Source organism: Frankia casuarinae, from assembly GCF_000013345.1.
In the GTDB taxonomy this organism is placed as follows: domain Bacteria; phylum Actinomycetota; class Actinomycetes; order Frankiales; family Frankiaceae; genus Frankia; species Frankia casuarinae.
Window position 1 is genome coordinate 343,904 of sequence record NC_007777.1, and the last position, 456,824, is coordinate 800,727.

Below are 456,824 nucleotides of genomic sequence, written 5' to 3' on the forward strand. Positions count from 1 at the left end.
GCACGTCGTACTCGACGAGACGGGCGTAGCGGGCCTTCGCCGGATCGAGTACCTCACCGGCCCGGGCCGCGGCGACGAGTGCGTCCCGCGCCTTCCCACCGATCTTCGGGTTGACTAGGACCGTCAGGTACGAGCCGTCGGACAACGCGCGTAGCGGCGGCAGCCGCAGGCTGGCCTTGACCCGCCACAGCAACGCCGCGCCGGTGTCCGCGGCGGTGCACCAGTCCGTCCAGGAGTAGAAGTTGCGGTCCGCGAGCAGAAGCCAGCGTTCAGCCAGCCGCGGGTACAGGGTGCGGGCCGGGGCCTGCTCGCTGGCGGGCTTCGCCCCACCGGCCGGGCCGAACGCGGCCAGCACCGGCGCGTGCGAGGCGCACTCGGACACGGTGACCGCGCGGACCTTCGGGAGCGCCCCCGGCGCGCCGTCACGGCCCGCGGGCAGGCCGAACGCGGCGACGTTCTCCCTGGACGCGGGCACGTCCCACTCCAGTCCGTCGATACTCATCAGCCGCCACGGGCCGAGGAACGCCCCGACCGTGTCGAGGTCCGCGACCGGCCCGGCGACCTGGCAGAACAGTTCCGCCAGCGGCGCTGAACCGAGCCGCTGGCGGGCTTTCGTCAACCCGCCCGAGGTCGGTTCCCACCGCGGCCCCACCACATCGAGATCGTCCAGGGTGGCGGCGAGCCGGCACGCGACCGCCTCGTAGTCGTCGTCCGCGAACAACGCGAGCGCCATCACGAAGTAGACCGCGACCCGCGGCGGGATCGTCGTGTCGGAACGCCGGGCACCTCTCCCGGTCGCCTCGATCGCCCCATCAACCGCGTCCCGCGAGACGAACGACGTCAGGACCCCCAACGAGATCCAGTCCGTCAGCTGGCTACCCGTGTCCGTCACAGCCCAGGATCATGCCGTCAACCCGGCAGATCCACCCGAACCGACACACCACAGCCAGCCAAGATCCAAATAGTGGAAGTGGCATTGGGACTAGGCCCCTTCTCCGCCAGTCTGGTCGAGCTGTATTGGGAGTGGGAACTCGACTTTCGCGGTTTTCTTGATCTCCAATTTTATGGTTGACGTCGCGTGAGACGTGTTCTGTGCGTGTTTGGTGTGCTGGTTCGTGGTGGGGTGTTTGAGCTGGTTTGCGGTCTCGGGTCGATGTCTGTTTTGTCTGGTTCCCGGGCTGTGGGGCCGGGATGGGGGCTGGTCAGGCCGCGAGGGCGCTGTCGGTGGTGGCCCAGGCGAGGCGGAGGGTGTGGATTTCCGCGTCGGTCGGGTTCGCGGGCCGTGTGGGCTGATATTGGGTGGTGATCAGGACGCGGCGGAGCTTGACGGCGAGGTCGGCGGTGCAGGGGCGGGTCTTGGTGGTGTACCAGGGGGTGCGGGCGCGGTGGTCGGCGGCGTCGCCGTGGTGGTGGCCGGTGGTGAGGTACCAGGCGAAGGCGAGGGTCTGGCAGGCCAGGCCGAACGGGACGGTGCGTTCGACGGCGGCGGTGAGTCGGTTGCGGGCCTGGCCGACCCCGAAGATCTGCTTCGCGTCCGCGATCGCGACCTCGATCGACCAGCGGGCCGCATAGCGGGCGACGAGCTCGGCGGGCCTGGTCAGGGTGTCGGTCGTGACGAGCGCGAGGTCGTAGGTCCCGGGCCGGTCGGTGTCGCGGACGAGGACGACGGTGACGGGGCGGGGGCCGAACACTCCGTACCACAGGCAGCGGATGACCGCCGTGTGCACGGTCCCGGCGCGGCCGTAGCGGGTCACGGCCGTCGGGCGGAACGTCGCGGCCGCGGCGAGCTGGGCGAGGGAGGGCAACCGGTCGCCCTTGAGTCGGGGCCGGCCACGTCTCCCGGTGCGGGGTGGGGCGGGGGCGAACAGGGCGGCGTCGCGGCGGAGCCGGGTCGTCCAGGTCACCGAGGCCGGCAGTCCCCTGAGCTCGTCGCCGGCGTAGGCGGCATCCGCGACGACGTGGACCCGGCGGGCGGGGAACGCCCCGGCCAGCTGTTCGACCGCGCGGGCGGCCAGCCAGAGCCGCGAGGCCGAGACGGTGTCCTTGCGGACCAGGCGGGCCAGGACCGGCAGGCAGACCGGCCGGCCGAGCAGCGGCGCCGGCACGACGAGGCCGACGATCACCCAGTTGTTGCCGAACCCGACCTGGTCTGGCCCCTTCGCGGATCCGTCGTGGAACCAGCCCACCGCCCACACCTTCTTCCCCGCCCGGTGGAACAGGGTGTCATCGACGACGACGTGCAGCGGCCCGGCCGGGACGAGGCGGTCGACGACGAGCCGGGCGAGCGCCAGGCCGACCTTCTCCGGCGACCAGACCGCCCGCGCGAAAAACCGGTGCGCCCGGTCGTGCGGCCACAGCGTGGACAGGCCCGCGCCGACGAGCATCCCGCACACCGTGCGCCGCCCGCCGGTGGCGAGCATCCCCACGACGAGCGCCCGGAACGTCCGGAACGACGGCGCGGTGAAACACGGCCGGAAACCCTCCAGCAGCACCGCCAGAGAAACCGGTATCGTCACGTCCGGGAGCATCGGCGTCCAACTTTCGGGTTGGTACAGGAAACGCTGATGCTCCCGCCACCAGCCCCTCGCGCTGGCCTTCCACCCCTCCGCCACGCACCGCGATACCACCGGCAGGCACCAGGGAATCATCCACCCGAAAGCAATCGGGAAAATTATCCAGCCGTTGCCAGACACTGATCTGGATCAAGAAAACTGCGAAACTCTAGTGGGAACAAGACCCGAGTGTATTGGTCGGATACGGTCGTCAGACTCCGGACTCACTCGAAAACCGGCGAGAAGGAGTCCAGCATCAGGCACGAGGTACCGACGATCAACTACGATTCACCGTCTACGACATAACGACAACCCCGCCAACCCCTGTGGGGACCACTGCCGTACTCATCGATCATCACGTACGGACCGGCGAGTTTATAATCCAGCTCAACCCGTCCAGCCGAGGCAAAGGTATAGGAACCGAAGCTACCCGCCTAACACTCGATTACGCCTTTCATATTTCCAATCTTCGATGCGTCTACCTGTCGGTGCTGACCCCGAACACAGGAGCAATCCGCGCCTACGAGAAGGCCGGATTCCGGAAGATCGGGGAACGGCGACAGTCCGGGTATTGGCTCGGCCAGTCTGCCGATGAGACCCTCATGGACGCTATACCGGCAGAATTTCCCGGACCCTCCCTCGTGCGACAACTAGTCAATCCGGATTCGTAACAATCGCGCCGTTTCCGATCTAGCTTCGCTGCGCGTCCGACTGGCCGCGACGTCGACCGTTCTCGCCGTACCCGCCCGGAACCTTGAGGACTTCGGGCGGAGGTACGGCGTTGTCCAGTTGCAGGATGCTTACAACCGGTGAAGACTCTCGAAAGTGTGGGACGGCTGATCTCGAATCGTTGCGACCAGGGATATTGTCATGGTCGGAGGTCCATGAAGTCGGCCATCTCGCTAAGGCCACTACTCTTTGCGGTGCGGACGCCGGTAGCATCCAACAATGTGCCGACCAATGAATGCGCCGTCCGTTGATTTCTCAGCCATTCGGGAGCAGACTTTCGGATGCTCACCAGAGTTCTCGTTGCACCCGGGTAATTATGCGTAGAGACCTGCGCTTCGGCCACGGTCAGTAGATGGCGAGACCACCTACCCGAAGACATCTTCTTCGATGGTCGGACGGACCGAGCCAGGTGGAGTGCTAGAGACGGATCGCCACCTATAAGAGTGTTTTCAACGGATGCCGTCTCGACCACAGTCGGCCCGAAAGAGATCCATGCATGCGGCCCGTAATCTATCCTGTCGGTCTCGACCCGAACAGCCGCCATGCGAGCAAGTTGGATCAGTTCGTGCGATGTATCAGGCCGGTTATTTCGGGATGCCGCGCTACTACCTCGAAGAAGCAATGTTCCCCACACCGAGAGATGCTGAGGTGTGGCCTTGGTCATCGAAGGTTCGATGTTTTCGGCAGCGCGTACCGCGATTTCTTCCGCTTCATCGAAGCGCCTTTGTCTTAGTAGATACCATGACAGCACGCCGGTGGCGGTCGCATCTAGGATTTCGCTACCCGCACGGGATGACGTCTCCTTTGCCTTCATCACAGACCAATAGCCGAGGTCTTCGTGTCGAAGGTAGATGAGTACGGCCCCTGCAAGGCGGTACGCCTGAGCCAGATAGCGCAATGCGGTTAGTTCATCGTCGCCGTCATAGTGCGACACTGCTACTTGTGCCGCATCGAGTATCCCGGGCAGCTCTGTAGCGGCGAGCTGATAGCGAGAACTGTTGTAAGCGCGCCCCGCCCGAGCCAAGGTTTTGCCAATTTCGTCTAGCGCGGGTGGTTCGCTGGCGGGGGCAGAATTCAGGCTATCCGACGAAGGCATTAGCGTCTTCCGCAGTGCCCAGAGACTAGGTTCCTGAAGAGAGTCCCGCGGCGCCACAGATTCAGGGTGACCCGCAAAGTCATTGATGCAGGTCAGCGGGGTTGTCGAGAGTGAGGATGGCCAGGAGCAGGGCGTTGTCGTGTCGGATTCTGCGGATGGTCGGGGCGATGCGGTTATGGCCAGCGAGGCGAATCAGCCCGATGATCAGGTTACGGAGTGTGGTCATGATGCGGGGCAGTGGGCCGGTCCGAACCCGCGAGGCATCCTCACGGAACGTCACATCGCGCACCCAGTGGACCTTGTTCTCGATCGTCCAATGCCCTCGGGCGTAGCCCGCGAGATCAGCGGGTGTGACCGCGTCGAGGGTGAGGCTCGTCAGGACGTGGACCGTGACAGTGCTCGGGATCGTCCGGGTGACCCGGGCCCGGCCCGTGCCGGTGGTCACGGTCCGCCGGACATGACGGCGGATCCGCGCCACGGTGCGGGCATGGGGATAGCGGGCACGGATCGCCTCGCTGGCCTGGGCCAGCTGGATGGTGCGTCGTTCGAACCGTCCATGGGCCCTGCCCTCGGCGCTGTGCCCGATCGGGATCTTCGTCCAGTCGGTCGCCTGGTGGCAGTCGACCGACAACGCCGGGGTGTTCGCCTTCACCGTGAACACGAAGTGCGCTCCCAGCTCGGTGACGATCAGGTCGGCGTGGGCGCGGGTCGTGTGCAACGCATCAGCGGTCACCACCACCCCATCCAGCGGATCATGGGAATGCAGTTCGCGGAGCAGCGGTGCGAACGCGGTGACCTCGTTCGTCTTCGCGCCGACCTCATGCTCGGCGAGCACCACACCCGTGCCGTGTTCGGCGACCGCGAGCAGGTGCGGTGCCCGCCCCTCAGGCCCAGCCGCGCCACGCAGGGTCTTCCCGTCGACCGCGACCACCCGCCGCCCACCACCACGGGCCTGGCGGGCGCGGGCCGCGGCGAACATCCCGACCGCCCTCGCCAGCGCCGAGCTGTCCACCGCGGACAGGACCCGGATCATCGTGTCCACCGACGGTGCCTGCGGCTGCCCGGTCACCGGATGGACCCGCGCCCCGAGAGCGGTCAGGACCTGCGTCGGGGCGTGCGCAGCCCAGGCCGCGATCTCCTCCACCGACTTCTCCCCCGCGGCGACCGCTGCGGCGGACAGTCCCAGGATCACCGGGAGCCGGTGACGTATCCCTCGCGGGTCCCGCGGGTCAGGCACCCCGGCGAGTACGTCGGCGAGCCCCTGCACCTCACCGCCGTGCGCCCCCAGGACCCGCAGCGACCGCCGCATCCGGACCAGCTGCCCCGACCCGGCCTGTCCGAGATCGGTGGGAGTGACGGGCATGCGAGACTGGACCGGCAACGGGGCTCCCTACGGCTGGTGATCTAGGCAATCCCCGTCCTACCGGGACCCCGTTGCCTCACCGCAGCCACCCTCACCGTGGTGGCCCGCCGTTGTTCCCCCGGACCCCACGGCCCCACCGCCCCACCCACCCCACCGGCTGTCACAGAACGTCATCGGTGGCGTTTCCGCCGGCGCCGGAACCCACCCTCACACGCGCTACTCACAGCGACGAAACAGCAGCCGGGCCCGGATCCTCACACCACCACCGGCCCCAGCCCCCCGCACCCCGTCTCACACCGTCTACCTGCACAAACAGACTTTGCGGGTCACCCTGGCCACAGATTCGCCGTTATCGAAAAGCTCAGAGGTCTTAACGTTCAGACCACGGGCCAACGCATGAAGCGTTTCTATTCGAGCCCCCGCCCGTCGATTCTGCTCTAGCTTTCTGATTACGGCGACGCTGACACCAGAGCGTGCGGCTAGCTCTTCCTGTGAGAGAGAGCGCCTACGCCGTATCTGGGCAATCCTGTCACCAGGCATTATGTCGGGCATGCCGTCACCTCCGATGCGGAGCGTAGCAGAGGCCCGCAAGAATTCCCACCGACTGCTCAGGACGTCCCGCAAGTTCGTAGGCCCGGGATTGACTTTCTGAGGCCCGAAATCGGCCAGACCCCATGACGACTTTCGGAGCCGCGCGAGAGACACGACACATGGCCCCCGGCTCCCGTCATGCTGACGGGCTAGATCCACTGGAGGCTGACTCCCGGTGCTCCGCGCGTAGGGGACCGCCCGGCGGTAGATCAAATAGAGCAATCAGCTACTTCAGTTGCGGGCTTGCCGGCCCCGTTGGGCCCGACGAATCCGGCGACGACCCCCTCGGGAATCGTGAGGTCGAGACCGGTGACGACGGTCCGGCGCCCGTAACGCTTGGTCAGACCCTGGACGTCGACGGCGGCCGGCCGGTCTGTCTCAGGTACCGGCCGGGTGGTGCCGGGCCGGGTGGCGCCGGGTGATGGCGAACCGGGCCCGCCAGTGGTTGTCATCATGGGAATCAGACTGGTGTGGCCGCCCCCTCACGTCGTCCGTCCAGCGGCGGCATCGTCGTACGCAATGTGACGCAGCACCGGGTACGCCCAGCCGGCTCAGACGAGGCCGGCCTGGTGGGCCAGGACGGCGAGCTGGGCCCGGTCCCGCGCCGCCAGTTTCACCATCACCCGGCTCACGTGGGTGCGGGCCGTCGCCGGACTGATCACCAGTCGGGCGGCGATCTCGTCGTTGGACAGCCCGTGGCCGACGAGGCTCATCACCTCGCGTTCCCGCACGGTCAGCCCGCGCAGGTCCGGGGCGGCGACGGCGGCTGGCCGGCGGGCGAAGGTCTCGATGACGAGTCGGGTCACCGTCGGGGAGAGCAGAGACTCGCCCGCGGCGACGACCCGGATCGCTCGCAGCAGGTCGGCGGCCTCGGTGTCCTTGAGCACGAAGCCCGAGGCGCCGCCCCGCAACGCCTCGAAGACGTATTCGTCCAGCTCAAAGGTGGTGACCATGACGACCCGGGTAGCGGCCAGGTCGGGATCCTCGACGATCGTCCGCAGCGCCGCCAGCCCGTCGAGGACCGGCATGCGGATGTCGAGCAGCACGACGTCGGGTCGGGTGGCGCGGACGAGTTCGACCGCGGCCCGACCGTCCTCGGCCTCGCCGACGAGCTCCAGATCGTCCTCGGTCTCGATGAGTACCCGCAGCCCGAGCCGCACCAGCGGCTGGTCGTCGGCCACCGCCACCCGGATCACGAGCGGGTCACCCAGCTGGGGAACGTCCGGCCGCCGCCGGTATGCACCGGAAGCTCGGCCCGGACCTGCCAACCGCCGGCCCGGACCGGTCCGGCGGTGAGGCTTCCGCCGAGCTCCGCGGCCGTGCCCGGCTGGTCGGTGACGTCGACGACGAGCCGGCCGTCGATGATCCCCATGGTGACGCGCACCCGTACTCCGTTCGGCTCCCCGTGCCGGAGCACGTTGGTCAGCGACTCCTGAATGATGCGGTAGGCCGCCAGATCGAGGTCCGCCGGCAGGCCCGTGAGATCCTGGGAGTCTCCCTGCGTGACGAGCTCGACGGGCACCCCGCAGAGCCGGACCTCGCGCAGCAGGCTCGGGAGTCGGCCGAGTCCCGTCAACGGGGTCCTGGGCGGCTCGTCAGGCGCCTCGCGGGCCCTGCCGGTCCCCCCTCCCGGGTATCCGTCGAGGACGCGGCGGCGGCGCTGGTGGTGGCGGCGGCGCTGGCGGCGGCGGTGACGGAGTCCGCGGCCGCCGCCGGGTCCGCCCGCCGGCCGGCCCGGGTGAGCGCCAGGGTGGCCCGCAGCTCGTCCAGCGCGTCGACGCTCGTCCGGCGGATGGCCTCCAGGGCCACCTGGGCCTGCTCGGGACGCCGGTCCAGCACATGCAGCGCCACCGCGGCCTGTAGGGAGATAATGGACCGGCTGTGGCCCACGACGTCGTGGACCTCGCGAGCCATCCGCAGCCGTTCCTGTTCGATCCGGCGGCGGGTCGCCTCCTCCTTGGCCTGCGCAGAGGCGATGCGGTTGAGTCTGATCAGGGCGCCCACGAAGGCGGGGACGGTGCAGGACGCGACCGTCCCGATCATCGTGATGCCGAACTTCCAGCCGCCGTCGGCATATCCCCGCAGTAGCGCGACGACCGAGCCGAGGAAGATCAGCAGAACGCAGACCCCCACGGCTCGGCTCGTCGTCCGCTGGTCGTGGCGCAGCCCGACCGCGAGCCCGGACACGATCACGGGAAAGAAGGCGGGGCCGTGCGGGTAGCCGGTGCCGAGGTAGCCGCCGAGGAGCAGGCTCGTGGCCATCAGCATGGCCAACGGAGCCCGGCGGCGCAGGGGGATGGCGGCGGCCAGCAGGGCGAGCAGCACGTAGGCGAAGGCATCCAACGGCCGGGAGGGGGGCACCTGGTCGGCACCAACCTCCCCGGAACCGCGGAGCAACGCCGCCGCGATGAACGCGGTGAACAGGAGGTCACCGATCACCGGGAAGATGCCGCGCCTGGCCTCTACCATCTCTCCGACGGTAGCGAGCCGCCGTCGTGCCGACATCCGCCACTGGACGTATCCGGCGTACGGGCCGGGACGCAGCCGGGAGCCGGGACGCAGCCGGGAGGAGGAAGCGCCCGGCCGGTGGTCGACCGGTTTCGACGTGTCCTTGCGATGCCCTTGTTACGGATTGTCTCCTTGTTACGGTTACGCTGCGGCCTGAGGGTGGCCGTCGCGGCCCGAGGGCTCACGACGGCCGGTGGCGGGGAGGTGCCAGGAGGATGATCCTCGCGATCGAAGGCGTTGACGGCGCGGGCAAGAACACGCTGACCGGGCGGCTGGTCGCCCGCCTCACCGCCGCCGGCCGCAGCGTCGCGACGCTCGCCTATCCCCGCTATGCGACCGAGCCCCTCGGCCCGGCGGTGCGTGGCCTGCTGGCCGGCGATCCGCGGCTTGCGCCGCTCGCGGCCTCCCCCCGGGCGAGCGCGATGATGTTCGCGCTCGACCGGGCCAACTCCCGTCCCGAACTCGACGCTCTCGTCCGTACGCACGATCTGATGATCATCGATCGTTACGTGGCGTCGAACGCGGCGTACGGCGCGGCGCGGCTGCCGGCCACCGAGCGGGAGAGCTTTCCCGCCTGGATCGCCGAGCTGGAACTCGGCGCGCTCGCGCTGCCGGTGCCCGATCTCCAGGTCCTGCTGCGGATCCCGGTGGGGACGGCGCGGGCGGGTACGCTCGCCCGCGCCGGGGCCGACCGGGGGCGGGCGCTGGACACCTTCGAATCCGACGACGGGCTGCAGGAGCGGTGCGCGCGGATGTACGAGGAGCTGGCGGCCCGGAGTTGGGTCTCCCCGTGGCTGGTGGTGGACCGGGAGACTGGTGTCGACACGATCTGCGAACACCTCGCCACCCGGTAGGGACGCTACGGACAGTGAGACCATCCCGGGTTTTCCGGGTTTTCCGGGTTTTCCGGGTTATGCAGGTTATGCAGGTTATGCGTTAGGCCGAGGCCAGCGCCTTGGCTCGCCGGGTGGCACGTTCCGTGGTCCGCGCCAGCTTCGCTTCCTGCTGCGTCGCGAGGGCGTCGAGCCCGGTGACGAAGGCGGAGACCTCCTCGCGGGCCTTCTCAGCCTCGCCATTCAGGCCCTCCAGGTCGAAGAACCGCCAGTGACGCAGGACCGGCAACACCACGTCGTCGTGGTGGATGCGCAGGTTGTAGATGCCGGCCCGGGCGATCTGGATCGCCTTGCGGCCGAAGTCACGGATGCCGGTGCCGGGCATCTGGAAGTTGACGAGCTCGTCGCGGATGGCCACCACAGTACGCGAGGGGTCGAGCTCCAGCGCCCCCGCGATCACGTTCCGATAGAAGATCATGTGCAGGTTCTCGTCCGTCGCCACCCGCGTGAGCAGCTTCTCGGCGATCGGTTCCCCGCAGAAACGGCCGGTGTTGCGGTGGCTCACCCGGGTCGCCAGTTCCTGGAAGGAGACGTACACCGTTGCCTCCAGCGGGGACTTGTTCCGGCTGTCGTAGCCCTTGCCCATCTGGTACATGCGGTTGCGTTCGAGGGCGATCGGGTCCACCGCCCGGGTGACCAGGAGGTAGTCGCGCATTGCTATGGAGTGGCGCCCCTCTTCGGCGGTCCACCGGTGCACCCAGCTTCCCCAGGCGCCGTCCTGGCCGAACGCGTCCGCGATCTCTCGGTGGTAGCTGGGCAGGTTGTCCTCGGTCAGCAGGTTGACCTCGAACGCGATCTGCGCGATCTGCGAAAGCTTCGACTGCCCGGGCTCCCAGGGGAGGCTGTCGAAGTCGCGGCCCTCGCCCCAGGGTACGTACTCGTGCGGCATCCATTCGGCAGCGACGCCGAGATGCCGGTTCAGGTTGGCCTCGGCGACGGGCTCCAGATCGCGTATCAGGTCGATGTCCGTGAGTGATTTCATTGGGGAACTGTTCCAGAGGGATCATGTGTTAACCATGTCCCGCGGGTGTGGATTACCGAGCGTGGAACTGTTCCGCCGAGGCAGTCCCGCTGCGGGACCGGGCCTCCTCGCCAGGCCCGGCGAGGAGGCCCGGGCGGACAGTCCCGGCGCGCCCGGTCGGCATCCGGCTCACACCGAACTCTCATGATGCTCGGATGAACTCGATGCGGACGATGCCGGCATCGCCGTTCGCATCGCCGTCCACCCGCCGCATCGAGGTCGCGTCCAGGGAGCCGGACATGTCCACTGCCCCGCGTGTGCTGGTCGTCGACGATGAGCCGAACATCGTCGATCTGCTGCGGATGGCGTTACGTTTCCATGGTTTCGACGTCCTGACCGCGACCACCGGTCGGGCGGCGCTTGAGTTGGCCGTCGCGGCCCGGCCGGATCTGATGATCCTTGATGTGATGCTGCCCGACATCGACGGCTTCGAGATCTGCCGGAGGTTGCGCGCGGACGGGCACCCGGTACCCGTCGTCTACCTGAGCGCGCGCAACGCTCACCGGGACAAGATCGCCGGCCTCACCTACGGCGGCGACGACTACGTCACCAAGCCGTTTGCCGTCGACGAGCTCCTCGCCCGGGTCCGGGCCGTGCTGCGCCGGACGTCACCTCCGCCGGCCGAACCGGCACCCGCGCCGCCGTCCCCGCTGCGGTTCGCCGACGTGGAACTTGACCCGGACGCCCATCTCGTCCGCCGCGCCGGGGAGCCGATCGACCTGTCGCCGACGGAGTTCTCCCTGCTGCGGTACTTCCTGACCAACCCTAACCGGGTGCTGTCCAGGACCCAGATCCTCGACGCGGTGTGGAGCTACGACTACGGGGGCGAGTCGACCATCGTGGACCAGTACGTCAGCTACCTGCGGCGCAAGCTCGGCCGGCACGGCCCGTCCCTCATCCACACCCAGCGCGGTTTTGGCTACGTGCTGCGCCTTCCGGTGGCGGGGTCCAACCGGTGACGCTCCGCCTGAAGCTGATGTCCGGCCTGATCGCGCTGACCGCACTGGGACTGGTCATCGTGGGTGGGGCGAGCGTGTTCGCGCTGCGTGCCTACCTGGACGACCGGATCGACCAGCAGCTCACCCGCGCGCGGGTGCTGGGCGGCCTGCCGGCCGCTGTCTATCTGTCCCGGTGGGAGGCGCTGGGCCGGGCCGGGGTGGAGCGGGCCGTGGCGCCGACCGACTACCTGGTGGAGATCCGGCGGACGGACGGGACGGTGCTGCGCATCGCGGGTTCGGTGACTCCCACGCCGCCGGCCACGCCCCTGCTGGACGCCGCCGGGGACCGGGGTGCCACACCGTTCACCGTCATCGCCGACCGGGAGCGGTACCGAGCGGTCGTCCGGGACAGTCCGCGCGGGCCGCGGGTCCTCGTCGCGCTGCCGCTGAAGCCGGTCACGGAGACGGTCCACCGACTGGTGATGATCGAAGTTGCGGTGGGTCTCACGGTGCTTGCCGCGATCGCCGTGCTCGCCTGGGTGTGGCTGACCCGTGGCCTGCGCCCACTGCGTCAGATGATCTCCACCGCGTCGGCGATCGCCGGGGGGGATCTCGACCGGCGGGTGCCGGCGGGGTCGGCCCGTTCGGAGACCGGTCAGCTCGCCACGGCCCTCAACACGATGCTCGGCCAGATCCAGGCCGCGTTCGCCGCCCGGGTCACATCCCAGGAGCAGCTCCGCCGCTTCGCCGCCGACGCCTCCCACGAGCTGCGGACGCCGTTGACCTCGATCCGCGGCTACGCCGATCTGCTGCGCGGCGGAATGGTGACGGCGGTCGACGCGGATGACGCGCTACGCCGGGTCCAGGAGGAGGCCGCCCGAATGAGCACCCTTGTCGACGACCTGCTGTACCTGGCCCACCTCGACGAGCAGCGACCGATGCGGCGGGCCGGGATCGACCTCGCCGGGCTCGTCCGCGACGCCGTCGCCGACCTGCGGGTCGCGGCCCCCGAGCGCCCGGTGAGCGCCGAGCTCCCGGCGAGCTGCGTCGTCCTCGGCGACGAGAACGCGCTGCGCCAGCTCGCCGGCAACCTCCTGACCAACGCCCGCGTCCACACCCCGCCCGAGACGCCGATCGAGGTGCGGCTGCAGGCGCTGCCAGCGGACGCCGCGCCGACCGGCCCCGCCGGCCCCGGGACCCCCGGGGGCGCGGAGCTTCACGTCATCGACCACGGGCCGGGCATGCCACCGGAGGTCGCCGAGCACGTGTTCGACCGCTTCTACCGGGCCGCGGACAGCCGGGCCCGGGGGCATGGTGGCAACGGATTGGGGCTGTCCATCGTCGCGGCGACCGCCGCCGCCCACGGCGGCCGGGTCGAGGTGTCCAGTGCCGTCGGCGCCGGCACGGTCTTCCGGTTCCTGCTGCCCGCACCCGCCGGCTGACCGCCGAGCCGTCCGGCCGTCCTTCGGTGACGTCATCCTAGAAAGGCAGCCCCCAGCGCAGCCTGGAGGAAACCGATGAAGATCGGTATTAGGAACAATGATCCCGCGCGAACGATCAGAAGGATGGATGCAGGAAAGTTCGGCTCGCTCGCGATGGCGGCGCGTAGGGACAGTAGGGTCTGGACCCTCGACGCCAGAGAGTTCATGTCACCGCTGCCTTGTAGGGCCTCACGCTGAGCGGCTTCGAGTACCTCTCCGAACCTCCCTAGTGCATCGTCTTTTTGCCTCTTCGCCACGAAATAGATCCGGTGGGTCGGATAGAGGAAGCAGAGCAGGCTCCCGAAAACGAGCGGCGCGGCGACCAGTGCGGCCAGAATGCGTCCAATAATATTAATCTGCCCAGAGATGATGTAGACGCCGGGTAGAAACAAGCCACCGCTGCTGAACATAATTCCCGTCCGGTAGCTGTAGGTGGAGTAGGCATTGAGGAGGTGGCTCGCGTCTGGTCCAAAAGGATGCCATTGGATGGTGTCCTGGATGCCTATCCGGGCGACGATCAAAGACTTTGCGACGGCCCATATGCCAACACCGAAGGCGTACCCAAGTGTGGTGACCACAAAGAGGCCGGCGAAGAAATCGGAGGAGCCAATATTACCGCTACCTATCTGATCGCGAAAGAATCGGTTATTGAAGCAGTAGCCTAGGATGATGGCCGCCATCAGAAGCGATGCTATGAAGGGGTACTTTTTATCGATGGCCAGCACGGCTCGGGCCATGCGCTCGCGAATATCATTTGCGATGTTATTAGAGTTGTCGACCACGCACATCAGGCTCTCAAAGCCGGCCTCCCACAGCACGATCAAAGCAGGCGCGAGCATGATCCATGTGCCGGCTGACCACATCACCGGTGTGAGGTGGTGAGGAAGGTGGGTTCGGGCAGGGGAAAGCATCCAGACGACAAATATAATAGAGGGTCCTGCGCCGAATATCGCCATTGACAGCAGCGCCCTCGACGAGCGGTAGCCATCCGCGTTAAAAACTCTTGTGGCGACCGCATCCGTGATCCGACTATACGGACTTACGGAGGAAGTGGACGCTAGTGTTTGAGACTGATGGCGGGTAACGCTGTGCTGGCACCGGTTGTATAAACACGCACCGGTGGATCTTCTCGTTAGAACGGACATCATCTCCGTGTGCCGCGGATGAGGATTCGGGCCCCTGTGGACAGGTACATACGGCGTTCATCGAAGAGCATAAGAGATGCTGCGTCCATAACGTGGCTGTCTCGAGACGCTGCCCGGATAACCAGATTAGCCCATCTCCTGTGGCCCATGAGTATATTTGCCACTGTACAGCTGGCGAAGTGCAATCGAAAGCGCCGTCTAAATTTCTGCTCAAAGAGCTGAAGGCCACCGCTGAGCTCTGCGTGGCCCAGCCCATTCCAGCCTTCGAGGGCTGCGGCGAGCATCTCCGCCGCTACCATCGCGTAGACAATACCTTCGCCACTGAGAGGGTTGATGCTCGCGGCGGCGTCTCCGATGAGTGCGGCGCGGGGATGCGCCATCGGAGCCAGTTTTCCGGCATGCGGGAGATAATGTGAGAGTAGCTTGTTCGGCTCTTCGACGATGAACCCTCGGGCCCGTAGATCCTCCACGTAGGCGCTGAGCAGATTGTGCGGGTTCAACGATTTCTCCCGCATAGTGGATACCGGTAGACCCACACCGAGATTGACGACATCGTCGGAGACAGGAAACACCCATCCGTAGCCAGGAAGTACCTTGTCACTGAAGTCGAGTCGGAGCGGCATAACCTCCTGCGGGGCGCGGCGCGGATCCGAGAACTTGGCATATGAGCGCATGGCGATCGAGGAGAATCGGTCATCCTGGCGGCCGACTCCAAGATCGCGTCGTACCCGAGAATAGGCACCATCGGCACCGATCATCAGGGCTGCCTCGACGGAGTTCGATCTCGAACCGGTCTTGAATGTGATAACCCGGCTGTTGCCGGTTAGCTCCGATGAATGGTATGATGTTCCTTCTCGCATTTCGACTCCGACCTCGCGTGCCGCAGCAACGAGACGCGCGTCGAGGATTTCACGTGGAAGTACGTATCCGGAAAGATCGCGGCCGGCGACTGTCGGGCCGACCGCCGTCGCCTCGGTTCCGTCAGGTCCGCTGACTCGCACGCTCAGTGGTGAAATGGCGTCATGGACAACACCAAGCAGGCCTAGGCGGCGCAGGGCCGCAACTGCCCCTGCGCCGAGGCCGTCACCGCATGCCTTATCACGCGGGAAAACAGCCTTGTCGGTCAGGAGTACGCGAAGGCGGGGGTTCCGTCGCTTCAATGCGAAGGCGGCCACGCTCCCAGCCGGGCCCGCGCCCACGATCACCACGTCGTAGCTTCCTCTGACCACGCCAGAAGTCTACGTGCTCCATGAATGGCAGGGGTTGGCATCACCTATACGACGCGTCCGGAAGGATCTTCGAGTGGAAGATGTGCTGTTCGGAACCATCGGTGACCAGCGGCTCTATGTCCCAGGGTCCAGAGATGCACGCGGAGCCTGGACGAGGACCAAATACGATCATTGTTCTGGTCGCGGCCATGATCAATTGATCTTCCAGGTCGCGCGGGCTTGGATTCAGCCCCCTCTGGGAGGTTGGCGACCGTCGAAGCCGCTGCTTCGTCCCGCTCAGCGCTTCCTCGATGGACGCTGAGTAAGGGGCGTGGACATCCGCCGTCCGTGAAGGTTGGCAGCCTGGTGCCGGCGTCATCCCAGTGATTCAGACGAAGCGCCGAGGCGCCACGCGGCGTCCGGAGGCTTCAGGGTGCCGGCAGTCAGGGTGCCGGCAGGTTGTGGTTCCCGGCGACGGGCCTGCGACTTCCGTCGTTGCCCGGCGCCGGTGCGCCGTATAGCGCGGCGAGCGCGCCCACGGCGCGCGTCACCGCCTCGCGTAGCTCCGGGGGGTGGAGCACCTCCAGATCCGGGCCGAGTACGAGCAGCTCGCGCTCGGCGTGCCGGACGGACTCGATCGGCACGACCGCGCGTACCCAGCCGTCCTCCTCCGGTGCGCTCGCCGTCTCCCGGACGGCGCGGGCGACCGCCGGGGGTAGCCGGAAGGGGGCCATCGTCACGCCGGTCGGGGAAAGCCGCACGGTCGCCCGCGTCCGGTAGACCTCGGATTCGTAGCGGGCCGTCCAGCCGGCCCAGTAGGCGCCGAGGTCGAAGCTATGCGGCCGTTCGAACGTCTCGGTGGTCGTCTCAAGGCTGAGGATCTTCGCGACCCGGTACACCCGGGGCAGAGTGGCCGGCCCGCCCGCCGGTTCCGTGCCTCCGCTGCCGTCCGCACTCTCGGTGGCGCCTGCGGCTCGGGTGCCGTCAGGGTCTCGGGTGCTGCCAGCGTCCTCGGCCAGGCCTACGCCCTGGGTGCCGTGTGCGACGTTGGCGACCAGGTACCAGGTGCCGCCTTTGAGGACCACGCCGAGCGGTTCGAGGTGGCGGATGATCTCGCGGGGGGCCCGCCAACGCCGGTAGGTGACCCGGACGCGGCGCTGCTCCCACACCGCCGCTGCCACCTCGGTCAGCAGCGGCGTGTCCTCGGTGGCCCGGAACCAGCCGGGCGCGTCGAGATGGAAGCGCTCCCGCACCCGGCCGGCCCGTTCGCGCAGCTGCTCGGGCAGCGCCGCCATCAGCTTCAGTTCCGCCGCCGCGAGCATCGTGCCGAGCCCCAGCTCGCCGGCGGCCGCCGGCATGCCGGCGAGGAACAGGGAGTCGGCCTCGCCGGAGGTCAACCCGGTCAGCCGGGTGCGGAAGCCGTCGAGCAGCCGGTACCCGCCGGTGGCACCGCGGTCTGCCAGCACCGGAACCCCGGCCTCGGCGAGGGACTCCAGATCCCGGTAGACCGTCCGCACGGAGACCTCGAGCTCGTCGGCGATCTCACGCGCCGTGAGCCGCCCACGGGTCTGCAACAGCAGCAGGACGGAGAGGAGCCGGCTGGCACGCATGCCCGATTCTCCCCGGGCCATACCTGCCAGGAGAAGTCAGGTATGGCTTCGAGGATGGGATCCGACGCATCGACACCGGAACGCGAAGGAGATCGCCATGGCGGGAACGGACCCGGCTCGGGAGACGGGTGTGGACAGGACCGGGGACACGGCCGCTACCGGTGCGGCGGCTGGGTCCGCAAGTGCTGGCTTCGCGAGTGACGCGGCGGTGACCTGGGCCGGACTGATGCTCGACTGTCCGGACGCGAAGGAGCTCGCGACCTTCTACGGCACGTTGACCGGCTGGGGCGTCGCCGGCGCCGACGACGAGGGGGCCTGGGCATACCTCACCCCACCGGGGACCGAGATCATGATCGGTTTCCAGCGGGTGGCGGGCTACCAGCCGCCGCGCTGGCCGGACCAGGACGCCCCGCAGCAGTTCCACCTGGATTTCCGGGTCGCCGGCCTGACGGCCGCCATCGCCCTGGCGGAAGGCCTCGGGGCGAGGCAGGCCGAGTTCCAGCCGGGCGGGGACCGGTGGCGGGTGCTTCTCGACCCGGTCGGTCACCCGTTCTGCCTCTGCCCGCCGGCCGCCGCAGGCTGACCGCCTAGCCGCCCGTGCTGGTCAGGGCGGGTTGTACAGGTTGTAGACGCGGCGGGCGTTGTCCGCGCAGATGAGCCGGGCGACCCGCTTGGCGTCCGCCGCGGTCCAGGCGTCGTCGGCGACGCCCGCCGCGAGGAACGCCGACAGCCCACGCCGGAACAGGACGGCCCCGAGCAGGTACAGCTCGCCGAGCGCGAAGGCGTCGGTGGAGAAGAGGAACTTGCCGAACGGGGCGAGTTCGAGTGCCTGCGCGAGCAGGCCGGCCGAGCCGCGGCCGCAGTTGTGGATGGCGAGCCCGAGGTCAAGGTAGATGTTCGGGAACACCTGGGCCAGGTAGCCAGCCTCCCGGTGGAACGGGTAGCAATGCAGCAGCAGCACACTGACCTCGGTCGGTGCTATCGCCCGCAGCAGGCCGGTGAGTAGCAGTGGGTTGCCCCGGCGCAGGTCGATGTCGCTGTCCCCGTATCCGACGTGGATCTGGATGGGGAGCCGCGCGTCGACCCCGCACCAGATGAGGAAGGCATGCAGGGTGGGGTCGGTCAGCCGGATCGGGGCGCCGGCGCGGATCTCGTGGATCCAGCCGCGAGCGGCGGCGGCGACCTCGCGGTCGGTCGGTCGCTGTGCGGGCAGCTCCAGGCCGCCGCGGTAGGCCGCGACCGACTTCACCGCGACCATGGTGGGGCGGGTGGACTCGAGCCGGGCCCGCACGGTGTCGGCGAGGTGGGTCATGCCGATCTGCCCGGTGATGACGTCGACCGCGGCCTGCTCGGCGACCCGCTCCAACCGCACCACGTCCACGCCGCGTCCGCCGGCGAGCTCGGCCAGCTCCGCGGCGCTGGTCAGCGGCTCCGGTTGGAATCCGGCGTCAACGCAGAACGTGGTGATCCCGCAGGCACGCAGCAGCCGCCGGTGCACCTCGGCGTGGCCAAGCTCCGCCCGGCGTTCGAGGTAGTCTTCCGGCGCGGCATGCGCCGGCAGGTCGAGCACCGGCGCGCACCAGCGCCGCAGGGCGAAGCCGATCTGGCTGTCGAACAGCGTCGTCCCCGGTGGTCCGGGGTGTTCCGCCTCAGTGATCATGCTTTCGAATTCCGGGCGAGTCAGATCGCGGCCGACCAGACCATGGCAGTGATGGTCGACGAGCTCGTGATCTACGAACGGTTCCACCGGGCGGCCCACCCATCGATGATCCCCCCTGGAAGGTGGGGTCATGCCTGACCGTACTGGACACACTCGGTCATCCCCAAGTCCACGGCGGCCCTGTGGATAACTTGTGGATTACTCCTGGCTTCCTGGGGACAGTCGTTCCGAAAGTCGATGATGTTGCCGTGTTTTCATCTCTTCTTGCGTCGGCGGCAACTGTGGACAACGCTCGGAGCGCTTGTTATGAACAGCTGGCTTCTCCTTCGATCCGGCCGAATTTTGTCGCTCTCCGTAACATCGCGGGAGAGTGAGGCGCCGCCGTGCCGTGCGCCCCGCCCGGCGTCCGGCAGGCGTACGCGCGACCATGGGGACAGGGGAGACCCGTGGGGAAGGTGAGGATGAACGAGCCTGCGTTGGACGAGTTCGCCCCTCGGATCATCGCCGGAGAGGATCGTAGGCGTGATCGGCTCGCCTCGGCGGCCCGGCATGCGGCGACGAACCTGGAGGTACGCGGCGTCGTCTGTGTTGCGGTGACCTACGTCGACAACAGCGGCATCACTCGGATGAAGGGGGTGCCGATCGGCCGACTCGACGCGGCGGCGGTGTGGGGCGTCGGCGTGTCGCCGGTGTTCGACGTGTTCGGCGCCGATGACTCGATCACGACAGGGCGCTACGCCGGGGGTCCCGTCGGGGATCTGCGGCTGCATCCCGACCTGGACCGGCTGACACCCCTCGCCGCCCAGCCCGGCTGGGCCTGGGCCCCCGCCGACCGTCGCGACCAGGACGGCCGACCGCACCCGCAGGACGGCCGGGAACTCGTCCGCCTCCAGACGGCCCTGCTCGCCGAGCACGGCCTGACGGCGATGATGGCGTTCGAGGTCGAATGGGCCGTTTCCCCGGCCGGTTCCGACGAGTTCGCCCCGGCCGCTTCCGGGCCGGCGTACGGGATGATCAGGGTGGCCGAACTCGGTGACTACCTGCGGGATGTGGTCACCGCGCTCACCGAGGAGGGGCTGGTCGTCGAGCAGATCCATCCCGAGTACGCGGCCGGTCAGTTCGAGGTGTCCGTCGCCGCGCAGGATCCCCTCGGCGCCGCCGACACATGCGTGCTGGTCAAGGAGACGGTGCGCGGCGTCAGCAGGCGCCATGGCCTGCGCGTCTCGTTCGCCCCCAAGGTTCTCGTCGACAACGTGGGCAACGGCGGCCACGTGCATCTGAGCCTGTGGAGCGACGATCCCGACCGGCCGCCGGCCCCGCCCCGGCCCACGGCCTCGGGCGGAGGCCCGGGCGGGGCGAACTCCGGCGGCCCGTACCCGGACGGCCCGTACCCGGACGGCCCGTACCCAGGTGGCCTGGCCCGAACCGGTGGGGGCTCCGCCCGCCCGGGCCGGATCAACCTCATGGCGGGTGGCAACGGGCCGCTCGGACTGACCGCTGCCGGGGAGGCGTTCGCCGCCGGGATCCTCGGCCGGCTGCCGGCGCTGATGGCTCTCGGCGCCCCGAGCGTCGCCTCCTACCTGCGACTGGTGCCATCGACGTGGGCGGGTGTCCACGCCTGCTGGGGTCGGGAGAACCGGGAGGCCGCATTGCGTATGATCCCCGGGCCGCCGGCCGCGGTCGGCCAGGCGGCGAACCTGGAGGTGAAATCCTTCGACCTCACCGCGAATCCTTACCTTCTGGTGGCCGGTCTGCTGGCCGCCGGGCAGGCGGGGCTAGCGGCGGCGGCCACGTTGCCGGAGCCGGTGGACGTTGACCCGGCCTCGCTCGACCCCGCCGAACGGGCCCGCCGCGGCATCCGGCGCCTGCCCACCAGCCTGGGCGAGGCGGTCGCCGCCTTCGAGGTCGACGAGGTGTTGCACCGCGCCCTGGGACGGGAGCTGCACGACACGGTCGCCGCCGTCCGGCGCGCGGAGATTGACCGGTTCGCCGAGGCCGCCCCGGCCGCCGTCGTCGCGGCGACCCGCTGGCGGTACTGACCTGCCGGCGGTGCTGACCGGGTATCAGCCCACCCGGCGCAGTCCGGCCGCGGCGGCGGCCCGCTCCAGGTCCTCGACGCCGAAGGCGTCGACCGGGCCAAGCGCGCCGGCGCGGGCGACGGTGCCCGCGGCGAGATGTCCCGCCATCCATGCCATGATCCGAGCGGTGAAGGCATAGGGGTCGCGACCTTCCAGCCGCACGGTGGCGAGTTCCCGGCCGGCGGCGTCCCGGGCGAGCGCGAACACCTGCGCCCCGGCGCGGGCCCGCGCCGCCCGGTCCGGTCCGCGGCCGGTCGTCCGCAGGGCGGACCGGGCGGCGGCGGCCAGCAGCGCCCGGCTCGGCGGGAAACGACGCAGCCCGGACAGGGGGAACGACAGTGCCTGCCCCACGCGGATGCCGCGGTCGACGCCGCCGATGTACGTCGCGACGTCGGTCAGCGCCGGTGCGAGCCGGGGCAGGGTGAACGGCTCCCCTCCCGACCACAGCACCGCCGGGTGTCCCCGCCTGCCGCCCGACCCGCCGGTGACCTTGCCGGACGACCGGAAGGACCGCACCTCGCGGGCGAGCGGGCGCTCGACCAGGACGCCGCCGCGCAGCACGATGACGGGCTCGGTCAGCGCGGCCAGCAGGGTCGCCCGCGTTCCGCTGCTCATCCCGAGAGCGCCCATGACGAGGTAGCCGACGTCGAGGCGGCGGGCTTCGCCGCCGGCCGCCTGCAGGGCCAGTGCTCCGGCGAGGTTGCCGGGGACGAAGTCGAAGCCGGCGCCGGGGATCAACGCCGCCCCGGACGCCGCCGCTCGCGGGCCGACCTCGGTGAAGACGTGCCGCAGGAACGCGCCCTCCCCGGAACAGTCCAGGTAGTGCGCGCCGACCGCGGCCGCCGCCGCCACGACCGGTCGCCCGAACCGGCGGAACGGGCCCACCGTGGAGACGAGCACGTCCCCGGTGCCGAGCCCGAGCAGGCGGGCCAGCGACGCGCCGTCGGCCGCGTCAACCACGTCGGCCGCGTCAACCACGTCGGCCGCGTCAGCCACGGTGGTCTCCAGGCCGTCGTAGGCGGCGGCGAGGGCACGGACCCTGGTCTCCGTGCGGCCGGCGAGGACAGGTCGGTGCCCGGCAGCCACGAGTTCCGCGGTCACCAGCCGGCCGGTGTAACCGGTCGCGCCGAACACTACGATACGGGCCGTCATGGGTCCCGACGTTATGCCCATCTGTCGAAGGTGGCCCTTGAGACGTTACTTTGGCACGTAGGGGCCTGCACACCCCACAATGATGCGCACCCGTCCGAGGAGGCGCGTGTGCGTAAGGTACTGGTTGCAAATCGTAGCGAGATCGCCGTCCGTGTTTTCCGAGCCGCTCAGGAACTGGGCCTGCGCACGGTGGCGGTCTACACGCCCGAAGACGTTTCCGCGCTGCACCGGACAAAGGCGTCCGAGGCCTACGAGATCGGTGGCCCCGGGCACCCGGTGCGCGGATACCTGGACATCGATGCCCTGCTCACCGTGGCCAAGCAGGCGGAGGCCGACGCGCTGCACCCCGGCTACGGCTTCCTGTCGGAGTCGGCGGTGCTCGCCGATGCGTGCGCCACCGCCGGCGTCACCTTCGTCGGACCGCCCCCGGCGGTCCTGCGGCTGACCGGAGACAAGGTCGCCGCCCGGGACGCCGCGCTGGCCGCCGGGCTGCCGGTGCTGCGCGCCTCGGTGCCGCTGCCGGAGGGCGCCGGGGCGCTCGCCGCCGCCGAGGAGGTCGGCTTCCCGCTGTTCGTCAAGGCCTCCGCCGGTGGTGGGGGGCGCGGCCTGCGGCGGGTGGAACGCCCCGCCGACCTCGCCGACGCGGTGGCGAGCGCGTCCCGGGAGGCCGCCGCCGCCTTCGGGGACGGCACGATCTTCCTGGAGCAGGCGGTGGACCGGCCGCGCCACATCGAGGTCCAGATCCTGGCCGACGCCTACGGCAACATCATCCATCTGTACGAGCGGGACTGCTCGGTGCAGCGCCGGCACCAGAAGGTCGTGGAGATCGCCCCGGCGCCGCAGCTCGACGAGGCGGTCCGGGCGAGCATCTGCGCCGACGCGGTGCGGTTCGCCCGGCATGTCGGCTATGTCAATGCGGGCACGGTCGAGTTTCTTCTCGGCGCCGACGACCGGTACACGTTCATGGAGATGAATCCCCGGATCCAGGTCGAGCACACGGTCACCGAGGAGGTCACCGGGGTTGATCTGGTCGCGGCGCAGCTGCGGATCGCTGATGGGGAGAGCCTGGCCGGCCTCAACCTCACCCAGGAGCAGATCGTCCTGCGCAGCACCGCCATCCAGTGCCGGGTCACCACCGAGGATCCCTCGGATGGCTTCCGGCCCGACATCGGGACGATCAGCTTCTACCAGTCACCCGGCGGTCCGGGGGTGCGCCTCGACGGCGCCACGTACCCGGGGGCCGAAGTCAGCCCGTACTTCGACTCGTTGCTGGTGAAGCTGACGACCCGGGGTAACACGCTGGAGAAGGCGGCGCGGCGCGCCCGGCGGGCGCTGAACGAGTTCCGGGTCCGCGGGGTGCGCACGAACATCGACTTCCTGGTGCGGCTCCTCGCTGACCCCGGCTTCCTCGCCGGCGGGGTGAGCACGTCGTTCATCGATGAACGGCCGGAGCTGCTCGCTCCCGGCAAGGGGGCGGACCCGACCAGCCGGCTGCTGGCTCGCCTCGCCGAGAGCACGGTGAACGGATTCCCGCGCCCGGCGGTCGCCCTGACCGACCCCCGGGAGTTGCTGCCGCCCGCGCCCGCGCAGGTGGCGGCGTCCGGCGGCACGGCGTCCGGCGGCACGCAGCCGCCGGCGGGATCCCGGCAGCTGCTGACGGAGCTCGGGCCGGCGGGCTGGGCGGCGTGGCTGCGCGCCCAGGAGGCGCTGGCCGTCACCGACACCACCCTGCGTGACGCCCACCAGTCGCTGCTGGCCACGAGGCTGCGCAGCTTCGACATCCTGGCGGCCGCCCCGTCGTACGCCGCGCTGACGCCGAACCTGCTGAGCCTGGAGGCCTGGGGCGGGGCGACCTACGATGTCGCGCTGCGCTTTCTCGCGGAGGATCCGTGGGAGCGGCTCGCCGCGCTGCGCCAGGCCGCGCCGAACATCTGCCTGCAGATGCTGCTGCGGGGGCGCAACGCGGTCGGGTACACCCCCTACCCGGACGACGTCGTCCGGGCGTTCGTCGCCGAGGCCGCGGCGACCGGCGTCGACATCTTCCGGATCTTCGATGCGCTGAACGACATCGAGCAGATGCGCCCGGCGATCGAGGCGGTGCTCGGTACCGGGGCGATCGCCGAAGGGACGCTCTGCTACACCGGTGACCTCTCCGACCCGGCGGAGCGGATCTACACCCTCGACTACTACCTGCGCCTCGCCGAAGAGCTCGTCGAGACGGGTGTGCATGTGCTTGCCGTGAAGGACATGGCGGGACTGCTGCGCCCGGCGGCGGCGGCCACGCTGGTGACGGCCCTGCGGGAGCGTTTCGACCGGCCCGTCCACCTGCATACCCACGACACCGCGGGCGGCCAGCTCGCCACCCTGCTCGCGGCGTCCGCGGCCGGGGTGGACGCGGTGGACGCCGCCGCCGCGCCGATGTCCGGCGGCACCAGCCAGGTCAACATGTCCGCGCTGGTGGCGGCGACCGACCACACTCCCCGGGCGACCGGCATCGCGCTGTCCGCGCTGTCCGCGATGGAGCCGTACTGGGAGGCTGTGCGCGACCTCTACGCCCCGTTCGAGGCGGGGCTGCGGGCCCCGACCGGGGCCGTGTACCGGCACGAGATTCCCGGCGGCCAGCTGACGAACCTGCGTCAGCAGGCGATCGCGCTGGGACTGGGGGACCGGTGGGCCGAGGTCACCGAGTGCTACGCGATCGCCAACGAGCTGCTCGGCAAGCCCATCAAGGTGACGCCGACCAGCAAGGTCGTCGGTGACCTGGCTCTGTTCATCGCCGGCGGATCCGTCGACGTGGACCGGTTGCGTGCGCATCCCGAGGAGTTCGACCTGCCGGCCAGCGTGCTCGGCTACCTCGCGGGTGAACTCGGCACGCCGCCGGCAGGCTTCGCCGAACCGTTCCGGGAACGGGCGCTGGCCGGGCGCCGTCCGTCGCCGCCGTCCGTCGACCTCGACGCGGCGGACGCCGACGAGCTCTCCTTCCCGGGGGCCCGGCGGGTGGCCCTGTCCAGGCTGCTCTTCCCCGGCCCGTGGAAGGACTATCTGCGGGCGGTGGACGCCTACGGGGACTCCTCCGTGGTCCCGACCGACGGCTTTTTGTACGGGCTGCGGCCTGGCGTTCCGCTCACCGTCACCCTGGAGCCCGGGGTAGAGATCATCGTGGAGCTGGAGACGCTCTCCGAACCGGACGACTCCGCGATGCGCACCCTGTACCTGCGGGTCAACGGCCAGCCCCGGCCGGTGCGGGTCCGGGACGCGTCCATCACGGCCACCACCACGGCGGCCCGTCGGGCGGACGCCGCCGATCCGAACCAGGTGGGCGCCGGGCTGCCGGGCATCGTCACGTTCAGCGTCGCGGTGGGCGACACGGTGACGAAGGGCCAGCGGCTGGCGGTGGTGGAGGCGATGAAGATGGAGGCCGCGGTGACCAGCCCGGTGGGCGGGACCGTCGTGGAGCTCGTCCGCTCCAGCGGCGACTCCGTCGAGGTCGGCGACCTGCTGCTTACTCTGCGTTCCTGATCTCGCCGGTCGGGGCCCGCCTCCGCGGGGGTGTCGTGGCCGGGGGCATCCCGGCCACGTTCCTCGCCTCCCGGTCCGGGCGGAAAACCCAGGCGCGTAGCAGAAGGAACCGGATGACCGTGGAGGCCAGGTTCGCCAGCACCAGCACGGAGAGTTCGAGGCCGCGGCCGGGGTTCGTGCTCGCCGCGTGCAGGAGCGCGAGCGAACCGCTGGTCAGGCCGAGGCCGACGGCGAACACCACCAGGCCCTGCAGATGGTGGCGACCGGCGCGCCGCGGACCGGTGAGACCGAAGGTCAGCCGCCGGTTCGCCGCGGTGTTCGCGACCGCCGTGAGAAGCAGCGACAGCAGGTTCGCGATCTGCGCCCCGGTGACTGTCCGCAGCAGGACGAAGAGCACCAGATAGGACAGCGTGCTGGCGACCCCGATCGCGGCGAATCGCAGGAGCTGACCGGCGAGTCCCTTCGGTACCCCCGGGACCTCGACGACCTTGCCCTCCTCGGCGTGGCCGGCGGTGAGCGGACCTCGGCCGAACTCCTGGTGCAGCTTGGCGAGCGGCAGCTTTCCGCTGCCGAACGCCCGCAAGAGGCGGACCACACCCTTCAGGTCGGCGATGGCCGTGGCGAGGACGTCGACGCGGCTGTCCGGATCATCGATCCAGTCGACCGGGACCTCGTGGATGCGCATCCCGGCCCGTTCGGCCAGGACGAGCAGTTCGGTGTCGAAGAACCAGCCGCTATCCTCCACCAGGGGTAGCAGGCCCGCTGCGGCGTCGGCGCGGATCGCCTTGAAGCCGCACTGCGCGTCGGAGAACCGGGCCGCCAGGGTCCTGCGGAGGATCAGGTTGTAGCAGCGGGAGATCACCTCCCGGCGCGGTCCCCGCACGACCCGGGAGGCGGGGGAGAGCCGGGTGCCGATAGCGAGATCCGAGTGGCCGCTGATGAGCGGAGCCACCAGGGGCAGCAGCGCGGCGAGGTCGGTCGACAGATCGACGTCCATGTAGGCGAGCACCGGTGCGGGCGAGAGGCCCCAGGCCGCCCGCAGTGCCCGGCCGCGGCCCTTGGCCTCGAGGTGGATCGCGGCGACCTCGGGGAGCTCCTTCTCCAACGCCTGGGCGATGGCCAGGGTGCCGTCGGTGCTGGCGTTGTCGGCGATCGTGATCTGAAAGGGGTACGGGAACGTCCCGGTCAGGTGGGCGTACAGCCGTCGGACGCAGGGGGCGAGGTCGTTCTCCTCGTTGTACACGGGGATGACGACGTCCAGCACCGGGCGCGGACGGCCGCCGTCCGGCCCGAGCCACCCGGGCTGATGATGTTGAACGGGAATGCTCTCTCCGGTGCTCCCGGTCGTCTCGAAGGTCCCGGTCATCACGGTCATCCCGGAGATCACGGTCGTCCCGGAGGTCTCGGTCATCCCGGAGATCACGGTCGTCCCGGAGGTCTCGGTCGTCCCGGAGATCACGGTCGTCGAGGAAGGCATCCGTGTCATCGTCATGCTCTCCACCCTCGGTTCGGGAGCTGTGCCGCTCGTGTGCCGATGCTGTGCGCCTGCTGTGAGCGCCTGCCGGGCTGAGGACCGCCTCGGTGGTTGTGGTTGTGGTGCGGAGCGGATTGGAACCATAACTGTGAGGCATCGCGTCGGTGAGGCATCGCGTCAACGCGGTGACGCCCACCAGGAGGATCGCGACGGCGATCGCGGCATCCTGGTGGGCGTCGCGTTCACCCGTGGCCCACGGGCTGGACGCCCGTCCGCGTCAGGCCACCGCGGCGTCAGGCAGTGACGCCGGTGCCCGTCGTGGAGCCGGTGGTGGCGCCGGTCTTCGGTGCGGTCAGGTCGTAGAGGGTCACGCCGTCGACCGTCTTCGAGGTGAAGTTCTCCGTCACCCAGCTGGAGATCTCCCGTGAGGACGAGCTACCGCCGTTGGCCTGACCGAAGCCGCCGCCGCCGATGAAGTAGTGGATCTTTCCTTCGGCGACGTACTGCTTGAACTGCGCCAGGGTGGGCGAGGGGTCGCTCCCGTTGAATCCGCCGACCGGCATGACCGGGTCCTGGGTCGCGAGCTGGTATCCGGCCGCGCTGTTCGAACCGACCGCGGCGGCGACCCAGGTGTAGGAGTCCGCGTTCTGCCTGAGCAGCTTCACGATCGTGTTGCTGGGAGTGACGGCGCTGAGTAGACCGCCTGGGCCACCGCCCCGGCTCTCCCGCCCGCCGAGGATCCCGTTCCCCAGCGTGGTGGTTCCGGTCCCGGCACCACCACCGGCCTGGCCGGGCATGCCGCCCTGGCCGCCGGGCATCTGCTGCCCATCGCCGGGGAAGGCCCCGCCGGGGAAGATTCCACCACCCTGTGGGCCGCCCTGTGCCCCGCGGCCCATCCCCCGCGGCGGGAAGCCCCGCTGACGGCCGGCCTGCAGGCCGCCCTGGCCCATGCGGAAGAAGCGGCCGCCACCCGGCCCGCCGAAGCCGGCGCCGGCGGGACCCGCCGCCGGGATCGAGCCGGTGTGCGGGGTCGCCGCGGTGGCGATGGCATACGAGCCGGGTCCGAGGAGCCCGGCGACCAGCGCCACGGTGGCGACACCGAGCGCGGCCCGCCGCGGCAGTCGGATGGCCGCGAGGAACCCGAGCGCCGCGATGATCCCGGCGACGAGCACGGCGTACCGGATCCATGGATGCCACTGGGGGGTGCGGTTCAACAGGGTGTAGCACCAGGCGGCGGTGGCGGCCATCGTGGCAGCCGAGACCACGGCGGCGGCGGGATGCCGGCGATGACGCCAGAGCAGCGCGCAGCCCATCCCCACCAGGGCACCGACCGCCGGGGCGAGCGCCACCGTGTAGTAGGCGTGGAAGATGCCCTTCATCTGGCTGAAGACGATGCCGGTGACGAGCAGCCAGCCGCCCCAGAGAAGGAAGGCGGCGCGGGCGCGGTTCGTCCGCGGGGCGCGCCGGGTGATCCACAGGCCGGCGACGAGCAGGATCAGTGCCGTCGGGAGCAGCCAGGAGATCTGACCGCCGACTTCCGAGCCGAACATGCGGGTCCAACCGGCCTGGCCCCACATGCCGCCCCCGTGGCCGCCCGGACCCCCGGGGCCGAAGATGACCGTGCCGCCGCCGGGAGCGGCGCCTGCCGCGCCGTTCCCGATGGATTCCGGCAGGCCGCCCATCCGGCCGCCCCGGCCACCGCCAACGCTGCCGGTCTCGTTGCCGGTAAGTCGGCCGAGTCCGTTGTAGCCGAGGGTGAGCTCCAGCAGGCTGTTGTGCTGTGAACCCCCGATGTAGGGGCGGGAGGACGCCGGAACGAGCTCCACGATCGCGATGAAGAGGCCGGCGGGGATCAGCAGTCCGAGCCCCGCGGCCAGGGTCTGCCGGACGCGCCGCCAGAACGAGGTCGGCGCGGTCACCAGGTACACCAGCGCGAAGACGGGGACGACGAGCAGTGCCTGCAGCAGCTTCGTCAGGAAGGCGAAGCTGACCAGGACCCCGGCGAACACCAGCCAGCGGGTGCTCGCCTGCTCGATCGCCCGCAACGTCGCGTAGGCCGCGGCGACCAGGAGCAGCACGAGCAGGGCGTCCGGGTTGTTGAACCGGAACATCAGGGCCGCGACCGGGGTCAGGGCCAGCACCGCGCCGGCGAGCAGGCCCGCACCGGCGGAGAACTGCCGCCGCACGGTCTGGTAAAGCAGGCCGACGGTGGCGACACCCATCAGCGCCTGGGGCACGAGGATGCTCCAGGCGCTGAGGCCGAAGATCCGGACGGACAGCGCCATGACCCACAGGGAGGCCGGCGGCTTGTCGACCGTGATTGAGTTGGCGGCGTCCGAGGAACCGTAGAAGAACGCCTTCCAGCTCACCGAGCCGGCCTGGACCGCGGCCGAGTAGAACGCGTTCGCCCATCCCGACGCGCCGAGGCCCCACAGGTAGAGCACACCCGTGCCCACCAGCAGGGTGACCAGTGCAGGTCGGACCCAGCGGGCGTCCTCGGCGGATACGTCTTCGGCGGATACGAGGCCACCGGAGCCGCCGACCGGGAGCCCGGTCTCGGTGGGGGCGTCGGGGGAGGGCACGTGGTGGGGCTGGTCCCTGGTCCACGGCATGCGCCGCCGATGTCCAGGGGCCCGACCGCCTCCGGAGAGGGGCACCGGGTCGGTGAGTATGGGCGACATGGGGATCACTGTCGACCGCGGACCTTTCGGCTTCTTGTGATCTACCTGTGCGCAGGCTGTGAAGCTCGGTCGGGGTGCGTCGGGCCGGTCAGGCGGGCAGGCTCGGACGGGACCGTCTCCGAGGGGGGGAGGCATCGGGGCAGCTCGACCATGAAGGCGGTGCGTCCCGGCTCGCTCGTGGCCCGCACGTGCCCGTGATGTGCCTCGACGACGGCGGCGACGATGGCGAGCCCCAGCCCGGTGCTACCGGCGGCGCGGGACCGCGAGCTGTCGCCGCGCGCGAAGCGTTGGAAGACCTCGGGGAGCAGATCCGGAGGGATGCCCGGGCCGTCGTCCACGACCGCGAGGATCGCCGTGGGGCCGCTCACGGTCAGGCTCGCCGTGACCTGGGTGCCAGGCGGCGTGTGGGTGCGGGCGTTGGCCAGCAGGTTCGCGAGAACCTGGTGCAGGCGGGCCGGGTCCCCGGTGACCGTGACCGGCTCCTCGGGCAGGTCGAGAGCGAAGCGGTGGCCCGGGGCAGCCACGTGCGCGTCGTTGACCGCGTTGACGATCAGCCGGGAGACGTCCACCGGTTCCCGGACCAGGTCCCGACCGGAGTCGAGCCGGGCGAGCAGCAGCAGGTCGGAGACCAGCGCCGTCATCCGCGCGCTTTCGGACTCGACCCGGCTCATCGCGTAGGTGACGTCCGCGGGGACGTGCTCGCGGGTCCGGCGGGTCAGCTCGGCGTACCCGCTGATCGCCGCGAGCGGAGTGCGCAGTTCGTGGCTGACGTCGGCGAGGAACTGGCGCATCCGCATCTCGCTCGCGTGGCGGGCGGCCAGCGCGGCACCGATGTGGCCGAGCATCCGGTTGAGCGCCGCCCCGACCTGGCCGACCTCTGTGCGCGGGTCGGTGTCTACCTGCGGCACCCGCACCGACAGGGCCACCTCACCCCGGTCGAGGGGTAGCTCGGCGACCCGGGAGGCCGTCGCTGCGACCCGCCGCAGCGGTCGCAGCGTGACGCGGACGATCGCCGTGCCGGCGATCGCGGCGGCCGCGACCCCCACCAGCGCCACCACCCCAGCGATCATTGTCATCCTGGTGAGGGTCGCGTTCACCTGTTTCATCGGCAGCCCGGTGACGACGATCATATCGTCATGGGTGGTCCTCGCGAGGAGCCGATAGTCACCCTGATCGCCGAACGCCCGGGTATACGGCCGCAGGTAGGCGGGAATGCCCGCGACGACGGCGGTCTCGGCGGTGGTCAGCTCCTTCCCCTCGCCGGCGGTATCGATGAAGGCCCCGTAGGTTCCATCCTCGCCCACGACGGCTCCCAGCGTTCCCGGATCGACCGGTCCACGGAAGAACCGGCGGACCCGCAGCTGCTGCGGGCTGAGGCTGGACGGCTGGTCGGCGGCAGCGGTGGCAGCGGAGTCGGTGGCAGCGGAGTCGGCGGCAGCGGTGGCAGCGGAGTCGGCGGCGGCCGGGGCCGGGAGGGCCGGCAGGGCCGGGAAGGACGGGAGGTTCTGGAGAAAGGTGGGTTCCGGCCGGTCCCATCGCCCGCTGGCCTCCCGCAGCCGCCTGTCGAGCTGGTCGACGAGGACTCCTCGCAGCGCGACGGCGGTGACGAACACGATCACCAGCGAGACGGTCGCCAGCAGGAGCATCAGTAGGGCGAGCAGCCGGGTGCGCAGTGACCAGCGCGAGGGCGCGACCGGCACGATCCGGACCCGGTGAGCCGGGGAGCTCATGCCGGGCCCGGCGAGGTGCCCCTCGATGACGGGGTGGCGGAGGTCCTCGGTGCCAGCGCCGGATCGGCCGGCCGCAGGACGTACCCGGCCCCGCGCATCGTGTGGATCATCGGGGGGCGGCCGGCGTCGATCTTCTTGCGCAGGTACGAGACGTAGAGCTCGACGACGTTCGCCTGGCCGCCGAAGTCGTAGTTCCAGACCCGGTCGAGGATCTGGGCCTTGCTGAGCACCCGGCGTGGGTTGCGCATGAAGAAGCGCAGCAGCTCGAACTCGGTGGCGGTGAGGTGCACCGGCTGGCCGGCGCGCTGCACCTCCCGGCTCTCCTCGTCCATCGTGAGATCGCCGACGACGAGCCGGGCGCCCTGCAACGCCTCGGTGGTGCGCGCGGCGCGGCGCATCAGTCCGCGCAGCCGCGCGACGAGCTCCTCGAGACTGAACGGCTTCGTGACGTAGTCGTCGCCGCCGGCGGTGAGCCCCGCCACCCGGTCCTCGACGGCGTCCCGGGCGGTCAGAAACAGCACCGGTACGTCCGGGCTCTCCGCCCGCAGGCGCCGAAGCACCTCCAAGCCGTCCATGTCGGGCAGCATGATATCGAGAACCACCGCGTCCGGCCGGAAGTCGCGGGCGAGCCGCAGCGCTCCGCGACCATCCGCGGCGCTGCGCACTTCCCACCCCTCGTAGCGCAGCGCCATCGACAGCAGCTCCGCCAGTGTTGTCTCGTCGTCCACCACGAGGACCCGCACCGGTTGCATGGTGTCAGCTTCGCCTCCTTGGCTGGCTGTTACCTGAGGTCTTGCTGTGAGCCTGCTGTGAATGCCGGGTCTGTGAATGCCCGGCGGGGCCGCGGAATCGTAGGCGTGCCACTCGCCGCGATGTCCATCGACGAGACGACCGGGACCCCCTCGAATGGCAGCCTCTCCCGGGGTGGCGGGCCCGACGGCTTGGATGGGATGGACACCACGCTCGATCAAGTATTGCACCACATTTTGCCAAGATTTTATCTTGGTGAGACCAATGAGGGCGAGAGTAGTGAGGGATGGGTGAATCTCAACGAGATCACGATGTGATCTGTCGTCGGGTTGACCGTCGGAGTATCCCCCTTCAGGGGGTTCACCTGCGCAAACTGGGTAGGTGCACAGCATGGCTCGCCACAGTCGTCCTCGGTCCGCCGTCCGCGGTAACCGTCCCCGTATCGTGCGCCGGGTGGTACTGCCCACCGCAACTCTGGTCACCGCGGGAGTCGTGACCGTGGGTACGGCGTTTGCCTGTTCCAGGTCGTCCTCAGTGGCGTCGGTTCCCGGGGAAACCAGCCGCGTCGTCGCTGCCGTGGCTCGCGGCGCCGGCACCTTCCCGCCGTCGGCCGGGGATGCGGACGCGATTGCCGAGGCGGTCCGGACGAGCTCGTTCACCGCGAATGTTCCGCCGCAGAACTACGAGGTCACCGGAACCACCCTGGCCGCCAGCGACCCGAGCTGGGCACTGACCGAGCTGCGCCCGACCGTGGCCGATCTCGACCGGGCCGAGGGTGTACTGCATCACACGGGCTCCGGGTGGGAACTGGTCCAGCTCGGTACCTACGAGGTCGGGTGTGGCGTCGCGCCCGAGGCGGTGCTGGACGACCTCGGCCTGCAGTGCCCGCCACGGGACGGCGCGGTCTTTCCGACCTGATCTCCGGGAGTTCCGGGATCTCCGGGAGTTCCGGGATCTCCGGGAGTTCCGGGATCTCCGGGAGTTCCGGGATCTCCGGGCGGCGGCTGTGCCTGCCGGGACGGCCGGAGCGTCAGGGGGTGTAGATGATGTCCCAGAGCCGAGCGGTCATGTCGGTACTGGTGGTGGCGAGCAGGAGGCCGTAGGGGGCGAACGCGCAGCTCATCACCGTGCTGCTGTGCCCGGTGAGGGTGGCGATCGCGGACCCGGTCGCGACGTCCCACAGTTGCGCGGTGTCGTCGGTGCTCGCCGTCGCCAGCAGGTGGCCGTCCGGGGAGAAGGCGCAGCTCTGCGCCGAACCCGGCAGAGTGAGCACGGTGGTGCCGCTGGAGGCGTCGGTGAGCCGGGTGCCCTCGTTGCCGCTCGTCGCGAGCAGCCGGCCGTCGGGGGAGAAGGCGCATCCGCCGGCGAAGTTCGTGTGCCCCGGCAGGCTCATGATGATCTCGCCAACCGTGACGTTCCACAGCAGGGTGGACTCCGCGCCGGCGGTGACCAGCAGCCGGCCGTCGGGGGAGAAGGCGCAGCCGTAGACCGAGCCGCGATGGCCGTTGAGGGTGGCAAGGTTTTTCCCGGTCGACGAACCCCACAGCCGGACGGTGCGGTCGGTACTGGTCGTGGCGAGCAGGCTGCCGTCCGGGGAGAAGGCGCAGCCGTACACGGGTCCCCGGTGCCCGGTCAGGGTCACCGTCTGGCGGGCGGCGTCAACGTCCCAGATGCGGGCCGTCTTGTCGCTGCCGGTGGTGGCGAGCAGCTTGCCGTCCGAGGAAAAGGCGCAGCCGTGCACGACCAGGCTCTTGCGTCCGCTGAGTGTGACCGACGTTCGGCCGGTGGCGACGTCCCACAGCCGGGTGCCGTCCTTGCTGGTGGTGGCGAGCAGCTTGCCGTCCGGGGAGAAGGCCGCCGAGGTGACGTCGCGTTCGTGTCCCTTGAGGGTGGCCCGCGCGGTGACCTCGACGTGGTGGGACGGGCGGCTGCTGCGCTCGAAGCCGCGCAGGTCCGCCGGCACCGCCGACCCCATCGGCACCGGCCCGGACGGAAGTGTGGTCGCCAACCAGTCGGCGTCGCGGACCGGAGTGCCGGGTGCCGCGTGGGTGTGGATGAGGCTACCCGGCGCCTCGGCGGCCAGGTCGAACAGGGAACCGTCGGTGAGGCGGACCCGCGCCAGCACGGCGCTCGCGTCGAAGCGCTCCCCGGGCTCGACGAGCCAGCGCACCATCGTCGCCCGCCCGCCGGGGATGTCCCAGCGAGCCGGTTGCAGGACCGGATTCGGGCGCGCCGCGGTGGTCCGGCGGGTGGAGACCGAGCTTGCCCAGGCGGCGGCGCCGAGCACCACGGCGAGCTCGGGATCGGCGGGGAGGTAGATCTGCTGCCCCGGCCAGTCGGTGCCGACCCCGAGCCGACCTTCGAGGATGTCGGTGACGACCGGGATCCGGGAGCTGCCACCGACGAGGAGCACCCCACTCAGCTTGTCCGGTCCGTAACCGGAGGACTTCAGCAAGTGCTGGCAGCAGGCCATCGTGCGGGCCAGGATGGGGGAGGCGAGCTGGGCGAACCGGTCACGCTGCATGCTGACCAGCAGGCCGGCCGGGCTGAAAACATCCTCCACCACGGCGATGTCGGAGAGTTGATGTTTCACTGCCCGGGCGAAGTCGAGCAGCTCGTGGCGGGTCCGGTTGGCCGTGGTCTGGAACGTCTCGCCGATCCCGGGCGGATTCAGTAGCGGTTCCAGCCCCGGCCCGTACAACCCCAGGATCTCGTCGAACAGAATCTGGTCGAGTTCGCGGCCGCCGCAGTCGTGCAGAGCCGAGTGGGAGAGCATCTCGTGCCGGCCGTCCTCACCGACCGCGACCAGCGCCCCCTCGAACGTCCCGCCGCCCAGGTCGTACACGAGCATGAGCGAGCCGGGCTCGGGCGCGACGCCGACCACCGGCGACCAGGCCGCCGCGACCGGCTCGGCGAGCAGGTCCACGTCGACGAACCCGGCGGCCTCCGCTGCGGCGATCATCGTCCGGCGCAGCGGGCCGGCGGGATCGTAGCTCGCCGGTATCGTGACGACGGCCCGCGACAGCGCCGCACCACCGAGCTGCTGTTCGGCCTCGGCCTTCAGCGCGGACAGCACCGCGGTCACCAGCACGTGCGCCGGATAGCTGCGGCCGTCGAGTGACACGGCGCTGTCCCGGGCCAGATCGCGCTTGACCTCGCCGCGGTACGCCGCGGGCCAGATCCGCTTGCGCCGCTCGGCGAGCGTGCCGACGATCAGGCTGCCGCCATCCACGAAGACCGACGCGGGCCAGCTCGCCGAGCCGCTCGCGGGCTCCTTCACCGGTTCGATGCGACCGTCGACGGCCAAGGCGGCCGAGGCACTGCAGGTGCCGTAGTCGATGGCGAGGATCGGCTCGCCCACAGCACCCCCTGTCCACGTTTCCAGTGGGCAGATCGTAGCGATGTCGACAAAGCCACCAGCGACACCCTCATCAGTGGGGCGAACGCCGGGACCGAATGTTTGTGACCGGTTGCCCCCCGTGGCGGCTTTCACCGGTGCGGACAGCGGCGGCCGGCGCTTGCCGGTATGAACAGGCGGACTGCCGACCTTCCCCGACGACCGACAGTCCGCGGAATCACGCCGGTGCGCCCCCGATTCGGCACCAAGCCATCTCGCTCCCCCCGACGATCCGGCCCGAACCCGTCGCACCGGCGCGGTCCCTACCCTCGATCCTGGTAGTTCCGATGGGCCGACACCATCCCTCAATCATCGGGGGAAAGCGGATGATCCCCGGCCGTTACCGATCCGTCCGGGTAATCCATCGGCTGGGGCGCCAGGGCGCGCGACGCAGGTCGCCCATGGCTGCCGCCAGCCCGGCTACCTGCTCGGCGGCCTGCTTGCCGAGATCAACGGCCACGGTGCGCGGTAGCGAGGACCCCTCGCCCGGGATCGTGCGCAGCCGGGCGACCACCGGTCCGAGCCGGATGATCTGAAGGTAGCCCGCGAGCGAATCGCCGGTGACGAGATGCAGGTGGGCGGACCCGGCCGTGCCGTCCGTGACGGGCCTGGCCCGGGCGACCAGGCGTCGGGTGAGTGCGGCGGCCCGCCGGTTGTTGCGCAGCAGCCACCGCGAGTCGTCCAGCCGGTACAGATCCGCGTCCGGGGTACCCAGCCAGATCGCGTGCCCACGGTGCACCGCCTGGATCTCACGGCCGTCCGCCTCGGGATTCGTGCCGTCACCGGGGATCGGTTGGTCAGCCGGATGGGCCGTCGCGACGTCGGGAGATCTGATCCGCCACATGCCGACGGGGAGCGCCTCCGGTCCCAGGAACGACCCGCGGAAGGCCGCCCAGAGACGACAGGACCGCGGATGACCCTCATCCTCGCCGCCTCCCCCGCCCATCCTGACGAGGGTGTGACCGAAGCCGGCGCAGGGCAATCCCTCGAAATCAAGGGGCCTCAATCGAGGGGGCTCAGCCGAATCCGAGCTCGCGGGCCCAGAGGGCGGCCGCGGTGCTGGGCGGGATCGTCGCCGGGGCGTCGGGATGGCTCGCCACGTACTTCGCCTTCGCCGTGCGCAGATAGTCGGCGACGACACTGGCCTTGACGTTCATCGCCCGCGCCGCTTCCCGGTGGGACATACCCCGGCAACCGACGAGGACCATCACCTCGGCCTCCCGCGGGGAGGGCCGGTGCAGGCGGCGCCGTCGGCGGGCGGCGTCGAAGATTCGATCGAGCAGGTCGTGCACGGCGGCGGCGGTCATTCCCCACTCGCCGCGCAGCTCGTCAATGAGGTCGCCCTGGGCGAGTCCGCGCAGCAGGTTCCGTTCCCCGGGGCCGATCTCGCCCCGGGACAGCGGTCGCCGGTGCGCATCCTCCAGCAGAAACCCGGCGAGGCGGGCGGAGACGTGGAAGCTACCCCCGGCGACGGCGGTCACCGCCGCCACGAACTGCTGGGCCGGGGCGGTCTTCTCGACGAAGCCGCGAGCCTGCGCGGCGACCGCGTCGAGGACCTCGTCCGGTGTCGCAACCCCGGAGGTCGCCAGCACCCGAAGACCGCGTCGATGCAGGTCGGCCACGGCGGCGGCCCCGGACACCCCGGGCAGGTGCAGGTCGCACACCACGATCCCGGGCGTGGTGTCCCGGTCGAAGGTCTCCAGGCTCGGGGCCGGCGCCAGCACGGAGAACCCCGCGCCGGCGAACCTGGCGGCCAGCGATTCGGTGGCGATCGGATGATCGTCGATGATCGCCACCGAGACCGGCCGGCGATCGACGCTCATCGGCCGGTCCCGGGCGCGCCGGCTCCGGTCGGCTCGGCGGCGGGCCAGCGGAAGGTCACCTTCGTCCCATCGCCCGGCCAGGCGGTCACCAGGGTCTCCCCGCCATACCGGCGCAGGGCGGAATAGCTTCCGGTCATGCCCCCGCCCGCTCGGACGGAGCCGGGATCGAACCCCACGCCCCTGTCCCGGACGACCACCAGCACCGAATCCGCGTCGCCCTCGACGAAGAGGTGGACCTCGTCGGTGCTGGCGGAGTGTCGGACCACGTTGCGCAGGGCCTCCCTCGTCGCGGCCACCAGTGCCTCGCGGACCTCCGCGGGCGGTTCGCCCTTGATCGACACGAAGGGCACCAGGGCGAGCCCCTCGTCGGCCAAGGCGTCCACGACCGCGGACATCATCTCCTCGAGGCCGTTCTGGGTGGAGTCCGGTGAAGCCGTGCCGTCGACGGCCAGGGCCCGCGGGTCCATCCCGCGTGGATCCATGATGATCCGACGCGCCCGCTGTGCCCCGCGCCGGGCCTCCCGGACGAGTGCCGGTGAGGGCACTCCACCGGCGGCAACATGATCGACGACGGGGAGCAGGTAGTCGTGGATCTCCCGATGGGTGATCTCACGCTGGCGCAGGCTTTCGGCCTCCTTCTCCTGCTCGATCGCGAGCCGCCCGGCCGCCGCGGCCTCGTCCTGGGCGGCCGCGGTCGCCGCGCAGAGCGCGCGCAGCTCGCGGGCGATGAGCATGGCGACGACGTACCACAGGGCGAAGCCCAGCAGGTCCGAACCGAGCTTGAGGGAGACATCCGGCAGCACGGCCAGGCTCCATGCCGCCATCAGGACGGCCACCGCACCGACCGCGAGCAGCGTCAGCCCGAGGCCGAAGCCGATGCCCGCGGGTGCGACGAGGCTGAACGGCACGAGCTCAGTCATGATCTTGTTGCGTTCGTCGGGTTGCGCGGCTCTGGACCCGACGAGCATCAGCGCCACGCAGAAGGCGACGTCCGCCAGGACCAACCGGGGGGACAGCCGGCCCGGCCGCCGCCAGACCCGCCAGGTGAACCAGGATGCCTCGACGGCCGCGGCAGCCACGATCAGCACGGCGATCCACGGGTGGCGCAGGCGAGCCCAGCCGAAGAGCGGGATGATCACGAACGTCGCACAGGCTGCTCGGGTGTAGCCGACCATCCGGGACATGCGTTGCTCGGTACGTTGGATGACGTCGCAGGAAGAAGCCGCCGATCCAACCAGCCCGGTCATAGTGCGCAACGGTAGCGAGCCAGCCACAGATCGACCAGCGTCTGCCAGCGCCTGACCAGAAGGAGCGGGCATCTGGTCGTCCCGGTGTGTGAAGAGGGCCATCCGGGCACCGCAATCAGATGCAGACCACGTATCCCGTCATCGTCACGGTCGCGCCGCCGGGTCCCGGCCCGACGCCACCCGAGCCCTCGCCGCCCTCGCCGATCCCCGATCCTGTTCTGCCCGGTCCCGAGCCGACGCCACCCGAGCCCGCGCCGGATCCGGTACCACCGCCCGGCCCGGGGCCGGATGTTCCGATCCCGCCGAACCTGCTGGTCCTCCCGCCAGCCGGGAATCGCGCCGCCGGAATGGGTAGACCGAGGGCATGATGCACCGACCAGCTGGAATTCCCGCGCAGGAGCTGACCGACGTCGATCTCGTCCGAGAGCTGCGGCACCTGCATCGTACCCGGCACGATGCCTTCATCGCGGGGAGCGAGGACGCCTTCGAGACCCACACCGCACGGATGCTGGAGCTCGAACGCGAATACCTGCGGAGGTTCCCGGACGCCGCGAGTCCCGATCCGCGCCGGACCCGAGCCGGCAGACGGCGTGCCGCCGGAGTTCCCGTCTGAGCGGTTTCAGGGGCGCGGTTTCAGGGGCGCGTGGCTTCAGGGGCGGACGCGGGTGAGCGCGTCGAGGTAGATGTCGACCACCTGGCTCGGGTCCGGCCGGAGGTAGGAGCGTCCTGCGGTCGCCGCGGCGATGCGCGACAGCGCGGTGAGGTCGGCGTCGTTGCTGTAGGCGATCATGATTATGGCGACCGGCCGCTTCGGGTCGTACTCGGCGTGCAGCTGTTCGATCAGGCTGTCCAGGCTCGGCGCGGCCGCACCCCGGTTCGTGTCGCGACCGTCGGTGAGGATGACGACCTGGTTGAGCCGGCCGGGGACGTAGTGCTGGGTCAGGAAGCGGAAGGCCGCGAGCGTGGTGGCATACAGATCGGTGGCTCCGCCGGGGACGATCCCGGCCTGCGCGGCGATCAGCTCGTCCCGATGGGTGCCGCCTCGTCCGGGTGCGTTGAGCGCAGCCATCGGCACGAGATCCCGGTAGCCCTGGACTCCCTGGGCGCCCTGCTCGCCGGAGAACCGCCAGAGACCGACCTGGCTGTCGGGTGCGAACAGGCGCAGGCCGGCCAGGGAGGTCTCGACGGCCGCCTGCAGCCGAGTTCTTGACGGGTCGGTGCCCGGGACCGGTTCGGCCATCGATCCGGAGCTGTCGAGCGCCACGAGGGTGGCACCACGCTGACGGGCATGGCGGAAGAACCGCCGAGCCGTGCCGAGCGTGCTGTCGGAGGCGTCCGTGCTCGCCAGCTTCGGCGGGACGGAGCGCACCCCGTCGGTCGCGTTGAGCGTCCCGGCCAGCCCGCCTGGGTCATCGTGGCCCGCCAGCTCGGTGGGTGTGCGGAAACCGGCTCCGCTGAGAGCCGCGCGGCCCGCGTCCCCGCGCAGGAACGCGGCGAAGGCGTCCGCCGCGGCCCGCCGGGACGACGAGCTCGCCGTCTTCTTCAGGACGATGTACGGCACCGTCGCCGTGAACATCCCGTCCGAGGGGTAGGACGCCACCAGCGTCGTGGTCGGGGGGTTACCGTTCTGGCTTGTCAGGGACCGGTTGTAGGCGATGACATCGGCCTCCAGAGCCGGGAAGGCCGAGGGAGCGGATCCGGCCGCGCCGTTCTCCGTGCCGCCGGTGCGCACCGAGTCGAAGAGTTGCTGGTCATACTCTGGCAGCCAGTCGATGGAGCGTTCCTGCCGGAGCACGGTGAGCTGGGCCGCGCGATCCTGGTCGAACGTGCCGGTGGTCATCTCGGCCGCGGTGAGTCCGCGGGCGGCGCCCACCGTTGCGATGACGGCCCGCAGCGCGGCGGCCGAGTGCTCCGGATTGGCCATGGCGAACCGGAAGTCCCCCCACTGGGGCTCGCCCCGGTGGGTCCAGAAATCGGCCTCGCCCGCGGCCGCGGCCAGTTCGGCCCAGGTCACATGATGTTCGGGCCAACCGAGGCGCTGTGCCATGAGTCTCGGCATGGCGATGACGACGGGCGATCCCGCGATCGTCGTGGCCTTCGCCGGCAGTTTCGCCGTGACCGGGTCCGATTCCTGGCCCAGCTCCAGCCAGTCGGCCGACTCCGGGATCCAGACGTCGGGCGGCCCGGGGGAGTCCGGCGACTCCGGCCGGGACAGCGTGTCGAGCACCCGGTCGGAGGCGACCACCGACACGGCGAGGGTCACGCACGGGCCCGCCGAGCCCTCGGCACCGGCGCGCTGACGATCGAAGTCGGCGGCGAGCCGGCTGATCGGCGCCGCGAGTGCCGGCGCGGTGGTGATGGTCAGGGTGGCCCGTTCGCCGCCGTCCGCGCATTCCCCGGCCGATCCGGCATCCCAGGCGGCGCGGGCCGCGAACCCGATCCCGGTGGCGGTCAACGCGCCCAGTACAAGCAGCGCCGCGCCGCTGACGATGCCCAGGCCGACGGTGACGGCACGGCCGCGGCCACCGGCCCGGGACCCGCCATACCGGGACGCGCCGTGATGGGACGCGCCACCACGAAATCTGTTGCGGCGGGATCGATGGCGGGCGTCGGACACGGAGACGTCCTTTCCGCGAGCGAGCGTCGTGTCCGTCCCTGACCCGCCACCAGCACGATGGTCTGCGTAACGTTTCCCGCCGAGCCCATCGCGCAGCGCCCGACACCATCCCCGGGTGTCCGGCCAGCCTCAGATGGTGATGGTATGGTGCCCCGCGCCGGTTCCCGTGCCGCCGATACTGCCGGTGGCCCGGTTGGGCGTCATCCTTTCTTGGAATACCGGGGTTCGCTGTTGTTCTTCCGTTTCTCACGTCGTTGCGGCGGTGTTCCTACTCATGGGTCCTTAGCGTTCTACCCGGGCTGGGTGTGCGTGTCGCCGCTGGCGAGGTCGGCGGGGGTTTCGAGGTCGGCGGGGGTTTCGAGGTCGGCGGGGGTGTTGACGTCGGCGGGTGAGCCGGTGCCGTCGCAGGGCACGCCGGTGACCTCTCCCGGGTGGGCCCGCAGCCACGCCCGGGCGCCGGCCTCGCCGCGCGCGAGAGCCGCCACCTCGGGCCAGACCGAGCGGCGTAGCAGGACGGGATGGGCCGGCCGGCCTCCGTAGGTGGCGGTCATCGCCGGATGGGCCGACCCCGGGTCGGCCGCGGCGGAGATCAGACGTTGCACCGCCGCCGCGCCGAGGGAAGGTTGGTCCACCAGGGTGACAACCACGGCGTCGGTGTCGGTGCCGACCAGGGCGGCGAGACCGGCCCGCAGCGACGCGCCGACACCCTCGGTCCACCGCGCGGCCGATACCAGGCGAACCTCCGGTATCAGGCCGGCCGTGGGTTCCAGGCCGATCTCGGGCGCATCCCAGCCCGCGGGCGCCGGCCCGGCGACCCGGCGGGTGGCGAGGCGTCGCACGACGATGCCCACCTCGTCCGCGGCGGCGCCGGTGACGACCACGACCGGCCGGCAGCCCCCCGCCGTGAGCAGGCGGACACCCCGCTCGACCAGCGTCACACCGCCCAACTCGACCAGAGCCTTGGGGCGTCCCATCCGCCGTCCTGCCCCGGCAGCGAGCAGCAGACCGGCGACGTTCACCGGATTCGCGGCGTGGATGCCCCACGAGAGATTCGTGAAGTCACATTTTCACCTTCGTGATCTGGACAGGCATCGGGCTGCTTCTGGTCGGTGATGCCTGGCCATGCTAGGCGGAGCCGTCCCACGCTGGCTGGTCGCGGTTCGTCGGGATGCTGGAGTACAAGGCCGCCCGGTACGGCCGGACCGTGGTGAAGGTCGACCGGTGGTTTGCGTTGTCGCAGGTCTGTTCGGCGTGCGGGGTGAAGGACGGGCCGAAACCACTGACCGTCCGGTCGTGGACGTGCCCGGCCTGCGGGGTCGTCCACGACCGGGATGCGAACAGCGGCGTAGCAGGCGGGAATCTCCACCCTTCAGGGCGGAGAGGACGTCAAGAGGCGGCGATACCGAAGATGCCGACCGTCATCGACCTCGGGCGATACGTAGCGACCCCGCATCGTGTTAATGGGGCCTATCCTGGTCGACGATGCGGGCCAACATCGACAACAGGGCGGTCTGTTCCTCCTCGGACAGCGGCGCCAGCAGCTTGTCGTTCATCTGGTCGATGCGGTCCGCCACCTGACCGTGGGTCGACTCTCCCCGCTTGGTCAGCCGCAGGACGTTGCGCCGGCCATCACGCGGGTCACGGACCCGGCGGATGAGCCCACGCTGCACGAGCCTCGCCACCACATCGGCCACCGTCGACCGATCCAGGGAGGCTCGTTCTCCGAGCGTGCGCTGATCAATATCGGGATCAGCGAGCAGGCTGTTGAGGACCACGAACTGCGGAGGTGTCGTCTCGGTCGAGACAGTGGTGGTCCAGAGCTGATAGGTCACCTGCTGGAGCCGGCGGGCCAGCTGGCCGGGATGGCTGGACAGGTCGACCACGCCGTGGCCGCCCGGGGCGGCCGGCCGCGAGGTCAGGGTGGCCGGCCCAGTGGCGCGTTGTTCAGGGAGGCGTTCGCCGGAGTTCTCCGGTGCGGCTGTTTCCCCTCCGAGGGCCCTGGCCAACTGGTCGGATCGTGTGCGCGTGTTCAGGGTTCGCTTCCAATCCGGTGTCGAAGTAGGCGGGCGACAGGTTTGCCGCGAAGGTCATCATCGCTCATGTCGACGCTCGGTGTCGTCAAGCCGTGAGATTCAGGTGTCTATCAGGCGTCGAAGTGGTAACTCTTGTGGCATGTAGTGAAATTATAACTACGGATAGCCGGACGGCGCCATGCTTCTGTAGTAGTCCTGTCACCGCTTCGAGGTAGTCATTTAGAGGTGTCGCAATCGCGACAGCCACCTGCCGCCCGACTCCGGTGGGGTACGCGAGGTGCATCACATGGTTCCCGCGGGTACGGGCAGCGGTATGGAGGATGCGCCCAGAGGCCTGCGGGAGAGTCTGAAACGCGTGGCTGTGACCCTGAAGGAGGCGGGCATCCCGTTCGCTCTCGGGGGCAGCTACGCCTGCTGGGCCCGGGGCGGCCCCGAGCCGGTCCACGACGTCGATTTCATGCTGCGCGAGGACGACGTGCCGCGGGCGGTCGAGGTGCTTGCGAACGCCGGCCTGCGCCCGGTCGACTCACCCGAGGACTGGCTCACCAAGGTGTTCGACGGCGAGGTGCTGGTCGATCTCATCCACCATCCGGTGGGTCGGGCGGTGACCCAGCAAACGCTGGAGCGGTCCAGTGAGATGTCGGTGGACTCGGTGCGCATGCCCGTGCTGGATGCCACCGACTGGTTCGAGATGACCCTGTTGGCCCTGGAGGAACGGTACTGTGACCTCGCTCGCGTGATACCGATGATCAGAGCGATGCGGGAGCAGGTCGACTGGGATCAGGTACGTCGCGCGACGGCCACCTCCCCCTTCGCCGAGGCGGCCCTGCTCGTGGCCACCCGGCTCAACCTGATCCCGGCCGCCGGTCGTGCAGTGTCGGCCGAAGGTGCTCCGTCTACCGAAGGTGCTCCGTCGGCCGGGGGCACCCCCACGGGTTCACGTCCGCACGGCCCGTTGGTGCCAGCGGGTGGGGCGGTGCCAGCGGGTGGGGCGGTGCCAGCGGGTGGGGCGGTGCCAGCGGGTGGGGCGGTGCCAGCGGGTGGGGCGGTGCCAGCGGGTGCGGCGGAGCAGGCCGGGACCGCGAAGCGGATCGCCGACACCGCCGGGTACGGGGCACTGAACCTCACCGAGGCCGATGAGTATCTTGCCGGTGACCTGCACGAACGCCTCGCCGAGGATCCAAGGGTGGCCGAGCTCGGGCTGGAGGTGGTGGTGGATGGCCAGCAGATCCTGGTCGAGGGCGAGGTCGCCACGGACGCCCGCCGCCGGGCCGTCGCGGATGTGCTCGCCGAGGCGCTTCCCGGACGCCTGGTGAGTAACGAGGTCACCATCGCGGATCGGGGGATGCCGACCGAGGCGCCGCCGAACGTGGAGACCATCTCATGATCAGAATTGCCGCCGTCGGCGACATCCACCTGGGCGTGGACAGCCGCGGAACCTTCGCACCGCTGCTGCGTGGACTCGCCGGTCGGGCGGACGTGCTGCTGCTGGCCGGTGATCTCACCCAGCGGGGGCTGCCGGCCGAGGCCGAGATCGTCGCGGCCGAGGTGGCGGACGCCGAGGTGCCCGTCGTCGCCGTCCTGGGTAATCACGACTACCACGGCGGTGCCGAGAACGAGATCATCGAAATGCTGGCCGATGCTGGCGTGACCGTCCTCGAAGGCGGCGGCACGGTCCTCGACATCGACGGCCGCCGTCTCGGAATCGCCGGCGTCAAGGGATTTGGCGGGGGGTTCGCCGGGGCCAGCGGAAGCGACTTCGGCGAACCACTGATGAAGGCGTTCATCCGGCACACGAAGGACGCCGGATCCCGGCTGCGCGGTGCGCTGGAAAGTCTGGATTGCGAAATCCGTGTGGCTTTGATGCACTATGCTCCGGTACCGGACACGCTCATCGGCGAGCGAACCGAGATCTTCCCGTTTCTCGGCAGCTACCACCTTGCCGAGGCGGTGGACGCGGGGGCCGCCTGCCTTGCGCTGCACGGTCACGCCCATGCCGGTTCGGAGCACGGGATGACGGCCGGTGGGGTGCCGGTCCGTAACGTGGCCCGGCCGGTGATCAGGAAAGCCTATGCGCTTTACGGGGTGGGCGAGATGGCCACCACCGGGCGCCCGGGCTCGGACCGCGCGGGCCTACAGCGCTCGGCTGGCGCCGCCAGCCCGGCCGTCGTCCCGCCAGCCGTCCCGCCAACCGGTCCGGCAGCCGGGACGCCCCGCTCCGCGGCGGACAGCCCCTCGACGCTGTCCCGCCCCAGTTAGCTATTCCGCGGTAGCTATCCCGCCCCAGGCAGCCGTACCCGGACCTCACCATCGGAGATCCACACATCGAACCGCGGCTGGGGCGCGGTCGCGGGACCATGCACCACCGCGCCGTCCGTCACCCGGAAGGTGCTGCCGTGCCAGGGGCAGCGCAGGCAGGTGAAGCCGTCCCTTCGGATGATCTCTCCCTTGTGCAGTGGTCCGGACAGGTGGCTGCACCGGCCGGCCAGTACGTCGACGTGGTCTCCCTTCCGGAGGAGGACGACCGGCACATCCCGCAACAGCCGCGCCTCGGGTCGGCCGTCCGCCAGTTCGTCCAGAAGGGCGAGCGGATGCCAACCGGGCGGCAGCAGGTGGGGTACCTCCTCGGTGTGGTTGGCTCCCGACGCCTGCCGGTAGGCCAGATGACCGCCGAGGTAGGCCGACGTGCTGGCCGTGGCGAGGCCGAGCAGCGCGAGACGACGGCCGAGGCGGCCGTTGCCACGCCATCGGATGCCGAGCGAGGCGGCGTAGCAGCAGGCCGCCAGACTGTTCGTCGCGGCGTGCGCCACCCCGACCCGCAGTTGGCGCTCATGCAGCTCGGAGTAGTCGGCGAGGCCGCTGGCGGCGGCCGAGACCGCCGCGAGCAACCCCGTGGCGATCAGTACCCGGGCCGCCCGTTCGGACCCCTCGTGACGTCCCGCGAGCAGGTCCACGATTCCCGCGGAGATCCAGGTTCCGATGGGGAGCGCAGCGAGCGCCGGATGCAGAGGGTGACCGAGCGGCACGCCGTGCAGGGTGTCCCGGATGGTCCCGTCGTGCAGGGAGCGGCGGACCATGTCACGGATCTTCACTGCCACCGGGTCGAGAGCTTCGGCCCGCTCCAGGCGTTCGGCGGGTCTGACCAACACGTTGTGGGGTATCCGCACCATGGATGCCGGTGTTCCCGCCCATCGCTGGCCGTGAACATCTGCTGACCGGAGAAGCCGGGTGGCCCGATCGCGGGTTTGCTTCGTCCGTCAGCGCGCACCACTGAAACAGCGGAAAGGAACGAGAACATGGCAGTGGATCGCGGAAGCACCAAGCACGGCCCTGTGCGCGACGACATCTTGGCGCACGAGGTCGAGGGGCTTGTGCGGGCCGGGCGGGACACGCGGGCGGAGGAATGGCGCTCCGCTGAACCGTTCCCCGAGGAAGCGACCGGTGGCCCGCAGAACCTGGATGCCGCTGGGTCGCGGGTCGGTGTGCCGGCCGGGATGACGCCGGTGGACGTCGAGGAACGCTCCGAGCTCGCCCGCTGGCTCGGCCGGGCGGTCTTCCCCGCCAACCGTGACGAGATCATGGATCATCTGCGTCATCAGCACGCCCCGGACCGGGTGGTTGACGAGGTCGCCGGTGCGCCGCCCGACATCCAGTTCACCTCGTTGGGCGCGCTGTGGCGGGTACTGCGACCCGGCCCTCCTCACGTGGAGTCACGGCGTCACTGAATCCGTCCGATGATCCATAATATGACCAACATCATGAAGTAGTCGGTATGACGCCGTAGCCGGCGGGGTACGGAAACACCCGTGGGTGGCGGGCTCGCCGCGAGCGTTCTGCTGCTCGTCGGCTTCGCGATGATCGGAGCGTTCAACGTTTTTGCCTTCGGTGCCCTCGCCGGCCTGTGGGCGTTGGGTATCGCATGGATCATGGTGCTCGGCCCGCGGGCCATCGATCGCCGGGTCGTCCGCGCTCGGCTGCGGGAGGCGCTGCGGGGGGTGCGGCGGAGACGCCGGTGGCCCGGTGCCTTGTTCCCGTGGGCCCGGGACTGCGTGACACGCCGGTGGCCTGGGTAGGACACGCCCATGGGTACGAGTGGGTTCGGCTATGGCGACCAACGACCCGGATCAGGTGATCTGCTGCAGACCCTCGTAGCCGGTCTGGATCAGACGGAGCGGGAAGATACCCTGCGGCTGTTGCGACGGCGGCTGGTGGAGGACCGGGCCGCCGCGTGCGGCGGCCAGCGGGACCGTCAGGTGGATGTCGGCCCGCGGACCCGGGCGGCGCGTGGGCCGACGAAATCGCAGGCCGCGGGCATCCATCGTCACCGCGGATGAACGGTGGCGTCAGGATGAACGGTGGCGTCAGCCGCAGCAGCCGCCGCCGCAGCACGCGCCCCCGCCGGCGGACGGCGAGGCCATAGCCGGAGCCGGCGTGGCCGAGCCGCGGCTGACGGCGATCGCAGAGAAGATCCGCGAGGTCTCGGTGTGTCCGGAGGGGCAGCTCACCGCGCTGTCCGGCACGGACTCGTGCATGCTGCGGCGAACCTCGAACGATGCGTCACATACCCGGCAGCGGTAGTCGTAGGCAGGCACGGCACCAGGATATGCGGCCGCCGTGAGGCGAGCGTCGGATTCGGCGGATGGCGAGAACGGGTGAGCGGGAGAAGGCCCGACGTACGCTGGCTGTATGCAGCCGCCGGAGGGCCCGCAGGTGGTCGCCGAGGTTGTCCGGGGGCTGCGCGGCGGTGCGCCGTTCGTGGAGAGTTGCCATCACGGCACCGTCATCGGCCTCGGTCGGGATGGGGACAGCGCGCTCACCGTCGGCGTGCCCGACCACCCGATCTTCCCCCGATCGGCGGTCAAGCCCCTTCAGGCCGCCGCGATGCTTCGTGCCGGGCTGGACGGCATCTTCCTGAGCCGGGAGATCCCCGGTGACCTGCTTGCCATCGTGTCCAGTTCCCACAGCGGCGAGCCGGTGCATCTCGCGCGGGTGCTGGAGATCCTCTCGGTAGCGGGCGTCTCCGTCGACACCCTGCGCTGTCCCGCCGATCTTCCGTTGGGCCCGGCCGCGGCCCAGGCGCACCTTCGCGCCGGGGGCCGCGCGGAGCCGGTGCTGATGAACTGCTCCGGCAAGCATGCGGGGATGATCGCCTGCTGCGTGGCGGCCGGCTGGCCGATCGAGAACTACACCGACCCCGATCATCCGTTGCAGCAGGTGATCCGGCGCACGATCGAGGAGCTGATCGGCGAGGAGATCGTCGCGACCAGCGTGGACGGGTGCGGGGCCCCGTTGTTCGCGTTCTCGCTCACGGGCCTGGCTCGCGGGCTGCGGGCGATGGTCCGGGCCGCGCCGGGCGGCCCCGAGCGGCGGGTCATCAACGCCATGCGGGCGCATCCCGAGCTGATCGGGGGTGTTGGCCGGTCCGACACCGACCTGATGCGGGCGGTACCCGGCGTCGTCGCGAAGAACGGCGCCGAGGGTGTCACGGTGGTGGCGACGTCCGAGGGTCACGCGGTCGCGGTCAAGATCGCGGATGGGAGCGGGCGGCCCGGCGTCCCGGTCGCGCTGGCCGTGCTGACCCGCCTGGGTGCTCTTCCCGGTCCGGACGCCCCCGGGCACCAGGAGCTCGACTTCGCCCAGCTCGCCGTGCTCGGGGCGCCCACGGTGCTCGGCGGCGGGCGCCCGGCCGGTTCCCTACGCGTGCGGCTACCGGTCTGATCCGGGCGGGGGAGTGCGGTCGGCGCGGACGCCCCGGTCCTCGCCTGCTCGGGGACGGGGGTCGGAAGGCGCCCGACGGGGACGGCTCGCCACGGTGACCGCGACGGGTGGGATCATCGCCGCGACCACCATCATGATCATGGCGGCGGTCACGGAGTACAGCCGCACCACGGTGCCTGCCGAGATGAACAGGGTCAGCGCCACCAGCATCAGGGCGAGGTAGCGGCGACGGACCATCGGATCGGCACCCGGGCCCGGTGCACCCGGGCCCGGTGCGGATGGGCCCGGTGATGATCGGCCCGGCGCGGATGGGCCCGGTGATGATCGGCGCGGCGCGGACGGGTGAGGCGTGCCGGCGGCGAGGCGCAGGTCGTAGCGGCGCCGCCGGTCGGGGTCGCCGAGAACGCGGTAGGCGAGGGTGACCCGATCGAAGGCCGGTGACGAACCACCGGCGTCGGGATGGGTGCGGCGGGCGGCCACGCGGTAGGCATGCCGGATCTGCTCGGCGGTGGCGCTGGGCGGTACGTCCAGCACCTCGTACAGCGAGCGTTGCACGCGCATCGGGGTGTCTCCTGCCATTGCCGACCACCCGACCGGGCGGCCGCGAGCCCGGTGTCATGGCGAAAGTACCTACACATGACCAGAATGGGCCTTGGACGGCCCGGGGCGAGCGCGAGTCGGGAGGCCGGGACAGCGGCAAAATAGGATTTTCTGTGCGTTGTGGCTCTTGGCTCTCAGGATCGTCTTATCGGGCGTGCCGGCCTCATTCCGGTTCGGCCGACGGCGCGCTCGGGGCGCCGCGTGCACACCAGGGTGGGACAGGATGGGTGGATGGGGCAACGGCAGAACTCGGAGATTGTCACCGAGGTCGCGTCGCTGGTACAGGATCCGGACATCGCCGAGCGGCTGACCGTGACCGGACCCGCCGACGTCCTGCCCAGCCTCTACCGGGTGACGACGGTGGCGACCGCGTCGGTGGCGGCCGCGGCCGTCGGGGCTAGCCGCCTGCTCGCGGCCCGCGGCGGCGGGGCCCCGCCGGAGGTCACCGTGGACACTCGTCACGCGAGTGCGGTCTTCCGCAGCGAACGGTACCTGCGAGTGGCCGGCAAGCCACCGCCGAGCCCGTGGGACCCGATCTCCGGGTACTACCGCACCGGGGACGACCGGTGGATCCAGCTGCACTGCAACTTCCCGCACCACCGCAACGGGATCCTGGATCTTCTTGGGACGCCGGGCGAGCGCGCCGCCGTCGAACGGGTCATCCGCCGTTTCGAGGCCGAGCCGCTGGAACTCGAGCTGCACGCCATGGGTCTGTGCGCCAGCATGGCCCGTAGCGAGCGGGAGTGGCGCGAGCACCGGCAGGCCCGGGCGGTTGACGAGCTTCCCCTCGTCGAGGTGCGCCGGCTCGGCGACGGCCCGGCGCTCGCCGCGCCCCCGGCCGAGACGCCGGCCGCGGGTCTGCGGGTGCTCGACCTGACCCGGGTCATTGCCGGTCCCGTCGCCGGTCGCACGCTGGCCGCCTACGGAGCCGACGTCCTGCGGGTCGGCGCCGCCCACCTGCCGGAGGTGCACACGGTGCTCGTCGACACCGGGTTCGGCAAGCGCAACGCCTTCCTCAACCTGCGGGTGACCGCGGACGCCCGCCGGCTGCGCGAGCTGATCGCCTCGGCGGACGTGGTGCTCCAGGCTTACCGGCCGATGGCCCTCGACCGGCTCGGCTTCGGCCCGGAGGCGGTCGCCAGGATCCGGCCGGGCATCGTCTGCGCGACCATCACCGCGTATGGACGGCAGGGCCCCTGGAGCGGTCTGCGCGGGTTCGACAGTCTGGTCCAGACCGCGTCCGGCATCGCGACCGCCGCCGCGGCGGTGACCCGGTCCGACCGCCCCGTGCCGCTGCCGGCACAGGCCCTTGATCATTCGACTGGCTACCTCACCGTCTACGGGGTGCTGGACGCGCTGGCGCGCCGGGCGACCGAGGGGGGCAGCTGGCACGTCGGTGTGTCCCTGACCCGGACCGGTCGTTGGCTGCAGGGGCTGGGACACCACGACACGCTCGCGCTCCCCGACCCGACCCGGGAGGAGGCCGAGGAGTTCTGCGCCACGATGAACAGCGAGTTCGGACCCCTGTCGTACATCCGCCCGGCCGCCACCGTGGCCGGCGTCGCGCCGAGCTGGAGCTCCCCGCCGGCACAGCTGGGCACCAGCCCGGCGGTCTGGGCATAGCCATGCTGAGGTGCCGGGTTCCGCGGGATCGTGCCGGTGTGTAACCGTGCGCCGCCCCGTCCATCCGGGGGGTGGTGCGAATTGATGCTGGTTAGCACGTCATTCTCTATGCGGTGGCGCACCGGCTCGCGGGCCGGGCGCGTCGGGGTGACTGGGCCGGGCCATGGCATCGGAGTCGGGTCTGGCGGGACCGGAGGAGGAATTGCATGGGTAGGCGCCCGCTCCTGGGAGCGATAGCCCTTGCCGCGACCGTGGCGTTGACCGCGGCGGCCTGTGGAAGTGACAGTGGTTCGTCCTCGAACGGGAAGCAGACCATCACGATCGGCTTCCAGGGAGTTCTCTCGGGCGACAGCCAGCAGCTCGGTCTGAACGCCCTCTACGGCGTCCGGACGGCGATCGCCGAGGTCAACGCGGATGCGAGCGCGCCGTTCCAGCTCAAGCTCGTCGAATCCGACGATGGCGGCTCGCCGGATCAGGGCCCGACGGCAGCCCAGAAGCTGATCGATGACTCCAAGGTCGTCGCGGTGGTCGGCCCGATGTTCTCCGGCGCCACCAAGGCGAGCGAGCCGGCCTACACCCAGGCCGGGCTGCTGTCGGTGAGCCCGTCGGCGACGAACCCCGCGCTCACCACCCTGGGCTTCAAGACCTTCTACCGGGTCATCGCCCCGGACACCGTGCAGGGCAAGGCCGCGGCCGACTACATCGCCACGGTGCTCAAGGCGACGAAGGTGTACTCGCTGGACGACAAGAGCGAGTACGGCACGGGCCTGTCGGGTGCGCTGGAGGCCGAGCTCAAAGCCAAGGGTGTCAACGCGACCCACGACGGCATCAACCCGACCAAGGACTACACCTCCGAGGCAACGAAGATCATCGCTGCCGCGCCCGAGGTCCTCTACTACTCCGGCTACTACCCCGAGTTCGCGCTGCTGTCGAAGGCGCTGAAGGGCAAGGGCTTCACCGGAAAGATCATCAGCGGTGACGGCTCGCTCGACCCGCAGTACGTCGCGCAGGCCGGGGCCGCCGCGGCCGAGGGTGCCTACCTCACCTGCCCCTGCGGCGACGCCAACACCGACCCGAAGGCCGCGTCCTTCGTCGCGTCCTACAAGAAGGTCAACAACGGGACGAAGCCCGGCACCTACTCCGGTGAGGCCTACGACGCCACGCTCGCCCTCGCGGACGTCTTCAAGAAGCTCGGCAAGGACGTCACCCGGGAGTCCGTGACCGGCGCGTTCGGTTCCGTGAACTTCCCCGGCATCACCAAGACCGTGGTGTTCGAGCCCAACGGCGAGGTCAAGGGCTCCAACGTGTTCGTCTACCAGGTGAAGGGTGGACAGATCACCGTTCTCGGCAACATCGCGAACCTGGTCAAGTCCTGATGTCGGTGCGGGCGGTGGCCGGGGGTGGGACGTCCGGCCACCGCTTCGCCTGGTGGTGAACGAGGCACACGGATGGGTTTCCTCGACCAGTTCTGGCAGCTGACCGTCGACGGTCTGACGGTCGGCTCCCTGTACGCGGTCATCGCGCTCGGGTACACCCTCGTCTACGGGGTCCTCCAGCTCATCAACTTCGCGCACAGCGAGGTCTTCATGCTGGGATCCTTCGGCGGGCTGTTCGCCGCCCGCGCCCTGCTGCCCGGGGACGGCTCGGTCCCGGGCGGCCTCGAATCGGTGGGCCTGGTGACCATGGGCCTCGGCGCCGGCGCGATCTGCGGCGGGCTCGCCGCCTTCACGCTCGAACGGGTGGCGTACCGGCCGCTGCGGCGCCGTTCCGCCCCCCGGCTGGCCTATCTCATCAGCGCCATCGGGGCCTCGCTGTTCGCGGTGAACCTTGCCGGCAAGGAGTTCGGCCGGCAGAATGTGGCCCTGCCCGACCTGTTCACCGACGGAACGGTGTTCACGCTGTTCGGAGCGGACGTCTCCACCCAGTCGCTGGTCATCTTCGCGGTCGCGATCGCGATATTGGTCGGACTGGACCGGCTGGTCGCGGGGACCCGGCTCGGGCAGGGCATCCGCGCGGTGGCCCAGGACGCCGACACCGCGGTTCTCATGGGCGTGAACGTCGAACGCATCATCATCGTCACGTTCGTGCTCGGCGGCCTGTTGGCCGGGGCCGGTGGCTTCCTGTACGCGATGACGTTCAACGCCTCTTACAGCATGGGGTTCGTCCCCGGGGTGAAGGCGTTCACCGCCGCGGTCCTCGGCGGCATCGGCAACGTGCGCGGGGCGATGCTCGGCGGCCTGCTCCTCGGATTGGTGGAAAGCTATGGCGGATATATCTTCCAGGCGTCCTACAAGGACGTGATCGCTTTCCTGGTCCTGGTCGGCATCCTGATGATCCGACCGTCCGGCCTGCTCGGGGAACGTCTAGGGAGGGCAGCGTGAGCGCTGCGACGTCGTCCGCCCGCCCGCCGAGGGCCGGGGCGCCGCTCCCACCCGCCGGGCCGGGTGGCGGGTCTGGTGGCGACCCGGCGGGCGCATCGCTGCGTCCGGCCGTGCTGTTCTCCCCGGCCCGGCTGCGCCAGCTCGGGGTGCTGCTGCTGGTGGGTGTGCTCGCCGCGGTGGTGACCGGTCCGGCCGGGGGCTCCGACAAACCGCTGAAGGCATTTCAGGATTCGGTGCTGGACGCGCGGATCCTGCCCTACCTGGGGCTCGCCGCCGCGTTGTGGATCGTCCTGGCGCTCGGCGTCGAACTGCGGGGCGCGGCGGGCCGGCTGACGGCCGGCATCCGGGGGCCGGTGAGCGCGGCCTACGCCACCCGGGGCGGCCCGATCGCGCTGAACCTGGCGCTTCTGGCGGTCGCGATCATCGCCCCGCTGGTCGTCTCGACCGCCGCGCAGCAGTCGATGGTCAACGACATCGGCATCTACGCGCTGCTCGCACTGGGCCTGAACGTCGTGGTCGGCTACGCCGGCCTGCTCGACCTCGGCTACATCGCCTTCTTCGCCATCGGTGCCTACGCGACGGCCTACTTCACCTCACAGACCGCGATGCCGTGGCACGCGCCCTTCGTGCTCAACCCGTTCTTCGTCTTCCCGATCGCGCTGGTCCTTGCCGCGCTCGCCGGCGTCGTCCTGGGCGCGCCGACGCTGCGGCTGCGGGGTGACTACCTGGCGATCGTCACGCTCGGTTTCGGTGAGATCATCCATTTGATCGCGAACAACGCCGACAACATCACGAACGGTGCCCGGGGGGCCTTCGGCGTTCCGCACCTGTCGATCAACCTGCTCGGCCTCGGCTACGAGTGGGGCATCGATCCGCTGCCGTATTACTACCTGCTCCTGGCCATCATCGTCGGAGTCATGATCGCCTTCGGTCGGCTGGAACGGTCCAGGATCGGCCGGGCCTGGGCGGCGATCCGCGAGGACGAGATCGCAGCCGAGGCGACCGGGGTCGCGACCCTGCGGATGAAGCTGCTCGCCTTCGCTATCGGCGCCTCGGTGTCGGGCTTCGCCGGCGTGCTCTTCGCCTCCAAACAGTTCTTCAACCCGCAGAGCTTCAGCCTGCAGGCGTCGTTCTTCGTCGTCGCCGTCGTCATCTTCGGCGGGATGGGTTCCCGGCTCGGGGTGGTGGTCGGTGCCGTCGTCCTCCAGGGCATCGCCTTCTACCTGCGCGACAAGGTCCCGCCCGCGGACCGGTACATCTACTTCGGCGCTGTCATCGTGATCATGATGATCTTCCGTCCGCAGGGACTCGTGCCGTCGCGCCGGCGGCGTCGGGAGATCCAGCTCGCGGAGGCCGGCATCGGCGCGGCGGACTCCCTGGGCGCCGCGCCCACGGGGGGCAAGCCGTGACCAGGGGCGGAGCGCACCGCGTCTCCCCGCCGGGACACCGGCGCTCCCGGGACCGGCAGCGCGGGAGCAGCCAGGGCCGCGGGAGCAGCCAGGGCCGCGGGGACAGCCAGGGCCCGGGGGAAGCCGGGCGCGGCGGAGGCCCGGAGGACCTAGTGGTGGAGGCCCGCGACCTGGCGCTGCGGTTCGGGGGTGTGACCAGCCTCGACGGCGTCTCACTGCGCCAGCGCCGGGGCGAGATCCTGGCGGTGATCGGACCGAACGGGGCCGGCAAGACCTCGCTGTTCAACTGCCTCACCGGGGCATACCGCCCGCAGCAGGGATCGGTCACCTTCTGGCCCCGGCCCGGCCGGCAGGCCGAGCTGGTGGGGCGCAGTCCGCACGCCATCACCCGGCTCGGCGTCGCCCGGACCTTCCAGAACATCCGGCTCTTCCCCGCCCTGTCGGCGCTGGAGAACGTCCAGATCGGGACCGAGGTGCGGCAGCGGTACGGGCCGCTGGCCGCGGTGCTGGGGCTGCCGGGCGCCCGGCGGGCCGAGCGTGACGGCGTGCGGCACGCGCTGGAGCTGCTTGAGCTCGTGGGCCTGCCGCACCGGGCGCACGAGCTCGCCTCGTCGCTGCCCTACGGCGAGCAACGCCGGTTGGAGATCGCCCGGGCGCTCGGTACCGAGCCGCGCCTGCTGCTGCTCGACGAGCCCGCGGCCGGCACGAACCCGGCGGAGAAGCGTGACCTGGCAGAGTTGATCATCCGGATCGCGGGCACCGGGGTGTCGGTCCTGCTCATCGAGCATGACATGCGGCTGGTCATGTCGGTGGCGACCTCGGTGGTGGTGCTCAACTTCGGCCGGATCATCGCGTCCGGCACGCCGGTGGAGGTCCAGCGGGACCCGGCGGTCATCGAGGCGTACCTGGGCCTGGCCGACGCCGGCGCGGCGGATCCCGATGTGGTGGATCCCGATGTGGTGGATCCCGGCGCGGCCGGCCCCGCCGGGTGGAAGGAACTGCGCTGATGCTGCTGACCCTGGCCAATGTCGAGGTCGCCTACGGCGCCGTCACCGCCCTGCGCGGCGTCAGCCTGGAGGTGGCCGAGGGCGAGATCGTCACCCTGCTCGGGGCCAACGGCGCCGGCAAGACAACCACGCTGCGGACGGTCTCCGGACTGCTGCGGCCCCGGGCGGGACAGACGTGGCTGGACGGTCGCCCATTGTCGTCAATTCCGGCGCACGAACTCGTCGGCCGGGGGGTGAGCCACGTGCCCGAGGGCCGGCGAATCTTCCCGAGCATGAGTGTCCGAGAGAACCTCCTGATGGGCGCCTACCACGATCGCCGGCATGTGCGGACCGACCTCGGCCGGGTGCTCGCGCTCTTCCCCCGGCTGGCCGAGCGGATCGCGCAGCCGGGAGGCACGTTGTCCGGCGGCGAGCAGCAGATGCTCGCGATCGGACGCGCGCTGATGAGCCGTCCCCGGCTGATGCTCCTCGACGAGCCGTCGATGGGGCTGGCCCCAATGATCGTTCAGACCATCTTCGAGGTGATCGCGGAGATCAACCGGGAGGGGGTCGCGGTACTGCTGGTCGAGCAGAACGCGGCCTCGGCGCTGCGGATCGCGGGCCGCGGCTACGTGCTGGAGACCGGCGAGGTCGTGCTGGCGGGTACCGCCGCGAGTCTGCTGGCCGACGACCGGGTCCGGCAGGCCTACCTCGGGGAGGACGTCGGCGGCCGGACCACCGCAGGCTGAACCGCCCGCGACCGCTGCTCCGCCCGTCGCCACATCGGCGAGAAACCGCCGTGGCGTGCCGCGGTCGGGTCACCGAGCGTTGGTGGCGCAGGCCGGTGAGCCGAGGACGCGGTCGAGATACGCGTTCGCGAACACCCCGGTCGGGTCGGCGGCGTCGCGCACGGCCAGGAAGTCGTCGAAACGGGGATAGAGCCCACGCAGCGTCGCCGCGTCCAGTGAATGCAGTTTGCCCCAGTGCGGCCGGCCGCCGACCGACAACATGATTTTCTCGGCGAGGCCGAAGTAGTCGCCGTGCGCACCGCGATGATCCACGTGCACGGCGATGTAGGCGGTGTCGCGGCCGTACGCCGTCGATATCGGGATCTCGTCCGCGGCGGCACATCGGACCTCCACCGGGAAGACGGCACGCACGTCCGCGCTCCCCATGGCGTAGACCAGCTCACGCAGCGTCGCGGCGAGATCGGCACGGGGGAGGGCGTACTCCATCTCCTTGAACCGGACCCGGCGGTGGGAGGTGAACACCCGGTAGGACAGGTCGCGGAACGTGCGGCTGCCCGAGGCCCGCGCGCTGACGTGCGCGATGGGCCGCACCGCCGCGGGCATCCGCCGGCCCGTCGTCATCAGCGCGCCGAAGAGGGTGTTCGACACCAGTTCGTCGTCAACCCAGCAGCGCAGCCGGGGCAGCGGCGCCAGGCCGTCGTCGAGCGGACGCCGCTGCCCGCGTCTGACCAGGGCCGTCGTGGTGTGCGGAAACCACGAGAAGCGGAGGTGGTCGGTCTGGTCGACGAGATCGTCGTAGGTGTCGAGGACCTCGTCCAGGCGCATCGGACCCTCCTGGACCTGCAGGGCGAACAGCGGCACCGCCTGCAGGGTGACCGACGTGACGACGCCGACGGCACCCAGGCCCAGCCGGGCGGCGGCGAACAACTCGGGACGTTCGCCGCGTGAACAGGTGACCACACTGCCGTCGCCGAGTACCACCTCGAGTGCCCGGACCTGGGTGCACAGGCCGCCGAAGCGGCTCCCGGTGCCGTGGGTGCCGGTCGAGATGGCACCCGCGATGGTCACCTCGTCGACGTCGCCCTGGTTGGTCAGGGCGAGCCCGGCCTCCGCGAGCAGCCGGTTCAGCCGGCGCATGGTCATCCCACCGCGCACCGTCACCAGGCCGCTGCCGCCGTCCAGAGCGACGAGGTCGGCGCACCTGTCCAGGCGGACCTGGACGGAGCCCGGGTCCGGGCGGCCGATGGCGCTCATGGAATGGGACGATCCGATCGCCCGGATCTGATGGCCGTCCCGGATGGCGGTACCGACCAGGGCGGAGATCTCCTCCGCGTCGCGGGGGCGGGCGAGGCGCACCGACCGGACGGTCTCGTTGCCCGCCCAGTTGCGCCAGGCCGAGGACTTACCAACGGGCGAGCCCATGGGCACCTCCGTCTGCCGGGACCGATGGCCGCGGTCCGGGGCCGGTCCGAAGTCGGGACCGGCCACCATCGTGAACCGGGCCTTCCCGGCTCCGTCACGCGGGGGGCGGGTGATGGCCGTTCACAGGGCGATGCGTCGTCCGACCTCCGTCCGGGCGGGATGGGCCGGTGGTCACGGACGAGCGACAGGTACGACATGATCCGCGCTTGCGGACTCCGGTGGGATCCGCGGTCGCACATCGGGCAGCAGACTCCGGTAGGCATGACGGGGGGACGATCGTGACCGGAGTACCCCCATCAGCCATCGGCGGGCCGGGCCTTCCACCGTGTGATGCAGGGCCGCGGCGAAGGCGAAGGACAGGGCGAAGTCGGCGAGGATGGCGAGCGCCGTCCCGGCCGCGGTGGTGGCGTCGACCCAGCCGAGTTCCCCGCTGATCGTGAGTGTGGCGGGGTGAATGAGATAGAAGGCGTAGGAGATCTCGCCGAAATAGACGAGTGGGCGGGAGCTGAACACCGGAATCCGGCGGCCGTCCGCCTCACGGGTGCCGGCCAGGAAGATGATGATGGCAAACGCCGGCAGTGTGAGCGTGTCCATGAATCCCTGTAGATGGCCGTAGCGGTAGCCCAGGAGTATCGGGACGACCAGCCAGGCGCAGGAGAAGGCGGTGAGCATCCGACGCTGCCACGGCGTTGCGCGGGCACCCTCACGAGCCAGCAACCCAAGGACCACGCCAAGGACGAACTCGCCGAGCCGCACCGCCGGGTTCGCGTACGCGGCAAGATCGAACCGAGAGCCCGCGGTGCTCGCCGCACATGCCACGGCCGCGGCAGGGAGAACGAACAGGAGCGCGGCGCGGATGCGTTCGGGGTTGGTGCGGGTCGCGAACCTGCGGTACACGTGGGGGAAGACCAGGTAGAAGAACGCCTCGCAGGACAACGACCACAGCACGGCACCACCCCAGCCGAAATAGATCGACTGGGTTGGAACCCATGCCTGGACGAGGAGCAGACTCGGCAGGATGGAGAGGGGCTTCGAGCCGAAGTCCCCCAATGTCCCCAGCGGCCACGCGATCGCGAGCCAGATCCAGATGGCGGCGAAGTACAGGGGATAGACCCGGGCGAACCGGCGCCAGTAGAACTGCCCCGCGGTGATCGGCCTGGTCGCCCAGGTGAGGACGAACCCCGACAGCACGAAGAAGAACGTGACGCCCACGTAACCGATGTTGCCCAGCACCGCGACCACCGGCAGGGTCCCCTGGACGTCCGCGTGGATGTGGCGGAGGAACACCAGAGTGGCGGCGACTCCCCGCAAGCCGGTCAACGTGGGCAGCTCCAGCCCGGTCTGAGGTGCTGGGAGCTGCCGCGAGGGACGGAAGCTCTCCTGCTGGGCGGATTCTGGCGAGGTCCTCCGGGTCAACGCGCCCCCTTGATCGTCAGCCGTGCGTGCCGTCCCAGGCGAGGCCACGGCGATACCTCGGAGGAACAAACACTAACGTAGGTGTTGAATTGCCCATCGCGCCCCCGATCGGGTGAACATCGTGGCGCCGGCAGCCGGCTAGCGGGCGAACCTGGGACCTGGGCGGCAGTCGCCGCACAGCGTTGTGAGGTCTAGCCCGTCTGCGGACGAGCTACGAACGAGTCCACTGGTCCGGGTCCATAGGTGGGGCGTATCACGATCTCGGTGATACTCGCGCGGTCGGGAAGTGCCACTGCCCCGGTCACGACGTCGGCGATGTCGTCGGGCGCGATGAGCAGGTCGGCATTCCACGCCCGCCCCTCGGCCTGGAAGATTTTTTGCTGCATGGGGGTCGCCGTGCGGCCCGGGAAGACCGTGCACACCCGCACCCCGGCAGCCGAGACCTCCGCCCGCAGGCTGTCGGCGATCGCCCGCAGGGCGTGCTTGGCCGCGGCGTACTGGCCGACGCCGGCGCCGGCGGACAAGCCCTGGGTGGAGTTGATGAACACCACGTCGCCACCGGTCCGGACGAGGTCCGGAATCAGCATCTGGGTGAGCACATAGGGCGCGCGTACATTGATGTCCAGCTGTTCGTCAAGGTCGGTCAGTGGGGCGTCGGCGATCGCGCCGCGGTGGTAGGCCCCTGCCGAGTGCACCAGGATCTTCAGGTCCGTGGGCTGATCACGGACCATGTCGACCAGACAGCCGCGGTCCGCGGGATCGGTGATGTCCGCAGCCTGGTGATGGATGGTCAGACCGACCTCGTCGGCCTCCTTGACCATCCTCGCCAGCACCTCCTCATCGCGACCGGTCGCGATGACAAATGCGCCGGCCCGCGCCAACCGAAGGGCGACGGCGCGCCCGATCCCGCTGGAGGCACCGGTGACCAGTGCGCCGCGGCCGGCGAGCTGGGGCAGGTGGGGCAGGTGGGTACGCGGACTTCCGCCTAGCAGATGGTCGGCACAGGCGATGGCCAGGTTCTGCTTTGCCGTCACTGCTTGGACGCTCCTCGGCAGAGTGGCGCAGGTCGCTAACCTGGACGAACACGAGCAGGCTGCCGCTGGGATCCGCGGACGGGTCCCGTTCGCCAGCGCGAACACGCGTCGATGCGGGTCGATCGCGGCTATCTGCGGCGAAGTAGCCACATCCCGCACGGTTGCGACTGTACCATCACGTAACGGTCGAGTATGCGTTGGCGCCCAGGGCCGCCCCAGCTCTCCAATCCCCGCCAGGAACGCGGTCAGGTCGAGTGGAGCGACCGAGGCCGGCGGCTTCCGCTGTCGCTGCGATCAGCGGATCGGGGACGCTCGGGGCCCGGTGATGGCCGGCTGCGGCGGCAAGCGTGCGGCGCGGATACTCGACACGCGAGATTCCGGCTCGGGCGGAGGCAGCGTCGAGCTTGGGGAGAACCGCGTCGGCACGTCACGTACGAGGATGTCGGCCACCGGCGTCACCTCACAGGTTCAATATCAGATTCCTCAATCGCGATATCATGGCCGCTTCTGTGCGGGCACCTACCCCACTCACCTCGCAACTCACCTCGCACGTACCCAAAGGTGTCCTGCGGCGGACTGCAGCCCGGCGGAGGCTTGGAGGAGGAAGGAGAGCAACGTCCCCGCCAGCGACGCGCCGATCGCGATCGACCAGCCCGCCGGACCGAGCGGGGTGCAACCGAAGAACTGGCTGACGCCTGGCATCTGCACGATGGCGGCCAGGACGACCGCCGAGGCGGCGATGCTCAGCAGGACCGTCCGGCTGCGGCCGCCGACGAGCAGCGTCTGGCCCAGTTGCGAGCCGACGAGCGCGGCGAGGCCGACCGTGTTCGCGTGCCGTCGGCGCCCGGTGAGGCGGGCGATGATCCAGGCACCCGTGGCGGCGAGGGTCGTGGCGACCGCCCGCACCGCGATCTCCCGGTTCAGGGCGGTACCGAGGGAGCGCTCCGGGCCCTCGCTGAGGAGCTGTCCGGTCGCCTCCGGATCCGGCTCGCGCAGCGCGACGGCCAGGGCCGGGGCGAGATCGGTGAGCAGGTTGACGAGCAGCAGTTGCCGCGCGGACAGTGGCGACCGCCCGGTGGCCATGGAGCCGAGGAGAGTGAACGCGATCTCGCCGAGGTTCCCGCCCACGAAGATGCCCAGGGCCTGGCGGACCGAGGCCCACATCGAACGGCCCTCGACGAGCACGTCGATGATCGTGTTCAGCTGGTCGTCCGTCACGATCACGTCGGCGGCGGCCCGGGCCGCCGGCGTGCCACGCCGGCCCAGCGCGAGGCCGACGTCGGCGAGCCGGATGGCGGGCGCGTCGTTGGCGCCGTCGCCGGTCATCGCCACCGTCTTGCCCAGCCGCTGGTAGGCCTCCACGACCCGCACCTTATGCAGCGGAGTGCTCCGGGCGATCACGGCCACCCTGGGCAGGACCGCGTCCAGGGCCTCGTCGTCCATGGCTTCGAGCTCGACACCCGTCAGCATGATCTGGTCGTCGGTGAGCACTCCCAGTTCGGTGGCGATCGTCCTGGCGGTGGCCGGATGGTCTCCGGTCATCATCAGCACCTGCACGCCCGCGGCGCGCAGCGCCTCCAGCGACGCCCCGGCCGTGGTCCGGACCGGGTCGGACAGGACGAGGAAGCCGAGGAAGGCCAACTCGGCCACGCTGTCATCGGTGAGTTCCTCGTCCGCCGGTCGGGGCGCGGACCCCAGGTCGCGATCGGCCACCGCGAGGACGCGGTAGCCCGCGCCCGCGAGCCGGCTGTGCTCCTGGATGAGCCTCGCCCGCCGGCGGTCGTTCAGCGGTGCCGTTCCGTCGGCGGTCCGGATGCGGGCGCACCGTGGCAGCAGCACCTCGGGCGCCCCTTTGACGCTCAGCACCGTGGTCGTGCCGGCATCCCCCACTGCCGCGTGGTAGCCGCGGCCCGGCTCGAAGGGAAGCGAGGCCGTCGGCGACCACACGGCGAGACCGTACTCGCGGGTCACCGCCGCCGCGGCCGCTCCCTTCTGCACCGCGCGATCGGTCGGATGCGGCAACTTCTTCTTTCCTTTGCCGCGCGGCGTGGCGCGTAGCCCGGCGGCCAGCACCCGCCGATGCGTCGCTCCGAACTCGGTCACCGCGGCGGTGTGCGTGCCGTCCGAGACGGCGTGCAGGTGGATCCTGCCCTCGGTGAGCGTTCCGGTCTTGTCGAAACCCAGCACGTCCACCCGGCCGAGGGTCTCGATGGTGCGGGGGTTGCGTACCAGCGCGCCCCGTGCCGAGAGCCGTCGGGCGGCGGAAAGCTGGGCGGCGGTCGCGAGGAAGGGCAGCCCTTCGGGCACCGCCGCGACGGCGAGCGCCACCCCGGCGCTGAGCGTGTCCCGGATCGGCAGGCCACGGATCAACCCGGAGGCCAACAGTGCCCCGGCGGCGGCGAGCGCCACCGGAATGGTGAGATCGGTGATTGTGGACAGTCGCGCCTCGACGCCGCTGAGCCGGGCGGGACCGGCGGTCGCGGCCATGCTGCGCCCCGCCTCGGTGGCCGAGCCGGTGGCCACCACCACGCCGGCGCCCCGCCCGCCGGCGACGGTCGTTCCTTCGTAGATCATCGAGGAGCGGTCTGCCAGGTTGGCGGCTGCCACCGGTCCGGGCGATTTCGTGACCGGCATGGACTCGCCGGTCAGCGACGACTCGTCGACGTCGAGCCCCGTCGTCGACAGGAGCCGGCAGTCCGCGGGGACGACATCCCCGGCCCCGACCATGATGATGTCGCCCGGGACCAGGTCGTCCGCCGGCAGCTTGGTCTCCTCGCCGTCCCGCAGCACCCGGGCCGGAACCGCCGAGACGGCGAACAGTCGGGCGAGTGCCCGGTCCGCCCGTATCTGCTGGACCGCGCCGGCGAACGCCGAGCCGATCGCGACGCTGAGCACCAGACCGGCGTCCAGCACGGAACCGGTCGCGGCCGACAGCGCGGCGCCGCCGAGGAGGACGGGGGTGAGCGGGTTGGCCAGTTCGGCCGCGAACGCCCGGACGAGGCTGGGCGCGGTCGCCTGCATCGACACCGCGCCGTCCTGGCGGCGTCGCGCCGCCTCCTCGGTGGACAGCCCACCCGGGCGGCTGTTGTCCAGCAGAGCCAGGCAGTCCTCGGCCGGCAGGATGTGCCACGGGGTACGGGGGACTGCGGGCGGCGGGGGGCGGCGACCCAGTTCCCGCGCCGCCCAGATCCCCTCGCCGAGGGCGGCGGTGACCGCCGCGGTGACCATTGTCATGGCCCGGGAGACCAGCCGCGGGTCGGCCCCGGTGAGCATGGCCAACGCACCGGCACCCGAGCCCACCTGGGCGAGCCGCACCGCGTGCCGGCTCACCTGGGCGGCCGCGGCGACCGCCTCGATCACGAGGCTGGCGGCGGCCAGGTCATTCCCAACCAGGATGTGCGCCCCCCAGGCCGGCGAGCCGTCGTGGCCGTTCACGCCGACGCCGCAGTCCGCGGTGCCGACCGCGGCCCGTCGGCGGGACACGACCAGGACGCCGCCGCGCTCGGCCTGCAGACCGCGGATCGTCCCGACCAACCGGTCCCCCCCGGGTACCCCGGGAAGGTTGTTGGTGTCCTCCACTGTTCCGCCGGCGCCGGCGGGAGGGTCACCGGCGATGAACACCGCCCGCCCGGAACGGCGGCAGGCGGCCAGCAGGTGGTGGCTCCCCTCCGCTCGCCCGGGTTCGACCGACACGATGGCCATCAGCCTGCTGCCCTGAGCCAGACCGAGCACCGTGTCCGCCCCGGACCGGGCCAGTTCGCGGCGCTCCCGGACACCGGTCCGGCCGCGCAGGCCGAGCTGTTCCACCGGCCCGAGGGCCCAGCCCTCCGCGGTGGCGACGGCGCTGATACCGGCCGGACGGAACAGGGCGTGCGCGCGGACCGCGACGTCGCTGCGGTTCGCACCGGCCAGCGGCACGACGTCGGCGATTATGCGTTCCTCTCCGCGCAGGACGTCGGCGTCGATGACGATGGTGTCGACGCGGTCGAGCACCCGCAGGGCCGCCGAATCCATGACGTGGACGCCGCGGCGCGCCAGGACGCGGGTCAACTGGGCGGCGAAGCCCTCCCGCCCGACCCGGGCCGGGCGTGGCAGCGAGGTGGCGGCCAGCGCCACGGCACGGCGCGGATTCCCGGTGGCGGCGGTGGCGGCCGCGAACCCGCCGAGCCCGCCGAGCACGGCGAGGTCGGCGTAGCGCTCCACCGGACCGTCCGGCAGCGGTCGCGGCCGTTCGGTCACCACCGGCTCGGCCGCGGCCCAGTCCGGATGACCGAGCAGCCCGTCCCGAGCCGTCATGAAGGCGTCCCGGCGCGCACGCGCCTCGCCCAGCGCGACCATCCGGTAGCCGGCGTCGACCGCGAGACCGAGATTCCCCTGCGCCAGGGCGAGGGCACCGGCGTTGACCAGCCCGAGGACGACGTCGGCCCGGCCCGCGCCGAGCATCTGCTCCACCCACCGGCGCAGCCGGGGTTGGGTGTCGACGAGGGTGACCAGCGATGCGATCTCGATGGGCAGTGGCACCGCCCGGGCGAGCCGGCCCGCCGACGCCAGCGCGAACGCGACCCCGTCGGCCGCCAGTGCCGCGGCCGTCCGGCGGACCGGCGCCGCGAACCTCGCCACCGCTCCCGGCTTCGGTTCGAGCGCGACGCCCTCCACCCGGCCGAGGGCCGCGACCAGGTCGTCGAGGGTGGGGGGCGGTTCGGCGAGCCCGATCAGGACACATTGCAACGGCTCGTTGACCCGGGCCCACGCCACCCCGGGCTGATTCTCCAGTACTCGTTCCAGCTGCCGGCGACGGGATTCGCCGGCAGGCCCGGAGATCCCCCGGATCCCGAGACTGAGAAGGTGGTGGGCGTCGGCCCTCCCCCGCGGTTCGCCGGCCGCCGTGGAGCCGGCGATCTCGCGATCGGCGCCGTCGCGATCGGCGCCGTCGCGATCGACCCCGCGGGGCGTGGGGGGCCCGGGTGCGAGGGAACCGGGCTTTGAATCCGGACTCCACCCGGTCCGGGTATGGGCAAGAACCGTATGGGCGAGAACCGGCTGGGCCACCGCCCCCAGGAGGGCGCTCGGCACGCGCAGGACGGTCCGGGCTGCGGGCAGACGCATCCGCGCGGCCTCCTCCTCATCATTGCGTGATCATCGCGTGCGGCGGGCGCGGGCCACGGCTGCCTCGTAGTCCTAACCGACTACCCTCTCCGCACGCGTACTAACTGATCGTTCTAGGAGATCAGTTAGTACGAGGACCGGACGCCGTGGCTCTGCACCGCCCCCCGGGCGGTGGCCAGCGCCTGCGGTGAGAAGTTGATGTTGGACTGGTCCATGAAACTGAAGGCGAACAGCCCGTCCAGGCTGAGCTTGCGCACCTCGTCACCGGCGAGCAGGGCGTGCATGTCCGCGTCCCAGGCCGCCTGCGACCCCGACTTGAAATGCGCCACCATGACCGGGCCGTACTGTCCCAGCAGCTTCGTCATGTTCCGCACGTCGGCGGCGTTGGAATCGTTCCCCATCGCCTGGAAGCTCTGGAAGTCCGACGCCCGCAGCACGTCCGCGAAGTGTGTGATCAGAGAGCGGCCGCCGCCCTTCACCGGATCGTCCCAGCGGCTCTGCCAACCGCCCCAGCCCAGCGACACCCGGGCGTTGGGCGCCCCGGCATGGAAGATCTCCTGGGTCGCCAGATAGCGGTCCTGCAGAGCCCGGTAGTAGTTCGTGGTCTCGGGTGTGGCGGCCCACTCGTTGGACTGGCACGGATATGTCTGCAGTTCGGTGAAGAGCGTGACGTAGAGCGCCGGGCCGTTCGCGGGTCCGGCGAAGATCGAGGCGAGCTCGCGGGCGTCGGTGAGAAAGGCGCCGGACAACGGGTACTCCCGGCCGCAGGCGGGGCCATGGGAGGTCTGGAAGGTCCCCACGCTGCCGGTGCCGTCGAGCCAGACGACGAGATGAATGCCGTGGCCGGAACGGTAGACCTCGGGAATCAGGTCCGCCCGCCACTTCCGTAGAAAGCTCAGGTCGCCCGGGCCGTTGTACCAGGTGGTGAGAAAGTCCAGGTTCCCGGCGAGCGGCGAGGCGAGGGCGCTGTCGAGCGCCGGCCCGAGACCAAAGCGCAGCTTGCCCGGCTGGGTCGCCGGGACGGGTCGGATTCCCGCCGCCAGCGCCCGGCCCCAGGGGCCGGGCCGCGGATCCCCTTCATCGTGTGGTGCATGGGCGCCGTGTGGTGCATGGGCGCCGGGTGGTGCATGGGCGCCGGGTGGTGCATGGGCGCCGGGTGGGCCGGGAAGGCTGGCCGCGCTGGTGGGCCCTGGTCTGTCCGGGCTACTGGGCCCGGCCGCGCTGCTGCCGTCGCGGCCGCGGTGTTCGTGACCGAGGGTCGCGACAAGAACAGCACTCATGGCGAGGAGGACGAGGACGAGTGCGCCGGGATGTCGCGGCATTCGACTACGTAGGGACACGATCCTCCTGCCGCGGTTGCCGGGTAGCGGCGAAATTGTAGTTGATTAGACGCGCATCGGAGTCATTCTTCGTGGGTGAGTCGAGCGGAGCGGGTGAGGGACTCTGACGGCGATGGTGACTTTCCGTAGTAATTTTCGCCGGGTTGTCGATGCTTGGCGTGAGCGATCTGTCGCCTAAGGGAAAATCCGCCTAGTGCCGGGTGAGTGCTCCTCCTTCCGGGTGTTCGATGATGGCGTTTCCTGACATCGCCCTGTGGCGTGCCCGGCGCGCCCGGCGCGGACGCCCGTGCGGAACCCCGGCTGAGCAGGAGGAGCATGACCGCCGACCCGGATCTTCGGATGAGCACCGCTCTCATCACCGGCGCATCCTCGGGCATCGGCGCGGCGTTCGCCGAGGCATACGCGGACCGTGGAGCCCGGCTCGTCCTCGTGGCGCCGTCCGAGCCGAGGCTGTGGATGGTCGCGGAGCGCCTCGGCGCCCGGTACGGCACCGAGGCGCACGTCATCGCGGTCGACCTCGCCGACGAGCGTGGTCCGGACCGCCTCGCCGAGGCGGTCGCCGAAGCGGGCCTGGAGGTCGACATCCTCGTCAACAACGCCGGGTTCGGGACACGCGGTCCCTACCACGAGCTGTCCGCCGACCGGGATCACCGTGAGGTGATGCTGAACGTGGTGGCTGTCGAACGGGTCGCGCACCTGTTCCTGCCGGGCATGGTGGCCCGGGGCCGCGGCACGGTCATCAACGTCTCCTCCACCTCGGGTTTCCAGGCCGTCCCGTACATGACCGTCTACGGGGCCTCGAAGGCCTTCGTCCTGTCGTTCTCGATCGGCCTGTGGGCCGAGTACCGCCGGCGGGGGGTGCGCGTCCTCGCGTTATGCCCCGGACCGACCGACACCGAGTTCTTCGAGGTGCTGGGAACCCGGATGTCCGCCGGTGGCCGGTTGCGGACCACGGACGAGGTGATCGCCACCGCGTTCCGTGCCCTCGACCGCGGCCAGCCGTACGTCATCGACGGACGGCTGAACTACCTGACCTCCAACGCCTCCCGGCTGCTGCCGCGCGGACTGGTCGCGCGGATCACCGAACGGGTACTGCGCCCCGGCCGCTCGCGGCCGCCGGACCCGTCGATGTCAGTCCGCCGAGTTCGGCCACCAGCTCGTAGGAGCGGATCCGGTCCGCCAGCCGGGTGACGTTGGTGACGACCATGACCTCGTCGGCACCCGTCTCGTCGAGCAGCGCGTCGATCCCCGCGCGAACCGTCACCGGGGAGCCGACGATGTGCGAGGCGGTGGCGGCCTCCGCGATCGACCGCTCCCGCGAGGTCCACGGGTAGGCGGCGGCCTCCTCTGGCGAAGGGAACACCCCGGGGCGGCCGCTACGCAGCCGCAGCATCGCCAGCCGCTGCGGTCCGGCCAGCCACTGCGCGTGCTCGTCGTCGGCGGCACAGAGCACCGCGGCGGCGACGATCGCATACGGTCGTTCCCGGCCGGGCGAGGGACGGAAGGACTTCCGGTAGAGCTCCAACGCCGGCACCGTGTTCACCGAGCTGAAATGGTGCGCGAACGCGAACGGCAGGCCGAGCATGCCGGCCACCTGGGCGCTGTAGCCACTCGATCCCAGCAACCAGATGGGCGGTACCTCGGCCCGCGGGAACGCGGTGACGCCGCGCCTCGGGTGCGAGTCGGGGAAATTCCCCCCGGCCAGAAAGGTCGTCAGTTCGGCGAGCTGCTCGGGGAAGTCGTCGATGGCCGACAGATCGCTGGTGCGGCGTAGAGCCCGGGCGGTCGCGGGATCGGTGCCGGGAGCACGGCCGACACCCAGATCGATCCGTCCCGGGAAGAGGGTGCCCAACGTGCCGAACTGTTCGGCGATGGCGAGTGGCGCATGGTTGGGCAGCATCACCCCACCGGACCCCACCCTGAGGGTGGTGGTGGCCGCGGCGACCTGACCGATGAGGATCGAGGTCGCCGAGCTCGCGATCCCCGGGATGCCATGATGCTCGGCCAACCAGTATCGGGTGTATCCGAGCCTTTCGGCATGTCGGGCGAGTTCGAGTGTCCCGTGGACCGCGTCGGTGGCGGGGACGCCGGTGCCCACCGGGACGAGATCCAACACGGACAGGGGGACAGGTCGGGCCGGGCTCACGGCTGGTTACAACGAAGCATCCGGCCGCGCTCTTCCCGGGGTACTTCCCCGGGCACCCCGGGGGCCATCAGCCGCCGACCGTCTCCATGTAGTCCTCGGCCACCTCGTCGAGATCGTCCGTCGGATAACCGAGGGCGACGCGCACCCGCCGCCGGCCGACCAGCAGGAGATCGAGCATGAAGTCGGGGACCGTGGCGTGCTCGCAGCGGTGGTAGCCCATGGTGAACCAGGCGTGGGCGTCGGTGAGCAGACCGATTGACTCCAGGCTCTCGGCCACGGCCTCGTAGACGCCCGGATCGACCGACCGGGACGCCTTCAGCTCGGCCCGCAGCGCGGCCGCGTCGTCCTGCTGACCGTTGCGCAGCAGGCCGTCATGCAGCCAGACGCGGGGATCGACCGGGCACTTGCCGCCGTCCGCCACCGCCGCCCGGTAGCAGCGGATCGCCTCGTCCCAGTCGTCCGCGAGCCCGTACTGGCTGCCCGCGTCGACCAGCAGGGATGCCCGGGTGACGCGTTCGCTGTGCGTCTCGCTCCGTTCGGCCAGGGCCTCCAGAGTGGCCGCCGCGCCGCGATGGTCGCCGTTTCCCGCGGCCTTGAAGACGATCTCGTCTACGTCGTCATCCGAAAGGCCGTCATCCGAAAGCATGGGAATATTGTCACCCCCGGTTGTGGGGCCGGCACGCGGGCGGCGTGCTCTTCGATGGCGGTCTCATATGGTACCCGTCAGCCGGATCGGTACCCGTCAGCCGGATCAGGATCGACGGGCCATCTTGAGGGTCTTCTCCAACTGCTCGCGGTCCACCTCGGCGACCCGGCCGTTCGTCGGGACGGTCGGGATGTGGCCACCGCCGAGGACGAGGTCGGTGGTGTGCCGCAGGCCCATGTCCTTCTGCTCCACGTCAAGGATGGCCTCCTCGACCCGGTAGAGCTTCTCGATCCTGGAGACCTTCGCCTCGACCTGGGCCGCGACGATGCGCAGCCGCCGTTCGGCCTTGGCCAGCCGCCGTTCGAGCCGACGGTCGACGATGTTGGGCATCGGCTCGTCCCGTTCCGTCGGGTCGTGCAGGTAGAGCTCGACCGCGACGGCGACCAGCGGGATCAACGCCTGGAACACGATCACCGCGCCGCCGGTGCTCTCGCTGGCCGATCCCTGGGTGCGCACCAGCACTCCGGCGATGGACAGCAGCAGGAAGATCGCGGTGGTGAGGGTCAAGGCCAGCGGCGACGACTTCGACTCCACCAGCTGCTCGCGGATCTCCGGATCGATCTTGAACCGGCCCGCGTCGGCGTCGGCGAGCATCTGCTTCTGGGCCCGTGCGAGGATCGACGCCTTGATGCCGTGGGCGAGCGCCACCCCGGCGATGAACACGGCGACCCCCAGCAGGCCGCCCAGCCACCATTCGGGCCCGTACCCGCCGACGTCAGCGAGGACGGCGTAGGACTGGGCGAAGACGTAGAAGTCCAGCGCCGCGAGCACCGTCAGCACCGCGGCCCGGGCCGGGCCCGCCAGTGCCATCTGCGGGATGCGTTCCTGCACCCCGACGCTGCGCCACAGCCGGCCCTGCTCGACCTTGTTCTTGATCAGCTCGGTCCGCCGCTCTCGGCGTTCGGCCCGGGAGTCGATCTCCATCCGGAGCTCGGCGATCAGCTCTTCCAGGGTCCGTCCGTCGGCCCGGACCGCGGCGCGGACCTCCTGGACCTCCGCGTCCTCGAGGCTCTTGAGGACCTTCGGGCGGGTCTCGGCGCCCGCCAGCGCAATGTCGGCGTCTCCCACCCGGCGGATGAGCTGCTTGGCCAGACGCCCTGGCTGGTTTCCCCTACGCAGCACCTTGGAGGTTCCTACTTTCCGATCTCGGTCCTTCCGGGTTCGACCGGACGGGTTCGACGGGACATTCGACGAGAGGTTCCACGGAGCTGTCGGCCTCGTCGGCTGCTGGTCGGTGTGGTTGGCGTGGTCGGCCGGTCAGTCGATCGGACGGGCGAAGGTGCCGCCGACGAAGCAGAGCATGGCGCAGACGATGCCGAGCACCGAGGCGACCATCGCCTCGCGCGCACCCTGGGCCTCGTCACCGGAGAAGACCATGGTCAGTACGAGCGTGCCGACCCCGACGACCGCACCGACGGCCCCCAGCAGGAACCGTCGCTGGATGGTCTCCCGCGGCGGCAGCCTGGACAGCGCGTCGATCGGGGCGATCCGGCCGGCCCGGGCCTGGTTGCCCACACGGCGGCGGATGTCGCGCAGTCGGAAGGTGTTCCCGGTGATGAAGAAGCTGAGCGCGGTCACGATCATCGAGCCGGTGACGGAGACCTTCGCGAACGGCGACGACAGGGTCAGCCAGACCCAGATCTCCAGCACCGCGAGCATGAGCAGACAGCTGGTGATCACGACCGTCGAGCGCATGAGGGCCGGGCTGAAATGCTGCTCCTCGGGCTCGTGAAGAACACCCATGGGTCGCCTCCTTGCGTGGGTTTCCACCGGTGCTGTCGCGATCATCAGTGGCTCGGACGTGTCGGCGTGGTGCGCGCCGCGGCGGATGCGGACGGGGTGTTCCGGGATCTCGGGTGCTCCGGCGACGGTCGCGGCCGGACTTGAGGTGGCGGTGAGAGTGGTCAGTGCAGTGCCGCTTTCGATGGGGCCGGGCTGGTCGGGGGCATGAGGATGATGACGCCGGGTGTCCGGCCGGGGCGGGGCCGTCCTAGCTGCAGTCACTGCTGATCCGTCGGCACAGCTCGCCCTTGAGGTAACGGGCGAGGTCCTGCTGCGGGCGGTCCGCTGATCCCTCGTTGACGCCGATGAAACGCACCCTGTCGTTTCCGACGGAGGTGATCTGCCGCGTCTCGAAGCACCGTTTGACCAGTGCCTCGGCGATCGACACGGAGGCCTTCTTACCGTCGACGTTGAGGCAGTCGGACTCCTGGCCGGTCCCCAGGAGGTCCGTCCAGACCAGCACGGTCACCTCGTTGACCTTCACATCGGGCGTGGAACGGACGGCGTTGATCTCGTCGTTGATGCCGGCGAGCAGGCCCGTCACGCTGCCCTTCGGGCTGACCCGCTCGGTTTGGACGATGTGGTCGATCTCCTGACTGAGCACCTTCGACGCGGCGAGCCGGTCCTTCTCCTCGCGTCGGTCGTTGTTCCGAGTGATCTGGAACATCCGGTCACCGTGGAAGCAGTCCGAGTAGGTCATCGGGCCGCCGCCGCTGGCGACCAGCCGGATGTACTCGCCGTTCTTCAGCGCGGTGTCGAGATAGGGCTGGGTCCGGGCGGTCACCCGCCCGGCCGTCTCGGGCGAGTTGTCGGACAGGTCGAGAAGGATCAGTAGCAGGGGTGCGCCGTTGTCCGGGGCCTTCTCCTGGTATCGGGTGCAGTCCAACGGAGCGGAGGCGTCGGCCCTGCCCAGCAGACCGCCGGTGTTGCAGGCGGTGAGCATCGGCATCGCGAGCAGCGTCGCCGCGACCAGACCGGCGAGCCGCCTGCGCCGGGCCCGTCGCCGCGGCCCGGCAACCATCAGATCGTCCTCGGTGGCATCCTCGGCCGCCACCGTGGGAGCGACGGGAACAGCGACGGGAACAGCGACGGGAACATTGCTCGTCATCGCAGCACGATCTCCACTCGGCGCCGGCTCGCGTCGGCGACGCCGTCCTGCGCGCCTTCCTCGCCCTTGCCCTCGACCTCCAGCACCGAGCCGGGGATGCCCTGAGTAGCAAGCCACGACTCGACCGCCTTGGCGCGATCCTGCGACAGCCGCAGGTTGTCCTCGGTCCGACCCAGCCCATCGCTGTACCCGATGACCGCGATGTGGCCGGGGTGTTCACGGATCGACGGCAGAATCTGCCCCAACGCGGTCACGGCCTCCCTCCGGAGCTCACTGCTGTTCGAGTCGAACAGGTAGTCAGCGCTGACCGTCGTCACCTGGCTGCCGTCCGGCTGGGTGATGAACTTGCTCAACGGTGGCAACGGATCAGCCGCGACGGCAGGCGCGATCCGGGTAGCCCGTGGCGCCGGAGTGAACGAGGCGGTGTCGCCGCCGCTGGAGGAGCACCCGGCCACGAGCCCCAGCGCCGCTGTCATGACCACGCCCGCGCACGTGCGGACGGCCGGATTGCCGCGTCGCCTGAACGTGGCATCTCCGGGTGTGGAGTGAGCGTGATACACGGTCTGCCCCTAACGGCGAATCCGGGGCTCACCATAACGGGGGGGATCGGGCCGTCTCACCGCACCCTGGGGCGTTGTTCGCATAGTGTGTCAGCCCGTCGCGGCGTTGAGTCGGTGGCCTGGTACGCGCCGCATCCATGCTGATCGGCACCCGAGGCCCCGGAAGGGAGCTGGGTTACGAAGATCGAGGTGGAGGGGACGTATCCGCCCCGGATCGGTCCCCATTGCCCCCAGGCCCGCTCCTGGCCAGGAGGCCATTCCGGCTCGATGACGTCGAGCAGGATCAATCCCGCGGCGACGATCTCGCGGACCCGGTCGCCCATTGTGCGGTGCGTCTCGGTGTAGATCGCGCTGCCCTGCTCGTCATGCTCGGTGTAGGCGCGTCGGTCGAAGTAGCTGTGGAAGACCCGCAGGCCGTTCTCGTCCGGGTCATCCGGCAGGCACCAGACGAACGGATGGGTCGTGGAGAACACCCAGCGGCCGCCCGGCCGCAGCACCCGGGCGATCTCCCGCATCACGGTGCCACTGTCGGCGACGAACGGGACCGCGCCGAACGCCGAGCAGGCCACGTCCACGCTGGCGGCCGCGAACGGGAGCGCCGTGGCGTCCGCCTGGACGAGCGGCACATCGATACCGGTGCGGATCCCGAGCGCGCGGGCCTGGTCCAGCTGTCCGCCGGACAGGTCGAATCCCACCACCCGGGCGCCCTGCCCGCGCAGCCAGCGGGCGCACTGCGCGCCGCCGCAGCCGACTTCCAGGACCACCTTGCCGGCGACGTCGCCGAGCAACCCGATCTCGGACTCCCGCAGTCCCTCCGGGCACCAGCAGAAGTCGCTGTCGCCGAGGAACGCGCCGTGCTCCGACTGGTAGTCCGCCGCGGCATCGTCCCAGTAGAAGCGGCTCGCCCGGCGGGCCGTGTCCGGGTCGATGTCACGGTAGCCGTAGGCCGGCAGCGGCGCGGAACCGTCCTGATCGGTGTGGCTTGGGCCGGTGTGGCTTGGGCCGGTGTGGCTTGGGCCGGTGTGGCTTGGGCCGGTGTGGCTCGGACTGGTGCGGTCGGTCGGGCCGGTGGTGCCGATGCTGTCGATTGTGCCGGTGCTGTCGGCGATGTTGTCTGGACTTTCCACGGTGACCCATGCTGGCATCCGGACCCGCGGCCACTCCGCTCGGGATGGGCGTTCAGGTCACGACCGGGGCCTGTTTACGGAGCGTGATGGGTGACGGCCGCGCCGATCACCGCGCGGTCCTCGGTGATGGTGACCGGCGTGTACACCACCACGCCGGCGGGATTGCGGTCGACGAGACGTCCGCGGCGGCTCTCCCCGACAAGACGGGCCCGGCCCTCCAGCGACCCCACGCCCACCTCGTGGTCGGCCGGGCCGAACGGGCCGGTACCGACCAGCCCGGCCTGCTCGGGAACCTCGGTCACGTAGATCCGCACGATCGCTCCGGGCACGGTCGTCCAGCGCAGGACGGTGCCGCCCAGGGTGGAACGGGCCTCCAGATCCACCACCGCGCGCGGCCGTGCGACGACCCGCACCAGTACCTCCGCGGCACCCGACGGGGCGACGAGACTATCCGAGGCGTCCGCTCCGGCGACCCACACCTGGTAGCGGTAGATCGCGCCGGGCGCGGTGTCCTGGTCGAGGAAATAGCCGTCGGATCCGCGGAACCGGCGCTTCGCGCCCGACAGCGGGGAGGTCTCGGCGAAGGTCCGTTCGATGACGATGCAGCCCTGCCCCGGAACCGGTCGCCAGGACAGCGCGACCGCGTCGTCGATCATGCTCGCCCGCAGCGCCGTGACGGGCGGGAAGAGCGTGCGGGTCGGGGTGCGGACCGGTACGGACCGCAGCTGGCCGGATTCGCCGGACACCGTGGTGACCACCTCGTGCCAGTGCGGGACGCCCCTGGGCACGCCGGCGTCGAACAGCTCGGTGGCCGTGGTGATGCCCAGGCTGCGTTCGCGGCGGCCGCCGGGGGCCGTGGGGTCGACAAGAACACGCGACACCCGGTAGGAGGCGCCCTGCGTGGTCGATGGTTCCCATCGGAGCAGGACCGCGCCGTCCTGCTCCACCGCGGTGAGCTCCGTCGGGGCGGCAGGACGGCCGGTCTGCGGCGCGCCGGGATCGACGTGTCCGCTGGGCGCCTGGCTGGGCGCCTGGCCGGGCACCTGGCTGGGCGCCTGGCCGGGCACCTGGCTGGGCGCCGCTCTGGCGGTGGGCCCTGGATGCCAGGACAGCTCGTCAACGTGGGCCGCCCGACGCGGCGGATCGGCCTGGGCCGCCCGGGCGAGCAGCTCGTGCGCCCGGGCCGGGGTCATCCGCCGGCCGGGGTCCTTCTCCAACAGGCCGTCGAGCACCGCGGCCAGCTCGCCGGCCCGGTGCGCCTGGGCGGGCGGCTGCAGCAGGATGGCCGCGAGCATCGCGCCGAACGTGTCCCGCTCGAACGGCGGCCGGCCCTCGACGGCGAAGTACAGCGTGCCGCCCAGGCTGAACAGGTCCGCCTCGAAGGTGGCGGGCTGGTTGTTCAGCCGCTCCGGCGCCATGTAGAGGGGGGTCCCGAGGACACCGGTGACGGTGAGGGTCGGGTCGCCGTCGCCGGTGGCGATGCCGAAGTCGGTGAGCACGACCCGTCCATCGGTCCCGATCAGGACGTTCGACGGCTTGACGTCACGGTGAACGATGCCATGCGCCCGTGCCGCGACGAGGGCATCGAGCACCGCGGTCCCGATCCGGGCGACCTCGGCAACGGGCAGGGGCCCGTCGGACCGGACCACCTCGAACAGGGACCGGGACGGCACGAGCTCCATCACGATCCAGGGCAGGCCGTTTTCCAGGAGCACGTCGAGGATGGTGACGACATGCGGATGGCCGCGAAGCTTGGCCGCATGGCGCGCCTCCCGCAGGGCGCGTTCGACCCGGTCTGCGCGTTCGGCCTCGGCGACTCCGCCGGCGAACTCGATCTCCTTGAGGGCCGCCTCGGTCTCCAGCACGGAGTCGAAGGCACGCCACACCGTCCCCATCGCACCCGCACCCAGCCGCGCGACGAGTCGGTATCGGCCCGCCACCATACGGTTGCCTACCGGAACGGTAGCCACGACACCCCCTTGGCTTCCTCCATTGTCGCAGGACAGCTTCCCAGGTGGACGGAAATATCGAGACGCTGCCGAGCAGCCCGCTCGCCGGGGTCGGGTCGGGTGACCCCGGGCTGGGCCGGGGTTGGGTCGGTCAGGACGGGTCGGGGCGTTCCGGCACGAGGTGCTGGCCGGGGGCCGCGGCGCCGTGCAGGCGCAGGGTCGCCCCGGCGGCGTCCGTGCCGGCTTCCCCACCGGTGTTCGTACGGGATACCGGGTGGGTCGGTTCCAGGAGCCGGTGTGACCCCACCGGCTCACCCGGTCCGTCGGTTCCAGGCCGATCCCCCGGGGCCGGCCGGGACGGCGCCATGGCGCCCGCGAAGGCCGTGGCGACGATCAGGGCGCCGGCGACCGACAGCAGCACGCGATTCGGCTCGTCAACATCCAGGACGCGCGCGAGCAGCAGACCGATCCCCGACCCGCTCACCGCCGCGGCCACGGTCGTCAGGACACCGATCCGCCGGTCGCTCAGGAAGATCATTTGCCCGCAGATGAGGCCGATTATCGCGGCGGCCACCGGCCCCACGACGGCATGGCCGGTCCGCTCGGTTTCGGCGGCCCAGACCCCGACCGTGGCGGCCAGACCGGTCAGGGCGAGCAGCGCGGTCAGGACCGATGGCCGTGACGAGGACGGGGATGGCCGTGACGGATGCGCGGGCCCGACTGCGGGGAATGACGGCGTCGGGACGGGTGAGGGTGTGGGGGGAGGGGTTGCCGGCGGGCCGGGATTCGGGGTCGGCCGGGTCTGCTCGCGGTTCGGTTCCGCACCCGTGACCGGGGGGACGTCGTTGCTGGCGTCGGCCGTCTCCTCGGGGGAGAGCCGCTGGGTGAGCAGGCGGACGAGCTCGCCGGCGGAGGGCCGGTGCCCGGGGTTCTTCGTCAGGGCCTGACGAACGGGACCGAGCAGCCGCTCGGGCACGCCGTCGAGCTCCGGCTCGGTCGAGCTGATGTGCAGCGCCACGATCTCCGGCGCCTCGCCGCGGAAGGGCCGCCGCCCGGTCGCGGCGAAGACCACGCAGCATCCCCAGGCGAAGACGTCCGCGGCCGATCCCGCCTGCTGGCCGTTGATCTGCTCGGGGGCCATCCAGACCACGGTCCCGACGAGTTCGCCCGCCTGGGTGTAGCCGGTGTAGTCGGCCGACCGGGCCACCCCGAAGTCGATGACCTTGGGACCGGCCCAGGACATCACGATGTTCGCCGGTTTGAGGTCGCGATGCACCACGCTGGCGGCGTGGATCGCCTCGAGGGCCGCGGCGAGACCGATCGCGAGCCCATCCAGAGGGCGGCCCGTGAGCGGGCCGCCCTCCTGGACGGCGGCGCGCAGGGTGGGGCCCGCCACGTATTCGGTCGCGAGCCAGGGCTTCGGCCCGTCCACCTCGGCCCTGATCACCCGGGCGACGGTGTCGGCTCGCACATGCCGGGCAGCCGAGACCTCGGAACGGAAGCGGGCACGGAACTCGGGGTCACTGGCATGCACCTCGTGCGGCACCTTCACCGCGACGGGCTGGTCGTCCGGTCCGAATCCCAGGTAAACAACGCCCATGCCGCCGGCGCCGATGCGATTGTGCAGGCGATAGGGCCCCATCACCCGCGGGTCGGTGTCGTTCAGTGGTCGTAGCACGGCTGGTCCTCGAGCGTCCCTGTCCCCGGCGGCACTGCCTTTGGTGGCGCTGTCACGTTGGTGGCGCTGTCACGTTGGTGGCGCTGTCACGTCGCACCACAGCCCGGTGGCCGTCGGAATCTCTGAACGTAGTATTCCGCGGCGGCCCGATGCAGCGGTATATAGCAGAAAAGTGGCCCTTCGTAGACGGACAGCGCGTCCGGGACCGTCCGTCCCCCGGGGTTGTCGCCCCACAGCTCCTTCGCGTAGTCCTGCGGATCCCGGAACAGTTCGGCGGTCGCCCGCCTGACCAGCACCGGATCGGCGTCCGCATGGGCGAGCAGGCCGTTGGGGATCGTGACGGTCCGGACTGGCGAGATCCCCCGGTAGTCGTCGGGTCCGAGGCTTCCGGTGCCGAAGACCGGCCCGGCGAAGAAGTGCCCGCGGGACCGGTAGAACTGGTCCCAGTCGGCGGTGATGCCGTCCTGGTAGCTGGACAGGTCGAGCAGGCGCAGCCTGGCGCCACCGGCGATGGCGTTCTTGATCTGCCGGGTTCCGGCTCCGCCCGCCCAGACCACCGCGTCCACCTTCCCGGCGGACAGGCGGCGCAGGGCCTCGTCGATGGAGGATTCGTCCAGTTCGCCGCGGCAGTCCTCGGACAGGGCCACCCGCAGGAGCACCTCGCTGATCTGCCGGACCCCCGATCCCGACCGGCCGGCGGCGATGGGTCGGTGGCAGAGATCGGCGAAGCGGGTGATGTCGACGTCATCCGACCTGCTGGTGGGGTCGCGCACGATCACGTGCAGCAGGTCCTGATGGACGGGTCCGATGGTGCGCAGACCCGCCACCGGGTGGCCACCGCGGTTCGGATCGAACTGGTTGACCCCCTCCGCCGCGTCGACCGTCGTGTTGAGCTGCGCGATCGCCAACCCGCAGACGCGGCTGTCGGGTGATTCCAGGTTATAGATGTTCTCCGTGGAACCCGCCGTTTCCACGACGTCCACGTCGAAGTGTTCCGGGGCGGCTTGCAACCGGGTCCGCAGTACCCGGGCAAACTGGTTGTAGGGTGACCCGACACTGCCAGTGAAGATCTGTACCGAAGTGCAGGCGGATCGGCCCGCCGGCGGCCAGGCGGCCGCCCTGGAACGATCGGACGTGGTAATGAGCAAAGTGACGACGGCGACGGCGAGAACCACACCGATCACCACGGTGAGGCGTTGCCGTCGGGTCAGCCTTTCCGGCCGGGACCCGGCCGGTTGGTCCGTCGACACCGCGCATCCTCCGCTCTGGGATGTGGATCATTGACGACCATGGTCGCGGAATGCGGGAAATCGTAGAGGAATCGGCAGAGCAGGTTCACAGCCGGGGGTGCGGTGGTAAAGCGCCCCGCTGCCAGCTTCTCGGAAACTCTTCCGGAGCGCGATTCCCGGCGGGCCTTCGGGCTTGTCCGGTGGACGACACGGGGTCACCGGTGGCGAGGCCAACGTCCGGCTTCCCGGCCTGGGAGCCACAGGTCGACCCCGCCGACCCGGCTGGGAGCCGCGCCGACGAGTTCGCGCAGCAGCGTGCGTAGCTCGGCGGTCCGCCGCGCCGGTCCCAGCACGACGGCGTCCGGGGCGAGCCGTTTGTAGGCCGCCCGCAGCCGCGGCGATCCCGACATGGCAGCGGCGGTCGTCGCGCCGTTGTCGATGTCGATGAGGGCGGACGTCAGCGCGTCCGGCGGGCTGTGGAACGCCGCCCGGCCATCGGGCCCGGGGACGGTGCAGTAGCAGCCGGGGATGACGAACCGGAAGTTCGCCCTGGCCTGCCACAGCATGGCCTCGGCGTTCTGGGGATGGGGAAAGGGGACGACGAGTGCGGTGGCACCCTGCGGAATCAGGGTCACCCCGTCACTGGTGAAGAACGCGGGCGTCGTCATCGACGTGGTGAGCATCGGGGCGGGGACGAGCGCCACCAGGGCCGCGAGTGTCAGCAGGCCGGCTCCCAGCCGGACGGTCCTGGTCCGGACCCGAGCGGGGATCTCCCGTCCGGGGTCCGGATCGGCGGGCACCGTCCGATCCGACGCCAGCCGGTCAAGCCCGGTCGCCACCACGATGGCCGCGCACATCATCACGTATAACGCCAGGCGGGAGGGCAACACGTTGCCGAGTACCGGCACGTGCTGAAGGGGCAGCCACGGGAGGGGAACGCCGGTGTCCCGGCCGTCGACATGCAGGTGACCACCGAGTGAGAGCACGGCCATGACCACGCCGAGCGGAGCGAACACCCCGACCGGCGGAGGCCGGCGCGCGCCGCCCGTCGCGACGACGACCACGACGACCACGACGATCAGTGGAGCGCCCAGGTAACCGCTGACCTCGACCGCGTTCCCCGTGAAACCGAGGCTGTGGCGCAGCGCGCCGTCCGGGGCGACGGCCTGCATGGGCGTCGGCGTGACGAAGGTCAGCAGATCCGTCACGGCGATTCCATCGGGTTGGATCGAGCCATGGATCCGCTGGGCACCCAGGAACTGGGTGCCCAGCGGCCAGGCGAGCGCGACCGCGGCGACCCCGCCGGCCGTGGCGAGGCCGCTCAGGGCCGGTCGTAGCCGCGATCGGATCCGATCGCGATGACGTACGGCGAGGATCACAAGGCCGAACGTGGCTGCCAGCGCGGATGTGGCGAGCAGCTCCTCGCCGATCAGCGCCTGGGCGATGATCGCCAGGCCGAGCAGGACGCCGGTGCGCCGCGGCCCCCGCCCGCGGACCACGAGATCGTCGAGGAGCAGCAGGAGAACCGGCGGGAACGGCGCGAAGGTCAGATGCAGATGACCGTAGGACGCGCCGATCATGTGCGGTCCGAAGCCGTACAGCAGGCCCGCCAGCGCCGCCGGTCCCGGACGTACCCATCGGCGCAGCACCCAGAACAGGGCGAATCCGCTGATCACGGGCGCCAGAGTCAGCAGCACCGTCAGCGTGGTCACGGGGCCGCCCAGCAGCGTGATCGGTGCGGCCAGCGCGCCCAGTAGGAGCACGGGTGTGCTCCACAGGACGTCGGCCCCGTCGGGGGCGTTGATGTGGTGCGTCAGGAACGGGTTGAGCCCGTCGGCGAGCGCGTGCGGCGTCCAGCCGAGGAACCAGGCGAACAGCATGGCGTCGTTGCCGCCGTAGGAGACGTTCCCGAGATTCCCCCACGCGGAGTGGAAGATGCCGATGGCCACCGCCAGGTATCCCACCGCGACCAACAGCGGCGGAGGAACCTGGATCCGCCAGGACCGGATCTCCGGCGCCGGGCGTGCACTGTGGCCGGGAGCATGATCGGTACCGTGACCGGAGATGCCTTCGGCGGCCCCAGCGGTTTCGGATTGCGTCACGACGGCCCCCCTCGTGTGCCCGTAGACCCCGATCCGCCCCCTGCGGACGGGATGTACGGGGCGTTCACGACCATAGTCGCCCTGATTGCCTCCGTAGCTACATAACGTGATGATTTGGCGGTATGGGGTGACGGTCCACCCGCGACACGGCACAGGGAGGGATACCCGCCGGGGGAGAGTTCCTCAGCCGGCTGCGGAAACCCTCGCCGGTTTTCCGGGACCGCGTTCGTTCCCGCGGGTCCGGCGGTTCCCGGTGCTGGGCTGTCCGGTGCTGGGCTGTCCGGGCCGTTCCGGTGCGGCGCGCGGTACTACCCGGCTGCCCGGTCCTGGCCGCGGGGCGTGGCGCTCGGATCCGCCCATTCCGCCACCAACGCGGCGTAGCTGCGATAGCGCGCAACGGCGTAGTCGTCGGAGACGACGCCGTCGCGGTCAAGCACGGCGACGGGATAGCCGCGCTCCGCGCGATAGCCCCGTTCACCGACGATGACCCGCCCCCCGAGCCGGACCACTCCGACGACGTACGGCAGGGAGGTCCAGCGGGGCGGGCGGGCGGCGGCCAGGATGCTCGGGTCCCGCCAGGCATACAGGCCGCAGGCGCAGTGCTCGTCCGGGACCCGTCCGTGGCCCGCGCCGGGCTCGCCGGGCTCGACGTCCCGGTCCGGCCGGCGGGTGCGCAGGCAATGTGCCTCGGTCATGCCGTCGGCGCGCCAGAGCAGCAACCCGGGTGGAAACGGCGACCACGGCGTCCAGGCAGGGCGTAGCTGGCCGCGCGCGTCCACCGCCCACTGCCGCCAGCCGAGCAGGCTCACCCGGGAACCGGTTCCAGGTCCGGTTCCGGCGCGGCCGGGACCGGGATGGTCAGCGGCTCGGAGTCGGGAAAGCTGATCGGCTCGTCTTCGACGATCCGTTCCGGTCTGCCCACATCACCCACACGTCTACGGTGAGCGCCCGATACCGAGCCGTCAATGCCCCCGGCGGGTAGCAGGCACCCCATCGGGGTACGGGCCCTCCCGCCGGGGGCGGGCCGACCGGCGGAACCAGGCGCAGCGCCGCGGGCCGCGACCACTGGTTCCCACGAACGCCTGGTCGGCGTGTCGATGATCTCCACCGGTGGTGTTCAATGTGCTCTTCGCCTAGTCCTGTGGGGTGATGTCGTTGCCGGGCATGTCTGCGGCCGATCCGTACCAGGTGGCCGCGGCCCTGCTGTGGGCCCGCGTCCTCGGTCTCGAGACCGTCGGTCTGCATGACGACTTCACCGATCTCGGCGGTGATGCGGCGACCGCCCAGGAGCTGGTGGCGACCCTGTGCGACGAGTTCGGGGTCCGGCTGCCGAGCTCCGTGGTCGCCCAGGCGCCGACGCCCGCCGCGTTCGCCGAGGTGTGGGCCGCCCGGCAGAGCGAGTCCGTCGGGCATCCCACCGTGATGCCGCTGACGCCCGACGGTTCCGGCACCCCGTTGTTCTGCTTCCCGGAGGCTGGTGGGCCGGCGATCGGTCTGCTCCCGTTCGCCCGGTACTTCGCGGGCGAACGGCGAGTCTACGGGATGCAGGCGCACGCCCTGGAACGGCGGGGCGTCCCCGACTGGTCGGTGTCGGCCGCCGCCCGGCGGCACGTGGGGGAGATCCGTCTTCTCCAGCCGACGGGTCCCTACCTGCTGGCCGGGCACTCCTTCGGCGGACTGATCGCGTTCGAGGCCGCGCAGGTCCTCCGGAAGGCGGGCCACGAGGTCGGCCTGCTGGCGTTGATCGACACCTATCTGCCGGGTACCTCGCGGCTGACCCGATCCGGGGCGATCGTGCCGACCAGTCAGTTGGAGGGAGCGCATCCGGACTCCCCAACACCGCCCGACGCCGGTCGGGGGATCGGCCCACTCGCCGCCGACGACGGGCCCACGCTGACCCCGCGGGTGGTGGTCGACCGCCTGCGCCAACTCGTCGAGCTGCCGCTCGCCGGCGTGGTCCGCTTCCGGGGGATGCACCAGTACGACGTCTTCTACAACCAGGGGCGCATTCTGACGATGACCTACCGCCCCCGCACCTACGATGGCCGGACGACGGTCTGGCTCGCCGACGACCACGACGAGATCGAGGCCTGGCGGGGCGTCCTGACCGGGCCCGCCGCGATCCGCCGGATCGGCGGGGACCACCGCGGCGTCCTGCGGGAACCGCTGGTCGCCGAGGTGGTGGCCGAGCTGCGCCACGAGCTGGCGACGGTGCCCGGCATCGACGGCCGCCGGGTCTGATCTCCTGCGGATCGCCATCTCCACGCCGCCCGCGGAGACGTTTGCCGCATTGCGGCGGCGCTACCCGCAGGTCGACCCCGAGCGACTCCTCCCGGTCGGGTGGGACGCGGCGCGTTCGTTGATCGCCGAATATCTTGCCGCCGGGATGAGTAAGTTCGTCGTTCATCCGGTCACGACACCCGGCGGATGGCCGGATTTCTTCGACGCCTTCGCCGCCGAACTCATGCCGCTCGAGACCTGATCGGCGGGCGTTTCTGGCGAGTCGGACGATATGGACGGAGGGCTCAGGTGATGGTGAAACCGCCGTCGACGGCAAGGGTCTGCCCGGTGACGAAACTGCCGGCGTCGGAGGCCAGGAAGAGCAGCGCCGCGGTCAGTTCCTCCGGTTCACCGAAGCGTCCGCCGAGGACCCTCGGCAACTGGGTCTCGAGGTACTCGGGCTGGTACGCGTCGGTCATCTCAGAGTGGAAGAAACCCGGCGCCAGCGCGTTCACCCGGATGCCGCGTCGGCCGGTCCATTGCTGGGCCAGATCGCGGGTGAGGCCGACGAGTGCGGCCTTGCTCGCCGCGTAGGCCGCCTGCGGCAGGCCGGCGGTCGTCAGACCGAGAACGCTGGAGATGTTAACGATGCTGCTGCCGGGTCGCATGACCCGCGCCGTCGCCTGCGCCATCCAGTAGCAGCCGCCCAGGTTGACGTCGATGACGGAGCGGAACTGTTGCGGGGTCTCCTTGAGCGCGGGGACGGCGGTGCCGATCCCGGCGTTGTTGACCAGGATGTCGACCCGGCCGAAGGTCTCCATCGCGGCGGCGACAAGGTGTTCGCAGGAGGCGGGGTCGGTGACGTCGGTGGCGACGGGCAGGGCGCGGCGGCCCTCCTTCTCCACGAACTCGGCGGTGGCGGTGAGCCGGTCGACCCGGCGGGCGCCCAGGGCCACGTCCGCGCCGGCCTCGGCCAGGCCCCGGGCGAAGTCCACCCCGAGACCAGAGGACGCCCCGGTGACGACGGCGACCCGACCGTCCAATCGGAAACGGTCCAATACGGACATAGAGTGCTCCTTCACGATAAGGCGGCTCGCGCCTGATCATGGATCCCATCCCGGGCCGGCGAGCGATCCGGGCTTCTCGCGCCGCCATCCTTGCAGGTCCCGGCGGCTGGCCCTACCAGGCTGCCGGCAAACGTGTTCCGGAACATGTGATCTGTGGGTCGGGGGGTACTGACGACGTGTCGGTTACTTCGACCTCACCGGCTGTGAAGCGCGACAATCCCGCGCACGTCGACAGGGCGACCGAGGGCCTCGGGAGAGCGGAGGTCATCGCGCCGCGGGGGAGATGGAGCGTCGGGCCCGGGCGCTCGTCTTCGCCTCGTACATGTCCGTATCGGCGTGCCGGACCACGCTCTCGGGACTGTGCGAGCCGGCGCCCCCGACGGCCTGCGAGGACGCCAGGCCGATCGTTGCTTTGACCACAAGGGTGTTGCCGGCCACGGTGAGGGGTGCCTCGACGAACTCGCGCACCCGCTGCTCGGTCTGGCGCATCGTCAGGGGGTCGGCCCCGGGCAGCACAATGACGAACTCGTCACCGCCGAGTCGGAACGCCTGCCCAGCATGTGCTTCCGGTCGGATCATCTCGGGACCGATCATCTCGGGATCGATCATCTCGGGATCGATCATCTCGGGATCGATCGTCTCGGGATCTATCAGCGCGGGACCGATCGGCTCGACCGGTCCCGCGCTGGCCACCGACGGGCCCGGGGCGAGGACGTCGGCCAACCGAGTGGCGACCGTGCACAGCACATCGTCGCCCACCTGGTGACCGAACGTGTCGTTGATCGGTTTGAAGTCATCCAGATCGATGAGTAGAACCGCGAACGGAGTCTGCTCCCGAGCCAGTTGATCGAGGAATTCGGTAAGCGCCGCCCTGTTCGGCAGGCCGGTCAACGGGTCGTGGGTGGCACGTTTCCGTAGCTGCTCCTGCAACTGACGACGTTCGCTGATCTCGTGGCAGGTGAGCAGGACACCACCGTCGAAGCAGCCCGGCCCGGACGCGGGCCGCCAGGCGCCGGCCTCGATGTCGAACCAGCGATGGTCGCCGTTAACCGTCTGCATGCGGACGTCCAGCAGGGACCCCGGTCCACCACGCTGCCGGTCCGCGAGGAAGGCCCGCGTCGCAGCCTGGTCCTCGGGATGGACCAGGTCGATGAGCGGCAGCCCGATCATGGCCTTGACCGGGTAGCCGAGCAGGCTTTCGACCGCCGAACTGATGAAGGTCGGCCGGCCCGCACGGTCCAGGTTGACGATGATGTCGTGCGACTCGTGCAGCAGGGTCTGCAGCCGCGCCCGGTCGCGCCGGACCGCCTGCTCTCCCCGGAAGATCATTTTTGTCAGGCCTGAGAACGTGACGGTCACAATGCCGAGCAGCAGCAGATCGCCGACGGCATGGTTGTCTCGCGGGTCGCGCGGCAGCGGGCCGTTCTGTTGCAGGATGAGGTACCCCCACGTGGGATGGCCGGGGATCGCGGCGGCGACGGCGACGTGACCGCCGCCGTTGCGCACCGTCACCTGCCGGCTCTGGCCTGGCTTGATTGACCGCAGCTCCGTGCCGTCAATCAGGGCGATCCCGACCGCGGACGGATCGTCGGACAGGGCGATGCGCCCGGCCTCGTCGACGATGACGATCCGGGTGTCCTCTCCGGTGCCGCTCGTCCCGGTACCCCCGCCGCCAAAAACGCGGACCATCTCGGCTCCCGGCATCCCGGCTCCCGGTCTACCCATGACCAGAAACGCGGCGCTGCGTCCGTCCCGCACGATCGGCACGATGCTGTACGCCCGAACCCGATCGCCCAGGTGGAAAACAGGGATGTTGATTCCGCTGGTGCGGGCGAGAGCCCAGATCCGGTCCCGTGGGGGGAACGGGATCGTTGCGCCGGTGGGTTGGACCGCCGTCGGCCTGCCGTCGAGATCGACCAGTGCCAGAACGGTGTCGGGGCCCGCGAGCGCCGATCGGGAGACCGACGCCAGCACCCGCTGGTCGACAGCGGGTTCGGTCAGCGACCAGGGAAGTCTGGAGATCGGGTCGATCAGGCGCACGGGTTGACCCAGGTCCGCGACATACTCGGCCAGACGGAGGACGAGGGAGTGGGTCTCGGCGGTGTGTTGGGCCTCGTCTCGCCGCCGGTTGGCATTCTCGATCTCCAGGGTGACCGCCGTGGCGGCCAGGATGACGGTCCCCAGCACGAGCAGTGGGATGGCTCGCCCCAGCTGCTCGCGCACGGTTGTCCGCCAGCGTCGAGGAGACAGCGGATGCCCGGTCCGGCCCGCGGGTGACGATCCGGATGCGCCTGGGGATCTGGGCGGGCCTGGGGATCTGGGCAAGGCTGGGAAGGACATCGAGCGCGGTCGGGTGACCGGGGATCGCGGCATGATCCGGTCGGTGGCGAGGAGCACAGACGCGGACGGTGCGGGCGCCTTGAGCGTGGTGGTCTCGGCCGCTGGGGGGTCCGCCATGGCATATCGTCCCGGACCAGCCTGCTTGGCCTTGTACATGGCCTCGTCGGCCGCGCGCAGCAGCCGCCCGGAATGGCTGGGCCGGCTGACGGCCAGCGCTACTCCGATGCTTGCGGCGACGCAGACCTCGTAGCCGTCGACGAGGATCGGTTCCCGTACCGCGCGGATGACCCGACCGGCCATGGTGCGAGCGGCGATTTCGTTCGCGCGCAGCAGCAGGACCCCGAACTCGTCGCCGCCGAATCTCCCGGCGACATCGTCGGGGCCCAGCAGTGTTCGGATCCGTCCACTGATGACCTGCAGCACCCGGTCGCCGGCCGCGTGGCCGAAGGTGTCGTTGACCGGCTTGAAGCTGTCGAGGTCGATGAACAGGACCGCGACGCCCCCAGCCGCGGCGAGGGCATCCTCTAGCTGCTCCTCGAAGGCGGTCCGGTTACACAGTCCGGTGAGTACGTCATGGCGCGCCTGATAGCCGAGCTGGTCCAACAACTGCTTCCGTTTACCGACCGCATGGCAGGTGATCAGCACTTCGCCGGATCCATCCCGGGTGGACAGGTGGCGGGTCGCGACGTCGAACCACCGGGATGTGCCGTTCGCCGCCGTCATCCGAATGTTGAGCAGGGACCCGGCAGCGGGGTTCTCGATCAATCGTACGAGCCGGTGGGCGTCGTCCGGGTGCACCAGATCCGCGACCTTGCGCCCGAGCCAGGTTTCCTGGGAATGGTCGAGTAACGGGACGATCGCGGGGCTGATGAACGTGAGTCGTCCAGTGAGGTCGGTTGTCAGCACGATGTCATGGGCCGCCGCGAACAACGCGCACAGCCCGGCCCGGGAGCGCCGAGCCGCCGTCTCTCGCAGCAGGCCGACGAAGACGATGCTCAGGACCGACGTCAGCGCGAAGGCCAGCAACGTCAGATTCCGTTGGTTCCGTCGGGCCCGGAGGTCGGCGTTCAGCGAGTCCGTGGCCTGCCGGAAGTAGGTCAGGTACCCCGTCGTCGGCTGCACCGCCGTGATGTTCGTGATCCTCCTGCCGTTCTCGGTCGTCTCCCAGATCCGCGCACCACCACGCTGGGCGTGGGAGCGGGAGAGATCGGCGGTCGAGAGGACCTGCCGACCCAGCATGCCCGGCTCGGTGGATGCGATCGGTACCCCGTCCGGGCCGACCGTCGACATGCTGCCCCGGCCGACCCCGAGCAGGGCCGTGATCCAGTTGGTGAACTGGAGGTTGGACTCTTCGGTGGACACGGCGACCAGGACGGCCCAGGGCCGCGGACGGCCGACGGGAACCACCGTTGCTCTGACGCGGCCATCGTGGAGGGCGAAGACGGGGGACACCGCGGGAACCCCGGACCAGGCAGCGGACCAGGCCTGCCCCAGGTCGGCGGGGACTATGGAGTTCCCCCGTGGATAGGAGGCCGTGGTATGGCCCGCGGTGTCGAGCAGCGCAACCACCCGGATGACATCGCCGGAGTGAGCGATCTGGAGCTGCGGGAGCAGGGCTTCGTTTCCCAGGGGGTCACCGGGCTGGAAGGGCGTCCGATCGGTCGCGGACTGCATCGCCGCCGGGTTATCGACGATCGCCGCCCACTGCGCGAGCCGCTTGACCAGCTGGGAACGTTCGTTGAGGCGGTCGATCTTCTCCCGGCTCAGCAGATCGGAGCCCGTCCAGATTGCCATGGTACCGAGGACCGCAACCGTGAGTAGTCCGACGATCAGCGGGTGGATGAATCGCCGCCGGAGTCGCGATCCGGCCCGGGCCGCCGAGGTTCTGATTGCGGCCGTGACTCGCCCGGGCGCTTGCCGCCCACCGATTCGGCCACCTCTGATCATCTATATGCCCCGTCCGACAACCGTGCCCGGACTCGACGGATCTTACCGTGAGTGAAGACTTTCTGTTTTCCGTGCCGTCGAATCATCCCGGTAGTGGGTGAGCATACGAGTATCTGTGCCACGAGTTTCACCGGCCGCCGCCCGTGACAGAACTCCACCGCTTGTGCCGACACGGACCGGCGTATTGGGCTGGGTGACCCGGCGCGTTCGCGGGATGGAGGAGATTGCCGAGCGAGAATGATTCGACTACTAGAGGTGTCGCTCTGAATACTTTAAGGCTTGGATGGTCGGTCGATGGGCGGCATCAACTCGACTACGGGTTACTGCATATAACGCTATGTATAGCACTGGGTGCTGTTGGTTGGAGCTGGGGAGCTGTGATGTTGGTACCGCCCGCGACCGGTCCCCGCATGCTTCTCGTTCCCTTCGGCGTTATCCAATACTCTCCGTAACACCCGGCCGGTCTAGCCCGATCGAGTATCGCGGAAGATGATCATCTGCTCACCGCGTGCGTTGCTCGAGCCGGCGGGGCTTCGTGGCAGCGGGACCGCCGGGTGAATAAGAGCGCGTGACCGTCCCTGCCTGCCCGCCGGCTCCTCGTCGAGGCGTCGGCGAGGGCGCGGGGCGGCTTGGTCGAGCAGTGTGTCGGCTGCTTCCGATCCGTTCCGCCGGTGGCTGGCTTAACGGGAAACGGCATTCTAGCCCGGACGGCGGTCCGGAGATTCACCGCGCCTCGGGTGGGCCGGAGCGTGCGGATTTCTTCGCCCGGACGTGGCCACCGGTCGATTTACCTGGTTCTCGATCCGGCCTAGTGCCCGGACGTCAGGGCGCGACGACATCGTCCCGGCGTTGGATGCCGAATGTGTAAAAACCTTTGGGCGCAATAGCCGGACGCCGGCCGGGAACAGCCCACCTGTTCGGGGCCGGCGGCAGGGATCTTTTCTGGTCCGCCGTGGGCCTTCGCCGCGGGAGCGGATCCTCTTCGGCGCGGCCGTGATTCGCACGGCCCCGCCGGGTACACGGCCCGTGGATCCGGCGAGAGCGCGCGATGCGACTGGTCCGACGCGGCCAGGAGTGGCACGCTTCATACCAGTGCCGACGGGCCGTGCTCGGACGCGGCTCGGCTCATGTGCGGCACTGTCGATGTGCGGCCCGGCCGAGGCCGATGTGCGGCACTGTCGAGGCCGATGTGCGGCCCGGCCGAGGCCGATGTGCGGCACTGTCGATGTGCGGCCCGGCCGAGGCCGATGTGCGGCCCGGCCGAGGCCGATGTGCGGCACTGTCGAGGCCGATGTGCGGCCCGGCCGAGAGGAGGGCCGGTGATCTCGCCGACCACCGTCAACCGGACAACGGCGGTTCCCGGGACGTGTTCGTCCCGGACCCATGAGGTGACGAACCAGCCTCCGCCCCTCGTGGGGCACGATGCGGCGGCCGATCCGGCGCTGCTGGCGGCCCTCGCGCGGGAGGGGGCCGGCTGGCATATGGACGATCTGCACCGACTCGGTCGGTTGGCCGGCAGCGAGGAGGCCGCCCGCCAGGCCGACGAGGCGAACAGGTTCCCGCCGCAACTGCGCACTCATGATCGTTACGGGTTTCGCGTTGACGAGGTGGACTTCCATCCCTCCTGGCATGCCCTGATGGAGGTCGCGGTACGGGAGGGCTTGGCCGGGGCGCCGTGGGCCGACCCGCGTCCCGGCGCCCATGTCGCCCGCGCCGCGGACATCCTGGTCTGGGGCACCGTCGAGCAGGGCCATCTGTGCCCGGTGTCGATGACCTACGCCGTGGTGCCGGCGCTGCGCGCCGCCCCGGAGCTCGCCGCCCGCTACGAACCGTTGCTGACCAGCCGCGTCTACGATCCGGGTCTGCGCCCACCCGAGGGCAAGGCCGGCCTGCTGGCGGGCATGGGCATGACGGAGAAGCAGGGTGGCTCGGACGTCCGTGCCAACACGACGACGGCGACGCCGGCGGGCGACGGGACCTATCGGCTGCGGGGGCACAAGTGGTTCACCAGCGCCCCGATGAACGACGTCTTCCTGGTCTTGGCCCAGGCCCCCGGTGGCCTGTCCTGCTTCTGGGTGCCACGGGTGCTTCCGGACGGCGTCCGCAACACCTTTCGCATCGCGCGGCTGAAGGACAAGCTCGGTAATCGCAGTAACGCCAGCGGCGAGCCGGAGTTCGACGACACGGTCGGTTGGCTGGTCGGCGAGGAGGGCGCAGGGGTCCGGGCCATCATCGAGATGGTGGCGATGACCCGGCTCGACTCCAGCCTCGGCTCGGCGGCGGGGATGCGTGCGGCCGTCATGGCGGCAGCCCACCACGTGCGTCACCGACGCGCGTTCGGGAGACCGCTCATCGATGCTCCGTTGATGCGCAATGTGCTCGCCGATCTCGCCCTGGAGTCCGAGGCCGCGACGACCCTGGTGCTCCGGGTGGCGGGCGCGGTCGACCGGGCGGCCCGTGGCGATCGTCAGGAACAGGCGTTCGGACGGTTGGCGATCGCCGTCGCGAAGTACTGGGTGTGCAAGCGTTCCCCGGCGCTGGCCGCCGAGGCGCTCGAATGCCTGGGGGGCAACGGCTACGTGGAGGAGTCCGGGATGCCGAGGCTCTACCGCGAGGCGCCGCTGAACGGCATCTGGGAGGGCTCGGGCAACGTCAACGCGCTCGACGTGCTGCGCGCGCTCACCCGGGAACCGGCCAGCTTCGCCGCCTTCGCCACGGAGATCGACGCGGCGCGTGGCGCGGACCGCAGGCTGGACGCGGCCTGGGCCCGGTTGCGCGCTGTCCTGGACCGGTCCAAGGACGCGGAGTTCGCCGCCCGGCGCATCGTTGAGCGACTTGCCGTCGTCCTGCAGGGCTCCTTGCTGGTGCGCTACGCCCCGAGCGCCGTGGCCGACGCGTTCTGCGCCACGAGAGTCGCCGGTGAGGGGGGACTGGCCTTCGGTACCCTGCCCGATGCCGCTGATGTGCCAAATATTCTCGGCAGAATTCCACCGATGGGCGCCTGAGATGATTCGCTCGGTGTTTCCTGACCTTGGCGGATAGGTACTAGAAACTCTCCGTAATCAATGCTGCGCCATCGGGTGGGGGATGTGCCCCTAGGGTGGAGACTGACTGCGCCCTGGAGGGTTCCATGGTGTTCTTCTGCTTGGCTGTCGCCGGGCTGATATTGATCGCGGGCGCGCTCGGCCTGGTGCGGGGACGCGCGGAATGGGCGTGGATCCCCAACCGCCGTACGGCCGGCGCGGTTGCCGGTGCGGGATCCGCGGCGCTCGTCGCTTTCGGGCTGCTCGCATCCCGAGGAGTCGGGGTCGGCGACGGCAACGATCCGGACCTGCCCGTGAGCCAGGCTGTCCTGCCCGCACCGACTCCCCCATCACCGTCCACGCCAGCATCGCCACTTTCAGTGCTATCCGCGACGTCCGTCGAGCCCGGGTCCACGTTGCCCGCGGACACCGACGCGGATCGGGACCTGGCTGCGGACAGGGCCGCACGTCGTCCGGCGCCGTCCGATGACCGCGGCGGACCCCAGCAGTCGCGTCCTCCCACATGGGACACCTGGCCGCCGTGGGCGTCGCCCGCGGACAGCCGGTCGTCGGGGACGTTGCAGCTAGGGACGTTGCCGGTGGAGACGTCGCCGGCGCCGACGCTGCCGTCTGCTACGTCCTCGCCGGGGACGTCGCCGCCGGGGACGTCGCCGGCGGGGACGTCGCCGCCGGGAACCCGGCCGACGGGAACCCCGCCGCCGGCGCATGGTCGGCCCGACACCCGCCCGGACGACCGGGGAACCGCCGGGGACGACCGGGGAACCGCCGGGGACGACCGGGGAACCGCCGGGGACGACCGGGGAACCGCTGGCGGTCGCGGAACCGCCGGTCAGAAGTCCGACGGGCGCGACCATGCCGGGTCCGACCGAGGAGCCGAGAGCGCGGCCCCGACACCACGCGACGGCGGTCGCCCCTCACCCGGATCACCTGGATCGAGTGATACGGGTCGTGGCGCGGGGGCATCGCGGCAACCGAGGGAACCGGGGGATCGGTCCGTCTCTAGGCCGGCGAGTGGACCCTCGGCGAGTGGACCGTCGGCGAGCGGGGCGGGGTCGCCGTCCGCTCCGCCGCGCACGAACGAGGGCTCGCCCAGGGCGACCGGGCAGCCGGTCGGCTCGGCCCGGCCGGCTGTCGCCGCCGGGCCGGCGGACGGATGATCGTTCTCGCTCGAGGTTGTCGGCTGCCGCGCTTTTCCGGGTACACGGAGGGCGACACGACGTTCTGGTATTCGTCTCGTTACTTTCAGTGAGTTACGGTTCGGGTTCTCGTGCTGATGCTGAGACCTGGGGGCCCCGATGGCGGCGGTTGCGATGATCATCGCTCTGCTTGCGGTGATGGTGATGCTGATCGGTGTCACAGGCATCCTGCGTGGGCGGGTCGGCTGGGCCGGAATTCTGGACCGGCGGCGAAGCGGCGCGGTCGCGGCGGCTGGATTCACGGTCGCGGTCATCGCCTTCGGGCTCGCCGCGCCCGGCGGGCCCACCCCGGGCGACGTGCTGATCCAGGCCGATCGACCGTCGTCCGATCGGCTCGTCCGGGCCAGGACTGATGACGATCGGGACGACGACCGGTGGGCGGGCCGCCGCGAGCAGAGCCGATCGTCCTTCCCCACCCGGTCCACCTACCCCGACCCCGTCCACCCCGTTCCCGGCGTCCCGGGAACGGACGGAGCACGGACGTTGCCACGCCTCGTCGCCCCTTCCGGCGATCCGGATTCCGCCGGGGGCCCGACCGCACCTTTCGTCGAATCACGGCCCCCGTCTTCGCCCACGCGCCCGCCGTCGGCCGACGGCGGGCGGCGGGTGTCATTGGTTCCACCCGTCGCATCGGATCGGGCGGATGCCTTCGGACCCGATCCGGGGGACAGGAGACTGCTCCCTTCGGTGCCCAGCCGCCGGACCGCGCCGCGTCCGTCGTCGAACCCGTCGGAAGCGCGGCCGTCCGGCGGACTGCTCCCCGCGCCCGCGGGCGGGTCGGTCGATCCCGGACCGCCCGCACAGGCCGGTCCGACGGGGGGCGGCAGGGCGGACGGCCGGGGCGACGACTGCGGCCCGGCGACGGGTCCCGGACCGATTGTGGTGATTCCCGATCTGTTCGGCTCCAAGCAACAGGCTGATGCCGCGATGTGCGCGGATCCCTGAGCGGGTCCGGCGTTTCAACCCGCCGGTGTGGGACCGGCGCGGCTGGCCGCGACCAAGGCGACGACCGAGGGGCGAGCCGAAGCACTTTTGTCTCCACCGGCCCGGTTCGCATTGTCGCCTACCCGATAATGTACCGCCGTGCCTATTCCTTATCCCGTTCTCGCTCAGGCGACACCGCCGCCGCTGCCGATCGCCTCGAACACTGCCCTACAGAAATCCGTAAATCTTAACCCGTCGAATGAACTGCATTATTCCAACATCTTGTCGCCGTTGGTTGTTCTGATTATGGTTGTTGCTGGCCTGCTGCTGCTGCATGGACTCCGCGCCGGTGTGCGTCCCTGGGCTCGACGCCGCGTCCTCACGGCCGGGGTCCTCACGGCCGGCGGTGTTGTGGCCAGGGCTGTTGTGGCCAGGGCTGGCATGGCTGATCGGGCGCCGTGCGCCGGTATCCCGGTGGAAGGCCCCGGCGCCGGGGGCGTGCCGGCAGATGACGTCGTGACCGCCCCCGGACGTCAACGACGCGATCAGAGCGGGGACCACTCCTGGGCCTGGATGACGAGTCCGGACCAGTCCGCGCCCTGGCTGCGGGCGCGTTCGGCGAGAAAGAGGATTCCGTTCGACAGCCAGCTGCTCGGCCGCACGGCGGATGCGGCGAGCGCTCTGGTCGCGAGGATCTCGGCCTTGTCCAGCTCGCGTGCGCGCATCGCCGCGGATGTCTGGTAAAGGCGGACGGCGGCGAGAGCACCGGACGCCCGGGAACGGTCGAACAGTTCGGCTGCCTCGCTCAGCCGCTCATTTCCCTCGTCCAATGCGCCGGCGGCGACGAGTGCCGCACCGCCGAATGTCGGCAGATACCCAGGATGGATACCGTCCAGGCTGTAACCCACCGCACCTGCCGGGAGCTTTGCCGCGACCGATCCCGCTGAGCGCAGCACGGCGACGATATCGTCGGTAGGCAGGTGGCACGCGGCCATGATGTGCGCCTCGGTGGTCATCGCCAGGACCGCGGTGTGCGCGTGTGGTGCCGTGGCCTGGGCCGCCCGCGCCAGCGCCAACCCGTCGCGGGTGCTCTGGAAGGAATAAGCGGCGAGTTCAGCCAACACGACTCCGGCGTGGGCGGCGGTCGTCGCGTCTCCTACATGTTTCGCGAGGACGAGCGCCGCCCGCGCCGAGACTGTGGCCGGCCTGGCCATGCCGTTGTCACCCTGTGCCACGGAGGTCATGAGAAGAATCCGGCCATGCGCTCGTATCCAGTCCCGGCGCAGGGCTGAGCCCAACCGCCATCGGCCGATCGTCCGCGCATGGTGCTCCAGCGTCGCGAGGCGCTCGACCAAGTCGGCCGGCGCGGTGGTCTCCCAGCGGCGGGCGAGGGACTCCAGACCGGCCTCGACCTGGTGTAGCGCTGCGCGGCTGTCCATCGCCGAGGATGTCATGTCGACCGCCTCGGCGGCTCCGAGGACACCGAGTAGCGCGCTCGTGGTAAGGATCGTTCGGCGGTCCGTCGATGCGTCCATGTGGTACTCCTGACGATCGCGACCTGGCGGACTGGGCACATGTCCGGCGTATGCGCACGCGCAACCATTGCTGTTCTCCGCCCGAGGGTCTCGACACAGTAAGGTCACGGTAACCGGGTACGGGGCGCTATGTCGCCGCCGCGGGTTAAGGTTTGGACTTTTTTCGCTGGTTCGCCCTTCCGTACCGGACGCGTGCGCCAGAAGCCACCACTCCCGAAACCGGGGCCGGGCTACGCGGATCCGTCGGAAAGCCCGCGCAGCGCCTGGTGCAGATCGGCGACGAGGTCGTCCACTGATTCGATCCCGACCGAGAGCCGAACGAGGTCCGCGGGTACCGCGAGCGGCGAGCCCTCCACCGAGGCATGGGTCATGCTCGCCGGATGTTCGATCAGGGATTCCACCCCACCCAACGACTCGGCGAGAGTGAACAGCCTGGTCCGGCCACATGCCGCCACGGCCGCCTGGGGGCCGGCCCGAAGGGTGAACGAGACCATTCCCCCGAAGTCGCGCATTTGCTTCGCGGCGATGTCGTGACCCGCATGGCCGGTCGAACCCGGGTAGCGGACGGCCCCGACAGCGGGGTGCGTGGCGAGCTCGGCCGCGATACGCCGAGCGTTGTCGCAGTGCCGGTCCATCCGAACGGGGAGCGTCTTGACACCGCGCAGTACCAGCCAGCTGTCGAAGGGGCCGGCGACGGCGCCGGCCGCGTTCTGCAGGAACCGTAGCCGGGCGCCCAGGTCCGGATCGCCGACCACGAGCGCGCCGCCGACGACATCGCTGTGGCCACCGAGATACTTCGTCGTGGAATGCACCACCGCGTCCGCCCCCAGGGTCAGTGGCTGCTGCAGGTAGGGCGAAGCGAACGTGTTGTCGACCGTCAGCAGCGCCCCCGCGTCATGCGCCAGCGACGAGAGAGCGACGATGTCGGCGATGGACAGCATGGGATTGGTCGGGGTTTCGCACCACACCAGTCGCGTGGTGCCCGGACGGATCGCGACTCGCACCGCATCGAGGTCGGTGAGATCGATGCTGGTGTGGTCGACGCCCCAGTCGGCGAGCACCCGGGCGATGAGCCGGTAGGTGCCGCCATAGGCGTCCGCCGGGATGATGACGTGGTCTCCGGGCCGGCAGACGGTTCGCAGCAGGGCGTCCGCCGCCGCCATGCCGGAGGAGAAAGCGAGGCCGACCGTCCCGCGTTCCAGTGCGGCGAGGCAGGTCTCCAGCGCGGTACGGGTCGGATTCGCCGAACGACTGTACTCGTAACCGCTCCGAAGCCCACCCACGCCATCCTGGGCGAACGTCGAGGACTGGTGGATCGGCGTCACCACCGCTCCCGTGACGGGATCGGGCTCCTGGCCGGCATGGATCGCGATGGTCTCGAATCCCTCAGCGGGCTGCTCCATATGCATGACGCCACGCTAGGGCGTTCTCGATGATCGGTGCCGATCTAGCGGACGGCCAGGAAACTCAGCAGGTCGGCACGGGTAAGGATGCCGACGGGATTACCCTCGTCGTGTACCAGCACCGCGGGTTCGTCCCCGAGCACCGCGACGATCCGGGCCAGTGGCTCGCCGGTACCCACCATCGGAAGCGACGGCGACAGATGATCGGCGACCGGAGCGTCGATGGCGGACCGGTCGGCGAAGACCGCCGCGAGCAGATGCCGCTCGATGACGGAACCCGCGACCTCCGCCGCCCGCAGGGGCGGTTCGTGCCGCACCACCGGCATCTGCGACACGTTGTACTCGCGCAGGTAGGAGATGGCGGCACCGACTGTCTCGGCCGGGTGGACATGCACCAGATCGGGGGGACCACTGGTCTGTTCGGCCTTGTTCCGCAGGACGTCCGAGACGGTCGGCTCGTTCGACGGCGGCTCCAGAAAGCCGTACTCGTACATCCATTCGTCGTTGAAGATCTTCGACAGGTATCCGCGGCCGGAGTCCGGAAGCAGGACCACAACGGCGTCGTCCGGGCCGAGCTCGCGAGCGACCCGGAGGGCGACTACCACCGCGAGCCCGCCTGATCCGCCCACCAGCAGCCCGCATTTCCTGGCCAGCTCGCGCGTCATCAGGAACGAGTCGCGGTCGCTGACCGCCTCCACCCGGTCGACGACCGTCTTGTCGTAGGTCGTCGGCCAGATGTCCTCCCCGACGCCTTCGACGAGGTAGGGCCGGCCGCTGCCACCGGAGTAGACCGAACCCTCCGGATCCGCGCCCACGATCTGCACGGTTCCGCCGGACGCCTCCTTGAGGTAACGGCCGACTCCACTGATCGTCCCGCCGGTCCCGATGCCGGCGACGAAATGGGTGACGCGACCGTTCGTGGCCTGCCAGATCTCCGGCCCGGTCGTAGCGTAGTGCGCAGCGGGATTGTTCGGGTTGGAATACTGATCCGGGCTCCAACCACCGGGAGTCTCGCGGACGAGCCGGCGGGCCACCGAGTAGTAGGAGCGGGGGTCGTCGGGTGCCACTGCTGTCGGGCAGATGACGACCTCGGCGCCGTAGGCGCGCAGGACGGCTCGTTTCTCTTCGCTGATCTTGTCGGGCATGGTGAACACGCAGCGATAGCCCCGCCGGGCCGCCACCAGGGCCAAGCCGACACCGGTGTTTCCGCTGGTAGGTTCGATGATGGTCCCACCAGGCGGAAGCAGTCCGGCCTCCTCGGCGGCGGAGACCATGGTCAGCGCTACCCGGTCTTTCACCGATCCACCGGGATTAAGGTACTCCAGCTTTGCCAGCACTGGCGTCGGCGTCGTCTCGATCGTCGGTGTGATCCGGACCAGCGGCGTGTTTCCGACAAGATCGATTACGTGGTCGAATGCCTGCATATCGGTCATCCGCGCATCACTTCCGCTCTCGAGAGAGGTAACCGGGGCGACACCTCGTGTCCACGGCGGGCGGGAGCCGGTTGGGCTACCCGAACCGGCTCACCTCCTGGATACCGACGACCGTGGCCGGGAAGCTGCCTGCGCCAGGCGGCGGCGTACGTCACCTGCGTTCGTGCGGCCGCGGCCGGTCGGTCGCGACCGGCCGGCATGGACTGCTGTCATGACAGTAGCGAGCAGGGCCGGAACGTGCCGGGCCGCGTGGCATCCACTCCGTTTGCGATGGCGTCCCCGGGGCAGATCATCGTGGTGTACCTGACGGTGTGTCATCGTGGTGTACCTGACCGTGTTCGGACGGTCGTGTTCGGACGACCTGGGCTGGATTGGTACGATAAAGTCGGTGCCGATCGACGAGTGGCGGCCGATCGACAGTGGCGCTGATGCTTCCGGCAGGCTTGCCATCGGCGTTCACCACGATCCCGGTGTCGGATCGGGAGAGAGCGGGTCAGCTCATGCGCCTCGTGCTCAACGTCATCTGGTTGGTATTCGGTGGTTTCTGGCTTGCCGTCGGCTATGCCCTCGCAGCGCTTGTGTGCTTCATTCTCATCGTCACGATTCCCTTCGGGATCGCCGCCCTGCGGATGGCGAACTTCACCCTGTGGCCGTTTGGACGGCGCATTGTCGACCGACCCGGCGCCGGCGGGGCGTCCCTGGTCGGAAACGTGCTGTGGATCCTGCTGGCCGGTTGGTGGTTGGCACTGGGACATCTCACCACCGGCCTGGCACTCTGCCTCACCATCATCGGTATCCCGCTCGGGTTGGCGAACTTCAAACTGATCCCGGTCTCGCTGCTGCCGCTGGGTAAGGAGATCGTGGACGTCGACGCCCCCGCGGTCGGAGCTCGCGCGGCATTCTGAGCCGCCGCGGCAGGTCGAGCGTGCTCGGACCGTGCCGCGCCGCCGCGCGAACAGAATGCCGGCCGCATGATCACAACGACATGATCGACTATGCCGTCCCGCTCCACCGGTAGCGTCGCCAGCATCGCATACGTGCTTATACCGGTCTCATCTCGGGCGTCGCTCGCAGATCGGAGCATTCCGTAGGCGACAGCAGGCCCACAATGGTGTAGTAGATTTGATGGTGTGGAATGTGCGCGCAGGCCAGGAGGGTGACGCGGAAACCTCTGGGCTCCCGAGGAGGGAGGTGAAATCATCGTGGACATCTGGGATGACCTTGCGCAGCGTAACAGCGCTCACCTGCGGGAACGATTCCTGACGGGGGACCTGGTAGCGGAAGGACCACAAAACGCGATTTTGGGTTCGTGGTGGCGCAGCCAGGTACTGAACGTGAGCCCGGACCGGTGCTCCCCCGTCTATGATCCGGATCTTGATCTGGACACGCGCCTGGTCCGCGCGGCCGACCCGGTACTCGACCGACTGGCATCCATGATCGCCGGGACCTGGGTGTGCGTGTGTCTCACCGACGACCAGGCAAGAATACTGGCGCACCGGGTCGGTGAGGCATCCTTCGGCCTACACCCTGGGTTCTGCGTCGCCGAGCACCTGGTCGGCACCAGCGCCGTAGCCCTCGCCCTCGTGGAAAGGCGCCCCGCCCGCGTCTCGGGCGCCGAGCACTTTGCTGACCTCTACCAACCGGACGCGTGCATATCCGCTCCCGTCCGCGACCCCCTCAGCGGGCGTATCGAAGGCGTGTTCAGCCTCATTTGCAGGCTCGCCGAGGCGAATCCGTCGGCGGAAGCCATGGTGGGGGAGGCTGGCCGCGCTATCGAACATCGCCTGCTGGAACAGGCGAGCGAGCGGGAACGCGCCTTGCTCCTGGCGTACCGGCAGGCCAAACACCGGATGCGGATACCGGCTGGCGGCGCACAGTTTCCGCTTGATCTCGATGCCGGGTCCGGCATCGAGATCAAGCACGATACTCGGCTGGTTTTGCAGGAGAAGGCCGCTGAACTGATCGCAGCGGGCCGGCCGACCGCCATCGAGGTATCCCTGCCGCACGGTCAGACTGCCACGCTGGTGTGCAGGGAGGTACGGACGCACTCCGCAGTGGCCGGGCTGGCCGTCGAGGTCGTCCTTCCCTTCGGGCCGCCCCGTCGCCTCATGACCAGCGCCGCGGCTGTGGCAGGACACCTCAACAGCCAGCCGCGGGGGGCCGACGCCGGTGCCCCGTCGGCGCCGGGGCTTTTCCTGCCGTATGCCGCGCTCAGCGCGCCCAGGCCGACGCCGCGACTGCCGGCGGGTGCACCCGACGCCACCCGCCCGGCCAGCACACCCGTGGCCAGTGCGTACCCGGCCAGCCGGCAGCCCGCCATCGGCGCGTCACTGCTGGCGATCGGGGAACAGGGAATCGGCCGTCTCGCGGTGGCGGCACGGCGACGCCTCACCCTGCTGTACGAGGCCAGTATGCACATCGGGACCACCCTCGACGTGACTCGGACCGCCGAGGAACTGGCCCAGGCAGCCGTGCCCGAACTCGCCGACGTCGTCACGGTGGACCTGTCGGAGTCTGTTCTGCGGGGCGAGGACTCGCTGCGTCCGACCGCACTGCTGCGCCGCGCCGCCCTGCACGGCATCCAGGAAGGCCTCGCTCTCTACCCGGCCGGTCACCAGATCAGCTTCCTGCCCTCCACGCCGCAGGCTCGGTGCCTGGCCAGCGGGCGAGCGGTGCTCGAGGCCGACCTGCACGCGGCTCCCGGTTGGCAGGCCCAGGACCCCGAACGCGTCGAGCAACTCCTCGCGCAGGGGATCCACTCGCTCATCACCGTCCCCCTGTGCGCCCGCGACGTGATGTTCGGGGTGGCCAGTTTCTGCCGCTCCCGGCAACCAGAGCCCTACGAGGACGACGACCTGGCCCTGGCCGAGGAGTTGGCCGCCCGCGCGGCGCTGTGCCTGGACAACGCCCACCGCTACACCCGCGAACGACAGCTGCACCACCAGGCCCTGCACGATCCGCTGACCGACCTGGCGAACCGCACGCTGTTGACGGCCCGACTGCAACGCGGACTTGCCCGGCGCCTCCACGACAATACGCAGGACGACACGCAGCTTGCACTACTGTTCTGCGACCTCGACGACTTCAAGAGCGTCAACGACAGATTCGGGCACGCGGCCGGCGACGACCTGCTTCGCGTAACCGCGGGTCGGCTGACGAGTTGCGCCCGTAGCACCGACACGGTTGCCCGCATCAGCGGCGACGAGTTCGCGGTCCTGCTGGAAGGCGGCTGCGTCGACCCCGAGTCCATCGGGCGGCGGATCCTGGAAACACTCCGCGTACCCTTGGTACTCGCCGGAACGGTTCATACAACCCAGGCCAGCATTGGGCTGGTCGTTGTCGACCCCGGCACTCAGGCCACCGCGGAAAGCGTGCTGAAACAGGCGGACTCCGCCATGTACGCCGCAAAACGGCGGGGTAAGGGCACCCTGGTGGTGTACCGGCCGGAGCTGTGCCCCGCCAGCGCCGAGGACGCCCTGCGCACCAGCCTCACCCACGCCGTACGCGGCGAGGATGGCGGCGGTACCCTCAACGTCAGCTATCAGCCGATCATCGAGCTCCACACCGGTCGGACCGTCGGTGTCGAGGCGGCGCTTCGGTGGGACGACCCGTCCTCCCGATCCGTTCCCCACCACCGTCTCACCCTCACCGCCCAGCAGACCGGGCTGGCCCCCGCACTGGAGCACATCCTGCTCGACCGGGCCTGCCGTGACCTCGGCCGATACCGAAGCACGGGCCATCCGGAGGTGGCCCTCCACATCCCCGTCTCGATCCTCGATGCCGCTGACGCCCGGTTCACGACCGAGGTGGTCAATGCTCTGACCGTCCACCACCTGCCACCCGATGCTCTCGTGCTCCGCGTCGCCGGCGCGACGCACCACACCGATCAGGCTGCCCTGCGGGCGCTGCGCGGACTGGCCGCACGAGGTATCAGGCTCGCGATCACCTATCCCGACGCCGAGGACCTCTCGTTCGATCCCCTTCTGCCGCTTCCCGTCCAGATCATCGTGCTCGACGCCGCCGCCACCCGGCACCTGACCGAATCGCTGACCGACGGCCGCACCCCCGGGGAAGAAGAAAACGACGGCACGCTGCGCACGGCGTTCCTCGCCACCATCCGCGGACTGGGCATTTCACTGCTGGGCACCGGCATCGCTGACGCGAAGCAGGCCGCCACCCTCGCGCACAGCGGCTGCGGCCTTGGCCAGGGCAGCCTCTTCGGCGGACCCGCACCGCTCGCCGACATCCCCGGCAGGTATCCGACATGAGGTAGCCGCCATGTCTCCAGTGCGCGGCACTGACCCTCGACTCTCCAGTGCGCGGCACTGACCCTCGACTCTCCAGTGCGCGGCACTGACCCTCGACTCTCCAGTGCGCGGCACTGAAAATGCCTTGACCTGATGTTGGGTTGACGTCGTAGGGTCGCAACACGTCTGCAGTGTGCTTACCCACCGTTGTCGCGATCTACCGGTTCGACCACCAGCCGCCACCGAGAGGGACCGTATGCTGATCCGACTTCTGCGGGCTCACCTCGGCCCCTACGGCCGGCCGATCTCGATACTGGTCCTTCTGCAGCTGGTGGCGACGATCGCCATGCTCTACCTCCCCACCCTCAACGCCGACATCATTGATCGTGGAGTGGTCATCGGCGACACCGGCTACATCATGCGTATCGGTGGACTCATGCTCGGTGTCAGCGTCGTGCAGATCGTCTGTGCCGGCGCCGCCGTCTTCTTCGGAGCCCGGACGGCGATGGCGCTCGGTCGGGACATCCGGGCGTCGGTGTTCGACCGGGTCCAGTCGTTCTCGGCCCGGGAGGTCGGCCGCTTCGGCGCGCCCTCTCTGATCACCCGGGCCACGAACGACGTGCAGCAGGTGCAGATGCTGATGTTAATGAGCTTCACGCTCATGGTCTCCGCGCCGATCATGTGCCTGGGCGGCATCATCCTGGCGGTCAACCAGGATGCCGGGCTCTCGCTCCTGCTCGTCGCGATCACTCCGGTCCTCGCAGTGATCATCAGCTTGATCGTGCGACGGATGCGGCCGCTGGGCCGGGCGATGCAGGAGCGCTTGGACGCCGTCAACCGGATCCTGCGGGAGCAGATCACCGGGCTCCGGGTGATCCGCGCTTTTGTCCAGGACGACTATGAGCGGCGCCGGTTCGCGGTGGCTGACGCCGAACTGACCGACATCTCGTTGCGGTTCGGTCGACTCATGGCGTTGATGTTCCCGCTCGTGCTCACCGTGGTCAACTTCTCGAGCGTGGCCGTGCTGTGGTTCGGTGCCCACCGTATCGACGCCGGCCAGATGCAGATCGGCGCGCTGACAGCCTTCCTCAGCTACCTGATGCAGATCCTGATGTCGGTGATGATGGCCACCTTCATGTTCATGATGATTCCCCGCGCCGAGGTGTGCGCGGAGCGCATCCAGGAGGTGCTCGAGACCGACTCCACGGTCCTGCCACCGCAGAACCCGGTGCGGGAGCTGCGCCGCCACGGTGACCTGGAACTGCGGGGCGTCGGGTTCCACTACCCGGGCGCGGAGGCGCCGGTCCTGCGCGCAATCAGCCTGCGCGCCCGGCCGGGTCAGACCACAGCCATCATCGGCAGCACCGGTAGCGGCAAGACAACGCTGCTCGGTCTGGTCCCGCGGTTGGCCGACGCCACCGAGGGCGCCGTCCTCGTCGACGGCGTCGACGTCCGCGATCTCGACCCGGCGCTGCTCGCCCGGACCGTCGGCCTGGTTCCACAGAAGCCGTATCTGTTCTCCGGCACCGTCGCGACCAATCTGCGTTACGGAAATCCGGACGCCACCGACGACGAACTGTGGCGCGCGCTGGAGATCGCGCAGGCGAAGGACTTCGTCGAAGCCATGCCGGACGGTCTCGACACCGCGATCGCCCAGGGTGGCACGAACGTCTCCGGCGGCCAGCGCCAACGGCTCTCCATCGCCCGCGTGCTCGTTCACGGCCCGGAGATCTACCTGTTCGACGACTCCTTCTCGGCCCTCGACTACGCCACCGACGCCCGCCTGCGCAGGGCGCTCGCCCACGAGACCTCCGCCGCGACCGTGGTGATCGTCGCTCAGCGGGTCGCCACCATCCGGGATGCGGATCAGATCATCGTGCTGGACCACGGTGAGGTGGCCGGCGTCGGCACCCACCAGCAGCTGATGGCCGACAACACCACGTACCGCGAGATTGTGCTCTCCCAGCTCACCGAGGAGGAGGCGGCATGAGCAGCCCGGTACCGGCACCGCGCCGCGGCCCGGCCCCGACGGCCGGGCCCGCTCGGTTCTTCGTGGGCCCGGGCGCGACGGAGAAGTCGATGGACTTCGCCGCGTCGAGCCGCCGGCTGCTCGGACTGCTGCGACCGCAGCGCCACCTGCTGATCGCCGTCGTGGTCCTGGCGACGTTGAGCGTCGGCCTGAGCGTGATCGGTCCTCGCCTGCTCGGCCACGCCACCGACCTGGTGTTCGCGGGGATCTTCAGTCGGCGGCTGCCAGCCGGCAGCACGAAGGAACAGGCGGTCGCGCAGCTGCGTGCCACCGGCCACGGTACCCAGGCGGACCTGCTCGCCTCGCTCGACGTGACCCCCGGTCATGGCATGGACTTCGATGCCATCGGTGTCGTGCTGCTGGGGGTCGTGGTCGTCTACGCGGTGTCCGGATTGTGCGGTGTGCTCCAGGCCCGGCTGGCGAACCTGGCCCTGCAGAGAGTGATCAGTGATCTGCGCCGCGACGTCCAGGCGAAGATCTCGCGGTTGCCCGTCCGTTACTTCGACGGTCAGCCGCGAGGCGAGGTGCTCAGCCGGGTCACCAACGACATCGACAACTTCGGGCAGAGCCTGCAGCAGAGCATGTCGCAGATTGTCGCGTCGACGCTGACGATCGTGGGCGTGCTATCGATGATGCTCTGGATCTCCTGGATCCTCGCCCTGATCGCGCTGGTCACGGTGCCAGTGTCGATCATGATGGCGACCCGGGTCGGCAAGCTGGCTCAGCCCCAGTTTGTCGCCCAGTGGCGGATCACCGGTGGTCTCAACGCCCATATCGAGGAGATGTACACCGGGCACACGCTCGTGCGGGCGTTCGGCCGGCAGGAGGAATCCGCGGAGATCTTTCGTGAGCAGAACGAGCGGCTCTACGCCGCCAGTTGGCGCGCGCAGTTCATCTCCGGTCTCATGCAGCCCTCGATGTTGTTCATCGGAAACCTGAACTACGTGCTGGTAGCTGTGATCGGCGGCCTGCGGGTCGCGTCCGGCTCGCTGTCGATCGGTGACGTCCAGGCGTTCATCCAATATTCTCGGCAGTTCAGCCAGCCGTTGTCCCAGGTTGCCAGCATGGCGAACCTGGTGCAGTCCGGGGTGGCCTCCGCGGAGCGGGTGTTCGACCTGCTCGACACCGTCGAGCAGGAACCCGACCGGGCGGTTCCGGCGCATCCGGAGCGGCTTCGTGGCCGGGTGGCCTTCGAACGCGTCTCCTTCCGCTACGAACCGAACAAGCCGTTGATCGAGGACCTGTCACTTGTCGCGGAACCTGGTCACACCGTCGCGATCGTCGGGCCGACCGGCGCCGGCAAGACCACTCTGATCAACCTGCTGATGCGCTTCTACGAGGTCACCGGCGGACGGATCACCTTGGACGGGGTCGATGTCGCGGCGATGTCGCGGGATGAACTGCGGGCCAGCATCGGCATGGTCCTGCAGGACACCTGGCTGTTCGGCGGAACGATCGCGGAGAACATCGCCTACGGTGCGGAGGGCGCCACCCACGAGCAGATTGTGGCGGCGGCCCGCGCCGCGCACGTCGACCGGTTCGTCCGCACTCTTCCCGCGGGTTACGACACCGTGCTCGACGACGAGGGGGTCGGCGTGAGCGGCGGGGAGAAGCAGCTGATCACCATCGCCCGCGCCTTCCTCGTGGAACCTCTGATCCTGGTTCTCGACGAGGCGACGAGCTCGGTGGACACCCGTACCGAGGTCCTCATCCAACGGGCGATGTCGACCCTGCGGGCGGGGCGGACCGCGTTCGTCATCGCGCATCGGCTGTCGACCATCCGGGACGCGGACACCATTCTCGTGATGGAGAACGGAGCCATCGTCGAACAGGGCACCCACACCGAGCTCCTGGCCGCCGATGGCCCATACTCCCGGCTGTACCAGTCCCAGTTCGCCCAGGCCGTCGTCGAGATCTGACCGTCGAGATCTGACGGTCGAGATCTGCGTGAGCGGTTGCGCCACCGGCCCGTGCGTGTGACAGCGGGGATGAGCACGAGCCGGACGGCTTGTTAGGCGAACGTGGTCAGTTGATCAGTTTGATGAGCTGGCGCCCGTCGAGCCAGTTGCCGGTGACATCGGTGAACGTGTTGTTCTTCCACGCCAGCAGCCGCACCGCCGTGTTGCAGATCGCCGGGAAGATGTCGATCTGCTTGCCGTCGCAGGTGAACGGATGGGCCATGACGTTCGGGCGGTCGTGGGAGGCGCGAAGCGCCGTGAGCAGGGCGGCCGAGGTCGGCTGGGCGGTACCGGCCAGCAGCGACCGGATGTTGAGGACGGCGGAGAAGGATCCCTGCGACGACGAGGACCGATCGGCCTCCGGGATCGCCTTACGGAACGCCGCCGTGTCGGCGTCACCATCGCTCGTCCCGACCGGTAGGTAGCTGGATGCGAAGTAGAGGTTGTCGGTCCGGCCGCTGGCCGCGCGCGGCACCGCGGGGGTGGTGCAGGGACCGATGAAGTAGATGTCGCTGCGGATGTTCAGCGCCGCCGCGGCCTGGACGATCCGGGTGCACGTCGCCGCCTGGAACACCACGATGATCGCGTCCGGCTTGCCCGCCGCGACCTGGGTCAGGGCCGGCGCGAAGTCTGCCGCGTCGGATTTCTCCGGCACCAGTTTGACGTCGGACACACCTTTATGGTGCAGGACGTTCTGCGATCCCTGGATAGCGGCGGACAGCAGGCCGGGCAGGTCGAGGTACAGGGCATGCACGCTGCGCACATGCCGGATGTTCGTCAGATAGTCGGTGAGGCCGAGCAGCTCGCTGAGCGAACCGCCGGAAAATGCGAAGGCGTTGTGTGAGCCGAGTTCTCCGCTCAGTTGAGGAGAGCCGGTGACGTACGGGATGTGGGCGGTCTCGTATATCGGCATCGCCGCCTCCGCGCCGAAATCGATCCCGCCGACCACCGCGAGTGGTTTCGTGGCGACAAGCCGGTTGGCGCAGTTCTGGGAGGACTCCGGCGAGCCGTCGGTTGCGCAGCTGATCAGCCGGAGCGGTCGACCGTCGAGCCCGCCCAGAGAGGTGTTGGCGTAGTCCACGGCGGCCTGAGCGGCCTTCCGGGTCTCCGGGTATGACCCGACAGTGCTGTTCTCAACCGTTACGAAGCCGACAGTGACCGCAGGCCCGGTCAGGCGGCTCGCCGCCGCGCTGCCACCGGCAGCTGCGCCGGACGAGCCACCGCGCTGACTCGTGCACCCGGCGACAACGACGGACAAGGCTACGGAGAACGCGAGGAGGATGCGGGAGGCTTGTCTCACGGCTCGTGAAGCTACACTTCTGTCGTCCAGTTCTGGGGGCTTGACCGTCGACCGGCCGGACGGGGACTGTTGTGTGACCATGCGTCCGGTCTTCATCGCAGTTCGGATCTCTCTATCTGCAATAGATGCGTCTACGGGGGCCCGGTGACAACGTATATAGCAGCATTGCTGCTCGGCCTTGGCCCGGGGGCCGTGTACGCGGCGCTCGGGCTAGGGCTCGTGCTCACCTACCGCGCGTCCGGCGTGGTGAACATCGCCCATGGGGCGTTCGCTATGTACGCCACCTACCAGTACGCAGAACTACGGGAGGTCGGGGACCTCGTACTGCCCGTCGTCGGGATGCCGCCAAGAATTCATCTCACCGACACGCCCACCTTCGGGCTAGCCCTGTCAGTATCCCTCGCAATGGCGGCAATTCTAGCACTGGCATCCTATCTGGTGGTTTTTCGGCCCTTGCGGCGTGCCCAGCCGCTGATGACGGTCGTGGCGGCGGTCGGCCTCACGATCGCGCTGCAGGCCGTCGCCGTGCTCCAGTTCGGATCTGACAACAGGTTCCTCAGCCCGGTGCTGCCGCAGTCACCGCTGTCCCTGCTGGGCGTGACCGTGGCGAGTGACCGGCTGCTGCTCGCCGCGTCGGTCATCGTGGTCGCCGCCGGTCTGTGGGCGATGTCGCGCTGGACGTTGTTCGGCCTGGCTACCCGCGCCGTCGCCGAGGATGAGCAGACCACCGCGCTTCTCGGCCGGCGGCCCGGCTGGATCGCCGCCGTCAACTGGGTCATGGCGGCCGTGCTCGCCGCCCTCGCCGGGATCCTCGTGGCGCCGATCAGTGCGCTGAATCCGACGAGCTACTCGCTGTTCGTCGTTCCCGCGCTCGCCGCCGCTCTGCTCGGTGGCCTGTCCTCGTTCGGTCTGACCGTCGTCGGAGCTCTCGGCCTCGGCATGACCCAGGCCGTCCTGATCCCGCTGCAACAGGACGTCTCCTGGTTGAACCAGCCGGGACTGCGCGCGCTGCTTCCGATGCTTCTGGTCATCGCGGTGGCGGGCCGGCGCGGGGATCTCATTCCCGGTCGCGCCGCGGGCGTCGCCGTGTCGGCTCCGATGCCGGTGGTCGACCCGCCGGAGTCTCCCCTGCGCCACCTCGCGGTCGGTGTGCCGTTCGGGGTGGTCGCGATCCTCGTGCTGGCCGGCCCCTACCGGCTCGGCCTCGAACGCAGCCTTGCCGGCGCCGTGGTGTGTCTGTCGTTCGTCGTGTTGACCGGGTACGTCGGACAGCTCTCGTTGGCACAGATGACCCTCGCCGGTGTCGCCGGCTTCCTGTTGGCCAGACTCCAGGGTGAGCTGGGCGTGCCGTTCCCGATCGCACCCCTGCTCGCCACGGGTGCCGCCGCCGTGGCGGGCCTGCTGCTGGGGGTGCTGTCACGGCGGCTGCGTGGAATCGACCTGGCATTGATCACTCTGGTCGCCGGCGTCGCGATCCAGGAGGTGGTGTTCGGAAACCCGCTGGTCACCGGCGGGTTGGCCGGGTCGGTAGTACCGAGTCCGAAGATCTTCGGCCTCGATCTCGGGCTCGCCGGTGCCGGGTTCCCCCGGCCGCAGTACGGGCTGCTGGCGTTGGCCGTGCTCGCCGCGTGCTGCTACGGAGTCGCCCGGCTGCGCACCGCGGACCTGGGCCGGCGCATGCTGGCCGTGCGCGCGAACGAACGGGCCGCTGCCGCGGCCGGGATCGACGTCCGTCGTACGAAGGTGCTCGCCTTCACCCTCTCCGCCGCGATCGCCGGTCTCGGCGGCTGCCTCATCGGCTACGGCCAGGGACGTCTGTCCTTCGACTCGTTCGGCGTCACGGCCTCGCTGTTCTTCCTGGCGATCGCGGCCGCCGGCGGGGTGACGAGTGTCGGCGGAGCGTTGCTGGGCGGTCTGCTGGTGCCGGGCGGAATCGTGTTCATCGTGCTGGACCAGGTTGCCGGGCTCGGCAAGTACCAGTCCGTGCTGTGCGGGATCGCCGTCGTGGTGCTGGCGGTGCTACGTCCGGCCGGGCTCGCGTACCGACCGCATCGGACGGCTCGCGCCGATCATCAGGGCCGCGCGGATCGGTCGGGTGGCACGCATCGGACCGGTCCTGGGCAGCGAACGCGTCGAGGAGATCACGTGCGACACCCGCAGCCGCCGGACCAGGGCCGGCCGAGCCTGACCCCGCATCCGGTCAACCCGGGCGGAGCCCCGTGACGGCGTTGCTGGCGGTCGACATGCTCGCCGCCGACCAGGGCCGCACGCGCATCCTCGAGGATGTCTCCTTCACTCTGTCGGCAGGCACCATCACCGGGCTCATCGGACCCAACGGAGCCGGAAAGACGACGTTGATCGACGCCCTCACCGGGTTTGCGTCGATCAGCGCGGGTACCGTCACGCTGGACGGTGCCGTGCTCGTCGGACTGCCGGCGCATGAGCGGCTGCGGTTGGGGCTCGCCCGCACCTTCCAGGCGCTGGAACTCTTCGACAGTCTGGAGGTCGGGGAGAACCTGGCCGTCGTCACGCCCCGGGCACCCGGACCCGCGACCGGGCCAGATCCGGCCCGGTCGCTCGGGCTCGCCACGATCGCCGATCGCCTGCCGTCGACGCTCTCCCACGACGAGCGGTCCTCGGTGGCTCTCGGCCGCGCCCTCGTCGCCAGGCCGAAGGTCCTGCTGCTGGACGAACCGGCCGCGGGTCTCGACCCGGCCGCCCGCCGGACGCTCGCCGACCGGCTGCGCCGCATCGCCGCCGACGGCATCGCCGTGCTGCTCGTTGACCACGACGTGAAGCTCGTCTTCGACGTATGCGACCACGTCCTCGTCCTGGACGGGGGCCGCGTCGTCGCGCGCGGTCGATCCGCCGAGGTGCGCGCCGATCCGGCGGTCCGCGCTGCCTATCTGGGCGGTGGTGGGCCCGACGGCGGCGACCGCGCCGGGACCGCCCCGGGACCCGGGCCCGGCTCGGCCTCTGCTCTCGACTCCGTGTCTGCTCTCGACTCCGTGTCTGCTCTCGACTCCGTGCCTGCTCTCGACTCCGTGCCTGCTCTCGACTCCGTGCCCGCCTCCACCCCGGCGCCGGCCCCCGGCCGAGGCGGGGGCGATCTGCTCGTACTCGACCGGGTCACGAGCGGATACGACGGAGTTCCGGTGCTCCGGGACGTGTCGCTCACCGTCGGTGCCGGGGAGATCGTGGCGCTGCTCGGAGCGAACGGCGCGGGCAAGACGACGCTGATCCGCACGGCGGCGGGGCTGCTGACGCCGTCGAGGGGACGGGTCAAGGTCCTCGATGACCGGTCGCGCCGGGCCGCGCCGAGCACACTCGCCCGCCGGGGGATGGCGGTCGTACCGCAGGGACGAGGATCACTCGGGCGGTTGACCGTCCGCGAGAACCTGCGCCTGGCGGCCGGCCGGCGCTCATCCGGCGAGATCGGGCGGGTGTTGGACTGGTTCCCGGTGCTGCGCGGCCTGCTCGACCGGTCGGCCGGAGAACTGTCCGGGGGCGAGCGGCAACGGCTCGCGTTGGCCGTCGCTCTGGTGCGCAGACCGCGTCTGCTGCTGGTGGACGAGCTGTCGTTCGGCCTGGCACCCGGGATTGCGCCGCAGCTGCTCGCCCTGCTGCGCACGATCGCCCTCGAGACGTCGACCGGCGTGCTGCTGGTCGAGCAGTTCGTCTCGCTCGCGTTGCAGGTGGCCGACCGTGGCTACGTTCTCGACCGGGGCCGGATCGCGCTGTCGGCGAGCGCGGCGGATCTCATCGCGCATCCCGAGCTCATCGAGACGGCCTACCTGGGCGGGAGTTCCGGGCCGGCGGCGGCCCCGGACCGCTGAGCTGGTCCGGCGTTCCCCGCCACGCAGAGAAACCGGGGTCCGGCGGAACAGGGCTCTCACGTCGCCCGATGGTGTAGGGCATGCGTCGGATGAACCGGAAGGGGTGGCGAGCGGGCCGGCGGTGTCTTACTGTCGACAAGCGTCGAAGTTGATCGCGGGAGCTCCGCCAAGGGGCTGAGAGGGCGGCTGGGGCCGCCGACCGCAGGAACCTGTCCGGGTAATGCCGGCGTAGGGAGTCTTACATGGTGTCGCGTACCGACCGTTCGTCCTCGTCCACCTCGAAGGCCGTCACCTCGTCCCCGTCCACCTCATCCTTGTCGTCCGCCGCATCCTCCCCGTCCGTCTCGTCCTCGTCCTCCTCGTCGTCCGTCTCGGCCGCGGGGATGACGGCGGTCTCGACGGGTCCGCTGACGGGCAGCCGCAAGACCTGGCTGGTCGGAGCGGATCCCGATCTGCGGGTGCCGATGCGGGAGATCGTGCTGACCACGGGTGACACCGTCGTGGTGTACGACACCTCCGGTCCATATACCGATCCGGGGGTGACGATCGATGTGCGCCGGGGTCTGCCGGCGACGCGGGACAGCTGGATCGCCCAGCGTGGCGACACCGCGCCGGATGAGCGGCGGACCGTTCCCGGGACCGGGGCATCGGGTCCTGGGACGCTCGGTTCTGGGACGCCCGGTTCTGGGACGCCCGGTTCTGGGCCGCTCGGTCTCGGCGGGACGGATCTCGACGGGCGGGTGCGAGTGCCCCGTCGGGCGGTGCCGGGACGGCCTTCCATAACCCAGCTGGGCTACGCCCGCCGCGGTCAGATCACTCGGGAGATGGAGTTCGTCGCCCTGCGGGAGGGTCTTCCCGTCGAGACGGTGCGGGCGGAGATCGCCGCGGGGCGGGCCGTGCTGCCGGCGAACGTGAACCATCCCGAGTCCGAGCCGATGGCGATCGGCCGTGCGTTTCTCGTGAAGATCAATGCGAACCTCGGCAACTCGGCCGTTACCTCCTCGATCGAGGAGGAGGTCGAGAAGATGGTGTGGGCGACCCGCTGGGGCGCGGACACCGTGATGGACCTCTCGACCGGGTCGGACATCGCCCTGACCCGTGAGTGGATCATCCGTAACGCGCCGGTGCCGGTCGGGACCGTGCCGATCTACCAGGCGTTGGAGAAGGTCGGTGGCCGGCCGGAGAAGCTGTCCTGGGAGGTCTACCGGGACACCGTGATCGAGCAGTGCGAGCAGGGTGTGGACTACATGACGGTCCACGCGGGGGTGCTGCTGCGCTACGTGCCGCTGACCGCGCGGCGCAGGACCGGGATCGTCTCGCGCGGCGGCTCGATCCTGGCCTCCTGGTGCCTGGCCCATCACGAGGAGAACTTCCTCTACACCCACTTCGCCGAGCTGTGCGAGATCTTCGCCGCGTACGACGTCACGTTCTCTCTGGGCGACGGCCTGCGGCCCGGGTCCATCGCGGACGCGAACGATGAGGCCCAGCTCGCCGAGCTCGCCACCCTGGGCGAGTTGACGCAGGTGGCGTGGGAGCACGACGTCCAGGTGATGATCGAGGGACCCGGGCACGTGCCCATGAACAAGATCGAGGAGAACGTGCAGCTGCAGCGGGAGCTGTGCCACGACGCGCCGTTCTACACCCTCGGGCCGCTGACCACCGACATCGCCCCCGGCTACGACCACATCACCTCCGCGATCGGGGCGGCGATGATCGGATGGGCCGGTACCGCCATGCTCTGTTACGTCACCCCGAAGGAGCATCTCGGCCTGCCCGACCGGGACGACGTCAAGGCCGGCGTTATCGCCTACAAGATCGCCGCGCACGCCGCCGACCTCGCTAAGGGGCATCCCGGCGCGCAGGCCTGGGATGACGCCCTGTCGGACGCCCGGTTCGAATTCCGCTGGGCCGACCAGTTCCACCTCGCGCTCGACCCCGACACCGCACGCGCGTTCCACGACGAGACGCTGCCGGCCCCGGCCGCGAAGTCGGCGCACTTCTGTTCGATGTGCGGCCCGCACTTCTGCTCGATGAAGATTTCCCACCAGGTGCGGGCACACGCGGGCGGGGACGGGCTGGACCCGGCCGGGCATGGCGCGGACCCGGCCGGCGACGAGGCGGTCACCGCCGGCCTGCGCGAGAAGGCCGCCGAGTTCAACGCCGCCGGCAATCGGATCTACCTTCCGGTGGCCAACTCCTGACCGCCGTGGCCAACTCCTGACCGACGTGGCCAACTCCTGACCGACGTGGCCAACTCCTGACCGACCGTCCCGACGGGCTTCCGCCGGTCAGCGGCGGGCCCCGTCGGGCGCAGGGGGCTCAGCGGGCGCAGCGGCCCCGGTGGTCCATAAAAGCTATCTAAAAAAGATATCTAAGACGATTACTTTGACGAGGGAGTAACCTCTCAAGAGGAAGTGGAGTGGTTATTTGGGTGATCGGCTCGAGGGGAGGTCTCCGATGAACCCGGACGTGCTGATCGGGTTGGGCGATCATCCGGTGCTGGACTTCGTCAACAGCCTCGCCTTCTCGGCGGACGGCCCGATCGAGTTGATCGCCGATGGCTGGAGCTACCTGCGCTGGCTCCAGCTCACGGGGCTTGTCGGCACGGCCGAACGAGAGGCGCTGCCTGCCCGGTTCGGATCCGAGGAGCTCGACCGCATCGCCGTCGCCGCGGTCGAGCTCCGGGAGTGGCTGCGGCCGCGCATCGGCGCCTGGGCGGGCGGCAGCTCCACCGTGCCGGACGAACCCACGCTGTCGCGACTGAATGGGCTGTTGGCCACCGACTGAAGCGCGCAGGTCGGCTACCACTGGCATCTGCGGAAGCTGATGGCCGAGCGTGGGCTGTTCGCGACGACGGCGCTGGTCCCGCTGCTCGCCGAGCGGGGTGTCCGGCTCTCCCGCGAGCAGGTCTACCGGTTGGTGACCGGCATCCCGGAGCGGCTGTCGCTGGCCACACTCGCCGCGCTCTGCGACATCCTCGGCTGCGCGCCCGGAGACCTGGTCGAGCCCTATTGGGGCCGGCCCCGGCGCGCCGACATCACCGCCATCCCCGGCCCGGGGGTCGGGTCATGACCAGCCCCTGGGCGTCACGGCTCGCGACGGCGGCGGCCCGCTGGGTGGCGGTGACCGCCGCGGTCGCGGCCGCCGACCCGTCGCTGCCCGCCGACGTGATTACCGCGGCGGTGCCGGTCTGCGCGCGCACGACGACCAGCCCGACATCTGCGTGAACTGCTTCACACTCCCGGAAGCGGTCTGCTCGGTCTGCGGGCGGCGGCGGCCCTGCGCGTTCGCCACCAGCGACGCCCCGCTCCGCCAGACCTGCACGCCTCGGCGCCCACCAGGTACTCCCGGCACGCGACGAGGCACTCGCCCGCGCCGAACAGCGCCTGGCCCGCCGGCTCGCAGACGTCGAACCGCCCGAACACCGACGCGTTGCAACCGCCGAGGGACTCGAACCCCCAACCTTCTGATCCGTAGTTAGATTTGGATCTTCCGTCGACGTCTGTCAACGTCCGCCCTGTCTGCTGACCATGAGCGTTCCGTCCACCGGTATCCGTCGACGTCCACCCGCGTCCAGCGGCTTGGCTGTCAACTTGGCTGTCACTCGTGCCACGGCTTGGACCACGTGACGGGCGCTCGACGCTGAGATCCGGGAGCATACTGGGAGGCATGGCGGAAGATCTTCTGGCGCTCGTCGTGGCCGACCCGACAGTCGGTCATGGGCAGGCGTGTATCCGGGGGACCCGGGTGCCGGTGAGTGTCGTGCTCGACTGCCTTGCCGACGGTATGTCCGACGGTGAGATCATCGCGGAGTACCCGTCGCTGACCGTGTCGGGGATCCGTGCGGCCGCTGCCTACGGGGCGCGTCTGGCGCGGGAGGATCTCGTGCCGCTTCGTACCGCGCCGTGAAGGTCAAGCTGGACGAGGGTCTCCCGGTCTCCCTTGCCGAGCGACTCGCCAAGCACGGGATCGATGCCGATACCGTGCTTGCGGAGAACCTGTCGGGCCGCTCCGATCCGGAGGTGCTCGCTGCTGCGGTTGCCGAGAACCGGATCGTGTTCACCCTCGACCGCGGCTGCGGGAACATCCGTGCCTACCCGCCGGGATCGCTTCACTATCACCTCGTGACCTACAGAGGGCCGCGCCGTGAAGAGACATGCGCTCTGAACTGGCCGGACGTCGACCTCGACCAAAAGAAGATCCTCATCCAGTGGCAGCTCGTCGTCGTCGGCTGGAAGGTGCAGCGCACCAGGCCCAAGACCGACGCGGGAGTGCGGGAACTGCTCCTCGACGACCTCACTGTCGAGGAGTTCTAACCGTCATCGGGAACGGCAGCACGACGAGCGCCGCGCCATGGGCCTCGACTGGGACCCCTCAGGACCGGTGTTCACGACCCTCGACGGCGATCCTCTGCATCCCGCCGCCGTCTCCGCCGAGTTCCAGGACCAGATCGCGAGAGCCGGGGTACCCCCGATCCGCCTTCACGATGCCCGGCACGTCGCCGCCACCCTCATGCACGGCGGCGGCGCGGACCTGAAGGTCATCCAGGAGACCCTCGGCCACTCCAGCCACGAGGTGACGGTCAACACCTACACCTCGGTCCTGGAAGAACTCGCCCGGGAAGCCGCCGAAGGCGCCGCCCGACTCGTCCCCCGCACTCCACCCACTCGGGCCGCGCACACCCCGCGCACACCCGACAGGTCACAAGAAGATCGAATAGGAGAAAAACCGCAGGTCAAGCAGGGTGCGCTCGGCAACGCACCACAAACACCCCCACCAGCACGGTTGCGGATCACACACGCGATCATACTGTCGGCGACCAGAGCTCAGTGGTGTTGATTGGAAATATTCGATCAATCGTCACCTGCACTCACCCGGATCCATGTTTAGCTTGAGCTATAGTTGACCAATGGCCGCAACGCCCGCCCGGTGGACGATCAAGGCCACCTCCGAGGTGCGAGAGTGGCTGCGTTCGCTGCGCCGGGAGGAGCCGGACAGCTACCGATCCGTCAACGCGGCAATCGACATGCTCGCCGAGGCCGGGCCGGCGCTCGGGCGCCCGCTGGTCGACACCCTCAAGGGATCAACGATCAGCAACCTCAAGGAGCTCCGACCGCGGTCGGGCCGCGAGGTGGCCATCCGAGTGATCTTCGTGTTCGATCCATGGTCGCAGGCCGTGCTGCTGGTCGCGGGGAACAAGGCCGGCGACTGGTCGCACTGGTACAGGGCTGCGATTCCTGCGGCAGAGGTTGTCTACGACGGCTGGCTGGCCGTCGAACGGAAACGGCGGGAGGGCTCATGACCGAGTTCCATGACTGGGAGGACATCCGCGCCGAGCTCCATGACGGCGATGACGCGGCACTCGCCGTGGAACGAGCGCGTACGGAGGCGTGGGCCAGCGCCTACCACCTGGCCGAGGAGCGCAAGCGCCTTGGTTTGACACAGCGTCAGGTCGCCGATCTGATGGGCGTCTCACCTGGCCGGATAAGCCAGATCGAAAACGGTGATCTGGACGTGAACGAGGTGGCAACCCTGAGCCGATACGCCCGGGCGTTGGGCGCACGCATGCGGATCATCTTCGACTACGGTAATGACCTCCGCCAGATCGCCTGATACGACCGGGAACTCAAGAAGCGGATCGGGGCGGCGCTGCCGCTGCTGCTGTCCCAGGGGCGCACCCCCGGAGTCGTGATCGTCGCCGGCCGACCCCACCCGCGCTGCCGACCGAGGCGTGGATCAACCAGCCCCCAGCGATCATCGAGACCGAGGAGGCGCTACCCACGAACCAAGCAGCCTGATGTCTCATCGGGATTGACAGGCTCCGATGGCGGAGAAGCAAGGTGCATTGCGCAAGCTCGACGATCACCTGTCCAGCGACGCTGGCGAGGATGCGCGGTAGGGATGTTGCTACTAATAGGAATCTTAGCATCTGGACACGGCTGCCCTATTGTGATTCAATAACTAGAGTTTCGCAGTTTTCTTGATCCAGATCAGTGTCTGGCAACGGCTGGATAATTTTCCCGATTGCTTTCGGGTGGATGATTCCCTGGTGCCTGCCGGTGGTATCGCGGTGCGTGGCGGAGGGGTGGAAGGCCAGCGCGAGGGGCTGGTGGCGGGAGCATCAGCGTTTCCTGTACCAACCCGAAAGTTGGACGCCGATGCTCCCGGACGTGACGATACCGGTTTCTCTGGCGGTGCTGCTGGAGGGTTTCCGGCCGTGTTTCACCGCGCCGTCGTTCCGGACGTTCCGGGCGCTCGTCGTGGGGATGCTCGCCACCGGCGGGCGGCGCACGGTGTGCGGGATGCTCGTCGGCGCGGGCCTGTCCACGCTGTGGCCGCACGACCGGGCGCACCGGTTTTTCGCGCGGGCGGTCTGGTCGCCGGAGAAGGTCGGCCTGGCGCTCGCCCGGCTCGTCGTCGACCGCCTCGTCCCGGCCGGGCCGCTGCACGTCGTCGTCGATGACACCCTGTTCCACCGGGCGGGGAAGAAGGTGTGGGCGGTGGGCTGGTTCCACGACGGATCCGCGAAGGGGCCAGACCAGGTCGGGTTCGGCAACAACTGGGTGATCGTCGGCCTCGTCGTGCCGGCGCCGCTGCTCGGCCGGCCGGTCTGCCTGCCGGTCCTGGCCCGCCTGGTCCGCAAGGACACCGTCTCGGCCTCGCGGCTCTGGCTGGCCGCCCGCGCGGTCGAACAGCTGGCCGGGGCGTTCCCCGCCCGCCGGGTCCACGTCGTCGCGGATGCCGCCTACGCCGGCGACGAGCTCAGGGGACTGCCGGCCTCGGTGACCTGGACGACCCGGCTCCGCCGCGACGCCGCCCTGTTCGCCCCCGCCCCACCCCGCACCGGGAGACGTGGCCGGCCCCGACTCAAGGGCGACCGGTTGCCCTCCCTCGCCCAGCTCGCCGCGGCCGCGACGTTCCGCCCGACGGCCGTGACCCGCTACGGCCGCGCCGGGACCGTGCACACGGCGGTCATCCGCTGCCTGTGGTACGGAGTGTTCGGCCCCCGCCCCGTCACCGTCGTCCTCGTCCGCGACACCGACCGGCCCGGGACCTACGACCTCGCGCTCGTCACGACCGACACCCTGACCAGGCCCGCCGAGCTCGTCGCCCGCTATGCGGCCCGCTGGTCGATCGAGGTCGCGATCGCGGACGCGAAGCAGATCTTCGGGGTCGGCCAGGCCCGCAACCGACTCACCGCCGCCGTCGAACGCACCGTCCCGTTCGGCCTGACCTGCCAGACCCTCGCCTTCGCCTGGTACCTCACCACCGGCCACCACCACGGCGACGCCGCCGACCACCGCGCCCGCACCCCCTGGCAGGGCCCCGGCAAAGTTGTCGGTTAGCAAGCAAGGCTCTTGATCGTCTCTAGTGGTCGTTCGGGGCGCCGCGCGTGGTGTCGGATTGCCTGGGCGATGTTCGTGGCGCCGGTCAGGCGAAGGATCGCGATCGCCAGGTTGCGCAGGCTGGCCATGACCTGGGGAGCGTGGCCGGTCCGGACCTGGCTGAGGTCCTCCCCGAAGGTGACGTCGCGGACCCAGTGCAGCCGGTTCTCCACGAGCCAGTGCTCGCGGGCGTAGGTGGCCAGCAGCGTGGGGCTGGCCTGGTGGGTCGGCAGGCTGGTGACAAGGTAGACGATCTCGGTCGTGGCCGGCCCGTCGGCGAGCGGCTGGCGGCGGCGGGTGACCTGCACTGCCTGCACGGCGTGCGGGAAGAGTAGTCCCGCGCGGACCTCGGTGGTCTTCACGGTGCGCCGCTCGCGGCGGCCGTGGCCGCGTTCGACGGTGCGCGCGGCGGTCTTCACCCGGCGCCAGGGCAGGGCGGCGAGCTGGGCGTATAGCGCCGGCTGGTTGGCCTTCACCGTCAGGATGTAGTGCGCATGCCGGCTGACCAGCCAGGATGCGGTCTGTCGCTGGGTGTGTAGAGCATCCGCGGTCACGATCACATCGGTCAGGTCCAGGTCGGCGAGCAGGACGGGCAGCGCCGGGATCTCGTTCGACTTCGCGTCGACGGCGACCTGGCCGAGCACGACACCGCTGGTGTGGTCGAGCGCGGCGAGCAGGTGGCGGCCCGGACTGTCAGGCGTGCGGGAGCCGCGCAGCGTCTTGCCGTCGACCGCGAGCCGCCGCCGCGTCCCGGCCGGCGGGGTGGTCGCCGCGGCGGCCCATGCTCCCAGCGCCGTATCCAGGGCGTCGGCGTCGAGTGCGGCGAGTACCCGGCGAAACGTCGACTCCTCGGGCACTCGAGAGACGCCGAGCAGGCCCGCGACCGCCTGGCCGGCGTCGGCGGACCATTCACCGATCGCGGTGAACGACCGCGCCCCGGCGAGCACCGCGCAGGTCGCCAGCGTCAGCACAGCGGCCAGGCTGTGCCGCCTGCCGCGGGGCTTCCGGGGGTCCGGTAGCTGGTTGAAGACCGCCAGCAGACCCGCCGGCGACGGAGGCTGGTTGCCGGCGCCGACGGCAGCCAGCCGATCGAGAACAGGGGCAGGCGGTAATACTGGTGCGGCGGGCATGGCACCTCGAGACGATCATGACGGTGTAGGAACCTCCATGATCTCCAGGAGCCGTGCCCGCACCCATGACGCCCCCGGCCTCGCGTCAGAAGCGCGCTACGCAACACCACTGGAAGCCCCACACAACGCCGAAAGTCTGCTTACCAGCAAACTTGCTGAGGCCCTGCTGCTCACGTGCCGCGCGTGGCCGCGCGGGGAGCGGCTGACGCTCGTTCCCTGCCCCCACGTCCCCAGCTACTTTGATCGCTCCCACTGCGCGAAGTGCGGTCACGAGCTGGGGAGCGTGGCCGCGTGAGGCCCGCCATCACGCTCTGGTCGGACAATCGGGACGCCGCGTACGGGTCTGGGGTGGTTCGCAAGCTGCGCACGATCGGTTACCGCCGGATCTCCGACGACCGTGAAGGGCTGGAAGCCGGGGTCACCCGCCAGGACGAGGACATCCGCGAGCTTGCCGAACGGCGTGACGACGTCGACCTGATCGACGTGCTGACCGACAACGACCTGTCGGCCACGAAGGACTACCGGCCGGAGTTCGAACGCATCCTCACCATGGCGCAGGCCGGCCAGATCGACGCGGTAATCGCGTGGACGTCGAACCGCTTCCTACGCAACCGGCCCGACCGGATGCGCGTGATCGAACTGTTCAAGGCCCGCAACGTCCGGCTGATCCCGGTCCGGGGCACCACCATGGACTTCACCTCCGCCGACGGCCGGATGATGGCCGACATCATCTTTTCGATCGACGCGGGAGAGGCCGAGCGCACGGCGGAGCGTGTCGCACGGGCAGCACAGCAGCGGGCCGAGCAGGGCCGCCACCACGGCGGACCCCGGGCGTACGGCTACGGGCCGATCGTCGGCACCGACCACGCCGGCAAGCCCGTACGGGACTTCTACGCCCTCGTGCCGGACGAGGCGGCGGTTATCCGCCGCATCGCGGCCAACATCCTGGCGGGCGTGCCGTTGGCGGCGATCGCCCGCACGCTCAACGCCGAGGCGGTCCCGACCGTGACGAAGGCCCACCGGCCGATCTGCCCGAACAACGTCAAGGGCCGTCGGGCGTGGACCGACTGCCCATGCCCGTACCGCGGGTGGAACGCGACCACCCTCAAGGAGATGATGGTCAACCCGCGTCTGATCGGCATGCGCGGCTACCAGACCCGCAGCACGCGGCGCAGCACGGGAACCATCGCGGTCATGGGCCAAGCGGTGTGGCCGGCGATTCTGGACGTCGATACGTGGGAGCAGATCCGGGCGATCCTCACGGACGCCTCGCGGCGGACCAACACCAACGCGCAGAAGCTTCGGCGCATGCTGGCGGGGTTCGTCTACTGCGCCTCGTGCGGGCACAAGCTGACCGGGAACGGCACGAACGGGACGCGGCTCTACTGCCAGCGGCGTGACGGCCGCTGTCCGGCCAAGGTCCGAATCGGGGAAGCCTTCCTCGTCGGGCTGGTCTCCCGTGCCGTGCGGGGGCGTCTCGACGAGCTGGTTCTCCAGCCTGTGGCCATGGACGACCCGGCCGCCGCTGAGCTGGCGACGTTGGAGGCCCGCAAGAGCGCGCTGGCGGACCGGTGGGCATCCGGGAAGATGGACGATGACGCCTACGACGATGCCCACAAGGCCATCGTCCGCCAGATCCGCGCGGCCGAGGCCCGGATGCACACCAGCGCGCGACGGCGCGCCACGCTGCCCGTGGAGGGCGCCGTGGGCTGGGACGGGCTCGGCGAGGACATCGCGGCCAAGCGGGTGATCCTCACCCAACTGATCGACGGTGTGATCGTCGGCGGAAACGGGACTGTCGAGGGTGATGATGTTCAGCGTGTGCGGATCGTGTGGCGAGACCTGAACGACCCCCGGTAGCCCACGTCACCGCAGAAGGCCCCGGCGTCTGCCGGGGCCTTCGTCGTACCTGCCCGCTATGACCCTTTGAGAGCCACACTGGCACGTTAGAACCGCCTTCCCCGCTGGCAGGGGGGGAGAGATTCCGTCCCTGGACCGTTAGCGGGCCGAGCGTGAAGGGGCCGAAGAGTCAGCGGGAGTGCCACCGTCACGGCGACACGCCGTTGCCCACGCCGTGACGGCGGCACGCTGTGCACGATTCTCGGCGGCCTGGGCGGCGCGCGGGCACCGTGCCGATAAGCGCCCCCTGCGGAGCAGGATGCGACGTCACAGCGGGATGGTGCAAAGCCAGCGACACGGCGCGTCGGTGGAACCAGGGCGCTGACCTGCGACGCTGTGACGTACGCGGCCGATGCCAGCGATCAATGGTCCACATTAACCAGTCCACTCTGACTATCCCCGCTGGGCACCCGACCCGCACAGCGATCTTGCACGACAACCACGGTTGTCGATTGCGAAGCGGCAGCTACCCGACCCGCGACGAAGCATCTCCTTGGCTGACAACCAAGGTTGCCGGTGTGGGTCGTAACGTGACGATCGTGCCGGCCGGCCGGCCGGGCTGCGCTGCCCGACCGCCTCGCCAGGCGCTCAGCGGCCCGGTGCCGCAGGTCGGCAACGTCCGGGGTGCAGGTCATAACGAAGGCCAGCGTCACGGGGCTCTCGCCCTTGCTGGTGCGGCCGGCACATCGTGCCAGCCGTGGCCGGGTGGGAACCGAAGGAGTTCCCGAAATCGGTAGCGACTCCGGGAGCGGTCCGGTAATCTTTCAGTCGCTGCCCGCAATCAACCAGAATCTGGGCTGCTTCGGCCTCGCTTATCGTCGCGGGCGCCACGGCTGATGCTCACGGAAGGAGACCAGCGCAATGACGCCACCGGATGACCTCGTCATCGTGGTAGAGGAGTTGGCCACGATCCAGGACCGCGGCGACTTTCAGACCTCTGATGGACCCGTCGGTGACAGCGGCGAGAACAGGGACGGCTAAGCATCGACGTTAGCTGTCGCCGTACGACCCTGCCTCTCTTTCATCTGTTTCGGTTGGTTTTTCATGGCGATCTGGGTGCAGGCCGAAGGAGCCACCATGTAAAGGATGTTGATGGATCATCAGCTCATCCGCGATATAAAGACCGCGTTGGCATGGTCCAGACCCAGCTCGACACCCTCCCGGTTCCTACGGGGGACTCTTCCTGATTCTGGGATATGCCCCAGGGTGCTCACGCCGACCAGATTTCTAGACCTGATAATGAGACGAAGCCTTGTCTCGCCCCAGATGCGGTGCTTTCAAAACGAATCAGAGCTGCATCCAAACTCCTTGCTTCAGATGAACACGACGAGGCGAGGGCAGGTCACTCCGATGGTCGATATGCGCCGGCTGGCCGGACTTTTGCAATCAGGCTGCACCCTGGTGTTGGACGCGGTCAACCACTTTGATCCGACGCTAGAGGTTGCGTGCCGAGCGTTTCAATGGTGGTTGCGCGCGCCTGTGCAGGCGAACGTGTACCTCACAACGGGCGACGCGGCGGGTTTCTCCCTACACTGGGATGATCACGACGTCATCGTCCTACAGTTAGCTGGCGACAAAGAGTGGGAGGTCCGGGGTCCGTCTCGCCGTGCTCCCATGTACCGCGACGCCGCACCCAATACTGAGCCTCCCAAAGACATCGTGTGGTCTGGTACCGTGAATACCGGTGACGTGTTGTATATTCCCCGGGGCCACTGGCATCGGGCGAGCCGCACCAGCAGAGGTGACGGGTTTAGCCTTCATGCTACCTTTGGGTTCACGAGACGAACGGGCGTCGATTGGTTGGCTTGGCTTGCGGACCAGTCGCGCCGCGAAGAGGTGTTTCGGGAGGATCTGAATCAGCGGGGAGAAGACCCGAAAGAACATCAAAACGACGGCGAGAAAATTATTGTTGCCGCATCGCGTCTTCTTACGTCACATCCGCCGGCCCATTACTTGGAATCCGTGGCGCATGCCACCTCCGCAGGCCGGTATGTCTCCACAGCCGGCATTTTTGGTCCGCCATCCGCGGTCGTGTGCGTTACTGATTTTCCACCTCAGATAGAGACCCAGGGCGATACAGTGGCGGTCGCGACGGCGGAGAAACGGATCGTCTTCACCAGGAAAGCATTACCAGCCCTTGGGTTGCTTCTGTCGGGCAATCCTGTGTGCCTTGACTACGTATCGTCCGCAGCGGGGATCGATGGCGCGCGCCTTGGGGAGATACTTGTCCGGGAGGGCATATGCGCGGAACTGACTCCGGAATTATTCTCGGGCTATACCGGTCTGACCACAGACGGCAAGCTTTAGAGGATGCCCTTGCCGTTGGCATTCAATGCCTAGACACAAGCTACAACTATCATGGGTTCGACTCGCATCGCCTTCTCTCAAGCGTCGTGGGCGATTTACTTTCCATGTTCTCCATCTCGACGAAAGTCGGCTTCTTCCGAGAGTCCGGACGGGTAGTTCACACCCTCGCTCCCGGCCGGCTTCGCCGTGCGGTGGAGGAATCAGCGTGCGACCTTGGACGCATCCCGGACGTCGTCTTTCTGCATAATCCTGAGAAGTCCCTTGTGGGAGTGAGCCCCGTACAAGCCCGTGAGCGCTTGGATGCGGCGTGCGCGGCGCTGTATGAAGCGGTAGCCATGGGTCTGTGCGCGTCGTGGGGAATATCGTCCTGGGATACGGCGCCGCTGATCCGGGCGCTTGACGGCGATCTCTTCGCGAAGGCTCCCACGCCAGACGTGCTCATGGTCCGCGCGGGGCTGACGGTGCCGTCTGACCAGCTCGACGCGAGCGAGCGGGCGGCGCAACGTCTGGGCGTCCCGTCCGATCGCCTGTGGGGGATGAGCCCGTTCGGCGGGGACGCCGCACGCGACGTCTGGAAGAGAATTAAGGCGGCCACCTTTCTTCAGCCAAACGAAGAAGGGTCAAATGTGCAAGCCGTCTTCCGCGTGTCATATGAGCTGCCAAGAGTAACGCGGATAGCCGTGAGTTCCGGCAGCACAGACCATATGAGGGAACTTGTGTCAGCCGAAGCGCTAAAGGTTGACCTAGACCAGATCGCTCGTTATCGGCAGCTCCTCCGTGAGAGAGGCGCTCACATCTGAAGGTCTTTCACCAGCCTTTCGACAGCCTGACATGCCGGCTCGTGAAGCGGCCCTGAATACGAGGCGGGCGCGCTGACAATGTCCGCGCACAGAAATAGCGTCATGATCTTACCTGTCTTGCTTTCCAGTTCCTCTCTGTACTCTCGGTAGATGCGGCTGGCGAGGTCGGGAATTGCCAGGCTGTTGACCCACAGGTTCGCTGGGTCCAATCCGCGCGGCGCCATTCCCCAGTCTTCCCAGTCAAGCAGCATACATTCTGGTGCCGTGAGATTCGCCCAATTTAGGTCGGCATGCGCGGCTGACCATTGCTCGATCCTAGTGTCGATCTTGCCGCCACAGGCCCGACTGATTGCCAGGTCCACCCGCGCTTGCGTTATTGTCTCGGTGTGAGGAGTAGCTAGCCGGGTGGTCGAATGCCCGGCAAGCGCGGCCAGCGAAGATCTCAGCGTCGCCCACCACGCCTCAGAAAGGTCGGGATCGGTAGTGAGGATACCACCGGGTTTAACGGGATGATCCGCGACGAAATCTGTCTCGTCAGCCCTCCACATGAGATCCTGGTCGGGATCGTTCCAAGAGACGCTTTGCCTCCAGACGGGCCGGGCCACGCCATGAAGCATCGATGAGGTCTCTGTTCCGTTCCATCCCTGACCGGTCATCTTCTCTGGAGATCGAACCTCAACACGGACCCAGGTTCCTCTATCGCTGGCGAGGCCAATTGAGCGTCGCTTCCGCACGACCGCGGTTCGGTCAAAGTGAACGTCTAGTGATCGCTCGACACGTTTCAAGACGTCGTTATAGGATCCCGACCTGAGATCCAATTTAGCGCGGACGTTTGGCACGATGGAAACCCTATCTCTCTCGTCGCTCGGGCGGAGTGTCACCCGTCCGCCTGCGTTCGAGCGCCACGCGGACGGGCAACAATAGTGAAGACGTGTAAAATGCTATCTCGGCGCCCTGTGGACACCGTATCGGCTGTTAGGCCGTGAACTCTCCATCCGTCACACCACGCACGAACGCCGACCATTCCGCACTGGTAAAGACCAGCGCAGGCCCGGTTCCATGGTCCTTGCTGTCCCGTAGGGCGACAAGGCCGCCGTCAAGGAATGCAACCTCGACACACTCACCCTTAGCGTTGCTGTAGCTACTCTTGCGCCACACCGCGCCGGAAAGATCGTGACTGTTCATGGTTCGAGACTCCTAGCTCGATCAATGAGCATCTTGGTGCTCGCGTCCCGCTCGGCCGCAGATTCCCACATCGCGCTGAACGACTCTTCGTATTGCTCTACCTCACGATCTTTCTCTAGATACAACGCTCCGGTAAGTCCCTCCACGTAAACCGTTGGCGGTTCCCCCGCTCGTCCGGTTCCGTTCTCGGGAAACCGAAGAACGACGAACGGACCCGACGTGACGCCCGTGTGTAGGCCGGCACTGAACGGCATTACCTTGATCGTGACATTAGGCAGCCGGTTTACGTCCGCAATCCGTTCGAGTTGCTGTGCGAGCACCTTCGGGCCACCAACGGGGCGATGCAGAATCGACTCGCTGAGAACAACATTCAGGACCGGGGGATCGGTCACTCGGGTCAGCAACGCCTGCCGGGCCATGCGTACATGAACTCGCCGGTCTATTTCGTCGTTCTCGATATCGGGGTCTTCCGCTCGGATCAGGGTCCGTGCGTACTCCTCTGTTTGGAGGAGACCGGGAACGAGTTCCGCCTGGTAGCACCAGAGGCGAGAGGCTGCCTCTTCGAGCCCGATGTACAGGTCGAGCCAGGCCGGGATGACGTCGCCGTAGCTGTGCCACCAGCCGCGCGCCTTCGTCTCCTTCGCGAGCCCCATCAGCGCCTCGGTCAGGTCGGTGGGTGCACCGTAGATCCGGCACATGATCTCTACGTCAAAGCTCCGAAGCGAGGTCAGCCCCGACTCGATGCGCCAGATCTTGGCTTCGGACCACTCCAGGCGCCGTGCGGCTGCCCGCACGGTCAGCCTCGCCTGGTTTCGAAGATCGCGTAGGTACCGGCCGAGCTGGCGGCGCGGCACGGTCGAGCCCGTCGTCGTGCTGCCTTCTGGCATCGCCCCTCCTTCGGTTTGAGGGTAGTCCATCACCCGAAATGAAAGACTCCGGTCGCTGTTTCGCAACAATATCAACATCTCTCAGCTTGCATTGTGAGTCTTGCATGTTGGGTCCTCACGGTGTTTGACTTCTGCGTGACAGCAGGCGCGCCGAGAGTGGCCGCCTGGCCGCCTACGGCGCTGCCATCGGCGGACGCTCGCGTCTCTCTGCGTTGCCAAGGAGCCCTCCTCGGCGGCATCTGCCGCGCCCTGCTGTCTGCGGCACGGAGACGGAGGCGCGGCGCGGGGGCTGCCCGTCGCAGACCGAAGGGAGAGGGTCCATGGACGAACGCCGGTTCGTGGTGTGGGACGCGGACGGACGACCGCTCGGGGCATTCCCCGACTTCGACACCGCCCACGAGTGGGCGCACGTGCGGATGCGGCAGGCGCGAACCCGCCTCCCCCTGACACTCGACGACCGTGTAGCGAAGGTCAGCCGCCGCCTATCCCACGCCCGCTGTGAGCTGGTGGCGTGGGCCGAATTCGCCGTGTTGCCCGGCTGTGACCTGCCCGCTCTCGGCGCAGCCGCAGCCGCAGCCGCAGGCGACACGGCGCGGCGCCAGCCTGCACAGCACTCACGGTCGTGACCATCCGGATCATCGGCCGCTGGGCTGCCGTCCGCGCGCTGACCGCCGCACGGGGCTCAGCATGACTGGTGACTCATCGCCTGTGATCCGGGTGGCCGTGGCGCACTTCCCGCCGACAGCCGCCGCCGTTCCCGACGTGCGCACGAGCACGGCCTGCACGCTCAGGGAATGGTCAGTCGACTCCGACACCGTCAACACTGTCGAACTCGTCGTTTGTGAATTGACCTCGAATGCCGTGAAGGCGAGCCGCCCGGAAGACGTCGTGGCCATACGGCTCACCGCGACAGGAGAATACGTCCTTGTTGAAGTGCGGGACGGCAATGACACCGCTCCCCGTATCAAAAGCCCGGACCTGTTCAGTGAGGACGGACGCGGCCTGCTGATGGTCGACGCGCTGTCGCGCCGATGGTCGTGGTGGAGAGTAAAGACCGGCGGAAAAGTTGTCTGGGCCGAGATTCCCGGTGGTTTGCAAGCCACGCCGCCGCCGACGCAGGCCGCTACGCCGATGCCGACGCGGACACCGAGGGTCGGGCCGCAGCCTACGGCGCCGGTCGTCTACCGCACCGACCCGGAGACCCTGCGGCGGGTCGCTGACGCGCTGCGCGCGCTGGACCCGTGGCACCGGACCCCCTCCGGCCGCAGCTTGCCCGAAGCTGTGCCGCACCGGGCCTGACGCATCGCAACCTGGCCGGGAAAGGGGGAACATGGGGCGAGCTGGTATGCGAGCGGAACAGAATGCGCTACGGGTCCACCTGTTGCATGCGGGAATGACGCAGGCCGAGATAGCCGACGAGTTCATCCGACGTTATCAACTTCGCCCTCGCGCCGCTTTCCGCCACGCGCACGGCTGGACGCAGCTACAAGCCGCCGACCACATCAATAGACAAGCGGCCCGTCTCGGCCTTGACCCGGACGGCAGGGCTTCCATCACCGGTCCCTATTTGTGTGAACTGGAGCATTGGCCGGACACGTCCGCGCGGCGAAGGCTCACCCCGCAGATTCTCGCGCTGCTGGCGACCGCGTACGGCACCGACGTTCACCGGCTGGTGGACGCCTCCGACCGCGTGCGGATGCGGCCGGCGGACCGGCTGGTGATCGACGCCATGACGTGCGTGCGCCAACCGGCCACCTGCCCCCGCTGCCGCCGCCGGGAACCAACCGCGATGCCCCGGATGCCGAGGGCGCGGCCGGATGCGCTGGCGTCGTCCGGGAGCCTCGCTGTGTCGGCACACCCCCTGCCCATCGGGTAGCCGTACCGGTCGCCGTGCCGGTCCCCTGTTTGAGCGGCGACCCCGCAAGGGCGCCGCTGGCGCAGGCCACCGGCTCCGCTGGGACTGCCCAAGGACAGCCCGACTCGTAGCCCTACAGGCCACGTGTTCACATCTGGACGACCTCGGCCGCTGGGCATCCGCACGCTCGCAGGCTCCCGCATGGGTCGCTACGTTCCTGTTCGGTATGAATTATCCAAACTTCCCGTCCGTCCGCCCACCGGAGCACCCATCGGCCCGCCCACCGGACCACCTGTAAAGATGGGTGGGTCTGAGATGTCGCACTGGCGCAGGTCAAAGCACCTGCCACACCCACCCAAGCACTCCGCGACTTAAGAGCGTGTCTTGCGTGGCTGCCCGGGGTACATATCGATCATGGATGTGTTGGAGAGCAGCCTTGCCGGGCGGCTGGTCCCGGACGAGTTGCGGGAGCTGGTGGAACCGCTGCTGCCCCGGTTCGAGGCCCGCTGGCAGGGCGGTGGGACTGCCCCGATCGAGGATCGGGCGGTGTTTACCGCGGTGGTCTACGTGCTGACCTCGGGGTGTGCTTGGCGGCATCTGCCGTCCGAGTTCGGGGTGTCGGTACCCACGGCGCACCGTCGGTTCCAGGCGTGGACCCGGGCGGGTGTCTGGCCTCGACCGCACCGCAAGATCTTGGACCTGCACGGTGTGGCCGGACGGGTCGACTGGTCATCGGCGATCGTGGACGCGGCCAGCCTGCGGGCAAAAAAGGGGGAAGCCTGACCGGTCCGAACCCGGTCGACCGCGGCAAACCGGGCTCGAAGATCCATGTCCTGACCGACGCGGGCGGGCTGCCGCTGGTCGTGGCGGTCTCCCCGGCGAACCCGCACGACAGCGGGGCCTTCGTCCCGCTGGTGGCCAGTATCCCGGCGATCCGTTCCCGCCGTGGACCGCGGCGGCGCCACCCGGCCACGCTGCGCGCGGGCAAGGCCTACGACCAGCCGGAACGACGGCGTTTCCTGCGCCGGCGCGGTATCGCGGTGCGGATCGCCCGCCGTGGTGTGGACAGTACCGAACGCCTCGGCCGGCACCGGTGGAAAGTCGAGAGAACGCTGGCCTGGCTCGGTGGCTACCGCCGCCTGAGCCCGCGTTACGAACGCAACGGCTACAACTTCCTCGGGTTCCTCTGCCTGGCTGCCGCGATCACCTGCTGGAAGAAGCTCCCGCACTCGACGTGAGACACGCTCTAATCTCCCTTGCAAGGAACCGCCGTCGCCTACGCGCCCAGAACACCGCCATGCGCGCCCATCGGCGCTCACGACCGACACACGAGTACCACTTGCCATGTGTGACCAAGGGGTGGTACCGGTTGTGCTGGCGTACGCGCGTGCGCTGCTGACCGGGTCGGAGCAGGGGCGGACCGCCTACCTGGCGGCGGATCTCCGGGACCCCGGGCTCATCCTCGATGCCGCCGAGCTCCGCGGCGTGCTCGACTTCCACCGGCCGATTGCGCTGTTCCTCGTCGCGGTCCTGCACTTCCTGACCGGCGCCGACCAACCGCGTGCGCTGGTGCGCAGGCTGCTGGACGGTCTGCCGTCCGGCAGCTACCTGGTCGTGTCCCACGCGACCGGCGACCAGGCACCCCCAGGGGTCGGCGCGATCGTCGAGACCTACGCGACCACGGCCGCGCCGCTCGTTCTCCGCGGCCTCGCGGACGTCTGCCGCTTCTTCGACGGGACGGATGTCCTCGACCCGGGCGTGGTGCGCCTACCGCTGTGGAAGCCGGACACGCCACCCACGGACCCGGAAACCGTCTGAGTCTACGGCGGTGCAGGACGGAAGCCCTGACCGCTCGCGGCGGCTCCGGATGGCCCAGTGCAAGACCGGATGGCATCTCGACGACGAACCCCTTCCCGACCCGGATCCGCCGTCCGACGACGCCAAGGCACTTGCCGTGCTGCGGGCGGACCTGGAGGAAGCCCGCGGTGAGGTCCTGGCGGCCGGCGACCTCGGGCAGGTCGGCGAGATCGACGAACTGATCGGCCAGGTGGACCGGGAACTGTCAGATCTGGGCGTGCGGGGCCGGATCGCGCCGGCCGACCGGGACCGGCCGCGCCGCGTCCGCTCGACCCGTCGTCGCCAGGATGCCCCCGATCTGCCCCGGCTGCCCGTTGAGCGGCGCACGGTCGGGCGGACGTTCACCGCGCCGGACGGGACGGTGTGGCGGCCGTCGATGTTCCTGACCCTGACCTGTGCCTCGTACGGGCGGGTGCACTCCGACGGCACGCCGGTGGACCCGGCCTCCTACGACTACCGGCAGGCGGCACGGGACGCGATCCACTTCCCGAAGCTGCTGGATCGGTTCTGGCAGAACCTGCGCCGCGCGGTCGGCTGGGATGTCCAGTACTTCGCCGCGCTGGAACCCCAACGGCGTCTCGCCCCGCACCTGCACGCCGCGATCCGCGGCACCATCCCGCGGACCATGCTGCGGCTGGTGGCGGCAGCCACCTACCACCAGGTCTGGCGGCCAGCGACGGACCGGCCGGTCTACGACGATCAGCATCTGCCCGTCTGGGACGACACCATCGGCGCCTACCTCGACCCCGACGCCGGCGACCCGCTGCCCTCGTGGGATGCGGCGCTCGACGCGATCGGTGAGGACGACGAACCCGCGCACGTCGTGCGGTTCGGTCCGCAACTCCAGGCGGACGGGGTGACGGCGAACTCGGTGAACACCGGCCGGATGATCGGCTATCTCACCAAGTACCTGACGAAGACCCTCGACACCTGTCACGAGATCAGCAGTGACCGGCAGCGGGCGCATGTGGAGCGGCTCGCCGATGCCCTGCGCTACGAACCCTGCTCCCCGACCTGTGCGAACTGGCTGCGCTACGGCATCCAACCCCGCAACCCCCGGCGCGGCCTCACCCCCGGACGGTGCACCGGCAAAGCCCACCGGCGCGAAACCCTCGGCTTCGGCGGCCGGCGGGTGCTGGTCTCCCGCCGCTGGTCTGGCAAGACCCTCACCGACCACCGTCGTGATCGGGTCGTCTTTATCCGCCAGCAGCTCGCGGCACTGGGCGCCACTGGCACCGGACCGGCCGCGCCCGAGGACGATCCGACCCGCATCGCCTGGACGCTGCTACGCCCCGGGGACCCGGCCGCACCCCGCCGCGAACATCTGATCTTGCATGCCATCGCCCAACGGCACGCCTGGCGCGCACAGCTCGGAATCGGCACCGAGGAAGGGGCCGGCGGGGATTCGGCAACAGGGCCGCCGCTGGCGGACGCAGCCTGACCCCACCCCGGCAAGCCCCTGGAGAGCCTGCGTGACCAAGCTCCTGCTCACCCCGACGGAAGCCGCTGACCTGCTCGGCGTCAGCCGCAGCACCGTCTACGAACTGCTGAACAGCGGCGACCTCGAATCCGTCCGCATCGGCCGTGCCCGCCGGATCCCCTCCGCCTCGCTGCTCGCCTTCGTCCACCGGCTCCGCGGCCTCGACGACGGACAGGCAGCATGATCACCCTCACTGGCCGTCGGGCGGGGGCAGGTCGGGGCGGTGTTCGGCAATCCATGCCTCCACATCGACGGTCCGCCAGATGTGACCGGCGGCCAGGGAGGCATACGGCGCGGGGAACGACGGGTCTTCCTTCAGAAGCTGGTTCACCCGCGTCCGCCCGACCCCCAACCGGCGGGCGATCTCCGCCGCTCCCATGAGCGGTTGCGTCATACCCCGCAATCTACTGGACGACCGTCCAGCGCCACGTGTACCGTGGATGTCGCTGGACGGTCGTCCAGTCGCGTTGAGGCGGTTCCGGCCGAGTGCGGCAACACCCGACCGGAACCTTGGCCCCTTCCTGCGCGAACAGGAGAGAGACCCATGCCCATCTTCCCGTCCGACGCCCCGGATCCCGACCGAACCCCCGGCGGAGACGTGCCGCTGATCGTGGCCAGCATCGTCCGGCCCGGCGTCTATGCGCTGACGCTGCGTCCTGGTGCTGATGCCCGCGAGATCGCCGAGCTCCTCGCCTGCATGCCGGTCGACGCCTTCCTGACCGAGCACGTCGGCGACATCGACCTGACCATGGTCTTCCGGACAGTGCCCGACGGCAGGGAACCTGATCCCACCGGGGGCGTCACCCCGACGGCACCGGCGGCGGCACGCGGAACCCGCCCGTAGCGGTTCTTCTGCCCCACCCATTTTTCTTCCGTTCTCTGGTGGCGCCTCAATCTGTCGGGGCGGTGGACGGGTCCAGGGTCGGCCATAGGCCGATCGCGTAGCGACGCGATAGCGCCCTGGACGCGGCCGGCGACCCGGCAGACCATCCCAGCGCCAGAGAACGGAAACCCCAACTCGCGCCGGACCATGCGACTCGCGACCCGCGCCCGTTCTTTCGGCAAGGAGCCAGAACCACCATGCCCACCAACACCCCACGGCGGGTGACCCTCATGCAGGCGCTGCATGACCACCTCGACCGCGCCGACCGCGGCCAGGGACGCGGTTACCCGCAGTCGGACGGAGAGACCAAGTTCGCCTGCGACATGGAAGACAGCCCCTACGGCTGCCCATGGTGCGACGCCGTCGAATGGCCCGACGGCAACCCCCTGGACGTGGCCTGATGGCCGAGGGTAAGGGCAGCAGACGCGGCAACGGCGAAGGCTCGATCTACCGGTACCGCAACGGTTGGGCCGGTCAGATCAGTATGCCGGACGGCACCCGGCCGACGTTCTACGGCAAGACGAAGGACGACGTCCGAGGGAAGATCATTGCCGCGCTCCGGGCGGTGCAGGACGGGGTGCCGCTGGTCACGACACGGATGACGGTGGCCGAATATCTCGATCAGTGGGTGACCATCGTTCTGCCTTCCCGCGTGGTCGCCGGAACGCTCGCCGAGTCAACGGCCGAGTCGTATGCCGATCAGGTCCGGCTGCATATCACGCCGATCCTCGGCCGTCACGAGCTGCGCAAGCTGTCCACCGCGCACGTCCGCCACTGGATGACGCGCAAGCTCACGGAACCGTCGTCCGCGGGTCTGGCGCAGTGCGCGGCCTGGGAGGCTGAGGCGGCCCGCAAGGCGGCAGAACGCGCGAAAGAGAAGAAGACTCGCCCGGCTCGACGCGCGACAGCACAGAAGAAGGCTCCGGCACCGAGCGAACGCAAGCCCGTCAAGCCGCTGTCGGCCCGGTCGGTGCGCTACCTGCTGGTGATCCTCACCGCGGCGTTGAATGACGCGGTCCGGGAGGAACTGCTGACCCGGAACGTCGCCGCTCTCGTCCAGCCGCCGAGGAAGGCCGATGCGCCGATACGGGCGCTCACCGAGGAAGAAGCCCGTCGGGTTGTCGCGGTCGCGCTCGTGGACCGGATGTCCGCGCTGTGGCTGGTGCTGCTGGCGCTCGGGCTGCGCAAGGGGGAAGCGCTCGCGCTGCGCTGGGATGCGCTCGACCTTGATGCGGGCACGGTCGCCGTGGTGCGCAAGCAGCGGCGTCGCAAGGCGGGAATTGATCCGGAGACCGGCCGGCAGCGCTGGGAACTCGTCGAAGAGGAAGCCCTGAAGACGAAGGGTTCAAAGGCGGTTCTCGCACTGCCCGACATGGTCGTCACGATGCTCCGTGAGCACCGGTGGCGGCAGGACGACGCGAAAGCCGACCTCAGCGCCAAAGCGGACCAGGCGGAAAAGGACCTGGCGGCGCTGGCCGCGCAGAACCTCCCCGAGGGGGTGTCCGGGACTCCGGCGGACCTGAAGGTCATCCGGTGGGAAGACCCCGGACTGGTGTTCACTACCGCACTCGGGCGGAAGGTCGACCCGCGCAACGTCAACCGGTGGTGGGACGCGGTGTGTGAGCGGGCTGAGGTGCGGCACACCCGCGTGCACGATCTCCGCCACACGGCGGCGACGATGCTGTTCCGGGCCGGCGTCGACCTGAACGAGATTCGCGCGCTTCTGCGTCACACCCGCCTTGGCACCACCGCGGACATCTACGTTGACGTTCTGGCGGACGTCCGGCGGGGGACGGCCCGCAGCATGGACGACATCCTCACCCGGCTCCGGAACCCGACCACCGCTACGGAGAGTGAGGCAGACGAGGGTGCCGCCTGAGTCGTCCCGCAGTACCGTTCGCCAACTGCAGTATGAACTGCAGTACACGAGGTCTTGAAAGCGGCAGAGCCCCGCACCTTGGATGGGGGTGCGGGGCTCTGGCCTGTCTCAACCGTGCGTGCGCTCGGAGGGACTCGAACCCCCAACCTTCTGATCCGTAGTCAGATGCTCTGTCCGTTGAGCTACGAGCGCGATCTGCCACCGTGGTGGCCGGCGGTGCCAGCTTACAGCACCCGACGGGTGGCACCGATCCCCCGAGGGGGATGTAGCTTTCCGTAGTTCATCATGTGCTTATTGTGTGGACAGATGTGGGGTCATCGTCGAATCGGCAGCTGCGGCACCGGCAGGAGGAGTTGCCGGTGGGGCGCGCGGCGGACGGTCAACCGCTGACCGTCCGCCGCGGCGGGAGGCGGCGCAGTACGACCTCCCTGAGCCGGCGATCCTCCGCCTCGGCGGGCAGTTCGCGTGCCCGCACCGGGAGGTGCGTGTCCGAGAGCATGACCAGACGCACCCCGCCAGTATCCGACGCGACGGCCGCGGGAACGCCATCGTGCCCGATCGGGCGGGCACGTTCGCGCCCGCTGCCGAGAGGTCCTCATGGTCGAGCGGTCCTCATAGTGACATCGGGATGTCATCGGGTGTCGTCGATCATAATTGGATTTATGTAACTTAATTAGATTTTATGTATCGTAATTAGATCTGTCGAAGCATAATTGGATGCCGCCAGAGCGTTGTTCGATCTTATCGGGTATCGTCGCATGGAGCAATGATGCGTAACGATCCGGGGCGCAGGGTAATTCTCCTCGCGGCGTGCGCATCATGAAGATCGACGGCTGGAGATCATCCTGATGGATCCGGGCGGCGTGCGCCGCGCGACTCGGAGCCAGCCCTTCGATGCCCAAGTACTGTTCCGTGCCCGGGCGGCGACGATGAGCTCGCTGTTCCTGCTGGCTCTGCTGCTTGCGAGCTGGGCGCCGCGTATACCGCAAATCAAGGAGGGGCTCGAACTCGGCGACGGGCAGCTCGGTCTGACCCTGCTCGGCGCCCCGATCGGGGCGGTTCTGACACTGTGGCTGATCGGTCTGGCGGTCACCCGCTACGGCAGCATCACCATGGTGCGAGCAGGTTTGCCCGCCTACTGCGCCACCGGTCTTCTGGTCCCGCTCGTCGAGGGACCCTGGTCTCTGTTCGCCCTGCTCGCCCTGTGGGGGGCGACCAGCAGCTGCCTCGACATCTCCCTGAACACCCAGGCCGTGGGGATTGAGCGCTGCTACCAGCGGCCGATCATGACCTCCGCCCATGCGGCGTGGACGGCGGGTGCCCTGTCCGGGGCCGGGATCGGTTCGGCGGCGGCCGCTCTGAGTGTCCCGATCGGCGTGCAGTTCGCGGTGCTCGGCGGGTTGGGTCTCGCTGCCGCCCTACCCGCCACGGCCTGGATGCTGCCCGACGGCGCTGCACCGGAAGTCGCGCCGGGGGACGGGCGAGATGGCTGGGACGGGGACAGCGACAGAGCGATGCCCCGGGGTCCCGTCGGCACCGGCAGCCGTGCCCGGCCGTTCGTCGCACTGTGCGTCATCGCCTTCGGTAGTTTCCTCTGCGAAGGTGTGGCAGCGGACTGGAGCGCCGTCTACCTCACCGATGTGGCCGGAGCGGCCGTCGGAATCGCGGGTATCGGCTTTGTGGCCTTCACCTCCTGCATGTTCGTCGTGCGCCTGTTCGGGGACCGCGCCATGGCACGGTTCGGCCCGACCCGAACGGTCCGCGGCCTCGCCGTGACCGCGATGGTGGGATTCGCGCTCATGCTTGCGCTCGGTTCCTCGGCGTTCGGCACGGTCGGGGGAATCGTCGGATTCGGAACGCTCGGCGTCGGCACCGCCTGCGTGCTGCCCGCGGTGTTCTCCGCGACGGGGCGGCTTGGATCTTCGACGGGCAGCTCCATCGCCGTGGTCGGCACGGTCGGGTATGTCGGATGGTTGTGCGGGCCGGCTCTCATCGGTGGGCTCGCCGAGCTGGCGGGCCTGCAGTTCGCCATGGTCGTCGTGTTCGTCCTGCTCGTTGCGATCACGGTTTGCGCGTCGGCGCTGCGCGGTCCCGATTCTCCTGCTGCGGCTGCCGAGTTCACTGCGGACCCCGGTACCTCGGAGATCTCCGGGGTACCCAAGATCCCCGAGGTCGGCTAGCGTCACCGGCGACCAGCGACCAGCCATCAGGCCGGGTCCTCTGCCGGCTGCCCCGGAAGCGGAAACGGGCACTACCGCCGGCCGCGACGGAATCCGGGCAGCAGGGTCTGCACCAGTGCGTCCGTCTCGGCCTCGGCCCGCCCGCCGCGACGCACCCCGCCGACACCGATAGTTCGGTACATCTCCGTTGCCACAGCCTGCAGAGTCCGGCGATCACCCCGTGCGGCGACCGTGCGCAGCAGGTCCCGCCAGAGCACTTCGGAGGTCGGCACGGCCCGTAGCCCGGTGCGGCAGGCCGCCATCGCCGTCATCGTGTCACCGAAGTCCAACGTCAGCTGGGCGAGGCGATGCGCCACGTCGACCACGCCCGCCCGGGTGCTTCGGGCGATTGGCCCGGTGGTCGCCCAGCGGTACCGCCCGGCAGGCAGATCCGTCCACAGGGGACCGCTGACCATCCGCAGGGCTGTCGTCAGATCCGCCTCGGCGTCGCTGCCCGGCAGACCGGCCCGGTGGGTGTAGGCCACGAAGAGTTCCCAGTCGCAGCGCACATCCGGACTCAGCCACCACCGGCCATCCGGGCCGATCATGATCCGAGGCAAGCCGCTGGCATCGGTCCCCAGCCACTGGCGCGCTTCGGTCAACGCGGCGTCGGCGATCTCCTCCGTGGTGTCGGATGGCCAGATCTCCTCGGCGAGGAGCCGACTGTCCACGCCTTCCCGGTGCAGCGCGAGGTAGACGATGACCTCGGTCAACAGGTCGATGCGCTCGGCGGGTGGTCGCCCGGGACCCTCGACGGTGGGCAGTCCGAGAATCCGGACCTGCGCCTCGGCGGGCGCGGTGGGATCGGCGGGCGGCGTGGTTTCGAGCGGCACACGCTGTGGCGCCGCCCCGGGCGTCCCCGTCGGGGGCCGTGAAACGCCGACATCCGGGACGGTGGTATCTCCGTCGGCGTAGCGCGCCCGAGCAGTCTGAGGCGGTGCACGGTGCGCGTCCGCCGCCAGCCGTTCGTTCGGAGGCGGGATCGGCGGCCGGGGTGGGATCGCGGTCCGGTACCCGGTGGTTGGCGGCGGGGGGGCAGGGGGTCCAGGTGGTGCCTCCGTCCCGGGCTGGATCGATTCGGCCGGGACGCGGCCCTGCCGGTTCGCTCGCATCCGGGGCGTCTCGAAGTAGACCACGGGTGGTACCCGTGGGATATCCGTCGGGTGGATGAGCGGTCGCCCCGGATGGGCCAGCAGACCGGCGGCTTCGGGGGCGTCGCCGGTGTCCGTGGTGGTCGGTAGGACGGGACCGGCCGATGCGGTCCTTCGCGGAGGGCTGGGAGGCTTGGGCGTGGGCGGCGGGGGTTCGGTGGGGAGCCGGCGGCCGTTCGAGGGCGGTCGCGTCGGATCGTCGTCCGATGGGGAAATGGTGGGTGGGAATCCGGTGCCGGGCAGGACCGCGGCGCGACCGTGCATGTCCTGCGGTTCCGCTCCGCGTGGCTCCGGTGTGGCAGAGCCGGGGTCGGGGAGTGGGCCTGCCGGAGTGGGGACGGTCGAGAGCGGCTGGGGGAAGGCAGGCCCGGTGAGGGCTGAGAGTTTCGGCGTCCAGGGCAGCGCCCCGGGCATGGAGCCGCGTTGTGAGGGTGGCCTTGTCGGCTCGTCGGGCCGGGTAGTTGCCGGCCCGGTCGCGGTGGGTCCGGCGACGATCGGTCCGGCGGGCGGCTGTGATACGGGGGGTGGTGGGGGGCCCTCGTCCGGCAGACTCTCGTCCGGCAGGCTGCCCGAGGCCCGGGCGGGAGATCCCGCCGCATCGGCCCGATGGAACAGCGCGGTGATCGAGGTGTACTCGGTCATGCTCAGAGCCTGCGCCCGTACCTGGACGCCGAGAACGCCGAGGGACACGCGGCGGTCCGACTCGACCGTGAAGCGCCAGCGGGCGGCCGGGGTGTCGCCGACGGTGAGGACTCCCACGGCGTCGTCCCGCCCGTTCGCCATCCTGGTCAACCGGGCGACGTCGGCGGCTGCGGGAGGGGCCGCGAGAATGAGTAGATCGGGTGCCAGCGCCCGTGGATTGCCGGTGACCCGATCGCGGCCGCCCGCGGTGACGGTCGGCGGGTCTGCCGGTGCCGGATCGACGCCGGTGCGACCGGCGTCGTCCTGTGGTCCGGCGAGTTCGTCGAGGACGGCGCTCAGGTCGTCCGCTGTCCAGACCCGAGCGGGTGCGATCGTCGTCAGGTCGGCTCCGGTGTCGGCCGGGAAACCCACCAGACAGACCCGCAGATCATCCGACCACACGTTGGTTCCCAGCTCGATCGCCACGGCGATCGCGACCTCCGTCGCGACGTCCAGGTCGCCGATCAGGCTGATGATGCCCGGAGCGCCTTCCAGGTCGACGAGAATGCGTGACCCGGCGTCGTCCCGGCCGAAGGTGACGAGGGCCGGGAACGGAGCCGGCACGCCGGCCGTCATCTGGGCGATCATCTGGGCCGGCTGGTCACCGGGCAGACCGGGCATCCGCTCGATCCGCCAGGACCCGGGCGCCTCGCCAACGGTCCATGGGGGCGGTGGAGGCTCCTCCTCCGCGGGTGCCATGTGCAGGATCAGCAGGTCGTCGGTGAGGATCGCCGCGTACACCGGGGGAAGCAGACGTCCCAGATCGGTCAGGCCGGCAGACAGAACGCGCAGTGAGCGGTCGACAAATCGGGCGGCATCCGTGTCGGCGGCCAGGAGCAGCGCGCGCTCTGTCTCGTCCTCCGGGGGGCTCGCCGGCCCCGCCCGGCGTGTGGACAACGCCACCATGACTCCGGCGGCGAGCAGGCTGGCGGCTGCTATCCCCAGCAGACCCTGGGAGGACGGTCCGAAGGAGTCGGACGTGAGCAGGCCGGGTGTAGTGGGGCCACCGGTGACCACCGCGGTGTTCCGCGCCGAGACGACCGCGGCCGTGTCATCCAGGACTGCCAGCGCACGAGAGGCGCCGAGACGACCGTCGCTGTCCCCCGGCCCGGGGTCTTCGAAATCGGGATAGCTGGGTTCTGGATCATCGAGGCCCGGGTCGCCGGGGCCGTGGTTGTCGAGGTCAGTGAGGTCGTAGCCGCCGGGGGTGGGGGGCGCGGTACCCGTTTCGGCGGCAGGCCATCCCGGGACGGAGTCCGGTACATGCAGTGTCTGCAGGCCCTCGCCCTGCGCGTCGGCGGGCAGCAGCAGCACCCAGCCGGCATGGATGAGCGATGGCTTGGACAGCGTGCGGCCGTCCGGCTGGGCACGACCCTCGTTGAGGTCGAAGATCTCCCGATACCGTAGACCGTCACCGAGGAAGCGCTCCGCGATGCCCCAGAGGGTGTCGTGGTGGCGTCCCTCGGCAGGTCGCACCTCGTAGAGCTTCATCATGCGCCCGTTGGGCATGAGCCGGCCGTTCGGATCCGCGATCGGACTGATCAACTCGGCGTGGCGGACACGCGGTGTCATGCGGCCAGCCGGGCCAGCCGGGCTGCTCCCCGGTTCCGGCCGTGACGGCCAGGTCTGCTGGGTCGGTGCGCCGGCGCCGGGATCCGTTGTCGTGGTCACCGGAGCCCGATCACCCCTCGTGAGCGCGGGCGCCCTGTCGTCCGGAGCCGGCCGCGGAGCGACCAGGGCCGCCGAGGTCGTCGATACCGGCATTGCCGTCCCCATCCGGCCGGGCGCAGGCGGAACGGCGGGGGCCCGGGCGTATGTCATCGGGGCGACCAGAACCGTCGTCCCGGAGAACAACACGGATGTGGCGACGAGACGGCGGGCGAGGTTCTGGGGGGCGCCGCCCAGCGGTATCCGCGGGGCGAGGCCGGTACCGCGCAGCTCGGCTCGGCATTCCGCGATGAGACAGGCGGTGAAGTGCAGCCAGGCGGCCCAGAAGAGCAGGGCCAGGATGGCTCGGACGACCGCGCCGGTTCCGTCCCTGCTCTGGAGCGGTGGACCCAGTACCAGGATCAGTACGACCGGAACGCCGAGGACGACACCGGCGATCGCAGCGATGGCCCCGGCTGCGCGCAGCCGTTCCCGAGACCGCAGCTCCGCGGAGACCACCGGCACCGGCTGGCGGGCCGGCACACTCCCGGCCCTGTCATCGACCATCCGATAGGGAGGGTCGCCGGCACGCGGAAGCCGCCGTCGTGACCGCGGTGCCGCCGCCGGAGAGGCGGACGTCATCGATGCCGGCGGCGAGGACGGCCGCGCGGATCGAAGTGGTGTCGATGGTGGCGGGAGCGGCGTGGACATGAACGTCCCCGATCAGGCGCAGGGTCGGGCGCATGGGCACTCCGGGCACGGCCTCGTGCCCGGTTGCGTGGCGCTCATGCTAGGTCGCTGGAAGCCGGTTTCCAGGGCGAAGCAGCAGTTCCCTGACCTTCTTGTGACCATTACCTGGATCCGGTCGATGGTATGTCTCCGCCGTGGATGCCGGCGCTCCAGGCTCTGGACTGGGGCGAGCTGACGGGACTTGCGGGAGCGGCGCCGAGCCGCCTGGATGCCCGCACGTCGATCTCGTGCAGTGGACACCCGGCCTCCTCGCGCTGCTGTGCCTGGACGGCGACAGAAGGACGAACCCGCTGTAATCGTACCAGCGTGGTTGCATAGAGGAAATTTTGAGATGAAAGATCTATGATACATTACTCAAGGTGGGCATCTGATGTCGTTCCGATGCTAAATGTCCAAATTTATTCTTACGTTGAGTTATCCCTAAAAGTGTCCAGTGTCGCGGCGTACCAGGGCAGGCGTATCTTCGATCGACCACCTTGTCCATTCCCGCATCCGCGGAACACCGGCGCTGGCCACACACCGAGGCCGGACCGACCCCGGAGTGGTCTGGTCATCCGGCACTCTGGATCTCGTTCTGAATCTCGGCGAGCCGCGCACGTAGCTGATCCAGCTGGGTGTGCAGTTCGGTGAGGGTCCGGTCGTATCCCGGCCAGACGGTGGTCCGGAAATCGACCGCGCTACGGCCGTCCCAGCTCTCCGGGTCGATCAGTACCTTCGCCGCGGCGCGGAGCTCGTCGAAATGGGTGAGCAGCGGGCCGTTGATGATCGTGGTGAGATCGGCGATGGCGGTCACGGCTTGTGGCGTGCTGCGGACGGTGACATCGGACGGCTGGGTCATGGTGTGCTCCGGTGACGGGGATCTGGACGGCCGTCTCGGCGGCAAAGCGCCTCGATGGCATGGAAGAGAGCGAACGGCGCAGTGGACAGTGGTCCCGGGAGGGCACGGTCCCGGGGGTGATCCGTCAGCTTCCGGCCGCGGCGGTTCGGCGGTTGATCTCGGTGATGCCGCGGGCGAGCTCGGCGAGGTTCGTCCGCAGGTCGGTCAGCGCGCTCTGCACCTCCGGCCAGACCTGAGCACGAAAAACCTGTGCCTTCGGGCCCTCCCAGTTTCGCGGGTCCGCCAACGTATTGCCATGATTGATCAGATTTGTCGTGGTCGCCTGCAGATCGGGTAGCTGTCGGCTCATCCGCCCGGCCGCCTGTTGGGCCGCTGGTGTGGTCACGGTTCGCACGGCATTGTTCCTTTCGGGACTCGAGCAGAGGGGGACGTGAGCAGGTTGGGTGTCGGGGGACAGGCGACCTGGACAGGAAGGACGGCTCCGCGGCGCACCAGCACCCCGCGACCTGGAGGCGCGGGGCCGCCGATCGTGCGGGACAGCCGGACTCCGAGCAGTTCGCCGTCACCCGGCCGCCCCGGGGCCAGGAGCAGCCCGTACCCACCGCGGCGGACGTCGACGAGGAATCCGCGGTACTGGCCCAGCAGCTCCTCGGTCGTACCAGCGACGATCAACACGCCGCCGCCGTCGCGTGCGGCCTGCCAGAAGGCCGCCAGTTCGGCCGCGGCCCGTTCACCGACCAGTTCGGCGTCGTCGACGAGGACGACCAGAGGTTCGTCCCCTGACAGGCCGGTTGGCAGGTCGGTCAGCGACCGGGCGGTGTCGGTCCGACGGGTCTTCGGCGTGACGGCTGACTCACCCCGCCCGCGGCCGCCGTGACGGCCGGTGCTGTTGCTTCCCGCCTCCTCCACGAGGTTCATGGTTCCGTCCAGAACGGCGACGACACCGGGTCGGTGGGCGAGGGAACGAAGGGGCGACGGACGCGGCGTCAACGCGACGATTCGGGCACCCTCGGTAAGGAGGGACAACGCCAGCGTGAGTAGAACGCAACTGCGCCCGGATCGTGGCGGGCCGCTGATCATGAAACCGGGACTGTCGGCATCCAGATCCACCTCGACGATCTCCAGCTCGTCCCCTCCGATTCCGATCGGCACGTGCAGCGAAGATCGATTTTCTGGGCGCATGGCCGCCGCCACGGATCTCCGCGACCGCCCGGGCGCGCGTTCCATCTGCTCGGATGTGACGAGGGAGGGCAGCGCGTCGATCCGGAAAGGACGACGATCGAAGCGCTCCGGCAGCCTTCGCGGCACCTCCACAGATCGGCCCGCATGGGACATCGCCCGAGAGCCCACCGCCCGCAGTGCCGCAACCTGAGCCCGGCCTGTGGGGTCCGCGTCGAGCAGCGCGATCTGTGTCTCCACGGGACTGGGGAACCGACCTCCGACCGCGACCCCACGTCCGGCGGGCAGCGTCCCGGGCACGTCGAACGGGGACAGGCCGGCGAGTGCGTAGTCGGAAGGGTCGGCCATCCGCAGGAGTAGTCGTTCGTCGACGAGCGACGCCAGCCGCCCGATCAACCCTCGTCGATCGGTAGTGATGATCACTCGCAGGCCCACCGCCTGACCTTCGCGCACCAGCCGCAGAAATTGGTCGACGAGTATTCCTCCGTCGACGTCCTCAAACGCGGCCAGAAATCCTTCGAACCGGTCGACGAGCAGCACCAGGTACGGCGATGGGCGCATGGCGTCGCCCGCATCGCCGGGGGACGGCCGCCACGACCGCCGGGCCTCGGCAAGATCCATGAAGCCTTTCCGGGAGAGGATCGTCTGCCGTTCGCTGATCTCATTGGCCAGACGGGCGAGGAGCCTCGCGACCCGCTCGGGATCGTCCCGGCTCACCACGGCACCGGAGTGCGGCAGGTCCTCGAGGGGTGCCAGGGCGTTGCCGCCGCAGTCCAGTCCGTAGAGATGGAGCTCGCCGACGGGCAGGGCGGTGGCGAGGGCGCCGGCAGCGGTGCGCAACACGGTCGAGCGCCCGGTCCGTGGCGAGCCGACGATCATGAGGTGGCCGCCGTGTTCCAGATCGATCGTGAAGGGCAGCTGAAGCTGACGGTCACAGTGATCGGCCAGCCCGATGGCGACGGGAGGGAGCCGAACGAGACCGTCCGCGTGGAGCCCGGGGGATCCGCTGGAGCCCGCCGGACGGTTGGAGCCCGCCGGACGGCGGCCGTAGCCATCCGCGGCGATGGTGTGGTCGCTCGGGCCGGTGTGGTCGCTCGGGCCGGTGCGGCCGGCGGTCGCCCCGACGAGAGAGTCGAGGGTAATCCGCTCAGGGAGCGGGGGAAGCCACGGACTGGGTACCGGAGAGATCCCGAGCCTCGTCGAGGCCTCCCGTACTGCCGAGACCAGAGCAGCCAGGTCGGTGCGCGGCTCTGCCAGGGACACGTCTTCCGACGGCGGTCCGTCCGACGGCGCCGGCACCACCTGGGACGTGTCGGCATCCCGACGTGGAGCGTCGTCCGGTTCCGGCCACGGTAGCGGGGTGACCCTGGGCACAGGAATTCCGGACGAGCCGTCTCTGCCTGGTCTGGTGACCGGATCCGGTCCACCGATCCACCCGGTCTGAACGGCTGTCGTGATGCCCGGGCCGGTGCGTACCACCGCCCGACCGGGAGTGGCCGGACTGATCAGGGCAGCGGCCGGGCAGCCGACGACGTCCTCGCTCTCCGCCGCGTCGGTGACCCGCAACGCGATGCGCAGGTTCGTATTCGCCCGGATCTCCGGTGACACCACCCCCGCGGGGCGTTGGGTGGCCAGCAGGAGATGGATCCCGAGCGACCGTCCGCGTTGGGCCAGGTTGACCAATCCGGCGACGAATTCGGGTAGTTCGCGGGCTAGCGTGGCGAATTCGTCGACGACCAGAAGTAGGCGGGGAATCGTCGGACGCTCGATGGGATGATGGAGCAGACGTCGAAAGGCGTCGAGGTCCTTCGCTCCGGCCGCGGCCAACATCCGTTCCCGTCTGCGAAGCTCGGCGCTGAGCGAGCTCAGCGCGCGTCGAACCAGGTGCGGATCGAGGTCGGTGACCATACCGACGGTGTGGGGGAGAGCGGCGCACTCGGCGAACGCGCTGCCTCCCTTGTAGTCAACCAGCACGAAGATCATCTCGTCCGGGCGGTACATCACGGCGTGCGCAGCAATGATCGTCTGCAGCAGTTCGGACTTTCCGGCCCCGGTCGTGCCAGCGACCAGCCCGTGCGGTCCGTCGCGAGAGAGATCGATCGTGAACCTCCCACCCTCACCGATCCCGACTGGTACCGCCCTGCTCGCCGCGCCCCGGGGCGGCTGCGGCACCGATGACCAGAAATCTTGGATCACCTTCGGCGTGGGTGGGTCGGCGCCGAGGATGTCCAGGAGCCGGACGGCGGAGGGAAGGCCCTCGGAGTCGTCGTCACCGGCGTCGCGCAGCGGCGCCAAGGCTCTGGCGACCGACTCACACCAGCCGGCCGCGGAGGCCAGTCCCACGGCATCGACGGCCGGTGCTCCGGCCTGGCCGGTGAGACCGGCCTGGTCGGTGAGACTGGGCAGGCCGGTGAGACCGATAAGGTCTGGGCAGACATGTCTGATCACGGCTGACCGATCCTGCCGCATCAACAACTCGTCGCCGTCCTGTTCGACAACGGCCCGGCATTCGGGCGGAAGGTCCCGGACGTCGGCCTCCAGGCAGATGATGTGGATGCCGACCGCCGGTCCGCCACGTAGCACGGTCGTCATCCCGGGAACGGAGCGCAGCATCCGGGCCCCGTCCAGCACGACCAGGATGTCGGGGGCGGATCTGGGTGCCTCGGGCGGATGGGCGCGGCGACTCTCGATCAAGGATGTAAGTTCGGCGATCCGGCGGGAGCGGCTGACCTCGTCGGCTCCGACGAAAATGGCTTTCTCCTCTACCAACGGCCGACAGTGCGGCAGCCAGCGGATCCATCGCCAGGCATCGACGATGCCTGTGGAGCCAATCAGTAGACAGATCCGGAGATCGCGAGGGCTGTGCAGGACAGCGGCCTGGATCACGAGCCAGCTGCCGAGAAGCTGCGGCAACATGCCCCGACCGGTGACGCCGAGCACTCCCCGCTCGGCCAGAGCAATGACGGCGGGGACATCGGGAGCGACCCAGGCCGGGGGCTGCCGGGGCGTGACGGCGGCAGGGGAGGGGTCCGTGGTCCGGACCCTGCTTGGCAGGTCGGCCGTGCCGAACCTCAGGTGCAGGTGGTCGGGGTCATGACGACGCCGCTCCCACAGCGTCGCAGTCGGTCCCTGAGCGGTGGCGAGCAGACTTGCCGGATCGGGGTGGCTGCGACGACGCTCGGCGCATTCCGCCGCAAGCGCGGCACGAGCCGTGGCCTCGACGTCGTCCCGCTCCTGCCGGTAGCGGGCCATGGCCGCACGGAACTCCCGGCCCTCCCGCCGTCGGCCGCTCACCACGGAGGCGGCCAGGCTCACCGGCGCCAGCACCGCGAAGAGCAGAACGTAGACCGTCCGCAGCAGGGCTGCCATGCCCAGGGCGGCGACAAGCGGCAGCACCGTCGTGAGCACCGGAACCTGAACACGGCGGGGTTCGGCGGGTGCGGCCGGCAGGACAAAGACGGACTCCCGCTCCGGCGGATGCAGGCGAGGCGGACGGTTGACGTCGAGCATGCCAGGAGCGGAGACGGACGGGCGGGTCAGCACCGTGAGCGGTGCGGGCCGCACGAGCAGCAACGTCACCGGGGCGATCCGCACCGCGGCCAGGATGGTGCCGGCAGGCAACGATGGGTGGTCGCCGAGGACGGCCGCACCCGGACCGGCTGTGACGGTGCACCGACCGTCGACCTCGATCCGGATGGTCAGCGCGGGCTCGTCGCTGCTGTGACCCCCTAGCGTGACAGTGCAGCCGGGTCCCGAGCCGACGGTGAACTCACCCGCCGGCAGGTGATGAATGTCGCCCGCCCCGGGTCCGCCGATGATCATCAGGTCGACCAGGCCCGTCCCGCGGACCCGCCGGGACACCACGGCATCAAGGCTCACCACCGCACCCTCACGCAGCGGCGAGGAGGCCAGGGTCGTCTCCGGGTCGAGCGGACGGACGGTACCGGAGACGTTGATCGAGGGCCCGGCCCGCGCCGGTGTGGGAGTACGCCGCTGCGGGCGGACAGCGGCGGCCATCGCCCCGGCCACCGCACGGAGTGGGGTTTCCGGGGCGGCGGTCAGTAGTACGTCCGTGCTGGAATTCCGGGTGGCATCGCGGACGGTGAGGGTGAAACGCATGTATGGAAGATACGGCGTGGAAAAGCGGGAAGCGGGACCGGCCGACGGGGAGTTCTTCTACTTGGTGTTGTGGTCGAAATACGTGGTGGCGCAGAAACCACCATGACGATTCATGGCGAGTCGCGAGGACGATGCTCCCGCCCGACCGTGCGTGCCGTCGCCCGGGTGCGCATCACCTCCGTACCCGCCAGCTCCACCATGGCGTCACCCACCTCGGCAGCGTCGGCCGGGATCGGTAAACCGAGCGCAGGTTCGGGTGAGCGTGCCTGGCCGGTCGGAGACGGCCCGGCCGACAGGGCCACTCCGGCGCTCACTGACATGCTGATCCGATGACCGTGCACGTCCAGCGGTCCGTCCAGGGAGGAGATGAGCCGCTCGGCCAGGGTCGCGGCCTCGGCCGCGGTAACGGGTCCGGTGAGGATGACGAACTCGTCCCCGCCCCAGCGCCCGAGAATGTCGCCGGGGTGGAGTATTTTCGAAAAGCGGCGGGCGGCGGCATCCGGAACGGCATCGCCCATCGGATAGCCGAAGGAGAAATTGACTCGACGAAATGCATCCAGGTCACGGAAGGTCGGGGTCAAACGGTCGGCAGGTCAGCTGCGTCGACGGACAATATGGAATCCCGCCTCGGCCAGAATCATCGGTATCAGCCTGATGGTCTCGTGGTCCTTCTCGCGACTGGGGGCATCAAGGTCGTCCCACGGTACAAGCATGGGATGAGTTTTTCGATCGTTGTCCCGGTGGGGTCCGTACCGCCACCCGTTAGCCTGTCGCTCGACCATCCACCGCTCGTGTTCCCGCTTCGCGAGAATTTCAACCTCGTTGTGCTGCGCGTCGGTCACACTGAAAGAAAAAGGATCGTCTCGGACAGCGCCGGCAACGATTCCACAGCCGATCATGTCGAGTTTTCGGCGGATGTCGCGGGCTTATTCGTAGTTGGCGTTGCGAAAATCCTCCGAGAGATTTTCCCAGGCGACGAGCGCGCGGTTTTCTTCCGGTCTTTCGCCGGCTTCCATCCGCCGCCGGCAGTAGTCTCGGTGTATTCCTTTGGCGAGCTGTTCGACCTGGGGATCCTGTAGCTGGTCGGGATCGCAGACGCGGTCCAGCAGTGGAAAAACGGTGAGGCCACGGTAGAGGATGTCCAGCGGTCGCGCGCCGTCACCGCTACCGAAGGCCTGCCCGAAGGGAGTCATGCGATCCACCCGAACGATCACCTTGCGGTGTCCGGGCAGCCGGGACACCGCAAGAGCCTTGCGTAACGCCAGTTCCTCGTCTTCGTAGCAGATGAACACCAACTGCATGGCTCCTTCCGGGGCGTATCCATCCAGAAGACCGTTCAGGTCGACCTCGTCGGAACCCGTATCCTGGCAGATGGTGTCTACCATCGCCTCGACGAGGCCATAGCGGGTCTGCAGCAGCCTCAGTACACCGCTGGCATTCTTGTCGATGAGGGTCACCTGCATCCGCGACGTCGCACCTACCTCTCTGCGGCGCCGCGCGAGTTCCAGGAGCAGCTCCCGGCCGAACGGGCCCATGCCCACTACCACGACGGACAGACCAAGGGGCGCGAACGCGATCCGTTCGTCGTCGAGCAGAAGACTTGCACCGAGACGGGCGGTGTTGAAGAACTCGACCGTGAGACGACCGATGTGTTCCCTGCCGAGCAGAAGCGTCCACAGGGCGTCGAGCACGTCAGGATCCGACTCCTCCGCGTAGCATGTCAGCGGGCGGTGGCGCTGGCGTGACACCTGCTCCGCCGCCGCGACGACAGCGGCGTTATATCCGGACGCAGTCCCACACACGTACAGTTGGTCGGCCCGGGCCACGCCAGCCCGCCGTAGCACATCCCCGCGACGCGCATCTCCTCGTAGCAGGACCAGACCAAGACGGCGGGCGTGTTCCGCGATTTCGATACTGTCGACGTCATCGATCAGTACAACCTGGCGGGACGCGGCCCGCAGGCGTTCCGCGAAGGCAAGCGCCGTCGGTCCGCTGCCACAGATGACCGCGTGCCCCCGGGACAGCGTGGCCTGGAGGGCGGCCATCGGTTTGACCAGCGTATCCGCGAGTACATAAGCAGTGGCCGCAGGCGCCAGGAAGCGGGCGATCTCAAAGGAGATCGGGAGACCGACATCATTGGGTAGGTCTGGTGGCTGGACGAAGAAAAGCCCCAGGCTGCCGTAGGCGATGTCGGTGGCGCTGAGGCCGGCGCCGGGGCTTCGGGACAGCTGCCAGAGCCCGACCATCCCCAGACTGAATGCTGAAACCGCGGCAAGCAGACATAGGCGTCGCCAGCCGGCGGGCGGCTGGAACAGTCCGTTGAACATCCAGCGGACGGTCCGCACCGGGTGGCGCATCCGGGAGGACACGACTACCACGGCGCCTTCCATGTTCCGAAAAATGATCAGCAGAACATCATAGAACACGGTGCCTACCAGCCTCCTGTTTCCTCCGCCAGCCAACAGTTCAGCCAGGCCCCGGGACCGGGCGTCGGGAGGTTTCGTCGGGGAGCCGGACCCGTGATTGATCTCTCCCCGATATTCATCGACGAGATATTCCGACGACCGGGAAAGTAGCGGAATCGAGGTCCGCCGGGGTGAGGATTCAGCGGATGAATCAACGGTGGCCGGCGGCCGGCGGCTCGCCGGGCATGGCCCCCTTCCGCAGCACGCGGCGCCGCACTCACACCCACCCCTCTCACCGGTGCCCGGCAGGAACCGGCGGAAGCGGCCACCCTGGCCTGGCGTGTGCCGTGCTCGCCTGCTCCCGGTCTGGGTCGCGCGGCTGGTCCCGGCCTGAGCCGAAAGGCTCCGGACCACGGCGCGGCTCACGCCGCCTTGCCCGGTTGCCGTCAAGAACGTCCCCGTCAGTCATACCCGAAACGTCCCCATCAGCCATACCTGATCGCTACTCAGCCGGGTCAGGATAACGCGAGTGGCGCAACGCCAGCCATCACTCACAGGTACTGAGCTTCAATGCCTGGAGTCATGTTGGCCGCAGCTCCTCCCAGCCCAGGCCGGTTTCGGCGAGGAACCCCAACAGCAACGCGGGCCGGTACCGCAGCCGTTTCAGTCCGTGTTTGGCCGCCTGGTGGACATCGTCGAGGCTGCGGGCGGCCAGGTTCACCAGGGCGGTGCGCTTGAGCTGGGACCACACCCCTCCGCCGGATTCAGCTCGGGCGTGTAAGCCGGCAGCAACACCGTGCTCACCCAGCCGGCGTGCTCCCGCAGGAACGCGGCCATGATGCGTGTCGCCCGGGCGGCGCTTGCAGCCCGGCACGGTGCGTACTGCCATCCTGAACGGAGCCTACGGTGCCGAGCCCGCGGTCCGCTACGCGCAGGTGTCTGGCGGTCGGCTGCCAGGACAAGTTCTCGGGCCTGCTGGAAAGCGCGAGACTGCCGGCATGGTGAGAACTCGAACCCGCCCAGGCCTGTGCTGGCGAGCGTCTCGCCGACATGCTCCGCAGATGCGCGGTCAGTTCAAGGTCATGGGCGCGGCGGTTCGGGCCGCAGGCGAGAGGCCCGCGGCTGCGAGCGGCACCGTTCCCAGAGCGTGAGGTAGGCGCGGGCCATCTGGTGGTCAGTGAAGGTGCTCACGGCCGCCTGGCGTGCCCGTATTCCCCAGCCGGTGGCGCAGGACCGGATCATCCCGCAGCCGGCACAGCGCAGCGGCCAGGGCGGCCGGGTCGCCGGCGGGCATGAGCAGCCCGGTCGCGCCGTCGATCACTGCTGCGGAAGCTGATCGACGGCGACGACCCGCAGATCGCAACCGGCCACTCCGGCCGTCAGGCCGGCGGCCAGCATCGGCGCGCACGCCCACGGCACACACCGGTTGACGTGCAGGACATCGGGGCGTACCCGGCGCAGCAACCGCCCGTGCGCGCCAGTCCCCCCGCGCACGACATGGACGGACGCGCCGCCGCGCCGGCGGCAGGCGACCCATTCGACCGGCCCGGCGTCGGGACCGGCATCTGGTGGAAGCCATGATCGACTACTGTCGGGATGGGCTACGCCGGCTGCGGTTCGCTGAGGGTCGGTAGGCTGGGGCAGTCATCTCTGGAGTAGTCATCTGCAGGATGGCGATCCGTCATCTGGCCCGCCCGGGAGCGTTCACGAAACGCCACCCTCGTGGCTAGCTGGTGCTTTCTGCGGCAAGAGGGTGTGTTGATGTCGATCGAGGAGTCCGGGGTAACCGAGGCGGCGGGGCCGCGGTCCGGCTACCGGACCGACGCGGTCGCGGCCGATGCCGCAGCCGCTCCCGACGGGACGGCTGTCCGTCTCGCCGGCCGCGTGGTCCTGTGGCGCCGTATGGGCGGGCTGATCTTCGGGCATCTCCAGGACCGTAGCGGCCGGGTGCAGGTTTCCCTGTCCAAGACCGATCTGGGCGCCGAGGTCGTCAAGGAATGGTCCCGGGCCGTGAAGATCGGCGACTTCGTCGGGATCGCCGGCAGCCTCTACACCACCCGCCGCGGCGAACGGACCGTCGCCATCTCCGAGATGACGGTGCTGAACCGGACCGTACGTGCCCTTCCGGACAAGTGGCAGGGCCTGTCCAACGTCGAGGCTCGTTACCGCCGCCGCTACCTCGACCTGCTTGTCAACGCCGAGTCCCGGGAACGCTTCCAGACCAGAGCGAACATCATCAGGCGGATTCGCCGTCTCCTTGACGACAACGACTTTCTCGAAGTCGAAACCCCGATTCTGCAAGAGGCAGCGTCCGGTGCCGCGGCCCGCCCGTTCATCACCAGGCACAACGCCCTCGGTGAGGACTTCTACCTGCGGATCTCCCCCGAGACCTATCTCAAGCGGATCGTCGTCGGCGCCTATGACCGCGTCTACGAACTTGGCCGCAACTTCCGCAACGAAGGCATGGACTCCTCGCACCTCCAGGAGTTCACGATGCTGGAGTGGTACGCCGCCTACTGGGACTATCGCGACAACATGGCCTTCGTCCGCGAACTGATCCTCACGGTCCTCGACGACGTCCTCGGCACCCGGGCGGTTACCTACGAGGGTGTCAAGCTCGACTTCGGCGCAGACTGGCCGGAGATCGACTACCGGGCCGAGGTGGAGCGGCGCACCGGCATCGACCTTACCGTTGTCCGCGATCTTCCCACTCTGCGTGCCCGAGTGGCCGAGCTCGGCTTGGACGTCGGGACCTCCCCGTCCTACGCCGGCCTGGTAGACCTGCTCTACAAGAAGACGGTCCGACCCGATCTCGTCCAGCCGTGCTTCCTCGTGCACCACCCGGCGGAACTGGTCCCGCTGGCCCGGCGCAGCGACACCGACCCCACCGCGCTTGACATGTTCCAGGTCGTGGTGAACGGCGTGGAGATCGTCAAGGCTTACTCCGAACTCGTCGACCCCGCCGAGCAGCGGCAGCGGCTTGAGGAACAGGCCGCGCTGCGGGAGGCCGGCGACGACGAGACCATGATGCTCGAAGAGGACTTCATCGAGGCCATGGAATACGGGATGCCCCCGATGTCCGGCCTCGGGCTCGGCATCGACCGGTTCGTTGCCCTGCTCACCGGCGCCCCGACCCTCCGCGACGTCGTCCTCTTCCCCACCATGCGCGGCGCCCACAAAGACCAGACAGCCCCCGTTGAAGATGACCTGTGACGGGGGCCCCTAAAGAAACTCTCGAACACGTCGCCGCCGACCGCTACAGAGCCCTCCCACTCCTTGCTACCAGAGTGCGGGCCAGTGCTCCGGTCTTCAGGCCGGGGGTGAAGGCCCGCGTGTGGGGTGCGAGAACTCGGCCACCGGCGTTGGCCTGGTCTTTTAGGCGGCTCGTTCGTATTCGTTGATCAGGCCGCCGAGGACGGGCTGACGTTTGATCCGTTCCTGGCTCAGGTCCGCGGCGGGGTGGTCGGGCCGTGGTCGTTGAAGGTCGCGGCCGCGGTGGGGGCGTCGTCCGTTGTAGCGCCGTGCGTACTCGGCCAGGACAACGCGCAGGTGCCGTTCACCGAAGATCAGCATCCGGTCGGTGACCTCGGTCCGGACGGTTCGGACTAACCGTTCCGCGTAGGCGTTCGCCCGCGGGGTCCGGGGTGGGATCCTGATCGCGGTGATGCCGGCGTCGGCGAGGAGCGCGTCGAACGACGCGGTGAACTGTCCGGCGCGGTCACGGACCGGGAACCGGAAGTCGGCCGCCCGGTCACCGAGGTCCAGGAGGAGGTTCCGGGCTTGTTGGGTGCTCCACGGTCCGTCGGGGTGGGCGGTGACCCCGAGGATGTGGACGGAGCGGGAGCCGACCTCGATGGCGAAGAAGCAGTACAGACGCCGCGGCGATGCCCCTTCCCCCGATCCGCTTTCACGACCTTCGACCCGGGGCGGCAACGATGCTCCTCGCGGCCGGAGTTGACATGAAGCTGGTCGCCGATGTGCTCGGTCACGCTTCGTCGAACTTTACCCGAGATGTCTACGCGGTCGTGGCCGAGGAGTTGGCGGAGGCTGCGGCGGTGGCGATCGAGGAGTTCGTCCCCCGGCGGAGCCGGAGAGCAGGCGCCGGATGAAGATCCACGCCGTTTGTTCCATCCACGTTCCATCCGCCGGCCATCCTGATCTTAAGGAAAGACCGGGCGTCTCGAACGTATGTTCAAAACGCCTGGTCGACGCGGAGGCTCGGGGATTTGAACCCCGGAGGGGGTGTATGCCCCCAACCGCATTAGCAGTGCGGCGCCATAGACCGGACTAGGCGAAGCCTCCCAACGTGCCTGCTCATCATAGCGTCTCCCACGACGGTGCTGACGCTCGGTCCGAGCGGATCCCGGCGGGCTGGATCACGTCTGTGTGGTCCGGCCCGCCGATTCCGCGCGGTCTATGGGTTCCATCGGTCCCAGGGCCGCGAGGATCGCGTCCGCGATCTCACGGCGCCGTCCGCCGTCCGCCACCGGACCACCATCGGCCTCCCGCACGTAGAAGGCGTCCACCACGTCTAGTCCGAGGGTCGCGACGATGGCGGTGGCGACATCGAGTCGCAACCCGGACAGCGCCCGTACGATCCGGTACAGCACGCCGGCCTGGTCTGGGGCGCGCACCTCGATCACGGTCATCGATCCCAGGTCGTCATCGAAGATCACCTGAGGGGCGCCGGGCGTGGTCCACCGCCTGGCCCCGGCGTAGTCGCGTTCCCGGGCGGCGAGCCGACCGGCGACGTCGAGGGTGCCGGCGAGCGCGGCCCGCAGGTCGGCGAGCAACCGCGCCGGTTCCGGTACCCGTTCGTGCGGCGCCGCCACGGCGGCCTGCAGCAGCGCCCGACCGCCGTTCCTCCGGGCCGAGGCCCGCCGGATGTCCAATCGGTTCAGCGCGAGGACACCAGCGATGATCGCCAGCAGCCCGACGTGGTCGGCGTTGACCACCACGATCTCGAACATGCCCTCGTCCGGCAGCGGATTGACCTGGACGACGTGCTCGTCGGGCAGCGCGAGCAGGCCACGCTGCCGATCGTCGAGGCTCGGGGGAGACGGGACCCGCTCGCCGCCGAGGACGGCTCGGGCCCGCTCGACGAGGTCACCGATCAGCCGCGCCTTCCAGGCGTTCCACGCGGTCGGACCGGTGGCCCGGGAGTCGGCCTCGGTCAGTCGGTGCAGCAGGGTGAGGATCCGCACGCTGCCGGCGGACGCGGCGACGCTCGCGATTGTCCCGGGATCGTCGATGTCCCGCCTGGTCGCGGCCTCGCCGAGAAGCAGGTGGTGGCGGACCATGGCGACAAGCACGTCGACGTCCTCGGGCGGCAGGCCCAGCCGCGGGCCGATCCGTTCGATCTGCACGATGCCCGCGTCGGTGTGGTCGCCGGGGAAGCCCTTACCGATATCGTGCAGGAGGGCGCCGAGCAGCAACAGATCCGGCCGGTCCACCTCGCGGGTGTGCGCGGCGGCCCGCGCCGCGGCCTCCATCAGATGCCGGTCGACGGTATAGCGGTGGTAGGGATTGCGTTGCGGTCTGCTGCGCACCGCCGCCCACTCCGGGATGAGCCGGACGAGCAGCCCCACCTGGTCGAGGGATTCCAGCACCCCCACGGCCGCGTCGCCGGTGGCCAGCAGCGCGACCAGCGCGTCACGGGCGGCGTCAGGCCAGGGGTCGGGCATCGGTGGGGCCTCCCGGGCCAGCCGGTCGACGGCGTAGCGGCCCAACGGGAGCCCGCTTCGTGCGGCCGCGGCGGCGGCCCGCAGCACCAGGACCGGGTCCTTCGCCGGATCGACGTCCCGGGCGAGCTGGACCTCGCCGTCCTGGTCGACCACCCCTTCGCCGAGGGGGCGGCGGGCCGGCCGCCGGCCGCCACCGCGCCACCGCGCCACCGACCGCAGGCCGGCCGCGACCCGGTACCAGGTGGTGTCCCAGGTCCAGGAGATGGCGCGTCCGGCGTCGGCGACCGCGTGCGCGAGCGCGAACGCGTCGGCGTAGCCGAGCATGGTGGCGAGCGACTCGGAGTCCTGGAGCAGGAGCCGATCGTGGGCTCGTCCCCGGCTCAGCCGGCGGATCTCGCCGCGGGCATCGAGCAGCACCTGACCGGCGGCGATCACCCGCGCGGGGGGGGACTCGGCGACCCAGGCCGCCGCGAGGGCGTGCAGGGCATGGACGTCACGCAGCCCGCCGCGGGATTCCTTCAGGTCGGGTTCGAGCAGGAACGCGACCTCACCGAGTCGGGTGGCCCGTTCCGCGACGGCCTCGGCGAGCTCGGGTAGTCGTTTCGGAGCATGGGACCGCCAGCGGGCGCGAGCCCGCTGGGCAAGCTGCGTGGCCAGCGTCGCGTCACCCGCGACGTGGCGGGCGTCGAGCAGGCCGAGCGCGGCCTTGAGGTTACCGTCGGCCACCATGATGGCCTCGTCGACGGTGCGCACGCTGTGATCGAGACCCACCCCCGAATCCCACAGCGGATACCAGACCGCGTCGGCGACGGCGGAGATGTCGTTCCGTTTGCCGTCGTGGACGAGGACGAGGTCGAGATCGCTGCCGAACGCGGGTTCCGCGCGTCCGTAGCCGCCGACGGCCACCAGGGCAATTCCCGGTCCGGGATCGCCGAACAGGTCGACTAGGGCATCGTCGGCGAGGTCGGTGAGGATGCGGCGCAGCCGTGGGCCGGTCGCCGTGGGCAGGTGCTCGGAGCGGCCCTTGAGGATCTCCAGGCGGTCCGTCATGGCTGTCCTCCTCCGTTCGGCCGTCTGGCCGTGATCGATCTCGGGTCCGGATCGATCACGGCCAGTGGAGCGCCGAGCCGAGGACACAGAAACGCGCACCAGCGCAACTGTGGTCTCGGGTGGTACCAGCTCGTGCGGTGTCGCGGGTGGTGCGTGGTGCCGGGTGCCGGGGGTGCGTGGTAACAGTGATGGATGGAGTCGGGTGGTGCGATGGAGCCGTGCCGCGGTGGCGTTGCCACGCCCGGCACTACTACAGCGCGTCCGCCCCCCGCTCGCCGGTACGGACCCGTACCACCGACTCGACCGGAACGACCCAGATCTTGCCGTCGCCGATCTTGCCGGTCTGCGCCGACGACGTGATCGCCGCGACCAGATCGTCGACCGCCCCGTCCGCGACGACCACCTCGATCTTGATCTTTGGCACGAAGTCGACCTTGTACTCGGCGCCGCGGTAGACCTCGGTGTGGCCCTTCTGCCGGCCGTAGCCCTGGACCTCGGAGATCGTCAGTCCGTGCACGCCCAGGGTCTCGAGCGCCGCCTTCACGTCGTCGACCTTGAACGGCTTGATGACGGCGGTGACGAGCTTGGTCATGCCTGGGCCTCCTCGGGCACCTTGACGGGGCTGATGCTGCTCGTGGACAGCGAGCCGCTACCGCCGATGGACGTGAAGCGGTACGCCGTCTCCCCGTGCAACGCCTCGTCCATGCCGGCGATCTCGTCGTCGGCGTTCAGCCGGAGACCGATGGTGTACTTCAGGGCGAGAGCGATGATCGCCGTCACGACGGCCGAGTAGCCCAGCGTCGCGCCGACGGCGAGCGCCTGTTCCCCGAAGACGCTCCACGGGCCGCCGTAGAAGACACCGTCCTTGCCGGCCTCGTTCGTGTCGACGGTGGCGAAGAGGCCGGTCAGCAGGGCTCCGAGCACACCGCCGACCAGGTGGACCGCACCGACGTCGAGCGAGTCGTCGATGCCGACCTTGCCCTTGATCGAGGTGGCCAGGGCGCAGACGACGCCGGCGATGCCGCCGATGGCGATCGAACCCATCGGAGAGACGAAACCACAGGCCGGGGTGATGGCCACCAGACCCGCGACCGCGCCGGAGGCGGCTCCCAGGGTGGTCGCCTTGCCGTCGCGCAGCTGCTCGACCGCGAGCCATCCGAGGATCGCGACGCCGGTCGCGATCTGGGTGTTGAGCAGGGCGTATCCGGCGACCTTGTTGGCGCCCAGCGCGGAACCCGCGTTGAACCCGAACCATCCGACCCACAGGATGCCGGTGCCCAGGAGAACGAACGGGACGTTGTGGGGGCGGAAGTCGCCGGTCGGCCAACCGGCCCGCTTGCCGAGGACCAGCGCCAGCACGATCGCCGCGATACCGGCGTTGGCGTGGACGACCGTGCCGCCCGCGAAGTCCATCGCGCCGCGCTCGAACAACCAGCCCTTGCTCGCCCACACCCAGTGTGCGATCGGCGAGTAGACCAGCAGCGACCAGAGCGGGATGAAGATCGCGAAGGCGCTGAACTTCATGCGATCGGCGATCGCGCCGGTGATGAGGGCGGGCGTGATGATCGCGAACATCAGCTGGAAGGCGACGAACACGACGTACGGGATCGCGCCGTCGCTGCCGGAGAGGTCCTGGAGAGCGAAGAAGTCGAATCCGCCCCAGAAGCCGTTACCCTCGCCGAACGCGACGCTGAACCCGATGACCGACCAGATCAGCGTGACGATCCCGATGCAGAAGAAGTTCTGCATGATCATTCCGAGCACGTTCTTCGCTCGGACCATGCCACCGTAGAAGAACGCCAGTCCGGGCGTCATGAACAGCACGATCGCGGAACTGATGAGCATCCACGCGGTATCGCCCGAATTCAATTTGTCCATGTCTCTCCTGTCATTCCCCGCGCGATGCGCGGACTGCGCTCACCCGGTCCCCGGCCACGCTGCGCTCGTCCCGGATCCTCGGGTCCGAAGAGTCGGCAAGATCTGTTCCCGACCTGTGTCTTAGCTGTTTCTGGCATGTGAAATCGCTAAATTGGGTGGCCTGTGACCCGATCTCATCGGCTGGCGGTGGGTGCTTGGAGACTCTCCGCTCGTCGCGGCGTGCTTCCGTGACTGTATAACTGCATAGAGTTACCGTCCGGCGGTGTGAGCAGTGTCCCCACGGAGGGCTGGCATAGCGCCGGCGAACCGCGCCCCGGGCCCCGCCGTCCCCGTGATGTCCCGCCATCCGGGTTCGGCCGGCGAACTTCGAAACACGTCGCAAGGCAGACTCCCGCCGCCGGCCCGACCGACGATCCCCAGCCGACCGGGAACGATCCGACCGGATGGCGTCCGAAAGCCGGAGCGCCCATTGTTCTCGGACTGGTCGGCATTCTCGTCGCCGGACCTCCGGTTGTCTGGGGGTTTGCCGGATCCGCCTGGGCGGCGCCGACGACTCCGGCCTCCGGGTCGGCCCCGGAGAGCCCGGAGAGCCTGCAGAGCCTGCAGGCGGAGATCAACGGTACCCGGGTACGGCTGGACGAATCCACTCGTCAGACGGCGATTGCCACTGAGGTGTTCAACGCCGAACGTATTCGGCTGGCCGAGGCCGAGCGGGCCGCGGCTGCCGCGGCCGGGCGGGTCGACCGCGCTGACGACGCTGTACGGCAGGCCTCGGACAAACACCGGGGGTTGGCGGTGTCGGCGAATCGGGCCGGGGGATTCGGGCAACTGTCGTTGCTGCTGACCGGCGACCCCCGACAGGTACTCGACCGGGCCGGTGCGGTCGATGCGCTGGCCCGCCGGCAACGCGTGGCGGACACTGGCCTGCGGCTCGCGCGTCGGGATCTCACCGAGGCACGCCGGAGCGCTGACGTGGCACTTGCGGGCAAGAGGAAGATCGTCATGCGGCTCGCCGCACGTAAGCGGTCCATCGAGGCGTCCGCCGCCGAGCAGCGCAGCCTGCTGCAGCGGCTCGAATCCCGCTACGCATCGCTGGAGCGGCGGGCCAGGGAGCGCCAAGCCGCCGCCGCGCGGGCCCGCAGGGCGGCGGCGGCCGCCGCCGCGGCATCGGCGGCCAGGAAGGCCGCGGCCGAACGGGTCCGTTATCGGAAGGAGTCGGCCGCGGTCGCGGCCGCGGGCCGGGCGTTCGCCGCGGCCCCGACTACCCCGGCACCCATCCCGCCGACGGGCGGCGGTGGCGCGTCGCGCGCGGTGCAGGAGGCATACGCCCAGCTGGGCAAGCCCTACGTGTGGGCTGCGGCGGGGCCGAAGTCCTTCGACTGCTCCGGCCTGACGCAGTGGGTCTGGGGGAAGGCCGGGGTCTCGCTGAGCCACTACACCGGATCACAATGGAATGAGGGGCGCCGCGTGAACCGGGCGGGCCTCATTCCCGGCGATCTCGTCTTCTTCCATGCCGATCTTGATCATGTCGGGATCTACATCGGGGGCGGGAAGATGATCCACGCTCCGCGGACCGGGGAGGTGGTCAAGGTGGAGAAGATCTGGTGGTCGAGCTTCCGGGGGGGTGTGCGGCCGGGAGCGTGACACCATCGGCCGCTGGCGGAAGCGATCAGGATGGCGACGGCGACGGTGCCGTGGGCGACGACTCAGCGGTCGACTCAGCGGTCGACGTAAACGAGAGCCGCGGTGCTACGGCTGATCTCCGCGTCGGTCTGGCCGTTGGGAGTGACGATGTGGATCAGGTTGCCGCGGGAGCCCGGCGTGATCTGCGCGCCGGGGACGATCGCGGCGTCCTGAAGCCGGCGCATGATGCTTTCGTCCGTCTGCAACCGCTCGGAGATCCAGCTCACCGTGACCGGCCTGCCACCACCGGACGAGGCGAGGTCGGCCGACGCCAGTAGGCTCACCGGGGCGGAAGCCGGCCGTGCCGTGGTGTGGTGCTGCTGGGAAGGCGGGATCTCGTTACCGAATGGGCAGCGCTTCGGATCGCCGAGCAGGACGGTGAGGCGCGCCTCGACCTCGTCGGAGATTACATGCTCCCACCGACAGGCCTCGTTGTGTACCAGCGCCCAGTCCAACCCGATGACCTTCGTGAGCAGCAGCTCGGCCAAGCGGTGCTTGCGCATGACGGCGGTGGCCCGCAGCAGGCCCTTCTCCGTGAACTGCACGGTCCGGTCGTCGGCGAGGCACACCAGCCCCTCGTTGGCCAGACGAGCCGTCGACTCGCTCGCGGCCGGCGCGCTGACATGCAGGCGCTCCACCAGACGCGCGCGCAGCGGGGGGATGCCCTCCTCCCTCAGCTCGTACAGGGTTCGGAGGTACATCTCGGTACTGTCGATCAATCCAGTCACCGGTCTCCTTCGTCCTCTCCAGGGTACGCTCAGCCTGGGACTCACAAGAGCCATCTGCCCCCCGAAGACCATGCCGGCTGGTCGGTTTCGATGTCCCGTCGGTCCCTTCCCCCGGACCGGGGTCGGTGTTCCACGACGTGTTCCATGGCCTCGGTTCGGCGGGTATGGCCTCGGTCCGGCGGCGTGTCCTCGTGCGGCACCCGTCCCGCGCGCGGGCTTGCACCCAGGGCCGGCATCGGCGCCCGCGGCACTAGACTCGACGCCATGAGCACGACTCAGATCGCGCCCGAGACATCGAACACCCAGACGGACGAAGGTGACGATCACTCTCACTACGCTCGTCGTGAGGAGATCGTTCGCGCGTCCATCGAGGGTGGCCGGGTTACGGCGTTGTGCGGCTACAAGTTCGAACCGGTGCGGGACCCCTCGCGTTTCCCGATCTGTCCGAAATGCAAGGAACTCGTCGAGATGGCCGAGCAGTTCGGCTGATTGCGCTGCGCCGGTACACAGTGCCGGGCGGCCACGGTCCTCGATGGCGGTCATTAGCCTTCGGTAATAATCGGTCGTTGCGGTAGATCGAGCGTGCCGACGGGCTGTGGACGGTGTGCGGATGCCTTGCCGATCGGGATCCATGGTGTCCCCTCGGGCCGGCTGCTCCGCGGCCCCGTATGATCTGTTGCACGAGCCAGACCCGGTGTCCCTCGCCGGCCCCAGTAGCTCAGTGGATAGAGCGACCGCCTCCTAAGCGGTAGGCCGCAGGTCCGATTCCTGCCTGGGGCACATCCGTCATGTCGATCGCCAGCCTCCGGCTGGTGGGACCAGAGTCCCCTGTGGGGCGGGCTGCGTCGCGAGCCGCGCGACCGCGGCTAGCGCCGCGTGGGCTAACGCCGCGTGGGCTCAGGTGGGGACGGCAGCCAGGGCGCCGGTGTGGTGGAGATGGTCCCGGGCAGCCTGGATGGCCGACGGGGTGGAGTCGAACAGGCGTCCCTGGCCGCGCAGCCGGTCCACCAGACCGACGGCGGCCACCGCTTTGGCATGCTCGGGTCGCAGCCCCGACACATACACCTTGACGCCGCGGTGTTCGAGCCGGTCGATGACGTCGCGCAGGACGAGGGCGCCGGTGCCGTCGACGGCGCTGACCCGGGACAGCCGGAGGATGAGGATCTCGACGTCGGCCACCTCGGTGAGCTCCAGCAGGAAGCGGTGGGCGGCGGCGAAGAACAGGGGGCCGTCGATACGGTAGGCGACGATGTGCTCGGCGAGTAGCGCGTGTTCGGAATCGTGATGATCGCCGGGGTCCAGCGGCACCTCCTCGACCCGCGCGGTTCGGGCGATTGCGCGCAGGGCGAGGGCGCCGGCGACCGCGAGGCCGAGGACGACGGCGATGACGAGGTCGAGCGCCAGGGTCGCCCCGGCGGTCAGCGCCATGACCAGGGCATCGGAGTGTGACGCACGGCCGAGGGTGCGCAACGAGGAGACCTCGACCATCCGCACCGCCGTGGCGAGCAGAACACCGGCGAGCGCGGCGAGCGGGATGCGCGCGACCAGGGGAGCGGCTGCGAGCATCACCCCGGCGAGGACCACGGCGTGCGCGAGGGCGGCGAGCCGGGACGAGGCACCCGAGCGGACGTTGACCGCGGTGCGGGCGATCGCGCCGGTGGCGGGCACCCCGCCGAACAGCGGGACGGCGAGGTTGGCCAGCCCTTGGCCGAATAGCTCCCGGTCGGGGTCGTGGTTCTGGCCGACGGTCATCCCGTCGGCCACACTGGCCGAGAGCAGGCTCTCCAAGGCTGCGAGCGCGGCCACGGCGACGGCGGCCGTGGCGAGCGTCGGGATCGCGGTGATGTCGAGGAAGCCGAGCGAGGGACCGGGCAGGGTGGCGGGGATTGCGCCGAGGGTCGTGACGTCCCACTCGCGGGCCGTGACGAGGGCCGTCGCGAGGGCCACGGCGAGCAGCGAGAACGGGACCGTGGGCCGCAGCCGGGCGCCGACCAGCATCGTCGCCGCGACGCCGACGGCGAGCGCCAGCGCGAGCCAGTGCGGCCGGTGGACGAAGTCGGCCACGGCCGCCCAGGCCACGCCGGTCACCCGGTCACCGTTTCGGGCGTGCACCCCCAGGGCCGAGGGAACCTGCTGAAGGAAGATCACCGCGGCGATGCCGACGGTGAATCCCTCCACCACGGGCGCCGGCACATATCGCACGGAGCGGCCGACCCGCAGGACCGCGAGCGCGAGCAGGATCATCCCGGCGAGCAGCCCGACGGTCAGCACACCAGCCGGCCCGTGCCGGTGCACGATCGGCACGAGCACGACGGTCATCGCGCCGGTCGGCCCGGACACCTGCAGGTTCGACCCGCCGAAGACCGCCGCGAGAGCACCCGCCACGATCGCCGTCACCAGTCCGGCGGCCGCGCCGAGGCCGGAGGAGACCCCGAATCCCAGCGCGAGCGGCAGCGCGACCACCGCGACGGTCATCCCCGCGAGCAGGTCACGGCCTGGCTGGCGGCGCATGCTCTCGATATCGGCCCGGCCGGGCAGGAGCCGGCCGAGTTCCAGCCGGCCGAGTGGCCTGGGCCAGCGTGACGGGGCCGTCCTTATGGGGGCGGGGCAGTGGGGCCGGGGGTCCTCGGCCTGCCCCGTCGTCATCTCGATGCGGATCCGATCCTCCCATATACTGGGATGAAAAATTGAAGGTTTCTTCAATTTACATGCTAAAAAGTATGGAGTGGGCGAGATCTCGGACACAGCGGCCCCCGCAGAGCCGTGCCGTGCGATAAAGAGCTGTTTCCCGACTCCGAAGTGTGGTAACGAACAGTTGATAAATTCTGTAACTGGCGGGGAGGTCGCCATCGGGCGCGAACGGGTCGTGGCGCTACTCACCGTGCCGGCGTGATCTCTGGGTGGGCGGTCGCCGGTACTCCGGCCAGGCCGGTACCTCGGCCGGTAGGCCTCGGCCGGAGCTGCGTGGGGTCGACGGGAGGTGGCTCGTGACGAGGCGGGTTCCGCTGTACCAGGCTAAAGCGGAGTTTTTTCGCATGCTTGGCCATCCGGTGCGAATTAGGGTGCTGGAGTTGCTGCAGGACGGGCCGATGCCGGTGCGGGATCTCCTGGCCGCGATCGAGGTGGAGTCGTCGAACCTTTCCCAACAGCTCGCGGTGCTGCGCCGGTCCGGGATCGTGACCGCGACGCGGGACGGCCCGACGGTGGTGTACGCGCTCGCGGGCGGGGACGTGGCGGAGCTGATGCGCGCGGCCCGGCGGATTCTGACCGAGATGGCGGCCGGGCAGGCCGGACTGTTGGCCGAGTTGCGCGAAGCGGAGACAAGCCCCTCATGAGCATGAAATGTGGTGGACCGATGCCCGGGACTCCCGCAGGTGGGACTCCCGCGGAGGGGAGCCCCGCCGAGGGGCCGGCTGGGGGACCGGCGCGCACCGGACGGAGTCGGGCACGGGTGGAGCCGGCGTGACGCCCCCTGGTCCGGCCGGTCCGGCCGGTTCAGCCGGAGTCAACCCCGCCTACAGCGTCACGGTCCGCGTTCCGCACCGGGCCACGATGATCATCGAGGCGGTCGTCGCCGCAGCCCCCGGCCCCGTGACGTGCTACGCGGACGAGCCGGACCCCGGGGGCGGCCGGCGGATCACGTTGGATGCCGACAGCGGGTCCACATTGACCTGGCTGGTCCGGGCGCTGCGGGAGCGGCTGGGTGCCGACCTGTTGCAGACCGAGGATCCCGTCTTCACCGTCGCGTCGACCGGCAAACTCGCCCAGTGTCTCCGCGCGTCGGTCACGACCGGTCACGATCTTGCGTTGTTGGACGCTGACGCCGACCGCCGCGTCATCAGTCACCTGGCCATGCACCCGACGCACACCGACCGGTTCACCGGCCGGCCGCGTCGAGTGGCGCTGCTCACCGACGGCAGCGCCGTCTTGGACTTTGAGCCGCTGGCCGCCGAGGCGGCCCTGCCAGCGGTCGAGTCCCAGGCGGTCCACCTACACCGGGCGACCGGGTTCGACGTCATCCCCATGCCGATCGCAGCCCGTACCGCCGCCGAGCTCGCCGCGGCGATCGGCATGATCGCTCCGGGATTCGCCGCCACCGTCCTGGTCCACACGCATGTCCGCCGCATCGACGCCGCCCGCGCCGCGCTGCGGTCCGCCGCCCCGCATCTGCTGCTCGACACCGTCAACGACGGTCTCGCCGTCGCCGCCGCGGCCGCGGTCCTCAACCATCTCCGGGCGCGTGACATCGCGCCGGGGCGGGCCCGCGTCGCCGTCGTGGACCCGGCTCGGGGCGGCGATCTCGCCGGCTTACTGATCGGTGTCGGCCTCCACGAGATCACCCTCTACGATCCGGTCGACTACGGCATCCAGCCGCTGCACCTGCTTGCCCCCGAACTCGATCTGATCGTCGACCTGATCGGCTTGGCGGCGCCGCCCAAGGGCGTTCCCGTCCTGCGGATCCGCCCGGAGACGCCCCCTCCGCTGGCCCGCGCCACCTCGGGCCCGCGTCCGCTGCACGCGCTGCCCGGACTGCTGCGGGCGGTCGTCACCACTCGCCGCCCGGTCACCCCCGCTGCCCGCCTCGCCGCCGTGCACGCCCTCGTCGGTCAGACGCCGCCCGGCAGCGTGCTGCCTCCCCTCGACCATCCACGGCTAGCCCCCGCCGTTGCCGCGGCAGCCACCCACGCCCTCACCGCGCAGGAGTAGCTCACCGCGCTCCCGGCGGAGGTGGTCGCCTGGAGGTGGTCACCTGGTAGGGGGTGGTGGGGCCCGCCACTGCCAGGCCCACCGACAGGTCCACTGCCAGGCCCATCGGCGAATCCCGGCGGATGATCGTCCGTTGGGAGGACCGTTCCTCATGAACGGGATGAACGGGGTGCGTTGTCATGGGCGGCACTCTCCCGCCGGCATTGCGGATGCGGAAGTACGACGGCCCCGGTCCGATCTTTGCGGCATATCACTCAAAAATATCCTAAAGGGTCATACGGCCATATTCCAGCAATGCGCCACCCTGCTTCTTCGGCCTGCCGGGAAGCCCGAGTCGGACCGACACGGCCGAGGAACCGACACGGCCGAGGAGATGACACCGGGCCGAGGGCGCTCGTGCGTCCGACGCCGGCCGGCCCGGCGCTGGGGAGTTCCACGTCGCGGGTGGCCTGGTCACGTCGGGAAGGGGATACGAACGCCACTTCGCGTGACCAGTCATCCGAAGAGTCGTTCCCGGTCCGGCGGGACGTCTCAGCTCGGCGCGGGGACGAGGTCCAGCAGCGCCTGAGCGGCAAGCTCGTATCCGAGGGCCCCCAGGCCGACGATCACTCCCCGGGCGAGTGCCGAGAGAATGGATTCGTGCCGGAAGGACTCCCGAGCCCAGACATTGGAGAGATGGACCTCGATCCACGGGTTCGGATAATTGGCCAAAGCGTCACGAAGGCTCCAGCCGTACATCATCAGCGCACCTGGATTGACGATCGCACCGATCGAGTCGTAATTATCCTGAATAGTGTGGATCAATTCACCTTCGGATTCACGTTGTACGGAGACAAGTTTCCATCCGCGGTCCGAGATCCGAGCCGCGACGGCCGCCTCGATATCGGCCAGTGTCGCCGTGCCGTAGACTTCCGGCTGGCGTCGGCCGAGTATGCCCAGATTGGGGCCATTCAGGAGAAGTAGCGTGGTCACGGCGCCTCACAGACATGCTGGCCGGCTCGATGGTCGGCGTTTCTGATCCGGAACCCCACATTTATAGCAAAGCCACCTGCTGGACACCCGCAAGCAGAAAGGGCCAGCTGGGGTGTTCTTCTCAAGTCTATCTGTAGTCAGTCCGTTGATATTAGCGTGTCATGTCCGGGGGCGATGGGGAACCCGGGGGTACCGAGGTACCGTCCGTCATGCATCCTCTCGCGTAGATTCCTTCGCCGATCGCGATAATGGAACCGTCGACGGAACCTCGATCCCGGCGCGAAGAACAACGATACGGTCACGGGCAAGAAAAGGGTGGGGATCATGATCGGTAGAGCACGGCCAGCGCCGGAGTTGCCGGCCTGGCCGCAGTACTCCGACGAGGAGCGCGGTGGTCTGATCCGGGCGTTGGAACAGGGCCAGTGGTGGCGCATGGGCGGCAGTGAGGTCGACGCTTTCGAGCGGGAATTCGCTGCCTACCACGGGGCCGGCTACGCCCTCGCCGTAACCAACGGGACGCACGCGTTGGAGCTCGCGTTGCAGGTCCTGGGGGTTGGACCCGGCAGTGAGGTCATCGTGCCGGCGTTCACCTTCATCTCCTCCTCGCAGGCGGCCCAGCGCCTCGGCGCGGTGGCCGTGCCGGTCGACATCGACCCGGGCACGTACTGCATCGGGGTCACCGCCGCGGCGGCCGCGGTGACCCCGCGCACTCGGGCGATCATGCCGGTGCATATGGCGGGCCAGGTCTGCGACATGGACGCCCTGGCGAAGCTGTCCGCGGATGCCGGGGTTCCGCTGATCCAGGACGCGGCGCACGCGCACGGTGCGCAGTGGCAGGGTAAGAAGCTCGGCGAGCTGGGCTCGGTGGCGGCGTTCAGCTTCCAGAACGGCAAGCTCATGACCGCCGGCGAGGGCGGCGCCGTCACCTTCCCCGACGCCGAGCTGTACGAACTCGGCTTCCTGCGGCACAGTTGCGGGCGGCCACGCACGGACCGCCGGTACCTCCACCAGACCTCCGGGTCGAATTTCCGGCTCAACGAGTTCTCCGCCGCGGTCCTGCGTGCCCAGCTCGGCCGCCTGGCCGGCCAGATTGACACGCGTGAGGAGCGCTGGCCGGTGCTGGCGGGCGCGCTTGCCGACATCCCGGGCGTCGTCCCGCAGGGCCGCGACGACCGGTGTGACCGCAATCCGCACTACATGGCGATGTTCCGGTTGCCCGGGTTCAGTGAGGAGCGCCGCAACGCGTTCGTCGACGCCCTTGTGGACCGCGGGCTGCCCGCTTTCGCCGCGTTCCGGGCGATCTACCGGTCCAACGGCTTCTGGGAGACCGGCGCCCCGGACGAAACGGTGGACGAGATCGCGAAGCGCTGCCCGAACACCGAGGCGATCAGCGCGGACGGCGTCTGGCTGCACCATCGGACGTTGCTCGGCACCGAAGAACAGATGCACCAGGTCGCGGCCATCGTGGCCGAGACCCTGGCCGAGCTGTGAGCCGAGGCGAGACCGGCAACCCCACGCGGACTCCGCTGCGGGTCGCCGTGGTGGGGCTGGGCTGGGCCGGCCGGTCGATCTGGCTTCCCCGGCTGCGAGAACACCCGGAGTTCGTCGTGGTCACGGCCGTCGATTCCGATTCCGGGGCCCGCCGGGCGGCGGCCGGGGCCGACCCGGGCCTGGCCGTGCTCGCCGACGTCGACGAGATCGACCGGACTCAGGTCGACCTCGCGGTCGTGGCGGTGCCCAACCACCGGCACGCCGACATCGCAGCCCGGCTGCTGAGCGCCGGTATTCCGGTTTTCCTGGAGAAGCCGGTGTGCCTGAGCTCGGCCGAGGCCGACCGGCTCGCGGCGGCCGAGCGCGCGGGCGACACCATCCTGCTCGCTGGGAGCGCCGCGCGGTACCGGGCGGATGTCAGCCGGCTCTACGAGCTCGCCGACGGGCTCGGTGCCATCCGGCACGTCGATCTCGCCTGGATCCGGGCCCGGGGCATTCCCGACGCCGGTGGCTGGTTCACCCGGCGGGACCTCTCCGGCGGCGGAGCCCTGGTAGACCTCGGCTGGCACCTGCTCGACACCCTCACCCCGCTGCTGGGCAGCGTCCGTTTCCAGCAGGTGGTCGGGACGATCTCGGACGACTTCGTCAGCGACGGCTCCTGGGTGGCCTCCTGGCGTCACGACGATGGCACCGGGCCGGCTGTCGGCGTCGGCGGTGACGTCGAGGACACCGCACGTGGCTTCCTGGTCACCGAGAACGGGGTCTCGGTGTCGTTGCGGGCGAGCTGGGCCTCGCACGAGGCCCGGGACGTCACCCTGATCAACGTCGAGGGTGCCGCGGGCACCGCGTCGCTGCGCTGCACGTTCGGTTTCGGTCCAAACCGGCAGGATCGTTCGGTTCTGACCCGCACCCGGGCCGGCGAGACCGTGGCGGTGCCTGTGCCCGACGAACCGATCGGAACGGAGTACCGCCGCCAGCTCGATGAACTGCCCGCGCTGCTGGCGGATCCCGCGTCCCGGGGGCGGGCGATCGAGGAGGTCCGCCCGACGATCGCCGCCATCGAGAGGTTCTACGACTCCGCGCGCTCGCACCGGTCCGTCGCGCCGCTCGCGCACGCGACTCGCTGAGGTCACGCATCCACGACCTGTGTCACGACCTGTGTCACGAATATCGAACGGCACCCAACGTCGAGCCCGGGGGGGCACGTGGGAACTGAGCTGAAACCCTGGTCGGCCATGACCACCACCGGGACCGGTGCGGGGACGACCATCGGGACCGGTGCGGCGTCCGGAACACGGAAACGTGCGGTCATCTTCGATCTCGACGGGGTGCTGGTCGACAGCTTCGGAGTGATGCGGCAGGCGTTCACGATCGCCTACGCCGAGGTCGTGGGTCCCGGCGAGCCCCCGTTCGAGCAGTACAACCGGCACCTGGGACGCTACTTCCCGGACATCATGCGGATTATGAATTTGCCGCTGGAGATGGAGGAGCCGTTCGTCCGCGAGAGCTATCGGCTGGCCCACCAGGTGGTGCTCTTCGAAGGGGTCGCCGCGCTGCTGCGGAGCCTGCACGAGCGCGGCCTCGGGCTCGCGGTCGCCACCGGCAAGGCGGGTCCACGGGCCCGGCACCTGCTGGGTGAGCTCGACATTCTGCCGATCTTCGATTATGTCATCGGCTCTGATGAGATCGCCCGTCCCAAGCCGGCGCCGGACATCGTGAACCGGGCACTTGAGCTGTTGGGCGTGGCGCCGAATGAGGCGATGATGATCGGGGACGCGGTCGCCGACCTGGAGAGCGCGCGTGCGGCCGGCGTGATGGCGGTGGCCGCGCTGTGGGGCGAGGCGGACGGCGCCGAGCTGGTCGCGGCCGGGCCGGACGCGGTGCTGCGCCGGCCCGCGGAGTTGCTGTCCCTTCTCCGGCCGCACCCGGTCGAACCCGCCGGCACCGCCGGTGTCCCCGCGGCTCAGGCCAGCCGGCCGATCCTCGCCGGCGACTGAGCCGCCAGGAGCGCTCCGAACAGGGAGGACAGGCCGCCCAGCAACGCTGGGCGGACGGGCGCGGGCGGATGTCCCGGACGGGCAAGGGTCTGGGCGTGCTCGGCGACCGCCCGCGGAAATCCAGGCAGGCCGGCCGCGAACCCGCCGCCGACCACCGCCATCGCGGGATGCAGCAGTTCGGTCAGCCCGATGACGGCCGTGGCGATCGCCGCGGCACTCTCGCCCACCGTCCGCACCGCCCAGGCGTCGGCCGCGAGCCAGGCTGCGCGCAGTTCGGCGAAGGTCACCTCCGCACCACGCCGCTGGGTGGCCCGGCGCAGGGTGGCCGGCCCGGACGCGGTTGCCTGCACACATCCGCGGCGGCCGCAGTCGCAGCTGGGCCCGTCGGACGAGATGATCAGATGTCCGATCTCGCTGGAGCCGCGACCGGGCCCCGGGCAGGACCGGCCGCCGAGCACGATCCCGCCGCCGACGCCCGTCCCGACTCCCAGGTAGACCACGTTCTCACAGCCGGCCGCGTCCGCCTCTGCGAGCGCGGCCAGATCGCCGTCGTCGCCGCAGACCACGGTGCTGCCCGGCAGCAGATCCCGCAGCGCGGCGCCGAGGTCGAGCCCGGTCCAGGCCGGCCGGCCCGGCCATGTTGTGACCCGGCCGGCGGCGTCGATGGTCGCGGGCATCGCCACGCCGACGGCGTCAACCCGACCGCCCCATCGGGCAGTCAGCGCGGCAACGTGTGCGGCGAGATCGTCGATGTCCTGGGTGGCGGTCGCCGACGGCGACCACTGGAAGGTTGTCTCCACCGGCCTGACGGGACCCTCCGGTCCGCTCGGCCTGCTCGGGCCGATCTGCTCGTCGCCTCCCATCGGGTTCGTCCCGGCCTGTGCGGCCCCGGCCTGTGCTGTCCTGGCCTGTGCTGTCCTGGCCTGTGCGGCCTCGATGCGCAGCGCGACCTTGGTGCCGCCCACGTCGATACCCAGACAGCCGGTTGGGGATGGTGCACGCATGAGCCCTCGCAGGTCGTCAGGCGGGTGCCGCCGGGACGAGATCGAAGAACGAGCGGTAGAAGCCGATCTGGTGGGCGAGCATGTGGATGCCCGGATGGGTCGGCAGGCCGAGTGCGGCCGCGGCCCGCAGCAGGCGGGTGTCGGGCGGTTTCATGATGATGTCCGCCACGACGCAGCCCGCCGCGAGCCCATCCGGCGGGAAGGGGAGCGGATCGTTCGGACGCAGGCCGAGCGGCGTGGCGTTCACCGCGAGATCGACATCGTGCAGCAGGGGTGTCGCGACGCCGACGGCGCGGTCCGGCCAATGCTCGTCGAGGCGGGCGAGCAGGCCGTCGCGCTTCTCCCGATCCGGATCGTAGATCGACAGCCGTGTGCTGCCGGCGTCGAGCAGCGCGGCCGCGATGGCGCTGCCGGCGCCGCCCGCGCCCAGTAGCGAGACCCGCGTTCCGGCCACCGGACGTCCGGCGGCCGTCAGTCCCCGGACGAATCCCGCTCCGTCGAAGTTGTCGGCCTGCCAGCGCCCGGACGGGCCGCGGCGCAGTGCGTTGGCGCTCCCGCTGATCGCGGCCGCCGGACTGCGTTCGTCGGCAAGGGCGCAGGCGGCGGCCTTGTGCGGAATCGTGATCAGGATGCCGTCCAGGTTCTCGATGCGCCGGAGTCCATCGAGCACGGCGGGGAAGTCCGCCTGCCGGGCGTGCACCGGTACGAGGACGGCGTCAAGCCCGAGTTCGTCGAACAGCGGATTGAGTAACGACGGCGCCTGTACCTGTTCGACGGGATCCCCGACGACGGCGAACAGACGGGTGGCGCCCGTGACAGCATGCGCGGCCGGTGGCACGGGCGTCAGGCCAGCGGCCCGCGCGGCATGTCGCCGAGCGTCTTCATGACCAGGTCCTCCGGAATGTCGCCCACCAGCTGTGGGCCGTCCGCACCGTCGAGCACGAAGGTGAGGCCGGTGTTCGTCGACTTCTTGTCCAGACGCATCACGGCGACGAGTTCGGCGGCGTCCGCCTCGGTGGGCAGGGCCGTCGGCAGCCCGTAGCCGCGGACCACGTCCAGGTGCTCGCGGACCCGATCGTCCCCGATCCGGCCGAGCTCCCCGGCGAGACGGCCGGCGAACACGGTGCCGATCGCCACCGCCTCACCGTGGCGCAGCACGAAGTCGGTGACGCGCTCCAGGGCATGCCCCAGGGTGTGGCCGTAGTTGAGGATGTGGCGCAGGCTTGAGTCCCGTTCGTCCCGAGCGACGACGGCGGCCTTGAGCGCCACGCTGGCGGTGATCTGCTCCGTCACCGGCAGACCGCGCAGGTCCCCGGTGCCGATGAAGTGGGCCCGCGCGATCTCGCCGTAGCCGTTGATCCACTCCCGCCGGGGCAGGGTCCGCAGGTGGTCGGTGTCGCAGAGGACGGCGCTGGGTTGCCAGTAGGCACCGAGGAGGTTCTTGCCGGCGGGCAGGTTCACCGCCGTCTTCCCGCCGACGCTCGCGTCCACCTGGGCGAGCAGGGATGTCGGGAGGTGTACCACCGCCACGCCGCGGTGGTACAATGCCGCGGCGAGCCCGACGACGTCCGTGGTGGTTCCCCCGCCGCAGGAGATGACGACGTCCGACCGGGTCAGCCCGAAAGCCGCGAACCGGCCGCAGAGCGCCTCGACGTTCGACAGGTTCTTGTCCGCCTCGCCGTCCCGTGCGGCCAGCCGCAGTACCGGCACGCCCGGGTCGGGAACCGCGTCCTGCGGCCGCGCCGAGACGATGACGGCCCGCCGGGCGCCGATCCGCGCGACGATGTCGGGCAGGATTCGGCGGACCCCGGGACCGATATCGATCGGATAGCTGCGTGAGCCGAGGTCCACCGAGACCCGTCGATGATCGGCGGTGATCTGCTCGATCGGACTCGTCCGCTGTGCTGTGAGCATGCCCGTCACGGTGTGCCTTCCGGATCCGCGGTCGCGTGCTGGCGCCTGCCTGGTGCCTTGCGGTGGTTCTGCACGGGGCCGCCCCGGCAATTCTGCCGTGCCCGGCAGTCGCACCCTTCCGCCGGGTCGGGTGTGAGCCATCGCACTTCCTCCTTCCGTGCGTCTTCGTCGCTCCCGCGCGCCACCGACGCCCCGCGTGGGTCGGTGCCCCCGCGTGGATCCGCACCCCGCACGAATTGGTGCATGGTGCACGCAGAGTAGGGTCGTGTGGTGGGTTCAGACGACGGCGCGAGGCTCGCGACAGCGCTCGGACTTCTCCTGACCCGGCCGAACCGGACGCGTCTGTTCGGGGAGTTGCTCTCCTCGGCGGACGTCGGACTCGACGAGGCTGTCTACCCCGTGCTCAACGGTCTGGCCCGTACGGGCCCGACCACGGCGCGCAAGCTGAGCATGGAGATCGGCATCGACCGTTCGGTGGTGAGCCGGCACAGTGATCGTCTCGAGGCGCTCGGGTTGCTGCGCCGTTCGGCCGATCCCGATGACGCCCGCGCGGTCCGCCTGACGCTCACCGACGAGGGCCGGGCCGCCATCGATCGCTCTCGGCGTCGGCTGGCCGACGTCTTCCAGCGCATGCTCGACGACTGGCCCGCCGAGGACGCGCGTGCCTTCGTCGCCGGCATGGAACGCTTTGTCGCGGAGCATCTTGCCGGTCGGGACCGGTGACCAGGCCGAACCAGGGCAGCGGACGGGGGAAGATTGCAACCTTCGTCGCCATCGCGACGACGCTCATCGGTGTGATCATCGGGATTGCCGTTCACGGCTCCTGACGGCTTGGCCTTTTCTGGTTCGAGGAACGGGTGACGGGTGTTGTCAACGGATGTTGTCAACGAGTGTTGTTAATGCTTCATCTCTCGACGCCGGCGGTTTGGAGGTTCTCGCCTTTACGCTGGCTGCTAGTGACGGGGGAGATGCGCACGGCAACATAGCGGCGCCCGCGGAACATCGGAAGGCCCGTACCTGCAGGGAGGCCGCCCGGCTCGGGGGGTGCCGGGCGGCCTCGATTGATGATGACATTTGGATGGCCGCCAGGACAAGCCCGCGAGGACGGCAGGTTTCGGACAGTGATCACCAACCGTTCTGTCCGGCACCCCCGGGGATGAGTTCGATCAGTAGTCCGGAACCCGCGTCGAGATAGGCCCGTCGCGGGTTCCGAGCGTCCGGCCGGAGTTGCTCGACCAGGCATCCCGCGGCGACCGCCCGGTGCAGGCACGCCGGCAGGTCGTCGACCTCGTAGCCGATGGAGAACAACCCCTCGCCACGTTGGTCGAGAATTTCCCGCCCTGTCCACGGCCGCTCGCCGGGTTCCACCAGCTCGACCAGGCTGCTGCCGAAGCGGCCGAACGCGATCCGGACGTCCTCGATCATGATCGGTCGATCGCGCCAGACGGCGGGGCCGGAGACGACCCGCGACTCCCACGCATCGACCCCGAGGGAGACGGCATACCGTTCCCGGGCAGCGTCGAGGTCCGCGACGAGGATGCCGAGATGGTGGAACGTCAGCTCGCCCAGCATCTCCTCGATGACCCTTGCCGCCAGCAGGGCGCAGGCCGGTGAATGGGGCGTGGTGCGGACGGACGACGACGCCGGATCCGGCGTCGTCCGGATCCAGTCCTCCCGATTCTGGATGATTGTCTCCATCACCGCGGCTCCCTCCATGCCCCTGGCCCAGGCAGAGGGCGAGGGCGCCGATCGTATCGCCGTCCTCCGTCCTCCGTCCTCCCTGCTCTCGCCGTTCTGCGGGCTGTTCTCGCCGTTCCGCGGGTGCCGTCGATCAGGACGATCCCGTCGCGGATGGAGGCGGGATGGCCCCGACCCTCAGCGGCCCGACCTTTAGAGGGTTGCCGGAGTGGGCACCCCACCCGTGCGGGTGAGCAGGTCGTCGAGGTCGTACTCGTACCAGCGGCGGAGCGGCTCGGGGGAACTCGTGCGCCCCCACTCGTACATGCGGCGCTGGGCTTCGAAGGAGCCGTCGTGCCAGCGGCGCAGCACATCGCCCAGCCGGAGCGGAGCGGGGAGGAAGTCGGCGCCGCCCAGCAGAGTGGCGAGCCGTTCGACGGCGGCGGCCGGGGCCAGCCGGCCGGCCTCGACCTCGTCCATCACGGCGCTGAGCGAGTCGAAGAAGGGCTGGAATTCCGGCAGATCGGGGCAGAAAGTGCCCAGATGTGGCGCGTCGAGCAGGCGGTCGAACAGCGCCGGATCGCCCTTTTCCAGATAGCCGAAGTAGGTTCCGACGATCCGGGAGATGCCCATGTTCCAGCCCAGGAACCACACCTTCGACCACGCCCGCCACAGGTCGAAGTCGCGGAACGAGACATAGGAGCCGTGTACGAGCTTGTCATTGACGTCCAGGATCGTCTGGTTGAGCGTGTCGATGTGGCCGAAGCGTTCCGCCGAGAAGTCGTCGTCGGCGAGGGCCTCTATCAGGGTTGGTGCGAGGGCGTAGATGACCTGCATGGTGTTGGCCATGCCACGGGAGAACAGCGCGTCGATCGCCCCGGCTGCGTGGGACATCATCGCCCAGCGGTCACCGACCGTCCGCGAGCTGGAGTACTGGGTGCGACCGGTGGAGATCCAGTCCCAGGCGGGCCGGGCACCGGCGAACTGGCGCGCGATACTGGGGAACCGCTCAAGATAAGCGTTCCATTCCTGCTCGGCGGGTACCGAGGGATCCCTGGGGAAGCGTCGCGAGTCGAGGTTGAGCCCGACGCTGCACAGTGGGTTGGTGGCCCGCTGGTGATTGTCGAACGGGATCACCCACAGCCAGCCGCCGTCGAACAGATGGTGCAGGGTGCCTTGGTGCCACAGCGACGGCTGCCCGCTCGGGAGGGTCACCTCGTCGAAGGGGGTGACCCCCACCATGTGGGTGAACAGGGTGCGGGAGTTCGTCCGGAACCGGCAGGGATCCTCTCGCAGGGCGAACTGGTTCGCCAACACGGAGTTGCGTCCTGAGGCGTCGACGACGTAGCGAACGCGGATCCGTTCGCCGGCCCCTGTCGTCAGCGTCGCGGCGTCGTCGGCGAAGTCGACTTTTTCCACCATCGTGCGTTGCCGCGGTTCGGCTCCGTAACGGACGGCCGTATAGAAGAGGTAAGCATCGATGTCCTGGCGGTGCATGTGCATTTCCGGGCCGTTCGGAAACTCCGAAACGCTGCACTGAGTGACCTCTTCGGGGTTCTGGAGCGCACCCTCGTGGTGGTAGACGAATCCGAAGTTGCGCTTCACTCCGCAGGCCGAGGTGACGTGGGAGCGGACGCCCTCGAAGCTGCTCACATGGCCGAGCTCGGGGACGTCGAACCGCTGGGCGAGCAACTTCAGCAGATAGGTCGTCTCACCGATGGTCGACTCCCCGAGCGCGAAACGTGGATGCGTGCCACTGTCAATCAGAACCACGCGGTGACCGTGTCGGGCGAGGATATTGGCCAGCGTCGAGCCGGCGATGCCGCTACCGAGGATGGCAACCGAATAGTCGTACCCGCTCATTGCGTGACTCCTTGGACGCCGCTATCCGAGGTGGCCGACTGCATCCGCCGCACTCCTTAAAGGATCACAATCAGCACAACCAGTACACAACGACGTACTGAACCACCTCTACGGCCCCTGGTCCCAGTAAGCGGTATATCGATGCCGATGGGTAATCAAGATTCCTGAATCGGAAGTTTGAGTTATATGCCGGATTTGAAACATTTGCTCTATAATGCCCTGATGTCTGGGCCCGTCAGCGGGCCCGCCACGTGCGAAGAAGCGATGCGGGTCCCCGCCGTCGCCGAGCGAACCGTGAATCGCTTATTTCTCCGTCGTTTTAGCGTTAGGTGGAGGTCTGGATCGGCCGTCCACTGATCGTGAACGAGTCGAGCAGCGTGGACTCCCCGTTCCACCGGTACCGTTCATCCGGGGTCCCCGTGGGTGCGCCGGGCCAGACGAGCAGGTGGACGAGCCCGTAGCAGAGCAGGGTCAGCGCGGCGGCGACCGAACCCAGCCGTCTCACCGCGCCGGCGAACGCCGGCGAACGCCGGGGAGTCGTAGGGGCGGCCGAGGCTCACGGCGCCCGTCGGCCGGGCACGGTGGCGCGCGGGATGGCCATGGATTCGATCGTCATGACGTCGGCATCCTCGGCGATGTGCGGCTCGGTCGGGGCGTCGGTGATCGTGGTCGCGCCGGCTTCGGTCGCGGCAGCCAGCACGGCGGCGGCGAGGACGGGATCGAGTTCCACCGGAACGGTCCGCAGATCGAGCAGGCAGCATCCCTGCTCCACCCGGCCCAACACGGACGGCTCGCCCTGGCGCAGGGGGGCGGCGATGACTGCGTCCAGGGCCACCGCGGCGCTTGGCAGCTCCGGGCCGAAGCCGCCGAACCCTTTGATCGTCAGACCACTCTCCGGGCCCGCCGGGGCCATGCCGTCTTCGTCTCGTGCGCCCTCGCGCCGGTGGCCGCCCGATCGACGGAATGCGGCGTCGTTCGGCAGCGGCGACGATCCACCCCCGCCACCGTCAACGACCGCACGACTCGCCACAGCCGAGGCTGCGATGCCCGAACGCCGTAGCCACGCGGCGAGCGTCTCGGCCCGCGTTGTCAGCCGTTCCGGTCGGGCGTGCAACGCCTGCCTGACCGGGGAGTCGGGATGGCTGAGGGTGGCTTCCAGCGCGGCGAGTGTGAGCTTTCCGACCCGCATTGCCCGGGCCATCGGATGCCGACGTATCCGGTCGATCAGGTCGGCGCGTCCCAGCAGCAGGCCGCACTGAGGCCCGCCGAGCAGCTTGTCCGCGCTGGTCGTGACCACGTTAACGCCGAAGCCGAGCCAGGTCGTGACGTCGGGTTCATCGGCGAGGAGCGGCTCGGGGTGTAGCAGCCCGGAGCCGCAGTCACCGACGAGGGGGATCTCGAAATCGGCGCAGAGCGCGGCAAGATCGTTGATCGCAGGGGTGTCAGTCAGCCCCACCACCTGATAGCTGGACGGATGCACGTGCAGCACGAGCCCGGTCTCCGGCCCGATCGCGTCGGCGTAGTCCCCGAGCGTCGTGCGGTTGGTGGTGCCGACTTCCCGCAGTCGAGCCCCGGTGCAGACCAGCAGTTCGGGCAGCCGGAACCCGTCCGCCGTCTCCACCAGCTCCCCGCGGCTCACCACGATCTCCCGCCGCCCGGCCAGCGCCGTCACCGCGAGGATCAGCCCTGCCGCGTTGTTGTTGACGATGTGCACGCCCGCCGCCGCGGGCACCGCGGCTGCCAACGCGGCCAGGGCGGTACGTCCTCGTCGTCCTCGCCGTCCGGTCCCGAGGTCAAGCTCGAGGTCGGTCGTGCCGGCTGCCAGGTCGAGGGCCGCGCGGGCGGCCGCGGACAGGGGAGCTCGGCCGAGCCCTCCGTGGAGCAGGACGCCGGTAGCGTTGATTACTGGGCGCAGTCCGGTGGCGGCGCGGGCGAGCGTCATCGGTGTCGCTACCGGCGTCGTCGGGCTGTCCTGGGCCGGGGATGCGAACAGACTTGTACGATCAATCACTCTCGGTGAAGCTAGTGCTCCTCCTCGTGGGATTCCGGACCTGGCCGGGACGGCGGCGTGGCCTGTCGGGTGTCTGCCCCTGCTGGGTGCCTGTAGGATCGGCCCGCTGCCCGCACGGCTCTGGCCGTCCTTTCGATGATCAAAGCGGCGCATGGTCAGGCCTCGGACCTTCGGTCACCCGGACGGCCCCCCGCCCAGATTGATCGTCGGCCAGGGTGGATCGTCGACGCTGAAGATGAGGGCGACGTCGGTGTCGGAGACGAAATCGACGAGCCGTGCCCCCGCCGGTAGCAGAGCCAGCGCGTGACGGAGCTCCGCGGCGCTCGATCCTTCCTCAGCGGAGATGATGTGCCGCGAGCGGACCCCGCAGGCGAGGTCGGCAGGCGGCGGTGCAGCGCCGGAGGGCCGGGACGCGGAGCGCCCCACGCTGGAGAGCGCGGCGCTGGACAACAGAGCGGCGAGCCGGTGCGCCTCGTCCGGCACGAGATGCGCGACGCAGAGAACGTCGAGCAGGGCCGACTGGGTGCGGAGAACGACGACCGGGGTTCTCCGCGGGACGCTGGGCTGCGTTCCCACGGTGATGACCGTGCCGTCGATCCGGCCGATGAAGGTGATGACGTCCGGGGGAGTGTCATCCGGGGTCCGGGGCGGGGTCCGGGGCGGGTCGATGTCCATGCGTAGACGCTCTCATCGGGCAGCTCGTCATCCCATCCCGCGCGGCGGGGAGCATGCGGGACGGACGGGCGGATGACGACGGGCGGATGACGACGGGCGGGGCGCGGACAAGCGTGCTGACGGACGCGCGATGAGAAGTCGCCCCTGGCGAGGTCGGCCGCGTGTGGAAGTACCTCGGTCGGGGTACGGGGCCATGGTCGCGCTTGCCCAAAGGCGCGGCGCGACACGGGAGGCAGCCCGGCCGGCTTCTCGTGGCGCTCACGCCGTCCGGTCGCAAGCGGAGCCATGGAGCCAAGCGTGCGGGTTGAGGTGACCGACCGTGATGCCATCGTCGTGCATCCGGCCGGCGACATCGACTATTCGTCCCTGGATCCCCTGCGCGAGGCACTGCTCGACGCACGGGTCGCCGGAGTAAAAGAGATCATCGTGGATCTGGAGCAGGTGAGCTTCCTCGACTCGCAGGGGTTGGCGGTCATCCTGTTCGCCCACCAGCGTCAGCGCTCGGCCGGTGGCCGTCTCGTGCTGCGTAACCTCAACGAGGACGCCTACCGCCTGCTGCATGTCACGAACCTGAGTGCCGTGATAGACGTCGATCACGGCGACTCCGCCCCCGCGCGCGGCCTGGCGACCCGTCAGGGCGCCTGAGCCACGGGGGCCTTCCGGCCCTGGCCGGATCAACCCGTGGACGGCCTCTCCCAGTGGTAGGAGACGTCGCGGACGTAGGTGATGAAGCCGAGTCCGGTGTACATCCGCACGGCGCGGACATTGTCCTCGTCCACGTACAGCAGGACCGAGTCGAGCCCCTCGGCCTGCAGATGCCGCAGGCCGATCAGGGTAAGTGCCCGGCCGAGTCCCGCGCCGCCCGCGCCCGGGAGCACGCCCACCACGTAGACCTCGCCGATGGGCCCCGGCTGCGCGTTCCGTGGCGGCGTCTGGTCGGTCTCGTGCACCTTCGTCCAGTGGAAGCCGACGAGTGCGCCGTCGTGCTCGGCGAGGAAGAAGCCACGCGGGTCGAACCACGGCTCGGCCCGGCGCCGGGCCAGATCGTCCAGGGTCCACCGGCCCTGCTCCGGATGATCAGCGAAGGCGGCCGCATTGACGGCCAGCCAGGCCCGGTCGTCCTGGTCGGGGACGAAGGTGCGGACCGTCACACCGGCCGGCAGCCGGGGGTCCGGCAGGGGCGTCCCGGCCGCCAGCGGTCGCCGAAGCTGGAGCAGCACCCTCGTGCGAGTGAACGTGAGCCGGGTAGCCAGTGCCGCGGCGGCCGGCAGGTCGCCGTGGGCCCAGATGTCGAGGCGGGACGACGGCGCCGCGAGGGCCTCGGTCAGTCCGCCAACCAGAGCCGTGCCGACGCCGCGTCCGCGGTGGTCGGGATGGACGACCACCTCGGCCTGCCGTGCCTGGTCCACGCCGCCCAGATGGGCGTAGCCGATGATCCGCCCGGCGGGGACGCGGCCCGGCATGGTCGACGTGTCCGCGGCGTTCTGGTCACCAGGGGTGTCCGGGACATTCGGGCCGCTCGTGTCCGCGGCGGCCGACACGGCCAGCAGGTGCCGGCCGGCGCCGATCCGCAGTCCGGGCCGGAGGGCCAGCCGGACGTCCTCGGACACCGGCCCGGTGCCGTCCGCCCGCTCCGCGGCGGCGAGGAGGCTCACGATGTCGTCCACGTCCATGGCGCTCAGGGTCTGCTGCCAGCTCAGCGAGGTCACCGGACGACCGTATGACGCTGGGCGGCCCTCGACGGTGCGGTCGGGAGGCCCCGGTCGCGAGGCCCCGGACGCGAGGCCGAATCCTGGCTCCTGGAGCCAGGATTTGGGCCTCGCGCCGGCGATGCCGTCCTACTGGCGGTGCCCGGGGTGCCGGGATGCCGGGATGCCACGCGGCGGACGGGTGTCCGCGGTGACGTCAGACCCGCTCGGGGGTCCGGGACTCGTCACGGCCGATCCGGCCGACCTCCCCGGGGGTGTTCTCCGGCAGCGGTGCGATGGGCGGCGCGACGAACTTGTACCCGACGTGCCGAACAGTACCGATCATCGCTTCGTGCTCGGGGCCGAGCTTCGCTCGCAGCCGCCGGACGTGGACGTCCACCGTGCGGGTGCCGCCGTAGTAGTCGTAACCCCAGACCTCCTGCAACAGCTGGGCGCGGGTGAAGACCCGGCCCGGGTGTTGCGCGAGGTACTTCAGCAGCTCGAACTCCTTGAAGGTGAGCTCGAGCGGCCGGCCCCGCAACTTGGCCGAGTAGGTGGTCTCGTCGACCGACAGGTCGCCGGACCGGATGACACCGGCTTCGGCCGTGCCGCCGGCGGCGGCGACCCGACCGATGGCCAGCCGCAACCGGGCCTCGACCTCGGCGGGACCCGCGGAATCGAGGACGACGTCGTCAACCCCCCAGTCCGCGGACACCGCCGCCAGCCCACCCTCGGTCACCAGCGCCAGCAGCGGCGTGGTGAGCCCGGTGGTGCGTAGCAGCCGGCACAGACCGCGGGCGATCACAAGCTCCCGGCGGCCATCCACCACGATCACATCCACCGGCGGGGCGTCCAGCAGCGCGCTCGCCTCGAGCGGGGCGACCCGTACGGTGTGGGTGAGAAGCCCAAGCGACGGAAACGACTCGGCGGACGGACCGGGGGCGTTGGTGAGCAAAAGGACGACGCTCAAGACGACTCCTCCAGGTGGTGTGTGGTGGGGCAGCGTCGACCCGGTGAGTAACTCGATGCCCGGCGCTGGGCGTCTCACGACCGTCATGGGCATGAAACGAAGGCCGGTATGTGGGGAGGATAGCGGAGTGTCCTACTCGGCTCCTACCGTCTACGGGCCACTACCTACGGCGGATGGTGAGATCCCGACCACGAGTCATGATCGCTGGAGCGGTCGGGTGCCCGGTGCGTCACGCAATCTGGCTGTAGTGGTCACCCATGGCTTCTCCTGTTCGACGTCACGCCTGGCGCTGCAAACAGTGATGGTCGGATTACGTCCACATCCCGATGTCCAGGTCATGGATCTGCAAGCGTACGACCGATCCACCAGACTGTGCACTTTCGGTGACCCCGAGGTGCTGGATGTCGGTGCGGCCGTCGGCGTGGCTGCCGGCGCGGCCCGTCGACTCGGCTACCAGCGGGTCTGCCTCACGGGATGGTCGATGGGATGGTCGGTGGACGGTGCCGCCGTGCCGCGGCACGGCGTGCTGATCCAGGTGGGCGAGCCCGCCCACAGCCATCGCCGTCGGCATCCCCCGGAGGCGGTAGCCAATGCGAGCGCGGCCAGCCGGTGGTTCGTGCGGGACACCGCTCGGATGCGCCGGATCCATCGGCTGGCCGAGCGGCCCACCGGCCGGATGGTGGCACGGCGCCTGTTACGGGTGCGTATCGGCCCCCACGCGTTCGTACCAATTCCCGCTCCTCCGGTGAAGATAGTTGGTTCGGTCGCACCGACCTCGCCGCTCATCGTCCACGGCTGTCGTGACGGGTATTTCACGCTGAGACATCCGCGCGCGTTGGCCGCCGCGAGGACCGCGAGGACCGCGAGGACGGCGAGGACCGCCGCCGCGAGGACGGACGAAGGGCCGGAAGGACGGTGACGGACGAGACCGCAGGGGCGGGCCGGCCCGCGTCGATCGCGCGGGTGACCGTCCGCTACTGGGCCGCCGCCAGGGACGCCGCGGGGGTGTCCCAGGAGGAGATCGGCGCGGATACGCTGGCCGCTCTGCTCGATGTCGTCGCGGCCCGCCACGGCGGGACCCTGCCGGCGCTGCTGCGACGGTGCTCCTACCTCGTCGACGACCAGCCCGTGGGCCGGCGGGATCCGGCGGGGGTCATCCTGCGTGACGGTTGCGTAGTCGAGGCCCTCCCACCCTTCGCCGGGGGATGACGCTGTTCGTCGTCGGTCCGGAGATCGTCGGTCCGGAGGCCATCGCCGCTGGGGAGACCGTTGACGCGGAGGTCCTCGCCGCCCGGCCCGGGGTCGCGCCCGGCTGGGACGGCGCGACGTGAGCCGCCCGAGCCGGACATGACAGCATGGCCCGGTGAGCGCAGGCGATCCCGGCACGCCCCATGGCGTCCTCGTCCCGGACGAGGCTGCGTCCATCCCCGCAGCCCGATGGGCGCCGGGTGCTTTGCCGTTGGCGGCCCTGGTGGCTACCGGCCTGGTGATGGCGGCCGCAGCCCTCGGCACGGGAGCCCTCGCGGCGGTCCTCATCGTCGAACAGATCGCGTTTGCCTGGGCCTGGGTCCGGATACTCCGGGCGTCGACCGGTACCACCCTGCTCGTGGCGGCCTGGGGTGTCCTCGGTGACGTGGTCCTGTTGGCCTCGGACCGGCCCAGCTACGGATCGTTGGCCGGCGTCGTCGGGATCGCCGTGGCGGTCATGATCCTCTACCAGCTCGCCCGACGCCGGTCAGCTCCCGTATCCGGGGCAGGCTCGGTGTCTGCCAATGGTTCGAGTCCGGTGTCTGCCAACGGTTCGAGTCCGCCGCCCGGTCCTGCCGTGCGGGTCGGTGCGGATCTCGCCGCGGCGCTGAGTGGAATCATCTTCTGTGCGCTTTTCGCCGGTTACCTTGCGCTGCGTGTCGGGTCCGGCGCGCACCATCCGGCCGATCTGCTGGTCATCGCCGGCCTTCTCGGCGCGGGTGGCACGGTCGTGGCGGGCCGGCTGGTGGGATGGGCGGGCGTTCCGGTGGTGCCGGCCGGGGCGGTCGGCGTTCTGGTCGGCGCGGCGCTGGGGGCCGGCTTCGGTGCCCTCGACCCCGATCGTCTGGCGGTGGGGGCCGCCGTCGCGATCGCCGCGGCGGGAGCGGCCGTGGCCGCCGTCATCGATTTGGTGCTGGCGCGGGCCCGCGACGCTGAGCCGCGGGTCGGCCCGGTCGCCACCTCGGCGCTGGTCGCGGACGTCCTGCTCACCGCCATCCTGCCGCTGGCCTCCGCGGCGCCACTGGTGTATTTCGTCGGCCGGCATCTGCCCGCGTGAGTCGATCGTCGGGCCGCGGCGGGGCCTGGACGGGAAGAGCCGGGGCCTGTCGGATGCTGTAGAAGCCGTGACCGGAATGTGGGTGTTGTCGGTGGCGACCGTGGCTGCTCTCGGGCTGGGGGTGCTCATGCGGGTCCGGGACGGACGGTTCCGGCCGGTAGACGGCGGGCTGCGGGCCGAGTTCGCGTCGCTGGGCGAGACGATGGGGGAGCGGGCGACGCTGCTGCAGTTCTCCACGGCGTTCTGCGCCCCCTGCCGGTCCACCCGTCGGGTGCTGGCAGGGGTTGCCGAGGTCGTGCCCGGGGTACGCCATGTCGAGGTTGATGCGGAGGCGCATCTCGACCTCGTCCGTCGGCTGGGGATCAGGCGGACTCCGACGGTACTGATCGTTGACGGTCATGGCAGGGAGGTGCGGCGCGCGAGCGGTGCCCCGCCGACGCGTGCGGCGGTGTTCGCCACTCTCGAAGAGATCGTTTCCGGTGGGATCAATCGGGCAGATGGTGATCCTTCGGATTCATCGTCGGCGGGTTAACACAGACGTGACGTTCACTGCTACCGTGACACGAACCATGTCCCAGATACAGCTTGTGAAGCGCCGCGCGGTCGATCTGTGCCGCGTACACAGCTGTCTGTGTTGTCTTTCCTGATCGTGGGTTGATGTTCCTCAGCCGTGATCGGCTGGCCCCGGTGCATCGCCACGTCCGAGCGGGTAGTCCAAGCCGGAAGTCAGGAGAAGGCTCTCGTGGTAGATCCTCGTGGGATGCGGTTCGCCGCTGCCGTCACCACGATCATGCTCGCCGTGATACTGCTCGCCGGCAGCCGCTGGTTGCTGCTCGCGCAGACCGTGGTGTTCGGGGTGGGGGCGGTGGCCGGGGTCCGGCACGCGCCCTACGGGCTGGTGTTCCGTTCCCTGATCCGGCCGAGGCTGGGGCCGCCGGCCGCCACCGAGGACGCCGCGCCGCCCCGGTTCGCCCAGCTGGTCGGCGCGATCTTCGGCGTCGTGGGTCTCGTGGGATTCTTCGCGGGGATGCCGGCACTCGGTTACGTCGCGGTGGCCCTGGCCTTCGTGGCGGCCCTCCTCAATGCGGCGTTCGAGTTCTGTCTCGGGTGCCAGCTGTATCTTTTTCTCCATTCGATAGCCGTGAAAGGAGCACGCACATGAGTCGTGAGAAGGCGCTGGTCGACGCCTCGTGGGTCGAAGCGAACCGTAACGACCCGAAGGTCGTCCTGGTCGAGGTCGACGAGGACGTCTCCGCGTACGACAAGGGGCACATCCCGGGGGCGGTGCGTCTCGACTGGAAGTCCGAGCTTCAGGACCCGGTCATTCGTGACTTCATCAACAGGGAGCAGTTCGAGAAGCTTCTCTCCGAGAAGGGGATCTCGAACGACGACATCGTCGTGCTCTACGGCGGGAACAACAACTGGTTCGCCGCATACGCATACTGGTACTTCAGCCTCTACGGCCACGCCGACGTCCGCCTGCTCGACGGTGGTCGCAAGAAGTGGGAGCTCGACAGCCGTGAGCTGACCACCGAGGCCACCCCGCGCCAGCCCACCAGCTACACCGCCCCGGAGCCGCGCACCGACATCCGGGCCTTCCGTGAGGAGGTCATCTCCGCGATCGGTGAGAAGGCCCTGGTGGACGTCCGGTCGCCCGACGAGTTCTCCGGCAGGCTGCTCGCTCCCGCGCACCTGCCGCAGGAGCAGTCCCAGCGGGCCGGGCACATCCCCACGGCGAAGAACATCCCGTGGGCGAAGACCGCGAACGAGGACGGCACGTTCAAGAGCAATGACGAGCTGACCGGCCTCTACACCGAGGCCGGGGTCGACCTGTCCAGGGACATCATCGCCTACTGCCGTATCGGCGAGCGTTCGGCGCACACCTGGTTCGCGCTGCACGAGTTGCTCGACCTGCCGAACGTGAAAAACTACGACGGTTCGTGGACCGAGTACGGCTCGCTCGTCGGCGTGCCGATCGAGAAGGGCGCGTGAGCCATGTGCGGCGCCATCAGCGGTGGACCATCTGTGGAGGGAATTGACGTGGCCAAGGAAACCGTGATCCAGGGGGTCGTGGTGCAGGGCGGGGAGCCGGTTTCGACCGGTTATGCCCGCCTGCTGGACGAAGGCGGCGATTTCACCGCCGAGGTTCCGTTGTCCGCGACGGGTCAGTTTCGTTTCTTCGCGCGGCCGGGGCAGTGGACCGTCCGGGCTCTTGTCCCCGGCGCGACCGGCGAGCGCAAGGTCGTCGCCCGTCAGGGTGAGCCGGTCGACACCCAGGTCGAGGTCGCGGCCTGACGTCGCGTTCCTTCGCCGGACGGGGACAGCGGGTTTCTTCCGCTGTCCCCGTGCTCACGTTGCCCCCGTGCTCACGTTGCCCCCGTGCTCATGCCCGGACCTGGCCACCGCGGTTGTTTCCCGCCGGTGACACGACGGCCGAAACGGTGCTCGCCGGTGGCGGAACCGTGGTCGCCGGTGGCGGAACCGTGGTCGGTACGGCGAAGGCCATCGGGCCGATCGAGAAACAGTGCAGACCGTTGTCGCGGGCAAACGCCACTGCGGAGCCCCGATCGGGGAACGGCGCGATGATCCGGTCGACCGCACGCTGGCCGGCGGCGGCGAAAAGGACGACCGCGAAGAGTACGTCGGACTCTGCCATCATGCGATCATGAAAGCGCATCCCGGGAAGGCCCGAACACGTTTTCGCGTGTTCCGTTCGTGGTCTGTCGTTGCGCGTGCGATGTCTTCCGCAAAGGCTCCGTCATACCGTGAATGAAGTGTGACTCTTGGTGGACGGGCACCTCTTGGTAGACGGGCAGCTGGAGACGCCTCCGCGGAGTCGGCTCAGTCGGACACGCGGTGCAGGCGCGCGGACAGGTGTGACTGCATCGGCTTGCCCTCGGCCTCCATGTCGATCGCATAGGCGAGATCGCAGCCCTCGACCAGGCCGTAGAGCCGCACCGACCGGGTGACGTCACGGGCGGTGGCGGTGCGGATCAGGACGTTGTGATCGAGATCGATACGGGTGCCGGTCACCGTGCCGACGTAGATCTCGGCGATGCCGAACGGGTGGGCCAGCATCACCTCGACGACCGGCTTTCCGTCCTCTCCGGGCTGGACCCGCCAGAACCCGGTCTCGGTCGCCAGCGGGCTGCCGGGCTCGCGGCCGTCCCGGGGCTCGTCCGCCCACCAGGTGTGCGACACGTATCCCAGCGCCGGGCGGCCGTCCGCGGCGAAGGTGATCTCCTGGCCGTAGTGGAATCCGTCCAGGCCCTCGTAGCCGCCGACCCCCTCGCCCCGCCAGGTCCCGACGAGGAAGGCCAGCGGTAGCAGGCTGGCGTGCAGATCAACGGTGCTCGTCGCCGTGTCGGACCGCGCCGATCCGGCCGCGGACCGCTTCCCGGCGCTCAACGCTGACCCTCGTACAGCTTGTAGACCACGTAACCGGAGAACCAGGCGATCAGGACGGACATCGCCACCAGAAGCCCGGTGAAGAAGTAGTGCAGCACGTCTGTAGCCTAGACGACGAGATCACGGGACTCCTCGTGGCCGTACCGGTCCTGGTCACCTCAGGCGCCACGCGGCATAGCTGCGCGCCAGGGCGGCTCGGTTCTGAGCGGCAAGGCTGTCCGACCGCGCCGCTCGCATGCTCCACAGTCCCGCCACGTGGCAGGCGAAGGCGGTCCCGTCCTCGTCGGTGCCGCCAGCCCAGCAGTCCAGCCCCGCAGCCCACTGCTCGGCCTGCTGGGGGGTATGTCCGGCGCAAATGAGACGGATCACCATGAACGCGGCGTCTACCCAGCCGGCCCCATGCGCCTACCTGTCAAGATGCTCCCGAACATGCATTTTTTATTTCATTACGATTCCATAGCCGCGGGCAGGCAGGACGGATGGGAGCGGCGGAGCGCTGGCCAAGTGGAAGCACGGGTCGTCGGACTCGTTCCTCGGCGGGACGCACGGGATGGGTGCGATTTGGCAGACTGGCACGATGGCCCGCCCGCTCGTCGTCAAGGTCACCGCCGGGACGGATGCGCCGGAACGGTGTTCCCAGGCGTTCACGGTCGCGGCGGTCGCCGTCGCCGCCGGTACAGACGTCTCGCTCTGGCTTACCGGGGAGTCCGCCTGGTTCGCGCTGCCCGGCCGGGCGGAGGAGTTCAGCCTGCCGGAGGCGGCGCCGTTGCCCGATCTGCTCGCCGCCGTCCTCGCCGGGGGTCGCGTCACCCTGTGCACCCAGTGTGCGGCCCGGCGCTCCATCGGCCCGGACGACGTCCTGCCCGGCGTCCGCATCGCCGGTGCCGCCGCGTTCGTCGACGAGGTTCTCGCGGACGGCGTGCAGGCCCTCGTCTACTGAGGAGCGCCCGGCCTGGACGCAACGGCCTGGACGCAACGGCCTGGACGCAACGGCCTGGATGTAACAGCCTGAACGCAACGGCCTGGGTGCAACGGGGACGCGTGAATCGCCGGGAAGCACCGCGTCCTCCTCGGGACCGGGTCTCATCCCGGCTTCGTGGCCGAGCCGGCGTCGGCGGCCAGCTTGGCCCGCCACGCCTTCTCCCGCTCGATGGCGGAGGCGAATCCCAGCGCTATCGCCGGGTCGAAGTTCTCGTCGGCGTAGGAGCCGACGCAGCCAAGGATGCGGTCGATCTCCTCCGCGGTGACCGCCAGCAGCGGGACCTGCCCGGTGAGGAAGATGTCACCGACCCGGTCGATGGAGAAGTGCACCCCATAGGTCTTCGCGTTGCGGCCGAGTAGGAATCCGTAGGTGCCCGCCGCGTTCTCCGCCGGGGCGCGCATAAAAAACGCCTCGACGAGCAGGGTGTGGTCCTGCACGACGAGCCACGTCATCGTGCGCAGCTTGTGTTCGCCCTCCAGCGTGACGAGGAACGAGCCGGTGTCGACATGGTCGTAGGCGAGACAGAGATCCTTAAGCGTGTCATCGATCACCACGTCGAGCCGGTTGCGTTCCGCTGCGTCGATGGGCGCCGTCATGGCTGGGGCCTCCCCGGTAGCTGGTAGACGATGCTGGTTCCGGCGGAGATCCTCTCTCAGACGGCGACGGCGGTGGGGCTCAGCGCGTGCCGGTAGCTGCGCAGCACGCCATGGGCCGTGGCCGACCAGCCGAACCCACCGGCCCAGGCCACCGCTCCGGCGGAGAGCCGGGCCCGCCATCGTGGTTGGCGCAGCAGCCGGTCCAGCGCGTCGGCATAGACGGCGGGGGTCCGACCGGAGACGAGCAGCCCGGAGACACCGTCGGCGACCGCGGTGCGCAGGCCCCCGACCGCCGCGGCGACCACCGGGGTGCCGCAGGCCTGGGCCTCGAGCGCGACGAGGCCGAAGCTCTCGCTGTGACTGGGGACGACGACGGCGGTGGCCGCGCGGTACCAGTGGACGAGTTCCTGCTGCGGGGCCGGCGGTTGGAAGCGGACGCGATCGGAGATCCCGAGATACGCCGCGAGCTTGACCAGGGCGTCGGGTTGTTCCAGACCGGATCCGCTGGGGCCGCCGACCACGGCGACGGTGAGCCGCGAGCGGCGGGCGGGATCGCGCCGCAGCAGTTCCGCGGCGGCGCGCAGCAGCAGATCGGGCGCCTTGAGCGGTTGGATCCGACCGACGAACAACAGCAGGTCGTCGGCGGGATCCACGCCGACGCGGGCCCGGGACTGCGCCATGTCACCTGGCCGGAAGACCTCAAGGTCGACGCCGGGCGCGACGACGTCGACCCGGTCCGACGCCGCGTCGTACAGATCGATCAGGTGCCGGTACTCGTCCGGCGTGGAGGCGAGCAGCCGGGTGGCCCCCCCGATGACCTCCTGTTCGCCGAGTAGCCGGCCAGGCGGCTCCGGGCGGTCTCCGACGGCCAGCGCGCCGTTCTTGATCTTCGCCAGCGTATGGGAGGTGTGCACGAGCGGGATACCCCATCGTTGTGCCACCGCGAGACCGACCTGGCCCGACAGCCAGTAGTGCGAGTGGATCACATCGAACCACCCTGGTTCGTGCCCGGCCTCGGCGCGCAGCAGAGCCGCGGTGAACGCACACAGCCAGGCGGGAAGATCCTCCCGGTGGATCTCCTCGAACGGGCCGGCGTCAACGTGGCGGACCGTCACACCCGGCAACAGCTCGGCCGAGGTCGGCAGCTTGCTGCTCACCGCGCGGGTGAACACCTCGACCTCCACCCCCAGCGCCGCGAGCTGCCGAGACAGCTCGACGACGTAGACGTTGAGCCCCCCGGCATCGCCCGTTCCCGGCTGTTCCATTGGTGAGGTGTGCATGGACAGCATCGCGACCCGGCTGGGCCGCCCGCGCCGTTCGGCCTCACCGCGGACCTGGGCGGCGCCACTTCTGATCAGACGCATCGAGCACCTCCGCATCCGCACGCCACCGGCGCCTGCCCGACACGACCAACCCTGCTGTGGACGAACACGTCTCCAACCGTTCTACCCGGCCGGTTGTCGGGTCAACTGTTGGTCTCCCCCCTTCGGGCTCCCGGCCGGTCCCTGGTCTGCTGGTCTGCTGGTCTGCTGGTCTGCCGGTCTGCCAGGGTGGATCCGTGACGAACTCCTCCCGTCGGGAGCCGCGGCTCGCGGCCGGACGGGCGCGTGCCCTCGGGATGCCCACCCGGGGTACCACCGCGCCGAACCGGTTGCGACGGATCGATCGCTGGACGCTCGACGCGGCCGCCGCGCTGCTGCGTGGGGCGGCGGATCCCCTGGTCGTCGATCTCGGCTTCGGCGCGTCTCCGGTGACCACGGTGGAGCTCTACGAGCGGCTGCGAACGGTGCGTCCGGGCGTGCGCGTCGTCGGCCTGGAGCTCGACCAGGACCGGGTCACCCGGGCCGCTCCGGCCGCGAGACCTCCCGGGCTGCGGTTCACCCGCGGCGGGTTCGAGCTTCCGCCGCCAGGGGAGCGCCCGGTGCTGGTGCGTGCCCTGAACGTGCTACGGCAGTATCCCGAGGCGGCGGTCCCCGGCGCGTGGGCGACGATGCTGGCGCGGCTCGCCCCGGGCGGGATGCTCGTCGAGGGAACCTGCGATGAGACGGGTCGGCGCGCCTGCTGGTTCGGTCTTCCGGCCCCGGGAGCGGCGCCGGCCTGGCTGCCGTCCGGCGCGCGGGGCCCGGCCGGGCCCACGCTGACCCTCTCCGCGCATCTGGCGAGCCTCGCCCGTCCGTCCGAGCTCGCCGAGCGGCTCCCCAAGGCGCTCATCGAGCACAACGTGCCCGGCCATGACGTCCACCGGCTGTTCACGGCCTTCGACCGCGCCTGGGAGCGGGCCGCGCCGCGGGCCGTCTTCTCCCCACGCCAGCGGTGGATCGCAGCCGTGGCGGATCTGCGGGCCCAGGGCTGGCCGGTCCGCGGCGACCGGCGGCGCTGGCGGCTGGGCGAGCTGACCATCGACTGGCCCCCGGCGGGCGGTTCGGGCGTTCTGCCGGTGCGGTGCGGGACGCCCCAGCGGAGATCTGACGGGACGTCCCGGATCGTGGATCCGTCGGTCCCGCGTTCAGTCGGCGGGACGGCGGGTCACGGCGATCTTGTCGAGCACCGCGAGGTCGTCCGCGCGGGGCTGCCACTGACCGGCCACGGCATTGGCGCGCACCTGGACCGGGCTGGTCGCGCCGGCGATGACCGAGGCGACCCCGGGCTGGGCGGCCAGCCCGCCGATCGTGACGTCCAGCAGTGACCGGTCCCGCTCCCGCGCAAAGGTTTCCAGGGCGTCCAGCCGGTCGAAGACCTCGTCGGTCAGCTCGTCCTGCCGGCCGGCCAGCCGGGTGCCGGGTGCCGGCACCTCGTCGCGCTGGTACTTGCCGGTGAGCAGGCCGTTCGCCAGCGGGTAGTACGGGATGACGCCGATGCCGTACTTCTGGGCGGCCGGCACGAGCTCTGCCTCCACGCCCCGTTCCAGCAGGTTGTAGTGGTTCTGCGCGGAGATGAAGCGGGTCGTCCCGGATGCCCGGGCGGTCCACTCCGCGTCGGCGACCTGCCAGGCATCGAGGTTGCAGGCACCGATGTAACGGACCTTGCCCTCCTTGACGATCTCATCGAGGGCCTCGAGCGTCTCCTCGATCGGCGTGAAGGCGTCCAGGGTGTGCAGCTGGTAGAGGTCGATGTAGTCGGTCTGCAGCCGGCTCAGCGAACCCTCGACCGCCTTGCGGATGTACCGCCGGGACGCCCGCGCGCTGAAGTCCTGGCCGTACATGCCGCCCATGTCGTTGCCGAATTTTGTGGCGAGGACGACATCGTCGCGGCGGCCTCGCAGCACGTGCCCGAGAAGCGTCTCCGAGCCGCCCTTGTTCCCGTAGGTGTCGGCGGTGTCGAAGAACGTGATCCCGGCGTCGAGCGCCGCGTCGACGACCGCACGGGTGCCGGTGAGGTCGACGCGCGAGCCGAAATTGTTGCAGCCGAGGCCGACGACAGACACCAGTAGTCCGGAGGATCCCAGCGGGCGATAGCGCATAAGTTAATACAACACATCGGACCACGGGCCCCGGACAGCAGGCCCCGGACCCGTGGTCGACCGGAACAGGTCAATGACCGTCCGTTGGTGATCCGGTGTGTCGATGTTCGCGGGCCGTTACTTCTCGGGGGCGGCCTCGGTCACGGCCCGGCCGACCGCCTCGGCCGCCTTGCGACTCGAGGTGCGCGCGGCGCGGGTCTGGCTCACTGCCGTCCGGGTGCGCTGCACCGCCTCCTCCGTGGCCGGGCTGCGCCGGATGCTCGCCACCCGCTTCTCGCCCCGGGTGGCGAAGCTGTTGTAGAGGTAGGTGGCGCGTCCCTGCAGGTCGGAGATCTGGGAGGTGACGGTGGCCGGCAGCGCACGCACGGCCGTCCCGACCTGGGTCGGAACCCGCGCCGCCTGGGTAGGCAGCGCGCCGACCCGGTCGGAGATCTTCCGAACCTCGGTGCTTGTGGTCGTCGGCAGGGCGAGCAGCTTCGCCACAGCGAGATCCGCCGCTCCCACCGACGCGTAGAGCGGCTTGCGCACCTCCGCCAGCGGAACCCTGACTTCGGCCCTCGCCTCGGCCGTGTCCTCCTGGGCCTGCGCGCTGACGCGGGCGGTGGGACGGCTGGCGGGGCGGTTCGTCGTGCGCGTGGTGGCCATGATGTCTCCCTCGGTTCGAAGATTCGTTGATTTCGTGTAGAGATTTCCTGTTAGCGCCTCGTCGCCGACGGGTGAAAGGTCGGGTAAATGATGTGAGGGTCAGGGTGGTGATAGGCCGTACAGGAACGGAGTACCGCTTTCCTTTTCGTCGCGGTCTCCGCCGGTCGATCTAGGTCTGATCGACCGGGTTGTCGGTGGTCGGCTGCGGAGCCGGTGCTGCCGGTGCTGCCGGTGTGGGTAGGGACGCGGGGGGAGCGCCGGTGATCGGACCGCTCTCGGTCCTCGTCGCCGCCGCCGGTTCGCCTCCCGTGGCCTTCGATCGCCTGGTGCGGCCCGGGGCGGTCCCCGGGGACGGCTTACCCGTACCGTCCGACGAGGCCGACCGCGCCGCGGTGGTGGTGCCGCCCCGGGATGTCGCCGACGCCTGTCGGGCGGATCTCCGTTTCGTCGTCGGCTCCGCGAAGGTCGCTCCCGCGGTGGCGGCCGGACCCCGTGCGGATGCCGAATCACCGATGGCGGCCGGACCCGCGGTCGGGGCGGCGGGCTCGCCGGGGACGAACCCGCGCGGCCCGGCCTCGGCGTCGCCGTCCGGGTGGCCGCGGCCGGCCCGCGCCGCGATGGCGTTCTCCCGGCAGAACGCCTCGTAGATGTCGAGCACGACCTGCTTCTGTCGTTCGGACAGGGATTCGTCCGCCAGCACGGCAGCCATGACGTTCTCTTCGCCCTGCCGTTCCTCCAGAATTCCGGCCTGCACGTAGAGCACTTCGGCGGAGATGCGGAGCGCCTTCGCGATCTGCTGAAGAATCTCCGCGGACGGCCGCCGGAGGCCTCGCTCGATCTGACTGAGGTAAGGGTTGCTCACCCCGGCCTGCTTGGCGAGTTGACGAAGGGAGATCTGTGCGCTGTGCCGCTGATCGCGGATGAAATCGCCGAGATCGCGCACATTCAGGGCCGCCACCGGGTCGAACGCCTCCTTCGCCGGAGGGCGAGGCGGGTTGCCGCGCCCATGGCGGGCGCCCCGCCATCCGTGAACCTCGGCATACGGCTGGACCCCGCGGCCGAGGAGTCCGCGGACTCCTCGGACTCCGCGGACGACCGTCCGCCGAGAGCCCGCCGTCCGTGGACGCTGCGATTCAGGGGAGGCCATGCTGCCTCGGCAAGCTCCGGTCGGCACGGAAACGAGTGCGCCGCCACAACACATCACCAACGCAGTCGACGATACGTCGGGTTGCTAACTCTGGCAAGCGGTCAGTTAGCGCTCTTTGGACGTGTCCGCCCCGAGGTGCACCACCTGGTACTCCGCGGACCTTCGCCCCTTCGACCACGGCGGATGCCGCAGTTCCCCGTTTTCGGGTCCATACGAAGCGCCCGCGCCTGCCGGCGCGGCTCAGTCGTTGTGGGACTGTCCCTCGGCTTGGGCCAGCCAGGCCCGCTGGGCGGCGAGGGCGGACTCGGTGTCGGCGATCTCCTTGGTGCGTCCGGCGGCCTGGGCCCGGGCCAGCTTCGCCTCCAATTTCGCGACGGATTCCCGCAGCTTCGTCACGAATGGTGAGGAAGCGAGGGAGCGCTGGGCCCAGCGGGCGTCGGAGGCCTCGCGCAGCTTGTCGCCGATGGCCGCCATCTGCCGCTCCAGGGAGCCCGCGACCTCCCGGGGGACCCGTCCGATCTCGTCCCAGCGGTCCTGGATCTCCCGGAGACGACGCAGCGAGCGGTCGGTATCGGCCGGATCCAACGCCGTCGCCTCGGCCAGCAGTTTCTCCTTCTTGACCTGGTTTTCGCGCAACTCGGCGTCGCGCTCGGCATTGGCCTCGTTGCGGCGGGTGAAGAAGGCGTCCTGCGCCGCACGGAAGCGGTTCCACAACGCGTCGTCGATATCCTTTGCCGCGCGACCGGCGGCCTTCCAGTCGGCGAGCAACGCCCGGTAGCGGGCGGCCGTGCCGGCCCAGTCGGTGGAGTCGGACAGCGCCTCCGCCTCGGCGATGATCGCCTCCTTCCGTTCCCTCGAACGGGCCCGCTGCGTGTCGAGGGCGGCGAAGTGCGCGGTCCGGCGGCGGGTGAACTCGTCCCGGGCCGTGGCGATGCGCCGCCACAGCGCCGAGTCGGTGCGCTTGTCCAACGAGCCGGCGGCGCGGAACTCCTCGGCGAGCGCGCGGAACCGCTCCCCGGCGGTCTTCCACTCCGAGCTGCGGCCGAGCCGTTCGGCCTCGGCGACCAGCTGCTCCTTGGCCGCGGCGATCCGGCCGGCCCGCTCGGCCCGCTCGGCAGCGAGCGCGGAGCGATGTTCCTCAGTGGCGGCGACCACGGCCTCCAGCCGCGTGCGCAGCGCATCCAGATCACCGACGACCGCGGCCTCGTCGAGGGAATCGAGCAGCCGCCGTGCGCTGCCGACGATCCCGGCCGGATCGACCCCGCTGACCGTCAGCCGCCGCTCGAGCAGCTCGACCTCGGCGGACAGATCGTCGAAGCGGCGCTCGAAGTGGGCCAGACCCTCACGGAGACTGCCGGCACGCCATGATCCGACGGCACGTTCGCCGCTGGCCGTGCGAACGAAGACCGTGCCGTCATCGGCGACACGCCCCCAGGCGGAGGCGTGGTCGGGCTCGCTGCGGTCGCTCATGGTGTTCCCGAAGATCGACTGACGTTTCCTGTCATTCTTGCAGGCGTTGGCCGTTGAGGGGACAGCCGCCACGGATCGGTCACCACGATTCGCCGTCGACCGGGTGCGGCGCGTGGGCCGTGGGGGTCGATCCGAGTCGTTGGCGGTGCCGCCTGGGCCGTTGGCGGTGGCGCGTGGGATGTGGACGGACCGGACGGCACGTGCAGGCACCGGCTGCTCCTCCGCGGGAGCCACCCCCGTACCGGCATCCCGCCACAGGTGGGGCCAGGATGCATAACTGTGACGCGTGAGGCGGGTGATAGCCGGGCGGGCTGGCGAGCCGGGGTGTTGTTGCTGCCGGCGTTCGTGGGACTCGGTGTTTTCGTCATCGGGCCCGCATTGGTGTCGGCGTTCATCGCGGGCACGGACAAGACCCTGACGGGACCGCGTTTCGACTGGGTCGGCACGGCGAACCTGCGTACCGCTCTCTCCGACGCGGACCTGGCCGGCGCCGTGCGCAACACGCTGCTGTACTGCGCCCTCACGGTGGTACCCGCGATCGCGATCGGGCTGGCGCTCGCGCTGGCCGCCGAACGGGTGACCCATGGCCGGGCGCTGGTGCGATGTGCGCTGTTTCTTCCGGTCAGTGCGAATATTGTGGCCATGGCGGTCGTGTTCGCCTACATGTTCGACAGCAGCCCCGACGGTCTCGCGAACACCGTCGTCGGGCTGTTCGGGGTGGCTCCGGTCGACTGGCTCGGCGACACCTCGACCGCGTTGCCGGTGGTGGCCCTCGTCGGTGGTTGGCGGCTGACGAGCTTCGTCTTCGTCGTCTATCTCGCCGGGCTGACGGCGATCCCGAGATCGGTGTACGAGGCGGCGGACGTGGACGGCATCCACGGATTCGCCCGGCTGCGTCACATCACCCTGCCGCTGCTCGCCCCGACGACGATCTTCCTGGGGATGTTCGTCACCATTCTGACCCTGCAGACCTTCGAAACGGTCGCGGTGCTCACGAAAGGTGGCCCCCTGGACTCCAGCACGACGATCATTTACTACATTTACGAGGTCGGATTCACTGGATCGTTCCGCATCGGATATGCCTCGATGATCGCCCTGATGCTGTTTGTCGTGATCGTGGCACTGGGTGCCGCTGGTGGGCTGCTCGGGCGCCGCATCCGACGCACCCGGGAGGCCGCCGCGTGAGCGTCGACACCTCCAGTCCGGCGTCCGGGCCGACGCCCCGTGGCCACGCCGTGCGGCGAGCCTCGCGTCGGCGGGCTCCGCAACCGGGATCGGCGCCGGCGCGGATCCCGGCATCGCGGCGCGGTCGCCGCCGGTCACCGACCGGACCGACGATCGGGCGTCTCGTCCTGCTCACGATCGGCATCGTCGCGGCCGTCCTGCCCTTCGTCTGGATGGTGCGGACCGCCGTTGGGCCGCGGCAGACCGCGCTGGCGCTGACGTCGAACCCGATCCCGTCCAGCATCGACCTGAGCTCGTTCGACCGCGCCTGGTACGCCGGTGATCTCGGACCTGCCCTGCTCACGGGGGTGGCGGTGAGCCTGGCGATCCTCGCGTTGCAGCTCGCGACGGCGATCCCGGCCGCCTACGCCTTCGCCTGTCTGCGCTTTCGCGGGCGTACGGCAGCCTTCGCGGTGGTGCTCGCCACCCTGCTGGTGCCGACCCAGATCACCGCCGTGCCGAACTACGTCACCATTTCCGCGCTCGGACTCGCTGACACCCGGGTCGGCCTGGTCCTGCCGTTCATGACACACGCGGCGATGATCTTCATGCTCCGGCAGTACATGAGCACCATCCCGGGGTCGGTCCTGGAAGCCGCGCGGATGGACGGGCTCGGTACCTGGCGGACGCTGTGGACGATCATCGTGCCGCTCGCCGCGCCCGCGATCGCCTCCGTATCGGTGTTCAGCTTCCTGTTGTCGTACAACGAGTACCTGTGGCCGCTGCTGGTCGCGCGGTCGCCGGACATCGCCACCCCGCCGCTGGCGCTCGCGCGCCTGATGACCGACTCCTCCTCCGTCATTCCGGACTTCACCGAGCTCGCCGCGGCCGCGCTGATCATCAGCCTGCCGTCGCTCGTCGTCTTCGTCGCCGCCCAACGCCGTCTCGCCGCCGGAATTACCGGTACGGGTGCCGGTGCCTGAGAGGAAGAACGTGTGATCCGTATTCGCCGAATACTGCCGCTGCCCGTCGCCGCCACGATGATCATCCTGACCGCGTGCGGCGGCGGTGGTGACGCGAGCCCGGCAGACCCCGCGGAGAGCCTGCGCCCCACGGCCCGTCCAGCCGACGCCGGCGTCGACAACGTGGCGGGCGCCAAGGCGTCGCCCGCCTGCGTGGCCCAGGTCAAGACGCTGCGGATGTCCGCCGTCGGCACGCTCAACGACGTCGCGAAATCCGGCAAGGCCTATCTGGAGAAGGCGCATCCCGGCCTCACCGTGGACCTCAACACGAGTGCGCCGGACTACACCTCCCTCGTCCAGCAGATCAGCGCCGACCGCTCGGCCGGCCGTTCCGTCGACGTGGCGGTCGCCGGCTTCGACCTGCTCCCGACCTTCGCCCGGGACCTCGGCGCCCAGGAGCTCTCCCCACGCCTGCTGCGCGCGTCCTACGACCAACGGCTGGTCGGCCTCGGGCAGGTCGCCGGGAAGCAGATCGGCATTCCCCAGCAGGTGTCGTCTCTGGCCCTGGTCTACAACCTCGACGTGCTGCAGAAGGCCGGCGTCGATCCGGCGACGCTGGGCACGACCGACGGGGTGATCGCCGCCGCCGACAAGATCAAGGCTTCGGGTCAGAATATCCAGCCCCTCGACCTGCCGACCGGCCAGCAGTTCGGGCAGTGGATCCTCAACACCCTGGCCAGCTCCAAGGGGACGCCGATCCAGGACGCGAACGGTCGGCCCGCCCTGAACACCCCGGCGGCCCGCGAGGCCGCCGCGTTCCTCGCGAAGGCCGCGAGCTACGGCACGCACTCCGCCGATCCGACCCAGCAGGGCCTGCTGCGGTTCGGCATCCGCCGGCAGACGGCGATGACCGCCGTGACGGTGGCCTCCGTGGCCGGCGGGCTGAAGTTCATCGCGGGGCAGGGGACGAAGGGTTTCCGGGCCGGCGCGGTCCCGTTCCCGACTCTGCCCGGCGGGACCCAGCACCCGGTCGCGGGCGGCAACGCGCTGACGGTCCTGTCCACCGACCGCTGCCAGCGGGAGATGGCGACCGAACTGGTCGTGTCGCTGCTTTCGCCGGACGTCGTGGCCGCGAGCACGGAGGCGTTGAGCTACATCCCGGTGGATACTCAGGCCGTCAGCCAGCTCGGGTCGTTCTACGAGACCTATCCGCAGCTCAAGCCGTTCAACGCGCTCATCCCCTCGCTGGTGAAGGCGCCGGCTTGGAGCGGGGCCCGCGGCGGGGAGGTCCCGAGCGCGATCTCGGACCAGGTGCAGCGCATCCTTAAGGGCGAGGACCCGGTCAGGGCCCTCGCCGCGGCCCAGAGCCAGGCTGTGGAACTCACCCGTTGACCGGCGGACGCCGCGGGAGAGACCGATGACCCGGATCACGGAACCGGCCGACGGACCCGCCGTGGTGACGGCCGCCACCGCGGGGGTGCCGATCGAGATCGACGGGCTGGGCCGGTCGTTCGGCCCGGTCCATGCGCTGCGCGACGTCACGCTGACGGTTGCGCCGGGGGAGATCGTCGCGCTGCTCGGACCGTCCGGCTCGGGCAAGTCGACGCTGCTGCGGATCTGCGCCGGGCTCGAGGAGCCGACGTCGGGTGATCTGCGTTTCGGCGCGGTCAGCCAGCTTGGCGTCGCACCCCACCGCCGGGACGTGTCCATGGTCTTCCAGCATTTCGCGCTCTACCCGCATCTGACGGCGCTGGAGAACCTCACTCTGGCGTTGCGTCACGGCCGCGGCCTGCCGAAGGCCGCGGCGGTGGCCCGGGCCCGTGAGACGCTGGACATGCTCGGCATCGGTGAGCTGGCAGCTCGCCGGCCCGCGAAGATGTCCGGGGGCCAGCGCCAGCGGGTCGCGATCGGCCGGGCACTCGCGACCCGGGCCCGGGTGATCCTGTTGGACGAGCCGATGTCGGGGCTCGACGCCCAGCTCCGGGTCGATCTGCGGGTCGAGATCGTGGGCCTGCTGCGCCGGCTCGGCACCACCGCCCTGTTCGTCACGCACGACCAGGCCGAGGCGATGGCGGTCGGTGACCGGGTCGCGGTGCTCAGCGGCGGCCGGCTGCAGCAGATCGGGACGCCCGACGAGATCTACGACCGGCCCGCCACGCGCTTCGTCGCGGCGTTCATCGGCAGCCCGCCGATGAACGTCCGGGAGGGACGCTGGCATGACGGCCAACTGCACGGGGACGGATTCGCCCTGCCCGCCCCCGCCGGCGCGACGGCATTCGGAGTCCGGCCCGAGCACCTGGTCCTGGTGGCGGCGGCTTCCACTGGATCGGGATCGGTACCGGCGGACGCCGTGGTGGCGCCGGTGGCGCTGGCGTCGGACGCGCTGCGGGTAACCGGTGAGGTCGTGGTGAGCGAGCGGCTCGGGGCGGAGCGGACGGTGTACGTCCGGACCTCCGCCGGGGTGCTCGCCGTCAGGGTCGACGCCGCTGAGGTGCCCGGCGTGGGCATGCGGGTCACCCTGCGCGCACCGCTGTCCACCCTGACCTTCTTCGACGCCGCCGGCGCCCGGATCTGACGCGGCGCGGCCTCGATCCGCCGCAGCCGTCCCCCCTCCCACCCCGCGCGTCCAGTCGGATCGGCGCCGCGTGAATCGCGGAGGGGCCCTCCCCGTGGGCCTGTCCCCGGCTGCCCGACTCGGGAGAATTTCTGACCGGTCGACGTGGTCGCATTCGGTCAAAAAAATATAACACGCTTTTTTCGGACGCTCGGCGGACATGCGTGCAATCAGGGCCCGCCAGTGGTCCGGGAGTGACCTCTGTGCACGCATCGCACCGGAGTCGTCTCTTGGAGCACCAAGATGTCGTGACATAGCGTTAGTAGGTACTCACGGAAGTGCCCCTGGAGATGCGACTGCGAGGAGATCGTCGATGCTGACGGATAACGCTCATGCCTGCACTCATCCGCTTGCGTTCATCCGAGCCCAGCGCGGGTGGTCCTACCAGCGTCTGGCGCGGGTCGTGGCCCGCCGCGCACGTGACCTCGGGGTGGCGAACATGGCCGCCGAGCGGCAGAAGGTCTGGCGCTGGGAGCACCGTGGGGTCGTGCCCGACCGGGTGTCCCAGCTCGCGCTCGCCGCGGAGCTCGGCGTGCCCAACGATCGCCTGGAGTCGCACCCCTGGCCCGCGTGGCTACCGACCGGCGACGCGGTGCGCACCGAGTACCCGTGGACGCCGGGTGGCAGCATAACCTCGATCATGGACGTCGTCGAGGACGCGCTCTCCGACCGCCGCGGCTTCCTGACGATCACTGGGACCGGGGTGGCGGAACTCGCGACGCAGTGGCTCGGCATGGAACCGGCCCGGCTGGCGGCGGCCCTGAACGGGGGACGGGTCGACGACCAGATCGTGAACCGGATCGAGCACAACATCCCCGGGCTACGGGTCATGGATGAGCGGCTCGGTGGGGAGAGCGTGCGCCGGCTGGTCGACGCCGAGCTCGGCGTGGTGGCGGACCTGCTGGCGCGCGGATCCTATACCGAGCACGTGGGCCGTCACCTGCATCTGGTGGCCGCGGAGCTCGCCCGGTTCGCGGGATGGGTCTCGTTCGACGCCGGCTTCCAGACGGCCGCCCAGCGGTACTGGATCACCGCGCTGCATGCCGCGCACGCCGGCGGGGACCGCATGCTCGGTGCGAACGTGCTGAAGAACATGTCCCTGCAATGCGTGGACTTCGCCCGCCCACGGGAGGCGGTGGATCTGGCCGAGGCCGCCGTGGCCAGCGCCGGGGGGGCGTCCGGTCGCGTCGGCGCCATGCTGCACATGCGGCGGGCCCGTGCCCATGCCGCGCTCGGGGAGGCCAGCGCCTGCGCGCAGGCGCTGGCCTGCTCGGAGGAAGCGATGGTCACCGCGCGGCCTGAGGAGCCCGCCTGGTCGTCCTACTTCGACGAGGCCGAGTACCAGGCGCAGATCGGCAGCTGCTACATCGATCTCGGTCACCTCGCGCAGGCGGACCGGTGGCTGGAACGCTCCCTGGCGATCCAGCCGGACTCCCGGGCCCGGGACCGGGCCACCTACCTGCTTCGGTGGGCCGCGGTCCAGATGGATCTCGGTAACGTCGATCACGGGTGCGAGCTGACCCGCCAGGCCCTGCCGATGCTGGCGGCGACGCGATCCAAGCGCAACGCCCGCCGGGCCGACGAGCTGCGCCGCCGGCTGCGGCGGCACGGCACCGACCCGGCGGTGCGGGAACTCGATCAGATCCTCGCCCGGACTGTCTGAGCCGGCCGGAACCCGAGCCGGCCGGGAATCAGGAACGCAGCCGCCCGGCGGGACGCTTCGGCGCCGTCGTGGCTGGCTCGTCGTCCGGATCGATCGCGGCGGCCAGCGGCGCGCCGTCGGGATCGGCGACGACGAGGGAGGCATCCGTCGGCACGGACCGCTTGATCACCGCCAGGGCGATGGGGCCGAGTTCCTCGTGGACCTCGGAGCTGCCGACAAACCCGACCTCGCGCCCGCCGACCGTGACGGTGGAACGGGGCGCCGCCACCGTGCCGTCGAGATGCAGCAGCACCAGCCGCCGCGGCGGGCGACCGAGGTTGTGCACCCGGGCGACGGTTTCCTGCCCGCGGTAGCAGCCCTTGTCCAGGTGCACGGCGCTCGCCAGCCACCCCACCTCGTGCGGAATGGTGCGATGGTCGGTCTCCCGGCTGAGCCGGGGCCGTCGGGAGGCGATGCGCATGGCGTCGAAGGCGGACAGCCCGGCCAGACCCGCCCCGGCGGCGCGCAGCCGCTCGACGGTGCCGGTCAGGTCGGCCCGGCCGACGAGGAGGTCGACGCCGTGGGGCATCCGCCGGACCAGCGTGCCCGTCCCGGTACGGCCGACCGGGTAGGGACCGGTGATCGGCGCCCCGACCGGGCCGGGTGCCTGTGGTTCGGGCAGGCCCGGGCCGGGCGCGCCGTCACCCGGCCCGCCCAGTGCCGCGGCCGCGACCTGCGCGGCCCTTGGCCCGAGCACGCTGAGCACCGCCGTCACCGCGCCGAGGTCCGCTGGCTCCACTCGGAGCATGAAGCGCATCGACTCCAGGTAGCGCAGCAGGATGCCGCCGGTGCCGGGCTCGACGTCCACCCAGGTGGACGTGCCGTCGTCGGCGAGGACGAGATGGTGTTCGACGTGGCCGTGCGGGGAGAGCACCAGCGCCTCGGTGCCCCGCAGCGCGCCCAGCGCGGACAGATGCTGAGAGGTGATGCTGTGCAGCCAGGAGAGCCGGTCGGGGCCGGAGACGCGCAGCACGTCCCGATGTGATCTGTCGACGACGGCGGCACCGCCGCGCACCGCGCGCTGTTCCCGTAGCGGATCGCCGTAGTGGGCGGCGACCGCGTCGTCTTCGGCAGTGCCGGCCACCGCACCCGGCAGGCCGAGCAACGGGGAGAGCGAGGCGGGCGTCGTGAGGGACCCTGCGGTCATGGGACTCAGTCTAGGTCCCCGTGGCGTGCCTCGGCCGGGTCCGCGCACGGTTCGGCTGTGGCCCCGGGCCCGCGCGGGTGGCCTGGCTGTTCCGACCGGCCGGTGTCAGGAGCGTCCCATCAACGCGCGCGGAAAAGCCGTTGCGATGCGCCCCTGGGTCCGCGTAGCGTCACGGGTACACGAGAAGGGAGGTGGTCCAGGCTTTGTATGCTCATAGGACTCGTGAGGTGGCTGTCCGCTAGCCGGTCTCGTGGTCCTCACCTCTAGCCGGGTGGCCCATGGGCACCGGCACCGGCGAGAACCAGGCAGACACCCGACCCCCGGGCGCCGTCGCAAGTCCCGACGGCCCGCCTCCGCTTCGCGCGGCGGCGGAGCGCCCGGGGGTCGTTCAGTTCCGGATGAATTCCTGTCGTGCCGCCGGATTCCTGTCCTGCCGCCGGGTGACAACCGGTCGCCGGCACGACCGGCCCCGAGCCGGGGAGTCACAGGCAACAACCGGCAATGCTGGCCGAGCGGGCCGCCGAGCGGGCAGGATCTCGGGTATGCCGACGCTCGTCCTGCTCCGCCACGGTGAGAGCATTTGGAACCGCGAAAACCTGTTCACCGGCTGGGTGGACGTTGATCTTTCCGAGAAGGGTGCCAAGGAGGCCACTCGCGGGGGTGAGCTGCTGCGGGAGTCCGGCGTCCTGCCGGACGTGGTGCACACGTCCCTGCTGACCAGGGCGATCCGCACCGCCTGGCTGGCGCTGGATGCCGCCGGGCGCACCTGGGTTCCGGTTCGCCGCACCTGGCGGCTCAACGAGCGGCACTACGGCGGCCTGCAGGGCCTGAACAAGGCGGAGACGCTGGAGAAGTTCGGCGCGGAGCAGTTCCAGCTCTGGCGTCGCTCCTATGACACGCCGCCGCCGGAGATCGGTCCGGAGCAGGTCAGCGGGGTGGACGAGCGCTATGACGACCTTGCCCCCGACGTCATCCCGCGGACCGAGTGCCTCGCCGACGTCGTTGCCCGGATGCTGCCCTACTGGTACGACGCGATCGTGCCGGACCTGCGGACCGGCCGTACCGTCCTGGTGGCGGCGCATGGCAACTCGCTGCGCGCCCTGGTGAAGCATCTCGATCACATCAGCGACACCGACATCGCCGGGCTCAACATCCCCACCGGCATCCCGCTGCGCTACGAGCTGGACGACCAGCTGGGTGTGGTGAGCTCGGGGTACCTCGACCCCGACGCCGCGGCGCTCGCCGCGGCCGCCGTCGCCGCGCAGGGCACCAAGAAGTAGTCAGAAAAGCAATCAAGAAGATAGTCGAGGCTAAAAATAGTCGGGACTATAATCATATAGTCCCGACTGAGTCATATAGTCCCGACCGGCCCGTGCCATCATCGCGGGCCATCACGGGCAGCCGCCGTAGCGCCGGCGGGATGCACGCGGGGAACCGTCGGGCCGTGCGTGGGGGCCACGCCCGCGCGAGACCGGGGGCGGATCTCCCCGGGTGCCCTCACGCGCCGCTGGAATCCCCGGTGACCAGGTAGAGCACCCGGCGGGCGACCGAGACCGCATGGTCGGCGTACCGCTCGTAGTAGCGGCCGCAGAGAGTGATGTCGATCGCCGCCTCCATCCCGTGCGGCCAGGGCTTCTCGATCAGTATGTGGAACAGGGCGCGGTGCAGCCCGTCCATCGCGTCGTCGTCGGCCTCCAGCTGCTTGGCGAGGTCGGTGTCCCGGCTGGCGATCACCGATCCGGCCTTCGCGACGATGCGCTGCGCGACCTGCCCCATCTCCAGCAGGGTCGCCCGGAGCTCCGGCGGGACCGCCCGGCCCGGGTAGCGCCGGCGGGCGACCTTCGCCACGTGCAGGGCGAGGTCGCCCATCCGCTCCAGGTCGGCGACGATCCGCAGCGTGGCCACCATCATCCTCAGATCGGTGGCGACCGGGGCCTGGCGGGCCATCACGTCGAAGGCCCGCTCCTCGATCTCGTTGCGCAGCAGGTCGACCGTCTCGTCTCCGCTGATGACGTTCTCGGCGAGTTGGAGATCGGCGTCGAGGAGAGCGGTGGTGGCCCGGGCCATGGCCGAGGCGACCAGGTTGGTCATCTCGATCAGGGACCGGTTGATGCTGTCGAGTTCGTCGGTGAAGGCGTCCCGCACGGACGGCTCCTTCTCATTCGGTGGGGGATCGAGGGGTCAGAGATCCTGAGGGATTGATTCGATCATGGTGCTTCTGGGTACTTGCGTCGCTCCGGTTCTGACGATGATGCGGACCTCTCGCTCTCTGGTGAACATTGACGATGGGTCTGATGAACAGCTAGCGACGATCGGCGGTGGAGGCTTGCAGAGCAATACCTAGGTGGCATGCGGACACCTAGCATGCGGCGAGTGGGTGACAGGTCGGCGGATGCCATGACAACCGGTACACACCGCATCCGCGGCTCGTGCAGGTCGGCAGGCCGTACAGGGTGAGCGGACGATGGTGGACGATGACAGCGGTGCCTGGAACAGCCGGTTCGACGACTGACCTGACTACTGGTTCGGCGTCCGGCGGGGACACCGGCGGCATGACCTTGCCGGCAAGGCTCGTGCGTCGGGTGATCGCCGGCCTGCCGACCGGTCTGCTCGTCCTCGACGCCGCGGACCGGGTGGTCCTGGTGAACATGGTCGCGCGACGTATGGGTGTGGTCGCCGCCGACGAGATCGCGGTGGCGGAGCTGGCCGATCTCGTCCGGGCCACCCGGCTCGCGGGCAGTGACCAGGAGCGGCAGCTTGAGCTGCCGCCCGTCCCCGAGCCCCCCCTCACCCGTCCCCGACCGGACCAGGAGGGGCTGGCGGTGCGTGCCCGGGCCCGGCTGCTGGACTCGTCCGGTCATGTCGCCGTCATCGTGGATGACATTACCGAGTCGCGTCGGGTCGAGGCCGTCCGTCGGGACTTCGTGGCGAACATCAGCCACGAGCTCAAGACGCCGGTCGGTGCGTTGCACGTCCTCGCCGAAGCGGTCGCCGCGGCCTGCGAGGACCCGGTGGCAGTCCGCCGGTTCGCCTCCCGGATGACCCACGAATCGACCCGGCTCGCCCGTCTTGTTCAGGAGATCATCGATCTCTCCCGGCTGCAGGGCGCCGATCCGCTGCCCAACCTGCGGCCGATGCGGGCGTCCGCGGTGCTCACCGAGGCGGTCGACCGCACCCGGCTGGCAGCGCAGGCCCAGGCGATCTCGGTTGCGGTGATCGGCGACGGTGACCTGCCGGTGTGTGGGGATGAGGGCCAGCTCGTGACCGCCGTCGCGAACCTGCTCGACAATGCGATCAGCTACTCGCCGCGTGGCACCCGGGTTGTGCTCGGGGTTCGGCGCAGCGGTGAGACCGTGGAGATCTCCGTCGCCGACGAGGGCATCGGGATCGCGGAGAAGGACCTGGAACGGGTCTTCGAACGCTTCTATCGGGCGGATCCGGCGCGATCCCGCGCGACCGGTGGGACCGGCCTGGGGCTCGCCATCGTCAAGCACATCGCGACCAATCACGGCGGCGTGGTCTCTGTGTGGAGCGCCGAGGGCGCGGGTTCCACCTTCACGCTCCGGTTGCCGCTGTTCACCGGCGACGATGACGATGCGATGACGGACGGCTCGGACGAAACCCGCGAGGATGACGGGGTGGATGGCTTCGACGTCGTCGGGGCCGATGCCGACGCCCGCGGTCGGGGCGATGGTGAACATCATGGCGATGGTGAACATCATGGCGATGATGAACTCGGTGGCGGTTCGTGAACGGTGAACGGTATCGGTCATGACCGGTAGACGCGGCGGGTCCACCCGTCCCATCGACGGTAACAGGAAGCGGTCCGGGTCGGCCGGTCCGTCCAACGTAACAAGGGGAGCGAACAGGTGACCCGGCTGCTCGTGGTCGAGGACGAGGAGTCCTTCTCCGACGCGTTGTCGTTCATGTTGGAACGGGAGGGCTTCGAGGTGGGGGTCGTCGCCGACGGCCCCAGCGCGTTGGCCGAGTTCGATCGGCGGGGGGCTGATCTTGTCCTGCTGGACCTCATGCTGCCGGGGCTGTCGGGCACGGAAGTGTGCCGAACCTTGCGAACCCGTTCCACTGTGCCGATCATCATGCTGACCGCTCGGGACAGCGAGATCGACAAGGTGCTCGGGCTGGAACTCGGAGCGGACGACTACGTCACGAAGCCGTTCTCCGCCCGGGAGCTGGTGGCGCGGATCCGCGCGGTGCTGCGGCGGCGGTCGGAGAACGAGGAGGTGGGGGACGCGACGTTGGAGGCCGGCCCGGTCCGGATGGACGTTGAGCGCCATGTCGTCACCGTCGACGGGACCACGGTCACCCTGCCGCTCAAGGAGTTCGAGCTGTTGGAGATGTTCCTGCGCAACGCGGGCCGGGTGCTGACCCGGGGCCAACTGATCGACCGGGTCTGGGGGTCGGACTACGTCGGCGACACCAAGACCCTGGATGTCCACGTCAAACGACTGCGGACAAAGATTGAGCACGAACCCGGCAACCCGCGGCACCTGGTGACCGTCCGGGGACTGGGATACAAGTTCGAGCCGTGACCCCGGCGGTCGCGGCCGGAGGGAACGGTGAAGAGGTGCTCGGTGGCGTGCGTCCGGGTGCGTGGTTTCCGAAGATCGTGGCGCAGCCCGACGCCGCCGTGGCCCCGGGACGGCAGGCGGCCGTGGTGAGTCCGCTCCCGGCGGGTCCACATCCCGGTCCAATGCGTCTCGGTGTGATCGACATCGGCTCGAACACCGTCCACCTGCTTGTCGTGGACGCGCACCGGGGCGGCCAGCCGCAGCCGGCCGCCAGCGTGCGCGTGCCGTTGCGGCTGGTGGAACTGCTCGACGCGGACGGGGCGCTGGACGCCGCTGGAGAGCGCGCCCTGACCTCCTGCGTCCTGGACATGCGCCAGCAGGCCGACGCGCTCGGGGTCCACGATCTGGCGGCCTTCGCCACGTCGGCGTTGCGGGACGCCACCAACGGAGAGGCGGTCCTGCGCCGGGTGGGCGAGGCCACCGGGGTCTCCATCGGCGTCCTGCCCGGGGAGGAGGAGGCCAGGTTGACCTTCCTCGCCGTCCGCCGGTGGTTCGGCTGGAGCGCCGGCCGGTTGCTGGCGTTGGACATCGGCGGTGGTTCCCTGGAGATCGGCGCCGGCATGCACGAGGACCCCGAGGTGGTCGCATCCCTGCCGCTTGGCGCGAGCCGGCTGACCCGGGACTGGCTGGCCCCGAGCGACCCGCCCAAGCGGTCCGAGCTCAGCGAGCTGCGCCGTTACGTCCGGTCCCAGATCGCGCCGATCGTGGGCACCATCTATCCCCTGGGGGAGCACACGAGGGCGGTGGCGACGTCGAAGACCTTCCGGTCGCTGGCTCGGATCGCCGGTGCGGAGTCCTACAGCCGCGGTCCCTATACCCGCAGGGTGCTGCGCCGGGACGACCTCGTGGAGGTGACGGCCAAGGTGTGCCGGATGTCGGTCGAGGAGCGCGCGGCGCTGCCGGGCGTCTCCGCCTCCCGGGCGGCCCAGTTGGTCGCGGGGGCGGTCGTCGCGGACGAGGCTCTCGATCTGTTCGCCATCGACGAGGTGGAGATTTGCCCCTGGGCCCTGCGCGAAGGGGTGATCCTGCGCCGCCTGGACTGGCTCACCTCATCCTGACGCCGGAGCGATGAACTCCCTTCACCTGGCAGAGGGTGAGATGAACCTTGCAGAAAGTGTTCTTGATGCGCGTAATTGCCCGATGTGGCCGTTGTCACGGGCGATATGAAGGTTCCGACCGTCATCCCGCGGATGTCTGTGCGGGCGGGGCCGCGGAGATGGCCTAGCCTGGGAGATGAGGTCGGTCGTGACGGCCAACCCCCGGCTCGCGCGGCAGGGAGACGGATTGCAGGCATGGCGTGACGACGCGCGGTCGGTGTCGCCGACCGCGATGGCTCCCGCCCCGATCTCGTCCGGTGGGGTCGCGGGCGGTTCGGGGCCCGGTGGTGGCGGTAGCTCCTCGCTCATTGTCCCGCGCGGAGCGCCCGAGCTGGCCACGACCGCTCCGGGTGCCCGCGTGGCGCTCTCAACGGCCTCGACCTATCCCGAGTCCACCGCCTCGGCCTTCGAGATGGCGGCGCGGCTGGGGTATGACGGGGTCGAGATCATGGTCTGGACCGATCCGGTTAGCCAGGATCCGCAGGCGCTGAAGCGGCTGATGGACTATCACGGCATCCCGATTCTGGCCATTCATGCGCCGTGCCTGCTGCTCACCCAGCGGGTCTGGGGTACGGATCCATGGGCGAAGCTGGTGCGGGCCCGTACCGTAGCCGAGACGCTCGGCGCGTCGACGGTCGTCGTCCACCCGCCGTTTCGCTGGCAGCGAGACTATGCCCGCGAGTTCGTGACGGGCATCGAGCGGATGGCCGGCGAGACCGACATCCGCTTCGCGGTGGAGAACATGTTCCCGCTGCGGGCGCGGGGGCGGGAGGTCTCCGCCTATGCCCCGGACTGGTCCCCGGTCGAAGACGACTACGCGCATGTCACCCTCGACCTGTCGCACACGAGTGTGTCCCGCTCGGACCCGCTCGAGATGGCCGAGCTTCTCGGCGAGCGGCTGGTCCACGTGCACATGGCCGATGGTCTGGGCTCGGCCAAGGACGAACATCTCGTCCCCGGTCGTGGCACGCAGCCCTGTGCGGAGCTGCTTGAACTGCTGGCCGCCGGCGGTTTCGACGGCACCGTGGTGGTCGAGATCAATACCAGGCGGGCCGAGTCGCGTGCCCAGCGCGAGGCCGAGCTCGCCGAGGCGCTGGCGTTCACCCGTCTGCACTTCGCCGCACCGTCCGCCGCAGGACTCCGATCCACCTACGGCTGATCCACCTACGGCTGATCCGCATCCGGGTCCACCGCCGGCTGACCCACCTCCGGGGCTGACACCGTTCCCGTGGCTCGCCGCCATGGTCGAGTGCCACCATGACGCAGTGTCCGTCCCTTCTGGTCGTACTCCCACCGGCTCGCTGTTCGACCCGTTGGCGGATGCCTACGCCGCGGCCAGGCCGAGCTATCCCGACCACATCTTCCGTGACGTCGAGCGGTTCCTCGGGCGGCCGCTGCGCGGCGCGGACGTGCTTGACGTCGGCGCCGGGACCGGCATCGCCACGCGTCTGCTGATCGGCCGGGGCGCGCGGGTGGTACCGGTGGAACCCGGGCCGACCATGCTGGCGCGGTTGCGCCAGCGCAGCCCCGGACTGCCCGCGGTGCGCGGGGACGGGGAGGCGTTGCCCTTCCGGGACCAGGTCGTCGACCTGGTCTGCTATGCCCAGGCATGGCACTGGGTACAGGTACTGACCGCCGCGGCCGAGGCCGCCCGCGTGCTGCGGCCCGGCGGAGCCCTCGCCGTGTGGTGGAACGACGTCGACGCCGAGGAGTACCGGTGGTGGCAGTGCCAGCAGGAACGGCTCGAGCGGATGAACCCCGGATATCACCGCGGGTACCGTGCGCGACCGTTCGCCGACGAGTTGCGGTGGACCGGCCACTTCAGGGAGGTTGTCACCCTGACCGGCCGGTGGCGGCGCCGGATTAACATCGATGACTACCTCACCTGGCAGCGGTCGAAGTCCTACGTCGCGGCCATCGGCGATCGCCTCGACGATTTCCTTGACGCGGAGCGTCGCACGATGCTGCGCGCCTTTCCTGACGGTGTCGTCGTCGAGCCGTTTCGTACGCTCCTGGTGATTGCCCAGGTTCCCGAGTAGCGCGCGGGAGAGACAGCGTGGGCGCCTCTGCCGAGGCTCTCCCGTCCGGTGATCTTCCCCTTTCTCTGACGCGCTGTGACGCCATGGTTCGGCCGATGTGACTTCGTAATGAACCGTGCGCACAGCGTCGCTTTTGGGGTGGCGTTGTTTTGTGGCCACCGGTACCTGCCTTGTCCCGAATTTTCCGATCCGTTAGTCTTGCGTCATTCGCACAGTGATGTCTGACTTCGCTGGCGTAGCGGAGTGATACGGGTACCCGTATCCGGGTCATTGGTCCGACCGGCGGCATGGTTTGGGAGCGACTCACGCTCGGGTTATCGCGGCACCGTACGGTCACCCTGAGTGTCGGGTGTCGGTGCCGGGACTGCCGACGCCCGATGGAGGAGGCGACGGTCATCATGCGGCTTGCCCCGCAGCAGACTGAGGCGACAGGGATAACGAGGATAACGCGCGACGGCACCCCGGCTGGCTGGGAGCCGCCGGCCGGGCCGGCGGCGGCCGCCGCGGCGAAGTTCGCGTACAACCCGGCGCTGGACGGGCTGCGGATCGTCTGTATCTACACCATCCTCGCCGGCCACATGGGTGCGATCCAGGCCAGCAACGTCGCCGTCGACGTCTTCTTCGTGCTGAGTGGATTTCTTATCACCACGCTCCTGCTGACCGAACACAGCCGGACCGGGACGATCTCGGTGAGTCGATTCCTGGTGCGCCGGGCCTACCGGCTGATGCCCGCGATGTGGGTGTACCTGCTCGTCGGGCTCGCGGTGACGGTGGCGTTCAAATGGAACGACATCCCCTTCCGGGACGACTACGTCGGGAGTGCGCTCTCCGCCTTTTTCAATGTCAACAACTGGTACAAGGTCCTGCATCCTGCCGCCGGTGGGCGATGGTTGGCCCACGTGTGGTCCCTGTCCCTGGAGGAGCAGTTCTATCTCCTGTGGCCGGGGCTGTTCCTGATTGTCAGCCGCTCGGACCGGTTCCGGGCGCACCTGCTGAAGATGCTTTTCGCCATGATCGCCTTCGCGGCGGTCTGGACCTGGACCGTGGCCGCCGGCGGCGCCCCGCACTCGCGGGTGTACCTCGCGCTGGACACGCACGTCGCACCGCTGCTGATCGGCTGTCTGCTGGCGGTCTGGCGTGACACCCGCCTGCGCGCCCTCGTCGCCGAGGAGCCGGACCTGGCCGCGCCGCGCCGCCGCCGGCACGCCCAGCAGATCGGCACGATGACCCCTGTCACGGCGGCGACGGTCGAGCGTTGGCGGGCGGGCCGTCGGATCGCCGATCTCGGCTTCGTCGCGGGGATCGGATTGATCTTCTTCGCCTTCCTTGGGCCGAACAAGGACGGTTATGACGCCAACTGGCTCGACCATGCCGCCTACCTGCCCAGCGCCCTGCTCGGTGCCGTGGTCATCCTGGGCGCCGACCTGCGCCGCGACGCCGGCTGGGTCCGCCTGCTCGGCAGTCCACGGATGGCCTTCCTCGGTAAGATCACCTTCAGTATCTACCTCTGGCACTATCCGGTGATCTCGGTTGCGAACGGGCAGCTGGTGCCCCGGATCGGGCTGTGGCCGTCGGTTGTCGTGGCGGCGGCGGTCAGCACGTTCATCGCGTACTTCTCGAACCGGTTCGTGGAGAAGCCTGCGCAGCGTGCCCGACCCCCGTGGGCCGACACCCCCCGTGGGCCCGCGCCGGGCGCGATCCCGGCGGCGCGGCCCGCTCCCGGAGACGACATTGGACCCGGCGCCGCCACCTGGGCGCGCATTCCCGAACCGGCCCGGGAGCCCGACCGCGGACGGTTCTCGCACCCGGCCGTCCCGCGGGCCGGCCGGTACGAGGGCCACCGGCACCACCGGTCCTGGGACCGGACCGGTGAATCCGGACAGCGTTACCGGCCTGACGGGGACCGCCGGGCCGCCGGGCTGTACACCCTTGACGAGGTGTATCCGGCTGGCGAGCCAGACCGGCCGGCACGCGTCGCGTCGGCCACGACCGGTCGGTCTGATCGGCTGGATCACGACCGGCCCGGCGATCCGCCCGGGGCCCGGTCGCGGGGTGGCTGGTCGGGCGACGGTGGCTGGTCGGGCGACGGTGGCTGGTCGGGCGACGGTGGCTGGTCGTCGTACGAGGTCGGGTCCGATCAACCGGCGGGTGGCCCGGACGATGCCGATGAATGGGGTGATGAATGGATCGATGAGGGCTACGTCCGTCCTTGGCCGGGGTACGGGTACGGACTCACCGAGACCGCCGACCTGTCGTGGGCGGTGCGAGGCCGGCAAAACGGCGGCGAGGAGGCGCAGCGGCCGGCGGCCACGGACCGGGCATACACCGCCGAAATAATCTACGATCCTCGATCCGTCGTCGGCCGGCGGGGCGAACGTCACGAGCCCTGGACGGGTCACGAGCCCTGGACGGGTCACGAGCCCTGGACGGGTCACGAGCCCTGGACGGGTCACGAGCCCGGCCACTGGGGTGGCCACGAACGCCGGCTCGAGTACGACGGGCGACATGGAGTTGATCGCCAGTCGGGCTACGGCTGGTAGCCCGCGCACGACGGCGGGCCGGGATCCGCGTTCCGCTGGCTGCCCGAGGGCGCCGTAACCTCCAGGCCGGGGTAGAAGCGGGTGGAAGGGAAGGATGGTCATGATCGTTGCGGTCATGGGGGCGGGACGGCTCGGCGGGGCGATGCTGTCGGGGCTGCTGCGGTCCGGGCATGCCGCTCAGGACATCGTCGTGGCCGAACGTGATGCCGACCGGGCTGGTGAGATCGTGGCGCGTCACGGCGTCGAGGTGCAGGCGCCGACGGTGGCCGCAGCCAAGGCGGATGTTCTGATCATCGGGGTGAAGCCCCAGGACGTCGGGACCCTGCTGGCCGAGATCGGGTCGGTGGTCGCGAACGGGACGCTCGTGGTGTCGTTGGCGGCGGGCATCACCACTGATCTTCTCGAGGAGCGGCTACCTTCGCTTCCCCCGGTGGTCCGGGTGATGACGAACACCCCGCTGCTCGTCGGGGAGGCGATGTCGGCGATCTGCGGGGGCCGCTACGCCGAGGAGAAGCACCTCGCCACGGCAGAAGCCCTGCTGACGCCGGTCGGCCGGGTGACGCGGGTGGCAGAGTCCCAGCTCGACGCGGTGACGGCCCTGTCCGGCAGCGGACCGGCGTACTTCTTCTATCTTGTCGATGCGATGATCGAGGCGGGTGTGCTCCTTGGGCTGCCCCGCACCCTGGCCGCGGAACTCATGACCCAGACCGCCCTGGGCTCGGCGCGGATGCTGCGCGAGAGCGGTGAGCATCCGGCGCTGTTGCGGGAGGCCGTCACCTCTCCGGCCGGGACCACGATCGCGGCACTGCGGGAGCTGGACCGTCGCGGTGTGCGCGCGGCGCTCATGGACGCCCTGGAGGCGGCGAGCAGTCGGTCGCGGGAACTCGGCCGTAGTTGAGGGCACCCGGGTACCGGAGCACCCGGGCTCCGATGGTTGCCCGCCGTGGCGGGTAGGCTCGCCCGGTAACTTCCTCAACATAGATCGGTCGGGTACGTGGGTTCTGTCATCAAGAAGCGTCGTAAGCGGATGGCCAAGAAGAAGCACCGCAAGTTGCTGAAGCGGACGCGCGTTCAGCGCCGCAACAAGAAGTAGGCCGCTGCCAGGAAGTCAGGCCGCTGCCAGGAAGTCAGGCCGCTGCCAGGAAGTAGGTAGCGCACTAGGACGCGGGTCGCCCACCGGGGGGTGGGGCGTACCCGGGAGTCCGGTCGTACCTGGAGACAGTCGGCCGATCCGCGGTCCCCGGCGTCCGGTGTCCACCCCGCACGTCGCGAGTTCGTACCGCCATGCCGTCTCGTATCATGTGGCTTTGCGTGCTGTAACTGTCACCGTGTGACAGGCTGTTTCCCTCGGGTGGCAGCGTGGCCGGCCCGCAGCCAGGGAGACGGCATGACGGGATCGTGGATCAATTTCCTGTCCGACTACGGCGTCGACGATGCCTCTGTAGGGGTGTGTCACGGGGTTATCGCGCGGCACGCCCCGTCGGCGCGCGTCCTCGACGTCTGCCACGCCATCGCGCCGCAGGACGTCGGGCATGCGGCCGTCACCCTGGTCGGCGCGATCGGTTATCTTCCGATGGGGGTTCATCTCGTCGTCGTGGAGCGGCTCGATGCCGACGGTTACACCCGCGGCGCGGCGATCCGGAGCACGGACGGCTCGACCTTCGTCTGCCCGGACAACGGCGTGGCGTCGCTGGCCTGGGATGCGCTCGGTGGCGTCGCCGCGGTGCACGAGATCTCCAACCGGGAGCTGTGGCTGCCGCTGCCCACCGCGGTGTTCCGGGGACGGGACGTCTATGCGCCGGTCGCGGCCCGGCTTGCGGCCGGACTCGCCCTCACCGACGTCGGCCCCCGGCTCGACCCCGACGCGCTCACGCGTTTCCAGCCGCGGGCGTGCAGCGTCGACGACGACCATGTGCACGGCGAGGTCGTGTCCGTCGACCACTTCGGCAATCTCTCGCTCAACATGACCCGGGCCGAGCTGGAGGCCGCCGGTATTCTGTTGGGAGATCTGGTCGAGGTCCGCGCCGGCAACCGCGTCATGCGGCTCACGTTCACGCATACCTACGGCGATGCGCCCCGCGGTGGAGTCACCTTGTGTGAGGACGCGTTGCGTCGAATGATGATCGCAGTAAATTGTGGGCGAGCGGCCGACCTGCTGCGGCTGCGGCGCCAGGACGCGGTCGTCGTGGCGCAGCTGCCGAGGAGCCCGTCACCGGGACGCTCCATCCTGGATTTTCCGCTGCCGGCCCAGCGGTGATGCCGGCATCACCGCTGGGCCGGCAGCGTCGGCAGCGGCACCGGGCCTGGCCGGCGTCGATCCTCGTCCGGCTCGGACGGGTTGTTTTTCCCCTACTTTCCGTATTCGATGTGCGCGGCTGGCCTTACGCTGTGCAATGAGCGGTCGAGGGACGGGCGTACGATGAGCCCACGATCGGACCGCGTGAACCTTTCTCGGCCGGACATCGCGGCCCCCGGTCCCGGGGAACGGTGGCGCGCTCCGGTCGGCCTGGTTCGGGCTGCCCGGTCGCCCGGCCATCCGGTCCGGGTGCCGGGCTGGACCATGCGGGCGTTGCGGGAGACTGCCATGAGACCACGCCGTGTGTTGGTGACCGGTGTAGCGCGGCCGTTGGGGGCGCAGGTGGCGATGGCGCTCGCGGCTGACCCGGGGGTCGAGGCCGTCGTCGGGGTCGATACCACTGCTCCCACCAGCGACCTCGGGCGGACCCAGTTCGTGCGCGCGGACATCCGGCATCCGTTGATCGCAAAGGTGATCTCCACCACGGAGATCGATACGGTGCTGCATCTGAACGTGATCGCCACGCCGCTCGGTGCGGGTGGACGGGCCGCGATGAAGGAAATCAACGTCATCGGCACGATGCAGCTGCTGGCCGCGTGCCAGAAGGCGCCCAGTGTCACCAAGCTGGTCGTGAAGTCCACGACGTCGATCTACGGGTCGTCCGCTCGCGACCCCGCGCTGTTTACAGAGGACACTGAGCCGCGCGCCCTGCCCGCCGGTGGCTATGCCAAGGACGCCGTCGAGGTCGAGGGTTACGTGCGTGGATTCAGCCGGCGACGTCCCGACATCGCGGTAACCGTGCTGCGGTTCACCAACATCCTCGGTCCGCAGATCGACAGCCCGCTCGCGCGCTATCTGGACCTTCCGCTGGTTCCCACGGTCCTCGGCTTCGACCCCCGCATCCAGCTGCTGCACTCCGATGACGCGTTGGCCGTGCTGATGCGCGCGACCCGCCGCGCCCACCCGGGGACGTTCAACGTGGCCGGGGACGGTGTGCTCCTGCTTTCGCAGGCGATCCGCCGAGCGGGTCGGCCGTCCACGCCGGTGCCGTTCCCCGCGATCGGGGTGTTGGGCGGGATCGCCCGGCGGCTGCGGCTCGTCGACTTCTCCGCTGAGCAGCTTGACTTCCTCGCGCACGGCCGGGCCGTGGACACGACCCGGCTGAAGGAGATCTTCGGTTACCGGCCCCGGTACTCGACGATGGAGACCTTCGACAGTTTCGTCCGCCAGCGCGGGCTCCGGTTCACCATCGACCACGATCTGATCTCCCGAGCCGAGCACAGGATGCTCGATTCGCTGGCCCGACGCCGGCTGGTGGGAACAGGGTGATGGAGGGCGGTTGCGGCCCGCCGGGTGCGGGATCGGATAGGGGGGAGGCGGAACACGTGATAAAAGGTGACGAATCCCGGGGTGAAGCGCAGATCATGCCTTGGAAATCCGCCGCAGCCGATTCGGCTTCGCGTGACCCGGCTTCGCGTGACCCGGCTTTTCTCGACGAGGTTTCCCCCGACGAGGTCTTCCTTGGTCCAGCCGCCGCGTCCCCTCGCTCCTCGCTCAACGGTGCCGAGGCGACGCTGACCGAAAGCCGGTCGGCGGCGGGTGGGCCGTCCGACCCGGCGACGGGTCCCACCGCCGCTGCCGGGCCCGATGGCGCTGCCAGGACGGACGGTGCGCCACCGCCGACGGCCGAACCCGGTGATCTGGAGACGGCCCTCGCGGGAGCGCTGGCCTTCCTGCGGCGGCGCATCACCGGCGACTACGTCGTCGACGAGCACGGGTTTGACCCGGACCTCACCGAACACGTCGTCGCTCCGCTGCTGCGGCCGATCTACCGGGACTACTTCCGGGTCGAGACCCGGGGGCTGGAGAACATCCCGGACACGGGTGGCGCTCTGGTGGTGGCCAATCACTCGGGCACCCTGCCAATGGACGCGCTGATGATGGCCGTGGCCATCCTCGATCATCATCCGGCCCATCGCCACCTGCGCATGCTCGCCGCCGACCTGGTGTTCGCGGTGCCGTTCCTGGCCCCGCTGGCTCGTAAGATCGGCAACACTCTGGCGTGTCAGGCTGACGCGGAACACCTGCTGAACACCGGGCACCTTGTCGGGGTCTGGCCGGAGGGCTTCAAGGGCGTCGGCAAGCCGTTCAGCGAGCGGTACAAGTTGCAGCGGTTCGGGCGCGGTGGATTCGTCTCGGCCGCGTTGCGGACGGGTGTGCCGATCATTCCGTGCACGATCGTCGGAGCCGAAGAAATCTATCCTATGATCGGTAACGCGAAGTCGCTCGCTCGCCTGTTCGGGCTGCCCTACCTGCCGGTTACACCGACCTTCCCGTGGTTCGGTCTGCTGGGGCTCATCCCGCTTCCGTCCAAATGGATCATCGAGTTCGGGGAGCCGGTCCCAACGAAGACGTACACCGCTGAGGCGGCGGACGACCCGATGCTGGTGTTCGAGCTCACCGACCGCATCCGGGAGACCATCCAGCATACGCTGTACAGCCTGCTGATGCAGCGCCGCTCGGTGTTCTTCTAGGTTCTTTCCCGGCGCCGAAGGTGCTCTAGGCGCCCGCGGCCCGGCGCCGCAACGCCATGCCGGCGGCGACCCCGCCGGCGAGCGCGCCCACCCCGGCTGCCGTCGGAATGCCGATCTTGGCTGCCTTGCGGGCCGTGCGAAAGTCCTTGATCGGCCATTCGCGTTCCCGGGCCACGGTCTTCAGGTCCGGATCCGGGTTGATCGCGACCGGGTGGCCCACCAGGGAGAGCATGGGCAGATCGTTGATCGAGTCCGAGTAGGCCCAGCACCGCGACAGGTCCAGGCCCTCCCGCTCGGCGAGCGCCTGCACGGCCTCGGCCTTCGCCTGGCCGTGCAGCAGGCCGCCGACCAGGTGGCCGGTGTAGGTGCCCTCGGCGGAGACCTCACTGACCGTGCCGAGGGCGCCGGTGAGGTTCAGCCGCCGGGCGATGACCGAGGCGAGCTCGACCGGGGTGGCCGTGACCAGCCACACTCGCTGGCCCGCGTCAAGGTGCTGCTGGGCGAGCGCGTGCGTACCCGAGTAGATCTGCTCGGCCATCCGTTCGTCGTAGATCTCCTCGCCGTAACGGACGATCTCGGCCACCGTGCGCCCGGCGACGAAGGCAAGCGCGGTCTCCCGAGCATCCCGGATGCCGCTCGGGTCCTCGAGCCCACGCAGCCGGTAGGTGATGTGCTGCCAGCCGAACCGGATCAGGTCACGCGAGTTGAAGAAGTCCCGGGCGGCCAGGCCGCGGGCGAAGTAGAAGATCGAGGCGCCCGCCATCATGGTGTTGTCCACGTCGAAGAACGCGGCCGCCGACTCGTCCAGCGGAGCCCGCGGAACCTCCTCGGCCGCGACCTTCAAGGCGGCGATCGCGGCGGCCTCGGCGGCCTGCCTCGTCGTGGCCAGGTCCCTGCGTCGTCGCACCCTCATCGTCAACTCCATGCTGTCCGGGGCGGAGCAAGGGCTCGGCTCGGGAAGTGACCGGGGCCGCCACCCACCCCTTGTCGCCACCTCCGCGCGCCGCGATCCACGCCATGGTTCGCCGGCACGCCGTCAGAGTACGGTGCGGCACGACTTCGCGGCGGCCGCCGCTCGAACGTGACGGCGGGAAAGTGCCGGTGGAACAACGACCGGGCCGGGGTTGCGACGTGATCTGGGATATCGCTCACGGCGAGGGGCCCGGAGGTCAGGCCGTGCCTGCTGCGGGAAGGGCGCGGGCAAGTGTCCGAATTGCTCTGAACTGCAAGGATTTGACCGCCCCTTCGTTGCGGCCCATGGCCAGCGCGGTCTCGCGGACCGACAGCCCTTCGAGGAACCGGAGCGCGACGCACTCCTGCTGGTCCGGGCGCAGTTCGCGGACGGCGTCGAGCAGCTCGCGGCGGGTCAGCACGGCCAGGATCGACTCTTCGGGGCTCGGCGCCGTCAGCGCCGTGGCTCGGTGCTCGGCCGCGGCGAGGATGTCCGCCGTCGGGATCTCGAACCGGCGCCGCGCCGAGCGGGCCTGATCGACCAGCAGGTTGCGGGCGATGGTGATGAACCAGGCACCGATGTCCCGTCCCTGCCACTGGAACGTGCCGATGGAGCGGAAGGCACGCAGGAAGGTCTCGCTGACGATGTCCTCGGCGGCCACCGGATCCCCGCCCAGCCGGTACAGCGCGTACCGGAACACGAGGTTGGCGTACCGGTCGTAGAGCAGCCCGAAGGCGTTGACGTCACCTCGCCGGGCCCGGGCGACGAGCGCCGTCCGGTCGTCGTCGGCCGGATCGCCCTGAGGGTCCCCGACTCGCTCGCGGTCCTCCCGGGCGCCCACCGGGGACATCGCGTCCTGCCGGCGGAGGGGGCCGCGGCGCGGGGCGGCGAGGTCGACGAGGTCGACGAGGTCGGCGAGCGTGCATTCGGTCACAGCCCGGGCTCCGGAGGATGCGGTCGCGGCAAGGTGGGCCGGAAGGCCCGGCGCACATGGTTCCGTTAGTAGCTGAGTGTAGCCGGAGGAGGGAGCGCGGGAAGTCGGAGATCGTCCGGGCGCAGGCAGAGGGCGTCTTCCGGCGAGGTCCGGACCGGACCGCACGCCGGGGCCGGGGCCGGGCCCCTGAACGGACCTCGGTCCCACCGAGCGGTTCGGAAAGCCACTCGGCGGCGACGGGGATCGCGCCTACCATCGGGGAATGGACGACGGGTTGGAACAGGCGGATTCCGGCCGCGACGGTGTGCGTATCACACTGCTCACCCGGACGGGATGTCATCTGTGCGACACCGCGCGGGCGGCGGTCGTCCGGGTCGCCGAGCAGGAGCAGGTCGGGTGGCGGGAGGCCGATGTCGACGCCGATCCCCAGCTTGCCGACGCCTACGGCGACCGGGTGCCGGTCATCCTGCTCGACGGCCGGGAACACGGTTACTGGCGGGTGGAGGAGGACCGGCTGCGGCGGGCGCTCGCCGGCGGCCGGTGGGCGCTGCGCCCTGCCAAGGGTGGTCGCTGATCAGGGGGCCGGCTCTCCTCGGCACTTCGTGAATCCCTTCACGAAGTCGTACACTGCCCGAGGACAGCCGACTTGTGGCGCCGACTACCGCACGCCGGGACTACCGCACGCTGGGTGTCGGCGGGGCCACGGATTCGGGCCCATAGCTCCGGGCGTAACCGCGCGCCTAGAGATCGGAGCCGCGGATGAGTCAGCCACGGCGTCGCCCGGCGGTGATCCGGCGACGTACACGTAGTGACACGGCTTCCAGGCGTTCCTCCGACGTTCCGGAGGCGACGGTCGCGCGGCTTCCGCTCTACCTCCGGGTGCTGACGACATTGGCGGAAAGCGGGGTTTATACTGTGTCTTCGGACACGCTCGCGGCCGCCGCCGGAGTCACTCCGGCCAAGGTTCGCAAGGATCTGTCCCATCTCGGTTCCTACGGCACGCGGGGCGTCGGCTACGAGGTGGATGTCCTGCTCGACTGCATCGCCGCGAAACTGGGCCTCACCGAGGACAGAGCGGTTGTGCTGGTGGGAGTCGGCAACCTCGGCCACGCCCTGGCGGGTTACGGCGGCTTTTATGCCAGGGGCTTTCGGATCGTGGCCCTGGTCGACGCGGATCCCGAGCGAGTCGGCGAGCGGGTCGGTGAGGTTGTCGTCAGTCCCGTCGGCGATCTCGAACAGGTGATCGTCCAGGGTCAGGTCACGATCGGGATGATCTGCACGCCGGCAGCCGCGGCGCAGGGGGTGTGTGATCGTCTGGTCGCTGCCGGGGTCACCAGCATCCTCAACTTCGCCCCCACGGTGCTTTCGGTACCCGACGGTGTGGACGTGCGTAAAGTCGACCTTGCCGTGGAACTGCAGATCCTCTCGTTCCATGAAGCACGTAAACGTCCGTCGCCGGCACGGGACACATCACCGAGACGGGGCGCGAGATCCACACCGGGCGCCGGCTCCGGGCGTGACGCCGTGCCGCCGCGCCGGGCGCGCCCGGCGCGGCGGGCGCCCTCGGCACGCGAGGCGCTGCCAGGCGGCGACGAGGTCCTCGCCGCGCTCGGGGCGGCGGGCCTGGACGGGGTGACGAGCGCGGACGGGACGGAGCCCTCCGCGGGCAGGCTGGAGACCGATACGGATGAGGTCGTGCGGGTGACTCGGCAAGTAGGCATGACTCGTCCGGCGGGGGCAGCTCGTCCGGCCGGGATGGCTCGGGACGATCGGCCGACCCGGGATGATCGGGAGGGGGAACCGGGCGCGGTGCGCCTGGAGCACACCCCGGAGCCTGGATCGCCGGCGCGCGGGACGCTGCCGGCCGCGGGAGCGCTGATGGCCGGAGGTGAGGCGTCGTGAGCCTCCTGGTGGTCGGGCTCAACCACCAGACCGCGCCCACGTCGTTGCTCGAACGCACCTCGGTCTCGGCCGAGGACATCCCGAAGGTCCTGCACGATCTGGCCGAGGGCACCCACGTCAGCGAGGCTGTGGTGCTCTCGACGTGCAACCGCATCGAGATCTATGCCGAGGTTGAGACCTTCCACGGCGGGGTCGCCGACATCTCCGACCAGCTCAGCCGGATCTGTGGGATCGACCTCGGTGATCTTGCCGGCCACCTGTACGTCCACCACGAGGCGCGGGCCATCGGGCACCTGTTCTCGGTGGTGTGCGGCTTGGACTCCATGCTTGTCGGGGAGAGCCAGATCCTCGGTCAGGTACGCACGGCCTTCCGGGCCGGTCAGGCCGCCGGGGTGGCGGGCAGCGCGCTGTCCGGCCTGTTCCAGGCCGCGCTGCGGGTCGGCAAGCGGGCCCACTCCGAGACGTCCATCGATGCCGCCGGCGCCTCCATTGTCTCGGTGGGTGTCCGGCTGGCCGCTTCCGGCCTGGGCCTCCACAGCGAGGTTCCGGCCGTGCCGGTGGCGCCGCCGGGCGGGCGGGCGCTGGACGGGGGAGGAGTCGCGGCCGAGGGGCCGCGACACGCCGTGACGCCCGAACCCCCGCCGTTGGCCGGGACCCGGGTGCTGCTCATCGGTGCCGGCGCGGTGGGATCGCTGGCCGCGCAGACCGTCCGGCGAGCTGGCGCCGGGGAGGTTGTGATCGCGAACAGGACCGCCGCCCGGGCGGCCCGCGTCGCCGAGGCCCACGAGGCCCGGGTCGTCGGTCTCACCGACCTGGCCCACGAGATCACCATGGCGGACCTGGTGATCTCCTCGACCGGCGCGAGCGGTCTCGTTGTCGAGCACGAGCTGGTTGCCGCGGCCCTGCCCGGCCGGGCAGGGCGCCCGCTGGTCTTCCTCGATCTGGCCCTGCCGCACGATATCGACCCGGGGGTGCGCGAGCTGCCCGGGGTGAGTCTGATCGACCTGGACGCACTGCGCATCGCGCTGGACGGCGCCCAGGTGACGCACGACGTGGAGGCGGTCCGCGCGCTGGTCGCCGCCGAGGTCGCGAGCTTCCTCGACCGCCGGCGGGCGGGCCGGGTGGCGCCGACCGTCGTCGCGCTGCGGGCCCACGCCGCCGCCGTGGTGCGTAGCGAGCTCGCCCGGTTGCACACCCGCCTGCCCGACCTCGACGATCGGGAGTGGAGCCTGGTGGAGGGCTCGGTCCGGCGCGTCGTCGACAAGCTGCTGCACGCCCCGACCGTGCGGGTACAGGAGCTGGCCGGGGCGCCCGGTGGGGACGCCTACGCCGAGGCCCTGCGGGAACTGTTCGATCTGCCGCGTGAGGTGCCCGCCGTGGTGTCCGCGCCTGACCTTGATCTGCTGGAGCGTTCGTGACGGGGATCGACCCGACGAGTACCGACCCGACGAGTACCGATCCGACGAGCATCGGCGCCACGGGTACCGGCGCCACGGGTACCGGCGCCGACCTGCTGGCCCGTTTCGCCGGCCGCCGGCTGCGGCTGGGAACACGGCGCTCGGCGCTGGCGCTGGCCCAGTCCGGGACGGTCGCTGCCACCCTGCGGGCGCGGGTGGGCTGCGCCGTCGAGCTGGTGCCGATCGTCACGGCGGGGGACCGCTCGTCCGGGGAGATCAGCCAGATCGGCGGGACCGGCGTCTTCGTCAGCGCGCTGCGCGACGCCCTGCTGTCCGGCGAGATCGACCTGGCGGTCCACTCGTTGAAGGACCTTCCGACGGCCACCCCACCCGGTCTGGTGCTCGCCGCGGTCCCGCCGCGGGCGGACCCCCGGGACGTGCTGGTCGCCCCGAGCGGGCGGCGCCTGGCCGAGCTCAGGGCCGGCGCCCGGATCGCGACCGGATCCCCACGTCGCGCCGCGCAGCTGCGTGCTCTCGGCCTCGGGCTGGAGGTCGTCACGATCCGCGGCAATGTCGACACCCGGTTGAAGAAGGCCATCGACGGTGAGGTGGACGCGGTCGTCCTCGCGCACGCCGGGCTGGCGCGGCTCGACCGGCTCGATGCCGTCACCGAGATCCTCGAACCCACGGTGATGCTGCCCGCGCCCGGCCAGGGAGCCCTGGCGATCGAGTGCACGGGCGGTGCCGGGCTCGTCGTGGCCGGTCCGGCGCGCGCTCTGGTGCCCGCCGGGCCGGGTTCAGGTCCCGCTGTGGGACAAACCGGTGGCGAAACGTGGTCAGATGGCGGCCAGCCCGTCGATACGGGCCTCGCCGAGCTGCTACGGTTTGTGCTCGATGACGCATCGTCGTCCGTCGCGGTCAGAGCGGAACGCGCGTTCCTCGCCGGCATCGAAGCTGGTTGTACTGCCCCGGTCGGCGCCTTGGCCGAGCTTCTTCCGGAGCTGGCCGAAGGAGCCGCGGCGGAGGCCGGCGGTGCGCCTCCCGCGGGTCGTCTGTGCCTGCGGGCGGTCGTCGCCGCGCCGGACGGAAGCGATGTCCTCCGGCGTGACGTCACCGGATCCGCCGTCGACCCGGAGGCGCTCGGGCAGCGCCTCGCGGACGACATGCTGTCCGCCGGAGCACACTCGCTGATGGGAACCCGCTGAGCATGGCCACCCGACGAACGAAGAAGCCCGTCTCCCCGGTCGCCCTGGTGGGTGCCGGACCGCGTGACCCCGGACTGCTCACCGTCCTCGCGGTCGAGACCCTGGCCGCCGCCGACCTGGTGGTTGCCGATCCCGAGGTGGCGCCGGCGGTGGTGGAGAACCTCACCGCCGAAGTGCTGCGCATCGGCGACCTCGAGGCGCCGAAGCCGGTCCGTGACGCGGAGGCGGCGACCGCCGCGGTGGTGAGCAGGGCCCGTGCCGGTGACAAGGTGGTCCGGCTCTACGCCTCCGATCCGTGGCTGACCCGCATCGGCGCCGCGGACGCCCAGGCGCTCGCGAAGGCCAAGATCCCCTATCGGGTGGTGCCCGGCATCCTCACCGGCGCCGCGGTCGCGACCTACGCCGGGGTCGCCCCGGGCGCGCCGGTCACCTTCGCCAGTACCTCCGGGGTCTTCTCGTCGTCGGGCACCGTGCCGGCGTCCTCGCCGTTCGGCGGGAGCGAGCCGGTGGGTCCGCTCACCGGTCCTCCGTTCGGGGCCTCGCGGCTGGGCGGACGGCCGATCGCCGGTCTCGGGGGCGGGCTCGGCGGTGGCCTGGGAACCGGCGGGTTCGGCTCGCCGCTGGGCCTCGGTGCCGCGGGCGGCTTCGGCGGGTTCGGTGCGCCGATCTCCTCCCCCGGTGACCTGGACTGGGGTGCCCTCGCCCAGACCCCGGGCACCCTCGTGGTCACGGCGGCACCGACGGAGGTCGGCAAGGTCGCGGCGGCGCTCGTCGAGCACGGGCGGCCCGGTGACACCCCGATCGCGGTGACCGTGGACGGCACCACCACCGACCAGCGCACCGTCACCTCGACGCTCGACCGGGTCGAGGCGGACACGGCACCGCTGTTGACCGCGGCCCCCACCCCGATCACCCAGGTCGTGCTGTCCATCGGCCCGGTGGTCGCGACCCGCGGCAAGCTCTCCTGGTGGGAGACCCGGGCGCTGTTCGGTTGGACGGTGCTGGTCCCGCGGACCAAGGAACAGGCGGCGATCCTGTCCGACCTGCTGCGTTCGCACGGCGCAAGCCCGCTGGAGGTGCCGACGATCGCCGTCGAGCCCCCGCGGACCGCCGCCCCGATGGAGCGCGCGATCACCGGTCTGGTCTCTGGGCGCTACCAGTGGGTGGCCTTCACCTCGGTCAACGCGGTCAAGGCGGTGCAGGAGAAGGTCGAGGAACGCAGCCTCGACGCCCGCGCGTTCGCGGGGGTCAAGGTTGCGGCGATCGGCGAGGCGACGGCCGACGCGCTGCGTACCTTCGGTATCCGGCCCGATCTCGTCCCGTCCGGGCAGCAGTCCAGCGAGGGGCTGCTGGCGGACTGGCCGGACTTCGACGACACCCTCGACCTGCTCGACCGGGTGCTGCTGCCGCGTGCCGACATCGCCACCGAGACCCTGGTCGCCGGCCTGAAGGAACGCGGCTGGCAGGTCGATGACGTGACGGCCTACCGCACCGTGCGTGCCGCTCCGCCGCCCGCATCCATCCGGGAGGCGCTGAAGGGCGGCCGGGTCGACGCGGTCGTCTTCACCTCATCCTCGACCGTGCGCAACCTGGTCGGCATCGCCGGCAAGCCCCACGAGACGACGGTGATCGCCGTGATCGGTCCGGCGACGGCCGCCACTGCCCAGGAGCTCGGGCTGCGCGTCGACGTGCAGGCTCCGGAGGCGTCCATCCCCGCCCTTGTCGGGGCGCTGGCGGAGTTCGCTGCCGAACACCGGGAGGAGCTCGGGAAGATCGGGCCGCTCGCTGCGCGGTTGCCGAAGCCACGGCGAGGCTCGCGGCGGTGAGGGCGCAGGCCCGGGGGAACGGGGCCGGGGCCGGCTATCCGACGGCACGTCCCCGCCGGCTGCGCCGCTCGTCCGCGCTGCGCCGGCTGGTCTCGAACGTGCGGTTGCACCCGTCCGACCTGGTGCTGCCGATGTTCGTCAAGGAGGGCGTGGCCGATCCCGTTCCACTGGCCTCGATGCCTGGTGTCGTCCAGCACACCCGCTCCTCGCTGCGGGGGGCGGCCGTCGAGGCCGCCGAGGCCGGCGTGGGCGGGCTCATCCTGTTTGGTGTGCCCGCGGAGAAGGACGCCCGGGGCTCGGCCGCCGACGACCCGGACGGCATCGTCCAGCTCGCGCTCGCCGATCTTGCCTCCGAGGTCGGTGGCGACGTCGTCCTGATGACGGACCTGTGCCTGGACGAGTACACCGACCACGGGCACTGCGGTCTGCTCACCGACTCCGGGGAGGTCGACAACGACGCCACCCTGGCGCGCTACGGCGCGATCGCCGTGGCGCAGGCCCGTGCGGGTGCCGAGGTCGTCGCGCCGAGCGGGATGATGGACGGCCAGGTCGGCGCGATCCGGGCCGCGCTGGACGCGGAGGGCTTCGTCGACCTGCCGATCATCGCCTACTCGGCTAAGTATGCTTCGGCGTTCTACGGGCCGTTTCGCGAGGCCGCCGAGTGCGCCCCGCAGTTCGGGGACCGGACCGGTTACCAGCAGGATCCGGCTCGCTCGGCCGAGGAGGCCCGGCGCGAGGTCGCGCTCGACCTCGCCGAGGGCGCGGACGCGGTGATGGTGAAACCGGCGCTGGCCTACCTGGACGTGCTGCGGGCGGTGGCCGACACGGTGGACGTACCGGTGGCGGCCTACCAGGTGTCGGGCGAGTACGCGATGGTGGAGGCCGCCGCGGCGGCCGGGTGGATCGACCGGGACCGGGCGATCGACGAGACGCTGACCGCGATCTCCCGGGCCGGGGCGGACATCATCCTGACCTACTGGGCCACCGAGGTTGCCCGCCGCTTGGCCGCCGCCCGCTGACTGTCCCCCTCGGTGACGATTCCTGTCCGCCGGCAGCTTTCTGGACAGGTATCCGGGCGGGAGGCCGCGCTCAACGGAGCGGGCCGCGCCGGGAGCGGGCCGCGCCGGGAGCGGGCCGCGCCGGGAGCGGGCCGCGCCGGACCGGTGGGTGACCACCGCGAGGCGGCGCCCCGACGTGCCGGGTCGTGGGTGCCCGGCTGATGTGCCGGTCGTCCGTCCGCGCAGGATCTGATGGACTCTGGACCACCCGGCCGTATTGCGATGCGCTGATGTGATGCGCTCCCGTCGCCCAGCTGGCCGCCCATCCGGTCACAGTCCCGTGCGCCTGCTCTCCACGATGGTGCCGGAAGCTCGACATGTGCGGAAAGTGTTCGGCATGTTGCCCGAAGTAGGCCGGCGGGTTGGCCAAGGTGGGGCTGTGCGTCGCGGCCTTCCTGTGTCGGCGTGGGTGGGATCTCCCCCGTGATGATCGACCATTGGTTCGGAAGATACCCCCACCGGGTACCGGTACACCATACGGGGGGAGGGTATGTTCGGGAGGTGGGACGGGCGCCGGTGGGCCGGTGGGTCGGGCAGATCCATTGGGGCCGGGGCGGCTTACAAGAGGAGACGAGGAGACGGGAACGGCCATGACGACAACCGCCTACACGACCACCTACACGGTGGCCGGGATGACCTGCCAGCACTGCGTCCGATCCGTGACCGAGGAGCTCGCGCGGCTGCCGACCGTGTCGGACGTCGCCGTGGACCTGGCCGAGGGTCGGGTCACCCTCGTCAGCGATGGCGTCGTCGAGGACGGCGCCGTCCGGGAGGCCGTTGCGGAGGCCGGATACGAGCTTGTCGGGCGGGCGTAGCGCTTCGGTGGTGCCAACGGTGCCGGTGGTCGGCGGGTGTGTCCGCTCCCACCGCCCGTGACCGGCGGTACCTTCCGGTCCGCCGTCAGGAATCCGCCGTAAGGGGAGAGCTGATGACCACTCTCGACGTCGGAAGGGGTCACCCCGCGCGGATCGAGCTCGCGATCGGCGGGATGACCTGCTCGTCGTGTGCCGCGCGGGTGGAACGCAAACTCAACAAGCTGGACGGCGTCACCGCTTCGGTGAACTACGCCACCGAGAAGGCCACCGTGACCCTCACGGACACGGAGGCCCCCGCGGTCCGTCTCGACGATCTGATCCGCGTGGTCCAGGCCGCGGGCTACTCCGCGGCCCCGGCCGCCGGACGCGCGGCTGACACCAGGGCCGAGACGGCGGCCTACACCGGGGCCGAGACGGCAGCCGATGCCGAGGCTGACACCGAGGTCGTAGCCGGCACCGCGGCCGAGCAGGTGGCGGGTGCGGCGGATGCCAAGGACGGCGGCGCGCAGGACGGCGGCGGCACGCAGGACGACGCACCCGGCGCGGCGCTGCGGGCGCTGCGCGTCCGGCTGGCGGTCTCGGCGGCGCTCGCCATGCCGGTGATCGTACTGGCCATGGTGCCCGCCTGGCAGTTCGACTACTGGCAGTGGGTCTCGCTGGCCCTGGCGACGCCGGTCGTGCTCTGGGGAGGCTGGCCGTTCCATCGGGCCGCGGCCCGGGGCGCCCGGCACGGTGTCGCGACGATGGACACCCTGGTCTCCCTCGGAACGCTGGCCGCCTTCGTCTGGTCGCTGTACGCCCTGTTCCTGGGCGGAGCGGGCGAGCCGAGGATGCGGCACTCGTTCTCGTTCACCGGCGGATTCCCGGGCCCGGAAGCCTCGGCCGGCGAGATCGTCCACTCGGGGAGTGGTCACGGCACCGGCGGGAGTGCCCACGGCGGCGCGGGCACGGCCCTCTACCTGGAGGTCGCCGCCGGGGTGACGGTGTTCCTGCTCGCCGGCCGATTCCTGGAGTCACGTGCCCGCCGGCGTTCCGGCGCGGCCCTGCGGGCGCTGCTCCACCTCGGGGCGAAGGACGTCACCGTGCTGCGCGTCCGGCCGGCGGACGGCGCGCGGGGGACTGGCCCGCGGCGGGTCGAGGAGCGGATCCCGGTCGAGGCGCTGCGGATCGGGGACGAGTTCGTCGTCCGTCCGGGCGAGAAGATCGCCACCGACGGCGTCGTGCTTGATGGGCTGTCGGCGGTGGACGCGAGCATGGTCACCGGCGAGTCGGTGCCCGTCGAGGCCGGCCCGGGTGACGCGGTTGTCGGGGCGACGGTGAACGTCGGCGGGCGGCTCGTGGTCCGGGCCACCCGGGTCGGTGCCGACACGCAGCTGGCGCGCATCGCCCGGCTCGTGACGGAGGCCCAGAGTGGCAAGGCCCGCGTCCAGCGCCTCGCCGACCGGGTCTCGGCGGTGTTCGTTCCGGTGGTGATCATTTTCGCACTCGTCACCCTCGGGGTCTGGCTGGCTCTCGGGCAGCCGGCGACCGACGCCTTCACCGCGGCCGTCGCCGTGTTGATCATCGCCTGCCCCTGCGCGCTGGGCCTGGCCACGCCGACGGCGCTGCTGGTCGGGACGGGACGCGGTGCGCAGGTGGGCATCCTTATCCGCGGCCCGGAGGTGCTGGAGTCGACGCGGCGGGTCCAGACCGTCCTACTCGACAAGACCGGCACGGTGACCAGCGGGCGGATGCAGGTTGTCGCGGTGCTGCCGGCTCCCGGCGAGGACGCCGCCGAGGTGCTCCGGCTCGCCGCGGCGGTGGAGGACGCGAGCGAGCACCCCATCGCCCGGGCGATCGCCGACGCGGCCAGGGAGCACGCGGTGGCCGCTGGTGCGGCTGGGGAGCACGCGGTGGCCGTCGGTGTGCTGCCGCCGGTCGCGGACTTCGCGAACACCGCGGGCCTCGGCGTGCGCGGCACCGTCGAGGGGCATGCGGTGCTCGTCGGGCGGCCCCAGGTGTTCGTGGAACTCCCGGACGCGCTCGCCGCCGAGCTGGACCGGGAACGGGCCGCCGGGCATACCGCCGTCGTGGTCGGCTGGGACGGCCGTCCCCGTGGACTGATCAGTGTCGCCGACACGGTGAAGCCCACCGCGGCCGCGGCCGTCGCCGATCTGCGTCGGCTCGGGCTGCACCCGGTCCTGCTGACCGGGGACGCCGAGGCGGTCGCCCGGTCCGTCGCCGCCGAGGTCGGCATCGCGGACGAGGATGTCATCGCCGAGGTCCTGCCCGAGGAGAAGGTCGCGGCGGTCCGTCGCTTGCAGGCGCAGGGCCGGGTCGTGGCCATGGTGGGCGACGGGGTGAACGACGCCGCCGCGCTCGCCCAGGCCGATCTGGGCCTGGCGATGGGCGGCGGCACCGACGCGGCGATCGAGGCGTCGGATCTGACGCTTGTCAACGCGGATCCCCGCCTGGTGGCGGATGCTATCCGACTGTCGCGCGCCACCCTGCGCACGATCAAGGGCAATCTGTTCTGGGCGTTCGCCTACAACGTGGCCGGGCTACCGCTTGCCGCGACCGGTCTGCTCAACCCAATGATCGCGGGGGCGGCGATGGCGTTCAGCTCCGTCTTCGTCGTCACGAACAGTCTGCGGCTGCGGCGTTTCACCGCACTGCGGCCGGCCTGAGCGGGTCCGGCCTGAGCGGGTCCGGCCTGAGCGGGTCCGGCCTGAGCGGTTCCACGGCGTCGGTCAGGTCGTGGCCGGTTCGGCCGGCGGGGCCTCCAGGCGCGGGAACACCGGGCTGGGACCCGCGACCCGCGACCCGCCGTCGCCGCACTGCGCGGCGATGCGCGGTGCCGAGTCAGGCAGGAAGGGCGCGAGGTGCTCCGCCAGCTCCCGGCACGTGGCGACCAGTTCGGCGAGGACTGCGTCGAGGGCGTCGCGCGACGCTCCCTCCTTGCGCTCCGCCTTCGCGAGCTCCCAGGGCCGGGCAGCCTCCACGTAGCGGTTACCCTCGTCGCCGATCCTCGTGATGACCTCGGCCGCCCGGCGGAAGTCGAAGGCGGCGAAGGCGTCGTCGATCGTCCGGGGGGTCTCGTCGCGCACTGCCCGCAGCTTGGCGGCCGCGGGATTGTCGAGGGCGAGTGGGGGAATGAGCCCGTCCCGGTACCGCTTCACCATCGACACGGTCCGGTTGACCAGGTTGCCGATGTTGTTGGCGAGGTCTTCGTTCGCGCGGGTCACGAGCCGTTCGGTCGTGTAGTCGGTGTCGCCGGCTCGGGCGACGTCGCGCAGCATCCACCACCGCAGCGCGTCGGTGTTGAAGGCGGCGACGATGTCGGCGGGATCCTCGGCGTTGCCAGCCGACTTGCTGATCTTCATGCTGTCGGCGGTGAGATACTCGTGCACGAAGATGGTGTCGGGCAGGCGCACCCCGGCCGAGAGCAGCATCGCCGGCCAGTAGACGGCGTGAAAGCGGATGATGCCCTTGCCGATGACGTGCACTCGCCTGTCGGCGTCGTTCCACCAGTACTGGAAGCTGTCGTCGTCGTTGCCGTACCCGGGGGCGGTGATGTAGTTCCCGAGCGCGTCGAACCACACGTAGATGACCTGCTCGGGGTCGCCGGGGACCGGAATACCCCAGCCGCGGGCCCGGCTCATGCTCCGCGACGCGCTGAAGTCCTCCAGACCGGCCTCGATGAAGGACAGCACCTCCCGCTTGCGGGCGGCGGGCTCGATGCGCAGCCGGTCGGTGGAGATGAGCGCGTGGAGCTGGTCCTGATAGCGGCCCAACCGGAAGAACCAGTTGCTCTCCTCCACCAGGTCGGGAACGGTCCCGTGTTCCGGACAGCGGCCGTCCACCAGCTCGTCGGGCTGGTAGAACAGCTCGCATCCCACGCAATACAGACCGGCGTAGGTCTTGCGGTAGAAGTCCCCGCGGTCGGCGCAGGCCGACCACAGCTTCTCGACTCCCGGCCGATGACGGGGGTCCGTGCTCGTCTTGATGAAATCGTCGAACGAGAGGCCCAACGGACCGCGAAGGCCCACGAACCCGGTGGCGACCCGCTCGACGTACTCGGCGGGTGTAATCCCCTCGGCCTCGGCCGCCTGGACGTTCTTCAGGGCGTTGTCGTCGGTGCCGGTCTGGAACCGGACCTCGTGGCCGCGCTGACGAAGATGACGTGCGTACGCATCGGTCTCGATCAGTTCGAGAGCGTGACCTACGTGCGGCTTGCCGTTGACGTACGGAATCGCCGTCGTCACGAAGTAGCGGCCCATCTGGTGTGAGTCCTTCCGCCCCGGTAGCAGCCTCACCGACGAGGCTCCGTCAGGGCCTCATCGGTCAGTCTGTCAAGACGCGCGGAAGAGGCCGGACGGCATGTGCATCATCATCTGGCTGGCCGGCGTCTCGGCCGTGGCATGTGTCCTCGACACAGGGTGAATCCTACGCGACCTCGCGCCCGGTAGCCTCCCGGGGAGTGTGGCCCGATCCGCATGATTCGGATCATGGTTTCCGACTGAGGTCGCCATAGACGCTGACCACCGCGTTCATGCCCATGCGGGCCATCGCGGCCGGCGCTGCCGGCACCCCCCGCCGGTCGGCCAAGCGTCGGCGTCGGTCGGCGCCGGGCTGCTTCCGCCGATCGTGACAACGATCGTCGGCGGAGGTACTTCGTAACCGTCGCCGTTCGCCAGACTAATCCGGGTCTCGACAACGATCCGCGGGATGTGGCGTTGATGTACTTTGTCCATCGAATTTTGGCTCCCGTCTTCAGGGTTTTCTAAGAATCACAGAAAGGCTTCATGAAAAACACACGAGAATCACATGTGATCTGCCGCCAAATGCTTCCGGCCATCTCTGGCGCGAACACGCCGGGCGCAATCCAGCCAGGCGCCGGTGCGTACGGCTAGTCTTCCCATCGCAAGTAGTCGATCGATATTTTTGATGACGGGAGAATCATGACAAGATCCCTGAAGAGGAAAGCGGTGGTCGCCTCCCTGTCCGCCGTGTCGGCAGTCTGTGTGACGGTGGGACCGGCGGCTTCAAGCGCCTGGGCCGACGACCGCGTTCCCGTGCGGAGTGTCAACCATTGGCACGCCACGGACGGCTGGAAGCGGAACGACTGGAACGGCTGGAACAAGGGCGGTCGGGGCATCGGGCGGCAGGACCAGGGCCGCGAGGACGAGCGACGCCACGACGACAGCCGCCAGAGCGGCGGTAGCCAGGACCAGTGGCGCCGGGACCATGGTCGTCAGGGCCGGGACCAGCTACAACGGGACCAGGGCCAACGGGACTGGGGTCGCCAGCCGGGTGGAATAGTTCGATAGAAAGGGCCGACGGGTGATCGGCCCGGCGCCTTTCCGCCGGCCGGTCGTGCGGGTGCCGGGACTAGCGGTAGCCGACACCCGCATCCGTCAGCTTTCTGTTGACGTCGGAGGGCGTGCCCCCGGTCGCCAGCCGGGTACGGGCTGGCCTCCCTCAGGCGTTCAGCCAGTTACGCCGGTCTCGTGGCGCGGGACGTCGGTCCGCCGGCGTCGGGCACCGCCGTGGGGCCGTTTCCGCCCGTGTCCGCCGGGCCGGTCTGCGGCGGCCCGTCCCCGGTCTGCGCTGGCCCGTCGTGCGAGTCGGCGGAGGCGGGACGGATCGACCACGGCACCTCACAGAACAGGCGGGGGAATTCGGCAAATAAACGCTAACCGCACTATCCGATTCTGCCAAGCGCGTGCATTCTGCCGACCACTCCCGCTCGTGACCATGATTAGATAGGATGCCAGTAATGGCATGACTCTTGGCCTACTCTTGGCCTACCCGGGTACGTGCCAGATGCTCGCTGAGCTGCACCGATGCGCCGCCTCAGACGTACCCAATTAGCGGGTACGCCGTTGGGGGTCCGTTGGGGTGGTCGGGTACGCGTATGACGGTCTAGGGATCTGTAGGGATCGCGGACAGATGGCCACTCACCGTGATGGTTGGCCAGTAGATGGCCGCTGGCCGTGGTAGTTGGCCAATCTGCGGGAGACGTCGGGTGATGCCGGTCCGGAGCGATTCTGCCGCCGTCGCGGGTGCGGAAGGTCGGCGCGAGATCGTCGGCTCTCCGGCTGAATGGTTCGCGGGGTGCCAGCCTCGGATAATCGTCATTTCGATCTGTAGGAACTCGCTGATTGCCGTGTTCTCTGGGGCCGCGGGTGTGGTCCGAGGTGTGCCCTGCGATGCATTGCGGCGGTTCCGGCCTCCTGGCGCCCTACCTTTCGGACATCGACGGTGAACTGGTCGCGCAGAAGCGGGCTTCGGGTTCGGCCTGCGCGGACGGGGAGGACCTGCCTGAGCCGGTCGTGTTGTTGCGCACGGCGGAGGGTGAGGTCGAACGCCCGATACGGAACGTTACGGCAGCGCAGGTGATGGCGGCTGTGCCGTGGCGGACGGTCCGAAGCGTGCGAGGGCAGCCGCATTTTCCGGGTTGGTACTGGTCTGCGACGACGGGCGGTCATGTCGTCTACGAGAGCCGGTTGGAGTTGGCGCGGCTGCCGGTCGCGGACTTCGACACGCAGGTGGTCGGGATCGCGGCGCAACCGTTCCTGCTGCGGGCGACGGTCGGTGGCCGGGTCCGCCGGCACGTGCCGGACCTCCTGCTGGTGCATGCGGATGGGGCGGCGCGGCTGGTGAACGTGAAGCCGGTGTCTCGGCTGGAGGACCCGGTGGTCGCCGAGGCGCTGCGGTGGCCGGGCGTCGTGGCGCGGTCGCACGGCTGGGCGTATGAGATCTGGAGCGGCACCGAGGCGGTCTATCTCGCGAACCTGCGGTTTCTGGCCGGCTATCGCCGGCCGGGTCTGCTGCCCGACGGGTTGACGGATGCCGTCGTCGCGGCGTTCCGGCCCGGTGACACGATCGGTTCGCTTGTCGGTCGCGCGACGCGGGAAAGCCCGGCGGGGCAGGTCAAGGCCGCAGCGCTGACGCTGCTGTGGCAGCGAAGGCTGTCGACGGACCTGCACCGTCGGCTGGGCGACGACAGCACGCTGGAGACGGCGCTGTGATGGCGCAGGCGCGGGTGGACGTGGCGGTCGGTAGCCGGCTGGCGCACGACGGCCGGTGGTGGACGGTGACCGAGCTGACGGCGGGCTCGGTGCTGCTCACCGACGTCGGTGGCGGGGTCCGGCAGGTCGGGCTGGCTCATCTGCTGGCGCATCCCAGCACCCGGCTGCTCACCGACGTCCCGGTCGACGCGGTGGCGGGCGTGGGCGCGGATCTGGCGGGCTTGAACGCGGCTGGCCGTGAGGCGCTGGCCGATCGGGTCGGGCACGTGCAGGAGGTCCGCACGGGGTTCCGGCGGGGCTGGTCGACGAGCGGTGGCGGCGGCGACAGACAGCGCTGAGCGTGGTGGATGGCCGCTGGGTGGATACGGCGCGGGGCGTGCTCGCCGAGTTCAGCCACGCGAGCACGCCGACTCAGGACTTGGTTCTCGCGGCGATCGAGGCTCGGCTTGAGCAGGAGCACGGCCCGGGGGTGGTGCGCCTGCCGGGTCGGACCCGGGCGCGGGCCCTGCTGCGGGAGCTGAGCCGCGGCACCAGCGCGTTCGGTGGAGCCAAGGGCCGGCGGGAGATCGCGGGCCGCCCGGTGGCGCCTTACGGGAAGCTGCGGGCGCACCGGCCGGGTGAGTACCTGCTGGTGGACACGACCAGGTTGGACGTGTTCGCGATGGAGCGGGTGACGCTGCGCTGGGTGCAGGCGGAGCTGACGGTCGCGATGGACCGCTACGACCGGTGCATCACCGGGCTGCGGCTGACCCCGGTGTCGACGAAGGCGGTCGACGCCGCGGCGGTGCTGTTCGAGTCGATCCGTCCGTTGCCGGAGCCGGCGGCGGGCTGGGTGGATGTCCGCCCGCCCTATCACGGTGTTCCTGGGCGGGTGGTGGTCGATGTCGAGCGGCTCGTCGACGCCGGCGGCGTCCCGCTGTTGCCGTCGGTGGCGGCGGAGACCCTGGTGGTCGATCATGGCCGGATCTATCTGTCGGAGCATCTGCTGTCGGTCTGCCAGCGGCTGGGGATCTCGGTGCAGCCGGCGCGGGTCGCCCAGGCCACCGACAAGGCAGCGGTCGAACGCTTTTTCCGCACGCTGCGCGAGCAGCTACTCGTCGCGCTTCCCGGCTACAAGGGCCCGGACGTCCACCACCGGGGCGCCGATGTCGAGGAGCAGGCGTTCTACTTCCTCGACGAGCTCGAAGAACTCATCCGCCAGTGGGTCGCGGACTGCTACCACCGTCAGCCCCATGGCGGCCTCGTGGTCCCGGAGGTGCCGGGGCTGGCGGTGTCGCCGTTGGAGATGTTCGCCCACGGGGTGGCGCGGGCCGGTCATCTCCAGGTGCCCGCGCGGGCGGACCTGGTCTTCGACTTCCTGGCGGTCGAATGGCGCACGATCCAGCACTACGGGGTGGAGATCGGCGGGCTGCGCTACGACGGGCCCGCCCTGTCGCCCTACCGCAACCGGACCAGCCCGCACACTGGCGTCCACGCGGGCAAGTGGCCGATCCGCGTCGACGCCGATGACGTCAGCCGGGTCTACTTCCAGGACCCGGCCGACCAACGCTGGCATGTGCTGCGCTGGGAGCACGCCGACGCCCTGGGCGGCCCGTTCAGCGCGGACGCGCTGGCCTACGCCCGCCAGCTCGCCACCGCGACCGACCGGTTCCCCGACACCCGCCGAGCACTGGCCCGGCTGTTGGAACGCTGGGACGCGGGCCTGGCCGGCAACCGGGCCGAGCGGCGCATGGCGGTGCGTCTGTCCGAACGGCGGCTGCGTCTCGTCGGCGACACGGCCGTCCCGGACGAACCCGCCCCGGCGGTCGCCTCGCCCGACCAGGACCGTTCGGCCGAGGAGACGGCGGGCGATGACGACCGCGACGACGAGCTTGGCGCCCCGTTCCCTGGCGAAGACGACTTCTACGCCGACGCGATGGAGATCGTGTGACCGCACCGCCGGACGGCGGCGAACGCGCCTACAGCCTGTCGACGAAACAGGGATGGACGACGTTCGTGACCGCCCCGGACCGGCCACGCCCCGAAGCGTTGGACCGCGCCGGCCTGGCGGCGCTGTCGGCGACGGCGCGGGCGGACTACGACGAGCAGCGCACGGTCTGGCACGCCAACCTCGGCCCGATCCGCACCCCGCAGATGCGGGCTGTCCACGACGACCTCGATGACATCGTCGAGGCCAACCGGCAGGACGGCGACAAGGTCAAAGGCGCCGCGGTCATCGACGCGTTCCCCGGGCTGGGGAAGTCCACGGTCGCGCAGACGTTCGCCCGCGGCTTCCACCAGCGCCAGCTGGCCCGCTACGGGCCGACGACCACCGGCGGCCATGAGCGGGTCCCGGTCGCGCACGTCTGCCTGACCTCGTCGACGACGAAACGCACGTTCAACACGATGCTCTGCCGGTTCTTCCACCTGCCCGGCTCGGAGCGGGGCAACGCCGAGCACCTCGGCCACAAGGCCGCCGATGCGGTCCTGGCCTGCGACACCCGGCTGATCGTGATCGATGACGTCCACTTCCTCGACCCGCGGCGCGCCGACGGCCGCGATGTGGCGAACCATTTCAAATATTTGGCGAACACCTTCCCGGTCACGTTCCTCTACGTCGGTGTCGGGATCATCCGCCGCGGCCTGCTCGCCGAGGGACTCGGCCCGTCCGAGGAGGAGCTCGCGCAGAACGGCCGCCGGTGGACGACGCTGTCCGTCGACCCGTTCGAGATCGAGACCGAGCCGGGCCGGCGCACCTGGCGGCGGCTGCTCCTGGCGATCGAGAAGAACCTGATCCTCGCCGAGGGCCATCCGGGGATGGTCGCCGACGAGCTGTCGGACTACCTGTTCGCCCGCAGCACCGGCCACTTCGCCTCGCTGATGACCCTGATCGTCCGCGGCTGCCGCCGCGCGGTCCGCACCGGCCAGGAACGGCTCACTCCCGCCTTGCTCGACCAGGTCCGCAACGACGCCGCCGAAGCCGCCCGCCAGGAACTGCACGCCGCCTTCACCCACCGCCGGCTGACCAGCCGACCCGCCAGCACCCCACGCGCCGAGCCGGCGCTGCCGGCGGCGGGATAAGCCGGTGGTCGACAGCATCCCGATCCGGCTGGCCCCGCTGCCCGGTGAGGACCTCGACAGCTACCTGCACGCCTACGCCCGCCTGCTGCACGCCGAGGTCTCCGACATCCTCACCCTCGCGGGCCTGGCAGGTCAGCCGAGCACCGAGAAGCTCGGCCACCGGCCCTGGACCTACCGGCTCGACCCCGTCGAACGCGCCGCGCTCGCCACCGTCACTGGCCTTCGGCCACAGACTCTCACCGCGATGACCCTCGCCCGCTACGACGACACCGGCCTACTGAGCGGTATCCGGCCGACCGGACGGCCCCGGCCGCCCCGCTGGTGGAACCAGCTCAAAGGATCACGGTTCTGCCCCCGGTGCCTCGCCGGCAACGGCGGACGGTGGATGCTGGCCTGGCGGCTGCCCTGGACCTTCGCCTGCACCCGTCATCATCTTCTGCTCGTCGACACCTGCCTCGCCTGCGGCCGGGCTCACCGCCCCGCCCTTGACCAGCCGCCCCGCGGCCCCGGGACGGTGCGACACGACCGGCCTGCCGCTCCCGTCACACCCGCGCGGACGCCAGCCGCCCGCCTGCACGGCCCCACCCGCCGACACCGACGCGGTCGCGCTGCGTCCCGATGGTCCGATCGTCACCGCGCAACGTCACGTAGACAATCTGCTCGCCGAGCTCGGCCGCAGCCATCCTGGCACCGTCGCCCGGCCGGCGGGTGTCGCGCAGCGCCTCGACGACCTGCACGCCGTCGCCTTCGACACCCACGGCGCCCCCATCGATTACGCCCGCCGCCGGCGATGGCGACGCCTGCGCCAGCCTGACTTCGACGAGACCGCCTGGCGCGATCGCTTATCTGCACGACCGCGCCGCACACATCCTGCGCCGCGGCAGGATCGACGAACCTGTCACCTGGGAACCGCCCTTCGACTGGATCACCGGCATCACCTGGCCCGGCCTCGACCCCACCCGCGTGCACCGCCGGGAACTCTGGGCCCACCGACCCCGCCCCCATCGAACCGCCCCACACTGTCCAGCCCCCGACCATCACGGAGCCCACCCAGCTGTCCGGGCGCGCGATCCTCGCCGCGGTCGATCCCGCCTGGCTACGCGAGCAATACGAAGTCAAGCGACGACACTTCGCCGACATCGCCGCCGAGCTCGGCATCCATGGCACCGACGTCAGCGCCCGAGCACGCGCCCTCGGCATCCCCACCCGCCGCGGCACCGCCGCCCACACCCACCCCCTGGCCCCGCACGGAGGACCCGACGCGTTCACCCCGCTGACCTGGACCGTCCTCGACGGCCGAGGCGCCGAACAGCGTGTCCGCAGACTGCTCGCCACCCCCGGCCACGCCCACCTCCGCGACGCCGCCCGCGCCCTCGGCATCCGCACCGACGCCCTCAGACGGCAGATCCACCACCTTGAACACACCGTCGGCGCCGCACTGCTGCACACCGACGATCAAGAACACCTCATGCTCACCCCGCACGGCGAACACCTCGCCCACACCCTCCTGCCCATCCTTGATCTCCTCGACCGCACTCGGAATCCGGGGAGGACACCCTCCTGACCCACTCCGTCATGACTGTTCCTGGGGCGCGACGCCACGGGCATTCGTGATGAACCGGGTTAACGTCCGACGTCGTCGAGGAGGAACTCGCCGCCCCGGCCGAGGGCCGGTTCCGCATCGAACCGCTGATGTTCCACCTCGCCGCATCCCGTCCTCAGACAGGCCACGACGGTCGCAGCAGTGTCAGCCGTCGAACACTGACCAGCAGATGTCGTTGCGCAGTCGCTGATCGTCCAGAACCAGTTCGCGAATCGCGTCCGGGAGCTGTTCTCGCTGCCAACGGCACTCAAGCCGTGCGGCGGCCTCAGCTTCGCCCGCGGGCGCCGCCGCCCGCGCGGCCTTGATCGCGTAGGCCGCGGCACCGAGTTCGTGTGCGGCGACATGGGCGACCACCCCGGCCTGACCGGCGGCGAACGCCGCGTGACGAGCCGCTCCGCTCATCACCCTGGCGGCGGCCATGGCATGGCCGCCTGCCGAGCGGGACTGGGACATCGTGATCTCGCCTCGCGACCAGGCTCGAATCTGCTCGATCGCATGGCGGGGCCGGGGGTCCGACGGCTGCACCGACTCGAAGAGGTACAGAACGTGTTCTGCGCAGGCTGCCGCCCACACGGCCAGGAGCTGATGATCGGAGTCCGTGAGCGTGCCCCCACGGCGAACCGTGATGAACCGGGGGTCCCGCTCCTTGGGGAGGATCACGGGTTCCACCGTACGGCCACGCAGACATCGCAGGTCTGCCCGCAGACAGCGACGAACCGGCGGGCCCGATGGGACGATGGGTTCGAAGGAGGGGCAGCGTGGACGACCCGCATGTACATGTCGAGTGGGCCGTGCCGAACGCCAGCGCCGATCTGCGCGCGGTGACGGCATCAGTGTTCGGGCTCGTCGGCGACGCACCTCACGCGGTGCGGACGGGATGCGGCACGCAGGTCTCGTATGCCTCGACCTCCACCCATCCCGAACGTGTCACCTGCCTGCCGTGCCGGGACTACGCGCGAGACCGCTACCTGCGCTACGCGACCAGGATGGAGGAGTCAGCGATCCTGCCAGGCGGCGGTGATGTTCAGGACGTCCTCGCCGCGGCACGCAGACTGCGCGACCTCGCCGATCGGTTCACCTGACACCAGGTTCTGCATCACGACGAACAGCGCCTCCGCCGCCTCCTGGATCGCCAAAAATGGCCAAGTAGACGCTGCCCGTCGGCCCCTCCTCTGGCCGCGCCGAGCGACGGCGAGGGGGCCGGTTGCCTGAGGATGGGCTGTTTCGGATGTGAGGTGGTCTCGGTGCCGGTACGGGCGTAATCCGGTGGAGGCCTACGTCTGCTGGGGGCGGCGGGCCAGTAGCTGGGCCTGTCGGCCTCGTTCTTCGTCCGTCGGTGCTCGTACCAGCTGGGCGACCTCGACCAGTCCTGCCTGCCGTGCCAGCTCGGTGAGGTGGTCGGGCGGCCAGCGGTACGCGCCGGTGACCCGGTGGTCATAGGCGTGCACCCCGGCCGCGGGCTCGTCGGTGGCCAGAAAGCCGAGGAGCAGGTGGCCGCCGGGTGCAAGGAGGCGGTAGATCTCGGCGAGGATGGCGGGGATGTCGGCGGGCGGGGTGTGGATGAGCGAGTAGCGGCACAGGGCGCCGCTGAGGATGCCGTCCGGCAGGTCCAGCGCGGTCATCGTGCCCACCTCGAAACGCAGCTGTGGATGTGAGCGTCGAGCGATAGCGATCATCTTCGGTGACAGGTCCACGCCGAACACGTCCAGCCCCAAGCGGTGCAGGTGGGCCGTCGCATAGCCGGGCCCGCAGCCGAGGTCGGCGACCGGGCCGGGCAGGGGGCGCGTGAGGTCGGCGAACGCGGACAGCAGCGCACGCTCCAGCGGCTGGCGGTCGAGCACGTCGGCGAATAGCTCGGCATACACCTCGGCCACGCCGTCATACGCCGCCGCGACGGTCGTCAGATAGTTCGGGGCAGACTCGGCCATGGCCGATCATCCTAGGCGTGCCCCGGCTGGCCAACTACGGTGGCCAGCCGGGGCGCTGGCGCTGGCCAACAACCGCGACCTGCCAGCTCGGAGTGGCCAAGTAGATCCGTTTCCTACAACGGTCTAGGGATCGCAGATAGATGCCCGATCCGTTGAAGCCGGGCCAGGTCGTCGCTGCTGTAGCGGCGGGTCCCGCCGTCGGTGCGGGCCGGCTCCAGCAGCCCGCGCCGCTCGTACAGACGCAGGCTCTGCGGGTCCATCCCGACCAGATCGGCGGCCACCGAGATCCCGTACACCTCTCACCAGGCCCCGGGATGGCCAACGTCGCGCGATCCCTACAGACGGCGGGCTGTGGGGATCGGAACGGCCGCATTGTGCCGATCGCCGGTTCGGGGGCGCGGAGGGGTACGGACGTCCGAGCGAGTCTGGAAACGATCAGAAGCCTCGACTGGTGTGACGTCCGCCACTTTCACGGAGCGTGAAAACCTGCGTCGACTGGGTCGCTTGGGGGAGGGGTGGTGGAAGTTCCATCGGCACCGTCCCGGCCCGCGGCCTGAACCAACACCGCCGGGGCCTCGTCGGCTGCGTGCTGGCCCAGCCGCTGCACTCGTCCTCGCCCGGGTCGGACAGGGCGCTGGCGGACCGGGGCCGAGCGATGCTCCGACTGAGGGCTCGGATCGGCTGTGCCAGCCCGGCCACCGTGCCGACGAACCGCCACGAAATCGTCCGCACGAAGCCCAACGCCCAACATGAGGAACGGGCAAACACCGCCTCCACCAGCCAATCTATGCCGCCCTGATAAACTCTGAGCCGTGAATATGCTTGCCCAGGTGACCTCCACGCGTAGGCGTGATATCGAAGATCTCCGCGACCGGGTTCGCGGGTCTCGCCCCGCGGCCTTTCCTTCGTCACGCGACTATCCGCTGGCAAGGCTAAGTGCGATCGTCACGCAAGCATTGCAGGAGAAGTTTGCGCGTTCCGATCTCACGGCAGAGATCGAGTTGATCTCCCGAGAGAAGTTCGGCGCCGACGTGACGGTTAAGATGCCGATGCTCCTTAAAGAGGCGGGCGCGAAAGAGTTCGTTAGGACCTACATTCCGCGGGCCATCGAGGCCCTGCAGGTCGAGGAGCTCAAGAAGGTAATTTCCGAGGCCACCGCCAAAGGCATCTACATCAATCTCACGCTGTCCGATAACTGGCTGGCGCAGGCCGTCCAGGGGATCAACAGCCTTGGCGATAGATTCGGCGAGAACGACAGTGCCGCCAGGCGGACCCTCATCATCGAATACTCGTCGCCGAACGTCGCGAAGAAGCTTCACGCCGGACACGTCCGATCAACTATCATTGGGCATGTGCTCGGCAATCTACACCAAGCATGCGGTGCGCTCGTATACCGGTTGAACCACATCAATGACTTCGGCGGATTCGGTTTCATGCTGGAGGGGTTTCGCCGTTTCGTACGTATTCGGAAATCCCGTTGGGGCATGATCGTGGGCGGCGTGACCGTGGGGCACTCCGCTGGGGTCTCGGGGGTCGGGGTCAGCCGGGAGGCTGTTGCCAGGTGGTGAGGTCCTCGGGGCTGGCGGCCCAGGGCAGGAACCGGTCGAGGTCGGCGCCGGTCGGCGGCTTGCCGCCGGCCCGGCCGCAGGCGTCGAGGTAGTTCTCCAGGTAGGTCAGCAGGTTCAGGTTGTGCATCGCGGCGGTCGCGGTGACCGTGAAGATCGTGGCGGCGTGGCGGGCGGTGTCCTCGGTGCGGGAGCCGCCGGCGTTGCGCCGGGTCACGACCGGGCCCCTGATCGCCCTTTCCGCCGGGTTGTTGTCCATGCCGATCATGGGGTAGTCGCGGTGGGCGACCAGCCCGTCCCATTCCCGGTCCAGGGTCGCGAGCGCCTTGCGCGCGGGTTCCTGCAGGCCGGGCGAGGCCGTCTGCTCGCGGCGAACCGTGTCGATCACGGTGATCGCGGTGTCCCAGCCGGCGTACGCGGCGGCGAGCCGCTTCTCGGTGGCCGGCGACGGGGCCGCGGCGGCGGTGTGCCAGGCGGCGGCGAGCTCGCCGTGCGCGGTGTAGAGCGCGCGGATCCGCTCGACCCACTGGCGGGCCCAGATCCCGAGCTGGGCGGGGTTCGCGTCGCCGGCCCGCACGAAGTACCGCCGCGCGTGCGCCCAGCAGTACAGGTTGACCAGGCCATCGGCGCGGCGGCCGGCGGAGACGTACACGGTGTAGAAGTCCGACGACAGCACGAGGCGGCGCGGTCCGCCGTCGGCGTCGTCGGTCAGCTGGCCGCTGTCCGGGTCGAGGCCGACGTGTTCGGCGAGCACCGCCGTCGAGCGGGTCGCGTCCATCACGAAACAGACGCTGTCCGGCCCCAGGAACACCCACAGCCACCAGCGGGCCGGCCCGCCGCCGCCGGTCGGGGTGAACACCCGCCAGGTCGTCTCGTCGGCGTGCAGGTGCCACGACCCCCGCGACCGCCCGACGATCTGCTCGGCGAGTGGGGCGAGCAGGCCCGCGACCTGGGCGCACGCCCCGGTCAGCGTCGCCGGCGAGAGCTGGGCGCCGTGCCGGGCCAACCCGGTGACCAGCGAGTTCTGCGAACGGCCCGCGACATAGCGCTCCACGATCAGCATCGCGAGGAACCGGTGCGTGAACAGGCCCTTCCCGATCGCCTTCGACGGTCCCGGCGCGGTCACCGTCAACGACCCGCCACAGCGGCAGCCCCGCCGATACCGGCGCCGCCTCGACACCCGAACCCGCACCGTCACCAGCCAGTCGAGCTGCTCGACGACATGCTCGCCCCACGGCGTGAACGGCTGCCCACACGACAGGCAGCCATAGCCCCCGCCCTCGAAGTCGCAGTCGACCTCGTCGCGGGACAGATGGTCGTAGCTCCGCCGGCCCGAGCGCGCGCCCGGCCCCCGCCGCCGGCCTGCCGACCCGGCGGCCTCGCCCCGCGCCCCGTCGCCACAACCGTCCCCGCCATCCGGCGAACCCACGGCCGGCGACCCGCCGCACTCCCGTTCCGACGACCGGCCGAACAGCATCCGCCGCAACGTCGCCAGCTCCGCCTGCAACGCCTCGAGCTGGAGACGCAGCTCCACCACCTCGGCCTCACGCGTCGCCTCCCGCGCGACCAGCCCGGCGATGTCCGTCAACAGCTCCGCGACCCGGGCCCGCAGCCAGGCGTTCTCCGCCAGCAGCGCCGCGCCCTCGGCAACCTCACCGCTCGCGGCAGCGCCCGCCCCCGACTCGACAACCGTCACGCACCGCAGCAAACCACCCCGACCGGCAGAACATCACCCACCACGACCATCAGGCCACACCCAGCCCCGAAGGCCGTCACCCCAAAAGATCAACAACGGGACTTCCGAATACGTACGCCGTTTCGGCGATATGTTTCCCGCAGCCATGACCGAGAACGATCGCCTGCTGGAGATCTACGCCATCCGCCGCGCGCTGGAGAGGGTGGTTGCCTCCGGCGGAGGGCTGGGCGGCGCCAGCGAATCGGACGCCGCCGTGCTCCAGCGCTATTTCCCGGGCGTGGACAGCAAGGATGCGCTTGAGTCTGCGTTCAAGGGTTACGTGGAGGCGTCGGATGCCCGCTTTGCGAGGCTGGAAGGCGGAGACTCCGAGGAGGTGGAACTCTGGTCCAAGATGGTGGACTGGAGCCTTGCAGATTTCCGTTCTTTCTATGAAGCACTCGACATCCACATCGACTTCACGATCGGTGAAAGCTTTTACTTCCAGGCCGGTAATGAGGTGATCGAGACCGCTCTGCGCGACGGCCGGGCATTCGAGTTCACGGAGAGTCGCCTGCGCGAGGAAATCGCCAAGATCGAGCAGGCCATGTCTGCCGGTGAGATCACCTCCGCCGTTCGCGACCGGACTGTGGAATTCGCCCGGAAGGATCTCGGAGCCATCGTCGTTCCTCTTCCAGGAAACGAGCGGTTCGTGGTCCGCAGGTCGGACGGCCGGAGCATCTACGCGACACGCGACGTCGGAGCCATCAAGCTCCGCCGTGATATCTTCGACCCGTCCGGCATCTACTATGTCGTGGGCCAAGAGCAGCGCGTCCATTTCGCGCGGCTCTTTCAAGCTGTCGAGGTCCTGGGCATCGCAAGCCGTGACGAACTGGACCTCCGACACATCTACTTTGGCTTCTACGTCGATGAGAAGACTGGCCGGAAGCTCTCAAGCCGAGACAGCGTCGCCGGAGTAAACGATCTACTGAAAATGTCATTCGAGCACTTTTGGAAGAGGTCTGCGGAGCGCGGCACGATGACGGAGGAGGAACTCTCCGTCGCCGCCCAGCAGTTGGCGGTCGGCTCGCTCGTCTTCAACGACCTCAAGCAGGACATGAAGACGACTGTCGCCATGGCTCGCGGAGATCTTTCTCCGACCTTGACGGCCTTCGAGAAGTCAGGAGGACCGTATGTTGTCTACACCGCATGCCGCGCACGGGCAATCCTACGGAAATGGGGCAAGCCCGTGCCGAGTCTGGTTGACCTGACACATTTCGAGGTCAGCGACCAAGAGGCGCAGCTCATTCTCAGGTTGCAGGAGTTGCCTAGCAAGATTACCAGAGCAACAGGCGAGGATAGCCCGGCCATTCTCGTCCGCTATCTACTGGATCTGGCAGCACTCTACAATTCCTACTATACGACCTCGCCGGTCCTTGCGGGTGAGGCCGCCAACGAATTTCGACTAATGATCACTCGGGCTGTTCAGTACACGCTGGTTAACGGACTGCGTCTCTGCCACGTCGAGTGTCCCCCGAAGATCTGACGTGTAGTACCCCGAAGACGGCGTGCCGCGAATTCTGAGGTTATCAGACGGGCCCACGGGCGAGTATTACCTGCCTCGGCGAGAAGCTCCTCATCCCGCGGCCGTCCCGAGACGGAATCCGTCCGGCGTGGGCCAGGCTTGCCTCAATGATCCCTAATGATCATTGACTGGAGTGGGTCGTGTGGGCGGCGTACCGGGCACCATTAGGGCAAGCAGCACCAGGACAACCACCAGGACAACCACCAGGACAACCACCAGGACAACCACCAGGACAACCATCGGGACAACGTCGTCGTCTTCCTTGTAGCCCTCGCGGTAGTCCTCGCCCATCGAGATCGGGCCGACCGGCGGTGGATCGCCGAACGCCGGGGCCTGGGAGGGACAGCGGCCGACCGACGGCCGCGGGTGTCCGGGGAGGACCGGGCGCACGAGCCGCCGTCGGTGGGCGGCCGGGGCAGACCCCCGTCCACCGGCGGCTTCCAGCGATGGCTTCCAGCGATGGCTTCCAGCGATGGTGGCGGGTGGGTCAACGCGGAGCATGGACCGGGGAGGAGGACGCGGCGTGCCACCGGACACGCGGGGCGCGGGAGGCGGAGCCGACCTGCGAGGATCGTGGGCATGGTGGTTCCGTCTGCCGCGCCGGCATCCGAGGAGCTTTTCCGGCGCGCCGAGCGTGTTGTTCCCGGTGGGGTCAATTCTCCGGTCCGAGCCTTCCGTGCCGTCGGCGGCACGCCGCGCTTCATGGTGGCGGGCAACGGCCCCTATCTGACCGATGCGGACGGGCGTACCTACATCGACCTGGTGTGCTCGTGGGGGCCGATGATCCTCGGGCATGCCCATCCGGCCGTCGTCGAGGCGGTGTCGCGCGCCGTCTCGGTCGGCACCAGCTTCGGCACCCCCACACCGGGGGAGGTGGAGCTCGCGGAGCTGATCGTCGACCGGGTCGGCCCGGTCGAGAAGGTGCGCCTGGTCAACTCCGGCACCGAGGCGACGATGAGCGCCGTGCGACTGGCCCGGGGTTTCACCGGCCGGTCGACCATCATCAAGTTCGCCGGCTGCTACCACGGGCACGTTGACGCGCTGCTCGCCTCCGCCGGTTCCGGAGTGGCGACCCTCGGGTTGCCGGACACCCCGGGAGTCACCGGCGCCGCCACCGCGGACACCATCGTTCTGCCCTACAACGATCTCGCGCTGGTCGAGGCGGTCTTCGTCGAGCGCGGTGAGACGATCGCGGCGGTCATCACGGAGGCCGCCGCCGCCAACATGGGGGTCGTCCCGCCGCTGCCCGGCTTCAACGCCGGGTTGCGCCGGCTGTGCGACATCCACGGCGCGCTGCTCATTCTCGACGAGGTGATGACCGGGTTCCGCATCTCACGCGCCGGCTGGTGGGGCAACGAGGGCGCGATCGAGGACTGGTCGCCGGACCTGTTCACCTTCGGCAAGGTGATGGGCGGCGGGCTGCCGGCGGCGGCCTTCGGCGGGCGGGCGGACGTGATGGCCAGGCTCGCACCCGCCGGCCCGGTGTACCAGGCGGGCACGCTGTCGGGTAACCCGATTGCCGTCGCCGCCGGACTCGCCACCCTGCGGGCCTGCACCGATGAGGTCTACGCCACCGTCGACACCCGCGCCGCCGACGTGGCCGGGATCGTCTCAACCGCGTTGACCGAGGAGGGCGTGGCCCACCTGCCGAGCAGCGCCGGATCGCTGTTCAGCTTCTTCTTCACCGACGCCGCCACCGTGGTCGACTACGCCGGCGCCCAGGCGCAGAACACCGCCCGGTACGCGGCGTTCTTCCACAGCATGCTCGACGCCGGGATCTACCTGCCGCCGTCGGCGTTCGAGGCGTGGTTCGTCTCGGCCGCGCATGACGACGAGACGGTGGAGCGGATCGCCGCGGCGGCACCGGCGGCCGCACGTGCCGCCGCGGCGGTACCCGAACCGGTGACCGTCTCCGCCTCTCCCGAGGGGCGGGCATGACGGAGCCGACTTCGTTGACCCGGGTGCATCTGGTCCGCCACGGCGAGGTCTTCAACCCGGAGAAGATCCTCTACGGCCGGCTGCCGGGGTTCCGGTTGTCCGACAAGGGCCAGCAGCAGGCGAAGGTCACCGCCGAGTTCCTCGCGGAGCTGGACGTCGCGGCCGTGGTCGCGAGTCCGCTGGATCGTGCCCAGCAGACCGCTGCGCCCATCGCCGCGGCGCACGCACTCGCCGTCCAGGTCGACCCGCGGCTGATCGAAAGCCGCAACGCCTTCGAGGGCAGAACGTTCGAGGCCGGCCCGGCGGTGGTCCGGTACCCCGCCCTGTGGCGCCTGCTACTCAATCCGTTCCGCCCATCCTGGGGCGAACCGTACGACGAGATCGCCGCGCGGATGCTCGTGGCCGTCGTGGAATGGCGCGACGCCCACCCCGGTCGGCACGTCGTGCTCGTCAGCCACCAGCTTCCGGTCTGGACGGCTCGGCGTGCCCTGGAGAGAGTGCCCCTCTGGCACCGTCCCGACCGGCGGCAGTGCGGGCTGGCGAGCGTCACCACGGCCGTCTACCGGGACTCCGAGCTCGTCGGCGTCGAGTACGCGGAGCCGAACGGGCCGACCGCGAACACGCCTGGATCGGTCGGCGCCTGACGAACTCCATCGGTCCCGAGTCACCGGCGCCGGCCGTCGCTGCCCCGCCGGCCGTCGCTGCCCCGCCGGCCCTCGCGGCCCTGCGGGCCGTGCTGCCGTTTCTGCGCTGCCCCGTGTGCGGCCACGCGCTGCACCCGGCGGACAGATCCCTGCGCTGTCCCGCCGGGCACGACTTCGACGTCGGCCGCGGCGGCTATGTCAACCTGCGCACCGGCCGGACTCGGCGGGTCGTCGGCGACAGTGCCGTCATGGTCGCCGCGCGGGAGTCCTTCCTCGGTGGTGGCCACTACGGGCCGCTCACCGCCCGGCTGGCCCAGATCGCGCATCCCGTCCCCGGGGGGCCATCCGGGCTATCCGGGCCATTCGGGCCGCCCGGTCGGGTGATCCTCGACATCGGTGCCGGGACCGGGCACCATCTGGCCGGCGTGGTCGGTGCGCGACCGGACGCCGTCGGCCTCGCCGTCGACGTCTCCAAGTACGCCCTGCGTCGCGCGGCGCGTGCCCATCCCCGGATCGGCGCGGTCTCCTTCGACGTCGCAGCCCCCTGGCCGGTGGCCGACCACGCCGTCGCCGTGCTCCTCGACGTCTTCGCGCCGCGCAACCTGGCCCAGATGCACCGGGTGCTGCGCCCCGACGGGCTGCTCATCGTCGTCACCCCCGGGCCGGGCCATCTCGCCGAGCTGCACGGCCCGCTCGGACTCGTCGGGATACAGGCGGGCAAGAGCGACCGGCTCGACGAACGGACCACCGGACGGTTCGAGCCGATCATCGTCGAGCACGTTGACGTTCCGCTCACGCTGAACACCGAGCAGATCGTCGACCTGGCTCTGATGGGCCCGACCGGCCATCACCGGGCGCCCGACCAGCTGCGCCGACGGGCCGAAACCGCCTTCCCCGGGAGCGCCACCGTCACGGCCCGTTTTCAGATCCGCGGTTACCGTCCGCTCCCGGTCCCGCCGGTGGCCGGCGGCCGGTGAGGCGGCGGAACGGTGCCCGCCTGGCAGATGAAGCCCACAGGTGTCCTTCGTCGAGAAGCCCATGCGCGTCTCGCGGCCCCTCCACCTACCCTGAGTTGAGTTCTACAGTTGGTCGTAGACAGGTTCCCGGGTGGGAAGGGGCAGGGCACATACTGGTTCGCGTGGCGGAGAAGGGATGGCGGTCCGCGTCGGATGACAGGTCGGACCCGCCGGTGACAGGCATTGCCCCGATGCGGCGGACGCGCCGGGCCTGGTCGGCCCGCCGTGTCCGCCGGGCGGGACGCATCGCCTTGGCCGCCGTGGCGCTCGCGGCGGCCGGGCTGCTGGCCGCCTGCTCCCCCGGGGCGAACTCGGTCGACGCCACCGGTGGTGGGGGCTACGGCTTCGTCCAGCAGGCGGCCGGGCAGGACTTCGCCGCCCCCGGAAACCGGCATCCAGCACCCCCCCTGTCCGGTAAGACTCTCGACGGGACCTCCCTCGACCTCTCGTCCTACCGAGGGAAGATCGTTGTGATCAATTTCTGGGCCTCGTGGTGCGCTCCCTGCCGCGCGGAGACGCCAGGCCTGGTCCAGCTGGCCAAGGACAACCCCACGGTGGCGTTCCTCGGTGTCAACGAGAAGGACACCGTCTCCGGTGCGAAGGCCTTCACGCAGGACTTCGGCAGGTCCTACCCGAGCATCGTCGACAAGCTGGGCACCCTCGCCGCGGGCTGGCCGGTCGCTCCGGGCCTCCCGTCGACGTTCGTGCTCGACCAGAACGGGCGGATCGCGGCCCGGTTCACCGGTGGTGTGCTGCCCGACGACCTGAAGCCCGCGTTGAGCCGTCTGCAGGCCGAGGCGTGAGCGGGCACCGTTTGCCCGGGGCGGAGGACCCGCGGTGAGCGTGGTCGGGCTCATCACCGACGGGCCGGTCCTGCTCGCCGCGCCGGTCGCCGCCGCGGCGGGACTGCTCTCTTTTCTCTCCCCCTGCGTCCTTCCGCTGGTGCCGGGCTATCTCAGCTTCGTCACCGGCCTGTCCGGGGCGGAGCTTCAGGATCGTTCGAGGCGAGTTGCCGCCACCCCGGGCGGGCTGCCGGGCCGGGCACCGGCGATGCCGGCGGTGTCCGTAGCGGTGCCGGCGGTGCCGGGCATGGCGGTGGCCGGCGGGGCGGCGGTCTCCGGTGCCCTCGCCCGGGACGACGAGGGGACCGGGTCGCCCGGGCCGCGGCTGTACCGGCTGCGCGCGGGTGGGCGGGTCGCCGCGGGCACGGGTCTGTTCGTGCTCGGCTTCACCGCGGTCTTCGTGTCCTACGGCGCGGCGTTCGGTGGGCTCGGGCAGTGGCTCACCCGCCATCAGGTCGGCGTCAGCCAGCTTCTCGGGGTTGTCACCATTGTGATGGGACTCGCGTTCGCCGGCGTGTTCTCCCGGCTGTCCTGGGCGAACAGGGAGTGGCGCATCCACCGGTTGCCGGCGCCCGGCCTGCTCGGCGCGCCCGTGCTGGGGGTGCTCTTCGGAATCGGCTGGACGCCTTGCCTCGGCCCGACGTTGTCGGCCGTCCTGGGGCTGGCGGTGACGAGCGCGACGGCGCAGCGGGGAGCGTTCCTCTCCGCGGTGTACTGCCTCGGGCTCGGGCTGCCGTTCCTCGCCGTCGGACTGGCTTTCCGACGTGCCGTCGGCGCCCTGCGGGTGCTGCGACGGCATACCCGCATCCTGACCCTGCTCGGCGGCATGCTGCTCGTCACGGTCGGAGTGCTTCAACTCACGGGGGAGTGGGCCGACCTGGTTGCGAACCTACGGCCCTACGCCCCCGGCTTCTCGGAGACGCCGCTGTGACCTCCTCAACCCGTTCGAACGCCCGGCTCGCGCCTGCGTCCGGAACCGTCGATCCCGCAGCACTCGCCGTCGATCCCGCGCCACTCGCCGCCGGGTCCGTCGACGTCGAACCCATCGACACCGTCGAGGTCGAGTCCGACCTTGAGAAGTCCGACCTCGATTCCGCCGTCGAGTCCGCGGGATTCGACTCCGACGCGGCGGCCAGCGCGCGCCGTCTGCCCGAGGGGCACGCCGACGCCCGCGCCGCCGCCCCCGAGGCGTTCGATCCGCCGGACAGCGCGGCCGGTCCGTCGTCCGACGACCCCGGTACGCCGACCGGCGGACCGGGGCGCGCTCCCGGCGCCGGTGGCCGGTTCACCCGGCATCCGGCCCTTGCCCTCGCCGTCCGGTCCTGGCGTCAGCTCACCAGCATGCGCACCGCGCTGCTGCTGCTGTTCCTGCTGGCCCTGGCTGCCGTGCCCGGATCGCTGCTGCCGCAACGCGCCATCAACCCGATGCGGGTAGAGCAGTACCGCGCCGACCACCCCACCCTCGGTCCGCTGCTCGACCGGTTCTCCGGGTTTGACGTCTTCGCCGCGCCCTGGTTCGCGGCGATCTACCTGCTGCTGTTCATCTCCCTGATTGGCTGCCTGTCGTCCCGGATCCGCTGGCATGCCAGGGCGCTGTTCACCGCGCCGCCGAAGGCCCCGGCCCGGCCCGGCCGGCTGCCCGGCGGCAGCGCCTGGACGAGTCCGATGGAGTCCGCCGACGCGATGGCGGCTGCCCGGCAGGCGCTGCGCCGACGGCGCTTCCGGGCCACGGCCACAGCTGGGGAGGCCCACGACGCGAAGGGGACTGCCGACCACTCCGTCGCCGCGGAGAAGGGGTACCTGCGCGAGACCGGCAACCTCGTCTTCCACATTGCCCTGGTGGGGCTGCTCGCCGCGGTGGGCTTCGGTTCCTGGTACGGATACTCCGGGACCGTGCTCGTCGTTTCCGGGAGCGGGTTCGCGAACACGATCATCTCCTATGACCAGTTCAACGCTGGTCAGCGCGTCGACACCGCGAAGCTGCGTCCGTTCTCGCTCACGCTGGACCGGTTCAACGCCACGTTCCAGCCAAGCGGCCAGCCGTCCGACTTCCGCGCCGACGTCACGTATGCCGCCGCGCTGAACGCCCCGACCCGCAAGGCGACCATCCGCGTCAACCATCCGCTGGTGATCGGCAACGCCAAGATTTACCTCATCGGGCATGGATTCGCCCCGCACTTCGTGCTTCGCGACGCCGCACGCAAGGTCGTCTGGGAGGCGAACGTGCCGTGTACCCCGCGGGACGGCATGTTCACCTCAACCTGCACCGTCAAGATCCCCGACACCGGACTGCCCGCGCTGGGCGTCCGCAAGGAGCCCCAGCAGCTGGCCTTCAGCGGCGTGTTCACGCCGACCACCCGCCTCGACCCGACCCAGGGATACGTCTCCGCGTTCCCCGCCGCCCGCGCGCCCGGTCTGACGATCACGGGATTCGTCGGCAACCTCCATCTCAACGAGGGCATTCCACAGAACGTCTACACGGTCGACACCCGCGACCTGCGCCAGATCACGATGACGGGTCCGGCGGGCAGCGAGCGCACCGCGCAGGTCCTGGCCCTCGACAACCCGCGGCAGCGCACCCTTACCGGGCTACCCGGCGGGATGAGCCTCGAGGCCGACCGCGTAGCCGAGTTCGCCACCTTCCAGGTCAAGTCCGACCCGTTCAAGGGTGAGGCGTTGCTCTTCGCGGTCCTCATCATCGTCGGGCTGATCGCGAGTCTTCGGGTGCGCCGCCGCCGGGTATGGGTGCGGGCCCGGCCAGCGGCCGCCGGTGGGTGCACGGTGGAGATCGGTGGGCTGTCCCGCTCCGACGCCGACGGGTTCGCCGTCGAGCTGGCCCAGCTCACGACCCTGGTCCGCGAGGCCACCGGGCCCGCGGGCACCGACCGGTCCGTGCCGACCGCCTCGGAATCGAGCGGCGCCGAACCAGCCAGTACCGAACCAGCCAGTACCGAGCCGGGCAGTACCGAACCCAGTAGTACCGAACCGGGTGGCACCGCAGCCGGCGATGCCGCGTCGAGTGCCAGCGAACGGGAGCACTGATGGCGGTCAACGAGGGCGTAGCCAGCCTTTCCGATCATCTGTTTGGCAGCGGCGAGGCGGTGTACGCCACGGCGATGCTCGGCTACGCGGCCGAGTTCGCGTTCAGCCGGCTCGGCCTGCGCCACGACGTGGCTCAGGAGGCGGCGGCCGTCCCGGCACGGCAGGGGGCCGGGCTGCCGGCAGCGCTGATCGGGGCGGCGGCCGGCGGGATCGGCGGCGCCGCCGATCCCGCCGAGGCGGCCGGCCCGACCGACGGGGCCGCGACCCCGATCGACCCGTCCGACCCCGCCGCCGTGGCCCTCGCTGCGGCCCGGGCCCGGGAGATCGAGGCTGTCCGGCGGCGGGCGAACGCCGCGCACACGCTGGCCGCCGGTAACGACGGCGACGTGGCGGTTCCCGCGCGTGCCCGGTGGATCGGGCGGATCGCCGTCGCGCTGACGGTCGTCGGCTGGACGCTGCACCTGGGGTCCGTCATCACTCGTGGCCTCGCGGCGGACCGGGTGCCCTGGGGCAACATGTACGAGTTCTCGTCGATGATCTGCCTGATCGCGGTCACGACGTTTCTCGCCCTGATGATCCGGCAGCCGGTCCGGTGGCTGGGCGTCTTCGTCATGCTGCCGGTCGTGCTCTCGCTCGGTTTCGCCGGCACTGTGCTCTATGTCGCAGCGGGACCGCTGGTGCCCGCGCTCAACTCGTACTGGCTCAAGATCCATGTGGTCGGTGCGATCGTCGCCAGCGGGGTGTTCCTGGTCTCCGCCGTGACCACGGTGTTGTTCCTCGTCAAGGAGCGTTGGGAAAATCGGCTGGCCGAGGTCGCGGCCGGACGGGCTGACGCGAGCCAGGCCATGCAGCGCCGGGGCGGCATCGTCATGCGCCTGCCGTCGTCGGCGGCGCTCGACACCCTGTCCTACCGGGTCATCGCGTTCGCGTTCCCGATCTGGACCTTCGCGATCATTGCCGGGGCGATCTGGGCGGAATCAGCATGGGGCCGCTACTGGGGGTGGGACCCCAAGGAGACGTGGTCGTTCATCACCTGGGTCTGCTACGCCGCCTACCTGCACGCCCGCGCGACGGCCGGATGGCGTGGGCGGCGGGCCGCGGCGATCTCGCTGCTGGCCTTCAGCGCCCTGTTCGTGGACTACTACCTGGTGAATCTGGTCATCTCGGGGCTGCACTCCTACGCCGGCATCTGACCCTCCCCACGGCTGCTGCTCCCTGGTCCCGGCCTGGCCCCGCCGGGGAGAACGGGCGGGCCACCCGCAGCCTGCGGAGAACACCCCGCTCGGCCGCGTACCGGAACGACGGACCGCTGCTCGTCCCGGTGCGCGGAGCCGGTCAGCCGCGGGCTCGTGCCCCTGGATCCCCCGCGTCCATGCGGCTCAGCCGCGGGACGATGACGACGGAGGTCCGGCCTCGCCCTTGCGGATCCGGGCGGACAGCTCCCGCATGAAGTCCGGGTCGTCGTCGGGACCCTTCGGCCGGACGGCGGCCCGGCGGGTGCCCGTCCGCGCGCTGTACCGGCCGAAGCCGCCATCACGCCGGCTGTCGATGCCCCAGGACGATCGTTGCCCGAAGGCCGGATGGTCGGAGACCGGCCGGCGCAACGGCCGCTCGCCGACGCTGTTCGCGCGAGGTCGACCGAAGAAAAACCATCCGGCGGTGCCGAAGATACCAAGGAAGATCACTGCTACGATCCACGCGAGTTTGGGCATGATCCGAACCTCCTCGGGGGGTGTCCCGAAGACATCGATGATCGCGTAAGCCCAAACACCAATGATCACAAACGTCAGCGCGAGGCCCAGCACCGGCCGGTCGCTCCTTCCTGCTTTTCTTGATCGTTATGTCCGTCTTGGCCTGTCAGGTATGGAACATCCGATCCGCGGGCATCTAATCCCCGACCCGTGGCGAAACCCCCGACCCGTGGCGACGTCACGGACGGATGGCGCCACGGACGGGCGACCTCACCAGATGGGTCAGGCGAGCACGTACCGTCCGCTATGGCCCGCGACGGACGTACATGTCGTGGTGATGGCCGGCCCGTGTATCTCTAGTGTGCCTTCCGCGCCGGCTCCTCGTCCTCCCGGTCCGTTATCCGACGAGGCCGTGCCCGGGACGTGACGTGTTGAACTGGGATCGTGACCACCTGTGGGCGGTCGGGCATCCACCCGTGGCGACTGCGAGGATGGAGCTCATGGCCTGGGCGGATCTGCGTGCGTTCCTTGCTCATCTCGAAAGGCGGAAGGATCTGCGCCGCGTCACCGTACCCGTCGACCCGCGTCTCGAGGTCACCGAGATCGTGACCCGGGTGGTACGGGAGCGCGGGCCGGCTCTGCTGTTCGAGTCCCCGGCCGGCGCCGACATGCCGCTGGCGATCAATGTGTTCGGCACCGAGGAGCGGATGGCTGCCGCGCTCGGCGTCGAGGCGCTGGACGACATCGGTGAACGGCTCGGCGCGCTGCTGCGCCCGCAGCTGCCGATCGGCCTGTCCGGGTTGCGTGAGGCGTTCGGCAAGGCAGCGTCGCTCGCCTCGGTCCCGCCCCGCCGGGTCCGGACCGCGCCCTGCCAGGACGTCGTCCTCAAGGGTCCGGACGTCGACCTGTTCCGGCTGCCGGGGGTGCACGCCTGGCCGAACGACGGCGGGGCCTTCCTCAACCTCGGTCTGACGCACACGAAGCACCCCGAGACCGGGGCGCGTAACCTCGGGATGTACCGGTTGCAACGCCATGACGCACGCACCGTCGGCATGCACTGGCAGATCCACAAGGACTCCAACGCGCATCACGCGGTCGCCGAGCGGCGTGGGGAGCGGCTGCCGGTCGCCATCGCGTTCGGGTGCGACCCGGCGGTCACCTACGCCGCGTCCGCCCCCCTGCCTGCCGACCTCGACGAGTACCTGTTCGCCGGTTACCTGCGCGGCGAGCGGGTGGAGATGGTCGACTGCCTCTCCGTCCCGCTGCGGGTGCCCGCGAACGCACAGGTGGTGATCGAGGGCTGGCTCGAGCCGGGGGAGCGGCTGCCCGAGGGGCCGTTCGGCGACCACACCGGCTTCTACACGCCCGTCGAACCGTTCCCGGCGCTGCACGTCGACGTGATGACGATGCAGCGTGACCCGGTGTTCCAGACGATCGTGGTCGGTCGGCCGCCGCAGGAGGACGGTCCGATGGGCAAGGCCACCGAACGGATCTTCCTGCCACTGGTCAGGATGATGATTCCCGAGATCGTCGACTACGACCTGCCCGAGGCGGGGGTGTTCCACAATTGCTGCATCGTCTCCATCGAGAAGCGTTATCCGAAGCACGCGCAGAAGGTGATGAACGCGGTCTGGGGGGCCGGGCTGCTGTCGTTGTCGAAGCTGATCGTGGTCGTCGACGCCGACTGCGACGTGCACGACTACCACGAGGTCGCTTGGCGCGCCTTCGGCAACGTCGACTATGCCCACGACCTGATCACCACCATCGGGCCGGTGGACCATCTCGACCACGCCGCCTACGAGCAGTTCTGGGGCGGCAAGGTCGGTGTGGACGCGACCCGCAAGCTACCGAGCGAGGGTTACCGGCGCGACGGCGGCTGGCCGGAGGAGATCGTCATGGACGAGGCGGTCCGCGAACGGGTCACCCGCCGATGGAAGGAGTATGGCCTGTGACCGTCCTCCGTTTTTCTTGCCTAGCCAGAGGGACAAAAAGGACGCTGGGGCCTCTGGCTGGGCAAGGAACAAGGAGTGGTGATCGCGGTGAGTGACGCCGCGTGGGTGCCTGGCGCGTCGGAGCCGGTCGGGCGAGGGTCGGGAGCCGGCCCGGGACACGCCACCGGCCGGGTACGGGCGTTTCTGCGGCTCGTCGTCATCGAGCACTCGGTCTTCGCGCTGCCGTTCGCCTACATCGCGGCGCTCGCCGCCTCGTTCGCGGATTCCCGGTCGGTGCACTGGTCGGACCTCGCCCTCGTCACCGTGGCGATGGTCGCGGCCCGAACTTTCGCCATGGCCGCAAACCGGGTCATCGATCGCGCGATCGACGCCCGTAATCCGAGGACGGCGAACCGAGAGCTGGTCACCGGCGTGGTCTCGGTGCGTACGGCGGTCGTCGGCGCCGCGGTCGCGCTCGCCGTCTTCCTCACCGCCGCCGCGGCCTTGTCCTGGCTCTGCCTGCTGCTCGCGCCGGTCGCCGTCGCGCCGCTCGTCGTCTACCCCTACGCGAAACGGTTCACCGACTTCCCGCACGCCGTGCTCGGCATCGCCCAGGCGGTGGCCCCGGTCGGCGCGTGGATCGCGGTCACCGGTGAGTGGTCCTGGGCCGCACTGGTGCTCGGCCTTGCGGTCGGTAGCTGGATCGGCGGCTTCGACGTGATCTACGCCTGCCAGGATGCCGAGGTCGACCGGCGCATCGGCGTGCGTGCGGTGCCGGCCCGGTTCGGGGTGCGGGCCGCGCTCATTGGTTCCACGGTTACGCATATGATCACCTTTGCGTTGTTCATCGTCTACGGGCTGATGGACAACGCCGGTCCGTGGTGGTGGGCTGGGCTCGTGCTGACGGCGGCGGCATTCTGCTATGAGCACGCCATCGTGTCCCCGAACGACCTGTCGCGGGTCAACCGGGCCTTCCTCACCGCGAACGGATTCGTCGGCATCGTCTTGTTCCTCTTCGCCGTTGTCGATCTCGCCAGCCGTGGTCTGGCCGTCTGAGCATCGGATTCGTCATGGCCGATGTGTTCAGTGCCCCCGAGGAGGGGGCCGGAGCGCGCCTGCCGTGGGTGGTCGGGGTGAGCGGCGCCAGTGGAACCCCCTACGCGGCCGCGGTGCTGCGTGGCCTGCTGGCCGCTCGGCTGCCAGTCGATCTGGTGCTGTCCCGCGCGGCCCGCCTGACCCTGCTCGATGAGACGGGTATCGCCTGGCGTGACTCCGCCTGGGCGAAAGCCCTGGTCACGTGGCTGTCCATGCCCCCGGGCGGGGTGTCACCTCCGGAGGGTCTGTCGGCGCGGCTGGCCGATCGTGACGTGCTGGCCGATACGGTGTCCACCCTCGTCGCGGTACATGCCCCTGGTGATCTGGGGGCGCCGACGAGCAGCGGTTCGTACCCGACTCGCGGGATGATCGTCGTCCCGGCGAGCACCGCCTGCCTGGCCGGCATCACCCTGGGACTGTCCAAGGATCTGTTGCAGCGGTCGGCGGATGTCACGCTCAAGGAAGGCCGCCGTCTGATCGTCGTCCCGCGGGAGATGCCCTACACCCGCGCGACGCTGCGCCACATGCTGGACCTGCACGACGCCGGGGCGGTGGTGGCCGCGGCGAGCCCGGGGTTTTACGCGGGTGTGCGGACGGCCGGCGATCTCGTCGACTTCGTGGCCGGGCGGGTGCTCGACGCCGCCGACGTGCCGCACACGCTCTTCCGGCGTTGGACCGGCGAGCTCGGCGGCGCCCGCCGTGACCTGGCGGACCGCCGTGACCTGCTGGAGGTCGAGACGGCGCCACCGGCCGGGTGACGTCTGTTCCCCCTGGCGCAGGCCCCACCCGGACAGGCACAGTTGTCGGGAACGGGCCCCGACCGGGGCCGCGGTGCCGGCGGGATGAGGACGATATGGCGACGGGTGGGCGCGGACCGACGAGGAACCGGGGCCGGGGAACCGGTGGGGTGGACGGGGCCACGGCACGCAGATCCGCCTCGGCGCGGCCGGGTCGTCCCACTCGCGCCGAGCGGCCCGCGCCGCAGGACGTGAACCTGCGTGCGCAACTGCCGTATTTCCTGATCCGCGTCGCAGCCCTCGCCGTGATTACCGTGATCCTGGTGGCCGTCGGGCTGAACCTGCTGATGGCGCTGCTCGTTGGGTTCGCTGTCGCCGGACTGCTGACCTGGCCGCTCGGGCGGATGCAGCGCAGGGCCGCACAGCGGGCCGCTCAGCGCCCGGATGCGAGGAACGCCGGGAACGCCGGGAACGCCGGGAACAGCGGGAACAGCGGGAACGCCGGGTAGCCGCGAGTAGTCGGACGCCCCGCCGGATCGCGGGGCGGATCGCGGGGCGGCTGTGACCGGGCAGCCGTGCTCGCCTCCGAGGACACCGAGACCGGCGGGCTAGGCTGGAAGGCATGGATGCTGGGCTCAAGCGGGAGATCGAGGCCAAAGTTTCCGCCGGCGAGAGACTGAGCCGTGCCGACGGGGAGGCGCTGTACGCCAGCGACGACCTCGTCTGGTTGGGCGGTCTCGCCCACGAGGTTCGCACCAGAAAGAACGGCGACAAGACCTTCTTCAACGTCAACCGGCATCTGAACCTGACGAACGTCTGCTCGGCGTCCTGCGCGTACTGCTCGTTCCAGCGCAAGCCCGGTGAGTCCGATGCCTACACCATGCGCATCGAGGAGGCTGTCCGGCTGGCGAAGGAGATGGAGCCGGCCGGGATCACCGAGCTGCATATCGTCAACGGTCTGCATCCGACGCTGCCCTGGCGTTACTATCCGCGCTCGCTGCGGGAGCTCGGCAAGGCGCTGCCCGGCGTCGCCTTGAAGGCGTTCACCGCTACCGAGATCCACTGGTTTGAGAAGATCAGTGGCCTGTCCGCCGATGAGATCCTCGACGAGCTCATCGACGCGGGACTCGAGTCGCTCACCGGCGGCGGCGCGGAGATCTTCGACTGGGAGGTCCGCCAGAAGATCGTCGGTCACGAGACGCACTGGGAGGACTGGTCGCGCATCCACCGGCTCGCCCACGCCAAGGGCCTGCGCACTCCGTGCACGATGCTGTACGGGCACGTCGAGGACCCCCGGCACCGGGTGGACCACGTGCTGCGGCTGCGTGAGCTGCAGGATTCCACGGGCGGGTTCACGGTCTTCATCCCGCTGCGCTTCCAGCACGACGCCGCCGGCGACCCGCGCAACCGGTTGATGAACCAGCCGATGGCGACGGGGGCCGAGGCGTTGAAGACGTTCGCCGTCTCCCGGCTGCTGTTCGACAACGTGGACCACATCAAGTGCTTCTGGGTGATGCATGGTCTCACCACGGCGCAGCTCGCGTTGAACTTCGGCGCCGACGACCTCGACGGTTCCGTTGTCGAGTACAAGATCACGCACGATGCGGACCGGTTCGGGACGCCGCACACCATGACCCGCGAGGATCTGCTCGCAATCATCCGCGACGCCGGCTTCCGCCCGGTCGAGCGGGACACCCGCTACCGGGAGATCCGTGTCTACGACGGTCCCGACCCGGCTCGGCGTGACGTCCCGACCTCGATCGACGCCTGACCGGTGGACCGGATGGGCACCGGGGAGGGGCCGGGGCCGGCCCGCGGATCCGAGGAGTCGCCGGCGCCCGGGGGTTCCGGGCCTGTCCGGCCCCACGGAGCACCCGGCATCGGATCGATCTTTGTGCTGGCCTTCCTGGTGATCCTGTTTCCGGGGGTGGCCGGGTATGTGGTGCTCGACTGGATCGGTCTGCCGATCGGTGCCGCCGGCCTGCTGGGTCTGTTCGTCGTCTTCCTGGGGCTGGGCTTCTTCCCGACCGTGCTGCGCCGGCTCGGCTGGGTGCCGACGAAGAGACGGAGGACGTGATGGCGCAATCGCGTAGGCGGCTGGTTTCGTGGCCACAGCGGGTTTCGTGGCCACAGCGGGCGATGCCCGACTCGCCGACCGAATCGGGCCAGGCGGGCGAGCGCGGCCTGCTCGGCATCAACCTGCGGTACTTCGCGGTACGCGTGGTGCTCTTCGGAGCGGTGCTGGCCGTGGTCCTGCTGCTGGGGGTGAACGGGCTGCTGGCCTTCGCCCTGGCCGTGGTGTTCAGCGGGCTGCTCAGCTATCCCCTGGCGTTGCGCCAGCGCCGCGCGGTCATCGAGGTCATGGAGGAGCGCCGGGGCGGACGGTGTTGACCGGAGCCGGAGCGGACGACGACGGCGATACCCAGGCCCGTCCCCGGGTGGGGCACATCCAGTTTCTGAACTGCCTGCCGCTGTACTGGGGACTGGTCCACTCCGGTGCTCTGCTCGACATCGAGCTGACGAAGGACACCCCGGACCGGCTGAACGACGCGCTGATCGTCGGCGATCTCGATATCGGTCCGATCAGCCTGGTGGAGTACCTCCGGCATGCCGACGAGCTCGTCGTGCTGCCCGACCTCGCGGTCGGCTCCGACGGTCCGGTCCTGTCCGTCGTGCTGAGCACGGCGGCGCCGCTCGCGGAGATCCGGACCGTCGCGCTCGGCTCGACGTCCAGGACCAGCGTGCTGCTCGCCCGGATGTTGCTGGAGGAGCGCCACGGCCTGCGACCGGAGTACGTGACGATGCCGCCGGACCTGCCGTCGATGCTGCGGGAGGCGGATGCCGCGGTGATCATCGGGGATACCGCGCTACGGGCGACCTACGACGCCGAGCGGGGCGGTCCGGACCATCCTCTCCGGCTCATCGATCTCGGTGCCGCCTGGCAGGAGTGGACCGGCCTGCCCATGGTGTTCGCCGTGTGGGCCGCCCGACGGTCCTTCGCCGAACGCCGTCCCGGGGTGGTCAAGGAGGTGCACGGCGCGTTCCGCTCCGGACTCGACCTGGCGCTGCGTGATGTGGACGAGGTCGCGGCGCGGGCGGCCCGTTTTGAGGTGTTCGACCCGGGCACGCTGGCCCGGTATTTCACCACTCTCGACTTTCGGCTTGGTGCGCGCCAGCAGGCGGGGATTATCGCCTTCGCCGGACGTGCCGCGCGGCGAGGTGATGTTCCGGCGCTGCGCGAACTGCGTTTCGCGGACGTCTGAGCGCCACTCAGGCCGGCGGTCGGAACCCCGCTCAGACCGGTGGTCGGAACGCGCGGGAGATACTGGTCGGCGGAATCGGAACCGCTCGGCGCGTACTCGCCGTGGCGAAGCGCGCGATACGGCCCTTTACCAGCGCGATCAACCGGGGCGGGGTGGCTCGCCCGCCCGGCGCGATCAGCATCTCGTCGAGAGTCTCGCCACCGGAATCATCCCCGTCGGCCAGAGCATACCTCGGAGCGCTGGGCTCACCTGGCGGCCCGGACCGTGGGTCCGGTGGCACGGGGGCCCCGGGGCCGTCGCCGGACACGATGCCGGGTTCGGTGCCGGGTTCGGTGCCCTCGCAGACCTGCCGGGCGGCCGCGTCGATGAGGCTGTTGACCGCGAGGGTCCAGGCCCGTAGTCCTTCGTGACCGGTCAGCTCGGTGAACACCGCCGCCTCGAGGCAGCAGGTGCTGGCTCCCGCGAGCTCGTCCACGTCCAACAGGGAGATGGCGAGCAGCCCGGCCAGGTGACCCGCGAGCATGAACAGCCGGAACTGCTGGTGCGGCAGCATGGGCGTGTGTAGCAGGTTGTCGACGACGTTCTGCTGCTCCAGCACCTGGGCGGTGACGTCCTGTGGATCGAGCCGATCGGCCTTGGCGATCAGATCGGCCACCAACCGATCGAGGTAGTCCAGTTCGGTGTCCGACCGGCGGTGGTCGAGCAGATCCGAAACCCGGCGGCGGGACTCCCGCTCCGGATCGGGCCTGCGACGCAGGCGTTCCGCCCGGGCGGCGACGGCTGCCTCACGCAGGTCGATGAGGGCGCCCCCGGCCTCCAGCGCCGCGTCGACTGCGGCGATCACCGGCCGGGAGGGGATGCCTCGGCTGGGCTGTTCGAGCTGACCGATGTACTGGCGGCTGTAGCCGGTGCGTCGGGCGAGCTCCTCCCGAGAGAGGACACGTTCACAGCGCCGCCGTCGGACCTCAGCGGGTAGCAGGTCTTCGGCGGTCGCCGCATCGTGCCGGCCTCGGCTCCGTTGCCGCATCTGTGACGTCCTTCCGCGTGGCAAGGTCCCGCCTCCCGAGGAGGGAAGCTCAGCAGTCGTGTGCTGTCTCTGCCCGCCCGCCTGACGGTCGCCCGCCCGATGGCCAGCAGAGAGTCACCGATAGTGATCAGATTACTCCAGACTGCACCCTAGTAGACTAGAGGTCAAAAGTCCCATACACATCCAGTTCCAATGATTACTCTCAGCTGTCGGGTGGCAGGCGAAGTTGATCGGCGTCGCGCTTCGTGGTCGACCGATTGATCGTAGCGTGGAAGTCGTCCGTCGTACCGCGCCTCCGTCGAGACATTATGCCGACCTTCTTGGGTTATTGTTGGGAAACGCGAGCGTTGCCACGGAAGTGTTGGCAGAAAGCGGCGGAATCGCCGAGGGCTCGTCCGGACGGGCTATTCCCGCATGGTGTGCTATCGCGGCCGCGTCCAGGCTGCGGTGCTTCGCGACGGTCTGCGGGTATCGGCCTGATGGCCAACGTGGGTCATCCTCGGAAACCATCCTGAATGACGATGCGCGGGGTCGGGCGGGGCGCGTACAAAAGAATGGTGGATACCGGCCGTTCGGTGGATGCCGACACCGTCGGGCTCGTCGGGGAGAAGGCCGTCGGCCTGGCCGGCGGTTCCGCTGTGGGCCGTGGTTCCCCTCCGGGGGAGCAGGTGCCTCCGCCCGGTCCACGGCGCGTCGTCGTCGTTGACGACGCGGACGGCGTGCGCGAACTATTGTGCCTGTTGCTGGAGACCGAACCCGACTTCGTGATCGTCGGCGCCGCGTCCAACGGCGCGGAGGCGATCGACGAGGTCGTCCGCACCGAGCCGGACCTCGTGCTGCTTGACCTGGCCATGCCGGTCCTCGACGGCATCGCCGCCCTGCCGCGGATCCGGCGGGTCGTGCCGCGGGCCACGGTGGTGATTTTCACGGGATTCTCTGAGGATGCGTTGCTCGACCAGGTGCTGGAACTCGGCGCGGACGCCCTGCTGGAGAAAGGGCTGGCCACCGGTCCGCTGGTGGAGCAGCTTCGACGGCTGTGCGCCGTCCACCGGACGATCTGAGCGATCTTGCGACTGGCAGAATTGTTCATTTTCTCCACTGGCATGATAGAGTTTTATGTTCGGTGGCTGTCATGGTTGCCGCATCGGTCGCATCGGCCATGATGGACGATCTCGGGGCTGGCTGTCCGGTTTGTTGCAGTTTGGAGCAGCATGGCGGGTCGAAGTAGGCCGGACAGTGCCCCGACTTGCCCATCGGCCGTACTTCTGTGGAAACATGGGCTCGTGACTACGTGCGCCCTCGCTGGTGGGGTGCCGGTTGGGCAGGCGTCGGGCCTTCCGGTCGATGCCTCCCGCCGGCGCCGGGCTGCGTCGTCCCCCGCGGTGCCGTGCCTGGTGATCGAGCCGATGCTCGTCGCCCGTCTGCACGTCGACCTGCTGCGGGTTTCCAGCGCCGGCTGTCGCCGCCCCCGCTGACGTCTCCGTTCGTGGCGCCCGCTGTCGGCGCCGCGACTTCCTCGCGCACCGAGAGATCTCATGACTTCTCCTGCTCGTCCTGCCCGGTCCGCGCGCCCGTCCCGACCCAAGGGAGCGGGCCAGTGGGCGTTGGGATATTCCGAGCCGCTCAACGCGAACGAGCGGATGAAGAAGGACCAAGGCGGCCTGGAGGTGCGGGACCGCATCCTCAACCTCTACCCGCGCACCGGTTTCGACGGGATCGATCCCCAGGACCTGCGGGGCCGGTTCCGGTGGTGGGGTCTGTACACCCAGCGCCGGCCGGGGATCAGTGGCGGGCGGACGGCGATCCTCGAACCCGAGGAACTGGACGACTCCTACTTCATGCAGCGCATCCGGCTCGACGGCGGCCGGATGACCTCGGATCAGCTCCGGGTGATCGCCGACGTCTCCACCTGCTACGGCCGGGACGTCGCTGATGTCACCGACCGGCAGAACATCCAACTCCACTGGATCCGGATCGAGGATGTGCCGGCGATCTGGGCGGCGCTGGAGAACGCCGGCATGACCACCGCCGAGGCCTGTGGCGACACCCCCCGGGTGATCCTCGGTTGCCCGCTCGCCGGGGTCGACGGTGACGAGATCATCGACGGGAGCGAGGCGATCGACGAGGTCGTCCGCCGGTTCGTCGGCGACCCCACGCTGGCCAACCTGCCCCGTAAGTTCAAAAGCGCCATCTCCGGCTGCGCCGACCACTGCACGTTGCACGAGATCAACGACATCGCGTTCGTCGGGGTCGTCCATCCGGAGCTGGGAGCCGGCTACGACCTGTGGGTCGGTGGCGGTCTGTCGACGAACCCACGGCTCGGCGTGCGGCTGGGCGCGTTCGTGCCGCCGGCGCGGGTTGCCGAGGTCTGGCACGGCGTCGTATCGCTGTTCCGAGACTACGGCTACCGACGGCTGCGCACCCGCGCCCGGTTGAAGTTCCTGGTCGCGGACATGGGCGCCGAATGGGTGCGCGCGACTCTGGAGAAGGAGTACCTGGCTTCGGCGCTGCCCGATGGCCCGCCGCCGGCCCCGCCGCGCAGCGAGGGGCGCGACCACATCGGGGTGCACCGCCAGCGCGACGGCCGCAACGCCGTGGGGTTCGCACCGCGGGCGGGTCGGCTCAGCGGGACCACGCTGAGCGCGGTGGCGGACCTCGCCGACCGGTTCGGGCAGGGCCGCATCCGCGCCACGACGACGCAGAAGCTCGTCATCCTCGATGTCGCCGACGCGGACGTCAACGCGCTGGAGGCCGAACTCGGTGCGCTCGACCTGGTGGTCCGCCCGAGCGTGTTCCGGCGCGGCACGATGGCCTGCACCGGTATCGAGTTCTGCAAACTGGCGATCGTCGAGACCAAGGGTCGGGCCCGCGACCTCATCGACGAGCTCGAACGCCGGCTGCCCGACTTCGACGAGCCGATCGGGATCAACGTCAACGGCTGCCCCAACGCCTGCGCCCGCTTTCAGGTCGCCGACATCGGGCTCAAGGGCTCCCTGGTACCGGACGACGCCACCGGTGAGATGGTCGAGGGCTTCCAGGTCCACCTCGGCGGGCACCTGGGCACCAGGTCGCGGCTGGGCCGCAAGTCGCGTGGTCTGAAGGTGACCGCCGACGGCCTCGTCGACTACGTCGTCGCGGTGCTGGAGACCTACCGGGCGGACCGGACCGCGGGGGAGAGCTTCGCGGACTGGGCGGAGCGGGCCGACGAGGCCCAACTGACGGCGCTCGGTGCCGCAGATGGCTAGCGGTGAGCGGGTGGTGCCCTTCTACTGCCCGTATTGCGGCGAGGAGGACATCGTCCCGGACACGCCGCCGGAGGGCTCCGGCGCGGGACATGGTCACGGGTACTGGGCGTGCCGGTCCTGCCTGCGGGGCTTCCGGCTGAGCCTGACGGCCCTCGCGGTCGCCTCGGGCGGGACCGCCGTCATCACGGGCGGGGCGTTCGGCGCGGCGGAAGAGCAGGCGGCACGGTGATCGGCAATGGACAGCACCCGGGCGGCTGCCCGGTGGACGACCGCGGCATCCGCCTGCGGCGTCGCCGGAGCCGGGTTGCGTGACGACGAGGAGACGAGCTGATGGATGCCGCGTTGCAGGCCCGGGCGCTGCGGGCCGGGGACGACCTCGAGGGCGCGCCGGCGGAGGAGATCCTGCGCTGGGCGGTCGGGGAATTCGGGACGAAGCTGGCGATCGCCGCCTCGATGGCTGAGGCGATCCTCGTGGACATGCTCGCCCGGATTCGGTCCGACGTCCCCGTGGTTTTCATCGACACCGGTTATCACTTCCCCGAGACCGTCGGTACCCGGGACGCGGTGGCCGGAACCTACGACCTGCCGATCATCAGCGCCCGTCCGCAGCTCACCGTCGTCGGCCAGGACGCCGTCTACGGCCAGGACCTCTACCGGACCGACCCGGACCTGTGCTGCCGGATGCGCAAGGTCGTTCCGCTGGATCGGGCCCTGGCGCCCTACCGTGCCTGGGCCGCGGGGTCGCGGCGGGCGGAGTCGCCCAGCCGGGCGAAGCTCCGGGTCGTCGACTGGGACGCCCGACGGGGCAAGGTGAAGATCCACCCGCTCGCGGCTTGGACCGACGAGGACGTCGAACGCTACGTGGCCGAGCACGGCGTCATCGTCAACCCGCTCCTCTCCGATGGTTACGACTCGGTCGGCTGCTGGCCGTGCACCCGGCGGGGCGCCGGCCGGGAGGGCCGGTGGGTCGGTTCGATCAAGACGGAGTGCGGCATCCACTGACCTCCTCGGGCCTGCCGGCTGCCGGTGTTCGAAGGCAACCGAGCAGGTACGGTGCACGCCGTGACGGACGGGCGAAGTGTGGGTGAGGTCTGGCTGGTCGGCGCGGGTCCGGGCGATCCCGGTCTGCTCACCGTTCGCGGCCGTGAGGTGCTGGCGAACGCGGACGTCGTGGTCACCGACCGGCTCGCCGCGGCCGTCCTCCTCGGCGCCGCCCCGGCCGGCGCCGAGATCATCCACGTGGGCAAGAGCCCGGCCGCCCCGTCGTGGACCCAGGAGGAGATCAACGCGGTCCTCGTCGACCGGGCGCGCGCCGGTGCGCGCGTCGTCCGCCTCAAGGGCGGCGATCCCTACATGCTCGGGCGAGGCAGCGAGGAGGCGCAGGCCTGCGCCGCGGCGGGGGTCGCGTGCACCGTCGTGCCCGGCGTCACCTCGGCGCTGGCCGTACCCGCCTGTGCCGGCATCCCGGTCACCCATCGTGGTCTCGCGCAGGAAGTTGCCATCGTCTCGGGGCACCTGCCACCCGGCCATCCGGAGTCGACGGTGGACTGGGCCGCTCTCGCGGCCTCCCGGGCGACCATCGTCATCCTGATGGGGGTGGCGCGTCTCATGGACATCGCCGACGCGCTGCTCACCGGCGGTCGCCCCGAGGCGACGCCGGTCGCGGTCATCGAGCGCGGGGCGACCCCGGCGCAGCGGGTCCTGCGGACCACCCTGGACGCGCTGGCGATCGACGCGATCGCGGCCGGTGTGCGGTCTCCCGCGGTGATCGTGGTCGGAGAGGTCGCGGCGCGCCGGGACGCGCTGGCCTTGGAGGCGGGGCCGCTCACCGGGATCCGGGTACTCGTGGCCCGTACCCGGCCGCGGCCGGGTCTGCTGGCTCGCCGGCTGCGGCAGCTGGGCGCGGATGCGGTCGAGACCGTCGTTGCCCGGCCCGCGCCGGTCGAGGACGCCGGTGCCGCGCTGGTGGCGGCGCTGCCGGGAGCGGGCGGCCTGCTGCTGGCCGATGCGGACGAGGTCGCCGCCGTGGTGACCCTGCTGCGTCGAGCCGGCACCGACGTGCGGGCGTTGGCCGGCCTGACTCTCGTCGCGGCCCGCGAGGACGCCGCGGAAGCGCTTGACGGCCTGGGCCTCGCCTCGGTGCCCGTCGCCGAGCTGTCCACGGATCCGCTGTCCGCGGATCCATCGTCGACCGGTCCCGCCGGTCCCGCCGGTCCGACCGGCTCGTCGCGGGTGCTGATCGCCGGCGCGGCGGACCCGCCGGACGCGGTGTGTTCCCTGCGCCGGGTGCCGCTGCTCACCGACGTGACCGCCGAGCCGGATCCCCGGATCGCCGAGGAGCTCCGGCATGGCGACTTCGACGTCGCGGTCTTCGCGTCGTCCACCGCCGCCCGCGGCACCGCCGAGATCTACGGACCTCTCCCGCCCGATCTGCTCATCGCGGCGATGGGTCGACGCAGCGCGCTGGCCTGCGCGGCGGCGGGCATGCGGGTGGACATCGTGCCCACCGAACCCGGGGTCCATCCGCTCGCGGCCGCCGTCGCGGACTTCGTCGTCACCAGCCGGTCCACCGGCTCGCCTGGGGGTTGATCTTCAGGGTGGCGGCATCGGCTTCGCGGACCAGGAGACGCAGGGTGTCGTCGAGTCGCGCGCGGACCGCGTCGACGACGCTCGCGTGCAGCCCGAGCGGCTCCGACAGCACCCATCGGGTCGTCGGGTGCCGGCACCGGGCGCCCTCCAGTGCCGCCGGGATGTCCCGGCGGGTGTGGTTGCCGTCGAACAGGAAGAACGGGTAGGCGACGATTTCGGTGCATCCCGCGTCGGCCAGCGTGGCGTACCCGGTGGCGATGTCGGGCTGGGCGATTTCAAGGAAGGCGGCTTCGACCGCCCCCCACGTCCATGGCGCGGCGGCATGGCCGGGATCGACCACATGGCCGGGATCGACCAGGAGCCGGTGGGCGAGTTCCCGAACCGTCGCGTTCGCCTCGTCCCGCCGGGATCCGTGACCGATCACCAGTAGACCGCGCATGTTCCCAGTGTGCGCCGCGGGTCCGCCGGTGCCCGGTCGGAAACGGCCACATCCGTCGGCCGCATCCGTCGGCCACGCCTGTCGGCCACGCCCGCCGGGCGCTCAGCCGCCGGTGCCGTCGTCGGAGCTGTGCCCCGGGAAGATCTTTGCCGACGGGTCCACCAGCGGCGCCGCGTTGTTGACCGCCGTCGCGGCCTCCCCGAAACCCGTCGCGATCAGGCGGACCTTCCCCGGGTACTCGGTGATGTCGCCGGCCGCGAAGATCCGCTCGACCCCGGTCGCCATCGTCGGGTCGACGACAATGTGCCGCTTGTCAATGGTCAGATTCCAGCGGGTCAGCGGTCCGAGGTCGGCGGTGAATCCGAGCGCGGCGACGACCGCCTGCGCGGGTCGGACATGTCGGTCGCCGGTGCGGGTCTGCACCAGTTCGACCTTCTCGATCCACTCCTCACCGTGGACCATGGCGACCTCGGTGAAGGTCAGGATCTCGACGGAGGACGCCTCGACCCGCTCGACTGTGGACATATGCGCCCGGAACCGGTCCCGCCGGTGCACGAGGGTGACCGAGCGGGCGATCGGCTCCAGGGCCAGCGCCCAGTCGAAGGCGCTGTCCCCGCCGCCGACCACGATGACGTCCTGGCCGGTGTGGACGTCGAGCTTGGGCACGAAGTAGACCAGGCCGCGGCCCAGATGCGCGGTGCCGGTGGGCAGCGGGCGGGGGGCGAAGGTGCCGAGACCGCCGGTGATGACGACGACCTTGGCGCGTACCCGAAGGCCCTGGCTGCTGGTCACCACCACGGCGTCCGGCTTGTGGGCCAGCTCGGCGGCCTGCTGGCCCAGCAGGTAGGTGGGGGAGAACTGGTTCGCCTGGATCAACAGGGCGTCGATCAGTTCCCGCCCCCGGACGGCCGGCAGACCCGCGATGTCGTAGATCACCTTCTCCGGGTACATCGCGGTGACCTGACCGCCGGCCTCGGGCAACGAGTCCATGAGCGCGACCGACATGCCGCGGAATCCGGCGTAGTAGGCGCCGTAGAGACCGGCCGGACCGGCGCCTACGATCAGCATGTCGACGTCGGTGTCGACCGGGGACGTCCCCGACCGCACGGCGCCGGTGACGCTCGCTCCGGCCGCGGGGTCGGTCTCCGTGACCGCGTTCGCGGGCTGGTGCGCATCGGCGGACTGCGTGACCACGGGTGACTCCCTAGGCTTGGCGGCCGACCGGCGCTGTCGGGGCAGCCGGTCGGTAGCAGTGGATGTTCCCTCCCTCATCCTGCCGGAGACACACCTCACCCGCCTTCATCCGCGGAATGGTGAGTCGTCGACCACCTGTGGTTGTTGTCGACCACCTGCGGTCTCCTCGGATACGGCTGGCGGGAACGATCGGATCCGCCGCGTCGGCTGGCGGACAACGCTCGACATCGATTTACTCGAGAGGGTTAGCGTGACTTCCGCGCCGTTGCGGATGCCCGTAGGGACTGGGCGACGACGGACTGTGGCGTGATGATGGGTTCATCTCCCTGCACGGGGAGACAATTGCGGCACCGGTGACGGCTCCCAGGCCGGAACGGTACCTGGGCCGCGGCCGGAGGTATAACACGGGCGGGAGAACAGTGACGGAACGATCGGCGCGTCGGGTTTCGCCTATCGGCGGATATCCGGCCGAGGCGCCGCATCCCGATGATCCGACCACGATCGGTGTTTACCAGGTCGTCGGTCGGCTGGGCGCGGGTGGGATGGGAACGGTGTTCCTCGCCCAGGACGCGGCCGAGAAGTTCGTTGCGATCAAGGTGATCAGGTCGGACCTCGCCGCCGACCCGGAATTCCGGGCACGTTTCCGGGACGAGGTGGCGGCCGCTCGGCGGGTCGCGCCCTTCTGCACCGCCCAGGTACTCGACGCCGATCCCGACGCGCGTCGTCCTTATCTGGTCACGGAGTACATCGACGGCGTCCGGCTTGATCAGGCCGTCACCGAGTCCGGTCCGCTGCCGCTGTCGACACTGCAGGGCGTGGCGGTCGGCGTGGCGTCCGCGCTCACCGCCATCCACCGGGCCGGCATCGTGCACAGGGATCTCAAACCGAGCAACGTCATGCTGTCGTACTCCGGCCCCCGGGTCATCGACTTCGGGATCGCCCGCACGCTCGACATGACGAAGGGCCGCACCCAGACGGGTCTGGTCCTCGGCTCGGTCGGCTGGATGGCGCCCGAGCAGATGGAGGGCGCTGCGCTCGGTCCGGCGGTCGACGTCTTCGCCTGGGGACTGCTGATCGGCTACGCGGCCACCGGCGGTCACCCCTACGGCCACGGCACCTACCTGGAGATGTCGGAGAAGATCCTGACGGGTCAGCCGGACCTGCGGGCCATGCCGCCGGATCTCACGCCGATCGTCCGGTCCGCGCTCGCCCGCGACCCCCGGGACCGGCCCTCCACCGAGAACCTGCTGCTCACCCTACTCGGCGAACGCGGCCGGGCCGGTGACGCGCGGGACGCCGCGACCGCACTGCTCGACGGGACCTGGCCACGGGGGCGCAGTACCGCCGGGGCTGGGGCGGCCGCGCTCGCCGGGGGTGCCGGGGCCGGTTGGCCGGATCCGACCCACGTTGCGACCCCGTATGAACAGCGGCGCTGGTGGGAGAATGAGCCCCGGCCCCTCGGCGGCGACCGTTGGTGGAACGACTCGGCCCGCGACAGGCCCCCGCCGGCCGGTCCGCCTGTGCCGCCACCCGCGCTGGCACCGCCACCGGCCGCCGACCGTGCCGCGGGCCCGCGGCACGGGGTGCCGCGGGCCCGTCGACGGCGCCGCGGCGGATTCGTCCAGTACGACGATGAGGCCGACGGGAACGGCCACCGATCGGGTTTCGACAATTCCGGCGAGGGGGGCCATCCGCCGCCGGCGCCGGACGCCCGCCCGAGGCACGGCGGCCAGCCCCGGGTGGATTCTCCGCACGCCGGTCAGCCCTACCCGGACCAGGCCCACGCGGGTCGGCCCTACGCCGGTCGGCCCTACGCCGGTCAGCCCTACGCCGGCCGTGCCGCGGAGGCGGCACCGTCTCCCCAGGCGCCGGCCCGGCCCCGCCCCGTGGCCCAGCAGCGGCCCCCGTCGGCGCCCGCGGGTCCCGCGCCTGCCCCGGCCCCGCGGGTGGCCGAGGCGCGGCCGGCGCCGCGCGGACGCGCGCCGGCTCCCTACGCCGAATCGGTGCCGCGACCGCGTCCCCGGCGTCGGTTCCGGCTGCGGATCCCTTTCAAGCGCACGATCCTGTTCGTTCTTGTCGTCCTGCTGCTGCTCTCCGCGGCGGACCAGATCGCCTTGATGGTCGACGAACAGCGCCAGCGGTTGTGGAACAAGGTCGTCACGTCCGTCAAGGATGACACCCATGACCAGCTCGACAGCCTGTGGAACCGGGTGAGGGACACGTTCGGCGGCTCCTCGGGCGGGTCGTCGAACGGGTGACCGGCAGGCGTAAACCCCTGCCCGGATAGGTACACCGTTGTCATGGCCAGTTTCTCGAACAAGATCACGGACTTCCTACACAGCCCGAAGACCAAGGAGATGGTCAACAAGGCCAAGGCCGCGGCCAACCGGCCGGAGAACCGGGCCAAGATCAAGCAGCTCCAGGCGAAGCTCACCAGCCGCGGCCACGGTCACCACGACGCCGGTCCCGCCAGCCCGGCCGGCTCCTCGACAGCCGGCTACACTGACGCCACCCGTGGTGGCTCCAGCCCGGTGGACCCGAGGACGCGATCCGGACACTGACCGTTCATCCCCCGCGTCGCGCGGAAGGCTCCGACGGCTACCCTGGGAGGATCGCCGAAGGTGATTCGACGGAGACCCCGAACGGCGCCCGATGCCAGGGGTCCCCGCGTCGCGCGGAAGGCTCCGACGGCTACCCTGGGAGGATCGCCGAAGGTGATTCGACGGAGACCCCGAACGGCGCCCGATGCCAGGGGTCCCCGCGTCGCGCGGAAGGCTCCGACGGCTACCCTGGGAGGATCGCCGAAGGTGATTCGACGGAGACCCCGAACGGCGCCCGATGCCAGGGGTCCCCGCGTCGCGCCGAAGGCGCTACGCGGGGAGGGCCGTATGGATGTCGATGGTGAGATTCCGGTGGGTCGGGGTGGTGGCGAGATCCGGTCTGTGCTGGACCGGGCCGCAGCCGGCGGGCGTATCTCCGCGGAGGAGGCGCTGCTCCTCTATACGAGGGCGCCGCTGCACGCGCTCGGCGGCGCGGCGGACACGGTCCGTCGGCGCCGTTTCCCCGATGGCATCGCGACGTACATCATCGACCGGAACATCAACTACACGAATGTCTGCGTGACCGCCTGCCGGTTTTGCGCCTTCTACCGCGCTCCGAAGCATGCCGAGGGCTGGGTCCGCGACGTCGAGGACATCGTCGCCAAGTGCGGGGAGGCGGTCGAGCTCGGCGCCACGCAGATCATGCTGCAGGGCGGGCACCATCCCGACTTCGGCATCGAGTGGTATGAGCGTACCTTTGCCGCCATCAAGAAGGCATATCCCCAGTTGGCGCTGCACTCGCTGGGCGCCAGCGAGGTTGTGCACATCGCCCGGACGTCCGATCTGACTTTTCCCGAGGTCATTACCCGGCTGCGGGACGCGGGCCTGGACAGCTTCGCGGGCGCGGGAGCGGAGATTCTCACCGAACGGCCCCGGCAGGCGATCGCTCCGCTGAAGGAGCCCGGTCACGTCTGGCTGTCCGTGATGGAGACCGCCCACAACCTCGGCCTGGAATCCACCGCCACCTTCATGATGGGCACGGGGGAGACGAACGCCGAGCGCATCGAACACCTGACGATGATCCGGGACGTCCAGGACCGGACCGGCGGGTTCCGTTCGTTCATCCCCTGGACCTACCAGCCGGAGAACAATCATCTCGGCGGGCGCACCCAGGCGACGACCCTGGAGTACCTCCGCCTCGTCGCGGTCGCGCGGCTGTTCTTCGACAACATCACGCACCTGCAGGGCTCCTGGCTGACCACCGGCAAGGAGATCGGCCAGCTCACCCTGCACATGGGCGCCGACGACCTCGGCTCGGTGATGCTGGAGGAGAACGTCGTCTCCTCCGCCGGGGCGCGCCACCGCACCAACCGGTCGGAGCTGATCTCCCTGATCCGTGCTGCCGGCCGCATCCCCGCTCAGCGCGACACCCGCTACCAGCACCTCGTCGTGCACCGCGACCCGGCGCAGGACCCGGTTGACGACCGGGTGGCCTCGCACTTCTCCTCCACCGCGCTACCGCTCATCTCCGCGTAGCCGGGCGCACCATACAGTGACCGGGTGAGTGACCCCTCCGGATTCGCGGTCCCGTCCCCGACCGGGCCGAAGATCGAACTCCACGTCCATCTGGAGGGCACGGTCCGTCCCGCCACCCTGCTGGAGATGGCGCGCCGCAACTCCGAGGCGCTGCCTGCCCGCACGGTCGAGGGCCTCGCGGACCTCTACCGCTTCCGCGACTTCGACCACTTCCTGAAGGCCTGGATCCTCACCACCCACGTGATGCGGACGGAGGCCGACTTCCGCCAGGTGGTCGTCGACTACGCCGCCGAGGCGGCCCGGGCGGGCGCCGTCTACCTGGAGGGCATCTTCTCGCCCTGGTTCCGGGTCCATCGGGGGGTCCGCGTCGAGGAGATCTTCCACGGCTACGCCGACGGGGCGATCGAGGCCCGGGAACGCTATGGCGTCGAGGTGCGCCTCACCCCGGACATCGAGCGGGTGCTGCCGGTCGAGGCCGCGATGGAGGTGGCGCGGTGGGCGGTGCGGTTCGCCGATCGCGGTGTCGTCGGCATTGGGCTCGGCGGACCGGAGGTCGGTCATCCCCCCGAGCCGTTCGCGCCGGCGTTCGCACTGGCCGCCGACGGCGGGCTCGCCGCGGTCCCGCACGCGGGGGAGACGGCGGGCCCGGTGTCCGTACGGGGCGCGCTCGACGCGCTGGGAGCCAGGCGGATCCGGCATGGGATCCGGGCCGCCGAGGACCCCGAGCTGATGCGACGGCTGGTCGATCAGGGGATCGTGCTGGACGTCTGCCCGGTGTCCAACCTGCGGACTCGGTCGGTGGCATCCCTCGACGACCACCCCTTGGCGGCGTTGCTGCGGGCCGGGGTCGCGTGCTCGCTTGCCACCGACGATCCCGCTATGTTCGGCACCGATCTGGAGACGGAGCACGCGGTCGCGGCAGGGCTCGGTGCCCGGGCCCGCGACCTGTACACCGCCGGGGTCGCGGGCGCGCTGTGCGACGAGCCGACCCGCACGCGGCTGCGGCGGATCGGCGAGAGCACCGACTGGGACACCGTCGAGAGGGCCGCCCGCGACGCCTCGGCGGCGGCCTCGGCGCGGTTCGGCGGCGGGGAAGGGGCATGGTGAGCGGGGAAGGGGCATGGTGAGCAGAGCGGGACTCGACAAACGTCCGCGGGACGTCGCGTCGATGTTCGACGGGGTGGCCAACCGGTACGACCTGACCAACACCGTGCTCACCGGCGGGCTCGACCGGACCTGGCGGCGCGCCGCGGCGGGCGCGCTGGACCTGCGGCCGGGGCTTCGGGTCCTCGACCTCGCCGCCGGGACGGCGACCTCGTCACGAGCCTTCGCTCTCGCCGGGACCGATGTGGTGGCCTGTGACTTCTCCCTGGGGATGCTGCGGGCCGGGCAGCGTCGGCTGGCGTCGCGGCCGTTGCCGGGGGAGGCTGGGCGGATCCTGCTGACCGCCGGGGACGGGCTGCGGCTGCCGTTCCGGGACGAGACCTTTGACCGGACGACGATCTCGTTCGGTCTGCGCAACGTCGCCGACACGTTCGGCTGCCTCACCGAGCTGCGTCGGGTGACCCGTCCGGGCGGGATGCTCGTGGTGTGCGAGTTCAGCCGCCCGGTCTGGGCGCTCTGGCGGACGGTCTACGTCGAGTACCTGATGCGGGCCTTGCCGGCCGTGGCCCGCGCGGTGAGCAACAGCCCGGACTCGTATGTCTATCTCGCCGAGTCGATCCGGGCCTGGCCCGCCCAGGCGGAGCTGGCTGGCCTGCTGCGGGAGGCGGGCTGGTCCCGGGTCGGCTGGCGCAACCTCACCGGCGGCGTGGTGGCGTTGCACCGGGGTCACGCCCCGGACTGACGGTCCTGGACCGGTCATGGTGCTGGACCGGTTATGGTGCTGGACCGGCCGGCGCCACGGCAGGCGGGGTGGGCTCAGCCGGGAACATGCGAGTCGAACCAGGTCAGCATGCGTGACCAGGCGTCCTTCGCCGACGGGCCGTGGTAGGCGCCGGCGCGGGCGTCGTTGTGGAAGCCGTGCCCGGCCTGTGGGTAACGGACGATCTCGGCGGGCACGGACGCCTTCCGTGTCGCCGCCCGCAGGTCCTCCACCTCCGAAGCGAGGATGCTCGGATCCTGGTCGCCGTACAGGCCGAGCCACGGTGCCTGCAGGCGGTCGGCGAGATCCAGCTGGGCGGGTTCCCCGAAGCGGCGCATGGTGATCCCGCCACCGTAGAAGGTGCTCGCGGCGCCGAACGGCCGGGCCACCGCAGCCTGGAAGGCGATGCTCCCGCCGACGCAGAAGCCCACGACGGCGCAGCGGTCGATGGCGGTGCCCTCCTCGGCGAGGATGGCCAGCGCGGCGTCGATGTCGGCGAGAAGGTCGGTGCCGTTGAGCTCATCGAGGATCTTCACCGCGGAGGCGAGGTCGTCGTAGTCGAAGACGGGCGAGCCCGCGCGGTGGAACAGGTCGGGGGCGATGGCCCGCCAGCCCGCGCGCGCGAACCTCGAGCAGACATCGGTGATGTGCTCGGTGAGGCCGAACGCCTCGTGGAGGACGACGACGCCGCCGCGTGCGGGACCATCGGGTTCGGTGAGCGTGGCCGGGGCGGGCCCGTCGGGGGTGGGGATGACGACGGTCTCTGCGGTGGTCATCGCGTTCTCTCGTTCCCAGTCCGTGCTGCTTTGGGTGACGGTGTTCGGGTGACGGCGTTCGGGTGATGATGCGTCCGTGTCGTCGGGACACCGGCGGCGACCGCGGACGAGCCACCGCGTTTCGGGTGACCTGTGGAGGGACTACCCCGCACGGGCGCTGATCCCACCCCGGGGGCGAATATGGGCCACCGGCGGGCGGTGGGGCCCGGCTTCGTGGTTTCTCCGTTGCGCTTCACGCTCCGGGCGAGTGTTGCGGACCGACACCAGGCGGGTGAGCTGGCCTGATCCAGGCTGATCGGGCGAAGATTTTACCCGCCGCTCACGATGGCGATCGGCGGCCGAGCCCCGGCGGCGGGCGTCCGGCGCCGCGAACTATCGCTCACGGTAACGATAGGGTGTACGAAATCAACCCGTCCGTTCTTCGCAGCATCCTGGTTGGTGCGATTGACCTGTGCAAGGCCTACACTCGCCGGGAACGCTCGTGAAGAATTTCACGAGCACACAGGTGGAGGGCCCCCGGTGGGGCGCCCCCGGGACGAGTGGTCTAGCAGATCCGGAGCAATTCGTGACCATGGCGACGACAAGGGCTGATGGTGCGGCCGGCCGGTCGAAGGCCGACGCCGACGTCATCGTGGTCGGCGCGGGTCCGGGTGGCTCCTCGGCCGCCTACCATCTCGCCAGCGCCGGGCTCGACGTGCTCCTGCTGGAGAAGACGACCTTCCCCCGCGAGAAGGTCTGTGGCGACGGGCTGACCCCGCGGGCCGTCCGCAGCCTCGTGGACATGGGTGTCGACACCTCGCCCGTGGCCGGATGGGCCCGTAACCGGGGGCTTCGCATCATTGGCGGCGGCGTCCGCCTGGAGTTGCCCTGGCCGGAGCTGGCGAGCTGGCCCGACTACGGCCTGGTCCGTCCGCGGCTTGACTTCGACGATCTGCTGGCCCGCCACGCGGTGAAGGTTGGTGCCCGGCTGCACGAGGGGACCGCCGTGACCGGTCCGCTGCTCGACGAGCGCACCGGACGGGTCGTCGGCGTGCACGCCAGGACCGGCACTGACCGGGCACCTGTGACGTTCCGGGCGCCATTGGTCGTCGCGGCGGACGGTAACAGCGCCCGCATCGCGCTCGCCCTCGGTATCCGCCGCCGGGAGGACCGGCCGCTCGGGGTCGCGGTCCGCCGCTACTACCGCAGCCCCCGCACGCACGACGACTTCCTCGAGTCCCATCTGGAACTGTGGGAGGGCAGGCCGCGCGAGAGCCGACTGCTGCCCGGCTACGGCTGGATCTTCGGGGTCGGTAACGGCACGAGCAACGTGGGCCTCGGCCTGCTGAACACCACGGACGCCTTCCAGAACACCGACTACCGGGACCTGTTGCGCCGCTGGCTCGCCGCATTGCCGCCGGAGTGGGGATACACCGAGGACAACGCCATCGGCCCGGTGCGTGGCAGCGCCCTGCCGATGGGCTTCAACCGGACCCCCCATTACCGCGACGGCGTGCTGCTGGTCGGTGACGCGGGCGGGATGGTGAATCCCTTCAACGGCGAGGGCATCGCCTACGCGCTCGAATCCGGTCGGTACGCCGCCGAGATCGCCGTGCAGGCCCTCGCCCGCCCGGATGGTCCGGCGCGGGAGCGGGCACTCGGCCAGTACCCGGAACTCATGCGGGCCCGGTACGGGGGCTATTACACCCTGGGCCGGTTCTTCGTCCAGCTCATCGGCAATCCGACGATTATGGCGTTCGGTACCCGCTACGGGTTGCCGAGACCGGTCCTCATGCGTTTCGTTCTCAAGATCATGGCAAATCTCACCGACCCCCGGGGAGGGGATGCGATGGACCGGCTGATCAACGCGATGACCCGGCTCGCTCCCGCGGCCTGACGTGTCCGAAATGGCCACTGGTTCCGCGGACCGAGTCCGGACCGTTCGCGGTCCGTTCACCGGCGAGCCGTTTCACCCCAACGTCCGGTAACAAACTCTCGAAGGAGAGGAGTTCGGCATGCTCTCGAACTATGTGCCGATCCTCGTTCTGCTCGTGATCGCGGCCCTGTTCGCGGTCGGTTCGGTCGCGGCCGGTGCGCTGATCGGCCCGCGCCGGTTCAACCGTGCGAAGATCGACGCATACGAGTGCGGGATCGAACCCTCCCCGGCCCCGGCCGGACCGCAGCGTTTCCCGGTGAAGTACTACAACACCGCGATGCTCTTCATCGTCTTCGACATCGAGATTATCTTCCTCTTCCCCTGGGCGGTCGCCTTCGACAGTCTGGCGGTATTCGGTCTCGGCGCGATGGCGTTGTTCATGGCGACCATTTTCGTCGCGTACGCCTACGAGTGGCGGCGTGGAGGTCTGGAATGGGACTAGAGGAGAAGCTGCCGGGCGGTGTGCTTCTCGCCAGCGTCGAGAAGCTCGCCAACTGGTCACGGCGCTCGTCGCTGTGGCCGGCGACCTTCGGGTTGGCCTGCTGCGCGATCGAGATGATGTCGACGGGAGCCGGCCGCTACGACCTGTCCCGATTCGGCATGGAGGTCTTCCGGGCCAGCCCGCGCCAGGCCGATCTCATGATCGTTGCCGGCCGGGTGAGTCAGAAGATGGCGCCGGTGCTGCGGCAGATCTACGACCAGATGCCCGAGCCCAAGTGGGTGCTGTCGATGGGTGTCTGCGCCAGCAGCGGCGGCATGTTCAACAACTACGCGATCGTGCAGGGTGTGGACCACATCGTCCCGGTCGACATGTACCTCCCCGGCTGCCCACCGCGGCCGGAGATGCTCATGGATGCCATCATCAAGCTGCACGAGAAGATCCTCGCCGGCCCGATCTCTGGCCGGATCGAGCACACGAAGATCGGCTCCTCGCCGTATCCGAAACCCATCGAGGTGGCCACCGCCCGGGCCGGTCTGCCGGAGGGCGCGTTCGACACCCGGACCCTCTCGGTGAACGACCGCAAGCGCTTCTCGATCCCGGCCGGGGCGCCGGCGCCGACGGGTGGCGGGGCGGTCGAACCCGCCCTGGACACCCGCCGCCCCGCCGCCCTCGCGCCGCCGTCGGTGTTCGGGCGCGCCAAGCGGATACCGGTCGACCCCAAGCCGAGTGACGAGGCCCGGGCGCACGGGCCCGGTCCAACCACCGAGAGCATCGGTGATGTCGACGGCCCGGATCGGGGGATCTAGGCAGTGAGCGACGAGAGCACAGCCTCCGCCGACCTGATACCGGGCGCCGCCGGCGTGCCCGGCGGTCCGGGTGGGCAGCGCCGGGACGCGTTCGGCGCCGGTGACAGCGGTGACACCTCCGGGTTCGGCGGGCTCGTCACGCCCGTTCCGATCCTGAGCTCCACCGCCCGCCCGTTCGGTGACGCCGACGCCGACGCCGTCTACGACGCGCTCGAACGTGCCTTCCCCCAGCTCGGCGACGCCGTCGAACGGGTGGTGGTGGACCGCGGGGAGCTGACCGTCCACGTGCGCCGGGAGAGCCTCGTCGCCGTCGGGCAAACCCTGCGCGACGACCCCGACCTGCGGTTCGAGCTGCTGTCCTCGCTGTCCGGCGTGGACTACCCGGACGACGTCACCGGCCGTCGCCTGCACTCGGTGGCCCACCTGACCTCGATGACGCACCGTCGCCGGGTCCGGGTCGAGGTGTCCGTCACCGACGCCGATCCCACCGTGCCGAGCCTGACCTCGGTGTGGCCCACCGCGGACTGGCACGAGCGCGAGACCTACGACATGTTCGGCATCGTCTACACGGGTCATCCGGGCCTGACCCGGATCATGATGCCGGACGACTGGATCGGGCACCCGCAGCGCAAGGACTACCCGCTGGGGGGCATCCCCGTCGACTACAAGGGTGCCACGATCCCGCCGCCAGACGAGCGCCGGAGCTACTCGTGACCCCGCGTCCGGCCCCGGCCGGCCGGCGGCACCGCCAAGGCGATATCCCACGAGGCGACATCCCACGAGGCGACATCCGAGGTTCGCTATGACGACCAACACGTCGACTTCCTCCACCACGGACGATCTGACCACCGGGGCTCCCAACGGCACCGGGGCCCCCGACGGCGCGAACGGCGTCGGGGGCCCGACCGGGACCGTCGGCGGACCCGGGGAGCATCCGGCCTACGAGGCCGGCTTCACCGAGTCGGCGAACGGGCGGGTCTACACCGTCACCGGCAGCGACTGGGAGCAGATCCTCGGCGTCGGCGAGGAGGAGAACGAGCGGATCGTCGTCAACATGGGGCCGCAGCACCCGTCGACCCACGGGGTGCTCCGCCTGGTCCTGGAGATCGAGGGCGAGACGGTCACCGAGACCCGCCTCGTCATCGGCTACCTGCACACCGGCATCGAGAAGAGCTGTGAGTACCGCACCTGGACTCAGGCGGTCACCTTCCTCACCCGGGCGGACTACCTCTCGCCGCTGTTCAACGAGGCGGCCTACTGCCTGTCGGTGGAGAGGCTGCTGGGCATCACCGAGCAGGTACCCGAGCGGGCCACGGTGATCCGGGTGATGGTGATGGAGCTCCAGCGGATCGCCTCGCACCTGGTGTGGCTCGCGACCGGCGGCATGGAGCTCGGCGCCACCACCGCCATGATCTTCGGTTTCCGGGAGCGGGAGAAGGTCCTCGACCTGCTCGAGCTCATCACCGGGCTGCGGATGAACCACGCCTACATCCGGCCCGGGGGCCTCGCCCAGGATCTCCCCGACGGCGCCGAGCGGGCCATCCGGGCGTTCCTCGCGGACATGCCGAAGCGGATCAGGGAGTATCACGCGCTGCTCACCGGCCAGCCAGTCTGGAAGGCCCGGATGGTCGACGTCAACGTTCTCGACGCGGCCGGCTGCATCGCGCTGGGGACCACGGGCCCGGTGTTGCGCGCCGCGGGCCTGCCGTGGGACCTGCGCAAGACCATGCCCTACTGCGGCTACGAAACCTACGAGTTCGACGTGCCGACCGCGCTGGAGGGCGACTCCTTCGCCCGCTACCTGGTGCGGCTGGAGGAGATGGGCGAGTCACTCAAGATCGTTGATCAGTGTCTGGACCGGCTGCGTCCCGGCCCGGTCATGGTCGCCGACAAGAAGATCGCCTGGCCGTCCCAGCTTTCTGTCGGGTCCGACGGGACGGGCAACTCACTCGCGTACATCCGGAAGATCATGGGGACCTCGATGGAGGCCCTGATCCATCACTTCAAGCTGGTGACCGAGGGATTCCGCGTCCCGGCCGGTCAGGTCTACACCCAGATCGAGTCGCCGCGCGGAGAGCTCGGCTACCACGTGGTCAGCGACGGCGGCACGAGACCCTTCCGCGTCCACGTGCGGGATCCAAGCTTCGTCAACCTGCAGGCCGTCCCGGCGCTGACCGAGGGCGGCCAGGTGGCGGACGTGATCGTCGGGGTCGCCTCAGTCGACCCGGTGCTCGGGGGAGTTGATCGTTGATGGCGTTCTCGCCGGAGACCCATGCGGCCGCGCAGGAGATCATCGCCAGGTACCCAGCCGGCCGATCCCGTTCGGCCCTGCTCCCGCTGCTGCACCTGGTACAGGCCGAGCAGGGATGCGTGACCGCGCAGGGCGTCGCGTTCTGCGCGGACGTGCTGGGCATCACCCGGGCCGAGGTCGGCGCGGTGGCGACCTTCTACACGATGTACAAGCGGCATCCGGTCGGGGACTACCTCGTCTCGGTCTGCACGAACCTGTCGTGCGCGCTGCTCGGTGGCGAGGACGTCTACGAGCGGGTCTCGAAGCTCCTCGGGGTCGGCCATGACGAGACGACGCCGGACGGGTCGATCACCCTCGAGCACGCCGAGTGCCTCGCGGCCTGCGACTACGCACCGGTCATGACGGTGAACTACGAGTTCTACGACCAGGTCGACCCCGACTCCGCCCAGGCGATCGTCGAGGACCTGCGAGCGGGGCGGCGGCCGGCGCCGACCCGCGGCGGTCCGCTGTGCTCGTTCGCCGAGGTCTCCCGCCAGCTCGCCGGGTTCGGCGATCCGAGACCGGAGGGCGTCGCGGGCCCGGGGGTCGGCGAGCCGTCGGTCGTGGGTCTCCTCGTGGCCGAGGCGGCCGGCTGGAGCGCCGAGCAGGCGCCCGCGCCGCTGGTCACCCACGGCGTGGTGGCCGACGCGGCGGCGCCGCGGCCCGCCGCCCCACCGCCTGCCGGGCCGCCGCCCGCGGTGGTTCCAGCGCCGACGACCCCGGCCTCCTCGGAACGGAAGGGGAGCTGACAATGCCCGTCACCCCGGTCCTCACCCGGCGCTGGAACACGCCGGAGTCGTGGACGATCGAGACCTACACCCGCCTCGACGGCTACACCGCGCTGCGCACCGCCTTCGCGATGGCCCCGGACGACCTCATCAAGCTGGTGAAGGACTCCGGGCTGCGGGGGCGCGGCGGCGCCGGCTTCCCCACCGGGATGAAGTGGGGCTTCATCCCGCAGGGCGACGGCAGGCCGCACTACCTCGTCATCAACGCCGACGAGGGGGAGCCGGGCACCTGCAAGGACGCGCCGCTGATGATGGCGGACCCGCACTCGCTCATCGAGGGGATCATCATCGCGGCCTACGCGGTGCGGGCCGGCCGGGCGTTCGTCTACCTGCGCGGCGAACTGATCCACGCGGCCCGTCGGCTGCAGGCCGCCGTGGCCGAGGCCTACCGGGCCGGCTACCTCGGCCGGGACATCCTCGGCAGCGGCTTCGACCTCGACCTCGTCGTGCACTCCGGCGCGGGCGCCTACATCTGCGGCGAGGAGACAGCCCTGCTCGACTCCCTGGAGGGCCGTCGCGGCCAGCCGCGGCTGCGCCCGCCGTTCCCCGCGACGCACGGCCTGTACGCCTCCCCGACGGTGGTCAACAACGTCGAGACGATCGCGTCGGTGCCGTACATCGTGAACTACGGCGTGGACTGGTTCCGGTCAATGGGCCGGGAGCGCTCGCCGGGGCCGAAGATCTACAGCCTGTCCGGGCACGTGACCCGGCCCGGCCAGTACGAGGCCCCGATGGGCACCACGCTGCGGGAGCTGCTCGACTTGGCCGGCGGCGTGCGGGGCGGTCACGGGCTCAAGGCGTGGACCCCGGGCGGGTCGTCCACTCCGATGCTGACCGCCGAGCACCTCGACGCGCCGCTCGACTTCGAGGGCATGCAGGAGGCCGGGTCGCTGCTTGGCACGGCCGCACTCATGATCATGGATGACACGGTCGACATGCTCAAGGTCGTCCGCCGGCTCACCCAGTTCTACGCGCACGAGTCGTGCGGCAAGTGCACTCCGTGCCGCGAGGGCACCACCTGGATGGTGCAGATCCTGTCCCGGATGGAACGGGGCCAAGGCGACGCCGAGGACGTGGACACCCTCGTCGACGCCTGCGACAACATCTTCGGCCGGGCATTCTGCGCGCTGGCCGACGGGGCCACCTCCCCGATCGTCTCGGGGATCAAGTACTTCCGGGACGAGTTCATCCCGGTGAGTGCGGTGACCACGAAGCCGAACCCCACCCCGGGAGACGCCACGGCCGGCGACGGCTCGCCCGCGTCCGCCCCGGGTGCCTACGCGGGAGCGCACTGACCATCATGACCGTCGCCCCATCCAGGCCTCGCGCCTCCGAGCCGGCCCAGCCGGCCGCACCCGACCTCATCACCCTCACCATCGACGGGCTGTCGGTGAGCGTGCCCAAGGGCACCCTCATCATCCGCGCGGCCGAGCTGCTCGGCATCGAGATCCCGCGGTTCTGCGACCATCCGCTCCTCGACCCCGTCGGAGCCTGCCGGCAGTGCATCGTCGAGGTGGAGGGCCAGCGCAAGCCGATCGCCTCCTGCACCACGACGGTGGCCGCCGACATGGTCGTGAAGACCCAGCTGACCTCGCCGGTCGCCCGCAAGGCCCAGGCCGGCACGCTTGAGTTCCTGCTCCTCAACCATCCGCTCGACTGCCCGATCTGCGACAAGGGCGGCGAGTGCCCGCTGCAGAACCAGTCGATGGCGAACGGCGGCGCGGTCTCCCGGTTCAAGGAGACCAAGCGGGTGTACCCGAAGCCGCTGGCGATCTCCACCGAGATCCTGCTGGACCGGGAGCGCTGCGTGCTGTGTGCCCGCTGCACCCGGTTCTCCGCCCAGATCGCCGGGGACCCGTTCATCGAGCTGTTCGAGCGGGGCGCCGCCGAGCAGGTCGCGGTGAGCGACGGGCAGCCGTTCTCCTCCTACTTCTCCGGCAATACCGTGCAGATCTGCCCAGTGGGGGCGTTGACCAGCGCCGCCTACCGCTTCCGGGCCCGGCCCTTCGACCTGGTCTCCACGCCCACGGCGTGCGAGCACTGCGCGTCGGGCTGCTCCCTGCGCACCGACCACCGCCGGGGCAGGGTGACCCGTCGCCTCGCCGGCGACGACCCGGCGGTGAACGAGGAGTGGAACTGCGACAAGGGCCGGTTCGCCTTCACCTACGCGCGCGCGGCCGATCGGCTCACCACCCCGCTGATCCGCGACGACGACACCGGGCAGCTCGTCCCGGTCTCCTGGAGCGAGGCGCTCAAGTACGCCGCGCGGGGGCTGGCCGAGTGCCGGGACCGGCGCGGGGTCGGGGTGCTCACCGGCGGGCGGCTGACCCGCGAGGACGCCTACGCCTACGCGAAGTTCACCCGGGTGGCGCTGGCCAGCAACGACGTGGACTTCCGGGCCCGGCCGCACTCCGCCGAGGAGGAGCAGTTCCTCGGGTATGCCGTCGCCGGTACCGGCATCGGCGTCACCTACGCCGATCTCGAGGCCGCCCCGGCCGTGCTCCTGGTGGCCTTCGAACCGGAGGAGGAGTCGCCCATCGTCTTCCTGCGGCTGCGTAAGGCCGTGGACAAGCACGCCGCGGCCGTGCACGCGCTCGCCCCCCTGGCGAGCCGGGGGCTGACCAAGCTCGCCGGCACCCTCGTGCCGACGCGGCCGGGCGAGGAGGCGGCCGTCCTCGACGCGCTCGCCGCCCCCGACCGGGGCGGGCCGGAAGCACCGACCACGCGGGCCCTGCGGGCGCCGGGGGCGGTGATCCTGGTGGGCGAGCGGGCCGCGGAGTTCCCCGGGGCCCTGTCCGCGGCCGTCCGGCTGGCCGAGGCGACGGGTGCCTCGCTCGCCTGGGTTCCGCGGCGGGCCGGTGACCGCGGCGCGGTCTCGGCCGGACTGCTTCCCTCGCTGCTGCCCGGCGGTCGCCCGGTCACGGATGCCGCCGGGCGCGCCGAGGTCGAGGAGGTCTGGGGGGGTCCGCTGCCCGGCGCGCCCGGCCGCGACACCGACGGCATGCTGGCTGCCGCCGCGGCCGGGCGGCTCGACGGGATGATCGTCGCCGGCGTTGACGCGGAGGACCTGCCGAATCCGGCGAGTGCGCTCGCGACGCTCGCCCGGATGCCGTTCTGCGTCTCGATCGAGCTGCGCCGGTCGTCGATCGCCGAGGTCGCGGACGTGGTTCTGCCCATCGCCCCGGTGGCGGAGAAGGCCGGCTCGTTCGTCGACTGGGAGGGCCGGCTGCGACCGTTCCAGCGGGCCCTGGACACCCCGGCCCTGCCAGACGTCCGGGTGTTGCACCTGCTTGCCGCCGAGATGGGCCTCGACCTCGGCCTGCCCGACGCCGGCGCGGCCGCCCGCGAGCTGCGCGCCCTGGGTCGGGCCGGCGACGGCGTGAGCCGGGTGCCCGCACCGTCGGAGCCGATCGCCGAGCCGCCCGTCGCGGGGGTGGGTGAGGCGGTGCTCGCGACCTGGCACCAGCTCGTCGACGACGGCGCTCTGCAGGCCGACGAGCCCTACCTGGCGGGCACCGCGCGCCCGGCGGTGGCCCGCCTGTCCGCCGCGACCGCCGCCGAGATCGGCGCCGTGGCCGGGAGACGGGTGACCATCACGGCCTCCCGTGGCTCGATCACCCTGCCCGTCGAGGTCACGGCGATGCCCGACCGGGTGGTCTGGGTGCCGACCCACTCGCCGGGCTCGCACGTGCGCCGGGCGCTCGCCGGGGACGCCGGGGTCCTCGTCCGGGTGGGCCCCGCCGAGGACGATCCCCCTGCCGAGGACGGCACCCCCGCCGGGGACGACACTCCCGGAGGCCGCGCATGAGCGCCACCCCGTCCACGCTCGTCTGGGCCGCGGCCGCGGATCCGGACCTGCACGCGTTCGCCGACGACCCGTTCTGGCTGATCCTGCTCAAGGCCGTGGCGGTGTTCGCCTTCCTGCTGCTGATGACGCTGTTCGCGATCGTGTTCGAGCGCAAGGTCGTCGCGAAGATGCAGCAGCGGGTCGGCCCGAACCGCCACGGCCCGAGGGGCTGGCTGCAGAGCCTCGCCGACGGCGCCAAGCTGATGCTCAAGGAAGACCTCATCCCGGTACTCGCCGACAAGCCGATCTTCATCCTGGCGCCGATCGTCTCCGCGGTGCCGGCGTTCCTCGCCTTCGCGGTGATCCCCTTCGGCCCGGAGGTCTCGATCTTCGGGGAGCGGACCACGCTGCAACTGGCGGACCTGCCGGTGAGCGTGCTCTACCTGCTGGCAGCCGCCTCCCTCGGCGTCTACGGGCTCATTCTGTCGGGCTGGTCGAGCGGGTCCACCTACCCGCTGCTCGGCTCGCTGCGTTCGGCCGCGCAGATCATCTCCTACGAGGTCGCGATGGGGCTCGCGTTCGTCGCGGTGTTCATCTACGCCGGCACGCTGTCGACCTCCGGCATCGTGGCGGGCCAGTCGGGTCGCTGGTACATCGTGCTGGTGCCGTCGTTCGTCCTGTACTGCATCTCGATGGTCGGCGAGACGAACCGGACCCCCTTCGACCTCCCCGAGGCCGAGGGCGAACTGGTCGGCGGGTTCCACACCGAGTACAGCTCCATCAAGTTCGCGTTCTTCTTCCTGGCCGAGTACATCAACATGGTCACCGTCTCGGCGATCGCGACGACCTTGTTCCTCGGGGGCTGGCAGCCTCCGCCCATCCCCGGCCTGTCCGGTCTGAACTCCGGCTGGGTTCCGCTGATCTGGTTCGTCCTCAAGCTGCTGGCGTTCCTGTTCTTCTTCATCTGGCTGCGCGGGACGCTGCCGCGGCTGCGGTACGACCAGTTCATGAGCTTCGGCTGGAAGGTGCTCATCCCGGTCGGTCTGGTCTGGGTGCTGGCCGTCGCGACCTTCCGCGTCTACCAGAAGCACGTGGACGACCGCACGCCCTGGCTCGTCGGGTTTGGCGTGGTCGTCGGCATCCTGCTGATCGTCGCGCTCATCGATCCCGGCGGCGCGAGGCACCAACGGGAGCTGGAGGAGGCCGAGCAGCGCAAGCTGGCCGAGGCGCCGAGCCTCGACCGCATCCCGTGGCCCCCCCCACCGCAGGCCGCTGGACGGGGTCGTCCGGCGGTGTCCGCCGGTGCCTCGGCCAATGGGTCGTCCACTGTCATCCCCGCGGACCCCGGTCCGCGTCAGGAGCGTTGAGTCATGGGGATCCTCGACCCGTACAAGGGGTTCGGCGTCACCTTCGGGACGATGTTCAAGAAGCCGACGACCGAGCAGTACCCGGAGGAAAAAAAGGAGACCGCTCCGCGTTTCCACGGCCGTCACCAGCTCAACCGGCATCCCGACGGCCTGGAGAAGTGTGTCGGGTGCGAGCTGTGCGCCTGGGCGTGCCCGGCCGATGCGATCTATGTCGAGGGCGCGGACAACACCGAGGCCGAGCGGTACTCCCCGGGCGAGCGGTACGGCCGCGTTTACCAGATCAACTACCTGCGGTGCATCCTGTGCGGGCTGTGCATCGAGGCCTGCCCCACCCGGGCGCTGACGATGTCCAACGACTACGAGCTCGCCGACGACAGCCGACAGGATCTGATCTTCACCAAGGAACAGCTGCTCGCTCCGCTGCGCGAGGGTATGGAGGCGCCGCCGCATCCGATGCGGCTCGGCTCCAGCGAGACCGACTACTACACTCGCGACCCCGACGCCCCGCTGCCCTGGCAGGCCTCGGGGCAAGAGCAGGTCGCGGGGCAGGCCGCGGAGCTGGAGGCAGCAGACGTCATTGCCCGGCGGACGGCGGGCGAGCACTCCCGGGCGGATGAGGTTCCCGCCCACGGCGCCGGTTCGGAGCGACCACGATGAACCACGAGATCCTCGCCGCGGCGGGGGACATCACCAGCACCTCCACCGGTGAGGCCGCGACCTTCTGGATTCTCTCGCCGGTCGCGGTGCTGGCCGCACTCGGCATGGTGATGGTCCGCAGCGCCGTGCACTCGGCGTTGCTGCTGGTGGCCAACCTGTTCTGCGTCGCGGTGTTCTACCTGATTCAGGAGGCACCGTTCCTCGGGTTTGTGCAGATCATCGTCTACGCGGGCGCGATCATGGTGTTGTTCCTGTTCGTGCTGATGCTCGTCGGGGTCGACTCGTCCGACTCGTTGGTGGAGACCATCCGTGGTCAGCGCCTCGGCGCGATCGTCTTCGGCCTCGGCTTCGCGGGCCTGCTGGCCTTCCCGATCGGTTCGGCGATCGACGGCGGGAGCGCCAAGGGCCTGTCCGAGGCGAACACCGGCGGCAACGTCCAGGCGATCGGCCGTCTGCTGTTCACCGACTACGTCTTCGTCTTCGAGGCGATCTCGGCGCTGCTCGTCGTCGCCGCGATCGGCACGATGGTCCTCGGCCACCGGGAACGTGAAGGCGGCCGGATCAGCCAGCGGGAGTGGATGCGGCGGCGCTTCACCGAGGGCCGTCAGGTCACCCCGTTGCCCGGGCCGGGCGTCTTCGCCCGGCATGACTCCGCCGACACGCTAGGGCTGTTGCCGGGCGGCGGGCGCGCCTCGGGCATCGGGGGCGTCCCCGGGACGCCCGACGAGCCGGGCGGCGGCATCTCCCGGGACGCGGACGGCTCGGCGCCCGTCGGCGCCGGTAAGGGGGACGGTCGATGAACCCCGCGAACTATCTGATCCTCTCCGCGCTACTGTTCACCATCGGCACGGTCGGGGTCCTCGTCCGGCGCAACGCGATCGTCGTGTTCATGTCGGTGGAGCTCATGCTCAACGCCGTGAACCTGACCCTGGTCACGTTCTCCCGCATTCACGGGACCCTCGACGGGCAGATCATGGCCTTCTTCGTCATGGTCGTCGCCGCGGCCGAGGTCGTCATCGGCCTGGCCATCATCCTCAGCATCTTCCGAACCCGTCGCTCGGCGTCGGTGGATGACGTGAACCTGCTGAAGTACTAGATCCCAGCCAAGCACGAGTACGAGCGCGAGCACCAGATCTTGACCAGCACTCCCACCGCGGACCGGGTCGGGTGGACTCTCCGGTCCGCTCCCGCCGCCGGAACGCGGCTGCGACCGGCCGTCGGCCACGGAAGAACGGACGACACTGCAGTGACGCATTATCGCCAATGGCATCCGCGGCGGAGTCGCGATGAACGCTGACCCGCTTCTGCTCGCTGCCGCCGAACATGGCGGTAGCAAGATCCATTATGCGGCCGCGTCGGGGGTCTTCTCGCTGACCTGGCTGCTCATCGCGCTTCCATTGGCCGGAGCCGCGGTGCTGTTGCTCGGCGGTCGGCGGACCGACGGGTTCGGGCATCTGCTCGGCACACTGACCTCCGCCGCCAGCTTCGTGATCGGTCTGGTGCTGTTCGCCGGCCTGCTCGACCGCCCCGGTGACGACCGGGCGCTGTCCCAGCAGCTGTACTCCTGGATTCCGGTCAACGGTTTCCGGGTGGACGTCGGTCTGCTGGTCGACCAGCTCTCGGTCGTCTTCGTGCTGCTGATCACCGGGGTCGGGACACTGATCCACATCTACTCGATCGGCTACATGGCGCACGACCCGGCCCGGCGGAAGTTCTTCGCCTACATGAACCTCTTCCTGGCGTCGATGCTGCTGCTCGTCCTGGGCGACAACTTCCTGTCGCTCTATGCCGGCTGGGAGCTGGTCGGGCTGTCGTCCTTCCTGCTCATCAAGTTCTGGGAGTACAAGCCGGCCGCCGCCACCGCGGCGAACAAGGCCTTCTACATGAACCGGGTCGGGGACGTCGGGCTGGCGCTCGCGATCATGTTCATGTTCGCCACCGTCGGGTCGACGAGCTACGCCGACGTGTTCGGCTCGGCCGCCGCGGGCGTCATCGGTTACGGCACGATCACCGCGATCGCGCTGCTGCTCCTGCTCGCTGCGTGCGGCAAGTCCGGCCAGTTCCCGTTGCAGGCCTGGCTGCCGGACGCCATGGAGGGCCCGACCCCGATCTCCGCGCTCATCCACGCGGCGACCATGGTCACCGCCGGGGTCTATCTCATCGTGCGGGCCGGGCCGATCTTCAACGAGACGCAGGCCGCCCGTACCGTCGTGGTGATCATCGGGGCGGTCACGATCCTGATCGGCTGCGTCATCGGCTGTGCCTACGATGACATCAAGAAGGTGCTGGCCTACTCGACAGTCAGCCAGATCGGGTACATGTTCCTCGCGGTGGGGCTGGGACCGGCCGGCTACGCGATCGGCATCATGCACCTGCTCGCCCACGGCTTCTTCAAGGCCGGTCTGTTCCTCGGATCCGGCTCGGTGATCCACGCGATGAATGACGACCAGGACCTGCGTCACTACGGCGGGCTCTGGCGGTATATGAAGATCACCTGGGTGACCTTTGGTGTCGGCTACCTGGCGATCATCGGGTTCCCCGGGTTCTCCGGCTTCTTCACCAAGGACCGGATCATCGAGACCGCCTTCGACAAGGGCGGGACGTCGGGATACCTGCTCGGCTCGATCGCGCTGCTGGGCGCGGGCATCACCGCCTTCTACATGTCCCGCCTGTTTCTGATGACCTTCCACGGCAGGCCGCGCTGGACGACGGAGGGCGAGCACGCTCGGCATCCGCACGAGTCCCCGGGGTCGATGACCGGTCCGATGATCCTGCTGGCCGTCGGCTCGCTCCTCGCCGGTGGCCTGTTCGTCCTCGGCCATTCGCTGCAGGACTGGCTCGAACCGGTCGCCGGGGCGGGGGTCGAGGGTGTCCACACCTTCTCGCCGCTCGTCCTCACCCTGCTCACGCTGGTGGTCACCGCCGGCGGCTTTGCCGGGGCCTATGTGCGCTACCAGCTGCGCCCGGTCGAGGCGACGGCCCCGCCGGACTCCGAGGTCACCCTGGCCACCGTCGCCGCCCGTCACGACCTGTTCGCGAACACCTTCAACGAGACCGTCGCGATGCGGCCCGGCCAGTACCTGACCCGTTTCCTGGTCTGGCTGGACCTCGTCGGCGTTGACGGGCTCGTGCGGGGCAGCGCCGCCGCCATCGGCGGCCTGTCGGGGCGGATGCGCCGCCTCCAGACCGGCTTCGTCCGGTCCTACGCTCTGTCGATGTTGGGAGGTGCCGTCCTCGTGGTCGGCGCGCTGCTGCTGGTGAGGGCGGGCTGACATGCACACAGTCCCCTGGTTGACGATCATGTTGATCGTCCCGGCCGCGGGTGCGGTGGTCGTCGCCGCTCTGCCCCGCCGGCTGTCGACCCTCGCCAAGCAGCTCACCCTCGGGCTCTCGCTGGCGGTTCTGGTGCTCGCGGTCCTTGCGACCGCGGCCTACAACCCGGACAAGGCCGGCTTCCAGTTCGCCCAGTCCTACGACTGGATCAAAACCTTCGGCATCTCCTACTCGGTGGGGGCCGACGGCATCTCGCTGGTGCTGATCCTGCTTGCCGCGCTGCTGGTGCCGGTCGTGGTCCTGGCGTCCTGGGACGAGGCAGGCGCGGATGGCGGGACGACCGGTGCGACGGATCCGACCGGCGCGGCCGCCGTCGGCGCGGCCGCCGTCGGGGTGGACGGCGCCGGGGTGGACGGCGCCGGGGTGGACGGCGCCGGGGTGGACGGCGCCGGGACGCGGAGCAGGCGGTCGGTCCCGGCGTTCTTCGCGCTGCTGCTGGCGCTGGAGGCCGGGATGATCGGCGTGTTCGCCGCTACCGACGTCTTCCTGTTCTACGTCTTCTTCGAGGCGATGCTCATCCCGATGTACTTTCTCATCGGGAGCTACGGCCCGGTCCGGGAGCAGGCCCAGCGCTCCTACGCGGCGGTCAAGTTCCTGCTCTACAGCCTCTTTGGCGGCCTGCTGATGCTCGCTGCCGTGATCGGACTGTACGTCGTCTCCGCCGACAACCTCGGCAGCGGAACCTTCGACTTCGCCACCCTGCGGCAGATGGACATCACCCCCGGGGTGCAGAAGCTGCTGTTCCTCGGTTTCTTCCTGGCGTTCGCCATCAAGGCCCCCCTGTTCCCGTTCCACACCTGGCTGCCCGACGCCGGCGCGCAGTCGCCCACCGGCGGCGCGGTGCTGCTGGTCGGGGTGCTGGACAAGGTGGGCACGTTCGGACTGATCCGGTACTGCATCCCGCTGTTTCCCGACGCGGCCGACTACTTCGCCCCGCTGGTGCTTGGTCTGGCGGTGATCGGCATCTTCTACGGCGCCCTGCTCGCCATCGGGCAGCGGGACATGAAACGGCTGGTCGCCTACACCTCGCTGGCCCACTTCGGCTTCATCGCGCTGGGCACCTTCGCCTTCACCTCCCAGGCGGGCAGCGGCGCGGTGCTTTACATGGTCAACCACGGCCTGTCCACCGGCCTGCTTTTCATGGTCGTGGGCTTCCTGGTGGCGCGCCGCGGCACTCGTGACGTCGGTGCTTACGGCGGCCTGGCCAGGGTGACGCCGGTGCTTGCCGGGGTGTTCCTCGTCGCCGGACTGTCGTCGTTGGCGTTGCCTGGAACGAACAGCTTCGTCAGCGAGTTCCTGGTGCTGGTGGGGACGTTCACCCGGAACAGGCCGCTGGCGATCGTCGCGACCACCGGCATCGTGCTGGCCGCGATCTACATCCTGTACCTCTACCAGCGGACGATGACCGGACCGGTGGTGCACGAGGAGAACAAGGTCCTGGTCGACCTCAGCCTGCGCGAGAAGCTCGTCGTCGCCCCGATGGTCGCGCTCATCGTCGCGCTCGGGGTCTACCCCAAGCCGCTGCTCGACATCATCACGCCGACGGTGACGGCGACCTACGCCGATATCGGCAAGTCTGACCCGGCTCCGACGCACTCGGTGGCCGCGGAGTCCGGAGGCCACTCGTGAGCGCCACACCCGACCTTCTCCTGGCGCAGGGATCGAACCCGATGATCACACCGCCGTCGATCGAGTACTCCTCGCTCAGCCCGATCCTGATCGTGTTCGGGGTCGCGCTCGTCGGGGTGCTCGTCGACGCCTTCGCCACGAAGCGGGCCCGGCGGACCTTCCAACCGATCCTGGCGGGTGCGGGCTTCGTCGCCGCGCTCGTGGCCGTGGCGGTGCTGCACGGCCGGCAGGCCATCCTCGCCTCCGGTGCGCTGGCGATCGACGCGCCGACCTTGTTCATGCAGGGCACGATCCTGGTCTTCGCCCTGCTGTCGGTGCTGCTGGTGGCCGAACGCCAGCTTGACTCGTCCGGCGGGGCTATTGTGGCCTCGGCCGCGATCACCCCGGGCTCGAAGGGATCGACGGCGCAGCAGACCTCGGCAGACGTGCAGACCGAGGCGTATCCGCTGATGGTCTTCTCGGTCACCGGGATGATGCTCTTCGTCGCCTCGAACAACCTGCTAGTGATGTTCGTGGCGCTGGAGATCCTCTCGTTGCCGCTGTACCTGCTGGCCGGGCTCGCCCGGCGCCGTCGGCTGCTGTCGCAGGAAGCGGCGATGAAGTACTTCCTGCTCGGGGCGTTCTCCTCGGCCTTCTTCCTCTACGGCGTCGCGTTCGCCTACGGATTTGCCGGCAGCGTGGAGCTCGGGGCGGTCGCGGACGCGGTCAGCAACGCCGGTGCGAACGACACCTACCTCTATCTGTCGCTCGCGCTGCTGGCGGTGGGGCTGTTCTTCAAGATCGGCGCCGTGCCGTTCCACTCCTGGACGCCGGACGTCTACCAGGGCTCGCCGACGCCGGTTACCGCGTTCATGGCGGCGGGGACGAAGGTCGCCGCGTTCGGTGCCCTGTTGCGGGTCTTCTACGTCGCCTTCGGAGGGCTGCGCTGGGACTGGCGACCAATCCTGTGGACGATCGCCATCCTCACCATGGTGGTCGGCGCGGTGCTCGCCCTGACCCAGCGTGACATCAAGCGTATGCTGGCCTACTCGGCGATCGCGCACGCCGGGTTCCTGCTGGTGGGCCTCGCCGGCACCAACACCGACGGCCTGCGCGGCTCGATGTTCTACCTGGTGACCTACGGCTTCACGACGATCGCCGCCTTCGCCGTGGTCTCCCTGGTCCGTACCGGCGACGGCGAGGCCGGCGACCTGTCCCAGTGGCGGGGGCTCGGCAGGACCTCGCCCCTGCTGGCCGGGACGTTCTCGTTCCTGCTGCTCGCGCTCGCGGGGATCCCGCTGACGAGCGGGTTCACCGGGAAGTTCGCGGTGTTCCAGGCCGCGATCGCCGGGGACGCCACCCCGCTGGTAGTCGTTGCACTGGTGTGCAGCGCCATCGCCGCCTTCTTCTACGTGCGGGTCATCGTGCTGATGTTCTTCTCCGAGCCGCTTGCCGAGGGACCGGTGGTGGTGACCCGCCCGACGCTGACCTTCGCCGCGGTCGCCATCGGTACCGTGGCTACTCTTGTACTGGGAGTAGCGCCACAGCCACTCCTGGACCTCGCGACGACCGCCGCGACGTCCGGCTTCGTACGCTGACGGTGGTATGAGCGCTATCGGGCTGGACGTCGTGGGGATCAGGACCGATCCTGATCTGGAAAAGGCCGTGCGGGTGGGTCTCGCCCGGGTGGAGGATCTGCTGCGCGAGTCGGTGCGCAGCGAATCCGCCTTCGTGACCGAGACCTCCCGCCATCTTGTCGACGCGGGGGGGAAACGTTTCCGTCCGATCGTCGTGCTGCTGGCGGCGCAGTTCGCCGATCCCGAGGCCGTCGGCGTGGTGCCGGCGGCGGTGGCGATCGAACTCACCCATCTGTCGACGCTCTACCACGACGACGTGATGGACGAGGCGCCGCGGCGGCGGGGAGCGGCCTCCGCGAACACGCGGTGGACGAACACGGTCGCCATCCTCACCGGGGACTACCTGTTCGCCCGCGCTTCCGACATCACGGCGGACCTCGGCCCGGAGGCGACCCGCATCCTCGCCCGGACGATCGCGACCCTGTGCGAGGGGCAGATCCGGGAGACCGTGGGCCCGGCGCCCGGGCAGGACCCGGTCGAGCACTATCTGCGGGTCATCACGGACAAGACCGCCTCGCTGATCGCGACCTCGGGTCGGCTCGGTGCCATGCTGGCGGGCGCGGACCCGATCACCGTCGATACCCTCGCGACCTTCGGGGAGCTTTTCGGGGTGGCTTTCCAGCTGTCCGACGACATCATCGACGTTGCCTCGGACCCGGTGGACTCCGGCAAGACGCCCGGCACGGATCTGCGGGAGGGAATCCCGACCCTGCCGGTGCTCTACGCGCTGCAGGCCGACGACCGGGCGGCGGGACGGCTCCGGGAGCTCATCACCACCGGATTCGCCCCCGGCGACGGGAACACGGAGGACCGGGTGGGCGAGGCTCTCGATCTGCTACGCGGCCACGTGGGCATGGCCCGGGCCCGGGCGGAACTTATCTCCTGGTCGAGCCGGGCGCGGGAATGCCTCGCGTCGTTGCCGGACAACCCGGCGAAGACCGCCTTGGAGTCCCTCGCGGACTTCGTGGTTGACCGCACCGGCTGAGCGTGGTGTGGGGAGCGCCCGGAAATCCGGCGACCTGGCCGCATCTGGTGAGATCCGGCCAGGTCGCGAGGTCGCGAGGTCGCGAGGTCGCCAGGTCGCCAGGTCGTCCTGGGTCAGTGTCCCGACGCGACCGCCGCCGTGGCGGTGCTCGCGGACTGCGTACAGGTGTATGTGGTTCCGGCTGGGTCGGCGTGGCCCTTCGTGGCACCGGTCTGCGTATCGAAGAATGTCTCGAGCAGCGGAGTGACGTCGATCGGCGTTGGATGGAACGGCAGGGAGCCACCGGCCGAAGTCGGCGTCGGGCTCGTTGAGGGGGTCGGGTCGCCCCACGGCCACGAGTCGGTCGGCGACGGCGATGTCGTGGCCGCGCCGGCGCTCTCCGTCGGACTGGGCGCGATGGTACGCAGGTCGGTGGGGCTCGTGCTGGGTGAGCTGAGCTCGTCCCGCGGCGTCAGTGGCACGATCGGGATCGGCGAGGTGCCGGGGCCCAGATAGGCCTCGCCGGTGGCGTGGGAGGAACCTGACCGCCCGGACGGACTACCGGGGTGGGCGCCCAGGCCGGACTGGCTCGTGCTCGGCGCCAGCAGCGCCTGGGACGGAGTGGGCAAGGCGGCCTGCGGACGGTCGCGGGAGGCCTGCGTCTGGGAGGAACCGAAGGCGGTCCCGCCCGTGTACTGGACCCGAGGCGCCTCGCCGGCGTTCGGGCCGGTCGTGGCGCCCGTCGGATCGCCGCCCAGGGCTACGCCGGCGACCAGCGCGGACAGCCCGGCGAGCGAGACGGTTCCCGCCGCGGCGAGCCGCACCCGCCCGCTGCTTCGCCGATCGGCTGGTGCCCGGTGCGCGCCGGGCATCCGGCCGGGGCTCCCGGCGGACGGGTTCGTCGGATGGACGTCGGCGGGCCGGTGGCTCGCGGCGGGGGAGGCGGGCCCGGGAACGTGGAAGGGATTGTAGAGGGTGCCGAGGGTGCCGCCGGCTTGCACCCCGGCGGCGGCTGTCGTGGCTGTCGTGGCGAACCGTGGCCGGCCGGTCCGGGACAGCGTGTCCAGCGGCCGGCGACGCTGGGCGGCATCGCCGACCCGGCTGGCCGTGGCCTCCCGGGCCCGGCGGGCGGAGGTGCTCACCGACAGCGGGCCGGTAATCGTGTCGAGCTCGCCGGGTGGGGCGACCGGGGGCCGTGGCGGGGTCGGCGGTGGGAACGACGCGGCCGCCGCGGTGGAGGTCGTCGGCGCCGCGGCCGAATGGCGGCCGGTGGCCTGCCTGGCGGCTCCCTGGCGCTGGCGTGAATGCCGACCGGCCGAATGATTACCCACGGCGACCTCCGGGAGCGGTCCGGACGACGACGCCGACCGAGCCGCGGGGTTGCCCGGCGCGACCGGCCGTGATCGGAACGGTCATGTTGATGGTGCCCCTGGGCGAACGCGGACTCGCCACGGACCGCGGGCATAGGGCTCGATGAACCCGCACTGCGCCTCCGGCTGCATCGGTGTTGTGAGCCCCCCCGGGCCACACGGCACCCCCACGCGCGATGTCACCTTACCGGAAGGTGCCGGAGTGGCGCACTCCCCGGCAGATAGCTGCCAAGCGGCATTATCAATGACATAGTTCTGTGGTAATGCGGGCTCTGCCCGGCCGTCTGGGGCGCGGGGCCGCGCGCACGCCCCGGCCGGCCGGGCCACGGGCTGTGGAGTGCTGATCAGATCAGCGGACGGCTTTCAGATCACTCGATGGTCCAGGTCTCCCCACCAGCGACCAGCGACATCAGGTCCCCGTCGCCCTGGCGGGTCTTGGCGTCGGCGATCTGGGCGTTCAACGCCTCGTCGTAGGTCGGCGCGTCGACGTCGCGGAAGATGCCGATCGGGGTGACGCCGTGCGAGTCACCGGTGAGCCGGGACAGCGCGAACGCCTGGCTCGGATCGGCCGCCCAGGCGTCGTGGACGAGGACGTCCGGGCTGCCCGCCGGGACCACCTCGAGGCTGCCGTCCGGCGCCCGTCGAATGGCCTTGTCGCCCTCGGTGCCGAAGACGAGGGGCTCGCCGTGGGCCAGCTTCAGCGTCACGTCGTCCCGGCTGGTCCGGTCCTTGAGCGGGTCGAAGGCGCCGTCGTTGAAGATGTTGCAGTTCTGGAAGATCTCCACGAAGGCGGTGCCGGGGTGCTCCGCGGCCGCGCGCAGCACCGAGGTCAGGTGCGCCCGGTCGGAGTCGATGGACCGTCCGACGAACGTGGCCTCCGCCCCCAGCGCCAGCGACACGGGGTTGTACGGCCGGTCCAGCGAGCCGAACGGCGTCGACTTGGTGATCTTGCCGATCTCGGACGTGGGGGAGTACTGCCCCTTCGTCAGTCCGTAGATCCGGTTGTTGAACATGAGGATCTTCAGGTTGACGTTGCGGCGCAGCGCGTGCAGCAGGTGGTTCCCACCGATCGACAGGGCGTCGCCGTCCCCGGTGACGACCCAGACCGACAGGTCGGGACGGGAGGCGGCGAGCCCGGTGGCGATCGCCGGTGCCCGGCCGTGAATGGAGTGCATCCCGTACGTCTGCAGATAGTACGGGAACCGTGAGGAACAGCCGATTCCGGAGATGAAGACGATGTTCTCCCGGGCCACCCCGAGATCAGGCAGGAACCCCTGGACGGTGGCGAGAATGGCGTAGTCGCCACATCCCGGGCACCACCGCACTTCCTGGTCGGAGGTGAAGTCCTTGCGGCTCTGCTGGGCCGGCGCGGCCGGCACCAGGTCGAGCAGCCGGTTACTGATGCCGCTGCGATTCGTCGTGACGGTCACTGGTTGATCACGTCCTCCAAGACGCCCGCCAGCTCCGCGGCCTTGAAGGGCAGCCCGCGAACCTGGTTGTAGCCGATCGCGTCGACGAGGTACTCGGCCCGGATCAGGGTCCTTAGCTGCCCGAGGTTCATCTCGGGAATCAGCACCTTGTCATACGACCGCAGGATGTCCCCGGTGTTGGCGGGGAAGGGGTTGAGATGACGCAGGTGTGCCTGAGCGACGTGCATGCCCTTGGCGCGGACCCGGCGGCAGCCGGCCGCGATCGGGCCGTAGGTGGAGCCCCAGCCGAGGACGAGCAGCCGGGCCTGCCCGGACGGGTCCTCCACCTCCAGTGGCGCGACATCGTTCGCGATACCGTCGATCTTCGCCGCGCGCAGCCGCACCATCCGGTCGTGGTTGGCCGGATCGTAGGAGATGGCACCCTGGCCGTCCGACTTCTCGATGCCGCCGATGCGGTGCTCCAGGCCCGCCGTGCCGGGGACTGCCCACGGCCGGGCGAGGGTCTCCGGATCACGCAGGTAGGGCCAGAACTCCGGCCCCTTCGGCCCGGTGTGGTTCGGCTCGGTGGCGAAGGCGACGCTCAGGTCCGGCAGCTCCGAGCGGGTCGGCAGCAGCCACGGCTCCGAGCCGTTCGCCAGGTAGCCGTCGGAGAGCAGGAACACCGGCGTGCGGTACTTGGTAGCCAGGCGGGCGGCCTCGATCGCGGCGTTGAAGCAGTCCGCCGGGGAGCGCGGCGCGACGATCGGAACCGGAGCCTCGCCGTTGCGGCCGAACATCGCCTGGAGTAGATCGGCCTGTTCGGTCTTGGTGGGCAGGCCGGTGGACGGGCCGCCGCGCTGGATGTCGACGATCACGAGCGGCAGTTCGAGACTGACCGCGAGGCCGATGGTCTCGCTTTTGAGCGCGACACCCGGGCCGGAGGTCGTCGTCACGCCGAGTGATCCGCCGAAGGAGGCACCGAGCGCGGCGCCGATGCCGGCGATCTCATCCTCGGCCTGGAAGGTCCGCACGCCGAACCGCTTGTGCCGGCTCAGCTCGTGCAGGATGTCCGAGGCCGGGGTGATCGGGTAGGAGCCGAGGAACACCGGCAGGCCGGTCAGCTCGCCGGCGGCGATCAGACCGTAGGACAATGCCGTGTTCCCGGTGATCCGTCGGTAGGTACCAGCCTTCATCCGGGCCGGCGCCACCTCGTAGGTGACCGAGAAGGACTCGGTGGTCTCGCCGTAGTTGAAGCCGGCACGGAAGGCCGCGACGTTCGCCGCGGCGATCTCGGGCCGTTTGGCGAACTTCTTCTCCAGGAAGCCGACGGTGCTCTCGGTCGGCCGGTGGTACAGCCAGCTCATGAGGCCCAGGGCGAACATGTTCTTCGCTCGTTCGGCCTCCTTCTTGTTGACCCCGGCGCCGACACCCTCGGCGGCGTGCACCGCGTTGATGGTCATCGAGGTGAGCGGCACCCGATGCACCGTGTAGGCATCCAGCGTGCCGTCGGTCAGCGGATCCGTCGTATAGCCGGCTTTCTTGAGGTTGCCGCCGGTGAATGCATCGGTGTTGACAATGAGATTGGCCCCCGGCGGCAGATCCTTCAGATTCGCCTTCAGGGCCGCCGGGTTCATTGCAACCAGTACGTCCGGTGCGTCACCCGGGGTGAGAATGTCGTGATCGGAAAAATGTAGCTGGAAGCCGGACACACCGGCCGGCGTGCCGGCTGGGGCGCGGATTTCGGCAGGGAAGTCCGGAAGCGTCGACAGGTCATTGCCGAATGCTGCCGTCTCGCTGGTGAACTGTTCTCCGGTGAGCTGCATACCGTCGCCGGAGTCGCCCGCGAAGCGCACGACGACCCGGTCGAGCCGGCGGGTCTCCCTCTCCCTGACCTGCTCTGACACCTTCAGTGACCTCCTCGGGTACCGTTCCAGCCTACCGGCCGTATCAATGATGCGCGCGCACCGTGCCGCCGAGTTCGATCGCTCCATCCTCGTCGACGATCGACGATCGACCTCGGTCTCCGTAGCCGTCGCGCCGTATGGTGATTGTTTGCCAACTCTACGTATATAGTCTTTGTCGTTGCGATCGTCCGGCTGGCGTGTCTTGACCCTGATATCGCTGGTCAGAAGGGGTGTACCGCCCGATGGAGGTGATCGGCCGGATCCGGTTCAATGCGCTTCCGGTAATGCTTTCCACAATTTCGGGGGAGGCCCGGCCTGTCAGGGAATCGACAGGGTGATCTTTACGTCGGGCGCCCGGAGTGGTGAGCTCGCTCTTGCCGGCGACCTGGCCCGATCCGCGATGTTACCGATTGTAGCTATTTGGTGGCTTGTGGCTGTATGTCCGGTGAGGCCCGGCATCGGGGCATGCTGGCTGTGCGGGCGGCCGGGGTCGGCGGGTGGTCAGGTATCAGGGGCGGCCCCCTCGGAAGCGGCCGGCTCCGGAACGGGGAGCATCGGGACATGACGCATCGCCCGCACGAGCAGTCGGATGCCGCGAGCGGCCCGGATGACGGTCGACCCGACGCCGCACCTTCGTCCACGGCGGCGAGTGCCGGGCCGCGGGAGGCCGGGCCGCGGGAGAAGGTGGGAATCGTCGGGCCGGGCCGGGCCGGCACGGCGCTGGGCCTCGCTCTGGCAGCGGCCGGATATCCGGTGGTGGCCGTGGGAGTGCGCTCGCCGCGGCACCGATCGAGGGCCGTGAACCTGTTTCCGGACGCGGGGGTCGGCGGGGTGGCCGAGGTCGCCGGGCGGGCCGAGGTCCTCCTCGTCTCCGTGCCCGATGACGCGATCGGGCCGGTCGTCACGGACCTGGTCGCGGCGGGAGCCGTCGGACCCGGCCGGACACTCGTGCATCTCAGTGGGCGCCACGGCCTGGGCGTCCTGGCGGCAGGCGGTGACGTGGGCGCGGCCCGTATCGCGCTTCATCCGATCATGACCCTGCCGGGGATCATCGAGGACTCCGGTCTCCTCGTCGGTGTCCCGTTCGGGATCACCGCCGATCCCGTGGCCGAGGGGCTGGCCCGCCGCCTGGTCACCGACGTCGGCGGCATCGCTCTGCCCGTCGCGGATGACCGGCGGGATCTCTACCACGCCTCTCTCGTGCTCGGCGGGAACTTCCTGACCACCCTGGTGGCAGCTGCCGGCGAGGTGCTGGCCGCGGCGGGCGTGCCGGATCCGGCCGCGGCGCTCGGTCCGCTGCTGCGGGCATCGCTGGCGAACACCCTGACCGACGGCTGGTCGGCGTCGACCGGACCGGTGCGACGCGGTGATCTCGGCACCGTCGTGGCACATCTGACCGCGCTCGACCGGCTGGATCCACAGATCGCCGCCGTGTACCGACGATTGGCGATCTTCACCGCGGAGGAGCTCGAACGGGTCGGGCTGCTCGCCCCGGCCGTGGTCGCACGCCTGCGCGAAGCCGTCCCGGACGAGCCCGGCGACCGACCGGGCGAGGCCCGCCGCGGGCCGGCAGCCGTACGGGTCGGGGGCGGCGGCCACACGTCCGACGGGAACGTTCGGCCAGCGCCGTCGCGTTGAGACAGGTGTACCGGTTCGACAGGACGGACACTCGATCGCCATGCCACACCGCCACTTCAACGGTCTGAAGACCGCGCTGCTGCTGGGCGTGCTGTCCGCCGCCATCATCGTGGTGGGTTCGCTGTTCGGGCGCGGAGGTCTGGTCATCGCGCTCGTGCTCGCGGTCGGTATGAACGGCTTCGCCTACTTCTTCTCTGACCGGATAGCCCTGCGGGCCATGCGGGCCTATCCCGTGACGCAGGTCGAGCAGCCCCGGCTCTACGCGATCGTCGGGGATCTCGCCCGCAATGCCCGGATGCCCATGCCGCGGCTGTACCTCAGCCCGACCCGGGCGCCCAACGCCTTCGCTACCGGCCGTAACCCGCGAAACGCGGCGGTCTGTTGCACTGAGGGCATCATGGAGATTATGGACGATCGTGAGCTACGCGGCGTTCTCGGTCACGAGCTCAGCCACGTCTACAACCGGGACATCCTGATCGCATCGGTGGCCGGTGCCCTCGCCAGTGTTATCGTCTATCTGGCGAACATGGCCCAGTTCCTGGCTATTTTCGGTGGGCGGAACGATGAGGACGGTCCCGGCATCTTCGAGCTTCTGCTGCTGATGATCCTGGGTCCCGTCGCGGCGACGATCATCCAGCTCGCGATCAGTCGGTCCCGGGAGTACCAGGCCGACGAGTCCGGCGCGACGCTCACCGGTGACCCGATCGGGCTGGCGAACGCGTTGCGCAAGCTGGACGCCGGCACCGCGGCGCGGCCCCTGCCGCAGACCTCCAAGCTCGGTCCCGCCGCCGCGCTCATGATTGCAAATCCGTTCCGGGGTGGGGGGGTCGGGAAGCTGTTCTCCACCCATCCGCCCATGAACGAGCGGATCGAGCGTCTCGAACAGATGTCACGCATGAATCCGTATCGGTGACCGGGCCCGATGGCCACGATGTTGTCCGCGGCGCGTCGTCGCGGTAACACCCCGAAGTACTCGGAGTACGCTTTAACCGCGAACTGCCGGCCGAAACGGCGTCGGTTCACAACCAGGACCGCGGCGGAGCAAACCCCCCAGGTTCCGCCGCAAGCACCCCGCCCGAAACCCCCCATCGGGCGGGGTGCACCCTGTCTCCAGCTTTTCCGTCGCGTCAGCGGTAGTTGACGAACTGGAGGGGAACTTCGAAGTCCTCGGTTTTGAGTATCTGGATCACGCGCTGCAGGTCATCGCGCTTCTTCCCGGTCACCCGTAGCTGATCACCCTGAATCTGGGCCTGTACCCCCTTCGGGCCATCCGTCCGGATCTTCTTGGCGATGGCCTTGGCCTTGTCCTCCGCGATGCCCTGCTGAACGGTGACGGGCAACCGGAACTCCTTGCCCGACGGCTTGGGCTCGTCGAAGGTCAGGGCCTTGAGGGAAATGCCGCGTTTGACGAACTTCTCCTGCAGTACGTCGAGCACCGCCTTGACCCGCTCGTCCGTGTTCGCTACAAGCAGAATCGACTCGCCGGACAGCGTCGCGGATGCGCCGGTGTCACGGAAGTCGAAGCGGGTCCGGATTTCCTTGACCGTCTGGTTGACGGCGTTGTCTATCTCCTGGGCGTCAACTTTGCTGACGATGTCGAAGGATGGATCTGCCACGTGTGCGGACCTCCTGGTCGGTTCGATGTGGGTGAGGATCGTGTGGAGTCGAGTGCTGTGCGTGATCGTGGTGCGCGGCCTTCGTTTCGTGAGCCGCTACTCACCGTTGTAATCGATCGTCGGCGGCCGCAGCGGGGCGGTGCGGCATCACGATGCTCCGTCGGGACCGGTATGCTCCTCTACGACGGCAGGTTGCCCGAGCGGCCAAAGGGAGCGGTCTGTAAAACCGTCGGCTCAGCCTACGATGGTTCGAATCCATCACCTGCCACCATCCCGGAGTTCCCGGGGATCATGCTTCTACACGGGCTCGGATCCACAGGCCCGGAGCATCGCTCCGGGCCTGTGGATGTGCGGCCGCGGATGGTCCTCGTCGCCGGGCGGTCAGGTGTCCGCGGCTGCGGCCTCCAGGTCCGCCCGGGTCAGGACGGGATGCAACGTCAGACCGAGCTCGGCGAGTCTCTCCCGGCCGCCCTCCTGCCGGTCGATCACACAGAGCACGTGTTCCACGACCGCTCCGGCATCCCGCAGTACCCGGGTCGCGTCGAGCACGGCACCACCGGAGGTGACCACGTCCTCGACGAGGGCGACGTGGCGTCCGGTGACGTCGCCGCCCTCCGCGATGCGTCGGGTGCCGTATTCTTTGGCCTTCTTCCGGACGAACCGGGCGGGCAGACCGGTGCGCTGGGAGAGCAGAGTCACGAGGGGCACTCCGCCGAGTTCGAGTCCGGCGAGGATCTCCGCGCCGGGCGGCACCAGTTCGGTGAGCCCGGCCACCACCGCAGCGAGCAGCGCCGGGTCGGCTTCGAAGAGGTACTTGTCGAAGTACTCGGTGCTTGTCCGGCCCGACCGGAGCAGGAATGTCCCGGTCAGCTGGGAAGCAGTCCGAACCTGGGCGGCCAGCGCCGCGTTGTCGTTCACGTCTGCTCACTCTAGGACCGGTTCCCCGCCGGGATGCCGGCCGTGGACGGTCACCCATGGGCCGCCATGGCCGGGGCACTACCGTTGCCTCATGTCATCGGCTGAGGCGGAGCGCGCGGTCCCGCTGTTCGTCTACGGGACGCTGCTGTTCCCCGAGGTCGTGCGGGCGCTCATCGGACGCGTACCCGAGGTGGGGCCCGCCACGGTCACCGGCTGGCGGGCCGCCCGGCTGCGTGGTCGGCTCTATCCGGGCCTCGTGCCCACGGCCGAGGCGGACGGGCCGGATCGGGCCACCGCCGGCCTCGTCCTCCTGGGGCTTGCCGCACGGGAACGGGCGATCCTCGATGCCTTCGAAGGCGAGGCCTACGAGACCCGTCCGCTGCTCCTGACCGACGGGCTACCCGCCATGGCCTACCTTTGGCGTGATCTCGCCGAGGCGATGCCGGAGAACTGGGACGCCCGGGTCTTCGCCGACCGTCATCTCACCGACTACGCCCTGCGGTGCGCCACCTGGCGGGCGGGGCTGGCCGATCCGGCACCCTAACCGCGAGCTGACCGCCTGACCGCGAGCCGCCGTTCAGCCGGTGGTGGGCGGCCGCGGACCCTCTTCGCGCCGGACGCCGCCCCCGGAGGTCACCCGGGTGCCACCGGTCTCGGTGAGGCGACCGACTCCGGCCTCACGCCCGGCGGAGACCCCGGCCTGGTCGCTCGGATACGGCTCCTCGTACCCGGCTCTGGCCCGAGGAGCATCGTAGGTGCACAGTACGTAGATGACGACTACGTCGATCGCGATGATGACGACGGACCAGACCGGGAACGCCGCAAGGAACGCCAGCTGCCCGATGGCGTTGATCGTCGCGATTGCGACCCCTCCCCAGCGGGCGGCCTCGTTACGGGCCGCGATGCCGAAGGCGATCAGTATCTCGACGACGCCGACCACGATCCACAACCAGCCCCAGAAGGTGGTGTCGGCGTAGATCACGCTGGTCCCGCCGTTGAGGTTGTTCACCACGACGGTGTAGTCGCGCAGGGACGCAATGCCGTAGATCAGGTTGTGGAAGCCGACGATGAACATGATGACGGCGGCGAAGGTGAGCCATCCGTTCAGCGGGCGTGCCACCCGTGTTCCTGCCATCTCATCCTCCCCGGTCGTACTCGCGGCGGATCGCTCTGCCCGCATGGTGCGGTCCGTCGTTGTTCGGTAGTCATACGACCACCTCTCCGCCGCGTAGGTGCGATACCCACGGTAGGCCGCCGTCACCCATCGTTGTGTCCGTCGGGCCGGAGGCGGTTCTCTCCGGCCCGGGACACGATCAGGGAGCGGTGCCGGCGCCACCCGCCACACCCACGCCACTCTTGCCGGTGCCGTTCTTGCCGGCCGGCAGTGTCGTGACCGCGTTCGTCGCCGCGCTCCAGCGGAGCTTGCCGAACTGAAAGGTGCTCTCCCGTCCGCCCGGGACCGAGTACTCGTCGGTGATCGGAAGCCCGAGGCTCGACGTCGTGCCACCGAGGCCCAGATAGGTCCGCAGGATGCGGCCGTGGACCTCGTGCGCGCCGATGGCCGGGTGCCAGTAGATCCAGCCACCCTGGAACTTCGCCTGAAGCGTCTCCGGGGCCGTGGCGTACTCGACACCGCTCACCGGCCGGCGCAGGAAGCTGTTCGTTCCGCCCAGCTCCAGGAACTTCGTCGCGATGGATCCGTGCAGGGCCTGTACGCCGGTCGCCACGGACCAGAAGGCCAGGCCGTTGGAGTAACGCTGCCAGCGACCGCCACCGCCGGCGGGCAGTTCGCTGTCGACGGGCGTCCCAACGGCCAGGCGGGTCAGCCCGGCGGTCGCGTACCACTTCTCGATCTCGCTGCGGGTGCCGTCGGCCTGTGCGGCGAGCGCGGTCAGCGTGCAGCACAGCACGTTCAGATCGACATTTCCCATGATCCCCGGGACATTTCCACTCGAGGTGTACTGCCACAGCGCCCACTTGGTCCAGCCGCCGGGCAGCCAGCCCGGGGTCGCCTTGTTGTTGTAGATGGCGAACCAGAACGGATACCGGGCGAAGCTGTGGTTGTCCGCCAGCTTCTTGGTCCAGAACGAGCGGTACGTGTAGAGGATGGGCGCCCGGCCGGTCTCGGTCTCGATCTTCTCGAGGAACGCCCGCGTCCAGGCGGCCAGCGCGGCGGGATCGAGTCCTCCGTCGTCCTCGAGGTCGAGCACGGGGGCCAGCTGCCCGGCGGCGCGGGTCAGCCCGCTCACCGTGATGAAGCGCTGTGCCTGGTCCACCGCGGTCGAGATCGGCCGCGCCGGCCGCGCGTAGTGATAGGCCCCGACCACCAGACCGGCTTTGGCGGCCGCGTCCCGGTCCGCGGCAAAGTACGGATTGGTGTAGTTCGGTCCTTCGGTGGCCTTAATGATCGCAAAGCTCAGGCCGGAGCCGCGCGCTGCGGTCCAGTCGATGGGGCCGCCGCCGGGATGCTGCCAGGAGGCCACGTCGATCCCCCGTGGCCAGGTCGGGGACGGCACCGCGCCCTGGGCGACTCCGGTGGTCGCGGTCAACGCCCCCGCGGTGATGGCCAGCGCCGCGATGCTCGTCACCCGCCGGGGGAGGGGGATTGGCAGCAGGGACGGGCGGGTGTCGACCCGCCGCCGCGTCGACCCCGGAGGAGGGCCGTGGCCTTCTTCATCCGGGTGGCCAGACGTGGGGGTGGTGGTCGGCAGGGTGGTGGTCGTAGGCACGGTGTCGCCGGCGGTGGGACCGGGCCGGACCTCGCGTGTCGTCGGATACCGGCTGGAACGGTGCATAGGACGCATGGGCAACCCTCGATGCTCGGGAGGCGATGCTGGGGAGGCTCGCCAGGCGGTTGGCCACGCCGGCAGCGGCGCACCAACGGGTGCTCCACACGCTAAGCATCGAAGAGATTACTTACAGCTATCAGTGTGAGTGGCGTCCAGGTAGGTCGCTACGGATAGTTGTTCCCGTCGGCAATCTCCGCATGTTTCGATGGAACGGAGTGAGGGTCGGGCGTACTGGCGTGTCATGGGGCGGACCTGGCGGTCAGGGCAGGGGGGTCGTTTCCGGCCGGCGTAGCGCCGACGGGGCCAGCGGGGGCCCTCACGCCGGTCGCCGGGAGGACCGGTCGCCGGGAGGACCGGCGGGTTCGGGGACGAAGTGGGTGAGGGGGTCACCCAACCCCGCCTGTCGTCGTGTAACCTGAGCTCCGCGGCCTCGCCCCTTTAGCTCAGTCGGCAGAGCGTCTCCATGGTAAGGAGAAGGTCTACGGTTCGATTCCGTAAAGGGGCTCCACGTTCCGCCTTCGGGTGGGTTCGTGTCCGGGGGGATGTCCGCCGGTCCTCCCGCGGGGTAAGATGTTGGTCGGGCCGCCGCAAGCAGGTGGACCATCCTAGCGGTGTAGCTCAGTCTGGCAGAGCAAGCGGCTCATAATCGCTGTGTCGCCGGTTCAAGTCCGGCCACCGCTACCAGCAGTGTGCGGCCTACCGCGGAGCCCGTGCGGGATCGCGGTTCGCCGCGCCGCCTGACCTGTTCAGCAACCGACTTAGGAAGAGGCATCACGCCGTGGCCGCCACTGACGTACGCCCGAAGATCACGATGGCGTGTCAGGTGTGTAAGCACCGGAACTACATCACGCGCAAGAACCGTCGCAACGACCCGGACCGCCTCGAACTGAAGAAGTTCTGCCCGAACTGCGGCAAGCACACGGAGCACCGCGAGACGCGCTGACGTTGCTCCGGCGGCTGCCCATCGGCGCGTCCGGGCGCCCGTCCCCACCTGGACGGGCGGGGTCGCTGAATCCTCCGTGCACGTATCTACGTTCCGCACCGGTAGCCGGTCAGGGAAGTCCTTGGCCGGCTTCCTGGCATGCCAGCCAAGATTATCGACCGATGGCGGGCGATGTGGTAACCACGTAGAGACACCCTGGTCATCCCGCTGATGGCGCGATCGGAGTTGCGATGCCGCTCAATCAGGACTTCGTGGGACGAAGCTCGGTTTCCCCCGCCCCGTTCCAGGTCGGGCGCGAGCACATCCGGAGGTTCGCCGAAGCGATCGGGGACGACAACCCGCTGTACCACGATCTGGAGGCCGCGAAGGCCGCTGGTTATCCCGATCTCGTGGCTCCACCCACGTTCCTCATCACAGTGATCCCCGGAACCCTCGGGGTGCCCACCGACGATCCGGAGCTCGGCCTCGACTTCTCTCTGGTCGTCCACGGCGAGGAACGTTTCGTGTTGCTTCGGCCGGTGGTGGCCGGCGACGAGCTGATCTGCACCTCGACCCTGACCGGCATCCGGTCCGTGGGGACCAACGAGGTGCTCGTCGTCAACTACCAGTTCGCCACGATCTACGGAGAGCAGGTCGCCACCGGCGTGTGTGGGCTGGTCTCGCGCGGGACGGCTCCGCCGAGGCGCCAATGACACCTTTGCCGACAGGGTTGTCGGAGTCCCACCGGCCCCGCTCGGCTCCGGCGACCGCGCGTTGCGCACGTTCCGGGCGACCCCGGGCGTCCTCACGATCTGGAGAACGATGACCGCCACGGTGAGCTACGACGACGTCGAGGTCGGCACCGAGCTGCCGGAGCGACTTTTCCCGTTGCGTCGGGATGATCTTGTCCGGTATGCCGGTGCGTCCGGCGACTTCAACCCCATTCACTGGAGCGATCGGGCGGCCGCCGAGGCCGGCCTACCGGGAGTGCTGGCGCACGGCATGCTGACCATGGCGACGGCCGCGCGGTTGGTCACGGACTGGCTCGGGGACCCGGGCGCCGTGGTCGAGTTCGGGGTGAAGTTCTCCTCCCCGGTGATCGTGCCCGACGACGGCGCCGGCGCGACGGTGTCCGTGCGTGGCATGGTCGAGAAGAAGCTCGACGACAACCTGGTGGTGGTGAATCTCACCACCCGATGCGACGGAAAAAAGGTCTTGATGGCGGCCCGGGCGACCGTCCGGCTGCGCTGAGGCCTGCCGCGCGGCAGGTCCGGCCGCTGAGCCGCCCGGCGGCCTCAGGCCGCCTCGGCGAGCAGGGCGGAGAGGCGGCTGACTCCCTTGACGAGATCGTCGTCGCTCAGCGCGTAGGACAGCCGGGCGAAGCCGGGAGTGCCGAAGGCCTCACCCGGCACGATCGCGACCCCAGCCTCCTCGAGGATCAGCTGGCACAGATCCGCGGACGTGGTGGGGATACGGCCGCGCAGGGTGCGCCCGAGCACGTCCCGCACCGACGGATAGCAGTAGAACGCCCCGTCGGGCAGTGGGCAGCGGATCCCGGGCGTCTGCGACAGCAGGCGGTGCATCGTCTGCCGGCGGCGGTCGAAGGCGGTGCGCATCGTGGCGACCGCATCCAGCGGGCCGGCGACCGCGGCAAGCGCGGCGGCCTGGGCGACGTTCGAGACGTTCGACGTCGCGTGGGACTGGAGGTTGGTCGCGGCGGCTACGGCGTCCGCCGGCCCGACCAGCCAACCGACCCGCCATCCCGTCATCGCGTAGGTCTTCGCGACCCCGTTGACGATGATGCAGCGTTCGGCGAGCTCAGGTACCTCGGCGAGAACGGAGGCGAACCTTGTCTCGCCGTAGACCAGATGCTCGTAGATCTCGTCGCTGATGACCCAGATCCCGGCCTGCTCGGCCCACCGTCCGATCGCGCGGACCTCCTCGGGGGTGTGGACGGCGCCGGTCGGGTTCGACGGGGAGTTGAACAGCAGAACCTTGGTCCGCGGGGTGCGTGCCGCCTCCAGTTGTTCCACCGTCACCCGGTACCCGGCTTCCGGACCGGTGACGACGTCGACCGGGACACCCCCGGCCAGCCGGATCGACTCCGGGTAGGTCGTCCAGTACGGGGCGGGCAGGAGCACCTCGTCCCCCGGGTCGAGCAGCGTCGCGAACGCCGCGTAGACAGCCTGCTTGCCGCCGTTGGTCACCAGGACCTGGCTCGGCGAGACGATCACCCCCGAGTCTCGGGCGGTCTTCTCGGCGATGGCCTGCTTCAGCTCCGGCAGGCCCGCGGCCGGGCTGTAGCGGTGCATGCGGGGCTCACGGCATGCCTTCTCGGCGGCGGCGACGATGTGGTCCGGGGTTGGGAAGTCCGGCTCCCCGGCGCCGAACCCGATCACGTCGCGGCCCGCGGCGCGCATCGCCTTGGCGGTGGCGTCGACGGCGAGCGTTGCGGAGGGGGCGATTCCCCCGATGCGGTGCGAGATCCTGCTCATGGCCGCCATGCTGCCACGGCTGTCACACGCGTGTCGGATGCACGTCGGACGTACCGTGGGATCCGTCCGGACCCTCCGGCAACGGTCCTCCGGCCCGTCCGGCCGCATCCATTCGAACCTCCGTGACAGGCTGCCAGCCCCCTCGCCCCCCGCTACCCCCTCGACGCGATCGCCGTACGCGGAGTCCAGGCGGCAAAGGGGTATGCTCGATCCGCTCGGGTACCCATTCCGGTACATCGCCGTGCGGCTGGGCTATGCGCTACGTAGCGCATAGCCGGGGTATGGTGGCGTAGCGGTCGCAAGGATCCGGGTGTGTGTCTAGGGGCGTGGCTCAATTGGTAGAGCACCGGTCTCCAAAACCGGCGGTTGCAGGTTCGAGTCCTGTCGCCCCTGCGCTGTTCGACAGTTGGCTGGTTCGATGACGCTGGTTCGATGACGGAGTGGGTGGAGTTGAGTGGCGACCGATACCCGTGACGCGGCACCGCGCCCCAAGCGGGCTACGCGTGCCGCGGGTCGACGTCGGTATCGGCCACTTGTGTTCATCCGCGAGGTCATGGCGGAGTTGCGGAAGGTCGTCTACCCCGGGCGGAGTGAGCTGATCACCTATGTGCTGGTCGTGCTTGTCTTCGTCAGCGTGATGACGGCGTTCGTGGCTACCCTCGACTTCGGCCTCACGAAGGCGGTCCTCGCGATCTTCGGCTGACGGGTCCCACCGCCGGACAGGCCGGGGCCGAAGCAGGCGGTGGTCGCTGGAGCTGCCCATCGGCGAGCTGGCTGCCCGTCCGGCCCCACGCCCGCGCAGCGCCGCTTCGCGGGTCCACAGCAGCAGAAGTGTTCACGAGAGTAAGGATCGTCCGCGTGTCCCAGTCGCCCGAGCACGCCTCCTCCGAGCAGGGGGAGGCCCTCGCCCGTCTCGATCCCCTCGCGGCGTTCGAGCACGACGAGGTGGCGAGCACGGACGCCGGCGCCGAGCTCGGCGACGTCTACGCCACCGCCGAGGCCGATCCCACCGCCGAGGCCGATCCCACCCCCGAGGCCGATCCCACCCCCGAGGGTGCTTTCCCGGTCTCCCCGGCGGTCGGGACGGTGCCGCCGGCCCTGACCGACGACGATGCCGACGACGACGATGCCGACCTGCGGCGGGCGATCGAGGACGCGCCTGGCGAGTGGTACGTCGTGCACTCCTATGCGGGGTACGAGAACAAGGTCAAGACCAATCTCGAGACCCGGATCTCCAGCCTCAACATGGAGGACTACATCTTCCAGATCGAGGTGCCCACCGAGGAGGTCCCGGTGGTCAAGAACGGCAAGCGGCAGCTTGTCCAGCAGAAGAAGTACCCGGGTTACATCTACGTCCGGATGGATCTGACCGATCAGTCGTGGTCGGCGGTCCGTAACACCCCGGGTGTGACCGGGTTCGTCGGGCTCACCAACCGGCCCTCCCCGCTGCGCCGGGAGGAGGTCCTCTCGATCCTCGCCCCGGTTGTGCCGAAGGAGAAGAAGGTCGAGACCGTCCGGGTGCAGGAGTTCGAGGTCGGCGAGTCCGTCACCGTCATGGACGGCCCCTTCGCCACGCTCCCGGCGACCATCAGCGAGATCAACCTCGACGCCCAGCGACTGAAGGTGCTGGTCTCGATCTTCGGTCGGGAGACGCCCGTCGAGCTGCAGTTCAATCAGGTCGCGAAGATCTGATCCGCTCCGTAGAACCCCGGTAGGAAGACGAGCACATGCCTCCCAAGAAGAAGAAGATCACTGCGATCATCAAGCTCCAGATCAACGCCGGCAAGGCCACCCCGGCGCCGCCGGTCGGCCCCGCGCTGGGTCAGCATGGCGTGAACATCATGGAGTTCTGCAAGCAGTACAACGCGGCGACCGAGTCGCAGGCCGGCAACGTCGTGCCGGTCGAGATCACCGTCTACGACGACCGGTCCTTCACCTTCGTCACGAAGACCCCGCCGGCCGCGCGGCTCATCCTCAAGGCCGCGGGCGTGGAGAAGGGCAGTGGCACCCCGCACCGGGACAAGGTTGCCAAGCTCACCACGGCGCAGATCCGCGAGATCGCCCAGACCAAGCTCCCGGACCTCAACGCCACCTCGATCGAGGCCGCCGAGAAGATCATCGCCGGCACCGCTCGATCCATGGGTATCACGGTCGGCGAGTAGTACGCCCTCGCGTTCCCCCCACCACCGGACCGACCAGTGGGAGGGCGGCCGGGCGCAGGTGCCGGGTGGACAGGATGTGTCCACGTCGCCGCGTCCCTTCGACGGCCGTCCGCCATCACCACGAGGAGACAGACAGTATGAAGCGCAGCAAGGCCTACCGTGCCGCGGCCGAGAAGATCAACCCGGAGAACTTCTACAGCCCGCTGGAGGCGGTCCGCCTCGCGCAGCAGACCTCGACGACGAAGTACGACGCGACGGTCGAGGTTGCGATCCGGCTCGGGGTCGACCCTCGCAAGGCCGACCAGATGGTCCGTGGCACGGTCAACCTGCCGCACGGCACCGGGAAGTCCCCCCGCGTCGCTGTCTTCGCAGCCGGGGAGAAGGCCGCTGAGGCGAGCGCGGCCGGGGCCGACATCGTCGGTAGCGATGACCTGGTCGCCCGGATCCAGGAGGGCTTCCTGGAGTTCGACGCGACCGTCGCGACGCCCGATCAGATGGCGAAGGTTGGTCGGATCGCTCGGGTCCTGGGCCCCCGCGGCCTGATGCCGAACCCTAAGACCGGCACCGTGACGCTGGACATCGGCAAGGCCGTCTCCGACATCAAGGGCGGAAAGATCAACTTTCGGGTGGACAAGCAGGGTAACCTGCACATCGTCATCGGGAAGACGAACTTCACCGACACCCAGCTGATCGAGAACTACACGGTTGCCCTGGATGAGATCGTCCGGGTGAAGCCGTCCGCGGCCAAGGGCCGGTATCTGAAGAAGATCACCTTCACGACCACCATGGGCCCGGGTATCCCGGTCGACCCGAACCGCACCCGCAACCTTCTCGACGAGGGTGCCGCCGCCTGATCCGAGCCGTCCGGCGGCTCTCGCTCGTCCGGAGGCATCGCCGCACGAAGCCATGCGTGCGGCCGCCGGGCGAGCGAACAGGGGCGAGAACAGCGACGAACAGTCGCGTACACTGATATCCAGTTCCACACCGAAGACCGCTGGTTGCCGTCTCCGTTCCCGTCGAGGGCCACTCCTCGTCCGGTTCGACCGACGGCCGAAGGCCCCGGGTTCCCCGGGCGGCCCGCGCAGGTGACGGACGGGAAGTTCCGTGACGGATGCACGCAGCCGGGTGACACACCCGGTAGCGCCACCGCCGCCCTTCACGCCCCGTGCGCCTGCGCCGGGGCGTTCGTCATGTTCCAGGGGCGTTTCCGTATGACCAGCCGACACCCCGAAGGAGCCCCATGGCGAAAGCTGAGAAGACCGCCGCGGTGGCGGAGATCGTCGAGGAGTTCCGTGGCTCGACCGCTGCGGTGCTCACGGAGTACCGCGGTTTGACGGTGAGCCAGCTCACCGAGCTGCGGCGTGCCCTCGGCGAGGGCACGCGCTACTCCGTGGTCAAGAACACCCTGACCAAGATTGCGGCGGAGCAGGCCGGGGTCACCGGACTCGACGACCTGTTCGTCGGGCCGACCGCCGTCGCCTTCGTCAGCGGCGACCCGGTCGAGGCGGCCAAGGGCCTGCGCGACTTCGCTCGGGCGAACCCGGCACTGGTGCTCAAGGGCGGCTTCGTCGAGGGCAAGCCGATGACCGCCGACGAGATTCGCAAGCTTGCGGATCTTGAGTCCCGCGAGGTCCTGCTGGCGAAGCTGGCCGGGGCGATGAAGGGCACGCTGGCCGGGGCCGTCGGGCTCTTCGCCGCTCCGCTGTCCCAGGTGGCCCGGCTCGCCGAGGCGCTGCGCGAGCAGCGCGAAGGCCAGTCCGCCGGCGTCGCCGAGCAGCCGGCCGCCGAGGCTGCCGCCGAATAGCCGAGCGGCGCCACCATGGTGCCGCTCCGAGATCACAATCAGGTCGCTCGCAGTCACGAGCAGGCCACCCCGAATCAGGCATGACGAGGAAGGAACCGCCACCATGGCGAAGCTGTCGACCGAAGAGCTGCTGGACGCCTTCAAGGAACTGACCCTGCTGGAGCTCTCGGAGTTCGTGAAGCAGTTCGAGGAGACCTTCGGTGTCACCGCCGCGGCTCCGGTCGCCGTGGCCGCCGCTCCGGCCGCCGGTGGTGCGGGCGGCGAGGCGCCGGCCGCCGAGGAGCAGGACGAGTTCGACGTCATCCTTGAATCCGTCGGTGACAAGAAGATCCAGGTCATCAAGGAGGTCCGCGCGCTGACCAGCCTCGGGCTGAAGGAGGCCAAGGACCTCGTCGACGGGGCTCCGAAGCCAGTCCTGGAGAAGGTCGCCAAGGAGGCGGCGGACAAGGCGAAGGCGGCCCTCGAGGGCGCCGGCGCCACGGTCACCGTCAAGTAAGTACCGGCAGTCCGAGCAGTACTGGCAGCACCCCGCTGCCCTGGACGCCCCGTCCGGCGATGCCCGTCGCCGGACGGGGCGTCCCTTGCGGCCACCCGGCGTGGCCGTGGCGGACACCCCCGTGCCGGGGCACCCCTCTGCGGTGCCCCGGCACGTGCTGTCTGGAAGGCCCGAAAGGTCCACCGCAGGCGGCCCGATGCACAGATGGGCAGGTCGGGTCCGTTCGTGACGTTTTCCGAAGGGGGTTGACGGCCTCTGTGGATCGGAGTTCCATCAAGTTTGCGAACCCTCGTCGGGAGCGGATGCGGTGCGCTACGTCCTCCCTGCGTGGTCCCATCACGCAGGTCCTTGCCAGCGGTGTGCCCTTCGGCTACACTGCTAGTTTGCGCTGCCCTTCTCGTTGTATCGGCCTCGTCGACGTCGTGCCGTTGGTGATGGTCGGCCCTGTTCGGGGGCTGGTATGCACCGCGAGGCGGTTCCGGTTACGTGGTCCGGAGCGGTACTCGCGGTCAGTCCGGGACGATGTGGGGGCGCGCTGGTCGTGCCGGAGTGTGGCACGGCTGTACGGCTGCCACACCGAGGACCCTGAGCGAGACCCTTGCCCATACACCGATCCGTTGTTCTCAGCGGACACTCGTGTCGCCGCGCGCACATGCCGTGGCGAGGCTTCCGCGTGCCCGTTGTCGGCTTGTCGGCCGCACATCCGCTACGCAGGACGCCCGGGGGTCGGCCTCCACGTCCCGCGGCCATCATCTCACCGGTGGGGCACCCCCCGCCGCCGTTCCTGACAACCGTAGCGAGACACTGATCACCTGACCATTCCCCGACGGATACTTGACGTCCGCGACGCCAGCCCGACGATCAGGCCACCGGAAGGACCACCTTGGCCGCCTCGCGCTCTTCCTCCCGCATCTCGTTCGCTAAGATCATCGAGCCCCTCGAGGTCCCGGATCTCCTTGCTCTTCAGACGCAGTCCTTCGATTGGCTGATCGGTAGTGACGCCTGGGCGGAGCGGGTGCAGGAGGCCATCGATTCCGGCCGTGACGACGTTCCGATCACCTCGGGTCTCGAGGAGGTCTTCAAGGAGATCTCCCCGATCGAGGACTTCTCCGGCTCGATGTCACTGTCCTTTCGGGACCACCGGTTCGAACCGCCCAAGTACTCCGTGGAGGAGTGCAAGGACAAGGACATGACCTTCTCGGCCCCGCTGTTCGTCACGGCCGAGTTCACCAACAACAACACCGGCGAGATCAAGAGCCAGACGGTGTTCATGGGTGACTTCCCGCTCATGACCCCGAAGGGCACCTTCGTCATCAACGGCACTGAGCGCGTGGTGGTCAGTCAGCTCGTGCGCTCTCCGGGGGTCTACTTCGAGCGCAGCCTCGACAAGGCTTCCGACAAGGACCTGTACTCCTGCAAGGTGATCCCCTCCCGGGGAGCCTGGCTGGAGTTCGAGATCGACAAGCGCGACACCGTGGGCGTGCGGATCGACCGCAAGCGCCGTCAGTCCGTCACGGTGCTGCTCAAGGCGCTCGGCTGGGACGAGGCCCGCATCCTCGAGCGGTTCGGTGACTTCCCGTCGATGCGGATCACCCTGGAGAAGGACCACACCGCCGGCCAGGACGATGCGCTGCTCGACATCTACCGCAAGCTGCGCCCGGGTGAGCCGCCGACACGGGAGTCGGCGCAGACCCTGCTGGAGAACCTCTTCTTCAACCCGAAGCGTTACGACCTCGCCAAGGTCGGTCGCTACAAGGTCAACAAGAAGCTTTCCCTGGGTGTTGCCCACGACGTCGGTGTCCTCACCGAGAACGACATCGTGCGCACGATCGAGTACGTCGTCAAGCTGCACGCGGGTGCCGACCCGGCCGAGTACGAGGTCGACGACATCGACCACTTCGGCAACCGGCGCATACGCACCGTCGGCGAGCTTATCCAGAACCAGGTCCGCCTCGGCCTGGCCCGGATGGAGCGTGTCGTCCGCGAGCGGATGACGACCCAGGACGTCGAGGCGATCACCCCGCAGACCCTGATCAACATCCGGCCGGTCGTCGCCTCCATCAAGGAGTTCTTCGGCACCAGCCAGCTCTCGCAGTTCATGGACCAGACCAACCCGCTCGCCGGTCTGACCCACAAGCGCCGCCTGAACGCGCTCGGCCCCGGTGGTCTGTCCCGGGAGCGGGCCGGCTTCGAGGTCCGTGACGTGCACCCCAGCCACTACGGCCGGATGTGCCCGATCGAGACGCCGGAAGGCCCGAACATCGGCCTGATCGGCTCGCTGTCGACGTTCGCGCGGGTCAACCCGTTCGGCTTCATCGAGACCCCGTACCGCAAGGTGGAGAACGGCCGGGTCACCGGCCAGATCGACTGGCTGACCGCGGACGAGGAGGACCGGCACGTCAAGGCGCAGGCGAACACCCCGCTGCGGCCCGACGGCTCGTTCGCGGAGGACCGTGTCCTGGTCCGCCGCAAGGGCGGTGAGGTCGAGTTCATCCCGCCGGACGAGGTCGACTACATGGACGTCTCGCCGCGGCAGATGGTGTCCGTGGCGACCGCGATGATCCCGTTCCTCGAGCATGACGACGCCAACCGCGCGCTGATGGGCTCCAACATGCAGCGCCAGTCGGTGCCGCTGCTGCGCTCCGAGGCGCCGCTGGTCGGCACCGGGATGGAGGCCCGCGCGGCCAAGGATGCCGGCGACGTGGTCGTCTGCGCCCAGGCGGGGGTGGTCGAGGATCTCTCGGCCGACTACATCACCGTCATGCACGACGACGGCACCCGGCGCACCTACCGGCTGGCGAAGTTTCGCCGGTCGAACCAGGGCACCTGCATCAACCAGAAGCCGATCGTGAACGAGGGCGACCGGGTCGGGGCCGGCCAGGTCATCGCGGACGGCCCGTGCACCGACAACGGTGAGATGGCGCTCGGCAAGAACCTGCTGGTCGCCTTCATGCCGTGGGAGGGGCACAACTACGAGGATGCGATCATCCTGTCCCAGCGTCTCGTCCAGGACGACGTGCTGTCCTCGATCCACATCGAGGAGCACGAGGTCGACGCCCGCGACACCAAGCTCGGCCCGGAGGAGATCACCCGGGACATCCCGAACGTCGCCGAGGAGGTTCTCGCCGACCTCGACGAGCGGGGGATCATCCGGATCGGCGCCGAGGTCTCGCCCGGCGACGTCCTGGTCGGCAAGGTCACGCCCAAGGGCGAGACCGAGCTGACCCCCGAGGAGCGCCTGTTGCGCGCGATCTTCGGGGAGAAGGCCCGGGAGGTCCGTGACACCTCGCTGAAGGTGCCGCACGGTGAGTCCGGCAAGGTCATCGGCGTGCGGGTGTTCTCCCGCGAGGACGGCGACGAGCTCCCGCCCGGGGTCAACGAGCTGGTCCGGGTCTACGTCGCCCAGAAGCGAAAGATCACCGACGGGGACAAGCTTGCCGGCCGGCACGGTAACAAGGGTGTCATCGCGAAGATCCTCCCGGCCGAGGACATGCCCTTCCTCGAGGACGGGACCCCGGTCGACGTCGTGCTCAACCCGCATGGTGTGCCTCGGCGGATGAACATCGGCCAGATCCTGGAGACCCACCTCGGGTGGGTGGCCAAGACCGGCTGGCAGGTCGACTCCGGCACCGAGGACTGGAAGGAGCGGCTGCGTGGCATCGGCGCGGACGCCGCCTCGGCCGGCACCAATGTGGCGACCCCCGTCTTCGACGGTGCCCGCGAGGAGGAGATCACCGGTCTGCTCGACTCCACCCTGCCCAACCGCGACGGCATCCAGCTGATCGGCTCCTCCGGCAAGGCCAAGCTGTTCGACGGCCGGACCGGTGAGCCGTACCCCTACCCGGTGGCGGTCGGCTACATCTACATCCTCAAGTTGCTGCACCTGGTCGACGACAAGATCCACGCTCGGTCGACCGGTCCCTACTCAATGATCACCCAGCAGCCCCTGGGTGGTAAGGCGCAGTTCGGTGGCCAGCGGTTCGGCGAGATGGAGGTGTGGGCGCTGGAGGCCTACGGCGCCGCCTACGCCCTGCAGGAACTACTGACCATCAAGTCCGACGACGTCGTGGGCCGGGTCAAGGTCTACGAGGCGATCGTCAAGGGCGAGAACATTCCGGAGCCCGGTATCCCGGAGTCGTTCAAGGTGCTCATCAAGGAGATGCAGTCGCTGTGCCTCAACGTCGAGGTGCTCTCCAGCGATGGCGTGCAGATCGAGATGCGTGACACCGACGAGGACGTCTTCCGTGCGGCGGAGGAACTCGGGATCGACCTGTCCCGGCGTGAGCCGAGCAGCGTCGAGGAGGTCTGACGGACGCCGGGGGTCCGACGCACCCGCCCTGATGGGCGGCGAGGCCCCCGGCGGCTCCATCCGACTCCAGCGTCCCGACCGAGAAAGAGAGAGCAGGCGACAGTCTTGCTGGACGTCAACTTCTTCGACGAACTGCGCATCGGTCTCGCCACCGCGGATGACATCCGCCAGTGGTCGCACGGTGAGGTCAAGAAGCCCGAGACGATCAACTACCGCACCCTGAAGCCGGAGAAGGACGGGCTCTTCTGCGAGAAGATCTTCGGTCCGACCCGGGACTGGGAGTGCTACTGCGGCAAGTACAAGCGGGTCCGGTTCAAGGGCATCATCTGTGAGCGCTGCGGCGTCGAGGTGACCCGGGCCAAGGTCCGCCGTGAGCGCATGGGCCACATCGAGCTGGCTGCGCCGGTCACCCACATCTGGTACTTCAAGGGTGTCCCGAGCCGCCTCGGCTACCTGCTGGACCTCGCGCCGAAGGACCTCGAGAAGGTCATCTACTTCGCCGCGTACATGATCACAAAGGTGGACACGGACGCCCGCCACCGCGATCTGCCGACCCTCGAGGCCCGCATCGGCGTCGAGAAGCAGCAGCTCGAGGACAAGAAGAACGCCGACGTGGAAGTCCGGCAGAAGCGGCTCGAGGCCGACCTCGCACAGCTCGAGGCCGAGGGCGCCAAGGGTGACGCGCGACGCAAGGTCCGCGAGTCGGCCGAGCGCGAGATGCGCCAGCTCCGGGACCGGGTGCAGCGTAAGATCGACGATCTCGACCGCGTCTTCGACCGGTTCAAGAACATGAAGGTCCAGGACCTGGAGCCGGACGAGCTGCTTTATCGCGAGCTGCGCGACCGCTTCGGTGCGTACTTCGACGGCGGTATGGGCGCCGAGGCGCTGCAGCGGCGGCTGGCCGACTTCGACCTGGCCGCCGAGGCCGAGTCGCTGCGCGAGACCATCCGCAGCGGCAAGGGGCAGAAGAAGGCCCGCGCGCTCAAGCGGCTCAAGGTCGTCTCCGCGTTCCTGAACACCCGCAACTCCCCGATGGGGATGGTGCTCGACTGCGTCCCGGTGATCCCACCCGATCTGCGCCCGATGGTGCAGCTCGATGGTGGCCGGTTCGCCACCTCGGACCTCAACGACCTGTACCGCCGGGTGATCAACCGGAACAACCGGTTGAAGCGGCTGCTCGACCTCGGCGCGCCCGAGATCATCGTCAACAACGAGAAGCGGATGCTGCAGGAGGCCGTCGACGCGCTGTTCGACAACGGCCGCCGCGGCCGGCCGGTCACCGGCCCGGGTAACCGCCCGCTGAAGTCGCTGTCCGACATGCTCAAGGGCAAGCAGGGCCGGTTCCGCCAGAACCTGCTGGGCAAGCGGGTCGACTACTCCGGCCGTTCGGTCATCGTCGTCGGTCCGCAGCTCAAGCTGCACCAGTGCGGTCTGCCCAAGCAGATGGCGCTGGAGCTGTTCAAGCCGTTCGTGATGAAGCGCCTGGTGGACCTCAACCACGCGCAGAACATCAAGTCGGCGAAGCGGATGGTCGAGCGGGCCCGCCCGGTCGTGTGGGACGTGCTCGAGGAGGTCATCACCGAGCACCCCGTGCTGCTCAACCGGGCGCCGACCCTGCACCGCCTCGGCATCCAGGCCTTCGAACCGCAGCTCGTCGAGGGCAAGGCCATCCAGATCCACCCGCTGGTCTGCACGGCGTTCAACGCCGACTTCGACGGTGACCAGATGGCGGTGCACCTGCCGCTGTCCGCCGAGGCGCAGGCCGAGGCGCGGATCCTGATGCTGTCGAGCAACAACATTCTCTCGCCCGCATCGGGCCGGCCGCTGGCGATGCCGAGCCTCGACATGGTGACCGGGGTGTTCCACCTGTCCCGCCTGGCCGAGGGGGCGCTCGGCGAGGGGCGGTCGTTCTCCAGCGTCGCCGAGGCGCAGATGGCCTTCGACGCCCGGGAGGTCGCCCTTCAGGCGAAGATCAGGGTGCGGTTGCGGGACACCACCCCGCCGTCGGACTGGGTCCCGCCCGCCGACTGGGTCACCGGGGACGTGTTCACCCTGGAGACCACGTTCGGTCGTTGCCTGCTCAACGAGGCGCTGCCGGAGGGCTACCCCTTCATCAACGCCCAGCTGAACAAGAAGGCCCAGGCCGCGATCGTCAACGACCTGGCCGAGCGGTACCCGAAGATCCAGGTAGCGGCGACCCTGGACGCCCTGAAGAGCGCCGGTTTCTACTGGGCCACCCGGTCCGGGGTCACCGTCGCGATCGAGGACGTCGTCGCGCCGCCGAACAAGGCCGAGATCCTCGACGACTACGAGCAGCGTGCCGACCGGGTCCAGAAGCAGTTCGACCGCGGCTTCCTGTCCGACGAGGAGCGCCGCAGCGAGCTGGTCCAGATCTGGACCGAGGCGACCAACAAGATCGCCGAGGCGATGGAGGAGAACTTCCCGGAGACCAACCCGGTCTACGTGCTGGTCAACTCCGGAGCCGCTGGAAACATGATGCAGATCCGGCAGCTCGCCGGCATGCGTGGTCTGGTCTCCAACCCGAAAGGTGAGATCATCCCGCGGCCGATCAAGGCGAACTTCCGCGAGGGCCTGACCGTGCTGGAGTACTTCATCTCCACCCACGGTGCCCGTAAGGGACTCGCCGACACCGCCCTGCGCACCGCGGACTCGGGGTACCTGACCCGGCGGCTCGTCGACGTCAGCCAGGATGTCATCGTCCGCGAGGAGGACTGCGGCACCGAGCGCGGCATCCTCACTCGGATCGCCCGCAAGGGCGCCGACGGGGTGCTGGTCCGGGACCGGTATGCCGAGACCTCGGCGTACGCGCGGACGCTGGCCTCCGACGCGATCGACGCGAACGGCGAGGTCATCGTGCCCGCCGGCACCGACGCCGGGGACGTCGCGATCAGCCAGATCATCGAGGCCGGCATCGAGCAGGTGCGGGTCCGCTCGGCGCTGACCTGCGAGTCCCGGATGGGGGTGTGCGCCCAGTGCTACGGGCGCTCGCTCGCCACCGGCAAGCTGGTTGACGTCGGTGAGGCCGTCGGCATCGTCGCCGCGCAGTCCATCGGTGAGCCCGGCACCCAGCTGACGATGCGTACCTTCCACAGCGGTGGCGTCGCCGGCGACGACATCACCCAGGGTCTGCCGCGTGTCGTCGAGCTGTTCGAGGCGCGCAGCCCGAAGGGCAAGGCCCCCATCACCGAGGTCTCCGGCCGGGTGAAGATCGAGGAGACCGAGAAGACCTTCAAGGTCGTGGTGGTGCCGGACGACGGCAGCGACGAGATCGCCTACCCGGTCTCGCGGCGTTCGCGCCTGCGGGTCCGCGAGGGCGACCACATCGAGGTCGGCAGCCAGATTGTCGACGGTGCCGTCGACCCGCACGAGGTGTTGCGCATCCTCGGGCCGCGCCAGGTCCAGCTCCACCTGGTGGACCAGGTCCAGGAGGTCTACCGGTCGCAGGGTGTGTCGATCCACGACAAGCACATCGAAATCATCATCCGCCAGATGCTCAAGCGGGTGAACGTTCTCGAGTCGGGCGACACCACCCTGCTGCCCGGTGAGCTCTGCGAGCGGGCCCGGTTCGAGGCGGAGAACCGTCGGGTGGTGGAAACCGGTGGCCAGCCGGCCTCGGCCCGCCCGGTCCTCATGGGAATCACCAAGGCGTCGCTGGCGACCGAGTCGTGGCTGTCGGCGGCCTCCTTCCAGGAGACGACTCGGGTGCTCACCGACGCGGCGATCAACGCCCGGTCGGACTCGCTCGTCGGCCTGAAGGAGAACGTCATCATCGGAAAGCTCATCCCGGCCGGCACCGGGATCTCCCGGTACCGCAACATCCGGGTCGAGCCGACCGAGGAGGCACGTGCGGCGATGTACTCCGTCGGTGCCTACGAGGACGGCGGCGTCGAGTACGGTGCGTTCGGCACGGGCTCCGGCCAGGCGGTCCCGCTGGACGAGTTCGACTACCGCAGCTCGGGAGACTTCCGCTGAGCAGGCCGCGCGTAAGCAGGTCGCGAGGCTGACCGAGCGGAGCTGACCAGAGCCCGACCGAAGCCCGATCGATCAGGACCGGCCCGGCGCCCTCACCAGGGTGCCGGGCCGGTTGCGCGTCCAGGTCCGAAGCCCGCTGGTGGGACAGCGCGCAGAGGCGAAAATCGGCAGGACAGGGGCAGGTACATGCGGTGGCGGTGGAAGGTGGCGGCGGCGTGATTCTGACCGGCGACCACGACGACCTGAGTCGGTTGGCCGCGCCTTATCGGACAGTGGTCATCGAAGCGCTCCCCGGCAGTGGACGTGACCGGGGCTGACCGCGAGTGGACCGAGATTCGCCGGGAACGAATGATCTACGAGGATGAGGCCATTCTCGTGCTCGACAAACCCGTCGGCATCTCGGTCATGGGAGAGCGGCACGACACCGATCTCGTCACCCTCGCCGGGGATGACGGCGAGGAGCTGTTCCCGGTGCACCGCATCGACAAGGTCACCTCGGGCCTGGTGCTCTTCGCCCGGCAGTTGCGGTTCCACGGTGATCTCACCCGGCAGTTCCAGCGCCGCACGGTGGACAAGCGCTACCTCGTCCTGACCCGCACCCGCGGACTGCCCGCCTCGGGGACCGTCGACCTGCCGCTGAGTGTGGGGCGCAAGAGTCGGGTCCGGGTGGCGGCGAACCGGGCCGACATCATGGCCGACCTGGCGGAGGTGGCCCCCTTGGCGGAGGTGGCCGACCTGGGGGAGGTGGCCCCCTTGGCGGAGGTGGCCCCCTTGGCGGAGGTGGCCGACCTGGGGGAGGCGGCCCCCTTGGCGGAGGCGGCCCGGGCAGAGGTTGGCCCGACCGGCGCCGGCGCCGGCGCCGGCGTCGGACGCTGGACGGTTCCGCCCGCCGCGGTGTTTCCCCACGTCCGGACATACCCGTCCGTCACGACCTTCATCCGGGTGTGGGAGGGCGGTGAGTACACCCTGCTCGCGGTCACGCCGGTCAGCGGGCGGCGCCACCAGATCCGGGTGCATCTGGCCTGGATCGGGCACCCGATCGAGGGCGATCCGCTGTTCGGCCGCGATGCCACCGCCCGCACCCTGCTGCACTCGTGGCGGCTCGCCTTCGATGCGGCTTGGGCCGGCGGCTCCCGCATCGAGGTCGAGGCGCCCCCCGGAGCCGACTTCTGGGCCCCGGTACGCACGCATCTGCCGGCCGGCCTGGCGGCGACCCTCCTCGGAAACGTGGCGGGTGGGTCAGGAATAGGCGGTTTCGCGTAGCTCGCCGTAGACCCGGACCAGGTCGGGCAGCTGGTAGTGCGCGTTCAGGCCGCTCGGATTGGGCAGGAGCCAGACGCCGGCGGATCCCAGGGTCTCCGCCTGGCGGCCGACCTTCGCGCCGCGGCGTCCGAACCCGATCCGGTAGGCGGCCAAGCCGAGGAAGGCCACCCACCGGGGTGCGACCCGTTCGACGAGTTCGGTGAGCCGGGGCACGCCGGCGCGGACCTCGTCATCGCTGATCTCGTCGGCGCGCGCGGTGGAGCGGTGGACGAGATTGGTGATGCTGATGCCCCGGCGGACCAGTTCGTCGGTCTCGCTGGGATGCAACCGGCGTGGGGTGAAGCCGGCGAGGTGCAGCACCGGCCACAGCCGGTTGCTCGGCGTGCCGAAGTGAAAGCCGGTGGCCCCGGACTCGAGGGACGGGTTGATCCCGCAGAGCAGCACGACGGTGGCCGGGGCGACCAGGTCCGGGACGGTGGTCCCGTAGGCCGCGAGCAGCGCGTCCCGGCTCGGCCGGCGTCGGGTGGGGGCGGCCGCGAATCGTGCGCCGGCTGCGTCAGACATGTCCTCGCGGGCCCTCCGATGCCGGTATCGTGCTGTCCCGTACAGCGTGCCAGTAGGTACAGCGTGCCAGTACGGGGGGCCGTGCTGGTGCCCGCCTGTGCCGCCCGTCGAGTGCGTACGCCCGTCGAGTGCATAGTGCGCGTGGGGTCTGCGTGGGATTTCGCCGGACACCCCCGTTCGACACCTGGCGCGGGCGTGGAGTACTGTTGAGCCCTGTGGTCGGAGTCCACGTGGCTCCGGCGTGCGTCCTGCACTTCGATGTGGCGCCGTGGTGCTCGCTAGGTTGACGTAAAGTCACTGTTCGGGTATCCGTCGGCGACTGTCGAGCTCGGTTCCGCAAAGCGGACGGGCGGGCTGGCGTGCTCCTCACCGGAACTGGATCATCGCATCGAGGTTTCGGTCGAATGGCGCGACACGCCCGACCGCGTGGGTCGGAGAAGCCGCTCGAGGACACTCCGGTGGATCGGGTGCGGACCACAGCAGCAGGTAGGCCGGCGTACCGGTCTGGTTGCCCAAGGCAGTACGACGAGGCGTGACAGGAACGGGAGCGGCGTTGCCCACGATCCAGCAGCTGGTCCGCAAGGGCCGGCAGGACAAGGTCGAGAAGACCAAGACCCCGGCACTCAAGGGAAGCCCTCAGCGTCGTGGTGTGTGCACCCGCGTCTACACGACCACCCCGAAGAAGCCGAACTCGGCCCTGCGCAAGGTGGCCCGGGTCCGGTTGAACAGCGGGATCGAAGTCACCGCCTACATCCCCGGGGTCGGCCACAACCTGCAGGAGCACTCGATCGTCCTGGTTCGCGGTGGCCGAGTGAAGGATCTTCCGGGTGTCCGGTACAAGATCGTCCGAGGCGCTCTCGACACGCAGGGCGTCCGTAACCGTAAGCAGGCTCGTAGCCGCTACGGCGCGAAGAAGGAGAAGGGCTGATGCCGCGCAAGGGGCCTGCGCCCAAGCACACCGTGGTGGTCGACCCGGTGTACGGGTCGCCGCTGGTGACCGCGCTGGTGAACAAGGTGCTGTTGAGCGGTAAGAAGTCGGTCGCGGAGCGCATCGTGTACGGCGCACTCGAGGGTGCGAAGAACAAGACCGGCAACGACCCGGTCGTCACGCTCAAGCGCGCGCTGGACAACGTCAAGCCGACGCTGGAGGTGCGCAGCCGCCGGGTGGGTGGTGCCACCTACCAGGTTCCGGTCGAGGTTCGCGCCGGCCGGAGCACTACCCTCGCGCTGCGCTGGATCGTCGGCTACTCCCGGGCTCGTCGCGAGAAGACGATGACCGAGCGGCTGATGAACGAGCTCATCGACGCAAGCAACGGCCTCGGCGCCAGCGTGAAGCGCCGGGAGGACACCCACAAGATGGCGGAGTCCAACAAGGCCTTCGCCCACTACCGCTGGTGATCCGACATGCCATCTGACGTACGTTCCTTGCTGGCCGGGACCCGCAACATCGGGATCATGGCCCACATCGACGCGGGCAAGACCACCACCACCGAGCGCATCCTCTTCTACACCGGTGTGAACTACAAGATCGGTGAGGTCCACGAGGGCGGCGCCACGATGGACTGGATGGAGCAGGAGCAGGAGCGGGGGATCACCATCACCTCCGCGGCCACCACCTGTCTCTGGCGCGACCACACCATCAACATCATCGATACCCCCGGCCATGTCGACTTCACCGTCGAGGTGGAGCGCTCGCTGCGGGTCCTTGACGGTGCGGTCGCGGTCTTCGACGCGGTCGCCGGAGTCGAGCCGCAGAGCGAGACGGTCTGGAAGCAGGCCGACCGTTACAACGTCCCGCGTATCGCCTTCGTCAACAAGATGGACCGGGTCGGTGCCGAGTTCCACCGCTGCGTGGAGATGATGATCGACCGGCTCGACGCGACGCCGGCCGTGATCCAGCTCCCGTGGGGCGTGGAGGCCGACTTCCGCGGTGTCATCGACCTGGTCCGCATGAAGGGCCTCCTCTGGAAGACCGAGGACAAGGGCGCCTCTTACGAGACCGTCGACATCCCGCGGGATCACCTTGAGGCCGCGCAGGAGTGGCGCGACAAGCTCCTCGAGACCGTCGCTGAGAACGACGACGAGCTCATGGAGCTCTACCTCGAGGGTGAGGAGCCCTCCACGGAGCAGCTCGTCGCAGCCCTGCGCCGCGCGACCCTGGCGAGCAAGGTCAACCCGGTGCTGTGCGGTTCGGCGTTCAAGAACAAGGGCGTCCAGCCCATGCTCGACGCCGTCGTCGACTTCCTGCCGAACCCGCTGGACATCGGCGCCACCGTCGGCCATGCGGTCGGTGACGAGGAGACCGAGGTCCGCCGGGAGCCGAGCGAGGACGAGCCGTTTTCCGCGCTCGCCTTCAAGATCATGAGTGACCCGTACGTGGGTAAGCTGACCTACATCCGGGTGTACTCCGGCAAGCTGACTGGTGGTTCGCCGGTGCTGAACTCGACGAAGGACCGCAAGGAGCGTGTCGGCCGCATCCTGCAGATGCACGCCAACCACCGGGAGGACCGGGAGGGCGTCGGCGCGGGACAGATCGTGGCCGTGGTGGGGCTGAAGAACACCACCACGGGTGACACGCTCTGCGACCCGAACGCCCCGGTGATCCTGGAGTCGATGACGTTCCCGGCGCCGGTCATCCACGTCGCGATCGAGCCGAAGACCAAGGCCGACCAGCAGAAGCTGGGCACCGCCATCCAGCGGCTCGCCGAGGAGGACCCGACCTTCCAGGTCCGCACCGACGAGGAGACCGGTCAGACGATCATCGCCGGCATGGGCGAGCTGCACTTGGATGTGCTGGTCGACCGGATGCGCCGCGAGTTCGGTGTCGAGGCGAACGTCGGCAAGCCGCAGGTGGCCTACCGGGAGACGATCCGCCGCAAGGTGGAGAAGGTCGACTACACCCACAAGAAGCAGACGGGTGGATCCGGCCAGTACGCCCGGGTGATCATCAACCTGGAGCCCTCCGGCGGCGACGGCGGTGGCTACGAGTTCGAGAACAAGGTCACGGGTGGTCGCATCCCCCGGGAGTACATCCCCTCGGTGGATGCGGGCTGCCAGGAGGCCATGGAGTTCGGCGTGCTCGCCGGCTATCCGCTGGTGGACGTCAAGGTCACCCTGCTCGACGGCCAGTTCCATGACGTCGACTCGTCCGAACTCGCATTCAAGATCGCCGGTTCGATGGCGTTCAAGGACGCGGCCCGCAAGGCCGACCCGGTGCTGCTCGAGCCCCTGATGGCCGTCGAGGTCACCACCCCCGAGGACCACATGGGTGACGTGATCGGCGACCTGAACTCCCGCCGTGGGCAGATCCAGGCGATGGAGGAGCGGGGGGGCTCCCGGATCGTACGGGCGCTGGTGCCACTGTCGGAGATGTTCGGCTACGTTGGTGATCTTCGCTCGAAGACCTCCGGCCGGGCGAGCTACTCCATGCAGTTCGACTCCTACGCCGAGGTTCCCGCGAACGTCGCCAAGGAGATCATCGCCAAGGCCCGGGGAGAGTGAGCGCCCTCACGGCGTGAGCAATACCCCTACCTGACTACACAGCACGACACCACCCGTCCTTGGAGGGACACCCGTGGCGAAGCAGAAGTTCGAGCGGACGAAGCCGCACGTCAATATCGGCACCATTGGTCACATCGACCACGGCAAGACGACCCTGACCGCGGCGATCACCAAGGTCCTGCACGACGCCTACCCAGACCTCAACCCCTTCACGCCGTTCGACCAGATCGACAAGGCGCCGGAGGAGAAGGCCCGCGGCATCACGATCTCGATCGCCCACGTCGAGTACCAGACCGACACCCGGCACTATGCGCACGTCGACTGCCCGGGACACGCTGACTACATCAAGAACATGATCACCGGTGCCGCTCAGATGGACGGCGCGATCCTGGTCGTGTCCGCCACCGACGGCCCGATGCCGCAGACGAAGGAGCACGTGCTCCTCGCCCGCCAGGTCGGCGTGCCCTACATTGTCGTCGCCCTGAACAAGGCCGACATGGTCGACGACGAGGAGATCCTCGAGCTCGTCGAGCTGGAGGTCCGGGAGCTGCTGAGCTCGTACGAGTTCCCGGGCGACGACGTTCCGGTCGTCCGGGTCTCCGCGCTCAAGGCGCTGGAGGGCGACAAGGAGTGGGGCGCCAAGCTCCTCGAGCTCATGGCGGCGGTCGACGAGTCGATCCCCGAGCCGCAGCGTGACATCGACCGGCCGTTCCTCATGCCGATCGAGGACGTCTTCACGATCACCGGTCGTGGCACCGTGGTCACCGGTCGCGTCGAGCGCGGAATCGTCAAGGTCAACGAGACCGTGGAGATCGTCGGTATCAAGCCGGAGACCACCTCCACCACCGTGACCGGTGTCGAGATGTTCCGCAAGCTGCTCGACGAGGGGCGTGCCGGCGACAACGTCGGTCTGCTCCTGCGCGGTATCAAGCGGGAGGACGTCGAGCGCGGCCAGGTCATCGTCAAGCCGAAGTCGATCACCCCGCACACGGTGTTCGAGGCTCGCGTCTACATCCTCAACAAGGATGAGGGCGGACGGCACACGCCGTTCTTCAAGAACTACCGCCCGCAGTTTTACTTCCGCACCACCGACGTGACCGGCGTCGTGACCCTCCCCGAGGGCACGGAGATGGTCATGCCGGGGGACAACACCGAGATGACGGTCGAGCTGATCCAGCCGATCGCCATGGAGGAGGGTCTGCGCTTCGCCATCCGCGAGGGTGGCCGGACCGTCGGCGCGGGCCAGGTTACGAAGGTTCTCAAGTAGTAGCCGTGGGCGGTGGGTCCGGGCGTGTGTACGGACCCACCGCCCACTGCGCTGCCTGACCAGGCAGGGCTCTCGCGAGACTCGGCTGCCGAGGACAACCGGCCGCCGGCAAGGGACGCAGCCCGGTCCCGGTCGACACGTCGAGCGGGACCGGCACGAGACAGCGGTACAACCGGCAGGTTCTTTCCGCCGGCGGCGGGGCGCCAGGCTCGCCGCGCGGCCGGCGGTGAGGATCTACGGGCGGTGACCCGGTAGCGATACCGGCCGGACGAGACAGACAGGACAGGCGAAGCCCACCATGGCGGCACAGAAGATCCGCATCCGGCTCAAGGCCTATGACCACGAGGTCATCGACAGCTCGGCGCGGAAGATCGTCGAGACGGTGACGCGGACGGGCGCGCAGGTCGCGGGACCGGTGCCGCTGCCGACGGAGAAGAACATCTACTGCGTCATCCGGTCGCCGCACAAGTACAAGGACAGCCGCGAGCACTTCGAGATGCGGACGCACAAGCGGCTGATCGACATTCTTGACCCGACGCCCAAGACGGTCGACTCGCTTATGCGCCTCGACCTGCCCGCCGGCGTCGATATCGAGATCAAGCTGTAAGAGGGGCCGGCGCAGTCATGCTCATCCGCAACTACAGAGGGCTCCTGGGCACCAAGCTCGGGATGACCCAGGTATGGGACGCGAACAACCGCGTCGTGCCGGTCACCGTCATCAAGGCCGGACCCAACGTCGTCACGCAGGTCAAGACGCCTGACTCGGACGGCTACTCGGCCGTTCAGCTCGGTTACGGCGAGGTCGACCCGCGTAAGATCAACAAACCCGCCCGCGGCCACTTCGCCACCAGCGGGGTGACGCCCCGGCGCCACCTCGTCGAGCTGCGGACCGCCGATGCCGGCAACTACCGGCCCGGCCAGGAGCTGACCGGCGAGGTGTTCTCCGCCGGGACCGTCGTTGACGTCACCGGCACCTCGAAGGGCAAGGGGTTCGCCGGTGTCATGAAGCGTCACGGGTTCAAGGGTCTGGGCGCGGGGCACGGCGTCGAGCGCAAGCACCGCTCGCCGGGGTCGGTCGGCGGCTGCGCCACGCCCGGTCGCGTGTTCAAGGGCCTGCGCATGGCCGGCCGGATGGGTCACGTGCGCACCACGACCTCGGGGCTGACGATCCACGCCGTCGACACCGAGCGTGGCTATCTGCTGGTCAGGGGTGCGGTGCCCGGCCCGGATGGTGGTCTGGTCCTCGTGCGCAGCGCGGCCAAGCGCCCGGCGCCCGAGGCCATCGCCCCGGCGGCCGAGCTGGCCGGTACCGGTGAGGAGGTCTCGGCATGAGCCGGGTGGCCACATCCGACCCGAGCGTCACCGCGCGCACCGTCGCGGTGCACGCGCCGAACGGGGGCGAAGGCGGCAGCGTCGAGCTGCCCGGTGGCGTGTTCGACGTGCCGCTCAACATCCCGCTGATCCACCAGGTCGTGGTGGCGCAGCTCGCGGCGGCCCGCCAGGGCACGCACGACACGAAGACCCGCGGCGAGGTCCGCGGCGGTGGCCGCAAGCCGTATCGGCAGAAGGGCACCGGCCGGGCCCGGCAGGGATCGCTGCGGGCTCCGCAGTTCACCGGCGGTGGCACCGTGCACGGCCCCACACCGCGCAGATACGACCAGCGGACCCCGAAGAAGATGAAGGCCGCCGCGCTGCGCGGCGCGCTGTCCGACCGGGCCCGCAACAACCGGGTGCACGTGGTGTCCTCGCTGGTCTCCGGCGAGACGCCGTCGACGAAGAGCGCGGTCACCGCGCTGCGGACGATCGCCGACACCCGCCGGGTGCTGGTGGTGGCGAGCCGTTCGGACGAGCTGACCTGGAAGAGCCTGCGCAACGTCGCGGCGGTGCACCTGCTCGACCCGGGCCAGCTCAATACCTATGACGTGCTGGTGAGCGACGACGTGGTCTTCATCGAGGATGCGCTGGCCGCGTTCCTTGCTCGTGACACCCGTCCGGCAACCTCCACCGCCGGGACCGAGGCTGCCGCGGGCACCGAAGGTGTGGCCGGGGCGGAGGAGAACAAGTGATTCCCGACCCGCGTGACGTGATCCTGCGGCCGGTCGTCTCCGAGAAGAGCTACGGCCTGCTCGACGAGAACGTCTACACCTTCATCGTGCGTCCGGACGCGAACAAGACCCAGATCAAGCTCGCGGTCCAGCAGATCTTCAATGTGCGGGTCCTGCGGGTGAACACCATCAACCGGCAGGGCAAGCGCAAGCGGACCAAGCACGGCTGGGGACACCGGTCCGCCTCCAAGCGGGCCCTGGTGAGCCTGGCTCCCGGTGACACGATCGAGATCTTCGGAGGCCCCGGTGCCTGAGCGCGTGCGCTCCGCGGCGGCGGTGGGTCCAGGACGGTAGGAAGCCATGGGTATTCGTAGGTACAAGCCGACGACGCCGGGGCGTCGTGGTGCGAGCGTGGCCGACTTCGTCGAGATCACTCGTGACCACCCGGAGAAGTCGCTGGTCCGCCCGCTGCACTCCAAGGGCGGGCGCAACGTCCACGGCCGGATCACCACCCGGCACCAGGGCGGCGGGCACAAGCGGGCGTACCGGGTCATCGACTTCCGGCGGGACAAGGACGGGGTGCCGGCCAAGGTCGCGCACATCGAGTACGACCCCAACCGCACCGCCCGGATCGCGCTGCTGCACTACCTCGACGGCGAGAAGCGCTACATCCTCGCGCCGGTCAAGCTCAGGCAGGGCGACACGGTCAGTTCCGGCGTGGGCGCCGACATCAAGCCCGGCAACGCGCTGCCGCTGCGCAACATCCCGACCGGCACGGTGGTGCACGCCATCGAGCTGCGTCCCGGCGGTGGTGCGAAGATCGCCCGTAGCGCCGGCACGAGTGTGCAGCTCGTCGCGAAGGACGGCCCCTACGCTCAGCTGCGGATGCCCTCCGGTGAGATCCGCAACGTGGATGTGCGCTGCCGCGCGACGGTCGGCGAGGTCGGCAACGCGGAGCAGAGCAACATCAACTGGGGTAAGGCCGGCCGGATGCGCTGGAAGGGTCGCAGACCCACCGTGCGCGGTGTCGCGATGAACCCGGTCGACCACCCGCACGGTGGTGGTGAGGGTAAGACCTCCGGCGGTCGTCACCCCGTCAATCCCAAGGGCCGTCCGGAGGGGCGGACCCGGGCGACCCGCAAGTCGTCCGACGCGCTCATTGTGCGTCGTCGCAAGCAGAACAGGCGGCGGTAATGGTGATCTCCAGGCCCCGGGCCGCGTCGGCCACCAGCGCGCCGCCGACCAGCCGTACCCATCGGATCTGAGCAGGAAGGAGGAGACACAGCCATGCCACGCAGTCTGAAAAAGGGCCCGTTCGTCGACGACCACCTGCTCAAGAAGGTGGATCTGCAGAACTCCAAGGGCACCAAGCACGTCATCAAGACCTGGTCGCGCCGGTCGACCGTGATCCCCGACATGCTGGGGCACACGATCGCCGTGCACGACGGCCGCAAGCACGTCCCGGTCTTCATCACCGAGGGCATGGTCGGGCACAAGCTCGGCGAGTTCGCCCCGACCCGGACCTTCCGTGGCCACGTCAAGGAGGACCGGAGGTCACGCCGTGGCTGACGATCTCGTTGACGGCCTGACCCGGGCCGGTCTTCCCGGGGCGAAGGCCTCGGCCCGCTATGTCCGGGTCTCGCCGACGAAGGCCCGCCGGGTCGTCGACCTGGTGCGCGGGCGCTCGGTCGGCGAGGCGCTGGACATCCTCCGGTTCGCTCCGCAGGCGGCCAGCGAGGACGTGTACAAGGTTGTCGCCAGCGCTGCGGCGAACGCCGAGAACAACCACAGCCTCGATCCGGCCACCCTGTGGGTCGGCGAGGTCTACGTGGACGAGGGGCCGACGCTCAAGCGCATCCGGCCCCGAGCTCAGGGCCGGGCCTACCGGATCCGCAAGCGCACCAGCCACATCACCGTCGTGGTGGAGAGCCGGGAGCCGGTCTCCGCGGCCGGCCGGGGCGCGAAGACGACAAGGAGGGCCCGGTAGTGGGGCAGAAGGTCAACCCGCACGGGTTCCGGCTTGGCATCACCTCGGAGTTCACCTCCCGTTGGTACGCCGACAAGCAGTACAAGGCGTACGTCGGCGAGGACGTGAAGATCCGTAAGATGATGTCGCGGGGCATGGAGCGGGCCGGCATCAGCCGGGTCGACATCGAGCGGACCCAGGGGCGGCTGCGGGTGGACATCCACACCGCGCGCCCGGGCATCGTCATCGGTCGCCGTGGCGCCGAGGCCGACCGCATCCGTGGCGACCTGGAAAAGCTCACCGGCAAGCAGGTGCAGCTCAACATCCTCGAGGTGAAGAACCCCGAGGTCGACGCCCAACTCGTCGCCCAAGGGGTGGCCGAGCAGCTCTCCAGCCGGGTCAGCTTCCGCCGGGCGATGCGCAAGGCCATGCAGACCGCGATGAAGGGCGGCGCGAAGGGGATCCGGGTGCAGTGCTCGGGTCGTCTCGGCGGCGCCGAGATGAGCCGGTCGGAGTTCTACCGCGAGGGTCGGGTGCCGTTGCACACCCTTCGCGCGGACATCGACTACGGCTTCTATGAGGCTCGGACGAACTTCGGCCGCATCGGCGTGAAGGTCTGGATCTACAAGGGCGACATCGTCCAGAGCCGGGCCGAGCGTGAGGCGCAGGAGGCGCTGCAGCGCCAGACCCGCCGGGAGCGCCCGCGCCGCGGGCCGCGTTCCGGCTCGTCCGGCACGACCCAGGGCGGGACCGAAGCGGGCCGGGCGGCGGCCCGCGGCGAGCGCCGGGGCCGTGGTGGTGGTGGCGGGAACGCCCCGGCTGAGACTCCGGCGGGCGAGGCCGCGGCGACCGAGCCGACGGCACCCGTCGCGGAGCCCGCCACCGCGGCGGCGAGTGCGCCGGCCGAGGCGGCGAGTGCGCCGGCCGAGGCGGCCGTGGCGAACACTCCGGAGAAGGCGGAGGAATAGACATGCTGATTCCCCGGAAGGTCGCGCACCGCAAGCAGCACCACCCCGGGCGGACCGGTGCCGCCAAGGGCGGAACCCGGGTCACGTTCGGTGAGTACGGGATCCAGGCCTTGGAGTCGGCCTACGTGACGAACCGGCAGATCGAGTCGGCCCGTATCGCGATGACCCGGCACATCCGTCGTGGTGGAAAGGTCTGGATCAACATCTACCCGGACCGTCCGCTGACCAAGAAGCCGGCCGAGACCCGGATGGGTTCTGGTAAGGGCTCGCCCGAGTGGTGGGTCGCGAACGTCAAGCCGGGCCGGGTCCTGTTCGAGCTGTCCGGGGTCGCGGAGCCGGTGGCCCGCGAGGCGATGCGGCGGGCTATCCACAAGCTGCCGATGAAGTGCCGTTTCGTGGTCCGTGAAGGTGGTGCGTAATGGCTATCGCTACCGCGGACGAGCTGCGGAGCCTGTCGGGCGAGGAGCTCGTCGACAAGCTTCGGGAGGCCAAGGAGGAGCTGTTCAACCTCCGGTTCCAGGCGGCGACCGGGCAGCTGTCGAACAACCGCCGGCTGCAGGCCGTGCGGCGCGACATCGCCCGGATCTACACCGTCATGCGCGAACGGGAGCTGGGTATCACCGACGATCCGGCGGTGGCGGCCGGCGCGGCGGACGATGACGCGACGCAGTCGGAACGGGCGTGAGGACAGTGACAGACGAGACGGCCTCCCAGGAGGCTTCGCAGAGCACGGACGCGGCGGCTCCCGCCCGCGGATTCCGCAAGGTCCGCGAGGGCCTCGTGGTCAGCGACAAGATGACCAAGACCGTCGTGGTCGCGGTCGAGGACCGGGTGCAGCACCCGCTGTACGGCAAGACGATCCGTCGTACCAAGAAGGTCAAGGCGCACGACGAGAGCGGCACCACCGGTGTCGGCGACCGCGTCCTGCTGATGGAAACGCGGCCGTTGTCGGCGACCAAGCGGTGGCGGATCGTTCAGGTCTTGGAGAAGGCGAAGTAGTGAAGTAGTTCTGGCCCGGACGCCGGGGCCGGGCAGGACCGGGTGATCAGTAGTACCGGGTGATCAGGAGCGGAAAGTGATTCAGCAGGAGTCGCGACTTCGGGTCGCCGACAACACCGGAGCGCGGGAGATTCTCTGCATCCGGGTGCTCGGCGGCTCTGGGCGTCGTTACGCGGGGATCGGCGACATCATCGTCGGCACGGTGAAGGACGCCCTGCCCGGCGCCGGCGTGAAGCGCGGCGACGTGGTCAAGGCGGTCGTGGTGCGTACCACCAAGGAGCGCCGGCGGCCGGACGGCTCCTACATCCGCTTCGACGAGAACGCGGCGGTGCTCATCCGGGACGGTGGTGACCCTCGGGGCACCCGCATCTTCGGGCCGGTCGGCCGGGAGCTGCGTGACAAGAAGTTCATGAAGATCATCTCGCTGGCGCCGGAGGTGCTGTGACCGTGGCCACTTTGAAGATCAAGAAAGGCGACACGGTCCAGATCATCACCGGCAAGGACCGTGGGCTCAAGGGTAAGGTCATCCGCGCCTATCCGGAGCAGAACAAGGTCCTCGTCGAGGGCGCGAACCGGATCACCCGGCACACCCGCGTCCAGCAGGGCACACGCGGCTCGCAGTCCGGGGGCATCATCACCCAGGAGGCGCCGATCCACGTGAGCAACGTGATGATCGTCGACCCGTCTGACGGGAAGCCGACCCGGATCGGTTACCGCATCAACGACGACGGCACCAAGGTGCGTGTCTCGCGGCGCACCGGTACCGAGCTGTAGGCCGAGCGAGCAGTCGAGCAGTTGGGAAACGAGATTAGACCATGACTGTGACCACCGAGGGCCGGACCATCGAAGGCCGGCCTATTGGCGCTCGCCCGGTCCCACGGCTCAAGCAGCGGTACCGCGACGAGATCGCCCCGGCGCTGCGGGAGCAGTTCTCCTACCGCAACGTCATGCAGATCCCCGGCGTCGTCAAGGTCGTCGTCAACATGGGGGTCGGAGACGCCGCCCGGGACGCGAAGCTGATCGATGGCGCTGTGCGGGATCTTGCGGCCATCACCGGCCAGAAGCCCGCGGTCCGGCGCGCGAAGAAGTCCATCGCCCAGTTCAAGCTGCGCGAAGGGATGCCGATCGGCGCCAAGGTGACGTTGCGTGGTGACCGGATGTGGGAGTTCCTCGACCGCCTCGTCACCATCGCGCTGCCGCGTATCCGTGACTTCCGCGGGCTGTCGCCGAAGCAGTTCGACGGTGCCGGCAACTACACCTTCGGGGTGACCGAGCAGTCGATCTTCCACGAGATCGACATCGACCGGATCGATCGGGTTCGGGGCATGGACATCACGGTCGTCACCACCGCGACCACCGACGACGAGGGCCGGGCGCTCCTGCGGGCGCTGGGCTTCCCCTTCCGGGAGAACTAGAGAGATGGCCAAGAAAGCACTGATCGAGAAGTCGAACCGTAAGCCGAAGTACGCGGTCCGGGGTTACACCCGATGCCAGCGCTGCGGCCGCTCCCGCTCGGTGTACCGGGGCTTCGGGCTCTGCCGGGTATGCCTGCGGCAGATGGCGCACCGCGGCGAGCTGCCCGGCGTCACCAAGAGCTCCTGGTAGGCCGGTACCGCGCCCCGGACCGGGGCCGGAACGGCGGCACCGGCAGCACGGTTCCACCGCACCACCACCGCACCTCCACCCGATCGCGGTAGGCCCGGCGGCCGAGGACGACCTCGGCACTGGCGGGAACCGCCGTGAGAAAGGCGTCAAGCCATGACGATGACCGATCCGATTGCGGACATGCTCACGCGTGTCCGTAACGCCAGCCGGGCGTACCACGACCGCGTGGTGATGCCCCACAGCAAGATCAAGACGCACATCGCCGAGATCCTCCAGCAGGAGGGATACATCTCCGGCTGGCACGTCGAGGACGCGACCTCGGCTGGCGGCGTCGGCCACACCCTGGTCATCGATCTGAAGTACGGCCCCAACCGGGAACGCTCGATCGCCGGGATCAAGCGCATCAGCAAGCCGGGTCTGCGGGTCTATGCCAAGGCGACGAACCTCCCGAAGGTCCTCGGGGGCCTGGGCGTCGCCATCATCTCCACCTCGTCGGGTTTGCTGACCGACAAGCAGGCGGGCAAGCGGGGCGTGGGCGGGGAAGTCCTCGCCTACATCTGGTAAGGAGGGCGAGCGATGTCACGGATCGGGCGCCTGCCCATTCCCGTCCCCAGCGGTGTCGATATCACCGTCGAGGGAGCCACCATCACCGTCAAGGGGCCCAAAGGGACCCTGAGCCACGTCGTGGCCGAGCCGATCGTGGTGAACACGGAGGACGGTCGGCTCCTCGTGACCCGGCCCGACGATGAGCGTCGCTCCCGGTCGCTGCACGGCCTGACTCGCACCCTGGTCTCCAACATGGTCACCGGCGTCACCGCCGGATACTCGAAGACCCTGGAGATCGTCGGCGTCGGTTACCGTGTCCAGGCCAAGGGCTCCGACCTGGAGTTCGCCCTCGGGTACAGCCACCCGGTGCCGGTCAAGGCCCCGGAGGGCATCCGCTTCGAGGTGCAGACCCCGACCCGCTTCGTGGTCCACGGGATCGACAAGCAGCTGGTCGGTGAGGTCTCCGCGAAGATCCGCGGGCTGCGCAAGCCTGACCCGTACAAGGGCAAGGGCGTGCGCTACCAGGGCGAGGTCGTCCGCCGCAAGGTCGGGAAGACCGGGAAGTAGGAGATAGATCATGGCAGTGAGCCTCGGCGCCAGCTCGCGTCGACGGACCGCGAAGCTCCGTCGGCACGTCCGGGTGCGCAAGAAGGTGGCGGGCACCCCGTCTCGCCCACGGCTCGTCGTCACCCGGTCCTCGCGGCACATCTACGCCCAGGTCATCGACGACGTCGCCGGCCACACGCTGGCGTCGGCGTCCACCCTGGACGTGTCGCTGCGCGGCGGCGAGGGGGACAAGACCGAGCAGGCCCGCAAGGTCGGCGCCCTGGTCGCCGAGCGCGCGAAGGCGGCCGGGATCGCCGCGGTCGTGTTTGACCGCGGCGGGCGGACCTACTCCGGCCGCATCGCCGCGCTCGCGGACGCGGCGCGGGGGAACGGGCTGGACTTCTGATGACTGCCCCCAGCCTTTACAGTCAGTCCAGCCTTTACCGCCAGTACAGCCAGAACAGGGAGATGTTGTAGATGCCAGGCCAGCAGCGCCGCGGCGGCGGCTCCGGCGGCTCGGACCGTCGGGAACGCCGGGACCGGTCGGGCAGCGGCCCGGCGCAGGAGAAGAACGCCTACGTCGAGCGGGTTGTCGCGATCAACCGCGTGGCGAAGGTTGTCAAGGGCGGACGCCGGTTCAGCTTCACGGCGCTCGTTGTGGTCGGTGACGCGGACGGGACCGTGGGCGTCGGCTATGGCAAGGCCAAGGAGGTTCCGGCCGCCATCGCCAAGGGCGTCGAAGAAGCCAAGAAGCACTTCTTCAAGGTGCCCCGGATCGGTTCGACGATTCCGCACCCGGTGCAGGGCGAGGAGGCGGCCGGCGTCGTGCTGCTCAAGCCCGCCTCGCCCGGTACCGGGGTCATCGCCGGTGGTCCGGTCCGTGCCGTGCTGGAGTGCGCCGGTGTGCACGACGTGCTCTCGAAGTCGCTCGGCTCATCGAATCCGATCAACATCGTGCACGCGACGGTCGCCGCTCTGCGTGGCCTGATGCGTCCCGAGGAGATTGCCGCCCGTCGCGGCCTGCCGCTGGAGGATGTCGCTCCGCCGGCCATGCTGCGCGCCCGTGCGGCGGGAGCCAGCGTCTGATGGCCAAGCTGCGCATCACGCAGATCCGGTCGGGGATCGGTGGTACCTCGAACCAGCGGGCCACGCTGCGTACCCTTGGTCTGCGGAAGATCAACGCGACGACCGTCCGTGATGATCGTCCCGAGATTCGCGGGATGATTAGAACTGTGACCCATCTTGTCCGGGTCGAGGAGGTGGACTCCTAGCCATGGCCGAACTGACGAAGACCGACGCCGGTGACGACACCGGCGCCACCGGCGTGGGCACCGAGGCCGGCTCGGCGCCGGTCGTCCGTGGCCGCGGTCTGAAGGTGCACCACCTCCGGCCAGCCCCCGGCGCCCATAAGTCCAAGATCCGCGTCGGTCGCGGTGAGGGTTCCAAGGGCAAGACCGCCGGACGGGGCACCAAGGGCTCGAAGGCCCGCAAGCAGGTGCCCGCCCGGTTCGAGGGTGGCCAGATGCCCCTGCACATGCGCCTGCCCAAGCTGAAGGGCTTCCGCAACCGGTTCCGCGTCGAGTACCAGGTCGTGAACGTCGCCACCCTCGCGGAACTGTTCCCGCAGGGTGGTGAGGTCACCAAGGCCGACCTCGCGGCCAGGGGCGCGGTGCGGGGCAAGTCGCCGGTGAAGGTGCTGGGCAACGGTGACATCAACGTCGCGCTGCACGTGAGCGCGGACGCGTTTTCGGCCTCCGCGAAGGAGAAGATCGCCGCTGCCGGCGGGAGCGTCACACAGAGCTGAGAGCATGGGTGGGGGTGTGGGCCATGTCACCCCGCTCCCACCCCGGCCCCGCCCGTCCGGACCCCTCGCCAGACGGCCGTGCGCCTCGGCGTCAGCCGTCTCTTGCCGTCCACCATCGCTTACCCATGGTGATGTCGGGACGAGTGGGCCGGGTGTCCTGTTACAGTCGCCTAACCGACCTCGGCGACCGGCCGGGGGAGGCGATCCGCACCGGGCAGGATGTCCACTTCCCGTCGGTCCGCAATCCCAGCAGGAGGAGCCGTGCTCACCGCCTTCACGCGGGCATTCCGCACGCCTGACCTGCGCAAGAAGCTGCTGTTCACCGTCGGTATCGTGATGCTGTTCCGGTTCGGCAGCGTCATGCCGTCGCCGGGTGTCTCGACGTCCGCAGTGAACACCTGCCTGGACTCGGCGAGTGCCGACAGCAGCAACGTCTACTCGCTGATCAACCTGTTCAGTGGTGGGGCTCTGCTGCAGCTGTCCATCTTCGCGCTTGGCATCATGCCGTACATCACATCGAGTATCATCATTCAGTTGCTCGTTGTGGTGATCCCTCGGCTGGAGCAGCTGAAGAAGGAGGGCAGCTCGGGCGAGCAGAAGCTTACGCAGTACACCCGGTACCTGACGATCGCCCTCGGTCTTCTGCAGGCCACCGGCATCGTGGCGCTGGCCCGCAGCGGCCGGCTGTTCCCCAGCTGTTCGGCCGCCATCATCCCGGACACGAGCCTGTTCCGGATCGCGACGATTGTCATCACGATGACGGCGGGTACCTCGGTCATCATGTGGATGGGTGAGTTGATCACCACCCGGGGGGTCGGTAACGGCATGTCGCTGCTGATCTTCACCTCGATCGCGGCAAGGCTTCCCTCCGAGGGCGGACGCATCCTCCAGGTCGCCGGCGGTGTGGTGTTTAGCCTGGTGCTCCTGCTCGGTCTCGCGATCGTCGTGTTCGTCGTGTTCGTCGAGCAGTCTCAGCGTCGCATCCCGGTCCAGTACGCCAAACGCCTGATCGGGCGGCGGATGTACGGCGGGACGTCGACCTACCTGCCGATCAAGGTCAACCAGGCCGGGATCATCCCCGTCATCTTCGCGTCCTCGCTGCTGCAGCTCCCTCAACTCGCCGGGCAGGTATGGAGCAACCGGAGCTTCCAGGACTTCGAGCAAAGATATCTCTCCAGGGGAGACCATCCACTCTATCTGGTGACATACTTCGCACTCATCATCTTCTTCACCTATTTTTATGTTGCGATCACCTTCAACCCAACGGAGGTCGCGGACAACATGAAGAAGTATGGTGGGTTCATCCCCGGGATCAGGCCGGGGAACCCGACGGCGGAGTACCTCAAACATGTACTCGACCGGATCACGCTCCCGGGATCGCTGTTCCTTGGCGTGATCACGGTCCTTCCGTTGGCACTGTTGAACCTGACCAAGGACCAGCCGTTCCCCTTCGCGGGCACGTCGGTCCTGATCATGGTGGGGGTTGGGCTGGAAACCGTGAAGCAGATCGAAAGCCAGCTCATGCTCCGCAATTACGAAGGTTTCCTCCGGTAGTGCGCCTCGTACTGGTCGGGCCGCCCGGTGCCGGAAAGGGCACCCAGGCCGCGTTCATTGCCCAGGCGCGGTCGATCCCTAAGATCTCCACCGGGGACATCTTCCGGGCGAACGTGCGACAGGGAACCGAACTGGGCGTCAAGGCCAAGACCTTCATGGATGCCGGTGATCTCGTACCGGACGAGATCACCATCGGTATGGTCCGCAACCGCTTGGCCGAGGACGACGCGGTCAAGGGATTCCTGCTCGATGGTTTTCCTCGTAACGTCCCGCAGGCCGAGGTGCTCGGGCAGATGCTCGATGGCATGGGGACCCGTCTGGACGTGGTGCTCGAGCTCGTCGTCGACGACGACGAGGTGGTGCGCCGGCTGTCCGGTCGGCGCACCTGTCGGAACTGCGGTCACATCTGGCACATCGACTTCGACCCGCCGTCGGTCGAAGGCGTCTGTGACCGGTGTGGTGGCGAGCTGTTCCAGCGCGACGACGATCGGTCGGAGACGGTCCGCCATCGGCTCGAGGTCTACGCGGACCAGACGGCGCCGCTGGTGGCCTACTACGCCGAAAAGGGCATCCTGATCGGTATCGACGCCACCGGACCGGTGGATAACGTCACCGACCGCGCGCTCGACGCCCTGCGGCACTACGGCGACTGAACCCGTCGGCCTGGTCCGGGCGCGGACCAGGCCGAACGTGACTCCCGTGCTTTTCGCGGAAGATCGTTGGAGCACGTCCTGCGGGGTCGGCGGCTAGCATCGGAAACGGACACAACACGAACACGGACCGGGGCGACGAGCGTGGCGCGACGAGAGCACGTCCAGATCAAGACGGCGGCAGAGATTGCCAAGATGCGGGTTGCTGGCCTGCTCGTCGCGAAGACGCTGGCGCGGCTGCGTGAGGCGGTCGTCCCCGGGGTCACCACGGCCGAGCTGGACGCCCTTGCCGAGAAGACGATCCGGGACGACGGCGGTATCCCGTCCTTCAAGGGCTATGCCCAGCCGCCGTATCCGGCCTCGATCTGCAGCTCGGTCAACAACGAGGTAGTGCACGCCATCCCCACCCGCAAGCGGGTGCTGCGCGAGGGCGATATCATCTCGATCGACTGCGGGGCGATCGTGGACGGCTGGCACGGGGACGCCGCGATCACCGTGCCGGTCGGTGAGGTCGCCCCGGAGGTTCTCGCGATGATCGACACGTGCGAGGGCGCGCTGTGGGCGGGCCTCGCCGCAGCCCAGCTCGGCGGAAAGCTCACCGACATCAGCGCCGCCGTCGAGCGGCATGTCCGTCCACATGGCTACGGGATCGTCGACCACTACGGCGGCCACGGCATCGGCAGCGAGATGCACCAGCCCCCCCACGTGCTCAACCACGGCCGGCCTGGCCGTGGCATCCGGCTGATCGAGGGCCTTGCGCTGGCCATCGAGCCTATGATCACTATGGGGTCGCCGGACACGGCCGTGCTCCCCGACGACTGGACCGTCGTGACCCGCGACGGCAGCCTCGCCGCCCACACCGAGCACTCGGTGGCAATCACTCCCCGTGGGCCGTGGGTGCTAACGGCGCCGGACGGCGGAGCGGCGAAACTCGCCGAGCTCGGGGTCGTCTGCGGGCAGCCGGCTGACGCCCCGTCCTGAACCGGCTGAACCGGCTGAGGTCGCGTCGGTCGCGTCGGCCCTTGACGGGGGTCGTGTTGACCCTTGACGGGGGTCGCAGCGTACACTCTTTAGCTGGCGGTCTTCTCACGCCGGTGTGCTCCACCGTGTCGATAGCAGTCCTGTCCATGGCAGTTGCGGTCGGTGGCAGTGTGGTTGGTGGGTTCGGGCTCCTCTCGGGGTAGTTCAAGCCTCTGACCTGGGCTTTTCCGGACATTTCGGGGGGCCGACCGGTCGCGGCCGAGCCGCCGTCCCATAGTCGACGTCAGGACAGCGGAGGACATGCCGAAGAAGGACGGGGCCATCGAGATCGAAGGCCGTGTGGTGGAGCCGCTCCCGAACGCGATGTTCCGGGTGGAGCTCCAGAACGGTCATCGTGTTCTCGCCCACATCAGCGGGAAGATGCGCCAGCACTACATCCGGATCCTGCCGGAGGACCGCGTCGTGGTCGAGCTCTCGCCCTACGACCTGTCCCGCGGCCGCATCGTCTACCGCTACAAGTAGTCGATCTTTTCTCACTCGCCCGTAGCTCCACTCAATCGCCACGCGCGGCCCGCGGCTGCGCAGGAGGTCCGCAACAGCCGTGAAGGTCAAGCCCAGCGTCAAGAAGATCTGCGACAAGTGCAAGGTGATCCGTCGCCACGGGCGAGTCATGGTCATCTGCGACAACCTTCGTCACAAGCAGCGTCAGGGCTGATGTCCTGACGGGTGCGCCTCGTCCCGGCGGGTGGCACAGCACGTGCCGCCCGCCGAGATGCGGCCCACCGCATCCAAGCGATGCCAGGCGTCCTCTTCGGGACGACCCACCCCCGGTCGGAGGCCGGGGCCCGCCCGGCCCGGCGCCGGCCGGGACGGCATCGCCCGAGACCTCCGGCCGCAGGAAGGAAACATCCGTTCATGGCACGCCTCTCCGGCGTCGACCTTCCCCGCGAGAAGCGGGTTGAGATCGCTCTGACCTACATCTTCGGAATCGGCCGCAGCCGCTCCCGAGACACCCTCGCCGCCACCGCGGTCAACCCGGACACGCGTGTTCGTGATCTGAGCGAGGAAGAGATCGTCAGGCTGCGCGACTGGATCGACGCGAACTACCGGGTCGAGGGTGACCTCAACCGGGAGATCAAGCAGGACATCCGCCGCAAGATGGAGATCGGGTGCTACCAGGGGCTCCGTCACCGGCGTAACCTGCCCGTCCACGGCCAGCGCACGCACACCAACGCGCGCACCCGCAAGGGCCCGCGCCGCGCCATCGCCGGCAAGAAGAAGGCTGGCAAGAAGTAGTCAGGGTCCCCGGCGGACCGTTCGGGTCCGCCGCCGACCACTGATCGACGACCTCGTACACGGAGACCACACGCGAATATGCCTCCCAAGACGCGCGCAGCCGGCGCCAAGAAGGTCCGGCGCAAGGAAAAGAAGAACGTCGCCCACGGACACGCTCACATCAAGAGCACGTTCAACAACACGATCGTCTCCATCACCGACCCGTCCGGGAACGTGATCTCCTGGGCTTCGGCGGGTCATGTCGGCTTCAAGGGCTCCCGCAAGTCCACGCCCTTCGCCGCCCAGATGGCGGCCGAGAACGCGGCCCGCAAGGCGCAGGAGCACGGGATGCGCAAGGTCGACGTCTTCGTGAAGGGCCCGGGTTCCGGCCGGGAGACCGCGATCCGTTCCCTGCAGGCCGCGGGGCTCGAGGTCGGTGCGATCCAGGACGTCACCCCGACCCCGCACAACGGTTGCCGCCCGCCCAAGCGGCGCAGGGTGTGACCATGCGGCGAGGCGGCCGTGGCCGGGGCTCCACGCCGGCCGGTGTCGTGGCGTCGTGTTCGAGTTCGCGCCAGGAAACGAGAGAGAAGGATTAGATGGCCCGTTACACCGGCGCGGACTGCAAGCGTTGCCGCCGCGAGAAGACCAAGCTGTTCCTCAAGGGCAGCAAGTGCGACACCCCGAAGTGCCCGATCGAGATCCGGCCCTACCCGCCGGGCGAGCACGGCCGTGGCCGCACCAAGGACTCCGAGTACCTGCTGCAGAAGCGCGAGAAGCAGAAGTGCGCCCGGATCTACGGCGTGCTGGAGAAGCAGTTCCGGGGCTACTACGACGAGGCGAATCGCCGGGCCGGCAAGACCGGTGACGAGCTGCTGAAGATCCTTGAGTCGCGGCTCGACAACGTCGTGTACCGGGGTGGCTTCGCACCCTCGCGGGACGCCGCCCGTCAGGCTGTCCGGCACGGCCACGTCCAGGTGAACGGCCGCAAGGTCGACATCCCCAGCTATCGGATCAGCGAGAACGACATCGTCGAGATCGCGCCGAAGGCCCGGGAGCTCACCCCGTTCATCGTGGCCCGGGAGACCGCGGGTCAGGGTCGGGCCGTTCCAGCCTGGCTGGAGGTGATCCCGAGCCAGCTGCGGATCCTGGTGCACTCGCTGCCGGCGCGGCAGGTGATCGATACCCAGGTGCAGGAACAGCTGATCGTCGAGCTTTACTCCAAGTAAAATCTACCGGCGTCGTCCCCGCAGCCAGGGGCGGAGCACACTGGAGTCCGGGCGGGCCTCCGCCCGGACACCACCCGTGGGTGGAATGGACCGATGTTCCGCCCACCGGCTCCCGTCAGGGGGCCCGCACCACACGGCGTCATATGGCGGTCGCCGTGGTCGGAAGGACGTTCTCATGCTGATCGCTCAGCGTCCCACCCTCATCGAAGACCCGATCTCCGAGTTCCGTTCACGCTTCGTGATCGAGCCGCTGGAGCCGGGCTTCGGCTACACCCTCGGTAACTCGTTGCGCCGGACCCTGCTGTCCTCCATCCCAGGTGCCTCGGTCACCAGCATCCGCATCGACGGCGTGCTGCACGAGTTCTCCACCGTGCCCGGCGTCAAGGAGGACGTGACCGACCTGATCCTGAACCTCAAGGAACTGGTCGTCAGCTCCGACAACGACGAGCCGACCGTGATGTACCTGCGCAAGCAGGGCCCCGGCGAGGTCACGGCGGCGGACATCGCCCCGCCGGCGGGCGTCGAGGTGCACAACCCCGAGTTGCGGCTCGCCACTCTGAACGACAAGGGCAAGCTTGAGATCGAGCTGACCGTCGAGCGGGGGCGCGGGTATGTCAGCGCGGCCCAGAACAAGCAGGCCGGCCAGGAGATCGGGCGGATCCCGATCGACTCGATCTACTCGCCGGTGCTGAAGGTGACCTACAAGGTCGAGGCGACCCGCGTCGAGCAGCGGACCGACTTCGACCGGCTCATCGTTGACGTCGAGACCAAGCCGTCGATCTCCCCGCGAGACGCGATGGCCAGCGCCGGCAAGACCCTGGTCGGCCTGTTCGGGCTGGCTCAGGAGCTCAACGCCGAGGCGGAGGGCGTCGACATCGGCCCGTCCGCCGCGGACGCGGCGCTGGCGGCCGACCTTGCGCTGCCCATCGAGGAGATGGACCTGACCGTCCGCTCCTACAACTGCCTCAAGCGTGAGGGCATCCACACGATCGGCGAGCTGGTCTCCCGTAGCGAGGCCGACCTGCTCGACATCCGTAACTTCGGGCAGAAGTCGATCGATGAGGTCAAGACGAAGCTGGGCGCGATGGGCCTGCAGCTCAAGGACTCCCCGCCCGGGTTCGACCCGCGCCAGGCGGTGGACACCTACGGCACCGACGCGTACAGCCCGTCGTTCTCCGACCCGTCCGACGACGGCGCGGAGTTCATCGAGACCGAGCAGTACTGATCTCCACGAGGGCCTCCGCTTCCGGCGGGGGCCCTCGGCGACCCTCCGGTGGCGAGAGCCGCGTCCTTCGGGCGGGCAGCCTGGCTAGGCCGGTGACCAGCAGGACAGTGAAAGGAACGAGGAGCACTCATCATGCCCACGCCAACCAAGGGCGCCCGGCTCGGCGGCAGCCCCGCACATGAGCGGCTGCTGCTGGCCAACCTCGCCACCGCGCTGTTCGAGCACGGCGGCATCACCACCACCGAGGCGAAGGCCAAGCGGCTGCGTCCGTACGCCGAGCGTTTGGTGACCTTCGCCAAGCGGGGGGACCTGCACGCCCGCCGGCGTGTCATGCGCCAGGTACGCGACAACTCGGTCGTGCACACCCTGTTCACCGAGATCGGTCCGCGCTACGCGAACCGGAACGGTGGCTACACCCGGATCGTCAAGATCGGCAACCGGAAGGGTGACAACGCCCCGCTGGCCCGGATCGAGCTGGTCGAGGCGCTGACCGTCGGCCAGCAGGCCGTCAGTGAGGCCGAGCGGGCGCGGGGCACCCGTTTCGAGGCTCGTCGCAAGCCCACCGGTGCCACCGTGGAGGCTGCGGAGGAGCTGGCCCAGGAGTCGCCAACCGCGGCTGCTGTGGCAGTCGAGGCCGCGGAGCCGGCGGAGACCCCCGCCGAAGGGGCCGCCGGCAAGCCGACGACCGCGCAGACGGACGACTCCGGCATCGGGGACGACTCCGGCGCCGGGGAGCAGAACTCCGCAAACTGAGATCCGGGCCGAAGGCCGAAATCTTTGGCCGAATCTCGCGTCCTGGAGTAGATCCGCGCAGGCCCGCCGCCCATCATGGGCGGCGGGCTTTCGTTTTAGTGCCGCCGCACCGCCGCGTCGTCGCTTGCACGGGGGAGAGGCAGATGTCCGATCCGGGAGTTTCCGCGGGACGTCGTCCCGCGGGTCGCGAGGCGGCTGCCCGCCGGTGATGATGATGACCGACGGGCTGGTTCGGCTGCGGCTGGACCTCTCTTATGACGGGACGCCGTTCGCGGGATGGGCCCGCCAGCCCGGCCAACGCACCGTGCAGGGCGATGTGGAGGACGCCCTCATGCGGGTGGCGCGGTTGCCGGCGGTACGGCTCACCGTCGCCGGACGGACCGATTCGGGTGTCCACGCCGTCGGTCAGGTAGCGCACGTTGATCTCCCGGACGACGTGCCGCTCGGCGGCCTCGCGCGGCGGCTGAACGGTGTCCTGGACCGGGCCGTGCGGATCATCGGGCTCGCCCCGGCACCGCCCGGCTTCGACGCCAGATTCTCCGCGCTCTCCCGCCGCTACGTCTATCGGATCACCGACGCTCCGTATGGAGCCGAACCCCTGCGGCGCTTCGACACCCTGGCCTGGCCTCGTCCGCTCGACGTGCCCGCGATGGCGGCGGCGGCGCTGTTCCTGGTCGGCGAGCATGACTTCGCCGCGTTCTGCCGGCGCCGGGAAGGCGCGACGACCGTCCGTACGCTGCTGCGCCTCGATGTGCTCCGCCGGCCTGAGGGGGTCGTCGTGGCCGACGTCGAGGCCGACGCCTTCTGCCACTCCATGGTCCGGGCGCTGGTCGGCGCCCTGCTCGCCGTCGGGGAGGGCCGCAAGCCGCCCCAATGGCCCGCGGCGGTGCTGCACCGAGGTGTCCGGGACCCCGCCGTCACCGTGGCGCCGGCACACGGCCTGACGCTGGTGGACGTGCGTTACCCGCCCGATCCTGAGCTGGCCGCCCGGGCCGAGGTCACCCGGGCCGTCCGGATTCCCCCCACGCCGTCCGGTTGAGGGGGCCCCGGTCGCCGGTGAGTCAGTGGTCGCCGGTGAGTCAGTGGCGCGGACCGTGGCCGAGTACTGCTCGGTCTCCGATGGGCTCGGTCGCGAGCGTGCTCAGATCGGTCTGGGCGTTCCGCAGCGCGGGATCGATCCCCGCACCCTGGGTGCCGTCGGTGTAGGCGACCTGCGTGTAGATGAGGTAGTGCCCGCGGGTGATCGCGCCCCGCCACGAGTTGTTCCCACCCGGGCCGGTGATCCGCGCGTTCGGAATCGAGTTGGCCGGGACGGGGAGGGGCACGATGCCACCGCGTCCCTGGTTGAGGATGTCCGCGGTGGCGGTGGCGGTGGCGAGCTTGTCGAGGACGAAGACGGTGACGCCGGCCAACACCTGGCGTTCGCCGTCCCTCGGGGTGCTGAGGAACAGCGTCCGCACCACCTGCCGGCAGCGCCGGTCCTTGAGCTGTGTGACCAGATCACCAGTGAGATCCGGGCAGCTGTTGTCCAGTTTGCGGGCGAGCCGTCGGTAGTTCCGTCCTTCGGCCTCGACCTGCTCGTCGGAGAAGAACTCGTTGGCGGTCACCGGATCGGAGTCGAGGGTCGCGCTGTCGAGGAAGCCTGCCGGGATCGGTGGGAGCGTCTGCCGGGTGGTGGGCGTCTTGTTCCCGTTGTCCCCGCTGCGCCCGTTGTCCCCGCTGCGCACCGCCACGACCGCGACCGCCGCGATGAGGACGAGGACGGCCCCGGCGACGCCGGCCAGCAGCCGCCGAGCGCTGCGGACCCCACGGTCCCCGGCCTGGTCCTGAGTGCTCCGCCCCCACCTCGGCGGGTACGCGCCACGGGCGCTCGATGCGGCGGTGGCGGACGGTGCCGACCCGTTGATCGGATCGCCGTCGACCGGATCGCCGTCGCCGAATCCGCTGTCAGCCGCGGGGGGTGGGTGGGATTCGCCGGTTTCACCGATGAGGGTGGGACCGCCGGTAACGGCATCCGTGTCGGGGAAGACACCCGGGCGTGGGGAGACACCCGGATAGGCCGGCGTGTCCGAGTCCCGTGGACGGGATGCCGGGCGCTCATAGCGGGTCGGACCGGACGGCGGCACGGATGCGGCGCCGGTCCCGGCTGGCCCCGTGCTCAAGCTCGTGGTGGTCGGGGACGGTGTTACGTCGGGCGGCGTGGTGTCGGGCGGCGTGATCCGCAGGGAGGTCGGCTTCGGCGAGAACGAGTACGTCCGGGACCCCCCGAACAGGGGATCGTCGGCCGGGGGAGTCCAGCCGTCGAGGTCGGGGTGCGCGCCACCCGGGCGGGGAATCGTCGCCGCTGTCGGGCCCGTGGTGCCTCCCCGGCAGGCCGGACCGCCGCCCTCCGACGCGCCCTTCGACGCGCCGGCCGACCGACGGCCCTCGGCAGGCGCGGGAGACGCCCGATCATGGCAGGCGCCTCCGGACAGCGGGGTCGGCCCCTCGTGCCCGGGGGCCCCGGGCCCCTCGCGCCCGTCAGATCGCCCGCTGCCCATCTCCGTCATCCTGGTGAGAATAGCCAGGTTGTCGGCGGGATTCAGCGCGGTCAGGTGTCCATGGTCGGTGGCCGGACCGACTGCATGTCCGTACTCCCGGTGCTCTCCCGTACTCCCGTACTCCCGATACTCCAGCCTTCCGTGCCCCCCCGGTGGACCGCTCCGATCGCCTGGTAACCTCAAAGACTGCTGCGCGTGACACGTCCCGTCTGCGCGCTCCACATTCTTGACGAGATCCGCGAGAGGCCCCTTGGGAGTCTCCTGGCGGGATCGTCCGAACGAGAAGGCAGACCTGTGCGCACGTACCAGCCCAAGCCCGCGGATGTCCAGCGTGTGTGGCACGTCATCGATGCCACCGACGTGGTGCTCGGTCGGCTGGCGACCCAGGCCGCCACGCTCCTGCGTGGAAAGCACAAGCCGTACTTCGCTCCGCATATCGACACCGGCGACTTCGTCGTCGTGATCAACGCGGGTAAGGTCGCCCTGAGCGGGAACAAGCGGGAGCAGGCCCAGTACCACCGGCACTCCGGCTTCCCGGGCGGTCTGCGCAGCACCTCCTACGGGGAGCTGCTCGACACCCGTCCGCAGATCATCGTCGAGAAGGCGATCAAGGGCATGCTGCCGAAGAACAAGCTCGGCCGAGCCCAGGGGACCAAGCTGAAGGTCTATGCGGGTCCGACTCACCCGCACCAGGCGCAGCAGCCCACCCCGTTCGAGATCATCCAGGTCGCGCAGTAGCCGCGGACCTCCTGAGCCGGTCGCCGGGCGGGCTCTTCCCGCCCGGCGGTATCGGCCCCGGGAACCACGCATCAACCGAGGAAGGAACGCGACGTGGCTGTCGTGACCGACGTACAGGGCAATCCCCGCGCCACCGGGCGGCGCAAGGAGGCGGTCGTCCGGGTGCGTCTGCTCCCGGGGACCGGGCAGTGGACGCTCAACGGGCGCACGCTTGAGCAGTATTTCCCGAACAAGGTGCACCAGCAGCTCGTCAACGAGCCGCTCAAGGCACTGGATCGGATGGAGTCGTACGACATCGTCGCCCGGCTGCACGGCGGCGGCGTCTCCGGGCAGGCCGGTGCGCTGCGGCTCGCCCTCGCCCGCGCGTTGACGCTGGCGGAGGAGGAGTCCCGGCCTACCCTGAAGAAGGCCGGCTTCCTGACCCGTGACGCTCGGGTCAAGGAGCGTAAGAAGTACGGGCTCAAGAAGGCCCGCAAGGCTCCGCAGTACAGCAAGCGCTGACCTTGGATCCCCTTCGCGGGCGTGCCCCCGGAGGCGTGCTCCCGGAGGGGATCGGTGCCACCGGTGCCCCCCTCGGTCTCCGCCACGATCTTCGACGAGGGAGACCTCAATGGTGAGGCTCTTTGGCACCGACGGCGTCCGAGGTGTCGCCAACATCGATCTGACCGCGGAGCAGGCGTTGTCGCTGGCTTCCGCGGCGGTCGAGGTCCTCGCTGGGCCGAACCGGACCAGCGGGCCCTCCGGCCGCGGTAAGCCGGTAGTGGTCGTCGGCCGGGACACGCGGCCCTCCGGGGAGTTCCTGGAGGCCGCGGTGGTCGCCGGGCTCGCGGCCTCCGGTGCCGACGTGGCCCGGATCGGGGTGGCACCCACGCCCGCGGTGGCTCACGCCGTCGCGGCCAGCGGCGCGATGTTCGGCGTCATGCTCTCCGCCAGCCATAACCCGATGCCGGACAACGGCATCAAGCTGTTCGCCGCCGGCGGCCTCAAACTGCCCGACGAGGTCGAGGATGCCATCGAGCGGCGGATGGCCCTACCTCCCAGCCGCCGTCCCGTCGGCGCCGACGTCGGTCGGGTCCGCGACGAACCGGTTCTCCTCGACCGGTATGCGGCGCATCTGCTGGCCACGCTGCCGGTGCCGCTCGACGGCCTGCGGGTCGTCGTCGACTGTGCCCAGGGCGCCGCCTCCACCTTGGCCCCTCGGGTGCTGCGGGCGGCCGGAGCCGACGTCGTCGCGCTGCACGCCGACGGCGACGGGATAGCGATCAACGACGGCAGCGGTGCCACCCATCTCGACAGCCTGCGTGCCGCGGTCGTGGCGCACGGCGCCGACGTCGGCATCGCCCATGACGGCGACGCGGACCGTTGCCTCGCCGTGGACGCGACCGGTGAGGTCGTCGACGGCGACCAGATCCTGGCGATGTGTGCTCTGGCGCTGGCCGAGCGGGGTGAGCTGGTCGACGACACGGTGGTGGTCACCGTGATGTCGAATCTGGGCTTTCACCACGCGATGCGGGAGGCCGGTATCACCGTCGTCACTACACCCGTCGGAGATCGGTACGTGCTGGAGACGATGCGCGCCGGAGGCTACGTGCTCGGCGGTGAGCAGAGCGGGCACGTGGTGTTCCTGGACCACGCGACGACCGGCGATGGGTTGTTGACGGCGTTGCGGATCCTGGGCCGGGTCGCCGAGACCGGACAACCGCTCGGCGAGCTCACCAAGGCGATGACCCGGCTGCCCCAGGTGTTGGTGAACGTGCGTGGCGTCGACCGGACACAGGTGGACACCAATGAGGAACTGCTGCGGGCCGTCGCCCTGGCCAAGGCGGAACTCGGTGACGAGGGTCGGGTGCTGCTGCGGTCGTCCGGCACCGAACCCCTCGTGCGGGTGATGGTCGAGGCGGGCACCGACGCCGCCGCGCGGGCGGTCGCACAGCGGCTCGCCGCCGTCGTGCGCACCGCGTTGCCGCCGGCGCGCTGACCGATCCCGCCGCTGACCGATCCCGCCGCTGACCGATCCCGCCGCTGACCGGTCCCGCCGCGGCCACAAGCGGACACCTTGCCCCGAGCCTCCCCCGGTACGCTCTCACCCCCGGGAACCTGCGTACGCTGAGCCGCATGTGCGGGATCATCGGTTACGTCGGCGACCAGGCGGCCCTGGATGTCGCGTTGAACGGTCTGCGGCGGTTGGAGTACCGCGGTTACGACTCGTCGGGTGTCGCCGTGGTCGGCGCCGGGGCACTGCGGACGGCGCGTCGTGCCGGCAAGCTGTCCAACCTCGAGAAGCTGCTCGCCGAGAATCCGGATTCCAGGCCGATGCCCGGCACCACAGGCATGGGGCATACCCGGTGGGCCACGCATGGTGGACCAACCGACGCGAATGCCCATCCGCACACCGACTGCACCGGCGCCATCGCCGTCATCCACAACGGGATCATCGAGAACTTCGCCGCGTTGCGGGTCGAGCTGGAGACGGTCGGCCACGAGCTCGCCAGTGAGACCGACACGGAGGTCGTCGCCCATCTCCTCGAAGTCGAGCTTGCCGGCACCGGCACCGGCACCGGCACCGGTGCTGGTGCTGGTGCTGGTGCCGACCGCGGGTACGACGGGGGCGCGCATCCGCTGACCGTCGCGCTGCGACGGGTCTGCCGGCGGCTGGAAGGCGCGTTCACCCTGGTCGTGCTGCACCGCGACTTCCCGGAGGTGGTTGTCGGGGCCCGGCGTAACAGCCCGCTGGTCGTGGGGCTCGGTCAGGGGGAGACCTTCCTCGCCAGCGACGTCTCGGCCTTCATCGCCCACACCCGGGAGGCGCTGGAGATCGGGCAGGATCAGGTGGTCGAGGCCCGCCGGGACGGTGCGACGGTGACCGACTTCGGCGGCCAGATCATCGAGGGTCGGCGCTACCACGTCGACTGGGATGCCAGCGCCGCCGAGAAGGGCGGCTACCCGTACTTCATGCTCAAGGAGATCAGCGAGCAGCCGACCGCCCTGGCAGACACGCTGCGCGGTCGGCTTTCCGCCGACGGTGCGATCGTGCTCGACGAGGAGCGGCTGTCTGGCCAGGATTTCCGGGACGTGGACAAGGTCTTCATCGTCGCCTGCGGCACCGCCTACCACGCCGGCCTCATCGCGAAGTACGCAATCGAGCACTGGACCAGGCTGCCCTGCGAGGTCGAGATGGCTTCGGAGTTTCGCTACCGCGACCCGGTGCTCGACCGGTCCACCCTCGTCATCGCGATCAGCCAGAGCGGCGAGACGCTGGACACGCTGATGGCGGTCAAACACGCGCGCGAGCAGAAGGCGCGGGTGCTGGCCATCTGCAACACCAACGGTTCTACGATCCCTCGGGAGTCCGATGCGGTGCTGTACACCCGCTGCGGCCCGGAGGTGGGGGTCGCGTCCACCAAGACCTTCCTCGGGCAGGTCGCCGCGTGCCTTCTCGTCGGCCTGTTCTTGGCCCAGGTGCGCGGCGTGCTCTACGGCGACGAGGTCGCCGCGTACGTCGAGCGGCTCCAGCGCATGCCCGAGCTGATCGAACGGACGCTGGGAACGGTCGAGCCGGTGCGGGAGCTCGCCCGCGCCCTGGCCGACGCGAAGGCGGTGCTATTCCTCGGTCGTCATGTGGGGTACCCGGTGGCCCTGGAAGGGGCCCTCAAGCTCAAGGAACTCGCCTACATGCACGCCGAGGGGTTCCCGGCGGGGGAGCTCAAGCACGGGCCGATCGCGCTCATCGAGCCCGGCCTGCCGGTGTTCGTCGTTGTGCCGTCCCCGCGGGGTCGTGCCAACCTGCACGGAAAGATCGTTTCCAACATCCAGGAGGTCCGGGCGCGTGGCGCCCGCACGATCGTGATCGCGGAAGAGAGCGACACCGCCGTCGAACCGTTCGCCGATCATCTCATCCGCGTGCCCGCGACCGCGTCGCTGTTCGCGCCCCTGGTCACGACGCTACCGCTGCAGGTCTTCGCGTGCGAGCTGGCGCTTGCGCGCGGCCTCGATGTCGATCAGCCGCGTAACCTGGCGAAGTCGGTGACAGTCGAGTAAGCCCTTCCCCACACGGCGCCTTCCCCACACGGCGCCTTCGGCGCAGTGTGGGGGCCCCTGGCATCGGGCGCCGTTCGGGGTTTCTGTCAGCTCGCCTTCGGCGAGCTTCCTGGGGTAGTCGACGGCGCCTTCGGCGCAGTGTGGGGCCCCTGGCATCGGGCTGCGGGGGCTCGGGCCTGCGGGTCAGGGGCCTGCCGGTCAGGTGGACGGCGTCGCTCCGTGCTGACGGCCGTGCCAGGCGACCGTCGCCTCCCACAGCGCATCGGCGACGGCGTCGTTGTCGTCGGCGGCGTCGAGCAGGGTCTCGACAAGTTCGGCGCGAGGGGCGCGGCTGAGGAAGACGCGCATCGCGGCGTGGACCGGGTCGTCGGTGAAGAGGGTCTCCTCGCCGAGGATCGTGCCGTCCTCCCCCTCGTCGTCCTCGGCGAGCCCCGCCGAGCCGGTGGCCACGAGGGCGACCGCGACCGCGTGCCGGCAGAACGAGCCGGTGGATCCCTCGGTGCAGGTACAGCCCGTCCGTGGCCCGTCGTCGGCCGCCTCCAGGCGGACCTCGTACGAACCGTCGTCGTCCACCGTGCCGGATGCGTTGGTGGGGCGGATACGGAGTTGTTCGACTCGACCGAGAAGAGCCAGATTCACCCCTTCCATGAAGACGTCGGTGCCGGCGTGCTGTGCGCAGGCGCGTTCCTCGAAGGCTGCCTCGAGCGGGGTGACGGCGTCTCCGCCGTGCCCGTTCTCCCCGGACCCCGAAATGATCACTGCTCAATCCTACGGAATTCGCGCGGTTCGGGGATGCCTAGCCGAGTAGGTCTTGTCATCGATTGCATCGCGATATATCGTGAGCCTACGTGATGGAGCGTGAGCGGATTGCTCCGGTCGCGCCGATTCGAAGGGAATGATCATGGTTTCACAGGTGATGCCGGGCCCATGGGGCCACTGGGGATGCGAGGCCGGGTTCGGCCCGTCCCGGCTGCGGGACTTCTTCGAGGCGATGAGCGCTTGGGGGCAGTGTGGTGGCCGGTCGGAGGCGGTGGCCGGCGAGCAGGACCACCCCGAGAGCGGTCGGGCCGGTCGCGTCGGCCGTGGCGGCCACGGTGGGCATCGTGAGCACGGTGGGCATCGTGAGCACGGTGGGCATCGTGAGCACGGTGGGCACGCGGGAGGCGGGCCGAGAGGCCGCCGGGGCGGACCGGGCTGGCCGTTCGGCGGCTTTCCCGGTCCGGGGTTCGGTCCGGGCTTCGGCGGCCCCGGCTTCGGTGGCCCCGGCAGCTTCGGCGGCCGTGGGCCGAAGGTGGGGCGGGGCGACGTCCGGGAGGCGCTGCTCGCGCTGCTGGCCGAGGAGCCCATGCACGGCTACCAGATGATCCGCGAGCTTGCGGAGCGCAGCGGTGGCATCTGGCGGCCGAGCCCGGGGTCGGTCTACCCGGTCCTGTCACTGCTGGCCGACGAGGGTCTCGTGCGCGCGGAGGAGGCGGAGGGCAAGCGAGTCTTCCATCTCACCGACGCCGGGCGGGCGCACGTCGAGGCACGCGCAGGGGAGCGCAAGCCGTGGGAGACTGCTGCGGCGGCGGTCGATGACGATCTCACCAGTTTGCGAACGCTGGCGTTCGCCGTCGGTGCGGCCATCGTCCAGGTGGCCCAGGCCGGAGACGAAGCGCAGATCGCCGCGGCGCGGTCCCTGCTCGCCGAGACCCGCCGTGGTCTCTACCGGATCCTCGCCGGGGACGACGTCGAGCCCCCGATGAGACCGGAGGGTGCCGCCACGGGCACCGGCGCGGACAAGGGCCGCACCGCTCCCGATGGCGACAGCTAAGGACGACGGCAACGGCGGATCGGCCCCAGGGCGGGCTGCGACGCACTGATCGGCGAAGCGTTGATCAGCGGGGCGCGGGCGCCCTCGGCGAGATGGGCGTGAACCGGCTGGCGGGGACCTCACCGGCCACCCCGGTGCCGACGGCGGCGCAACACCGCGTTTGTGGGAACCTTTCCGGGTGGCGGTGGTGGGCGTCGGAGTGGACGTGGTGGATGTCGACCGGTTCGCCGCGACGCTGGCGCGCACGCCGGGCATCGCGATGAGGCTGTTCACCGCGACCGAACGCGGCCTCGCCCGGCCTGAGCGGTTGGCTGCCCGGTTTGCGGCGAAGGAGGCGGTCGCCAAGGTTCTCGGCGCACCCCCCGGTCTCGAGTGGCACGACACCGAGGTTGTTCTCGGTACCGGGGGGCGACCGTCGTTACGGATCATCGGCACGGTGGCCGCCGCGGCGGCCCGGCTCGGCATCGCGTCCTGGCACCTCTCGCTCACCCACGACGGCGGCGTGGCCGTGGCGATGGTCGTCGCCGAGACCTGAGCACGGTCGGGTCCGGTGGGTCCGGTGGGTCCGTGCCGGCCTGTCGGGCGCCCGCGGATCGGAGCGGGGCAGCATGTCGGCATGCGCAATGCCCATACGGTCGAACAGGTTCGAGGTGCCGAGGCGCCGCTGCTCGCCTCGCTGCCCCCCGGCGCTCTGATGCAGCGGGCGGTGCACGGGCTCGTCGCGCACGCCGCACGACGCCTCGGGCGGGTCTACGGTGCCCGCGTCGTCGTGCTCGCCGGCGGTGGCGACAACGGTGGTGACGCCCTCTGGGCCGGAGCGCGGCTGGCCGCCCGAGGGGCGCGGATTGATGCGGTGGCACCCGGCCGCACCCACCCGGAAGGCACCGCAGCCCTGCTTGCGGCCGGTGGCCGACTGCACCATCCGGGTCCGGTGGTGGGCGCGGGCGGTCCGGCGGGTGCGGGGCAGCCGATCGACGATGAGCGGCTGCGTATCCTGTTCGCCGCCGCCGATCTGGTGCTGGACGGGTTGCTCGGCATCGGGGGCCGGGGCGGGCTGCGCGAGCCGTACGCCCGGCTCGCCGTTCTGGCACCCCCCGAACGGACGGTGGCGGTCGACGTCCCCAGCGGGGTGGACGCGGACACCGGGGCCGTCGCGGGGCCGGCGGTCCGGGCGAGCAGTACCGTCACCTTCGGTACCCGCAAACGCGGCCTGTGGCTCATGCCCGGTGCCGCCCACACCGGCCCCGTCGAGCTGGTCGACATCGGACTGGACCTGCCTGAACCCGACCTGTGCGCTCTCGACGACGCCGACGTCGCCGCGGCATTGCCCGTTCCCAGCCCGACGGCGTCCAAGTACAGTCGCGGGGTCCTCGGCCTCGTCGCCGGCAGCGACGCCTATCCGGGCGCCGCGGTGCTCGCGGTCGGCGGCGCGCTGCGTGGTGGCGCCGGGTACCTGCGGGTAGTGACCGCGGGGCACGCCGAGAAGGTCGCGGGCGAGGCCGTCGGCGCGGTCGTGAGCAGGGCCGGCGATTTCGTGCGGATGGCGCATCCCGAGGCCGTCGTGACCGTCATCGAGGCCGGTGACGCCGACACGATGCTGGCCGCCGGCCGGGTCCAGGCCTGGGCGATCGGCCCAGGCCTGGCGCCGGGACCCGCGGTCCGTACCCTGCTGACGGCGTTGCTGGCGACGGACCTTCCGGTCCTGGTCGACGCGGGGGGCCTCGACCCGCTTGCCGAGATCATCGCGGCGCGGCCCGCCGTCGCCGAGCGGGCGGCGCCGGTGCTGATCACACCGCATGAGGGCGAGTTCCAGCGGTTCGTCTCGGTCGCCCTTGGCCGGGACGCGCAGGCCACCGTCGCCGAACTCGCCGACGATCGGCTCGCTGTTCTCCGGCGGGCCGCGGCGGCGACGGGAGCGGTGATCCTGCTCAAGGGCGCCCGCACACTCGTCGTGCGGCCGGATGGATCGGCGCTGGTCAACACGACCGGATCGGCATGGCTGGGGACCGCCGGGACCGGTGACGTGCTGACCGGCCTGATCGGCTCGCTGCTCGCCGCCGGGCTCGCCCCCGCGACGGCCGGGGCGGTCGGCGCCTATCTGCACGGCCGGGCCGCCGAGCGGGCCCCGGCGCCGCTGGCAGCGAATGATCTGCCCGCCCTCCTGCCCCAGGTCATCGGCGACCTGCTTGACCGGCGACGGATGCCACGCGGAGTAGCGTGACGGCGTGACCGAACAGCGAGCCGGTTCTCCGGCCGGGAATGATCTTCGTTCCTGTGCCGTCATCGATCTCGACGCGGTCCGCACGTCGGTGACCGCCCTCGTCGCCCGGGCAGGCGACGCCGCCACCATGGCGGTCGTCAAGGCTGACGGCTACGGCCACGGCATGATCCCGTGCGCACGGGCGGCCCTGGAGGGCGGGGCCACCTGGCTCGGCACGGCGTTCCTTGAGGAGGCGCTCGCCCTGCGCGCGGCCGGGTTCACCGTCCCGGTGCTGTCCTGGCTCGCGGCGCCCGGTGAATCGTTCGCCGCCGCCATCGCCGCGGATGTCGACCTGTCCGCGTCCGCGGGCTGGGCGCTCGAGGAGGCCGCCGCCGCGGCCCGGCGGACCGGCCGTACCGCCCGGGTGCACCTCAAGGCGGACACGGGCCTCGGCCGGGCGGGAGCCACGGAGGCCGACTGGCCGGCGCTGTGCGACGCCGGGGCGGCACTCGAGGCCGAGGGCGTGATCGAGGTGATCGGTGTGTGGAGCCACTTCGCGTTCGCCGACGCCCCCGGGCATCCCACGGTGCAGGGTCAGATCGGGCGTTTCCGGGATGCGATCGACATCGCCACGAAGGCGGGGCTACACCCGTCCGTGCGGCATCTGGCGAACTCGGCGGCTACCCTGGTCAGCCCGGAGGCGCATTTCGACCTGGTTCGACCGGGAGTGTCCGTTTACGGACTGTCCCCGGGTCCGGAGATCGGGCCGCCGGCGGCCTTTGGCCTGCGCCCCGCGATGACGCTGACGACGCACGCCGCGTTGACCAAGCGGGTACCGGCGGGAACCGGCGTCTCCTACGCGCACCGGTACACGACAACACGCGAGACGACGCTCGCCGTGGTGCCGCTGGGCTACGCCGACGGCATCCCCAGGTCCGCGACGAACACCGCGGAGGTGCTGTTCGGCGGGCGGCGCCGACGCATCGCCGGCACGGTCTGCATGGATCAGTTCGTCCTCGACGTGGGTGACGACCAGGTGGCGGCCGGCGACGAGGTGCTGCTCTTCGGCCCCGGCGACCGCGGCGAACCGACCGCGGACGACTGGGCCGCGGCGCTGGGCACCATCAACTATGAGATCGTCAGCCGGGTCGGGGCTCGGGTCCCCCGCCGCTACGTCTGACGGCCCGCCGGGCGGCGCCGGACGAGTCGAAGATGCGGGATGCGGGATGCGGGCTCAGCCGCAGCCGCCGGGGCCGCAGGCACCGCCGGAACCGTGACCGCCGGTGGGCGACACGTGGCCGCCGAGCGAGCCGCGCTCCATCCGCCGACGCACGGGACGGGAGACGGCGGCCTCGCGCTCGGCCTCCTCGAGGCGGGAGCGGGTGGTCAGTGTCAGCATCACCGGCCCGGCCGGCACCGGAGCCGGAGCCGCGGCGCCGGGGCCCTCGGCCGGCTCGGTGTCGTCCGGCACCCCTAGTGCGGCGGCGCGCTCCGGGCCCGTCAGACGACGGCCTGCGCTCGCCGGGATGTCCTTGCTCCTGTGCCACCTCAGCCGCACGATCTCCGCCTCCGGTCCACACTCGCTGATCGATCTGATCCCACTGGATCCGTCCGCTCCCGGCTTCTCGATCCAGCCGATCCAGCCGATCCAGCCGGGGCGGCACTTCCACGGTAGTCGGCCCGCTCCCACCCGGTCCGGTGGACGTCGGTGCTGTGGCCTGCGCCCGGCTTGTCGTCTTCACGACATTTGTCGTCTTCGCGACGCCCGGTGCCGTCGCGACGCGTCGCACCGGCGTGGATCCGGTGCTGTGGGGCGGGGCTCATCCCCTAGACTCGGCCCGGAGTCGTGACTGGCGCATCGAGGTGGAACTGACCACCGGGGAGCGATCGAGCGGAACGGTGCCGCGCGCCTGGGCACCCCCGGCCGGATCAGACCTGCCGGAGGTCAAGGTGCATCAACCACCGATTCCCCACCTCGCCGTCGCCGATCCCGAACTCGCCGGTCTCGTCGAGGCCGAAGCCACGCGCCAGTTCTCGTCGATCAGGCTGATCGCGTCGGAGAACTACGTCTCTACCGCGGTGCTGGAGGCGTCCGGCTCCGTGCTGACCAACAAGTACTCCGAGGGCTACGTCGGTCGGCGTTACTACGAGGGCCAGCAGGTCATCGATCCGATCGAGACGCTTGCGGTCGACCGTGCCAAGGCGCTGTTCGGGGTCGAGCACGCCAACGTCCAGCCGTACTCGGGTTCCCCGGCGAACCTCGCCGTCTATCTGGCCTTCGCCGAGCCGGGGGACACCGTGATGGGCCTGTCGCTGCCGATGGGCGGCCATCTGACCCACGGCTGGAGCGTCTCCGCGACCGGCACGTGGTTCCGCAGTGTCCGGTACGGCGTGCGCGCCGACACCGGCCGCATCGACCTGGACGAGGTGCGCGACCTCGCTCTGGCCGAGCGTCCCAGGATTATTTTCTGCGGCGGTACGGCGATCCCTCGGACGATCGACTTCCCGGGGTTCGCCGCGATCGCGCGGGAGGTCGGGGCGGTGCTCGTCGCGGACATCGCGCACATCGCCGGGCTGATCGCGGGTGGGGCACACCCCTCGCCGGTGGGGCACGCCCCGGTGATCTCCACCACCACGCACAAGACGTTGCGCGGCCCGCGTGGGGCGATGCTCCTCTCCGACGCCGAGCACGCCACCGCGATCGACAAGGCGGTGTTCCCGGGCCTGCAGGGCGGGCCGCACAACCACACCACCGCGGCGATCGCCGTCGCACTGCGCGAGGCGGCGGCACCCGCGTTCCGCGACTACGCGCACGCGGTCGTGGCGAACGCCCGCGCGCTGGCCGAGGCCCTGGTGGAGCGGGGCTTCGACCTGGTCACCGGCGGTACCGACAACCATCTGATCCTGATCGACCTGACCAGCAGGGACATCGGTGGCAAGCCCGCGGCCCGGGCGCTCGACCAGGCCGGGATCGAGCTGAACTACAACGCGGTGCCCTTCGACCAGCGCAGGCCCTTCGACCCGTCCGGTATCCGGCTGGGAACCGCCGCCATCACCACCCGCGGTCTGGGGGTCGGTCACATGCCGGTGCTCGCCGGCTGGATCGACGATGTCGTCAAGGCCGCCGTGGTCGGCGACACCGCGACCATCACCCGGGTCCGGGAGCAGGTCACCGAGCTGACCGCAGCCTTCCCGATGCCGGGCTTCGCCTGAGCACGGGATCCGCGCACAGGACCGGTGATCTTCCCCGGCCGCGCATCCGACGTCCCCAGGTCCCGGCCGACGCCCCCCACGTCCCGGCCGGGGGGCCCGTCGGCCGGCGTGGCCGGGTGCATCATCGGTGCAGAAGAGGCACCGAGGAGAGGTGGCGCCGATGGCGAAGACCGTGGGTGCGATCGCGGGTTCCCGCACGGCTCGGGCCACGGGATCGCTCGGGGTGGTTGGTGCCGCCGCCGTCGCGGCGGGCCTGGTCGCCGAGCGGCGGATGATCCGCCGTCGGCGTGAGACGGCCGATCTCGCGTCCGACGCGCGGATGGGGCCGATCGGGGGCTGGGTCACCACCGTGATCGCGGGGGACGGTGTTCCGCTGTATATCGAGGAGACCGGCCCGTCGGACGCCCCGGTGACGCTGGTGTTCGTCCACGGGTTCTGCGTCACGGCCGATTCCTGGATCCTGCAGCAGCGGGCGCTGACAGACCTCGGCCGGATGGTCTTCTACGATCAGCGGGCGCATGGGCGTTCCGGGCCGTCCGAGGTCAAGAACTGCACTATCGACGCACTCGCCGACGACCTCTTCCGGGTGATCACCGAGCGGGTCCCCCGGGGGCCGATTATCCTGGTGGGCCATTCGATGGGCGGCATGACGGTGCTGGGCCTGGCCGACACCCACCCGGAACTGTTCGATGACCGCATCGTCGGGGTGGCCCTGCTCGCCACCAGCGCCGGTGAGCTGGCCCGGCTGACCTTCGGGCTGCCGGCGTCGGTGACCGGGGTGGTCCGCCGCGTTCTGCCGGGTTTCGCGGTTGGTATGCGGCACGCGCCGAGCCTGCTCGAACGTGCCCGGCGGCGGGGCAGCGACCTGTCGTGGGAGCTGACGCGGCGCATCGGGTTCGGATCGACCGAACTGCCGCCGTCGGTGGTCTCCTTCCTGGAGACCATGGTCGCGGACACCCCGATCCCGGTCATCGCGGCGTTCCTGCCCACCCTGCTCGACCACGATCGGCTCGCGGCGGCCGAGCGACTGGCGGAGATCCCGACCGTGCTCATCGTCGGGGACGTTGACCTGATGACCCCGCTCGCCCACAGCCGTACCCTGGCGGAGGCGTTGCCCCGGGCGGAGCTCATCGTCGAGGAGGGCGCCGGGCACGCCATCATGCTGGAACGCCCGGACGTGGTGAACGCCGCAATCCGGGAGATTGCGCGGCAGGCGACGGCGCCACGCGCCATGCCGCGCCCGCGGTCGGGGTCGGCACAGACAGGCCGGTCGGCGCCGGCACAGACAGGTCGGTCGGCGCCGGCACAGACAGGTCGGTCGGGACGGACCGGTCGGTCGGGGTCGGGACGGACCGGTCGGTCGGCGCGGTCCGAGACATTCTCCGTCTCCCCACGCGGGCCCCGGAGCGAGGCGACGACGGAAGGCGCATGAACACGGTCGAGGTGTCCACGGCGGAGCGCATGCGGGAGTTCGGGGCCTGGTTGGCTACCCTGCTGCGGCCCGGGGACCTGCTCGTGCTCTCCGGCCCGCTCGGCGCGGGCAAGACGGTTCTGGCCCAGGGGATCGCGGCCGGGCTGGGCGTGCGGGAAACGGTCACCTCGCCGACGTTCGTGCTTGCCCGGATCTACCCGGACGGGCGGATTCCCCTCGTGCACGTGGACGCCTACCGGCTCGGTGGGGTCGTCGAGGTCGACGATCTCGACCTCGACGCCGACGTCGACACCTCGGTCACCGTGGTCGAGTGGGGTGCCGGTCTCGCGGAACGTCTCACGCAGGATCATCTGGAGATCGTGATCTCCCGGCCACGTGCCGACGAGGTCGGGGAGACTCGGATAGTCCGCCTCGTCCCGTCCGGGGCCAGCTGGATCGAACGGCTGCGCGCACGTGCGCCGGTGAGTTGAGACTCCCCGCATCGACCCGCCGCGCGCGGCGTGACATCGGTGGCATCGTGGTGGTGGGGTGGGTGCCCGCCGTGGTCGGCGAGGCGATCCGTAGTCTGGACGAGTGCTGGTGATGGCTCTTGACACATCCACGGCAGCGTGCTCGGTTGCGCTCGCCGAGCTGACGTCGTCCGACCCCGCGCGGCCGGTGAGTGGGACGGGTGGTGAGCGCGCCGCGCCCGGGGTGCACGTGTGGCCGCGAGCGGTCATGGTCACCGTCGACGCCCGCCGCCACGGGGAGCTGCTGGCGCCGTCGATGCGCGCGGTGCTCGCCGAGGGGGGTGCCCGCCCTACCGATCTCGACGCCGTGGTCGTGGGCGCCGGTCCCGGGCCGTTCACCAGTTTGCGGGTCGGGATGGTGACCGCCGCCGCCTTCGCCGACGCACTAGGCGTGCCGGTGCACGGGGTGTGCTCGCTGGATGCCATCGGTGCCGCCACCGGCGGCTCCGTCGCCGTCGTGACGGATGCCCGTCGGCGCGAGGTCTTCTGGGCCTGTTACCGCGACGGGGTGCGGGTCGGCGATCCGGCCGTTGGCCGTCCGGCCGACGTCGTCCGGTTCCTGCGCGGCCTCGGTGTCGACCGCGTCGTCGGCCCGGGAACGGTGCTCTACCCGGAGATCTTCGCCGAACTCGCCGGTACCACGGCCGGTGCCACCGCCGGGGAGGTGCCCGCGCCCGGCGCAGGTCAGCCGGACGACGGCTATCCCCGGCCAGAGCTGCTCGTCGGTCTCGCCGGGGCCGACGTGCTGGCCGGGCGCGCTCCCCAGCCCCTCGTCCCGCTCTACCTGCGGCGGCCGGACGCGGCCGAACCGCACACACCGAAGCCGGTCACGGTTTGACGCAGCCGCGACCACACCCCGCCGGTCCGGATGGGCCGGATCTGCTCCTGGCTCCGATGCGCTGGTGGCACGTGGCGATGGTCGCCGAGCTGGAGCAGACGGTATTCGACATCGATCCGTGGACGGCCGAGCTGTTCTGGTCCGAACTCGCGCAGGGCGAGCAGCGGCGGTACCTGACGGCGCTGTGGCGTCCACAGGGCGTCCCGACGCACGACACGTCCGCGATCGTCGGTTATGCGGGGCTGGCGCTCGCCGAGGACGGCGCCTACATCCAGACGATCGGCGTCGTGCCCCGGATGCGCGGGCGGGGGGTGGGCGCCCGTCTGATGATCGCCTTGCTGCGCGACGCCCGGCGGGCCGGTGCCCGCAACTGTGGGCTGGAGGTCCGCACCGACAACCAGGCGGCCCGTGCTCTCTACAGCCGGCTTGGCTTTGTCGACATTGGGCTGCGCCGCGGTTACTACCAGCCTTCCGGTGGAGATGCCTACGTGATGCGGGTCCGGAAGATCGACACCGTTGGTTACGCGGAGCTGCTCGACCGCGTCGAGGCGACGTTGCTCATCACCTCTCGGGTCGAGCCCTGACACCCGCCTGACCCCACCGTCACCAGGCGGTACAGCCCGGCCAGCCGTCCTCTCCTCGTATCCCGCCGGCGTCCCGGCCTGTCTACGGCCGGGCGCGCGACGGGTGGGGCGGACGGCTCAGACGGAGGCGCGTAGCCGAGCCGCGGCCGCCGCCTCCGCCTTGGAGCGCTGGAACAGGTCGATGAACTCGGCCAGCGCCGGATTCACCGGGGCGAGCGTCATCTCGACGCGGATGAACTCGATGTCCGTGGCGCCGAGTGCCGCCAGGATGTGTGCCACGTAGGGCTGCTGGTGATCCCAGCCCTCCTTGGGTGTGCCTGGCCCGTAGGACCCGCCCTGGGCGGTGACCACCGTCACCTTCTTGCCGGTGAGGGCGCTGTCGTCCGGAGCCTGCCGCACCGTGCGTCCCATGACGATGATCTGGTCGATCCACGCCTTGAACGTCGACGGCACCGCGTAGTTGTACATCGGTACCGACAGCAGGTACTCGTCTGCCGCCTCCACCTCGGCGATCAGCTCCTCTCCTTTCTTGACCGCCTCGGCTTGCTCCGCCGAGAGCTGCTCGGGCGGGGTGAACCTCGCCGACACGGTCGCCCAGTCCAGGTGCGGAGGAGGGGTGACAGACAGATCACGATAGGTGATGATCCCGTCTGGGTGCGCCTCGCGCCAGGCCTCGGCGAAGATGGTGGCGATCGATCGGGACGTCGAGCTCTCGGTGGCGAGGCTCGAGTCGACGTGCAGCAGGTGCGGCATCGGGGGAACCCTCCATCATTATTCGATCATCAATATGATCGATCTTCTTTGACGGGAAGATCGGATTCATGGAACATCTTAACAGTAGATTGTCTACTTAAGCACTTATATCGCGGTAGATTATTCCTCTGTGGGCCTGTACCTTGTGAGGGTGAGCGACGCGGCGGTGGCCGCCGGGCTTCCCCCGGGGCTGGAGAGCCTCCCCGACGGCCCGGGGAAGGACCTCGGCTGGCTATTGGGGCAGGTGCGGTACGGCTATGCGGCCGCTTCGGCCGCCGCCGTCGGCCGGGTGCCCGGCGGGCTGCGTGGGCTGCACGTTCTCGGTGCCGCGGTCGAGGGTGAGGCGCGCAACCAGATCGAGGTGGCCCGTCGGTTCGGCATCGACCGGACGGTGATGGTCCGCCTGGTCGATGATCTGGAGCGGGCCGGCCTGGTTGAGCGGCACCCCGATCCCGCGGACCGGCGGGCCCGGATCATCACCGCGACGGAGCACGGGGTCCAGTTGTACCGGGCCAGCCAGGAGGATCGGCTTCTCGTCGATCAGCACGTGCTCTCCCCGCTGACTGCGGCGGAACGGGCGACCTTCATCGATCTGTTGCGGCGTGTCGCTGCCCACATGCTTGCCGTGGACCCCACGCACGGAGCGGCCGCCTGCGACGCCGCCAGGCGGGAGATCGACGCGCGGGACATTGGGATGGCGTGCGCACCGGACGGGACGTGCCCCGGTCAGTCGGCCCCGTCCGACGGGTAGTCCTGTTCCGCTTGGCGGTCCCTTTCCGATGGGTGGTTCGGCCTCCGGGTGATCCGGCCCTGGCCGGGTGCCGGACACGGCCCGGACGCGGCAGTGCCGGACGCGGCCGATCAGTGCGGCGGGTGTACCTGCTCGAACTGCCAGGTATGCGGATCGCCGTTCGCCAGCTCGGCCGGTGGCTTCGGCAGCGGACAGCGGGTGTCCCCGGTGGTCTGTACGGACATGCCCGCATCGGGCGGCGTCCGTAGCATGATGACGACGAGATCCTCGCCCCGTTGGCTGCTGACGTAGACCTCGCCGTCCCGCCCCGCGAGCGCATCGATCGCCCAGTCCCGCAGGCCGCTCGCCCGGCCGGGCGCCGCCTTGGCCTCCCACATCCAGATCATGTCCTCATGGTGCCCCCCATGTCCCCGGGTGCTCATGTGCTCATGGGGCCTCGTGGCGCCGGGCGCCGACCGGCGGGAACGGGCCGTCGCGAAGGAGAGCCGGGCCTTGGCCAGGCCGGCTCGGGACGACCCGAATTCCCGCCGTCTTGACAGATCCGACCGTCTTGGTTGACGTCTGCGGCGCGGGTGCTAAGTTGGCACTCGGCACGTGAGAGTGCCAGCGACAACAGGCGCCTGTTCACCCGCGACGGCAGGCCGCCAGGGTCGCTCTCTCATCCAGCGCAGGAAGGGGGAGGTCGATCGTGACGACCGCCACCAAGGTTGCTATCAAGCCGCTCGAGGACCGCATCGTCGTGCAGCCCTCCGACGCGGAGCAGACCACCGCGTCCGGGATCGTGATTCCGGACACGGCGAAGGAGAAGCCCCAGGAGGGCATCGTTCTCGCGGTCGGCCCGGGTCGGTTCGAGGACGGCAAGCGCGTCCCGCTCGACGTCAAGGTCGGCGACGTGGTGCTTTACAGCAAGTACGGCGGCACCGAGGTCAAGTACTCGGGCGAGGAGTACCTCGTGCTCTCCGCTCGCGACGTCCTCGCGATCATCGAGAAGTAGGTCGCTCGCCGGTAGCACCAAGGGGCGCGTCCCGCTGGCGGCCGCCCGGTTTCCGCCGGGCTCGCCGGCGGGGCGCGCTCCTGCTGTTTTTCACCGGTATTCGGTGTCGGGAGGACAACCAGGTATGCCGAAGATTCTGACGTTCAACGAGGACGCCCGCCGCGCGCTCGAGCACGGGGTGAACGCCCTGGCCAACGCGGTCAAGGTGACGATCGGCCCGCGTGGTCGCAATGTCGTCATCGACAAGCACTACGGCGCCGCGACGATCACCAATGACGGGGTGACGATCGCGCGCGAGATCGAGCTGGAGGACCCCTACGAGAACCTGGGCGCCCAGCTCGCGAAGGAAGTCGCCACCAAGACCAACGACGTGGCTGGCGACGGCACCACGACGGCGACCGTGCTAGCCCAGGAGATGGTGCGCTTCGGTCTCAAGCAGGTGACCGCGGGGGCCGCCCCACTGACGCTGAAGCTGGGCATCGAGGCCGCCGTCGAGGCCGTCTCCGCGGCACTGCTGAAGCAGGCCATCGAGGTCAACTCGAAGGAGACCATCGCCCAGGTCGCCGCCATCTCCGCTCAGGACCCGCAGGTCGGGGAACTGATCGCCGAGGCGATCGACAAGATCGGCAAGGACGGCGTCATCACGGTCGAGGAGAGCCAGACCCTCGGGCTGGACCTTGAACTGACCGAGGGCATGCAGTTCGACAAGGGCTACATCTCGCCGTACTTCGTCACGGACGCCGAGGCCCAGGAGGCCGTGCTCGAGGACGCCTACGTCCTGCTCTACCCGGGCAAGATCTCGGCGCTGAACGAGATCCTGCCCGTGCTGGAGCAGGTCGTCCAGGAGCGCAAGCCGCTACTGATTATCGCCGAGGAGGTCGAGGGCGAGGCCCTGTCCACCCTGGTGGTGAACTCGATCCGCAAGACCTTCCAGGTCGTCGCGGTCAAGGCTCCCGGGTTTGGGGACCGCCGCAAGGCACTGCTGCAGGATATCGCCGTGCTCACCGGCGGCCAGGTGGTGGCCTCGGAGGTCGGTCTTTCCCTCGACGCGGTGACGTTGGCCGACCTGGGCCGGGCCCGGCGGGTCGTGGTGGACAAGGACAACACCACCATCGTTGACGGGGTTGGCGAGGCCTCCTCGATCGCCGATCGGGTGCGTCAGCTCAAGCAGGAGATCGAGGTCAGCGACTCCGACTGGGACCGCGAGAAGCTGCAGGAGCGGTTGGCCAAGCTCGCCGGTGGGGTCGCGGTCATCCGCGTCGGCGCCGCCACCGAGGTGGAGCTCAAGGAGAGGAAGCACCGCCTCGAGGACGCCGTGTCGGCTACCCGCGCGGCCATCGAGGAGGGCATCATCGCCGGCGGCGGTTCCGCGCTCACCCACGTGGCGTCCGTGCTCGATGACGGGCTCGGTCGCACCGGGGACGAGCTCGCCGGGGTGCGGATCGTGCGCCGCGCGCTCGACGCCCCGCTGTCGTGGATCGCGCGCAACGCTGGTCTGGAGGGCGCGGTCATCGTCTCCAAGGTCAAGGAGCTCGAGCCGGGTCGTGGGTACAACGCGGCCACCGGCGAGTACACCGATCTGATCGCGGCCGGCGTCATCGACCCGGTCAAGGTCACCCGGTCGGCGGTGGCGAACGCCGCCTCGATCGCGGCTCTGCTCATCACCACCGAGGGCCTGGTCGTCGAGAAGCCGGCGGAGCCCGCTCCCCAGGACGGCCACGGCCACGGCCACGGGCACAGCCACCCGCAGGGCCCGGGTTTCTGACCGGATTGGCGTCGTGGGGCCCCGCCGGGTGCGGCCCGGCCCCCGGGCCCCGGTACGTCCGGAGCCCGGTCGGTCCCAGAGGATCGACCGGGCTCCGGCGCGTTGGGCCGTCGGCGCGTTGGGTCGCTGCCGGGTCACTCACCCGTCGTGGGTGATCCAGGAGACCAGGACCGGATATCCCGACCCGTCCGCCTATCGGCACCCGGCGGCCCTCCTTCAGCAGGCCGGTGCGAGTCCGGGGCGGGCCGGGGTGCGTCTCGCGGCCCCCCGCCGGGAGCGGCCGGTGAGGATCGCATCCCGTTCGGACTCGCTCAGCCCGCCCCATACGCCATAGGGCTCCCGGGCGGTCAGCGCGTACTCACCGCAGTCGCGGATGACCGGGCAGCGGGCGCAGACCGCCTTGGCCGCGGCCTCACGGGCGGCTCTGGCCGGCCCCCGTTCGCCCTCCGGGTGGAAGAAGAGCTCCGTGCTCTCACCACGGCACGCCCCGTGCAGCTGCCATTCCCACTTTTCCGCGCCGGGGCCTGGAAGTCGTCGGACGTCGGTCATCGGTCTGAGCCCCCTTTCGACCTGAGCGGCAAGCGCCGCCGCTTCACCGTAGTACTGGGCCACCCTTTGGATGATCTTGAAATTTCACCCGGGTGAGCCTGCGTCACGGGTCGTTCCGCCCGGCCGTTACACGGTCGGGAAGTCCCTGGATGTCCAGGGATCTCAGGCGGATCAGGGTCCGAGTCGGCCGCGGGACTCCCGGCCGGCGCCGTGTTCCGTCATGGCCGACCGACCGCGCCGGATCCGCAGGTCCGGCGGAACTTCTGTTGACGGTCGAACGCCTACCCCGGTGGTCGGCCGGTCACACGGCCTGAGCGGGAATTAGCGTGGCCACCGCCGGCCGCGCTCTGCCGGCGCGCGGCATCCACCCCGGCCGGGGTCATCCCCGGCACGCGGGATCTACCCGGCCGGGTGTCCGGCCAGGCGGCGACGCGGGGCCGCCTCAGCGCGAGTCCGCCTCCGAGGCGGCGGACGCCTCGTAGATCCCGTCGGCGAAGCCGCGAGCGTACTCCCAGCTGACGTAGCACGACGGGTTCGGCGCGAACGCCGGCTCGTGGACTCTCGTCCGCCCCTCGTTGAGAAGGTTGCGCAGGTTGCCGACCAGCAGGTCCCAGTCGAAGAAGTGGGGCTCGGCGCAGCCCTCGCAGTCGACGACAAGGCCGCGGTAGCCGCGCGGCTCGAGCAGCGTGCGGAAGACGTCGAGGTCCCCCAGCTCGGCGAGGACTTCCTCCCGCTCGTGCAAGGACAGCGGTTCGAGCAGGTCGAGGTCGTCAACGGAGTCGAGGCGCGCGAGCTCGGCAGCCGGATCCTCGGGGTCGCCCGCGAAGGGGTCGACAGGCTCGTCGCTCACGACGACCACGCTACGCTTGCCCGGACTGCTTAGTGGTCCCGATCCGGAGTCTCGGCACCGATGTGCGGCCCTCCGGACATGGTCCGTCGTGGTCGGTCCGCTGTTCTGCCGGGCGCGTGGGTCCGGATCAGGCACGTTGGACGGCGCTGTGGTATAGGAAGATGTCATCCATGGCGATGTCGGTCACGCCGGAACCGCCGATAGGTGCCGGTGACCTCTACGATGGAGTCCGTGCCGCCGCTCGGTGCCCGATTCTGGTAGCCCAGTTCTGGTAACCCGGTTCTGGTAGTAGGTAGACTTTTTCGCCGTTGCGCGCGGCCCGTCACTCCAGGACGGCGGGCGGGCTCGTGCCGCGGCGTCGGTCTGGGTCCGCGGCCTCGGTCAACGCGGAATGGAAGGTGCCATGAACGGTCCCCTCGCCACCGATTTCACGTTGCCGGCCGGGGTGGGCACCCACGTCGGCGCGCGTCCCGACCTGCTGGGGGCCGAGGCCGCCGCGGTACCGCCGAAGCTGGCGATGCTCGGGCTGACCTTCGACGACGTGCTGCTGCTTCCGGCCGCCTCCGATCTGGTACCGGCGGAGGCGGACACGACGACCCGCCTGTCGCGGAGCATCGATCTCGCCGTGCCGTTGGTGTCGTCGGCCATGGACACGGTGACCGAGGCCCGCATGGCCATCGCGATGGCGCGCCAGGGCGGGGTCGGGGTGCTGCACCGCAACCTCTCGATCGACGAACAGGCGCAGCAGGTCGACATGGTGAAGCGTTCCGAGTCCGGGATGATCACCGCGCCGGTGACCTGCGGACCCGGCGCCACCCTGGAGGACGCGAACGTCCTCATGGCGCGGTACCGGATCTCGGGTGTCCCGGTGACGGAATCCGACGGCAGGCTGGTCGGCATCGTGACGAACCGGGACATCCGCTTCGAGCGGGACTACTCGCGTCGAGTGCAGGACGTCATGACTCCGATGCCGCTGATCACCGCACCGGTGGGCGTCTCGCCGGAGGACGCGCTCGCCCTGCTCCGCCGCCACAAGGTCGAGAAGCTGCCGATCGTGGACGAGCGTGACCGGTTGCGCGGTCTGATCACCGTCAAGGACTTCACCAAGCGGGAGCAGTACCCGCATGCCACCAAGGACACCGACGGCCGGCTGATGGTCGGCGCCGCCGTCGGCGTGGGGGAGGATGCCTACAAGCGCGCCCAGGTCCTCGTCGCCGCCGGGGTCGACTTCCTCGTCGTGGACACCGCGCACGGGCATCATCGAGCCGTGCCCGACGTGGTGCGCCGGATCAAGACCGACATGCCGACCGGGGTGGACGGTCGGCCGCTCGACGTGATCGGTGGCAACGTGGCGACCGGAGCCGGCGCGGCGGCGCTGATCGCGGCCGGGGCGGACGCCATCAAGGTCGGGGTCGGGCCCGGCTCGATCTGTACCACCCGGGTGGTGAGCGGCGTCGGCGTCCCCCAGGTCACGGCCATCTACGAGGCATCGCGCATCGCCCGGGAGCACGGTGTGCCGGTGATCGGCGACGGCGGCCTGCAGTACTCGGGTGACATCGCGAAGGCCATCGCCGTCGGCGCCGACACGGTCATGCTGGGCAGCCTGCTGGCCGGTGTCGACGAGAGCCCGGGAGAGTTGATCTTCATCAACGGCAAGCAGTACAAGGCTTACCGGGGTATGGGCTCACTCGGCGCCATGCGTAGCCGCGGCGGCGCGCGGTCGTACTCGAAGGATCGGTACTTCCAGGACGATGTGCTCTCCGATGACAAGCTGGTTCCCGAGGGCGTCGAGGGCCAGGTGCCCTACCGGGGTCCGCTGGCGGCCGTGGCCCATCAGCTGGTCGGCGGTCTGCGGGCGGCGATGGGCTACACCGGCTCGCCCACCATCCGGCGGATGCAGGACGAGGCGCAGCTGATCCGTATTACCTCGGCGGGGCTGATCGAGAGCCACCCCCACGACATCCAGATGACCGTCGAGGCGCCAAACTACAACTCCGCGCGCTGACGCCATCGCGTCGCGCGACCGACCAGGCCGTCGCCGGGCCGTCGCCGGGCCGTCCCCAGGCCGGTGACGGCCGTCGTGTCTCGGGCGCGGTCACCTCGGCAGGGTGGGACGAGCCGGTGGCCACCCGATCGGATGGTCACCGGGATGTTCGGTCAGTCGTGGAGCAGATACGTCAGTTTTCCGGTCGGCACGAGCCCGCCGGCCCAATCAGGAGGCGCCAGCAGTGGCAGAGGTCGAGATCGGCATCGGCAAGAGCGCGCGGATCGCGTATGGTCTCGACGCCGTCGGCATCATTCCGTCCCGTCGGACCCGTGACCCGGCGGACGTCTCGCTCGCCTGGGAGATCGACGCCTACCGGTTCGACCTGCCGCTCGTGGCCGCTCCGGCCGACGCGGTGACCTCACCCGCGTCGGTGATCGCGCTCGGCCGGCTCGGTGGTCTCGGTGTTCTGCACATCGAGGGGCTGTGGACCCGGTACGAGGAGCCGGAGAACCACATCGCCGAGCTCAGCAAGATCGGGGCCGCCCAGGGCCCGGACGCGGCGACCGAGCGGCTGCGCGCGTTGTACTCCGCGCCGGTCCAGCCGGGGCTGATCGCGCAGCGTCTCACCGAGCTTCGGGACGCGGGGGTGGTCGTGGCCGCGGCGCTGCGTCCGCAGAAGGTCAAGGCCCTGTGCCCGCACGTGCTGGCCGCCGGGATCGATCTGCTCGTCATCCACGGTACGGCGGTCTCGGCGGAGCATCAGTCCCGCCGCAGCGAGCCGCTCAACCTCAAACGGTTCATCGGCCAGCTGGACATCCCGGTGCTGGTTGGCGGGTGCGCGTCGTTCTCCACCGCACTGCACCTCATGCGCACCGGGGCGGCCGGTGTCATCGTGGGCGTCGGGTCCGGCTTCGGTGACCGCACCCGGGACGAGCTCGGGGTCGGCGTGCCGCTTGCCACCGCGATCGCGGATGCGGCCGGTGCGCGCATGCGTTATCTCGACGAGTCGGGCGGCCGCTACGTCCACGTCGTCGTGCATGGTGATCTTCGGACTGGCGGCGACGTCGCGAAGGCGGTGGCCTGCGGCGCGGACGCGGTCATGGTGGACGCGGCGCTCGCGGCCGCACGGGAGGCCCCGGGCCAGGGCGGGGCCTGGCCGATGGACGTGCTGCACTCCGACCTGCCGCGGGGACGCTGGTCGCCGGTGACCCCGACCGGGACGCTCGCGCAGATCGTGACCGGTCCGGGCACGGCGACCAGAACCGGTGTCCTCAACCTGGCCGGCGGTCTGCGCACGGCAATGGCGACGACGGGATACGCAACTTTGAAGGAGTTCCAGAAGGCGGAGATCATGGTGACCGCCGGTCCGTGACCGACGACGCACGTCATGCGTGGTCGTCGGGCGTCCCGCGAGGCGGTAGCCGTCGCGTGAGGTGTCGCTCGCTGATGCGCGAGCTCGACGGATGTGCCCATGGTGTGTCACCACCGGCGGTACCCGGTCGATCCGGCCTCTTACCCGACATGGCACCCTGGAAGCGGTCCGTCTCCGGCATGAAGGACGACAGATGCGCCTCGACGAGCACGGCCGTTGGGTCAGCGACGACGGTGCCTACGTCTGGGACGAGGCTGCCCAGACCTGGCAGCCGTCATCGGCAGCGCCGCCGGCTGGTTCGTCGGCCTCGGCGCGATTCGGCAACCATCCCGGTGGGCCCGCCTTCGGTGCCGGTCCGGCCGGGGAGCCCGGGTCCGGTCGGGTCGGGTCCGAGGTAGGAGCGCAGGGCGGTTCGTTTGGTGGGCGGCCCGGTGCTGCCGGCTCGTCGCCCGGTGCCGGACCCGGTGCCGGACCCGGTGCCGTGGAAGCGGCTCCGGCACCGCCGAGTTGGGGCGGGGCGCTCACCGATCCACCCCGCACCATGGGCGGGGTGGTGGCCACGCCGTCAGAGCCGGACGCGCGGGGGCTGGCACCCTACGGCCCCACCGGCCAGCGCGGCCGGTGGGGGGAACCGGCCGCGGACGTCATTGCACCGCACGGGCCGTCGGAGCGGGGCGATCTGACCGGTCCGGCCCGCCGCGCGGGTGCGGCGGATCCCGTCGATCCGGTGGCTGCGTCCGCCGGGCCGGCCGCGGCGCAGACGACCTGGGGCGACGGCGACTCGACCGGCGAGATCCGGCGTGTCGGGGGCTTAGCGGCGACGTACGCCCCGTCCGCCGGCGGTGCGGCGGACGGCACATCGCGGTGGGACGACGATCCGGACGACGAGCCGGGGCCGTACGCCGGGTCGTTCGACGAGCACGACAGTGGATGGGCACCGTCCGGGCCCATCTCCCGGCGCGGGGCGACGGCTCGGCGTGAATCGACGGCTCGGCGCGGGGCGACGGCCCGGCGCGACGAGGCCGGCGGGCTGCCGGCACGGGTCACCGCGTTCGTCCAGCACGTGCGCGACCGTCCGCCGTTGCTGATCGGCGCCGCCGTCGTTCTCGTCTGCCTCGGGCTCGGCGTCATCGGATTCCTCGCCCTCGGCGGCGGTGGATCGGACTCCGGGACCGCGGCCGGCCCGGCCGCGGCGGAGAAGGGCCGTTACTCCCCGGAGGTCCGTCAGGCATATCTCAGCTCGTGCCTCGACGTCAGCAACGGTAACGAAGGCTATTGCACCTGCACGCTGGAGAAGTTGGAAGCCGGCTACACCCAGGAGGAGTACCAGCGGTTCAGTGACAACGTCCAGTCCGAGTCGTCGCAGCGCATCGTGCGGGAGATCTATGCCGCCTGCCGTGACAAGCGATGACGATTACCAGTGTACAGTGGGCTGATAGAACTATTGTCAGATGCCTGGATGAGCTACGGGACGACGGACGAGAGTGCTATTGCTTTTTCGTCGGTGATGTGATAGGACGTCCTTCGCGCATCGGTGGGCGGTCATGGCGGTGCGATTCTCCGGGACACATCCCGAGACCGCCCCTGCCGGAGCGAGGCTGCTCCACGTGCATTCGTCCGGCTGGGCGGGGGACCCGGCGGCGTGACCAGATCACACATTTACCCGACGCATGTCCACACGATGACTGCCCGCATCGTGCTGACCAGGGGGGGCAGGAGATGCCGCCCTATGATCAAATACAGCGGTTCAGCGGCCATGATGCCTGAAGCTGGGATAACGTCGCCGACGCCCGGCGCCCGCACCCGGAGGCGGGTGATAGTTCTGTGACGACCTATGACACCGACCGCAACGGTGCCACGGGGCGCCCGGCTGCCCCCCGTCGTGACGACGATTTCTTCGCGGTGGAGCGGGTGGGCGAGCAGGCAGCCCGTCCTGTCTCCCGTGAGCCCGCGCCCACATCCTGGGATCCGAACCCCCGGTCCCGGCGTGAGCCGGCGCCGGGACCGCGACCAGCCATGCCGCCGGCAGGCGGCGGTGCGCGTCCCGCCGATCCCTTCGACGTGACCACCACCTGGGACGGTCCGGCGCCGGGACCCGCCGGTGGACGCCCGCCGGGCATCTCGGTGACCCCCCCCGCTCCCGCGGGCCCGTCCACCCCGGCGGTGTCATCCGCCGCTCCGGTGGCTTCTCCTGCTCCTCCTGTTCCCAGGGGTCCTCGGGTTTCCGCCGGTCCGCCGCCGGCTGCGTCCCGGCCGACGTCCTACCTCCCCTCGGCCTCCCCGCCACCGTCCGCGGCGTCCAGGACGGCTACGACGCCGTCCGACCCGCAGGTGGGCGGACCCGGTCAGGAGACCTACCCGGTCCCAACCGGTCCGCCGTCGGGACCGGTGCACATGGGCCGTTCCCCACGGGCCGGCGGGGCGGCGGGAACCACCTCCGGGGCGAGACCGGGGGGTGGGGCTTCCGCGGACCCGTTCACCGGTGGGTTTCCGATCTCCGCCCGACCGGTTCCCGCGCTGCCGTCCCGGGCCGTTCCCACGTCGCCGGCGGACCTCAGGGGAGTTCCGGGCCAGTCGGGCACCCCGAGCCGGGTCACCGGCCCGGCCTTCCCGGTGGTGCCCGAGAGCTTTGGCGTGACCGCCGCCGCGCCGCCGTCTGATGCCGGGCCCCAAACCGCATACTCCTCGACGGATCCCTGGAACGGGCACAGCTCGCCCCGTGTTCAACTGCCCCGTGTTCAACTGCCCGGTGTGGGCACGCCCGCAGTGGGCCCGGGCGCCCCGAACCGGGAGGCCGGCGAGGTCCGTCCCGGTGGCGGCGGATCCGCTGGTCCGGGCGCGACCTCATCAACTCCGCCCCGCGGATTCGGGGGCGCGGAAGCCTATCTGCCGGGATCGGCGTCGAGTCGTCCCGGCAGGGACCCGGGTCCGGGAAAAAGGGGCCCGAACGGCGGTTCCGGGGTCAATGGCGGTTCCGGGGTCAATGGCGGTTCCGGGGTCAATGGCGGTTCCGGGGTCAACGGCGGTTCCGGGGTCAACGGCGCCGGGGGCCTCAACGGCCTTCCCGTGGGTAAGGCCGCCGGCGGGAACGGCGCGTTCCCCGCCTCCGCCGACCTCACCGTCGGCCGGCAGGGCCCGGCCACCGGGGGCCTGCCCCCACACTTCCGCCAGGACCGTCTGCGCTCCCGCCAGGATCGTCCGCGGGACCCCCGCGACGGCGGAGCGGATCTTGCAGGCTGGCGGACTCCCCTGCCCGGCACCGGAGATGCCGTCCGTTCTCTCCCGCCCAACGGGCCCAACGGGATCGCCGGACTGGTCCCCGGCCGCCAGGACCCGCTCTCCGGACCGCTCCCGGTGGCCCGGCGACGATCGCCGGTGGAGGCTGCGACGGGGAGCGACTGGCGGGTGCCGGCGAATCGGGTGTCTGGACCGAGGGACTCGTTGGCCGGTCCGACCGACCGGCTGTCCGGCCAGAACGGGCCGTCCGCTCCGGCCCGCGGCCGGGCGCTCGCGGCCCCGGAGCGGCGGGCGGCTGCCGAGGTCGACGCCGATGCGTCGCGGGCCAGCGGCCGGCCCGGCGACCTGGCTGTACCTCGGGTCGAGGAGACGATGACGACCGCTCGTCCGCTGTACCGGCCAGACGCCTCCGCGTTGCCGGCCGGGACCGGTGCGCGTGGCCTGGTCGGAACTCCGTTGTCGCCGGTGGGGCGCCGACCCGAGTCTCCCTCGGAGAGGACGTCCCTGGTGCCCCGGCGGGGATCGGGAAAGGCCAGAGGTGCCGGCGCCGCGCCGGATGACGACAGCGGCTGGCAGCCCTCCCGGTCGGTGCGCAAACCGAGTGGTCGCAGTGTGCCTGCCGACCGCCGCCGCACCCCGAATCCGGTGACCGACACCAACAGTCTCCAACCGGTCTCGGCTCCCCAGCCCATCCGGTCATCAGGATCGACGCGATCGGGTGAGGGGGGTGCGGCGAGCGCCGGCGAGCGCCGGCGTGGCACCGCGGACCGGGCCGGTCGCGCGGGCGGAACCGGCGCCAGGAGCCGTGGACATGCTGGCCGGCATGAGGAGGGCGCCGGGGTCGGCGGCCATTCCGGGCCCGGGCGGCGGGCCTACGGACGTGATGCCCGCGCGGTGGGGCTGCGGGAACAGGGGGATGCCCGGGATGAGCCGGAGGGCGAGGACTTCTCCGGCGAGGATCGCCTCGCCTGGCTTCGTCAGGATTGGATCGGTCCTTTGGCCGTTGCGTTGGTCCTCGCGTTGCTCGCGGTCGGCGGCTATGCACTCCTGCGCGGCGATGGCGGCGGCAAGAGCGCGCCGTCGGTTTCGCCGGCTCCCCCCAGTGGCTCGCCGACGCCCACCACGACCAGCCCGGACGCGATCAATGGCAAGGCGATGATTGATGGCAGTTGGGAATGCCGGCTGGTTACCGGGACGAATCCCCTGAAGCTGTCCGACAATGTCGTCGGTGTGCTCGTGGTCGAACGGACCGCCGGTGCCTACAGCTGGGACGGCACCGCCGGTCAGTACACGATCACGCCGGTGGCCGGTAACGACGGCGGGAATGTGATCGGCAACGTGAAGTTCACCAGCGGGCCACTGAAGGATCTTTCGGGGGTGCACATCGCCAAGCCCGGGGCCGGAATCCGCGACAAGGCGCAGGGCACGCTGGAACTCACCGCGAGTGGCAGCGCACCGCACCGATACTGCGGGGTGAACTGAGGAGATCCATCCCCACGCTGACGGTAAGTGAAACACCGATATGTCGGATCTAAGGCGCCTCTGGTAGCCCGGGATCTGCCGAGTTCCGACCCCCGTTGTCGGATTCAGGATGGCATGGGGCAGGATCAGGTGCCATGCTCAGGTCTGACCGTGGTGAGGGTGGCGGACGGTGTGCCGCCGCTGGCAGGACGGATGTGGCTGGCGGTGCGGACGGGGGCGTCCCCGTTCCCCGGGAGAGCGGCCGACGGACCGTTAACCGGCGTGGTCTGCTTCGCTGGGCCGGGACCGCGGCGGTCGCGGCACCGGCCGCCGGGCTGTTGGCCGCGTGTGGGGGCTCATCCTCCTCGGCCAGCGCGGCGCGCAAGGTACGTCTCGGCTATGTGACGTCCCGGACGGGGGCGTTCCGCAGCCACAGCGTGGTCGACTCGTATGTGGTGCAGACGATGCGCACGATCTTGGCCGATGGCGTGAAGGTGGGGAACCGCACCTATCCCGTCGAGATCTTCGTCCGGGACTCCGAGTCGGACCGCCATGGCGCCGGGATTGCGACAACCGACCTGATCTTCAAGGACAAGGTCGACATCGTGCTGGTCGGTGGCACCTCCGACACTGCCGTTCCCGTCGCGGACCAGTGCGAGATCAACCAGGTTCCCTGTATCTCCACAATCGCCCCGTGGCAGGCCTGGTGGAATGGCCGGGGCGGCAACGTCGACATGCCCTTCCGCTGGACCTACCACTTTTTCTGGGGCATGGAGGACCTGGTGGCGACCTACGTCGCGATGTGGAGCCAGCTCGGGATCACCAAGGTGGGGCTCATGTATCCGGACGACGACGACGGCCGCGCGTTCGCCAACCCGGACTTCGGAATTCCCACCATCCGCAATTACAACAATCTCCGGCTGACGTCGCCGATGTCAGCCGGCTACGCAAGCGGGGCGCCCTCATTCAAGACCTATATCGATGAATTCGAGAAGAACGGGGTGCAGGCCGTCGTCGGCGTGTCCCGGGCCGCGGACTTCGCCACCTTCCGGAAGGAGACCAGGACCTTCGGTTACTCGCCGAACGCCCTGACGATCTCCAAGGCGATCTACTTCCAGGAGGATGTGCGTGGCCTCGGTACCGGTGGTGACGGTCTTACCACCGAGGTGGCGTGGTCACCGGCGCATCCCTTCCGCAGCTCGCTGACGAACAAGACGTCCCTGGAGCTGGCCAACGACTTCACCAGCGCCCGCGGCCAAGGGTGGACCCAGATCCTTGGATTCTCGTACGCCCTGTTCGAGGTCGCCGTCAAGGCGCTGAGCAACGTCGACTCCCTCGACAACCGAGAAGCCGTCGCCACGGCCATCCGCGACGTCGACGCCCAGACCATCGTCGGACCCGTGGCGTTCGGAGCTCAGCCCAACGTCCCGAAGAACGTGGCTCGTATCGCCCTCGTCGGTGGTCAGTGGAACCAGAACCAGCAGGCGAACGATTTCGACCTCAAGATTGTCAACAATACGGGTAATACCAAGGTCCCGCTGGATGCCGAACTCCGCAAGCTTCCCCCGCCCGTCTGAGCTCGGGTCGGCTCGCTTGCCCGGGGCGACTGGCACCGGCCGCCCCGGGGCGGATCACCTCAGGTCCCTGCGGTCGCCCGCGACATCGTGTGCTCGACCACCGCGATCAGCGCGCTCTTGGTGGAGTCGCGGTTGCGGGCGTCGCAGGTGATGACGGGAACGGCCGGGCTGACCTGCAGTGCTTCCCGGACGTCCTCGATCGAGTGCCGCAGGATCCCGTCGAAGCAGTTGACGCCAATCACGAAGGGCAACTGCCGCTGCTCGAAGTAGTCGACCGCGGCGAAGCAATCGGCCAGTCGGCGGGTGTCGGCGAGCACGATCGCACCGATGGCTCCCCGCACGATATCGTCCCACATGAACCAGAAGCGGTACTGCCCGGGGGTGCCGAACAGATACAGGATCAGATCTTCGTCCAGCGAGACTCGGCCGAAGTCCATGGCGACCGTGGTGGTGGTCTTGTCCATCAGGTGGGTGAGGTCGTCGATGTGGGCTCCCGCCTCGGTCATGACGGCCTCGGTGCGCAGCGGGACGATCTCGGACACCGAACCCACGAATGTGGTTTTCCCGGCGCCGAATCCGCCCGCTACCACGATCTTCACCGAGGTCGTGGCGACGGCGGAGTTGACCCGCCTGTTGTCAGAGCTTTCGAAGGCCACTGAGAACCCTTTCGAGCAACGCGAGATCCGGTGCCTCGTCGCGGTCAGGCTGCTGGTGGACGCGGACGAAGCCTTCGTCCGCCATATCGCCTACCAGCACGCGGGCCACCCCGAGGGGCACCCGGAGGCCGGCTGCGATCTCCGCGATGGATCGCACCTGCCGGCACATGGCGGCGATGGTCTGTTGCTCCAGGTTGAGGCCGATCGCTCGTTCCTCGCCGAGAGGCGTCGTGAAGACGAGTGCCTCGATGGCGAGTTCATAGCGCGACCGAGTGCGCCCACCGGTCATCGCATACGGACGGACGACCGGCCCGGGCGTGCCCTCGGGATCGATACTCACCCTGACTCCCTGTGTTGCCGTCCGGTCACCGCGGAAGGGTTCCCTGCAGTTCGGCGCGCAACGCCGGGGTCAGGACGTCCTTCGCCCGGCTGACCAGCAGTGCCATCTCATAGCCGACCAGACCGATGTCGCAGGACGGTGCCGCGAGCACTGCCATGCTCGCGCCGTCACTGATTGCCATGATGAAGAGAAAGCCGTGCTCCATCTCCACGACCGTCTGGGTGACGCCGCCCGCCTCGAAGACGCGGGCGGCGCCCTGGGTCAGGCTCACCAGTCCCGAGGCCACCGCGGCGAGCTGGTCGGCGCGATCCCGGGGGAAACCGTCGGAGACGGCGAGTAGCAGGCCGTCTGCGGACACCACAACGGTGTGGGCGACACCCGGGACGCGATCGACAAAATTGTTGATCAACCAATTGAGGTTCTGGGCTTCAGAACTCACGGGTGTCACCGTTCCTCCTGCGCGTCACGTCGAGGATTCCTCGCGGTGTCGACTCCGACATCACGTCCCTGCCGTACGCCCTGGTAGAAGCTGGCAAGCCGGCCTCCTACAGCCTCAGGAGATCTGGCCGAGGTGTCGGTGGGACGCCGGCGGGGCGCGGGTTCGGCGCTGCCGGGCACGAGATGGGTCATGGGAACTCGCACCGGTAGGCCCGACCGCGTCACGCCGCCTGTGCTCGGCTGACGCAACAACTCGGCCGCCTGCCAGCCGGCGTCCCCGGGAGATGTCCAGTTCTCCCGGGACGGGGGCTGCTGGGGCGTTGCCTGGTGCTGTGCTGGCTGGTATTGCCCTGCTGGTTGATGGTGTGGGGCCGTCTGATGCTGGGCCGCGAAGGCCGGGACGGGCGGAGCCGCTGACGGCGCGTCCGTCGCGGGCTCCTCCCGTGCCGGTGTCCGGGTAGCCGTGAGCGGATCGACTCCGGAGCGGGCGGGGCCGCGTTGCCCGAAGGCCCCACCGAGCCCCGGACGGACCGGGGAACGGGGCGGTGGCGCCGCCCCACCGGCACCCGGCCCGGTGGGGCGGGCCGCCGCGGCCGCCGTCGAATGCTGGGCGGGCGCCCGATCGGACGGAGAACGTCGCTGGAACCACGCCGACACGGAGTCGAAGATCGGCGACGTCTCGATGTCGTCGGTGTCCCGGTCTGCCGTGGTCTGTTCGCCGGTGTCCTCGCCGGAGACCGCCTCTGTCGTCCCGGTGTCGCGCAACCGCCGGGACGCGAGCGCCGACGCCAGCCGGTCGCGGGGACCGGTGGACTCCGTGGACTCCGTGGACTCCGTGGACTCCGATCGTTCCTGCGGAACGGGCCGGTTCTCGGAGCGGGCGAACACGCTGCCGGCCCCGGGGGGCGGCTCCTCGGCCGACCGGGGCCGCTCACCGGCATCGGGCCGGCTCTGGCCGGGCGGTGTCGGGCCGGGCGGTGTCGGGCCGGGCGGTGTCGGGCCGGGCGGTGTCGGGGTGGGCGGTGTCGGGGTGGTGTCGGGCTGCCCGGTCCGACCGGGCCCGGTGGCGCCGCCGGAACGTGGTTTGGTCCCCCAGCGGTTGTCCCCGAACGACACCGGTCTCGTCTCGTCCGTGACCGGATCGTCCCGTCGTCCGAATCCGCGCCGGTCGATGGTCTGGGTGTCCGGTACGACGTCGGGGGGCGGTTCGAGCCGGCCACCGGGAGCGGTGCGGCCGCGGCCGCGAAGGGCATCGAGGTCGAGCCCCCGGTCGTCGAGCTGCCGTGGGTCACGGGGATCGTCCTGCCCACTGGAGCCGGGCCGCTCCCGGGCTCCCGGGACCGGGTGGTCCTCGTCGTTTCCTCCCCGCCCGAGTAGATCGTGCGGCAGGGTCGGCGGAGCGGCGCTGATGCCATCCGTCTCGCTGTCGCGCTCGGTGCCGCCGTCGAGGCCGGGAGCGAAGTCGTCCGGCCCGAAGTCGCGATCATCCGCGGTGGGCGGCGAACCCGTCCGGTCGGATCCGAGCTGAGCGGCGGCCAGCGGCCCGGTGAGAGGGAACGGCCCGGTGCTGGGGAACCGCCGGGGCCCGCTGGAGTCGTCGAAGAGGCTTTCTGGTCCGTCGGATTCACTCGCGGTCCGGTGCCCGTTGGCCCCGGTGCCGTTCGTCGACGCGACCCTGCCGTCCACCGGTTCGGGAGTTCCCGAGCCGGTGCGTTCCGGCCGCTGCGGGGCACGCGGTCCGGTCGGGGAACCGGGGATGGCCGGCGAGTCGCCGACGCGGGTTCCCAACGCCGGCGCGGCGGGCCGGGCCGGTCCCGTGCCGGCCCCGCCGTCTCCGGTCACCAGCTTGGCAGGCAGCCGGACGACAGCGGTGATACCTCCGGAGGCGGACTCACGCAGCTGGACGTGAATGCCGTGGCGGCTGGCCAGCCGACCGACCGCGAACAGGCCCATGGTCCGTGACACCGACACGTCGACCACCGGCGGGTTCGCCAGTCGGTCGTTGACCCGTTCGAGTTCCTTGGCCGGCATGCCGATGCCCTGGTCCTCGATCTCGATCATCGCCCCGGCCCCCGGACCGAGCGAGCGGCTGGTGACGAGGACGCTGGTGGCCGGCGGCGAGTACGAGGTGGCGTTCTCGAGGAGCTCGGCGACCAGATGGACGACGTCGCTGACACCGTTGCCGGCGATGGACACCGCGGCGGCCGAGGTCTGCTTGACGCGGGTGTACTGCTCCACCTCGGAGATGGCCGCCAGTACGACCTCGTTCAGTGGGACGGGGTGTGTCCAGCGCCGAGCGGTGTCCGTGCCGGCGAGGACGAGCAGGCTTTCGTTGTTCCGCCGCATACGAGTGGCGAGGTGATCCAGCTTGAACAGGTTGGACAACTGGTCCGGATCCTGCTCGCGGTTCTCCAGCTCGTCGATGAGACGCAGCTGCCGTTCGACCAGTCCCTGACTGCGCCGGGAGAGGTTCACGAACATCGCGTTGACGTTGTTCCGCAGCGACGCCTGTTCGGAGGCCAGCCGGATCGCCTCCCGGTGAACCTCGTCGAAAGCCCGCGCGACTTCGCCGACCTCCTCGTCGGTGTCGATACCGACCGGTTCGATCGAGTCGTCGATGTCCAGCTCGGTGGAATCGCGCAACCGACGGACGGCCTCGGGAAGCCGATGGTCGGCGACGTCCAGCGCGGCAGTCCGCAGCGCCAGCAGGGGGCGGACCAGCGATCGCGCGACGATCAGTGCGGCGAGCAGGGCGAGGGCCAGGATGAGCAGGATCAGCAGACCGGACAGCAGCGCGTGGCGCTGGATGTTGCCCCGCAGGGTGCCCGCGCGGGCGTCGACGAGGCCCAGGAGCTTGTCAACGGCTTCCGTGCCGGTGTCGATGGTTCGCTGGGTCGCCTGGTCCCATTTCTCGGCTTCCAGCGCGGTCAGCGGCTGACCGATGGGCGCGTTCAGAATTTCTTCGACGTAATTCTGGGTGTTGCGGATGTCCCCGTTGGTCTCGGTGTCGATCGTCGGTTCGTAGACCGCGAGCTGGTTCGGTAGAGCGGCGTTCTCGAGATCGTTGCGCTGGCGGCCCCGCTGGGTCTCGGCCGACAGGAACTCGCGATAGTCGTCTGCCGTGAAGACCTGGTTCCCGTTGCGGGTAAACAGGCCGTGGATGAGTGTCTGCTCCTCGGCGAGAAGTTCCGTCCCGGACATCAGGAAGTAGGCCGTGTTGACCCCGGCGTTGAGCTCCTGGTCGTCATTTCCCTGTGGGATCAGCCGGATCAGGTTGACCAGTGAGTCAATGATCGGCTGAAAGGCGGTCTCGACCGCCTTCCTGTCGATCAGCCTTTCGATCGTCTGCCGCTTGGCGGGCAGCGTGTCCATCCGGCTGCTGACGTCGTCGAGAGCGCGGCGTACCTCGCTGCCGAAGGACCCTCGCCGCTCGTTCGCAGCTGACTTGTACGCCCTGTAGGCTTCATCGACCGCCGCCCGGCGGGTTGGAATCGTGCTCCCGTCCCGGGCGCCGACGGGACCGCTGGCGACGAATCCGGTGCTGTAGGTGCGCTCGGCCTGCAGGGCGTGGACCAGCCCGGCCGCGGAGCGGCTGATCTCGGTCAGATCGGACACCCGGTTGACGTCCCGCGTGCTCGTCAGCACCGTACCCGCCTCGATGGACGAGTAGGCGAGGATCGCGATGACAGGCACGGCCAGAATCGCGATCAGCTTGGTGCGTACCCGCCAGTTGGTGGGGTTGGCGGCGGCGCGACGAAGGCGCGCCAGTCCCGACCCGGCTGGGTTCGGTGGCGCGGCGGATCGACCATCGCGCTGCCCGCCGTCTTCGGCGTCCACGGGCGAACCCGGCGCCACTGTCGGCTCCGAGTCTGCGGCGATGCCCGTGCTGCTGGCCATCGGTTGTCTGCGCACGTACCTTCGCAACCTCTCCGCCAGCCTCCCGGAACAGGTCGTACCAGGATGGCTCGGTATCGGGCCCGGATGTCCCTTGTCAGGCACCATAGCGGTACGAAGTCGGCATCCGAAAGGCGCCTACCGTAAGCGCCTTGGTGGCCGCACGTCAGTTGTCGCTACTGCGCGCGGAGTCACCACTACCGTAACCGCCGGGGAAGCCCGACATCGGGCGTCACTGATGATCGAAGCGCTTGTCGGGGTGAGTGAACCGGGCTGAAGGCGCAAACTCGGCATCCTAGACATCTCCTACATGAGCCCTTACCGCCTTCGCGGCGGTGCCCGGTGCGCTTCGTCTGTTCCGGTGAAGGCCGTGGGAGATGGTTGGGCGCCTGGACGGACCGGTGGGGTCGCCGTGTCCGTAGGCTTGCGGGGTGAGCGAGTTGCAGCGTAGCAGTGCTGGCCGTGGTGCGGAGCCGACGGATACCGGCGCGGTTCGGGATGTTCCGCGGTCCCCGGCGGACGGCCCCAGCGGCCCGTCCGCGGTGGGGCCTGCGGGCTATGACACCGTGCTGGTGATCGATTTCGGTGCTCAGTATGCCCAACTGATCGCCCGGCGCATACGCGAATGTCATGTGTATTCGGAGATCGTCCCGTGGGATATGTCGGTGGACGAGATCCTCGCCCGGCGTCCGTCCGCACTGATCCTTTCTGGCGGCCCGAAGTCCGTCTACTCGCCTGGCGCGCCCCGGGTCGATCCTGCGTTGTTCGCTACCGGAGTGCCTATTCTCGGTATCTGCTATGGCCATCAGGTCATGGCTCAGGCGCTTGACGGCGCCGTCGCGCGCACGGGAACCGCCGAGTACGGAGCAACTCGTCTGTCGGTGTCGGATCCCGGGGTTCTCTTCGACGGTCTGCCCGTTGTCCAGCAGGTCTGGATGTCGCACGGCGACTCGGTGACCGCCGCGCCGCCCGGCTTCCGGGTAACGGCTTCCACGCCGTCGGCCCCGGTCGCCGCCTTCGAGGACCCCGCGCGTCGTCTCTATGGCGTGCAGTTCCACCCGGAGGTGGTCCACAGCGAGCGAGGCATGGACGTGCTGCGGCACTTCCTGCTCGTGGGTGCGGGCTGCCGGCCCACCTGGACGATGATCAACATTGTCGACGAGGCTGTCGCGGCCGTCCGGGCCCAGGTCGGGACCGGACGGTTGATCTGCGGTCTGTCCGGCGGGGTGGACTCCGCGGTCGCTGCCGCGCTCGTGCACCGGGCGGTGGGAGACGCGCTCACCTGCGTCTTCGTCGATCATGGTTTGCTGCGGGCCGGCGAGGCGGAACAGGTCGAACGCGATTTCGTCGCGACTACCGGCGTGGATCTGGTCCATGTCAAGGCGGCCGACCGGTTCTCCGCCGCGCTGTCCGGAGTGACCGACCCGGAGCGGAAGAGGAAGATCATCGGTCGTGAGTTCATCCGGGTTTTCGAGGAGTCCGCCCGCGAACTGGAGGTCCGGGCGGAGGCGGAGGGCGCGACGATCGACTTTCTCGTGCAGGGGACATTGTATCCCGACGTGATCGAATCCGGCTCGCCGACGGCCGCGAAGATCAAGTCGCATCACAACGTCGGTGGACTGCCCGAGGACCTGCGGTTCGATCTGGTCGAGCCGCTTCGGACCCTGTTCAAGGACGAGGTCCGTCGGCTCGGCGAGGAGCTGGGGCTGCCCGAGGAGATCGTCTGGCGCCAGCCGTTCCCGGGCCCGGGCCTCGCCGTCCGCATCATCGGCGAGGTCACGCCCGAGCGGCTCGACGTGGTGCGGGCGGCCGACGCGGTGATCCGGGAGGAGATTCGCAAGGCCGGCCTGGACCGCGAGATCTGGCAGGTCTTCGCGGTGCTGCTCGCCGACGTGCGGTCGGTGGGCGTCCAGGGTGACGAGCGTACGTACGGCTTCCCGATCGTCCTGCGCGCGGTCACCAGCGAGGACGCGATGACCGCCGACTGGGCCCGGCTGCCCTACGGCCTGCTGGAACGCATCTCGAACCGGGTGGTCAACGAGGTGCCGCAGGTTAACCGGGTGGTGTACGACATCACCTCCAAGCCTCCCGGCACGATCGAGTGGGAGTGACGATCCCGGATCGGAGCGCGTGCCCGTCGGACGACCCCCGCCGACGGGCACGTTTGACGTCTGGGCGGGACCGGAGCACCCTGGATGATGTGACCCCGCACGAGATGGCCATTACCTAGGCGCGCGACCGATCATCGGGTCCGCGCCTCGCCCTTCCGCCTTGTCCTGGCGGGGGGCTTTTTTATTGCCGCGGTCATGGTGAGGTGGCCGCTCAGCCGCCGGGAGATGCTCCATGACCGCAGCAGCCGCAGACGACCGATCGGTAGCCCCGGACGCCGAACTCTGGGCGTCGGACATCCGCGCCGCGGCCCGCGTCCTTGCCGGGGTGGCACGACGGACCAGGGTCGTGCGGGATCTCGGCCTGTCGGCGGCGGTCGGTGCGCCCGTCTGGCTCAAGTGTGAGCACGAGCAGCACACCGGTTCGTTCAAGCTTCGGGGCGCCTACCACCGGGTGGCCACCGCGGATCCGGCGACGCGGGCCCGGGGGGTGGTGGCGGCCAGTGCCGGTAACCACGCCCAGGGAGTGGCCTTCGCGGCCGCGGCCTTCGGCGTCGAGGCGACCATCTTCGTGCCGGTAGGGGCCAATCCGGTCAAAGTGGCGCGGACGCGCCGGTGGGGCGCCCGGGTCGAGAAGATACCCGGGGGGGTGGAAGCGGCGCTCGCTGCGGCCGCCACCTTCGCCGCCCGGGGAGACCGGCTGCTGGTCCACCCGTTCGATGACCCGACGGTAGTGGCCGGGCAGGGCACGATCGGCTTGGAGTTGCTCGATCAGGTGCCCGATCTCGGCACCGTTCTGGTCGGGGTGGGCGGCGGAGGGCTGATCGGCGGGCTGGCCGCGGCGGTGCGGTCCCGGCGCCCCGATGTGCGAGTGGTCGGAGTGCAGTCCGTGCTGTCGTCGGCGTTTGCCGCGTCGCTGCGGGCTGGCCGGCGGCTCACGGTGCCCCCCGGTGGGGCTGCGACGCCCGGTGCCGGAACGACGCCCGGTGCCGGAACACTGCGGGGAGTCGGGACGATTCCGGGCAGCCGGACGTCCGAACAGCCGACGGCGCCACGTTCGTCACGGGTGGTCCCGGCGTCGACCACGATCGCCGACGGTATGGCGGTGAACGCTCCGGGGGTCCTGACCTTCGCCCTTGCCGCACGCCTGGTGGACGAGATCGTCACGGTCGATGAGGCGGCGTTCTGGGAGGCGATGGTGTTGCTGCACCGGGCCGGCCACCAGGTGGAACCGGCCGGCGCCGCGGGGGTCGCGGCCTTGTTGCGTCGAAGTGATCTCGCGCAGGGCCCGACGGTGGCAATCCTGTCGGGTGGCAACATCGACCCGGGGGTGGCCAGCAGGGTGAAGGCGCTCGCGGCCATCCCGCCGAGCGCGTCGAGTACCGCGTGACTACGCGACTACGTGACTACGCGACTATGTGACTACGTGGCCGCGTGGCCACGTGGCGTGGCCGCTTGGCCGCGGGGCCGCCTGACCGCCGGTGGGCCGGGCGTTGACGCGGACCACGGCCATCGACGACCCGCCCTCGCGCGCGGGGCGGGGCGGGAACGACGGACAATAGGCTGGTCAGCACGCGGGTCGACGACCACTGGGCGTGGACGTGTGATGGTCATGCGGTGGCATGGACGCGCGAGGACCGCGGCCGGGTGGGGCCGTCGGTGCATCTCGCGGACCACACCGCGGACCGGGCCGTTGGGTGCGATCCGGGCATGCCGCGGTCCGACCTGCCCGACGTCGAACGTACGATCGGAGTCCCATGAGCGGCTTTTTCGGCGATTCCCACGGCGGCGGATCCGGCATCGCCGGGTCGGTCGGGACGGATGTCCACGGCGGTGCGCACGTGCCCTACGACCTGTTCGGCCCGGCGGTGCTGGCGCCGCCGGTGGGCGGGGACGAGCCCGGTGGCTTCTCCTCGCCACGCCTGGATGCCGAGGGCCTGCTCGACGGGCTCAACCTGCAGCAGCGGGCGGCGGTGGTGCACATCGGGGCACCCCTGCTCGTCGTCGCGGGCGCGGGGTCCGGCAAGACGCGGGTGCTGACCCACCGTATCGCGTACCTGCTGGCGGCCCGGGGGGTCCGGCCGGGGGAGATGCTGGCGATCACGTTCACCAACAAGGCTGCCAACGAGATGCGCGAACGGGTCTCGGCGCTGGTCGGTCCCCGGGCGCGGGCGATGTGGGTGAGCACCTTCCACTCGGCCTGCGTGCGCATCCTGAGGTCCGAGGCGAAGCGTCTCGGGTTCGGCTCGACCTTCTCCATCTACGACGCCGCCGACGCGCAGCGTTTGATCACTTTGGTCACCCGTGACCTTGATCTTGATCCCAAACGGCATCCCGCCCGAGGTCTGGCGGCGCAGATCAGCAACCTGAAGAACGAACTGATCGACTGGGAGGCCGCACGGGACCGGGCCACGAACCACCTCGAGCGGACCGTCGCCGAGGTCTACGCCGCTTATCAGCAGCGGCTGGCTCAGGCCAACGCCCTTGATTTCGACGATCTGATCATGATGACGGTGAACCTCCTCCAGTCGTTCCCCGACGTCGCCGAGCACTACCGGCGCCGATTCCGACATGTGCTCGTGGACGAGTACCAGGACACGAACCACGCGCAGTACGTCCTGGTGCGTGAACTCGTCGGCCAACCGGCGTACTTCGGTGGCGGGTCCGCGCCGGTGGAGCCGGCCGAGCCGGCAGCCGGGCCGGGTACCTGGGCCTCGGGCGCCGTCCCACCGGCGGAGCTGTGCGTGGTTGGCGACGCGGACCAGTCGATCTACGCCTTCCGTGGGGCGAACATCCGCAACATCGTGGAGTTCGAGGAGGATTTCCCGAACGCCGCAGTGATCCTGCTGGAACAGAACTACCGCTCCACCCAGACCATCCTCTCCGCCGCGAACGCGATGATCGCGCGTAACAACCAGCGCAAGGCCAAGCGACTGTGGTCGGACGCCGGTGACGGTGAGAAGATCGTCGGATTCGCCGCCGACAACGAGCACGACGAGGCGGCCTTTGTCGCCGAGGAGGTCGACCGGCTCTCGGACGCGAAGCTCGCGCGGCCCGCCGACGTCGCGGTGTTCTACCGGACCAACGCCCAGAGCCGGGTGTTCGAGGAGATCTTCGTCCGGGTCGGGCTGCCCTACCGGGTGGTCGGCGGGGTGCGGTTCTACGAGCGCAAGGAGATCCGTGATCTCCTTGCCTACCTGCGGGTCCTCGCCAATCCTAGCGACACGGTGAACCTGCGTCGCATCCTGAACGTGCCCCGGCGCGGGATCGGCGAGCGGGCCGAGGCGGCCCTGGCGGGCTTCGCTGATGTCGAGCGGATCGGGTTCGCGCAGGCACTGGAGCGTGTCGACGAGGTGCCGGGGATCGCCGCGCGCTCGGCGAAGGCGGTGCGCGAGTTCACCGCGCTGCTCGCCGAGCTACGCGCCGTAGCGGCCGACAACCCGGTGGCCGTGGTCGAGGGGGTGCTTGAACGCACCGGCTACCTGTCGGAACTCCTCGCCGAGGACACCGTCGAGTCCCAGGGCCGGGTGGAGAACCTGCAGGAACTGGTCGGAGTGGTCCAGGAGTTCGCCCGGCGGCTGCCCGAGGGTACGCTTGCGGAGTTCCTCGAGCAGGTCTCGCTCGTCGCCGACGCGGACCAGGTTCCGACCGACGACGGTTCCGATGGTGTGGTCACTCTCATGACGCTGCACAGCGCCAAGGGCCTCGAGTTCCCCGTCGTCTTCCTTACCGGTCTCGAGGACGGCGTCTTCCCGCACCTGCGGACCCTGGGAGATCCCACCCAGCTCGAGGAGGAGCGTCGGCTCGCCTATGTGGGTGTCACCCGGGCCCGGATCCGGCTCTACCTGACCCGCGCGGTGATGCGCAGCGCCTGGGGCCAACCGGCCTACAACCCGCCGTCGCGCTTCCTCGGCGAGGTGCCGGACACGCTGGTTGACTGGCGCCGGCTGGCCGATCCCCCGCCAGCGCCCGCGGGGACGTCCTGGGGCTCGTCTGGCGGGTTTGGGTCGGGCGCGACCGGCCGGGGCGCCGCCGGCGCCCCGGCGGCGCGTAAACCGCTACCGAACTCGCCGTTCTCGGGTCGCGCGCGGCCGGCCGCTCGGGCCGTCCTGGAGTTGCGTCAGGGCGACCGGGTGACGCATGACAGTTTCGGTCTCGGAGTTGTCGTCGCCACCGGCGGGGTCGGTGACTCCGCGGAGGCGACCATCGATTTCGGCGAGAACACCGGCACGAAGCGCCTGCTCCTGCGGTACGCCCCCGTCGAGAAGCTCTGACGGTCCCGAGAGTCCCGGCCGGTCCGCCGCCCCGGCGAGGCAGCTCGCGACCAGGTGGGCAACCTTGCCGCTGAACGCCAGGGAATGATGCCCGAGGCCCGGCACGGTGTAATTTTCGATGTCGAGATCGGGATGGTCGAGCGCCGCCTCGGCGGGCCGCACCACGCTGTCCAGCCCGGCGCCGATCGCGACGAACCGGGTCCGGCAGCCGGGGGCGGGTGCGGCGAGCTCGCGTAGGAGCGCCGATCCCGGCCGTAGCTGGGTGACGAGCCGGTACGGCACCGACCGGGGGACGAGCCCGGCGAGACGGGTGCCGGAATGAGGCGTCGCGAGAGTGATCAGCGTGTCCACGTACTGATCGCCCCCGAGTTGCTGCACGTAGTAGCGGGCCACCAGCCCGCCGAGTGAATGGGCGACGATGTGCACGCGCTGCCTGCCGCTGTCCGTCATCGCGGCGTGCACGGACGCGGCGAGTCGGAGCGCCGCTTCCTGCACCGTCGGCACGAGCAGCGGCAGCTCCACCGTGCGCACCCGGCGGAAACCGCGGCGGCGTAGCGACCGGCCCAACCGGGTGAACACGGACCGGTTGTCGATCAGGCCGTGGATCAGCAGGATCGGGGTGCCTGCCGCGTCGGGAGCGTTGACCAGCAGGCTGCGGTGCAGCGGGGAGAGCGCGCTCAGCGAGTAGGGCTCGTGCTCGCGCGGGCGCTGCCGGCGCAGCGCACTCGCCGGGTAGAGGGCGAGGTGGGTGGCGATCCAGGCCGCTTCCACGGCGAGCCCGCGGGCGTTCACCGGGGTCGTGCGCAGGCCGGTGAGGACCGACCGCCCTGGAGCGGCGATGTTGTCCGCGGCCACGGCCCGCCTCAGGCGGGCCGTGGCCGCGGACAACGATGGCAGTATCCACTCGCCGATGGCCCGCTCGCCTTCCCTCGCCGTACCATCCGTGCCGCCAGCCGTGGTGCTCGCCCCCCAGGTCGGCAGATATCCCGGTGGCCAAGTAAAGACCGGAGAAAGATGCTACAGACTGTTAGGTAGCCCTGTCGACCATCGAGCCTGCCGTCGGCGCAGCCGATCGTCCTGGTCCCCCCGGCTCAGGGATGCGAGCAGCGATGCGGCGTCGCGCGCCGTCTCGGCTGCGGTGGTGGCGGACAGGAGCCGATCGGCGAATCCCAGCGCGTTCAGGTCGGTCGGCCGTAGCCCGCAGACGTTTGCGGCCCGCTCGACCGGTATCCGAAGCGTGACGGCGGTGCCCTCCGGGGAGAGCGCGGTGAAGTAACTGTCCGGGGTCATGGCGACGACGTCGGTGACCGCCGCGGCGAGAGCCCCGCCAGAGCCGCCCTCACCCAACACGATCGACAGCGTCGGCGAGGGGCAGGCCAATACCGCGGCCATCGCATCCCCGATCGCCGCCGCGATGCCCGCGGCCTCGGCGTCCGCGTCGTTCGCCGCGCCGGGCGTGTCGACCAGGGTCACGAGACCGATCCCCAGCTTCCCCGCGAGCCGGGCGGCGCGGACCAACAACCGGTACCCGGCCGGCCCCGGGGCGTCGCCGCGACGGGCCCCGACAGCCACGACCACCGCACGCATCGGCCCTCCCCGCCCCGCAGGCCCCGTAGCCCCCGCAGGCCCTGCGATGTCGCCCAGGAGCACCCCCACACCGGCCACGACCCGGGGATCCGGCCCGACCAGGTCGACGCCGTCGGGAAGCAGCGTCCGCAGCACCTCGATGCCGTCCGGGCGGATGCCATCCCTGGCCGCCCGCACCTGCGCCCACCCGGAGCGCGCGGCGGCATGTTCAGCTCCCGGCGCAGGTCCGTCGGACCCGGTTCGGGTGTCCGGATCGTCGGGCGGGACGGGGAGGGTGGTCCCGTCGCCGGCTCGTGACGGGCCGCCGTCCGATCCGTCTGCCTGGTCGCCTCTGTCTGCCTGGTCGCCCGATCTGCCCGGAGTGGTTTGGCCACCCGGGCCGGTCCGGGTACCTGGACCGGCCCGGCTCTCCCGATCGGGTGGATCCGCCAGGCCGGTCAGGGCCCGCCGCAGCCACACCTGGATGGCACCGGGCGCCGGCGCCGCGTCAACCAGCCCTGCGGCGTACGCCGAGTCCGCGGTGTAGCTGCCCGGGGGCGGGGCGGCACCGGTGGCCGCCGCGACCACCCGAGGCCCGGCGAAGCCAACCGTCGCCCCGCGCACCGCGCACCGAAGGTCCGCGCGGGAGCCGATCGTCACCCAGACACCACCGGTGGTGGGCTGGTCCGCGACGGCGATGTGACCGACCCCCGCCGCGTCCAGTGCGGCGAGCGCCAGTGCGGCCCGGGGCAGCCCGACGAGTCCGGCGACCCCTTCCTGCAGGCGGGTGCCGCCGCTGCGCAGGAACGACACCAGGGGACGGCGGCTGGCCGCGGCCGCGGTGGCGGCTTCGGCGAACCCACGTGCGTCCCGCTCGCCAAAGCTTCCCCCGTAAACCGTGAAATCCCAGACCGCGACCACGGCAGGGATGCCGGCCACCGCGCCTTCGCCCCAGCGCAGGGCCGGTCGAGCGTCGTAGTCGGGCCAGCCCAGTCGGTTGACGGCCGCGGCAGTGGCGGGCCGCAGGGTGATGCCTGCGAGCAGGGCGGCACGCCAGTCGGCGGTCGTCTTCTGGCCCGGCCGGGTGTCGTTGTCCACGTCCGCATCTTCGCGCCCGGGGCCGACCGGATGTCCGTCGTCGCGGCCGCGGTGTCGTGGAACACGGACGGGCGCTCCCCGCCAGCGGGTGCTCGCAGGCCCGCACGCCTGGGACGCTTCGTGCCCTCGGCCCGATGGCGGCCGGGACATAGTCTTTCATCCACAGCCCCCCGGCGGGTGGCAACCCGGATCGAACCCGCTACACCGGTGCGGCGAGGGGAGCAGCGAGGGAAGCGATGCTCACACCGCTGATGGAGGAGGATCCTCGCCAGATCGGCCCGTACCGCCTGCAGAACCGGATCGGTGCCGGCGGGATGGGGACCGTGTATCTCGGTTTCGCCCCGGATCGGCGTCCCGTCGCCGTGAAGGTCGCAGCCGAGGATCTCGCCGAGGACGAGGAGTTCCGCAGCCGCTTCGAACGTGAGGTGCGGGCGGCGCTGCGCGTGCGAGGCACGGCGGTGGCCGCCGTGCTCGACGCCGACACCGAGGCCGCGGCGCCGTGGATGGTCACCGAGTACGTCGAGGGGACCAGCCTGGCCGAGGCCGTCCGGGCCCGCGGTCGGCTGGAGGACCACCTCGTCCGGGGTCTTGCCGTCGGCCTCGCCGACGCGCTGGTCGCCATCCACGCCGCCGGCGTCGTCCATCGTGATCTCAAACCGTCCAACATCCTGCTGGCCTGGGACGGACCCAAGGTGATCGACTTTGGGATCGCGCACCTGACCGACAGCGCCACGCTGACCCGCACCGGTCATGTGATCGGCACGTTGGCCTGGATGTCACCGGAACAGATGCGCGGCGAGCCGTCGGACGCCTCAGCGGACGTCTTTGCCTGGGCGAGCTGCGTGACGTACGCGGCGACGGGGCGACATCCCTTCCATGCCGAGACGCCGGACCTGCTTGCCGTCCGGGTGCAGCGGGACTCTCCCGATCTCTACGCGCTCCCCGGGTACCTGCTCAACCAGGTCGCGAGGGCGCTGTCCAAGGCCCCGCGGGAGCGGCCGGACGCCGCCTCGCTGCTGGCCGCGCTGGTAGGCCGGGAGGTGCGTGGGGTCACCGAGGCCGATGCCGCCGCCGGTGACGTCCTGGAGCGGACCTGGACCGGATCGTCTCCGGCGTTCGGCGTGCCCGCCCCGTTCCCCGCGCCGGTCTCCTCCCCGTCGCCGAATCGTTCCGGTCCGCGTGTCCCCGGCGCGGGGCGAGTTCCGGCCCGGCCCGCGCCGGGGGCGGCCGGCTCGGCCGGCGGCTGGGCGCCGGATGTGCAGGGACCAGGCCCGGCACCCGGCCTGTGGCCGGTCGGACCGCCGCCACCCGCATCGGCCTTTCGGCCCGCCGTGCCATTACCCCCCGCGGCTCCGCTGCGACCGGTCGCCCCGCCAGCGGTCGCCCCGCCAGCGGTCGCCCCGCCAGCGGTCGCCCCGCCACCATCGTCGGGAGCGGTTTCCCCGGGGGGGTGGGCGGATCAGGCGCCCGCGGGGCGTCGGGGCACGACCGCCGCGGACGTGGCGTCCGATCCGGGACGGTCGGAGGTGACCTATCGCTCCAGCGACCCGACTCCGCCGGCGCGTCCTCCGGATCCATCGGCCTTCCCGCCAGCGGGTCGACCGGCTGCGCCGCGGGTCGGGCGGTGGACCGACGCCAGGCGGGCCGAGGCGTCGCGGCGCCGGCACTGGAACAGCGCCGCGATGCTGTCGGTTCTCCTGGCGGTACTCTGGATCTTCGGGATTGGGAGTGCCGCGGCTGTCGTGGTCGGCCTGGTCGCGCGGGTTCGGATCCGCCACAGGGATGAGCGTGGCGCCACAGTGGCGGCCTTCGGCATCGGCCTGGGTTGGCTCGGGATCGGACTAACGATGATCTTGATCGTCGTTATCCTGAAATTCGTCTAACTGGTCCGGAGGGGCCGGCCACGATCGGTGTTTCTTCCATGTGATTTCCGGCATAATGAGGGTCTCAACTTTCGTGACGTCAGACACGGGACGGCCTAGGGCAGATCCCGGCGGTCACGCTCAGCGGCTCCCGGCGGACCCGCGCTCTGAGAGCGGCGAGGCGGAAGCCACCCTCGGTGCGACAGGTGTCCACCTCATTTGTCCTGTATCTGTCCTGTATCGACGACCCTGCCGGGTCCCCGGAGCGGGTCGAAGGATGCGCCGGACCGGCCCGTTCGATCCCACCCGCGGGCCGCCAGCGACGGCGGTGGTGCACGGCGCGTGGCGCGCGCCGTAACGCCCTCGTCAGTAGGCTCGCAGGCGTTCTGTGCAGCTCTACGTATCCCAACCCGTAACGACCGCATCCGACTGGACGGACCGTGGATCTTTTCGAATACCAGGCGAAGAAGCTGTTCGCCGAACATGGCGTACCGGTGCCCACCGGGAAGACCGCGACCACCCCCGAGGAGGCCCGCGCGATCGCCACCGAGCTCGGTGGCAGGGTCGTCGTCAAGGCGCAGGTCAAGACCGGAGGCCGGGGCAAGGCCGGTGGCGTCAAGGTAGCCGACGGGCCGGATGACGCCTTCGCGAAGGCGACAGCGATCCTCGGCATGGACATCAAGGGCCACACGGTCCACTCGGTGCTCGTCGAGGAAGCCAGCAACATCGCCGAGGAGTACTACGCATCCTTCCTGCTGGACCGGGCGAACCGCACCTTCCTCGCCATGGCCTCCCGAGAGGGCGGCATGGAGATCGAGGAGGTGGCGGCGACCAAGCCGGAGGCGCTGGCCCGGATTGCGATCGACCCGCTCAAGGGAGTCGACGCGGCCAAGGCTCGCGAGATCGCGGTCGCGGCGAAGCTGCCCGAGGCGGCTCTGGACGGCGCGAGCGAGCTGCTGGCCAAGCTCTGGACCGTGTTCGTCAAGTCGGACGCCACCCTCGTCGAGGTCAACCCGCTGATCCTCACCGGTGACGGCCGGGTCGTCGCCCTCGACGGCAAGGTCAGCCTGGACGACAACGCCGACTTCCGCCACCCGGAGCACGAGGCGTTCGTCGACGTGGCCGCGGTGGACCCGCTGGAGCAGAAGGCCAAGGAGAAGGGCCTCAACTACGTCAAGCTCGAGGGCGAGGTCGGGATCATCGGAAACGGTGCCGGCCTGGTCATGTCCACCCTCGACGTGGTGACCTACGCCGGGGAGGAATTCGGCGGCAAGCGCCCGGCGAACTTCCTCGACATCGGCGGCGGTGCGTCCGCCGAGGTCATGGCGAACGGTCTGTCGATCATCCTTGGTGACCCGGCGGTCAAGAGCGTCTTCGTCAACATCTTCGGTGGCATCACCTCCTGCGACGCGGTGGCCAACGGCATCGTGCAGGCCCTGAAGATCGTCGGCGACGTCAGCACCCCGCTGGTGGTGCGCCTCGACGGCAACAACGCCGAGGAGGGCCGCCGCATCCTGGCCGAGGCGAACCTGCCGGTGGTCAAGCCGGTCGACACGATGGACGGCGCGGCGAAGCTCGCCGCCGAGCTCGCCGCGGCCGCGGCCTGACCTGGGCGAAGGGGATTGCGAACCGATGGCTATCTGGCTTGACGAGAACAGCCGGGTGGTGGTGCAGGGCATCACCGGCTCGGAGGGCAGCAAGCACACCCGCCGCATGCTCGCCGCGGGCACGAACGTCGTCGCCGGCGTGAACGCGCGCAAGGTGGGCCAGCAGGTCGAGGGCGTGCCGGTGTTCGGCTCCGTCGCCGACGCGATGGCGCAGACCGGCGCCAACGTCTCGGTGATCTTCGTTCCGCCTGCGTTCACCAAGGACGCGGCGATCGAGGCGATCGACGCGGCGATCCCACTCGCGGTGGTCATCACCGAGGGCGTGCCGATCCACGACACGACCGAGTTCTTCGCCTACTCCCGGTCCAAGGCGACGACGCGGATCATCGGGCCGAACTGCCCGGGTATCGCGAGCCCCGGTCTGTCCAATGCCGGCATCATCCCGGCCGACATCACCCCCGGCGGGCGCATCGGCCTGGTCAGCAAGAGCGGCACGCTGACCTACCAGATGATGTACGAGCTGCGGGAGTTCGGCTTCTCCACCTGTGTCGGCATCGGTGGCGACCCGGTCATCGGCACCACGCACATCGATGCGCTCGACGCCTTCCAGGCCGATCCGAACACCGACGCGATCGTGATGATCGGTGAGATCGGCGGTGACGCCGAGGAGCGGGCCGCGGCGCACATCGAGGAGAACGTGACCAAGCCGGTCGTCGGCTACGTGGCCGGCTTCACCGCGCCGGAGGGCAAGACGATGGGCCACGCGGGCGCCATCGTGTCCGGTTCGTCCGGTACCGCGCAGGCCAAGAAGGAAGCCTTGGAGAAGGCCGGCGTCCGGGTTGGCAAGACCCCGTCGGAGACCGCCCGGCTGATGGCTGACATCATGCGGTCGTTGTAGGCCTATCCTGATGCCGAGCCCCCGCGGGACGCGGGGGCTCGGCACCGGGACAGGTAGGGGTCTCGGCCGCGGGGCTTCGGGACGGACGTCTTCCCTTCGCTTCCGACGGCTGCAAGACTCCTGCATCGGTGCATCGACGACTCTCGTCCCCGCACCGACCGACCAGACGAAGTGGGGTTGCCGTCGTGGCACAAATCGGCGGTCGTAGCGTCGCCACCAACGACATCGGGGTGATCGCCTCCGGGGCGGTCACGTTCATCGTGAGCTTCCTGCCGTGGTATTCGGTGAGCCTGGGATTTTTCGGCCGCTCGGCGGAGGCTCACAAGAACGCCTGGGGGCTCGGGTTCAACTCCTGGTTCCCGGTATTCCTGGTGGTCGTGGTCGCCGGTCTGGTGACGGCGCGCGTCGCCGCCAACGTCCGCATCCCGGACGTTGGTCCGGTCTCGATCCTGTGGATACTGCCGGCCGTCTCGGCGTTCGCCGTCCTCCTGCTGTTGATCAGATGGATTCGGTTCCCCGACGTGCCGAGCGGAGTGGATGCCGGGCCGAGTTTCGGGTTCTACCTCGCCTTGCTGCTGACGATCGTGCAGACCGTCTTCGGGGTGCTCACGGCGCTGGCGAGCGGAGCGCCCATTCCCGGCCGGCCAGGTGCCCGTCCCACCGGGCCCGGTCAGCCGGGCGCCTGGCCTCCGTATGGTGGTCAGCCGCCTTACGGCCAGCCCTACGGCCAGCAGCCCACGCCCGGTTACGGTCAGCCGCCCACGGGGTACGGGCCGCCGCCGGGCTATGGGCCGCCCGCTGGCGGGTATGGGCAGCCGGCCCAGCCGGGCGGATACGGCGCGCCGCCCGCTGGCGGGTATGGGCAGCCGGCCCAGCCGGGTGGTTACGGCCAGCCGTCGCAGGGTCATGGTCAGTCGCCCACGGGGTATGGGCAGCCGGCCCAGCCGGGCGGATACGGCGCGCCGCCTGCTGGCGGGTATGGGCAGCCGGCCCAGCCGGGTGGTTACGGCCAGCCGTCGCAGGGTCATGGTCAGTCGCCCACGGGTTATGGCCAGCAGCCGCCTCCGCCGGGGCCGGGTGGTTACGGCCAGCAGGAGTCTCCTCCCGGTCGTTGATCCGATGCCCCGGCGAGTGGTTCATGACGGTCGCTCGGGGGATGTGGCGTGGGGGATGCGGTGGGTCGACCTCTCCGGCCAACCATAACTATTCGTCCTACTTCGGGCATTTCCCGCGCCGACGACGGCGTGTTGTCCGCTGAGCCGCGCATCTGCGTGCGAGCGTCCTAACGTGCCCGCCTCCATGCAGCCGCCCCGACTGCCGCGACGCCTCACCGATCGGATCTGGCAGCGGGGCGGACGGCCTCTGGCGGAGGCGGTCGCCGCGTCGGCCGCGGGCCTGATCTTCATCGAATTCGTCGTTCTGGTTGTGTGGGGAGCCGACACCGGCTCCTCCACCGGACCCGCCGCGGCTCTGCGCGTCGGAGCCGATCTGTGGCTTGCCGCTCACGGAACGACGCTGCGGCTCCCTGACGGGATCATCGCGTTCCGGCCGTTGGGCCTCGCCCTCTTTCCGCTGGCCGCGGCGCTGAGCGCGGCGCATCGGCGGGCGAGCGCGGCACCACTGCAGTCGCATGCCGTGCTCAACCGGATGCCCCTGGGCCGGACGCCCCTGGGCCGGGTGTCGCTGAACCGGGTCTCGCTCGGTCGGATGCCGCTGGGCCGGGTGTCGCGGTTGCGGCCCGCACGGTTCGGCGGAGGGCGCCCCGCCGCTTCGGGGGCGAACCCCGGGGACTCCCGCGGGGGCCGATGCCGGTCGGATGGCGCCCCCGGGGTCCCCTGGCGGGCCGTGGCGGGCGACGTCATCGGCGTCGTGGGCGCCCAGACTCTCTTCGTCGTGGTCGTCGCGGTCATCGTGCGCACGCATTCGGTACGGCCGACCCCCGGTTCCGCGGCGCTGGGGACGGTCGCGTTCGGGATACCGGCCGCCCTGCTCGGCGCGCTGGCCGGTCGCCATCGGCTGCGCACGGCATGGCGGATGCTGCCCGTGATGCTGCGCGTCCCCCTGCTGTCCGGCGCGGCGGCGTTCATGGCGTTGCTGGCGGCCGCCGCGTTCGGGGTCGCGCTGGTGCTCGCGGCGACCGAGCCCGAGGTCGCCGCCGCCGAGCGCTCGCTCGACGTGGGCGCGCTCGGGGGTCTCGGGCTCACGGCGACCCAGCTTGCGCTGCTGCCCAACCTGGTCCTCTGGGGTCTGTCCTACGCCCTTGGACCAGGATTTCGAACGGGTTCGGGTCTGGTCCGGGCGGATGTCGTCCGCCCGGCCGATCTACCGGACCTCCCGGTGCTGGCGGCCCTTCCGCCGAGCGCGTTGCCCAGGCCCGGGTGGCTCGTGCTGGCGCTGGTGCCCGTCGTGGCCGGAGTCGTGCTTGCTGTCATGGTCCATCGGGCGAGCCTGGGACGCCGCTCCCGGGCTCGCCTCCTGACCGTCCTGCTCGGGGCGGTGGTCTGCGGTGCCCTCGTGGGTCTGGCGGTCCAGGTGTCGATGGGACAGGTCGGGACCGTGACGGGTCAGGGCAACCACTATGGTCCCTCGTCCGGATGGCTGTGCGGCCTGATTGCCGGGGGGGAGACCGCGCTTGTCGGACTCCTGTTGATCGGCGGCATCGACCTGGCGGCCCGTCGGGCCGAGCGGCCGTTCGTCGCCGACGACGCGGCGGCGTCCTCCTGGTGGCGCCGGCTGCAGCCATCCGGCTCATGGTCGTCAGCCCGGCTGTCACGACGACACCCCTGACTGGCCTCGCGGCCCCGCTGTCGCGGCCTCGTCGAGGTCTGTGGGTCCGCAGCTTCCCGCCCGGCGTGGATCTTTCCCCGCCCGCTCCCTCCCCGCCCGCCCGGCACCCCGTCGGCATCCGAAAACTGTCCGCGCAGTCGGTTACCGTGACCGCACTGGATCATCTTCACGGAGGTCGTCGTGGCGGTCACGGTCGCCCGTATCCGGGCTGAAGCACTCCGCCTGCGGGAGCTGGGCTGGTCCTATCGCCGCATCGCCCGAAGACTGCAGGCCCGCCATCACCTGAGCGCGCTCGTCGCGTTCCGCCTCGCGCACGGCTGGACGCAGGAGGAGGCCGCACGCCGCTGGAACGAGCGGTGGCCCGGTTCTGGGCCGGCCAAGACCGGTAAGACCTTCTCGTACTGGGAGAGCTGGCCGGCCAAGGGCAGCCGGGCGCCTTCCACGCAGGTCCTGTCACGGCTGGCTGAGCTCTACCTGTGCCGGCCGGGTGATCTGCTGGACGGGCGGGACTACGGCGAACTCGACGAGGGCTTCGAGGGAGGGGCGGGCCCCGCGGCCTCCGTCGGGTGCACCTGCGCAGCAGGCGGCACGGAGGAGGACGGGTGTGCGGGGCTGCGCTCGTTGGCTGACGGGCTGTCGTCTCCGGCGGCCTGCGAGGTCCCGTCCGCCCAGGCCCTCGACGCGTGGCTGGCAAATCTCCTCGCCGGATGGGTTCCGGCGGCATGATCGGCAGTCCCGGGCTCGGGTGGCCGCCTGGCGGGCCGCGCCCGGCGGGCGCCGGTGCGCGCGTTTCCGGTGGGAAGCGGCGGAGCTGGTCGAGTCAGTACAGTCGGACCGGCCATTGTTCCGCCGTCGTCCGCAGGTGGCGGTTGCGCAGCGGGCGGCTCGTCGCGTCGCCTGATTCTGCTTACGGAGTGTGTTTGTGTCTGCTCGTCTCGTCGTACTCGCCTCGGGAGCGGGAACCACCCTGCAGGCGATCCTCGACGCAACCGCGGACCCCGGGTTCGGCGCGGCGGTCGTGGCGGTCGGCACCGACCGCTACGGCACCGGAGCGGAACGGCGGGCCCGGGCCTCGGGGGTCCCGGTGTTCACCGTTCGTCTCGAGGACCACCCGGACCGGGATGCCTTCAACGCCGCGACGGCCGGGCGGATCGCCGAATTCGCGCCCGATCTGTTGGTCCTGGCGGGTTACATGAAGATTCTCAGTGCCCGGGTGATCGGCCGGTTCCGGACGATCAACACCCACCCGTCGCTGCTGCCTGCCTTTCCGGGAGCCACCGCGGTGCGTGACGCGTTGGCCGCCGGGGTGAAGGTCAGCGGGGTGACGGTGCACTGGGTCGACGAAGGCGTCGACACCGGTCCGATCATCGCTCAGCGGGCGGTGCCGGTTGAGCCAGGCGATACCGAGCAGACACTTCATGCACGGATCCAGAGCGTCGAGCGAGGACTGTTCGTCGCGACGATCGGCGGGATCGTGCGGGCCGGGAGCGGCGACTCGACCCCGGCCGGACATCGGCGGGGCGAGCATGGGTCTCCCGCATCGGCAGAAGTTTGGGTACAGGAGGAATCATGACGTCATCGGGCGAAGGTGTGGCCGGCGAGGGCGGGGCTGTCCGCGGATCCGAACCCGGCGAAGTGGTCCCCACCGGGCGGCGGCCGCTGCGACGGGCGCTTGTCAGCGTCTACGACAAGAGCGGGCTCGACGTCCTCGCGGAGGCGTTCCTTGCGGCCGACGTCGAGGTGGTCTCGACCGGTTCGACCGCCGACGTCCTGGCCCGTCACGGGCTGGCGGTCACACCGGTGAGCACCGTGACCGGATTTCCGGAGGTGCTGGGCGGTCGCGTCAAGACGCTGCACCCCCACGTGCACGCCGGTCTGTTGGCCGATCTGCGTAACGCCGAGCACGCCGCGGTGTTGGCCGAACTCGACATCGCTCCGTTCGACCTGGTCGTCGTCAATCTGTACCCGTTCGCCGCGACAGTCGCCGCCGGTGCGAGCGAGGACGAGGCGATCGAGCAGATCGACATCGGCGGTCCGGCCATGATCCGCGCGGCGGCGAAGAACCATGCGTCGGTCGCCGTTGTCGTCGCACCCGGCGACTACGCCGAGCTGGCCGCCGCAGTCCGCGGATCCGGATATGATCTTCCCGCTCGCCGCCGGCTCGCCGCGAAGGCGTTCGCCCACACCGCGGCGTACGACATCGCCGTGTCCTCGTGGTTCGCCGGCGTCGTCGCGCCGGACGAGGTGGCGCGGGAGAGCGGATGGCCCGACGTGCTGTCCGCGCAGTGGCACCGTACGGAGGTCCTGCGTTACGGCGAGAACCCCCATCAGCGCGCCGCGCTCTACGTGGAGAGCGACGCCGAGGGTCGGCCCGGCCTCGCCTCGGCCCGTCAGCTGCACGGCAAGCAGATGTCCTACAACAACTACACCGACACCGACGCCGCCCGCCGAGCGGTGTTCGACTTCACCGAGCCCGCCGTGGCCGTGATCAAGCACGCCAACCCCTGCGGCATCGCGATCGGCGCCACCATCGCCGAGGCCCACCGCAAGGCGCATGCCTGCGACCCGGTCTCCGCCTTCGGCGGGGTGATCGCGACCAACCGTCCGGTCTCGGGCGAGCTCGCCGAACAGATCGCGGAGATCTTCACCGAGGTCGTCGTCGCACCGGCCTACGAACCCGCCGCGGTGGAGATCCTCTCTCGTAAGCCGTCGATCCGGCTGCTGGAGTGCCCACCGCCGCCGCACCAGCGCGGGATCGAACTGCGCCAGATCAGCGGAGGCCTGCTCCTGCAGTCGCGGGACGCCGTCGATGCGCCGGGCGACGAGCCGTCCGGATGGACGCTGGAGGCGGGATCGCCTGCGGACGAGGCCCTGCTGGCCGAGTTGCGGTTCGCCTGGCGGGCGGTGCGCTCCGTGAAGTCGAACGCCATCCTCCTCGCGTCCGGCGGTGCCACCGTCGGAGTCGGGATGGGCCAGGTGAACCGGGTGGACGCTGCCCGGCTCGCGGTGACCCGGGCAGGGGACCGGGCGAAGGGGGCTGTCGCCGCGAGCGACGCCTATTTCCCGTTCCCCGACGGTTTCGAGGTGCTCGCCGAGGCGGGGGTGCGGGCCGTGGTCGAACCGGGCGGGTCGGTGCGCGACGAGCTCGTCATCACGGCTGCCCGGGAGGCCGGCGTCACGCTCTACTTCAGCGGTGTCCGCCACTTCGCGCACTGACAGCGGGCCACCCAGGCCGGTGGCACCGGCGTGTGTTCCGCCAGCCATCGGCCGAAGCCTTTGTCGAGGAGGTCGTCGGCGGCCCCGGCACGCATGTCTTCACCGGCGCATGTCTTCACCGGAATCGGCGGCCCCATCGCAGATGCCCGTCCGTACGCCGATACTCCAGTTCGATCGAAGGAGTCGGCTCCACGGCGTCGCCGATGATCCCGGTCCCGGTCCCGGTGCTCGCCACGACGCCGGGTGCCCCCGGCCCGTCGGCGCGCGTGTCCGGTGGGGCACTGGGCAGGCGTCCGGGATGCCGGTCGACCTCCGGTAGATGATCGCTGTCAGATCGATGATCGGCCTGGGACAGCGATAATCTGGCCGCGCCGGGCCGGCCTCCCGTCCACCCGTCCGCTCCGGATGGCCATGGCGGATCGGACGACTGCTGATCGGTGCCCGGTCGTCTGTCCCCGGACGTTCTGTCCCGACCCGCCGGCAGGCTGGCCTCGGTCGATGTTCCGACCGGCTCTGGTGGCTCTGGTGGTTCGTCCGTGGCGCCGCCCAACGGCGCCGTGCGCCGTTCGGTGCCCTCACTTCACGAGGCGGCGTTCGCCTCCGCGGCCGCCGAGCCCCGGCGCCCGCTGGCGCTGCCGTTGGACGTCGTTGCCGTTGGGCTGGCCGCCGCCGCGAGCACACCGCCGGGCTGGTCGCCGTTCGGCACATAGCGCTGGGCTACCCAGTCCAGGGCGTCGCGCCAGCTCGCGCCGTAGAGCACCGAGATCCGATCCGCCGTCTGCCTCGCCAGCGCCTGGACGAACACCCGGTCGTCGCTGTCCAGGTGTCGGGCGTCCCCGAAGGTCTCCCAGGCCCGGAACATCAGTTCCTGCAGCTTCTTGCTGTGTGGTGATTCGTCTGTCACGTCACGCTCCATCCCACTTGGGCACTGCGGCCGGAAGTCTGCCCTAAGCCTGCATGATGCCTATAGGTGGGGGTGCTGCATATTGTGCGCGTGATGTGCTCGGATGGGGTAATCGTATCCTTTGTCGCTGGCATGTGATATAGGGCTGTCATCCCCGCTTCGGCAGGTCGTGGCATCGGGCAGATCACCGTCGTGGAGGATCCGCCGCCCGACGGGCCGGCCGTTCACCCGGGCCACCCCTGCGTGGCCTCGGCGTGGCCCCGCCGTGCTCCCTGCGCCCGTGGGCGCCGATGCCGCAGGCGGCCTACCGTGTGTCCGTAAGGACCGATGCCCTGGTTGGATTGGTGTTCGATGCATCCTGCACTTGGGTGGAAGTCGTCGCCGATGACGGCGGGGACGCCACCATGTCCCGTACGGGACCACTGTCCAGCAGGAGATCTCGACCGCTGCCGGAGGCGAGGGTGACCGACGCGGTGCGCCGCTCCGGCCCGGCTCGACCCGGGGATGATCCAGGCCGCCCCGGGCCGGGGGGGCGGCACCGATCCGGCGGATATTCCGGCGGATATGAGGCGCCCGATCCCCGGGCGGAACGGGCAGAGCTGCCGCCGCGCCGCGCTGGGGCGGAAGCGGACCGGCGGCGTCCGTCGTGGCCGGGCACCGCCCGCGTTGACGTCTTCCGTCCGAGCGAGGATCGTGACGAGCGCCTTCCTGCCGAGTATCGCGGGTTGCGCCGGTTCGACCGTCCCGTTCCGCCGACGCCGGCCCCGCCGGCCGCCCCGGGTCAGCCCGGATCGTCCCCACCGGAGCGGGTCGCGGGCGACGGCATCCCATCGCACGACCCGTGGCGTTCGGTGTCCTCCCCGCTGGTCGGCCTCGGGGAGCACCGGAAGCCGGCGGTCGGTGCGGAGCCTGGGCCACCCGTGGCAGGGACCATCTCCGGATCCCGGAGAACACCGGTCCCAGCTGCCTCCCCGCCGCCACTCGTCACGCCCGGCGCACCCGCCGGGCCCGGGCCTGCCGAGCCCGGCAGGCGTGGCGACGGGGGCGGGATCGGCGGCTGGCTACGGCAGGAGGCCACCTTCGCGTTGGTGCTCGCCGGGGTCACCGTCGGGCTGATGCTGGTCTTCCAGGACAGATGGCGCCGAGGAATGGTGGTCGTCGGCGTGGTCCTGGTGATGGCCGCTTTGGCCCGTCTGGTGCTGCCGGCACGGCGGATCGGCCTGCTGGCGGTGCGAGGACGGGCCTTCGATGTGAGTATTCTCCTCCTGTTTGGAGTATCTGTGATAATCCTCACATTCGCCGTTCCCTACGTCGGCCCGTGACGGCTTGTCCACCGCACTCGGCCCGTGGCCGTCGCGGGTCTTGCCGGGGTGGGTCGGGCGCGGCCCGTGACGGGTTAGCGCAGGCCGGTCATGGTGCGCCGCATCGCCAGACGGGTCAGGGAACTCGTCGGGATGGTGCCGCGGCCCAGCCCGATCTCGACGAGCATGTCGTACAGCTCGGTACGGGTGCGGGCGGCCCGGACCGCCGCGTCCATCAGGGTGCGGCGCCGCCCGGCGAGACCGGCGAGCAGAGCCGTGTGCCGCAGATGCCGTCCCAGCTCCGCGTCGAGAGCGCGTCGGTAGACCCGGCCCGCGGCGGCCGGGTGCGCCGCGCGGACGGCGGCATGCCCGGCCAGCGACCCCGACAGCACCGCGTAGTAGATGCCCTCCCCGGTCAGGGGGTTGATCAGGGAGGCCGCATCCCCGGCGAGCAGCACGGGACCGTTCGGCTGCCGGGGGCGATGGGTCGACAGCGGCAGATGATGGGCCCGCAGCGTGGCCGGGTGCGCCGGTGTCTCGGGCAGCATGCGGGCGAGCGTGCGACGCAGGACGGTCTTGGCACTCGTTCCGTCCGTCCCGCCGGCCAGCCGGGACCGCAGCATCCCGTAGCCGATGTTCGCACGGCCGTCGCCGATCGGGAACGACCAGGCGTAGGCTGGCCAACCCTCGTCGGTCATGTGGATGAACTGTTCGGGGGGGCCGTCGCCGAAGGCGACCTCGGTATAGGCCCGCACGGCGATCGCCATTGCCCCGGGGGGGTTACCCGGCAGCCCTAGCCCGCGGCGTACCGCGGAGTTTGCGCCGTCCGCGCCGATGACGACCCGCGCCGTGAGCGAGCCGTTGACCACGACGACCGGCTCCCGTCCCCGACCGTCCAGGCGCGGCCGGTCGGTAAACTCCAGGGACCGCACGCGCCGCCGGATCAGCTGAGCTCCACGTGCCTGGGCGGCGGCCACGAGACGGGCGTCGAAGACCTCCCTGGGTACCACGTAGTTGGCTCGGGCTGAGGGAGTGGCCACCTCGGCGCCCCCTGGGGTGCGCAGGCGCATGCGGTCCACCGGCCGGTACCCGGCGACCGCATCGGTCACGCCGAGATCACGCAGGACGTCCAGGCCGTGTGGGGCGATGCCGTCACCGCAGGTCTTGTCCCGGGGGAACTCGGCGGCGTCGGCGATGACGACGTGTGCGTCCGGGCGTTCCCGCAGGGCGCCCAGAGCCGCCGCGCTGCCGGCCGGGCCGCCCCCGACGACAAGGACGTCAATCGTACGGGAGAGCAGGTCGGCAGCCTCGTCCACGCGCACGATCGGGGTGGCGACGGTGATCGTGTCAGCATCCTTGACCGGCCCTGCCGTCACGTATCGTGGTCCCGCGGTTCCCGCGTTGTCACGTCTCTCCGCCCGTTCCCGCGGACCTGGGCCGTCTCCCGGGGCCACGCCGTCCCCCGGGGCCACGCCGTCCCCCGGGGCCACGCCGGATCCTCGGGTATCCGTGGGGGGGTTCTCTCCGAGGTGCTCGTCACGCGGGGCGGGCGGGCCGGACGGGGATGTGGGGGTCTGCACGCCCGCCAGTCTCGCAGCCGGCTGCCCCCCGGGGGGACGCATGCCCCGCCTTGCCGGGCCCGCGGGGTGGAACCGGGTGCCTGGGTCGTCGGGACCGGCGGGAAAACCTCGTACAGTGCGGAACGTGGACGCTCTTGGACAGGTGGCGGCGTGGCCGGTCGAGACCGTCGCGGTCGTGGTGATGGGTCGGGAGGACGAGGCGGTCGGACCGGGTGCGGGGTCCGGGTGGCCGGGCGCAGCGGTGACCCCGCGGGTCCGGGAGGTGGCGCGGACCGGACCACTCGATCATCTCTTCCGGCTGGCCTCGGTGTCGAAGCTGCTCAGCGCCTATGCGGTCCTGATCGCCGTGGAGGAGGGCGCGATCGGGCTCGACGATCCCGCCGGACCCCCCAGGTCCACCGTGGCTCATCTGCTCGCCCACACCTCCGGGCTCGCGTTCTCGGGGACCCGCGTATTGGCCCCCCCGGGTACCCGTCGCATCTACTCCAACACCGGGTTCGAGCGACTGGGGGAGGCGCTGGAGAAGGCGACCAGCATCGCCTTCGCCGACTACCTCGCCCAGGCGGTCTTCGAGCCCCTCGGGATGCACGATGCCCGGCTGACGGGATCCCCGGCCTCCGGCGTGACGGCGACGCTTGCCGACATGCGACGCTTTGCTGCCGAGCTCCTCGCCCCGACGCTGATCACCTCCGCGACGTTCGCCACGGCCATCTCGGTCGCCTTTCCCGGACTTGCCGGCGTGCTGCCGGGTTTCGGCCAGCAGACCCCCAACGACTGGGGACTCGGCTTCGAGATCCGCGGCGACAAGCACCCGCACTGGACGGGCAGCTCCAACGCGCCGTCGACCTTCGGCCACTTCGGGCAGAGCGGGACCTTCCTGTGGGTGGATCCCGTCGCCCGCCTCGCATGTGTGACTCTTTGTGATCGTGATTTTGGCGAGTGGGCCCAGCGAGTCTGGCCACCGCTGGCGGACGCGATCCTGGCGCAGGCCCCCTCGTGGTCCGCAAACCGCTTGGCGTGACGTGCGAGAAAGGGCGGGTGCGGCGCAGCCGTCGGTGAGCATTTCCGGTCGGATGCCGGTTTTTCCCGAGGGTATTGTCAGCTTTTGGTCATGATCTGGAATCCGCATCCCCTTCCCATGGTCCGCGCGGGACGGCCGTGGCTCATGGGCCATGATGTCGGCATGCTTCCTCGGCGAGACCGATCCCGACGGCCGGTTCTTCACCCGGCGCAGGCAGGCATGTGGATACGCAGAGTAGCGATCGTCACTGCTTTCGTCGGGGAGCCGGTCCCGCATGACTGAGGGGGTGAACGGTCATACCGTCCAGGTTGTCCCGGCCGTTGATCCCGGTGAATCGGTCGATCCGCTCGGTTCCGCGGCTCGGGTGGACATCGGGGTGGCGATCGGCATCCCCGAGCCGTACCGCACAGAGCTTCAGGACTGGCGGGAGCGACTCGGCGACCCGAACGCAGCCCTCATCGTCCCGCACGTCACCCTGCTGGGTCCGACCTCCGTCGGGTTCGTGGAGCTGCCCATGATCGAGCGCCACCTCGCGCAGACGGCGCGGACGAACTCCCCGTTCACCATCCGCCTGCGGGGATCCGGCACGTTCCGGCCGTTGTCCCCGGTCGTGTTCGTCGCCCTCGCCATGGGTATTCTCCGGTGCGAGAAACTGGCGGCGGTGGTACGGTCCGGTCCTCTCGACCGGCCGCTCAGCTTCGCCTACCATCCGCACGTCACCGTCGCGCACGATCTTGCCGAGGACGCGTTAGATCGCGCCTTTGATGCGCTCGCCGAATATCAGGCGCAGTTCGAGGTCAACGGATTCGGGCTGTACGAAAGAGGCGCCGACCTGCGCTGGCGGCAACTACGCTTCTTCCCGTTCGGTCGCCCTGAGCGTGGGCCGGAACCGGTGGGCGGCGGGGGGCGACGCGCCACACTCGGATCTCGGGAGTGAGCGCACGTCGTCGGGGGACAGTAACGAATGTGACGGGACCTCGTCAGGCGGTACGGGCCGGTGTCGGGACGGTTTCCGGTACCGCTGTGGCGGTACGCCGGAAACGTCCGTTTCTCGATCACCTCGTCCGGGCATATTCCCGCTACACAGCCGATGGCGGTGATCGTCTCGCGGCGTCGGCGACCTACTTCGCGTTCCTGTCATTCTTCCCGCTGATCGCGCTGGCCTTCGCGGTCACCGGCTTCGTCGTAGACGCGTACCCCGATGTGCAGGAGAGCCTGACCCGGCAGATCAACGACTATCTTCCGGGCCTGGCGGACAAGCTCGACGTCGCCTCGATTGGCAACGCCAAGGTCGGTGTGGGCATTATCGGTCTTGCCGGCCTCCTGCTCGCCGGACTCGCGTGGATCGACGCGCTGCGGGACGCCATCCGTCTCGTATGGCACCAGGACATCGATGTCGGCAACATCATCACCCGGCGGCTGCGGGATGTCACGGTGCTCGCGGGACTGGGGCTGACTCTGTTGGCCTCACTCGTCGTGACCAGCCTCTCGACCTCGGCCACCGGGTCATTCCTGAGCTGGATCGGATTGTCCGGCAGCACCGCCGCGGCCTGGGTGACCGGCCTACTGGCCCTGCTTGTCGCCCTCGCGATCGACACCGCGGTTTTCCTCTATCTGTTCTGGCGGCTGCCGCAGCAGACCGACCGGGTGCGGACGGTCCGGGGTGCGGTGCTCGGCGCCGTCGGAGTCGAGATCCTCAAGATCGTCGGCACCTGGCTAGTCGGGCAAACCATGAGCAATCCGGTGTACGGTACGTTCGCGGTGATCGTCGGGTTGCTCATCTGGATCAATATTGTCATGCGATGGACGCTGTTCGTCGCGGCCTGGACCGTGACGGCGCCCTACAACTCCGACGTCTTCCCCTCCGGTTCGGCAGCCCGGCATACCGTCTCCGAGGCGGCCGACCGCGCGGCGGCGGGGAGCGCGGGCGCGGCAGGCGCGGGATCCACGGGGCCGGAGTCCTACCGGTCGAGCGGCTCGCCGAACCCGGAGGCCTCCCGCCGCCTGGTGCCCGGCTCCCAGAACGGCTCGACGCCGCTCGCGCCTGCTTCATCCGACCCGTCGTCGGCGAAGCCATCCTCGGCCGGACCGGTGCGGGTGGCGTCGGAGAGCAACCCGCGTGGCACGGTGCCCCTCCCCGCCCGGGTACGGGCATTTCTGCGCCGCCGCATACCCTCGGGGACATCCAGCAGATCGGACTGATCAGGTCCGGCAGCCGGCCTCAGCGTTACGGACACGTGTCCGTAACGCGGTGCGGGCGGCCGACCCGACGGGCGCTCGACGTCCCGGAGGCCCGCCGCCGCGTGCCGCCGCCGGCGCTGGCGTCGGCGTACCCGGGCGGCCCGATGGGTGAGTGCGGTGAGCAGGCATGCTACGACGGTGCAGCCGATCGCGATCCAGGTTATCGGGCCGATGTCGCTGCCAGGATCGCCCGCGCGGGCGACTCCGTGCCGCGAGGAGGAAGAGGAGGATGTTGCCGTGCCGGCGGTCGGCGCGACCCCTGGACCCGCCGGGCTGATGGAGGGCCGGTCTCCCGCGGGCCCGCTCGACGCCGCCGCCGTCGCCCCGGGGTTCGCGAGATACCCGACCGGGGTGACCGTGTCGGCGTGCGCGAAGCCCCAGTCGAGCAGCGCGCGCGCGTCCTTGCCGTAGGCGGGAGCCGTCCGCAGCAGGGCGACGATGAGGGTGTGGCCGCCGCGGGTGGCCGCGCCGACGAACGTCGCGCCGGCCGCGATGGTGTAGCCGTTCTTCACCCCGATAGTCCCCTCGTAGGAACGCAGCAGGGCGTTGTGGTTCTGGATCTCGAAGCGGGTGCTCCCCCGGCCGGCGAGCGAGGCGCGCGGGATCGTCAGGTAGCCGCGCACCGTCGGGTTGTCCAACGCCGCCCGACCGAGCACGGCTAGGTCGTGCACACTGGTGACCTGGCCGGGACTGTCCAGTCCGGTCGGGTCACCGGCGACGGTGTCCGTTGCGCCGAGTGACCTGGCTAGAGCGTTCATCCGCTGCAGCACGGCGGGAGTTCCCCCGCTCGCCTGGACCAGGGCCATGGTCGCGTCGTTTCCGCTGGAGATCAGCATGGCGGTCGCCAGGTCACGGACGGTGTATCCGACCCCCGGCACGAGACCGACCTTCGTGCCGTCCACCCGAGGGGCGTTCTCGTCGACCGTCACGACCCGGTCCGGCGGCAGGCCGGGCAGCACGGTCAGCGCGGTCAGGATTTTCATCGTGCTGGCCGGGAGATCCTGGGCGTGTGGGCGGTAGGCGGCGAGGATGGCGCCGCTTCCCGCGTCCGCGACAAGCCACTCGGCGGCCGTGAGACCGGCCGGGGGAGCGGAGTCGGAAGCGGCGGTGGGTGCCGGTGCGGCGAGCGGGACGGTGGGCGGGACCGCGGGTGGGGCGCTGGCCGCAGCCGGCGGCCCGAGGCCGGCCGCGGGGGACGCGGCGGTACCCAGGCCGCTCGTGGGACCGGGAGTGGGTGCGGGGACGGCCGCGGTCGCTGGAACGATCTTCAGGAACGGGGTGAGGATTGCTCCGAGGACCGCCACGGCCACCAGCGCCCGCCCGAGGCTTCCGCGGAGGCGACGCGGGTCATGCCGGGGCGGACAGGGGACACGCACCTGCCGAACGCTACTGGGTTGACCCGTTCCGCAGAAGGGTGGTTACGACCCGTGTCGCGAGTGGACGTTTCCTGGGTAGGAATCCACTGGTTGCGGCTTTCCCAATGAATGCCAGGAGGAGCCCGTATGGGCAGAGAGACTATGGTGCCCGTGCGTTGTAACTCCTCTGTTCTTGAGGTGCGTCGTCGCGCCGGCCTCCCGGGTGGGGTCGTCGAGCGTGGTCTTCGGGGTGGGACCGGTGGCGATGGTCGGCGTCGTTTTCCTGTCGGGACCGCCGTTTTCGCGGTTCCCGGTGCGGGTGGCATACCCGGCGTCCGTGGAGTGAGGGGGGATGCCGGTCGTGCTCACACCCGTGGTGTTCCTGCGCTTGTGGTGCTTGGGCCGCCGGGGGCGTTCCGGGTTCCCGATGTTCGGCTTGCCCGTGGCGGGTGGGCCCTCGGTCTCGGGGTCGCTCGTTTCCCGGGGGGCACCACCGGGGGTGGGCGTCGGCCCGCCGTGCCGTGACGGCGATCGTGCGGCGGTCGGCTCCCGTTCATCCGACGCCGTCTGGGGCGGAACGCGAACCGCGTCCCGCACCAGACTCTCGATGTCGCCGCGAAGAGATTCGAGTTGGCCGGCCAGCTCGCCGCGCATGTACTGCCGGGTCGCCGCATCGCTCTGGGCAAGCCGGAGCGCGGCGATCTCACGCGCGAGAAACTCGGTGTCTTCCCGCATACGTACAGCGACCGCCCGATCCTCGGCCAGCGAGGCACGGTCACGGTCGTCCTGTCGGTTCTGGGCGAGCAGGATCAACGGTGCCGCGTAGGCGGCCTGGGTCGAGAAGGCCAGGTTCAGCAGGATGAAAGGGTAGGGATCCCACCGCAGCAGCGGTAGCGCGATGTTCAAGGCTATCCAGACGATCACGATACAGGTCTGAATGGCGAGGTAGCGCCCGGTTCCCAGGAAACGGGCGATGGCCTCCGCGAAGCGACTGACCGATTCCCGGTCCATGCCCCGGGGGATCAGTGTGACCCGGCCGGAGGCGGGCAGGTCGAGACGCTCGGTGCAGGCACGACGACGTCCCGCGGTCCGCGATGTTGAGATGCTCATGGAAGGTCCCCCTCCGCGCGCCCCAGCCACTGCCGGACAGCTGCGAGCGCGCATTCCTCGAGCAGGCCGCGGGCGGCATCGCCACGGCGACCTCTGGTCGATACGACTTCGATCGACCGCACCTGCTTGTGCACTGCTCGCGGCCCACGCGACTGCCGACCCGGACGGATCAGGGAAGCGCGGCCGGGACAGGATGGCTCCGTGCTACCGGCATGAACCGGTCGGGCCGGGAGAGCGGTGACCGTCGTCTCCGAGGCGGAGACGACGTCGCCGACGGCACGGCCGCACCGGACAGGAGGGCCGTGCGTCCGAACAGGCCGGACTTCCGAACAGTGCCCCGGGCGTCGTCTACCCGGGTTCCGTGGACGCGGGCCGGGCGCGACGGTGCGCGCTCATCGGCCCGGGATTCAGTGCTGGCTGACGTCCACGAGCAGGAAGCGGCCTTTACTGGAGCACCCGCCAGGACTCACAGCGGCCACCTCCTCGTGTTGGTCCTCCGTAGAGGATTTTTCGGGGGCTTGTCAAGGATAACCGCCGGAGCTGTTCCCCAACCCACCGGGGCACCCGTGATACCGGTCGCGGTGACGTCACCCGAAGCGGGGACTGTCAGCGGGCGGCGGGGGCCGGGCGGGATACAGCGGCAGCAGCATCGGAACGAAGACCTTGACGGTCGGATCGTCGGTGACGGGTTTCGGCCCGCCCAGGACGAGGAATCCGTGGCGGGCGTAGAGGCGCCGCGCCGGACGGTTCCCGGGGACCACCCAGAGCTTCACCGCCTCCGCGCCCGCCTGGCGGGCCCAGTCGATCGCGGTGGCCAGGAGGGTGTCGGCGGCTCCGGTGCCCCGCGCCTCGGGAGCGACCCACATGGCGCCGAGTTCCCGTAACCAGGGACGGCCCACCGGGGTGAAGCCCTGCACCATCCCGGCGGCCTCGCCAGCCACGGCGACGATGGCCACCAGATCGGCGGACGAGTAGGCCCCGGCGCGGGCGCGGGCGTCCCACTCCTCGGCGGGCAGCGCGCTCGCCTCGGCCAGGGTCTGCCAGAACGCCGAAGGAGCATCGGTGAGCGCGGCAAGACGCAGCCTTCGCAACAGCATTCCTTCGTCTGGTCCGATCCGGCGCCCCCGGATGTCGTCGGCCCCCACCACCGCTCCCTCCCTCCCGCCGTCTGGCCCGCCGACCTGGCCCGCCGACCTGGCCCGCCTTGCGGATCCCTTGCGCATCCTCCGTGTCAGTGCCGCCCGTGACCAGACCGTCGGCCGGGAGAGGTCGGTGTTGTGCGGGACAGGCCGGTGTTGCGCGTAATCGGTCCGGCCTTTACCGCAAAGTGCTCCCGGGCAGCGAGGGAAGCGCGGATACTGATCAAAGCGGCGGGACGGCGGAGGAGTCGCGCGAGATGATCTATCGTGGGTAGGCCCGTCTCGTTGATCGTGCGGCATGACGGGCCTTCGTGGTCGGCCTGGTCCCCGCAGTGCCCGGGGCTGGCGATGGCCCAGCCGTCCGCCGCGGAGCTGCGGGCCGCGTTGCCCGACGTCCTCGCGTGGTACTTCGGTGAGGCCACCGAGATCGACGCGCAGATCCACGTCGAGCGGAGGCTGTGCGGTGGCGTCGCCGTCCGGATCGCCCAGGATGCGCAACTGTGGGAACGTCAGCTGGTCGCCGACCGGCTGGGCGAGGCCTTGGCCGCCGGGGACCAGGCGGCGCGGCTGCGTGCGGCCCCGGGCAACGCGGCCGGCGAGGTGATCTATGTCTGCGCGCTGCAGTCGGACCGCGTCTCCTGGCTGACGGGCCAGCTGGAGGATGAGAACGACGCGGTCGTGGCCACCCTCCCGGTGGCCGAGACGATGCTGTGGACCATGCGGTTCGGAGCGGCCCGCAGCGGGGCCGGGGAATCGGTCCAGCCGCCCGCCTACCGTCCCGACACGACGTTCAGCGAGGTGATGCGGACCTTCGCCGGGCCGCTCCAGCACCTGCGGGCGTGAGCCGCGGGACGTCGAAGGCCATGGTCGTCGGATCGTGGTTCTTCGTCGGCCGGCCCCTCCGGGCCGGGTTGTCCGATCGACCTCGCAGCGCGACTATCCGTGCCGTGGTCGCGATTCCCGCTGGGTGTGCCCTTCTCCATGACCTCCTCGTTCGTCATCGAAGAACAGCCACATCGCCAGCGTGAAGTACACCATCACCCGTGCGGGCAGTTTCCGGGACCGTTTCTCAACCCGGCCCGTCTCCACCAGAACATCGTCCACAAGATCATGGTGAACGAGGCCAGTCAGCACTCCGAGCGAAATATGATCCGTCAACCTTCCTGCCGGCCTGCCGCACCCATTCTTACTCGTCACCACGGAATTCTACCGCGACCGATATGACCGCTCCACGACGACAACCGCACCAACAAGATCAATCCACTGAAGTGGATCTTGTCGGTGCGGTTCTTAATTCACTGGCATTGCGCCTTGGATCGACTCCCACCTGAAAAGCACAGCCTGACTCTTCGGCTTTTGCTGGCGGAAGTGCAGGGTTCGACAAAAACCGTCTAGTCTTGCTGCTGCGTACGTAGGAGCAAACACGGGTCAAATGGCCCATCAATCTCTTCCTGGATTGGATCTTGAATGGGAGGCTACTACGGGGACCGGGGTAGTGAGGCGGGGTGAGCGCCGATCCCGTGCGCAGGCACCGTACGGGATGCGTGGCTCAGGGGCGCTTGGGTGCCAAGCAACCGTGTACACAACCCGACTTGCAACGGCCAGATGGCCCACGTCCAGACGCCGACTGCGATCAAGAACCAGGACGCACGCTTTGAGAGGGTCACCCCTCCAGCTTGCACCCGGGATCCCGTCGGGCTCAGGTGAGCAACATCCTAAGCTCCTCCGCCTCGATGCCCGCCTGGCGCAGAACAGAGGCGAGAGTGCCCGTCGCCAGCTCCCGGTGGAGCGGCACGATCACAACCCGAGCGCTCTCCTTGTGCCGCAGCTTGCAGTGCGAGCCACGAGTAGCGACCTCCTCGAAGCCGGCACGCCCCAGAGCCTTCACCACCTTCGCCCCGGAGATCCGAGGCAGCGCGGGTGTCACGCCGACAGGCGGATGTCCAGCGGAGCGACGATGGGACCGTCCGCGGCGGTCACGGGGAACGGCTGGTCCTCGAAGTACAGCTCCAGCGCCTCGCGAAGATTCGCCAGCGACTCCTCGACGCTGGCTCCCTGGCTGGTCACCTCGACCTCCAAAGCCCGCGCCACATACCAGTCACCCTCGTGCGTGACGACAGCCGTCAGCCGCGCCGCTCGCTCCATGGAGATCAGCCTAGCCGTCCCTGCCACACCTGGCGAAGCGCTCACCGCCACCTCCTCGACATGATCAACAAGCCCCCTGTCGACCATACGAGCAGAAGCCATCTCCAACGGCCCGAGTACACACGAGAGGCACGAGGCCACCCCCGACTCGCTGGAATACCTAGGTCATAAATGAATGCTCTACAAATTCGGCCATAGGTTGCCGGGTAGTGTACACGGCGTAGGTCGTGATCAACGCTGGCAGCGAGGGGTGGCACAGTGGGCACTCTAGGCGCCGGATTTGTCCGGGTTTCTACAGGTAGCCAGGACGAGACGTCACAGGTCAAGATCCTTACCGAGGAAGCCTCTCAACGCGGAATCACGATCGTCAAGTGGTTCACGCTTCACGGGTACTCGGCCAGCCACGGAGCGCAGGAACCTGCCCTGCGAGAAGCAATCGCCGATATCCAGCGTCGGGATTACACGACTTTGATGGTTACCGAGTCGTCGCGGCTTGACCGCCGTGACGACTCGGATGCGCAAGCGGAGATCCTGCTCAGCATTCGGTCCGCGGGTGGCGACATCGTCTCAGTTGCCGAACCTCAGTTCGGCAAGACTGACTTCGCCGGTCGTATCGTCACTCTCGTTGCTCAGCACGCGAATGCGGAGAAGTCCAAGACGGTCAAGGCAACCACCTACCGTGGCGTTTCCATGATTATCGCGAACGGCGCGCACCATGGTCCGCTTCCGTCGTTCTGGGCGACTAGAGGAGAACGCTACGCAAAGCAAGCGTACTGCGCAGACCCGGAATCCGTTAGAGATATTTACGGGCGGGTCGCCAACGGCGATTCCCTGCTCTCCATTGGCCGGGCATACGATCTGCATTCGACATCGATCAGGACGCTTATTCAATTCGCCGCAAATCACACCGGCGTCGAGGAATGCAGGTACCAGGGTGACCCGCAAAGTCTGTTTGTGCAGGTAGACGGTGTGAGACGGGGTGCGGGGGGCTGGGGGCTGGGGCCGGTGGTGGTGTGAGGATCCGGGCCCGGCTGCTGTTTCGTCGCTGTGAGTAGCGCGTGTGAGGGTGGGTTCCGGCGCCGGCGGAAACGCCACCGATGACGTTCTGTGACAGCCGGTGGGGTGGGTGGGGCGGTGGGGCCGTGGGGTCCGGGGGAACAACGGCGGGCCACCACGGTGAGGGTGGCTGCGGTGAGGCAACGGGGTCCCGGTAGGACGGGGATTGCCTAGATCACCAGCCGTAGGGAGCCCCGTTGCCGGTCCAGTCTCGCATGCCCGTCACTCCCACCGATCTCGGACAGGCCGGGTCGGGGCAGCTGGTCCGGATGCGGCGGTCGCTGCGGGTCCTGGGGGCGCACGGCGGTGAGGTGCAGGGGCTCGCCGACGTACTCGCCGGGGTGCCTGACCCGCGGGACCCGCGAGGGATACGTCACCGGCTCCCGGTGATCCTGGGACTGTCCGCCGCAGCGGTCGCCGCGGGGGAGAAGTCGGTGGAGGAGATCGCGGCCTGGGCTGCGCACGCCCCGACGCAGGTCCTGACCGCTCTCGGGGCGCGGGTCCATCCGGTGACCGGGCAGCCGCAGGCACCGTCGGTGGACACGATGATCCGGGTCCTGTCCGCGGTGGACAGCTCGGCGCTGGCGAGGGCGGTCGGGATGTTCGCCGCGGCCCGCGCCCGCCAGGCCCGTGGTGGTGGGCGGCGGGTGGTCGCGGTCGACGGGAAGACCCTGCGTGGCGCGGCTGGGCCTGAGGGGCGGGCACCGCACCTGCTCGCGGTCGCCGAACACGGCACGGGTGTGGTGCTCGCCGAGCATGAGGTCGGCGCGAAGACGAACGAGGTCACCGCGTTCGCACCGCTGCTCCGCGAACTGCATTCCCATGATCCGCTGGATGGGGTGGTGGTGACCGCTGATGCGTTGCACACGACCCGCGCCCACGCCGACCTGATCGTCACCGAGCTGGGAGCGCACTTCGTGTTCACGGTGAAGGCGAACACCCCGGCGTTGTCGGTCGACTGCCACCAGGCGACCGACTGGACGAAGATCCCGATCGGGCACAGCGCCGAGGGCAGGGCCCATGGACGGTTCGAACGACGCACCATCCAGCTGGCCCAGGCCAGCGAGGCGATCCGTGCCCGCTATCCCCATGCCCGCACCGTGGCGCGGATCCGCCGTCATGTCCGGCGGACCGTGACCACCGGCACGGGCCGGGCCCGGGTCACCCGGACGATCCCGAGCACTGTCACGGTCCACGTCCTGACGAGCCTCACCCTCGACGCGGTCACACCCGCTGATCTCGCGGGCTACGCCCGAGGGCATTGGACGATCGAGAACAAGGTCCACTGGGTGCGCGATGTGACGTTCCGTGAGGATGCCTCGCGGGTTCGGACCGGCCCACTGCCCCGCATCATGACCACACTCCGTAACCTGATCATCGGGCTGATTCGCCTCGCTGGCCATAACCGCATCGCCCCGACCATCCGCAGAATCCGACACGACAACGCCCTGCTCCTGGCCATCCTCACTCTCGACAACCCCGCTGACCTGCATCAATGACTTTGCGGGTCACCCTGTCGGCTCCCACCCGAAAAGCACAGCCTGACTCTTCGGCTTTTGCTGACGGAAGTGCAGGGCTCGGTAAATACCGTCTAGTCTTACCGTTTCGCACGTAGGAGCAAACGCAGATTTTCTTCTACCGTTCGCGAGTCGAGGGCTTTCGTGTGTCTACGACAATGGAATGCGATATTTTCTCGATTTCGGCACTTCACGTGATCTGTTCAGGATTGACGCCAATCAATCTCTTCCTGGATTGGATCTTGAATGGGAAGCTACTGCGGGGGTCGGGGTAGCGAGACGAGATAAGCGCCGATCCCGTGCGCAGGCCCCGTACGGGACGTGTGACTCAGGGGCGCTTGGGCGCCAAGCGACCGTGTACACAACCCGACTTGCAACGGCCAAATTTGTAGAGCCTTCACTCATGACCTAGGTACTCCAGCCCGCCGTATCGCAGTCAGTGACGGATGGGGTGGTTTTGGCGACGGCCTGTGCTCGGACCGAGGCGAGTCAAGGGCATGTCGTGCGATGGGTCGGCGGGGTGGCGCTGGGACGGGCTCTGCAAGCGGACTTGGAGCCGCGTGGGAAGATTTCAAGTTCTTGCCCGTAGACTTGGATTGTGGATCGGGATCGGTTCGAGCGCAGCCCTACTGGACATCTCGTCAAGATCACTGGAACTGACGGGCGGTCGGGCGTCGCGTACGAACATGTGGCCTTCCAGCCGGACCCGCTGGCGGGCGCCGAGCCGGCGCTGGCGGGAGGGACGTGGCGGAACGTGGCCCGCGCGGGGCGCGCTCTCGGTCGTCTCGATCAGGCTGGTCGACAGATTCCTGAGCCCGCCTTGCTACTGCAACCCACGCTTCGGACGGAGGCGCAGAGCACGTCCGCGTTGGAGGGGACCTTCGCTCCCCTGGAGGACGTGCTTGCGGCTGAGGTCACAGAGCCGACCTCGCAGAGCGAGGAGGTTCGGGAGGTCCTCAACTATGTCCGGGCGGCGGAGGCGGCCTTCGCGTGGATAGGCGATGGTCGCCCACTCACCGTAGCCGCGCTTTGTCAGGTGCATCGAGATCTCGTGCGTGGAACTCCTGCGGACACCCGTGATGCGGGGAGGATCCGCTCGATTCAGGTTGCGATCGGAAGCCGCGGTGGTGCGATCGACACCGCTCGCTTCGTCCCGTCGCCGCCCGGACTGGAACTGGACGCGGCTGTACGTGATCTGCTGGACTGGATCACCGTGGATTCGAAGTCCATTGACCCGGTCGTGGCTGCGGCGATGGCGCACTATCAGTTCGAGACTCTTCATCCATTCAACGATGGAAACGGCAGAATCGGGCGGCTTCTCGTGGTCCTCGATCTTTGTTGGAAGGGGATACTCTCGGAGCCGTTGCTGGCTGTGTCGCCCTGGTTCGAGGTGCGTCGGGAAGAGTACCAGGACCATTTGAGGGAAGTTAGCGCAACGGGAGACTGGGACGGCTGGATCTCGTTCTTCTCCGAAGGTCTGGTCGAGTCCTGTGAGCGGACTATTCGGACAGTCGACGACCTCCTCGGTCTCCAGGCCGAATACGTGCGACGACTCAAGGTGGCGGGTCTGACCGGTGGGTTGGTCCGCGATATCATCGACGGGCTGATCGGGAGTCCGTTTGTCACGGTGCGTTCGGTCAGTGAAGATACCGGGAGGACTTTGCAGGCGGCGAGCAACGCCGTCGCCAGGCTTGTGGAGCTGGAAATTCTGCGGGAACGTACCGGGCGAAGCTATGGTCGTGTCTTTGAGGCGGTGGAGGTCACCTCAGTGCTACGGGCCCAATCGGGCCGCTGAGGGTTCGCCGGTACCGGCGTCGACTACGAGGGCTATGACGCCACCTCGTTGGAGAGGATCTCCTCCATGCGTTCGGAGATGTCCTGCCGGCCGCTGTGGCCTGCGCCCCGGGCGCCGAGCACGCGCCGTCCGTTGGTCGTCTCGCCCCGTTCGAGGAGTTCGGCGAGACCGGCCGGCACGATGGCGGCCAGCCGCTGGCCCTTGTCCGTCAGGTAGACGACCTGACCAGATGCGGCAGCCTCTCGGACGACCTCGGCAAGTTGGTCATCGGGTGGGAGCGGCATCTCCGTCATGGCGACATCGTAACTTCGGTTCACCCGCCCTACCCTCCGTCGATCATCTTGCCCCGGGGTGGGCCCATGTGGTCCCCTCGCCCAAGAACGGTTCGGCAGCTGGTCGTCGAAAATCTGGCTGCCATCTCACCCTATGGTCGATCAACGTGGCTGAAATCGCGCGCCCACGGAGAGGCCACGGCGCCTGTGAGTGCGAGGCTGGTGAGGTGACTCTGTCGAAGCGTGCGTCCTGGTTCTTGATCGCGGTCGGCGTCTGGACGTGGGCCATCTGGCCAAATTTCCTGCGGAACGTGTGGAAGGATGATCGTTCCTGGGACGACGGCCCGACTGGCTTCTTCACGGTCCACCTGGTCCTGACTGTCGCTTCCCTCGCCATCGGCTCCGTCGTTGGCTGGCTCGGCATCCGCGGCGCACGGGCCGTCCGCCATGGCGATACCGGTGATGATGCCTCATCCAGGCGGCTGATCAATTCGGGTCGTTGACATGCCGAAAGCGGCGGTAGTCTTCGAAACCGCTCCGTTTCATGATCGGCTCTACGTCGTGTGATTCTCCTGGCGTTGGGAAACAGGGGCTGACCTGCGCGGCTGCTTCGCGTTGATCGTCGTGTGTGGTCGCACCGAGTCCCAATTGAGTGATTGAGCGCGTGGGCCCACTCCGGGGGCGCGGAGCGGCGTGTCCCGGAAAATCCGGGACACGCCCGACCAGTCCGGCGCCAGGGGTTCCCGCGCGACGCGGTGTCAGCCGACCTGCTCGGTGGGCCGCATGAGCAGTTCGTTGATCGCGACCCGCCGCGGCCGGGTGACGATGTAGGCAACGGCGTCCGCGATGTCCTCGGACTGCATCGGCTCGATGTCGGCGATGCGGCGCATGACGATATTCCGGATCTCCTCGCGGATATGGGACCTCAGCTCGGTCTCGACGGAGCCCGGTTCGACCACCGAGACGCGCACGTGCCGGGCGGTGACCTCTTGGCGCAGCGACTCGGTGAACGCGTTCACCCCGAACTTGGTGAGGTTGTAGATGCCGGCGCCCATGGTGGCGTGCCGTCCCGCCACCGAGCTGATGTTCACCAGGTCCGCGACCTGGCGGGGGCCGCCGTCCGCGGCAGTGAGCAGATGCGGCAGCGCCGCATGGGTGACGTACAGCAGGCCCTGCAGGTTCAGGGCCACCATCCGGTCCCACTCCTCGGTCGGCGCGTCGAGGATCGGCCCGGGCAGCATGATACCGGCGTTGTTGACGACGGTATCGAGCCGGCCGAGCTCCGCCACGGTGCGCTTCACCGCGTCGGCGGCCTGGGCCTGGTCGGTGATGTCCAGCGGGAGGGGGAGGGCGGTGCCGCCGGCGCCGGTGATGTCGGCGGCGAGGCGCTCGAGCCGGTCGCCGCGCCGCGCGACCAGCGCCATCGCGGCGCCGTGCCGGGCCAGCTCGCGGGCGGTCGCCTCACCGATGCCGCTGCTCGCACCGGTCACCAGGGCAACGGTGCCGTCCAGCCGTTCGCTCATGTGTACGCGCTCCTGAGTCGTGGGCGAGTCGCCGGGTCAGTCAGCGTGGTCAGGCGCCCTACCTGGAGCGGCTGGAAGAGGGTGCCGCGGCCGGCCGCACGAACCGGTGGAACCCGGCGACAGGCACTGTCCGGTCATGCCGGGCGAAGCCTACCGTGATCGGGTATCTGCCGAGCCGTCACGGTGACTCCGTCCCGCTGTGACCTGGGACGATCCGATCTTGTCGGTGGCATCGGGTAGACACCTCTCATGGCAGCAGACGAGACGACCTCCGCGCTTCCGGGGGCTTCCGGCCCGGCGTCGCCGGTCGCGCATGCCCCGGATCGGGCGGAGGCCTGGCCGGGCCCGATGTTCCCGGCGGGCCTGGCGGACCCGGCGGAACCGGGGCCCGGTGGGCTGCGGGAGCGCGCGGAGGAGCTGCTGCGGGCGCTTGCCGGGCCGGCCGCGGCGCTGCGCGAGGACCAGTGGCAGGCCATCGACGCGCTCGTGACCCACCGGCGCCGGGTGCTGCTCGTCCAGCGCACCGGTTGGGGCAAGTCGGCGGTGTACTTCCTCGCCACGGCACTGCTCCGCGGCGCAGCGGGACGCGCTGCTCCGACGGTGATCGTCTCCCCGTTGCTCGCGCTCATCCGCAACCAGGCGGCGGCCGCGGCGAGGCTGGGCATCCGCGCCGGCGAGATTCACTCCGGCAACGTGACCGAGTGGGACGAGGTCTACGCGGCGTTGCGGTCGGGCGAGCTCGACGTGCTGCTCGTCGGGCCGGAGCGGCTGAACAATCCGACCTTCCGGGACGACTACCTGCCCGAGCTCGCCGCCACCACCGGGTTGCTCGTCATCGACGAGGCGCACTGCATCTCCGACTGGGGGCACGACTTCCGGCCCGACTACCGGCGGCTGCGCACTCTCGTCGCCGGGCTGCGTCCGCGGGTCCCGGTGCTGGCCACGACGGCCACCGCCAACACCCGCGTGGTCGAGGACGTCAGTGAGCAGCTCGGAACCTCCGCTCCCGCCGGCCCGGCGTCCGCCGGGACGTTGGTGCTACGCGGGAGTCTCGATCGGGAGAGCCTGCGGCTCGCGGTCGTGTCGCTGCCGCAGGCCGAGCACCGGTTCGGCTGGCTCGCCGACCATCTCGGCGAGCTGCCCGGATCGGGGATCGTCTACACGCTGACGAAGGCGGCGGCGGAGGAGCTGACCATCTTTCTGCGCGGTCAGGGTCATGCCGTCGCCACCTATCACGGTGGCATCGAGGCGGCCGAGCGCATCGTCGCCGAGGAGGATCTGCTCGCGAACCGGGTCAAGGCGCTGATCGCCACCAGCGCGCTCGGAATGGGCTTCGACAAGCCGGACCTCGGCTTCGTCGTCCACATCGGAGCTCCGTCGTCGCCGATCTCCTACTACCAGCAGATCGGCCGGGCCGGCCGGGCGCTCGACACGGCCGAGGTCGTGCTCCTCCCGGCGGCTGAGGACCGGGACATCTGGCGCTACTTCGCGGACACCTCTTTTCCGCCGGAGCACGTCGTCCGCCGGGTGCTCGGAGTGCTCGCGGGCGCCGACCGGCCGCTGTCGACCCAGGCGTTGCTCGCGTCCGTCGACCTCGGCCCCAGCCGACTCGACCAGATGCTGAAGGTTCTCGACACCGACGGGACGGTCCGGCGAGTCAGGGGCGGCTGGGTGAGTACCGGTGAGCCCTGGTTGTACGACGAGGAGCGTTACCGGCGTGTCGCCGCGGCGCGCTCTCGGGAGCAGCAGGCGATGCTCGACTACATCGTGACGACCGGCTGCCGGATGGAGTTCCTGCGCCGGCAGCTCGACGATCCCCACGCGGCGGCCTGCGGGCGGTGTGACCGGTGCACCGGTCGGTCGTGGTCGTCCGCGGTCTCGGAGTCCTCGCGGACGCGGGCCCGGGATGAGCTGCGCCGGGCGGGCGTCCCGGTCGAACCGCGGCGGATGTGGCCGACTGGGATGGGCCGGCTCGGGGTCGACCTGGCCGGGCGTATCCCGGCGTCGGCCGCTGCCGAGCCCGGGCGGGCGCTCGCCCGACTCAGCGATGTGGGCTGGGGCAACCGGCTGCGCCCGATGTTCACGTCTGCCACCCTCGCTGTGCCCGGCGCCGCTGTGCCCGGCGCCGCTGTGCCCGGCGCCGCTGTGCCCGGCGCCGCTGTGCCCGGCGCCGCTGTGCCCGGCGCCCTCGACGGCCCGCTTCCCGGCGATCTCGTCGAGGCGGTGGTCGCAACGCTCGCCGGTTGGGGATGGCAGCGGCGGCCGGTGGCCGTCGTGTCGATCGCGTCCCGCAGCCGGCCCCGGCTCATCGCGAGCCTCGCCGAGCGCATTTCCACCATCGGACGCCTGCCGCTGCTGGGGCAGCTCGACCGGGTCGCCGGCGGGCCGCACACCGGGCAGGTGCACAACAGCGCGCACCGGCTCGCCGGCCTGTGGGATGCGTTCACGGTCTCCCCGGCCCTTGCCGCCGCCCTGGGCGAGCTCGGCGGCCCGGTGCTGCTCGTCGATGATCGGATCGTCACCGGCTGGACGATGACGGTCGCCGCTCGCCTGCTCCGGCAGGCCGGAGCGCCGTCGGTGCTGCCGTTCGCGCTCGCGGTGGACACCGCATGACCGGCCGGGAGGAAGGCTCAGACGCGGCGGAACAACAGCGCCCGCTTGACTTCCTGGATGGCCTTGGTCACCTGGATGCCGCGTGGACAGGCGTCGGTGCAGTTGAAGGTGGTCCGGCAACGCCAGACCCCCTCGCGTTCGTTGAGGATCTCCAGGCGCTCGTCGGTACCGGAGTCACGGCTGTCGAAGATGAACCGGTGGGCCGCGACGATCGCCTGCGGGCCGAAGTAGTCGCCGTCGGTCCAGAACACCGGGCACGCGGTGGTGCACGCCGCGCACATGATGCACTTGGTCGTGTCGTCGAAGCGGGCCCGGTCCTCGGTGGACTGCAGCCGCTCGCGGGTCGGCTCGTGGTCGTCCGTGATCAGGTAGGGCTTCACTGCCCGGAACGCGTCGAAGAACGGTTCCATGTCGACGATGAGGTCCTTCTCTACCGGCAGACCTTTGATCGGTTCGATGGTGATCTCCGAGCCGAGGTCCTTCACCAGCACCTTGCAGGCGAGGCGGTTGGCGCCGTTGACCCGCATCGCATCCGAGCCGCACACCCCGTGCGCGCAGGACCGGCGGAAGGCGAGCGTCCCGTCGAGGTTCCACTTGACCCACATGATTGCGTCGAGCAGCCGGTCGCTCGGATCGAACGGCACCTGGTAGCTCTCCCAGTGCGCCTCGTCGACCGTCTCCGGGTCGTAGCGACGGATCTTGAGGGTGACTGTCATCAGTACTTGCGCTCCATCGGCTGGTAGCGGGTCATGACAACCGGCTTGTAGTCCAGGCGGATCTCCGCCTCCGGCGAGGCGGCCACCAGCGGCCCCGACCGGTAGGCCATCGTGTGGCGCATGAAGTTGACGTCGTCCCGGTTCGGGTAGTCCTCACGGGAGTGGCCGCCGCGGGACTCGTTGCGGGCCATCGCCCCGATGACCAGGACCTCGGCGAGGTCCAGCAGGAAGCCGAGCTCCACCGCTTCGAGCAGTTCGGTGTTGTAGCGACGCCCCCGGTCGGACACGCCCACCCGCTGGTAACGCGTCTTGAGGCCGGAGATGTCGCTCAGCGCCTGCTTGAGCGTCGCCTCCGTCCGGTACACCGAGGCGTTGACGTCCATCGACTCCTGCAGTTCGCGCCGGATCGCGGCCGCGTTCTCGGTTCCGGCGCCCGCGCGCAGGCGCCCGAGCAGGTCCTCGACGAACGACGCCGGGTTCTCCGGGAGGTCGACGTGCTGTGCGTTCGCGTTCGCATACTCGGCGGCGGCGATGCCAGCCCGCCGGCCGAATACGTTGATGTCGAGCAGCGAGTTGGTGCCCAGCCGGTTCGCGCCATGCACGGACACGCACGCCACCTCGCCGGCCGCGTACAGACCGGGCACGACCGTGTCGTTGTCCGCGAGCACCTGCGCGTCCACGTTGGTCGGGATGCCGCCCATCGCGTAGTGCGCCGTCGGCTGGATCGGGATCGGGTCGTTGTACGGTTCGATGCCGAGATAGGTCCGAGCGAACTCGGTGATGTCGGGCAGCTTTGCGTCGAGGTGCTCCGGCGGCAGGTGGGTGAGGTCAAGGTAGACGTGGTCGGCGTCCGGGCCGCAGCCGCGGCCGGCACGGATCTCGGTGTAGATGGCGCGAGCCACCATGTCGCGTGGCGCAAGGTCCTTGATGGTCGGGGCGTAGCGCTCCATGAAGCGTTCGCCGTCCTTGTTGCGTAGGATTCCGCCCTCGCCGCGGGCACCCTCGGTGAGGAGAATCCCCATCTTCCAGATGCCGGTCGGATGAAACTGGAAGAACTCCATGTCCTCCAGCGGGATGCCCCGCCGGAACGCCAGACCCATTCCGTCACCGGTCAGTGTGTGCGCGTTGGAGGTGACCTTGAAGACCTTGCCGAAACCGCCGGTGGCGAACACCACCGACTTGGCCTGGAAGATGTGGATCTCTCCGGTCTTCAGCTCGTAGGCGACCACCCCGGCCGCCGCGCCCTTCTGTAGTAGCAGGTCGAGGACGTAGAACTCGTTGAAGAACTCGATGTCGTGCTTGACGCACTGCTGGTACAGCGTCTGCAGGATCATGTGCCCGGTGCGGTCCGCCGCGTAGCAGGAGCGGCGCACCGGGGCCTTGCCGTGGTCGCGGGTATGGCCGCCGAACCGGCGCTGGTCGATGCGACCCTCGGGCGTCCGGTTGAACGGCAGCCCCATCTTCTCCAGGTCGAGGACAGCGTCGATGGCCTCCTTCGCCATGATTTCCGCGGCGTCCTGGTCGACCAGGTAGTCACCGCCCTTGATCGTGTCGAAGGTGTGCCACTCCCAGTTGTCCTCCTCGACGTTGGCCAGGGCGGCACACATGCCGCCCTGCGCCGCGCCGGTGTGCGAGCGGGTGGGATAGAGCTTGGTGAGCACGGCGGTCCGGCAGCGGGTGCCCGCCTCGATGGCGGCACGCATGCCGGCTCCACCCGCACCGACGATGACTGCGTCGTACCTGTGGACCTGCACGCCTACCTCCATCCGTCCGATGCTGGGGTCACGGGATCACCGGCGCGTTCAGATGTCGGGATCGAAGGTGAAGATGACGAGGGTGCCGAGGGCGACGACCAGGAACGCCGAGGTATAGAGTAGCGTCTTCAGCCAGAACCGGGTCTGGGGCCGCCCGGCGTAGTCGTTGATGATCGTGCGCAGGCCGTTGGTGCCGTGCAGCTCCGCCAGGAGCAGCATCACCAGGTCCCAGGTGCGCCAGAACGGTGACGCCCAGCGGCCGGCGACGAATCCGAAGTTCACCCGCTGCACCCCGCCGTCGAGGATGTTCATGATGAACAGGTGGCCGAGCACCAGAAAGAACAACAGCAGGCCGCTGACCCGCATGAATACCCAGGCGTAGAGCTCGAAGTTGGTGCGCGCCTTGGCGCTGCCCGGCTTCCCCCGCCGGCGGGAGAGCCCGGGGGTGCGGGGCGCGACGAGTTCCGGCGCGCGCGGGCCCGCCGGGCCACCGGGGGGAGCGGTCGTCATCAGGTCGTGCTCCCGAACAGCGTCTCGAAGGTGTGCAGCAGCATGCGGGAGGCGGCCGCAACCAGCAGCACGACGAAGATGACGAGCTCGACGTACAGCATCTGCTTCTGGTATCTCGGGCCGGACTCCCAGAAGTCGATCAACATGATCCGGATGCCGTTGAGGGCGTGGTACAGCACCGCCGCGACCAGGCCGACCTCGAGCAGGTTGACGATCGGGCTCTTGTAGACCTCGATCACCTCGTTGTACGACGTGGGGGAGACCCGGACGAGAGCGGTGTCGAGCACGTGGGCGAAGAGGAAGAAGAAGACCAGGACACCGGTGATCCGGTGGGCCACCCAGGACCACATACCCTCTCGACCGCGGTACAGCGTGCCCGCTGGTGCCTTCGGCAATGAAAGCTCCTCCGGATCGGCCCAGCCGATGGGCCGGAAAGGTCATGTCTGGGGGCGCTCTGGCGACCCGACACATCGTCGAGACGATGGTGCATCTCACCCAGATGCTAGTGCCGGGCCTGGTGGAGGGCATGTTCGGGCCGGGCGCGTCCGGGTGAACTCGGCCACAGGCGGCACTGGGACGCCCCACCCCCGGTTCCGGCGCCGTCCGGTGCCGGCCCGCTCCCCGAGCCGTCCCTCGACCGGGTCGTCAGGGCACGAAGGTGGTGGTTCCGGTCGGCGCCGGTGCCGTCGTCGAAACGACGGGCGGCGTTGTGCCCCCTGGAGAGGCCGGCGCCGTCCGGCTCGGCGAGGGGGTGACCCTGGGGGGTGGTGTCTGGGTCGGCGGCGGGGAGGTCTGAACCTGGGTGCTCGGCTGGGGAGTCGGGGTGGGTGTCTCCGTCGTCGGCGTCGTCGTTGGGGTCGCGGACGACGACGGCCGGGGGCGGGGGGTATAGCGCGGGGAGTCCGGGGCGACTACCTCAGACGCGGCGGACCGTGAAGTCACGGCCGGGGGGGATGAAGCGATGGTCGCGATGGGCGGTGGCGTGGTCTGCTGCGCGGTGACATCGTTCGGCCCGGGGGTCGAGCCGCCGGAGGTCAGACCGACGGTCAGGGCGATGGCCGCGCCCATCACGAGCATGGCCGCTCCGGCCACGACCGCGATCGTCCGCTGCCGACGCCGCTGGGGGTCGCCCGGTCCGCGACCGTGTCCGTCGTGGCGGGCAGGCTCGGCGCGGCGCCGGGCCTCGCCGAGGGGCAACAGTCCGGCGGCGTGATTGTCGTCGTCGAACAGATCCAGGTCGGAGGTCGCCGACACGGGGGTGACCGCGCCGATGCGGGTCACGTCGTCGTCCACCGAAGGCCCCGCCACGCTGTTGAGCCCGATGCTGGTCGGCGCGTCGTGGTCGGGGTCGGGCCGCGTCCGGCCGGGCGGTGCTGCGCGGTTCTGCGGCGTGGTCCGATCCGGCGGGATCACGCGGTTCGATGGGCCGGCGCGGTCGGGTTCCCTACGACCGGTGCGCGACCCGGCAGCGCCCGCGGCCGCCACGGCGGCCCCGCCAAGGGGGTTGAGCAGGGGATCCACGGTGACGTCGCGGTCAGCGGGGACGGGCGGCGCGGCGGCGGACGCCGGGCGGTTCGCCGGGCCCGGGACAGCCCCCTGGTCTCCCACGGCCGCCGAAGCTGCCTCGCCCGCCTGGACTCCCGCGGTCCCGGCGACACCGCCGCTCGACCCCGACCGGGAATCCGCGGCCGGTCCGGCGCCTGCTGCCGGCTCGGCCGGGTCGTCGAGGTTCTCCAGGCCGACGTCGACGGAACTCGCGTCCGTCTCCTCGTCAGTCCGAGGACGGGCGTGCATGACCGAAGCCGGTACCGGATTCGCATTGCGCGCGATCGGGATCAGCCGCCGGCGGATCTCCGTCACGTCGGGCCGCTCCTCGGCCGGCCGGTCCATCAGGTCACTGAGCAGGTTGCGCAACGGACCGGCTAGCCGGAAGGCCCGCCGGCGGCCCTCCACCACGGCGGTCAGTACGGCGTAGGTCTCCGGGCCCTCGAACGGAGGCTGACCCTCGACGGCCGAGTACAGCGTCGCGCCGAGCCCCCACAGGTCGCTCGCGGGAGTACCGGAGGAGCCCCGGACCCGCTCGGGAGCGATGTAGGCCGGGGAACCGACCAGGGCCCCAGTGCCGGTCAGGGTCACGTCGCCCTCGGTCGCGGCGATGCCGAAGTCGGTGAGCCGCACCCGGCCGTCCCGCCCGAGCAGGACGTTCCCGGGCTTGACGTCGCGGTGGAGCACGCCCGCCGAATGAGCCGCGGCGAGCGCGTCGGTCAGCGCCAGCCCGATCGCGGCGACCTGGTCGAAAGGCAGCGGGCCCTGGTTGCGGATCACATCGCCGAGGCTGTCCGCGTCGACGAGTTCCATGATGATCCAGTGCCGCTGATGTTCCTCGACCACGTCGTACACCGAGACGATGGCGGGACTGTGCAGCCTGGCCAGGGCGCGGGCCTCGCGAAGAACCCGGGCCCGAATCGCGTCGCGCTCGTTCTGCGCGCCGGCCATCGGCACGAGGATCTCTTTGATGGCGACCGGACGCTGGAGTAGTTCGTCCTCACCGCGCCAGACGACACCGGCTCCACCACGCCCGATGGGCGTGTCGAGCCGGTAGCGTTGCGCTACGTAGCGAGGTGTGCCGTGCCGGGAGGTGTCCGGGGGCACGCTTGCCGATTTAGCCATCGTGTCAAGTCTGACAGATGGACTGATGCGCGCGCCGGACGGCCCGCATCTTTCCGAACACTACGGGCACCGCAAATCCATCGATGACCGACATCACGGACCGGGCCGGAAGGTGGCGAACAACTGGCGCATCAACGGTTGATCCTGCAGCCACAGATCCTCCCTGGTATGCCAGTACAGGGCATATCCGTGGCCGTTGCGAATCGCACCCCGGTTGAGCACATGCACCATGACCCCGTCCGACCCGCGGTACCCGAACTCCCAGTCGGCCTGGTTGGTGCCATCCCCACCATCGCTGGGAGCCAGCCGTATCTGCCGATAATCCCGCACGCTCTGCCGGAAGCCGGCCTCGTTGCGTTGCCAGTCGCCGATGGCAGAGGTGTTTGCCTGCCTGACGCTACCGACACGTAGGAAGGACCGGGTAGCCGGGTCCACGAAGTCGACGTTTCCGGGTCCGCCGGGCCCCTCGCGGCGCTGCCAGTCCGAGGGGTACGCCACGGACCAGCCGGCGGTGGGATCGACGTAGGACACCCAGCCAGGCGGGCCCGTAACCGGGGTGGTTTCCCGGGCGACGGGGTCCCTGGCCGCCGCCGGATCCGCCAGGGCCGACCCGCCGGCTCCGGTCGGCGACGAGATGCCGCCGGTCTGGTTGGCCGAGGTGTCGCGGCTCCTGTCGTCCGGGCCCCCTGTCACCACGATCACGATGCCAATGATCGCGGCGGCGACCAGCGCCACGAGCGTCGCCACGGCGATGGTCACGCGACGTCGATCCCCGGCGCCGGGGTCGCGTGGCGGATCTTCCGCCGGCCCGATTCCTGCCGGCTCGATTCCCGCCGGCCCGTCGGGCGCCGGCCGCAGCCGGGCGGTCGACGGCGGGGAGGCCGGTGCGGCAGTGGCGAAGAGATTAGCCAGTTCGACGTCGCCGCCGGTGAGACCGTTGCCGTGCCCTCGGCCGATGAGCCGGGCCCGGGCCGGGATTCCGCCCAGGGCACGCATCCGGTCGATCGAGTGCATGCGCTCCAACGGCCCGGTGGGACGGGACCGAGGTGTCCGCGACGGCGTGGCCTCCTGACGCGTCTCGGTGTCCTGACGCGTCTCGGTGTCCGGCGTGGTCAGGGCGGCCACCGGTGCCGGGACGGCACTGATCCCGGAGACGGCACTGGTCTCCGACCGGACCTCGGTCTCCGGGAACCCGGTGACGTCGCCGGAGGGGACGGCTTCGGTGGCGGACTCGGCCGGTGTGGTCGGTATGGCCCGTGCGGCCGGGGAGGTGGTACGTGTCGATGAGCGGGGGCGAGTGGGCCGAGAAGGACGCGAGGGCCGGCGGACCGCATCTCGTTCGACTATCTCGCGCAGTCGCCTGCGTACGACGGTGAGCGGTGGTCGGCTCGCCTCGTGCGGGGCCATCAGGTCGTCGATCACCGGTATAAGCGGTCCGGCCAGCCGGAAGGGCTGGCGTCGTCCCTGAACCAGGGCGGCGAGCACCGAAATCGGGTCACCGCCGGTGAAGGGCGGGTAACCTTCGACGGTGGTGAACAGCGTGGCGCCCAGTCCCCACCGGTCACCCGCGGCGCTGCCGGCATCGCCACGGGCGCGTTCCGGCGGCAGGTAGGCGGGGGAGCCCATCACCATCCCGGTGCTGGTAAGCCGGGGATCCCCCTGGCTGACCGCGATGCCGAAGTCGGTCAGCCGGGCCCGGCCGTCCGCGGTCACCAGCACGTTGCTCGGCTTGACGTCGCGGTGCACCACGCCGAGCCGGTGCGCGGCCTCCAGGGCGTAGGCGAGGCTGATGCCGATCCGGCACGTCTCCTCGACCGGCAGCGGTCCGCGATCGTTGATGATTGTGGCGAGGGACCGGCCGTCAACGTATTCCATGATGATCCAGGGCAGCTCGCCATCGTCGATGACGTCGAGGACGGCGACGGCACCGGGATGATGCAGCCGACCGGCGGCGCGCGCCTCGCGCAGGACCCGCTCGCGGGTCAGGCCGCGTTCGTCCGCGTTCTCCCCGAGCGGCAGCCGTACTTCCTTGACTGCAACCACGCGCTGGAGCAGCTCGTCGGTGGCCCGGTGCACGACGCCGAATCCGCCGCGTCCGATGACCCCGTCGAGCCGGTACCGTCCCCCGACGAGGGTCACCGCCCTGGCCGAACCCGGATTGTCCGGGGACTCGCCTGCCATCCCGTCGTCCCTTCCGATCGCCGGTGGGGCCCGCGTCCATGGGATCACATCGTGGCCGGATCGTGGGGGGTCGGGCATGCTGGCGACAGCGACCGAACGGACCACGGACATGGGGTGGAGTGTGAACGACAAAGACTGGGAGCGGTTGCGGAACGCTGCTGTCCGTGTCGCACAGAGTGCCTACGCGCCCTACTCGGGTCTGCGGGTTGGTGCTGCCGCACTGGTCGTGGATCTGCCGGACGCCGCCGGACGTACCACCGGTGACGACCCGTGGATCGTCGTCGGCTGCAATGTCGAGAACGCGTCCTACGGCCTCGGGCTGTGCGCCGAATGCGGTCTCGTCTCGGCGCTGCACGCCAGAGGCGGTGGTCGGCTGCTGGCGTTCGCTTGCGTCGACTCCGACGGTGCGCCGTTGGCGCCCTGCGGACGGTGCCGTCAGCTGCTCTACGAGCACGGCGGGCCGGATCTGCTCGTCGCCATGGGCGACGGCGTGCGCACCATCGCGGACCTGCTCCCCGCAGCGTTCGGACCGCACGATCTGCCGGGTGTCGCGTGAGCGGAAGCTTCGACGTCGTCGATCTGATCCGGGCCAAGCGGGACGGTCGACCCGTCGATCCCCGGGCCGTCGACTGGCTCGTCGACGCCTACACCCGGGGTCTGGTTGCCGACGAGCAGATGTCGGCGTACCTGATGGCGGTGGTGTGGCGCGGGATGACTCCCGCCGAGCTGGACCGCTGGACCGCCGCAATGATCGACAGTGGGGAGCGCCTGGATCTGACCGGTGTGGGACGTCCCACCGTCGACAAACACTCCACCGGAGGGGTCGGCGACAAGGTCTCGCTCGTGCTGGTGCCGCTGGTCGCCGCCTGTGGGGCCGCGGTCCCACAGCTCGCCGGGCGGGGGCTCGGTCACACCGGTGGAACGCTGGACAAGATGGAGGCGATCCCCGGCTGGCGGGCGGATCTGTCGGCCGCCCGGATGCGTGAGCTCCTCGCCGAGGTGGGTGCGGTGATCGCCGCCGCGGGTGCCGGCCTCGCCCCGGCCGACCGCCGGCTCTACGCGCTGCGGGACGTCACCGGAACCGTCGAGTCGATCCCGCTCATCGCATCGTCGATCATGAGCAAGAAGATCGCCGAGGGCACGTCGGCGCTGGTCCTGGACGTCAAGGTCGGCTCCGGGGCCTTCATGACGTCGGTGGATGAGGCCCGTGAGCTCGCCCGGACGATGGTTCGGATCGGCGTTGCCGCCGGGGTCCGCACCGAGGCCCTGCTGACCGGGATGGACCATCCCCTCGGCCGGACCGCCGGGCATGCGCTGGAGGTGGCCGAGGCCGTGGAGACCCTCCGTGGTGGTGGGCCGGCGGATCTGGTGGAGGTCACCGTCGCGCTGGCCAGGGTGATGATCGACCTCGTCGCCGCCGAACTCGGCCACCGGTCCGGTGCTCTTCATGATCCCGCGCAGGTACTGGCTGCCGGGGACGCTTTTGCGGTGTGGCGGGCGATGGTCGCGGCCCAGGGCGGCGATCCGGACGCGCCGCTTCCGGCGGCGAGCCATGTCGAGACCGTCCCCGCGCCGGCGACCGGCCATCTCCACCGCCTGGACGCCCGAGCGGTCGGCCTGGCGGCCTGGCGGCTTGGCGCGGGCCGGGTCCGCAAGGAGGACGCGGTCTCCGCGACGGCGGGCGTGCGGTGGCGGGTGGGAATCGGTGACCCGGTCACGGCCGGCGAGCCGTTGCTGGAACTGCACACCGATGACCCGGCCAGCGTCGAGCGGGCCCGGGAGGCCCTGGCGGGAGCGGTGGAGGTCGCCGCGACGCCGCCCCCGAGCACACCGCTTGTCCTCGATCACATCAGCTGAACCGGTCCCGGCGGTCCGGGTCGTCATCGTGCCGTCGCTGTTCTGTCGTACCCGTGGCCTACCGTCGAGACGATGACGGAGGACATGATGACGAACGACGCACGGTCCCCGACGATCACGGTCGAGGATATCCGCCGGGTACCGAAGGTACTGCTTCATGATCATCTTGATGGCGGGCTCCGGCCGGCCACGGTGGTAGAGCTCGCCGACGAGACCGGTTACCGCGATCTGCCGACCACGGACGTCCACGCCCTGAGCACCTGGTTCCGTGGCGGCGCGCACAGCGGTTCGCTCGTCCGCTACCTGGAGACGTTCCGGCACACGGTGGGGGTGATGCAGACCCAGGATGCGATCATGCGGGTGGCGCGGGAGTGCGCGGAGGATCTCGCGGCCGACGGCGTCGTCTACGCCGAGGTGCGGTTCGCACCCGAGCTGCACCTCGAGCGCGGGCTGTCCCTGGACGCGGTGGTCGAGGCCGTGCTTGACGGGTTCCGAGCCGGTTCGGCCGGCACACCGCTGCACCTTCGCGCCCTGCTCACCGCGATGCGCCATCAGGCCCGTTCGCTGGAGATCGCGCAGCTCGCGGTCCGGTGGCGCGATGCCGGCGTGGTCGGGTTCGACATCGCGGGCGCCGAGGCGGGTAATCCGCCCACCCGTCACCTGGATGCCTTCCAATACATCCAGCGGGCGAACGGCCACTTCACGATCCATGCGGGCGAGGCGTTCGGCCTGCCGTCGATCTGGGAGGCCGTGCAGTGGTGCAACGCCGATCGGCTGGGGCACGCAGTGCGCATCGTCGATGACATCACGGTCGATCCGGACGGTAAGGCGATCCTCGGTGATCTCGCGAACTACGTGCGCGACGTCCGGGTGCCGCTGGAGATGTGTCCCTCGTCGAACGTGCACACCGGAGCCGCGCCAAGCATCGAGCGGCACCCCATCGGGCTGCTTCGCCGGCTGCAGTTCCGGGTCACGGTCAACACGGACAACAGGCTGATGAGCGGCGTGTCGCTGTCGAGTGAGTTCGCGACCCTCGTGGACGTCAACGGCTACGGCTGGTCCGACATCCGCTGGCTTACCCTCAACGCGATGAAGTCCGCCTTCCTGCCCTTCGACCGGCGGCTCGATTTCATCAACGACGTCATCAAGCCGGGCTATGCGGAGCTCGTCTCCGCGGAGTCAGCCTGATGAGCGGTGGTCCGCTGAGCGGTGGTCCGCTGAGCGGCGGTCCGCCGGGCGCTGAACCCGATCTGCTCGGTAGCGGGATCTCCGGGTCCGGGACGTCCGGGCCGGTGAGGCCCGCCTCGGATGTCCCGGTGAGGCCCGCCTCGGATGTCCCGGTGAGGCCCGCCTCGGATGTCCCGGTGAGGCCCGCCTCGGATGTCCCGGTGAGGCCCGCCTCGGATGTCGTGGTGGGAGCCGATGGTTGCCCGCGATGCCCGTGGGGTCTGTCCACGCCGGAGTACGTCGCCTACCACGACTACGAGTGGGGGCGTCCGGTCAGGGACACGGTCGGTCTGTTCGAGCGGCTGACCCTGGAGGCGTTCCAGTCCGGCCTGTCGTGGTTGACGATCCTGCGCAAGCGGTCGGCGTTCCGGGCGGCGTTCGCCGGATTCGACCCGGCAGCCGTGGCCGCGTTCGGTTCCGCGGATGTCGACCGGTTGCTCGCCGACGCCGGCATCGTCCGAAACCGTCGCAAGATCGAGGCGACGATCGTCAACGCCCGCGCCGTCCTTACGCTCGACCATCCTCTGGAGGAGCTGATCTGGTCGTTCCAGCCGGAGCCGACGGGGCGGGCGGCGCCGGCCACCCTCGCCGACGTGCCGGCGAAGACCCCCGAGTCGGTGGCGCTCGCCAAGGGGCTGCGCGCGGCCGGGTTCGTCTTCGTCGGTCCGACCACCGCCTATGCTCTGATGCAGGCCTGCGGGCTCGTTGATGATCATCTGTCTGGCTGCTGGGTGGCGGGGGGCGTGGGCTAGCCGTCAGATCTCGGCTGTGGCCGTCGGCGGCGGTTCAGTCCGTGGCCGTGAACCGGCCGGATGGGCTGGGTGGAGCTCCGGCGGATCATCCGGGGAAGCCGGTCACCTGGGAAAGCCGGCGAGCACATCCGCGGAGGCGGACAGCCCGAGCCGGGTCGCGCCGGCCTCGATCATCTCGATCGCCTTCTCGGTGGTGCGGATGCCGCCCGAGGCTTTGATGCCGAGCCGGCCACCCACGGCCGCCGCCATCGCCCGCACTGCGCGCACGCTGGCCCCGCCGGCCGGGTGGAAACCGGTGGAGGTCTTGACGAACTCGGCGCCGCCGGCCTCCGCTGCCCGGCAGGCGGCGCCGATGCTCTCGTCCGGCAGCAGGGCCGTCTCCAGGATGACCTTGAGCACGACGTCCGGCGGCACCGACAGCCGGACCTCGGTGATTTCGGTCTCGATCGCTCGCCAGTTCTCGTCCATCGCGTTGGCGATGTCGATGACCATGTCGATCTCCGTGGCGCCGTCCGCGACCGCCCGCCGCGCCTCCTCGGCCTTGATGACGGTCAGGTGCGTGCCGTGCGGAAAGCCGATGACAGAGGCGACGCCGAAGGCCGGCCTGACCTCACCGCGGTCCCGTCGGGTACTCGCGGCGGCCAGGTAGACATGGGTCGGCGCCACACAGACGGCACCGACACCCAGCTTGGCAGCCTCCCCGCACAGCGCGAGTATCTCCTCGCCGGTGGCGGACGGCTGTAGCAGTGTGTGGTCGACCATCCGGGCCACCTCGGCGCGCCGCAGGGTGGGGCGAGCGCCGGCGGCCGGTCGGGAGGGGGACTTCTCGGGTTCCTCGCCGGGACGGTCCGATCCTGCCGGAGCCGTTGTCATACGTTGCATCATTGCCGATCGCCCGGCTTCGCGTACGAGGAGTCCTTCCGTGCAGCTGCACATCGTCGACCATCCCCTCGCGGCCTCGTCGCTGACCGTCCTGCGGGACGAGCGCACGCCTCGGTCCCGGTTCCGGCCCGTCCTGTACGACCTGGCGATGATGCTCGTGTACGAGGCGACCCGTACGCTGCCGACGATGCCGGTCGCCGTCACGACTCCGCTGGCCACGACCTCCGGGGTGCGGCTGGCCGCGGAGCCGGTCGTCGTCCCGGTGCTGCGGGCCGGGCTCGGCATGCTGCCGGCGGCGCTCAACCTGCTTCCCGACGCCCACACCGCGTTCATCGGGCTCTCCCGCGACGAGACGACCTTCGAACCCACGGTCTACCTGGAGGCGGTGCCCAGCGATCTGGCCGGCCGCCCGGTGCTGCTGCTCGACCCGATGCTCGCCACCGGCGGTTCGGCCCTGCACTGTCTGCGGCTGCTCGCCGACCGCGGGGCGCGGGGCGTCACCGTGGTCTCCGTGGTGGCAGCACCGGAGGGCCTTGCGGCGCTGGAATCCGGTGGCCCTGCGGTCGGCACGGCGGACCTGACCGTTGTGACCGCCGTGGTCGACGAGAGATTGAACGAGACGGCCTATATTGTGCCCGGGCTCGGCGACGCGGGTGATCGGATCTTCGGCGAGATGTGATCTCCGTCGCGTCCGTCGAGCAGATTGCCCGCGGCCGTATGCAGGTGGAGCAGGCGTGCCGCGGCCTGGTCCCGAGCCGCGGGCACCGCGTCAACGGCATGCCCCGGCACCGGCTCCACGGTCTCGAGGTACACCTTCAGTTTGGGTTCGGTCCCGCTCGGGCGGAAGATCACCCGGTCCTCGTCGAGGAACAGCATGAGCACGTCGGCGGGTGGCAGAACCGGATGCGCCGCGTCGGCGCGGTCCACGGGGCGTGCGGGTCGAGGGGGAATGCCTCCCGCCGGTGCGTCCCCGTCCCGCGGACCGGCCAGCAGGTCACGGACCGCGGTGACGGGACGCCCGGCGAGGCTGGTCGGCGGCTGGGCCCGCAGGCGGTGCATCGTCTCGTCGATCTGGGTGACGTCGTCGAAGCGCGCCGAGCGTTGCCCCGTGAGATGGACACCGAGTCGTGCGGACAACTCGTCGAGTAGGTCTGGCAAGGTCCGGCCTCGTTGCTTCGCCCGCGCGGCGACCAGGGCGATGGCGAGGGCGGCGGTGATGCCGTCCTTGTCGCGGACCAGCTCCGGGGCGACGGCGTAGCCGAGTGCCTCCTCGTAGCCGAAGACCAGCCGCGCGTCCGCACGCATGATCCACTTGAATCCGGTCAGCGTCTCGGCGTAAGGAACGCCGACCTCGGCGGCCAGCGCACGCAGACCGGAGGAGCTGACGATGGTGGTCGCCACCGGACCGGGGCAGGAGTGCAGGACATGATCGGCGAGAAGCAGACCGACCTCGTCGCCGCTGAGTACCCGCCCTCCGACGGCGACGGCGCACCGGTCGGCGTCGGGATCGTTGGCGAGTACCAGATCGGCGTCGATGCGCTCGCCGAGCGCCAGAACCCGGTCCATCGCCCCCGCCTCCTCGGGGTTCGGCCACTGGACTGTCGGAAACTCCGGATCGGGTTCGGCCTGCTCGTGGACGACCCTGGGTGCGGCGAGACCCGCGGCGGTGAACACGGCGCCGAGAACGCCTGCGCCGACACCGTGCAACGGGGTGTACGCAACGGTCAGGGCCGTCGGGTCTGTGGTCACGTCTGTGCGTAGGTCGGTGGCTGTGGCTGTGGCGGTGGCTGTGGCGGTGGCTGCCCGGCCGGCCGTGGCCGCCGCGTGTATGTAGTCGTCGACGACATCCGCATCGAGCCTCCGCCAGGTCTCGGCGAGTGGGATCGCCCGGGCGGGGCCGGCAGCCGCGATCATTCCTTCGATCTCACGGTCCGCCGGAGCCACGAGCTGCGCTCCCCTCGCGGCGTCAGAGGAAGCATCACCCAGGTAGACCTTGTAGCCGTTGTCGGTGGCCGGATTGTGGCTGGCCGTGACCATCACGCCGGCGTCCGCGCCCAGCCTGCGCACGGCGAAGGCCAGCACCGGAGTGGGTAGCGGCCCGGGGAGTACCAGCGCCCGCAATCCGGCACCGGCGAACACCCGGGCGCTGTCGAGGGCGAACGCCTCGCTGCGATGCCGGGCGTCGTAGCCGACGACGACGGTCGCCGTCGAGGAATTCGGGGCCGCGGCCGAGCCCGGTGCGGCGTTCATGGAGCTCCCGGCCGTGGCCGGATCCGGCTTCGGTGCCGCCGGTGCTGGTGGTGCCGGTGCTGGTGGTGCCCTGCTCGTGAGCCAGGTGGCGAGTCCGGCGGCGGCGCGGCGCACCACGGCAGTGTTCATGCCGGCTGGACCGGCGCGCAGTGGCCCGCGCAACCCGGCTGTGCCGAACCGCAGCGGTCCGTGGAAACGTGTGGTCAGTTCCGCGAGCAGCGTGGCATCGTGACCCGCGCCGTCGCGCAGCCGGGCCAGTTCGGCCCGGTCGGCGGGATCCGGATCATCGTTCAGCCAGGCCTCGACCTGCTCGGCGAGCGGGCTGGGCAGGGACGTCGGGCTGGGCAGGGACGTCGGGCTGGGCAGGGACGTCGGGCCGGGCAGGGACGTCGGGCCGGGTCGGGACGCGGACGGCATCGCGATTCCGCCGCGGTCCTACAGCCGGGTGACGATGTCGGCGAGCAGGATACCCAGGCGTTCCGCGGCGGCGGCTCCCGCGGTCAGCACCTCGAGATGATCCAGCGGCTTGCCGCTCATCCCCGCCGCGAGGTTGGTGACCAGGGACAGGGCCAGCACCTCCGCTCCGGCGGCCCGCGCCGCGATCGTCTCGTGCACGGTCGACATGCCGACCAGGTCGGCTCCCAGGAGCCGCAGCATGCGGATCTCCGCGGGTGTCTCGAAGTGCGGACCGGGCAGTCCCGCATACACCCCTTCGGTCAGGGTGGGATCGACCTCGCGGGCAAGCGTCCGTAGCCGGGGGGAATAGGCGTCGGTCAGGTCGGTGAACGCCGGGCCGACCAGGGGCGAGCGGCCGGTCAGGTTCAGATGGTCAGCGACGAGGACGGGCTGGCCGACGTACATGTCCGCGCGCAGACCGCCGGCGGCGTTCGTCAGTATGACGGTCGACGCGCCGGCCGCACAGGCCAGGCGGACCGCGTGGACCACCCGGGACAGGTCATGGCCCTCGTACGGATGCACGCGACCCAGATAGATCAACAGGCGACGGTCGCCGAGCTGGACGGAGCGTGCGGTCGGCTTGTGCCCGGGAACGTCGGTGTTGGAGGGGAAGCCGCCGAGTTGGGTAAACGTGACCTCGGTGACGTCGGTCGCCTGCCGGGACAGTACATCGGCGGCCGGGGGCCAGCCCGATCCCAGCACAATCGCGATGTCGTGCCGGTCGGCTCCGGTCAGCTCGGCCAGGGTGGCGGCCGAGGCCGCCGCATTCGGTTCGTCCGCCTGTGCCCTCACCCGGCGACTGTACGGGGTGTGTGGAGGACACTGACGCCCGTGCCCCTGATACCGTCCCACCGTCGTCTCCCGGCAGTGCCCCTGGAGTCCGGCGAGTTCACCGAGGTCGTGCTGCGCGGTCGGCTCACCGACCCGAGCGGACCCGGACGGTTCACGGCGAAGGTCGAATCCTTCGTCGGACACCGGTTCGGGGCCTCGCGCTGGATCGTGCTGACCGATCGGCGGCTGCTGGTCCTCGCCCCCTTCCCGCGGGAGGGCGACTGGTTCGACGTCGTCTTCGACCGTCGTGAGGTGACGGCGTCCCGAGGCGTCAAGCACGGAGATGTGATCACCGTCGAGCTCACCACTCCCCGCGGCCGTCAGGTTCTGCGCATCCCGGCCCGGCTACGCGGGGAGGCGAGCCGTTTCATCCGCGCGCTGCGCTAACAGTGAACGATCTCGCTGTGCGGCCTGTGTGGCCCGTGCGGCCGCCGGGAGCGGCGGTCTCGCGGTTACCGGCCGATAGGGTCAGGACTGGATCCCGCGACGGGCGCGGTGACATCGCCACACATCTGGCGAGAAAAGTACCCGGCGGGCCGGACCAGACTGCGATGGGAACAACGGATCGATGACTACGACCCAGTCGACCACCGGCGAGCTACCGATCCCGGTGGCGGGGGCCGCCACCTCGGGCGGGCGGCAGCGCACGGCCATGCGCACACATATGTGCGGTGATCTGCGATCGGATCACGTTGACCAGACCGTGACGGTGTGTGGCTGGGTGGCGCATCGCCGTCAGCATGGCCAGTCGCTGACCTTCGTCGACCTGCGTGACCATTCCGGGATCATTCAGGCGGTCGTCGACGGCTCGGTCGACGTCCGGACCGAGTACGTATTGCGGATCACCGGTACCGTCGCCGTCCGCCCGGAGGGGACCGCGAACCCCGCCCTGGCCACGGGCGAGGTCGAACTACGCGACTGCGAGGTGCAGGTGCTCTCGGTCGCGACACCGCCGCCGTTCCCGCTGGACGATCGAGCCGACTCCGTCGATGAGGCCACTCGTCTCGCCTACCGCTATCTCGATCTGCGCCGTGACCGGATGCAGCGCAACCTGCGGATCCGCTCGGCGGTTCTTGCGGCGATGCGCTCGGCGCTTGCCCCGCTGGACTTCGTCGAGGTCGAGACGCCGCTGCTGATGCCCTCGACCCCGGAGGGAGCACGGGAGTTCATCGTTCCGTCGCGCCAGTTCCCAGGCAGTTTTTACGCCCTCCCGCAGTCACCCCAGCTTTTCAAGCAGCTGCTCATGGTGGGTGGGACGGATCGCTATTTCCAGTTCGCCCGGTGCCTGCGCGACGAGGACCTACGGGCCGACCGGCAGTACGAGTTCACCCAGCTCGACCTCGAGATGAGCTTCGTGGACCAGGACGACGTGCTCGACGTGACGTCGGCGGCGGTTTTGGCCGCGGCCCGGGCGGTGACCGGCGGCCCCGTGCCGCCGATCGAGCGGATGTCCTGGCACGAGGCGATGAACCGCTTCGGGGTCGACAAGCCGGACCTGCGGTTCGGCATGGAACTCGTAGAGCTGACCGCGGTCTTCGCGGGTAGCGGTTTCAAGGCGTTCGCCGGGGCCGAGGCCGTCAAGGGAATCCGCGTACCCGGCGGATCGGCCTCGCACAACCGGCGCAAGCTCGACGATCTCACCGCGCGGGCGAAGGGACTGGGCGCGAAGGGCCTGGTCTGGATGCGGGTCGGTCCCGGCGGTGAACTGGAGTCCCCGGTGGCGAAGTTTCTCTCCGCCGAGGAACTCGCCGGCATCGTCGCGGCAACCGCGGCGGTGGCGGGAGACCTTCTTCTCCTGGTCGCCGACGAGTGGGCGACCACCTGCGAGGTACTCGGCCAGCTTCGCAACGATCTGGGCCGCCCACCGGCCGGCGAAGGTCCGTTGCGGTTCGTGTGGGTCGTCGACTTCCCGCTGTTCGTCGGGGTGGACCCTGGCACCGGACGGCCGAAGCCGGGGCATCACCCCTTCACCCGTCCGCACCCCGACGATGTGGACAAGCTGGAGACCGATCCGCTCGCGGTGCGTAGCCGGGCGTACGATCTGGTGCTCAACGGCTGGGAACTCGGATCCGGTTCGATCCGGATCCATGAGAGCGGTCTCCAGCAGCGCATCTTCGGGATCCTCGGAATCTCGCCGGCGGAGGCGAAGGCTCGATTCGGCTTCTTCCTCACCCCTTTTGGCTACGGGGCACCACCGCACGGCGGATTCGCGGTGGGGATCGACCGGTTGGTGGCGATCCTCGCCGGTGAGGAGAACATCCGGGAGGTCATCGCCTTTCCCAAGACCCAGTCGGGACTCGACCCGTTGACGGGCGCCCCGACGCCCGTGACCGATCGTCAGCTGCGTGAGCTGGGGGTGCGGGTGGTCACGGCACCGGCACCGGCACCGGCACCGGCACCGGGACAGGGGCAGGGCCCGGTAGCCGTCTGAGTGCGTCGGGCCTGGCCGATGAGCGGTGCGGTGGTCGGGGCCGGGCATTGCCGCGACCAGGCCTTTGGCCAGCTTCCCCGGTGGGGTGGTGGGGTAGGAACGGGCCGAATGGGGTAGTCACCTTCTGCTGCCCGTGAGCCGAGCCGGTGGGTGACGGCTGTCTGGTGCTGTTACCGACCCCGAGCTGTTACCGACCCCGAGACCCGACCCCAGGAGGCCAGGTGCAGATCCCTTTCTCGTCGTCGTCGAGCACCAGTCTCGGCATCGAATGGGAGCTGCAGCTCGTCGACCAGCAATCGCGCGAACTTCGCGGCGAGGCCAGCGGGATTCTTCACGAGCTGCGGGCGAAGGTCGGGGAGTGCGAGGCGGCCAAGGCCAAGCACGAGCTGTTCGAGTCGACCATCGAGGTCATCACCGGGGTCTGCGACTCGGTGGAGGAAGCGACCGCGGACCTGTCTGGAACCGTCTCGCTGCTGCGCGATCTGGCGGAACGGCGCGGGATCGGGCTGATGTGCAGCGGCACGCACCCAGCCAGTGACTATATGGGACAGCGCATCACCGAGGATCATCGCTATTTCCGGTTGGTCAGCCAGATGCAGTGGTTGGCCCGGCGGCTGCTCATCTTCGGCGTCCACGTACATGTCGGAGTGCGGTCTGCGGACAAGGCCATGCCGATCGTGAACGCTCTGATGGCCTATGTCCCACATTTTCTCGCCTTGTCGGCGTCGTCGCCCTACTGGCTGGGCGGAGACACCGGGCTGGCCTCATCGCGATCACAGGTCTTCGCGAGCCTGCCCACCGCGGGGCTGCCGTACCCGTTGGAGGACTGGCCGGGTTTCGAGTCGTTCATGGAGACACTGATTGTCTCCGGCACCATCGAGACGATCCGCGAGGTCTGGTGGGACATCCGTCCACATCCCAACTTCGGCACCGTGGAACTGCGGGTCTGCGATGGTCTGCCGTCCCTGATGGAGGTGGGGGCGGTTGCGGCTCTCGCGCAGTGCCTGGTTGACCGCATGAACACCCAGATCGATCGTGGGTATCGTCTCCCGACCCCGCAACGATGGCTCGTGCAGGAGAACAAGTGGCGGGCGGCCCGGTACGGTCTGGACGCGCAGATCATCGTCGATGGTCGGGGCGGTATCCGGCCGGTCCGGGATGACATCACCGATCTCGTGGAGGATCTGCTTCCGGTCGCCCACCGTCTCGGTTGTTCATCCGAGCTCTCCGACACGCTGACCATCCTGCGGACGGGCGCGAGCTATATCCGGCAGCGGGACGCCGCCCGGCGGGCCGGTGGAGATCTCACCCGGGTCGTCGATACCCTTCTCGAAGAGATGAACACCGGCCGTCCGGTAGTCGACGGCTAGACACGCCGGCGAATACCCCGAACCGCCTGCGTTCAGGGCCCGCGTGGCGTGTGCAGGGAGGAGCCCGGCCGGCAGATGAAGGTTGACGAGACCGCGGCGGTCGCCGGGTGGGTGGCCGCGCACGAATCCGAGCTGATCGCGTTGCGTCGCGATCTCCACGCTCACCCGGAGCTCGGCCGGCAGGAGCACCGCACCGCCGAGCAGGTCGAGGCGCGGCTTCGGGCCGCGGGACTGTCGCCGCAGCGCCTGCCGGACCTTCCTGGCCTGTGGTGTGACATCGGTGCCGGCGTCGATCATGATCCAGGCGCTCCCGTGATCATGCTGCGGGCCGACATGGACGCTCTTCCGCTCTCGGATATCAAGGACGTGCCGTACCGCTCCACCGTTCCGGGTGTGGCTCACGCCTGCGGACATGACGTACACACGACCGTGGCGCTCGGCGCCGGACTCGCGCTTGCCGAGGTCGCACGCGTGTCCACGCTGCCCGGGACCGTGCGCCTGGTGTTCCAGCCCGCGGAGGAGCTCATGCCGGGCGGCGCGTTGGACATCATCGACGCGGGCGTGCTGAAGCCGGTGACCACGGCGATCGCGCTGCACTGCGATCCGGCGCTCGACCTGGGCATGATCGGTCTGCGGACGGGTCCGATCACCTCTGCCGCCGATGCCGTCGAAATCACGCTGGCCGGGCCCGGCGGTCACACCTCCCGGCCACAGAACACAGTCGACCTGGTGTACGCGCTCGTCCGCCTTGCGGCCGATCTCCCTGCCGCGTTGGGGCGACTGGTCGATCCCAGGTCGGCGCTCTCCCTGGTCTGGGGTCAGGTGCAGGCGGGAACCGTTGCCAACGCCATCCCTCGTACCGGTCAGCTTCGAGGCACGGTCCGCACCCTGTCCCGGGAGACCTGGGAGAGCGTGCCGGCGCTGGTCACTCAGGTTGCCGAGCAGCTCGTCGCACCGTACGGAGCACAGATCGTGGTCGACTACCGCCGTGGCGTGCCGCCCGTGGTGAACAGCGTGGATGTCGTCGAGGTCCTTCGGACCGTCGTCGACCGCGTGTTTGGTCATGGGGCCTCCACCATGGTGGCGCAATCGCTTGGTGGTGAGGACTTCGGTTGGTATCTGAACCACGTGCCGGGGGCCTTGGCCCGATTGGGCACTCGGACACCCGGCGGCCACACCTACGACCTTCACCAGGGCAGCTTCGACGTGGACGAGAGGGCGATCGGTGTGGGCGTGAAGCTGCTTGCCGGCGCGGCTCTCGATCTGCTGACCCATACGCCCCCGGCGCCGTGACGCTACGTCCGCCTCTGTCCGGATCCGCGGCCGCGCCTCATGGTGTGATGCGTCACGCTGCCGTGATGCGTCACGCTGCCGTGATGCGTCACGCTGCCGTGATGCGTCATGCGGTCGGTCGCGAACGGAGTTCGGCCACGTAATCGGCGGGTGCCCCGGCCTTCTCCGCGGAATCGGCGATCATCTCGAGGTACCGGCGCGACGGGAGTCCTCCCTCGTAGGCGTCGAGAACATAGGTCCAGGCGAGGGCCTCCCCATCAAGGGTGGAGACCCGCACCCGGATGCGGGTGTACAGGCCGGTGTCCGCGCCCTCCCAGACGTCGAGCCGTTCCAGGTCGTAACGGTCGAGGTCGTACAGAAGGACGTACGCGTGAGCACCCGGAGCCTCGACGATGGTCGGCAAGGCTCCATCCCAACCGACGTTTTCACCGCCGAACGTGAGACGCCAGCCATTGATCCATCCAGTGCCGGTCACGGGCGAGTGCGGGGCCCGCTCCTTCATCTGCGCCGGGTCGAGGTTGCCGGCGTAAGCCGCGTACAAGGTCATTGTGATCTCTCGGAGGGTTACGGTGCGTGATTGTAACTGTAATTTCCGCTCATGAAAGGAGGAAGATGGCCCTACCTGACATCGCCGATGTCGGACTCCGTCTGCGATCCTACGGAGCCTCCCGCACCGGCAGGAGAGCGGCCGCGGCGGCGGGGCAAGATGATAAGGAAGCGATACCGGATCGGGAGGGCACGTGACTCGCATCGTCATTCTTGGTGGAGGGCCCGGAGGCTACGAGGCGGCTCTCGTCGGCGCCTCACTCGGCGCGACGGTCACCGTCATCGACTCGGAGGGGGTCGGTGGTGCCTGTGTGCTCACCGACTGCGTTCCCTCCAAAACCTTGATCGCAACTTCGGAGACCATGACGAACCTCGCTCTAGCTCCCGGCCTGGGTGTCCGCCCGCATAGTCTTGGCTCTGGGCCGGAACCGGCGTTGCCCCCCGTGGCCTGGGGGATCAGTACCGGCACGGACTCGGGCACCCGGCCGCTCACGCCCCCGGAGGTCGTCAATGTGGATGCGGAGCAGGTGTACGAACGGGTCCGTGATCTAGCCAAGGCCCAGTCCCTGGACATCGAGCGCCGGCTCGAGCGCGAGAAGGTCGATGTCGTGCACGCCTCTGGGCGCCTCGTCGGGCCGCACGCAGTCGAGACCAGCACCGGTGAAACCTTCGTCGGTGATGTGATTTTGATCGCGACCGGCGCCTCACCACGCGACCTCCCCACGGCCCGGCCAGATGGTGAGCGGATTCTCACCTGGCGCCACCTCTACGACCTCAAGGAGATACCCGAACATCTGGTCGTCGTCGGTTCCGGCGTCACCGGAGCCGAGTTCGCCAGCGCGTATCGGGCGCTTGGCGCCGAGGTCACGCTGGTTTCCTCGCGCGAACGCGTGCTGCCGGGGGAGGACCCGGATGCCGCCCGGGTCATCGAGGATGTGTTCGTGCGGCGTGGGATCGAGGTGCTCAACCGATCGAGGGCGGCGTCGGTACGGCGCATCGGGGACGGTGTGATCGTCGAGCTGACCGACGGCCGGACCGTTACGGGAAGCCACGCTCTGATGGCGGTTGGTTCGGTACCACGCACCAAGGGCCTGGGACTGACTGACGTGGGGGTACGGCTTGGGCCTGGTGGGCATGTGAACGTGGACCGGATGTCGCGGACCTCGGTGCCGGGTGTCTACGCGGCCGGTGACTGCACCGGAGTCCTCCCGCTCGCATCGGTCGCCGCGATGCAGGGGCGTATCGCCATGTGGCACGCCCTCGGCGAGGCCGTCACACCCTTGCGGCTCGGGACGGTGTCGTCCAACATCTTCACCGAGCCGGAAATCGCCACCGTCGGAGTCACGCAGGTGATGAAGGACACCGGGGCAGTCGCAGCCGAGGTGACCACAGTTCCACTCTCGCGGAATCCGCGGGCGAAGATGATGGGTATTGAGGACGGCTTCGTGAAACTGTTCTGCCGTCCGGGGAGTGGAAGTGTGCTTGGCGGTGTCATTGTCGCGCCGCGTGCATCCGAACTCATCCTCTCTATCTCGCTCGCGGTCGAACACGGTCTGACCGTCGATCAAATCGCACATACGTTCTCGATCTACCCGTCGCTCTCCGGATCGATCACCGAGGCGGCTCGCGTCCTGCGTACGCGCGACTTCTTCGCGGGATTCGACAACCCAGAGTGAGCAGGGGCCCGGCAGGGCCGCGCGCGGCACCTCCTGCCATCTTGGGCTGCCGTGTTGGGCCGCGGACGGCAGTCGCCGCTGCCGGGCGCTGCCCGCAGACGCAGACGAGTGGCGCGGGCACCGACCCGTCCCGACTCTCATGACGAAGGTCGGCGCGGCGAGTACTGCCGACGCCTGCCTGTGGAGAAGGCTACGAGTTGTCCCCGTCCCCCTCGTCCTCATCGTCGCTCGTGGGGAAAATTGGAGGAAAGCCATGCTGTTCCAGCCGGCGGTTCCGGAAGAACCCGCTGGTGGCGAAGCCGAGCCCGATCCCAGAAATCAGAAGAAACGCGACGACGATGGCTCGGACTTCGAGCTCACCGGGCAGCAGGGCAAAGATCAGCGCGAAGGGCAACATCAGCAGGAAGGGCCGTGTCGCCTGGCGCAGCCTCCAGCCGGGGCCGGTGAGGTCATGCGAGACCCAGTCGTTGTAGGCCGGAGGAAGGGTCCCCCCAAGCAGGTAGTGCACTCGCCCGGTCAGCGGTGGTCGCTGAACGACCGGGCGGGCCACCGCCAGCTTCCGGTCCTGGCCGCTCACCGTCGGGCTGTCGTTACCGTCCATACCTCGCAGCCTATGAAGTCTGCGGTGGAGAGGTGGCAGTCGACGGTGGGCAGGTCGAGCTTCAGTGTGCTCTAGTCTTTGATCTCACAGAGCACGGTGCCGCTGGTGACAACGGCGCCGACGGTCGCAGCCAGTCCGGTGACCGTGCCATCCCGATGCGCGTTGATCGGCTGTTCCATCTTCATCGCTTCCAGAACAATGATCAGATCACCCGCGGAAACGGTGTCGCCGTCGTTGACCGCGACCTTCACGATGGTGCCCTGCATGGGACTGGCCAGGGCGTCGCCCGTGACCCTGGCCGCCGCCGTGCCGCGAGCGCGCCGCTTGGGCGCCGCTCCCCGGGAAGCGGCGACGGGGGCAGAACCGAATCCGGCGGGTAGCACGACTTCGAGGCGTTTGCCGCTCACCTCGACAACCACGGTCTCCCGCGGCTCGGGGGTGGTGTCGGCCTCAGTCCCTCCCGCGAAGGCCGGGATGGTGTTGTCGAACTCGGTTTCGATCCAGCGGTTGTGGATACGGAAAGGCTCTGCGGCGTCCTCCGGGGCGAAGGCGGGATCCCGTACGACCGCGCGGTGGAACGGCAGCGCCGTCGCCATTCCCTCGATGACCATCTCATCGAGGGCACGCCGAGCCCGCTGCAGAGCTTCCTGCCGGGTTGCTCCGGTGATGATGAGCTTTGCGAGCAGGGAGTCGAAGGCGCCGCCGATGACGCTGCCGCTTTCGATGCCGGTATCGAGCCGGACGCCGGGGCCGGCCGGCGCGATCAGCTTGGTGACCGTGCCGGGTGCGGGAAGGAAGTTACGGCCGGGATCCTCACCGTTGATGCGGAATTCGATGGAGTGACCGCGAGGAGCCGGATCGGTGAAGTCGAGTGCCTCACCCTCGGCGATACGGAACTGGGCACGAACCAGGTCCACTCCGGAGACCTCTTCGGTCACCGGATGCTCGACCTGGAGGCGGGTGTTGACTTCAAGGAAGCTGATCATGCCATCGCGGGCGACGAGGAACTCGACGGTCCCGGCCCCGACATAGCCGGCTTTCTTGCAGATCGCCCTCGAGGCGTCGTACAGCGAGTGGAGCTGAGCCTCCGAGAGAAACGGTGCCGGCGCCTCCTCCACGAGCTTCTGGTAACGGCGCTGGAGTGAGCAGTCGCGGGTACCGACCACGACGACGTTGCCGTGCGTATCCGCCAGGATCTGGGTCTCGACGTGGCGCGGCTGGTCCAGATACCGCTCGACGAAGCATTCCCCGCGACCGAACGCCGCGACCGCCTCCCGGACGGCACTGTCAAACAGTTCGGGGAGCTCCTCCGCGGTCCAAGCGACCTTCAGTCCGCGCCCTCCGCCACCAAAAGCGGCCTTGATGGCAACCGGAAGGCCGTACTGCCCGGCGAAGGTGACAACCTCATCGACGCCGGCCACGGGGTCTGCGGTGCCGGGCGCGAGCGGCGCGCCGACCGCTAGTGCAATATGCCGGGCCGCGGTCTTGTCTCCGAGACGGCGGATGGCCTCCGGCGGCGGGCCGATCCAGGTGAGGCCTGCGGAGATCACGGCCTCCGCGAAGTCCGCATTCTCCGAGAGAAAACCGTATCCCGGGTGGACGGCGTCGGCCCCGGAGGACTCGCAGGCATCGAGAATTTTGTCGATGCGCAGGTACGAATCACCAGGGGTCGCGCCTCCCAACGCAAATGCCTCGTCAGCAACGCGTACGTGCAGGGCATTGATATCTGGTTCCGCGTAGACTGCGACGCTGGTGTATCCGGCGTCGCGGCAGGCGCGGGCCACTCGAACCGCGATTTCTCCCCGATTGGCGATGAGGATCTTACGCACGTCGCTCCCGTCCTCGTCCGGCCTGCCTGCGTGTAGGTGAGTCGGGCCGCACATTTTGCTGTCATTGTACCCAGATGTGATGCTGCAGACATCCCGACGTCATGTCTATCGGTTGATCACCAGTCGGCTCGAGTGCGCGCACCCGGCGTCATCCCGGACCTTTGCCACGCCCCCGGTCCGGTGGTGAGACTGCCACGGAGCGCCAGCGTCGGGCTGGCCC

406 protein-coding genes, 7 tRNA genes, 10 pseudogenes and 2 riboswitches (2 of these 425 running past the window's edge) are annotated in these 456,824 nt (G+C 69.9%); of the genes and pseudogenes, 265 read left to right on the forward strand and 158 right to left on the reverse strand.

Annotated elements, in window-relative coordinates:
- Together FRANCCI3_RS01495 and FRANCCI3_RS01500 are read right to left on the reverse strand one after the other, a co-directional pair.
- Positions 1 to 892, reverse strand: partial view of an IS4 family transposase gene (locus FRANCCI3_RS01495; RefSeq protein WP_011434762.1) — the 5' portion only. It extends 356 nt beyond the left edge of the window; 892 of the gene's 1,248 nt are visible here — the first part of the coding sequence; the start codon lies at positions 890 to 892; the stop codon falls past the left edge of the window.
- A gap of 310 nt (positions 893 to 1,202) precedes the next feature.
- On the reverse strand, positions 1,203 to 2,516 hold the full coding sequence (locus FRANCCI3_RS01500) for an IS701 family transposase (protein ID WP_237704540.1): 1,314 nt from the start codon (positions 2,514 to 2,516) through the stop codon (positions 1,203 to 1,205).
- Positions 2,517 to 2,725: 209 nt separating this feature from the next.
- Here FRANCCI3_RS01500 and FRANCCI3_RS23900 point away from each other — a divergent pair.
- Positions 2,726 to 3,223 (forward strand): annotated as a pseudogene (locus FRANCCI3_RS23900) (GNAT family N-acetyltransferase); the annotation flags it as partial.
- Between the two features lie 197 nt (positions 3,224 to 3,420).
- Here the strand turns inward: FRANCCI3_RS23900 and FRANCCI3_RS25815 are convergent.
- From FRANCCI3_RS25815 to FRANCCI3_RS01520, 6 genes are all read right to left on the reverse strand, one after another.
- A complete protein-coding gene (locus FRANCCI3_RS25815; protein ID WP_131728979.1) occupies positions 3,421 to 4,377 on the reverse strand; it encodes an XRE family transcriptional regulator in 957 nt (318 codons plus the stop codon).
- A gap of 79 nt (positions 4,378 to 4,456) precedes the next feature.
- Positions 4,457 to 5,740: an ISAs1 family transposase gene (locus FRANCCI3_RS01505; protein WP_049760812.1), complete on the reverse strand. Its 1,284-nt coding sequence runs from the start codon at positions 5,738 to 5,740 to the stop codon at positions 4,457 to 4,459.
- 300 nt (positions 5,741 to 6,040) lie between these two features.
- Positions 6,041 to 6,292, reverse strand: coding sequence for a helix-turn-helix domain-containing protein (locus FRANCCI3_RS28880; protein WP_083503398.1), 252 nt, complete (start codon positions 6,290 to 6,292; stop codon positions 6,041 to 6,043).
- 590 nt (positions 6,293 to 6,882) lie between these two features.
- The gene (locus tag FRANCCI3_RS01510; RefSeq protein ID WP_011434768.1) at positions 6,883 to 7,527 is read right to left on the reverse strand and encodes a response regulator; all 645 of its coding nucleotides are present in this window, start codon (positions 7,525 to 7,527) and stop codon (positions 6,883 to 6,885) included.
- Entirely contained in the window at positions 7,524 to 7,907 is a 384-nt protein-coding gene (locus tag FRANCCI3_RS01515) for a sensor histidine kinase (protein ID WP_011434769.1), read from the reverse strand. Before FRANCCI3_RS01515 ends, FRANCCI3_RS01510 begins: the two co-directional genes overlap by 4 nt.
- Entirely contained in the window at positions 7,904 to 8,800 is an 897-nt protein-coding gene (locus FRANCCI3_RS01520) for a histidine kinase dimerization/phosphoacceptor domain-containing protein (protein WP_049760813.1), read from the reverse strand. The genes FRANCCI3_RS01515 and FRANCCI3_RS01520 overlap by 4 nt, the downstream gene beginning before the upstream one ends.
- A 254-nt stretch (positions 8,801 to 9,054) precedes the next feature.
- Between FRANCCI3_RS01520 and FRANCCI3_RS01525 the strand changes: the two genes are divergently transcribed.
- A complete protein-coding gene (locus FRANCCI3_RS01525) occupies positions 9,055 to 9,693 on the forward strand; it encodes a dTMP kinase (protein WP_011434771.1) in 639 nt (212 codons plus the stop codon).
- Between the two features lie 82 nt (positions 9,694 to 9,775).
- On the opposite strand, the gene FRANCCI3_RS01530 is transcribed toward FRANCCI3_RS01525, so the two are convergent.
- Positions 9,776 to 10,714 carry an acyl-ACP desaturase gene (locus FRANCCI3_RS01530; RefSeq protein WP_011434772.1) on the reverse strand — a complete coding sequence of 313 codons (939 nt, stop codon included), beginning with the start codon at positions 10,712 to 10,714 and terminating at the stop codon, positions 9,776 to 9,778.
- Positions 10,715 to 10,992: 278 nt separating this feature from the next.
- Between FRANCCI3_RS01530 and FRANCCI3_RS01535 the strand changes: the two genes are divergently transcribed.
- Both FRANCCI3_RS01535 and FRANCCI3_RS01540 read left to right on the forward strand, forming a co-directional pair.
- A complete protein-coding gene (locus tag FRANCCI3_RS01535; RefSeq protein WP_011434773.1) occupies positions 10,993 to 11,712 on the forward strand; it encodes a response regulator transcription factor in 720 nt (239 codons plus the stop codon).
- Positions 11,709 to 13,133, forward strand: a complete 1,425-nt coding sequence (locus tag FRANCCI3_RS01540; protein ID WP_011434774.1) for a sensor histidine kinase — start codon at positions 11,709 to 11,711, stop codon at positions 13,131 to 13,133. The genes FRANCCI3_RS01535 and FRANCCI3_RS01540 overlap by 4 nt, the downstream gene beginning before the upstream one ends.
- A 32-nt stretch (positions 13,134 to 13,165) precedes the next feature.
- Here the strand turns inward: FRANCCI3_RS01540 and FRANCCI3_RS01545 are convergent, their stop codons facing one another.
- From FRANCCI3_RS01545 to FRANCCI3_RS01555, 3 genes are all read right to left on the reverse strand, one after another.
- A complete protein-coding gene (locus FRANCCI3_RS01545) occupies positions 13,166 to 14,128 on the reverse strand; it encodes a hypothetical protein (RefSeq protein ID WP_011434775.1) in 963 nt (320 codons plus the stop codon).
- A gap of 188 nt (positions 14,129 to 14,316) precedes the next feature.
- Complete coding sequence (locus FRANCCI3_RS23915; protein ID WP_011434776.1) at positions 14,317 to 15,546, reverse strand: geranylgeranyl reductase family protein; 1,230 nt, start codon at positions 15,544 to 15,546, stop codon at positions 14,317 to 14,319.
- A 422-nt stretch (positions 15,547 to 15,968) separates the two neighbouring features.
- The gene (locus tag FRANCCI3_RS01555; RefSeq protein WP_011434777.1) at positions 15,969 to 17,135 is read right to left on the reverse strand and encodes a helix-turn-helix transcriptional regulator; all 1,167 of its coding nucleotides are present in this window, start codon (positions 17,133 to 17,135) and stop codon (positions 15,969 to 15,971) included.
- Between the two features lie 97 nt (positions 17,136 to 17,232).
- Between FRANCCI3_RS01555 and FRANCCI3_RS01560 the strand changes: the two genes are divergently transcribed.
- Entirely contained in the window at positions 17,233 to 17,718 is a 486-nt protein-coding gene (locus tag FRANCCI3_RS01560) for a VOC family protein (protein WP_011434778.1), read from the forward strand.
- A gap of 21 nt (positions 17,719 to 17,739) precedes the next feature.
- On the opposite strand, the gene FRANCCI3_RS01565 is transcribed toward FRANCCI3_RS01560, so the two are convergent.
- Positions 17,740 to 18,894: an amidohydrolase family protein gene (locus FRANCCI3_RS01565; RefSeq protein ID WP_011434779.1), complete on the reverse strand. Its 1,155-nt coding sequence runs from the start codon at positions 18,892 to 18,894 to the stop codon at positions 17,740 to 17,742.
- Positions 18,895 to 19,256: 362 nt separating this feature from the next.
- Here FRANCCI3_RS01565 and FRANCCI3_RS23080 point away from each other — a divergent pair, with 362 nt between their 5' ends.
- Positions 19,257 to 20,834 carry a glutamine synthetase family protein gene (locus FRANCCI3_RS23080; RefSeq protein ID WP_011434780.1) on the forward strand — a complete coding sequence of 526 codons (1,578 nt, stop codon included), beginning with the start codon at positions 19,257 to 19,259 and terminating at the stop codon, positions 20,832 to 20,834.
- 24 nt (positions 20,835 to 20,858) lie between these two features.
- Here FRANCCI3_RS23080 and FRANCCI3_RS01575 read toward each other — a convergent pair whose 3' ends face one another.
- On the reverse strand, positions 20,859 to 22,025 hold the full coding sequence (locus tag FRANCCI3_RS01575; RefSeq protein ID WP_108913708.1) for a saccharopine dehydrogenase NADP-binding domain-containing protein: 1,167 nt from the start codon (positions 22,023 to 22,025) through the stop codon (positions 20,859 to 20,861).
- A gap of 108 nt (positions 22,026 to 22,133) precedes the next feature.
- Here FRANCCI3_RS01575 and FRANCCI3_RS01580 point away from each other — a divergent pair, with 108 nt between their 5' ends.
- Complete coding sequence (locus tag FRANCCI3_RS01580) at positions 22,134 to 25,544, forward strand: pyruvate carboxylase (protein ID WP_011434782.1); 3,411 nt, start codon at positions 22,134 to 22,136, stop codon at positions 25,542 to 25,544.
- Here FRANCCI3_RS01580 and FRANCCI3_RS01585 read toward each other — a convergent pair.
- From FRANCCI3_RS01585 to FRANCCI3_RS01600, 4 genes are all read right to left on the reverse strand, one after another.
- Positions 25,528 to 26,910: a bifunctional glycosyltransferase family 2/GtrA family protein gene (locus FRANCCI3_RS01585; protein ID WP_011434783.1), complete on the reverse strand. Its 1,383-nt coding sequence runs from the start codon at positions 26,908 to 26,910 to the stop codon at positions 25,528 to 25,530. The genes FRANCCI3_RS01580 and FRANCCI3_RS01585 overlap by 17 nt on opposite strands.
- Before the next feature lie 401 nt (positions 26,911 to 27,311).
- Entirely contained in the window at positions 27,312 to 29,699 is a 2,388-nt protein-coding gene (locus FRANCCI3_RS01590) for an ArnT family glycosyltransferase (protein WP_011434784.1), read from the reverse strand.
- A 41-nt stretch (positions 29,700 to 29,740) separates the two neighbouring features.
- A complete protein-coding gene (locus FRANCCI3_RS01595; RefSeq protein ID WP_108913709.1) occupies positions 29,741 to 31,429 on the reverse strand; it encodes a sensor histidine kinase in 1,689 nt (562 codons plus the stop codon).
- Positions 31,426 to 32,181 carry a response regulator transcription factor gene (locus FRANCCI3_RS01600; protein WP_023840873.1) on the reverse strand — a complete coding sequence of 252 codons (756 nt, stop codon included), beginning with the start codon at positions 32,179 to 32,181 and terminating at the stop codon, positions 31,426 to 31,428. Before FRANCCI3_RS01600 ends, FRANCCI3_RS01595 begins: the two co-directional genes overlap by 4 nt.
- Positions 32,182 to 32,569: 388 nt before the next feature.
- Here FRANCCI3_RS01600 and FRANCCI3_RS01605 point away from each other — a divergent pair, with 388 nt between their 5' ends.
- Positions 32,570 to 33,097: a hypothetical protein gene (locus tag FRANCCI3_RS01605; protein ID WP_023840872.1), complete on the forward strand. Its 528-nt coding sequence runs from the start codon at positions 32,570 to 32,572 to the stop codon at positions 33,095 to 33,097.
- 112 nt (positions 33,098 to 33,209) lie between these two features.
- On the opposite strand, the gene FRANCCI3_RS01610 is transcribed toward FRANCCI3_RS01605, so the two are convergent.
- The 4 genes from FRANCCI3_RS01610 to FRANCCI3_RS01625 form a co-directional block, all read right to left on the reverse strand.
- A complete protein-coding gene (locus tag FRANCCI3_RS01610; RefSeq protein WP_023840871.1) occupies positions 33,210 to 35,540 on the reverse strand; it encodes an Hsp70 family protein in 2,331 nt (776 codons plus the stop codon).
- 376 nt (positions 35,541 to 35,916) lie between these two features.
- The gene (locus FRANCCI3_RS01615; protein ID WP_235462984.1) at positions 35,917 to 36,420 is read right to left on the reverse strand and encodes a hypothetical protein; all 504 of its coding nucleotides are present in this window, start codon (positions 36,418 to 36,420) and stop codon (positions 35,917 to 35,919) included.
- Positions 36,421 to 36,592: 172 nt separating this feature from the next.
- Entirely contained in the window at positions 36,593 to 37,399 is an 807-nt protein-coding gene (locus tag FRANCCI3_RS01620) for a response regulator (RefSeq protein WP_011434789.1), read from the reverse strand.
- Entirely contained in the window at positions 37,396 to 38,646 is a 1,251-nt protein-coding gene (locus tag FRANCCI3_RS01625) for a sensor histidine kinase (protein ID WP_175443354.1), read from the reverse strand. The genes FRANCCI3_RS01620 and FRANCCI3_RS01625 overlap by 4 nt, the downstream gene beginning before the upstream one ends.
- A 364-nt stretch (positions 38,647 to 39,010) precedes the next feature.
- Here FRANCCI3_RS01625 and FRANCCI3_RS01630 point away from each other — a divergent pair, with 364 nt between their 5' ends.
- A complete protein-coding gene (locus tag FRANCCI3_RS01630) occupies positions 39,011 to 39,259 on the forward strand; it encodes a DUF6158 family protein (protein WP_011434791.1) in 249 nt (82 codons plus the stop codon).
- A 36-nt stretch (positions 39,260 to 39,295) separates the two neighbouring features.
- Here FRANCCI3_RS01630 and FRANCCI3_RS01635 read toward each other — a convergent pair whose 3' ends face one another.
- Positions 39,296 to 41,263, reverse strand: a complete 1,968-nt coding sequence (locus FRANCCI3_RS01635) for a substrate-binding domain-containing protein (protein WP_011434792.1) — start codon at positions 41,261 to 41,263, stop codon at positions 39,296 to 39,298.
- A gap of 290 nt (positions 41,264 to 41,553) precedes the next feature.
- Entirely contained in the window at positions 41,554 to 42,282 is a 729-nt protein-coding gene (locus FRANCCI3_RS01640; RefSeq protein WP_082456696.1) for a nucleotidyltransferase family protein, read from the reverse strand.
- A gap of 125 nt (positions 42,283 to 42,407) precedes the next feature.
- Here FRANCCI3_RS01640 and FRANCCI3_RS23925 point away from each other — a divergent pair.
- Positions 42,408 to 42,611 (forward strand): annotated as a pseudogene (locus tag FRANCCI3_RS23925) (zinc ribbon domain-containing protein); the annotation flags it as partial.
- Positions 42,612 to 42,720: 109 nt separating this feature from the next.
- Here the strand turns inward: FRANCCI3_RS23925 and FRANCCI3_RS01645 are convergent.
- Entirely contained in the window at positions 42,721 to 43,182 is a 462-nt protein-coding gene (locus tag FRANCCI3_RS01645) for a MarR family winged helix-turn-helix transcriptional regulator (protein WP_049761037.1), read from the reverse strand.
- Between the two features lie 427 nt (positions 43,183 to 43,609).
- Between FRANCCI3_RS01645 and FRANCCI3_RS25820 the strand changes: the two genes are divergently transcribed.
- Positions 43,610 to 44,683 (forward strand): nucleotidyltransferase, encoded by a 1,074-nt coding sequence (locus tag FRANCCI3_RS25820; RefSeq protein WP_041257733.1) that lies wholly within the window; start codon positions 43,610 to 43,612, stop codon positions 44,681 to 44,683.
- A complete protein-coding gene (locus FRANCCI3_RS01655) occupies positions 44,680 to 45,555 on the forward strand; it encodes a metallophosphoesterase family protein (RefSeq protein ID WP_011434797.1) in 876 nt (291 codons plus the stop codon). The genes FRANCCI3_RS25820 and FRANCCI3_RS01655 overlap by 4 nt, the downstream gene beginning before the upstream one ends.
- Positions 45,556 to 45,569: 14 nt before the next feature.
- Here FRANCCI3_RS01655 and FRANCCI3_RS01660 read toward each other — a convergent pair whose 3' ends face one another.
- Positions 45,570 to 46,445, reverse strand: a complete 876-nt coding sequence (locus tag FRANCCI3_RS01660) for a Rieske 2Fe-2S domain-containing protein (RefSeq protein ID WP_235462983.1) — start codon at positions 46,443 to 46,445, stop codon at positions 45,570 to 45,572.
- A gap of 147 nt (positions 46,446 to 46,592) precedes the next feature.
- On the opposite strand from FRANCCI3_RS01660, the gene FRANCCI3_RS01665 reads away from it, so the two are divergent.
- The 3 genes from FRANCCI3_RS01665 (at position 46,593) to FRANCCI3_RS23930 (ending at position 47,630) form a co-directional block, all read left to right on the forward strand.
- Positions 46,593 to 47,021 carry a DUF2795 domain-containing protein gene (locus FRANCCI3_RS01665; protein ID WP_011434799.1) on the forward strand — a complete coding sequence of 143 codons (429 nt, stop codon included), beginning with the start codon at positions 46,593 to 46,595 and terminating at the stop codon, positions 47,019 to 47,021.
- Between the two features lie 81 nt (positions 47,022 to 47,102).
- Entirely contained in the window at positions 47,103 to 47,369 is a 267-nt protein-coding gene (locus tag FRANCCI3_RS01670) for a hypothetical protein (protein ID WP_011434800.1), read from the forward strand.
- A gap of 9 nt (positions 47,370 to 47,378) precedes the next feature.
- Entirely contained in the window at positions 47,379 to 47,630 is a 252-nt protein-coding gene (locus FRANCCI3_RS23930; RefSeq protein ID WP_011434801.1) for a hypothetical protein, read from the forward strand.
- A 27-nt stretch (positions 47,631 to 47,657) separates the two neighbouring features.
- On the opposite strand, the gene FRANCCI3_RS23935 is transcribed toward FRANCCI3_RS23930, so the two are convergent.
- The gene (locus tag FRANCCI3_RS23935; RefSeq protein ID WP_011434802.1) at positions 47,658 to 47,888 is read right to left on the reverse strand and encodes an FmdB family zinc ribbon protein; all 231 of its coding nucleotides are present in this window, start codon (positions 47,886 to 47,888) and stop codon (positions 47,658 to 47,660) included.
- 94 nt (positions 47,889 to 47,982) lie between these two features.
- On the opposite strand from FRANCCI3_RS23935, the gene FRANCCI3_RS01680 reads away from it, so the two are divergent.
- Positions 47,983 to 49,014: an asparaginase gene (locus FRANCCI3_RS01680; RefSeq protein ID WP_035941548.1), complete on the forward strand. Its 1,032-nt coding sequence runs from the start codon at positions 47,983 to 47,985 to the stop codon at positions 49,012 to 49,014.
- Here the strand turns inward: FRANCCI3_RS01680 and FRANCCI3_RS01685 are convergent.
- Positions 49,003 to 49,575 (reverse strand): J domain-containing protein, encoded by a 573-nt coding sequence (locus FRANCCI3_RS01685; protein ID WP_108913710.1) that lies wholly within the window; start codon positions 49,573 to 49,575, stop codon positions 49,003 to 49,005. The genes FRANCCI3_RS01680 and FRANCCI3_RS01685 overlap by 12 nt on opposite strands.
- Positions 49,576 to 49,845: 270 nt before the next feature.
- Between FRANCCI3_RS01685 and FRANCCI3_RS01690 the strand changes: the two genes are divergently transcribed.
- The 6 genes from FRANCCI3_RS01690 (at position 49,846) to FRANCCI3_RS01715 (ending at position 56,762) form a co-directional block, all read left to right on the forward strand.
- Positions 49,846 to 51,237, forward strand: a complete 1,392-nt coding sequence (locus FRANCCI3_RS01690) for a CoA transferase (protein ID WP_011434805.1) — start codon at positions 49,846 to 49,848, stop codon at positions 51,235 to 51,237.
- A gap of 206 nt (positions 51,238 to 51,443) precedes the next feature.
- Positions 51,444 to 52,613, forward strand: coding sequence for a branched-chain amino acid ABC transporter substrate-binding protein (locus FRANCCI3_RS01695; protein ID WP_011434806.1), 1,170 nt, complete (start codon positions 51,444 to 51,446; stop codon positions 52,611 to 52,613).
- Positions 52,614 to 52,685: 72 nt separating this feature from the next.
- Entirely contained in the window at positions 52,686 to 53,618 is a 933-nt protein-coding gene (locus tag FRANCCI3_RS01700; protein WP_011434807.1) for a branched-chain amino acid ABC transporter permease, read from the forward strand.
- Complete coding sequence (locus FRANCCI3_RS01705) at positions 53,615 to 55,027, forward strand: branched-chain amino acid ABC transporter permease (protein ID WP_011434808.1); 1,413 nt, start codon at positions 53,615 to 53,617, stop codon at positions 55,025 to 55,027. Before FRANCCI3_RS01700 ends, FRANCCI3_RS01705 begins: the two co-directional genes overlap by 4 nt.
- On the forward strand, positions 55,024 to 56,034 hold the full coding sequence (locus FRANCCI3_RS01710; RefSeq protein ID WP_011434809.1) for an ABC transporter ATP-binding protein: 1,011 nt from the start codon (positions 55,024 to 55,026) through the stop codon (positions 56,032 to 56,034). The genes FRANCCI3_RS01705 and FRANCCI3_RS01710 overlap by 4 nt, the downstream gene beginning before the upstream one ends.
- Entirely contained in the window at positions 56,034 to 56,762 is a 729-nt protein-coding gene (locus tag FRANCCI3_RS01715; protein ID WP_011434810.1) for an ABC transporter ATP-binding protein, read from the forward strand. Before FRANCCI3_RS01710 ends, FRANCCI3_RS01715 begins: the two co-directional genes overlap by 1 nt.
- Positions 56,763 to 56,831: 69 nt before the next feature.
- Here the strand turns inward: FRANCCI3_RS01715 and FRANCCI3_RS01720 are convergent, their stop codons facing one another.
- From FRANCCI3_RS01720 to FRANCCI3_RS01740, 6 genes and pseudogenes are all read right to left on the reverse strand, one after another.
- Positions 56,832 to 58,184 carry a D-arabinono-1,4-lactone oxidase gene (locus FRANCCI3_RS01720; protein ID WP_035958326.1) on the reverse strand — a complete coding sequence of 451 codons (1,353 nt, stop codon included), beginning with the start codon at positions 58,182 to 58,184 and terminating at the stop codon, positions 56,832 to 56,834.
- A gap of 171 nt (positions 58,185 to 58,355) precedes the next feature.
- Positions 58,356 to 59,600 (reverse strand): acyltransferase family protein, encoded by a 1,245-nt coding sequence (locus FRANCCI3_RS01725; RefSeq protein ID WP_237704560.1) that lies wholly within the window; start codon positions 59,598 to 59,600, stop codon positions 58,356 to 58,358.
- 191 nt (positions 59,601 to 59,791) lie between these two features.
- Positions 59,792 to 60,634 carry an SDR family oxidoreductase gene (locus FRANCCI3_RS01730; protein WP_011434813.1) on the reverse strand — a complete coding sequence of 281 codons (843 nt, stop codon included), beginning with the start codon at positions 60,632 to 60,634 and terminating at the stop codon, positions 59,792 to 59,794.
- 265 nt (positions 60,635 to 60,899) lie between these two features.
- Positions 60,900 to 60,986: pseudogene (locus FRANCCI3_RS28885) on the reverse strand (VapC toxin family PIN domain ribonuclease); the annotation flags it as partial.
- Between the two features lie 188 nt (positions 60,987 to 61,174).
- Positions 61,175 to 65,740 carry a cation-translocating P-type ATPase gene (locus FRANCCI3_RS01735; protein WP_011434814.1) on the reverse strand — a complete coding sequence of 1,522 codons (4,566 nt, stop codon included), beginning with the start codon at positions 65,738 to 65,740 and terminating at the stop codon, positions 61,175 to 61,177.
- Positions 65,741 to 65,865: 125 nt separating this feature from the next.
- Positions 65,866 to 67,062, reverse strand: coding sequence for a hypothetical protein (locus FRANCCI3_RS01740; RefSeq protein ID WP_011434815.1), 1,197 nt, complete (start codon positions 67,060 to 67,062; stop codon positions 65,866 to 65,868).
- 333 nt (positions 67,063 to 67,395) lie between these two features.
- On the opposite strand from FRANCCI3_RS01740, the gene FRANCCI3_RS01745 reads away from it, so the two are divergent.
- Positions 67,396 to 68,271 carry an SDR family NAD(P)-dependent oxidoreductase gene (locus FRANCCI3_RS01745; RefSeq protein ID WP_011434816.1) on the forward strand — a complete coding sequence of 292 codons (876 nt, stop codon included), beginning with the start codon at positions 67,396 to 67,398 and terminating at the stop codon, positions 68,269 to 68,271.
- Here FRANCCI3_RS01745 and FRANCCI3_RS01750 read toward each other — a convergent pair.
- From FRANCCI3_RS01750 to FRANCCI3_RS01805, 12 genes are all read right to left on the reverse strand, one after another.
- Positions 68,159 to 69,226, reverse strand: coding sequence for an LLM class flavin-dependent oxidoreductase (locus tag FRANCCI3_RS01750; protein ID WP_011434817.1), 1,068 nt, complete (start codon positions 69,224 to 69,226; stop codon positions 68,159 to 68,161). The two genes, FRANCCI3_RS01745 and FRANCCI3_RS01750, sit on opposite strands and share 113 nt — an antisense overlap.
- Before the next feature lie 67 nt (positions 69,227 to 69,293).
- Complete coding sequence (locus FRANCCI3_RS01755; RefSeq protein ID WP_011434818.1) at positions 69,294 to 69,872, reverse strand: hypothetical protein; 579 nt, start codon at positions 69,870 to 69,872, stop codon at positions 69,294 to 69,296.
- A gap of 105 nt (positions 69,873 to 69,977) precedes the next feature.
- On the reverse strand, positions 69,978 to 71,054 hold the full coding sequence (locus FRANCCI3_RS01760) for a hypothetical protein (RefSeq protein ID WP_011434819.1): 1,077 nt from the start codon (positions 71,052 to 71,054) through the stop codon (positions 69,978 to 69,980).
- 135 nt (positions 71,055 to 71,189) lie between these two features.
- Positions 71,190 to 71,675 (reverse strand): hypothetical protein, encoded by a 486-nt coding sequence (locus FRANCCI3_RS01765; protein WP_011434820.1) that lies wholly within the window; start codon positions 71,673 to 71,675, stop codon positions 71,190 to 71,192.
- Positions 71,676 to 71,922: 247 nt separating this feature from the next.
- Positions 71,923 to 72,822: a hypothetical protein gene (locus tag FRANCCI3_RS01770; protein ID WP_011434821.1), complete on the reverse strand. Its 900-nt coding sequence runs from the start codon at positions 72,820 to 72,822 to the stop codon at positions 71,923 to 71,925.
- The gene (locus FRANCCI3_RS01775; RefSeq protein WP_232235168.1) at positions 72,819 to 73,298 is read right to left on the reverse strand and encodes an OmpA family protein; all 480 of its coding nucleotides are present in this window, start codon (positions 73,296 to 73,298) and stop codon (positions 72,819 to 72,821) included. Before FRANCCI3_RS01775 ends, FRANCCI3_RS01770 begins: the two co-directional genes overlap by 4 nt.
- A gap of 140 nt (positions 73,299 to 73,438) precedes the next feature.
- On the reverse strand, positions 73,439 to 74,527 hold the full coding sequence (locus tag FRANCCI3_RS01780; protein WP_011434823.1) for a class I SAM-dependent methyltransferase: 1,089 nt from the start codon (positions 74,525 to 74,527) through the stop codon (positions 73,439 to 73,441).
- 56 nt (positions 74,528 to 74,583) lie between these two features.
- The gene (locus FRANCCI3_RS01785; RefSeq protein WP_011434824.1) at positions 74,584 to 76,479 is read right to left on the reverse strand and encodes a serine/threonine-protein kinase; all 1,896 of its coding nucleotides are present in this window, start codon (positions 76,477 to 76,479) and stop codon (positions 74,584 to 74,586) included.
- A 130-nt stretch (positions 76,480 to 76,609) separates the two neighbouring features.
- The gene (locus FRANCCI3_RS01790) at positions 76,610 to 78,136 is read right to left on the reverse strand and encodes a serine/threonine-protein kinase (RefSeq protein ID WP_011434825.1); all 1,527 of its coding nucleotides are present in this window, start codon (positions 78,134 to 78,136) and stop codon (positions 76,610 to 76,612) included.
- An 86-nt stretch (positions 78,137 to 78,222) separates the two neighbouring features.
- Positions 78,223 to 79,386, reverse strand: a complete 1,164-nt coding sequence (locus FRANCCI3_RS01795; RefSeq protein ID WP_011434826.1) for a TAXI family TRAP transporter solute-binding subunit — start codon at positions 79,384 to 79,386, stop codon at positions 78,223 to 78,225.
- A 194-nt stretch (positions 79,387 to 79,580) separates the two neighbouring features.
- Entirely contained in the window at positions 79,581 to 81,467 is a 1,887-nt protein-coding gene (locus FRANCCI3_RS01800) for a hypothetical protein (protein WP_193359374.1), read from the reverse strand.
- Positions 81,468 to 81,775: 308 nt separating this feature from the next.
- Positions 81,776 to 82,276, reverse strand: a complete 501-nt coding sequence (locus FRANCCI3_RS01805) for a hypothetical protein (protein ID WP_011434828.1) — start codon at positions 82,274 to 82,276, stop codon at positions 81,776 to 81,778.
- A gap of 355 nt (positions 82,277 to 82,631) precedes the next feature.
- Here FRANCCI3_RS01805 and FRANCCI3_RS01810 point away from each other — a divergent pair, with 355 nt between their 5' ends.
- On the forward strand, positions 82,632 to 83,708 hold the full coding sequence (locus tag FRANCCI3_RS01810; protein ID WP_108913197.1) for a thioesterase domain-containing protein: 1,077 nt from the start codon (positions 82,632 to 82,634) through the stop codon (positions 83,706 to 83,708).
- 49 nt (positions 83,709 to 83,757) lie between these two features.
- On the forward strand, positions 83,758 to 83,949 hold the full coding sequence (locus FRANCCI3_RS01815; RefSeq protein WP_011434831.1) for a hypothetical protein: 192 nt from the start codon (positions 83,758 to 83,760) through the stop codon (positions 83,947 to 83,949).
- A 43-nt stretch (positions 83,950 to 83,992) separates the two neighbouring features.
- On the opposite strand, the gene FRANCCI3_RS01820 is transcribed toward FRANCCI3_RS01815, so the two are convergent.
- Positions 83,993 to 84,754, reverse strand: a complete 762-nt coding sequence (locus FRANCCI3_RS01820) for an SDR family NAD(P)-dependent oxidoreductase (RefSeq protein ID WP_011434832.1) — start codon at positions 84,752 to 84,754, stop codon at positions 83,993 to 83,995.
- 264 nt (positions 84,755 to 85,018) lie between these two features.
- On the reverse strand, positions 85,019 to 88,888 hold the full coding sequence (locus FRANCCI3_RS01825) for a diguanylate cyclase domain-containing protein (protein WP_236701443.1): 3,870 nt from the start codon (positions 88,886 to 88,888) through the stop codon (positions 85,019 to 85,021).
- 1,472 nt (positions 88,889 to 90,360) lie between these two features.
- Here FRANCCI3_RS01825 and FRANCCI3_RS01830 point away from each other — a divergent pair.
- Both FRANCCI3_RS01830 and FRANCCI3_RS25220 read left to right on the forward strand, forming a co-directional pair.
- Complete coding sequence (locus FRANCCI3_RS01830; RefSeq protein ID WP_011434834.1) at positions 90,361 to 92,046, forward strand: isovaleryl-CoA dehydrogenase; 1,686 nt, start codon at positions 90,361 to 90,363, stop codon at positions 92,044 to 92,046.
- 1,334 nt (positions 92,047 to 93,380) lie between these two features.
- Positions 93,381 to 94,226, forward strand: a complete 846-nt coding sequence (locus FRANCCI3_RS25220; protein ID WP_011434836.1) for a hypothetical protein — start codon at positions 93,381 to 93,383, stop codon at positions 94,224 to 94,226.
- 524 nt (positions 94,227 to 94,750) lie between these two features.
- Here the strand turns inward: FRANCCI3_RS25220 and FRANCCI3_RS01840 are convergent.
- From FRANCCI3_RS01840 to FRANCCI3_RS01850, 3 genes are all read right to left on the reverse strand, one after another.
- The gene (locus tag FRANCCI3_RS01840) at positions 94,751 to 95,740 is read right to left on the reverse strand and encodes a hypothetical protein (protein ID WP_011434838.1); all 990 of its coding nucleotides are present in this window, start codon (positions 95,738 to 95,740) and stop codon (positions 94,751 to 94,753) included.
- Positions 95,741 to 95,970: 230 nt separating this feature from the next.
- Positions 95,971 to 97,149 (reverse strand): cystathionine gamma-synthase, encoded by a 1,179-nt coding sequence (locus FRANCCI3_RS01845; RefSeq protein ID WP_011434839.1) that lies wholly within the window; start codon positions 97,147 to 97,149, stop codon positions 95,971 to 95,973.
- Between the two features lie 38 nt (positions 97,150 to 97,187).
- On the reverse strand, positions 97,188 to 98,567 hold the full coding sequence (locus FRANCCI3_RS01850; RefSeq protein WP_023840844.1) for a cystathionine beta-synthase: 1,380 nt from the start codon (positions 98,565 to 98,567) through the stop codon (positions 97,188 to 97,190).
- Between the two features lie 509 nt (positions 98,568 to 99,076).
- Here FRANCCI3_RS01850 and FRANCCI3_RS01855 point away from each other — a divergent pair.
- The 4 genes from FRANCCI3_RS01855 (at position 99,077) to FRANCCI3_RS01875 (ending at position 106,771) form a co-directional block, all read left to right on the forward strand.
- Positions 99,077 to 99,481, forward strand: a complete 405-nt coding sequence (locus tag FRANCCI3_RS01855) for a YccF domain-containing protein (RefSeq protein WP_011434841.1) — start codon at positions 99,077 to 99,079, stop codon at positions 99,479 to 99,481.
- Between the two features lie 297 nt (positions 99,482 to 99,778).
- Entirely contained in the window at positions 99,779 to 102,844 is a 3,066-nt protein-coding gene (locus FRANCCI3_RS23090) for a diguanylate cyclase domain-containing protein (protein ID WP_011434842.1), read from the forward strand.
- A gap of 235 nt (positions 102,845 to 103,079) precedes the next feature.
- A complete protein-coding gene (locus FRANCCI3_RS01870; protein ID WP_011434843.1) occupies positions 103,080 to 104,813 on the forward strand; it encodes an ABC transporter ATP-binding protein in 1,734 nt (577 codons plus the stop codon).
- Positions 104,810 to 106,771 carry an ABC transporter ATP-binding protein gene (locus FRANCCI3_RS01875; RefSeq protein ID WP_011434844.1) on the forward strand — a complete coding sequence of 654 codons (1,962 nt, stop codon included), beginning with the start codon at positions 104,810 to 104,812 and terminating at the stop codon, positions 106,769 to 106,771. The genes FRANCCI3_RS01870 and FRANCCI3_RS01875 overlap by 4 nt, the downstream gene beginning before the upstream one ends.
- A gap of 106 nt (positions 106,772 to 106,877) precedes the next feature.
- Here the strand turns inward: FRANCCI3_RS01875 and FRANCCI3_RS01880 are convergent, their stop codons facing one another.
- Complete coding sequence (locus tag FRANCCI3_RS01880) at positions 106,878 to 108,110, reverse strand: ABC transporter substrate-binding protein (protein WP_035909880.1); 1,233 nt, start codon at positions 108,108 to 108,110, stop codon at positions 106,878 to 106,880.
- 144 nt (positions 108,111 to 108,254) lie between these two features.
- On the opposite strand from FRANCCI3_RS01880, the gene FRANCCI3_RS01885 reads away from it, so the two are divergent.
- Both FRANCCI3_RS01885 and FRANCCI3_RS01890 read left to right on the forward strand, forming a co-directional pair.
- The gene (locus FRANCCI3_RS01885; protein ID WP_011434846.1) at positions 108,255 to 110,333 is read left to right on the forward strand and encodes an ABC transporter permease subunit; all 2,079 of its coding nucleotides are present in this window, start codon (positions 108,255 to 108,257) and stop codon (positions 110,331 to 110,333) included.
- Complete coding sequence (locus FRANCCI3_RS01890; RefSeq protein WP_011434847.1) at positions 110,330 to 111,946, forward strand: ATP-binding cassette domain-containing protein; 1,617 nt, start codon at positions 110,330 to 110,332, stop codon at positions 111,944 to 111,946. The genes FRANCCI3_RS01885 and FRANCCI3_RS01890 overlap by 4 nt, the downstream gene beginning before the upstream one ends.
- Before the next feature lie 144 nt (positions 111,947 to 112,090).
- Positions 112,091 to 112,198, forward strand: a riboswitch (TPP riboswitch).
- Here the strand turns inward: FRANCCI3_RS01890 and FRANCCI3_RS25835 are convergent.
- Positions 112,185 to 112,433, reverse strand: a complete 249-nt coding sequence (locus tag FRANCCI3_RS25835) for a hypothetical protein (protein ID WP_162238919.1) — start codon at positions 112,431 to 112,433, stop codon at positions 112,185 to 112,187. Its footprint overlaps the riboswitch before it by 14 nt.
- Here FRANCCI3_RS25835 and thiC point away from each other — a divergent pair.
- The 10 genes from thiC (at position 112,330) to FRANCCI3_RS01935 (ending at position 119,292) form a co-directional block, all read left to right on the forward strand.
- Positions 112,330 to 114,147 carry a phosphomethylpyrimidine synthase ThiC gene (thiC, locus tag FRANCCI3_RS01895; protein ID WP_085949858.1) on the forward strand — a complete coding sequence of 606 codons (1,818 nt, stop codon included), beginning with the start codon at positions 112,330 to 112,332 and terminating at the stop codon, positions 114,145 to 114,147. The genes FRANCCI3_RS25835 and thiC overlap by 104 nt on opposite strands.
- A 256-nt stretch (positions 114,148 to 114,403) precedes the next feature.
- A complete protein-coding gene (locus tag FRANCCI3_RS01900) occupies positions 114,404 to 114,733 on the forward strand; it encodes an ABATE domain-containing protein (protein ID WP_011434849.1) in 330 nt (109 codons plus the stop codon).
- A 27-nt stretch (positions 114,734 to 114,760) separates the two neighbouring features.
- Positions 114,761 to 115,018 carry a helix-turn-helix domain-containing protein gene (locus FRANCCI3_RS01905; protein WP_330218951.1) on the forward strand — a complete coding sequence of 86 codons (258 nt, stop codon included), beginning with the start codon at positions 114,761 to 114,763 and terminating at the stop codon, positions 115,016 to 115,018.
- Positions 115,015 to 115,173 carry a hypothetical protein gene (locus FRANCCI3_RS26615; protein ID WP_023840839.1) on the forward strand — a complete coding sequence of 53 codons (159 nt, stop codon included), beginning with the start codon at positions 115,015 to 115,017 and terminating at the stop codon, positions 115,171 to 115,173. The genes FRANCCI3_RS01905 and FRANCCI3_RS26615 overlap by 4 nt, the downstream gene beginning before the upstream one ends.
- A 442-nt stretch (positions 115,174 to 115,615) precedes the next feature.
- Positions 115,616 to 115,855 carry a DUF433 domain-containing protein gene (locus FRANCCI3_RS01910; protein WP_011434851.1) on the forward strand — a complete coding sequence of 80 codons (240 nt, stop codon included), beginning with the start codon at positions 115,616 to 115,618 and terminating at the stop codon, positions 115,853 to 115,855.
- Positions 115,852 to 116,262 (forward strand): DUF5615 family PIN-like protein, encoded by a 411-nt coding sequence (locus FRANCCI3_RS27685; protein ID WP_011434852.1) that lies wholly within the window; start codon positions 115,852 to 115,854, stop codon positions 116,260 to 116,262. Before FRANCCI3_RS01910 ends, FRANCCI3_RS27685 begins: the two co-directional genes overlap by 4 nt.
- Before the next feature lie 37 nt (positions 116,263 to 116,299).
- Positions 116,300 to 116,785, forward strand: coding sequence for a tyrosine-type recombinase/integrase (locus FRANCCI3_RS23095; protein WP_011434853.1), 486 nt, complete (start codon positions 116,300 to 116,302; stop codon positions 116,783 to 116,785).
- 70 nt (positions 116,786 to 116,855) lie between these two features.
- A complete protein-coding gene (locus tag FRANCCI3_RS01925) occupies positions 116,856 to 117,248 on the forward strand; it encodes a type II toxin-antitoxin system RelE/ParE family toxin (protein WP_011434854.1) in 393 nt (130 codons plus the stop codon).
- Positions 117,245 to 117,559: a helix-turn-helix domain-containing protein gene (locus FRANCCI3_RS01930; RefSeq protein WP_011434855.1), complete on the forward strand. Its 315-nt coding sequence runs from the start codon at positions 117,245 to 117,247 to the stop codon at positions 117,557 to 117,559. Before FRANCCI3_RS01925 ends, FRANCCI3_RS01930 begins: the two co-directional genes overlap by 4 nt.
- A 557-nt stretch (positions 117,560 to 118,116) precedes the next feature.
- Positions 118,117 to 119,292: an IS701 family transposase gene (locus tag FRANCCI3_RS01935; protein ID WP_237704561.1), complete on the forward strand. Its 1,176-nt coding sequence runs from the start codon at positions 118,117 to 118,119 to the stop codon at positions 119,290 to 119,292.
- Here FRANCCI3_RS01935 and FRANCCI3_RS01940 read toward each other — a convergent pair.
- The gene (locus tag FRANCCI3_RS01940) at positions 119,289 to 120,461 is read right to left on the reverse strand and encodes an ISAs1 family transposase (protein WP_011434857.1); all 1,173 of its coding nucleotides are present in this window, start codon (positions 120,459 to 120,461) and stop codon (positions 119,289 to 119,291) included. The two genes, FRANCCI3_RS01935 and FRANCCI3_RS01940, sit on opposite strands and share 4 nt — an antisense overlap.
- A gap of 37 nt (positions 120,462 to 120,498) precedes the next feature.
- Here FRANCCI3_RS01940 and FRANCCI3_RS27690 point away from each other — a divergent pair, with 37 nt between their 5' ends.
- The 4 genes from FRANCCI3_RS27690 (at position 120,499) to FRANCCI3_RS01950 (ending at position 125,467) form a co-directional block, all read left to right on the forward strand.
- Positions 120,499 to 120,756, forward strand: coding sequence for a hypothetical protein (locus FRANCCI3_RS27690; protein ID WP_148214898.1), 258 nt, complete (start codon positions 120,499 to 120,501; stop codon positions 120,754 to 120,756).
- Entirely contained in the window at positions 120,753 to 122,321 is a 1,569-nt protein-coding gene (locus tag FRANCCI3_RS01945; RefSeq protein WP_011434858.1) for a recombinase family protein, read from the forward strand. The genes FRANCCI3_RS27690 and FRANCCI3_RS01945 overlap by 4 nt, the downstream gene beginning before the upstream one ends.
- Positions 122,322 to 123,452: 1,131 nt before the next feature.
- Positions 123,453 to 124,667, forward strand: coding sequence for a JmjC domain-containing protein (locus tag FRANCCI3_RS23950; protein WP_023841915.1), 1,215 nt, complete (start codon positions 123,453 to 123,455; stop codon positions 124,665 to 124,667).
- Positions 124,601 to 125,467, forward strand: a complete 867-nt coding sequence (locus tag FRANCCI3_RS01950; RefSeq protein WP_035912887.1) for an aldo/keto reductase — start codon at positions 124,601 to 124,603, stop codon at positions 125,465 to 125,467. Before FRANCCI3_RS23950 ends, FRANCCI3_RS01950 begins: the two co-directional genes overlap by 67 nt.
- On the opposite strand, the gene FRANCCI3_RS23955 is transcribed toward FRANCCI3_RS01950, so the two are convergent.
- The 3 genes from FRANCCI3_RS23955 to FRANCCI3_RS01960 form a co-directional block, all read right to left on the reverse strand.
- Positions 125,458 to 126,309 carry a hypothetical protein gene (locus FRANCCI3_RS23955; RefSeq protein ID WP_108913865.1) on the reverse strand — a complete coding sequence of 284 codons (852 nt, stop codon included), beginning with the start codon at positions 126,307 to 126,309 and terminating at the stop codon, positions 125,458 to 125,460. The two genes, FRANCCI3_RS01950 and FRANCCI3_RS23955, sit on opposite strands and share 10 nt — an antisense overlap.
- A 133-nt stretch (positions 126,310 to 126,442) precedes the next feature.
- Positions 126,443 to 126,652 carry a DUF397 domain-containing protein gene (locus FRANCCI3_RS01955; protein WP_011434862.1) on the reverse strand — a complete coding sequence of 70 codons (210 nt, stop codon included), beginning with the start codon at positions 126,650 to 126,652 and terminating at the stop codon, positions 126,443 to 126,445.
- Positions 126,649 to 127,539 (reverse strand): helix-turn-helix domain-containing protein, encoded by an 891-nt coding sequence (locus tag FRANCCI3_RS01960; protein ID WP_011434863.1) that lies wholly within the window; start codon positions 127,537 to 127,539, stop codon positions 126,649 to 126,651. Before FRANCCI3_RS01960 ends, FRANCCI3_RS01955 begins: the two co-directional genes overlap by 4 nt.
- Positions 127,540 to 127,859: 320 nt before the next feature.
- Here FRANCCI3_RS01960 and FRANCCI3_RS23100 point away from each other — a divergent pair, with 320 nt between their 5' ends.
- From FRANCCI3_RS23100 to FRANCCI3_RS02000, 7 genes and pseudogenes are all read left to right on the forward strand, one after another.
- On the forward strand, positions 127,860 to 128,165 hold the full coding sequence (locus FRANCCI3_RS23100) for a hypothetical protein (RefSeq protein WP_011434864.1): 306 nt from the start codon (positions 127,860 to 127,862) through the stop codon (positions 128,163 to 128,165).
- Between the two features lie 91 nt (positions 128,166 to 128,256).
- The gene (locus tag FRANCCI3_RS01970; protein ID WP_236701546.1) at positions 128,257 to 128,838 is read left to right on the forward strand and encodes an ATP-binding protein; all 582 of its coding nucleotides are present in this window, start codon (positions 128,257 to 128,259) and stop codon (positions 128,836 to 128,838) included.
- Positions 128,839 to 128,932: 94 nt separating this feature from the next.
- Positions 128,933 to 129,415, forward strand: a complete 483-nt coding sequence (locus FRANCCI3_RS01975) for a hypothetical protein (protein ID WP_035912895.1) — start codon at positions 128,933 to 128,935, stop codon at positions 129,413 to 129,415.
- Between the two features lie 393 nt (positions 129,416 to 129,808).
- Positions 129,809 to 130,632 (forward strand): IS5 family transposase gene (locus FRANCCI3_RS23960; protein WP_085949859.1). Its coding sequence is split into 2 segments (ribosomal slippage): positions 129,809 to 130,157 and positions 130,157 to 130,632, totalling 825 coding nucleotides; the frame shifts between segments, so codons are not numbered across the junction.
- A 106-nt stretch (positions 130,633 to 130,738) separates the two neighbouring features.
- Positions 130,739 to 131,212, forward strand: a complete 474-nt coding sequence (locus tag FRANCCI3_RS01990) for an SAM-dependent methyltransferase (protein ID WP_083282462.1) — start codon at positions 130,739 to 130,741, stop codon at positions 131,210 to 131,212.
- Between the two features lie 28 nt (positions 131,213 to 131,240).
- A pseudogene (locus FRANCCI3_RS01995) lies at positions 131,241 to 132,692 on the forward strand (replication initiator); the annotation flags it as partial.
- Positions 132,693 to 132,723: 31 nt separating this feature from the next.
- On the forward strand, positions 132,724 to 132,915 hold the full coding sequence (locus tag FRANCCI3_RS02000) for a helix-turn-helix domain-containing protein (RefSeq protein ID WP_011434870.1): 192 nt from the start codon (positions 132,724 to 132,726) through the stop codon (positions 132,913 to 132,915).
- A gap of 6 nt (positions 132,916 to 132,921) precedes the next feature.
- Here FRANCCI3_RS02000 and FRANCCI3_RS02005 read toward each other — a convergent pair whose 3' ends face one another.
- Positions 132,922 to 133,125 (reverse strand): helix-turn-helix transcriptional regulator, encoded by a 204-nt coding sequence (locus FRANCCI3_RS02005; RefSeq protein ID WP_035908376.1) that lies wholly within the window; start codon positions 133,123 to 133,125, stop codon positions 132,922 to 132,924.
- A 150-nt stretch (positions 133,126 to 133,275) separates the two neighbouring features.
- On the opposite strand from FRANCCI3_RS02005, the gene FRANCCI3_RS02010 reads away from it, so the two are divergent.
- The 3 genes from FRANCCI3_RS02010 (at position 133,276) to FRANCCI3_RS02020 (ending at position 135,493) form a co-directional block, all read left to right on the forward strand.
- The gene (locus FRANCCI3_RS02010) at positions 133,276 to 133,575 is read left to right on the forward strand and encodes a hypothetical protein (protein ID WP_011434871.1); all 300 of its coding nucleotides are present in this window, start codon (positions 133,276 to 133,278) and stop codon (positions 133,573 to 133,575) included.
- 236 nt (positions 133,576 to 133,811) lie between these two features.
- Positions 133,812 to 134,015, forward strand: coding sequence for a hypothetical protein (locus FRANCCI3_RS02015; RefSeq protein WP_023839866.1), 204 nt, complete (start codon positions 133,812 to 133,814; stop codon positions 134,013 to 134,015).
- Positions 134,015 to 135,493, forward strand: a complete 1,479-nt coding sequence (locus tag FRANCCI3_RS02020) for a tyrosine-type recombinase/integrase (RefSeq protein ID WP_023839865.1) — start codon at positions 134,015 to 134,017, stop codon at positions 135,491 to 135,493. The genes FRANCCI3_RS02015 and FRANCCI3_RS02020 overlap by 1 nt, the downstream gene beginning before the upstream one ends.
- A 119-nt stretch (positions 135,494 to 135,612) precedes the next feature.
- Here FRANCCI3_RS02020 and FRANCCI3_RS02025 read toward each other — a convergent pair.
- A tRNA-Arg gene (locus tag FRANCCI3_RS02025) sits at positions 135,613 to 135,685 on the reverse strand.
- 671 nt (positions 135,686 to 136,356) lie between these two features.
- On the opposite strand from FRANCCI3_RS02025, the gene FRANCCI3_RS02030 reads away from it, so the two are divergent.
- Positions 136,357 to 137,673, forward strand: a complete 1,317-nt coding sequence (locus FRANCCI3_RS02030; protein ID WP_236701462.1) for an MFS transporter — start codon at positions 136,357 to 136,359, stop codon at positions 137,671 to 137,673.
- Between the two features lie 71 nt (positions 137,674 to 137,744).
- Here the strand turns inward: FRANCCI3_RS02030 and FRANCCI3_RS02035 are convergent, their stop codons facing one another.
- From FRANCCI3_RS02035 to FRANCCI3_RS26630, 11 genes are all read right to left on the reverse strand, one after another.
- Positions 137,745 to 141,758 (reverse strand): LysM peptidoglycan-binding domain-containing protein, encoded by a 4,014-nt coding sequence (locus FRANCCI3_RS02035; RefSeq protein WP_236701463.1) that lies wholly within the window; start codon positions 141,756 to 141,758, stop codon positions 137,745 to 137,747.
- Positions 141,748 to 141,951 carry a hypothetical protein gene (locus tag FRANCCI3_RS26620; protein WP_035958482.1) on the reverse strand — a complete coding sequence of 68 codons (204 nt, stop codon included), beginning with the start codon at positions 141,949 to 141,951 and terminating at the stop codon, positions 141,748 to 141,750. Before FRANCCI3_RS26620 ends, FRANCCI3_RS02035 begins: the two co-directional genes overlap by 11 nt.
- A gap of 540 nt (positions 141,952 to 142,491) precedes the next feature.
- Complete coding sequence (locus tag FRANCCI3_RS02045) at positions 142,492 to 142,779, reverse strand: hypothetical protein (protein ID WP_011434875.1); 288 nt, start codon at positions 142,777 to 142,779, stop codon at positions 142,492 to 142,494.
- A gap of 124 nt (positions 142,780 to 142,903) precedes the next feature.
- On the reverse strand, positions 142,904 to 143,173 hold the full coding sequence (locus FRANCCI3_RS02050) for a WXG100 family type VII secretion target (protein ID WP_011434876.1): 270 nt from the start codon (positions 143,171 to 143,173) through the stop codon (positions 142,904 to 142,906).
- Complete coding sequence (locus FRANCCI3_RS02055; protein ID WP_108913744.1) at positions 143,161 to 148,077, reverse strand: FtsK/SpoIIIE domain-containing protein; 4,917 nt, start codon at positions 148,075 to 148,077, stop codon at positions 143,161 to 143,163. The genes FRANCCI3_RS02050 and FRANCCI3_RS02055 overlap by 13 nt, the downstream gene beginning before the upstream one ends.
- A gap of 110 nt (positions 148,078 to 148,187) precedes the next feature.
- Positions 148,188 to 148,658: a GGDEF domain-containing protein gene (locus tag FRANCCI3_RS02060; RefSeq protein WP_049760819.1), complete on the reverse strand. Its 471-nt coding sequence runs from the start codon at positions 148,656 to 148,658 to the stop codon at positions 148,188 to 148,190.
- A gap of 12 nt (positions 148,659 to 148,670) precedes the next feature.
- The gene (locus FRANCCI3_RS28890) at positions 148,671 to 148,976 is read right to left on the reverse strand and encodes a RyR domain-containing protein (protein ID WP_011434879.1); all 306 of its coding nucleotides are present in this window, start codon (positions 148,974 to 148,976) and stop codon (positions 148,671 to 148,673) included.
- Positions 148,977 to 149,003: 27 nt separating this feature from the next.
- Positions 149,004 to 150,503, reverse strand: coding sequence for an NAD-binding protein (locus FRANCCI3_RS02070; protein WP_011434880.1), 1,500 nt, complete (start codon positions 150,501 to 150,503; stop codon positions 149,004 to 149,006).
- A 559-nt stretch (positions 150,504 to 151,062) separates the two neighbouring features.
- On the reverse strand, positions 151,063 to 151,371 hold the full coding sequence (locus tag FRANCCI3_RS27695) for a hypothetical protein (protein ID WP_011434881.1): 309 nt from the start codon (positions 151,369 to 151,371) through the stop codon (positions 151,063 to 151,065).
- A gap of 285 nt (positions 151,372 to 151,656) precedes the next feature.
- The gene (locus tag FRANCCI3_RS25850; protein WP_173645823.1) at positions 151,657 to 151,803 is read right to left on the reverse strand and encodes a hypothetical protein; all 147 of its coding nucleotides are present in this window, start codon (positions 151,801 to 151,803) and stop codon (positions 151,657 to 151,659) included.
- Positions 151,800 to 151,976: a hypothetical protein gene (locus FRANCCI3_RS26630; protein ID WP_157902454.1), complete on the reverse strand. Its 177-nt coding sequence runs from the start codon at positions 151,974 to 151,976 to the stop codon at positions 151,800 to 151,802. The genes FRANCCI3_RS25850 and FRANCCI3_RS26630 overlap by 4 nt, the downstream gene beginning before the upstream one ends.
- A gap of 267 nt (positions 151,977 to 152,243) precedes the next feature.
- Here FRANCCI3_RS26630 and lysS point away from each other — a divergent pair, with 267 nt between their 5' ends.
- Positions 152,244 to 153,695 (forward strand): lysine--tRNA ligase, encoded by a 1,452-nt coding sequence (gene lysS, locus FRANCCI3_RS02080; protein ID WP_011434883.1) that lies wholly within the window; start codon positions 152,244 to 152,246, stop codon positions 153,693 to 153,695.
- Positions 153,696 to 153,857: 162 nt separating this feature from the next.
- On the opposite strand, the gene FRANCCI3_RS02085 is transcribed toward lysS, so the two are convergent.
- On the reverse strand, positions 153,858 to 154,415 hold the full coding sequence (locus FRANCCI3_RS02085; RefSeq protein ID WP_011434884.1) for an integrase core domain-containing protein: 558 nt from the start codon (positions 154,413 to 154,415) through the stop codon (positions 153,858 to 153,860).
- A gap of 2 nt (positions 154,416 to 154,417) precedes the next feature.
- Between FRANCCI3_RS02085 and FRANCCI3_RS23965 the strand changes: the two genes are divergently transcribed.
- Positions 154,418 to 154,591: a hypothetical protein gene (locus FRANCCI3_RS23965; protein ID WP_373420609.1), complete on the forward strand. Its 174-nt coding sequence runs from the start codon at positions 154,418 to 154,420 to the stop codon at positions 154,589 to 154,591.
- A 102-nt stretch (positions 154,592 to 154,693) separates the two neighbouring features.
- Here the strand turns inward: FRANCCI3_RS23965 and FRANCCI3_RS02090 are convergent.
- The 4 genes from FRANCCI3_RS02090 to FRANCCI3_RS02105 all read right to left on the reverse strand — a co-directional run bounded on the left by FRANCCI3_RS02090 (position 154,694) and on the right by FRANCCI3_RS02105 (position 159,094).
- Positions 154,694 to 154,784: transfer RNA gene (locus tag FRANCCI3_RS02090), tRNA-Ser, on the reverse strand.
- Between the two features lie 74 nt (positions 154,785 to 154,858).
- Complete coding sequence (locus tag FRANCCI3_RS02095; protein WP_011434885.1) at positions 154,859 to 157,216, reverse strand: [protein-PII] uridylyltransferase; 2,358 nt, start codon at positions 157,214 to 157,216, stop codon at positions 154,859 to 154,861.
- A 250-nt stretch (positions 157,217 to 157,466) separates the two neighbouring features.
- The gene (locus tag FRANCCI3_RS02100; protein ID WP_011434886.1) at positions 157,467 to 157,808 is read right to left on the reverse strand and encodes a P-II family nitrogen regulator; all 342 of its coding nucleotides are present in this window, start codon (positions 157,806 to 157,808) and stop codon (positions 157,467 to 157,469) included.
- Complete coding sequence (locus tag FRANCCI3_RS02105) at positions 157,805 to 159,094, reverse strand: ammonium transporter (RefSeq protein WP_011434887.1); 1,290 nt, start codon at positions 159,092 to 159,094, stop codon at positions 157,805 to 157,807. The genes FRANCCI3_RS02100 and FRANCCI3_RS02105 overlap by 4 nt, the downstream gene beginning before the upstream one ends.
- Positions 159,095 to 159,358: 264 nt before the next feature.
- Here FRANCCI3_RS02105 and FRANCCI3_RS27245 point away from each other — a divergent pair, with 264 nt between their 5' ends.
- Complete coding sequence (locus FRANCCI3_RS27245) at positions 159,359 to 160,738, forward strand: C40 family peptidase (RefSeq protein WP_011434888.1); 1,380 nt, start codon at positions 159,359 to 159,361, stop codon at positions 160,736 to 160,738.
- A 74-nt stretch (positions 160,739 to 160,812) separates the two neighbouring features.
- Here the strand turns inward: FRANCCI3_RS27245 and FRANCCI3_RS02115 are convergent, their stop codons facing one another.
- On the reverse strand, positions 160,813 to 161,505 hold the full coding sequence (locus tag FRANCCI3_RS02115; protein WP_023839855.1) for a metal-dependent transcriptional regulator: 693 nt from the start codon (positions 161,503 to 161,505) through the stop codon (positions 160,813 to 160,815).
- Between the two features lie 264 nt (positions 161,506 to 161,769).
- Between FRANCCI3_RS02115 and FRANCCI3_RS02120 the strand changes: the two genes are divergently transcribed.
- Complete coding sequence (locus FRANCCI3_RS02120; RefSeq protein ID WP_023839854.1) at positions 161,770 to 161,994, forward strand: DUF3039 domain-containing protein; 225 nt, start codon at positions 161,770 to 161,772, stop codon at positions 161,992 to 161,994.
- Between the two features lie 218 nt (positions 161,995 to 162,212).
- Positions 162,213 to 162,285 (forward strand) — tRNA-Arg (locus FRANCCI3_RS02125).
- Between the two features lie 117 nt (positions 162,286 to 162,402).
- Here the strand turns inward: FRANCCI3_RS02125 and FRANCCI3_RS02130 are convergent.
- Positions 162,403 to 164,151, reverse strand: coding sequence for a SulP family inorganic anion transporter (locus FRANCCI3_RS02130; protein WP_011434890.1), 1,749 nt, complete (start codon positions 164,149 to 164,151; stop codon positions 162,403 to 162,405).
- Between the two features lie 341 nt (positions 164,152 to 164,492).
- On the opposite strand from FRANCCI3_RS02130, the gene FRANCCI3_RS02135 reads away from it, so the two are divergent.
- Positions 164,493 to 164,840, forward strand: a complete 348-nt coding sequence (locus tag FRANCCI3_RS02135) for an ArsR/SmtB family transcription factor (protein WP_011434891.1) — start codon at positions 164,493 to 164,495, stop codon at positions 164,838 to 164,840.
- 127 nt (positions 164,841 to 164,967) lie between these two features.
- Entirely contained in the window at positions 164,968 to 166,212 is a 1,245-nt protein-coding gene (locus FRANCCI3_RS02140; protein ID WP_011434892.1) for a hypothetical protein, read from the forward strand.
- Between the two features lie 531 nt (positions 166,213 to 166,743).
- Here the strand turns inward: FRANCCI3_RS02140 and FRANCCI3_RS02145 are convergent.
- Entirely contained in the window at positions 166,744 to 167,184 is a 441-nt protein-coding gene (locus tag FRANCCI3_RS02145) for a type II 3-dehydroquinate dehydratase (RefSeq protein WP_011434893.1), read from the reverse strand.
- Between the two features lie 324 nt (positions 167,185 to 167,508).
- Between FRANCCI3_RS02145 and FRANCCI3_RS02150 the strand changes: the two genes are divergently transcribed.
- The 3 genes from FRANCCI3_RS02150 to FRANCCI3_RS02160 all read left to right on the forward strand — a co-directional run bounded on the left by FRANCCI3_RS02150 (position 167,509) and on the right by FRANCCI3_RS02160 (position 170,672).
- On the forward strand, positions 167,509 to 168,675 hold the full coding sequence (locus FRANCCI3_RS02150; protein ID WP_011434894.1) for a DegT/DnrJ/EryC1/StrS family aminotransferase: 1,167 nt from the start codon (positions 167,509 to 167,511) through the stop codon (positions 168,673 to 168,675).
- Positions 168,672 to 169,802, forward strand: coding sequence for a Gfo/Idh/MocA family protein (locus tag FRANCCI3_RS02155; RefSeq protein WP_011434895.1), 1,131 nt, complete (start codon positions 168,672 to 168,674; stop codon positions 169,800 to 169,802). The genes FRANCCI3_RS02150 and FRANCCI3_RS02155 overlap by 4 nt, the downstream gene beginning before the upstream one ends.
- A gap of 108 nt (positions 169,803 to 169,910) precedes the next feature.
- Positions 169,911 to 170,672, forward strand: a complete 762-nt coding sequence (locus FRANCCI3_RS02160; protein ID WP_023839847.1) for an HAD-IA family hydrolase — start codon at positions 169,911 to 169,913, stop codon at positions 170,670 to 170,672.
- Here FRANCCI3_RS02160 and FRANCCI3_RS02165 read toward each other — a convergent pair.
- The 3 genes from FRANCCI3_RS02165 to FRANCCI3_RS02175 are packed head-to-tail and all read right to left on the reverse strand — an operon-like array spanning position 170,639 to position 173,590.
- Positions 170,639 to 171,676, reverse strand: coding sequence for an ROK family protein (locus tag FRANCCI3_RS02165; protein WP_011434897.1), 1,038 nt, complete (start codon positions 171,674 to 171,676; stop codon positions 170,639 to 170,641). The genes FRANCCI3_RS02160 and FRANCCI3_RS02165 overlap by 34 nt on opposite strands.
- A 16-nt stretch (positions 171,677 to 171,692) precedes the next feature.
- On the reverse strand, positions 171,693 to 172,514 hold the full coding sequence (locus FRANCCI3_RS02170) for a shikimate dehydrogenase family protein (protein WP_011434898.1): 822 nt from the start codon (positions 172,512 to 172,514) through the stop codon (positions 171,693 to 171,695).
- A 5-nt stretch (positions 172,515 to 172,519) separates the two neighbouring features.
- Positions 172,520 to 173,590 (reverse strand): 3-dehydroquinate synthase family protein, encoded by a 1,071-nt coding sequence (locus FRANCCI3_RS02175; protein ID WP_011434899.1) that lies wholly within the window; start codon positions 173,588 to 173,590, stop codon positions 172,520 to 172,522.
- A 270-nt stretch (positions 173,591 to 173,860) separates the two neighbouring features.
- On the opposite strand from FRANCCI3_RS02175, the gene FRANCCI3_RS02180 reads away from it, so the two are divergent.
- The gene (locus tag FRANCCI3_RS02180; protein WP_011434900.1) at positions 173,861 to 174,313 is read left to right on the forward strand and encodes a MarR family winged helix-turn-helix transcriptional regulator; all 453 of its coding nucleotides are present in this window, start codon (positions 173,861 to 173,863) and stop codon (positions 174,311 to 174,313) included.
- A gap of 402 nt (positions 174,314 to 174,715) precedes the next feature.
- Here FRANCCI3_RS02180 and FRANCCI3_RS02185 read toward each other — a convergent pair whose 3' ends face one another.
- The 5 genes from FRANCCI3_RS02185 to FRANCCI3_RS02205 all read right to left on the reverse strand — a co-directional run bounded on the left by FRANCCI3_RS02185 (position 174,716) and on the right by FRANCCI3_RS02205 (position 179,816).
- The gene (locus FRANCCI3_RS02185; RefSeq protein WP_108913486.1) at positions 174,716 to 175,288 is read right to left on the reverse strand and encodes a VOC family protein; all 573 of its coding nucleotides are present in this window, start codon (positions 175,286 to 175,288) and stop codon (positions 174,716 to 174,718) included.
- A gap of 192 nt (positions 175,289 to 175,480) precedes the next feature.
- Positions 175,481 to 177,130 (reverse strand): NAD(P)/FAD-dependent oxidoreductase, encoded by a 1,650-nt coding sequence (locus FRANCCI3_RS02190; RefSeq protein WP_011434902.1) that lies wholly within the window; start codon positions 177,128 to 177,130, stop codon positions 175,481 to 175,483.
- A gap of 325 nt (positions 177,131 to 177,455) precedes the next feature.
- Positions 177,456 to 177,635 carry a hypothetical protein gene (locus FRANCCI3_RS02195; protein ID WP_023839841.1) on the reverse strand — a complete coding sequence of 60 codons (180 nt, stop codon included), beginning with the start codon at positions 177,633 to 177,635 and terminating at the stop codon, positions 177,456 to 177,458.
- Between the two features lie 51 nt (positions 177,636 to 177,686).
- Entirely contained in the window at positions 177,687 to 179,294 is a 1,608-nt protein-coding gene (gene selA, locus FRANCCI3_RS02200) for an L-seryl-tRNA(Sec) selenium transferase (RefSeq protein WP_011434903.1), read from the reverse strand.
- A 21-nt stretch (positions 179,295 to 179,315) separates the two neighbouring features.
- Positions 179,316 to 179,816, reverse strand: a complete 501-nt coding sequence (locus FRANCCI3_RS02205) for a hypothetical protein (protein WP_011434904.1) — start codon at positions 179,814 to 179,816, stop codon at positions 179,316 to 179,318.
- Between the two features lie 285 nt (positions 179,817 to 180,101).
- On the opposite strand from FRANCCI3_RS02205, the gene FRANCCI3_RS02210 reads away from it, so the two are divergent.
- Positions 180,102 to 180,461 carry an STAS domain-containing protein gene (locus FRANCCI3_RS02210; protein WP_035729468.1) on the forward strand — a complete coding sequence of 120 codons (360 nt, stop codon included), beginning with the start codon at positions 180,102 to 180,104 and terminating at the stop codon, positions 180,459 to 180,461.
- A 29-nt stretch (positions 180,462 to 180,490) separates the two neighbouring features.
- Here the strand turns inward: FRANCCI3_RS02210 and mshD are convergent, their stop codons facing one another.
- Both mshD and FRANCCI3_RS02220 read right to left on the reverse strand, forming a co-directional pair.
- The gene (mshD, locus tag FRANCCI3_RS02215; protein ID WP_011434906.1) at positions 180,491 to 181,525 is read right to left on the reverse strand and encodes a mycothiol synthase; all 1,035 of its coding nucleotides are present in this window, start codon (positions 181,523 to 181,525) and stop codon (positions 180,491 to 180,493) included.
- Positions 181,526 to 181,721: 196 nt separating this feature from the next.
- Complete coding sequence (locus tag FRANCCI3_RS02220; RefSeq protein ID WP_011434907.1) at positions 181,722 to 182,474, reverse strand: response regulator transcription factor; 753 nt, start codon at positions 182,472 to 182,474, stop codon at positions 181,722 to 181,724.
- A gap of 337 nt (positions 182,475 to 182,811) precedes the next feature.
- On the opposite strand from FRANCCI3_RS02220, the gene FRANCCI3_RS02225 reads away from it, so the two are divergent.
- The 9 genes from FRANCCI3_RS02225 to FRANCCI3_RS02255 all read left to right on the forward strand — a co-directional run bounded on the left by FRANCCI3_RS02225 (position 182,812) and on the right by FRANCCI3_RS02255 (position 187,074).
- Positions 182,812 to 183,393, forward strand: coding sequence for a hypothetical protein (locus FRANCCI3_RS02225; protein WP_049760821.1), 582 nt, complete (start codon positions 182,812 to 182,814; stop codon positions 183,391 to 183,393).
- Between the two features lie 35 nt (positions 183,394 to 183,428).
- Positions 183,429 to 183,683 carry a MoaD/ThiS family protein gene (locus FRANCCI3_RS02230; protein WP_035729657.1) on the forward strand — a complete coding sequence of 85 codons (255 nt, stop codon included), beginning with the start codon at positions 183,429 to 183,431 and terminating at the stop codon, positions 183,681 to 183,683.
- Complete coding sequence (locus FRANCCI3_RS28500) at positions 183,680 to 183,805, forward strand: hypothetical protein (RefSeq protein ID WP_023839837.1); 126 nt, start codon at positions 183,680 to 183,682, stop codon at positions 183,803 to 183,805. The genes FRANCCI3_RS02230 and FRANCCI3_RS28500 overlap by 4 nt, the downstream gene beginning before the upstream one ends.
- Positions 183,806 to 183,837: 32 nt before the next feature.
- Positions 183,838 to 184,779 carry a hypothetical protein gene (locus tag FRANCCI3_RS02235; protein WP_023839836.1) on the forward strand — a complete coding sequence of 314 codons (942 nt, stop codon included), beginning with the start codon at positions 183,838 to 183,840 and terminating at the stop codon, positions 184,777 to 184,779.
- 67 nt (positions 184,780 to 184,846) lie between these two features.
- Entirely contained in the window at positions 184,847 to 185,311 is a 465-nt protein-coding gene (locus FRANCCI3_RS02240) for a thioredoxin family protein (protein ID WP_063578215.1), read from the forward strand.
- 37 nt (positions 185,312 to 185,348) lie between these two features.
- Complete coding sequence (locus FRANCCI3_RS28895; RefSeq protein ID WP_369807770.1) at positions 185,349 to 185,426, forward strand: Ms5788A family Cys-rich leader peptide; 78 nt, start codon at positions 185,349 to 185,351, stop codon at positions 185,424 to 185,426.
- Between the two features lie 95 nt (positions 185,427 to 185,521).
- Positions 185,522 to 185,941 (forward strand): DUF4395 domain-containing protein, encoded by a 420-nt coding sequence (locus FRANCCI3_RS02245; RefSeq protein WP_011434912.1) that lies wholly within the window; start codon positions 185,522 to 185,524, stop codon positions 185,939 to 185,941.
- Positions 185,938 to 186,771, forward strand: coding sequence for a sulfurtransferase (locus FRANCCI3_RS02250; protein ID WP_011434913.1), 834 nt, complete (start codon positions 185,938 to 185,940; stop codon positions 186,769 to 186,771). The genes FRANCCI3_RS02245 and FRANCCI3_RS02250 overlap by 4 nt, the downstream gene beginning before the upstream one ends.
- A gap of 3 nt (positions 186,772 to 186,774) precedes the next feature.
- A complete protein-coding gene (locus tag FRANCCI3_RS02255; protein WP_011434914.1) occupies positions 186,775 to 187,074 on the forward strand; it encodes a DUF1416 domain-containing protein in 300 nt (99 codons plus the stop codon).
- 88 nt (positions 187,075 to 187,162) lie between these two features.
- Here FRANCCI3_RS02255 and FRANCCI3_RS02260 read toward each other — a convergent pair whose 3' ends face one another.
- The 3 genes from FRANCCI3_RS02260 to FRANCCI3_RS02270 form a co-directional block, all read right to left on the reverse strand.
- Positions 187,163 to 187,438 carry a hypothetical protein gene (locus FRANCCI3_RS02260; RefSeq protein WP_035729476.1) on the reverse strand — a complete coding sequence of 92 codons (276 nt, stop codon included), beginning with the start codon at positions 187,436 to 187,438 and terminating at the stop codon, positions 187,163 to 187,165.
- Positions 187,439 to 187,620: 182 nt separating this feature from the next.
- Positions 187,621 to 188,187: an FABP family protein gene (locus tag FRANCCI3_RS02265; RefSeq protein ID WP_011434916.1), complete on the reverse strand. Its 567-nt coding sequence runs from the start codon at positions 188,185 to 188,187 to the stop codon at positions 187,621 to 187,623.
- 153 nt (positions 188,188 to 188,340) lie between these two features.
- Positions 188,341 to 188,559, reverse strand: a complete 219-nt coding sequence (locus tag FRANCCI3_RS02270; RefSeq protein ID WP_023839833.1) for a hypothetical protein — start codon at positions 188,557 to 188,559, stop codon at positions 188,341 to 188,343.
- Positions 188,560 to 188,764: 205 nt separating this feature from the next.
- Between FRANCCI3_RS02270 and FRANCCI3_RS02275 the strand changes: the two genes are divergently transcribed.
- Complete coding sequence (locus FRANCCI3_RS02275) at positions 188,765 to 189,127, forward strand: DsrE family protein (RefSeq protein WP_035729484.1); 363 nt, start codon at positions 188,765 to 188,767, stop codon at positions 189,125 to 189,127.
- A gap of 143 nt (positions 189,128 to 189,270) precedes the next feature.
- Here FRANCCI3_RS02275 and FRANCCI3_RS02280 read toward each other — a convergent pair whose 3' ends face one another.
- Positions 189,271 to 189,765, reverse strand: a complete 495-nt coding sequence (locus FRANCCI3_RS02280) for a YbjN domain-containing protein (RefSeq protein WP_011434918.1) — start codon at positions 189,763 to 189,765, stop codon at positions 189,271 to 189,273.
- Between the two features lie 56 nt (positions 189,766 to 189,821).
- Positions 189,822 to 191,129, reverse strand: a complete 1,308-nt coding sequence (gene mshA / locus FRANCCI3_RS02285) for a D-inositol-3-phosphate glycosyltransferase (RefSeq protein ID WP_011434919.1) — start codon at positions 191,127 to 191,129, stop codon at positions 189,822 to 189,824.
- Positions 191,130 to 191,383: 254 nt separating this feature from the next.
- Here mshA and FRANCCI3_RS23970 point away from each other — a divergent pair.
- Positions 191,384 to 192,178 (forward strand): annotated as a pseudogene (locus FRANCCI3_RS23970) (class I SAM-dependent methyltransferase); the annotation flags it as partial.
- 93 nt (positions 192,179 to 192,271) lie between these two features.
- Here FRANCCI3_RS23970 and FRANCCI3_RS02290 read toward each other — a convergent pair.
- From FRANCCI3_RS02290 to FRANCCI3_RS02305, 4 genes are all read right to left on the reverse strand, one after another.
- The gene (locus FRANCCI3_RS02290; RefSeq protein ID WP_011434921.1) at positions 192,272 to 193,225 is read right to left on the reverse strand and encodes an aldo/keto reductase; all 954 of its coding nucleotides are present in this window, start codon (positions 193,223 to 193,225) and stop codon (positions 192,272 to 192,274) included.
- Positions 193,226 to 193,342: 117 nt separating this feature from the next.
- Entirely contained in the window at positions 193,343 to 193,870 is a 528-nt protein-coding gene (locus FRANCCI3_RS02295) for a hypothetical protein (RefSeq protein ID WP_011434922.1), read from the reverse strand.
- 169 nt (positions 193,871 to 194,039) lie between these two features.
- A complete protein-coding gene (locus FRANCCI3_RS02300; RefSeq protein ID WP_035958487.1) occupies positions 194,040 to 194,828 on the reverse strand; it encodes a helix-turn-helix domain-containing protein in 789 nt (262 codons plus the stop codon).
- A 429-nt stretch (positions 194,829 to 195,257) separates the two neighbouring features.
- Complete coding sequence (locus FRANCCI3_RS02305) at positions 195,258 to 196,487, reverse strand: DUF349 domain-containing protein (protein ID WP_023839831.1); 1,230 nt, start codon at positions 196,485 to 196,487, stop codon at positions 195,258 to 195,260.
- Between the two features lie 279 nt (positions 196,488 to 196,766).
- Between FRANCCI3_RS02305 and FRANCCI3_RS02310 the strand changes: the two genes are divergently transcribed.
- From FRANCCI3_RS02310 to FRANCCI3_RS02330, 5 genes are all read left to right on the forward strand, one after another.
- Positions 196,767 to 197,672: a carbohydrate ABC transporter permease gene (locus FRANCCI3_RS02310; protein WP_011434925.1), complete on the forward strand. Its 906-nt coding sequence runs from the start codon at positions 196,767 to 196,769 to the stop codon at positions 197,670 to 197,672.
- Entirely contained in the window at positions 197,669 to 198,634 is a 966-nt protein-coding gene (locus FRANCCI3_RS02315; RefSeq protein WP_011434926.1) for a carbohydrate ABC transporter permease, read from the forward strand. Before FRANCCI3_RS02310 ends, FRANCCI3_RS02315 begins: the two co-directional genes overlap by 4 nt.
- Positions 198,635 to 198,646: 12 nt before the next feature.
- On the forward strand, positions 198,647 to 200,005 hold the full coding sequence (locus FRANCCI3_RS02320) for an extracellular solute-binding protein (RefSeq protein ID WP_011434927.1): 1,359 nt from the start codon (positions 198,647 to 198,649) through the stop codon (positions 200,003 to 200,005).
- A 25-nt stretch (positions 200,006 to 200,030) separates the two neighbouring features.
- A complete protein-coding gene (locus tag FRANCCI3_RS02325) occupies positions 200,031 to 201,188 on the forward strand; it encodes an ABC transporter ATP-binding protein (RefSeq protein ID WP_011434928.1) in 1,158 nt (385 codons plus the stop codon).
- 352 nt (positions 201,189 to 201,540) lie between these two features.
- Positions 201,541 to 202,890 (forward strand): transcriptional regulator, encoded by a 1,350-nt coding sequence (locus FRANCCI3_RS02330; protein WP_011434929.1) that lies wholly within the window; start codon positions 201,541 to 201,543, stop codon positions 202,888 to 202,890.
- A 28-nt stretch (positions 202,891 to 202,918) separates the two neighbouring features.
- Here the strand turns inward: FRANCCI3_RS02330 and FRANCCI3_RS02335 are convergent, their stop codons facing one another.
- Positions 202,919 to 204,076 carry a YgfZ/GcvT domain-containing protein gene (locus FRANCCI3_RS02335; RefSeq protein WP_011434930.1) on the reverse strand — a complete coding sequence of 386 codons (1,158 nt, stop codon included), beginning with the start codon at positions 204,074 to 204,076 and terminating at the stop codon, positions 202,919 to 202,921.
- 542 nt (positions 204,077 to 204,618) lie between these two features.
- Here FRANCCI3_RS02335 and FRANCCI3_RS02340 point away from each other — a divergent pair.
- Complete coding sequence (locus tag FRANCCI3_RS02340; protein ID WP_023839828.1) at positions 204,619 to 205,356, forward strand: phosphoglyceromutase; 738 nt, start codon at positions 204,619 to 204,621, stop codon at positions 205,354 to 205,356.
- Between the two features lie 217 nt (positions 205,357 to 205,573).
- Here the strand turns inward: FRANCCI3_RS02340 and phoU are convergent, their stop codons facing one another.
- A complete protein-coding gene (gene phoU / locus FRANCCI3_RS02345; protein WP_011434932.1) occupies positions 205,574 to 206,221 on the reverse strand; it encodes a phosphate signaling complex protein PhoU in 648 nt (215 codons plus the stop codon).
- A gap of 329 nt (positions 206,222 to 206,550) precedes the next feature.
- Between phoU and FRANCCI3_RS02350 the strand changes: the two genes are divergently transcribed.
- The 11 genes from FRANCCI3_RS02350 to FRANCCI3_RS02395 all read left to right on the forward strand — a co-directional run bounded on the left by FRANCCI3_RS02350 (position 206,551) and on the right by FRANCCI3_RS02395 (position 219,171).
- Positions 206,551 to 207,828: a sensor histidine kinase gene (locus tag FRANCCI3_RS02350; protein ID WP_011434933.1), complete on the forward strand. Its 1,278-nt coding sequence runs from the start codon at positions 206,551 to 206,553 to the stop codon at positions 207,826 to 207,828.
- Positions 207,829 to 207,945: 117 nt separating this feature from the next.
- Positions 207,946 to 208,626, forward strand: coding sequence for a response regulator transcription factor (locus FRANCCI3_RS02355; RefSeq protein ID WP_011434934.1), 681 nt, complete (start codon positions 207,946 to 207,948; stop codon positions 208,624 to 208,626).
- Positions 208,623 to 209,723, forward strand: coding sequence for a Ppx/GppA phosphatase family protein (locus tag FRANCCI3_RS02360; protein WP_023839826.1), 1,101 nt, complete (start codon positions 208,623 to 208,625; stop codon positions 209,721 to 209,723). The genes FRANCCI3_RS02355 and FRANCCI3_RS02360 overlap by 4 nt, the downstream gene beginning before the upstream one ends.
- Before the next feature lie 271 nt (positions 209,724 to 209,994).
- Positions 209,995 to 210,921, forward strand: a complete 927-nt coding sequence (locus FRANCCI3_RS02365; protein ID WP_011434936.1) for a sugar phosphate isomerase/epimerase family protein — start codon at positions 209,995 to 209,997, stop codon at positions 210,919 to 210,921.
- 82 nt (positions 210,922 to 211,003) lie between these two features.
- The gene (locus tag FRANCCI3_RS02370) at positions 211,004 to 211,801 is read left to right on the forward strand and encodes a class I SAM-dependent methyltransferase (protein WP_011434937.1); all 798 of its coding nucleotides are present in this window, start codon (positions 211,004 to 211,006) and stop codon (positions 211,799 to 211,801) included.
- A 398-nt stretch (positions 211,802 to 212,199) separates the two neighbouring features.
- The gene (locus FRANCCI3_RS23105) at positions 212,200 to 214,341 is read left to right on the forward strand and encodes an acyltransferase (RefSeq protein ID WP_011434938.1); all 2,142 of its coding nucleotides are present in this window, start codon (positions 212,200 to 212,202) and stop codon (positions 214,339 to 214,341) included.
- Positions 214,342 to 214,441: 100 nt separating this feature from the next.
- Positions 214,442 to 215,239: a pyrroline-5-carboxylate reductase gene (proC, locus tag FRANCCI3_RS02380; protein WP_023839823.1), complete on the forward strand. Its 798-nt coding sequence runs from the start codon at positions 214,442 to 214,444 to the stop codon at positions 215,237 to 215,239.
- Positions 215,240 to 215,335: 96 nt separating this feature from the next.
- The gene (locus FRANCCI3_RS23975) at positions 215,336 to 215,434 is read left to right on the forward strand and encodes a 30S ribosomal protein bS22 (protein WP_003948845.1); all 99 of its coding nucleotides are present in this window, start codon (positions 215,336 to 215,338) and stop codon (positions 215,432 to 215,434) included.
- Positions 215,435 to 215,728: 294 nt separating this feature from the next.
- Positions 215,729 to 216,598 carry an SAM hydrolase/SAM-dependent halogenase family protein gene (locus FRANCCI3_RS02385; protein WP_011434940.1) on the forward strand — a complete coding sequence of 290 codons (870 nt, stop codon included), beginning with the start codon at positions 215,729 to 215,731 and terminating at the stop codon, positions 216,596 to 216,598.
- Between the two features lie 327 nt (positions 216,599 to 216,925).
- The gene (locus FRANCCI3_RS02390) at positions 216,926 to 217,966 is read left to right on the forward strand and encodes an NAD-dependent epimerase/dehydratase family protein (RefSeq protein WP_023839821.1); all 1,041 of its coding nucleotides are present in this window, start codon (positions 216,926 to 216,928) and stop codon (positions 217,964 to 217,966) included.
- 95 nt (positions 217,967 to 218,061) lie between these two features.
- Positions 218,062 to 219,171 (forward strand): lysophospholipid acyltransferase family protein, encoded by a 1,110-nt coding sequence (locus FRANCCI3_RS02395; RefSeq protein ID WP_011434942.1) that lies wholly within the window; start codon positions 218,062 to 218,064, stop codon positions 219,169 to 219,171.
- Between the two features lie 25 nt (positions 219,172 to 219,196).
- Here the strand turns inward: FRANCCI3_RS02395 and FRANCCI3_RS02400 are convergent, their stop codons facing one another.
- Positions 219,197 to 220,084 (reverse strand): HAD family hydrolase, encoded by an 888-nt coding sequence (locus FRANCCI3_RS02400; RefSeq protein WP_011434943.1) that lies wholly within the window; start codon positions 220,082 to 220,084, stop codon positions 219,197 to 219,199.
- Between the two features lie 256 nt (positions 220,085 to 220,340).
- On the reverse strand, positions 220,341 to 221,057 hold the full coding sequence (locus tag FRANCCI3_RS02405) for a sigma-70 family RNA polymerase sigma factor (RefSeq protein WP_011434944.1): 717 nt from the start codon (positions 221,055 to 221,057) through the stop codon (positions 220,341 to 220,343).
- A gap of 262 nt (positions 221,058 to 221,319) precedes the next feature.
- Between FRANCCI3_RS02405 and FRANCCI3_RS02410 the strand changes: the two genes are divergently transcribed.
- From FRANCCI3_RS02410 to FRANCCI3_RS02445, 9 genes are all read left to right on the forward strand, one after another.
- Positions 221,320 to 221,631: a glutaredoxin family protein gene (locus tag FRANCCI3_RS02410; RefSeq protein WP_011434945.1), complete on the forward strand. Its 312-nt coding sequence runs from the start codon at positions 221,320 to 221,322 to the stop codon at positions 221,629 to 221,631.
- 185 nt (positions 221,632 to 221,816) lie between these two features.
- Positions 221,817 to 222,959: a redox-sensing transcriptional repressor Rex gene (locus FRANCCI3_RS23980; protein WP_011434946.1), complete on the forward strand. Its 1,143-nt coding sequence runs from the start codon at positions 221,817 to 221,819 to the stop codon at positions 222,957 to 222,959.
- Complete coding sequence (locus FRANCCI3_RS02420; protein ID WP_011434947.1) at positions 222,956 to 224,377, forward strand: glutamyl-tRNA reductase; 1,422 nt, start codon at positions 222,956 to 222,958, stop codon at positions 224,375 to 224,377. Before FRANCCI3_RS23980 ends, FRANCCI3_RS02420 begins: the two co-directional genes overlap by 4 nt.
- Positions 224,374 to 225,561, forward strand: a complete 1,188-nt coding sequence (gene hemC / locus FRANCCI3_RS02425) for a hydroxymethylbilane synthase (RefSeq protein ID WP_011434948.1) — start codon at positions 224,374 to 224,376, stop codon at positions 225,559 to 225,561. The genes FRANCCI3_RS02420 and hemC overlap by 4 nt, the downstream gene beginning before the upstream one ends.
- Positions 225,562 to 225,563: 2 nt before the next feature.
- Entirely contained in the window at positions 225,564 to 227,387 is a 1,824-nt protein-coding gene (locus tag FRANCCI3_RS02430; protein WP_011434949.1) for a uroporphyrinogen-III synthase, read from the forward strand.
- Positions 227,384 to 228,406 (forward strand): porphobilinogen synthase, encoded by a 1,023-nt coding sequence (gene hemB, locus FRANCCI3_RS02435; protein ID WP_011434950.1) that lies wholly within the window; start codon positions 227,384 to 227,386, stop codon positions 228,404 to 228,406. Before FRANCCI3_RS02430 ends, hemB begins: the two co-directional genes overlap by 4 nt.
- A gap of 12 nt (positions 228,407 to 228,418) precedes the next feature.
- Positions 228,419 to 228,607, forward strand: a complete 189-nt coding sequence (locus FRANCCI3_RS26640; protein ID WP_139168573.1) for a hypothetical protein — start codon at positions 228,419 to 228,421, stop codon at positions 228,605 to 228,607.
- A gap of 428 nt (positions 228,608 to 229,035) precedes the next feature.
- Positions 229,036 to 229,260 (forward strand): heavy-metal-associated domain-containing protein, encoded by a 225-nt coding sequence (locus FRANCCI3_RS02440; protein ID WP_011434951.1) that lies wholly within the window; start codon positions 229,036 to 229,038, stop codon positions 229,258 to 229,260.
- Between the two features lie 113 nt (positions 229,261 to 229,373).
- Positions 229,374 to 231,926, forward strand: a complete 2,553-nt coding sequence (locus tag FRANCCI3_RS02445) for a heavy metal translocating P-type ATPase (RefSeq protein ID WP_011434952.1) — start codon at positions 229,374 to 229,376, stop codon at positions 231,924 to 231,926.
- A gap of 63 nt (positions 231,927 to 231,989) precedes the next feature.
- Here FRANCCI3_RS02445 and FRANCCI3_RS02450 read toward each other — a convergent pair whose 3' ends face one another.
- Entirely contained in the window at positions 231,990 to 233,519 is a 1,530-nt protein-coding gene (locus FRANCCI3_RS02450; RefSeq protein WP_023839818.1) for a methionine--tRNA ligase, read from the reverse strand.
- A 1,932-nt stretch (positions 233,520 to 235,451) separates the two neighbouring features.
- Between FRANCCI3_RS02450 and FRANCCI3_RS02460 the strand changes: the two genes are divergently transcribed.
- The 5 genes and pseudogenes from FRANCCI3_RS02460 to FRANCCI3_RS28900 form a co-directional block, all read left to right on the forward strand.
- Positions 235,452 to 236,273 (forward strand): TnsA-like heteromeric transposase endonuclease subunit, encoded by an 822-nt coding sequence (locus FRANCCI3_RS02460; RefSeq protein ID WP_011434955.1) that lies wholly within the window; start codon positions 235,452 to 235,454, stop codon positions 236,271 to 236,273.
- A complete protein-coding gene (locus tag FRANCCI3_RS27385; protein ID WP_011434956.1) occupies positions 236,273 to 236,611 on the forward strand; it encodes a hypothetical protein in 339 nt (112 codons plus the stop codon). The genes FRANCCI3_RS02460 and FRANCCI3_RS27385 overlap by 1 nt, the downstream gene beginning before the upstream one ends.
- A gap of 20 nt (positions 236,612 to 236,631) precedes the next feature.
- A complete protein-coding gene (locus FRANCCI3_RS02465) occupies positions 236,632 to 238,203 on the forward strand; it encodes a Mu transposase C-terminal domain-containing protein (protein ID WP_011434957.1) in 1,572 nt (523 codons plus the stop codon).
- Entirely contained in the window at positions 238,200 to 239,333 is a 1,134-nt protein-coding gene (locus FRANCCI3_RS02470) for an ATP-binding protein (RefSeq protein WP_011434958.1), read from the forward strand. The genes FRANCCI3_RS02465 and FRANCCI3_RS02470 overlap by 4 nt, the downstream gene beginning before the upstream one ends.
- Positions 239,334 to 239,337: 4 nt before the next feature.
- Positions 239,338 to 239,763: pseudogene (locus tag FRANCCI3_RS28900) on the forward strand (TniQ family protein); the annotation flags it as partial.
- 112 nt (positions 239,764 to 239,875) lie between these two features.
- Here FRANCCI3_RS28900 and FRANCCI3_RS27700 read toward each other — a convergent pair.
- Entirely contained in the window at positions 239,876 to 240,091 is a 216-nt protein-coding gene (locus FRANCCI3_RS27700; RefSeq protein ID WP_023839813.1) for a hypothetical protein, read from the reverse strand.
- 620 nt (positions 240,092 to 240,711) lie between these two features.
- Between FRANCCI3_RS27700 and FRANCCI3_RS28905 the strand changes: the two genes are divergently transcribed.
- Positions 240,712 to 240,897 carry a hypothetical protein gene (locus FRANCCI3_RS28905; RefSeq protein ID WP_369807771.1) on the forward strand — a complete coding sequence of 62 codons (186 nt, stop codon included), beginning with the start codon at positions 240,712 to 240,714 and terminating at the stop codon, positions 240,895 to 240,897.
- A 183-nt stretch (positions 240,898 to 241,080) separates the two neighbouring features.
- On the opposite strand, the gene FRANCCI3_RS02485 is transcribed toward FRANCCI3_RS28905, so the two are convergent.
- The gene (locus FRANCCI3_RS02485; RefSeq protein ID WP_023839811.1) at positions 241,081 to 241,596 is read right to left on the reverse strand and encodes a putative immunity protein; all 516 of its coding nucleotides are present in this window, start codon (positions 241,594 to 241,596) and stop codon (positions 241,081 to 241,083) included.
- A gap of 98 nt (positions 241,597 to 241,694) precedes the next feature.
- Between FRANCCI3_RS02485 and FRANCCI3_RS02490 the strand changes: the two genes are divergently transcribed.
- Positions 241,695 to 242,018: a hypothetical protein gene (locus FRANCCI3_RS02490; RefSeq protein WP_023839810.1), complete on the forward strand. Its 324-nt coding sequence runs from the start codon at positions 241,695 to 241,697 to the stop codon at positions 242,016 to 242,018.
- A 192-nt stretch (positions 242,019 to 242,210) separates the two neighbouring features.
- On the opposite strand, the gene FRANCCI3_RS02495 is transcribed toward FRANCCI3_RS02490, so the two are convergent.
- Entirely contained in the window at positions 242,211 to 242,864 is a 654-nt protein-coding gene (locus tag FRANCCI3_RS02495) for a class I SAM-dependent DNA methyltransferase (RefSeq protein ID WP_011434963.1), read from the reverse strand.
- 131 nt (positions 242,865 to 242,995) lie between these two features.
- Positions 242,996 to 243,160, reverse strand: a pseudogene (locus FRANCCI3_RS02500) (MerR family transcriptional regulator); the annotation flags it as partial.
- A gap of 522 nt (positions 243,161 to 243,682) precedes the next feature.
- Between FRANCCI3_RS02500 and argS (FRANCCI3_RS02505) the strand changes: the two are divergent.
- Positions 243,683 to 244,432, forward strand: coding sequence for an arginine--tRNA ligase (argS, locus tag FRANCCI3_RS02505; protein ID WP_083503454.1), 750 nt, complete (start codon positions 243,683 to 243,685; stop codon positions 244,430 to 244,432).
- Here argS (FRANCCI3_RS02505) and FRANCCI3_RS02510 read toward each other — a convergent pair.
- On the reverse strand, positions 244,404 to 246,125 hold the full coding sequence (locus FRANCCI3_RS02510; RefSeq protein ID WP_237704547.1) for an IS66 family transposase: 1,722 nt from the start codon (positions 246,123 to 246,125) through the stop codon (positions 244,404 to 244,406). The two genes, argS (FRANCCI3_RS02505) and FRANCCI3_RS02510, sit on opposite strands and share 29 nt — an antisense overlap.
- Positions 246,126 to 246,270: 145 nt before the next feature.
- Between FRANCCI3_RS02510 and argS (FRANCCI3_RS02515) the strand changes: the two genes are divergently transcribed.
- Positions 246,271 to 247,647, forward strand: a complete 1,377-nt coding sequence (argS, locus tag FRANCCI3_RS02515; RefSeq protein WP_162238928.1) for an arginine--tRNA ligase — start codon at positions 246,271 to 246,273, stop codon at positions 247,645 to 247,647.
- A gap of 153 nt (positions 247,648 to 247,800) precedes the next feature.
- Here argS (FRANCCI3_RS02515) and FRANCCI3_RS02520 read toward each other — a convergent pair whose 3' ends face one another.
- Entirely contained in the window at positions 247,801 to 248,076 is a 276-nt protein-coding gene (locus FRANCCI3_RS02520; protein WP_011434966.1) for a hypothetical protein, read from the reverse strand.
- Positions 248,077 to 248,265: 189 nt separating this feature from the next.
- Here FRANCCI3_RS02520 and hemL point away from each other — a divergent pair, with 189 nt between their 5' ends.
- The 7 genes from hemL to ccsB all read left to right on the forward strand — a co-directional run bounded on the left by hemL (position 248,266) and on the right by ccsB (position 256,361).
- Complete coding sequence (hemL, locus tag FRANCCI3_RS02525) at positions 248,266 to 249,624, forward strand: glutamate-1-semialdehyde 2,1-aminomutase (RefSeq protein ID WP_011434967.1); 1,359 nt, start codon at positions 248,266 to 248,268, stop codon at positions 249,622 to 249,624.
- Positions 249,621 to 250,268, forward strand: a complete 648-nt coding sequence (locus FRANCCI3_RS02530) for a histidine phosphatase family protein (RefSeq protein ID WP_011434968.1) — start codon at positions 249,621 to 249,623, stop codon at positions 250,266 to 250,268. Before hemL ends, FRANCCI3_RS02530 begins: the two co-directional genes overlap by 4 nt.
- Before the next feature lie 89 nt (positions 250,269 to 250,357).
- Positions 250,358 to 251,245, forward strand: coding sequence for a putative RNA methyltransferase (locus FRANCCI3_RS02535; RefSeq protein WP_236701549.1), 888 nt, complete (start codon positions 250,358 to 250,360; stop codon positions 251,243 to 251,245).
- 212 nt (positions 251,246 to 251,457) lie between these two features.
- Positions 251,458 to 252,087 (forward strand): TlpA family protein disulfide reductase, encoded by a 630-nt coding sequence (locus tag FRANCCI3_RS02540; RefSeq protein WP_011434970.1) that lies wholly within the window; start codon positions 251,458 to 251,460, stop codon positions 252,085 to 252,087.
- Positions 252,088 to 252,121: 34 nt separating this feature from the next.
- Entirely contained in the window at positions 252,122 to 253,057 is a 936-nt protein-coding gene (locus FRANCCI3_RS02545) for a cytochrome c biogenesis CcdA family protein (RefSeq protein WP_011434971.1), read from the forward strand.
- On the forward strand, positions 253,054 to 255,168 hold the full coding sequence (locus FRANCCI3_RS02550; RefSeq protein WP_011434972.1) for a cytochrome c biogenesis protein ResB: 2,115 nt from the start codon (positions 253,054 to 253,056) through the stop codon (positions 255,166 to 255,168). Before FRANCCI3_RS02545 ends, FRANCCI3_RS02550 begins: the two co-directional genes overlap by 4 nt.
- On the forward strand, positions 255,168 to 256,361 hold the full coding sequence (gene ccsB / locus FRANCCI3_RS02555; RefSeq protein WP_011434973.1) for a c-type cytochrome biogenesis protein CcsB: 1,194 nt from the start codon (positions 255,168 to 255,170) through the stop codon (positions 256,359 to 256,361). The genes FRANCCI3_RS02550 and ccsB overlap by 1 nt, the downstream gene beginning before the upstream one ends.
- A gap of 186 nt (positions 256,362 to 256,547) precedes the next feature.
- Here ccsB and FRANCCI3_RS02560 read toward each other — a convergent pair whose 3' ends face one another.
- Positions 256,548 to 256,973, reverse strand: coding sequence for a PLD nuclease N-terminal domain-containing protein (locus FRANCCI3_RS02560; RefSeq protein WP_011434974.1), 426 nt, complete (start codon positions 256,971 to 256,973; stop codon positions 256,548 to 256,550).
- 386 nt (positions 256,974 to 257,359) lie between these two features.
- Here FRANCCI3_RS02560 and FRANCCI3_RS02565 point away from each other — a divergent pair, with 386 nt between their 5' ends.
- The 8 genes from FRANCCI3_RS02565 (at position 257,360) to FRANCCI3_RS02600 (ending at position 263,885) form a co-directional block, all read left to right on the forward strand.
- Positions 257,360 to 258,811, forward strand: coding sequence for a menaquinone biosynthesis decarboxylase (locus FRANCCI3_RS02565; protein ID WP_023839804.1), 1,452 nt, complete (start codon positions 257,360 to 257,362; stop codon positions 258,809 to 258,811).
- Positions 258,812 to 258,898: 87 nt separating this feature from the next.
- On the forward strand, positions 258,899 to 259,846 hold the full coding sequence (mqnP, locus tag FRANCCI3_RS02570) for a menaquinone biosynthesis prenyltransferase MqnP (RefSeq protein WP_035959077.1): 948 nt from the start codon (positions 258,899 to 258,901) through the stop codon (positions 259,844 to 259,846).
- Positions 259,847 to 259,860: 14 nt separating this feature from the next.
- Complete coding sequence (locus FRANCCI3_RS02575) at positions 259,861 to 260,643, forward strand: UbiX family flavin prenyltransferase (RefSeq protein WP_011434977.1); 783 nt, start codon at positions 259,861 to 259,863, stop codon at positions 260,641 to 260,643.
- A gap of 95 nt (positions 260,644 to 260,738) precedes the next feature.
- Entirely contained in the window at positions 260,739 to 261,131 is a 393-nt protein-coding gene (locus FRANCCI3_RS02580) for a hypothetical protein (protein WP_011434978.1), read from the forward strand.
- A 113-nt stretch (positions 261,132 to 261,244) separates the two neighbouring features.
- Complete coding sequence (gene mqnE / locus FRANCCI3_RS02585; RefSeq protein ID WP_011434979.1) at positions 261,245 to 262,393, forward strand: aminofutalosine synthase MqnE; 1,149 nt, start codon at positions 261,245 to 261,247, stop codon at positions 262,391 to 262,393.
- Between the two features lie 12 nt (positions 262,394 to 262,405).
- A complete protein-coding gene (locus FRANCCI3_RS02590) occupies positions 262,406 to 262,699 on the forward strand; it encodes a hypothetical protein (RefSeq protein WP_011434980.1) in 294 nt (97 codons plus the stop codon).
- A 62-nt stretch (positions 262,700 to 262,761) separates the two neighbouring features.
- Positions 262,762 to 263,013 (forward strand): DUF4229 domain-containing protein, encoded by a 252-nt coding sequence (locus FRANCCI3_RS02595; protein ID WP_051868632.1) that lies wholly within the window; start codon positions 262,762 to 262,764, stop codon positions 263,011 to 263,013.
- Entirely contained in the window at positions 263,010 to 263,885 is an 876-nt protein-coding gene (locus FRANCCI3_RS02600) for a menaquinone biosynthetic enzyme MqnA/MqnD family protein (RefSeq protein ID WP_035729688.1), read from the forward strand. The genes FRANCCI3_RS02595 and FRANCCI3_RS02600 overlap by 4 nt, the downstream gene beginning before the upstream one ends.
- A gap of 31 nt (positions 263,886 to 263,916) precedes the next feature.
- On the opposite strand, the gene FRANCCI3_RS02605 is transcribed toward FRANCCI3_RS02600, so the two are convergent.
- On the reverse strand, positions 263,917 to 264,912 hold the full coding sequence (locus FRANCCI3_RS02605; protein ID WP_011434983.1) for a helix-turn-helix domain-containing protein: 996 nt from the start codon (positions 264,910 to 264,912) through the stop codon (positions 263,917 to 263,919).
- A gap of 575 nt (positions 264,913 to 265,487) precedes the next feature.
- Here FRANCCI3_RS02605 and FRANCCI3_RS02610 point away from each other — a divergent pair.
- From FRANCCI3_RS02610 to cobA, 6 genes are all read left to right on the forward strand, one after another.
- The gene (locus tag FRANCCI3_RS02610; protein ID WP_035729690.1) at positions 265,488 to 265,973 is read left to right on the forward strand and encodes a response regulator; all 486 of its coding nucleotides are present in this window, start codon (positions 265,488 to 265,490) and stop codon (positions 265,971 to 265,973) included.
- Between the two features lie 222 nt (positions 265,974 to 266,195).
- Positions 266,196 to 266,387 carry a putative leader peptide gene (locus tag FRANCCI3_RS02615; protein WP_035729528.1) on the forward strand — a complete coding sequence of 64 codons (192 nt, stop codon included), beginning with the start codon at positions 266,196 to 266,198 and terminating at the stop codon, positions 266,385 to 266,387.
- Positions 266,388 to 266,447: 60 nt separating this feature from the next.
- On the forward strand, positions 266,448 to 268,157 hold the full coding sequence (locus FRANCCI3_RS02620; RefSeq protein ID WP_011434985.1) for a nitrite/sulfite reductase: 1,710 nt from the start codon (positions 266,448 to 266,450) through the stop codon (positions 268,155 to 268,157).
- The gene (locus FRANCCI3_RS02625) at positions 268,150 to 268,386 is read left to right on the forward strand and encodes a hypothetical protein (RefSeq protein ID WP_011434986.1); all 237 of its coding nucleotides are present in this window, start codon (positions 268,150 to 268,152) and stop codon (positions 268,384 to 268,386) included. The genes FRANCCI3_RS02620 and FRANCCI3_RS02625 overlap by 8 nt, the downstream gene beginning before the upstream one ends.
- Positions 268,387 to 268,487: 101 nt before the next feature.
- Positions 268,488 to 269,159, forward strand: a complete 672-nt coding sequence (locus tag FRANCCI3_RS02630) for a phosphoadenylyl-sulfate reductase (protein ID WP_011434987.1) — start codon at positions 268,488 to 268,490, stop codon at positions 269,157 to 269,159.
- A 60-nt stretch (positions 269,160 to 269,219) separates the two neighbouring features.
- A complete protein-coding gene (gene cobA, locus FRANCCI3_RS02635; RefSeq protein WP_011434988.1) occupies positions 269,220 to 270,746 on the forward strand; it encodes a uroporphyrinogen-III C-methyltransferase in 1,527 nt (508 codons plus the stop codon).
- Here cobA and FRANCCI3_RS02640 read toward each other — a convergent pair.
- Both FRANCCI3_RS02640 and FRANCCI3_RS02645 read right to left on the reverse strand, forming a co-directional pair.
- Positions 270,712 to 271,185 (reverse strand): sirohydrochlorin chelatase, encoded by a 474-nt coding sequence (locus tag FRANCCI3_RS02640; RefSeq protein ID WP_011434989.1) that lies wholly within the window; start codon positions 271,183 to 271,185, stop codon positions 270,712 to 270,714. The genes cobA and FRANCCI3_RS02640 overlap by 35 nt on opposite strands.
- A 102-nt stretch (positions 271,186 to 271,287) precedes the next feature.
- Positions 271,288 to 272,253, reverse strand: a complete 966-nt coding sequence (locus FRANCCI3_RS02645) for an NAD(P)/FAD-dependent oxidoreductase (protein WP_011434990.1) — start codon at positions 272,251 to 272,253, stop codon at positions 271,288 to 271,290.
- Between the two features lie 545 nt (positions 272,254 to 272,798).
- Here FRANCCI3_RS02645 and FRANCCI3_RS02650 point away from each other — a divergent pair.
- The 5 genes from FRANCCI3_RS02650 to FRANCCI3_RS02670 all read left to right on the forward strand — a co-directional run bounded on the left by FRANCCI3_RS02650 (position 272,799) and on the right by FRANCCI3_RS02670 (position 278,301).
- A complete protein-coding gene (locus FRANCCI3_RS02650) occupies positions 272,799 to 274,637 on the forward strand; it encodes a serine/threonine-protein kinase (RefSeq protein WP_011434991.1) in 1,839 nt (612 codons plus the stop codon).
- Positions 274,638 to 274,679: 42 nt separating this feature from the next.
- Positions 274,680 to 274,940 carry a hypothetical protein gene (locus tag FRANCCI3_RS02655; RefSeq protein ID WP_011434992.1) on the forward strand — a complete coding sequence of 87 codons (261 nt, stop codon included), beginning with the start codon at positions 274,680 to 274,682 and terminating at the stop codon, positions 274,938 to 274,940.
- A 327-nt stretch (positions 274,941 to 275,267) separates the two neighbouring features.
- Entirely contained in the window at positions 275,268 to 276,455 is a 1,188-nt protein-coding gene (gene mqnC, locus FRANCCI3_RS02660; RefSeq protein ID WP_011434993.1) for a cyclic dehypoxanthinyl futalosine synthase, read from the forward strand.
- Between the two features lie 24 nt (positions 276,456 to 276,479).
- Entirely contained in the window at positions 276,480 to 277,562 is a 1,083-nt protein-coding gene (gene add, locus FRANCCI3_RS02665) for an adenosine deaminase (protein WP_011434994.1), read from the forward strand.
- Between the two features lie 13 nt (positions 277,563 to 277,575).
- Positions 277,576 to 278,301 (forward strand): demethylmenaquinone methyltransferase, encoded by a 726-nt coding sequence (locus tag FRANCCI3_RS02670; protein ID WP_011434995.1) that lies wholly within the window; start codon positions 277,576 to 277,578, stop codon positions 278,299 to 278,301.
- Between the two features lie 74 nt (positions 278,302 to 278,375).
- Here the strand turns inward: FRANCCI3_RS02670 and FRANCCI3_RS02675 are convergent, their stop codons facing one another.
- Positions 278,376 to 279,095 (reverse strand): dienelactone hydrolase family protein, encoded by a 720-nt coding sequence (locus FRANCCI3_RS02675; protein WP_011434996.1) that lies wholly within the window; start codon positions 279,093 to 279,095, stop codon positions 278,376 to 278,378.
- Between the two features lie 571 nt (positions 279,096 to 279,666).
- Here FRANCCI3_RS02675 and FRANCCI3_RS02680 point away from each other — a divergent pair.
- From FRANCCI3_RS02680 to FRANCCI3_RS02755, 16 genes are all read left to right on the forward strand, one after another.
- Positions 279,667 to 280,971 carry a geranylgeranyl reductase family protein gene (locus FRANCCI3_RS02680; RefSeq protein ID WP_011434997.1) on the forward strand — a complete coding sequence of 435 codons (1,305 nt, stop codon included), beginning with the start codon at positions 279,667 to 279,669 and terminating at the stop codon, positions 280,969 to 280,971.
- A 118-nt stretch (positions 280,972 to 281,089) separates the two neighbouring features.
- The gene (locus FRANCCI3_RS02685) at positions 281,090 to 281,452 is read left to right on the forward strand and encodes an NADH-quinone oxidoreductase subunit A (RefSeq protein ID WP_011434998.1); all 363 of its coding nucleotides are present in this window, start codon (positions 281,090 to 281,092) and stop codon (positions 281,450 to 281,452) included.
- Positions 281,443 to 282,258 carry a NuoB/complex I 20 kDa subunit family protein gene (locus FRANCCI3_RS28910; protein ID WP_011434999.1) on the forward strand — a complete coding sequence of 272 codons (816 nt, stop codon included), beginning with the start codon at positions 281,443 to 281,445 and terminating at the stop codon, positions 282,256 to 282,258. Before FRANCCI3_RS02685 ends, FRANCCI3_RS28910 begins: the two co-directional genes overlap by 10 nt.
- A gap of 3 nt (positions 282,259 to 282,261) precedes the next feature.
- Complete coding sequence (locus FRANCCI3_RS02695; protein WP_011435000.1) at positions 282,262 to 282,972, forward strand: NADH-quinone oxidoreductase subunit C; 711 nt, start codon at positions 282,262 to 282,264, stop codon at positions 282,970 to 282,972.
- An 88-nt stretch (positions 282,973 to 283,060) separates the two neighbouring features.
- Positions 283,061 to 284,509 (forward strand): NADH-quinone oxidoreductase subunit D, encoded by a 1,449-nt coding sequence (locus tag FRANCCI3_RS02700; protein WP_011435001.1) that lies wholly within the window; start codon positions 283,061 to 283,063, stop codon positions 284,507 to 284,509.
- Positions 284,509 to 285,297, forward strand: coding sequence for an NADH-quinone oxidoreductase subunit NuoE (gene nuoE, locus FRANCCI3_RS02705; RefSeq protein WP_011435002.1), 789 nt, complete (start codon positions 284,509 to 284,511; stop codon positions 285,295 to 285,297). The genes FRANCCI3_RS02700 and nuoE overlap by 1 nt, the downstream gene beginning before the upstream one ends.
- A gap of 2 nt (positions 285,298 to 285,299) precedes the next feature.
- Positions 285,300 to 286,631: an NADH-quinone oxidoreductase subunit NuoF gene (gene nuoF, locus FRANCCI3_RS02710; RefSeq protein WP_011435003.1), complete on the forward strand. Its 1,332-nt coding sequence runs from the start codon at positions 285,300 to 285,302 to the stop codon at positions 286,629 to 286,631.
- Positions 286,632 to 286,636: 5 nt separating this feature from the next.
- Positions 286,637 to 289,144: an NADH-quinone oxidoreductase subunit G gene (locus tag FRANCCI3_RS02715; RefSeq protein ID WP_011435004.1), complete on the forward strand. Its 2,508-nt coding sequence runs from the start codon at positions 286,637 to 286,639 to the stop codon at positions 289,142 to 289,144.
- Positions 289,141 to 290,490: an NADH-quinone oxidoreductase subunit NuoH gene (gene nuoH / locus FRANCCI3_RS02720; RefSeq protein WP_011435005.1), complete on the forward strand. Its 1,350-nt coding sequence runs from the start codon at positions 289,141 to 289,143 to the stop codon at positions 290,488 to 290,490. Before FRANCCI3_RS02715 ends, nuoH begins: the two co-directional genes overlap by 4 nt.
- Before the next feature lie 3 nt (positions 290,491 to 290,493).
- Positions 290,494 to 291,147 (forward strand): NADH-quinone oxidoreductase subunit NuoI, encoded by a 654-nt coding sequence (gene nuoI / locus FRANCCI3_RS02725; protein WP_011435006.1) that lies wholly within the window; start codon positions 290,494 to 290,496, stop codon positions 291,145 to 291,147.
- A complete protein-coding gene (locus tag FRANCCI3_RS02730; RefSeq protein ID WP_011435007.1) occupies positions 291,144 to 291,947 on the forward strand; it encodes an NADH-quinone oxidoreductase subunit J in 804 nt (267 codons plus the stop codon). Before nuoI ends, FRANCCI3_RS02730 begins: the two co-directional genes overlap by 4 nt.
- Positions 291,944 to 292,243 (forward strand): NADH-quinone oxidoreductase subunit NuoK, encoded by a 300-nt coding sequence (gene nuoK, locus FRANCCI3_RS02735; RefSeq protein ID WP_011435008.1) that lies wholly within the window; start codon positions 291,944 to 291,946, stop codon positions 292,241 to 292,243. Before FRANCCI3_RS02730 ends, nuoK begins: the two co-directional genes overlap by 4 nt.
- Before the next feature lie 190 nt (positions 292,244 to 292,433).
- Entirely contained in the window at positions 292,434 to 294,419 is a 1,986-nt protein-coding gene (gene nuoL, locus FRANCCI3_RS02740; RefSeq protein ID WP_011435009.1) for an NADH-quinone oxidoreductase subunit L, read from the forward strand.
- A gap of 1 nt (position 294,420) precedes the next feature.
- Positions 294,421 to 296,109, forward strand: coding sequence for an NADH-quinone oxidoreductase subunit M (locus tag FRANCCI3_RS02745; protein WP_011435010.1), 1,689 nt, complete (start codon positions 294,421 to 294,423; stop codon positions 296,107 to 296,109).
- 41 nt (positions 296,110 to 296,150) lie between these two features.
- The gene (gene nuoN / locus FRANCCI3_RS02750) at positions 296,151 to 297,686 is read left to right on the forward strand and encodes an NADH-quinone oxidoreductase subunit NuoN (protein ID WP_011435011.1); all 1,536 of its coding nucleotides are present in this window, start codon (positions 296,151 to 296,153) and stop codon (positions 297,684 to 297,686) included.
- A 7-nt stretch (positions 297,687 to 297,693) separates the two neighbouring features.
- The gene (locus FRANCCI3_RS02755; RefSeq protein ID WP_011435012.1) at positions 297,694 to 298,710 is read left to right on the forward strand and encodes a polyprenyl synthetase family protein; all 1,017 of its coding nucleotides are present in this window, start codon (positions 297,694 to 297,696) and stop codon (positions 298,708 to 298,710) included.
- 113 nt (positions 298,711 to 298,823) lie between these two features.
- Here FRANCCI3_RS02755 and FRANCCI3_RS23115 read toward each other — a convergent pair whose 3' ends face one another.
- The 3 genes from FRANCCI3_RS23115 to FRANCCI3_RS02770 form a co-directional block, all read right to left on the reverse strand.
- Positions 298,824 to 300,020, reverse strand: a complete 1,197-nt coding sequence (locus FRANCCI3_RS23115; RefSeq protein ID WP_011435013.1) for a hypothetical protein — start codon at positions 300,018 to 300,020, stop codon at positions 298,824 to 298,826.
- Positions 300,021 to 300,427: 407 nt separating this feature from the next.
- Positions 300,428 to 301,489 carry a 2-oxoacid:ferredoxin oxidoreductase subunit beta gene (locus tag FRANCCI3_RS02765; protein WP_011435014.1) on the reverse strand — a complete coding sequence of 354 codons (1,062 nt, stop codon included), beginning with the start codon at positions 301,487 to 301,489 and terminating at the stop codon, positions 300,428 to 300,430.
- Positions 301,486 to 303,372, reverse strand: a complete 1,887-nt coding sequence (locus tag FRANCCI3_RS02770) for a 2-oxoacid:acceptor oxidoreductase subunit alpha (protein ID WP_011435015.1) — start codon at positions 303,370 to 303,372, stop codon at positions 301,486 to 301,488. The genes FRANCCI3_RS02765 and FRANCCI3_RS02770 overlap by 4 nt, the downstream gene beginning before the upstream one ends.
- A 561-nt stretch (positions 303,373 to 303,933) precedes the next feature.
- Between FRANCCI3_RS02770 and FRANCCI3_RS02775 the strand changes: the two genes are divergently transcribed.
- Positions 303,934 to 305,010 (forward strand): Rossmann-like and DUF2520 domain-containing protein, encoded by a 1,077-nt coding sequence (locus FRANCCI3_RS02775; protein ID WP_011435016.1) that lies wholly within the window; start codon positions 303,934 to 303,936, stop codon positions 305,008 to 305,010.
- Between the two features lie 40 nt (positions 305,011 to 305,050).
- Positions 305,051 to 305,923 carry a zinc metalloprotease HtpX gene (gene htpX, locus FRANCCI3_RS02780; protein WP_011435017.1) on the forward strand — a complete coding sequence of 291 codons (873 nt, stop codon included), beginning with the start codon at positions 305,051 to 305,053 and terminating at the stop codon, positions 305,921 to 305,923.
- A 214-nt stretch (positions 305,924 to 306,137) separates the two neighbouring features.
- Here the strand turns inward: htpX and FRANCCI3_RS02785 are convergent, their stop codons facing one another.
- Positions 306,138 to 306,626, reverse strand: a complete 489-nt coding sequence (locus tag FRANCCI3_RS02785) for a YajQ family cyclic di-GMP-binding protein (RefSeq protein ID WP_011435018.1) — start codon at positions 306,624 to 306,626, stop codon at positions 306,138 to 306,140.
- Between the two features lie 186 nt (positions 306,627 to 306,812).
- Between FRANCCI3_RS02785 and FRANCCI3_RS02790 the strand changes: the two genes are divergently transcribed.
- Positions 306,813 to 306,897, forward strand: a tRNA-Tyr gene (locus FRANCCI3_RS02790).
- 110 nt (positions 306,898 to 307,007) lie between these two features.
- Here FRANCCI3_RS02790 and pyrE read toward each other — a convergent pair.
- Entirely contained in the window at positions 307,008 to 307,544 is a 537-nt protein-coding gene (gene pyrE / locus FRANCCI3_RS02795; RefSeq protein WP_011435019.1) for an orotate phosphoribosyltransferase, read from the reverse strand.
- Positions 307,545 to 307,635: 91 nt separating this feature from the next.
- Between pyrE and FRANCCI3_RS02800 the strand changes: the two genes are divergently transcribed.
- Positions 307,636 to 308,088: a gamma-glutamylcyclotransferase family protein gene (locus FRANCCI3_RS02800; protein ID WP_011435020.1), complete on the forward strand. Its 453-nt coding sequence runs from the start codon at positions 307,636 to 307,638 to the stop codon at positions 308,086 to 308,088.
- A 33-nt stretch (positions 308,089 to 308,121) separates the two neighbouring features.
- On the opposite strand, the gene FRANCCI3_RS02805 is transcribed toward FRANCCI3_RS02800, so the two are convergent.
- A complete protein-coding gene (locus tag FRANCCI3_RS02805; protein WP_011435021.1) occupies positions 308,122 to 308,679 on the reverse strand; it encodes a DUF7144 family membrane protein in 558 nt (185 codons plus the stop codon).
- Positions 308,680 to 308,857: 178 nt separating this feature from the next.
- A complete protein-coding gene (locus tag FRANCCI3_RS02810) occupies positions 308,858 to 310,348 on the reverse strand; it encodes a GH25 family lysozyme (RefSeq protein ID WP_011435022.1) in 1,491 nt (496 codons plus the stop codon).
- Between the two features lie 417 nt (positions 310,349 to 310,765).
- On the opposite strand from FRANCCI3_RS02810, the gene FRANCCI3_RS02815 reads away from it, so the two are divergent.
- From FRANCCI3_RS02815 to FRANCCI3_RS02835, 5 genes are all read left to right on the forward strand, one after another.
- Positions 310,766 to 310,841: transfer RNA gene (locus FRANCCI3_RS02815), tRNA-Thr, on the forward strand.
- Positions 310,842 to 310,940: 99 nt separating this feature from the next.
- Positions 310,941 to 311,017, forward strand: a tRNA-Met gene (locus FRANCCI3_RS02820).
- Between the two features lie 127 nt (positions 311,018 to 311,144).
- Positions 311,145 to 311,276: a 50S ribosomal protein L33 gene (gene rpmG / locus FRANCCI3_RS02825; protein WP_070131962.1), complete on the forward strand. Its 132-nt coding sequence runs from the start codon at positions 311,145 to 311,147 to the stop codon at positions 311,274 to 311,276.
- A 230-nt stretch (positions 311,277 to 311,506) separates the two neighbouring features.
- Positions 311,507 to 311,968 (forward strand): FAS1-like dehydratase domain-containing protein, encoded by a 462-nt coding sequence (locus FRANCCI3_RS02830; RefSeq protein WP_011435023.1) that lies wholly within the window; start codon positions 311,507 to 311,509, stop codon positions 311,966 to 311,968.
- Between the two features lie 109 nt (positions 311,969 to 312,077).
- Positions 312,078 to 312,506: a MaoC family dehydratase gene (locus tag FRANCCI3_RS02835; RefSeq protein WP_011435024.1), complete on the forward strand. Its 429-nt coding sequence runs from the start codon at positions 312,078 to 312,080 to the stop codon at positions 312,504 to 312,506.
- Positions 312,507 to 312,550: 44 nt separating this feature from the next.
- Here FRANCCI3_RS02835 and FRANCCI3_RS02840 read toward each other — a convergent pair whose 3' ends face one another.
- Positions 312,551 to 313,759 (reverse strand): pyridoxal phosphate-dependent aminotransferase, encoded by a 1,209-nt coding sequence (locus FRANCCI3_RS02840; RefSeq protein WP_011435025.1) that lies wholly within the window; start codon positions 313,757 to 313,759, stop codon positions 312,551 to 312,553.
- 311 nt (positions 313,760 to 314,070) lie between these two features.
- Here FRANCCI3_RS02840 and FRANCCI3_RS02845 point away from each other — a divergent pair.
- The 10 genes from FRANCCI3_RS02845 (at position 314,071) to FRANCCI3_RS23120 (ending at position 327,777) form a co-directional block, all read left to right on the forward strand.
- A tRNA-Trp gene (locus FRANCCI3_RS02845) sits at positions 314,071 to 314,143 on the forward strand.
- 61 nt (positions 314,144 to 314,204) lie between these two features.
- On the forward strand, positions 314,205 to 314,453 hold the full coding sequence (secE, locus tag FRANCCI3_RS27715) for a preprotein translocase subunit SecE (protein WP_011435026.1): 249 nt from the start codon (positions 314,205 to 314,207) through the stop codon (positions 314,451 to 314,453).
- Positions 314,454 to 314,608: 155 nt separating this feature from the next.
- The gene (gene nusG / locus FRANCCI3_RS02855) at positions 314,609 to 315,442 is read left to right on the forward strand and encodes a transcription termination/antitermination protein NusG (protein ID WP_011435027.1); all 834 of its coding nucleotides are present in this window, start codon (positions 314,609 to 314,611) and stop codon (positions 315,440 to 315,442) included.
- Positions 315,443 to 315,477: 35 nt separating this feature from the next.
- Positions 315,478 to 315,912, forward strand: a complete 435-nt coding sequence (gene rplK / locus FRANCCI3_RS02860) for a 50S ribosomal protein L11 (RefSeq protein ID WP_011435028.1) — start codon at positions 315,478 to 315,480, stop codon at positions 315,910 to 315,912.
- A 137-nt stretch (positions 315,913 to 316,049) separates the two neighbouring features.
- Positions 316,050 to 316,766, forward strand: coding sequence for a 50S ribosomal protein L1 (gene rplA, locus FRANCCI3_RS02865; protein WP_023839793.1), 717 nt, complete (start codon positions 316,050 to 316,052; stop codon positions 316,764 to 316,766).
- Between the two features lie 386 nt (positions 316,767 to 317,152).
- A complete protein-coding gene (rplJ, locus tag FRANCCI3_RS02870) occupies positions 317,153 to 317,716 on the forward strand; it encodes a 50S ribosomal protein L10 (RefSeq protein WP_011435030.1) in 564 nt (187 codons plus the stop codon).
- A gap of 103 nt (positions 317,717 to 317,819) precedes the next feature.
- Entirely contained in the window at positions 317,820 to 318,212 is a 393-nt protein-coding gene (gene rplL, locus FRANCCI3_RS02875; RefSeq protein ID WP_011435031.1) for a 50S ribosomal protein L7/L12, read from the forward strand.
- An 883-nt stretch (positions 318,213 to 319,095) separates the two neighbouring features.
- Positions 319,096 to 322,521 (forward strand): DNA-directed RNA polymerase subunit beta, encoded by a 3,426-nt coding sequence (gene rpoB / locus FRANCCI3_RS02880; protein WP_011435032.1) that lies wholly within the window; start codon positions 319,096 to 319,098, stop codon positions 322,519 to 322,521.
- A 105-nt stretch (positions 322,522 to 322,626) separates the two neighbouring features.
- On the forward strand, positions 322,627 to 326,514 hold the full coding sequence (locus FRANCCI3_RS02885; RefSeq protein ID WP_011435033.1) for a DNA-directed RNA polymerase subunit beta': 3,888 nt from the start codon (positions 322,627 to 322,629) through the stop codon (positions 326,512 to 326,514).
- 348 nt (positions 326,515 to 326,862) lie between these two features.
- Positions 326,863 to 327,777 (forward strand): RluA family pseudouridine synthase, encoded by a 915-nt coding sequence (locus FRANCCI3_RS23120; protein WP_011435034.1) that lies wholly within the window; start codon positions 326,863 to 326,865, stop codon positions 327,775 to 327,777.
- On the opposite strand, the gene mug is transcribed toward FRANCCI3_RS23120, so the two are convergent.
- Positions 327,754 to 328,341 (reverse strand): G/U mismatch-specific DNA glycosylase, encoded by a 588-nt coding sequence (gene mug / locus FRANCCI3_RS02895; protein WP_011435035.1) that lies wholly within the window; start codon positions 328,339 to 328,341, stop codon positions 327,754 to 327,756. The two genes, FRANCCI3_RS23120 and mug, sit on opposite strands and share 24 nt — an antisense overlap.
- A gap of 553 nt (positions 328,342 to 328,894) precedes the next feature.
- Here mug and rpsL point away from each other — a divergent pair.
- From rpsL to truA, 36 genes are all read left to right on the forward strand, one after another.
- Entirely contained in the window at positions 328,895 to 329,269 is a 375-nt protein-coding gene (rpsL, locus tag FRANCCI3_RS02900) for a 30S ribosomal protein S12 (protein ID WP_009740532.1), read from the forward strand.
- Positions 329,269 to 329,739 (forward strand): 30S ribosomal protein S7, encoded by a 471-nt coding sequence (gene rpsG / locus FRANCCI3_RS02905; protein ID WP_011435036.1) that lies wholly within the window; start codon positions 329,269 to 329,271, stop codon positions 329,737 to 329,739. Before rpsL ends, rpsG begins: the two co-directional genes overlap by 1 nt.
- A gap of 6 nt (positions 329,740 to 329,745) precedes the next feature.
- Positions 329,746 to 331,842: an elongation factor G gene (gene fusA, locus FRANCCI3_RS02910; RefSeq protein WP_011435037.1), complete on the forward strand. Its 2,097-nt coding sequence runs from the start codon at positions 329,746 to 329,748 to the stop codon at positions 331,840 to 331,842.
- Positions 331,843 to 331,915: 73 nt separating this feature from the next.
- Positions 331,916 to 333,109, forward strand: a complete 1,194-nt coding sequence (tuf, locus tag FRANCCI3_RS02915; RefSeq protein ID WP_011435038.1) for an elongation factor Tu — start codon at positions 331,916 to 331,918, stop codon at positions 333,107 to 333,109.
- 298 nt (positions 333,110 to 333,407) lie between these two features.
- Positions 333,408 to 333,716, forward strand: a complete 309-nt coding sequence (rpsJ, locus tag FRANCCI3_RS02920; protein WP_007514815.1) for a 30S ribosomal protein S10 — start codon at positions 333,408 to 333,410, stop codon at positions 333,714 to 333,716.
- A 17-nt stretch (positions 333,717 to 333,733) separates the two neighbouring features.
- Positions 333,734 to 334,441, forward strand: coding sequence for a 50S ribosomal protein L3 (gene rplC, locus FRANCCI3_RS02925; RefSeq protein WP_011435039.1), 708 nt, complete (start codon positions 333,734 to 333,736; stop codon positions 334,439 to 334,441).
- Positions 334,438 to 335,175, forward strand: a complete 738-nt coding sequence (rplD, locus tag FRANCCI3_RS02930; protein ID WP_011435040.1) for a 50S ribosomal protein L4 — start codon at positions 334,438 to 334,440, stop codon at positions 335,173 to 335,175. Before rplC ends, rplD begins: the two co-directional genes overlap by 4 nt.
- Positions 335,172 to 335,468: a 50S ribosomal protein L23 gene (rplW, locus tag FRANCCI3_RS02935; RefSeq protein ID WP_011435041.1), complete on the forward strand. Its 297-nt coding sequence runs from the start codon at positions 335,172 to 335,174 to the stop codon at positions 335,466 to 335,468. The genes rplD and rplW overlap by 4 nt, the downstream gene beginning before the upstream one ends.
- A gap of 46 nt (positions 335,469 to 335,514) precedes the next feature.
- Positions 335,515 to 336,348: a 50S ribosomal protein L2 gene (gene rplB, locus FRANCCI3_RS02940; RefSeq protein ID WP_011435042.1), complete on the forward strand. Its 834-nt coding sequence runs from the start codon at positions 335,515 to 335,517 to the stop codon at positions 336,346 to 336,348.
- A 93-nt stretch (positions 336,349 to 336,441) separates the two neighbouring features.
- On the forward strand, positions 336,442 to 336,723 hold the full coding sequence (rpsS, locus tag FRANCCI3_RS02945) for a 30S ribosomal protein S19 (protein ID WP_011435043.1): 282 nt from the start codon (positions 336,442 to 336,444) through the stop codon (positions 336,721 to 336,723).
- Complete coding sequence (rplV, locus tag FRANCCI3_RS02950; protein ID WP_011435044.1) at positions 336,716 to 337,141, forward strand: 50S ribosomal protein L22; 426 nt, start codon at positions 336,716 to 336,718, stop codon at positions 337,139 to 337,141. The genes rpsS and rplV overlap by 8 nt, the downstream gene beginning before the upstream one ends.
- Positions 337,141 to 338,088: a 30S ribosomal protein S3 gene (rpsC, locus tag FRANCCI3_RS02955; RefSeq protein ID WP_011435045.1), complete on the forward strand. Its 948-nt coding sequence runs from the start codon at positions 337,141 to 337,143 to the stop codon at positions 338,086 to 338,088. Before rplV ends, rpsC begins: the two co-directional genes overlap by 1 nt.
- A gap of 2 nt (positions 338,089 to 338,090) precedes the next feature.
- Positions 338,091 to 338,507 (forward strand): 50S ribosomal protein L16, encoded by a 417-nt coding sequence (gene rplP / locus FRANCCI3_RS02960; protein ID WP_009740521.1) that lies wholly within the window; start codon positions 338,091 to 338,093, stop codon positions 338,505 to 338,507.
- Positions 338,507 to 338,773, forward strand: coding sequence for a 50S ribosomal protein L29 (gene rpmC / locus FRANCCI3_RS02965; protein ID WP_011435046.1), 267 nt, complete (start codon positions 338,507 to 338,509; stop codon positions 338,771 to 338,773). Before rplP ends, rpmC begins: the two co-directional genes overlap by 1 nt.
- A 5-nt stretch (positions 338,774 to 338,778) precedes the next feature.
- Positions 338,779 to 339,087, forward strand: coding sequence for a 30S ribosomal protein S17 (gene rpsQ, locus FRANCCI3_RS02970; protein WP_011435047.1), 309 nt, complete (start codon positions 338,779 to 338,781; stop codon positions 339,085 to 339,087).
- A 76-nt stretch (positions 339,088 to 339,163) separates the two neighbouring features.
- Complete coding sequence (gene rplN / locus FRANCCI3_RS02975; protein ID WP_009740518.1) at positions 339,164 to 339,532, forward strand: 50S ribosomal protein L14; 369 nt, start codon at positions 339,164 to 339,166, stop codon at positions 339,530 to 339,532.
- 2 nt (positions 339,533 to 339,534) lie between these two features.
- Positions 339,535 to 339,861 carry a 50S ribosomal protein L24 gene (gene rplX, locus FRANCCI3_RS02980; protein ID WP_011435048.1) on the forward strand — a complete coding sequence of 109 codons (327 nt, stop codon included), beginning with the start codon at positions 339,535 to 339,537 and terminating at the stop codon, positions 339,859 to 339,861.
- A gap of 41 nt (positions 339,862 to 339,902) precedes the next feature.
- The gene (gene rplE, locus FRANCCI3_RS02985) at positions 339,903 to 340,502 is read left to right on the forward strand and encodes a 50S ribosomal protein L5 (RefSeq protein ID WP_011435049.1); all 600 of its coding nucleotides are present in this window, start codon (positions 339,903 to 339,905) and stop codon (positions 340,500 to 340,502) included.
- 4 nt (positions 340,503 to 340,506) lie between these two features.
- Positions 340,507 to 340,692 carry a type Z 30S ribosomal protein S14 gene (locus FRANCCI3_RS02990; RefSeq protein WP_011435050.1) on the forward strand — a complete coding sequence of 62 codons (186 nt, stop codon included), beginning with the start codon at positions 340,507 to 340,509 and terminating at the stop codon, positions 340,690 to 340,692.
- 153 nt (positions 340,693 to 340,845) lie between these two features.
- The gene (gene rpsH / locus FRANCCI3_RS02995) at positions 340,846 to 341,256 is read left to right on the forward strand and encodes a 30S ribosomal protein S8 (protein WP_011435051.1); all 411 of its coding nucleotides are present in this window, start codon (positions 340,846 to 340,848) and stop codon (positions 341,254 to 341,256) included.
- Between the two features lie 12 nt (positions 341,257 to 341,268).
- Positions 341,269 to 341,805 carry a 50S ribosomal protein L6 gene (rplF, locus tag FRANCCI3_RS03000; RefSeq protein ID WP_011435052.1) on the forward strand — a complete coding sequence of 179 codons (537 nt, stop codon included), beginning with the start codon at positions 341,269 to 341,271 and terminating at the stop codon, positions 341,803 to 341,805.
- A gap of 10 nt (positions 341,806 to 341,815) precedes the next feature.
- Positions 341,816 to 342,190 (forward strand): 50S ribosomal protein L18, encoded by a 375-nt coding sequence (gene rplR / locus FRANCCI3_RS03005; RefSeq protein ID WP_011435053.1) that lies wholly within the window; start codon positions 341,816 to 341,818, stop codon positions 342,188 to 342,190.
- 71 nt (positions 342,191 to 342,261) lie between these two features.
- Positions 342,262 to 342,870: a 30S ribosomal protein S5 gene (gene rpsE / locus FRANCCI3_RS03010; protein ID WP_011435054.1), complete on the forward strand. Its 609-nt coding sequence runs from the start codon at positions 342,262 to 342,264 to the stop codon at positions 342,868 to 342,870.
- Positions 342,870 to 343,055, forward strand: a complete 186-nt coding sequence (rpmD, locus tag FRANCCI3_RS03015; RefSeq protein ID WP_011435055.1) for a 50S ribosomal protein L30 — start codon at positions 342,870 to 342,872, stop codon at positions 343,053 to 343,055. The genes rpsE and rpmD overlap by 1 nt, the downstream gene beginning before the upstream one ends.
- Before the next feature lie 2 nt (positions 343,056 to 343,057).
- The gene (rplO, locus tag FRANCCI3_RS03020) at positions 343,058 to 343,588 is read left to right on the forward strand and encodes a 50S ribosomal protein L15 (protein ID WP_011435056.1); all 531 of its coding nucleotides are present in this window, start codon (positions 343,058 to 343,060) and stop codon (positions 343,586 to 343,588) included.
- 261 nt (positions 343,589 to 343,849) lie between these two features.
- Positions 343,850 to 345,142 carry a preprotein translocase subunit SecY gene (gene secY, locus FRANCCI3_RS03025; protein WP_011435057.1) on the forward strand — a complete coding sequence of 431 codons (1,293 nt, stop codon included), beginning with the start codon at positions 343,850 to 343,852 and terminating at the stop codon, positions 345,140 to 345,142.
- On the forward strand, positions 345,142 to 345,795 hold the full coding sequence (locus FRANCCI3_RS03030; protein WP_011435058.1) for an adenylate kinase: 654 nt from the start codon (positions 345,142 to 345,144) through the stop codon (positions 345,793 to 345,795). Before secY ends, FRANCCI3_RS03030 begins: the two co-directional genes overlap by 1 nt.
- A 141-nt stretch (positions 345,796 to 345,936) precedes the next feature.
- Positions 345,937 to 346,773 (forward strand): type I methionyl aminopeptidase, encoded by an 837-nt coding sequence (gene map / locus FRANCCI3_RS03035; RefSeq protein ID WP_011435059.1) that lies wholly within the window; start codon positions 345,937 to 345,939, stop codon positions 346,771 to 346,773.
- A gap of 300 nt (positions 346,774 to 347,073) precedes the next feature.
- Complete coding sequence (infA, locus tag FRANCCI3_RS03040; RefSeq protein ID WP_006541558.1) at positions 347,074 to 347,295, forward strand: translation initiation factor IF-1; 222 nt, start codon at positions 347,074 to 347,076, stop codon at positions 347,293 to 347,295.
- A 79-nt stretch (positions 347,296 to 347,374) separates the two neighbouring features.
- Positions 347,375 to 347,488, forward strand: a complete 114-nt coding sequence (rpmJ, locus tag FRANCCI3_RS23995) for a 50S ribosomal protein L36 (RefSeq protein ID WP_003956441.1) — start codon at positions 347,375 to 347,377, stop codon at positions 347,486 to 347,488.
- A gap of 200 nt (positions 347,489 to 347,688) precedes the next feature.
- Positions 347,689 to 348,069 carry a 30S ribosomal protein S13 gene (rpsM, locus tag FRANCCI3_RS03045; protein ID WP_011435060.1) on the forward strand — a complete coding sequence of 127 codons (381 nt, stop codon included), beginning with the start codon at positions 347,689 to 347,691 and terminating at the stop codon, positions 348,067 to 348,069.
- Positions 348,070 to 348,147: 78 nt separating this feature from the next.
- Complete coding sequence (gene rpsK / locus FRANCCI3_RS03050) at positions 348,148 to 348,552, forward strand: 30S ribosomal protein S11 (RefSeq protein ID WP_011435061.1); 405 nt, start codon at positions 348,148 to 348,150, stop codon at positions 348,550 to 348,552.
- 95 nt (positions 348,553 to 348,647) lie between these two features.
- Positions 348,648 to 349,277, forward strand: coding sequence for a 30S ribosomal protein S4 (gene rpsD / locus FRANCCI3_RS03055; protein ID WP_011435062.1), 630 nt, complete (start codon positions 348,648 to 348,650; stop codon positions 349,275 to 349,277).
- Positions 349,278 to 349,452: 175 nt separating this feature from the next.
- On the forward strand, positions 349,453 to 350,502 hold the full coding sequence (locus FRANCCI3_RS03060; protein WP_011435063.1) for a DNA-directed RNA polymerase subunit alpha: 1,050 nt from the start codon (positions 349,453 to 349,455) through the stop codon (positions 350,500 to 350,502).
- Positions 350,503 to 350,634: 132 nt separating this feature from the next.
- Positions 350,635 to 351,255 carry a 50S ribosomal protein L17 gene (gene rplQ / locus FRANCCI3_RS03065; RefSeq protein WP_011435064.1) on the forward strand — a complete coding sequence of 207 codons (621 nt, stop codon included), beginning with the start codon at positions 350,635 to 350,637 and terminating at the stop codon, positions 351,253 to 351,255.
- Positions 351,256 to 351,463: 208 nt separating this feature from the next.
- The gene (truA, locus tag FRANCCI3_RS03070; RefSeq protein WP_035940875.1) at positions 351,464 to 352,294 is read left to right on the forward strand and encodes a tRNA pseudouridine(38-40) synthase TruA; all 831 of its coding nucleotides are present in this window, start codon (positions 351,464 to 351,466) and stop codon (positions 352,292 to 352,294) included.
- A 40-nt stretch (positions 352,295 to 352,334) separates the two neighbouring features.
- On the opposite strand, the gene FRANCCI3_RS03075 is transcribed toward truA, so the two are convergent.
- The gene (locus FRANCCI3_RS03075; protein ID WP_051569455.1) at positions 352,335 to 353,795 is read right to left on the reverse strand and encodes a hypothetical protein; all 1,461 of its coding nucleotides are present in this window, start codon (positions 353,793 to 353,795) and stop codon (positions 352,335 to 352,337) included.
- Positions 353,796 to 354,089: 294 nt separating this feature from the next.
- Between FRANCCI3_RS03075 and rplM the strand changes: the two genes are divergently transcribed.
- From rplM to glmS, 4 genes are all read left to right on the forward strand, one after another.
- Positions 354,090 to 354,533, forward strand: a complete 444-nt coding sequence (gene rplM, locus FRANCCI3_RS03080; protein WP_011435067.1) for a 50S ribosomal protein L13 — start codon at positions 354,090 to 354,092, stop codon at positions 354,531 to 354,533.
- 93 nt (positions 354,534 to 354,626) lie between these two features.
- Positions 354,627 to 355,034: a 30S ribosomal protein S9 gene (gene rpsI / locus FRANCCI3_RS03085; protein WP_011435068.1), complete on the forward strand. Its 408-nt coding sequence runs from the start codon at positions 354,627 to 354,629 to the stop codon at positions 355,032 to 355,034.
- Positions 355,035 to 355,143: 109 nt separating this feature from the next.
- On the forward strand, positions 355,144 to 356,511 hold the full coding sequence (glmM, locus tag FRANCCI3_RS03090) for a phosphoglucosamine mutase (RefSeq protein ID WP_011435069.1): 1,368 nt from the start codon (positions 355,144 to 355,146) through the stop codon (positions 356,509 to 356,511).
- A 137-nt stretch (positions 356,512 to 356,648) separates the two neighbouring features.
- Positions 356,649 to 358,571 (forward strand): glutamine--fructose-6-phosphate transaminase (isomerizing), encoded by a 1,923-nt coding sequence (glmS, locus tag FRANCCI3_RS03095; protein WP_011435070.1) that lies wholly within the window; start codon positions 356,649 to 356,651, stop codon positions 358,569 to 358,571.
- Between the two features lie 198 nt (positions 358,572 to 358,769).
- On the opposite strand, the gene FRANCCI3_RS03100 is transcribed toward glmS, so the two are convergent.
- Positions 358,770 to 359,330, reverse strand: coding sequence for an SWIM zinc finger family protein (locus FRANCCI3_RS03100; protein ID WP_011435071.1), 561 nt, complete (start codon positions 359,328 to 359,330; stop codon positions 358,770 to 358,772).
- A gap of 142 nt (positions 359,331 to 359,472) precedes the next feature.
- Between FRANCCI3_RS03100 and FRANCCI3_RS03105 the strand changes: the two genes are divergently transcribed.
- The 4 genes from FRANCCI3_RS03105 to alr all read left to right on the forward strand — a co-directional run bounded on the left by FRANCCI3_RS03105 (position 359,473) and on the right by alr (position 363,764).
- On the forward strand, positions 359,473 to 360,384 hold the full coding sequence (locus FRANCCI3_RS03105; RefSeq protein ID WP_023839785.1) for a PadR family transcriptional regulator: 912 nt from the start codon (positions 359,473 to 359,475) through the stop codon (positions 360,382 to 360,384).
- Positions 360,385 to 360,562: 178 nt separating this feature from the next.
- Complete coding sequence (locus FRANCCI3_RS03110) at positions 360,563 to 360,919, forward strand: holo-ACP synthase (RefSeq protein WP_011435073.1); 357 nt, start codon at positions 360,563 to 360,565, stop codon at positions 360,917 to 360,919.
- 81 nt (positions 360,920 to 361,000) lie between these two features.
- Positions 361,001 to 362,605 carry an NAD(P)H-hydrate dehydratase gene (locus FRANCCI3_RS03115; RefSeq protein ID WP_011435074.1) on the forward strand — a complete coding sequence of 535 codons (1,605 nt, stop codon included), beginning with the start codon at positions 361,001 to 361,003 and terminating at the stop codon, positions 362,603 to 362,605.
- 4 nt (positions 362,606 to 362,609) lie between these two features.
- A complete protein-coding gene (gene alr / locus FRANCCI3_RS03120; protein ID WP_011435075.1) occupies positions 362,610 to 363,764 on the forward strand; it encodes an alanine racemase in 1,155 nt (384 codons plus the stop codon).
- A gap of 54 nt (positions 363,765 to 363,818) precedes the next feature.
- Here the strand turns inward: alr and FRANCCI3_RS03125 are convergent, their stop codons facing one another.
- A complete protein-coding gene (locus FRANCCI3_RS03125) occupies positions 363,819 to 364,142 on the reverse strand; it encodes a hypothetical protein (RefSeq protein ID WP_011435076.1) in 324 nt (107 codons plus the stop codon).
- Between the two features lie 278 nt (positions 364,143 to 364,420).
- Positions 364,421 to 364,507, forward strand: a riboswitch (ZMP/ZTP riboswitch).
- 27 nt (positions 364,508 to 364,534) lie between these two features.
- Between FRANCCI3_RS03125 and glyA the strand changes: the two genes are divergently transcribed.
- The 5 genes from glyA to rimI all read left to right on the forward strand — a co-directional run bounded on the left by glyA (position 364,535) and on the right by rimI (position 369,160).
- A complete protein-coding gene (glyA, locus tag FRANCCI3_RS03130; RefSeq protein ID WP_011435077.1) occupies positions 364,535 to 365,797 on the forward strand; it encodes a serine hydroxymethyltransferase in 1,263 nt (420 codons plus the stop codon).
- Between the two features lie 160 nt (positions 365,798 to 365,957).
- Entirely contained in the window at positions 365,958 to 367,229 is a 1,272-nt protein-coding gene (locus FRANCCI3_RS03135; protein ID WP_011435078.1) for an alpha/beta fold hydrolase, read from the forward strand.
- Entirely contained in the window at positions 367,226 to 367,699 is a 474-nt protein-coding gene (gene tsaE, locus FRANCCI3_RS03140; RefSeq protein ID WP_011435079.1) for a tRNA (adenosine(37)-N6)-threonylcarbamoyltransferase complex ATPase subunit type 1 TsaE, read from the forward strand. Before FRANCCI3_RS03135 ends, tsaE begins: the two co-directional genes overlap by 4 nt.
- A gap of 112 nt (positions 367,700 to 367,811) precedes the next feature.
- Positions 367,812 to 368,576, forward strand: a complete 765-nt coding sequence (tsaB, locus tag FRANCCI3_RS03145; RefSeq protein WP_011435080.1) for a tRNA (adenosine(37)-N6)-threonylcarbamoyltransferase complex dimerization subunit type 1 TsaB — start codon at positions 367,812 to 367,814, stop codon at positions 368,574 to 368,576.
- Positions 368,573 to 369,160: a ribosomal protein S18-alanine N-acetyltransferase gene (gene rimI / locus FRANCCI3_RS03150; protein ID WP_011435081.1), complete on the forward strand. Its 588-nt coding sequence runs from the start codon at positions 368,573 to 368,575 to the stop codon at positions 369,158 to 369,160. The genes tsaB and rimI overlap by 4 nt, the downstream gene beginning before the upstream one ends.
- A gap of 117 nt (positions 369,161 to 369,277) precedes the next feature.
- Here the strand turns inward: rimI and FRANCCI3_RS03155 are convergent, their stop codons facing one another.
- Complete coding sequence (locus FRANCCI3_RS03155; RefSeq protein WP_011435082.1) at positions 369,278 to 369,913, reverse strand: FMN-dependent NADH-azoreductase; 636 nt, start codon at positions 369,911 to 369,913, stop codon at positions 369,278 to 369,280.
- A gap of 151 nt (positions 369,914 to 370,064) precedes the next feature.
- Between FRANCCI3_RS03155 and FRANCCI3_RS03160 the strand changes: the two genes are divergently transcribed.
- Complete coding sequence (locus FRANCCI3_RS03160; RefSeq protein WP_035940864.1) at positions 370,065 to 370,664, forward strand: MarR family winged helix-turn-helix transcriptional regulator; 600 nt, start codon at positions 370,065 to 370,067, stop codon at positions 370,662 to 370,664.
- 110 nt (positions 370,665 to 370,774) lie between these two features.
- Here the strand turns inward: FRANCCI3_RS03160 and FRANCCI3_RS03165 are convergent, their stop codons facing one another.
- Positions 370,775 to 371,050 (reverse strand): hypothetical protein, encoded by a 276-nt coding sequence (locus FRANCCI3_RS03165; protein ID WP_011435084.1) that lies wholly within the window; start codon positions 371,048 to 371,050, stop codon positions 370,775 to 370,777.
- 299 nt (positions 371,051 to 371,349) lie between these two features.
- Here FRANCCI3_RS03165 and groES point away from each other — a divergent pair, with 299 nt between their 5' ends.
- Entirely contained in the window at positions 371,350 to 371,658 is a 309-nt protein-coding gene (gene groES / locus FRANCCI3_RS03170) for a co-chaperone GroES (RefSeq protein ID WP_035729604.1), read from the forward strand.
- A gap of 124 nt (positions 371,659 to 371,782) precedes the next feature.
- The gene (groL, locus tag FRANCCI3_RS03175; protein WP_011435086.1) at positions 371,783 to 373,423 is read left to right on the forward strand and encodes a chaperonin GroEL; all 1,641 of its coding nucleotides are present in this window, start codon (positions 371,783 to 371,785) and stop codon (positions 373,421 to 373,423) included.
- 216 nt (positions 373,424 to 373,639) lie between these two features.
- Here groL and FRANCCI3_RS03180 read toward each other — a convergent pair whose 3' ends face one another.
- Both FRANCCI3_RS03180 and FRANCCI3_RS03185 read right to left on the reverse strand, forming a co-directional pair.
- Positions 373,640 to 373,972 carry a WhiB family transcriptional regulator gene (locus FRANCCI3_RS03180; protein WP_011435087.1) on the reverse strand — a complete coding sequence of 111 codons (333 nt, stop codon included), beginning with the start codon at positions 373,970 to 373,972 and terminating at the stop codon, positions 373,640 to 373,642.
- A 442-nt stretch (positions 373,973 to 374,414) separates the two neighbouring features.
- Positions 374,415 to 374,831, reverse strand: a complete 417-nt coding sequence (locus FRANCCI3_RS03185) for a DUF5319 domain-containing protein (protein ID WP_023839779.1) — start codon at positions 374,829 to 374,831, stop codon at positions 374,415 to 374,417.
- A gap of 394 nt (positions 374,832 to 375,225) precedes the next feature.
- Between FRANCCI3_RS03185 and guaB the strand changes: the two genes are divergently transcribed.
- From guaB to FRANCCI3_RS03215, 5 genes are all read left to right on the forward strand, one after another.
- The gene (gene guaB / locus FRANCCI3_RS03190; RefSeq protein WP_023839778.1) at positions 375,226 to 376,827 is read left to right on the forward strand and encodes an IMP dehydrogenase; all 1,602 of its coding nucleotides are present in this window, start codon (positions 375,226 to 375,228) and stop codon (positions 376,825 to 376,827) included.
- A gap of 223 nt (positions 376,828 to 377,050) precedes the next feature.
- Positions 377,051 to 378,181: a GuaB3 family IMP dehydrogenase-related protein gene (locus tag FRANCCI3_RS03195; RefSeq protein WP_011435090.1), complete on the forward strand. Its 1,131-nt coding sequence runs from the start codon at positions 377,051 to 377,053 to the stop codon at positions 378,179 to 378,181.
- Between the two features lie 193 nt (positions 378,182 to 378,374).
- The gene (locus tag FRANCCI3_RS03200; protein ID WP_011435091.1) at positions 378,375 to 379,592 is read left to right on the forward strand and encodes a hypothetical protein; all 1,218 of its coding nucleotides are present in this window, start codon (positions 378,375 to 378,377) and stop codon (positions 379,590 to 379,592) included.
- 1,655 nt (positions 379,593 to 381,247) lie between these two features.
- Positions 381,248 to 382,900, forward strand: a complete 1,653-nt coding sequence (locus tag FRANCCI3_RS26645; RefSeq protein WP_157858555.1) for a hypothetical protein — start codon at positions 381,248 to 381,250, stop codon at positions 382,898 to 382,900.
- 134 nt (positions 382,901 to 383,034) lie between these two features.
- A complete protein-coding gene (locus FRANCCI3_RS03215; RefSeq protein ID WP_011435093.1) occupies positions 383,035 to 384,456 on the forward strand; it encodes an ABC transporter substrate-binding protein in 1,422 nt (473 codons plus the stop codon).
- Positions 384,457 to 384,515: 59 nt separating this feature from the next.
- Here FRANCCI3_RS03215 and FRANCCI3_RS03220 read toward each other — a convergent pair whose 3' ends face one another.
- The 4 genes from FRANCCI3_RS03220 to FRANCCI3_RS03235 are packed head-to-tail and all read right to left on the reverse strand — an operon-like array spanning position 384,516 to position 389,787.
- Entirely contained in the window at positions 384,516 to 385,112 is a 597-nt protein-coding gene (locus FRANCCI3_RS03220) for a GTP-binding protein (RefSeq protein ID WP_011435094.1), read from the reverse strand.
- Entirely contained in the window at positions 385,093 to 385,452 is a 360-nt protein-coding gene (locus FRANCCI3_RS03225) for a DUF742 domain-containing protein (RefSeq protein WP_011435095.1), read from the reverse strand. Before FRANCCI3_RS03225 ends, FRANCCI3_RS03220 begins: the two co-directional genes overlap by 20 nt.
- A gap of 25 nt (positions 385,453 to 385,477) precedes the next feature.
- On the reverse strand, positions 385,478 to 385,900 hold the full coding sequence (locus tag FRANCCI3_RS03230; protein ID WP_011435096.1) for a roadblock/LC7 domain-containing protein: 423 nt from the start codon (positions 385,898 to 385,900) through the stop codon (positions 385,478 to 385,480).
- On the reverse strand, positions 385,897 to 389,787 hold the full coding sequence (locus FRANCCI3_RS03235) for a sensor histidine kinase (protein WP_035958503.1): 3,891 nt from the start codon (positions 389,785 to 389,787) through the stop codon (positions 385,897 to 385,899). Before FRANCCI3_RS03235 ends, FRANCCI3_RS03230 begins: the two co-directional genes overlap by 4 nt.
- Before the next feature lie 539 nt (positions 389,788 to 390,326).
- On the opposite strand from FRANCCI3_RS03235, the gene guaA reads away from it, so the two are divergent.
- The 3 genes from guaA to pcrA all read left to right on the forward strand — a co-directional run bounded on the left by guaA (position 390,327) and on the right by pcrA (position 396,166).
- Positions 390,327 to 391,895, forward strand: coding sequence for a glutamine-hydrolyzing GMP synthase (gene guaA / locus FRANCCI3_RS03240; RefSeq protein ID WP_173645780.1), 1,569 nt, complete (start codon positions 390,327 to 390,329; stop codon positions 391,893 to 391,895).
- 232 nt (positions 391,896 to 392,127) lie between these two features.
- The gene (locus FRANCCI3_RS03245) at positions 392,128 to 393,282 is read left to right on the forward strand and encodes a threonine ammonia-lyase (protein ID WP_011435099.1); all 1,155 of its coding nucleotides are present in this window, start codon (positions 392,128 to 392,130) and stop codon (positions 393,280 to 393,282) included.
- Between the two features lie 367 nt (positions 393,283 to 393,649).
- Positions 393,650 to 396,166, forward strand: coding sequence for a DNA helicase PcrA (pcrA, locus tag FRANCCI3_RS03250; RefSeq protein ID WP_011435100.1), 2,517 nt, complete (start codon positions 393,650 to 393,652; stop codon positions 396,164 to 396,166).
- Between the two features lie 288 nt (positions 396,167 to 396,454).
- Here pcrA and FRANCCI3_RS28505 read toward each other — a convergent pair.
- Together FRANCCI3_RS28505 and FRANCCI3_RS03260 are read right to left on the reverse strand one after the other, a co-directional pair.
- Positions 396,455 to 397,021 (reverse strand): annotated as a pseudogene (locus tag FRANCCI3_RS28505) (esterase/lipase family protein); the annotation flags it as partial.
- Positions 397,022 to 397,183: 162 nt separating this feature from the next.
- Positions 397,184 to 398,830, reverse strand: coding sequence for a carboxyl transferase domain-containing protein (locus FRANCCI3_RS03260; RefSeq protein WP_049760826.1), 1,647 nt, complete (start codon positions 398,828 to 398,830; stop codon positions 397,184 to 397,186).
- Positions 398,831 to 399,066: 236 nt separating this feature from the next.
- Between FRANCCI3_RS03260 and FRANCCI3_RS03265 the strand changes: the two genes are divergently transcribed.
- The 8 genes from FRANCCI3_RS03265 to purH all read left to right on the forward strand — a co-directional run bounded on the left by FRANCCI3_RS03265 (position 399,067) and on the right by purH (position 409,200).
- Positions 399,067 to 400,713 carry a serine/threonine-protein kinase gene (locus FRANCCI3_RS03265; RefSeq protein ID WP_011435103.1) on the forward strand — a complete coding sequence of 549 codons (1,647 nt, stop codon included), beginning with the start codon at positions 399,067 to 399,069 and terminating at the stop codon, positions 400,711 to 400,713.
- A gap of 419 nt (positions 400,714 to 401,132) precedes the next feature.
- Complete coding sequence (gene sucC, locus FRANCCI3_RS03270) at positions 401,133 to 402,299, forward strand: ADP-forming succinate--CoA ligase subunit beta (protein WP_011435104.1); 1,167 nt, start codon at positions 401,133 to 401,135, stop codon at positions 402,297 to 402,299.
- A gap of 25 nt (positions 402,300 to 402,324) precedes the next feature.
- Positions 402,325 to 403,197, forward strand: a complete 873-nt coding sequence (gene sucD / locus FRANCCI3_RS03275; protein WP_011435105.1) for a succinate--CoA ligase subunit alpha — start codon at positions 402,325 to 402,327, stop codon at positions 403,195 to 403,197.
- 185 nt (positions 403,198 to 403,382) lie between these two features.
- A complete protein-coding gene (locus tag FRANCCI3_RS03280) occupies positions 403,383 to 404,312 on the forward strand; it encodes a hypothetical protein (protein WP_011435106.1) in 930 nt (309 codons plus the stop codon).
- A 184-nt stretch (positions 404,313 to 404,496) separates the two neighbouring features.
- Positions 404,497 to 405,984 (forward strand): cell division protein PerM, encoded by a 1,488-nt coding sequence (locus tag FRANCCI3_RS03285; RefSeq protein WP_011435107.1) that lies wholly within the window; start codon positions 404,497 to 404,499, stop codon positions 405,982 to 405,984.
- Between the two features lie 180 nt (positions 405,985 to 406,164).
- Positions 406,165 to 406,710: a helix-turn-helix domain-containing protein gene (locus FRANCCI3_RS03290; RefSeq protein ID WP_011435108.1), complete on the forward strand. Its 546-nt coding sequence runs from the start codon at positions 406,165 to 406,167 to the stop codon at positions 406,708 to 406,710.
- 196 nt (positions 406,711 to 406,906) lie between these two features.
- Entirely contained in the window at positions 406,907 to 407,557 is a 651-nt protein-coding gene (gene purN, locus FRANCCI3_RS03295; protein WP_011435109.1) for a phosphoribosylglycinamide formyltransferase, read from the forward strand.
- Positions 407,554 to 409,200, forward strand: coding sequence for a bifunctional phosphoribosylaminoimidazolecarboxamide formyltransferase/IMP cyclohydrolase (gene purH, locus FRANCCI3_RS03300; RefSeq protein ID WP_011435110.1), 1,647 nt, complete (start codon positions 407,554 to 407,556; stop codon positions 409,198 to 409,200). Before purN ends, purH begins: the two co-directional genes overlap by 4 nt.
- A 580-nt stretch (positions 409,201 to 409,780) precedes the next feature.
- Here the strand turns inward: purH and FRANCCI3_RS03305 are convergent.
- The gene (locus FRANCCI3_RS03305) at positions 409,781 to 410,104 is read right to left on the reverse strand and encodes a hypothetical protein (protein WP_011435111.1); all 324 of its coding nucleotides are present in this window, start codon (positions 410,102 to 410,104) and stop codon (positions 409,781 to 409,783) included.
- 461 nt (positions 410,105 to 410,565) lie between these two features.
- On the opposite strand from FRANCCI3_RS03305, the gene FRANCCI3_RS25235 reads away from it, so the two are divergent.
- Entirely contained in the window at positions 410,566 to 411,426 is an 861-nt protein-coding gene (locus tag FRANCCI3_RS25235) for a DUF3017 domain-containing protein (protein WP_235462776.1), read from the forward strand.
- Between the two features lie 74 nt (positions 411,427 to 411,500).
- Here the strand turns inward: FRANCCI3_RS25235 and FRANCCI3_RS03315 are convergent, their stop codons facing one another.
- Positions 411,501 to 412,730, reverse strand: a complete 1,230-nt coding sequence (locus tag FRANCCI3_RS03315; protein ID WP_373420614.1) for an NAD(P)/FAD-dependent oxidoreductase — start codon at positions 412,728 to 412,730, stop codon at positions 411,501 to 411,503.
- 379 nt (positions 412,731 to 413,109) lie between these two features.
- On the opposite strand from FRANCCI3_RS03315, the gene FRANCCI3_RS03320 reads away from it, so the two are divergent.
- From FRANCCI3_RS03320 to FRANCCI3_RS03330, 3 genes are all read left to right on the forward strand, one after another.
- Complete coding sequence (locus FRANCCI3_RS03320) at positions 413,110 to 414,006, forward strand: serine hydrolase domain-containing protein (RefSeq protein WP_035729730.1); 897 nt, start codon at positions 413,110 to 413,112, stop codon at positions 414,004 to 414,006.
- Between the two features lie 274 nt (positions 414,007 to 414,280).
- Positions 414,281 to 414,943 carry a 2'-5' RNA ligase family protein gene (locus FRANCCI3_RS03325; protein ID WP_011435115.1) on the forward strand — a complete coding sequence of 221 codons (663 nt, stop codon included), beginning with the start codon at positions 414,281 to 414,283 and terminating at the stop codon, positions 414,941 to 414,943.
- 29 nt (positions 414,944 to 414,972) lie between these two features.
- A complete protein-coding gene (locus FRANCCI3_RS03330; RefSeq protein WP_011435116.1) occupies positions 414,973 to 416,208 on the forward strand; it encodes a YihY/virulence factor BrkB family protein in 1,236 nt (411 codons plus the stop codon).
- 476 nt (positions 416,209 to 416,684) lie between these two features.
- Here the strand turns inward: FRANCCI3_RS03330 and FRANCCI3_RS24010 are convergent.
- From FRANCCI3_RS24010 to FRANCCI3_RS03350, 3 genes and pseudogenes are all read right to left on the reverse strand, one after another.
- A pseudogene (locus tag FRANCCI3_RS24010) lies at positions 416,685 to 417,623 on the reverse strand (D-alanyl-D-alanine carboxypeptidase family protein); the annotation flags it as partial.
- A 42-nt stretch (positions 417,624 to 417,665) separates the two neighbouring features.
- Positions 417,666 to 418,712, reverse strand: a complete 1,047-nt coding sequence (locus FRANCCI3_RS25880; protein WP_011435118.1) for a DUF1003 domain-containing protein — start codon at positions 418,710 to 418,712, stop codon at positions 417,666 to 417,668.
- Positions 418,713 to 419,299: 587 nt separating this feature from the next.
- Entirely contained in the window at positions 419,300 to 419,857 is a 558-nt protein-coding gene (locus tag FRANCCI3_RS03350; RefSeq protein ID WP_235462778.1) for a GNAT family N-acetyltransferase, read from the reverse strand.
- A gap of 261 nt (positions 419,858 to 420,118) precedes the next feature.
- On the opposite strand from FRANCCI3_RS03350, the gene FRANCCI3_RS03355 reads away from it, so the two are divergent.
- Complete coding sequence (locus FRANCCI3_RS03355; protein ID WP_023839759.1) at positions 420,119 to 420,694, forward strand: hypothetical protein; 576 nt, start codon at positions 420,119 to 420,121, stop codon at positions 420,692 to 420,694.
- A gap of 150 nt (positions 420,695 to 420,844) precedes the next feature.
- Here FRANCCI3_RS03355 and FRANCCI3_RS03360 read toward each other — a convergent pair.
- The 3 genes and pseudogenes from FRANCCI3_RS03360 to FRANCCI3_RS03370 all read right to left on the reverse strand — a co-directional run.
- A pseudogene (locus tag FRANCCI3_RS03360) lies at positions 420,845 to 421,051 on the reverse strand (transposase domain-containing protein); the annotation flags it as partial.
- Between the two features lie 499 nt (positions 421,052 to 421,550).
- Complete coding sequence (locus FRANCCI3_RS03365) at positions 421,551 to 421,778, reverse strand: type II toxin-antitoxin system HicA family toxin (RefSeq protein ID WP_011435122.1); 228 nt, start codon at positions 421,776 to 421,778, stop codon at positions 421,551 to 421,553.
- Complete coding sequence (locus FRANCCI3_RS03370) at positions 421,775 to 421,996, reverse strand: type II toxin-antitoxin system HicB family antitoxin (RefSeq protein ID WP_023839758.1); 222 nt, start codon at positions 421,994 to 421,996, stop codon at positions 421,775 to 421,777. The genes FRANCCI3_RS03365 and FRANCCI3_RS03370 overlap by 4 nt, the downstream gene beginning before the upstream one ends.
- Positions 421,997 to 422,254: 258 nt before the next feature.
- Here FRANCCI3_RS03370 and FRANCCI3_RS03375 point away from each other — a divergent pair, with 258 nt between their 5' ends.
- The 3 genes from FRANCCI3_RS03375 to FRANCCI3_RS03385 all read left to right on the forward strand — a co-directional run bounded on the left by FRANCCI3_RS03375 (position 422,255) and on the right by FRANCCI3_RS03385 (position 426,364).
- A complete protein-coding gene (locus tag FRANCCI3_RS03375; RefSeq protein ID WP_011435124.1) occupies positions 422,255 to 423,013 on the forward strand; it encodes a recombinase family protein in 759 nt (252 codons plus the stop codon).
- Positions 423,014 to 423,267: 254 nt separating this feature from the next.
- Entirely contained in the window at positions 423,268 to 424,551 is a 1,284-nt protein-coding gene (locus tag FRANCCI3_RS03380) for an ISAs1 family transposase (protein ID WP_049760812.1), read from the forward strand.
- 706 nt (positions 424,552 to 425,257) lie between these two features.
- Positions 425,258 to 426,364, forward strand: coding sequence for a Fic family protein (locus FRANCCI3_RS03385; RefSeq protein WP_235608624.1), 1,107 nt, complete (start codon positions 425,258 to 425,260; stop codon positions 426,362 to 426,364).
- A 32-nt stretch (positions 426,365 to 426,396) separates the two neighbouring features.
- Here the strand turns inward: FRANCCI3_RS03385 and FRANCCI3_RS03390 are convergent, their stop codons facing one another.
- Positions 426,397 to 426,657, reverse strand: coding sequence for a hypothetical protein (locus FRANCCI3_RS03390; RefSeq protein ID WP_035730898.1), 261 nt, complete (start codon positions 426,655 to 426,657; stop codon positions 426,397 to 426,399).
- Positions 426,658 to 426,863: 206 nt separating this feature from the next.
- Here FRANCCI3_RS03390 and FRANCCI3_RS03395 point away from each other — a divergent pair, with 206 nt between their 5' ends.
- Positions 426,864 to 427,139 carry an SCO4848 family membrane protein gene (locus tag FRANCCI3_RS03395; RefSeq protein WP_011435128.1) on the forward strand — a complete coding sequence of 92 codons (276 nt, stop codon included), beginning with the start codon at positions 426,864 to 426,866 and terminating at the stop codon, positions 427,137 to 427,139.
- 255 nt (positions 427,140 to 427,394) lie between these two features.
- Here the strand turns inward: FRANCCI3_RS03395 and FRANCCI3_RS03400 are convergent, their stop codons facing one another.
- Positions 427,395 to 428,159: an SDR family NAD(P)-dependent oxidoreductase gene (locus FRANCCI3_RS03400; protein ID WP_011435129.1), complete on the reverse strand. Its 765-nt coding sequence runs from the start codon at positions 428,157 to 428,159 to the stop codon at positions 427,395 to 427,397.
- A 348-nt stretch (positions 428,160 to 428,507) separates the two neighbouring features.
- Between FRANCCI3_RS03400 and FRANCCI3_RS03405 the strand changes: the two genes are divergently transcribed.
- Positions 428,508 to 430,772, forward strand: coding sequence for a RecQ family ATP-dependent DNA helicase (locus tag FRANCCI3_RS03405; RefSeq protein WP_011435130.1), 2,265 nt, complete (start codon positions 428,508 to 428,510; stop codon positions 430,770 to 430,772).
- A gap of 17 nt (positions 430,773 to 430,789) precedes the next feature.
- Here FRANCCI3_RS03405 and FRANCCI3_RS03410 read toward each other — a convergent pair whose 3' ends face one another.
- The 6 genes from FRANCCI3_RS03410 to FRANCCI3_RS03435 form a co-directional block, all read right to left on the reverse strand.
- On the reverse strand, positions 430,790 to 431,488 hold the full coding sequence (locus FRANCCI3_RS03410) for a succinate dehydrogenase iron-sulfur subunit (protein WP_011435131.1): 699 nt from the start codon (positions 431,486 to 431,488) through the stop codon (positions 430,790 to 430,792).
- Positions 431,488 to 433,242, reverse strand: a complete 1,755-nt coding sequence (gene sdhA / locus FRANCCI3_RS03415; protein WP_011435132.1) for a succinate dehydrogenase flavoprotein subunit — start codon at positions 433,240 to 433,242, stop codon at positions 431,488 to 431,490. Before sdhA ends, FRANCCI3_RS03410 begins: the two co-directional genes overlap by 1 nt.
- A 48-nt stretch (positions 433,243 to 433,290) precedes the next feature.
- Entirely contained in the window at positions 433,291 to 433,752 is a 462-nt protein-coding gene (locus tag FRANCCI3_RS03420; protein WP_011435133.1) for a succinate dehydrogenase hydrophobic membrane anchor subunit, read from the reverse strand.
- Entirely contained in the window at positions 433,752 to 434,147 is a 396-nt protein-coding gene (gene sdhC, locus FRANCCI3_RS03425) for a succinate dehydrogenase, cytochrome b556 subunit (protein ID WP_011435134.1), read from the reverse strand. Before sdhC ends, FRANCCI3_RS03420 begins: the two co-directional genes overlap by 1 nt.
- A 250-nt stretch (positions 434,148 to 434,397) precedes the next feature.
- On the reverse strand, positions 434,398 to 436,422 hold the full coding sequence (locus tag FRANCCI3_RS03430; protein WP_011435135.1) for a serine/threonine-protein kinase: 2,025 nt from the start codon (positions 436,420 to 436,422) through the stop codon (positions 434,398 to 434,400).
- A gap of 93 nt (positions 436,423 to 436,515) precedes the next feature.
- On the reverse strand, positions 436,516 to 438,603 hold the full coding sequence (locus FRANCCI3_RS03435; RefSeq protein WP_011435136.1) for a serine/threonine-protein kinase: 2,088 nt from the start codon (positions 438,601 to 438,603) through the stop codon (positions 436,516 to 436,518).
- Positions 438,604 to 438,679: 76 nt separating this feature from the next.
- Here FRANCCI3_RS03435 and FRANCCI3_RS03440 point away from each other — a divergent pair, with 76 nt between their 5' ends.
- The 4 genes from FRANCCI3_RS03440 (at position 438,680) to FRANCCI3_RS03455 (ending at position 442,439) form a co-directional block, all read left to right on the forward strand.
- Complete coding sequence (locus FRANCCI3_RS03440) at positions 438,680 to 439,159, forward strand: cytidine deaminase (protein ID WP_011435137.1); 480 nt, start codon at positions 438,680 to 438,682, stop codon at positions 439,157 to 439,159.
- Positions 439,156 to 440,460 carry a thymidine phosphorylase gene (locus FRANCCI3_RS03445; RefSeq protein WP_011435138.1) on the forward strand — a complete coding sequence of 435 codons (1,305 nt, stop codon included), beginning with the start codon at positions 439,156 to 439,158 and terminating at the stop codon, positions 440,458 to 440,460. Before FRANCCI3_RS03440 ends, FRANCCI3_RS03445 begins: the two co-directional genes overlap by 4 nt.
- An 87-nt stretch (positions 440,461 to 440,547) precedes the next feature.
- Entirely contained in the window at positions 440,548 to 441,648 is a 1,101-nt protein-coding gene (locus FRANCCI3_RS03450) for an adenosine deaminase (RefSeq protein WP_011435139.1), read from the forward strand.
- 200 nt (positions 441,649 to 441,848) lie between these two features.
- Positions 441,849 to 442,439 carry a DNA-3-methyladenine glycosylase I gene (locus FRANCCI3_RS03455; RefSeq protein WP_035730889.1) on the forward strand — a complete coding sequence of 197 codons (591 nt, stop codon included), beginning with the start codon at positions 441,849 to 441,851 and terminating at the stop codon, positions 442,437 to 442,439.
- Positions 442,440 to 442,541: 102 nt separating this feature from the next.
- Here the strand turns inward: FRANCCI3_RS03455 and deoC are convergent, their stop codons facing one another.
- A complete protein-coding gene (deoC, locus tag FRANCCI3_RS03460) occupies positions 442,542 to 443,321 on the reverse strand; it encodes a deoxyribose-phosphate aldolase (protein WP_108913196.1) in 780 nt (259 codons plus the stop codon).
- A 40-nt stretch (positions 443,322 to 443,361) separates the two neighbouring features.
- Here deoC and upp point away from each other — a divergent pair, with 40 nt between their 5' ends.
- Entirely contained in the window at positions 443,362 to 444,000 is a 639-nt protein-coding gene (gene upp, locus FRANCCI3_RS03465) for a uracil phosphoribosyltransferase (RefSeq protein ID WP_011435142.1), read from the forward strand.
- Here the strand turns inward: upp and FRANCCI3_RS03470 are convergent.
- Together FRANCCI3_RS03470 and FRANCCI3_RS03475 are read right to left on the reverse strand one after the other, a co-directional pair.
- On the reverse strand, positions 443,946 to 445,988 hold the full coding sequence (locus FRANCCI3_RS03470) for a phospho-sugar mutase (RefSeq protein WP_011435143.1): 2,043 nt from the start codon (positions 445,986 to 445,988) through the stop codon (positions 443,946 to 443,948). The two genes, upp and FRANCCI3_RS03470, sit on opposite strands and share 55 nt — an antisense overlap.
- A gap of 18 nt (positions 445,989 to 446,006) precedes the next feature.
- On the reverse strand, positions 446,007 to 446,819 hold the full coding sequence (locus FRANCCI3_RS03475) for a purine-nucleoside phosphorylase (protein ID WP_023839882.1): 813 nt from the start codon (positions 446,817 to 446,819) through the stop codon (positions 446,007 to 446,009).
- Positions 446,820 to 446,858: 39 nt separating this feature from the next.
- Between FRANCCI3_RS03475 and FRANCCI3_RS03480 the strand changes: the two genes are divergently transcribed.
- From FRANCCI3_RS03480 to FRANCCI3_RS03495, 4 genes are all read left to right on the forward strand, one after another.
- A complete protein-coding gene (locus FRANCCI3_RS03480) occupies positions 446,859 to 447,245 on the forward strand; it encodes a hypothetical protein (RefSeq protein WP_023839883.1) in 387 nt (128 codons plus the stop codon).
- Between the two features lie 181 nt (positions 447,246 to 447,426).
- Complete coding sequence (aspS, locus tag FRANCCI3_RS03485; RefSeq protein WP_011435145.1) at positions 447,427 to 449,289, forward strand: aspartate--tRNA ligase; 1,863 nt, start codon at positions 447,427 to 447,429, stop codon at positions 449,287 to 449,289.
- Positions 449,290 to 449,510: 221 nt separating this feature from the next.
- A complete protein-coding gene (locus FRANCCI3_RS03490; RefSeq protein ID WP_011435146.1) occupies positions 449,511 to 450,659 on the forward strand; it encodes a glutamate--cysteine ligase in 1,149 nt (382 codons plus the stop codon).
- Between the two features lie 75 nt (positions 450,660 to 450,734).
- A complete protein-coding gene (locus tag FRANCCI3_RS03495) occupies positions 450,735 to 451,952 on the forward strand; it encodes an amidohydrolase (protein ID WP_023839885.1) in 1,218 nt (405 codons plus the stop codon).
- Positions 451,953 to 452,058: 106 nt separating this feature from the next.
- Here the strand turns inward: FRANCCI3_RS03495 and FRANCCI3_RS03500 are convergent, their stop codons facing one another.
- Positions 452,059 to 452,499 carry a gamma-glutamylcyclotransferase gene (locus FRANCCI3_RS03500; protein ID WP_011435148.1) on the reverse strand — a complete coding sequence of 147 codons (441 nt, stop codon included), beginning with the start codon at positions 452,497 to 452,499 and terminating at the stop codon, positions 452,059 to 452,061.
- A 193-nt stretch (positions 452,500 to 452,692) separates the two neighbouring features.
- Between FRANCCI3_RS03500 and FRANCCI3_RS03505 the strand changes: the two genes are divergently transcribed.
- The gene (locus tag FRANCCI3_RS03505) at positions 452,693 to 454,174 is read left to right on the forward strand and encodes an NAD(P)H-quinone dehydrogenase (RefSeq protein WP_011435149.1); all 1,482 of its coding nucleotides are present in this window, start codon (positions 452,693 to 452,695) and stop codon (positions 454,172 to 454,174) included.
- Positions 454,175 to 454,364: 190 nt separating this feature from the next.
- Here the strand turns inward: FRANCCI3_RS03505 and FRANCCI3_RS03510 are convergent, their stop codons facing one another.
- The 3 genes from FRANCCI3_RS03510 to FRANCCI3_RS24020 form a co-directional block, all read right to left on the reverse strand.
- Positions 454,365 to 454,775, reverse strand: a complete 411-nt coding sequence (locus tag FRANCCI3_RS03510) for a DUF5313 family protein (RefSeq protein ID WP_011435150.1) — start codon at positions 454,773 to 454,775, stop codon at positions 454,365 to 454,367.
- Positions 454,776 to 454,846: 71 nt separating this feature from the next.
- The gene (locus FRANCCI3_RS03515) at positions 454,847 to 456,604 is read right to left on the reverse strand and encodes an acetyl/propionyl/methylcrotonyl-CoA carboxylase subunit alpha (RefSeq protein ID WP_011435151.1); all 1,758 of its coding nucleotides are present in this window, start codon (positions 456,602 to 456,604) and stop codon (positions 454,847 to 454,849) included.
- Between the two features lie 116 nt (positions 456,605 to 456,720).
- Positions 456,721 to 456,824, reverse strand: partial view of an acyl-CoA carboxylase subunit epsilon gene (locus FRANCCI3_RS24020; protein ID WP_011435152.1) — the final stretch only. Its footprint extends 148 nt past the window's final position; only the last 104 of its 252 coding nucleotides appear in the window; its start codon lies beyond the right edge, outside the window; the stop codon is at positions 456,721 to 456,723.

What these genes read in the sequence shown, in the direction of transcription:
- FRANCCI3_RS02250 (WP_011434913.1), top strand. Translation starts at nt 185,938, where the DNA reads ATGAGTCGTGAGAAGGCGCTGGTCGACGCCTCGTGGGTCGAAGCGAAC.
- FRANCCI3_RS01665 (WP_011434799.1), top strand. Translation starts at nt 46,593, where the DNA reads ATGGCAGTGGATCGCGGAAGCACCAAGCACGGCCCTGTGCGCGACGAC.
- FRANCCI3_RS02580 (WP_011434978.1), top strand. Translation starts at nt 260,739, where the DNA reads ATGGCGACGGGTGGGCGCGGACCGACGAGGAACCGGGGCCGGGGAACC.
- FRANCCI3_RS02350 (WP_011434933.1), top strand. Translation starts at nt 206,551, where the DNA reads ATGACAGCGGTGCCTGGAACAGCCGGTTCGACGACTGACCTGACTACT.
- FRANCCI3_RS01875 (WP_011434844.1), top strand. Translation starts at nt 104,810, where the DNA reads ATGAGCAGCCCGGTACCGGCACCGCGCCGCGGCCCGGCCCCGACGGCC.
- FRANCCI3_RS02150 (WP_011434894.1), top strand. Translation starts at nt 167,509, where the DNA reads ATGATCGGTAGAGCACGGCCAGCGCCGGAGTTGCCGGCCTGGCCGCAG.
- FRANCCI3_RS03430 (WP_011435135.1), bottom strand. Translation starts at nt 436,422, where the DNA reads ATGGCTAAATCGGCAAGCGTGCCCCCGGACACCTCCCGGCACGGCACA.
- FRANCCI3_RS02575 (WP_011434977.1), top strand. Translation starts at nt 259,861, where the DNA reads ATGGCCGATGTGTTCAGTGCCCCCGAGGAGGGGGCCGGAGCGCGCCTG.
- FRANCCI3_RS01755 (WP_011434818.1), bottom strand. Translation starts at nt 69,872, where the DNA reads ATGCTTTCGGATGACGGCCTTTCGGATGACGACGTAGACGAGATCGTC.
- FRANCCI3_RS02745 (WP_011435010.1), top strand. Translation starts at nt 294,421, where the DNA reads ATGCACACAGTCCCCTGGTTGACGATCATGTTGATCGTCCCGGCCGCG.
- FRANCCI3_RS02810 (WP_011435022.1), bottom strand. Translation starts at nt 310,348, where the DNA reads ATGCGTCCTATGCACCGTTCCAGCCGGTATCCGACGACACGCGAGGTC.
- rpsS (WP_011435043.1), top strand. Translation starts at nt 336,442, where the DNA reads ATGCCACGCAGTCTGAAAAAGGGCCCGTTCGTCGACGACCACCTGCTC.
- nuoH (WP_011435005.1), top strand. Translation starts at nt 289,141, where the DNA reads ATGAGCGCCACCCCGTCCACGCTCGTCTGGGCCGCGGCCGCGGATCCG.
- FRANCCI3_RS25815 (WP_131728979.1), bottom strand. Translation starts at nt 4,377, where the DNA reads ATGCCTTCGTCGGATAGCCTGAATTCTGCCCCCGCCAGCGAACCACCC.
- FRANCCI3_RS02005 (WP_035908376.1), bottom strand. Translation starts at nt 133,125, where the DNA reads ATGACGCAACCGCTCATGGGAGCGGCGGAGATCGCCCGCCGGTTGGGG.
- FRANCCI3_RS02730 (WP_011435007.1), top strand. Translation starts at nt 291,144, where the DNA reads ATGAACCACGAGATCCTCGCCGCGGCGGGGGACATCACCAGCACCTCC.
- FRANCCI3_RS02035 (WP_236701463.1), bottom strand. Translation starts at nt 141,758, where the DNA reads ATGGTCGATGACAGGGCCGGGAGTGTGCCGGCCCGCCAGCCGGTGCCG.
- FRANCCI3_RS01900 (WP_011434849.1), top strand. Translation starts at nt 114,404, where the DNA reads ATGAACCCGGACGTGCTGATCGGGTTGGGCGATCATCCGGTGCTGGAC.
- FRANCCI3_RS01575 (WP_108913708.1), bottom strand. Translation starts at nt 22,025, where the DNA reads ATGACGGCCCGTATCGTAGTGTTCGGCGCGACCGGTTACACCGGCCGG.
- fusA (WP_011435037.1), top strand. Translation starts at nt 329,746, where the DNA reads ATGCCATCTGACGTACGTTCCTTGCTGGCCGGGACCCGCAACATCGGG.
- FRANCCI3_RS02460 (WP_011434955.1), top strand. Translation starts at nt 235,452, where the DNA reads ATGCATTGCGGCGGTTCCGGCCTCCTGGCGCCCTACCTTTCGGACATC.
- FRANCCI3_RS01680 (WP_035941548.1), top strand. Translation starts at nt 47,983, where the DNA reads ATGCAGCCGCCGGAGGGCCCGCAGGTGGTCGCCGAGGTTGTCCGGGGG.
- rpsG (WP_011435036.1), top strand. Translation starts at nt 329,269, where the DNA reads ATGCCGCGCAAGGGGCCTGCGCCCAAGCACACCGTGGTGGTCGACCCG.
- FRANCCI3_RS02680 (WP_011434997.1), top strand. Translation starts at nt 279,667, where the DNA reads ATGGCGACGACAAGGGCTGATGGTGCGGCCGGCCGGTCGAAGGCCGAC.
- FRANCCI3_RS01745 (WP_011434816.1), top strand. Translation starts at nt 67,396, where the DNA reads ATGACCGCCGACCCGGATCTTCGGATGAGCACCGCTCTCATCACCGGC.
- FRANCCI3_RS01870 (WP_011434843.1), top strand. Translation starts at nt 103,080, where the DNA reads ATGCTGATCCGACTTCTGCGGGCTCACCTCGGCCCCTACGGCCGGCCG.
- FRANCCI3_RS02130 (WP_011434890.1), bottom strand. Translation starts at nt 164,151, where the DNA reads ATGACGACGGGGCAGGCCGAGGACCCCCGGCCCCACTGCCCCGCCCCC.
- FRANCCI3_RS02400 (WP_011434943.1), bottom strand. Translation starts at nt 220,084, where the DNA reads ATGAGGGTGCGACGACGCAGGGACCTGGCCACGACGAGGCAGGCCGCC.
- FRANCCI3_RS02260 (WP_035729476.1), bottom strand. Translation starts at nt 187,438, where the DNA reads ATGATGGCAGAGTCCGACGTACTCTTCGCGGTCGTCCTTTTCGCCGCC.
- rpsD (WP_011435062.1), top strand. Translation starts at nt 348,648, where the DNA reads ATGGCCCGTTACACCGGCGCGGACTGCAAGCGTTGCCGCCGCGAGAAG.
- FRANCCI3_RS01775 (WP_232235168.1), bottom strand. Translation starts at nt 73,298, where the DNA reads ATGACAGCGGCGCTGGGGCTCGTGGCCGGGTGCTCCTCCAGCGGCGGC.
- FRANCCI3_RS01525 (WP_011434771.1), top strand. Translation starts at nt 9,055, where the DNA reads ATGATCCTCGCGATCGAAGGCGTTGACGGCGCGGGCAAGAACACGCTG.
- FRANCCI3_RS01685 (WP_108913710.1), bottom strand. Translation starts at nt 49,575, where the DNA reads ATGCGCGTGCAACGCTCGCTGTACGAGGTGCTGGACGTACCGCCCAGC.
- FRANCCI3_RS23980 (WP_011434946.1), top strand. Translation starts at nt 221,817, where the DNA reads ATGAGTCAGCCACGGCGTCGCCCGGCGGTGATCCGGCGACGTACACGT.
- FRANCCI3_RS01820 (WP_011434832.1), bottom strand. Translation starts at nt 84,754, where the DNA reads ATGTCCGTATTGGACCGTTTCCGATTGGACGGTCGGGTCGCCGTCGTC.
- FRANCCI3_RS03440 (WP_011435137.1), top strand. Translation starts at nt 438,680, where the DNA reads ATGCTGGCGACAGCGACCGAACGGACCACGGACATGGGGTGGAGTGTG.
- FRANCCI3_RS02055 (WP_108913744.1), bottom strand. Translation starts at nt 148,077, where the DNA reads ATGCGTTTCACCCTCACCGTCCGCGATGCCACCCGGAATTCCAGCACG.
- FRANCCI3_RS01845 (WP_011434839.1), bottom strand. Translation starts at nt 97,149, where the DNA reads ATGCATATGGAGCAGCCCGCTGAGGGATTCGAGACCATCGCGATCCAT.
- purH (WP_011435110.1), top strand. Translation starts at nt 407,554, where the DNA reads ATGACGTCATCGGGCGAAGGTGTGGCCGGCGAGGGCGGGGCTGTCCGC.
- rpsH (WP_011435051.1), top strand. Translation starts at nt 340,846, where the DNA reads ATGACGATGACCGATCCGATTGCGGACATGCTCACGCGTGTCCGTAAC.
- FRANCCI3_RS28890 (WP_011434879.1), bottom strand. Translation starts at nt 148,976, where the DNA reads ATGATCGGCTGTGGAATCGTTGCCGGCGCTGTCCGAGACGATCCTTTT.
- FRANCCI3_RS02440 (WP_011434951.1), top strand. Translation starts at nt 229,036, where the DNA reads ATGACGACAACCGCCTACACGACCACCTACACGGTGGCCGGGATGACC.
- FRANCCI3_RS23095 (WP_011434853.1), top strand. Translation starts at nt 116,300, where the DNA reads ATGGGCCTCGACTGGGACCCCTCAGGACCGGTGTTCACGACCCTCGAC.
- FRANCCI3_RS02095 (WP_011434885.1), bottom strand. Translation starts at nt 157,216, where the DNA reads ATGACGGACCGCCTGGAGATCCTCAAGGGCCGCTCCGAGCACCTGCCC.
- FRANCCI3_RS02175 (WP_011434899.1), bottom strand. Translation starts at nt 173,590, where the DNA reads ATGCTCACAGCACAGCGGACGAGTCCGATCGAGCAGATCACCGCCGAT.
- FRANCCI3_RS01955 (WP_011434862.1), bottom strand. Translation starts at nt 126,652, where the DNA reads ATGAACAGTCACGATCTTTCCGGCGCGGTGTGGCGCAAGAGTAGCTAC.
- FRANCCI3_RS28880 (WP_083503398.1), bottom strand. Translation starts at nt 6,292, where the DNA reads ATGCCCGACATAATGCCTGGTGACAGGATTGCCCAGATACGGCGTAGG.
- FRANCCI3_RS02565 (WP_023839804.1), top strand. Translation starts at nt 257,360, where the DNA reads ATGGCCTGGGCGGATCTGCGTGCGTTCCTTGCTCATCTCGAAAGGCGG.
- FRANCCI3_RS01940 (WP_011434857.1), bottom strand. Translation starts at nt 120,461, where the DNA reads ATGCCCGCCGCACCAGTATTACCGCCTGCCCCTGTTCTCGATCGGCTG.
- thiC (WP_085949858.1), top strand. Translation starts at nt 112,330, where the DNA reads ATGACGGCGGTCTCGACGGGTCCGCTGACGGGCAGCCGCAAGACCTGG.
- FRANCCI3_RS02800 (WP_011435020.1), top strand. Translation starts at nt 307,636, where the DNA reads ATGTCATCGGCTGAGGCGGAGCGCGCGGTCCCGCTGTTCGTCTACGGG.
- rpsE (WP_011435054.1), top strand. Translation starts at nt 342,262, where the DNA reads ATGCCAGGCCAGCAGCGCCGCGGCGGCGGCTCCGGCGGCTCGGACCGT.
- FRANCCI3_RS03510 (WP_011435150.1), bottom strand. Translation starts at nt 454,775, where the DNA reads ATGGACGGTAACGACAGCCCGACGGTGAGCGGCCAGGACCGGAAGCTG.
- FRANCCI3_RS02330 (WP_011434929.1), top strand. Translation starts at nt 201,541, where the DNA reads ATGCTGACGGATAACGCTCATGCCTGCACTCATCCGCTTGCGTTCATC.
- rpsJ (WP_007514815.1), top strand. Translation starts at nt 333,408, where the DNA reads ATGGCGGCACAGAAGATCCGCATCCGGCTCAAGGCCTATGACCACGAG.
- FRANCCI3_RS02015 (WP_023839866.1), top strand. Translation starts at nt 133,812, where the DNA reads ATGCCCACCAACACCCCACGGCGGGTGACCCTCATGCAGGCGCTGCAT.
- FRANCCI3_RS23105 (WP_011434938.1), top strand. Translation starts at nt 212,200, where the DNA reads ATGCGGCTTGCCCCGCAGCAGACTGAGGCGACAGGGATAACGAGGATA.
- FRANCCI3_RS03285 (WP_011435107.1), top strand. Translation starts at nt 404,497, where the DNA reads ATGCAGCCGCCCCGACTGCCGCGACGCCTCACCGATCGGATCTGGCAG.
- FRANCCI3_RS01505 (WP_049760812.1), bottom strand. Translation starts at nt 5,740, where the DNA reads ATGCCCGTCACTCCCACCGATCTCGGACAGGCCGGGTCGGGGCAGCTG.
- rplR (WP_011435053.1), top strand. Translation starts at nt 341,816, where the DNA reads ATGGCAGTGAGCCTCGGCGCCAGCTCGCGTCGACGGACCGCGAAGCTC.
- FRANCCI3_RS02045 (WP_011434875.1), bottom strand. Translation starts at nt 142,779, where the DNA reads ATGACCCAGCCGTCCGATGTCACCGTCCGCAGCACGCCACAAGCCGTG.
- FRANCCI3_RS02100 (WP_011434886.1), bottom strand. Translation starts at nt 157,808, where the DNA reads ATGACCAAGCTCGTCACCGCCGTCATCAAGCCGTTCAAGGTCGACGAC.
- FRANCCI3_RS23120 (WP_011435034.1), top strand. Translation starts at nt 326,863, where the DNA reads ATGATCTACGAGGATGAGGCCATTCTCGTGCTCGACAAACCCGTCGGC.
- FRANCCI3_RS28500 (WP_023839837.1), top strand. Translation starts at nt 183,680, where the DNA reads ATGACGCTGTTCGTCGTCGGTCCGGAGATCGTCGGTCCGGAGGCCATC.
- argS (WP_162238928.1), top strand. Translation starts at nt 246,271, where the DNA reads ATGACCGAGAACGATCGCCTGCTGGAGATCTACGCCATCCGCCGCGCG.
- rpmC (WP_011435046.1), top strand. Translation starts at nt 338,507, where the DNA reads ATGGCTATCGCTACCGCGGACGAGCTGCGGAGCCTGTCGGGCGAGGAG.
- FRANCCI3_RS02670 (WP_011434995.1), top strand. Translation starts at nt 277,576, where the DNA reads ATGGTGAGCAGAGCGGGACTCGACAAACGTCCGCGGGACGTCGCGTCG.
- FRANCCI3_RS26615 (WP_023840839.1), top strand. Translation starts at nt 115,015, where the DNA reads ATGACCAGCCCCTGGGCGTCACGGCTCGCGACGGCGGCGGCCCGCTGG.
- nuoN (WP_011435011.1), top strand. Translation starts at nt 296,151, where the DNA reads ATGATCACACCGCCGTCGATCGAGTACTCCTCGCTCAGCCCGATCCTG.
- FRANCCI3_RS27385 (WP_011434956.1), top strand. Translation starts at nt 236,273, where the DNA reads ATGGCGCAGGCGCGGGTGGACGTGGCGGTCGGTAGCCGGCTGGCGCAC.
- proC (WP_023839823.1), top strand. Translation starts at nt 214,442, where the DNA reads ATGATCGTTGCGGTCATGGGGGCGGGACGGCTCGGCGGGGCGATGCTG.
- rpmG (WP_070131962.1), top strand. Translation starts at nt 311,145, where the DNA reads ATGGCGTGTCAGGTGTGTAAGCACCGGAACTACATCACGCGCAAGAAC.
- FRANCCI3_RS02340 (WP_023839828.1), top strand. Translation starts at nt 204,619, where the DNA reads ATGCCGACGCTCGTCCTGCTCCGCCACGGTGAGAGCATTTGGAACCGC.
- glmS (WP_011435070.1), top strand. Translation starts at nt 356,649, where the DNA reads ATGTGCGGGATCATCGGTTACGTCGGCGACCAGGCGGCCCTGGATGTC.
- lysS (WP_011434883.1), top strand. Translation starts at nt 152,244, where the DNA reads ATGTCGATCGAGGAGTCCGGGGTAACCGAGGCGGCGGGGCCGCGGTCC.
- rplP (WP_009740521.1), top strand. Translation starts at nt 338,091, where the DNA reads ATGCTGATTCCCCGGAAGGTCGCGCACCGCAAGCAGCACCACCCCGGG.
- FRANCCI3_RS02835 (WP_011435024.1), top strand. Translation starts at nt 312,078, where the DNA reads ATGACCGCCACGGTGAGCTACGACGACGTCGAGGTCGGCACCGAGCTG.
- FRANCCI3_RS23950 (WP_023841915.1), top strand. Translation starts at nt 123,453, where the DNA reads ATGGATCATCAGCTCATCCGCGATATAAAGACCGCGTTGGCATGGTCC.
- FRANCCI3_RS02495 (WP_011434963.1), bottom strand. Translation starts at nt 242,864, where the DNA reads ATGGCCGAGTCTGCCCCGAACTATCTGACGACCGTCGCGGCGGCGTAT.
- hemL (WP_011434967.1), top strand. Translation starts at nt 248,266, where the DNA reads ATGGTGGTTCCGTCTGCCGCGCCGGCATCCGAGGAGCTTTTCCGGCGC.
- FRANCCI3_RS03155 (WP_011435082.1), bottom strand. Translation starts at nt 369,913, where the DNA reads ATGCCGCACCTGCTGCACGTCGACTCGAGCCTCGCCACCGAGAGCTCG.
- FRANCCI3_RS02160 (WP_023839847.1), top strand. Translation starts at nt 169,911, where the DNA reads ATGACCACCACCGGGACCGGTGCGGGGACGACCATCGGGACCGGTGCG.
- nuoE (WP_011435002.1), top strand. Translation starts at nt 284,509, where the DNA reads ATGGCGTTCTCGCCGGAGACCCATGCGGCCGCGCAGGAGATCATCGCC.
- nuoI (WP_011435006.1), top strand. Translation starts at nt 290,494, where the DNA reads ATGGGGATCCTCGACCCGTACAAGGGGTTCGGCGTCACCTTCGGGACG.
- FRANCCI3_RS02655 (WP_011434992.1), top strand. Translation starts at nt 274,680, where the DNA reads ATGGCCAGTTTCTCGAACAAGATCACGGACTTCCTACACAGCCCGAAG.
- FRANCCI3_RS03105 (WP_023839785.1), top strand. Translation starts at nt 359,473, where the DNA reads ATGGTTTCACAGGTGATGCCGGGCCCATGGGGCCACTGGGGATGCGAG.
- nuoK (WP_011435008.1), top strand. Translation starts at nt 291,944, where the DNA reads ATGAACCCCGCGAACTATCTGATCCTCTCCGCGCTACTGTTCACCATC.
- FRANCCI3_RS03180 (WP_011435087.1), bottom strand. Translation starts at nt 373,972, where the DNA reads ATGACCGACGTCCGACGACTTCCAGGCCCCGGCGCGGAAAAGTGGGAA.
- aspS (WP_011435145.1), top strand. Translation starts at nt 447,427, where the DNA reads ATGACTACGACCCAGTCGACCACCGGCGAGCTACCGATCCCGGTGGCG.
- mug (WP_011435035.1), bottom strand. Translation starts at nt 328,341, where the DNA reads ATGTCTGACGCAGCCGGCGCACGATTCGCGGCCGCCCCCACCCGACGC.
- FRANCCI3_RS01910 (WP_011434851.1), top strand. Translation starts at nt 115,616, where the DNA reads ATGGCGGAAGATCTTCTGGCGCTCGTCGTGGCCGACCCGACAGTCGGT.
- FRANCCI3_RS23930 (WP_011434801.1), top strand. Translation starts at nt 47,379, where the DNA reads ATGGGTACGAGTGGGTTCGGCTATGGCGACCAACGACCCGGATCAGGT.
- FRANCCI3_RS01620 (WP_011434789.1), bottom strand. Translation starts at nt 37,399, where the DNA reads ATGAGCGTCGATCGCCGGCCGGTCTCGGTGGCGATCATCGACGATCAT.
- FRANCCI3_RS01975 (WP_035912895.1), top strand. Translation starts at nt 128,933, where the DNA reads ATGACGCAGGCCGAGATAGCCGACGAGTTCATCCGACGTTATCAACTT.
- FRANCCI3_RS03265 (WP_011435103.1), top strand. Translation starts at nt 399,067, where the DNA reads ATGCTCACACCGCTGATGGAGGAGGATCCTCGCCAGATCGGCCCGTAC.
- FRANCCI3_RS01950 (WP_035912887.1), top strand. Translation starts at nt 124,601, where the DNA reads ATGCGCGGAACTGACTCCGGAATTATTCTCGGGCTATACCGGTCTGAC.
- FRANCCI3_RS03470 (WP_011435143.1), bottom strand. Translation starts at nt 445,988, where the DNA reads ATGCCGTCCGCGTCCCGACCCGGCCCGACGTCCCTGCCCGGCCCGACG.
- FRANCCI3_RS02410 (WP_011434945.1), top strand. Translation starts at nt 221,320, where the DNA reads ATGGACGACGGGTTGGAACAGGCGGATTCCGGCCGCGACGGTGTGCGT.
- FRANCCI3_RS03165 (WP_011435084.1), bottom strand. Translation starts at nt 371,050, where the DNA reads ATGATCTGGATGTGGGAGGCCAAGGCGGCGCCCGGCCGGGCGAGCGGC.
- FRANCCI3_RS01770 (WP_011434821.1), bottom strand. Translation starts at nt 72,822, where the DNA reads ATGACGAGCAATGTTCCCGTCGCTGTTCCCGTCGCTGTTCCCGTCGCT.
- FRANCCI3_RS02020 (WP_023839865.1), top strand. Translation starts at nt 134,015, where the DNA reads ATGGCCGAGGGTAAGGGCAGCAGACGCGGCAACGGCGAAGGCTCGATC.
- rplC (WP_011435039.1), top strand. Translation starts at nt 333,734, where the DNA reads ATGCTCATCCGCAACTACAGAGGGCTCCTGGGCACCAAGCTCGGGATG.
- FRANCCI3_RS02210 (WP_035729468.1), top strand. Translation starts at nt 180,102, where the DNA reads ATGGAGCCAAGCGTGCGGGTTGAGGTGACCGACCGTGATGCCATCGTC.
- FRANCCI3_RS01990 (WP_083282462.1), top strand. Translation starts at nt 130,739, where the DNA reads ATGTGTGACCAAGGGGTGGTACCGGTTGTGCTGGCGTACGCGCGTGCG.
- FRANCCI3_RS02295 (WP_011434922.1), bottom strand. Translation starts at nt 193,870, where the DNA reads ATGGCCACCACGCGCACGACGAACCGCCCCGCCAGCCGTCCCACCGCC.
- FRANCCI3_RS01560 (WP_011434778.1), top strand. Translation starts at nt 17,233, where the DNA reads ATGGCGGGAACGGACCCGGCTCGGGAGACGGGTGTGGACAGGACCGGG.
- FRANCCI3_RS03215 (WP_011435093.1), top strand. Translation starts at nt 383,035, where the DNA reads ATGCTCAGGTCTGACCGTGGTGAGGGTGGCGGACGGTGTGCCGCCGCT.
- FRANCCI3_RS01690 (WP_011434805.1), top strand. Translation starts at nt 49,846, where the DNA reads ATGGGGCAACGGCAGAACTCGGAGATTGTCACCGAGGTCGCGTCGCTG.
- FRANCCI3_RS01850 (WP_023840844.1), bottom strand. Translation starts at nt 98,567, where the DNA reads ATGCAGGCATTCGACCACGTAATCGATCTTGTCGGAAACACGCCGCTG.
- FRANCCI3_RS01740 (WP_011434815.1), bottom strand. Translation starts at nt 67,062, where the DNA reads ATGCCGCGACATCCCGGCGCACTCGTCCTCGTCCTCCTCGCCATGAGT.
- FRANCCI3_RS02640 (WP_011434989.1), bottom strand. Translation starts at nt 271,185, where the DNA reads ATGCGCGGTCTACTGGTGATCGGTCACGGATCCCGGCGGGACGAGGCG.
- FRANCCI3_RS23965 (WP_373420609.1), top strand. Translation starts at nt 154,418, where the DNA reads ATGCTCCTCGCGGCCGGAGTTGACATGAAGCTGGTCGCCGATGTGCTC.
- ccsB (WP_011434973.1), top strand. Translation starts at nt 255,168, where the DNA reads ATGGCGGTCAACGAGGGCGTAGCCAGCCTTTCCGATCATCTGTTTGGC.
- FRANCCI3_RS28895 (WP_369807770.1), top strand. Translation starts at nt 185,349, where the DNA reads ATGTCCCAGATACAGCTTGTGAAGCGCCGCGCGGTCGATCTGTGCCGC.
- FRANCCI3_RS02185 (WP_108913486.1), bottom strand. Translation starts at nt 175,288, where the DNA reads ATGGAGACAATCATCCAGAATCGGGAGGACTGGATCCGGACGACGCCG.
- FRANCCI3_RS01535 (WP_011434773.1), top strand. Translation starts at nt 10,993, where the DNA reads ATGTCCACTGCCCCGCGTGTGCTGGTCGTCGACGATGAGCCGAACATC.
- FRANCCI3_RS03325 (WP_011435115.1), top strand. Translation starts at nt 414,281, where the DNA reads ATGACTGAGGGGGTGAACGGTCATACCGTCCAGGTTGTCCCGGCCGTT.
- FRANCCI3_RS03390 (WP_035730898.1), bottom strand. Translation starts at nt 426,657, where the DNA reads ATGACGGAGATGCCGCTCCCACCCGATGACCAACTTGCCGAGGTCGTC.
- FRANCCI3_RS01700 (WP_011434807.1), top strand. Translation starts at nt 52,686, where the DNA reads ATGGGTTTCCTCGACCAGTTCTGGCAGCTGACCGTCGACGGTCTGACG.
- rplB (WP_011435042.1), top strand. Translation starts at nt 335,515, where the DNA reads ATGGGTATTCGTAGGTACAAGCCGACGACGCCGGGGCGTCGTGGTGCG.
- FRANCCI3_RS03245 (WP_011435099.1), top strand. Translation starts at nt 392,128, where the DNA reads ATGACCGCAGCAGCCGCAGACGACCGATCGGTAGCCCCGGACGCCGAA.
- FRANCCI3_RS23100 (WP_011434864.1), top strand. Translation starts at nt 127,860, where the DNA reads ATGGACGAACGCCGGTTCGTGGTGTGGGACGCGGACGGACGACCGCTC.
- FRANCCI3_RS01855 (WP_011434841.1), top strand. Translation starts at nt 99,077, where the DNA reads ATGCGCCTCGTGCTCAACGTCATCTGGTTGGTATTCGGTGGTTTCTGG.
- FRANCCI3_RS02625 (WP_011434986.1), top strand. Translation starts at nt 268,150, where the DNA reads ATGGCTAGCGGTGAGCGGGTGGTGCCCTTCTACTGCCCGTATTGCGGC.
- tsaB (WP_011435080.1), top strand. Translation starts at nt 367,812, where the DNA reads ATGGCTCTTGACACATCCACGGCAGCGTGCTCGGTTGCGCTCGCCGAG.
- FRANCCI3_RS02775 (WP_011435016.1), top strand. Translation starts at nt 303,934, where the DNA reads ATGACGCATCGCCCGCACGAGCAGTCGGATGCCGCGAGCGGCCCGGAT.
- rplF (WP_011435052.1), top strand. Translation starts at nt 341,269, where the DNA reads ATGTCACGGATCGGGCGCCTGCCCATTCCCGTCCCCAGCGGTGTCGAT.
- FRANCCI3_RS02530 (WP_011434968.1), top strand. Translation starts at nt 249,621, where the DNA reads ATGACGGAGCCGACTTCGTTGACCCGGGTGCATCTGGTCCGCCACGGC.
- FRANCCI3_RS02335 (WP_011434930.1), bottom strand. Translation starts at nt 204,076, where the DNA reads ATGACCGCAGGGTCCCTCACGACGCCCGCCTCGCTCTCCCCGTTGCTC.
- FRANCCI3_RS02840 (WP_011435025.1), bottom strand. Translation starts at nt 313,759, where the DNA reads ATGGCGGCCATGAGCAGGATCTCGCACCGCATCGGGGGAATCGCCCCC.
- FRANCCI3_RS02305 (WP_023839831.1), bottom strand. Translation starts at nt 196,487, where the DNA reads ATGAGCGACCGCAGCGAGCCCGACCACGCCTCCGCCTGGGGGCGTGTC.
- rplK (WP_011435028.1), top strand. Translation starts at nt 315,478, where the DNA reads ATGCCTCCCAAGAAGAAGAAGATCACTGCGATCATCAAGCTCCAGATC.
- FRANCCI3_RS02010 (WP_011434871.1), top strand. Translation starts at nt 133,276, where the DNA reads ATGCCCATCTTCCCGTCCGACGCCCCGGATCCCGACCGAACCCCCGGC.
- FRANCCI3_RS03420 (WP_011435133.1), bottom strand. Translation starts at nt 433,752, where the DNA reads ATGACGACCGCTCCCCCCGGTGGCCCGGCGGGCCCGCGCGCGCCGGAA.
- FRANCCI3_RS02450 (WP_023839818.1), bottom strand. Translation starts at nt 233,519, where the DNA reads ATGGGCCGCTACTTCGTGACGACGGCGATTCCGTACGTCAACGGCAAG.
- FRANCCI3_RS01615 (WP_235462984.1), bottom strand. Translation starts at nt 36,420, where the DNA reads ATGTGGCGGATCAGATCTCCCGACGTCGCGACGGCCCATCCGGCTGAC.
- FRANCCI3_RS03075 (WP_051569455.1), bottom strand. Translation starts at nt 353,795, where the DNA reads ATGGGCAGCGGGCGATCTGACGGGCGCGAGGGGCCCGGGGCCCCCGGG.
- mshA (WP_011434919.1), bottom strand. Translation starts at nt 191,129, where the DNA reads ATGCGTCTGATCAGAAGTGGCGCCGCCCAGGTCCGCGGTGAGGCCGAA.
- FRANCCI3_RS03235 (WP_035958503.1), bottom strand. Translation starts at nt 389,787, where the DNA reads ATGGCCAGCAGCACGGGCATCGCCGCAGACTCGGAGCCGACAGTGGCG.
- FRANCCI3_RS01735 (WP_011434814.1), bottom strand. Translation starts at nt 65,740, where the DNA reads ATGCGTCTGCCCGCAGCCCGGACCGTCCTGCGCGTGCCGAGCGCCCTC.
- rplD (WP_011435040.1), top strand. Translation starts at nt 334,438, where the DNA reads ATGAGCCGGGTGGCCACATCCGACCCGAGCGTCACCGCGCGCACCGTC.
- truA (WP_035940875.1), top strand. Translation starts at nt 351,464, where the DNA reads ATGATGATGACCGACGGGCTGGTTCGGCTGCGGCTGGACCTCTCTTAT.
- rplL (WP_011435031.1), top strand. Translation starts at nt 317,820, where the DNA reads ATGGCGAAGCTGTCGACCGAAGAGCTGCTGGACGCCTTCAAGGAACTG.
- FRANCCI3_RS02755 (WP_011435012.1), top strand. Translation starts at nt 297,694, where the DNA reads ATGAGCGCTATCGGGCTGGACGTCGTGGGGATCAGGACCGATCCTGAT.
- FRANCCI3_RS02390 (WP_023839821.1), top strand. Translation starts at nt 216,926, where the DNA reads ATGAGACCACGCCGTGTGTTGGTGACCGGTGTAGCGCGGCCGTTGGGG.
- rplA (WP_023839793.1), top strand. Translation starts at nt 316,050, where the DNA reads ATGAAGCGCAGCAAGGCCTACCGTGCCGCGGCCGAGAAGATCAACCCG.
- rpsM (WP_011435060.1), top strand. Translation starts at nt 347,689, where the DNA reads ATGGCACGCCTCTCCGGCGTCGACCTTCCCCGCGAGAAGCGGGTTGAG.
- FRANCCI3_RS03405 (WP_011435130.1), top strand. Translation starts at nt 428,508, where the DNA reads ATGTTCCCGGCGGGCCTGGCGGACCCGGCGGAACCGGGGCCCGGTGGG.
- FRANCCI3_RS02685 (WP_011434998.1), top strand. Translation starts at nt 281,090, where the DNA reads ATGCTCTCGAACTATGTGCCGATCCTCGTTCTGCTCGTGATCGCGGCC.
- FRANCCI3_RS03380 (WP_049760812.1), top strand. Translation starts at nt 423,268, where the DNA reads ATGCCCGTCACTCCCACCGATCTCGGACAGGCCGGGTCGGGGCAGCTG.
- FRANCCI3_RS01810 (WP_108913197.1), top strand. Translation starts at nt 82,632, where the DNA reads ATGTCTGCGGCCGATCCGTACCAGGTGGCCGCGGCCCTGCTGTGGGCC.
- FRANCCI3_RS03060 (WP_011435063.1), top strand. Translation starts at nt 349,453, where the DNA reads ATGCTGATCGCTCAGCGTCCCACCCTCATCGAAGACCCGATCTCCGAG.
- rplJ (WP_011435030.1), top strand. Translation starts at nt 317,153, where the DNA reads ATGGCGAAAGCTGAGAAGACCGCCGCGGTGGCGGAGATCGTCGAGGAG.
- FRANCCI3_RS02445 (WP_011434952.1), top strand. Translation starts at nt 229,374, where the DNA reads ATGACCACTCTCGACGTCGGAAGGGGTCACCCCGCGCGGATCGAGCTC.
- FRANCCI3_RS02280 (WP_011434918.1), bottom strand. Translation starts at nt 189,765, where the DNA reads ATGACGGCGCCCATCGACGCAGCGGAACGCAACCGGCTCGACGTGGTG.
- FRANCCI3_RS02255 (WP_011434914.1), top strand. Translation starts at nt 186,775, where the DNA reads ATGTGCGGCGCCATCAGCGGTGGACCATCTGTGGAGGGAATTGACGTG.
- FRANCCI3_RS01960 (WP_011434863.1), bottom strand. Translation starts at nt 127,539, where the DNA reads ATGCCAGAAGGCAGCACGACGACGGGCTCGACCGTGCCGCGCCGCCAG.
- FRANCCI3_RS02990 (WP_011435050.1), top strand. Translation starts at nt 340,507, where the DNA reads ATGGCCAAGAAAGCACTGATCGAGAAGTCGAACCGTAAGCCGAAGTAC.
- FRANCCI3_RS02595 (WP_051868632.1), top strand. Translation starts at nt 262,762, where the DNA reads ATGCCCGACTCGCCGACCGAATCGGGCCAGGCGGGCGAGCGCGGCCTG.
- FRANCCI3_RS01925 (WP_011434854.1), top strand. Translation starts at nt 116,856, where the DNA reads ATGGCCGCAACGCCCGCCCGGTGGACGATCAAGGCCACCTCCGAGGTG.
- pcrA (WP_011435100.1), top strand. Translation starts at nt 393,650, where the DNA reads ATGAGCGGCTTTTTCGGCGATTCCCACGGCGGCGGATCCGGCATCGCC.
- FRANCCI3_RS27695 (WP_011434881.1), bottom strand. Translation starts at nt 151,371, where the DNA reads ATGGCAGTACGCACCGTGCCGGGCTGCAAGCGCCGCCCGGGCGACACG.
- FRANCCI3_RS01930 (WP_011434855.1), top strand. Translation starts at nt 117,245, where the DNA reads ATGACCGAGTTCCATGACTGGGAGGACATCCGCGCCGAGCTCCATGAC.
- FRANCCI3_RS25880 (WP_011435118.1), bottom strand. Translation starts at nt 418,712, where the DNA reads ATGAGCATCTCAACATCGCGGACCGCGGGACGTCGTCGTGCCTGCACC.
- rplE (WP_011435049.1), top strand. Translation starts at nt 339,903, where the DNA reads ATGACTGTGACCACCGAGGGCCGGACCATCGAAGGCCGGCCTATTGGC.
- rplO (WP_011435056.1), top strand. Translation starts at nt 343,058, where the DNA reads ATGGCCGAACTGACGAAGACCGACGCCGGTGACGACACCGGCGCCACC.
- FRANCCI3_RS01630 (WP_011434791.1), top strand. Translation starts at nt 39,011, where the DNA reads ATGATGCACCGACCAGCTGGAATTCCCGCGCAGGAGCTGACCGACGTC.
- FRANCCI3_RS01625 (WP_175443354.1), bottom strand. Translation starts at nt 38,646, where the DNA reads ATGACCGGGCTGGTTGGATCGGCGGCTTCTTCCTGCGACGTCATCCAA.
- groL (WP_011435086.1), top strand. Translation starts at nt 371,783, where the DNA reads ATGCCGAAGATTCTGACGTTCAACGAGGACGCCCGCCGCGCGCTCGAG.
- FRANCCI3_RS23080 (WP_011434780.1), top strand. Translation starts at nt 19,257, where the DNA reads ATGAACGAGCCTGCGTTGGACGAGTTCGCCCCTCGGATCATCGCCGGA.
- FRANCCI3_RS02270 (WP_023839833.1), bottom strand. Translation starts at nt 188,559, where the DNA reads ATGGTGATCCGTCTCATTTGCGCCGGACATACCCCCCAGCAGGCCGAG.
- FRANCCI3_RS03200 (WP_011435091.1), top strand. Translation starts at nt 378,375, where the DNA reads ATGCGCCTCGACGAGCACGGCCGTTGGGTCAGCGACGACGGTGCCTAC.
- FRANCCI3_RS01545 (WP_011434775.1), bottom strand. Translation starts at nt 14,128, where the DNA reads ATGGCGATATTCGGCGCAGGACCCTCTATTATATTTGTCGTCTGGATG.
- FRANCCI3_RS01825 (WP_236701443.1), bottom strand. Translation starts at nt 88,888, where the DNA reads ATGGCAATCTGGACGGGCTCCGATCTGCTGAGCCGGGAGAAGATCGAC.
- FRANCCI3_RS02205 (WP_011434904.1), bottom strand. Translation starts at nt 179,816, where the DNA reads ATGGACATCGACCCGCCCCGGACCCCGCCCCGGACCCCGGATGACACT.
- FRANCCI3_RS02290 (WP_011434921.1), bottom strand. Translation starts at nt 193,225, where the DNA reads ATGCGCTATCGCCCGCTGGGATCCTCCGGACTACTGGTGTCTGTCGTC.
- FRANCCI3_RS02190 (WP_011434902.1), bottom strand. Translation starts at nt 177,130, where the DNA reads ATGAGCGGGTACGACTATTCGGTTGCCATCCTCGGTAGCGGCATCGCC.
- FRANCCI3_RS02105 (WP_011434887.1), bottom strand. Translation starts at nt 159,094, where the DNA reads ATGGACAAATTGAATTCGGGCGATACCGCGTGGATGCTCATCAGTTCC.
- FRANCCI3_RS02715 (WP_011435004.1), top strand. Translation starts at nt 286,637, where the DNA reads ATGACCGTCGCCCCATCCAGGCCTCGCGCCTCCGAGCCGGCCCAGCCG.
- mqnC (WP_011434993.1), top strand. Translation starts at nt 275,268, where the DNA reads ATGGATGTCGATGGTGAGATTCCGGTGGGTCGGGGTGGTGGCGAGATC.
- FRANCCI3_RS02620 (WP_011434985.1), top strand. Translation starts at nt 266,448, where the DNA reads ATGACTTCTCCTGCTCGTCCTGCCCGGTCCGCGCGCCCGTCCCGACCC.
- FRANCCI3_RS01555 (WP_011434777.1), bottom strand. Translation starts at nt 17,135, where the DNA reads ATGCGTGCCAGCCGGCTCCTCTCCGTCCTGCTGCTGTTGCAGACCCGT.
- FRANCCI3_RS03115 (WP_011435074.1), top strand. Translation starts at nt 361,001, where the DNA reads ATGCGCAATGCCCATACGGTCGAACAGGTTCGAGGTGCCGAGGCGCCG.
- nuoL (WP_011435009.1), top strand. Translation starts at nt 292,434, where the DNA reads ATGAACGCTGACCCGCTTCTGCTCGCTGCCGCCGAACATGGCGGTAGC.
- FRANCCI3_RS02605 (WP_011434983.1), bottom strand. Translation starts at nt 264,912, where the DNA reads ATGCGGCAACGGAGCCGAGGCCGGCACGATGCGGCGACCGCCGAAGAC.
- mqnE (WP_011434979.1), top strand. Translation starts at nt 261,245, where the DNA reads ATGGATGCTGGGCTCAAGCGGGAGATCGAGGCCAAAGTTTCCGCCGGC.
- FRANCCI3_RS02325 (WP_011434928.1), top strand. Translation starts at nt 200,031, where the DNA reads ATGACCCGGATCACGGAACCGGCCGACGGACCCGCCGTGGTGACGGCC.
- FRANCCI3_RS03495 (WP_023839885.1), top strand. Translation starts at nt 450,735, where the DNA reads ATGAAGGTTGACGAGACCGCGGCGGTCGCCGGGTGGGTGGCCGCGCAC.
- rplQ (WP_011435064.1), top strand. Translation starts at nt 350,635, where the DNA reads ATGCCCACGCCAACCAAGGGCGCCCGGCTCGGCGGCAGCCCCGCACAT.
- FRANCCI3_RS02700 (WP_011435001.1), top strand. Translation starts at nt 283,061, where the DNA reads ATGACGACCAACACGTCGACTTCCTCCACCACGGACGATCTGACCACC.
- selA (WP_011434903.1), bottom strand. Translation starts at nt 179,294, where the DNA reads ATGCGCCGCTTTGATCATCGAAAGGACGGCCAGAGCCGTGCGGGCAGC.
- FRANCCI3_RS01840 (WP_011434838.1), bottom strand. Translation starts at nt 95,740, where the DNA reads ATGGACGCATCGACGGACCGCCGAACGATCCTTACCACGAGCGCGCTA.
- FRANCCI3_RS02395 (WP_011434942.1), top strand. Translation starts at nt 218,062, where the DNA reads ATGCCTTGGAAATCCGCCGCAGCCGATTCGGCTTCGCGTGACCCGGCT.
- FRANCCI3_RS03410 (WP_011435131.1), bottom strand. Translation starts at nt 431,488, where the DNA reads ATGACAGTCACCCTCAAGATCCGTCGCTACGACCCGGAGACGGTCGAC.
- FRANCCI3_RS02675 (WP_011434996.1), bottom strand. Translation starts at nt 279,095, where the DNA reads ATGACCACCGCAGAGACCGTCGTCATCCCCACCCCCGACGGGCCCGCC.
- FRANCCI3_RS02120 (WP_023839854.1), top strand. Translation starts at nt 161,770, where the DNA reads ATGAGCACGACTCAGATCGCGCCCGAGACATCGAACACCCAGACGGAC.
- guaB (WP_023839778.1), top strand. Translation starts at nt 375,226, where the DNA reads ATGAACGGTCCCCTCGCCACCGATTTCACGTTGCCGGCCGGGGTGGGC.
- FRANCCI3_RS01585 (WP_011434783.1), bottom strand. Translation starts at nt 26,910, where the DNA reads ATGACCGGGACCTTCGAGACGACCGGGAGCACCGGAGAGAGCATTCCC.
- FRANCCI3_RS03370 (WP_023839758.1), bottom strand. Translation starts at nt 421,996, where the DNA reads ATGGAGCGAGCGGCGCGGCTGACGGCTGTCGTCACGCACGAGGGTGAC.
- FRANCCI3_RS02370 (WP_011434937.1), top strand. Translation starts at nt 211,004, where the DNA reads ATGGTCGAGTGCCACCATGACGCAGTGTCCGTCCCTTCTGGTCGTACT.
- FRANCCI3_RS01695 (WP_011434806.1), top strand. Translation starts at nt 51,444, where the DNA reads ATGGGTAGGCGCCCGCTCCTGGGAGCGATAGCCCTTGCCGCGACCGTG.
- FRANCCI3_RS01765 (WP_011434820.1), bottom strand. Translation starts at nt 71,675, where the DNA reads ATGGGTGTTCTTCACGAGCCCGAGGAGCAGCATTTCAGCCCGGCCCTC.
- rpsK (WP_011435061.1), top strand. Translation starts at nt 348,148, where the DNA reads ATGCCTCCCAAGACGCGCGCAGCCGGCGCCAAGAAGGTCCGGCGCAAG.
- FRANCCI3_RS27690 (WP_148214898.1), top strand. Translation starts at nt 120,499, where the DNA reads ATGATCTCCAGGAGCCGTGCCCGCACCCATGACGCCCCCGGCCTCGCG.
- rpmD (WP_011435055.1), top strand. Translation starts at nt 342,870, where the DNA reads ATGGCCAAGCTGCGCATCACGCAGATCCGGTCGGGGATCGGTGGTACC.
- FRANCCI3_RS02365 (WP_011434936.1), top strand. Translation starts at nt 209,995, where the DNA reads ATGGCTCCCGCCCCGATCTCGTCCGGTGGGGTCGCGGGCGGTTCGGGG.
- htpX (WP_011435017.1), top strand. Translation starts at nt 305,051, where the DNA reads ATGCCACACCGCCACTTCAACGGTCTGAAGACCGCGCTGCTGCTGGGC.
- FRANCCI3_RS01520 (WP_049760813.1), bottom strand. Translation starts at nt 8,800, where the DNA reads ATGGTAGAGGCCAGGCGCGGCATCTTCCCGGTGATCGGTGACCTCCTG.
- FRANCCI3_RS01600 (WP_023840873.1), bottom strand. Translation starts at nt 32,181, where the DNA reads ATGCAACCGGTGCGGGTCCTCGTGGTGGACGACGAGACAACACTGGCG.
- FRANCCI3_RS02645 (WP_011434990.1), bottom strand. Translation starts at nt 272,253, where the DNA reads ATGCTGATCGTAGGCGCCGGTCCGGCCGGTCTCTACGGCGCCTACTAC.
- FRANCCI3_RS01720 (WP_035958326.1), bottom strand. Translation starts at nt 58,184, where the DNA reads ATGGGCTCGCCCGTTGGTAAGTCCTCGGCCTGGCGCAACTGGGCGGGC.
- nuoF (WP_011435003.1), top strand. Translation starts at nt 285,300, where the DNA reads ATGCCCGTCACCCCGGTCCTCACCCGGCGCTGGAACACGCCGGAGTCG.
- FRANCCI3_RS01780 (WP_011434823.1), bottom strand. Translation starts at nt 74,527, where the DNA reads ATGCCAGCATGGGTCACCGTGGAAAGTCCAGACAACATCGCCGACAGC.
- FRANCCI3_RS25820 (WP_041257733.1), top strand. Translation starts at nt 43,610, where the DNA reads ATGGAGGATGCGCCCAGAGGCCTGCGGGAGAGTCTGAAACGCGTGGCT.
- FRANCCI3_RS28910 (WP_011434999.1), top strand. Translation starts at nt 281,443, where the DNA reads ATGGGACTAGAGGAGAAGCTGCCGGGCGGTGTGCTTCTCGCCAGCGTC.
- FRANCCI3_RS25220 (WP_011434836.1), top strand. Translation starts at nt 93,381, where the DNA reads ATGGCGGCGGTTGCGATGATCATCGCTCTGCTTGCGGTGATGGTGATG.
- argS (WP_083503454.1), top strand. Translation starts at nt 243,683, where the DNA reads ATGCTTGCCCAGGTGACCTCCACGCGTAGGCGTGATATCGAAGATCTC.
- deoC (WP_108913196.1), bottom strand. Translation starts at nt 443,321, where the DNA reads ATGCAACGTATGACAACGGCTCCGGCAGGATCGGACCGTCCCGGCGAG.
- FRANCCI3_RS01715 (WP_011434810.1), top strand. Translation starts at nt 56,034, where the DNA reads ATGCTGCTGACCCTGGCCAATGTCGAGGTCGCCTACGGCGCCGTCACC.
- FRANCCI3_RS03500 (WP_011435148.1), bottom strand. Translation starts at nt 452,499, where the DNA reads ATGACCTTGTACGCGGCTTACGCCGGCAACCTCGACCCGGCGCAGATG.
- FRANCCI3_RS01605 (WP_023840872.1), top strand. Translation starts at nt 32,570, where the DNA reads ATGGCTCGCCACAGTCGTCCTCGGTCCGCCGTCCGCGGTAACCGTCCC.
- FRANCCI3_RS01530 (WP_011434772.1), bottom strand. Translation starts at nt 10,714, where the DNA reads ATGAAATCACTCACGGACATCGACCTGATACGCGATCTGGAGCCCGTC.
- FRANCCI3_RS01590 (WP_011434784.1), bottom strand. Translation starts at nt 29,699, where the DNA reads ATGTCGCCCATACTCACCGACCCGGTGCCCCTCTCCGGAGGCGGTCGG.
- glmM (WP_011435069.1), top strand. Translation starts at nt 355,144, where the DNA reads ATGGTGAGGCTCTTTGGCACCGACGGCGTCCGAGGTGTCGCCAACATC.
- sucD (WP_011435105.1), top strand. Translation starts at nt 402,325, where the DNA reads ATGGCTATCTGGCTTGACGAGAACAGCCGGGTGGTGGTGCAGGGCATC.
- FRANCCI3_RS03435 (WP_011435136.1), bottom strand. Translation starts at nt 438,603, where the DNA reads ATGGCAGGCGAGTCCCCGGACAATCCGGGTTCGGCCAGGGCGGTGACC.
- FRANCCI3_RS02590 (WP_011434980.1), top strand. Translation starts at nt 262,406, where the DNA reads ATGGGCACCGGGGAGGGGCCGGGGCCGGCCCGCGGATCCGAGGAGTCG.
- FRANCCI3_RS02225 (WP_049760821.1), top strand. Translation starts at nt 182,812, where the DNA reads ATGGATCTGCAAGCGTACGACCGATCCACCAGACTGTGCACTTTCGGT.
- infA (WP_006541558.1), top strand. Translation starts at nt 347,074, where the DNA reads ATGCCGAAGAAGGACGGGGCCATCGAGATCGAAGGCCGTGTGGTGGAG.
- FRANCCI3_RS02430 (WP_011434949.1), top strand. Translation starts at nt 225,564, where the DNA reads ATGGCCACCCGACGAACGAAGAAGCCCGTCTCCCCGGTCGCCCTGGTG.
- FRANCCI3_RS01655 (WP_011434797.1), top strand. Translation starts at nt 44,680, where the DNA reads ATGATCAGAATTGCCGCCGTCGGCGACATCCACCTGGGCGTGGACAGC.
- FRANCCI3_RS02385 (WP_011434940.1), top strand. Translation starts at nt 215,729, where the DNA reads ATGACGGGATCGTGGATCAATTTCCTGTCCGACTACGGCGTCGACGAT.
- FRANCCI3_RS02805 (WP_011435021.1), bottom strand. Translation starts at nt 308,679, where the DNA reads ATGGCAGGAACACGGGTGGCACGCCCGCTGAACGGATGGCTCACCTTC.
- FRANCCI3_RS01595 (WP_108913709.1), bottom strand. Translation starts at nt 31,429, where the DNA reads ATGAGCTCCCCGGCTCACCGGGTCCGGATCGTGCCGGTCGCGCCCTCG.
- FRANCCI3_RS02830 (WP_011435023.1), top strand. Translation starts at nt 311,507, where the DNA reads ATGCCGCTCAATCAGGACTTCGTGGGACGAAGCTCGGTTTCCCCCGCC.
- FRANCCI3_RS03135 (WP_011435078.1), top strand. Translation starts at nt 365,958, where the DNA reads ATGGCGAAGACCGTGGGTGCGATCGCGGGTTCCCGCACGGCTCGGGCC.
- FRANCCI3_RS03400 (WP_011435129.1), bottom strand. Translation starts at nt 428,159, where the DNA reads ATGAGCGAACGGCTGGACGGCACCGTTGCCCTGGTGACCGGTGCGAGC.
- FRANCCI3_RS02275 (WP_035729484.1), top strand. Translation starts at nt 188,765, where the DNA reads ATGGCCCGCCCGCTCGTCGTCAAGGTCACCGCCGGGACGGATGCGCCG.
- FRANCCI3_RS02630 (WP_011434987.1), top strand. Translation starts at nt 268,488, where the DNA reads ATGGATGCCGCGTTGCAGGCCCGGGCGCTGCGGGCCGGGGACGACCTC.
- FRANCCI3_RS03450 (WP_011435139.1), top strand. Translation starts at nt 440,548, where the DNA reads ATGACGAACGACGCACGGTCCCCGACGATCACGGTCGAGGATATCCGC.
- FRANCCI3_RS02165 (WP_011434897.1), bottom strand. Translation starts at nt 171,676, where the DNA reads ATGCGTGCACCATCCCCAACCGGCTGTCTGGGTATCGACGTGGGCGGC.
- tsaE (WP_011435079.1), top strand. Translation starts at nt 367,226, where the DNA reads ATGAACACGGTCGAGGTGTCCACGGCGGAGCGCATGCGGGAGTTCGGG.